The organism is Legionella saoudiensis (assembly GCF_001465875.1).
In the GTDB taxonomy this organism is placed as follows: Bacteria; Pseudomonadota; Gammaproteobacteria; order Legionellales; family Legionellaceae; genus Legionella; species Legionella saoudiensis.
The window spans coordinates 1-461,373 of record NZ_LN901322.1 but is presented as its reverse complement, the minus strand read 5'-3'; the positions used below and the strand labels follow the sequence as shown (position 1 = coordinate 461,373).

Sequence of the window (461,373 nt, the reverse complement as noted above, 5' to 3'; positions counted from 1 at the left end):
CTTCATCAAGATGAGCGCCACACTGCACTTCAATTAAGATTAATCGCTCATCAAAAGGATTTTCCAGTTGGTGTTTTGCACCTATAGGAACATACATAGATTCATTAGGATTGAGATAGACTATTTTTTCATCAAGGTACGCTTTGGCTTTCCCGCTGACCACCACCCAATGCTCACTGCGATAATTATGCATCTGCAAGCTAAGCGATGCCTGTGGATTTACTTCAATATGTTTAATTTTAAAACCAGAGCCTTCATCAAGGATGGAGTAAGAACCCCATGGCCGGTAAACAGTGCGATGGCTTTTATGAGCCTCATGGTTGTCTTTTTTTAATTGCTGATAAAGAAGCTTAATATCCTGGACTTGCTCTCTATTGGAAATCAACAGGGCATCCAAAGTATCAATAATAACTAAATTATTTAATCCTATGCCGGCAATCAGGCGATTATTGCCCCGAATATAGCAGTTGGAAACATTCTTTAATATCGCTTCGGCATCAATCTGATTATTCTCTTGATCGGCAAGGGTTAAATTGGCAATTGAATCCCATGAACCCAAATCGCTCCAACCGATATCACAGGCCACAACTGCCATATTTGCAGACTTTTCTAAAATAGCATAGTCAATACTTTGATTGGCAATTTGTTTAAATGTTTCCTTATCCAAAGAAAGCTTATTATAATCCTGGGAAGAAATTACCTGGGAAGCTTCGAAACAGTTTTTAATTGCGGCATATATCTCTGGACAGTGTATTTGTGCCTCATCCAGTAAAGAGCCCGCTTTAAAACAAAACATGCCAGAGTTCCAAACAAAATTACCGGCATTTAAATATTCTACTGCTTTTTCATAAGCAGGTTTTTCTATAAATCGAAGCACTTCACATCCCTTCGCCTCAATGTAACCATAGCCAGTATGAGGCTCCGAAGGTTTTATGCCAAAAGTAATTAGGCTACCCTGCTCTGCTAAATCAGCAGCATTTTTTACTGCCTGGTTAAAGGCTTCTTGATCTTTCACTAAATGATCGGCTGGCAATACCAACATTAGCGTATTTTCATCGTACTTATGAGCGATAAACAATGCAGCAGAAATAATTGCCGGGCAAGTATTGCAGGCATGCGGTTCTAAAATAAAGGATAATTCAATGCCAGAATCATTAAGTTCTTGATAATTATCTAAAGTTTTAAAAAGTAACTCATGATTGGTTACCGTAAGAATCTCATGTATCGCTCCAATATCTCGCGCTTTTAAAAAATTTTTTTGTAAAATGGTATAACCATCCTGGAGTTTTATAAAAGGCTTTGGGTGATGTAGTCGGGAAACTGGCCATAATCTGGTTCCTTCACCACCAGACAAGATTACAGGTACTATTTTGCTTAGAGAATTCATTCAATAACCGATAACGCTCGCATTTATAACTAAGTATAGGTCGTATTGATATATAAGCAAAAATTGCTGCATTATCAGGTGGTGGCAGGAATCGTTACTAACCATTTATTGATGATGCGCAAATCATCAGGAGATAAAGTCCCCGCATCGTGTTTGAGAGCCACTAAATTTTGGATGTAAGTATATTGATCTTTATTATGGCGTATACGCGCCTTCATGACCTTCTCTTTTTGATTGAGCACGGAAAGCACATCCGTTCTTCCTAATTTATATTCTTCCTTGGTAGCCTTTAACTGCTTTTCTTCTAAAAGCACAATTTCTTTATTCTTTTTGATGCGGTTTAGATCAGCCATTAGCATCGCATAATCTTTTTTCACCGAATAAGTTAACTTTCTGATAAAATACAAGTATTCAAGCTTTGCCCGTTGACCAAGACGCTGATACTTTTTAACAGAGGCCGTAATTAATCCACCACTATAAATAGGCACGGATACGTTAAGAAAAGCAGCGGCATTGACTTGTCCGCTAGTCCCCGCAGCCATTAATAAGCTTCCATTTTTTATATGAAATTTTTGCGGTTCATATAAAACCTCCGCATTGATCGAGGGTAAACGGTGTGAGGATTGCTCTTTAATTTTTTCCAATGCCGATTGTATTTTTAAACGATTAGACACCGCATTCCAATTTTGCCGTTTTGCGGCTTCAATCCATTTGTTAACATTTTCTGGTTTGGGTGATGTTAATGCAATTTTATTTTTTAAAGGGGCCAATCTCTCATTATCATTTGCGATAATTTCTGCGAGCTTTTGTCGATGAATAAATAATTTTATTTGCGCCTCTTGGCAATCAATTTCTGCATCGTTTAAGGCCGATTGCACATGATCCGCATCCATACTGCTGGCCTTACCTAAACGGTGTTTTTCTTTGACCTGTGCCAGCTGAACGCTTAAAAACTTCTTATTTGACTGATAGTACGCCAGGCTATCTTCATAATACAACACATTAAAATATGCTTTAACCACACGGGCGATTAAATTTTGATACTCAGCATTTAAAGATGCAGCAGCGACTTTGGCATCTAATTTAGCGGCAGCCAATTTTTTAAAATTTGCTAAATTAAAAATGGTTTGTGTAGCAGATAACCTGATATCTATAGCGCTAATGACGTTATTTGCGGGTTGTAAATTATCACTAACAATAGCGCCACTTGATGTGAGGTTATTGACCAAGGGTTGACTAATAAAATTAATATTAGGCAACAAATTAGATAAACTAATCGCTATATCATCTCCAGACATTTGCGTGTCTATAATTTTTTGCTGGTATATTTCATCATTTTCAAGTGCTTTCTCAAATGCCCCCATCAAATCCAAAGCCCAACTCTTTGAGAAAATAAAGAGCAAGCTCAAGACCGCTATCCTTTTACCCATATGTTTCCCTGCAATAAACAGCAAAATAGCCTAACCCTACTATAATTACTAAATAAACCGTTTTCAATGATACTACTATGGGCAATGGTCCAGCAAATATTGCGCGCCAAAATACGACTACTATTTTTAACTCCATAACGCACTATTGGGAATATGGTAAAGCAACCGCCAAAGTTACTATTATTTTGATCCATGGCTTCAGAGGAGAGCATCATGGATTGGAACTCATAGCCAAACGACTGGGTGATTATCGAATAGTTGTTCCAGATTTACCGGGCTTTGGTTTATCTGAACCCCTCATCAATATCGAACATAACACTTTTTTTTATCATAAATGGCTAAACGAGTTTATTCTAAATTTAAAATGCCAAGGAAAAGTCGCGCTTTTAGGACATTCTTTTGGAACTATCATCGTCAGTGCTGGAGTAGCCGCAGGGCTTCCTGTTGACTACATAATCTTAGTGAATCCTTTGGCAGAACCATTACTTAAGCAACGCGATTTTGGCTCACAAATAGTTTTAATCTATTATTGGCTCGCAAACCATTTGCCGGCTCCATTTGATTTATCTTTATTGCAAAGTCGTTTAATCACCCAATTTATGAGTATACTGATGACCAGAACCAGTAATAAAAAATTAAAGCAATGGATTCATCATCAACATTTAACCTATTTTTCTCCAGTAAAATCAAAAAAAACGCTTATAGAAATCTTTAATGTAATAAAGAATGAATCAGTTACCCAGTATGCTAAAAAAATTAATCAGCCTACCCTGCTCATTGTCGCGGAGAAAGACAATGTTTGCTCTATAAGCAAACAAGAGACCTTACAAAGTTTATTTATTAACGCACGTTTACTCGCAATTCCCAAGTATGGGCATCTTTTACACTATGAAGCCCCTTATAAAGTCGCTAATGCGACCAAGAAATTTTTACGCGACATGGATTAAAATGGACCAAAATAAAAAAATTATTATTGCAGCAGATACCTATCCTCCAGACATTAATGGTTCTGCTCATTTTAGCGCTCGTCTTGCTCACGGCTTAGCGAATAAAGGCTATGAAATCCATGTCATCGCGCCATCGCCAATAAAAGGGCCTAGTTATTCTAGCTCGGTGGATGGCCTCACTGAACACCGTCTGCATTCCCATGCGGTTTCTAATCATCAAACCTTTAGACTCTGTTTACCCTGGCAAATTAAAAAAGAAATACGGTATTTATTTGATACGATTAAGCCTGACGTAGTACACGTGCAATGTCATTATCTCATTGGTCGTCTGGTCGTAAACGAAGCCGTATCCCGAACCATTCGTCTTATCGCCACAAATCATTTTGTACCTGAATGCCTTTCCCCTTATCTGCCGTTTCCACAATGGATAAATAATAAAATTGCACAAATTTCCTGGCGTGATATTGGGAGAGTATTTAAAAAAGCAGATAAAGTCACCACCCCATCTAGCCTCGCCATTAAGCCATTGGAAGAACGCGCAGGCCTTGCTGAGGTAATTCCTATTTCAAATGGGGTGGATCTGAGTAAGTTTTATCGCCCAAATGAACCGCGTATCAAATCAACAACGCCCACCATTCTTTTTGTTGGCAGGCTGGATCCGGATAAAAATATTCCTATCCTGCTTGAGGCCCTTAAACACCTGCAAAATGAACTTATTGTACATTTAAACATTGTCGGCCATGGTTTAATGCGTAAAGAACTTGCAGATAAAGCCGTTGCCATGGGGATTCAACAGCAGATCCATTTTTTAGGCTCAGTTAGCGAAAATGAGCTGCGGGAGGCATATCAACGCGCGACTGTATTTTGTATGCCAGGAGCAGTAGAACTGCAATCTATTGCAACACTTGAGGCAATGGCCTCAGCGTGTCCTGTCCTCTTAGCAGAGGCTATGGCTCTCCCTTTACTTATTGATAATAACAAAAATGGATATTTATTTAATCCGCAGGATAGCCTTGATTTAGCAGCAAAAATTAAAAAAATAATGCAATTGCCCTCGGAACAGCTAGAGGCTATGGGAGATGCAAGTTATCAATTAGTGCAAAAGCATCATATCGAGAACACATTAGAAGCTTATGAGCGATTATATTTTCCCAATGAATTTATATAAAAAAATCATTATTCCTAATACGTTAAACCCAAAAGCGCCTCCAGCATTAAGAACATAGCGGTCGTTAATCCAAGGTTTGGCGATAAGAGCGATCGCCGATTAGAATAATCATAAAAGTAAAAACAAGAATAGGCCACAGATTAGGCCAAATTGCCGCAAAACCAGCCCCTTTTAACATCACATCACTAGTAATCCTTAAAAAATACGTAGGCGGCAGTAAATTTCCAATCCACTGCGCCCATACTGGCATTGCAGCAAAAGGAAACATAAATCCACAAAATAAAATAGCCGGTAATGCATAGGTACTAGCAATGTTTGCAGCCTGGAATTGCGTTTTAGAAAGACTTGAAGTCACAATACCTATTCCTAAATTCGCGATGAAAAAGGGTAATGCGATGATAGACAATAATAGGACGCTGCCATAAAAAGGAACATGAAACAGATATCTGGCAATAAACAAAGTCAGATAAAACAAAATATAACCCAATATAATATTAGGCACTATTTTCCCAAACATTACCTCTAATGGGTGAATCGGTGTAACTAATAGCAACTCCATAGTTCCTTCTTCATATTCTGTAGTGATGGAAATTGCCGTCAACATGGTGAGCGAGATAGTAATAATAGATACAATTAATCCGGGTAAAGTGTGGTATTGAGCTTTTCCCGCTGAATTGTATTTTGCGTGCCTGTCAATAATAAATGCAGGCTCTTTGGTCTTAAGATAGCTTAATGGCCCAATAGCATCTCTTTTTAGTGCCTCTAAAGCAATCGTATTCAATGCTGAAAAAGCATTCCCAATCAGCATGGGATCAGAACCATCACCCTCAATGAGCATATGGGGCTGCTTGTTCCTTATCAAATCATGAGTAAATTGTTCGGGAATATAAACAATAAATTGAACCTTTCCTGACTCCATAAGCTGTTTTGCATCATTATCCGTATTATAAATGGCTTGTATCTTAAAATACTCTGAATTGCTGAGGGAGTGGATAATACTATTTACAAAAGGCGAATCATCATGCTTAACCACGATGGTTGTTAGATGCTTTGCGTTGCTATTAATAATATAGCCAAACAAAATAACCTGGATTAAGGGAATTAAAATAAGGAAAAAATAAGTTCGTTTATCGCGCAGCATGATAATAAACTCTTTCTTCTGAATCGCAATAAATCTTAACTTCATATCCTTTAAGTTTGACATATTGATCAATCATCCAATTGATGTACTAATTTATATTTTCGCGTAAGCCAAATAAAGATATCTTCTAAGGTAGGATTTATTTGCCTCCAGGTTAAATAACCCAAATTTTTATAAGGTTTAATCGCTTGCTCCAATTCCCCTAGGTTTTGCCCACTCACATGCAGGGTATCAAAAAATGTAATGACTTGCTCAACTCCCTGGCATACTTCTAATTCTTTAGCTAAAGGAATTGTATCCTTTCCTTGCACTTCCCAGGTAAACAAATTAGCTTGTTGCTGAATTTCCCAAGGACTACCCTTCATGATCATTTCACCATGAAACATGTAAGCCAGATGACTGCAATGCTGCACTTCGGCCATGTTATGGGTGCTCAGTAAAATAGTCATACCTTGAGAGGATAAACTCCGTAAGAGATCCCAAAATATTTGTCTTGACTCAGGATCAACATTTGCTGTCGGCTCATCAAGAAACAATAAGGAGGGTTTATGAATAATCGCACCGGCTAAGGCTAAACGCTGCTTCCATCCGCCCGAAAGAGCGCCAGCCAGTTTATCGCGATATGGATACAACCCCAATTCATACATTACATCTTTAACGCGCTCCTCGCGATTCACGACACTATAAAGCTCCGCCATCAGCAAAATATTCTGGCCAATGGTCAATCGTTTATATAGGCTAAATGCTTGGGGGACATACCCCACTTGCTTTTTAATAAGCGCCATTTGTTTTTTTAGATCATGCCCAATGCATTCACCGCTGCCCTGATCGGGAGTTAAAAGACCACATAACATGCGTATTAACGTGGTTTTACCAGAGCCATTAGGCCCCAAAAATCCAAAAATTTCCCCATACCTGACTTGCAAACTGATATTCTTGACGGCAGCAACATTGGCAAAACTTTTAGCTAAGTTTCTTACATCTATAATGAAGTTCGAAGAGCTCATAATCGATACTCAACTATAAAATAACAGTTATAGGTTGCCCCGGGTGTATGGTCAGTGTTTGCGAAACAGGTTCTAAAATTGCCTCAACACGAAAAACAAGGCGTTCTCGCTCTTCATTGCTGTAAATCACTGGTGGATTATATTCAGCCTTAGGCGAAATATAGGTTATTTTCGCTTTGGCTGGCTGGGCCTCCATATCATGACTGACATTAATCAATTGATCTAATTTAATTTTTCCTAAAGAGGCCTGCGGAATAAAAAATATAATTTTTATTTGAGAAGGATCCAGTAAAGAAACTACCGTTGAGCCCGCCGCAACCTCTTCTCCTTCCGTATAAAATGTATCGAAGACAAGTGCGGTTTGAGGTGCCTTTACTTCCTGTTGATTTGAGTCCCATTGCGCCTTTTGTTCCTGAGCTTGCAAAGAAGCCAGTTTTGATTGAGCTATTTTTTTATTTTGCAGTGCCTTTTGGTAATTAAGCAGGCTATCCTCAAATGTTTCTTTAGAAATAATGTCTTTCCCTAATAAAATCAAATCTCTATCTTTTTTAATTTTTTGCATCTTATAAATAGAATTAGCGTTGCTTAATTCATCACGAGCTTCCTGAACATTTGCTTGCGCAATGGTTAAATTTTGAGCTGAAGTTTCACGCTCTAATGTAAATAATAATTGTCCTTTATTAACCATTATGCCTTTAGTTATATGATAAGATTTTAATGTGCCTGATATTAACGCCGTGATATAAATGTATCGGCCCTCAACATATCCGGTCAATTGAGTTTGAGAAGCATTCTTACAAGAATTTAATAAAAAAAGTAAAACGATGAGAATCGCGCAACCAGCAAAGCCAATTAATTTTTTTATCTTTGCTAACCAATTCATATCTAATATATTTTTATAAGCTTTAAAAAATTATAGTAGCTCTTCTTCCAAAAAGAAAATCAGCTTCAAAAAAAATGTCCTTCCTAATTTGGTGCTATAATTAATAGTCCAAATTGTACATTTTGGATGAATCACTTGGAGCAAGATAAATGAGTTATCAAGATTATATTAGTACGCACTTAAGACCAAGTGAATCGGATTTATCAGCATACCCTTCCCCACCGTCAATTGCATTAAATACCAATGTTGCTCAAGAGATTTTAAGCTTGCTAAACTATGCCTGCCTTAACCGATACGACTCTGGTTCCCCAGCAGAAACCTATGCGCTAAACACATTCAAGTTTGCCCGAAACTTCGCCCGCACAAGCTCTATAGATAAGGTTACTTTTGATTGGGACAATACCCTGTACAGCTCTCTTATTATCCAAGGAGCCGCTGTTTTTCCAGCACAACTATATAAAACAAAATTACCAAAATACTTTTTAAACAAATCATTAACCGCCATTGAATCTCCTCGTCCTTTTATGGAGGAGTTTGCTTTTGGTATGATGATTGGTTTTGCGATAAAACAGGGCTTAACCAAATTTACCGAGTGGGAAAGTTACAAACCTGAAGTGGGGATTTTAACACTTACCTGGCCACAGAGGCTCGCTGGCTTAGCTAAAAGCTATGTTCCCCTATTATCATTAATAGAAGGCCATTTCCCAGGTAACAATGAGGTAGCAGAAGAAATTCTGAAAAATAAAACTCGCGCATTCGTGCATTTATATGATTTCATTAATTATATTTCTGACCTCTTAGATAAAATGGAATACACTCATTTTAAAAACTTACCTCATCACCAACAATTTGATCTGCAGGCATGCTTTCAATTAGGCAAATTGCATAAGTTAAAATTTCCCGAAGTGTTAGAAAATAAAGATTGGCTTGGTAACAACCATTTGCATTTTGATGATTGCCTCTTGACCTTAAATCATCTTGAAGCATACCGCGCAAAAAAAATATCTACCATATATGTAAGACAATCTCAATCTGATGCCCTTAACATCCGATCGATTGATAGAATGTATATCCCCTCACTCTACTCTTCTATCCACAAATCCCGGAAAGAAAGCATATCTCGCATTGCTCAAAAAGAATATTACAATTGTACTCTTCAAAATATCATCAAGGTGTTGGAGCAAGAAGCGGGTTGTCCAATAACAGCTCCAGAGTTACACCAACGTCATACCATTCCAGCCGGAACTCAATTGGCTTTTTATGAAAGTGCGACTACAGTAAATAAATTTTGGGAAAATTACATTCAACCAATAAATGTACTCCAAAAAAAATTACGTAGAGCAAAAAAACTCGCTCTCTCTAACCCAAATCTATGAGTTCCGGCAAAGACCCTAACTGCTAGGTCAATGCCTAAATGAAGGGCATTATTTTTTTACGCCAGTCGTTCCAGTGCTGGTGTTATCATTACTGGGATTACTTTTTGGCATCTCTATCGTCGTTTTAGGGGCTTCTATTTTTGTAGTACTGGGGGTATCTTGCGCAGTCGGGACACCATTATGATTAAAGAAGTAAAACGCCACAATAGCGACAAAAAGGATAATTACTACTATAGCAACTATAGCTACACTGTTACTTCCATCATTTCTTGCCATGATAATCTCCTATAAGCAGTAATCTTTAGATAAGCCAGACTGCTACGATGTCATAATTAGAAAATAAAAAATGGAATCCCTTATATATTAAGGTAATCCAGATTTTTTTATTCACAACTCGATTTTGAATAGCTTCAATTTATTGTAGAGAGCTATTTTCTATAGAACAACCTAAGGTTTTCCTTGATTCACATATCAACCTTTAAACGCTCTGTTATAAAAACAATAAATTCAACCGTCTTAATCCTATGTCTTACTCAGATAATTCCTTAATTAATGCATGAGCAATAATATCCATAGTACGGTATAGCGTTTATTTGGTTTAACATCAAACCTTAAATTAAATTCTATTGCGAATTTAATTAGTGGCATTACGCTGTTCTTTTTGTTATCATATTGAGCGTTTTTTAAATTTTTAGAGCAATTATCATGAGTGGTATTTTTTTCCAAGACATATCAAAGGTAGATGAGCTTTTGGCGTTAATTCGTGCAAATAAAGACCCCGAAATTGAGGCGTGTCGAAGAAAAAATGGCCTTTCACCCAATGTTATGGCACGACTATTTGCGCGGGCTGGAAATGAGCAAAAAGTCAGCGAGCATTTAATGAAACACCCTAAAACGGTGCACCAAGTTGCCAGAGGTTATGCTGAAGCCGGTAATTTTGCAAAAGTGGAGGAATACCGTACTCGTTATAATGCTTCTATAACAGAAATCATTAAAGGGTATAAAGCTTCTGGTTTTGATAAAGAGGTCGAAAACTATGCATATTCTACTATATTTGGATCTCGAATTCAGAATTTAATTATTAGAGAGCTAGAAGGATATATTCATAATCAAAACCATGAGATGGTGGAGCTTATCCGGGATAAACATCATATTCCACTGACCTGTATTCAAAAAATGTATAGGTCTTATCGTGTGCCGCTACCTGCACAATTTAACCAATTGATTCCCGAACAACCTTACAACCAAGTCTATTTCCAAGCTGATGCAAAAGAACACGGCGAGGTGTATGTTCAAGGGCATGATCAAGCCTCTTCTGAAATGGAAGCACATGCTTATGCTCAATCTAGTGCTCCTGTTTCAAAACCTCCACAGCCAGCATTTTATCCTGCTCCACCACCTGCTGATATGATAAAAGGTGGAATTCATACAAAATACATTATGGGTAAACCGCATTCACGATTGCCTAAGGCTTTACCCCCTCAAAATTATACGGTTTCTCCTTATCAGTACCTAGATTTTGCCCAAGTAAATGAGCACCACAGCACGCTCTCAGCTTATTATTTATTGGATATTTCCACCGATTCATTCAGTGCAACGCTATATACGGATAGTCAGAACATCACTCCTGATGCATTTAATACATTCATCTGCGCGGGGCGCGTGCAAAATGCCTATATCCCCCCAGGAAAAAGTATTTTAATTTGCACGCAAGAAGAGGTGGAAGCCTTGCGTCCTCATATATCACCTCAGATTAATTTATTAGTCGTACATAAAATAGAAAGCCAATACAATGGTGCTTATACCCAATTAGGGAGTGTGACCGCACGACGCCTGGCCGCCTTTTTATTTGCCTATCATTTCAATTGCCCACATTTCACCCTTTTGGATGATAATATTAAACGCCTTGCCATTAATCCCGCATCGGTGCGCTCATCTTCTTGGGATAAGGTTTTTGATTTTTTGAGCGTTGAAGCGATTCAACAAGCCAGTATCAGTGTGGGTACGTTAATGGGTCGTAAAAAAGCGCCTAATGAGCTGGGCTCGAAACTCTTCTGGATTAATATGGCGATTATTCGCGAGAAGCTTAAAGGAGCAGAAGAGCTTTTTCTTCTTTTTCCTAACGCGGCGCAAGCGCTCAAATGGGGCGAGGATTATTATTTTCAGATTGTATTACATTATCTATTTGAATCTCAAGGAATTGGTGGGTATGGAATAGTTCCTATTGAATCGATGGGACTACTTCGCTCGAAAAAACATCAAAATGTTTTTGCAGCCAGTGGTAAAAAAGCTGAGCCCTTTCATCTTGAAAATCAACTCAATCTTTTTCCACCGTTTTTACAACACGTCCTGCAGTTATCTATCAATAAATTAAATCAAATTATTGCCGATAATTACCGCGTGCATGAGGCACTCGAGGAAAACATCCAACAGGCTGATTTGTCTTTATTACATGCTCAAGCAAATAACCTGGCAGGAGTGTCAGCACCTCTGTTAACGCCTAGTAGTGACTTAGAGGAGTTGGAACTATCTCCCACATTAAGCCCACCAGAAGAAATGTTCAAAACACTTTGGGCTGAGTCACTTAATAATTATGATTTTCATTCCTCGATGATACGTGATTATCAAGCTGAAGCTATTAAATCCGCTGCGGGATATAAAGAGCCCTCGCGCCTGGTTATGGCTACTGGCAGTGGAAAAAGCCTTATCCAATCAACTTGGGCATTAATGGCTCATCAAGCTGCCCTGTCAGCTTCTGTTTTCATAGTAACTCCCCATATTGATCTTGTTCATCAATTTTATGTAGATTTACTCCGTTACAACGACTCTCTTCTAGAAAGAAACGATCTGCTTTGGGTCTTACCCCAAAACATTATTACTGTCTCAAGTCACCAACAAAGCATTAGCGTCGATGCGCTAATGCAAAATAAGCTTTTTCCGCAGCAAAAACTTATTATTATTATTTGTGAAGACAGCTTTAAAAAGCTTTTAGATGAAGCATCCCCTATGGTTTCTACAGCTTCGCTTATTTTGCTGGATGAGTATCATTATTATTCCAAAACGGTAAAACAGTTAATTGAGACACTACCTGATGAAAATAAACCAATGATTATCGGAAGTAGCGCGACCCCTCCATTGCAGGATGTTCTTAAAGAAACTTTATATACTTTAAGTTTAGAGCAGGCTTTGAATGGACGGTATCATGCACCAATTATCGCCGAGTCCTTGGGCATCCCGTATTCTCCTGAAAATGCAGACTTAATAATTAATGATTTACCTCGTTTGCTCAAAACCCACTATCATCCAGGATTTCATGAAGGCGCTACTTTGGCTGAGACCAAGGGAATAATTTATTTAGCAAGTATCGAGTTATGTCGGAAAGTAAAACAGATGTTGCTTGACGCGGGTATTGATGCTTATGAGATACACAGTAAAAACCCTCAGGATGAGGAGCAGTTAAAAGAATTTGTACAACATAGCAAGTCAGGTGTTTTATTGGCAGTAAGAAAACTTCGCTTTGGTTTTGATTGTCCTGATTTAGGCTGGGAACTCATTTTACGCAAGCCAGCAATGGGAAATGAAAAACAAGATATAGAACAGATGATTGGACGAGTAATTCGTCTTTATCAAGATAAAATTGGTTACGTAGTTACATTTTCGGATATTCATGAGAAATACATTCAACCCTTAATTAAGAATCAAAATAAAATCTTTGCGTTTTCGACTGATTATTTAGCACAAGATATTGATGGGGATGAAGATAAATCCATAGTCGATATGGATACCGATACATTACAAGGGCCTTTGAATAGGACGGTTTCTAGCACTTGGGCTACTCTTTTTTCTGCAAATAATCCAAATAAGCGAAAAAGAGGAGATGAAACTCTTCTAGAATCTAAAGAGTATCGTAGGTTTATCGAATTTTAGACGAAGGAGCTCAATTGCCGTCAAATTTCTTTAGCCTTTTGAAATGATGCTTCGTTCCTGACTTTTACCATAAGCGTAATTGTATTAAATGTTTATTGAATATTACTGCTTCTAAACCAGCAGTTAAAACTGTATCCTTAGTTTTAACTGCCATGCTCGCTTCTCTGAGCTGCTTTTTTAGCTACCTCAGGCCTATTTTTTCAGCGTATTGATAAAAGGAAACATAGCGTATGTCAAAACATATGGTACTTGGGTTAATGTAAACATTTAAGTCATCACGAGAAATGATTATATCAATCAAATTAGATGACTTTGTTAAAAAACCGATAAGTGAGAATTAGTTATGCCTGAAGTAGATGAATTTCGAATAAAAACCTTTAAAACACCTCAAGAATTTTCAAATTGGCTTGAATGCAACCATGATACGGAGACTGAGTTATGGATAAAAATTTTTAAAAAAGGATCTGGAGAGCAATCTATCAATTGGAAAGAGGCGGTAATTGAAGGATTATGTTGGGGCTGGATTGATGGTGTTAAAAAATCTCTTAACAATAAAGCTTACCTCCAACGTTTTACTCCAAGGCGTTGGGACAGTAACTGGTCAAAACGCAATACGGAGCATGTGGAAAGCCTAATTAAAGAGGGTCGAATGAAAGAAGCGGGCTTGAAACACGTTCAAGCGGCCAAGGAAGATGGACGCTGGGAGGCTGCATATGCACCACCTAGCGAAATGGTGGCTCCATCTGATTTTTTAGCAGCACTTGAAGCCAATTTAACGGTTAAAAAAAATTTTGAGGCTCTAAGTAAAACCGAAAAATATAACATTTTATACAGCCTTCACACTGCGAAAAAAGCGGAGACAAGACAAAGACGATTTAAAAAATTTATTGAAATGCTATGTAAAAATGATTGAGTAAAAACAACCATTTTAATCACAGCTAAATATTTTAATCTTTTTATTTATTTTCTCATTTCTAATGAAAGTTACAATATAGATAAAAATAGCAAATTAATTTTTTAAGCGCTTTATTTCTTATATAATTCGAGGCCCATAGTTAACAAGGATAATTAACATGCCTCAGTTTTTTAAAAAGAAATTGGTACACCCAGTTGATTTAAGCCCTATAGTTCAACCAGTGCAGAACTATATTATTGAAGAAAAAGCTATTGTTATTAAAGAAGTGGATAAAATCAAACAAAAGCTACACAGTTTATCTGTTGAAATGATAAATGATGAAATGGTGCCTGAATCAAACGAGCATACTAAAGATATAAAAAAATCTGATAAAAATCATTACGCTCCTCAGTTTAATGAGATATTAGAATTATTGAGAGAGTTTTCTATTATCTTGAAAACATATAATAAGGTAGTGCTGAATAAAATCGATAACATTTGCGAAGAGTTACCTGCTAAAATTGACTATATCAAAAATCACCATACTGTAGAGGCCTTAAGGGCTGTACATGACTTTTTAGTCGAATCACAAATGTTCATTAATAATGCCGCTCGTCTTTTATTAGTAGACAATGGCAGAGAATTAGTTAGACTACAAGAAATTGAGCATGCTCGTTCTTCATGTAATATACTCTAAGAAATCATATCATAGCGTCAAATTATGAGGGTAATTAGCAAATTACCCTGACCCCATAACTTCCTCTTTACCATAAGACGGGAGGATACTGATCCCCAATTCGATTTTTAATCTTGCTGTACTAATGTCACTTGCTAAACGCTATTAGCTAAAACTTAGGGTATTCTTAAGCTTTAGCTAATAATTCCAGTTTATAATATGTGCATGTTAACTTTTAAAAGAATTATTATGAAGGTCATTCACATAGCTCAACCACAAACCGTCAATGCATGTACCCTAATTAGTGTTGCCGTCATTAACGCTATTCTTAGGGCTAAAGATGATTTAAGTATGATACAGGCAGTGGCAAAAGCACATAATGATAGCCAAGCCCAATTCATAGAGTTTTTGAAAAATAATACTAATGAAGATGTCGGGGCAGGTATGTTAGAAGTAGAGGCATATAATCAATATTATGCGGATAGCTTTCAGGCCCCAATACAGGATGAATTATTTGCCCCAGCCAGTAATATTGATATCGATGAATTTATTAGAATCCGAAGCACGTACGAAGATTTTTATGAGTTTTTAGCATTCAATCTCGAGAAAATAGAGGCTCTTCAACGAGAGGATAGGGAAGGAAACTTGCAGGAGGTGAATTGGGAAAGGGTCACCGCTGAGGAATTAAAGAGACGAATTCCAGCAAGCAATACGCCCTCTATAGAAGAGCAATTTCGGCAAAAACTTAATCAACTCAATTCTGCGGGTATGACAATAAGAACCGAAGGTCATACCATTTCTGTGGTGCAACATAAGGAAACTTATTATAGTTATGATTCGCTGACAGGTGATTTAGTGTCAACAGATGATGCTGTTGAAATGGCTAATTTTATTGCAAAAAAATTAGCGAATAATCAAGCTCAAAGCGCGATTCTTTATACTTTTTCCCCTGGTGTTGTCCTCGATGTTGTGCCCGATATTGCCCCCGTTGATGACATGGTGTCCAAGCGTGAACAGAAGGCCCGCGCCATTCATAACAAATTAACCATTTTAGATAATAAAGCTAAAAATTTATACGCTCGTAACTATGAAGGTGCGGCCCTCGCTGCAGAGTTTCTCATTGAAGATTTAAAAGGCTTAGTCACTAGGTATCTCCAGAACAATTTAACTGAGGAAGAGTTAAATGCGAGAGCAGATGAGATTTTTGAGGAGCACCGTAGGGGTCTGGAAGAGTTTCGTGGCTGGAAACTAAAGAAAGGTGGCGAAATTTTAGCTAATTTGGCATTATTAATAGGGACTTTAGGTGGAAGCTATTTAATTACGGGACGTTTTACGGTGTTTAGCGTAAAAACGGATTCTGCTGCAATAGTTTCAGATGTTGAGAATGAGATTAAAAACAAACTGGTGTGATTAGGTAGTAAAACCTAAGTAGTCCAAACTTGATCTGACAGTTTCCGATTTTCTAGAGGCGTCTGTCAGGTCTAGCCTATAAATTTTTCCTTTCAGATTTGTTTATCATCAATATTTGTAATGCAGTTCGTTCACAGCACATTTTTCCTTAATGGGTGCGCTTATTATAATGATCTTTTAATAGACCAATTTTATGTTTAATATTTTTAACTGTATTATCTACCAAGAGTTTTACTCTGGTTTGTTTAAATCTCGCATTTGTATCAAAACCTAAATGCGATCATCTAAAAAAGGGCGTCCCCGAATTAATCCTTTTTAGATCTTTCAGAGCACTGATGACATATTTTTTTATATCTCTTTTCTAATTCTTCCAGTTCTTTATCAGATAATGAGGCTAAGTCAATCGATAAATTATCGGCGCGTTGATGCGATTTAATTAACTCATCCAATTTTAAATTTATAATTTTAGTATCTCTGTTTTGAGTATTTTGAATCAAAAATACCATTAAAAAAGTTACAATTGTTGTACCTGTATTAATTAAAAGCTGCCAGGTGTCAGAATAGTTAAAAATAGGACCTGTTACTAACCATACAACAATTAGCAAAAAAGCCATTAAAAAAGAACCCGCTCTCCCACTCCATTCTGAAACCCACTGTGCAAATTGCGAAAATAACTTTTTATTACCTGTATGCTCTTCCATATAGATTCTTTTTGATATTTTCTAACATATAAAATATATAGCTTATACCGCTTAATTCTACAAAGAAGTTTAACTAAAAAGCATTTATTTAAATGCCTTTAGTAAAATTATGAGCGTTTAGAAGCCCAAAAGGTTCATTATGTGATTTTTTATTATCCGCTTGAACTTGTGGCAATTTAACTAGCAATAAAAACTACTTCAGCTAATGATTTAAAGTAAAGTATATAAATTACTTAGCAAGCTATTTTGATTGCATATAGCACAAATTGTCTATAATTAACCATGAGAAGCTTACTTCTATAACATTTTTAGCTTCTCCGTTAGGGAAATCGGAATATTTTAATTGGCACTTGGCAATGCCTATATGCCGATTCATATAGGGAGTTCAAAATGAATCTTACTTTAATTGTGTTAATCATTCTTCTACTTGCTGTCTTACCTACCTGGCCTTACAGCAGCGGGTGGGGATATTATCCCAGTGGTGGAGTGGGGCTATTATTAATTGTGTTGATCATTGTGTTACTCACACGAGGTGGTCCTTAACCGATGGAGACAAAAATATAAATGTTCGACAATAGGTATATCTTTTTGCGATTGCAGTAAATAGTAACTAGACCTACTTTCAATTCTTTTCACAATTTATATAAGTTCTATATGCTCCTTTCGCTTAAAAGATTTAGCAAGTACTAATGAGGATTTTAAACTCTAAGGAAGATTAAATGAAAAAACTTATTGGAGGTATGCTACTTACTTTATCTTTTTCCTCTGTTTTTGCGGAACGTGTTATTAATACGCAAACCAACACCTGGAAAAGTGTTCCCATTACAGTAGATGAAGAGAATAAAACATATACCACATCAAAAGGATATCTAATGCCAGAGGGCAATTATTATTATACATTCTCTGGATATCGATGTCTTATGAATAAAACCGAAGGCGGTGGCGAAGAACCTCTGGTACTCAAACCAGTAAATACAGGAGAAAAAGAAATTTATTGCTATAAGGAAAATTAATCTATCATGCCTCACCCAAGCATAAAACCAGTGGATGGCTTTGTGATGAAAATCGTTTGATGAACCAAATAGATTCACTTAAGAGCCAGTGAGAGCAAGGAATCGACCAATAAAGGAGTGAGTTATGGACGCACATAAAGACATGCATATTACTACCGAAGTATTTAAAACTCCAGAAGCTGCTGAAAAAGCATATAAAGAAGCTCTGGATGCAGGCTACTCTCCTCAAGATATCACCGTAATGATGTCCGAGGATTCCAGAAATAAATATTATAATTCCATTCTGGTTAAGGAAGGCTCTAAAGCCTCAGAGGGATTGGCTGTTGGAGGAACCACCGGAGCCGCCTTAGGTGGAATTGTGGGAGCACTAGCCGCCTTAGGTACAAGTCTTTTAATACCAGGATTAGGTCTTGTAGTGGCTGGCCCTATTGCAGCAGGTTTGGCCGGTGCTGGTGCTGGAGGCATCACTGGAGGCTTAGTAGGTTCCCTTATTGGCTGGGGAATTTCTGAAGATAAGGCTAAAGTGATTGAAACAGAAATTCAATCCGGAGGAATTGTTTTAGGTGTTAATGAAACCTTACCTAATAAGGATTTGTCTACACGTTGGGAAAAATACCATAATTCTTAATAGCCAAATGCTACCAGTTTCTAGAAACTGGTAGCATTTTCATAGTATTTTCTCTTAGACTCAAAGCTGCTACTTAACTATCATTGCTTCCATATTAACTCCAGGAACAATTATTAGTGTGGAATAAAGCTTGAATCTCCATTATCTAGCTCATCTTTTTCATTCGCTGGTTCCTCAGCACCTACTAAAGGCTCTGTAATTTTTTTGGTGTTTTCGTTCCAGGGTTTATTATCAATAGCCACATTTTCTATTTCTAAATTGCTGTTAGCATTAAAATAGGTTTTAAAGAAAGTTACAATTTTTTGCCAAATAGAGGTTTGATTATTTTGTAAAAATCTAAAAGCTTGCTCCGCTTCGGGACTTTTACCTATTTGTGTCACATTAAAATTATAAATAGCAATTCTTTCCGGCGTTATATCAATTTCAACTCGAGCCTGCAGAGAATCTTCTCTGGGTTCTACCATAATATTCTGCCAGGTACCATTGAAAACCAATTTGACATGATTTGGGCTTTGAACCTCAAATTTAACATCATAATTGGGGCGCATCAAAAAGTTATGCCCATTTTCTAGCAACAAGCCGTTTAAGATGTTGCCCATAGCAAAATGCATTCCTGCTTTACATTGTAACAGCATTGTCATAGCTTTATTCTGCATGAATTGGTCGACAACGCCGCGTGAGCGCAGCCCTTCGCGCAATGCAGCAAGTGTAATTTTTTCACCGCTGTCGAACATTGTCTGCAATTCAGGAAATACTGCATAGGAGTCTCCACGACCTACTTCATTTTCGTCTGCGGTTCCAAAGTCATTGATAACACCTTCGGATTTAAATTTAAATACTATGCCACCAATCTGTTTGATTTTACCAAAAAAATTTAGCCGCTCTGGAGAGGAATAAATTAAATTTAAAGTCTTACCCATAATTAGCACCATAACATTACAAATATAATTCTTATTATACTGGTTAATTATTATCAAAAAATTAAGAACATGAATAATCAGTATGTAGCTACTGCCGAATGCTACTGAGCTGAATTGAGTAGAAGTTGCCTTGTTCAAATAAAATCTAAGTCTAACATAGATCTGGCTGTGCCACCGATTTTTCTGATAGCCTCTAAGCAACCTAACACATTAATTTTACAAAAGAAAATGCCAGTAAAGGCGAGGTACTGATTTTATAATTGCGAACAACAACTAAGGAAGTTAAGTACATGAAAGAATCATTTTTTCGCGCAAGGATGTGCAGCAAATTTATCATATTCCCTATTCTAAGTGAGTTATATTCCCCTGGATTACAAGCCGCCTGCGTCAATATATCCATTACAAGTGGCACCCAAACTATAACGGATCCCCAATCGACAATAGTGGATGCAGTGATGCTAGTGGTATCGGATATAGTGCGGCTACTGGAGGAATTTTAATTATTAATAACAATTCGGGCTCCGTTGCAAAAAAGAAAAGCGGTCCAAAAAAACAATTTCTGAATAGATCTCAGCCGTAAATTCCAAATTGTTCATTAATAAATGAGCTCTCAGTACGGTTACCATACATCCAAATATTAAACTGACCTTTTTTAAACATACGCATGATTTCAAACCCTCTGAGGGTTGCATAAGCAGTTTTCATGGATTGAAATCCCCTGACGGGATGGATGAGACGCTTAAGCTTTCCGTGGTCTGCTTCCAGTCGGTTATTGCGGTATTTTATCTGCAGATGACTTACATCAGAAGCCAGACTTCCCTCCTGTTTCAATTCTTTAATGGCCTGGCAATAGGCTGGATTTTTATCGATATTGATGACACGAACATCACAGGTGGGATTAGACTTGATGAGCTTTTTGAGGAAGCGTTTCGCAGCCTTTGTATTCCGGCGATGGGAAAGATAAAAATCAATCGTATTTCCTAGTTCATCAATGGCACGATACAGGTATTTCCATTCACCTTTTATCCTGATATAGGTTTCATCAAGAGGCCAACGTCCAGCATAACGTTTCTTATGCCAGTCAAGTCGTTTTTTTAATTCAGGAGCATCATGCTGAACCCAGCGGTACAAGGTTGTATGGTCAATTTCCAAGCCACGCTCCGCCATCATTTCTTCCAGATCACGATAGCTGATTCCATATTTACAGTACCAGCGAACACACTGTAAAATCACTTCTCCATGAAAATGACGCCATTTAAAGGCTGTAGGTTTCGTTGAGCGCATTTAGGAGCCCGTCCAATAGTTTTATTTAAAGTATAAACTATCGTTCGTTTTTGCAACGGAGCCCCATTACTCTCCAAAGACCCAGTTCCTATATTTATATTGATAGACTGTTTTCAAGGTTGATATAATCATACTAATTTTTAGAAGGGAGTATGAATGAGAATTCACTGGTTTTTTAAAGAAAAAGAAGTCGACTCAATTAAAAATATAATTGATAAGCTTGGTACCGATCTGACACTATTAGTCAATTTTTATGAGCAAACATTGAAGCAACATCCCTCGGTTATGCCCGGTATTTATAAAGCACCGGATATATTAATTAAAATTATGCATCGAATCCATGTTGTTTTTAACGAGCAACAGGAATTTAAAGAGGCCATAGACCAAGAAAACAAACTATGGTGTAAACCTTGGGAAAAATACCCTTCGTATAACTCCTTGAAGGCTTATTTAGATTTTCTAAAGTCGATCATATCTCCCAGCACTGATATTCTTCTCACAACAGATGATGAGTCAGATGATGAAGCAAATCTGATGAATTTAAATGCATAAAATATTAAGTCGGAAAATACACAGTGGGTTGAAAAGTCCTTTTATCTAAAAAGTTAAGAATTAAGAGTTTTTAAAAATGAAGAGAGCGAATACACGCTTAATTTCTAGTATTGAATCCAGACTTGCATTAGATTTAAATTATATTTACCCAGTGCTTTTTTATAAAATCCTATTAGTACTAGCATCTATGTGTCCGCAATACTCCATATCGCCCGCTATCCAACAATAACCGAAACCCGTTTGATAAAAAATACCAATACCATCTTGTTACGATGCATATGACGGTCCTGCCAAAATTACTCTTTTAGTCAAATAGTGTATAATATAAGTACAATTATATTGTAAGTTGAGCAGAACGAATTGCGGTATTATATAATATGGAGTAATTATTAATGAAAGCTAAATTCTTTAAAAATGTATCTAGGCCTCAGCCAGAAGGTAAATTGTTAATTACTGTTTTAGCCTCAGAATCTGATAATAATGGAAAACTTTATATAGACCTACCACAATTTACATTACGCCATGGTGTAAATTATGCCGAAACCTATAAAAATAAAACCAGCACTATTTATGTAGGTGATAATGGCTCTTATTTTGATTTAAAAGAAACTTTAAATGAGCAATTAATATTTGGAAATAATGCCTTGGAAGAGGCTACAGAGAAATTAAGAGACGAGTCCTTAACTTTATCTGAAGATGAAAAATTTGATAAGGTCTTAATTATAGGAAATATGTTAAGATTATCACCAGAAACTGCAAATACACTAAAAAATTTGTATGAATCAAAAGTTCGTGAAGGAGGATTGATTCGTGTTCAAATATGTAATTTTTGTGATAGGAGAATATTAGATGCAAACGCCAATGAAGGGAATTATTTTGTAGATGAAATTGTACCTACCTTCTGCCGTCTTAGTATTCCAGATAAATATAGTTTTATATCGGATAAAGATACTAGAGCTATTGATGCAACTGTTGATGAGAAAGAATTTAATAAACTGAAAACTCCTATAAACAAACTATTAAGATCTAGTAATTCAGAAAAGTATATTGAACATGGAGTAAATACTCTTTTGAAAAAATTAAACATTGATAACATATCAGATATCAGTATTGTTGAATTAGATGGCCAACGAGTTCCAATAGAAAACAGCTCGGGATTGGGTATGAGAATGGAATGATTGCGGTTAATCCACGAAACGATTTAACAAATAATACAATGTGTAGTCCTATGACCCTTGTGTGACATAGAATTATTCAATTTTGATGGCGCTTAGTGATTTCTCATGGGGCGAGGGAAATCGAGCTGAGCTTTGATTTTTCACCAGTTTGCGAACAAAAATATATCTTTGACATCTATTTTCGTAACTTCATTAACTAAATTTCTCAAGTCAACCAAATTACGAACCATCCTATCCATGCTAGGTGAGAAGTAATTTGTCCGGCACGGAAAGTTGTCCAAAAAAAGCCAACTATAAGTGTTGATAAGCAAACAAAAATTAGATTTTTATATGAATGATTTTTAGTCAAAGCCTCCGAACAAAAGCCTGATTAATTTTATAATCTATATTTAAAGACACTGATTTAGCGGTGGCTAAATCAATTGATTTTTGTCGAATTTAAAATAATATAGGGCCAATATAAAGGGAGATTTATATGCCTAAACTTAACTCGGCTCAAAAAAAATTAATAGCGGATGTTGTACATATTTTTTTCGATGAACTATTAAGCTATAACCCTTCAACTTCTTTAGTAAATCAGGCCTTACAGTCATTATCCAAGCCAATATTGTCCTTTACTGAAATTAATTACTTTCAGACAGCTAACATATGGACAGCCTTATATCGTATCCGCTCTATTTTGGCGCATCCTTGTCCTCAAAACCCCACTATAGATGTACTTCCGGAAGAGCTAGCAGCTTTAAATATTATGGATAATTTTCCAAGAATTTTACAACGTATCAAAGACAATGAAAGTGAATTAGAACCACGCGAACTTAAAGTAAAAATACTATGGGAGCAGAATTATAAGGTGGGTGAATACATTAAATTTTATCTTCAACATCGTAATGAAAATAATGTCATTATTTATAAAGGCCTTTGGAATTACCAGATTCTAGAAAAAGGTTTATTAAATCTTACACCTTTTGATAGAGAACATTATCCTATTAGTAAGCAGGACTTGATAAAATATTTATTCGTATTAATAGGCGAAAAATATCAACAACTCTATTGCCAAAATTTACCTCATCCAACTGTTTATGCAAGCCATGGCGCCATTAAAGCAGAACCCTTTGCAGAAGAAGGGGTGCCTGTTTTGCATAAATGGGCCAGTTCAGAGCATTTTCTAAAAAAAGTATTTACTAATGAGGATGGCACTTATGCGACATATACTGATAAAACCTACAAAATTTATGGAATATCATTGTTCCATATAGAAGATGATAAATTAGGTTTTATTTTAGAAAATAATCCTGAGTTTTATGAACTATTAATAGAAACACTGGCTCCCTACAAATCTAAAGATCTCATTTCAGCCTCTAAAACCTCTATATTTTTAAGAGCCATATCAACTAGCGAATTACCTGTGTTTTTAGAAAAACTAATAGAAATTGAACCTTCCATTTCATTGCTCCAGCCTACAATTATGGCTAAGGCACAACAATCCTTTATTTATTCCAGCTATCCTTGGCAGACGAGCCTTGGTACTCGTCAAAGGGGTAAAGGAGCTGCCGAATTAAGCTACCGGAATTTGCAATTTTTTATAACTGAAATGCAATTATTTTTTAAGAAAGAAGGAGGTATAAGTTTTGATTTAAAATTTAATGGTATTTATACCCATACCTTTGGAATTTGTTTAAAAAATTTAAGCTACCCCTTACCTTGGTTTTATAAAACCTCAACCGGGAATTATATTATTGATTTAGCGAATATTAATCTTTTAAACGATTTTCTCGATACACTTCATCTCTTGGGACTATTTGATGATGAAATGTTACATGATCTGAAAATCACTTCCGAATTGTATTTAAAATCATTACTCTCATTAAATGGTTGGCACAAGAAGGGCGATTTTAATGAAGATTTTTCCTCTGGGGCACTGTTAAATCGTCAAGTAATTTATACTAATTTGTCTCGCAGTGGGAAAATAAAAAAACTTGACCTACGTAGTTATAAAGACGGTGATGTGACTCTCGTCATAGACATCTGCTCCGACGTAAAAAATAATTGGCTCTTATTACTACAGGCACATAACTTTCATGCAAGTCGCCTTGGTGATAATTATTTTAGCATCTCCGATCATTCCTACTTAAAAGCGTTTTTAAAGCTGCTGCAACAAAATGATTCTACAGTAACAAATGAGCTTATTGATGACTTGTTGCAAGGATATGCAAATACTAACTTGGATAGAAAAGAACAGACGTTTTTTTATCATTATGCGGAAAGTCAATCAGCTCTATTTTTTAGTAAAGCGACCGAGAAAATAGCGGCAAAAGAATCGAAGCGAAGTAAATTAAATGAGATGTCCAACGATCCAACGGTTGAGGAAAATGGTGAGTTTGCTCAAAAGCAATTAGACCATGCTTCTTACAAACAATGAGTGAAATGTGGGACTAGGCTGGATTAATTTTCATATAGGTCAAAGAAACTCTTAGCTCAGTAAAATTGTATTGGGAACATGGGTCAACAACTCAGAGAATGTGCGCTATTAGTGATTAATACGCCGCCCTATATGCCAATATAGTAGAAACCCCCGTCCTATTAATTTCATGCATCGACACCAGTTTATTAATTATCCCAAGGAAGGTGGCATTTTTCAGCGCCATGAATGCACCCAGACCGTATTAGGATCTGGGTGTTGCGGTCCATTAATTAGTAATGAGACGGATACAGCGAACATGAGCATTAGAAAATTTGTCGTAATAATTCTGGCTCCCAACGGCAGGGAAAAATTGATACCATGCCTCATTCGCGCTCTGTTCAGTAGAGCTTGCATAACCAATGACTGTATCAAAAACACTATAACCCTGCTGACTTAAAGTATTATAAAGATTAGCATTGGTAGTGCCACAGCCTGGATCTGAACCTGAGCCTACATACCGACCACCAAGCTCACAGATAGATGGTAGATACCAATTGCCCGCCTGATTTGAACAAGCTTGCGCTGCAGGATATTGACCTGGAGGTGTGATTAAATTCATGGTATTACTCAATCCATCAGTGAAGCTGGTCGCCCCTGTAACTCCATGCACTGTGGACCAGGGGAAAGTAGAAACACCAGGACTTTGCTCCTCATCTGCTAATGCAGCAATTTTGCCAGCAATACTTCCTGTATTCGGCGTTATATCATCAATAGAGAATATAAGTCCTCCCTGATATAGACAACCATATCCGAGCACAAGGACATTAATATTTATTGATGATGCATTATCAGCACCGACTGTTATGGTGGTGGGGATGGGAGCGGTACTGCCTACAGTAGTACAGGCATTATTTCCTGCATCTAAACTCGCATTGGCGCCCGGGGTAAGGGTGATGTCGCAAGTGGCTCCGGGGTTAAGCGTTGTCCCAGTACATGTCTCGGCAGTAATTGATGTTCCATTGGGAAGCGTGCCTGAACTTATACTGAGATTACTTGCGGGTAAGGAGCCCGTATTTTGTATCCGTATGATTCGAGCGTTCCCTACTAATGCGGGATCAGAGACTGGAGCACCCGGTAAAGAGCTATTTATTGATAAAAGTAAATTTTGCGTTAATGGGGATAAAATGGCCTTGCCGAATATTACGGCAATAGTATGGTTGGCTTGAATGTTGCTCAACTGATAGCTGGTACCTCCCGTTTGCACCACATTTCCATCCAGAAGCCATTGCACTACAGCAAAACCCGCAGCTGGGGTCGCAGTAAACGTCAAATTACTACCTATGTTAACTACTTGTGGGGCGGCAGGAGAAATCACACCATTAGGACTCGCTGAAGGGGTGATTGTAAATTGGGGTATTGGTGGCTGTTCTGCAAGATGAACACGAAGTGCATGATTAGAGCTAGGTTGATAACATTGTAAGTCATTACCCTCTTGACATAAAATTGGCCCGCCAATTACATCCCCTGTTAATCCCGAACCAATTATATTGAGTGTTAAAGTGCAACTTCCTTTAGCTGGAAGCTTACAGGGGGCACTTTGATTAATTCCGGTAATAGGTTTTATTATCAAGGATTTCGCTTGTAGGGATTGGTTTTGCACGGTATAGACGACTTGAGCACTGTTTCCTTTCACTACTGTAATTTCTGTGGCTGTATTCGGCGTAAATATCCATAACGGTTTCGAAGCGTATGCATGTGTTCCAATCAGACCAAATAAAAGCATTGCGAGTAAAGCATTCTTATATTTTAGTATGGTTTTTTTTATGTTCATTGAGCCTCCTTTGCGTTTATTTATCCCCATTTCCTTAGAGTACCATGCCAAATTTTTTTCTATTTCGGGTGGTGCAAGTAAAAGACTAATCCCTTTCAGTAAATAACACATGAAATAATCATTATTACTACACGCCAATCCCATTTCCAATGACGTACAACCATGATCAACCCTAATATTAAGGTTAAAAATCCAGATAGGAATACTACAGCGGCTCATTAATTAAACTTTTAACATTAATAAGAAATCGCTCCATATCAACAAACATGGTAACAGTAATTATTATTAAATAAAGTCTAATTACTTAAAAATTTGGAGGTGTTCCATTCTACACTCTCCTTTGTTATTTTTCTTGTTTTGTCTGCAGCGGGCCATTTTAATGGCCCACACACGTGGGGCTTCCTCATTCAGTTTAAGGCCAATTACGTCCATATTTCAGATAAATAATTCCGTCTCTATGCATTATATTTATTTAAAATCGTTTCTTGCACTTCATTTTTTGTAAGGCCTGTATACAACAATGCACCCAGTAATATCTTTTGTTTCTCTTCATCACGCATAGCAGGATCGCTAAATAATATAGAATGAATATTTTTTAAAAATTGGACTCGTTTTTCTTCTTCTTTAATTTCTGGTTTTTGGGTAAACATTTTTGTATAAGCCATAAACATTCTCCGAAATCGATATTAGTAATATTTTCTGATAATTCCTAAAAACAACAAGTGGAAAATTAGAGACGAAGTCTAATTGGGCGAAGAGATTATAAAAATGGGCAACTATTCTCCATTTTAGGCTCTCCTATGCTATCATAAGCACTATCTCATCGTGATTAAAATATCTCCTTTTAATTTGATGCACTACCTCTTCTTATTGTTGTAATGAAAACATATAACTTATCCGTGACAGAGCTCGCGCTTCCCTCTCCCCGAGTAGGAAGTATTGATACCTATTCTGGTTTTAACCTAACCTCCAAACTTGCCATTAAAGCGCATCAAAACCTTCAGTACAAACTACTCAAATTACATGACAACTACACACCCGAAGTCAATGTCGATCATCAGCTTGCTTATAAGCAGTATTTTTTTAATATTTCAGGGCGGATGGATGGTATTTACCAAGAAGACACCCTACGAATTGAGGAAATTAAAACGGCCTTTGACCCTCAAAAATTAATTGATGTGCTTGCAGACAACTATTTCACCCATCCCTACTGGCTGCAATTACAAATCTATGGCTATATTCATTGGTTAAAGACCAAAACCGCTCCTAAATTAAATTTATTAATTGGTTCCTTACGCAATAAAAAAACATACCCCTTAGTTTTAGAATTTAATCAAAAGGTTTTTGAAGAATGGTTAAATCGTCGCTTAGAAGAGCTCGTGCTAGAAATCAAAGAATCCACAAAGCGTATTAAACATCGAAAACAGCAAAGCAGCCTACTTCGTTTTCCTTTTACTCAACCACGTCCTCATCAAAAAGAATTAATGGAATCTGTTGAGTCCTCCATGAAGAACCAAAGGCCCATGCTGATTCAAGCCCCTACAGGGTTAGGCAAGTCGATGGCCTATTTTGTATCCCACACTCAAGGAATCACTAAGCCGTGGACAAAAAACGCTCTATTTAACTCCTAAGAACAGTCAACACCATATTGCTTTAAATGCCGTTCATTTGCTTCAAGAAAAAGGTTCTGCATGTTCTTCGCTAATGCTTACCGCTAAAAAAAAATTATGCATGAAAAGTGAACCTATTTGTACGAGCAAACAATGTGAATTTGCGGAAAATCATTACACAAAATGCAGTAGTAATGACGTCTTAAAGAAGCTTCAAAAAAAGCAGAACTTAGATGCGGCAGTGTTTCGAAAGCTCGCAGTAACTTATCAAGTATGCCCTTACGAACTGCAGATGCAGAGTATTGCCTTTGCCGATGTGGTTATTGGCGATTACAACTATGTGTTTTCTTCAACGACTACATCAGGGCAAGTAGTGGACATGAAGCTTGGCGAACACGAGAAACCGAATTTGCTCATTGACGAGGTGCACAATTTACCAAGTCGGGGTATGGATTATTTTTCTCCTGTCTTAGAAGTAGCCTTTTTTGAGCGCTATTTAGACGCTCTCGATAGATACCCTCACCCCTTTCAGAAAAAACTTACGAAGGTAATCCATCAATGCATCTCAATCATTGATGATTGCGCGCTCCCAAACGTCTATGAGCCGCACATCACCAAGGCCCCAGAAGAAGCGTTTAAAAAACAGGAAGAAAAATTAAATCAATTACTTACTGATTATTTAGAATTAGATTTAACCATTGAAAGCGATGATCCAATATTAAAATTGTTTAATTACTGGTCCGACTTTACCGCAGCACTGGAGTTTGTAAATCAAGGCGGAGAGGAATTTTTTATTTCATTCCACCCCAAACATCATGCCTTAAAAATTAATTGCTGTGATGCCTCCAGTTTCTTGAAAGAACACTATACCCATTTTCAACAAGTTATTGGTTTCTCGGCCACCTTAAAACCTTTTGATTACTACAGCCAGCTCATTGGATTAAATACCTCATCTTTACATACAGAGGAATTTTCTTCTCCTTTTTCACCTAATCATCGTAAATTACTTGTTATCCCCCAGGTCTCCACCAAATATCGAGATAGAAAATCGAATAGTCATAAAATAATTGAGGTCATTGTTCGACTTTCCATGTTAAAGTCCGGCAACTATTTTGTATTTTTCCCAAGTTTCGAATTTTTAGAACAAATTTATGCGCAAATGCCTAACACGCCCCACTTTACATTAATTCGACAAGAGCGTCGCATGGACGCATCAAAAACTAAATCGCTTCTCATGCAACTTCATCAAAAAAATAAGAATCATTTATTTTTTGCTGTGCAAGGAGGAATGTTTGCCGAAGGAATTGATTACGTTGGTGAGCTCGCTATCGGGGCGTTTATAATAGGTCCTCCCCTTCCGTCTTTTGATTGGGAACGTGAACAAATGAAACGCTATTACGATACTCATTATAAGCAGGGTCAAGAATACGCCTATACTTATCCTGCGATGGCTAAAGCCATTCAATCAGCGGGAAGGGTCATTCGCAGTGAAACAGACAAAGGCTTAATTGTGTTACTGGACAATCGTTTTCTTCAATACCCATACAGCCAATGCATGCCCAAAGATTGGTTTTCTGAAAAACCCCAAGAGCTGATTTCCACATCCATTATCAAAGATGTGCAATCCTTCTGGGATCAAGTCTCTCCTAATAGTCATCTGGAATCGCACAACGAAGAAACTCAGTCAGAGGCATTAAGTGCCAATGATTGAGCTCTCACATTATGGGGAGGAACAGCTTAGCGCGGAACAACTAAAAAGTGCCTGGCACTTTTTTTAAAAATGCATCATTTAGAGCATCTCACCCTAGAGCAACTAAGCATACGCTGCTGCTAACTATTGGCTACATACTATTAAAACAGTTTGAACGAGCTTATGGAAAAGATGCTTTTCAAAAATGGTGGGCTCTATTTTGCTTCATAAAAAAATCGCTTTTTATGCGCATTTTTCAGCTTAATATTTTTTCTAGATAATCAGTGTAATAAAAATTAAGGTCAGGCTTAAATAAGCCTGACCCTAGAAGGCTATTGGTTATTAATAGTATATTGAATTTCACCTATTTTTCGTTTTTTTTCTACTGCATAATCACCTTTAGGTGAGTTATCAGTATGTTCACAGTAAGCTACTTTATTTTCTAAAGTATACTGAATTATTACGGTTTTGCTGGGTAGTGAAATGGTATGAAGAGCAAACTCTCCTTTCATTGGTAAATCTGGGGTAGTTCGATTAATCGTAAATACTTGCTCTGATTTATGGTTTAATTTTTCAAAAATTCCAGGCTGAATTTCTGCCCCATTTAATTTAATTGAGGTCACTAATAAATCATCAGCAAGATTGTTTTTTAATCTTACTTGAAATCCTTCGCAAGACGAAGATGCAGAGGCAACTCCCGCCACAAAAGCTGATGCGATAATAACTAATTTTATTTTTTTCATTTTTATTATCCTTTTTTGTTACAGGGGATTTGATTTTTAATCTTTTTCAATTAAATGTCAATGTTTTTTTGACGAAAAATGCTTATTGAAATAATTTTTAACGTCAATTTTTTATTGACGGAATTGTTTGCGGCACAATTGCATCTTAACTAAATCTTTGGCCATAGAAGCTCTTCGATTTGCATCCCTAACAGGATAGAGCTATTTTGAACTCATAGCTGCAGTTAAATGCATTGTGGATTTTGACTAGTAACCGACCCAAAGCGTTCATCAGCATGAATTCATTGCCTAGAACCTTTTTACTTTCCCCCTAATACTTAACGTGTTATAAAATAATTTCATTCTATGCAAGAAAGAGCTATGCCTTTATTAAGAACCTACAGTTATGAAAGTGCGCAAACCAAAGTTGAATCGCTAAAAAGAAGGGGATATCACCTAATCGGCGAACTTCCTCACGGTGTGCCCATTTGGCCTACTTTAAAAAGCGCCTCATTTTTATTTACGAATAATGGTGATTATTATCAATGTAATGCGAGATATTTGTTAACTGATAATTTGCCTCCTCCTGCGTTTGATGAGAACAACCGCCCCTTACTGAGTAAAAAATTTAAAAAAATACTTAGTGAAAATTTTATTTTTGTGATTCACTTTTCCGCAGGAAAAGCGCTACTGCTGCTTAGAGAAAACACTGCTCTTAGCGGACATAGCTTTTTAATAGAGCCGTATCAGGTCAGAGAAGGCACTATTGTAGGTGGGGAAGTTTATTATAATGGAGGACAGATCTCCTTAATTAATCACAAATCAGGTAGTTTTCGTCATGAGATCCCCGTTGCATTACCCATTATAAAAGAAGTTTGGGGAGATAAGGGGATAGAAAAATTTTATCCCGCCCTTGAGAAGGAAGAGGTTGCTCGGGAACTTGAAAAAAGACTCGCCCCATTGTCTTCTCCTATTTCTTCTTTATGTTCTTCACTGGGGAAATTAGAGATAGAAGGCGCAGAGCAAAAAAGTTCGACTTCGACTTCACCTTCCTTTTTTAAGAAAGCAGACAATATTTCGCAACAGGCTGCTGCTGCATTTATGCCAAAGCCTTGATCATACTTAAAAAAACGCACAACTGCTGTCCTCACCAACGAAGGCCAAATTTGAGTGTTGGAATGACTCGTTAGAAGAAATGATGGGCCCTGTAAATAAGGATGACAAAACGCCTGATATTCGTTGTAGAAACAGAGTCCATCGCAATAAGATTGAGCTTTTAAACGCAAAAATAAAAAGGCTTTATTTAGAGATAAAAATAGAGGAATTGATGTAGATAAAAAAGTAGATTTCGTGGAGAAAATATCTTACTCAAGATATCAATGAGAACGACTCTCTGACTCCACCACCAGATTCAGAGATAAGCCATGGCTCCCTTAACTTTAAGCTAAACTAAATGCCCTATCAAGGGTATTTAGCTCAATTCCGAGAGGACTGCTAGACATAGGAGGAAAAAGACCATGTCTTGCTAAGGGTGAGTGGGGAGTAAGGGGCAAGGAGTTGATAAGTTCACTAATAGTATTAGATGCCGACTCAGAAGCCCCACTCGTCGGAGACATATTACTTATACCATAAATATGATCCTGGTATTCTTGATAGGTTACAATTTGGTTGTCCAGCAAGCGATGTATTTCCTCCCTTGAAATTAAACCTTTTGCTTCTGCATTAATTAATAATTGGTGTAACTCTTTTTTTACCTGTAAATTAGGAATAATAAATTGCAAATTGGAAATATTGATATCGTAAACATGGGTAGTGGTAGGCTTATCCCAATTTGATGCGGTCATAAAAATAGGCCCATGTTTATATGCTGAGGTATCCTGTAGGGAAGGAGTAATTCCACCTAAGAATCGAACTTGGGCTTTTTGATCCAAAATTATGTGTAAGACATTGAAAATACCACCCTTAGTAGCGCTAATACCTGCAAATTTAATCTTACTGCTCGAATGAGTTTTAAAATAGTTAATTATTTCTATAAAATATGGATCCTCTAGATATTTTAAATGATTGCTCAGGCAGGGAGAATCTATATTATCAACTGGGGTAAGGGCTTCCGGAGAGGAAAAAACCTGCTCAAATAAAGTGTCATCCCTGTAGTAAGAATTCTTACACATAGGGAGATTTTCTTCAGAATTAATATTTTTCTTAATCAACGGAAAAGATTGGAAATTATATTGCCTTAAAAGAAGAATATCGCGTCTGTATAGACTGGACTTATAGAGTTCCTTGTTTGTATTGGAATTAACCTCTTCATCATACCCTGCTAGTAATTCAGCCAAAACCTCATGAAATAAGCGTATCCCCTCAATATTGGGTAACACGTCTGTGAAATGCGTAGGGAGATAATTATTAGTATCAATTAGCCACTGAATCCAATCCGTATTTACGTTTATGTTAAATTGATCCATTAAGTTATCTAAGAAGAAATCACGAAACTCTTTTATTTGAAAAGTCTCTACTGCGTTAAAAATTTTTTTAAAGAGGGTGATACTTGAAGGATTCATGGAGTGTTGCATTGCTTAAAATGAGCTGAAAAATAAATTGTACAAATATTTATCAATATAATCAAGGCATTATTTCCCGAAGACGCGTTATCCCACTGATTTAGACGGTCCTATAGCTCTTTGTGAGTATCAGACTTGTCACATTGAAGAAATCCTTACCAAATTTGAACTGCCAATAAAACATAAGGTTAATTGGAAAGATGTGATTTTTTTAACCCTTTGGTTAATCTAATGATTTTGCTGTAGTAACCCCCCTCTCGCACGCCTTAAGTATCTGTATATATTTTGCACATTTTTTGCAATGAGATAAGCACTGATTGTTAGTTAATCAGCTAAAATCAAAAATATGGTTCGCTTTTGTCCAGAGCTAACTTGAATAACACCTATACCAGCAAAGAGCTATCCATTCATAGCGGTGAATATATTGATGTGTGTCGCCTAAGATATTAAAATTTTTTTTCTACTTATTTAAATGACCAATGTGATTTAGTTGAAGAAATTGGGGGAATCCCTTCCTTGAAGCCCTGCAAGTATGATAATCACTCTATAATTTTTGCAGTTTATAATAATGATAACCAATGTATCGGTTCCATACGTTTAATTATTCGCGACAGCACGCAAAACCATTTTTTGGAAATTGAAGAATCAAAAATAAATAAACTTAAACCTTTTGTGTATAACAGTTTGAAAGTAGCAGAAGTAGGAAGATTAGTAGTTGATAAAAGATATCGTAATCAAACTAGTGTGGTTTTTATTTTATTTAATTGCATTACCCAATATTCTTTACAAAAACGCCTTGATTATTTGGTATGTGAAGCACCAGCACACCTATCTAAACATTATGTACGTATGGGATGGGAAATTATAGATGAAAATATACCTTGGCCTTTAAACAAACAAATCATATTAAAACACTTGTTTTTTGATATTAAAGGACACCGAGTAAGAGCCAAACTTTATGGCCATATCATGAATATTTTGGTCCATAAACCCCATCTTTATAAAATTTTCTTTCATTATTAATTCATCAAAAAATAAGCGCAGTCCGCTTAAAAATCGGCTTTATCACTAATCAGATGGCGTAGGAAAACTCCAAAATAACGCCCTGCCCCAAAGTAAATTTTCGCTCGGAATCGCTATTGTTTTGGTGTGTATCTAATTTTAAAAAATACCATCTACTAATAGCTAATCTGCTACCATTTTATACAAACTGGTAGCAGATTCTATAATGTTTTCGCTTAGACACGTAGTATTCACTACTTGAATCGCTCTATCATTTGCGTTTTGAAATGCCGAAGTTATTAATTTCCATAAAGCTCAATAAATTTTTTTGAAGAACGTAATTTATCCTTTAATGATTCCATTTCTTCAACTAATGCTTCTGCTTTATTATCAGAAATAATTTTTCTTCCATCCTCAAACATGGTTGTTTCCTCATCATCAACATGATGTTCTACTATGTGCATAAGTTTTCCTATATTAATAAGCCATTCGCTTTCAGTACTGGATTTATCAACAGCTTTCAATGCTTTTTTTATTTCTTTATGCTCATCTTCACCATGTTCAGCATCTTCTTTCCCTTTAGCCCTCTTTTCCAAGGCTTTATAAAAAGTATCGCGCTCAGGATCGGCATGCAACTCGAGCTCTTTCTTTACTTCCATAAATAAACGCTCTCTTTCCTTTTGATCTGGAGAGTCAATAATCTGAGTAAAAAGTTTAGATACTTTCAAATGATCTTTATGCAAATAGGTATAAATATCCATAATTTTGCTCCTTGATTAACTAAGTCCAAAAATTACTTAGATGCTTTTGATAGGAAAGCAATACTCTAAATTCAATATTCTTATCTAGCTTCTTTACAGATTTCACCTAGGATTATGATTACCCAATTAAGTTATTTTCTTACTACCATTGGATCATATTATAGATTACTGTATCCACTTAAAAGCCTATTACGAGTTGGATAGATAATGTGGGTAGGTGTAGAGAAAACAAAATCGTAATAAACATTCAAGTCTTAGCGGCTCATCCCCAAAAAACAATGATCCAAACTAAATGAAATATTTTGTTAGTTGGATCATTGATTAAATCAAGAAAAAAATACCATTTAATCAAATAAAAAGCCCCATTTTTTGATAAAAATTTCCCTATTTTAAATCGCGCATTTTTCAAATTTTCATGAAACAAAGCCTATTGAAATAGCCAATAAATTATCTTTGTAGCGAGCCAAAGATAGGCTAAACTACGTCCTCTAATATTCTTTAATTTTGTACAGGATAAACTGATGAAACTTATATTCATTGATGAAAACGGAAGAAAGATTCTATTGGATAGCGAGCCCTCAGCCTCTATTCAGGATATAAGGCACAAACTTTTCGAATTGACAGGGCAATTTGGGCACATAGAAATAGACGGAAAGAAAATCCCTGTTTCAGATAATAAGTTAATTCAAGATTATCAAATCAGTGAGCTTAGTTGCTTGAAGCTTCTCCCCACTTCAAAAGAAGAAATATTAAACGAGATGGAAGCGTACATTGTTGAAGAGCTTTCTAAATTAACTTCGTCAAGTTGTGCACAAGATGATCTCTCAGATATGCACCCACATCATGTTCTTAAATTAGATATTGAGCTCGACTCCTCTAATGAAACCATCAAGTATAGCTCTATGCGTAATAGGTTTTTAAAATTTTCTCAAAATATCCAAAAAAATGAACGCATTGGAGCAGAAGATAATTTAGAAGAAATAAAAAATACGGCATTGGGCATATAATGTAAACACACGATAATTGTAAGAGCGCAGTAGGCCTCACAATAACAGAAAATAGTGCGCTCCGTTGCAAAAAAAACAACGGTTTATATTTAAAGCAGTTTTGTCCAAACGTGGCGGGTAATTTGAGGGGATTGGGTTGGTTCTCGTGCTTGTGCACAGCGACAACACTCTTAGGAAGCCAATAGGGATCAAGCTTTAGACAATCTAAGGGTATTGATGCTGCGCCAAACGTTTTGATTATAGAATACTATTTACATTTTGCCAGTCGGTATCTCAAGATATTCTAATTTGGGTGATACTGGATTCAAACCAGCTCCTCACAATCCGAGATCAATACTACTTTGATCAAGCATTTTATTAAAATCATCTTCAATAGGAGCACTTTCTGCCAAAAAGAATCTAGTTTTTCCCATTTGCGAAACAGCACCCCATCCATGAGTAACAAACTGAGTAACTTCCCAAGTAATTTTTGCCCATAAATCTTCTGGGTGAAATAGCTCTTTTGATAACTGTTTTAATTCATCTATTTTACCGGCTAACTGTTTGCGATCTAGAATTAACTTAAATGCTTCATATCGAAAATTTTTGATTGCTTGTTTATCGAACCACCCATATAGCCCATTTAACTGGTGGGTAACATGAGTATGGATTTTCTCCATAAGCAGCATTTCTTTTTCCAATCGCCTCACATGTGATGCTCGACTGAAATCCAGTTTTTTCACATGAGCAATCAGTTGATCACTAAGTCCTCCTGAACTAGGAGGTGGTTCTATCTCAAAAATAATATCAATAATTCGGGAGATTGAACTTAAGGGTGCATTTTTTTGCACTGAGGCCAGAATACGAAGCCTTTCTTGCTCGCAAGCTCCTGTTTCAAGCGTTAGTGTTTCTCCACCAAAGCCACTGATAAAACTAGGTGTGGGCAAGGTTTTACCTACCATATCCGCAATTAATTTAATTGCGAATTCCGCTTCGGTACGATAATGATTTTTAATTAGTTCCAGAGCGTGGATATCCTTTTTATTTTTTGCTTCAATTGCAAAAAATTTTGGATTGGGAATAAAATTGCCTTTAACTTTAAAGTAGCAAGGAAGCATAATATCATGAGGTACCGAGCGTCGTTCAAATGGATAAGCTCCTACGATATTTTCTACTGGAATTTTATGCGCAGCAGCTTCATTTGCCCAATGGATACACGCCGAGTCCTTAGGGTATTTCCCATTCGTATGTTTACGAATATTCAGTATTTGTTCGATTTGAAAAGAATGAACATCAAGTGTTATGCTTTCAGTCTCTTCATCTTTTAATTTTTTTCCCCTTAAGCGCATTTTTCCTTCAGTTCCCTTGTAAGTTACTGTTCTTTCAGGGGGAAGCATAACGATATAAATATATCCTGTTTCACCTACAAGTAAATGAAATGGAAAAAAGGGTGTAACCGAGGGATTACGAGTTACACAAACCGCTTTTTCAGGATCAACTGCAGTGACCTGGTATATACCCCCAATATATCTCCCATTATTATGTTTTTCCGAGCTGGATGATAAGGCGTTAAAATACCACTTAGAATCCTTTTCATATTTTTTGGGAATAAAGCCCTTATCAAAAATTTCAGGCGTCTTTCGATCATCACTTCGGAAGTAAAAGTTATCTTTGGTAGAATATACAAAGCCGTTAGTAGCTTCTACTTTGATTTCTGATGTATTTATTTTGGTCACGTATAGGTCCTTGCAAACATAATTGACCAAACATTATACATAAAGATAGTATTATTAACAATCAAATTAATTAATGGCTTATTTACATACAACCTTGTTAATTAGGTATCAGAGAAAGAAATCTGTCGTCACAACTAACGAGGAAGTCTTCATTGTCCTGATTAGGCTTATAAGCAAATAAAGAATGTTTGGAATTTTTCAAAGAATAGGACTTCTTTTCTAGCTCATTGAAACTCCTGGCCATCTTTTCTTTGTGATTATTTAAATGGGCAACCAAAGCAAAAGAGGTTTCTGATTCTTCTTCTCGATGTGGATATATATCCACACTGAAATAATGATCTAAAGGCTTTCCATGGTATTTAGGATAGGGCTGGCTTTGAGGATAAACTTCACAAGTACATCGGCATACCTCTTCGGATGATTGGAAAAGTGTGTAGGCGCCTTGTTCATAACCCAGCTCTTTTAAATCCATATGCTGATTGAAATCAAACGCTCTTATTTTAATTATAGTTTCTGAAAAGCTGGATGCCGGATAAATTATCCCCTTTTCACCATACCAGGGATCAATGATCCACGCGTTTTCTCCCCAAGTTTTGTAATCAGCAAGAACTCCCTCTCTATTTACGATAACATAGCAGTGCTGGAAATCTAACGCGTGAACAAATTCAATCCGATTGATCCCCTCACTATGTTCCCAGAGATACTTAACTGTAAGCGCTGCTTTAAAATCACAGGTTCCTCCACCGAGCTCTCTGGCGACCATTGCGAGTAATAAAACCCATTTTTGTTCATGCCCTATATTGAACACATCTAGTGTTATTTTTTGATCAGTAAGTTCTAGAGGACACAGTCGTAAAGCAGACTCTTCCTTTTTTTCGTAACGATAGAGCCAATTTTTTTTTAGATATACAAAAATGCCTTGATCAGGTTCGTATATAGCATTCTGCTCTTGGTCTTCCAGCGTTGCTCTATGAGAAGGAATAAAATAAGTTTTATTTGTTCGAAGCTGAGTAGCGGTTCTGGTCCAAAAATTAGTTTTTTGCTGGTCTGCCAATTTATTAGAAGAACCTAAAGGACAAAGACTTGCGACATATTCTAGCGCTCTTTTTAAATTTGCTGGAGGTATTTTTTCCTGAGTTTTCTCTTTCATTTTGTTCTTAATAATTAAATAAAAGCCCTAAGCAAAAAGAATAAGAGCTATATCGTTACTGGTTTAGGCTGATATGGTATCAAAAAGCTGGTTTGGTTGGTCAATATATTGCCAAGAGTTCTAGCCTGGTTCGGTGACAGATAATACACTACTTATTATTATGAATAAATTAACTCATGACCTAATAATGGCTATCGGGAAAAAGTCGATTAAATGAAGGGTAATACTGGAGCACACATGGCAAACAGCGTTTTCGGCTTATATTATATTTGCCGCATCCTTTGATGCGGCTCGTTATATTAAATATTTTTAATTAATTATCATTAAAATCTTTTAATGCTTTATCCACTTCCTCTTTGGTATAGCCATAATGCTTTTGTAATTTTCCATAAATCTCCTGATGATTCCCTTCAATTTCTTTGTAGTCATCATCAGTGAGTTTTCCCCAAGCTTGCTTCATTTTGCCTTTTATCTCTTCCCATTTTCCTTGAAAAATATCTTTGTTCATAATGATTACTCCTAGATTAAATAGAGGACAGAACTCCTGCTCATATATGAGAAAATAACCATACAAGTATGAGAACACTAATCGGAACACCTAATAACCAGGCAATAAAATACTTCATGACTAGCTCCATGCGCATCAGAAAATTTAATTATAGGACAAATTCTCAGGGTGTTCAAAAATAATCCATTAGAAGAGTAGCCCCCTCCCCTCTTGTACTAATGTATCCCCTTTTTTTTGAACACGTATTTGAATTTATTATCACAATGATATCAGATTAAATCCGCTCGCCTAATGTGTTTTTTATTCAATCGTTGGAGTTTTATCTGAAGAAACTTTTCACAAAGGGCTATATCTTGGTTTTAACACGGCTATAAACTTCTTAGACACCAGTGACGCGCGCTGTAACCAGTTTTTGATTGGCAATGAGCCAAGTATTTGTAACCTTGATACACGCTGTATCGAGTAGATGCTATTTTCGAGTTTGTCCCGGTGAATAAGTTCGAGTTACCTCATCATTTATGTCCACTTCTCCCGTTTTTTTATGTTGATAAAAAGGATGCGTATTCACAGTGAGAAAAGAAGGAGGTGTTTTACGCAGTAAGTGGGTAACAGACTGGAGTATTTCCCTATTTTTTCGACCTTTGGGAGATGCGGGAGGAGAAGGCTGTGGAGATAGCCTGCTAGCCGATGAATTATAAAGCGGTTGAACGCTCAGTTTACTTTTAATGACTACGGCGCAATCAGCATAGGTTTCATTATGTGTTTTAGCATAGTGCTCTTTATGAATTTTTGCCGCTTTGTGGGCAATCTCATCATTATAGGATTCAAGACATACATTGAACGGCACTTTCGCAAAATACTGATGGCTTTTGAATACCTTTTGTAAGCTACCATCCATAAGAAATGCCGGGTATTGCTCTTGCCCTCCAAAGCCGAGATTGATATCACCGCTGTAATAAACTTCTGTGATCTGCGGGTAGGAAGTGGCAATTTTGTTTCGAATCGTGGTTAATTCATTGATTATGGTTTTTCCAATTTCAATTTCATTAGTAGAAAGATTGCCTATTTTCGTAGTTGTAGATATCTTTTGCCTTTTCGTTAAGGCTTTAAAAGCATACATTGCGGCAAAATTATCATGATAGCAACAGATGAATAGCTGGTGGCTCGCATTAACCCCATAATAGATAAAAAAATTAGACATAATTAAAATAGTTATCAGTAGCTTAGGTAAGGAGTGTAATATAAATAAGGAGAGAGACCAACCTTTAAAGCAATTGTTTCTAACAAACCTTTAAAAGTATTGGAAATGCAAATGCTCGCCCAATTTCTCATTGTACATCACAAAATTAGGGCTAAATACCTGTATTAAATAGATGAAAACCAGCTGTCACTCTGCGTTAATCTAAAAAAAGCCAAGAAAGCTATTAGCCCTTATAAATTCATGGGATTTAACGATTTTAGATGCCATCTACCTATTGTTATAATAAGAATTATAGCTAATATGACTTGGCGACATAGAGCTGTGATGATTTATATTATTTTTATAATATGTAATATTCACCAGACTATGAGCAATAAAAAGTTCTTCCCATTAAAATGCCTTGCTTAATATACTTAAACAGCTCCTATTTTATATAGTTTAAGCTATCGCTTAGGCACAAAGTTGCTCCTTATATTCTATTTGCCGTTCTAAAGTGGCTTGTTGTGCCCATAATGACTCAAGTTCCTTTCTTAATGTTTGAATTTTCTCTCTTATTTGTATAATAAGTGATTCATCGGATTGTCGATATAATTCTTCTGTTAGTTCGTTAATTAGGGTCGCTTTTTTGAAGAGATCTGCTTCAACTTGCGCTAAACGTGAATTTTCATAGGACAGGCTTTCTTTTTCATGCTTTATTTCTGCCTCTTTTTTCTTTTGCCAATGGTTATCACGTATTTTTTGTTGATCATCAAAATTTTGGCCTAAATAAAAATGCTTATAAAACCCCTTTGGTGTTCGCCAAGCATTTGTTCTTACCAGTTTTGACAAAATATTGTTGCGATATTTGAAGCAATGCGTATTAGGCATATAAAAATCTACGTTTAACAAGGCATACATATATTCTGCTACCAATTGCTTCGGAGACGAAAAGAGTTTTTGGTGCTCAAAGGTTAGATTAAAAAAGGTTCCTGAAACCATTTTTTTCACTTCCTCTGGAATTTCTTCTTTTATTTCGGAAAATAGTAGCTCTTGCACGCAGTTAAACTGTTGTTCTAATCGCTGATTTTGATTTTTATCCACAAGAAATGTTCTTTTTTTAAAAATAACATTATTTAAAGATTTTTTATAAAGATCACTTATATATAATTCCCTCATATTGAGGGGTTCGAACCCCTCACTTGTTGTTAATTTTGTACAGCTTGTTTCGCATTTGGATGTTGGCTGCTCTGGCAAATTGCTTGCTGGTTCTTCAATAGAAAGTAAGTTTAACAGTTTATCAGTGATACTAATGTATGTTCCTTTTTTAACTTCAAATTCCCCCTGCTCTTTTGTTCTGCTATAGAGTGCTTGGCGTCGTATAATAAAGCCTTCTTCATTTAATTCTTTAATGTAACGTTCTAGAGTACTTAAAGGAATACCTGTATCAGCTACAATTTGAGTATAAGGTTTCATAAACCATTTTTGCTCAGAGCCTTTTAACTTATAAGTGCTGCTTTGCCAACCTAATAGAATGTAATCAATAAGTTGCGCTTTGCGTGATGATTTAATAATCGTAACAAGTTTTTTAAATCTTAGGTGAAAAATAGAGCAAAGATTCCCCATAGATAATATCCTTATCCTATTGTGTTTTTTAGGGAACAGAGCTAAAATAAATGCCGGACAGATCCAAAAAAATGAAGGAATTACCAGTTCCATCATTTAGGACATTTAGCTGTGTTCGTTGTTAAATGTTTTGAGGTTATGAGGAGTTGCCGCTCTTCATAACCGTTCTTTTTATTATTTCATTTGTTTTCTCATTTCATTTCCGTTTATGTGCGATTAACCTAATATATTATTAAGCAGCATCATTGTTTATTTGAATAAGGGAATAAGCATTTATTTGGCCCAGCACGAATAGAAAAGTCGACGATAAAGGCTCCCCTACTTTGCTGGCAGCGTTTTACATCGACTTTTTATTTAGGCTAAGCTCAAATGGACTTTGCACCAAGATTCAAGCCAATCTCATTTGAGATGGATTCCAGGTTGTTTCTACCCTTACCCTCTTTTTACCGTATGCGTTAAATAATGATCCATTTATACGTGATCGTTATCCTTGATGTCAATACTCAATACGCAAAATGTCAAAGATTTATTTTTAGCACTTATACCCCTGATTTTACATGAACTATAGGCATTTTAACCTTTATTACTTATTCTTAATTAAATACCCAATACGGTATTGAGAATTAGTTGCTTTTTTTCCTAATTTTAGGTAATGTAAGGGTTCACAATTTAACTTACGGAGAGGGTATGGCCACGAAGAAACCTAAAGTTTTAGTCGTTGCTAATAATAAAGGTGGAGTTGGAAAAAGCCTGATTAGCCAATTAATTTCAACTTATATTGCGTTTAAAAAAAATAAAAAGGTCTTAGTTCTTGATTTTGACCCACAAGGTAACATGTCTTATCGTTTTCTTCGCGATACACGCATTCGTGATATGTCCAGTTACAAGCCTCCGTTACATCCAGATTATGATCCAAATAATCCTGATGATGATGGTTGGGACGGTCGTTCTTCTGCATTAGATATGTGGACTGAAAATCCTGTAGTACCCTACCCTACTGATCTTGAAAATTTAGATATTCTTCCTAGCGATGCTGGATTAATCAAAGACATCGAAGCGTTTGAATACAGTGACAGCCTGGAAAGCATTGTCCAACGTCCTTATGATTTTTTTGCGATGGATGAATTTATTGAGTGTGGTTATGATCTAATTCTAATTGACACACCTCCGGCAAAGGGACCTTTAACGCAAAGCGCCATCCGTGCTGCAACGCATGTTTTAATTCCTTTGGAGCTGAGTAATAAATCCTTACAAGGTTTGGCGGGAATGGTAGATTTAGTTAATCGTCAAAATGTTTATCGTCCAAGTAATTCACAAGCTAAAATTATTGGTTTGCTGAAAAACAAAGTTGATTATAACAAGCGTACTCCACAAAATCGTATCATTGATACCATCATGTCTAATCCTATGTTAAGCCAGTTGTTAATTGAAGAGATTGAAGTGCATGATTCGCCAAGAGCTGTTGATATCGATGAAGATCAAGCGCCCATTACGGCACCTTATACTGAATTAAAAGATAATGATCGATTTGCTATTGAAGCACTTGCTTTGGGTGAGTTTGTTTATAATAAAGTATTAGGAGAAAAAGAACGTGTCCATCAAAAAGAAAATAATGGCGAGCTCGTTAACGTCGAAAGTGAATAAGCCTGATACGATTACTCGTGCAGGTATTACAGCGAATCTTAAATTTACTCGGGGTAAGCAGCTTGTTGAGCACGACCCCTTTTCTCTGATTCCTGACCCGCAAAACCCAAGACCAGGTGAAATTATTGATGAAGCTTGGCTTCGAACCATGTTGCATATTGGTTCGGAGCAATCCCTATGCACTATGTTAGAGTCAGGCGATTATTTTATTCCTGAATTTTCTCAGTTGCCTTGTGAGTCAAGCGAATCATTGGAGGATAGTTATAATGCACTTCGTGATTTGGCTTTTTCTATTAGGAATGATGGTCTTATTCAACCAATAGAAATTTTTCTTGCCGATCGCCAAAATGATCCTGATTATTTTCGTAGCTCAAATTTAGAATATGGCTATGTAATTTTAGAGGGTCATCAAAGGCGCCTTGCTGCGATGATGGCAGGAGTACCCACGGTAACTTGTATTGAAATTACCGATGAGAGCATGTTAGCTAAATTAAAAGTAAAACATAGAAAATTACGACGTCAATTATCAGAGAATAATCTGAGAAAGGGTTTGACTGTTTCTCAGAATTTTCAGATTGTGCAAGCGCTTTTTTCTGATCCGAGTAGCCATTCACTTACTAAAAAAGAATTGTCTGGAATCATTGGTTTTAATGAAAGTATTGCTAGTGCTTTGCGTTCTCTTTGTACTAAACCCGAAAACTATCCACCGGTATTATTTTCGCGAATTCAAGAAAATAAGTTAACATTTAAAACCATTAGAGCACTTGTCCCTAAGTCTTATGAGGATATTGAACTTGCTTTGACGGCGACACCTGAGGAAGAGCAATTACCCAGTCCGGTCGAAAAGAAGGTTAAACCTCGTGGCCGTCAAGGCGGGGCGATCAAAAAATCTGCTACGTTCAAGGTGAATGATGAGCAAGCATCAATTTCCATGAAGGAGTTATTACTTTCTAGATTTCCAGAAATACGAGGGATTGATGAGGATTCTGCGTTTAAAACTTTGGAAAGCATTTTAACTCAAATTAAAGATATGGCGCTGGAGGAGTTTGCGTGACCTGGGTCACGCTTACGTAACTTGTTGATAAATAATGAAAAAATTGAAATTTTGATTTTTTTGATTCTGATAAAGGTTGCTTATGACTGAAAAAAGAAAAAGTAAAAAGCTTTTTTTTACCTCACCGCAAAAAAAAGAAAAATGGTTAGTTTGCATTCGCTTCCCGAAGGATATAAAAGAAAAGCTTAAGGTGCAGGCTGAAAAAGAATACAGCGGGCGCGGAAAACAATCGTTACTTATTGAAGATGCTGTGAAATACTATTTATACACCCTAGCTGAAATTAAATGGGCTGAGTATGAAAAGGATCTGGATTACTGCGAACTCATTGATGATATTTATGAAGGCTTAAATCAAGGTCCTTTGGAAAACGCGACACAGGTGTTTTTTACTGAAGAAACAAAAAACCAAATTCTGGAGCTAGAGAAAAAGATAAAGTTAACCAAGCCGCTAATGAAAGATGTGCGAACTGGCTTAATACGAAAGGCTGTATCAATAAGGCTTAGCTTAGGTGATAAGGCATTCTTTGATTCGATTATGAATTATAGTGATTAGTGCTGCTGAAGACCGGCGTTACTTCATTTCACCAAAGCGTTTTAATATCACCAATGGTGGGTAGGGATACCAATTGCAATAAAAAAAGGATAAGTAGAATACACAATAAGCAATAGAATAGGGTGAGGTAGCTTGCTACCCAGTTGCGTATTTGCCATTTTTTTTGGCTCTTAAATCCCGCGTGCTGATCACCACGATTTTTCCACCGTTGTTGTGGTAGGCGGAATAAGATATAAATTTTAATTAAAGTACTTAGTAGTTGGTTAATATATATTAAGAAAGGAAAACTCATATCAATTCGTTTGGCGTAAAGAAATAAAATAACAGCGAGGCAAAGGCGGGAAAAAGCAATCCACAATAAGGCTACGATTAAAAAGCTTATCTGAGTATGTATTGCAAGTGCAATTATCATCAAATGGCCAATAAGCATGGTCCAGATTGCACAGCGCTGGTCAATAAGACACCACCAAATAAAATAACCAACTTTACGCGGCCCTAAGGCAATGGCACGTGCGCCATTGCGTAAAGTGTTTCCACTCCAGCGGCGCAAATTCTCTTTCATTCGGTCAAGCGCACTTCCGTGAATAGACTCGATTGTAACGGTGAGTGCATCAGGAATATAAAACATTTCAGCTTGGTGTTTGAGCAGATAGTACCAGGTACTTTTATCATCACCAGAAAGAAAACGGTAATAACCCCATAACCAATGCTTTAAATGATCTTGTTCAATAATATCAAGAAACCCTTTTTCACACAGGTGCTTACCTCTAAAGATGGACATGCGCCCAGTTAACGTAAGTACCTTATTTGAAAGGGCGTAAGACTGCATAGTAAAATGACGTTGAGAAAAACGCACATCAAGCCATTTTTTTATCCAATTAGGACCATTATAAACCAATGCCTGTTCATGAGTTGTTAATGCCTGCATTTTAGGAAAGAGGGGAAAGAAGGGAAGACATTGTTTTAAGCAGCCAGCTTTAAAATATGTATCACCATCCATAAAAACCACGTAATCATCCGGGGTTAACCCATGATTTACCATTGCTCTTAATGCTTCACCTATGGCATATCTTTTCCCAGGCAATTTTTGTTTCACTAAGAAAATTTCCAGGGTGAAGTCTGTTTTTTGCTGAGAGAAAAAATTTTGAATAATGTGTTTATCGGAATCATCGCCAATACCGATAAACAACTTTACTGATTCAGTAAGACCGGTGCACTCATCAATAATAGATTGCAATACTGCTTCTGTAGTGGAGGGTAATTCCTTAAAAGTTGTCATCATAAAAAAGAGACGTTTAGGCCTCCATCCGGAATTCCAGAGCTGCAAGGCTTGTTTCCTTCGATGAGGAAAAACAAGCCAGCTATAGATTGTTGAACGAATTATATGATTTAACCACCAAGCATACCGCCAGACGCCAATAAAACCGAAGTAAATAAACGCCTCACGATTTTCATAATAAATCGCGATATCTTTGGGTATGTACAAATAGCCAACAACTAATACCCCTAAATAAATAAAAAAATATAAAATGGAGCTCATGAATAACGAATTAATTACCAACAAATGCCTGAATAATTAGGGATTTCAGGAAGGGGAGAGCAGATTCGTACCAAGTCAATAATTTTATGCTCAGGACTAGCCATATCCGCGACATGGCTGAATTCAGCGGAATTCGTGCCTATAATTACTGTCTGCACACGGGATAAGAGCTCTTCAATAGAGCTTACCATTAGTTCCGATATATGAGGGATGTGATTTAAAAGGTATTCACGATTGGTGCCATACAATCTGCTCTCAACAATGTTGTGATCAAATAGAGTAAGCTCGTAACCTTTACCAATTAAACGCTCAACTAGTTCAATCATTGGACTTTCTCTTAAGTCATCCGTATTCGCCTTAAAGCTAATACCAAGAACCCCTATACGCTTATTTACATCTTCGGCTATTCGTTCGATTAAGCTTTCAATTTGTAGTCTGTTACTTGGAAGGATGGAATTAATAATTGGTAAGTTCAGATCAAGATTTTGGCTTTCATAAATAAATGCACGCAAGTCCTTAGGCAAGCAAGAGCCTCCAAATGCAAAACCAGGTTTTAAGTAATAAGAGGAAATATTAAGCTTCGTATCTTTGCAAAAAACATCCATAATGCGGTGGCTATCTAAGCCTAAAGCTTTACATACATTACCTATTTCATTAGCAAAACCTACTTTAAGAGCATGCCATACATTATTAATGTATTTGAGCATTTCAGTCTCTTTAATATCTAAAAATAAAGTAGGCATATCAGTTGATAAATTATTTATTTCACTAATAACATCACGGACGCATTGATGCTTTGTACCTAAAACATTAATGGGCGGGTTATGATAGTCATAAATGGCACTGCCTTCTTTTAAAAATTCTGGGCTGATTCCTATACTAAAATCGATGCCATCGCGTTTATCAGAATATTTTTCTAAAAGCGGAAGTGCTACATTCTCTAAAGTTCCAGGGAATATGGTGCTGCGAAATACAAGGATGTGATGCTTTGTTTTTTCTTTTAAAGAATGGCCAATATCTTTGCAAATTGCCTCGATGTATTGGAGATCAAGACTATTATTTTTTTTACTGGGAGTTCCAACGCAAATAAAAGAAAGATCCGTACTAGTTATTGCCTCATAAACGTTATGTGTTGCCCTTAAGCTTCCTGCAGCAACTGCTTTAGCAATAAATTCTTTTAGATCAGGTTCAACAATAGGCGATTCGCCATTATTAATTGAGTTAATTTTTAAGGGGTTGGTGTCTACACCAATTACCTTATGTCCTTGATTAGCCAAGCAAGCAGATAAAACCGAACCAACATAACCTAATCCAAAAATGCTTATTTTCATCGCTACGTTTCCTTGTAAAGTGCGGTTAGTTTTCGGATTATAGGTTATTATTTTTTAAATAAAACTAAGGTTTTCATTAATGGATTTGCTTGATTTTAAATAATAAATTTGTTGAAAATAAAAGGAATTTTTAAGGTCGGATTCAATAAATGGATGATAATAATCATATAGATATTAGAGGTGAAAATACTAAAACAGGTAAAGAAAATAAATCAACATTTAATGATAAAAAAGAAATTTTTTCATGGATTCCAATTATATTTTATAGTGTGTCGGGAATATTTTTATTGGTCTTATTAAGTTTGATTTTTAACACTTATTTTTTACGTCTAAAAATAGAATCAGCAGTAGTGAGTACACCAATTGAAACCATTATTTCACCCGTTAATGGATACATTATCCAAATGTATATTGATTTAAATGAACGCGTTAAAAAGGGGAGGGCATTGCTGAAAATAGAAAATATCGAATTACAACGGGATTACCAGTTAGCACAAATCAAGTTAGAAGAGTCTAAATTAACGGTTAATTATTATCAGCAATTATTGGCTAATGAACAGCAACGATTAAAAGTATATAAGGATATAAGTAAGAACCGTCTGCGTTCCGCTAAAACATTAATCAACATGTCGCAGCAAGAAGTATTCATTTCCCAACGTAGTCTTGAGCGATTTAAAAGTTTACATGATAAAAAATACATAAGTGAGATGAATTTGGAGCTGGAGCAGGCTAAATATGACAGTGCCCAAGAAAAATTAAAAAATTCTGAAGCCTTATATAATATGGAAAAAAACTCATTAAATGCCCTAAAAAGTGGTTTTTATTTTACTGGCAATAAAGCTGAAGGTATCGAGCGCGATTTAAATGCAGAGCTGGATGCAGCAAAGCAAAGAGTACAGCTTAATGAACATAAGGTACGAGTTTATAGAAATTTAATTAAAAGACTTACATTAAAAGCGCCCTTTAATGGAAAAGTAACTAAAATTTTAAAATCTAAGGGTAATACGGCAGAAAATACTAAGCCGCTGTTATTAATAGAAAAATCGGGAGCTGATAAAGAAATTATAGCCTATTTAACTCAAAATGAGGTGGTTCACCTTGGCGCATCGAAGCAGGTAAAAATATATATACCCTCCTCAGGTAAAGTATATCATGGAGAGATCACTAAAATTGATCGCACCGAAGGATTTGTAGATGAAATCAAAGCTCAATACCGATGGCGAGATTTCCAAATTGATCGTTCAGCAACCGTCAATATATCTGTGAATAAAAAAGAGCAAAAAGCGTTTGCAAAGCATGCTTTCTCAGGTATGCCTGTAGTTGTTTATTTCCCTAAAAAAATACATTTTTTTTAAAGCATCTATGCAAGATTTCGATAAGAAAAATTGTGACTCTCGCATAGATGATCTATTTCGTGTTGATAGCAGCAAGCCTTATCTTTGAATTTCTGATATGTTATCTCTAATGGTGCCGCAAATATCATTTAGCGGCAAATGACTGAGGCTTTGAGTTGAAAAAGGATTTTGCAATTCCACGCCGATTTGATCTAAAGATAAAAGGGCATACGCAACTAAGGCAGTAACCAAAGGATCAATAATGGAATAATCAGCTAGGGCCATGGGAAGAATTAATAGAAATAAGAAAATAAAACGACGTGATTTGATAGCCATTACAAAAGGCATTGGTGTTTTTAATATTCGCTCACAAGCTCCCTGGCAATCGAGTAGATCTTCCCGTAATTTTTCGGCTTTCAAAAAAGCAAACTGATTAATTCGTTCGCTTTTATACAAGGAAGATAAAATCGCAGCAAGTTGCGAGGAAGCAAAGTTAACCTTATGAGTCCAATGCTGTAATTGCTCATAATCATTCTCATCCAATAGCGATTTAACTTCATCAGTAGAAGATATGCCTCTTAGGTTATTTTTCATAAGGTAGGGGAGTGACGTAATTAAACCAAAGGTCTTATTACGTTCTAATTCATTGGAAAAAACGGCATAATTTTTCACAAGCACGGCTAAATTTCTAGAGCAATTGACAATGGTTCCCCACATTTTTCTGGCTTCCCACCAACGGTCATAACCCGCATTCACCCTAAAAACTAATACCAATCCCATCACAACACCGGCGTATTCAAAGGGACTTATAGGAATTTTTATCCAAGGCACATAGGGGCTAAGGATAGAAATCATATAAGCATAGGCAGTAAACGCTAACACTTTTTTATATACTCGGGGCGTGACGGAACCCTGAATAGCGAAGGCAGAGTCCCAAAAACTAGGATATTCTTTTTGATTTATATAATACTTTTTTATGCTCATTAAACCTCTAGCAAACAACTGCTTTTACAAAAAAAGAATAATATAACGCATTAATAAAAATATCGTCAACTTTGCACGTATTTTTAAAAAATATGGAATTTTTTATAGAAAATTTATCTAAAGACGAACAAAAAATATTTGCACATAGCGAATAGAATAATTGCTTTAACCCGGATTGATAGGGTAGGGGGGTATAAATTACGTCATCCCAAACAAAAAAGAAGATGACGTTTAAGCATTATTATGTTTTACACATAGAAAGGTTAGTTTAAACCAACAGGAATTTTAATATGGATTTGCTCAAATCCGAGCCAGCAACAAAACCATAAGTGGCATTCTCCAGCATGTAGCTAATTGAGAATGGATCATATCCTGCCATGCTTAGTTACAGAATCACTCCTGTTGCCAATTTTAGGGCAGGTTACCGTAATTTTAATTTTTGAGTGCTGGAGCTAATGGCATGTCTGCTAAAGTAACCTGGCTGCCTAAACCGGAAATTACCACACCAGATAATAGTTTAAGAAAAATATGCATTATCTCTCCTAAAGTAAAAATTTCACGTACTTAACTACATGAGTACCGCATGGATAAGGATAGAGAAGAAAAATGAATACACAAATAAACTTTTCCGGAATTTTATCAGGAGATAACCCTATTAAAATGACATGAATCATCGTTTATTTAAGAGGTTTATTAGTCATTTTAGTGCAGCCTTCGGGAATTTTATTCTCGACATAAATTGAAAAATTAGCGAAATCAATATACGTATCCACAGGTGCAGAATATTCTGGACCAGAACCACCAAAAAAAGTTTGGAAAATAATCCCATTTATTTTTAAGTCAGGAGTAGTACGAAAAATAATATTGTTCTGTCTTAATACCAATTGTCCATCGTAACATACCTCTAAACGCCCATTGGCAACACCTGGTGTATTAAGGTGAATTGTTTGTTGTAAATTATGCCATTGATTATCATTTGCAAAAGTCCAATTACTGCATCCAACATGAGTACCATAGGGATGCCCATAAGTGCCTTGATCAGAGCCATAGGTAAATAAAAGAACTTCTCCGCCAGCACGCACTTTCTTTTTACGTGATTCAATATAGTCACACCACATAAAGCGTGTGGACCATCCATCAGTTCCATCAGGAGTATTATTGCCGGTATTTCCTACGCCGCCATATAAACCAGGTAGTTTCCCTAATGTGTAAGGTTTGTTTTGCCGAAGCGTATCAAACGGAAAGTGCTCAGGGAAACGTATAAAGTAACTTAGCCTAATCGGTTTATTTGTTGGGGTTATGGGATAGTAAAATTGAGCGCCGCCTAGGGGAAGGGGAGGGGACGAGCCCGGGTTGGCACTGCCAGCAGGTATATGTACACGCAAATACCGTTCCGAGGGATTAATTGCATGCTCATTAATTAATTCTATATTTTTTTCTCCCCATGCAGGTAATTTTTGCGTATTGGGGGATTCTTCGATGCCATAAAGGCTAATGGGCAGGTGTTTTTGTATCGATGCTTTTGCATCACTTGCTACGGGAAAAAAGAGGCTAGCACTAAGAATTATTAGTCCTTTTTTTATCATATTCACGAAGCTCCTTTAAATAAAAACAGTTAACTAATGGAAGAGTAAACTGATCAATAAATCCTTGCAAAATAAGCTATTATATTAGAAGAACACTTGATGGAGAATATGATGACAAAATACAGTAAAGGATCGCAAAAAGAAGTAGAAAAAGAAATGCATAAATACAAAGAAGGTAAAGCGCATAGTGGCAAAGGCGATAAGAAAGTGAAAAGTAGGAAACAAGCAATAGCAATTGGCTTATCAAAAGCACGAGAAAAGGGAGAAAAAGTCCCTAGTAAAAAAAATTAATTAATTGCAGCATCCCACCTGGTCTTTTCGCTTGTGCGGAATGACCAGGCTAACTTATTCGTAATAATACTCTATTAAATTGATAATTTGAGCATTTGTTTCAGATAGTGCATTTTTTCTTTTATGACGTTAGCTTCATTTGCAGAAAAAATCTCTTTTGCTTTATTAAATAATTGGTGTTCTTCTTCATGAACATGATGTTCAATGCACTTTTTAAGTTCTTGAACTTTTTTATTCCATTCTTGGCCTTCTTTTACGGGTAAAATATTTTTAATCTTTTCTTCTATTTGTTTGTGTTCTTTTTTTCCATGAAGCGCATCGTCTTTGGTTGATGAAAAATTTTCCAGCGTTTTATAAAAGGTTCTTTCTTCAGACTCCAAATGGATAAGTAACTCCTTTACTAACATTTCTATAATTTGTTGTCGACGAACGGCATTGTTTGATTTTTCAAATAGCTTAAATAAATGATTCACCTCTTCGTGATCAGCTCGAATATATTCGTAAATATCCATAACAGCTCCTTAATTTAGGGGGTCATGACCACTTTAATACAATCATCTCTTTTTTCGCTAAACATTGAATAAGCTTGGGGCGCATCGGTTAGCGGAATGCGGTGGGTAATAATTTGTGATGGATCAATAGCACCAGAAATAATTTTTTGCAAAAGAAGATCAAGATAACGCTGCACATGGGTTTGACCCATTTTAAATGTTAATCCCTTATTCATTGCTGCGCCAAAAGGAATTTTATCTAAAAAGGCAATATATACACCAGGTACAGAGATTGTCCCTCCTTTGGCGCAACACTGTATGGCTTCACGTAGTACATGGGCGCGATCTGTTGTAAGGTACAGGGACTGTTTAACGCGATCCATAATGGAATCTAGTTTTGGCCCCACATGGGCCTCACAACCCACAGCATCCACGCAATGGTCCGGTCCTTTTCCCTTGGTCATTACCATGAGCGCATCATAAACGTCTTCATTTTTGAAATTAATGACTTCTGCTTTGCCTAATTGTTCTGCCATGCGCAGGCGCTCAGGCACGCAATCTATAGCAATAACACGACCAGCTCCTAACATCCAGGCGCTCTGAATGGCAAATTGCCCCACAGGCCCGCATCCCCATATCGCTACGGTGTCGCCATTTTGTATCATGCAATTTTCAACAGCCATATAGCCCGTGGGGAAAATATCACTCAGGAATAATAGCTTATCTTCAGGGATTTCATTAGGAACGACAATCGGTCCAATATCAGCGAAGGGAACACGTACAAACTCAGCTTGTCCTCCTGAAAATCCACCCAACAAGTGAGAATAACCAAATAAACCTGAGGGTGATTGTCCTAATTGTTTTTTTGCCAAGGCAGCATTGGGATTTGAATTATCACATAAAGAAAATAATTTCTTTTGGCAAAAAGAGCATTTTCCGCAAGAAATAGTGAAGGGAACTACTACCTTATCGCCTACTTTTAACTTCAAGTTATCAGAACCAACTTCCACCACTTCGCCCATAAATTCATGGCCAAGGATATCTCCTTTTTTCATGGTGGGCATCAAATCATCATAAAGGTGTAAATCAGAACCACAAATAGCTGTATGAGTAACACGAATAATTGCATCTTGTTTATTAATTATTTGAGGTTCAGGAACATTTTCTATGCGCACATCATGTTTTCCATGCCAGCAAAGTGCTTTCATAATTTTCTTCCTTAAATTTAATTATCATTCTTTAATTTTATACTAAAATTTTATTTGAAAATAAAAAAATGGTGATTTTATGAATCAAGAAAAAGAATGGATTTTATCACTAAAAAATCTTCCATTGCTCAATATTCCCCTAGGGAGAATTGTTGTTTTATCGCCTCATCCTGACGATGAAACCCTTGGTGTGGGTGGATTGATACATGATTTTATAAAAAATAAAATTGAGGTGGAAATTATTGCATTAACTGATGGGGAAAATGCTTATAATGATATGGATAACCTTAGGGAAATAAGGATAAAAGAGCAAAAAAAAGCCCTAGTTAATCTGGGGTTATCATCAAATAAAATAACTCGATTAAGCTTAGGTGATGGGAGCCTTGATTCTATAGAAGAAAAATTATTAGAATTAATTATTCCCTTAATTAAACCAGGAGATATTTTATTCGCTCCCTGGTATGGAGATTACCACTCAGATCACGAGGCAACAGGGCGGGTTGCTATTAAAATTTATGAAGCCCTAAATGTATCTTTATTTTTCTATTTCATTTGGACTTGGCAGCAAAAAACATTTGATGAGATTAAGCACTTGCCCTTATGTATTCACCCATTATCTGCGCAGGCAATGCAACAAAAATGCAGGGCAATAGATTGTTATTCATCACAAATCACTCATCCTCATGGTAAAGCTATTTTACCCCCTAATATTTTATTATCTGCACAAAGAGCATTTGAAACATATTCCCCTTATAATTTGGAGCGAATAAAATGAATGCTAAGAAATGGCATGTTTGCGTCTTGGTTCCCGCTAAAAATGAAGAAGAGTTACTACCGCGCTGCCTTAAATCAATTTTGCTGGCCTGCCGGCAAGTGCAACCGTATAGCACTACAGATATTGTCTTATGCGTTGATTCTTCTACGGATAAAACCTATACCATTGCTACTCAACTGTTAAAAAATAACGGTTGTGTTATTGAAATTGCAAAAGAATGTGTTGGTTCTGCCCGGAAACAAGCCGCTTTGATTGCTTTACAGCGCTATAAAGGTCCTCTGCAATCCTGTTGGCTCTCAAACACGGATGCTGATTGCGAAGTACCTTTAAACTGGTTAAGTAATCAGCTTGTGTGGGCAAGCAAAGGAGTTCATGGCGTAAGTGGCACCGTACGTGTTGATAATTATGAGGAGCATGAAGCGGGAGTGGCAGAAATTTTTTTAAATAATTATACGATTAATCCTGATGGAACACATCCTCATATCCATGGAGCAAACTTAGGGATTCGTGCCGATGTTTATCAGAAAATAGGCGGATGGTTTGAGCTGGAAACAGCAGAAGATCATGATTTATGGAATCGCCTTTCATTGTTAAATTTTAAAAAAATATCTGATGCTAATTTATATGTGTGTACTAGTGGAAGAAAAATAGGTCGCGCTCCGCATGGATTTGCCAATTATTTGGCAACATGCAAAGAAATAAATAACAAAAAAATTTAGCAAAATGTACATAAAATATCTATAGTATAATTGCTAAATATAAAAGGAGATTATAATGAAAAATCAGGAAAACTTAAGTCCAATTTCTGTGCAAAAATTTCTAAAAGGGATTGATTATCCTGCATCGAAACAAGATATTCTTGATTGCGCTACTAATAATGGTGCACCTGATGAAATTCTTGATGAAATTAGAAATATTCAGTTGGATGAATTTAGTTCTCCAACAGAAATATCTGAAGAATTAAGTGACAAAAAAAGGCATTAAAATTTTAACTTTATTTTGTAAATATTAGTCTATAATTAGATCAAATAATAATAAAAGTGACTTGTTATTTTATCAATAGAAAAGGAGATTTACTATGGATAAGAGAGAAGATAAAAGAAACGAAGGGATGACTGTTCAGGAAGCAGGCCGAAAAGGCGGTGAAGCTCGTGCCGAAAAATACAGTCCTGAAGAACTTTCCGAGCAAGCAAAAAGAGGAGCTGAAACCATCGAGAAAAAGCAACCTGGTTTCCATTCCGAAATCGGTCAAAAAGGAGGTCAACATTCTCACGGTGGTCGTAATAGAAACGAAGAATAAAAAGAGCAGAAACAGGGTTGCTTGGCAACCCTGTTTTCTATGAGAAATACGTATGTTAACGCTATTTCTCTAATTGGCGCCACTGTTCTTCTAAATCGCTTTTAAAGCGTTGTTCTACGGTAAGGATGGTCGCGCCTTTATTTATTTTTTCTTCATATTCTTGTGCGTTCATTTCTGCAATACCCATAGAGACGAGTGTACCCATTAGCGTTCCGCTCACAATACCGCCTAAAGGGCCTGCTATAACAAAGCCAATGCCAGGAAGCACGGCATTAACTCCTAAAGCTGCTAATACCCCAATAAGGCCACCAACGGCGCCACCAACCGCTCCGCCTTGCGTAATTGACGGTTCTTCATTATTTAAAATCTTTTTCATTGATTCTGATGACATGATTACATTTATTTCTTGTGGGGAATAACCACACGCTATAGCACAATTAAAAGCTTTTTCGGCATTTTTTTTATTTGGGAAAACTCCGGTGAGAATGTTCGCTTCTTTCTGCATGTTTATCCTTAAATCTTATGAGTAATTAAAAATAATAGGCCCTATTTATCGAGAAGTAAATTTAAAAATAATAGGTCCTATTTTTATTTAAACAAATGAAATTTATTTGGTTTTTTATTTATTTCTGTGATAAGTTTTTTGACAATATTTTTGTAGGCTATTTTAATAATTCATCGAGCCGTAATGATTGCTTAATTTGCCAAAAATCCTCCCAAGGGTCTTTTCTTAATTGCTCTAGGCGCTTTGGTAAGGTTTTGATCGTATAAGTATTATCTTCAATATGGTCGCTTAACTCATCCCAGGAAAGAGGGGTTGATACCGGGGCATGTGCGCGTGCTCGCGTTGAATAAGCGCCGATTGCTGAGGCCGTATGTTGATTACGTAAATAATCGATAAAAATTTTTCCTGAGCGCTTGGACTTAGTCATCTTGCTAATATAGTCTTTAGGCTTTAATTGCTCTAGAAGTTGCACAAATACGTGTGTAAATTCTTTTACCTTCTCCCATGGGTATTCTGGTTTTATAGGAATAACCACATGCAAACCCTTACCGCCGGTGCTTTTTACAAAAGAAGTAAGCTTGTACTGGATTAAATAATCACGTATTTCCAAGGCTGCGGCAACTACTTTACCCCAGGGCACATCAGGTGCAGGGTCTAAGTCAAAAACTAAAATATCAGGTTGGTTTAGATGATTAATTTGGCTACCCCAGGGATGTATTTCTAATACCCCCATTTGCACCAGGCTTAATAATCCCTCTCTATCTTTTAAATATATATATTGCTCTGATTTGCCTTCATAATTATCTTCAATGGGGAAAAGGTTTTTATGCTTAGCCTCATTAAAATGACGCTGATAAAAACAGCTTTCATAATGACTAGGGCAGCGAACTAAAGTTAAGGGACGCAAACTGATATAGGGCAGCATATGGTCACAAACTAATTCATAATACGTTAATAAATCCTGTTTTGTAATCTTATCCTCTGGGTATAAAATTTTATGGGGGTTAGTAATAATAAATTCTTTTTTTGGAGAAGAGGGGCGGGGAGCCTCAGTTATTTCTTCTAAAGGCTCCTCATATTCTCTAATTACCTCTTGTGCTTTTTTATCAAGGCGCAATCCTTTAAAACTTGGATGGCGTAAATGGTCATCTTTAGTCCATTCACTAAATTGTACTTCACATACCAATTTGGGCTTTACCCAGTGAGCATAAGAGGCATCTGGAGGCTTTGAATTAAAAGGATTGTCATTAATTTCATTTTTCTTTAATTGCTGATAAATTTCTTTTTCTAAGGCTTCAGTAAATCCGGTTCCGACATTACTTACATAATCCAGGGTCCCTTGTTTGTTGTATACCCCTAAAAAAAGCGAACCAAAGTATGCTCTTGTACCTTTAGGTGGCGTATATCCTCCAATTACAAACTCCTGACGCTTTAGGCATTTTACTTTTAACCAGTCTTTGCTTCGTTTTGATTGATAGCTACCGTTTATCTGTTTGGAGATAAGGCCTTCGTAGCCCTGATTACAGAATGTCTTCAATAAACTTTTTTTCGTTTCAGTTACATGCTCTGTATAGCGCAGCATGGGGTCGGCGCCATTCAACAGCGTCTGTAAAAGAGATTTGCGCTCTATTAATGGAAGTGTTCTTAAGTCATAACCATTGTAATAAAGGAGATCAAAAACATAATAAACAAAAGGAGCCCTTTTGGGGTTTGATAAATAATTTTGTAATAACTGAAAACTTGAATTTCCTTTGGAATCTAAGACAACAACTTCTCCATCAAAAATAATTTGCTCAAAGGGGAGCTGTGCGATTGCATCGGCTACAGGTTGAAAGTTTTTAGTCCAATCTTTCTTATTTCTTGATTTTAGATTAATTTCTTGATTATTTTTAAAGGCTAGAATCCGGTATCCATCGAATTTTACCTCATGAAGCCATTGTGAGCCGCTCGGTGGTTTATCCACTAAAGTAGCTAATTGAGGTGAGATAAAATCGGGAAACTCACTTTGTTTCACTTCGGTTAAATCAGCTTTCGGGGGTTTGGCTTTTGAGGTTTTTGTGGATGTTTTTTTTGCTTCTTTGCTATTCCATATCTGTTCCGAATGTTTGGCAATTTCCTCTATGCTTTCCTGCGTCAAAACACTTTTGTCTAAAACACGTGTCACATCGTAATCGTTCTGGTTTTGGGCGTATTCATCTTGGTATTTAATTAAGAACCAGTGTTTTTCGTCCTTGAATTGGATTAAGTCCCAGCGTCCATTTAATTTTTCAGCGTGTAGTTTAAAACGCAGATGGCCCTGCACATAAGCCTCATATGGGTTCTCATCTAGAGGTTCCCAGGTACCTGTATCCCAAAGCATTACGGTGCCGCCACCATATTGCCCTTTGGGGATAATTCCTTCAAAACTGCCATATTCTATTGGGTGATCTTCTACATGCATTGCCAGACGTTTTACTTGAGGATCTAAACTAGGTCCTTTGGGGATGGCCCAACTTTTTAAAACACCGTGTAACTCAATACGAAAGTCGTAATGAAGATGGCTGGCAGCATGCTTTTGAATTACAAAAAGACGGTTTTTTTTACGTATCACTTTGCCTTTAGGTTCTGGAGTTTGTGTAAAATCCCTTTTTTTGCGATATGGAGCTAAGCTCATTGCATTACTCCTTATTTTTAGTTCGTCTTATTTTCGTAGGTTTCTTGGTTTTTTGCTTCATGCTTTCTTTTAATAAAGATACAAAATCAACCACTGCATCATGGCTTGGGGTGGCTTTAGTGACTTTTTTGCCGGAAGAACTTAACTTGTGGATTTGTTGATCCAGCCATTTTTGTAAGGTTTCTCGATATTCATTATGGTATTTGTCAGGTTCCCATTTTGCACTCATATCATTAATTAAATCCACTGCCATTTTTATTTCTTTATCTGAAATTTTATAGGTTTTAGTTTCTTCTTTAGGAACATTTAATTCTTCTTCTGAACGGATTTCATCTTTAAAATGAATAAGATATAAAAGAAGAGTGTTATGATGAGGTAAAATAAGACTGAGATATTCTTTAGTCCGGAGTATGGTCTTGGCAACCCCAACTTTATTTGTTTTTCTTAAGGCTTCACGCAAGAGCACATAGGCTTTTTTATTTTTCCCTTCCGGTACTAAGTAGTAGGGTTTTGTATAATATAAGTTATCAATTTCATTGAGATCTACAAATTCTTCAATATCAATAGTTTTAAATAATTCGGGGCTTCTTTTTTCAAAATCCTTTTCATTTACAATAATGTAGTTACCTTTTTCATATTCATAACCTTTTACAATTTCATCCCAAGGTACTTCTTTGCCCGTTTCTTCATCGACACGTTGATAGCGAACACGCGAATTGGTTTTTGCATTAAGCAGATGGAAATGAATCTCATTGTTTTCCTCTATGGAAAACAAAGAAACTGGAATAGATACCAGTCCAAAAGAAATTTCACCTTTCCAAATTGATCGCGCCATTCCTAGCTCCATTTATTTAAAGAAAAGTACCAGAAAAGTGCCTTGCAGAAACAATTAGTGGCTTATTAGTATTATTTTAGAACCTAAGATTGAATTGTTCAAAATTTTGCCTTTAGATAATCAGCACCAATAAACCAATGCTCTATAATTATACAAGAAGGCATAAGTTTAAAAAGTATTAATTTTCCAATAGCATCAAGTAATTACCTCTTTACTTTAACAAACTATCTAATTTCGGAGGTATTATTATGAAAGCACTTGTATTTAATGAGATAAGAGATATCCGCCTCGAAGAGGTTCCTAAGCCCACTATACGTGATCCTTTTGACGCGATTGTAAAGATAACTACCGCTGCAATTTGTGGTACAGATTTACATTTTATTCGAGGAACTATGGGGCCAATGAAACAAGGAACTATTTTAGGTCACGAAGGGGTAGGCGTAGTTGAATCACTGGGCGCATCGGTGAGAAATTTAAAAGAAGGAGATCGAGTAGTCATTCCCTCTACGATCGCCTGTGGCGTGTGTCCTATGTGTCGTAAAGGGTGCAGTTCTCAGTGTGACCAGGCTAATCCTAATGGAGAAGGGACTGCATTTTACGGAGGGCCTGAACTATCTGGTGCTTTTAACGGTTGCCAGGCCGAATACATACGCGTTACTTATGCAAATAATAATCTGGTGAAACTTTCTCCTCGCATTAGTGATGATCAAGCTATTCTGGTTTCTGACATTTTTCCTACGGCTTTTTTTGCCGTTGACATGGCTCAAGTGAAACGAGGGGATGTAGTTGTTATATTAGGTTGCGGCCCGGTGGGGCAATTTGCTATTGCCAGTTGTAAGTTAAGAGGTGTTTCACGAATTTTTGCTGTAGATACAATACCTTCTCGTTTGGAGATGGCAAAACAGCAAGGGGCAGAATGTATTAATTTTAATAAGGAATCGCCTTCAGAGGTATTAAAAGATTTGACCAATGGAATGTTGGCCGATGTAGTGATTGATGCGGTAGGTATTGATGCTTATGCGCCAACCCAGGGACCCTGCTTGGATTATGTGAAAAAAATGAAGCAACAATTTGATGAAGAAGTATTGCAAGTGACATCTTATGCTCCAGTATCTTCAGGGAATTGGGTTCCTGGAAATGCTCCCAGTTATATTTTAAGGGAAGCTGTGAAGTTGGTCGCAAAATGTGGGACTATTTCGATTATAGGCGTCTATCCTCCTAATTTTACGGTTTATCCTATTGGCGAGGCAATGAATAAAAATTTAAAGCTGGTCATGGGAAATTGCCCTCACCGAATCTACATACCACAACTATTGGCTTTGATGGAGGATGAGCGCATTGATCCCATGCTTATCCTAACTCAGAAAGAATCTTTGAATGATATTGTAGAGGCCTATAAACAATTTGATGCGCGAAACGATGGGTGGATTAAAGTGGCTTTGGATGCTCGCTGAGGTACACCATCGCAAGAAACGCGAGGAAACTCCTGAATGGACTGCGGAGTTGATGCGTGCCACATTCAGGAGATTCTTTGCCGCAAACGCTAAGAAGAGCGATGGCTCGTATAAATTTTAGTTATTTCTGCCCCAATAAAGAAAATTTGTGCCGAGTAATAAACCCATATTAACAACACAATAATCGAGCTTGCTGCCCCAAATACCGAAGCAATCTGAGCTTTATTTAAATAAAAACCAATAGCTATTTTCCCCAAACTAAATAATAAGGCGGTAATTAAAGCACCTACCCACACATCACTCCATTTAAGTTCAATCTCAGGCAAATTTTTAAACATCATGGCAAAGAGTAAGGTGACTAATAAAAAAGAAAAAGAGTAACTCATCACGAGTTCAATAAAGATACTTGCACCAACAAAATAATCAATATGGCTACTTAAAACCGCTAACGCAGCACTTAAGACTAAGGACGTAAATAGCAAAAAAGCAAAAATCAAAATCATCGCAAAAGATGAGAATTGATTTTTTACCACCGCAAACCATTTTTTATTGGGATTAGATTGCACACCCCAAATGATATTTAACCCTTCTTGAATTGAACTAAAAACTCGTGAGGCACTAAATAATAAAATAATAATACTGAAAATTCGAGCAATGAAGGCGGTAGAAGGATGATTGGCGTTTTTTATCATTTCCTGGATTTGCAAAGCAGCTTGTTCTCCTAATAAGGAATTAATCTGCCCTAATATTTGCCCTCGTGCCGCATCTTCGCCAAATAAGGCGCCTACTACTGAAATACAAATCAATAAAATTGGCGCTAGAGAAAATAAAGTATAATAAGCAAGAGCGGCAGCAAGACTTGATATGCGGTCGTTTTGCCAATTGGTATATAGTTCGTGTAGCCAGCCGAATTTTAAGGTCATAATGTTTCGCTTAAGGAGTAGTTTTTTATACCATTCAATTATTAAATATAAAACAAGTAAGCTAGGTATCCAATGGTTCTAAAGCGTTGGTTTTATCAAAATGAATGATAGAATCAAATTGATAAGGTAAATAAGTAAAAAAATAATGACTAAAGCGCTCTGTATCAGGGCGATAAATCACTCCAATTGCTCGTTGTAAGCGAGGAACTTTAAAAAAGTATTCAAGCTTGGGGCTGTCTTCTAAATCCAAAAGGAAATGCTTTGAGTCCGCCTCATGAAATAGTTCTTCGTAACTCCCAGGGAAAGCAGGAATCACTTGCTTTCGTTCCGCGGGTTCATCCCAATTTGATGCTGCGGTCACATAACCCTCATAAGTAGAAAAACCGATGGAATAGGTATGGCCATTATGTTGTTCCCGTACCAATTGTCCCAGATTTAATTCGCCTCTTGAGCCCATTTCTGTTGCTCGTGCGTCACCCACGTGAGAGTTATGTGCCCAGACAATTATTTTAGCGGGTTTATCAAAGCGCTGTTCTAAATGATCCGCTAAAACATTGAGGGTTTCTGCCATATGCTGATCCCTGATGTTCCAGGAGGGGACATAACCATCAAGCATGGTTCGATAATAATGCTCGGCGTTTTTTACTAAACGTGCGTTTTGCGTTGCAAAAAAATAGTCGTCTTGTGTTGCTCCATCCTGGGTATACTTAAATTCCTGATGCTGTAATTCGACTAATTCTGCCACAGCTTCATTAAGGCAGGATTTTTTTACACCCTTCTTGATTAAATAGCCATACAACTGTGGATCTGTTCCGGTATGGTCAAAACAGGCATAGCGTTTTTTAGCTTGCTCAGCTGCCTCTGGATTTATCTGCATGAGAAAATCAATTACTGCATGCATGGATGAATTTAAACTATACAAGTCAAGTCCATAAAATCCGATTTTTTGCTTAGGGTCAAGCGCATCATTATGCTCACGAAGCCAAGAAATAAAAGGAGGAATCGTTGTATTGCGCCACATCCAAGTAGGGAAGCGTTGAAATTTATCTAAGGCTTTTATCGGATCTTTTTTGCTCCCCTCGCCGTGTAAATAACGATGGACCTTATAAGCATCTGGCCAGTCGCCCTCTATAGCAACCGCCATGAAACCATGTTCCTTAATTAGTTGCTGCGTTATTTTAATGCGTGCTTGATAAAATTCTTGGGTACCATGACTTGCTTCGCCAATCAGTACAAATCGAGCATCTCCTATTTTGCTAATCAAATGTTGAAAAGATTCATCTTGTTCCTTTAGAGGTATAAGGGCATGATTCAACACAGCCACTAATTTAGTTTGAATATGGGTATTCATTTAATTAGCTCCCTTTAATTAAATGTTTAGTTAATCATAGGTTAGTTCATAAAAATTAAAGTTTTTGAAACATACTATTTTTCCAATTGATATTAGGGAAGATCGGAATTGTTAAAAAATAATTAAAAACTAAACTTGCAACGCCAATAAATACTGGATTAGGTCATTACTGAAAGGAGTGATTATGGATAATAAAAATACAGAGGGCTCATTTGAAAATACCGATGATAAAATAGAGGGAATTGTGCTGTATCTCTTAAAAAAATACCTAATAAAAAATGAATTATCATTACGTGAGGTGGAGCCTAGTGAAGAGTGTAAAACTGATCCATGTATCCCCTTATAAAGTTTGTCTTATATCTTCAAAAAGTGGGGAGATTTTGCTTAGGCAAAATCATCCCCTTACTAGGTATCTTTTTATTGCGTTTTCTCCAGCGTTGACTCTAACCATTGCTTGTGTCTTCGCTCATCTTCTAAACCACGTTGCAAAATTGCTAATGCGTCAGGCCAAATATCACTGTAATTATTGACGCGCTCATAGGCTGTATTCGTGTCTACCTCATTTGACACCATTGCCTTAAGGATTGCACGGTCACCCATTAAATTCGCTAATACTACCTTTCCTTGGGCCAAATACTCCTTCATGCCCGGTCCATCAGGAAATGGGTGTTGACGGCTTCGCAGTATGTTGGTCAGCTCCTGAACATGGCGCTCATGATCATAAAGAAATTCGGTAAGTACATTCTTATATGCATTATTTTCTAAACGATTGATAGCCGCTTTATAAGCTTCTATGGCATCATAATCTAATTCACAAAGTTCATATAAGGCGTCATGAAACTCCTTTTGCGTGCCCACAAGTGTAGTCATTTTATGTCCCTTTTATAATTAATTTAACTAAGAAATAACTAAGAAAAGCGAACTGCCGTTCTATTTTATATTAGAGAAAATCATTTATTTATTGCCTTTACAGGCTATTTTTTTAAGGGCAACCTGGAGTAGTCCATGAGCTTAATGGTAACCAATATCTGCTCTAACCTTTCCACGAAATACCCAGTAGGACCAACCAATATACATAAGAATAACGGGCAATAAAAACATCGTGCCAACAAGTAAAAAGGTTTGGGTGTCGGGGGAAGAAGCTGCTTGCCATAAGGTAAATTGATGGGGAATAATCATCGGGAACAAACTAATGGCTATTCCTATATAACAAATAAGAAATAAGCCAACTGCACCAATAAAAGGAGCGATTTCTGATTGATTATGCAGCATACGCCATTCGAAAAGAGCGATTGCAATGGTTATAATTGGTATTGGTGCAAGATAGAGGCTGTTAGGCCAAGAAAACCAGCGAGTACCAATATCTACATCAATAAACGGTGTCCATAGTGTAGTGATAATAATCGCCAGAATAACGCCGATAAAGCACCAACGCCCTTGACGCCGCGAGGATTCTTGTAAGGTGCCTTCAGTTTTAAAAATAAGCCATCCTGCGCCTAATAAGCCATAACCAAATACCAAGGCAATGCCTGTAAATAAGGAAAACCAGGTAAAACAATCCAAGGAGCTGCCCACAAAATGTCGTCCTTCGACTTTAAAGCTTTGAATAAATGCCCCAAGTACTATGCCTTGAGCAAAGGTAGCAATAAGGGACCCAAAACAAAAAGCATGGTCCCAAAAAGTAACATGTTCTGCATCTCTAAAACGAAATTCAAAAGCTACTCCGCGAAATGCCAAAGCCAGTAACATTACCAGGATGGGGAAATAAACGGCGGGAATAATGATGGAAAATGCAAGAGGGAATGCGGCTAGCAAACCTAAACCACCAAACACTAACCAAGTTTCATTGCCATCCCAAATGGGAGCTATGGAATTCATAATTAAATTCCGTGCCGCCGTATTGGGCGCAAGCCCATACAGCATCCCAACGCCTAAATCAAATCCATCAAGCAATACATATAAAAAAATGGCAAGGCCAAGAAGAAATGTCCATAAGGGGACGAAATCAATAATCATAATTATTATTCCGGTAATGTAGTAATTGGGCTTTTATGCTGGCCACCTTCAATCGGTGATTGTGTATCTGTAGTTACTGGAAACCCTTTACGCACGATCCGTCCCATTAACGCAACGCCAACAGGAAATATAATTAAGTACACTGCCATATAACCGATAAGTGAGAAAAGCACATCGCCACCGGTTAAGGAGGGCGTAATTGATTTCGCCGTACGTAATAAACCATAAACGGTCCAAGGTTGTCTTCCTACCTCAGTGGTTACCCATCCTGCAAGTACTGCCAGAAAGCCAAGAGGACCTACAAATTGGCAAAGGCGGATAAACCAGGGAGTATATAAGCGATGCCCGATTCTTAGACATAAACTGAGTAGGACCAGCCCTAACATTATCAACCCAAGGCCAAACATGACACGAAACGCAAAAAAGGGTATTGCTACAGGAGGACGCTGATCGGCAGGAAACTGTTTCAATCCAGGAACGATGCCATTAATGTGATGAGTGAGAATCAGGCTACCAAGCCAGGGAATTTCAATGACTGCGTCATTTCGTTCTTCTTTTTCATTAGGAAGAGCAAAAAGTACCAAGGGAGTTCGTTCTTCAGTATTCCAGTGCGCCTCAATTGCAGCAAGCTTGGCCGGCTGATACTTAAGAGTATTTAACCCGTGCATATCACCTATGATAATTTGCAATGGTACTAAGATGGTTAAGAGCCAAAAGGTCATGGAAAACATGATCTTAGCTTCTGTTAAAAATTGTTGCCTGCGAATAAAATAAGCAGCCACCGCAATAACAACTAAAGCTGTTGTTATATAAAAGGCAGTCACATTATGAGCCAATCGATAGGGAAAGGAGGGGTTGAAAATAATGCTTAACCAATCGGTTGGAAAAAATCGCCCCTCAATAAGCGAATAACCTGCTGGAGTATGCATCCAGCTGTTTGCGGCTAAAATCCAAAATGAAGAAATAAGCGTCCCCGATGCGACCATCAGCGCTGCTATAAAATGGGCCCAAGGCGGAACAAGGCTGCGACCAAATAAGAGTACTCCTAAAAATGCCGCTTCGAGAAAAAATGCAGTGAGCCCTTCATAGGCGAACAGTGGGGAAAGGACATTGGCTGTTGCATCAGCATATTGGCTCCAATTGGTGCCAAATTGAAAGGGCATGACAATGCCCGAAACCACACCCATCCCAAAGGTGATCGCAAAAATTTTTGTCCAAAATCCGGAAATACGAAAATAAATATCACGTTTACTTACAAAATATATGCCTTCCAGTAAAGCAATATAAGAAGCAAGCCCTACGGTAAAGGCTGGTAATAGAATATGCAAAGCAATAACCCAGGCGAACTGTAAGCGTGACAAAATAAGTGGGTCAAGATCCATAATATATTTTCAAACCAAGAAATTGATTTCATATTTCATCATATATAAGCAGATTTTTTAGAACAACCTAGTTAATGCTCTAATTGAAAAAAATTCGAATATGTGGTATCAGGATCTTGCAAAATTCTTAGACCATTGCGAAAAAATGACTTTTATTTTATGAGTTTTTCTAATGTTCAATACCAAAATCCATTAAACCATAACGGGGATTATAATTAGTCCCAAATCCAAGGCCATAATCACTTATACCATAGCCAGTAGATGAAATATGACTTGCATTATACCCCGGTGATACATATTCGGGCGTGGAATTTGTGCCAATAATGCATCCGGTTAAAAATAGTTCAGGTAAAAGGACTAATAAAAGCAAAATTATTTTTTTCATGGTGGTTGCCGTCCCTGAGTAGTATTGTATTTAAATTATACAACATGATTGCATGTATTGAGTGTAGTGAAGTACTTGCAAAAATCAGAGTAATAGCAATAATAAAGAAATAGCACTAAGACAGTTAACTTTTTTAGGATGTTCACAATGCTTATAGATATCCTTAAGGTTGGTTGTTTTACACTAATTATCCTTTCTTTGTTAATGTACGTTTTTCAACGTAATTTAATTTATTTTCCAGCTCAAGAGGTGCCTACGCGGCAAGCTTATCATGCCATGGACATGCAAGAGTTGCATCTTAAAACCAGTGATGGTATCGAGCTTCTTGCCTGGTACAAAGCAGCCCACACAAATCAACCTACCATATTACTACTCCATGGAAATGCTGGGCATATCGGTTATCGTATGTTTTTGGCCCGTGCATTTTTAGATGTTGGATTTGGGGTCTTGCTTTTAGAGTATCGTGGTTATGGGGGAAATAAGGGGAGCCCAACTGAGGAGGGGTTTTATACTGATGCACGTACGGCCATCCATTTTTTGCAGCAACAAGGAATTCCTTCGCAACATTTAGTGCTCTATGGTGAATCTATAGGTACCGGTGTGGCGGTAAAAATGGCAGAAGAATTTCCCGTTTGTGCTTTAGTCCTGCAGTCTCCATATACCTCCTTGCCGGCAGTTGCTCGTTACCACTATCCCTGGATTTTTATTGCACCATCAGATAAATATGATTCGCTTTCAAGAATAGCTAAGGTCAAATCTCCTGTGCTTATTTTGCATGGTAAAGAGGATAAGCTAATACCATTTGCACAGGGATCTACGCTTTTTAATAAAGCCAATGAGCCTAAAATCTTTGCTGCTTTAGACAATAAAGACCATAACAACCTTTGGGATCCAAATTTTGTTAAAATCGTTATGGATTTTATCCAATTACATTGCCTGATTCCTGCGTCAAATACAAGATAATGTTCCTCGTTGTAACAAGCGAAATAACACAACGCAAGGTTCCGCGCTTTGAACCTTTTGGTTTCTTCGCCATTTCCCCATAGGTCTGTTTTTTACTTTTTACTTCCGCGATAAATATAATCATTTCCATTGCCTCCTTAGATTCTGCCAGGAGTTATAACGCTTTGCTCTTCAATGGCTTTTTTAATGCGTTTAGCCTTGAGTGCATTAAAACTAATTGGTAAGCAATAAGGGTTGTAGTCGAATGCACCTGGGAATAATAAAAGATTCTGCCTGGCGATCCATGATTCTCGTACGCATTTGAAGCCTAAAATATCTCACCGGCCATCAGATTTTGCAAATATCACATGGAAAAATAGATCTCATATCCTTAGGTCCAATAAAAAAATCAAAGGTTCCCCTTTGTAAAAGGCCGTAAGTAGTACATTGCGTATTTTTTTTTATTTCCTACTATTATGCAGGAGTACCGTGGTAGCAAATTGGAAGTAAGAAATAATAATTTTTACTAATTAACTAACATAACAAGGAGATATGATGCGTACACTAAGTAAAATATTATCAGGTCTTTTAGTTTCCGGTTTAGGTGTTTCTGCTGCTTTTGCAGACATGCCATTTGCTCCAGCAACACAGCAAGTTAAAATTACTGTTGATTGTCCAGACATTGGTACTAAAGGTTTTGAAATAGTAACCAATTATGGAAGCTATTTGGCAGGTCCTGGAATTGAACGAGTTAATAGCGGAGCTCCTACTTATCCTTTATTCCAGGGTCCCGTATTAGCTGGAACTAACATTCCTACCAATCTTCATGCGCATCATTATAAAAACGATGGGGTAACGTATAACCCAGCAGATGGTGGTGTAGTTTGTAAATACAAAACTCATCTAGCAGGATATGATCCATTTTCAATCAGCTACATATTGGCAAATGCTACTAATGGTACTGTAGCGAGCAGTTCTCATGAACAAATTCATTTGAAAATCCCCGTTGGCTTTAAAAAATAAGTTACTCTACCTCTGCTGATTTTTTCAGCAGAGGTAATTTCCTTCCCCCTCATTTTTTACCTACTTATAAGAAAATCTCGCTGTTTGCTAAGGTCAAAACTAAGAGCTTAGTTTCTCATTGAACCTTTCGTTTTCTAAGCAAAACAAAGGAAAACCTTGATACCAGCTTCATCGGTCTTAACTAAACTTAGTTTGGGATAGAAATTATTCCATAACATACTAAAAGGAGATTGTATGAATACTTCAAATCAAAGTGGTCAAAGTTCAAGCTCTAATGAGGATAGAAAAAGAAATGATGAAAGTTCAGGAAAAAATGCAGATAGAAAAAAAGGCTCTGAAGGTATGACAGTCCAAGAAGCTGGAAGAAAAGGCGGACAACATTCTCACGATAATGACAATAAAAGATAAAAGAGGGGAAAGCATTAATTCCCGCTGTTTTGATTAAGAGTTTTGTCATTCTGTGTAGGCAGGAATCTATCCCTAGTGCGGTTCCAAGCACGTAAGAGATGGATCCCTTCCTACCCACCCAGGGTTGTCAACGAACTTAACTTGATGGTAATAAGTATCGCATCATCCTATTCAGTTTAACCCGAAATCTTCATCAAAATTAATCCGCTTATAATTAATAAGCCGGCGATTATTCTCATCACATTTGCAGGTTCTCCCAAAAGCACAATGCCTAATAAAAATGCCCCAACAGTGCCTATCCCAGTCCAAATTGCATAAGCAGTACCTAAAGAAAGGCTTCTCATCGAAATAGATAAAAGTATAAAACTAAACGCCATAGCAACAAGTGTAATAATTGAAGGGGTCAGTTTGGTAAAACCCGAAGACTGTTTCATATAATATGCCCAAACAACTTCAAGTAATCCTGCGAAAAATAAATAGATCCAGGCCATTTTTATTCTGCCTCATAAAATAATCTGGCCGTCCAGAATTGATAACCACAATGGATAAGGTCGTCCTTATACTTGGATTTTAGCATTTTCCTGCTTACTTAGATCATTTATTTCTTTATTCAAGGTATAACTTAATAAAGTTCGAATTAAGACAATGCTTGCAACAATGCCCACAGAATAATAATCAGGGGCCGTAGTTGTTCCGATTAAGTCTGCGGCAACAATAAACTCCAGACCTAAAGTTAATACTCTACCTAACCTTAAGCGGATTTGATTAATGTATGCGGAATCTGCGTAAAAGAGGTAGAAGAAATAACGAAATAAGGCAATGATAACTCCCAAAAAGATAATCAGTACGCCACAAAATGAAACACCATTTTGAATATATACTAATAGGGAATGTAAATTTAATAGTTCCATTATTTAGTATTCCTTTGGATTAATGTCTCATTATTTAGATAAATTTTAAGATTATCAAGTAAAGGATTCTCGTGAGTAGTAATGATCAAGAAGTTTATTTCTAAGCTTAGAATATATACATCATGGTTGCTAACCAATGGAAGGCCAACAATCGGACTTTTACCCCTACGGCGCTTAAACATAACCGTGGGGGCATTTGGTTTATCTAAAGCTTAGTTGTGGATTTTGTATCGTTTTGATTTTTTGTTTGTTCGTGAATTTCTGCAATGTATCCACCTGGGAATTGAACCATTGCTGAGATGCGGCTACCGGAGGTAATTGGTGCAACAAGAATCTGCGCTCCAGCCGCTTGCGCTTTATCCAGAGTTTCTTTTAAATTAGGAACTTCATAACCCGTCATTTCGTGCCCATAGGGCCAGGTTAAGTGCCCATTGGTCACGATTAATAACATTTTACCAAAACCAGATTCAATAGATATGCGCCGATAGGTGGTACCTGGTTGTCCAATCTCTATTCCAGAGGCCTTAGGCTCATCGGCAACAATTTTTCCTCGAGCAAAGCTATTGAAACGCTGTGCGAATAAATTCGCGCGATCCGGAGAAATATAAATACGATTCTCAGGGATTGTAGTTAAAGGGGCATACGCTGGAGGTGTAGTATGCCAATAGATTTGCATGTTAACGCCACCTGGCCACTGAATAATGGCATCACGACCAACTGGATCTTGGAAAGGGGCTACGATAACATCGGCGCCGGCAGAGCGTGCCGCCAGAATTGCTTTATCAAAATCATTAACCAAATAGCCAGTTCTTTCCGTGCCGAAAGGATAAGGAATGGGTGTTTTAAATCCAAATACAGAAATTGTGCCCGCTGGGGTTAGCGCTAGTTGCGACATTGTCTGGCTTGGGGTTGGTGTTACCTGAAAAATTCCTTGCTTGGATGTTTTTCCGCCAAAAGTGCTGACAAAACTAGAAACAAATTGATTAAAATCTTCAGGGGCCACATAAACATGAGTGGTATCATATTGAGGTCCGACAGCAAATCCTGCGTTTTGCGCTGCGTTGCCCGTACACTGAGCCATAATAAATAAAATAAAAGCGCTTATCCCTAGTTTTCTCATGTGAGTATCCTTACCTAATAATTAAATCGCTTTCCTTAGGGGCAAGGATTATATCTGTATTTATATTTTTTGTAACCCTGCCCCTAAGTATTAAAAGGGCAACAGGAAAGACAAGGTGAGCTATAATTGATCTATTATGTGGGCATGGCGTAATGGATAGAGTCATAGGAGAACCTAAAGATGGATGCGATTTATTACAATGGTAATTTTAAAGGTTCAGGCATCAATAAAAAAACAACAGCTGTTGCCATTAAAAATCATCGATTTGTGCAATTTGGTTCAGATGATGAAATTATGAAGTTGAAAACCGCATCAACGAAGCTAATTGATTTGCATAAAAACACAGTGATTCCAGGCTTAAATGACTCGCATATTCACCTAATTCGTGGCGGCTTAAACTTTAATATGGAGTTACGTTGGGATGGGATTCCCAGCCTTAATGAAGCCCTGCATATGCTCAAAGAGCAGGCTGCTCGTACCCCAGCTCCGCAATGGGTTCGAGTTGTAGGAGGCTGGACCGAGTTCCAGTTCAAAGAACGCCGAATGCCTACCTTAGAGGAAATCAATGCAGTTTCTCAAGAGACTCCCGTTTTTATTTTACATTTGTATGACCGAGCCTTACTCAATAAAGCCGCACTCAATGCGATTGGCTATGATAAAACTACTCAGGAAATGCCAGGTACCCAAATTCAACGGGATAAATTCGGCAATCCTACTGGCATGTTAATTGCTCACCCCAATGCTATTATCCTTTACTCTGCTTTGGCACAGGGCCCAAAACTAGGTCGCGATGATCAAATCAATTCCACTTTACATTTTATGCGTGAATTAAATCGCCTTGGAATTACGAGCATTATTGATGCAGGTGGTGGTTTCCAAAACTATCCCGATGACTATGAGGTGATACAACAGCTGGATAAGGAAAATAAGCTGACTTTGCGTATTGCCTATAATTTATTCACCCAAAAGCCCGGCCATGAACTCGAGGATTTTACCCATTGGACGCAAACCTCAAAATACCAACAAGGTAATGATTATTATCATCATAACGGGGCGGGTGAAATGCTTGTTTTTTCTGCGGCTGATTTTGAAGATTTTTTGCAACCTCGTCCTGACTTGCCGCCCATTATGGAAGAGCAGTTAAAACCGGTAGTCGAAGTTTTGGCAAAAAATCAATGGCCATTCAGATTGCATGCAACTTATGATGAATCCATCGCACGTGCCTTAACCGTGTATGAAGAGGTGAATTCTGAAATCCCCATTAGTCAATTACATTGGTTTTTTGATCATGCTGAAACCATTTCCGATCAGTCAATTGAACGGGTGAAAAAGCTAGGTGGAGGCATTGCAATTCAAAATAGAATGGCCTTTCAAGGCGAATATTTCAGCGAACGCTATGGGGCAGAAAAAACCTTACGTACGCCACCAATTACTAAAATTATTGAGGCGGATATTCCTGTTGGTATGGGAACTGATGCGACACGAGTCTCAAGCTATAACCCTTGGTTGTGTTTGTATTGGCTCACTACGGGAAAAACCGTAGGTGGGCAATCATTATATAAAGAAGACAATATTCTTTCGCGAGAAAAGGCCCTAGAGCTTTATACAAAAGGAAGTGCCTGGTTTTCTAACGAAGAAAAGAGTAAAGGCTCCTTTCTTCCCAACCAGTTAGCTGATTTTGCGGTATTATCAAAAAACTTTTTTCAGATTCCTGATGAGGAAATTAAAGATATTTATTCGCTAATGACGGTTGTGGGTGGGGAGGTTGTGCACGCTTGTGAACAGTTTTCTCAACTAAATCCACCTTTACCTCCAGTAAGTCCTTCTTGGTCACCTGTAAAATACTATGGAGGATACAATCGTAATAAGCTTTATACTTCTGCGGCATGTTTAGTACATCAACATCCTCATTCAACGTCGCGTTGTATTAATCAATCAGGACAATGGGGTAGTTGTTTTTGTTGGGCATTCTAGCTTGTAAATGATTAGGAACTGGAGCATCTCTATAGGGAGGTTCCCCGTTTCAATTAGCCCCCACCTGGAAATAGAACCACAAGCCCAGGTTAAACGTTAATACGGATTCATTTTTCGATGGGCGGATAGGTTTATGTAGTAACTATAAGGTGTAAAGATGGTAATTTATAACGTGTGAAGGTAGTGACTAACAAAGGGTTTCGTACCGAAAACTCCTGGGTTGCCTCATCACTACGTTCCTCGTAATGAAGGAGTACAAATTATGTTCAGTTTTTAAATGGGACGTTGTAATTACAGCCGTATATACGTTCAGGTTGAATATTGCCCTTCGTCATTGCGAACGAAAGGGAAGCAACCCAGGGGTTTGTGGCACAGAGCCTTAGGGTTGCGTCATTCTTCTCTGGACGTTAAGCCTTTTCTGAATTTCTTAAACGAATCCCTTTCTTTTCAATATTAATCAAACCACGTTTATAAAGCTGGCCTATCGCACTTTTAAAGTTTTTTTTGCTTTCAGCGAATGCCTGTTGAATTTCTGCAGGGGTACTTTTGTCATGCAAGGCTAAAAAGCCACCGGACTCCTCAAGCTTAGAGAGAATACGCTGGGCCAAATCATTAATACTACGTTGCCCTATTTGTCTTAAAGTAACATCAATTTTGCCATCTTCGCGTACCCTCTTAATATAGCCTTTTATTTTTTTACCATAAGTTAATGTTTGAAAAATATCATCCGTATGAATGAGTCCCCAGTGCTGGCTGTTGATAATTACTTTTCGCCCTAAGGGAGTTGTATCGGCAACAAGGAGGTTAACCTCTTCACCTGGTTCAAAACGCGCTTCGGTTTTATCCAAGAAATAATCAATTTTTGAACTGGCAATAATACGCCCCTGAGGATCTTGCTTTAAATAAACTAGATACGATTTCCCCTTTTCCATAGGAGAATGCTGTTCTGGCTTAGGTACTAATAGATCTTTATCTAATCCCCAATCGAGAAATGCTCCTACCGTATTTACATCAACTACTTTTAAAAAAGCACAGCTACCCATCTTTGCATGAGGGCGGATGGTAGTAGCAATAATTTTATCTTCTGAATCAAAGTAGACGAATACATCGAGAAGATCGCCAACTAAAGCACCTTTGGGCACCCATTTATTAGGTAATAATATTTCACCCCATTCACCTCCTTGCAGATACACGCCAAAAGGAGCTTCTCGTACCATTTTTAATTTATTAAATTGCCCAACATTAACCATGACTAAACTCATTATTCCTTCGATTAGTAAAGCTTAACACAGAACAAACGATGTGTTTATTATTTGTTGATGCTGCTTCAAAAACAAAAGCTGGCCGAGTTAATTATCCTTGGTGGGATAATTTCTGTTTTTCTAATAAAATAATATCGGTACTTCGTATACGTGATATTTTTTTGACGGTAGTTGGTGTTTTCTCAAGTAGGCTTTTTATCTCTGAAAATAAGTCAAAACCATGATGGTTTAATGGGCGTAATAAAAAATAAGCCTTGCCCTGCTGTGCCAAGGAGTTTTCCAGTGCACGAATATAATTCTGAAAAGTGCTATCCAGATAAAACCTACATCGATTTTTAAATTCAGACGGTGAAAGCACTCCATGACCGAGCTGGAAATAGGGGGGATTGCTAATAATTAAATCATATTTACCTTCCCATTCTTTTTCATGCAATTCATCGTAATTTAAAAGATGCCAGCGGCATTGCAATTCTGGGCGATTGATATGAGCTAAGTTTTGATGAAAATAGTCGGTATAAATATCCTGAATTTCGATAAAATCAATCTGCCGGATTTCTTGAAGATGCCAGGAAAGCTCCATCCCAATGACCCCACAACCCGCACAAAGGTCCAATATGCGCAAAGAACCAAGGTCTGATTGGGACTGTAATTCCGTCGCGACAAATTGTGCAAGCTGGACTGAGTCAAGGCTAAAATGGTATTCGTCGGGCTGCTTGTAATTATAAGTAAAAGGCATGATGTGTGTTCATTTTAAACTGCAAGAATTGTAAGTAATTTTATCGGTTAATTGTAGCTCCGAAGCATCATTTATTATTTTGAAGCCTGTTGCATGTAGGCTCTCGTATGTTTGTCTGCATGATTTTTGTATCCTTTATAACAAGATTGAGCAATTCGATTTATTAGCGGATCTGTGAACCCATTTAAAAAAGCATACTGAATGTTATCAGAACAATGATGTGCCTTATGATGCGTTTTAGAAAGTAATATGTAATGGTTTTGCAGCCATACAATAAGTCGATTTTTTTCAGTTGCATTATGGCACCAATAATGCGATAGCTCAGCAAGCGATGAAAAAATACCAAAAGCAACCAACCCAGTATTTAATGATACCCCTAAGCAAATAGTGAATTGCATTCCCGTTAAAACAAATAAATACAGTAATAGCCAAAATTTGGTTCCTGACTCATCAAAATAGACTCTTAACGGATGTCTTTTGGTATAAAAATATTTTGCATGATGAAGATGGAATGCGGCAATGTAAGGTCCGACTGGGGATTTGTAAGAAGTATTATTATCCATATACATATGCACTATTCCATTCACAAAGTCTGTAGCAATATAGGCAATTAACAAAACCAAAACTAAGCAGAAATAAGAAGTCTTTTCATAGGTAGAAATTAAATTAAATAAGGTGATTGCTTGTAAGGAAATTATCAAAGAGGATACCAATCGTTCAAAGGACTTATATCTACATTGAGTTAAATACTTCTGAATTGCTTGAACAAATTCGTTAACTTTATTATCGCTATGAGAGTCTAGAGAGGTCATGGATATTATTTAACACGCTTATTTCAGATAGGGGCCAATGATATCATTTCCTTATTAATATCTGTATTAAATAAGAAAAACCTGCGCAGAGAGCAATTTAAGGGACAAGGACTTATATAAGCTTGTCCCCCAGGTTGTTACATTCCTAATCGTAAAGAATTATCTTCAACCAGATAAAAACCATTATCTTCGCCATTAGTACCAGGTTGGAATTCTTTATAAGTGACATTAGGAGTGGGTATTGCACAAAGGTATAAATTAAGCGCACCTATGCCAATAAACACTGCAGTAGCTGGAAGTGCATCTTCATTATTATTAATAGTTTTTAGTAAATAGCTGGTTACTCCTATAAGCGCACCGATTGCTCCGGCTTTTATCGTACTCATATGGTTATTTTGGAATTTGAAAAAATCAAACATTTTCAGCCCCTAAATTAAAAGCAGCATAATAACATTTCTCATGCACAATGCATATTAATTAGCCATAGAAGGGTAAATAAAAATTAATGTGCTAATTCTTGACCTTGTTTAAATCTGAGGATGATGGGGATAGCCTTATTTATGTGGTTTATGTAGGGCTTCATTAGACAATATGTTAATTAATGTATCTGAATAAGGATTAATTATTAACTGCTCTTTTTGGGCTTTAGATAATTTTTTAATGTAACGTTCTATGCGCATTGCCATTGATTTACCGCTTTTAATCTCCCAGCTTTGAGCAATAACGGTGGGTTTGAAGCTGCGCGTGTATTTACTGCCTTTGCCTGCAAGATGTTCTTGGAAACGTTTTTTTAGATTATCTGTATAGCCTGTGTAATAACTTTGATTGCTGCAGTGCAAAATATAAACCCAATAAATTTTTTCAGACATGATTTAGATGTAAGGCAGTTTAACTCTATGATATGCAGGTTGTGCTTCATGAATCAAGTTTAACAAAATTATTAGGGTGAGCTTCCCTTTACAACCAGGTTTCGATAGATTGATGAAGGCTCATTCAATTGAGCCTTTATCAAATGGCATTTATTAGCCCGAATGTATAAGCAGCTCTTTACTTACCGATATAAATCCAGAGAACGGATAGCTTAATGCTGTAATTGCAGTAATGAAAAAGCTTATTACCAGGACCAGCAGAATGTGGGTGGTTAATTGTAGCGCACTTTGACGTAAAGTAAGTGAATTTAAAAAAATGGTAATAAAGGCAGCAATAAATATAAATACATACCATGCCGTGGGTATGGGACTGCTTAACATACTTAAACGATGATTTCGCTTTTCCTTAACTTCATTTAATGCACTTAGGATGCTGTTATAAAAAGCTTGGGTGGCGGAGTTATCAGGTACATATTGTTGCATTGAAGTATACAATGCTGATAACGTTTGACTCACTTGGGGAGAGGATTTTCCTTGGGCCATAGCAGGCCATTCATTTTCCATAACTTGTTTAATATAGAGTTCCGTTCCTGTTTGTATTTTATTGGCAACATTGGGTGGTAAAGCGCGACTACTTTCTTTAATGACCCCCAATTTGCTGCCTTCATCCACCACTAACCCCATAGCAGTTTGATAGTTGTTCCAAACCAGGAATAAAATAAAACCTAAAACGATACTGTAGGCGCCATTTATAGTCCCTAAGGAGATGCTAGCCACTTCGTCCAAATGATCATTAGCTTTTCTTTTTTTAGTTAAAAATTGCGTTGCTACAGTATAGGCTATTAGTGCAAATCCCACGTATATCAAAGATATTATTAAATAATACAGTGTTGGATGCAGCGTATGAATTAATGTACGAAACATGTTACAAGTCCCTTAGGTGTCAATATAAAGTTATTACTCATTTAAGTAAAAAGGCTTTGTCTTCCAGGAAATGCCTTAAGTTCTCTTTATTAATTTTTTTGCTGCTAAATGCAATATAATGGTCTGGGCGAAGTAAAAATACTCCAGCTTCATTCATCTTATAACGTTGGTGAAGAGCGAGCTCTGAATCAACAATTACATTTTTAAAGTCAGAGATTTTAGTGAAACTAACCACATAGCTTTTAATACTTTCTGCATGGTTTTGCTCTATCCATTGGTTAACATCCTCGATCTCTTGTAAGAGCTTATTATTAATGTTATCACCCGTGAACAGTAATAAATTGTACTGATTGTTACAGAGATAATCTAAAAAGCGGGTGTTTTCACTAATGATAATATCAGGAGCTCGTTCGCCGGGTTTGGGAGCATCATGAGCCGTATCGGTATCATAATTAATGATAGGACTATTTTGATAATGAATTGCTAATTGAGTTAATTGCATTCCTAATTTATTTTGCAGATAATTACTTTGCCCAATAATATTTTTTGCAACCATTTCACGTAACTTGATTAATAGCGGATTCTCAAGAAAAGCCGCTTTAGTAATGCCTTCAGTCTTATCGACAATTTCTTTTATAACGGGTAGACGTTCGATTCCATAGCTATTTAAGAGCTCAGGTTTCGCTACTCCCTTAATGACAAAGGCTAATTTCCAAGCCAGATTATAAATATCTTGTAAGCCAGTATTCATTCCTTGTGCACCCGCTGGAGAATGCACATGCGCCGCATCGCCACCAATAAAGACTAATTCCTCGCGCATTCTGCCGGCAAGTTTACTATGAATCCAAAAAGCCGATGACCAAAGTACAGAGCTAACTTTAAATTTATGGATGCAGCGTTGCTCGACAATTTGTGTTACTTCCTCATCAGTAAATGTTTTTTTAACTTCTGAACCTTCTGCTGTAGCAACAATTCGGTAACGACCTTGACCTAGAGGAAAAAGGGCAAGCATATTTTGCTTCCCTAAAAAGGCATCTGCTTCATCGTCTACAGGACCTGTTAGTTGTACATCGGCAACCAAATACTCGTGAGGAATATCCTCACCTTCAAAAGGAATATGAGCTAACTCGCGTACCTTGCTATGAAGACCATCACACCCCATTAGCCAATCGCTTTCAATAAGTTCTTCTGTTCCATTACTGTGTTTTACGCGTGCCTTTACTCTACCCTCCACCTGCTCATAGTCTATTAGCTCTACTTGCCATTCAACTTGCCCTTGATGCTCCTCCAAACGCTCATTTAAAATTTTCTCAGTTTCACTTTGCGCTAAAAGTAAAGAAAATTGGTAGAACGAATCAATTTGGTTAAAGGGTATGCGAGCCATAAACTTATCATGTGAATATAGGCGAAAGGCACTCCAACGTTGCCCTGCTGCAAGGAAGCGGTCAATAATTCCCATATGGTGAAAAATTTCAAGAGTTCTGGTATGAATACCCGCTGCATTAGTGGTTTGAGTACGCCCTGTCTTTCTATCAATAATCCTAAAGGAGACACCAAAACGTGCTAACTCGCAAGCCATCATCAAGCCAGTAGGGCCAGCACCTACGATTAACACTGATGGATGTTGTTGCGTCATAGAAAATCCTTTTATTAATTTAAGTGAACTAAGTATCTTTATTGATAGTATTATCAGGAAGTTATTCTTTTTCAAGTCCAAAGAGAGAAGGGCTCTTTAAATAGCCTCTAATTAATTGTCACGATCGAAAACCCCAGGCGGTCATCGGATATAAATTAACCATTATTAGGTCTTTTTATTTGGTTGCTCTACAATTTAACTTCATTTGGTAGGAGCAACCGGTGCTCCTAATGGAAAACTCAGCCATTTGAGTCTGACTCTCTTTGGTTTAGAATGGTATTTAAGGATAGAGATGGTTATGGCATTAATTTTATTATTGGTATCTGCTGGCGTTATTTATCTCTCCTGTGAGTTTTTTGTAAATGCAGTTGAATGGGTGGGGAAGAAATTTAATGTCAGCAAACATGCAACTGGAACTATATTAGCTGCATTTGGTACGGCACTTCCTGAAAGCGTGGTAACGTTTGTCGCGGTGGTTTTTGGCCATACTCCCGAACAAAAAGAAATTGGTATAGGTGCTGCAATTGGTGGTCCATTAGTTTTGGCAACGATTGCTTATGCTGTGGTAGGTTGGGTATTTATAGCGCAAAAAAATAGTAATGAAAAACAAATCCTCTCTAAAGTCACAGAACGCCGCCTGGGGAAAGATCAAGTATGGTTCTTAAGCATTTTTATTTTTAAAATAGCTCTTGGGTTAGTTGCCTTTGCATTTAAGCCATGGCTTGGGCTCCTATTTCTCTTGGCTTATGCAGTGTATGTCAGGCAGGAGATGAAGGGAGAAGATGATCCCGAACATTTGGATTTTATGGAGCCTTTAAAAATAAGGCCTCGTGATGCACATCCCTCTCAATCCTGGGCCTTATTGCAAATGACTCTATCATTAATCATTATTTTTACCAGCGCACGTATATTTGTTCATCAGTTGGAAGTAATTGGACCTGTTTTTGGGATACCACCACAAATGGTGGCTTTGTTGTTAAGCCCTATTGCCACAGAACTTCCTGAAATTATGAATGCGGTAATATGGGTTCGCCAAGGAAAACAAATATTAGCTCTGGCCAATATCAGTGGCGCCATGATGATCCAAGCTACTGTTCCCAGTGCTTTGGGAATATTTTTTACCCCATGGATTTTAGATGAGGTATCCATATGGGGGGCAATAATTACCTTATTATCAATTTTTGGTTTGTACTTATTGTTACGCAAAAATGCTCTAACAGGTATGCGCTTATCCTTCTTCGGATTATTTTATATGGTATTTGCTGTGGGATTGTATTTTATTTAAGTGTGTGTGTGAATTTGCTCAAAAGAGTGCGTTCTCATGTACATTCACAATGAAACACACCCTTATTGGCGCTTAAAAGAAAATAAGGATTAAAAATTTATAGCTCGGACACACCGTACGTAGTGTTCTCCACCCTTATAAGTATGCGACTGAACGCCACTACCTGTTGAGAAAGCATGAAACCATGCATCGAATATGGGTTGTCCCGAATACTGAGTGGAACTCCAATAGGCATAGCCTCCCTGAAGGTCACCAAAACCGAGCTTAAATAAATTGACTTCGATATTAGCTAATCCGCTTGCAGCGCAAGTTGCCATTGAATTCCCCATTTGGCAGATGGCTGGTAAATACCACGTACCTAGGGCCACGGGACCAGTATTATCCAAGGCTATTTGATAACAAAGGCCTGCTGCATAATCTGTATAGGATGTCCCATACTGGGCTGCAAGCTGATTCGTATTACAGGAGCCATCCGTTGCGCCATTACAAGCATCAGGCGGGTTCGTCGATGTTTCATTTATATTAGGTATATTATTAAAACTGGTACTCCAAACCTGGGATGCCGATACATCGCTACTTGCCAAGACAAGAGCTGTATTGCCTGACATAGACCAGACTAAATAATCGTTTATTGTAAATGCAAGTGCTGTTTGAGGTGGCGAACTAATATTGTCCCCCGTAATGGTTATATTGCCTTGCGCAACATAAGGAGTAGTTGAGGAAAAGTGTAATGTACAGGTACCATTATTGGGTGCTATAGAGGCGCATTCGCTGGCGTCCTGTGATACGCCAGTCCAGCCGCCAGGCAATACGGCATGGACATTATATGCGGTGTAGATGCCTGTGTTAGTTACCGTGAGAGCCCCACTTCCTGAATTAACAGGAATGGTTCCATTTGCATTTACTGTTAGGAAGGTATTATTAGTAATGCAACCAACCGCCACATCTGTTACATCAGAACCTCCCATGGTTCCACTGTTATTAGTGGGAGTGCAGGTTTGTCCGTTGGGTTGTGTTCCTACAGTCACATAGTATGGACTGCCTTCTGCAACTGGCATGGAAAAGGTAAAAGAACCATTCGCCGTAAGTGGGGTAGGATTAATACCATTATTGAGCAGGATAACAGTACCGGTAAGACCCGTAATGGTCCCGCCCACAGTGTGGGTTCGTGTAGCGCAGTTCACCGTAACATCGGTTACATTACCACTTACAGTGCCCGAACCAGAAGCGACATTACACGTTTGATTTGGCGGTTGTGTTCCGATGGTGACATGATACGTACTTCCTTCGGCTAAAGGTGTAGAAAAGGTGAAGGGACCATTCACACTAACTGAGGTTGGATCCACTCCATTGTTTAACAAGGTTACCGTGCCGACAAGACCAGTAATGGTCCCGCCAATCGTGTAGGTATTGGTAGAGCAGGTCACCGTAACGTTGGTCACATTAGCCCCACTCATAATGCCCGAGCCGGAAGCTACCGTGCAGGTTTGCCCGTTAGGTTGTGTTCCTACAGTCACAAGGTATGGGCTCCCTTCAGCAATAGGGGTTGAAAAAGTGAACGAGCCATCTGTACTAACTGATAGGGCGTTCGCCCCATTGTTTAACAAGGTAATCGTACCGGTAAGGCCTGTAATCGTACCACCTACTGTGTATTTCGCTATTCCTTGAGTTATGTGCAGCCTATTTTGGATGCTGGGTTGGTAACACATCAAACGATTGCCTTGTTCACATACTTTGGGGCCTTCTATTATTGGGCCTTGCAAAGCGCTTCCACTTACTTGCAAGCTCAAAATACAGGATTGTTGCCAGCTTAAAACAAATGAATTGGAGCAGTCATTTGCGGAGGTAATTATCTGGTTGATGCCTGTTATAGGTTGCATCACCAGGGTGTGCGTTTTTTTTGAGCGATTTGTTATTTGGTATTTGATGATTTTAACCTCATTAACTGAAACAGAAATAGAGTTCGCTGTTAATGGGATGAGCGAGATCACTGGAGTTCCCGCGTGGGCGATAGTAAGTACCAGAAAAGAGAGTATCGCTATAATCGTTGTTCGTGCCAAAAGTGATTTATCCATTGATATTTCACGTTTTATTTAGGAAGACATAACCCAAAGTATCATTTGTGTAGAAATGCTTCAAGGTAATTACTGTATTATGGAAGTAAAACCAAGGTTTACCCTAGTGCATGCTAATAAAGTTCATGGATATGGGCTCTTGGGAGTATTGGAGGGCTCATATAGCAGCCCTCTTTTTTACAAAATTGGGGATTGAGACAATGGCTCTTTAGCCTCAGGGTTTACTAAAGATACTGTGGAATCCTCTGCTTTAAACATACTTGATTTAGATAATGTACCCTTTAAATTTAATGGAGCCAATTGTTCTGGGTTAAAATTAGCGATCTTGTTTTCTAATTTGATTTGTTGTTCTTTTAATTTTTGTAATTGCTGTTGAGTATCGCTATTTAGTTGCTCAAATGAGACTATTCTTCTTTTATATGATTTGAAATCCATCTCTAAATTAGTGATAGGCTCTTTTAAGGAAGAATGTTTTGAATATAACTCCTCTAGTTTCTCTGTGTAAAAGCTATTCCATGGTTCAAAAAATTTTATTTCTAATAAGGCAACAGCTAATAGGGCAGGGACTGCTATTAGAGTTGCAATGGATGATATAAATCCTAAGGGAACAATAGGTAATATAGTAAAAACCAGTACTGCAAATTGGAATAGTTCATATTTATTTTTTTCAGCTTTTAATTCAGCACGATTTTTTTCAATTTCTTTGATGCTAGATTCATTGCTTTTTTTAAGCATTTCAAGTCGAGCAGCTATCCTGTCACATTTATCATTCAATTTTTGTTTCTCTTCAGGATAGGAATCAGATGATTGAGTTTTCTTTTCTATGGCTCTTTTAACTTCCTGTAATTCAAATATATTACGGATATACGCTCTAAAAAAAGGATTTAAATTATTCTTTACTGCCGCTTCTATTAATGCACTTTCAAATATTTTAATTTGATCCAATGTACTTTCACTTAATAAGTGTACTTCTCCATCTACCAATAACTGGATATTTTCCAAAAAGTTTTCATCGGATATTATTTGGTATAGTTCAACGATATTGTCTTGATTACAAAGATCCAGTACGGACTTCGTTTTATAAAGATATTGAATTTGTTTTGGCATGTCGCACCTTAATGCATTAAATGCTCATAATAGTACCAGTTTGTTTATCTAATACAAAACTCTTGCCAACTACATTTAAAAGAGAAAAATATTATTAACTTATTGATTATAAAGTAATAATTAGGTTTTAGTTTTTTTAAATTCCAATTTGGAAAGTTCTATTTTCCAAAATAGGCACTTATTGTTATATGTTCCAACGGGCTTTTAAGAATGCAAGACGATACTTTTGAAGAGCGATTGAATCTCAGTCTTAGATAATTACAATGATAGTTGGACCTGTCTATTCAAGCTCAATTATGCCATCCGTGACTATTTTCTCACATAGATACTTTAGGAATAAATCAATATGCTCATTATTCCTTTTATGCTTTTTGTAAATTGCATAAAGCATAATTTCAGGAGATTTATCATTAGGTAATACTGGCAACAGTTTACCTGCCTGAACTTCTTCTTGCACTGAAAAATAAGGAACCCAAATCAAGCCAAGCCCATTTAAAGCAGCCTGTTTTAATACCTCGGCATTGTTACTTTTAAAGTTTCCCGATACATGAATAATTTGTGAGTTCAGGATCCATTTATTTTGTAATCCATAAATCGTGTTAATTAAACAATTGTGATTGATTAATTTTTCTGGGGTAGCAGGATAGCCATGGGTTTCCAAATATTCCGGGGAAGCATAAATAGTTCTCTGAATAGAAAATAATTTTTTACAAATCATATTAGGTTGTCGAATTACATCGAATGTTATAGCTAAGTCAAAGTTATATTCATATATATCGACAACATTTGAACCAATTTGAAGGTCAATTGCAATTCCAGAATTAGCCTTCATAAATTGGGTAGTTAAATTTGTTAAATAAAGTACAGCGGGGCTCACCGTTAAGCATAATTTTAAAGTAACTAAATCTATTGGCAGTTCCTGAAGAGCTATTTCTTTGATTACTTTTAATTCATCAAATAAATTCCCCACCTTCTCATATAATATTTTCCCTTTATCAGTTAATATTAATTGCTTGGTGGAACGGATAAATAATTTGGTTTTTAATTCCAATTCTAAATGAGAAATTTGCTTACTTATCTTGGAAGAAGAAATAGACAGTGCTTGAGCAGCAGCGACAAAACTCTTACATTCAACCACCGTAGTGAAACTTTTTAAACATTGTAAAATATCCATTAGTCTTTTTTAGTCAATTTAAGATCACTTAATTTTACACCATACTTACCATGGATTATATTCAAATAAATCTGTAAATATTAAATTATGGTGATATACATTTAATTGTTGGTAGTGAGGAGCTAAACATAAGGGGACACATTTAGCTAAGAAAGAAGACAAAAATCGAAAATCCTAGGAAACATATCAGGTATGTTTGGTTAAATGTTTTAATGCTGAAAATGCAGCACTTGAGGTCACTTGCATATTTATAGCACTTTAGTTACTATCTTTTGAGTTTTTTAATTTAAAAAGAAGGAATTGCTATGCCCATAATCTCCGGGAGTCAGGCGCAAATTAAAGAGAAACTTAAAGTAGAAATCCATGCAGATATTTTAGAGCAAATCCAAAAATATTGTGAATGGGCTTCTATTAATGATTTAGGCTTTTTTATTGAAGAAGCCAGCCGTTTTGTTTTTGCCAAAGATAAAGAATGGAAAAAACAACAAAAAGTAGCTAAAAAATCCAAACAAGAAACTACTTAATGCTCCATAATAATGGGTTTTTCTGAATCATTGGCTGAATAATTCAATCATTGCGTCGTTAAACGCTGGTATATCTTGTGGATTTCTGCTTGTTAAAATACGTCCGCTAACGACAGTTTCTTGATCAACCCATTCACCACCGGCATTAATTAAATCCATTTTTAATGAAGGCCAGGAGGTTACTTTTTTACCGCGAACAATTTCCGTATTAATTAATAACCATGGACCATGGCAAATCGCCGCAATAGGCTTCTGTGCATCGTAAATGCCCTTAATAAAATCAATTGCTTTTTCATTCATGCGCAAATGATCTGGACTCATAACGCCGCCTGGTATTAACAAGGCATCATAAGTATCTGCTTGAGCAACGTCTAAGGGAATATCAATAGTAAATTGTTTTCCCCACTCCTTGGTATCCCAACCATTAACGGTATCTTTTTCTGGTGAAATAAGGTGAGTCTCAGCCCCTGCTGCCGCTAGCGCATCCCGGGGTTTTACCATTTCTACTTGTTCAAAACCATTGGCTACTAAAATTGCTATTTTTTTCCCATGCAAGGATTTAGCCATTATTTTTCCTTAAAGTAGGTTGATCTAAGAGATTATTTTTATGTTTATCCTCTAAATAAAATTGAGCAGCTTTTTCAATAAAAAGACTAATGTTATCGATATTTGCCCATCGGCAGTATTGATATATTTTATTTAAAATTTCTGAATTAACCGTCGTACTAATTGTAATTTTTATACTCGGGCTATTACTTTTTATTATCATTAAATACTCCATTACTTTACAACTACAAAATATCGATGTGGAAACTTTAGTATTAAAAGGAGTTGCTTTCTATTAAGGAATTCAAGAGGGGAGTTAGGGTTTTCCTTAATAAAAATGTCCTAAATTACTGGAGCAAGGTTCTAAGTTATTTTTTTAAGGATGACCTTAATGGCAATAATTTGGAGTTAGGCTAACTTAATAAATTATTCGCGCCTTTGTCTATTCGTAGATGTCTTATAAGTCAATTAATTCTATTGTGCTGTGATAATTAAAAGGAATTTTTATGGGAACTAATGTCAGCGATTTTTTCTTAGAACGCTTATCCGCTTGGGGAGTTAAACGAATTTATGGCTTTCCAGGTGATGGTATTAACGGCATCTTAGGGGCATTGAGACGTGCAGGCGATACTTTTGATTTCATTCAAGTACGGCATGAAGAAATGGCTGCATTTATGGCCTGCGCCCACGCAAAATTTAGTGGAGAACTCGGGGTGTGTTTAGCTACTTCCGGACCTGGCGCAATTCATTTATTAAATGGACTTTATGATGCTAAGCTGGATCATCAACCTGTATTAGCGATTGTAGGCCAACAAGCAAGTTCTTCATTGGGTGGCTCGTATCAGCAAGAGGTTGATCTTACCTCTTTATTTAAAGACGTTGCTTCAGAATATGTCTATATGGCTTCTACACCCGCCCAAGTACGACATTTGGTTGATCGCGCCATCCGCATCGCTAAAGCAGAGCGAACGGTGACCTGTGTTATTTTGCCAAATGACATTCAATTGTTGAATGCTGTAGAAGTTCCTAATCGAGTACATGGCACATTGCATTCAGGCATTGGCTTTACTATGCCGGTTACAATACCTGATGATGAAGAGTTGCAACGGGCTGCACAAATTTTGAATGAGGGTAAGAAGGTAGCTCTCTTAGTTGGAGCGGGTGCTTTACATGCAACCAATGAAGTACTGGAAGTTGCTGAAATTTTAAAAGCGGGTATTGCTAAGGCCTTGCTGGGTAAAGCAGTTGTACCCGATGATTTACCTTTTGTCACCGGCTCAATTGGTATTTTAGGCACCAATCCAAGTTGGGAGATGATGAAAAGATGCGATACCTTATTTATGATTGGATCGAATTTCCCCTATGCAGAGTTTTTACCTAAAGAAGGTAAGGCTCGTGGAGTACAAATTGATATTGATCCTAAAATGATTGATCTGCGCTATCCCATGGATGTTAATTTAGTAGGGGATAGCGTGGAAACCTTAAGACGATTAATTCCCTTATTGCAACAGAAGAAAAATACACGTTGGCGAAAAACAGTTGAAGAGAGTACCAAAAAATGGTGGGAGGTTATGGAGGCACGAGCAATGAGTAGTGCGAAACCTATTAATCCACAACGAGTTTTTTGGGAGCTTTCGCCAAAGTTACCCGATAATTGCATTATTACAGCAGACTCTGGCTCTGCCGCGAATTGGTATGCTCGCGACTTAAAAATCCGCGAAGGGATGAAAGCCTCTTTATCAGGAAATTTAGCGTCAATGGGAGCTGGTGTTCCTTATGCAATTGCGGCAAAATTTGTACATCCCGAGCGTGTGGTGATTGCCGTAGTTGGTGATGGTGCCATGCAAATGAATGGTAATAACGAATTAATTACTATTGCCAAATATTGGAAACGCTGGGCTGATCCTCGCTTAATTATTTTAGTTTTAAATAATCGCGACTTAAATCAAGTGACTTGGGAACAACGGATCTTGCTTGGTGATCCTCGATATGATGCCTCGCAAAGCATTCCTGATTTCCTTATGCAGAATATGCCAGATCATTAGGGCTCGATGGCATTAAAATAGATTCTCCCGACCAATTAGCCAATGCTTGGGATATCGCCTTGGCAGCGGATAGGCCTTTTGTTTTCGAGGCAGTTACCGATCCGGATGTTCCGCCCCTACCACCGCACATTAGTTTAAAAGAGGCAACCGCATTTATGTCGTTTTTTCTAAAAGGCGATAGTCGTAGCCAAGGGACAATGAAGCAATCATTTAAAGAATTTATTCAAGGTTTAATTCCTTATAAGGATAATGCCTAACATGAAGGTCAAGAATCGGTGCCCAATGGACCTTTTTCTTGAATGCAACCCTATTCTAAAAGAGTAAGGGAGTATTATGGAGAAAGCTTCTTCTTTCCCGCCGATTGCGGATTATGGCTTTATTGGTGATTGCCATTCATCGGCATTAATATCGCGGTCAGGATCTATTGATTGGTGCTGCATGCCTGATATGGCCTCACCCAGTTGTTTTGGTCGACTGCTCGATTGGAAAAAAGGAGGTTATTGTCAAATAGCCCCAACAGAACCCTACACGAGCTCCCGCCATTATTATAAAAAAACCATGGTCTTAGAAACGCATTTTAAAACGGAACAAGCACACATCATGATTATGGATTTTTTCTCCATGCGAGTTGGTGGTAGAAAAAAGCCGTATCAGCAAATAATTCGTATTATTAAAGCAGTTAAAGGTGCGATGAAGTTGGCTTTTCAGGTGGTGCCTCGTTTCGATTATGGAACAACAACCCCTTGGATTCGTCGCTATGGAGAGAATGCTTATAGTGTATTAGGTGGGAATAATGGCTTGCTTATTTCCAGCAATATCCAATTGAGTATCAAAAAACATACCTTGCATCAGCAACTAGAGCTGAGCGGGGAGCTGCCGGTTTATCTTTCCATTTTATATTGCAAGTCCCAGGAGCTGGATGAAAATTTGGTATGTGTCCCTACTATTCATCAATTGGAGGAGCGTTTGGATTTCACCATTCAATGGTGGCAGCGTTGGATTAGGCAAGGAGATTTTACTAAGGTTTATTTGCCCCCGATCATAGAGCGCTCAGTGCTTACTTTAAAATGCCTTTCTCATGCAATTAGCGGAGCTATTTTGGCTGCACCAACCACGTCTTTACCTGAAGAACTTGGCGGGAGAAAAAATTGGGATTATCGTTATAGTTGGGTTCGGGATTCATTTTTTACCATCATTGCTTTAGGACAAATTGGATTTGTAAAAGAAATGGATCGATTTAAGCGCTTTGTGCGTTGGTGTACAGCAGGTCAGGCTAAAGAACTGCAAATTCTTTATGGACTTGATGGTCATCGGCGTTTATCTGAATTTTATCTCGAAGGTTTTTCCGGTTATAAAAATTCTAATCCTGTGCGGGTAGGTAATGAAGCTTCAGAACAGCTTCAATTTGACGTGTATGGGGAATTATTAGCTTTGGCATGGCATACACATCGTGAACATTCCTCGATTGATCCTTATTATTGGGAATTTTTAAAAGATGTGGTGAATATAGCCATTAAAAATTACCACAAAGCGGATTGCGGGATCTGGGAATTTCGTGTGACTACCCGCCACTTTGTTTTTTCCAAAGTAATGTGCTGGGTGGCGGTTGATTTAGGTATTAAGTTGGGTGAAAAACATAACCTGATGGCTCCATTCTCTAAATGGCGCTTAGCACGTCACGAAATCCGCACCATGATTGAAGAGCAAGGCTATGATAAAAGTAGGGGTGTATTTATTCAGGCTTTTGATACTCAAGTCATGGATGCCTCTTTGCTGTTATTACCTCTGTTTAATTTTCTTGATGCAGGCGATGAACGTATGATTCGTACTACAAATGCCATTATTGAAGATTTACTTGAAGATCAGTTACTACGGCGGTATCCCGAAGGAAGTGATGGAATGAAAGGTGGTGAAGGCATTTTTTTACCCTGTACCTTTTGGTTAGTGATGGTTTTAGTTCGTCAAAACCGTATGCAGGAGGCATTTTCTTTTTTTAATGCCGCAATAGATAAAGCGAATGATTTAGGCTTATTTAGTGAGGAATATGATACAAAAAATAAAGAATTAATAGGAAACTTCCCTCAAGCTCTAACTCATTTATCACTGATTAGCGCTTCGATTTTATTACAGGATAAGGATAAGCATCTGTTCTAATGATTTTTTAGATATTTCTATTTTTTAATATAAATTTCCTGTTTTATCAATTAGTTTTTGTAATCATTTTAACTTAAACCATTTTATAATAAATTATGGGTTATAATATTATAATAAGTTTGTTGATCTGTAATTTTTAATTTTAAAAACGGAGGTTTAAAATGGCTAAAAATATAGTGAAAACAGAAGAGGTTGTCGGCGTAAGTGTGGAGAATAATGAAGGAGAAGATTTAGGAAAAATAGAATCATTAATGCTTGATAAACTAAGCGGAAAAGTGGTTTATGTGGTTCTTTCTTTCGGTGGTTTTTTAGGAATGGGAGATAAATATTTTGCTATGCCATGGCATGTTTTTTCCTATGATCCTGATCGAGAAAAATTTGTTATCGGCGTGGATAAAGAACGACTAAAAAACTCACCAGGATTCGACAAAGATAATTGGCCTGATATGTCTACTCCAGAATGGAGTGCAACTATTGATGAATATTATACCGATATTTAAATAGCTCAGCTTCTTTGGAGAAGTCCGTCATCCCTGCCCCACGAGGGATGACGTCTTTAAGCGCCTCTTGATAAAAAACTTAAGATACTCAGCCTACATTTAATTGATTCTCGCTTGAGCGAGAATGACTCTAAGGTTAAACAACTTCATAATCTTGCTGAGCTTGCAGGTATAATTTAATCAGTTGAGCGAGGTTTTTTGCTTGAACTTTGGTCATAATATTTGAACGGTGTGCTTCTACTGTGGAAATAGAAATAGAAAGTTCATGGGCAATTTGTTTATTTAACTTCCCATCAATAATCAGTTTAATAATTTGTTGTTCTCGTTTAGACAAGCTGTTAATGCGATTATTAAGCAGGTGTAAGGACTCATTGTTAATGGAATGATTAATATGTTTTTGAACTTTTTCCAAAAGAATCTGCTCGTTAAACGGTTTTAACATAAAATCTTTTGCCCCAAGCTTCATTGCCCTTACGGCCATGGGGATATCACCATGACCGGTAATCACGATTACGGGTAAAAATAGTTTTTGCTGTCTTAATTTCTCTAAAAGTTCTAAGCCACTTATGTCTGGAAGACGCACATCCATTATAATTAACCCTGATTTTTTAGGATCGTAAGCTTCTTGGAACGAAGAGGCATTTTTATAGGTTTCTACTTGGAACTGGATGGACTCAAAGAGCCATTGTAACGCATTGCAAATTTCAGGTTCGTCATCGATAACAAAAATGGTTTGGTTATTTGTTTGCATATCAACTCCTAATATCCTTATGTGAGCCTAAGCCGTTGTATTTTTACATATCCTTTTGTATAAGAAAACCACTATATTTACCCATTTACTATGACGCCACCATTCGGATGCAATACTTGGCCGGTCATGTATGATGAATCTTGTGATGCTAAAAAGACATATGCAGGGGCAACTTCAGCGGGTTGTCCTGCTCGTTTCATGGGGACTTGACTGCCAAATTCTTCAACATGTTCTGGAGTAAAACTAGCAGGAATTAATGGTGTCCAGATAGGGCCTGGGGCGACAGCATTTACCCTAATTCCGCGAGAAACCAGATTTTGTGAAAGAGAACGGGTCAAGGCGATAATAGCACCTTTTGTTGAAGAATAGTCAATTAAATGTGGGTTGCCTTTATAGGCGGTAACCGAAGTGGTATTGATGATTATCCCTCCTGATTTTAAATGAGGTAAGGCAGATTTAATCATATAAAAATAGGAAAAGAAATTAGTCTTAAAGGTTTGCTCCATTTGTTCACAGCTAATGTCTTCAGGATTATCTTGAGGATGCTGTTCTGCTACATTATTTACTAAGATATCAAATCCACCACAATATTTTATTACCGTATTCACCAGATCTTGGCAAATAGAAAACTCTTGTAAATTTCCTGAGTAAAGCCAACATTTTCGGCCAATTTTCTCAATTTCTGCTTGTGTTTTTTTTGCATCGACTTCTTCATTGTAATAATGCACAAAGACATCTGCTCCTTCTAGTGCATAGTGGCAGGCAACAGCCCTACCAATACCGCTATCACCGCCGGTTACCAAAGCGATTTTGTCTAATAATTTTCCACTTCCCTTATAATTCTCACTGATATAAACCGGTTGCGGATGCATCTTTTCTTCTATACCTGGTTGTTGCTTTTGTGCTTGGGCTGGTTGTTGTTTTGTCATAATATATCCCAGATTGTTGTTAAAGTTATCTTAGGGACTTTCTAAAAAAATTCCATTATGGTTTAAATTAAAACTTAGTGGAAACTACGAATAAGTAATTTAATTTTAATGATTGTTAATAATTTCAACATCTTGCGCTTGCATTCCTTTTTTGCCTTTACTGACATTAAAAGATACTTTAGCACCCATAGGAAGTGACTTAAATCCTTTTCCTAATATTCCGCTAAAATGTACGAAATATTCTTGTCCCTCGCTTTGAATAAAGCCAAAACCTTTATCATCCCTAAACCATTTGACTGTACCACTTATTTTTTCAGACATGGTAGTCCCTTATTTATAGATTTATAATTTAAATTATAGGTGTATTTTTCAGAAAAATTATATCAGGGAAAACAATGGTTTTTCTGAAAAATATCCTTAGGTTAGATTGACGATTTTTTCTAAAAAAATATCCATTTTAAATGGTTTTTTTATAAAGGCATCAATCCCATATTTTAAATGGGAATTAATAATACTTTCTTTAGCACAGCCACTCATCATAAGAATTTTTAGCTTACATGTATTTTTTTTTATTTCTTGTACTAATTCAATTCCATTCATGGAGGGAATATTCAAGTCTAAAATCAAACAGCCATCCCATTCTGGTGAGTGTTGTTGTAAGAAATGCAGTGGGTGATGAAAAACTTTCAACTCTAAGGCATCCTTATATATCGTTGTTAATAAAAAAAATAATGCCTCGCAGAGGGCCTCATTATCATCAACAAGGCATATTTTAATTTTTTTCATTGGAACTCATTAGTGGTAAGGTAAACGTAAAACAGGCCCCTTGCTTTTCATTATTCTGAAAGTAGAGTTTTCCGCCATGGTTTTCAATAAGGGTACGGCAAATATGTAGACCTATGCCATGTCCTTGCTTTTTGGTGGTAAAGTAGGAGCATAGTATTTTATTTATATATTCTTTGGGTACCCCAGGTCCATTATCCTTTATCTTGATATGCACATATTGGTCCAGTTTTTGCGTTTCAATAGTGAGTTCTAAATGTTCCTCATTGCTATTTTGATATGCTTCCAAACTATTGCGCGCCAAATTTAAAATGACCTGAATAATGTGCGTTCTGTTAATTAAGATTAAAGGAACGTTATCCTCAAGGTTTAAGGTAATTTTTAATTTGGAGCTTAATAATTCATAGTGAAAAATAGATATGGCATCATGAATTAATTGATTAATGTCGGTTCTTTCTACGTAGAAATTTTCTTCGCGAATACATTTTTTCATATTTAAAAGAATTTCGGCGGCTAATTCTGCTTGAGAGGATATTTTTTCTAATAGCAATGAAAATTGTTCGTTTATATCCCCTGCCTCAGGTTTATTGCTCATCAAAAAAAGACAACTGCGACTGTAGGTAACAATAGTTGTTAAGGGCTGGTTGATTTCATGAGCTATAGCAGAAGACATTGCACTAATTATGCTATTTTTGCACGTACGGGTAATGTCTGCTTGCAATTTATGCTGTAACTTATAATCGGTAGTATCCTTTATGCGAAAAATCAGCTCATTTTTTTGGCGATAAGCTTTATGTTGAGCATGTAATCGTATTTCATAACAGTAATAAATATCACTGTTTTTATTGGGATTTTCAATTACAATACTCGTTTTTTGCCCAGAAAGTGCATTGTAGCAGGCCTTAATAATTTTTGCCTTCAACGGAGTATTTTCAGATAGTGCCTTGTCCAAATTCATATCTACGCTAACCTCTTGCGAGGTCATGCGGAATAATAATTTTGTGAATAATTGATTACAGATTTTAATGTTTAATTCATCATCTAATACGGCAATCGCATCATCTGCATGATGGAATAATTTATTAACCATGCGGAATTTTTCAATGTCATAGTCATGAGGTTGAGTGTGGCGAAGAGTAGTCGTTTCAATTCCTTCAATGGAGATAAAATTTTTTTCTAGGACGCGACATTGAAAAAGCACCCATCTTAATGTGCCATCTTTTTGTAAGATACTGACTTCACAGGTTTGTTTTAAATTACTTTGAAGTAATTTCTCAATTTTTTCTTTAAATAATTTTTGATGGTTAGGTATATAAGTAAGAAGCGATTGATTTATTAGGCTTTTTCTACTGGATTCCAAAAGTCTGGAGGCCATAATATTAAGCTTCCGTATTGATAAATTAGTATCAATTATAAAAGAAATAAAAGAATTATTAGGCTTATTTATTCTTTTTATTAATCTTATAGGAGAATTTTCAGAAAAAATTCTATTGATATTTCCTATATTTAATAATGATTGATTTAGCTTATTTTTTATTATATTCACTTTATGCCAAATTTAAGAATTTTCTTTTATAACAAGGACATCGAGAAGAAAGTTTAATTTATTTTAGTGTTAATATTATTTCTTTTAAACGTCATTGCTCCCTAGTAAAAATTAATATTTATTCTAGGACAATAAATAAACATTTCTATTGGGGAAATCCGTAATATAAGAATATAAATATTTTGTTGGGAGGTTTGACAATTTATACTCAATGTGATTTCTATATAGAATATATTAGATTTAATTTGGTTATCTTAACAAAAAAATAGACAATGTAAAGTACGCCAAATGTTCAATATATGTTCGGTTTCCGCGGCGGATTTTTATTTCCTCTTAAAAAATGCGTACCAAAGTAGTGCATTTCAATCACATTATTAAATAGTAAATAATGTGATTTTTAGTTTGTGATTTTGTGGAAATTTTAACCCATAATAACCTCAAAATAATATGAAATCATTTCGGTAGAATTTTTATAAGATTAAAGGGAAGAACTCTCAACAGGTCTTTCACCCAAAGAGTTCCATTCTCCATTAAAAATTGCTCTCCATTAAGTAATGAAATGCATTGACTCTCTGAAAATAAACAATATTCATCAGTAAAGTAGTTACTCGACCAGGGCAAATTAGGCGGTATAATTTGTGAAAACCAGCGACAGGTAATTAGGGCTATTTTTTCTTCCTTATATTGCCTTACAAAGGCGATGATATTTTTATGTTGTGATCCATGAATAGGTAAAGGATGATAATCACCAAAGAGAAACAAATTTTTATGCGATCGGCGAATAAATAAAAGTGTTTTGGTTAAATTGAATTTAATTTTCCCATCTTGCCATGAGGACAATAAATCAGATAAAGGTTGATCGCTAAAAAGCTGGTGCAGATGTTGATAGTTAATTGGTCTACGGTTATCGGGATCAACTAAATCAAAACGCCAGGTTTCATTTCCTTGATAAATGTCTGGAAGCCCGGGACAAGTCATTTTTAAAATGATTTGTGTTAAAGAATTGAGCATTCCATAAAAGGCTATTTTCTTTTGAAAGGGGAGAAAGTCATCCATAAACTGCTGATCATGAAGAAGTGATTTTAAAAATTGGGTACATGCTTCTTCATACGATGAGTTGGGAGACATCCATGATGAATGATCTTTGCGTTCTCGCACGGTTTTAATTAATACCTCGGTCATCCGAGTGCTCAATTCATCATCATGCTGTAAAGGCCATACTCCAAGTAGGGATTGATAAATAAATAATTTATCTAATAAATCGGGATATGCCTCAGAAGGTTTTTTAGCTAAGCTTTTCACCAACCAATGCTCTAGAAGTTGGGTCCATTCATAATGTAACTCGCTTAAGACATCTAAGCGTGCGCGTACGTCTTCGCTGCGTTTGCTGTCATGAGTTGACGTAGTATTAAAACTATAGGGCCATAATTTTTGTTTTTGCTGGTTAAATTGATGAAAACGTTCTAAAGAGCCTGCGTTTTGGAAATTTTCAGGAGAACTGCCTACCTCGTTAAGGGAAAGAAGAGGGTAGTAATTATAACAGGCGGTATCCTCGAACCCCTTAGCCATAACCGGCCCGCTAAATACCTCCCAGTCATTACGCCATTGATGCCATAATACTTTTTGCTGTGGGGTAAGGGATGTGAGGTCATTATTTAATAAGGACTTAAATTGATTGGAGTAGGTGCTATTTGGTATTTGCGAGAAAATGTGTTCGATAATGTCTTTGGATTCCACATGATCATAAATTCGATATCTAGGCATTAAGGTCGAAAACTCTAAAAATAGTTCATCAATCTCTTCGGTATTAGGGCCGAGAATTTTTTTTAGTTTTTCACATAAGCGTCTAAATTCGTTCGGAAACAAATTAGTTATTACATATCGGAGCGATTCGCGTTTAACTTGCTGCATGGTTTTCTTTTCCGGCGTTATTTGCTCATAAAAAGAGACCAGTTGATGCAACCCCGTTTCTTCAATTAATACTTGATTCACTTCATTTAAAAAGTCATAACCTGTAGTCCCGCATAAAGGCCAATTATTAGGCAGTTGCTCGTTATATCCTAAAATTTTTTCGGCCACGATGTGGAAGGGTACGCCAATAGATTCTTTGAGACGATTTAAATAGGAAAGGGGATCTCTTAAGCCATCAATATGATCAATGCGCAAGCTGGTAATCACGTGCTCCTGAATTAGTTTCAGCAGTAAGCGGTGTGTTTGCTGAAAAACGCGAGGGTCTTCCGTGTGAAGGCAAACTAATTCGTTAATATCAAAGAATCGGCGATAAACAAGTTTTTGCGCCGTTGATTTTTCCCAGTTAATGTCAAAAAAATCAGCATAAGCGGATGCTTTTCCTTTTTCCAGCACCTCATTCCAGTAAGGATTTTCCGGGGTTGCAGCCATATGATTAGGCACTATATCCAGGCATAACCCAAGCTCCTGTTGCTTTAATTGATGGTGAAGTTGGTATAAGGCTTCAATCCCACCCAGCTCAGGATTAATCTTCTCAAAGTCTGTCGTGTTATAGCCATGCGTGCTCCCTGGTTGTGCTTGTAAAATAGGCGATAGGTAGAGATCGCTAAGTCCCAACTTTTTAAAATAAGGCAGCAATGAACTTAATTGCTGCAAAGAAAATTCTTCATTAAGCTGAACGCGATACAAGGAGAGGGGAATATGCATTAATTTATCTCCAAATGAAGGCTTGCGGCAAGCTCTTGAATTAAGGGGTTTTCTTGGGCTCCATGATCTTTTTTGGTCAGGTTGTATATTTTATTTTGCAAGCTCCATAAGTTAATTTGGATGGGTAGGCTTTTAATGAAATTAACGATTTCAATTAAGTACTGTACAAAATCTTTATCGCTAATTTGCTGCTCCAGTAAGTCAGCCTGTTCCTTTAGAAACTGATTGGCGGCATAAGCAATACTTTCTTGTTCGAGGTCAAGCTTAAATAGCTTTGCTTTTTCAAATAAAGTTATTAAGGTTTCTATGTGAAAATTTTCTTTAGAAAAATAAAAGAGAATGTCTCTATTAAGAAGCGAATTAAGCAGATTGTGGATGGTGTGCGGCAATTCAATATTTAAGGTGGCGATAAAATTAATTAGTGTTAGGTTTTTCTCAAAAAATAATTGCTCACTATTTTCTAAATCGGCCAATACAGAAGATAAAATTTCCTGGGTGATCTTTAATTTCATGTCATAAAATAAATCCCTTAAGGAAATAGTTTGATCTCCGAAATGGGTTTTAAATAAAGTGACTACCTCAAAATTATCTCCTTTATCAAAGGCTGTATGCAGTGAATCTTCAATTTCTTGTAAACCGGTATGAGGCTCTTTAATGGCGCAAATCAGATTTTGGTCCCCTTGATAAAAAACGGCATACCAAATATTTAAGGTTTCCCAGGTTATTTCTGATTGAACAAGAAATGTGCCACTTATTAATTGTTCTTTACCTAAAGTCGTGTCTCGGGTGTTTTGTAACGCGGCTTTATAACAATATATTTTTATTTCATCTTCATATTCGCTAAAAGGTAGACTTGCGGCCAGATGTGCGGAAACGTTAAATAAATTTATTCGTTGGGGTTTAACGAACATATTATATATTTTTTCCCCATTCCCATATTCAGGAATATTTGATGGAGCAAGCGCCAGCTTTTTAACAAATTCAGATTCATAATCTTCATTTGTCAGCTCGTATGCTAATTGAATAACGCGCGCCGCATATTTAATAACTTGGACGGTTTCTATTCCTGATAACTCATCAAAAAACCAGCCACAACTGGTATACATCAGCATTGCATGTCTTTGTAGCTCCATCCATTTAAGTACAGTCTTTTTTTCATCAGCATTTAGTTCTTTTTTGGCTTGAGAGGTAAGAAATTCCTCGGTTGCAGTGCGATCATGAATGACCTTAATATATTGATTGCGCGCTTCCCATGGATCATTCACTAATTCGCTCATTTGCTCTTCAAATATAGGAATTAGTGCATCACGTAACCAATCCAGGGCATTTCTTAACGGCTCACGCCATTGTTGATGCCATATTCCTCCTGCGCTACAGCCACAATCACTACGCCAACGTTCAACTCCATGAGCGCAGCTCCAGGAAGAGTTTTCATGAATCTCTATAGCGAATTGCGCAGGCTGAATTTCCATAAAATGTCCGTAGTTGGTCAATTTTATTTCAGGATCTTGCTCCATATAATGTAAAGCGTACGCTAATCCCATATCACCATGGGCATGATGATGACCATAGGTTTCACCATCAGTAGCTATATGCATTAAGGTGTTCTCGGTATATGATTCGGGAAAATTGTCCAAAAGACGATGAGCGAAGTCTTCGCCATGCGTTAATAATTTTTCAAAAGCTACTGCTTTCGCTACGGAACCATCGTAAATAAATAAAGTAATTTCTCTACCTGAAGGCAAGGATTGTACGTAGGGGGTTCCAATAGAAAAATCTTGATGCCACTGGTCGTCTTCTAAAGAACGAATTTGTTTGACTTGGTTGGGGGCAAGAATAGTAAATTTAATGCCCATTTCACTCATTATATCCAAGGTTTCCAAGTCTACAGCAGTTTCTGGAAGCCACATTCCTTCCGGTTTGCGGTGAAAATAGCGTTCAAAATCGATAATGCCCCAATAAATTTGCGTGTATTTATCCCGTGTATTCGCCAAGGGCATGATCATATGGTTATATGCCTGAGCGATGGCATTGCCATGGCCGTTCAAATTTTTTTGACTGTTTTGATCTGCATCATACAGCGCTTGTAGTAACTCGGGCTTTTTATCTTTCACCCAAGAAAGCAAGGTGGGACCAAAATTGAAACTTATTTTTGCATAATTATTAACAATGTCTGTAATTTTATCTTCACCATTTAATATACGTGCTGCGGAATTGGCAACATAGCATTCCTCGGAAATACGTTCATTCCAATTGGGATAAGGTTTCGCGGAACTTTGGTTTTCAATTGCCTCTAACCAAGGATTTTCACGTGGAGGTTGATAAAAATGTCCGTGGATGCAGATGTATTTATTCATGTTCACATTCCTTTTCAAATATCAGAATACCATAGGCTGGTAGTTCTTGATGGGTCCGTTCATAGGGGTAAGAGCTAAGAATACAGCTCCAGGAGTTAAGATCTAAATAAGGGGCATAATGCAGCGCATGATGTGAAAAATTTGCGATAAGCAGTAGGTGCTGATGCTGAGTATGTCGCGTGATAAATACTAGTTTTTCATCAACAAGCTTTATGGACATATTTTTTTTACTTAAATGAGATAGAGCAGGCTTGGTTTTTCGTAAGTGAATAAGTTTCTTATAAAACTCCCAAATCTCTCGATGCCAAGTTTTACTTTTTAATTCGTGATTGAGTTTGCATAGAGTGAATGTATTTTCCAGCTGAGGATCCGGTAAGTCTGTTGCCTGAGCCATAGAGGAAAATTCCTTAATGCGTCCTTGGCGAACTGCTTCGATAAGTTCCTTCCCTTCATGGCTGATAAAATAATAAAAAGGAGCCGTTTCCGCATATTCTTCTCCCATAAAAATAAGCGGGATGTAGGGCGAAAAAAATAAAAGGGCTGCCGCAAACTTAAGTTGCATGGGGCTTAATAAATGCGTTAAGCGATCGCCAAAAGGACGGTTTCCAATGTGATCATGATTTTGCAGAAATACGACAAAACGATTTGCGGGTAGAGTGGCTGAGCTTCTTCCATGGGGTTTTTGGCGGAATATGGAATATTGCCCCGAATAGGCATAGCCCTCAGTATAAGCTTTTAAAAATAAGTGGAGATCACCAAAATCGGCGTAATAATCAAATTGTTCTGTGGTTAAAATACTGTGTAGCGCATGATGAAACTCATCGTTCCATTGCGCATGTAATCCAAATCCATGCTCTTTCTTAGAGCGAACGAGGCGAGGATCATTAGCACTGCTCTCTGCGATTAAATAATATTTCTGGCCTGTTTTTTGCGATAAATTAGCGATTTCATCGGCTAATTCTTCTAAAAAAGGATAGGCTGAATTATCGACAATGGCATGGAGAGCATCAAGACGTAAGGCATCAACACCATATTCCGTAAACCAATAGACTGCATTTTCAATGAAATACGTTCGTACTTCTTGGTTTAATGCATCATCAAAGTTGAGACTTTGGCCCCAAGGGGTGTGATATTTATCGGTAAAATAAGGGGCGAGTAAGGGCAAAATATTTCCTTCAGGGCCAATATGGTTATAAACCACATCCAAAATGACGGCGAGCTTCATTTTATGGCAGGCGTTGATAAGTTGCTTTAAACCCTGAGGGCCACCGTATGAGTTTTGCACTGCAAAAGGAAAGACGCCATCATAGCCCCAATTCCGTGTTCCGGAAAATTGGGCCACCGGCATAATCTCAATCGCTGTAACACCAAGCTCCTTAAGTTCTGCTAAATGCGGAATAATGGCTGCAAAAGTCCCTTCCTCGGTAAAGGTTCCAACATGCAACTCATAAATAATATATTTAGATAAGCTAATTCGCTTCCATGCAGCGGCATGAGTTTGCTCGATGATTTCTGATGGACCATGAATTCCTTCGGGCTGATAAGTTGAGGCGGGATCAGGAAAACGAGTTTCATTCCCACAAAAGTAATAACGATCTCCGGCGACAACTGACTTGGTTTTAGCATAAAAGTAGCCGGTTTTTAAACGTTGCATCGGCAGGCGATAGATGTTTTTCTGTTGTACGGAATGAATTTCTACCTCAAGCTTCGGAATCCATGGTGCCCATAAAGTAAATTCACAGGTTCCATCTTTTTTAAGGCAGGCACCTAAGTGACGTTGCATGATTAATTTTTCCATTTGTAAAATCCTGCACTAAGCCCTGGGAGGTCCAGTTGGACTGAGTAGGGGTGTTGGTGCGAGCCCAAATCTTCCGTGGTTAACTCCGGAGTGTGGCTTTCGGTTCCACCATATTTAGGGTCGCTACTACTGGCAAGAAGTTTCCAGCAACCTGCCCTAGGAAGACCAATGCGATAGGCAGTTCGTGGAATGGGAGTACAATTTAAAACGATTAAAATGAGCTGTTCATCACTGGATTTGCGCAAAAAGGTGTAGATGCTCTGATCCATATCATTGGTATCAAGCCATTCAAAGCCGGCCTGCTCAAAATCATAATGGTTTAAGGCTGCTTCACTACGATACAGGTGATTTAATTGGGCAACCCAGGCCTGTAAGCCTTGATGTATTGCATAATCCAGTACATGCCAATCAAGACTTTGCTCATGATTCCATTCGCTGCGTTGCCCGTATTCGTCTCCCATAAACAGCAATTTTTTTCCGGGGAGCGCAAACATATAGGCATACAAAACACGTACATTGGCAAATTGTTCTTGTTCATTTCCTGGCATTTTATTAACCAAAGAGCCTTTTCCATAAACTACTTCATCATGAGATAGGGAAAGTACAAAATTTTCCGTAAATGCATAAATCATGCGAAACGTAAGTTGATGGTGATGAAAACGGCGATAAAGTGGGTCTTTTCTAAAATAATCCAAAGTATCATGCATCCAACCCATATCCCATTTAAAGCCAAATCCTAGTCCTCCGGCGTAGGTAGGACGAGAGACTCCGGGCCAGGCGGTAGATTCTTCGGCAAAGATGTGGATATCGGGGTATGTACGATATAGGGTTTCATTGAGCTCTTTTAAGAAATGAATTGCTTCAAGATTTTCGTGACCACCATATTCATTGGGTATCCATTCTCCCGGCTTTCGAGAATAATTTAAATACAACATGGAGGCTACGGCATCAACGCGTAAGCAATCAATATGGTATTTATCTAACCAAAACAGAGCGCTGCTTATTAAAAATGCTTTTACTTCATGACGGCCATAATTAAAGATAGCGCTCTTCCAATCTGGGTGAAATCCTTTTTTTACATCGGCGTGTTCATATAAATGAGTGCCATCAAAATAGGCAAGCCCATGAGCATCATTAGGAAAATGTGATGGCACCCAATCAAGAATTACACCAATATTATGCTGATGCAGGTAGTCGATTAAAAATTTAAAATCATCCGGTGTACCATAACGTGAGGTGGGGGCAAAATAGCCTAAAGTCTGGTAACCCCAGGAGCCATAAAAAGGATGTTCCATGATAGGTAAAAATTCTACATGGGTAAATTGCATTTTCACTAAATATTCGGTGAGTAGTGGCGCCAGTTCTCGGTAATTTAAGAAGCGATTATCTTCCTCAGGAACTCTTTTCCATGAGCCAATATGCATTTCATAAATGGACATGGGATGATTCATGTCTTGATATTTATGCCGGTTTTTCATCCATTCTTGGTCATGCCATTCATAGCTGGATTGCCAAATAATCGATGCGGTTTTCGGTGCACATTCTTGATAAAACATAAAGGGATCAAGGTGTTCCGGCGTATGATGAGGATGATTGGATTCAATGTAAAACTTATATAAATCATTGGGTTGTGCTTCAGGAATAAAAGTTTGCCAAATTCCTGAGGAGCCAATCATGTTCATCGGATTTGCATTTTTATCCCAATTATTAAACGAACCAATAACGAATACTTTATGCGCACTGGGAGCCCATACTGAAAAATTCGTCCCTTTAATACCATTTTCAATTACTGGGTGTGCGCCTAAGTACTCATAAAGGCGGTAATGTGTTCCTTCATTAAAAAGATAAATGTCTTCGGGGCTCAAATAAGGTTTACTGGTATGCTGATCTTTTCTATATCGGCTAATTTCTTTCATTAAGGTGCTGATTTGTGTTGAAGAAGCCATTTGCTCTAATGAATAAGCTAACTGTCGGCACCAGTTGGCGCTACTTTCTTCATTCGGCGTATTTTGCGATTGAGATTCGCGCCATAAATCTTCAAGCTGAATTATTAAAATTTGCGCCTTACTGTCTGCTAACAAGCAAACACTTTTTTCAAAAATATCACCTGGAAAATCAGCGCTTATTTGTTCTAGCTTTAAAAGATTTTTTTTCCGTAATTGGCGTTCTCTTTGATACTGTGGTTCAGTGAACACCTGTTCTGCGAATTTTTTTTGTAAATCCAGCGCTTGGCAATATGCGAGGAAAGTGGGCATGTCATGGGTATTTAAGCCAGCAGCCATCCATGGAGATGAAGGCATAATGCCGCGTTTGGAGTCGAGTTGATATTGTAAAACATGCATTTGCAGCAGGGCATGTTTCTTCATCATTGAATTAGTTTCTGGAGGAACGGTTCCTAAATTTTCACCAATTAAACTGACCTGATGACGATGAGATTCAAGCGATAAAATGGCATAAACTTCTTCTGGTTGATACTGTACATAAACTCCTTGCTCAGCTGAAGACCCTTCGGGGATCCAAAAAAGACGGTGAAAACCCATAACATGATCAATACGTAAAATATCAATATAGGGAAGAATATAGCGAAGCATCGTAATAAAATAAGAGTAATGTTGTTCGCGAAGCATTAAAGGATTTAATGGAGGCAAGCCCCAATTTTGGCCTTGTTGAAAAACAGGATCAGGTGGGGAGCCAATACTGGCTTGTTGAACAAATAAGTTTTGATATTTCCAGGCATCAAAGCCATCATGATGTACTCCTATTGGTAAATCAAGATAGAGGAGCTGCCCTTGCTGGTTTAATTGTTGTTTTAAGGCATTTAATTGCTCATTTAATTGCCATTGTACATAAAGGTGGTAGTGATAGCTGTTTTCAAGTTTGGATGTTAATTCAATTGCACCTTGTTTTTCAGGTTCGGGCCAGTTTTTCCAGGAGCTGCGCTGTTGCTCCATATACGCGCGGAACAAAGCATACTGCGGTGCCTCTTGATGCCTGGCGATGTATTTCTGCAATCTGGGATCGTTCATCTTTTCAGGCTCCCATTCTTGCTCTATGATTTTTCTCTTATAAGCTGCAACTTCTTTAAAGGGGATCTGGTCCTGTGTCTTAATATGCTTAGGCATCGGAGCATGTTCAAGCTCCAAATACAGTTCATTTAAAAACATACGGCTGACTGGCGAATAAGGGCTTTGCTCATACAGTTCATTTAAAAAGGCGGCAAAAATTGGGGTGGTAGCAATGACTTTCGCATCTTCTTCTGCCAGCCAGTCTGCCCATCTTCTTAACGTACCCAAATCGCCGCACACCGGGTTTTTTTGATCGTGAAGTGCATAAATAGGAGCAAAAAAGCCAAACAGTTTTTCTTTTCCTATTTTCTCCGTATTCATTTTAGAAGGAGCACTGATAATAAGACTATGAATGGTTTGCTTATCTAAGTTAAAACTTAACTGATGATACCCCATAGGCAATAAGGGCAATTTAAATATTTTTTTAAAAAAACGCAGTGGGTAGGTGCTTATTTCTTTCACGGCAATTTTTTTCAAGTTTACTGCGGATTGCATGGTTGAACCATCTTCCAAATGAATACTGTACTCTAGGCTTTCATAATTTTCCTTATCTGCTAAATACAAGGGGATTTGGCATTTTCCATCCCAAGCGACATGAACTTTATCAATTTTTTGCTCTATTTTTTCCTGCACACACTTTGTTAAATAGGTTTGGGCTTCACAAGCCTCACGAATAGGCACACCCAATAGATTTAGTATTCTAATCAGTTGCTCATCTTGGGCTTCTACTGTATTTCCCCAGGCATTTTTATAAGTGATTTGGATGCCAAAGTATTCTGCTAATTTTGATAAAGCTTCATCCTTGATCATGGTCATTATTCCAAAAGGTTAAGTAGGCCGATGCATGGAACTCGCAGCCAATCTGGTCGGTTATTTAGCTCATAATTGATTTCGTATAAAACTTTTTCGAGCATGTAGGCTTTAAGCAGTAAAGAAAACTGTTCTTTTTCTTTAGGCATTAAAGATAAAATCTCGGGATAGCTTAAGTAGGTATCAATAAAAATTTGGGTAATCCAGCTATAGCAGTCTTCAGGATTAAATTCGGATGACTCAATAAGCGAGCGGTCAATTGCGGTATAAAATGCATAATGAAAAGAGCGCAAAATTCCCGCGACATCCTTAATTGGTGAATATTTAATCTTTCGTTCCGATAAAGGACGTCCTGGCTCACCTTCGTAATCGATAATTACAAAATCATCCCCCTTGTATAGAATTTGCGCGAGATGATAGTCCCCATGACAGCGAATCTTTTTCCCGCCTAAACTTTGATTTAAAAGATATTGAATTTTTTGGAGTAACTTTTCTTTCTGAGTAAAAAATTCACTTACTTCTTCTTGTAATTCCGGCTCAAGTTTAAGCTTTTTATTCTGCATGAGTTTTGCTGTTTTTACTGTCGCATTTCTCAATGACTGGTACAAACTGCGTTGATCAAAGAGAATGAAATTTTCTACTTTAAAAAGAGGATTTGAATCATCTCCCGCCAAAGCTAGGTGCATTTGTGCGGTTTTTTCTGCCAGAATACGCACAGAATATGCGAATATTCCTAAAGCGCTGCTTATTTCTTGCGGGATGGAAGTAATTTTTTCCCATGGATAAACGCGCTTTAATGGCGGTTGAAGAATGGGTAATTTCTCATAGTTCTCACTAAGTGCTGAAATCGCATTCAAGCAATAATCCCAGGCATTTCCTTCATTAGGAACGTATTCTTGAATAATCCCCAGCGTTGCATTTTTGTCTTTATTTAAATAACTAATAGTCACTAAGAGCTTGGGCGAGATGTTACACTCTTTATTGAGAAACTGTTGATTGATTTCTACCTCGGGGTTAGTGCCATTTTCGCAAAGACGATAGATTTTCAATAAGGCTTGTTGCCCATAAGAAATCGAGGTATTGGACTGATCCGCATTTAAAGGTTTAATTTCTTGCTGGCTTGGAGCAAGAATTTTATTACTATGACGTAATGCTTCTATTTTCAGGGTGCTGGATGTACCATGAATTAATTTAGTTCTTCTAAACGCATTAAAAATTATTTTTAATGCCTTAGGATTATAAATTGCATCAGTAAGATAGGTAAGCTGACCCTGTTGGTCTTTTATAGCACATATCGTTTGCCCTTGAACATCTTCGGTTTTTGTGGCAATGAACATGAAGTAATATTCAGCATGCTTATCATCAAAATCAATTTCAATAAGAATTAAATAAACCGCACTTTTATTCTGTTTCAATACCAGTTCATCAACTATTTTCAATTTACTGATAGGGCTGTTTTTAGCGCGAAACCATCGGCATCCAGGAATATAATCCCTAAGTGCATATTCTAATTTTTTCTTATTGGATGTCTGAAAAATTTCACTCCATTTTTCTTTAACGATTAAGAGTTCATTTTTAGAAGGAAGGCTAATGGGTTCCACTTCGGGTTGATGCAGCTCCAGCCATAAAAATCCATAAGGAGCGAGAATAAAGAAATAGGGGGCTTTGCTAATTTTAGGGAAGGTAGTTTTACCAAATACTTCAATTAATGAATAATTAATAAATTGACTCAGGTCAAGACTAAAACTTTGCGTATTGCGCGATAAATTAAATAAGACCAGGATTTTCTGCTCGTTGTAAATGCGATAAAAAGCAATGATTTTGGCATTTTCTGGGTGTAGAAACTCAATGCTACCACGACTAAACGCTTTATAAGCAGAGCGGCGCTCAATCAATTTTTTCATCCAGTGCAAGAGAGATTGCGAGTTTTGTTTTTGCAAGTTGACGTTAACAAATTGATAATTATATTCTGGGTCAATAATTACCGGCAGGTAAAGCTTTTGTGGAGTTGCGTCAGAAAAACCAGCATTATTGTTATTTGACCATTGCATTGGAGTTCTTACGCCGCTGCGATCGCCTAAGTAAAAATTATCACCCATACCAATTTCATCGCCATAGTACATTACTGGCGTTCCAGGCAATGAAAATAAAAACGCATTTAATAATTCAATTTTGCGCCGATCTCCTTCTAAAAGCGGTGCTAGTCGGCGTCGAATGCCCAAATTAATCCGCATTTGTGGATCTTTGGTATACATACGATACATGTAGTCACGTTCTTCATCGGTTACCATCTCTAAGGTTAACTCATCATGGTTACGTAAAAAGATAGCCCATTGACAGGATTCTGGAATAACCGGTGTTTGTTCAATAATATCGGTTATGGGAAAGCGATCTTCCATTTGGACGGCCATATACATGCGTGGCATGAGCGGAAAATGAAATGCCATTTGGCACTCATCACCATTACCAAAATATTGCACTGCATCTTCTGGCCATTGATTGGCCTCGGCTAAAAGAAATTTATTTTTGAACTTTTCTTGAATGTGCGCATTTAATTTTTTTAAAAATTGATGCGTCTCGGGTAAATTTTCACAATTCGTGCCTTCTCGCTGAAATAAATAAGGAATGGCATCAAGGCGTAATCCATCGACTCCTAGCCCTAGCCAGAAGTCCATTATTTTAAAAATCTCTTTTTGCACTGCAGGATTATCATAATTTAAATCCGGCTGGTGGGAATAAAACCGATGCCAATAATAAGCATTCGCGGTTGCATCCCAAGCCCAGTTAGAGGTTTCAAAATCCCGAAAAATAATACGTGCATCAGTATATTTTTCAGTAGTATCGCTCCAAACATAATAATTACGCCAAGCTGATCCCGGTTTTGCTGCGCGTGCTCTTTTAAACCATTGGTGTTGGTCAGAGGTATGATTAATAACTAATTCGGTAATTACTTTAATATTACGTTTGTGCGCTTCTTTTAAAAATCTTTTAAAATCCGATAAGGTCCCATAAATTGGATTAACATTCATATAATCGGCAATGTCATAGCCTTCATCTTTGAGAGGAGAGGGATAAAAAGGCAATAACCAAATCGCATTAACCCCTAAAAATTCAATATAAGGTAACTTTTCGATAAGCCCGGGGAAGTCACCAATCCCATCATTATTGCTATCATAAAAACTGCGCACATGAACTTGATAAATAATCGCGTCTTTATACCAGTCTGGACGTTCATTGAGCTGGATCATAATACTTTACCCTTGATATGAAAAATATGAGCACATTGTTGTTTTAACGGATTAAGCTCGACATAACAGGCTCCGGATTGCCATTGATAACGTTCTTCGCTTAAAAGGTCATGCACATAGTAATGAGGCCCTTCAATCCCCAATGAGGATAAATCAAGGGTGACAAAAGCTGATTGTTTATATTGATAATCCAAATTAACAACAACCAAAATAACGTCCTTAAAATCTGGACTGTGCTTGCTATAGCATATAATTTGATCATTATCGCTGGGATAAAATTGCACTGAGTGCGTATTTTGTAAGGCCGGATGGTGATGCCGAATTTGATTTACACAGCGTATTAAGTCGCTAATATTTTCCAGCGTTTTTTGCCAGCAATGAATGCTGTATTTTTCTGAATCCAGATACTCTTCAGAGCCTTCGTGTAACGGCTCACGAATGCAATTTTCAAAAGCAGGGCCATAAATCCCGTAATTGCTGCTTAATGTTGCGGCCAATATCAATCGCACCATAAACGCAATTTGCCCACCTTCCTGTAAATATTCGTTAAGAATATCGGGCGTATTGGGCCAAAAATTGGGTCGAAAATAATATTTAACCGGTGCTGAATTTAATTCGTTCATGTAGCTGATTAATTCGCTTTTGGTATTACGCCAGGTGAAATAGGTATAGGATTGAGTAAATCCACATTTAGCTAATAGATACATAATACTAGGCCGGGTAAAGGCTTCTGCTAAAAAGATAGTCTCGGGATAATCTGTTTTAATTTCATGGATGAGCCATTGCCAGAAAATGAATGGCTTGGTATGTGGATTATCCACACGAAATATAGTTACGCCTTTTTGAATCCAAAACAGAAAAATGTCTTTGCATTCATTCCACAAGGAGGGCCATTCGGAGGAAGAAAAATTAAGGGGATAAATATCCTGGTATTTCTTAGGAGGGTTTTCCGCATATTGTAAGGTCCCGTCTGGCCGGTGTTTAAACCAAATTTCATGTTGGCTTAAATAAGGATGATCAGGGCTGCATTGCAAAGCAATATCTAAGGCGATATCCAGATTAAGTTTTTTGGCGGCTTTTATTAATGAGGCAAAATCCTTGAAGCTGCCTAGTTGCGGATGAATACTTTTATGCCCTCCTTTTGAAGAGCCAATAGCCCAAGGGCTTCCGGGATCATCTGGTTGGGCAACAAGCTCGTTATTTTTACCTTTACGATTTTTCTCACCAATAGGGTGGATTGGAGGTAGATAAAGGACATCAAACCCCATATTTTTTATTATGGGAAGATGATTAATGAGATCTTTAAAGTGCCCATGCTTTTTAGGATCTTGAGTTACAGAGCGTGGAAATAATTCATACCAGGTACTGAACCTTGCTTTAACAGGATCAACGCTGAGCGAAAAACTTTTATCTGATTGGGTAACAAACTCCGAAGCTAAATTGTGTTTCATCCATTCTTCAAGTTCTTTATTAGACAGAAGCTCAACTAAAAGCGATTTATCGTTTGAGGAAGACAGGCAATCTAGGGCCTCCTGAACGCAAGGAGGTGTCGTTTCCTTATAAGAACTTTTTATTAATTTAATGCCAATACTTTTTTCTGCATCTATATCATAATCTAAGGTTAATTTTTTAAAAAAGCGTACCCTCCAGGTTAAAAATTCGCTGGTCCAAGCAAGAATTATGTAAGAGTAAATTCCTAATCTATTAACTTCAAAGGATGCTTCCCATTGGTCATTTGATAATGGAGAAAAATCGACTGAACTCCATCCCAATTCATCATTATTTTTGTAATGGAGTTGAGCTATTATTTCATCAATTCCATCGCAAAAAATATTTGCTTTAATTGTAACCAAATCATTAATTATATATTTCGCAGGAAATGATCCGCAGTCAATGTCCGGCGTCACCGAATTAATCCAAACTCTTTTTAACCCCGAAATCTTTTCAGGTGTAATATGTCCCATTTCTTTTGCAATTTTGTCCATGAAAATTTTTAAAATGAAAAATGCTACCACAAGAAAAATAGGATCGATGTAATGGTTTTCCCCTAATTAAAAAAAGGGATGTCCTTAATATTTATAATTTTTTAGCTTAGTTAGTATAAATGGTGGTTTTTTAAGGATTAACCGGATATAGGAAATGGTAAATTATGAGAATTAAAGGCATTATATTTGACATGGATGGCGTTGTCACAAAAACTGCATCAATTCATTTTAGAGCATGGAGAATGGTTATTGATGAGTTATTAGTGCGAATTAATCCTGAAAAAAATTTCCCTTTTACTGAAAAAGAATATTTTTATTACCTTGATGGAATTCCCAGAATAGATGGCCTTAGAAATTTTCTTATTTCACGAGAAATTTCCTTTGAAGAGATTCCTGGCTCTTATCCAACAATGGATGAATACATTAAAGCAATTTGTAATAGGAAAAATAAGGTATTTCTGGAAATACTTACTAAAGAACCTGTGGAATGTTATCAGGATACACTGGAATTTATTAATCTTCTGCTAGAAAATAATTATGCAATTGCCATTATTTCTTCCAGTAAAAATTGTGCGCATGTTTTAAAAAGCGCGCAAGTAGAACACCTGTTTCCAGTATGCATTGATGGCGTGATTTCCGAAGAATTGAATCTCCCGGGAAAGCCCCATCCAGCAATTTTTATTGAAGCAGCAAAACGGTTAAACCTACTTCCGCATGAATGCATCGTGGTTGAAGATGCCCTATCAGGAGTCAAGGCGGCTAAAGATGGAGGTTTTCATGTAATCGCCCTGGATCGAAGAAATAAATTATATTCAGAGTTCTTAAGCTTGGAGGCTGATTATATTATTCCCAACCTTTCCAGCAGCCAGAAATTATTACATCATTACCTGTTTCATGCGCCTAAGCATGCACCGGAATCAGCATTTAATGCCTTCCCAATAATATTAGATTTAATTCATGAAGGTTACGATTTCGCTATTTTTCTAGATTATGATGGGACGTTAACCCCTATTGCAGCAAGGCCAGAACAAGCTGTTTTATCGCAAGAAATGCAGGATTGCCTTACTTATTGTTCGCAAAAGTATCCCACGGTTATTATCAGTGGTAGAGAACTAGGAAATTTAAAAAAACATATCGCGATTCCTACGCTTTTTTATTCGGGTAATCATGGTTTGCAATTAGAAGGCCCAAAAAACTCGGAAATTTTTTACCAAATTGGTGATGAGTTTAAGGAGGATGTGCAGGTTGTTTATGAGAAACTAAGTCCAATTTTAGAGCCTATAGATGGTTGCCTCATTGAAAATAAAATATTTTCCTTATCAGTTCATTATCGTCTAGTCGATGAAGGTTTACATGACTTTATTTCCTATAAAATTGATAATATCATTAAAAATCATCCAAAATTAGCACGATTTTCAGGGAAAAAAGTTTTTGAAATTCGCCCTAATATTCCTTGGAATAAAGGCACAGCTTCAGCCAATATTCTTAATCAATTTAAGAGTAAAAACACAAAATTAATTCCAATATACATTGGCGATGATGTTACTGATGAGGATGCGTTTAAAAAATTTATAACCAATGGCATTACGATAAAGGTCACTAATGAGTTTCAAAAAACGCATGCTCATTATTTTTTAAACTCGCCTCTTGAAGTGCAAAATTTTCTTGAAAATATGAATTGTTATAAGGAAGTATGTTATGAGTCATTGGATTATCAGTTATTGTAATTTTGATGTTGAATCAGTACGCTTGCGTGAAACATTATTTACCTTGGGAAATGGATATTTTTCCACACGGGGAGCTCATGAAGACCATCAATCTGAGAATCATTATCCTGGCACTTATTTTGCTGGTATTTACAATCGCCTGGCCAGTACTGTCTCAAATCAGAATTTAGTAAATGAAGATTTGGTGAATTTGCCTAATTGGCTGCCAATTACCTTTAAAATTGATGGTGAGGAATGGTTTGATATTAATAATGTGGTTCTATTATCTTACTGTGAAATGCTCCATCTTAAAAAGGGAATTGTAAAACGTACACTTCGTTTTAAAGATGAGAACGAGCGGGTCTTTGTAATTAATAGCATCCGTTTTGTCAGCCAACATAACCCGCATTTTGCGGGAATTCGCTATTCAATTACTTCGGAAAACTGGGAGGGTAGGATTACGATTCGCTCTTCTTTAATTGGAGATGTAACAAATAATGGCGTTCCGCGTTATCGCGAATTAAATAATCAGCATCTTGAGATATTAAAAAAAGGGGCTTTGGGCGGTGGATATATTTACCTGCAAGCAAGAACCAACCAATCGCATGTGGAAGTAGCGGAAGTAGTAAAAACTGAAATTTATTGGCAAAAAAATAAACTTAATTTAGCTGCTCATATTATTGAAGAAGAAAAAGACATTCATCAGGAATTTTCAGTTCAGTTGGTGGCTAATGAAAAGATTAGTGTCACAAAGCTCTTAAGCATTTACAGTTCTAAAGATCATGCTATTAGTGAAAACCTTACTGATGCTCTTAATGCGATTCAAGACGAGCAAGTTTCATTTTCTTCTTTATTAACAAAGCATATGGTTTCATGGAAGCATTTGTGGGATCGGGCCGATATTGAAATTGAAACACAAAGCAATGAGCAACAGCTCGTGCGTATGCATATTTTTCATGCTTTGCAGTCTTTATCAAAACATAGTATCAACCGAGATTATGGGATCCCGGCGCGCGGTTTACATGGTGAAGCATACCGGGGACATGTTTTTTGGGATGAGCTTTTTATTTTACCTTTTTTCATTTTTAATTTTCCTGAAGTGGCACGATCCTTACTCATGTATCGTTACCACCGTTTGAATGCAGCGCGGAAATTGGCTAGAGAGTCAGGATATGACGGCGCAATGTTTCCTTGGCAAAGCGCTAGTAATGGAGAGGAGGAAACGCAAAAGTTTCATTTAAATCCCCACTCATCCCAATGGGGGCCAGATTTGAGCCGTTACCAACGTCATGTGAATATGGCCATTGTTTATAATATTTGGAATTATTATCTAATCACTGATGACATACGTTTCTTAAGTCATTATGGGGCGGAACTAATTCTTGAAATAGCCAAATTCATTAGCAGCATGGTGGTATTTAACCCCAGTAAAGACCGCTATGAAATTAATGGGGTTATGGGGCCTGATGAATATCATGAGCGTTATCCTAATACAGAAGAACCTGGTTTAAATAATAACGCATATACAAACGTGATGGCGGTCTGGGTTTTGGAACGTGCGCTTGAATTACGTGAGATCCTCAGTAAAAAACAATTAGCGCATTTATGTGAAACATTAAACATTAGTGAAGAGCAATTAAATAAATGGCAATCCATTGTCTTTAAAATGTTTATTCCGTTTCATAACAAATTATTATGTCAATTTGAGGGCTATGAGCGATTAAAAGAATTTGATTGGGATTCTTATCAACAAAAATACCCCAACATGGAGCGGTTGGACCGTATTTTAAAAGCTGAAAAACAGGATCCTAACGAATATCAAATTGCCAAGCAGCCTGATGCATTAATGTTGTTTTATTTACTGGAAGAGCGGGAAATACAGCGCATATTTCATCAGTTAGGTTATCACTATGATGAAAGCATTCGCGATTATACTATTCAATATTATTTGCAACGGACCTCTCATGGTTCCACTTTAAGTAAAATTACTTTTGCTTCCATGTTGTTTAAAAAGAATCCTCAAGAAGCAACACGCCTTTATCAAGAAGCGCTAATTAGTGATTTTAAAGATACTCAGGGAGGAACGACACAAGAAGGCATTCATCTAGGGGTAATGGTCGGCACCTTATCGGTTTTATTTAAAGAATTTTCAGGTCTCAAAATAAAACACGGTTTATTGTCGGTTAATCCACAATTACCAGAATGGATTACGCGCTTAAAGTTCAAAATAGGCTTTCGTGGCAATCTTTATGAAATTGAGATTCTCCCAAATGCCTGCTACATCCATTTGTGCGAAAAATATACTCATGATTCACACATTTTGGTGCACAATGAGTTCGTTAATTTGTATTTGGATAAACCTCTGAATGTGCTTTGCAAGGAAAGTTGCGCGCTTTCTTTAGAGGGGTAAAAACAAGACAGGATGAATGTAGGTGGCCAATTATGACATCATTTTTTTCCTTTTAGGATTAGCTTTTTTGGCGTCAGCTTGGCTACCGCAAAAATTAATTCATATGCCGCTTTCTTTATCAATGATTTGGTTAGGGATAGGAATTCTAATTTGTGCGATTAATACTAATTTCCCCTATGTTAGCCCTTTAAAAAATAGTGTATTAACGGAATACCTCACTGAATTAGCTATTCTTATCTCTTTGTTGGGTGCAGGATTAAAAATTGATCGAAAAATAGGGCTGCATTCTTGGAAGGATACGTGGTTACTTTTAGGCATTGCCATGCCTTTGTGTATTGTTACCATGACTTTAGCCGCAATGTGTTTTATCAATTTACCTTTTCCCATCGCTTTATTATTAGCAGCATTAATCGCACCTACAGATCCTGTTTTAGCAAGTGATGTGCAAGTTGGCCCACCTGGAGAGGGAGGAGAGCATGATGTACGTTTTGCTTTAACCAGTGAGGCGGGGCTAAACGATGGTTTGGCATTCCCCTTTGTTACTTTAGCGCTTATTTTCATCTCGTCAGCAGCTAGCGAAAAATCTCTCGCCATGTGGTTTGGGGTCGATTTTTTATGGCGAATTGCAGTCGGTATTTTTATGGGATTTCTCATTGGGCATTATACGGCCAAGCTTCTTTTAAAGCCGCCGAAGCAGATGGCAATAAGGGATGATTTTACCGCCATTGCTTTAGTTTTCCTGGCTTATGGCGCGACACAACTAGCTTATGGGAATGGGTTTTTAGGTGCATTTATTGCCTCTCATACTTTTAGGCATTATAAACGGGATCACCATTTTCATAATATTTTATATAATTTTTCGGAACAAGTAGAGCGTCTTATTATCCCAGTTTTATTACTTTTAATGGCAATATTTATTTATCAAGGCATTTTTATTGATTTAAGTTGGAAAGAAGTCCTCCTTTCATTTTTCTTTTTGTTATTTATCCGGCCTGTTTGTGCTTTGATTAGTTTAAGCAAATCCAAAACCAGTACCCCAAATAAGATAATCATTTCCATATTTGGCATTCGAGGGGTGGGGTCTTTTTACTATCTTTCTTATGCACTAAATCGCATTGGTAATTTTAATTATGGGCAACAATTGTGGCGAATAACTCTTTTGATTGTCCTTATCTCCATAATTGTTCATGGAATGAGTGGCGCTATTATTTTTAATAATCTTCCAAAGTCACGAAGAAATAAATAATCAACAAGTTAAACCTCTAAATAGATTCCTAAGGAATACCTTAATTGCCGTAATAGATAAGCTAATTCATTATTAAAATGAAGGATTTTAAAATAGCAATTAAGGACAAATTATGAACTTACTTTATTTTATTATTTTGATTGTAATTTTATTGGCATTATTACCAACATGGCCCTACAGCAGCGGATGGGGATATTATCCTAGTGGTGGTGTGGGGTTAATTATTGTTATCTTGCTTATTGTTTTATTAACGCGTGGCGGTCCTGCATAAATCAAATGAGTTTTCAATCCCCTTACGGGATTGAAAACTCATTGTATTAACGACCTGATTTACAGGTGATTTTTGTGCAGTCACGGCAATTTTGTACTGCATAATTAAAGGCATCTTTAGCTGAACGTGCTTGTTGGGACATATTATCATCAGCTTGTTTCTCTGCTGTGCTAGAAGCCCTGCTTGCATTGGTAGAGCAGGTCCAATTTGATCCTGTGGTCTGAGAGTTTTCTGCTGAAAAACCCGCTGCAGCGAAGAGGAAAAGACAAGAAGAGGCTATTAATTTAATCGTTTTCATAAAATTCCTTATTTATAAGTGTCAGTATAAGAAAAAGCAAATTAATAGTAATGTGCATGGTAAGAAAAAAAAATTAGTGTTTTAATGATGGGGTTATGGTTTACCCTAGAGGTTATTTATAAATAAATCCTGCTTTATTATTCCTCCGGTTTCACTTATTAAATAAAAGGAATTATTTAAGTGAGTCTAATTAAAAATTTTTAATGAAGTGGGAAATGTCCAAAAATTAATGGAGATTAAAATGGAAAATCAAAGACAGGAAGGAGCTAATTATTTAAAAAATCAAATGCATGATGTGATTGATCTAAATTTAAAAACCCTACGCAATTTATCCTATTTCAATCCACATGATTTCTTAATGCCTAATAAACCCTATGAGTTTATAGAAAAGAATATGGATGCATTCATTAAAAACGGCTACAGCCTTCTTGAGTATATGGAAAACTTGTATGCTATTACCGAGCGTAATTGGTTAAATAGTTTTTCAGAACTGAAAGAAAAAACAGAAAACATAGAAAGAAAAGTAAAAAGAAATGTTCATCAACAAAATAAATCTCATGAATTAAGTAGTCCAAGGCATTAAAATGACACCATCCATTTGATCTTACACCAAGATCAAATGGATTTACTCCTCTAAGGCTTTCCATAATATTGCTAATGAAATTCCTAATTGTCTATTTATCGTCTTTTTTTAATATTAGACGGCTCACAACATAGATAAAAGGATCGTTTTATGAATGCAAGAAAAAATTTCTTTTCCTTTTTGGTCGTATTATTTTTTATCAACGCCTTTTTCTTTATAAAAACCTCGAATGCTGTTCAGACTAAAAAGGACAGTGAAATTTTAACTATTTTAATCACAGCGGATGAGGGTGAAATTGCAGCAGCTAATGAGGTTTTAAACAAATCACTTTCCCCTCAAGTTAAGAATTATGCGCAAATGTTAAAGAAGGAGCATACTGAAAATTTAAATAAGGCCATGGAATTAAGCAAAAACGAACATATTGGTATTGTTTCTACGGCAATAACTAACTCCTTAAAGCAACATAATAAAAAAGAATTAAGCCAATTATCAACTTTAAAGAATAAGGAATTGGAAAAAGAGTATATTAAAATGATGATCCGAGATCATGAACAAGTACTTCATATGATGGATCACAGTCTACTTAGAAACGTATCTAATCCAGCGTTGGGAAGATTATTGTTGGAAACAAGACCCAAGTTGGAAAAACATTTAAAAGAAGCTAAATTAATTCAAAAAAAACTAACTGATTAATAGGCTAAAGAAAAAAATGTCATCCCAAATGAGTAGGGGATGACGTTTTAATGGCGCCATGAGCTGGAAATAGCAGCATGAACATGCTTTTTTCCCTATCCTACCAATAAATTAAATATTTTTTAGGCAAAATTAGAATTTCGTTTAAATTGGTTCTATATTTAACCATTATGGTTTATTATGGATAAAAATAATATCAAAAGAACTTTTCCATCAGCAGTACGTACTTTAATTAGTATGAGTTCCCACGCTTTGTAAACCAATAGAAGAAATAATCATAAAAAATGGAATAAGTCCTGCTGCAAATCAGGATAAAATGCTGTACAATATGCGACAATTTATTATCCATTAAATTTTATAAGAGTATTATGACTGACTTAAACCTTTATAGAAACATTGGAATCTTCGCCCACGTAGATGCCGGAAAAACCACCACTACCGAACGTATTCTTAAGTTAACTGGTAGAATTCACAGAATGGGTGAGGTTCACGAAGGTGAATCAACAACCGATTTCATGGAACAAGAAGCTGAGCGCGGTATTACTATTCAATCTGCAGCTGTAAGTTGCTTCTGGAAAGGTCATCGCTTCAACGTTATCGATACCCCAGGACACGTGGACTTCACTGTAGAAGTATACCGTTCACTAAAAGTACTCGATGGCGGTATCGGAGTGTTCTGTGGTTCAGGCGGTGTGGAACCTCAATCTGAAACAAACTGGCGTTATGCGAACAATTCCAAAGTATCTCGTTTAATTTTCGTAAACAAGCTCGACCGTATTGGTGCGAACTTCTTGAAAGTGACCGAGCAAATTAAAAAAGTATTGGGTGCAAATCCTTTAATTATGACTTTGCCTATCGGTTTCGAAGACAGCTTCGTAGGTGTTGTTGATTTATTATCTCGTAAAGCATACGTTTGGGATGAAACTGGGCAGCCAGAAAACTACACAATTACAGATGTACCCGCTGATATGCATGATGATGTTGAAATGTATCGTGCACAATTAATTGAAACAGCTCTGGAAATGGATGATGACTTGCTAATGGCCTATTTAGATGGCGAAGAGCCTTCAATAGAAGACATTAAGCGTTGCATCCGTAAAGGTACGCTTGAATTAGCATTCTTCCCAACTTATTGCGGTTCAGCATTCAAAAATAAAGGTATGCAATTATTATTAGACGCAGTAGTTGACTATTTACCAGCTCCTCATGAGGTGAGCCCACAGCCTTTAACTGATGCTGAAGGTGAGCCAAATGGTCAATTCGCAATCGTTTCTCCTGATGAGCCATTCCGTGCCTTAGCATTCAAAATTATGGATGACCGTTTTGGTGCGTTAACCTTCGTACGTATTTACTCAGGAAGACTAAATAAAGGGGATACTATTCTTAACTCCTTTACTGGTAAAACGGAACGTGTTGGCCGTATGGTTGAAATGCAGGCGAATGAGCGTAATGAATTACAAAGCGCTGAAGCCGGCGATATTATTGCAATTGTAGGTATGAAAAACGTTCGTACTGGTCACACACTTTGCGATCCTAACCATGAATGTACGCTTGAAGCGATGGTATTCCCTGAGCCTGTAATTTCTATTGCAGTTTCGCCAAAAGATAAAGGTTCAACTGAGAAAATGGCCATTGCGATTGGTAAAATGGTTGCAGAAGATCCTACTTTTAGAGTGGAAACTGATGAAGATTCAGGCGAAACAATTCTTCGTGGTATGGGTGAATTACACCTCGATATTAAAGTGGATATTCTAAAGCGTACTTATGATGTTGAATTAATCGTAGGTCAGCCACAGGTTGCTTACCGCGAAACAATTACTAAACAAGTTGAAGATAGTTATACGCATAAGAAGCAATCAGGTGGTTCTGGTCAGTACGGTAAAATTGACTATACAATTGCCCCAGGCGAACCAAATTCTGGATTTACATTCGCTTCAACTGTTGTAGGTGGTAACGTTCCTAAAGAATTCTTCCCTGCAATTGAGAAAGGCTTCCGTTCAATGATGGGTACTGGTACGTTAGCGGGTTTCCCTGTATTAGACGTAGTAGTTACTCTTACAGATGGTGCTTATCACCCTGTTGACTCTTCAGCGATTGCGTTCGAAATTGCAGCAAAAGGCGCATTCCGCCAATCGATTCCAAAGGCGGCACCACAATTGCTTGAGCCAGTTATGAAAGTTGACGTTTACAGTACTGAAGATGATGTAGGTAACGTAATTGGTGACTTAAACCGTCGTCGCGGTATGATTTCTGGTCAAGAGCCAAGCGCTGCTGGCGTACGTATTAAAGCTGATGTTCCACTTTCTGAAATGTTTGGGTATATCAGTACCTTACGTACTCTGACTTCAGGACGTGGTCAATTCTCAATGGAATTCTCACACTATGCTCCTTGCCCAAGCAGCGTAGCTGAAGCAGTAATTGCTAAAGAGAAAGAAAAGAAAGCCGCAGCTGCTAAGTAATCCAGTTAGCGACTTTAAAAGCCCTGTCAGTTAAGCTGATGGGGCTTTTTTATTTAAAAAGTCTCTTAAATAACGCAAGCCTTCATTTTTTACTTCCTATCCAGATAGGGGGTCGTTGAGATCAAGTATTATTCATATTGTTTCTTATCAATTTAAAAAGCCAAACACAATCCTATATTAGGAATTCTCCTCATTTTTCTCATAAGTGTAATGAATGGACAAAGCACCATTTTAAACCCATACAGTAAATAGGTTTAATTTAAGGGAGAATCAAGTGAAAAAATTACTCATTTCGGTATGGTTGATATTATTCTGTCAGCAAGCATTTTGTGTACCCAAAAAAATAGTGGTGATACGTCATGCCGATAAAGCAGTTCAAACAAATAGAAGCCAAGCCCTCTCTGCCCAAGGTCTAGTTCGTTCCATTAAATTCGCTTACTATTTTTTAAACAATTTTGGTGAGCCTGATTTCTTTTTCGCAAAAAGTCCTAATGATGAAAAAGGAGGGGAAGTCTCTATTCGAGAATTACAAACAATTGCCCCTTTAGCAAATATCACTGCTCAGTTTCATCCAGAAGAACCTTTCAACAGTCATCCAATTAATCGCAAATTTACTGGAGCAGAATATCAAAAGCTAGCCAATCATATTTTGACGCATGAGAAGTTTAACAATAAGATAATAGTCATTTGTTGGAATCATAAGAATTTACCGGATTTAGCAGTAGCATTGGGCGCGACCTCGAAGCCTGCTGATTGGTCTGATGATAATTTTGATTCAGTGTATGTATTTGAATATGGCCGAAGAGGCAAGCTGTATTCATTTACTATTTTAGACAATCAATATCCTGTTGAAAAAATCACATGGGAGAAACTTCACTCGTATTTACAAATGAGTCAGCGTGATGGCTTACAATTCAATATGATTTGGTCTGCTATCAGTGGTTCAAAATGGGGAGCTATATTTTAGAAAAATATTTAATGATATGAGCTTGGGTACCCTCAGCCATTAATGAAAATCAACTAATTAGAACTCTTTTGTTAAAATTGGTTATGCAGCCAGGTGTTCAACACTTTATATTATCAATAGTTTTTGTTTTAATAAACGAAGAGTTCGCTAGGAGGTAACACTGTGAGTAAATCAATCCATGTTCTTATAGTAGGAAGTGGAATATCAGGTTTAGCCCTAGCTAATTTTCTAGTTCATGGCAATAAAAAAAATAAGATCCGAGTATCCATATTCGAATCACGGCCTAACTGCCTCAAGAAGTTAGGTATCGGTGGAGGAATTGGAATTTGGCCCCCAAGCCAATCTTTATTAAGAAATATACCCGATTACCAAAATTTTATTAATCAGTTTGGTTTCCTTATGCCCTTGCCAAGTTACCGAGACTCCAGTGGAAGAGTTTTGGCGCGCGCATCTAAAGACTTCAATGATCGCTTCCCAGTGCAATGTTTGGAGCGTCATGATTTAATGAATCTGTTAGCCGCAGGGTTATATAATTGTAATGATATTGAAATAATTACCTCCCAAAAAATTTCCCACTATGAACGAACTAAAGAGCAAGTCGTCCTTATCAGTGAAGATAATAAAATATACAAAGGGGATTTACTTATTGCTTGTGATGGAATTCATTCAAAAATAAGAAACGCTCTGATGCGTGAATTAGGACTACCTCCGGTTCTTCCGACTGATCTAGGTTATACCTATTTTCGGGCAAATACTCAAATTCCTGATGGCTCCTCGTGCCATTGGTGGTCTGCTTCATTCGAAACTTGGGGAAGTGGACTCTCGAAAGAAAATGAAACGCATGCGATTCGTTTTGGATATGTTCCATTAAAGCCTCCTTTCGTTTTTTGGTTTATTGCCATAAAAACAAATAAGAATCATAAATTCTTATCTCCTACTATCGGGGTTAAAAGAATAGATGCAGAGACTAAGGCGTTTTTATTAGATTTAATTCACACATGGCAACCTGTTCGCAACGAGATGGGTGACATTGTTGTTGATTATAAAGAACTACTTAATTTAACGGGCGACATAATAAGAACAGATATTGCTAAAATCCAAAGTGTTGACAGGTTCCCATGGACCTCGAAAGATAAACGTATTGTGTTAATGGGGGATGCCGCCCACGCTACAGCACCCAATGTTGCTCAAGGTGCGGGTTTGTGTATAGAAGATGCTGCTTGTTTGGCTTCTAAATTAAACAGGGTTGATTATTTACACGGTATATCGGAATTCGAACAGGAAAGAAAGCCACGGGCTAAAACGGTACAGGATTTTGCTGATTTCATTGCGATGATAGGTCAGGTTAAAAATCCACTCCTTCAAATTATAAGAAATGGTTTAATGCGCTCAGTAGCGCTTACTTTCCCCTCATTACAACAACATATTTTTGACTATTTAGTCTCTTTGAGTTTAGGTGGTTCAAGAAAAAGGCTTTATTGGCAAGCCCCTCCTTTACCAAATACAGAGAATGACAGCTCTTTATTTACAAGAGTTTTTCCTACCATTCACCTGTTAGACAAACACATAAAAAATTTTAAAACTTCCAAAACTGGGGGCAGCGGATTTGGAGTTGTTACTGTTGAAAAACCATCTTTAAGAGCAAAAGTTATCGGATTTTTGGTAGGGCTGCCTAATGAAATGTGTGAGCAACCTTTTTATGCGGAAGTAATTAATTTATCTCCTGATGTTCAACTATGGAAAAGGGTTTTTGGTGCTAAAAAACCGCAACAAAAAACTTACGCCACTACACACTCCTCTTATTGTGGATTTAAAAGGAAAATTTATTTAAGTGAAGGTCTCGGCGGTATTTGGAACCAGGCCTTTCAATTTATTTATACTATAAAATTTCAATTAGATAAATCGCTTAAATATGAGTCTCAGGGGCTAACTTTTTTTAACTTATTTAAAATCCCTTTACCCAAATTTTTATTGCCAAAATCTGTTTGGACCGAAAAACCAACCGAAGAAGGATGGGAATTTAACGGTACTATTTCCATGCCGCTCGTTGGTCCTCTATTGCATTATTATGGCAACTTTCAAATTGAAAAAAGCAATTGCTTCACAAAAAGACGGCTTATTATCGCTGGAGGCTCTGGCATGATTGGAAAAGAGGTTTGTATAGCCTTCATTAAAAAAGGATATGACGTATATTGTTTAAGCCGCTCTGCAACTACACGCATGAATATTGAAGGAGTCAAATTAAGACTAATTAGTGAGGATTGGTCTGATCTCATTAATAAAAATACCATCATATTAAATTTAAGTGGAGCAAATCCAGGCGCGAAAAGATGGAGTTCCGCTGTAAAAGAAAACATCGCCGAATCTCGGTATCAAGTAATTGCAACGATACTAGCGAACATTGAGCGTGCTTGCGAAAAACCTTTAAAATATCTTCAAGCTTCAGCCGCAGGATATTATGGAGATGCTGGAGATGCGGTTTTAACGGAAGAAAGCGAACCCGTTATTGGTAAGGAGCCTGGAACTAAATTTAGAGTAGAAGTTTGCAAAGAAATAGAAAAAAGAGCCAACAAGGCAAATTGCAATGTAGTAAATTTAAGGATTGGGCATGTTTTATCAAGAGAAAGTAGTCTTTGGACTTATTTAAAATTTTTTGGAATGTGTTATGTAGGCAAATTAGGTACAGGAAATCAGTTTGTTCCGTTTGTGCATATTTATGATGTTGTGAAAGCTATAGAGTTTATTGCCCATAATACAGAAATTCGTGACGGTGCAATTAACCTAACGGCACCACATCCTTGTAGAAATAAGGATTTGCTACGAACGTTGCGGTGGGTAAAATGGGGTGCAGGCTTGCCCATTCCAGAAAAGTTTTTAAAACTAATAATTGGTGAGTCATTTGTTGTATTAACCGATTCGGAAAGAGTATATCCACAAAGGTTGCTCCAGCATGGTTTCATCTATGACTTTAATACTTTGCAAGAAGTTTTATATGGATTGCAATAGAAAATGTATTACAGATACGTTATCGATGTAAATGGAGTTCGGCACATGGTGCCACTCAAGCATCGTGGACGGAGTTATAAAAATTCTCTCCTGTTGGGTGAATTTTTTCGACAGAACCATTATTTGTGCTAGTACATTAATAACTCGCGAACTCTATTAACATAACGAGCAAGTTTAGCGTTTTTCACAATAAATTCTTTTAGCGGCGTGTTAATGTCAAAATAGTAAATATTTGCTAAGAAGCTATAACAGCAAGCATCAATACTATGGACTGTTTTACCAAAGATAAAACCTCTGTTCGCTAATAAAGCACAAATTGCGCTCAAGTCATCAATCCCTGACTGATAAATTTCTTCTTTTGAGTAGCGTCCAATGCCCTGGTAGTTATATTTCTCAATGTTATAGCATCTTGCATTATCAAGTATGCTTTCTGGAATATCTTGCAATTGTTTTAAAAATTCATTCTTAAATAAGGGCCAAAATTCTTCATCTTGCCAACGAGAATAAGACATTACCCAGTATAAATGGCCATCCAGCATTCTAGTAATTAAGAAATGAAGGTTTTTTTGTTCACTAGTTAATGTTTTATCTATTGAAATTTCATACTTTTCAATTAAGTAATTAATTATCACATTACTATCAGTAACGGTTTCTTGATCATCAACCAGATAGGGTAATTGGCCGCGAGGGGCACTTTTTGTATCCAAAATATGCTCATGTTGATAGGGGATTTTTGCCAATCGTAAAAAAGTATCTACTTTTAAACCAAAAGGATTATTATCAGGTAAACCGAATAATTGCGGATATGAATATAAAGTGATCATGTAAATTCCTTAAGCATCGCTCCATAAACTAATATTAGCTGATACAGTTAGTGAAAACATACGTATGAAAAACACTTCTGGAGAAACGTTGCAATTTCCCCGGAGCCTACCGTCTACTACAGGTAGCACCATAACAGGAGGCCTTTTGCAAGTTTTCCTGATACCAACAGCAAGTATCAATAATAAAGGGTTACCCTAGGTTGTATTAGTAATTACACCTACTGAAATGATATAAAGCCACCGATGTCCTACACTATGAATAAAGAGGAATACTTAATTTACTGGTCGTTTGTATTTATTCAATCTAGGGTATGTCCTATGAATATTAAAGCTAATTTTTTTGAATCGTTATATCAAAATAATCCCGATCCCTGGCACTTTGCTTCGAGCACCTATGAATTAAACCGTTATAAGCGAATTTGCGAGATCGTCCACCACCAAAAACCGAGTTATGTTTTTGAAGCAGGTTGCTCAATAGGAATTTTAACAGAACAATTAGCTCATTTAGCCGAATTTGTAGAGGCGATTGATATTTCTTCTACTGCTACTCTTGCGGCCCAAATACGCTGTTGTGGATTAAAGAATGTGCGCATTCAATGGGGCTCATTAGGAAATTATTCGATCCCGTCCAAAGCGGATTTAATTATCTTAAGTGAAATTGGGTATTATTTTAGCCGTGAAGAATGGCGCAATATTATTAAAAATATTGCCACAACCTGCACCCCACCGTTCTACCTCTTGGCATCACACTGGTTAGGCACCTCTGAAGACCATATTCTTAGTGGTGATGAAGTGCATTCTATAATTCATTCCTTGGGCATCTTTGAGTTAAAACATAGCGAACGGAATAAGGATTTTCGTTTAGATTATTGGGTTAAAAAATGAAGCTCATGCATTAGTCTGAGCATATTAAATAATTAATTTTAATGAAAAGAAATGGAAAGTTTACAAAATAAAGTACGAAGCCTAATACAAAAAAACAGCCTACTTCCTAATGAGGTGAATTATACGGAGCGCTTATTACATTTATTTGCGGTAGGTCAGATGAACTTATCTTTAGCAAAACTTGCAGAAGCTCATTGGGATGCATTATCCATTTTACATGAAGCCGGCCGTCCAGCCAAAGAAAAAGCCTTATATGCGGTTTGGGCCTCGGAGATTCCTAATAAGCCTCTAATAATAAGCAAGAGTGCAGCTCAATGGACTTTAAATGGTAGCAAAATGTTTTGCAGTGGAGCAGGAATTGCCGACTATGCATTAATTACTGCAGAGGGGTGGCTTATTGAGGTGGATTTAACGTCCCCTTCATTCTGTAAGCAGGTGCAAATAAATAAGGAGACTTGGATTACCTCGGCTTTTAAAGAAACAAACACCGCAACACTCACCTTTACTAATTTTCCTATAACTGAGGAAAATATTATTGAAAAACAAGGATGGTACCTGTACAGAAAAGGATTTTGGCGAGGAGCCCTAGGGCCTGCTGCTTGCTGGGGAGGTGGGGCTGCTGGATTAGTTGATTATGGTTTAGCTAATGCTCGAGAGGATGCACACACTTTAGCCCATCTTGCGGCGATGGAGTCAAATGTTTGGGTTATTTATTCTATTTTAGAGCGTGCCGGGAGAAAAATCACGCAGGATTTATCCTCTTTACAGTTACAACAACTTGCATTAAGAGTGCGTCATGCGATAGAACAACTGTGTACTGATACTTTAAAACGTTTTGCTCGTGCCTATGGACCATTCCCTTTAGCGTGTGATGTTTTAATTTATCAACGTTATCAAGAGTTGGATTTATTCTTACGGCAAAATCATGGTGAGCGAGATTTAGAACTATTAGGAAAAATTTTAAAAAATATGGCAAAAGAATAAGTGAAGAAAAATTATTTAATCTTTATCTTCATTTTCCAATTTGTGGCCATCTAAAAGACGTTCATGACGTTCCTTTTCTTGTTTTGCTATCTGCTTTTCTTTTTTTGTTCTTCCAAATTTAATGCGGTTTTCAGCAGCTTTTTTTTCTTTCTCCAAACGTATTTTCACCTTTCTTTTTTTATTAAGATTAATAATCTCTGCCATAACGCTCTCTAGAATATTTATTGCTTATACTATAGTACTATAGCGCAGCTCGGTATGAATCAAAAAGCACGAACTTAAAAAATTTATAGATTACTATCTGTAGTAAAATATAAATTACTTACAAGAATAAACCTTTTATCGGTTACAATATGAACTTTATACCGCCCATTTGCAGTTTCCTTAATGGATAATTATGAACACAATTGCGAGTACATTAACATCAATTAATTCATTTGAAGAATTGGAAGTATTAAAGCAAGATACTAAACTATTTGAAAATGTTATAAGAAAGATCCTTGCCCAACATAATTTACCTTTTAATGCACTAACGCTTTTTTCTGAAGGAAGCAATATTGTATTTTCCTGTGATAACAAGTTAGTGATTAAATTGTTCCCACCTTTCCATAAAGATCAATTTGCTAGTGAGCGATTAGTTCTTAAAGCTCTTGAGGGAAAGCTCTCAGTTAAGACCCCGGTGCTTAAATTTGAAGGCGAGCTAGCGGGTTGGCCTTATATCATAATGACTCAGTTAGAAGGTACTTTGTTAGAAACCCTATGGCATAATTTAGATCAGAATAATAAATTAGTTATTATGCAGGAACTTGGCTCATTAATTAGAGAGGTTCATTCATTGCCAACGCAGGGTTTAGAGGCGATTGATTGTCATTGGAAACAGTTTATTGAAAATCAAATAATGGGTTGTATTGAGAATCATAAAGTTAAGAATTTATCTAAGTCACTTCTACAGCAGGTCCCGTCTTATATTGATGTCATGAAAGAATCGTTACTTAGTATCGAAGAACCCGTTATTTTAACCGGCGAATACACGCCAATGAACTTTTTAGTAACTAATATTGATGGTATTTGGCATATTGCTGGCTTAATTGATTTTGGCGATGCAATGTTAGGCCATTATAAGTATGATTTACTAGGGCCGGGGGCATTTTTAATTCAAGGTGATACGGAGTTATTAAAAACTTTTTTAAGAGCATACGGCTTTTTGCCTAGCGAATTGAACGAAGAACTTAGTCAACAGTTAACAGCATTAATGCTTCTACATAAGTACAGCAACTTAGATGTTCAAGTAAGGATTGCGGACTGGAAAAATAAAGTTACGTCTTTGAAAGAGTTAGAACGTCTGGTTTGGGGATTTTAACTGCTACATTTGATGCTATTAACGTATGATGTTTATCTGAACTAAAGAAGCATTAACTTCCTGCTTAATTGGATACTTTTCGCCAAAAAATAAAGTGAGGTTGTTTGCTGGATGCGCGCTATGTTCAGCTAGCGGTTCTTTGGTGGGCGATGAATTAGCGCCAAAAAACATGAATGGGGCTGATTTTTTAACAAGAGATTTTGCTTTATCTACCGATTTGTTAAAGACAGGATCGGAAATAATATCGTTTATCCCTCCGATAATACCGCCTAGTGTACCTAAAAAAATACTCCAGCCAATTAAAGTATACGGACCCCCAACCACAAAACCCAGAGCCAAACCTGCAACCGCACCAATAATTGTCCCTCGTGTTGTACCAATTGCAATTCGCTGAGTCCAAGGGAGAGTGGTTGCATTCATTTTTGCTTCATCGGGTTCTATTTTACGAGCTAAACACATTATAAATAGGCCCGCAAACCAACCGATCAAACTACCCATTGCTGAACCGATAATTGCCGCATGCATCAATGTGGCTCCAGGAAAGAATGTATAGGCAAGCGCAATACCGATGTAACTGAAAAAGTTAGCGGTGCTGCGGGCTGCATAGGACCAACTGTTATCGGTAGTGCTTGAAACACCCCAATGGGTTTCAAAATAAGAAGATATTTTTTGACCAAGAAAACCAAAGCCTACGCCCAAGACCACGGACAGAGCGCTTGCTCCAAGGGTAATGGCAACATCGATACGAAGCCCAGGAATAAGTACTGGTCCTAATAATGCTCCTAAAATAGTGCCCATAGCAGCACCCAGAGTGAAGCCGGATCGTACGTAATTGTTATTAAATAATGCGCGATCATCCGATACCAAGATGCCTCGTGACATTTTTTCATTTTTGTCACGTGTCAAATAATTTATCAGCGGTACACATGCCACGACAACTAAAAAGGTAGTTACGGATGCAATGGCACTATAAAGAGTTATGTTGTTCAAGCTTGTCAGCGTATCACTATCTTCAAGGTATGAATTTATTCCACCAAGAAATTGGCCCATAGAGGCTCCTAAAACCAGAGCTGTTTTGGAGTATTTTGACCATCCTTCGGTACCCACTTGCGCATCGACGTTTGCTTCATTTTTTACGAAGAATGCGTCACATTGATGAATAATCAAAGCGAATAAGCCAATCATTGAGCCCATCAGCATGCTGTATAAAGAAGCTGATAGTTTGCGATTAGATAATGTACTGCTTAGCGAGGCAAAAATAACCCCTAAAGAAGAACCTAAACTCGCAAGGGTTTTCAAGTTTCGATACAAAGGATTTTTTGAATCAGGTTTCGTATATAAATCAAAATGGATGCATATACGGTGAATTAATTGCTCTCCTAGCATCCAACAAACAAAAGTGGCAATGGTGTTGCTTAAATTGAGTTTCATACCAGGATCACCATCCATATCCTCAAGCATATGATAAATAGCTAGTGCGATGATGCCTGTCATAGGCTTTGCTAATTCAACATAGCGTGCTTTATAGTTGCTGTTTATATTGAATTGCCTCTCCGTTGCTTTTTTTTCTTTTAATACTAGGCCCATATTTATTAATCCCACTATTAATTAATGATTGAATACAGTTTTTCTTACTGGCAGTCGGATAATCATTTGGCGCGCATAGTAAATTGATATAAAATAATAAACAATGGCCAATTTTAGAATCACATTAGTGCAAAATTTGCAGGAATGTGATGAGTATATGAAATGACAGATTTTATAATTAGTGATGCCTTAGTTTTTTTAAGTGTGGCGGAAGAGGGGAGCTTTGCTGCAGCAGCTAAAAAATTATTTATTTCATCTTCTGTTATTAGCAAACGGATTAGCCGTTTGGAAAATCAACTTCGAGTGCAATTAATTCAAAGAACCACTCGTACAATGGTTCTCACTGAAAGTGGTCAGCTTTTTTATGAACATTGTAAACGGATTAAATTTGAAATTAAGGATGCTGCTGATAAAATTTTACAACAGCATCAAATCCCATCGGGGCTTTTACGCATTAATGCCCCCATGAGTTTCGGACAGGTACATCTTATTCCGGCAGTGAATGATTTTTTATGCTTATACCCGGAAATGAAAATTGAACTTATACTTGGCAGCCAATATGCGAACTTTATATACAAAGGCTTAGATCTAGCCATTTTTATTAATGATTTACCTGATACTTCTTTATTGAAATCACGAAAAATTGCTGTTCGTAATAGTGGCGTTTATGGCTCGCCGGACTATTTTAAGCGATTTGGTATGCCGCAAATACCTGCAGAGCTGACAAAACATAATTGCCTTATCTATCAATCTGAACCTGGAAATACATTAGGCATTGGGCAAAAGCATGAGTGGCGTTTTTATGATGATAAAGAAAAATTGATTATTCCTGTCTCTGGGAATTTACGCATTAATAGTAATCAAGGTTTAGTGAAGGCCGCCATAGCTGGGGTGGGTTTAGTTAAGTTATCAAGTTTTATGGTAACTGAGGAGGTTAAAGCAGGGAAATTACTGAGTGTTTTAAGTAATTATTGTGAGCATGATATTAATATCCATGCTGCTTATCCGAATCAACGTTATCTGCCGTTTAAGGTGCGAGTCTTTATTGATTTTTTATTAGAACGCTTTAATTCAGAAACTTATTGGAAGAATGTATGAACTAGTTGCCGCTTGAGGAAACCTGACCAGTCGCTGGATGTAGGCTTTATGCTATTTTCGTGCATTCTGAAGGCTCTCCTAAGCGGGGCACGTATTAATTCTTGCCTCATTCAGGAGCTCCTTCGTTGTAAACTCTTTAGGATGAAGGCCTTAAAGCTCCTGCCTGGCTTATTGCTCGTTTGCAAATTACTTATACTGGATGGGTTTAGCGTCCGCAAAGTTATATCTAAGACCAACTAAGACTGAATTTACATTAGGCTTATAGTGCCCTTGTAAGGTGTCACCTGAAATGGGCTCAATACGGGTGCGTTTCATGCTATTGTATTGCATAAATTGATAGCTTAAGACTAAATCAAGACTGCTATTTAATCGCGTAATGGCGCCTGCTTTTAAACCACCGCCAGTCAGCCACTGATTAAAGCTCCCACTAACTCCTATGTTGCCCGCGGTTTCCTCACTTTTTACAACAAAATAACTTGGAGCAACACCGGGACCTACAAACAAACGTACTGATTCATTAATTTGGTAAGCCGGTAATAAAAAGAATGAAAATCCATATTGAAACTGCTCTTTTGTCGAAACATTTTGCGTAAAAAACCAATTATTAATTCTATAATGTGATGCCCCAGTAAATAGTTCCGCATCTGCTTCCAACGCAACCGAAAATCTAGATTGTAGAAACAATTCATAGCCGGCGAATAGTTGCCCATGAAAATTAGTATACGCATTATTAAAATAAGCGGTAGTAGGCGTTTCTTCTTCTAGCGGATACCTTAAATCCTTTTGAACTTTTACGGCATTAATACCTAAATTAGCGCCCGTATACCCTCCAGCCTCAGCATGAAGCGAGAATAGGGAGGCAATAATTATTAATAGGCTGTATTTATTATTCATTTTTTACCTTCTTATAAAATACTAGGGATTGTAATTGGATTTGAGGTACGGCTGACATTCGATTCATCGACTGCAGTAATCGTCACATTGTGTACCCGTTTGGGCGTCAATATATTACTGATAATAAAACGGTGATGCTGCAGATCCAACCTAATCGTCGCTCCAGGCAAGCCATTCACCGTATAAGCTATATTTGATGAAGGTAAGCAATCTGCGTATAAAATAAAAGCTTCTTTGGTATTCATGCGATTACGATCAGCTTTTGTTAAGACTGGCGCTCTAAGTGGAGTAGCGAAAATCGAAAAATTATTTTTTGAAATATTAAAGAATGTACCATTACTCGCCTGAATCATAACTCGGGCTGTGGTAGTATTTATATTGGGAACGCAGATATCAGCATGGCCATTATTGCTGGCACCTACGACTAGAGGAATCGGGTAGCTTGCTCCTCCATCAGTAGACAATAAGACATTCACTAAGGGCATACTCACTGGGAAAACATTTGTGTTTGCTACATCCCAATTTATTGTTTGTAATGATTGCCCTGCCCATTGAATGTTTGCAGCAGAAGGATTAGTAACCTTAAAGGGCCCGGCATTATCAGTGATCATTATTCTGGTATCTGTATATGCATTGCACGAACCACCAGGGGTATTGGCGCGCACAGATACTTTAAAGTTCATCACCCTTGATACGGAGGATAAAACTTCCCAGGTAAATGGGCCTCCATTGGTTAAGGCACTAAGCTTAGGAAAATAGCGGGTTGGGCTAGTTTGCGGAGAGAAGCTTCTAAAATTAGGGCCTCCTCTGGATGTGCCTGCAGGTGGCTGAGGGGATATTTCATTATCCATTTGCTCCCAAGTGTAAGTAATAACACTTCCTGCAGAGCCAGGAGTGGCTAACGCTGTTAAGGCAAATGGAGTTTGTGCTGGGATGCTCACATCACCATTGGTCTGATGAATTACAGGAGCACTAGAAATCGGCGTAGTAACGGGGCAGTTATGCTCTGGGCTTGAAACAAAATCCCCCATCTGTTTTAGGCTAATACCATTAAAATAAGAATCAGAATTAGTTTGCACATTTGGAGGGCATATTCCTGCATAACCCATAATGGTACTGCCAGATCCTGGTTCTACGGCTGTAGGCTGGTTACGATAACAGGCATTATTTTGCACGTGTGCTGCACCAAATTGATGTCCCATTTCATGGGCTACATAATCCACATCAAAGGGATCATTTATAGGGCTATCTTTGCCTGTAGTTCCCATCGCTTTGCTTTCATTATTACAAACACTTCTTAGCTGTGCCAAACCGCTACCTGCCGCATCCACTACATGACCAATATCATAATTGGGGGAACCAATAATTCTATCTATGGTTATTTGATTTTCGGTAATCAGTTTAGTGGGATCTCCACTGGTGTAGGGCTGGGTATTAGGATCAGTAAAGATAATTTGATCATTATTGGCAATAATTTGCATGGTGATTGCCATATCCAGTTCATAGATGCCGTTGACGCGATTCATTGTCGTTGCTTGCGCGCTTAAGGCACCATTTATGGTGCCGCCATAAAATTGCGTATATTGAGCGGTTGCAGCCATAGCTAAGCGGTATGTTTTTAGTTGGCATGCATTAAACTGTGCAAATGAAGAGCTGTGAGTAAGTGCTCTAATCCCTAGGTTTACGCTTTGCATACTGCATTTGAAATGATTATTACTAATAAAATCTTTTTTCTTATATATCATGTAATACTGATGTTTGCCGTCTTTTAATGGATCGATAAAAACAGGACTTTTTCCTGGCCGAAAAATCATGGAATGAAATCCTTGAGCGGTTAAATCCAATTTTACAAACTCGCCCGGATCAGTGATTCCATAAGCATCATAGGTTTTAATAGTTGGGTATTTGGCGCCAAGTTCAGGATGCAAGGTACTGTTTTCCACGATTTGATACAGTTTGCTACTCCCATCGGGTAGGGGAAGTCTTATTTGAGTTGCTACTCCTGATTTTAACCCATCGCGATGAGGAACGCTTTCCAGCTCTGCGTAAAGCTGGTTTAAATCAATTTGTATCAAACGGTAATGGGTTGCGCGAATATTTTTCTTGCTCTGTGCGGTAAGCGTTGCCGGATTTACATCATTAAAAAAATTATCAACTACTCGGTCTTGCGCAAAAGCGATTGAAACAAAGAAAGAAAGTAGGATAGTAAGAAGCGTCCGTGTCATTATAAATTATCTTTAATAATCAATAGAGATAACTTAACATTAGAATCAGGAGAGTGCAATCTTTGCATACGTCACCCAAGCAGTTGGATGACGTATTTCGGGAGAAGATTACCTAAAGGTTCCGTAATAGCCAACTACATTAGCCAGCGTGATTGTATTGGCATAATTACTGCAGGTGCTGTCTTTAGTCATATTCCAGTTAAACAGACCGGCTAGGCCAATATTAGGTGGGAAATCAGGATTACAATGAGATAATTCCACATCAATACCATTTGCGATTTGTGTTTTAGGATAACCAAGAGCAACAAGCGCATCAAAAAAATCATCACTCCATTCTTCATCAAAATAGGTTTGTATATTAATTAAATCAAAACTCTTAGCGTTTAACGCATCCACCTGAGTTTCTTCAATACCACCAGGCTCACTATTATTTCCTGCTGGTGTAATGGTTAAATAATAAGGCTTACCATCTTGAAGTGATGCATAGTTTAATGCATTTCTTAAGTTGGCAATTACTCCATCAAAATGGGCTTGAGGAATGGAGCCTGTGGTGCCACCAATACTTTCATCATCAATATCAATACCATCCAGGTTATTGGTACGAATAAATTGAATTACGCTGGGCACGAAAAGATTAGCATGATTTACATAATCTGTATTAATTGAGCCCCAATCATTTTGGTTCCATCCCAAAGACATTAAAATTTTTATATTAGGATTTGCAGCACGTGCTGTTTGTACTAATAAAGCTAAGCGTGTGGCTTGATCGATCTGGCCTCGCTCATAAGTAAAAATGGCACCATTTTGTTGGGTATAGGCATGGGCAAAGGCCACAAGAATAGTACTTACGCGATTAAATGGCGGAAGAGGGGGTTGATTAGGTGGCAACCATTGACCTGCACCGGAATTATAAATTGGATAGAAGGTACCTGCATAAGGAATTGGGAATTTATGGTTGGGGAGCGTCGTTGTGGCAATTACTGGAATGCGATTTCCAGTCACAGGTACCGAACATGTTGCTCCCCGGTAGGCGCAAATTCGTGGTGTTAAAGTTGATTGAGCGCTTTGCCCTGTCCCTTGCAAGGAGATAATAAACGAACAGCTCGCCCCAGCGGCTAAAGTGGAACAGGTATTATTGATTAAAGAGGCTTTTAACCCGCCTGTAATCCCATAACCTGGATCAATAGTAACTCCACTTAACACTTTGGAGGTATTATTTTTCGCGTTATACGTGACGTAAGTAGACCCTATAGCCGAAATTGCAATTGGGCTAGAACTGCTGGGGGTAATGTCTATAATCGCTGCTGCTTGTACTGTTGTAATGAACGCGAGCAGACCACAATATATTGGAACTAAGAGATGCTTTTTCATGAGAATATTTTTCCTTGTTAACCAAAAGAAACCGCTAGGGTAAATATAACTCCCTGGGTGTAGAGGTTTTTTACTTTGAGGCGAGCTGATGTTGTTTGCGCCGAAGATAAGCCTAGAGCTCCTCGGTCTAAGTTAAAATATTGATATCCCGCCGAAGCATGATATTGAATATGTCGCTGCTGATCATCCCAGAGTAAGTATTGAAGCCCGGCGCCTAACTCATAGGAAAAAGTTTGTTTGGTGCGATCGCTAAAAGGCACTGCTGGGGAGGCACTTAAGGACGAGTTGCTGGGTTTTTCGTAGTAAGCAGAAAATTTATTCCAGCTAGGACCAATTCCAAGCAAAGCATAAGGTTTTAAGCCATAGCGTGAGTAAACTGTTTTCGCTTCGACCATCAATGAATCGCTTTTTGCATGAAAGCCATAGTTTAAGGTATCGAAAATGCCTTCATTGATAAATGGATATTCTGTTCCTCGCACCTGGCCTAATTGGAAAAAATAACCAGCTAAACCTAGAGATAATTGATAAGCGGGAAACGCAGAACTTTCAAAAGTATGGCTTGCCCCTACAGCCCAAAAACCGGTCGTTTTTGTTTGCGCTCTGGTATGATAAGCATTGGTAATCACTTCATTAATTTCAACCAAACGGTTATTTTTAAGAGTTGAAAAATTAGGACCTCCGGACACGAAGAGATTGATTTGACTTGTATTTCCGGAACTGGAGCACATCAACATAATGCATGAGGAAACCAGAAGTTTATTCAGACTAACATCCATATTAATTTTTATCCTTATCTAATTATTTAAGATGCACGCCACCCGATATTGTTTATTGATGCAGAAATACCCGAATGAGGCAAGATGCTTATTTATAGCTTCCTTTCTCATTCAGGATCTTTCGGGGACGGACTTCTCTTAAGTCTATCGCATTATATGCTCATAAGATAAGAGGTGTTTTGTGTATAAAAACTCAGCCAAATAAATATTAACTCATCAAACGGGTTTGCCTGAATAATTCGTTTTGCATTTGCTGTTGAAGACACAATTCCGAGGCATTAGTTATCACTAATCGGCGATATTTTGTACTGGGATCTTCGTGGATTTTTGTTTCAATCCCTACCTTTTTAAGACGTTCAATATAATAATTTAACACTTTTGCATCGGAAGAGGTTAATTTTGAAACAATATTTAGTTCAGTTTTTTTATCTGTTGTTTCGGTAACCATAATTTGCCAATTTAGCGTTTTATCGAAGAAACTTAGATTTTCTTTTAAATTATTTTTTACATCAATCCAGTTTACCAGCAGTGAGCCGGCCGAATCTGGCTTAAACGATCTGCGGTACGTGGCAAGCCCCTCTGACGCAAATTCTGGTCTATTTAATAGCCAGTCAATAATCTTTTTATTAAAAAGAGGCAGTAATTCTTTGTGGTATCCGTTAAGCAGACTTCCTGTCAGATGAAGTGCTTGTTGTGGATTACTCTGCATCAGAGAGGGAATTATTGCGAGTTTTTGCGGACAACTTTTTTTATTGAAAAAGGAAAGTTCATCATAATCGAATACTGCTCCTGAATGTTCAAAGTATTCCATGCGATTACGATCATTAAAATACCCAGGACCATAATCAAATCCAACTTGTTGTCCTTTTTTTATATCCTCAGTAGTTATGATACCAATATGCGGCATTCCAAGATGGGTCATATTTTTTTCTTTGACATTAGCAGTCGCTATTCTTTGCGCAGCCTCTTCCATAAAATCTTGTTCAACATCTTTTTTATTAGGCAGACATTGCATAAATCGCATTAAATTCCCTTTTAATTTAGCGCTTACATGGGGAATTTGATGGTCTTTAAGATTTTTATTTTTATCGGTGGGGAAAAAACAGTTAAAACGATTACTTAATTGTAGTCTATAGTAATCGGTGTGATCACTGCTTAAGTAATCTTGTTGTAGAGTTCCCGTATAAGTTCCGATTAAGGTGTTTTTAGGTATGTCCTGTAAAGCAAATAAACCAAACCCCACTTTTTCATTAATAAAACATAAAACAAAGGCATCACTGATATCGGGATTTTTAAAAAATGCCTCTAGTTGCTCGTTTGGTGTTTTATTTTCATTAGCACTTTTAAATGACGCTGGACCCATAAGGGTTTCACACCAGGTAAAAGGCGCTCTGCCAAAATGTTTTGTTAAATAGCTACTTACTTCATGGACGGGAATTTCAACAATCTTTGGGTTTTCACTTAAAGGGCGGTCAGCAATTTTGATGGTGCGATGGGTTAAGCGTTTTGGTACATCAAATAAAGCGACATCTTGTTTCTCATTTTTTTGATCTCGTTCACGCCAATTGGTAAATAAAGTTTTCATTTAGACTATCATTCTATGGTAAATTAAAAGGGCCAACATTATAAAATTTAAATATTAAGAGAATATTAAGGAGTGGATTTTACCTTAATTAGTTGGTCTGTTTTTGGAGTAATTTTATCAATTGTTTTGCATCCTGTGGGGCGGCAACCTTTTGGTCATTATCAAAATAGCAGAAGATTTTACTTTCGCTTTTACTCCAATCGTGCATGTGCTTGGCATACTGTAATAAACTGTGGTTTGGGTAATGTCCTTCGTAAGGGGTTTCCAAAGGCCCGTGTAAGCGTAAATAAATAAAATCACTTAATACTTCATAAGGGGCCTGATAGCCTCGAAAATCATAAAAGCATAATGCGATATGAAATTTTTTTAACAAATCAAAAGTTTCATTACATAGCCAACTTCGGTCTCTAAATTCAAATGTGTACTGGTAGTCGGTTGGTAATGCCCTTAAAAATAAAGAAAGCCGTTCAAGATTTAATGCCCATTTAGGAGGAAGTTGAAATAAAATTGGCCCTAATTTCTCATGTAAGTTTTCCAAGCTATTAAATAAATTTTTTAAACCATTTTGATAATCACTCAATTTTTTTATGTGCGTAAGATAGCGACTGGCTTTGCAAGAGAAAATAAAATTAGCAGGAGTGATCTCAGCCCAATGAGTAACGGTTTTTGCTCTAGGTAAGTGATAAAAACTGCTGTTTAATTCTACAGTATTAAAATGTTGCGAATAATAGATTAAGCGCTCAGCGTCAGGTAGGTCTGAGGGATAAAATAAGCCTTTCCAGCCTTCATAAGTCCATCCAGAAGTTCCAATATAGTAAGTAGACTCCATGTTTTCCTTATTTCTTTACCTTGATAAGCCACTGTTTCTTGCTAGACTTTATGCTTAAGCCTTGCATTTATCTCTCATTTTTAAATATAACTAAGGATAGGTTATGACCGCTTCTGTAAAAAGTAGTTTATTATTCGTTTTTTGTCTATGGAGTTTTACTACAGTTTCTCTAGCAGAAACCCCTCCTCAAATAGATACCATCCTTAGCGATCAGGCCACTGATAACCTTCCAACACCTAAAGAGACTTTTACTAAAGATACGCCTGCTCTTTATGTTTTTTGGAAATCAGTTCAATTGAAGCAAGGCCAAAAAATAAAATCGGTTTGGATTGCAGAAGACACCAATAATGTTGCCCCACCTAATTATAAAATTGACGAAGCTGAATTAACGCTTGAACCGGGTACGGCAAGAGATCTCATTGCGCTTCTACCGGGCAATCAATGGAGTGGCAAATTTAAAATTACTAAACCCAATAAGGGTTGGCCTCTTGGCAAGTACCATATGGATATTTATGTGGATAATAAGCTTGTTAAATCAATAAAATTTACTGTTGCAGGGGCCACTCAGGTAACGCCTAAGGTTGGAGTAAAAAATAAAAAATCAGAATATGATTGGGGCGTTATTGCTGCAGATTCTGCAAGTCATGATAAAAATAGCGCTTATGGCATTGGTGGTGGCTCTACTCGTGAAGAAGCAGAAAAAAATGCGCAACAATTTTGTAACGATGCCGGTGGTGAACAATGCAGCACAATGGTAACTTACCAGCAGTGCGGGGCCTATGCTCTTTCTAAAAATCATCATGGGATAGGGGTTGGAGCTAGCAAGGAAATTGCAGAAGGTAAAGCAATAAGCCAATGCCATGACGCAGATTGCTCGATCATTGCTTCGGATTGCAATTAACTGGCAGCCCTATATGCAGCGCCATTGCAGGTTAAGCTCCTGGCTAATGGCGAGGCCTTCAGCACTCTAGTGCCAGGGCAGCATTAGACCTAATCCAATCACTAACCGGATCAGCACATCTCCTGAAAAAATAATATCCTAACACCTTGTAATATTAAGGCACACTCTTATAATTTCATGAAGTTATTAAAAAATATTGAGAACTTGGGTAAAAAAATATATTTTAGAATTTATTGCAGGATAATGTTTTATTGGGACTAAAAGCCATAATGAAAATTAAACATAATTGGCTCATTACGTTTGATTTACGTGCTCATCCCTAATCCCAATTTTAAAATGGACTATTTAAAAACATCATCTATGCCAAATTTTCAATAATAATTTTTAAAGCTGGTACTCTTAGGACAAGTGCCCTAAGTCATTAAAAGGGATATTTATGTTGGCAGATATGAAAAATGAAGTGCAGAAATTAAAAAATAAGTTAAAGCAGCAAGATTTAAAATATAAAAAACTGAAAGATAATTTCACTTCACTAAGAAAGTACCAAGTTGAAGCAGGAAAAAACTTTAAAGAGCTCTATGATTTTAATCCCACAATTATTATTACTATTGACCAAAACTATACGATTACCCAACTTAACTATAGAGCCGCTATATTTTTTGGTTCCGAAAGAAATACCTTAATCAATACCTCATTTTTAAAATTTATTCATTCAAGTTCAAAAATTCTTTTCGAAGAAAAGATGAATAATTTATTAAATAGTAGGTTAAATCAAACAGCGAATATAAATTTAAAAAATGTAAATAGAGACTCTATTCAAGCTACAATGACCTGTAGGATAAACGCAGATAACTTAATTCATCTTTATCTCTTTAACCTCTCACGCGAACCAAAAAAGTTCCGTCATTATGAAATTGAACATTCTTTTGCATTAATAAATAAAATATTTGAAGGGACTAATGAGGCTTTAGCAGCGGTAGACTCCGAGTTTAATTTAAAAATTATAAATGAATCATTCTCTTATTTATTTTCCAAAATAATTACTAATAAAATAGCGGTAGGAATGAATTTAATTCACCGGTTAAGTGAATTTCCTAATCTGCAGTCTAAGATTTTGGATGCGTGCAAAAAAGCATTGAGAGGGGAGCGAAGTTTAGAAGTTATAGAAAATTCTTTTGCTAAAGTAAACGACTATTATTGCTTTGAGCTTAATATCTATCCTTATTTAAATAATAATGTGGTCCTTATTCGGATTAAAAATCTTACCAATTATAAAATAGAAGAACGATTGAAACACCAATGGCAAGCTGAAATAGGACTTTCTTGCCGATCAAGCGCTAAAGAGGAAATGGCCTCTGCATTGGCTCATGAAATTAATCAGCCTTTATCAACCATAGTAACGTACAGCCAAGCTTGTTTATATTTGATTAATGAAAATTCTACAAAGGACATTTTACCCAGGTTAATCGAGCCCTTAAAAAAGATCTCCATTCAAGCTGAGCTTGCGGGGGAAATTATACATAATATGAGAAACCTAGCTCATAAAGACAATTTTTATCGAGAAAAAACCAATATTAATGAGGTAATAAAAGATACTTTGTCACTTCTACAATATGAATTATTGGATTTTAAATTAGATATATCGCTCAACTTACAAGAAGGATTGCCGTTAATCATGGCAAATAAAATTCATTTGATGCAAGTTCTTTTAAATCTTGCTCGAAATAGTATTGAGGCCTTTCATGATAGTAATGTTATCTCCCCTGAGTTATCTATTGCCACCAATCTCTGCGCTAATATGATTGAGGTACATATTCGTGATAATGGCCCAGGGATTCCCAGTAAATATTTAAATAAAGTATTAAATACTTATTTCACAACCAAATCAAAAGGAACGGGGATTGGTTTGGGAATTTGTAAAACATTAATCGAAAATCATGGAGGTAAGCTCCATATTCATTCAGATATGCCTTGTGGGGCATGGTTTAGTTTTACCTTGCCGGTTAGTGAAAGTTAGGATGTAGAGATAGCGTGTTATGAATGAATCTAAAGTATATATCGTAGATGATAACGAAGAGTTGTGTGAGTCGCTTCGTTTTTTGTTTAATGCAGCGTTTAAGATTGAACCACAAATTTATTATAACCCGCTTCTATTCTTAGAAGAATTTTCAGCGGAATGTTCTGGATGTTTAATTGTGGATATATTCATGCCATACATGAATGGTATTGATTTAATTAAAAAAGTTAGAGCAATGAATGATAAAGTTAAGATAATTATTCTTAGTGGTAATGGTGGAGGCGATAATGTTTCAAAGGCAATTGGGGCAGGAGCCGATGCGTTTATAAAAAAACCATTTAAAACAACAGAATTTTTAGAGAAAGTGCAGGTGTTTTTGCAATAATTAAGCCTTAAGCGGCTCAAATTTAATCCCTTTTTTTTAATTACCTGAAAAGCGTGTAAAGCCTTGCCAAGATCAATAGTTAAATGGATTTCAAGCACAACAGTGCCAAGCAATTTTAGTGCATTATTAATGCAAATTTACTAATTTTTTTCTATTAAAGGACCTTAATGCCTCATAGATAGAGCCGGTAATGTATTAAAATAGGCATTTACTTACAAAAATGTTGTGGTCATGGAAATTAAATTAGATAGCTTAAGTCCTAAAAGTCTTAGTACGGCACAGGCAGTAGTTATTGGTTGTTCGCACAGTAATAATGAGTGTGATCACCAAATGCACGCATCAACAGAGGCCTTTTTTACTATTGATATCCGTTCGGAGCTCGAACCAGATTTATGTATGGATATCACCAAAGGCTCGGTGCCTGAGGATTTAAAAAATAAATTCCAGTTAACTATTTTAGAATTTTTGCCTTTTGATGTTTACAATCTAAACAAGGCATCTAGAGCATACTTTAAAATTGATGGGGAACTAGGTTGGCGTAATATAAATGAGCTGACTCATGAGGATGGATTTATTATGGTGGTAGGGAATACAACTAGTTTTTGTTATCGTAGTTCCTTAGCCAATTTAAAATTTCTCGAGCTTGCTCAAAATGAAGACTTTGAAGCGTCTGTTATTCTTATTCCCAAAAATCAAAACCTAAGCGCAGCGGAGGTAAAGGAGAAAATTCAGAATCTACCTCAAGAATTACAAGATGCCATTCAAATCGCCACCACAGTGAAGTTTCAGCCTTTACCCTCAAATGATTTTTGTAAATTGAACTATGCGCCATCGAAAATTAACGCAGAGCTAATCGACATTCTTAATCAATTTCATTGCGTTATGCAGTTGATGCCGAATTTCTATCTTGATAAAGAACTACGTAAAGAAATTGAAGCTGCAGATGCGCTAATTGAGGTACTGCTTGGCAATGCTCCTGAGTCATCTCTGGAGGCATACCAAGATGCTTTATCAGGTGAGCGTTTAGGAGAAGTAATAAAGAGTGCTTTAGGTGAAAAAACTATAAGCGAATTAATTGATACCTCTAATAGTGCAAGAGCTTTTAATGAATATAAAGAAAAATATGCGCATATAAAACAACATTTAGTCGAATATAATACTGAAGACCTCATTTATCTTGGTTTGGGCTAGAGAGGCTTTCTAATTTTTTAAAATTCTTCCTGCATTGATTTGCTTGCTTAAGTTAGGCTTTATTAATTAATATCAGTTTAAAATTTCTTTACAGATAGGGTTGAACAGCAGGATGCTATGCCAGACCATGCCTATTTTAAGTTCCTTGCGAAAATGGTTGTTTTTATTGTTTATATTCGGGATGAATATAACAATAGCGGCTAAACCACCATCCATTGGGAACTTTTCTTTAGCTTCTTCCCAACAACCAGGTCCATTTTTTTCTTTTGGCCAAAATATTATTGATAAAAACCAAGCCATTGCTTCTTACAATCCGGCCTACTTATATAGTAAAACGCAGGTTATTACTGAAGGAACACCATCCTTTCTTTATGGAATTACTGATTCTGCCTCACTATTAATAACCCTTCCTGTTGCCTTAAGTTATAGAAATGGCACGAAAACAATATCAGGGGCGGGGGATTTGGCGCTTGATTTTGAGTATGCTTTTTACAATAAGGAAAGCATCAAGTACTCTGATCAAGCAACGATTATTTTTTCTCCAACCTTTCCCACAAGTAATTTAAATGAACTCTCGAAGAAGCTTCATCTTAACAGTCGGGTTTCTGGATTTTCCAGGAAAAATGCGCCTTCTAGTTTCAATGCAATAACTTATTTCCTTGGCTCAACGTACTCACGCACCTTAGCGGACTGGTATGGCTTTGTTGCTCCGGGAGTTCAATTTATTGAGAAATCCCATGCCATTCAACAAGGGGCGCAGTATTATTATAATTTGGGAATAGGACATAATATTAATGCCGTGGAAAAAAAATATATATTCTTAGGTTTAGTGGAGTTAAATGGCCAATACAGTGATAAAACCAAATTAGCTGGACGTGTGGTTCCTAACACTGGAGGGAATATTATCTATGCAACCCCTTCACTCTGGTTTTCGACACCTAAAATGATTTTCCAAATTGGTATTTCTTTACCTATTACCCAACATTGGTATGGTAGTCAAAGTAAAATTTCTTATTATTCCGGAGCTATTGTTTCTTGGACTATTCATTAAGGGGGTCTGTGGAAGAACCCCTTTATCTACTCATCGACCATTAGTTTTTGATCATGCCATATCGACTGATAGTATTTTTTGGGCTATCAACACTTTGGGTGTCCTCACTCGAACATATCCCTTAATGGCAAAGCTTGAAATACTGACTTCTGCAGAACAAACTATTTTTAATAGTCCTCTAAATTTTTCTCCCGATGAACAAAGAGAAGCTTTACCGTCTAAGCATTGCACTAATAGCTAAAGTTATAAATTGCCTTTAATCATCTCATTGAGTATAATGTTTGAGCATTCTTGGTTCGAGTGAATTATGCCAAAAAAATCCTTACCTACTGATGAGCGCATACAGCGGTTTTTAACTAATATTGATAAATATCAAAGAGACGGTTTCCAACAATTTTACTCCCTTAATGAATTCCCTCAGGATGATAGTATGTGGGAGTTTCGTATTTCTCTTTACCCTGATAGCGAGAACTTAAAAAAAGCAGCAAAACTATTAACCCCAGTATTTGCTACTGAGAATTTAAATTTTAAATTTCTGATTTTAAAAGATGACAGCCGAGTTGAGGATATCGCTTGGGATGGAACACAAACAAATGGTGCTAACTCTGATCGCGATCAACGTGGTAAAGAATGCTGTGTTTATATTCGTTTTCCTGAACATTCTGCAGTCGCTGAAAAAACATCAGCAGAAATTAAAGCCATGATGCTTAAAGCATGGAAAATTTTACAAGAGAACGACATTAAATTTAACTACATGGCGCCACCTTATGGCGACCGTGCGATTAGTGTAGAAGGTCACTTGGTAAGTCCTTTTTCCTATGCAGCAAATCGACCCTGGAAAGGCGAGCATGGTATTATGATTGCCGATAACTATTGTCAGGAGGCTTCTGAATTATTGAGTTTAGGAAGCGCTAAGTATGAAGGGTATTTAGATCTTAGTAAATCGAACCCTAACCCATCGTCGTTACCAAAAATAGCCGAATTACCCACTCATAATCCATTACGATTCACTGATCCTTTTGCTGATATTGAATTCACACACAAGGATATGATTAAAGCAGGGATTAACATAGGGCATGTATTGCAGGAACAATTTGAACGCTGTTCTTATTTAATGACTCATTACAACTCCGCCTATTTAAAAAACGAAGAATATCTACAACAGATAGCTAGTGAAGCACATGATAAAGAGCCAATCTTAGAGCAATTGGATAGATGGACCCAAGGATTAGATCAAGTATCCGATGAAGAAAAAAAGACCTACATTAAGGACAATCGTAAACAGCTTGAATGGATTTGTGCTCATTGGCCGCATCAATCAGATAGTGCTTTTTCAGAAGCGTATGGTCCTATTGATGAAATTAGACATTATCTTGAACGTGATTTAATAATCGAAATTTCTGGATGTATAGATAAATTTGATCGAGAGGGGGCAAATACGCAAATCAATAAGATTAAAGAAGATTTCGCTCGCTTTCTTCCCGATCTTAACTTAAATGATTTAGATCTTCTTATTGAAAAAGATCCTGCTCGAATGCAAGTATTATTTCGTCGTTTAATACATACAAAGCATGAGTCAGAAGCCTTAGTATTAGAACAGGAAAAAGTACATCAGCACGAAATTTTATTCCCTCTTCATGAGGCAATTACGGATTTACGCTTAACGAATCATAAAAATCTGCGTAATCAACTGATTAAACTTCAAGGTGAGCTTTATCAAAAGATGATTACTGGAGCTAATAAAGCGGACATAAGTACCTTAGCTTTTGAGGCCAAAAATATGGTTGAAGGAATTATGTCTAACAAGAGCAAGGAAGAAAAAATAGCTTGTGTAGAGCATTTTGAGCAACACGCGCGCTCTTTAAAATCATTTGAAAAATCAACTTGGCAAAAAGTGGGCAAAGCAGTTGCTTGTGTTGTGATTGCAGCCGTTGGCGCGATCATTGGAGCTGTAATTGGAGCGGCAATCGAAGCAGGAATTCTGGCGCTTATATCCGCACCCACAGGAGGCATCGGTGGCGTTTTCGGTGCTCTTGATGGTGCTATACATGGCAGTTTGACGGGATGGACTCTGGGTATTATGGCCTCTTCAGCGATTGGTTTGGCAGGTGGACTTGGCGTTGGTCTTCGTTTTCTAGGAAGAAAGGATGGTTTGGATAATATAGTACAAACCGCAAAAGAGAGCATCGGCGAGCCTTCTTTGAAACTTAATTAGAACAGGGGGGCAAGTCTTTTGATAAAGCTATTTTTTAAATTATTATCAAAGAGTTGACCCCGATTCTTGCCAATCTAAAGAGTATTACTATTTAATGCATATGTGGCTACAGCAAGGCCAGTAAGGAGGAGCAGGCTGGAGTTACCGCAGATTTAATGACAGTTTCAGGATGTCTCGGAGCGTTTATTGTATCGAGTTATTGATGTGAGTTATGAGACAATACATCAATGGTTCTTAAATTTGGTATCCATTTTAAGAGCGTGATTAAAAAGCGAGCGTTCAAACTATCAGACCAATGGCATCTGGATGAGCAGATGATGGGGGTTATGAGCTGGATGTGTCTCTGCAAAAGCGGCGAAATAAAAAGGTGGCTATTTGTTTCCTGTCTCGGCTATTGAATGCCTCTTCCAAGGCCGGCTAATTGTAACAAACAAGCTCAGGAGCTACACGAAGCCATTCGCCAGATGGGTAAAGGGGTCGATCATCGTCCGCATAAAGGGCTCAATAATCGGGTAGAAAATGCCCATCAGCCCACGCGAAGGAAAGAAAAATGCCTCTTTCGTTTTATATCACCCGCTGGAGCGCAGAACGTCATCCCACTCATGGGGACCATCAGGAATCTATTTGCAGTCGCTGTGGAAAGAATAACATGACCACAAAACGAAGTTTTTCTCGCCGCTTCTTTAATGTCAAATCCTTGAGTCGATTTCATCCACTGACGTTCAGCTTCTAAAAATGAAATTACAGCGATAGGAACACCAAAAAGCTTGCAAGCAATTCGAGTCAATCGGCCGAAACGTTCCTCTGGCTCTGTATCAAGTATTTGTAATTTATATAAAGTTGCTAAACGCATCGCTTCATTTTCTGGGATTTCTGGAGCAATCATCGTTTTTCCTTGAAAAATACATTCTCAATGCTCAGGAAGCATAGTATTAGGTATACTATATTGCTTGGTTTTTCGCGATATTTTGGCTTTACAGATTAGTCGTGGTTATCTGCGCTATGGAAGTTTAAATAAAACATGCCTATATTTTATATAACATTCTATATGGATAATCAGCATGCCTTATAAGGATTTTAGGCAGTTTATTGAAGCGCTTCGTAAGAACGGCGAACTTATTGAGGTTAAGAGGCCTATTGATTTGGCTACAGATGTTGGTAAAGCATTGCAGAAAAGCGCATCAATCAGTGGGCCAGCGGTGCAATTTAGTAATAATGGCACAAATTTTCCACTTATCGGTGGATTATATAATTCCAGAAAGAAAACATTGATTGCTTTTCAGGCTGATGAAGCGTCTATCTTTAAAAAGATCCTGGATGGGTTAGCGCATCCTATTGAGCCCATTCTGACTGATAACGCAGTAACTCATGAGCAAATTATACTTGAGGATGCTGTCGATCTATCGCAGTTTCCTATACCCAAATACAGCCCTAGTGATGGAGGACAATATATTACGGCAGGCATTGCTGTAAGCAAAGATCCAGAAACTGGTATTGAAGATATTGGAAATTATCGTTTTCAAATTATTTCGAAAAACACCATGTCATTTTTGGCTCAGCCCAATCATCGCCTAGGCAAAAATCTGGAAAAAGCCCGAAAATTAGGACATAAAAAGTACCCGATAGCTTTGGTAATCGGAGTAGATCCTGTTATTGCTTATACCTGTCAATTTCAACTTCAAGACGATACCAATGATTTTGCCGTTGCAGGTGGCCTTCGAGGCGAGGCAGTTGTTTTAACTTCCTGCAAAACCATTGATGTTCAGGTCCCTGCTTATGCAGAAGTAGTCTTTGAGCTAGAAATTGACTTAGAGGAGTTAGTATTTGAAGGACCTTTAGGAGAATACACCGGGTATTACACACCAGGCTCCATGAAGCCTACGGCGCATGTTAAAGCCATTACTCACCGTAATAACGCGTACTTTCAAGCTTTATTAACAGGCGTACCACCCACAGAGAATCATTTTTTAAAGCAAATTCCTTTTGAGGCCTCATTTTTTAAGAGTATGAATAAATCCTTCCCCACAATTTCTAATGTAGCTATTCCTGCATCAGGAGGTGTTTCTTTTTATATAGTTCTTGCGATTGAACCTCGCTTTGATGGAGAGGCGCGCCAGGCTATTCTTGCCGCTATGGCAAGTAATCTTCGCCCAAAAATGGTTGTTGCAGTGAACTCTGATATTAACATCCATGATGCAGACCAAGTCACCTGGGCTACGTCCTTTAGAATGCAGCCTCATAAAGACATAATCATTATAAACAATTTACCAGCAGGTCCTTTAGATCCCTCTATTTTAGATGACATTCCTTTAGATGCTCGTCTTGCCTCTTCGATAGGGATTGATGCAACTTATCCTTTTGGCTCACTTATTTTAACGCCCGAAACGTCTCTTGAAAAAGCAACTCCACATGCCGGTCAGCTTTGTTTTAAAGTAGCCGATATCCCAGGCTGGCGAGATTATGATTTTCCGGAATTAACAAAATATGGGAAATAGGGTTTACCGCAATCTAGCCCAAGCTGCCAAGAAATTAGGATAAGTTATGACGTTATATTTTTACTTTAGAGAAGCTTTTGGAATGCTATTGTTTAATTACAATACCAAAAGGCACATAGATATCTTCTCTATTAATTCTAAACTGTGCAAATAATTTAACAAACCCTGCTTTTTTAGGTTCTATGTGGAACATTAATTCCGAACCACCACGTTCAGAGTCTTTACTAGGTTCTTTTCCCATGGGATGAATGTGAAGTATGGAAGAGTAATCAGCATAAAACCCTATAAGATGAGCAAATGCCCCCATCACAGGCTCTAACTGGCTGAAAGGTTTTCCATTATTTGTTACAGTAATGGTTGCCATAACTGGATTACCTACTCGCGGTTGTTCATCTAGTTTCAAGTTAAATTGATAAGAATTTATGCTGTAATTTAATTTAACTGCTTTATCAATTGAATGTTTTTTTGACGAAGTGCCAATATCAGTATGTAGAAATATTTGCTTGCCAGTAGCAAGAGGAGTGACATCAACCCACATTCGATAAGAACTATTTTTCTTTGGGGAAAATTTGAAAATAAATTCCTTGTTCTTGTTATCTACGAAAGGATGCATATGATAATATTCGGTCAGTGTAGGGTCTATAATCATTAAATGAACCTTTTCTGTATGGACTGTCTTTAGATCTTTTAAGGTAAGTGGTTTATTATTCTTTAGCAATTGCAAACGAATTGTTTCTGTGGTGTTTGCCTTGATTTTACTCGGCGCATTTTTAATTACTAATTGGATGGTATCTTGATTAGGTAGCTTATGTTTTGTAACCTGCCCATGCGCATTTGCAGAAGACAAGGGAATATTAGAAAGCAACCCCCATAATAAAAAAGTAGATAAAATTCTCATATAAGCTCCTGATAAGCTAATAAGTTAATTGAATTATATGAATAACATGAATAAAGCCATTCCAATCATCATTAAGTTTTCAGTGAGTGAAATAAATCCTAAAGGAACGTTACTATCACCTCCAACACAGGCGCATTTAAGTTCACGTTTGTCAATATAAACGGCTTTAAATACAGAAAGAGCACCTACAGTTCCAATAAATAAAGCAACCGGAATAGAAAGCCAATTTAATGCCCCTGCAATCATCAATATTCCTGCTAAACCTTCAGCAAATGGATACACATAGCTGTAAGGAACCCAACGTTGGGCCAAGAGGTCATAGTTTAAAAACATGGTTGAGAAACTTTCGATATTCTGTAGTTTTAATAAAGCAAGAGCTGCCATGCTAAATGCAATAAACCAGCTTAAAACATGTGGTGCAAACGGGTTACCAAAGCTTGCATAACTAACTGCCATTGCCATTAATGCAGTAATTGCAAACAGCACAATGACAGGGCGATAACTTTTTTCTTTTGGATCTCTTACTTTCTTTCCAAAGTAACGTCTTAAATCGTCATAACCACCTATCCGCTCATCGTTGATAAAGGCTTGAGGTGTGGTTTTTACATTATGTTTATCCTTAAACGCATCGACCTGTTTACGGGTTGTTAACCAATTATCTTCTACCTCATAGCCTTGACGTCTCAATAAATCTTTAGCTTTAAGGCCATAAGGACAAACATGATGCTCCATTACCATGCGGTACAAAACAGCTTTTTTAATTGAAGTCTTATTCATTTCTATTCTCTATGATTAATAGTCTATAAATACTAATATAGAGTACGTACCATAGTACGGAGTCAAGTAATGAATAATATAACCATTGGTGAATTTGCTAAATTATGTGGAGTTGGGATTGAAACAATTCGTTATTATCAGCGCCAGGGACTATTTCATGTCCCGCTCCTTAAGGAAGAACTTGGGACTACAAAAATAAGGCGTTATGGCGATAATGATATAAGTCGTTTAAAGTTCATTCTTTTAGCTAAAAAAGCAGGATTTACTTTAAAAGAAATAAAAGAATTATTAGAGTTTGATGCTAAAAGCGATCGAGAGCGTGTAAGAGAGATGGCTGAAAGGCGTATAGAGAAACTTAATTTAAAAATTGATGAGTTAACAGAGGCTCGTAACACACTATCACGCCTAGCAACAAAATGTAGAGAGACTAGATCTTCGCCTTGTCCCATTCTTATGAACTTTGAAAAAAGTTAAGTTAAGAAGTAGTCATAACTAATGCTTTTGCTCTTAACAAAGCTATGAGAACAAGGAGCTGGCCATGACCGAATTATTTTTCAATAAGCCCATGCTGCGTAGATTTCATAGTTGAGTATGTAGCATTTATAGAAGAATTTAACGATTTAGGTGCAGAGTTACTTTCTGAATACAGCAGCATCACAGATGCTACTAAATTATTAGAAGAGAACTATCATGGCTCTTATGATATTGAAGTAGATTTTGCTTCCCACCTACCAAGATTACCTGATATTCTTTAATTTCCTTTATTAGTCTCATAGACGGGATATAATTTAAGATGTTATTTCATTCCGCATGTCTGGACTGTCTTAGTAATGTCAGAGCTGCTCAATTATCACCTTTTGCTTAGCAACATTTTAATATGTTGGAACATTATATTTTTAAATTAGAAAATCTTTTTGATATTCAAGGTGTTGCAAAATTACTATTAGAGAATGAAACCATCAATGCTCGTTCTATAAGCCTTGCAGTATAAAGGGTGTAACGGGTAATGCTGATAAACCAGCGCTATATTGAATTAACCCTTCTTACGAGAGGATTGTCTCCTTCAACCATCATATTCTTTTTATACCAGCTTACATCAGGATTAAGTTGGCCCGATATTTAAATTCAACCCATCCGTTTATTCATAGACCAACCTATTACGGCACGAGAATATAAATCAATTACCACAGCAAGGTACAACCAACCTTCTTGGGTGCGAATATTAGTGTAAAGTAGGGCGGGGTATTCCTAATTCGTCTGCTGCTTTATTGATGTTTCCATAGCTAATCGCTAATTTAGCCATTCTTCTTTGAATTCTTTACTGTATTTCCTTAATTGTCTTTTACCATAGTAAGCACCTCTTCGTTAAGTCATATATGTTAAAAAATTAGTTCCTTCGCGGTAAGATTACACTTAGAAAACTTCATATTTTCAAATATTGTTATACTAAAATGTTTCGCGTAGGATATAAAATTCTTATATTAAAATAAGGATGACTTTATGTTCTATTCTCATTTATCCAAAGTAGCAATCATTGCTCTAATGAGTAGTAATATAGCTTTTTCAGGAACAATGGGCACAACTTGTGTTTCTGGCTTAGTAACAGTTCCTTGTCGACATTCAGGATGGGACTTGGGGGCAGAAGCTCTCTATTTACAACCTTTGTATAATAAATCACTAAGTTATTTGGGAACCAACAATAATGAGAGTGGGGACGTTTTAGGATTAGTCACAAATACTCCTCCTTGGAGCTGGGGTTTTAAATTGGGGGCTTCTTATTATTTTAACACGGGCAACGATATGAGCCTTAGCTGGTTTCATCTGGATAAAACAAGTGCCCAAGTGAATGCAGAAAATACTATTGGTTTTGGTTTTCGCTCAATGACTACCAACGTCACCTCCTTTAAACCGAAATGGGATGCAGTGAATTTTGAAGTAGGTCAACGAGTTAATTTAGGCGACTTTAAAATCATACGTTTTTATGGTGGTGTCCAATATGCAAACATTAGCACCAAAATTCATAATAAAGATACTCTTATAGTTCCAGGTGATTACAATAAAATCTCTATGCGAACTTCAAACTTTGGACCCCGAATAGGGAGTGACTTATCTTATAATTTAGGGAATAGTTTTTCAATCTTCGCAAAAAGCGCAGGTGCTCTGTTAGTGGGCGTAAGCACGCTTAACCGTACCGTGGGTAATATTGATTTTCCTGAAACAATAAATAATCATGCGAAAAATAAAACTATTATTCCAGAGGTTGAAGCAAAACTAGGCGTCAATTATTCGCACAGTATTGGAAACAGTAATTTAGGACTAGATATCGGTTATATGTGGATTAATTATTTTAATGCACAACCAGTTTTTATTCCTTTTGGGCCAGGTTATGCAAGCGATCATATTGCAAGTTCTGATTTTAGTGTACATGGTCTTTTTGCAGGACTAAAATGGGCAGCTTCAAGTTAACTTTGCTAAGTACCTTAATAATTAATTATATAGTAATTAGCCTCCAGAAAGATAAAGGGTTTTTTATTTTAAATAATAAATGAGCTGATGAATGACCAATCACGGTACCAACTAAACTTTTGCAAAGCAGCTCAATGGCAGCCTCCTTCCAAGTTTCTGGCCGATTGAAATTAACTTTCTCGTTGTTGGGCTGGTTTGTTGTATCGGCCCACGGCAACTCAAATAGATTCCTGATACTCTCCCGGAGTGCGATGACGCTCTGCGCTCCGGGTGATTTAAAACGAATGAGGCCCTTTTCTTTTCTTCGCTAGGCTGATGGGATTTTCTCTTTTGTCCATTTGTAGGATTGGCTTGGTATAGCTTCTGAGCTTGTCTGTTCCTCTAGGGTTCAAGTGCTATACTTACTTTAAGCCAGCAGTACAAAATGTTTGAACCGATAAGCTTTTTATGGAGAGATTCTGTTGTCGGCGTTGTGCTATATCACGTTAATCGTGGGAAGCTTGAACTGACACTTTTGCACCCCACCTAAACGGAATCGTGGTTCTAATGTGATAGGTATTATTTTAAGTGGGACATTAGATGATGGTGGTGCTGGTTTACGAGCAATTAAAAGGTGTGGCGGAATCACTATCATACAGGATATAAAAGATGCTAAATATCCTGAAATGCCTATGAACGCATCTCAGGCTGTTTCAATGGATTATAATTCCTTCTAAATTAATTTCATCAAAGTTAATTCAACTCACTAAGAGCGTAACTCCAATAACAGATAATAAGAAAGAGAACGACCTAATTGAGATTGAAGCAGAATTGAATGGTACTTCCAAACACTCAGAAGTGAATAAATTAGAAAAAATTGCGACTCCTTCCTTCTATTCATGCCCTGATTGCAATGGCGTCCTATGGAAAATTAAAGATGGTAAAGTAGAGCAATATCGCTGTCGTGTTGGGCATTAAGAGCATTAGAAGAAAAAGAACAACTTGCAAAAAAAATTGCAGATAAAGCAGAGATCAGTACTAGAGAGCATTTTGTTGAAAAGGCACATAATATTACAGAGCATATCCAAATTATTAGAGATATATTAGAAAAAACCTAAAAAATATACTAAATAGTTGAATTCGCCATTCATAGTATTCAATGATGAAATTAAGCGTATATCCGCATTCTTCATTGAGGTTGAGAGAGCTGGAATTCAGTATAATTCAGAAATGGTGCAAGCTTATTAATTTATTGGAAGAGATATCGCGCAATTAAGGAATCGCAGACTTTAGATTAAGAGAGCATTACCATACATCACTCAATTCAATTTCATTCAAATACTCTCGAATTCTGCGTCTTGTCGCAGGTGAGGTATCCCTCGGTAAATCATGGATAGAGAACCACTTCTTTTCCGAGATTTCGGGTGAGATGGTTATTTCTTGGGTTCCTGCCCCATGCCCGATGTAAAAAATAATGTAGTCATCCCGTTTACCTTTTTTGCTGTAGTAGACTGAAAATAGCTTCAATGAAGAGGTAAGCGTTATTCCTACCTCCTCTTTAAGTTCTCGTTCCATAGCCTGCCGTGGTGTCTCCCCTGATTCCACACCGCCGCCAATGGTGTACCAATCCGGTTGATAGGTATGTTTTACCAATAGAATCTTGTCCTCATGAATCAATAACATCCTGACACCGACTGTTTTTTTGGCCAGAAGAGAAAAAATAGCATTTTGAAGTAAATAAAAAAAACGCACGACACTCACTCCTTGTAAGATTTCCCAATAAATCCCTTCTATTGTGCCCTTTTTTCTTAAAGTTAATAATGATCTAAGATTGAGCTTAGGACAATTCTAACATTTTTTAAAACAGGCTGGCCAATGAAGACAATTTATTATATTCATCTGGTAGAAGATCGAATTTGTCCAGGTTACTCTTTAAAAATATAAATGTCATTATGCAGATTTAATCCGTCCAACAAGAGACCAATACTATTATAAATGCCTTAGATAAGTTAAATCAGCATGATGCCCTATTTCGATTTCCATAGAACCGATAACTGGCAGTGAGCAAACTGATGGGTATGACTGCAACTTTCTATGTGATAAGAGCGTAGCTCCACGTGGCTTGATAACAAATTGTTTATTCCTTTATTTATTTTAGTATTAATAATGTGCAATTATAACATAAAGAATTACTGCTTATAGGCGAGATTCGCTTCTGAGTTTACTTGCATCAATTGGAACAGCATTAAAATGAGCAAAAATGGTCAAAGTATATCTCCCTAAATAAGATAACATGATTTGTGTAAATAGATTGATGGTCTTCACTTGAGGAAAATATGCATTATAAGCAACAATTAGAAAAAGTAATTGAGTTTATTGGTAAACATCTTGATGAAAAGCTTGATTTGACTCAATTGAGCCATATTGCCTGCTTTTCAAAATACCATTTTCATCGTTTATTTACTGCTTATACAGGTTTATCACTACAACAATATATTCGATGGCTTCGTTTAAAACGAGCAGCGCATCAACTAATTGTGGATAGGAATAAAACCATCATTGAAATTGCAATAAATGCGGGATTTGAATCTCATGAAGCATTTACTCGTGTATTTAAACAAAGCTGTGGGCAGAGCCCTAGTGAGTTTAGGCTGCATTCAAATTGGAGTTTTTGGGAACGCCCACCGTATTTATTGCCAAACCAGGGTAATATTATGAATGTATTGATTAAAGAAATACCTGCTAGACGCTTAGCGGTTATTGAACATCGAGGTACGCCTAAAAAATTAGGTGAAAGTGTTAATCAGCTAATTGATTGGGCAAAATCTCAATCAATTAACTTAAAACCAAAAGCAGGAGAAGCGTTTGGTTTTGCTTACGACGATCCTAAAACAACTGAGCCTTCCGATTTTCGTTTTGACTTAGCGATTACTGTACCAGAACAAATAAAACTTGGGGGTAAGATCGTTGAAAAACGTTTGCCCGCAGGACGTTATGCTGTAGCAACGCATAAAGGAACACGAGATACTATTAGTGATACCGTTTATAGTCTATATCGTGATTGGTTGCCAAGCTCCGGTGAACATCTGGGTGATTTGCCTTGTATTTTTTGTTATTACAACTTTGATCATGAAGTTGCTGAGACCGAACTGCTTACAGAATGTTGGCTGTTATTAGCTTAATGCTGGTTTACACGACAACTACTAAAAGTTAATTAGTAGTTGTCCCAATAATTTAGCAATAAGAATTTACTTCTTGTATTTGATCTTCTCCTAGCTACGGAGCTTTTCAGTCCTCTCTTTTTGCATGATATTGAAGCGAGGGTAAAACTCTATTACAAAATACAATCATTAAAATTATACGAAGAATTATTAATACGAAAGATATATAATTGTGTATATCAAATGGGAAAGGTGAATAAAAATTTCTTAAATCTGAGCACCTGTTTTGTTCCACTTCTTAATGCATAAACGACACCATGAAATATTACTTCATTTTATTTATTACATTATTCGTTAGCGGTATATCCTTTTCACAGCAACCGCCGGCTTATCATCCTGACTTAGAGTCGATAACAATTTCGTCTATTCATAGTGCTATTCAAAATCATCAACTCACTTGCTTTGATTTGATAAACAAATATATTGATCGTATAAAAAAATATAACCTAAGTGTTAAAAGCCAAGCGCCAATCAACGCATGGAACGAGTTAAACCCCTCTGTTCTAGCGCAAGCTCACCAATTGGATACTTCTTTTAAAAAAACAGGCCGGCTCACAGGACCACTTCACTGTATTCCAATCATATTGAAAGATAATATTGATTCGTTTGACACAACTACAGCCTCTGGATCATATGCGTTACTTGGTAGCCAACCTGTTCGCGATGCTTTTCTAGTAAGTAAATTACGCAATGCCGGTGCCATTATTTTGGGAAAAGGGGGCATGGATGAATTTGCCTGGGGAATGTTCGGAATAAGTAGCCGTAGTGGAAGAATTGGTAATGCTTATGATCCTAGTAAAAATCCTGGAGGGTCTAGCGGCGGTTCAGCAGCTGCCGTCAGTGCCAGTTTTGCTTTACTTGGTATTGGTACTGATAATAGCGGATCAGTTAGAATTCCAGCAGCGTTTCACGGTTTAGTTGGGTTGCGCCCAAGTACTGGGTTGATTAGTCAACAAGGTATTTTTCCTATGGGAAATCTGGATGGATCAGCTGGTCCTATTGCGCGTTCTACAAAGGAACTAGCCATTCTTCTGGATATCATAGCTAAACCCGACCCACATGATCCAAAAACTCTCAATATTCCTAGAGTGAAAACCTATACGGAATTTCTAAATAAAGATGGATTAACTAACAAGCGCATTGGAATCGTGCATCATGTCAATGGCATCAATACATTCGATAAGATGCCTCCTCACATTGAAAAAATAATACAAAACGCAACTAAAAATATGCAGGAAATGGGCGCAACTGTTATTGATATTAATCTCCCACTATTTAACAACGATCGTCAAAACAACCAAGCAGGAGAAATTCAAGATGTAAATGAGTACCTTGCTTCCTTTCCATCAACGCGGAAAAATTTTCGTGACATTTGTGAATCCAATCGCACACGGAACTTTGGCACAATTAAAGATTGTCTTCACTTTATGAAGAATATGCCGAGCAAGAGCAGTAAGCCTTATCAAAAAGCACAATCAATTTTTGACAAAAATAAAATCTATGTTCAAAAGATAATGGAAAAAAATAATCTAGATGCGCTGCTTATACCAATAACCACACAAGGAACCGCTACATATGATGGAATGACCGTAAATACTTGGCGTGCTCCGGTCTCATCCAACTCAGGGCTTCCTTCTATTAGTATAAATGTCGGTTACAGTGCTGAAACAAATATGCCTATTGGAATTGAACTAGTGGGTAAACAATTTCAGGAAGGCACATTGATTGAAATTGCTTATGCTTATGAAATGCAAGCACCTAAAAAAATTAATCCAATTATGCCAGAGGAAAATTCCGCTTTATTAAATTTATCAATCCCAGAACTGAATAATTTGTTTACCCTACTAGGTAAAAATGCTTACGAAGAAGTGCTAATACATAATAAGGGCTCTAGCGACGTAGCTAGTGATTTAACACCAGAAAGATTCAGAAAAATTACTGCTGAAACAATTGAGAAATTGAAGGTAAATCTAAAGCTTCAACAGACCATGTAATTCGGTTTAAACCAGTTCACCTAGCAATAATAACGACTAGGAATAGGACTATATCGACATTTAGAATGTAATGAAATAATCCACTCAAGCAGTAATCGGCGTCGTTGGACTCCCTTAGAATAAAATCTGTTCTATGTTATTTACTTATTATTTTTTTTAATGAATAGTCGTACTTAATTAATGTTGGAATTACTTGACTTAATGATTCACATTTCAACTTCTTTTTTATGCTTTCGAAATGTCTCTCCACAGTACGTTTGGATATTTCCAATATTGAAGCAATGCGTTGTAGATTGAAATCATTGAAATGCAAAAAAATCATTTCTTTTTCTCTATGAGTCAAGTCTTTAGACGCCAAAAAAGTGAACGGAAGTTGATTATAATCAAAAACATCATCTTTGAGCACTTCGACCATATTTTGATGAGATGATTTTAAAATAATATCCTTTAGATTGTTCTTTGTAGCCGAACCATTATTAATTTGCTCATTCATTTTAAAAATGCATTCTTGTGGGAGAATTATATAATTATCTTTTGTGTGAAGCCTTCTAACTCTTTGCGAAAGATTATTAGCAATCATGTTTAGAAAATCAATATTATTAAAAATAAAATTATTTGTTGTGCTAGGAGTTTGCGAGGAGGCAAAGGTTACCATTTCCACTCGGTTTGAGTCCTGTCGAATAATATCAAAAAAATAGGTATAATCATGATTGAGCAAACAGTTTTTAATACCTGCCGCTATAACATTATCACTATCAACATTGGATATATAAAAACAGTCGTGCTGGTAATTCTTTTTACAAAGGTTTTGTTCAATGAATAATTCTTTCGTTAAGATTTCAGTTATTATCGAATTTTCCGAAATAATTTGTAGATAGTGTCCTTGAAAATCGAAATATAAATACCCCCAAAAGTCTATTGGGGTTTGAATAAAAATATCCTGGTAACAATTAAATAAATACTTTGAATAGGATTTCATTCCCGATATAGCTCTCATCCACTTTACACGTATTAATTAATTTATTTAATTATAGACCATATTGTTGAGTAAAAGATCAAAATCCAATTCTATATTCAATACAATGAGCCAATTGTATATTACTAGAATAGATAGGTATTAGTTAAAACTGAGTTCGAAAGTGGGCACAACATGCCAACAGGCCAGATCTTCTTGTGTTCAGCAATAAACGAGTATTTTACTGCGTTTCCCTGAGCAAAGAAGACCACCTGTATCTTTTTATTATTCCCTTCTTCATCTTTAGGCGTTATTTGCTTCTTTTAACCGGTTTATTTCTGTTAATCTATAAATCACTTCAGAGCATCAGGTAAAAAAGCTAGGTTTTGATTTTAACCTAAAGAGATTTAACGATAATTTATACATATAAATTATTAAGCTTTACCTCGCCCCTAAATGGTAGTTGAAATAGAGCTTATCATTTCATTTATTTTTTCATCTGATTTTTTTAATGCGTTTAAATTTTCTTTGGAGGGATTTTCTCTCATTTGTCTTGATAAAGCACTAAAAAACAGCAATTCTTTTTCCATTTGTTTATTTCTAGGTATTCTAGTGTCTTTATCTGAGTTTTCAAATTTATCTTTAGGTGACATATTTGGATTATTTTTATCAAACATGATTGAATCCTTATTAAATTGATTAGGTATTAAGATACATGATTATAAAAAAAATAAAGAGACTTCATCAAGATGCCTCTTTATTTTAAACTATTTATATTTCGAACTTATTTTCATTAGTTGGTGCCTCCACCACTTCTTGCTTTATTTGTTTAAATAATGAATAACCCCATTTATTTGTTAGCTGCGATTCTTTACTCTCCATTTTTTTTCCAATTTGCACTACTTGCTCTCCAACTATATCTAGCTTTTGTTCAAGCTTAACTATAGTAGCTTGGAGACTATTACATTTTTTGTTAATTTTGCTTACGTGTTCTTCAGCTACCATTACGGCTACATCAACACTTGCCCATTTATCTATTTCTTTTGCAACTGATTGCTCTTTATTTTGTTTACTCAAAAAAGATTTTACTTTTACTTTTTCATATCCATCAGAATTTAACATTGAGAAGAATTGATCCTTAATATATCCGAGAAAATTGCAATCTTCTGCTTCTTTCACAACTCCCGCTTTAGCCTCTTCGAGAGTCTTGACCATGTCCAAATAATTAGTTAATTGTTCTTTTTTTGAAAGAAGTCTTTGTTGCTTTTCAATAATTTGATCTCGGATATCCCCGTGAGCAAAAGTTTTAATGGTATATTGGCTCTTCAGTTCTTCAATTTCCCTTTCTAATTTTGAAATTTCATCTTTACGGGATGTAATTTCTTCATAAATATAGAGGCACGTAAGAGCAGCAATCAAATATAAAGCATACTTTGAAAAGTCATTTGCTGTCTCTTTATCAACTCGCCCATCTTTTGCTAGATATGTAAATATTCTTTCAAATTGAGAGAAACACAAAGCACGAAGTGGATGCTCTATAATGTTAGTAAATGTATCCCCGAGAAAGTGTCGTATTTTACTAAATGCATCATCTAAAACTTTACCAGCTGCTTCTTTTGGACTTATAGTCTGTTTTACGGGAATATTTCTATCTTGTTGTGAGGTGTTCTGCTTTATATATTCAAGATATTCAAGTTGCACAGCTTTAGATTGAATTTCCAACCACTTGAGATCACTCATCGATGTGTGAGCAGTTTTATGGACCTTATTTGCATAGGGGCGAACAGAAACTCTTCTTAAAGAATGAGGTAATTTGGTAAACATGATGTTCTCCTGTTGTAAATTTAATACTATCAGGGCATATATTAACCACATTCTGTTAAATTAAAATTAATCTTTATGACGTAAATACGACATCCTCATTTGAAGAGCATTCTGCAAATAGGACTTATGATGTCAAAATAGACGCTTTATATTTTTAAAAGAAGAGACTTTGAAATGATCCAAAATTTCCGATCAATAAAGAGGATAAAATTTAATTCTCTAGATTATACATTATTAGTGGGTGCCAATAATGTAGGAAAAACTACCATTAGATGCTTTTACGACTTTTCTACTGAAGTAGCCTTATTTAGGCGACTCATTGATGATGGACTGTTAAAGTTACCTGAAGGGTGCGAGATTTTACAAACAGATGGAAAATACAATACTGTAAGATTTTTGATGTTATTAGGAGCATTAGGAATTCCATTCATTACAGTGTCGACACTATTCAAAGAAGAAATTCCTAACCTAAGTTATATTGAGGAAAAAGTGTCGGCATCGTCTGCACAATTTATATCTCCTGGAACACTTTTGAATAATATTTCTTACAGCATGTTTAAAATGCTTATCGAAATAAGTGATGATATAAAAAGACATTTTTATGAGGTTGAGTGCAAATGGAAATTGGTCGGTTAGAGAACTAAAAAGACAAATTGAAAGTCTGTCCTATGAGCGATCAGGTCTTTCGCAAAACAAAAAAAATTTATAAATGTTATGAATGAACAAGCTATAAAACATGATGGTTGAGGGTGATAATCCTCCTGTCGGAATATTATTATGTACTGAGAAAAATCACGTCTTAGCAGAATATGCATTAGCTGGTATGGATAACAACTTATTGTATCAAAATATTTATTAGAATTACCTAAAAAAGAAGAAATCCAAAAATTTATCAATGAAAAATTAAAAAAAGCATAGAAACATAGAGGCTTATCTGGAAATTTGGTAGAGGAGGGAAGAAGCAGGAAAACTCATTCTGCATTGCACTCTTTAGGTCTGATTAATCGTAAATTAACTGATGTGGTGCTAGTCCATGGACTCTGGAGTGCTTCGCCAGTTCTTGCAAGTCAGTAAACTTTTCAGATGTTGTCATTTGCGCATCATTATTCGACCAGTTAAAAAATAAAAATAGTTATAAATTGTACTGTCGTGTATTATATGTGTAAAATATTTACAATGGTTATATAAATGTTTAAACAACCAGAATCAGATGCAAAAGTCGCCTCATTTTCAAGGCCGCCTAGGGCGCTTGGTCTCTTCGTTTCTATTCCCAATAAACCTCAACTTCCAACTGTTTTAGCAAGCATTAAACGAAAAGATTCGCGTATTACTCTCCCTGATTTGTCGCCTGCTTCCCGAGACATTCCTGCTCTTATTGAGGCATTTAAGGCACTTCCTGATGGATCTGATATCGAACTTTCAATTCATCAATTTGCGGTTAATCCGCATGCTGAGCCTAGAGAAGATTTAATTCAGTTATGGAATGCTGTCAAATATAAAGTTAAAACTATCATTTGGGATCAGAATAGTTTTTTTGAAAGTTTCGTGACTGGTTTAACCGAGGAAATGAAAAGCGACCCGCATGTTGCTCGTTGCGAATTTCAAAATTGCGATAAAACCAATTCTTGTTCTGCAGATCAACCCAACCCAGGCTTTTCTTTTCCAAAACCGGAAGAGTTAAAAGCAATAACTTTTTTTAAAGAGGCTGTTGGGCAAGAAAGAGCTTCGGAGGAAAGTGTGCTCATACAAGGTTTTGCTCAGTGATAGGCACTAGAGGTCAAATGTAGTAGTTCATCTGTGACCACGCATCCATAGATATTGATGACAAATAATCTTCAAATGCTCGTTTCTAATAAATCGAATAAAAGAATAAATGTCTAATATGTGGCATTAAACTATTAACTAGACATTCGAAATAAGGAAATTTTGAATGTCCAACAAGTTATAAATATCTTCTGGAATTAAAACAAAGCTAGCTTTTAATGTTAAGGTACTTATCTAGTTTTATGAAACTTAACTTGATTACCATCTTAATTAACTAGTTTTGATCCCAAAACATCAATAGTTTTACATTGGGCATATACACCGAAAAACTCCGTTTATTTAATTAAATTAAATCTCTATTTGAGCCGAATAATTTTTCTTATAGGCTTGATTTATGAGCCGAATAGCTCTATTATTAAACTCAAAAAATGAGCCGAATAATCTTATTAATTGGCTCACGAGGCAGAAACTATGAATGGCAATCAAATAAAATGGATCTGGCAACTGGTAGATTGGCCAAAGTTTCATTGGCAAGAAGAGCTCATTCAGCCTTTATTGCGTGAAGTTAGATTGAAACAGGGGATTCTAATAGGTAAAACGGGCTCTGTAGCAGAGAGTATATCTTTGGAATCTGCTCTAGATACTTTATTACAAAATATAATTGCATCATCAGCAATAGAGGGTGAGCGATTGAATGAACAATCTGTGCGCTCTTCACTTGCAAAACGGATAGGCTTACATCTTAAGCAACCATACCCAACTACTGAGCGTTCAGAAGGTTTAGCGCAAATGATGTGGGATGCTATTAATAACTTAAACACTCCTTTATCGCTAGAGCGCTTGCAACAATGGCACAAATGGTTATTTCCTGATGATGTGGCGTCTAAATTATATAGAGTTAACGCAGGGCAGATAAGAGGTGAGGACCCTATGCAAGTTGTCTCTGGGCGTATTGATAAGCCAACAGTGCATTTTGAAGCGCCGCCAAGGGAACGATTAGAGCAAGAATTAAATGCGTTTTTGGAATGGTTCAATCAAAGTCTAAAAGAACCAACATTGGATCCCTTATTACGAGCAGCAATTAGTCATTTTTGGTTTATAACAGTGCATCCATTCGAAGATGGAAACGGACGGATCACGCGTGCTCTAACCGATTTATCCTTAGCTCAAGAGGATAAGCAGAGTATTCGGTTGTACGCTATGTCGGCAACAATTCTTGCTAATCGCAACGATTATTATAGAGTTTTGGAAAAAAGTCAGCGTCAAACCACAGATATAACCATGTGGTTATTATGGTTTTTAAAAACTTTGGATAGTAGTATTCAAACTGCCATCAATAAGATTGACCAAACTCTTGCTAAGAGCCGCTTTTGGCAGGTTTTTCAGGAAAGCGAGCTATCCAAGGAGCAAATAAAAATTATTAATTTAATGTTTGATGCAAAAGATAACGCATTTGAACAAGGGATTAGTGCTGCTCAGTATAAAAAAATTACTAAAGTAAGTAAGGCTACAGCAACGAGACATCTTTCGGATTTACTAGATAAAGGTTGTTTGGAAAAATTGCCCGGTGGAGGAAGGAGTACTCGATATCAAATTACATCAAAATTTATGAAGAGCATTATGAGAGATGATTAATATCCATGGGTAGTCCGGGTTTGATAGTGCTTCGATCGTGTATAACTAAATTTGATAAGAGAGGATGGCTATTATTGGTCCGTGGGCTTGGCAGCTTAGAGCGGCATGTCATTCTAAGCACCACAAGGACTCTCCTGAACCCGGCATGAATCAATACGTGCCGGTACCGGAGCTCCTTGGTCGTATATCTTACTCTAAAGCTTTTGGGTAAGCTTACACTTACAAAATTGGAATATTTTCCTGCCACTGCAACCAATTCTCTTTAGGATAAGGTTTTGCAAGATCTACTAAGTGTAATGTATAAGCATGTCGGGATTTATGAGAATGATTTGCTTTGCTTTTATGAGGAACTCGACCATGCAATATGATTAAACTTCCTTTACTTACTGGTAGAGGAATACTTAACTCTTCTTGCCAAGGCGTTTGGTCATAATATTCAAAATAAATATCATCCGTTTCACTGCGAAACATACGTTGTTTTAAGGCGGTTGTATGGGGGCTAGGTATGACTTCTAAACATCCATTATCTAGAGTGGCATCCTCTAAAGCAAACCAGAAACCCAAGGCGTCGGTATCTTGCCCCCAAATATAAGTGCTGTCTTGATGGCATAACACTTCGGCACCAATGCCTGGTTGTTTAAATATATACATCGATTGCGCTAAGCCAATGGTCGCAAGGCCTAATTGGTGTCCCATTGCCTTAATGCGCGCATCATAAGAATACTCTTTGAATACCGGATCGAGCTCATGTAAAGCATGCCCTACCTTATTGATTGCATGGGGTAATGGCCGAGTCATTTTTCCGTGCTCATCAAAGGCGTCCGCTTCAAAGAAATAGTGGATGCGATCACCGGACTCTAAAAAATAACGCTGCTTCGCATGCTCATTCGTATGAGTGGAAAAAATAGTTTGGGGAATGGATTTTGCATTTGTTGCAATAAGATATTCCATGCGTTGTTTTAAGCGATCGCAGATTTCTGCCGAAAAGAAATCCTGAAGAACAAGATATCCATTATTAAAAAAGAAAGTACAGTCCTTATCAGAAAGAAACATGTTCTAGTCCCTGAGCTATGAGAAGGTTTTATAATATACCTTGGTTTAAACAAATCAAGGCGAAAAAAGAAAACCGTTGTTGAAAATTCTGTATCGTGTCCCAGGTGAATAAAACTGCAGAGGAATTGTAAATAATTAGATAATACTGGTCTTAAATTGTGCTATTTTGGATTTGCTTGTCTATAAAAAGAGATGTGTTTGGCAACTGTTGTAGAATCAATGAAAATTAAAATTCCAAATTCAGATGTAGATACGAATACCTTAATAACCCTTTTACGCTATAGAGCAGCAAACCAGCCTCATGCGCTAGCTTACCGGTTTTTAACTGATGAAGGAACGGAAGAAACGCTTACATATGCGGAATTCGACCGTAAAGCGCGTATCATTGCAGCGCAATTGCAACGTCATTATCAAGTCGGTGATCGGGCTGTTTTAATTTATCCTCCGGGCCTAGAATTAATTACTGCTTATTTTGGTTGCTTATATGCAGGGATTATCAGTGTCCCAATGTACCCACCAACAAATCATAAGTTGGTGACTAAGCTTGAACTTATCATTAAAGATGCACAACCGCGCGTTATTTTATCCACACAGGAAGTATTTGAAAAAATACAAAAAATTAAAGAGGTAAAGTTGATTGCCAAAACTCCGGTTACTGAGTGCTTAACGAGTGAGGCTCAAGTGCAGTGTGCACCCAGTTGGCTGTTAGATACATTACCTCTAATGACTACTGATAAATTATCCTGTCTTTGATGCATGGGAAATGCCTGATGTAAACGCCAATAATCTAGTATTTTTACAATACACTTCGGGTTCTACAGGACACCCCAAAGGGGTAATGGTAAGTCATGGTAATTTATTAGATAACTTATTTGCTATATATAAAAATTTTGGTGTGCAACCCGACTGCTCTGCCACATGCTGGTTACCACCTTATCATGATATGGGCTTAATTGGTGGAATCTTGCAACCGCTATTTGCAGGTATTCCAGTTATTTTGATGTCCCCCATGCATTTCCTTCAAAATCCATTTTCTTGGTTAGAAACAATAAGCACCTATAGAACTACTGAAAGCGGGGGGCCTAATTTTGCTTATCAATATTGCGTCACAAAAATAACGGAAGAACAGAAAGATGCACTGGATTTGTCCTGCTGGCAGCTTGCATATAATGGCGCAGAACCAATCCATGCAGAATCTATGGAGCGCTTTGTAAAGGCATTTAGTCGTTGTGGTTTTAAGCGCTCAACAATATATCCTTGCTACGGTCTGGCCGAAAACACTTTATTTGCTACGGGTATGCGCCGTGGAGATGGCTATAATGTTATCGATGTCTCATTAAATTCATTACGCGAAAATCAAATCACTTTAGTATCTGATGCAGTGGATTCAGATAAACACAGCTTAGTAAGTAGTGGTTGGGTTAATGAATCTGTTTCGATCGTCAATCCTGAAAGCTTAAACCGTTGTAAACCGGAAGAGGTTGGTGAAATTTGGCTAAGTAGTTCCAGTGTTGCTCATGGTTACTGGGGAAAACCCGAGTTAGCAGAGGAAACATTTACCGCGACGATCAAAGATGATACCACTCAGACTTATTATTTGCGTACTGGAGATTTAGGATTTATCCATAATGGGCAATTGTATGTTACTGGTCGCCTAAAAGATTTAATTATTATTCATGGACGAAATTATTATCCTCAGGATATTGAGCATACTGCGAATAATGCACATCTTAGAGTCCGCTCTGGTTGCTGTGCCGCATTTTCTATGACCTTCAATACAGAGGAGCATCTGGTTATTGTTTGCGAAGTGAAACGCGTATTTGAGGAATCAGAGAAAACTTATGCGGAAATTTGTGAGCAAATTGAGCGAGAAGTAGAACAAGAACACGAACTTTCAGTGCATACCATTATTTTGATTCCAGCCAAAAGCATTCCTAAAACCACCAGTGGGAAAATACGACGCAAAGTGGTGAAAGACTTATTATATAAGGAAGAACTAGCCTTATATTATTTATGGCAACAACATCAGCAACAAAATTATCGAGAAAAACAGGAATACATTCCTCCCACATCGGACGAAGAACAAAATTTATGCACAATGATTGAAGAGCTTTTGGGATTAACACAAATCGGTATCTCAGATGATTTATTTCACCTGGGAGCTGATTCGTTAACTGTTGCCCAATTTTTAGGTCGGATCAAGGCACGGTATCATATAGCTCTTGAGGTAACGCAGGTTTTTGATAATCCAAATATTGCTGCTTTGGCTCAATTGATTCAAACAGGTGAACATATAAATGAGCAAGCAATTTTGCCCAGGAAGGGGAGTGAGCGCATTCCTGCATCCGCAGCACAACAACAAATCTGGTTTTTAGACAAGCTCGTCCCTAATAATCCATTTTATAATCTGGGTGCAGTTCTGCACATGCAGGGTACCATGGATACCCAGCTTCTTAATGCCGCCTTACAAACCATTGTGGACAGACATAGTATTTTACGTACTACTTTTATGGAGGTTGATGGTGAGCCCTCCCAACAAATTGCAGCGGAACAGTCTATTCAGTTAAGGCAAGTTGATCTGAGCCTATTAGCTGAAGAGCAACAGCAAATGGAATTAAAAAAATTGACGCAAGCAGAATTGCATCGTCCATTTCATTTAATGGAAGGCCCTTTAAGCCGCTATCTTTTGGTTACATTAAATGAACAAGCTCATGCATTAATTATAGTGATGCACCATATGATTATTGATGGAGGTTCAATTGCCCTTTACAGCAAAGAACTAGGTGTCATTTATAATCAAATGCGAAAACAACAGCCGCTAAGGCTTTCTGAGTTAAACATTGACTATGCCGATTACAGTATTTGGCAACAAAATCGGGATTGGAGCAAAGAGCTTGCTTATTGGAAGCGGCAACTTAAAGATGCCGTGACAAATTTAAATTTAAGTACTGATTACCCTCGCCCCAAACAATTAAGTTATGCAGGCGATAAAATAAACATTGTATTATCGAGGGGGGTTACCCGTCAGCTAAAAAAATTAGCTGCTGCGCATAGTTGTTCTTTGTATATGGTTTTATTATCGGGATTTAGTATCTTATTGCAGCGTTATACCCAGCAAGATGATTTAATTATTGGCACTGCTGTCTCGGCAAGAACTCATTCGAGCCTTGAAAATTTATTAGGCTTTTTTGTGACTACTTTGCCTATTCGTATTCAGCATCAGGAAAAGCAATCTGTCACTACTTTATTGCAACATATACGGGAACAAGTTTTAGGAGCTATTGCCCATCAATCCATATCATTTAATGAAATTGTGAAAAATGTTGCATCTGAGCGTTTAATGAATCGTTCTCCTTTATTTCAGGTATTGTTTATTATGCAAAATAATCAATTGCCTGTAGTAAATCTTGATGGCCTGGAATCTCATTTAGAGCTATTTAACGTAGGTGCCAAATTTGATTTAACTTTAGAATTGGCAGAAACGGCTGATGGAACAATCGCAGGAAATTTGGAGTATGCATCAGAACTCTTTAAACCGGAAACCATCAAGAGAATGATTGGGCATTATAAACAAATATTGCTGCATTTAGTGCATTTAAATGAACCAGTAAATCAATTAAATCTTTTAACAAGAAAAGAATACCATTCGATGCTGATTCATTGGAACCAAACACAACGGGTGTATCCACGATATAAAAGCATCGCTGCAATGTTTGAGGAGCAGGCAAAACGAGTACCTGAGCATGTGGCCGTTTTATTCGAGGGAAAATCATTAACTTATAAAGAATTAAATGAGCGTTCCAACCAGCTAGCTCACCATCTAAAAAGCTTGAATGTAAAACCTGAAGTTATGGTGGGCTTAAGTATGGATAGAGGTATTGAGCTTGTAATTAGCTTTTTAGCCATTCTTAAAGTGGGTGGCGCCTACGTTCCACTAGACCCCACTTATCCTGCGGAGCGGTTGGGTTTTATGCTAGAAGATACACAGGCTTCGGTATTACTCACTCAAGATATCTACCAAAAGAATTTTGCCGGGTATAAAGGCCGGTTAATTTGTCTTGATCATGAGATTATCTCGAAGCATTTAGCACAACTGCCGACTACAAATCTGAGCAGTGAAAATAGCCCTCAGCAACTAATGTACGTTATTTATACCTCAGGTTCGACTGGCAAACCTAAGGGCGTTATGGTTGAACAACAAGGGATGGTTAATTTTATCACCTACATGCAAGAATGGCTGCAAATCAGTGAAACTGATCACTGGCTTAGTGCAACGAGCATTGGTTTTGATATTGCGGGATTGGAGCTGTATTTGCCACTGCTTCAAGGAGCTAAGGTGCAATTGGTTTCTGAGGCAACTGCCAAAGACGGAATCACCCTGGCTAAACTTTTAAGCGAAGAAGCTATTTCCGTATTTCAGGCCACGCCATCGAGATGGCGTCTTCTGTTAGAAGGTGGGTGGCAACCTGATTGTAATTTAAAAAGAATATGCGGTGGGGAAGCGCTAACTGCAGAGTTACAGAATAAATTAACCGTAAATAACCATCCTATTTATCATGTGTATGGTCCTACAGAAACGACAGTTTGGTCTACTCATGTGAAATTGTATGCGACAAGTTCCATGACCATTGGTAAGCCTTTAGCGAATACAACGTTTTATGTGTTAGATAGTAATCAGCAACCTGCTCCCATAGGTGTGGTTGGGGAGTTGTACCTTGGTGGCGATGGGGTGGCCCGCGGCTATTTGAATCGACCCGAATTAACTAGGGAACGTTTTATCGCCAATCCCTTTGTTACTGAGCAGGAACAAACAGATGGCGTTAATTTACGCTTGTATAAAACCGGTGATTTGGTTCGAGTATCTGCAGAAGGTAATATTGAGTACATTGGACGTACCGATTTTCAGATGAAAATTCGCGGTTTTAGAATCGAGCTTGGTGAAATAGAAAATGTATTGCGTCAGCAACCTCAGGTTCACGATGTTGCTTTAATTGCAATGGATGAGGATGACCCCATTTTGGTTGCTTATGTTATTCTAGCCACCACTGAAACCGAGGATACCTGCGAATTGTTACGCGCGCAGTTAAAAAGGGGATTGCCAGATTATATGGTGCCTCATATATTTTTATTTATGGAGCAATTTCCTTTGAATGCAAATGGTAAATTAGACCGTAAAGCTTTACCTCTACCGAAATCAGAATCCTCGTCCTCTCGATATACTGCTCCTCGTAATGAACGCGAGAAGCAGTTAAGTCAAATATGGGAAAAAATACTTAAGATAGAACGAGTAAGTATTCAAGCGAATTTTTTTGAGCTGGGTGGACATTCATTAAATGCAGTGCAATTAGTGTATGCCATAAAACAACAATTTGACGTCGAACTTGCCATTTCAACGATTTTTAACGCACCCACTATTGCTGAATTGGCGGAGTTAATAAATCAAGAGCAGCCGATTGCATCACCATTAGTTACTTTAAATGAAGGGGCAGGGCAGTTACCTATATTTGTGGTACACCCAGTCGGAGGGGATGTATCCTGCTATTTGGATTTGAGCCAGAAACTAGGAGCAAACCAACCTGTTTACGGCTTGCAACAAACAAGCCAGCAGTATTTTAAATCCATTAAAGAGATGGCCACTCAATACCTTGAAGCCATACGCCAAGTACAACAAAAAGGCCCGTACCAACTGATGGGATGGTCTTTGGGTGGTTTAATAGCTCAAGAAATAACTTACCAGTTGGAGCATCAAGGTGAGCAAGTTATAAAACTGTATTTAATTGATAGCTACCCATTGCATCAATTGGATCAGGATGATGAGGCCTTTGCTTGGTACGATTTATATCAGCAATTGAATAATCATTATGAGCTACAAACGGGTATGTCTTTAACGGATTTTAATAACATGAATGAGGAAGAACGCCTGCATTGGTTCTCAGAGCAAATGAGAGCCCATAATTTAACCATCAATTTTGAGGACTATGTTTCTTTAATAAAAGCCAATTTGCAGGCAGGTAGAGCGCACCAGCCTCAAGTGATTAGGGCAAATGCGGTTCATGTGAAAGCAAGTGAAACTGAATTATCGCCACATACTTGGCGGGATTACATACAAAATATGGTCAATCATCAGTTTGATGCTAATCATTATAATTTATTAACTTTGATTGATGTTTTAATAATGCAAGAGCTTCAATCTTTAGTCTCATTTGGTTAAGAAAAAAGTCATCCCAAGCATAGGGAGGGAGCTTTGATGTGAGCACTGAGTCACATTGCTGGAAGCTCTCCTCATGTTTGGGATGTCATTTCAATATGGCTACAACCTATAGCTGGATAACGCTTAGCACTAGAGGAGTATGCAACAACTATTCAACTCCTCTGACTTATGTTTGAATGATAAAGCTCCTTGTGCGAGAGCCTCACTTCTTTTTGCTAAGTCTTCTATTTTTTCTTGGCGTTGTAGCATTTGCTCAATATTGTTTTGCATTAATTTTTTGGTTTCATCCAGAGTTTCTTTGATGTCACTTATTTTTTCATTTTGCGTATATTTTTCCAGATTACTTGCTACAGTAGTCGCCGGTATTTCTTCATCAAAAAGATACAAATAAAGATAGGACATTTGGGAGGAATCTAACTTGCAATCGGCAGCAATGATGCAACAATTTTCGTTCACTTTATACACCGAAAACCAGTAATTGTTTTTATTAAAATAGTGAATTTGGCCCGCATGAACCTGCGTGTCACAGAAATGGGTGATTTCTTTTTTAATGGATTCAGGTAACAGATTGCCAAAAAAACCAAATGGGCCTTTACCTGGAATATGCCAGGTGAAGGAGTTAGTACCAGATTTTGTCGCTAAACCAAAACATTTCATCCTTGTTCTCCAAAATAAATTTTATTGTTTTTTCTTGTCCAATCAGCGCATTTTTAGAATAGCTATTTAAGGGCGATAAAAGCAAGATAATTTTGAGGAGTGTAAAAATAATTTTTTTATTCTAAGCTTTTTTCTCTGGGAAGAGCCAGATAGAATTTACCTCTTTTAACGGCTAAAGCTAATTTCACGAGTGCCTATGAAATCCATTCATTTATTAAAAGTAATTCTAGCGAGTACTTCTCCTCGACGTTTGCAAATAATGCAGGAGCAAGGTATGGCGGTGACGGTTATGCCGGCCAACATTGACGAGACTCCACAAAAAGGCGAAGGGGCTAAAACTTATGTGACCCGACTTGCCAAAGAAAAGGCAGAGGCTATTTTACCTCGGGTCGATACAGGCTTTGCAGATGTAATCTTGGCAGCAGATACCACCGTCGCTTATGAAAATCATATTTTAGAAAAACCTCATGATTTTAATGACGCTTACCGAATGTTAAGTATGCTCAGTGGAAAATCACATATGGTCTATACTGGATATTCTTTAGTTTTTTTACCCGAACAACGGTGGTGGGTTGATTGCGTGGCCACACAAATTACGTTCCATAGCCTTACCGAACAACAAATACACGATTACATTGCTTCCGGAGATCCCTTTGATAAAGCCGGGGGTTATGGTATTCAAAGCGTACACGATACTTTTATTAAAGAAATCAAGGGTTCTTATTACAACGTGATGGGGCTGCCAATTGAGGAAGTGATGCGAAAACTCTTAGAAGAAACCAGTTCTAATATTTGTTAAAAGGAAAGGCGAGTAGCAACTGTCCCGAATTTCATTTCAAGACAGTTGCGTTTGCTCAAATATCTCCAACATATGCTCGTTTATCACGAAAATATTTTTAAATGGGTGCTAATGCACGTTTGTCAGAAAACAGCTCACTAAGGTGAGTAAGTTCCATTGTTTCTAAATTAGTGCTGATTAGTTGTTTTAGTTTAACATCATGAGTATAAACGCCATTATTTAAGAATGAAGTATTAGGATGACCACTATCTTTTAATTCTTGAAGCGCAGATTGCAGTTGAGTAGCAGCCATCTTTCTTGCCCCCTTACTGTAATCCCGATAATTAAAAAATGAGATTTCGGCCTCTTTGTCTAAAGCACTTAGATATTCTTCCAGCGCGTTAATGAAGTGGGTTATCTTCTCAAGAGAAATTTCAGTGTTATCTGAGATAATAATAATCGATTCCTCTCCTCTCCTTTTACCATCATCTTGAACCAGGTCCAGTTCTTCTAATTTCGTTGTAGCGGTTATCTGAATGAGCGGTGTATCCGATTCGTGTAGAATTATCTTTTCCTGCTCAACAGGAATAGGGGGCACTGAGTCTAATAATAGCCAGGATGATCCCATTAAATCTCTTTCTTCCAATTTTTCCCAGTCATTGAAGCTTAAATCAATACTGGGTACTTTAAACCCACCAAACTGAAATAAAGATCCCAACATATTTAGTTGTTCTACTTTGTTTGCTGCTAAAACTTCTTCGAGATTTGCTTCGTATTCTGTCAATAACAGATCCGCTTGCTCCAGTTCTTTTGATTTAAAAGGACCTACGGCTGTTTTAACCGGAACCTCTCTGTCTAATTCAGCTATTTGGAGACGTAAACCTTGTATTTCTCTTATACAATCATGAATGTAGCTTGCTAAAGCTCCCGTCTTTTTCAAGGTATTTCTTTCAGCGAGAGATATCATAAATGCTTTAGTTGTTGTGATTGTCACTTGTATTTTTGTTACATACTCTGCTGTTGTTTCAGGGGGTAGTTCCTCAGCGGATTTTCCGTATGAAAATATGGTTTTCTCACCTTTATCGAATAAGAAATCGACAGCCTCTTGTGCAATCATCATTCTTGGAGTCAGTGGTTTAGAAGCATAGGCTAAATCTAGGCGGACGGCATCGGCAATATATTCCAGATCACTAACAGAGCGTTCTCTACCTAGATATTTTAAGTGAGGGCTATCTACATCTTTTTGAATAAATAAACCTTGGTGCATAACATCATCAAAAACTATCTTGGGCTCAATATGGAGTTTCTCGCGAGCAAAACGTTCAATTTCACGTCGCACTTCATTATTAACGCGAGGATTACTTGGATCAGCCAAATGAGCTAATTGCTTAATCAGCAACGTCCTGTATAAAACAAATTCTTTTGTATTAATAAAGGGTGTATCCAGGTTAGTGGAGTCATCAATTTGAACAGGTTTATTCAGTGAATAAAGAAAGTCCAGCGAATGATTTAAATAGCTTTGGACATTGGCCGTATTAATTTTTGACTCGATGTGCACACTGGGACTATCAATCCGCAAACCAAGCATCGCTCGGTAATCGGAATCACCAATGAGAATAAATTCTTTATTTGGATCTTGCGTCAACGCATAGTTGAACCGCTGTGCGGTAACCAGCATTTGGTAATAAGGATGTAGTTCATCCACCGCTGCTTCAGGAGCAACCACAGGTGCCAAGCTCCTGGCCTGCTCCAAATCATGGATCAAACCACCCAATCCACCTGCGGCCACAGGGAGAATATAAAAATCTACCAATTCTTTAGGTAAAGTAGTTTGCCGAGTACCTTGTGGAACTGCAGCCACTATTTCAATAACTTGCTGCTTGATTTTTTCTACAAGTCCAAAACGTTTAATAAATTCTTTATTTTCAGGGTTTTTTAAATAAGCATGAGTGTGATCAATAAAGTTTTTTAACTTTACCGGGAGTTCGCCACGCTCTCTCAAGCGCATTTCTTCCAGCAGCAACTCCTGCATTTCTTTAGTTTGTTGTTCACCATTGGTGATAATGCCTTTATGGTGTTCTGATAAATTGATTTCTACTTGTTTGCTATGGCGATAGCGTATGGCATATTCTCTAATCCAGGCAGTACTAGCACCCATAGCCACTTGCTGGCGGCCGCTGTTGAAAATATCGAAATAAGCAGCAAATCCCCCTGGAACATGTTGAGCACTATAGGCTTCTAATTGCTGCAGATCCTTGTCAGTAGTGGGAACTACCTCCTTGATCAGACGTTTTAGCCGAGAACTCTCCTGAATAATATTTTCCCTTGCATGTTGTAGCGAATCACGATTATCTTTGTCGCGCTTGAATCGTAAACTGTCAATATTATTAACAGCAAAGTAAGTCCCTACGGCAGCAAGACAGGTAATGACCAGGCCAATACCTATTATGCCAGCGCTGATAGGCCCGCCAATAATGAGTGAAGACAATCCTAAGGCAATGCTACCTGCTATTAAGCCGCCAATACTTGCTGTTATGTAAGGATGCTTAGCCATGAAACTTGGTTCAACCATTTGGGCTGTCAAGTAACGTAAACATTGATTCATAAATTCAAGTTGCAATTGTTGAGTAAATTTTTCTCGTTCTTCAGGCTTGGCAAAATAATTCTTTAACCAGCTAATAATTTTATATTCTTGCTTCTCATCTTGAATTTTTTGATCCTGGATGTCATAAATATCTACAAAGGCTTGATTGAATAACTTATTTAATTCATCTAAAAAATACACCTCGATCGCGGCATTCAGAGCATCTTTATCAAGACGCTGGCCCTGGGGCAAGTATGTATCTTCAAAATCCTGACGTATGTTTTTTCGGACATCATTTTCCAATCCTAACAGGAGGCATTCTCTATAATGGAATAATTTAGCCAGTTCTCTTGATAGCTCTTCATATTTTTTATCAGTGAATCCTGCTTTTTTCATTTCAGCATCGAATTCTTTACGCGCATCATCATCAGCTGCTCTTCCTGTGCTGGCTAACCATGCCTGATAGGCTAAATAACCAGCTCCTGCGCCCAAGGCAGCACTAAAAACACCGCCAACAATATTATTAATTCCGGGTAAAGGATTGATAATATCAGCAGGAGAACTCGCCTTTTGTGCATAGTAGGCAACGCCAGCTACGCCAATACCCAAAAGTCCAGCCAAAACCCCATGCCCTACTTTTGCTGTGGTAGTTGGTTGTTCTACAGCGTAATCCAGATAGAAACTTTGACTTTCACGGTAGCCACCAATCAGCTCTACATATCGCTTAACTAATTTGGCCTGCTCTAGATTTCCAGCCATCTCAAGGTGAGTGACCATATTTTTTTCTAAATTTTTTCTGTGATTTTCTTTAATAAGTTGAAAATATTCATCAATGCTTAATTTTTTTGGCATTTTAGTTCTTTTTTGAGACAGAATTGGCTTTAGTATAACAATTAGAGATTAAGGATATATTATGTTTTAGCTCTGTAGGATAAATTGATGTGTATTTTCACAATCTAATTCTGAATGAAGCTTCTTACTTTTGCATTAAACACACAAACTTTGCTGCGAGGGGATGAGGTATATCCATTTCGAGCATCATAGCTACCCAGTTCCTCGTAACAATGCAAGGGTTTAATGCCGACGCTTAAATGCCTATCCTATGTAAAAAAACAATCTATTGATGAAATTCACTCATGCCACTCAAGGTAATTATTAAGGAACTGTATCTATTAAGACTCCCACTGTTGTTGTGGTGGCATTTCCCGCTGCATTGGTCACGCTAGCCGTGAAAGGAATAGAGCCTTGTGGCAATGCCAGTAAGTCAGGAGGACTTAAAAAAATAGACCAAGTTCCATCAGAACCTATAGTTCCCGTATATGTTTGTGCACCCACTGTTAAATTAACAGAACTTCCTGCATCCGCACCCGTAGTAGTTCCTGTTACCAATACTCCTGCCGCTGCTTCCGCTGCATCAATTGTATTATCCCCTGCAACAGGATTGATGGTGATTGTGGGAAAACTTGTATCTACAGTCACACCCACCGTTGCCGTACTCGTATTTCCTGCAGCGTTGGTCACACTTGCCGTAAAGAGAACAATGCCATTCGGCAAAGTTTGTAAAAAAGTAGAAGGTATTGTAATGGCCCAGGTGCCATCAGCTGCGATTCCTCCAGTGAATGTTGTCCCACTCACCGTTAAGGTAACCACATCTCCTGGATTGGTACCTGTAGTAGTTCCCGTTACCATTAAGTCAGACGCTACCTCAGCCGCATTAATGACGTTATCTCCGGCAATGGCATCCATAGTGATTGACGGAGGAATTGTATCTACCGTTACATTCACTGTTGTTGAGGCAACATTTCCTGCCGTATTGGTCACAAGGGCTGTAAAAGGAACAATGCCATCCGGCATAGCTTGTAAGTCAGCCGCACTTATAGTAACAGACCACGAGCCGTCAGCGGCCACTGTTGTTGTATATTCCAGTCCATTTGCTGTTAAGCTAACAATGTTTCCTGCATTGGTATTTGTAGTCGCTCCGGTTACCACTATTGGCGTCATTATTTCGGCCGCATTAATTATATTATCCCCTGCAACCGGATTGATTGTGATTGTTGGAGGAATTGTATCTACCGTCACACTTACCGTTGTTGAGCCAACATTCCCTCCCGAATTAGTTACACTGGCCGTAAAGGGAACAATCCCCTGCGGCATAGCTTGTAAGGCAGCTGAAGGTAATGTAACAGACCAAGTACCACCAGCGAGCACAGATGCTGTATACTCAGCCCCATTGGCCATTAAGGTAACAATATTTCCTGTATCGGTGCCTGTAGTAGCCCCTGTTATTGTTATTCCTGTCGCGGCCTCATTGATATTGATTATGTTATCTCCCGCAATGGGATCAATGCTGATTGTTGGGGTGGCTATGGTTGGTGCTGTTATGGTTGTGGGCAGGCTCGTAATTCCAGAAATTGAAGCAGTTACGGATATTATTTGCCCATTGGTCTGTGGGGGACTAAGGGTCAATGAAAAGTTACCATTAACATCAGCAGTAGTGGTTCCTAGCTGAATCCCATTCGAAGTGGCTGTAATGGTGCTCCCCGGTTGCGCTGTACCCGTTATTAGGGTTCCAGTGGTGTCAATAGCAGCTGTAGGCGCTGGTTGTGGGGTTATAAATGTAAATGCATTTTGTTGAGTAATAGTCGTATTGGGTGTGGAAAGTGTTATCGAAGTGAGCCCGGCAGCATGAGCTGGTGTTAAAACAGTAATTGATGTATTTGTTTTACTTTGGATCGATGCTGGTGTGTTGCCAAATAATACACTGGTAACGGAAATTAAGTTCGCGCCTGACAGGATAACCAAGGTCCCACCCGCTGTGCTGCCTTGAATGGGTGCAATGTTTGTCAAAGTTGGGGTTGACACATCCACATAGGTATAACCATTTGAAAGTGTGGATTTTTGTCCATCAGTATTTTGAACAACAATATCAACGGTTGTATCCTGATCTCCATTAAACGGTGGCATTGTAAAGGTTAATGTATTTTGGGTCCTCTGAATATTGGTGATGAGCTGCCCTGCTATAAAAACCAAAACGCCAGGAGCAAAGTTACTTCCTTGAATAGTGACCTGGTTACCGCCGGAAAGGGGACCCTGTGCTGGATTTATAGTGAAAATTTTTGGTGCTAGCAGCTTGTTAATTTCTTCCGAAACAACCATAACCTGATTCATTTTCACTGCGGGCTCTTTAACCCATTGAGTAATGTTATGCAGGATACGATTTCCCCATAAATATTTTGTTTCATGTTTGTTGAGATTAGCTAAAAGGGAGAATTGCAATGTAATATTGTTATTGTCTGGTGTGGCATTATGAGAAGTGATATGTTGGCCAATTAATGAAATTTCAATAGGAATTTTTGATGTATTTGGTCGCCAATTTATTCCGGCCTGATATGTGTCATAGATTTCGCGTGTAGTGACTTCTCCACTGAATTTAAACTGTTCATTTAACAGTTGATTTACGCGAACCCCAAACCCTAACCCCTGCCGGTTGTAATTGGGAGTATTGTCAAAAATAGTATTATAACGAACATTATCATAGTAAAGGTTGGTATTAATTAATGTTTTTGAAGATAATAAGAATTTCGTTCCCATATCAACACCAGAACTTTGAGCACCAGCCAGATTACGATAATTGATGCAATTTATTCCTGCCTCAAAACCATTGCAATTAGTGCCGTTCGAGAGAAATGTGATTCCATTAAATCGTTTGTTGTTTGCTTCGGCATAATAACCACCAAAATTTAAATCTTGTAAAAAAGGGCTATTCAATAAATGTTCCAGGCGTACACCGTAGGCATCCTGATGGACCCGATAATTAATTTTTTCTAACTCAAATGCAAAGGGGAGTTTTTGTCCTAGTCGCTCAGCACTAAATTTTATTTGGGCTAAAGATGAGAGCTCATAGCCCAATGTTCCATTAAAGCGGTATTGCGAAGCTCCATATTCACCTAATATACCAAAGGCAAAAGATTTCCCCAGGGATTGCACATATTGAGCATTGACAAATGCTCCTGTTAAATCACTATAAGTCACACCCCAATTGAGAGGACTTATAATATTGAAACTATTATTAGATAAATTTAAATTATTGAGAGGAGTGGACTGTGCATAGCTCGAATATACGGGCATAAATTTATTAACATAGCTGGTCGAATTACCCTGAAGCTTATGATTGCTTACATTAATATTGGGGGATGCAGCTACGGCTATTGATGACAGTTGTGAAAATATAACCAGGTAAGAAATATATTTCTTTAGTTTGGAAATCCATAGTTTATTATAAAGCATTCCATTATCATCTTGAAAAATTGGGAATTTTAATTTCATTAACAGAGTTATGTCAACTCTTGATATGTGTTGCTCAGGTTGAAGCACCCGTTCTAGGCTGATCAAAGTAATATCATTAAGGGCTAATATACAAGTCAAGCCAATTACTTGCTCTCCTAACTAGTTGGCTTTGAAACTAGTGAGCATTTACTGAAAGAGACAGAACACCTAAACTTCTAATGTCCGAGTACTTCATTATTAAACAATCAACACTAATTTTATAAAATCGCTCGGCAAATCTTTGCCTGATTTGGCTTTTTATAGAGATGTGAATGGATTATCTAAACTGATTGATTCATCAGAGAAAACCGTATTTTCTGCATGAGTAAAAAATAAGTCTGTATAATTTCTTTTATTTAATGAGCTATATAGATTATTTCTAACTTGTTCTTTCGATTTAAAATAATCGTTGAAAACAACTTGCTCTAAACTTGTTTTTATCCCCTCGGGTAAAACACATTCATGCGGTTCTTTCTCCTGTTCTTTTTGGATAAACCTCACTTCATAGTCTTGAGTTAACATAAGAAGCCCAGATTTGAAACAGTGCATTGCCTTGGCATTTATTGGTAATGCGTATTTAGCCTCAGTGTTCCACTGCTCAAAAGGAAGATGGCCCCAGCCAAAAAAGTTCTCCTCTTTGCTTTGTGCAATGCAGAAATCTGAACTAGCAGTAATATTAATGATGCCCTTAAAACTTAAGAAATCTAACGGTTGGTAAATTGTGCGATTTCCTTTACTAGGAATATAGACATGATTCTTGGTAACTATGTAATTAGTATACCTATTAGATAAAATAGTTAAAATTGCATCCGTATTATTAGGAAGATTAATTAAACGAGGTTTAGTACCTGAGTCTGCTCCCCATTCAATTAATTGATTGTTTTCAGTGAGAGCCAATGTGGATCTATAGCCACATGCGATTTGTTTTACAGGACCAAATTGCTCTAAGTTAAATTTTTCAAATGACAACGCTTCAAAAAATTCAAAACCTAATTGATCAAATACATTAATACCAGCTCCATACATCTCCCCTTTATTATTTAATAAAACAATATGGTATGGTGCAAATTTTATTTGCTTCACTATACCAATTTTTTTATCTACCAATTGAGGTTCATTAATATAAGGACCCGTTTCTTCTACACCTAATAGGCCATTTTGGCTATCACCAAAGGTATACAATCGGCCTCTTTCAGTTACTAAATAAAATAAACGTTGAGAACGTGGGTCGCTACTATGATCATTGATATAAACATTCACTACAGGTTCAGGTACCTTAAATTCCTGGATAGTTTTACCTTCTCGATCAAACAAAATGACTTTTTTATCTTTGGCAATTAAAATATTTTGCATGGAAATAGCAACAGGCATTTATCAACTCCACTATAGTCATAACGGTATATATTTTACACAAGTTGTTCATTTTTGACAATTGATTAGGGATAATAAATCAAAGGCGGCTTTTTTTGCTTATCAACCATTGCAAAAGGAATCAAATAATTGGGATTAATGTCGATTTACTCATATATTCGTTCATCTTAACCAACCAACAGAAGCAGCTAAACTTGCTAAATTTAATTCAAATCCAATTAATTTGTTTTTCATCCAAAAACTTCCCAGAACAGCTTTAGATGATATGCCTAACTGCGAATCGTACATGGCGATTTATCTACATTATTTAAATAATGAATAAATTCGGTGATTGGTTTGATGGCAAATAGTGATTATCTAATACGAGCCATGTGTAATTATGGGAATTTAATTGGATCTCTGAACTTCGCTATTAACGTTCCAACGTAATGGTCAGAGATAGATTAACGTTGTGAACGTTCTGAACGGAAATATCATTAAGTCTGATTATCACGATAATCAGACTTAATGTGGGTTTTTACCTGAACATGATTGAGCCTCATCCCCTTCTCCCTGCATTTCTATGCTCAATCACTATTTGTTTACCAGAAGCACAGAATGACTCTTAGGCAAATTTTAATACGGTGAGATAGCAAACCTGGCTAAAAGTTAGTGGTTATCGTAGTTACGTGGTTGTTATCCTTATTCGCCTTTAAGGATTGCATAATGGTATCTAAGCCGCCATGGCTATTTATTAAATCACCTAAGGTACCGTTTCGGAGAGCAGTTTCCTCAGCTTCGCTCAGGATGATTGAATCATAATCTTTATGATCAATCATTTTTTTTAAATGAGTAGCAGCACTTACCTTAATTTCCCTGCTCTTAGTATTAAAATAGTTTGTGCCCCAGATTGCATCATTTAGCCAGTAAACCACAGACATGATACCTAAAAAATTATAATGAAAACTCCATTCCTTATTTCTGGCTTCGATATAGTCACTAAGACTCTGGCTCAAAGCAGAATAATCATCGATTGGAGAAACTATTGTTTTATTAAAAACAGCGGAATTGTCGATAGTCGCGCTGCCCCTGAGATTTGCTGGCGATCTTTTATGAATCGCTGCTAGTGTTTTTTTACAAGGCTCAAGTATAGTTAATAACTGCTCACAACAATTAACCAATCTTTCATAATTTTGATCACTATCTTGTTGCTTAACCAGAAAAGTAGCGGCTTCGCGGAATAAAGTTAGACTTGAAGACAGTTTATGAACATCGATACTCGATCCCATTAACCGGGACACTGGTATCCCATCTGTTAGTTGCTCTAGGACAAGTTGCGTAATCTCATGGTAGTTATTAAAAAGTTCCTCATTCTGCAGATAATCACAGGCCTCTTTGAAATCAACAATGCCATATTCTTTGGCCATTGGACTTGAACCAAGCTGTTTCAATTGCGGAAATATATACCAGATCCAATGGCTTGTTTTTGCACCGCTCTGAATTTCTTTATATGCTTTTTGAAAAGCAGGCATACTAGTATTACCACGTTGGGCTTTTATAAAGCGATTCAGATTAGGCATTATGCATTCTCATTAATTTAATTAGGTCAATTCTAACACTATTATAGCCCTAGAAAATTCGATAATCATTTTATGGACCAGACTGCTATGTTCATTAAATGGCTAGCACAAGAATGGGAGATTTTATGAAGATTTTTCCTCTAGTGCCCTATTAAACAACTTGAAATCACAAATTGTGATCTCAATATACTTATTGGATATGCCTGTGTTTCAACATTGTTGCTTGGATCCCACGTAATGCCTTTCATTAATGTCTTACTTGCTTACACGCAACAAAACCTCATAGGAATGACAATGATTCATCAGGAATTGTCCCCGATGTCCCTTTAAAATCTGATGGTATTTTTGATGATGACAGCGAACAATTCTCTTCCCACGAACCACACAATTTAATAATATTTTTGTTTTATAAATATCGCTTACAGGTTTAAATAAAGCACAATGATATTTAGATGCACGAGAAAGACTGTTTAAATCAGCTGCTGATAAGATTTTAGCGATTTGCATTTGAAGGTTTTTAGGCAATTTATCAAAAGATGAAATTCATGGAGCTTCTTAAGCTTCATATCCTGAGTAAATGAGCAAGAATGGTTTAAGTAGATAAAAAACGTGGTAATACCGCTTGACGGTGTGATGTATTATGGAGTATCTCGTACTGCTCCGCCATTTTTAGGGGCTTGAAGTCTATATTATTATTTCAACACATTTGGGCTATGATAAATAACTATGATGATAAAAGCTTTTCTCAATAAATTTAGGTAATGGAATTAAACATAAAAAAATGTATGTGATTTAAAAATTAATCAACCCATGCTAATAATCAAAGGACTGATATGAAAACCAAAAAACTAAATCTCAGTATTTTAGCCCTCTCCCCAATATTTTTTTTAAGTACTTCATACGCAAATGAATCTCCAAAAGAAGCCTCTTTAGTAACCAAAAATACCAATAATGCTGTATTAAAAGAGTTACCATTCAATGACAAAGAGTCTTTTAGTAATGCGTCTAAAGGCTTATTGCTCCTTTACCAGATAATGGGGTAATTAGAAACACCAATGGAACTATTGTGTGGGATTTAAGTAATTTTTCATTTATTAAAAAGGATAGTCCTTCTCCTGATACGGTTAACCCAAGTCTATGGCGGCAATCCCAGCTAGTATCCATGGGGGGATTATTTAAAGTTAATGAACATATATACCAAGTGCGTACTGCTGATCTTTCTAATATTACCTTTATTGAAGGCCCGCAAGGTATAGTTATCGTTGATCCATTAATTTCTACTGAAACAGCAAAAGCCTCCTTGGATTTATACTTTAAACATCGCCCTAAAAAACCAATTGTTGCAGTCATTTATACCCACAGCCATGTCGATCATTATGGTGGAGTTAAAGGAGTCGTTACAGAAGAGGATGTCAAAGCAGGGAAAGTAAAAATCGTAGCGCCTGTTGGATTTACCGAAGCAGCTGTGGCTGAAAATGTGATGGCTGGTAATGCTATGAGTCGAAGAGCCAGTTACATGTATGGTAATTTACTGCCTATGTCGCCAATGGGACAAGTTGGTGCTGGTTTAGGAATGACAACATCTTCAGGAACAGTGTCTCTTATAACACCTACCGACCTTATAAAAGAGAACCAGCAACATTTAAATCTAGCTGGTTTGGACTTTGTTTTTTATATGGCGCCAGATTCTGAAGCACCGTCTGAAATGTTCTTTTACATACCAGAATATCATGCTTTATGCACCGCTGAAGATGCCACCCATACATTACACAATACTTATTCATTAAGAGGGGCGAAAATTAGAGACCCATTGGCTTGGTCTAAATATTTAAATGAGGTTCTTTATCTTTGGGGGAATGATGCCCAAGTATTATTTGCTCCTCATCACTGGCCGGTTTGGAATAAAGACACCATTATTAAGCACTTAAAATTACAGCGCGATATGTATCGGTTCATTAATGACCAAACCCTCCACTATGCAAACCAAGGCTTTACTATGGACGAAATAGCCGAAAAAGTGAACCTACCAGATACACTAAATCATTACTGGTCAAACCGTGGCTATTATGGAACCATGAACCACAATACTAAGGCAACTTATGTTAAATATTTAGGGTGGTTTAGCGGCAACCCTGCGACTTTACATCCTTTGGTTCCTGTGGAGTCGAGCAAAAAATATATTGAGTATATGGGTGGTGCCTCCAAAATCATGGAACAAGCCAGAAAAGATTACGAACAAGGGAATTATCGCTGGGTCGCTGAAGTGATGAATCATGTGGTCTTTGCCGATCCGAATAATCAAGAAGCCCGTAATCTGGAGGCAGATGCTTTAGAACAAATGGGTTACCAAGCTGAATCAGGCCCCTGGCGTAATTTTTACCTTAGTGGGGCTAAAGAATTACGTAATGGCGTACAAAAAGGAGCTACTCCAGATACAGCAAGCCCAGATACTATTCGTGCGATGAACACCGATTTATTTTTCGATTATCTTGGTGTCAAATTAGATGGTGTGAAAGCCGCCACTACTGTGCTTACATTAAATTTTGTTTTCCCAGATATTAATGAAAAATATATTGTAGAGCTTAATAACGGCAGCTTACATCATATCAAGGGGTATCAGTCGAATCACGCAGATGCAACAATTACTATTAACAGGGAGATTTTAAATCAGATTATTCTTAAGCAAAAAACTGTTGCCAGCACACAAGTCAACAATGAATTAAAAATTGAAGGTAATCAGGAATCACTGAAACAATTGTTAAGCTTAATAGATAATTTTGATTTTTGGTTCAATATTGTAACCCCTAATCAGTAATATTTTTGCCTCGCCACCAATAGGTGGTGAGGTTTATGCTTTAGGGAATGTATTGATATTGTGATGCACAATTTGTTCATGATGCCTATTTTGAGCACATACTAAACAAAAAAATGAATTTTCACTTGGTTTGAGAAATGAATTCCATTTCATTACTGTCATGAAGCATGCAAATTTTCTTATTTCGGATATATAGTAGAGTTTTATTCTATTTATTAAGTATTTATTTGGGCGCAGATATTAGGGTAATTATCCCGATTAATTAGACTTATATATCACTCTAAGAGCCCTATCATTCGAGTTATAAATCAATTGAGGCAATATAATTAATCTGTTCTGTTAAGTGCTCACTTCTTTCTATTATTATTTTGGCATACTTATGGAGAAAATGTTTCTCTTTTTCATTCGTCTTCACTAAACTCATATGCTTGGATAAGGAGTCTTTTATTTTCCCAATTAAATATTTTAAACGTCTAGCTACTAAAGCTCTGTTCAATCCACAAGTATCCGCAAAGTCAGCCAGTTGATAAGCATTTATACCGTTCTCATCAAATTCATCACCTAATGCCATAGCCAACTCATGCTGAAATTCAGGGTACATTTTTATGTTTACTAAATCATAAAATGGAGCTAGTGAAATCCCTTTTGGACCTACAAAGAAACTAATATTTTTTCCATGAGCATCACAGTTATAAATCAATATATTAAATAGTACCCAATCCAAGATTTGCAATTTAGTTTTGGCTGGATTTATACATTCATTGGCGAAAGAATATAATTTGGGCAAACTTACCCCATCCCTTATATGCGCAACATCCCTACCATTTCCAAAGTTTTGTTCATATTTATACTCAGGAGGTAAATTTAGTGCCTGACATCCATCAATAATATGACTTCTTCTAACCATTCCTTTAGAATCCAATTTTCTATCGAAACGCTTTACTAATAGTGCGGGATGGGGACCAAATCGCTTCAATTGGACATCTGCAACAGTTAAACCACAGTCTTTTGCTAATAACATACTGAAATATTCATTCAATACTAAATTAGAATACTTATGTGTTTCGAATTTAAGAATATGGGTTGAACATAAAATTCCATCTCCAAATCCTAACTCCTCTTTTTCATTTAGCACAATATTAATTTTATCTTGTACACCTGCCACGGACAGACGTGGTTTTCCATCCCACATTATTAAGCCATAAGTGTCGCGATTAGTTAACCTCCGCTCTAATTCCTCATCACTAAGAAACCTAAATATTTTATTTTTAGGTAGAGATTGATTAGAACTCAAAATTATTAAAGAGCCAGGCGTATCTAAACCTAACTCCCGAACAAGGGCAACCACATTGTTTTTGCTTAAATGGTAATTTGCCACTAACTCCTCTAGAGCCTTTCCTTCGGGTAACAGATTTTTCAAAAAACGCAATACATTTAATGAAGGAATTTCGTCTATTAAAGGCAAGTGAGGGGAAACTGCATACCCTGTCTCGAGCCAATTTGGTGAATATGTCCAATATAATTGTTCATTAATAACTTTAATTTGTGCTATAAATTGTGTACCCAAATAAACATCTAATGCCGGATTATCTCCACTCATTCTCATCCTCATTTACTTTTTCCCAAGGCTTCGCATAAATTTTTATTCCTAAACCGGCACAAATTTGTAGGACACTTCCTAATTGACACGTAGCTTTTCCATGCTCTATTTTCATTAAGGTATCCTTCGCCACACCACATAATGCAGCAGCGTCCTCTAACCGGAGCGCACTTTGTTTACGTCGAGCTTTAATTAGCTTCCCAATTAACTCCGCTGTTAATGGTTGATCAAAATTTGGATTTTCGATGCTTTTAACTTTCTTGGCCATATAATCCTACGATGCTAGTCTTATTGCAGTTTTAAAATTAAATTAATTTTATAATCCTATTATAGTAGGATTAATATGTTTATCCATTATTTTTATGCTTAGATCCTACCGGGATAGGATTTATTTAACGGAACTTTGTTGTAAGCAAAGCCGCGATCCCCCTTTGGATTCTGCCCGTCTCTTGAGCCACCCTTAAAGGGGTAGCTCAAAATACTCTTAAAGATTAATTGTATTGAAACTGTAAAAAGTGTTCGCACTAGCAGCATTTTTAAAATTCTGTACTAAATTAAATTCATAATCATATACAAAAATGTTAATGATTATTCACATTATAATTTGGGTTGTTCATCATTCCTTATTGTCCTGGCTGTTTGGCGCATCGGACGCATCCTAAATCTCCAGAAACACAACCCGCTTTTGTGTACGGAGGAAAGAACTTATGAGTTCTATAGAAATTTTGAGCATTGCTTCGGAAATACCTGAGCAAAAAGTTAATAGTAAAGACATTCTCAATAAAATAGAATCCAAAATAAGTATGAAAGCCCTGGAAATGCTACAAGCAATGGATATCGAAACTCGATATTCAGTGGTAGATAATTTGCCTAGTTATCTGGTTCATGAGGAGCAAAGAAAGCTCTTGGCTGGAGTAAATGAATTAGGTGCAAGTTCAATCAAAAAATGCCTGGAGAAATCGCCTCATGATTATAATATTGGTCTTTTCATAGCAGTAACAAATACGGCAGAAAGACCATTACCCTGTATGGCCTATGAAATTATTTCAATGCTTGATGAGGATATGATGCCTCGTGATATTAATGTAATTAATATGCAAAACCAAGGTTGCAGCGCATTAATTAAAGCCTTTGAAATGGCTTCTTATTACCTGCAAGCATGCCCACATAAACAGGTAATGATATGTGTTTCGGAAACACATACAGCGATGTTTCCGTCTATTACAAGCAAAGAAATGATTCGCACATTTCCTGAAATTAGAGAATTACCAGAATATCAACAACAAGATGCCACCAACCATTTAAATAATCTAATTAATTCTTATCTATTTGGAGATGGTGCGGTTTCTATCCTGCTGGGTAATAATGCCGCAGCAACTTTTGACTTCTATCATTTGACCAATATTGATGCTGACGATAAAGAAATTTTATGTATGAATGAAGGTGGCAGTAAGATGCCCTGTTATAAAAACTACCCTAAATACACATTAGGAAAACAGGTTCCACAACGTGGTGCTACGTACAGCAAGTTATTATTAAATCAGGTAATCGATGATAGTCGGCTGTCAAAGGAAGATATTTCTCATTATTTAGTGCATACGGGCAGTAAAAAAATCATTAGCGCAGTGAGTAAAAATCTGCATTTAGAGGAGCAACAAGCGAAGATTGCCCTGTCTTATTTTATCCTTAAAAACTATGGTAATTTATCTTCATGCTCTATTGGGTTTATGCTAGATAATTTAATCAATGAGAAAAAAGAGCATGGCGATGTTTTGGTAATTTCTTTTGGAGTTGGATTTAGCGGTAGCGTGGCCAGATTTGGAATCTAACATTAAGAGCATTCCCTGCAGCAGTGGCTGCAGGGGGTATTAAGGTGTGCACTTGTTCTCTCTTATTTATTATCATAAGTTCCTGAGTTAAAATCCTGATAAATGTGCATCACCAAAAAATCATATTTTAAAAGGTAATTTAATATAACTTTGTTCTCCATAATGGATTTTATTACGGCAAAAATAAGGTGGTACAGCCATAGAGGGGATTATAAATCCGTCTTTCAACCCCGTTTTAAACTGATCCGTCCTGCTGGAAATCTCGAATAGTAAGCGATCGCCCTTTTTTAATAATGAAGCGGTAGGAGTCATACTAAAATACAAAATTACAGGTTCGTTATGTTTGAGCGGTGTTACCTCTGAGGTATTAATTGCGATCTCGCATTTGGTGCCATTTTCAGAGTCTACCGTCCTCGTAGCGGGACGAAGATGTCCCATAGACAATAGATGATACCTCCCCTCCTCATCAAGTCGTCCTAACCGGGTGATTAAATAAGAATCTATCTCATTACAACTAAATTGAAGTTGCACGGTTATAGGTCCGACTAAGGTAGTGGTTTTTTCAATTAATAATTCATAGGCTAATTTTTGCGTTTCAAGTATGTCAATGTTAGGTAGAATTTCCACCCCATGAGGAATAGAAAGCCAGGAATTTTGCCCTGTTTCTGGAATCTCATTCTGCAAAATATGCGTATCTAAGTCGCTAGGTTTTCCTTTAAGATAATATTTGCGAGTAGTTGTATCCGGTACTGGGAAGTCTGGTGCAGAATCAAAGCTATTTTTGCCTTCTACCCAATATCGTACTCTAGCTAGTTGAGAATAACCGTTATTAACTCCCTTTAGTATATGATCAAAAAATGCCAGTGCTTCTAATTGCCAGGAATATACGGGTAATTCATATTCTGCAGGCGCAATAATTAACCATTTTTTGTCCGGAGCAGTACTCGCATGTTCAAATAGGTCATAACATCCATATTGATGCAGGGAGATATCTCCTAAGTTTTGTACGACGACAAAGGGTACATTGATTTTATGTAAATGCTTGAAAGGACCAGAAGCAATTTGAGTATCTTCCCGACGATTGCTATCAAATAATACATGAAGGTACCAGCGTAGCGCTTCGGGTGTTGCTTCTTTATTTTTTAATTTTTTTACAATACGTGGTAAATAAGGCTTTAATCGTTTCCATAGCCACGGACGGTTGATGATGTAACTTAGCAAAGCTCGCTTCCAGGGCGCAACGTACCGATGGACTGTTGATGGATTAAAATTAGCACCTACCCATAAGCTCATGAAATCCACATTAGAGATTCCTCCATAATGGAAAACATGGCGATAAAAATCAGTGCAGATCTCATTAGCAAAAAAAGCCTTTAATGCTGGGGGATTACGCACCGCGACACTGGCTTGATTCATGCCATAATAGGAGGTGCCAAATAAACATACATCACCATTTGACCAAGATTGTTTGGATGCCCAGTCGATACAATGATAATGATCATCCGTTTCTTGCTCATTTTGCCAAGGCTGGAAGCTTCCTTCCGAGCGCCCTATCGATCGCGCAGTAACAACCACCTGCACGTAACCTCTATCAGTAATTACAGGAGGAGAGCCAATTTCATTATTTCCAGTAGGTAATCCTGTAGTATGGAGATCGCGATTATAGGCAGAAAACTGAAGAATCACAGGGTATTTTCCTGCTTTGGCAGGTAGATATACATCAGCAGAAAGTTTAATACCATCAGGCATAGGGATCATAACATCTGCCATTAATTGGCATCCTAATCCTGATTCTGCAACACAGCTAGGGTTCCAACCTGCTAATTGATATTCATTTAGCCTTGCATGAGGAATAAATAGGCGATTAGGTTTTTCAGGCATATAGTAAGTCCCTTATTCTTTTTTTAATATTGTCGCCTGGATTAGAATTTTAGTCACTAGAGAGACTATTTTTATTATTTCTCAAGGCATTAGCAACCAGTCCAAAGAATCATTCTCATCATCTGATTCAGATAATTCAGTTGAAGAAGAAGATACAATTTTTTTGCCGTTGACATCCAACTTAATGGCTATATATGATTCAGAGAGCCTATTTTTAGGCATTGAAAAATGGAGTGTCATAAATAACATAGTAAGGCCCATGCGAAACAGGAGATATATTGGTAGACTTAGAATTAAAGCACCTCAATGAACTCCGGGAACATGTACCTGATTACTAACCCCAGCATCAACAAATTATACATTCCACCTTTAATTGAAACGGTGTGCTCTATGGCAGTTACCAAAGTATTTAAATTGTTAACCATATATTTTATTGAATATCTGCCAAATCGTGTTATATTTCACCCTCAAGTATTTTTTTAAGGTTTTATGATGAAAAAAATAGCAATCGCGGCTGTATGCTTATTCACCTCTCTTTCGGCGACTTCATTTGCAGGTACGGTTGATTTGGGTAGAGTTAACTTTAAAAGGACGTTTTGTAATAACCAAGATTTCTTAGGGAATGCGGCATCGAAGCGGCCTCATTTGCATTGTGGCGCTAATTTCATTTCCTATAAAAAAGCGAATGGGGACCATTCCAATATCACTGATATGGGGGATTGTAATCGGACTAATTCGGTATTCGATGATATTAAAGCCAATAAGACTGCCTTTACAGATTATCCTGGCATTTATGATGCTTTAGTTTTATACCATCAAGCAGGTTGTCCTAATCAATAAACAAATAAGCATTCCGATTCCTGCGAAGAACATGGAATTCTGGAATGCTTCACTTCGTTCGCAATGACGATATCAAGTTTAAATAAATTTGACTTAATCCATTATCTAAACGTAGTAACGAAGCAACTAGGGGTATGGAGCTGAAATTAGGAATTCTTATATATTCCCCTAGCCAGCGATAACCAACCCATAATAAAGCACATACCACCTATGGGAGTAATTACTCCCAACGGTTTAACCTTTACGACACAAAGTAAATATAAACTCCCTGAAAAGAACAAAATACCTGCAAAAAATAGATACCCTGACCAGCGGATAAGCCGTAAATTAGTATGAAATAGCAGCACACCCACCATAATTAACGACAAACTATGTACAAATTGGTAATAAATCCCAGTTTGGAAAATTTTCATTTGTTCTGCACTAAATTTTCCTTGTAAACCATGAGTCGCGAAAGCTCCCAAAATAGTGGCAAGCATAGCAAGTAATGCTCCCGCGGCAATAAAACGCTTTATTGTTCCTGTTGGCATAGAATTCATTTTGCTCCATAAAACTAATTGATCGAAGATACCATCTAGGCAAAAAATTATACTACATGCTTTGCATAAATGTTCCTAATGGGAGAGGCTCACATGAGCTAGCAGGAGGGGGAATTTTAGCTTAATAAATCCATGGAAGTCTATGTTTCGCCGTGTAAAACGTAGGACTGGGCAATTTTTTAAATACACCTATATTATTGTAAAATAATCTAATATTATCGCCTTGCTCAACAATCCCTTGTCGTGTCACTAAATTAAGGAATATTATGATTGTTATTTTCGTCCATGGCTGGAGTGTCACAAATACCAATACTTACGGGGAACTACCCCAATGGCTTGAATATCAAAGCAAAAATGGTGTTCTGAATATTCAGGTTGGTAACATCTATCTTGGGCGTTATATCAGTTTTGACGATACAGTCACAGTTGATGATATAGCACGAGCCTTCGATCAGGCGGTGCGTGATGAAATTGCTAATAAGCTGGGAGACGGGGAGCGTTTTGCTGGTATTACACATTCTACTGGCGGCCCTGTTGTTCGTAAGTGGATGGATTTATATTTTAAGAATAATCTTGCACAATGCCCCTTGAGCCATTTGATTATGTTGGCTCCTGCCAATCACGGTTCTGCACTGGCGCAACTTGGTAAATCCAGACTTGGTCGGATAAAAAGTTTTTTTGAAGGCATTGAACCAGGGCAGCATGTACTTGACTGGCTAGAGCTCGGAAGCAATATGAGCTGGAAACTTAATGAAAGCTGGCTTGATTATGATTGTCCGGCTAATGGCATCTATCCCTTTGTTCTTACAGGGCAGAAAATTGACCGCCAGCTTTATGATGCGGTTAACTCCTACACGGGAGAGGCTGGCTCGGATGGTGTTGTTCGTGTAACCGCTGCAAATATGAATTACAGCCTCTTGAAGTTGCATCAAGAGGGCACTAATGGAGAAAATCTGATTGTTGCTAATTTAAGACGATCCAAGCCGATGGCAATGGGGGTTCTGCCCGGGTGTTCACATTCGGGTAAAAAAATGGGAATTATTCGCAGCATTAGGATGGATAATGCTGGCACACACCCTACCGCCCTATGGGTTTTACGCTGTCTTCAGGTAAAAAATGCTAAAGACTACGCGTTATTAGCAAAAGAGCTGGAGAAGCTTACTGAAAAGACCCAAAGTAATGAGCGTATAGAACAGGTAAAGACGCTTCTTTATAAACGCGAATACATTACTAATCGTTATTCTATGATTGTATTTCGACTGATTGATGATCGCGGGAATCATCTGGATGATTATGATCTTTATCTAACCGCAGGCCCCAAATATAGCGAATATGATCTTCCTACCGGTTTTTTCGCTGACCGCCAGCAAAACCAGCGAGATCGAGGAAAACTCACTTATTTTCTGGACTATGACATCATGGAAGCCGGAATTAATACGCCTGTGATGCAAGGTAATTTAGGGTTTCGTATTAAAGCACATCCGACAGAAAGCACTCAGGCCCTTGCCTATTATCGGGTGCTAGATTTTCATTCTTCGCTGGCAGACATTAACAAAATTCTTCACCCGAATGAAACAGTCATGGTTGAAATTATGCTTCAACGGCGAGTTGACAGAACAGTCTCCCGTATCAGTAATAACCTTAATCCGGCAAAAATCAGTGCGAAACCTACAGGAAAAAAAGTAGATTAGCCTTTATGCGTGGCTTACTTACTTTTTTTATCATCATACATTTTAGAATCAGCAAGTGTAAGCATGTTTTCTAATGTTGTATGCTTTTCTTTATTATACTGAATGTTGCCAATACTAAATTCAATAGTATAACCTTTTGTCTTAATTGCTTTTAATGAATGGCGTAGTCGTTGAATAATTTCGGATACATCATTTTGATCGTAGCCGGAGCACAATACACAAAACTCATCACCGCCCAAACGTGCGATTACATCGTGACATTGAAAATTTTTGAGAAGACAATTTGCAAAAACCTTTAAAACATTATCTCCTTCTGCATGCCCGTATTGATCATTAATCTGTTTAAACTTATCTAAATCAAAAAATAATAAAGTGAACATCTTATTTTCGCGTTGGTATTTTTGAAATAAATAGCCTGCAAGTTTTAAAAAACCACGTCGGTTAGACAAACCCGTTAATTCATCCGTAATTGCCAAATGTAATGATTCCAATTCCATTTCCACCATATCGGCAAGATCATGCACCACATTTTGATCGACTTCCCTAATTGACCGAGGTTTATCATCAATTAAACAAATTACGCCTACGTTATAGTCTTTTACTTTTAACGGGCAACCTAAATAAAATCGGAAATTCGGTTCTCCCAGAACAAAGGGATTATCGTAAAATCGTATGTCTTTCGTTGCATCCTCCACTACCATGATTTCATCTGAAAGAATAACATGACCACAAAACGAAGTTTTTCTCGCCGCTTCTTTAATGTCAAATCCTTGAGTCGATTTCATCCACTGACGTTCAGCTTCTAAAAATGAAATCACAGCGATAGGAACATCAAAAAGCTTGCAAGCAATTCGAGTCAATCGGTCGAAACGTTCCTCTCGCTCTGTATCAAGTATTTGTAATTTATATAAAGTTGCTAAACGCATCGCTTCATTTTCTGGGATTTCTGGAGCAATCATCGTTTTTCCTTGAAAACAAAGTCACAATGCTCATCAAGCATTAGTATAGGTATAGTATATATTGCTTCGTTTTTCGCGAATTGGGCTTTACCAGGTAGTCCTGATCTAGAGGTTCGGCCGGGATCCTGACGAAAAGGACCGTTTCCTGTTTATTTTTAATTCAGCTTAAATTCAACTCTCAATTTTTCTCTATCTCCCGTCAAAGGGAATAAGCCAAATCGATTAAGATGGCCTGTGTGATATGGCGATAAACTATTGAGCATTTCAGGGCTAATTTCATAACCTTCAGTTTTCATATCATTAATCACGTTAGTCATATTAGCTACAACATGCAGAATAACAGCATTAGCTGCCAAACGACCAAAATTAATAATCTTCTTTTGGATCCCCTGTAGATTATTTTCAATAGCTCCATCATGCCCGAATGCAACCCAATCAATGAAGTTATTAAACTCTTCACTTTTACATGTGGCAGCATGAATAATTCGTCGTAATTCAATATCATTGATGTAATTGAGCAAGAATATTGTTCGAATTACTCGTCCTAATTCACGAAATGCCTGAAAGATCTTATTCTTACGGCTTTGCATACACAGTTTGCGCAAAATGGTTGAGGCTTTAATTTTACCATTTTGAATGGACATCACTACCCGCAACATATCGTAGTAATGCGCCTCAATCAACACCCAATCGATTTTATCATTAGTAAATAAGCTATCAATATGTTTAAATAAGTCACCTGATGCAGTAACAGGTCTGTAATATTTTAGATGTTTAAAATTGCGAATTCTTGGCATCAATTTAATTGCAAGCAAATAAGCAAACGCAAACACTACCTCACTTTGAGCGCCTGTGTCTCCATGGATTGTTTTGGGCTGAATATCAGATTCGTTATCAATAACGCCATCAAAAATATAAGTCGCCTCATAGACACCGCAAGGGATAAAATTGCTAAATAGGGCAATGTATTGGTCAGAAACATGGTAATAACCAATGCCACCATACTGTCCATAGCGAATATGGTGTTCTGCCAGTAAATTATTGGTATACATATTCCAATATGTGCCATCAACAGAGCTGCTATCGCCAGTTCCCCATGACTTTGGCAATTCGAATTGATTATAAATATTAATCAACTTCTCTGTTGCTTTACTTAGCCGGTAATCAGTCACATGATGATTAAATACCCATGCAATTTGTTTACGACTATATTGTTGTAAACAACGTTCTGTTTGAACGGGACCAACATTACAGCCATAAGAAAAAGTAGTGGCAACAAAACGCATGCCATAGTCTTTGATTTTGGAATCATAGCCTGAAAGTGGTTTAAAGAATTTGCTGATGGATAACCATTCTTCAATATCCCTATAGACATCAACAATGTTTAAGAGGGGTAATCGTGTTGAAACCTCATCAACAAAAGCAGTAATGGCTTTATCCTCTTTTTTGGTCACTGCACGTTTTAAAATCGGCTCCCCATTTTCAATACTTAGGTACTCATTTGCCAGGAAACCACTATCTGTCTGAATCGCTGCTTCAAAATGCCGGTCTTGCAAACTTTTAATAAACTCAGAAGGCTTACTTGGTTGCTGAATTAAAGCACAATACTCATCAACCCCAGCATAAAACTCTTCCCATGTCATTAGCTGTTTATTTGGGTCGTCATAATGATTAGCACCTTCCAAAAACATGTCCGCACAATGGATCTCGTCTGCCAATGCATTAAATACAGCCATTTCAAAGTGTTTTTTATTGACCACCATGATTTCATCATGTCGTTTATTATTCGTAACAAAATTAAACCATTTATCACTGAGCCAACTTAACTGATCAAAATCATTGGCAACTATGGGAATCATTTTTTGCTTGCTCTGACGATGCTTGATAATAAAGGATGCTGCTTGCTCAAGTGATTTATCTTGAGATGCAGAGCACAATGTTAATTGTTCCAATAACTGGAAAAGTACATACCGCTTATTTTGATAGAGCTTTACCATAAAAGGCAAATAATTATTTCCTGAATGCGCTAAATATTGCTCACATTGAGTAATAGTTCCTTCTTTGTCTTCTGGGAAGTTTTTTTCAATTGCATCTAATCTTTCTGCGTGAGTTCCGGTGACCATTGATGCTAATAACACGTTATAAAGAATTTCAACTAATCGGTCTGTTTCATTTTTCTTGGTTAATGTGTAAGCATCTAATTCCTGACTGGCTTCATGTCTCATTTTGCGCATCCAGCGAATCAAAACGCTTACGATGCTGTCCAGACCATTTGCTAGTTTAAAATGAAGCATGGTAATCGCTAAAGCATAACGTTTATCTTGTCTTAAGTCCTTCATGTCTGAGCTATCTAACGCCGTTGCTTCTTCAATCAATTGCTCTAATCGGTGAGCAGGAATTTCATTAATAGAAGCTGGGGCTTTAGAGCGCCAATCTTTTAATTGAGTTAAATTCTCAATGAAGGTTTTAACATTCTGAGTAGTAGGCGCTTTCATTTCCTGTTTTAAATAAGCCCATCGAGTTGCGGCATTATCTGGCGCAAGTGCTATATCAAATAATGTATCGAGAAATATTTTTGACTCATCACCAAGCTTGGCGGTGATTCGCTCATATAATTTAGTACTGGTAAGAGCTCTGGCGGCTCGTGCCATTCGTTCTAATGTAGTAAAACCAGGCAACTCAAATCGTTCCTTCACGAGCGTTTCAATCATATCATTTATAATATCCACCAACCCTTCTTTAAAAACAGCAGATTTTAATGCACTTTGTTTCATACAATCCCGTTGCTTATGCTCATCATCTGATATGTTAAGAAACTGCAGAATAATTTTTCGATGTCTTTTTTTGGAGCTTGGTGCATAACCTGTAAGAACCGGATTATCAGAACCTCCTAAGGCGTTGGAAACATAACCGATGATTGCTTCAGGAACATCTTTCAGATTAATTGCATAACCTAGACATTGATAACATTTCAATATGACCATAAAACCTAACTTATTAATTACTGATGCTGAGCGGGTGCTATTTTCCATCAGCATTATTTCATCGAACGTCGGCTTGAAGTTTTTCTCAAGCTCTGTCGGTGTAGGATTTGGTTTTAATCTTGGATAGGCGGTTTCATGTATTGCAGTCATTTTAAATTTTGGTTATCTTTACAGCGGCCGAAAACAGTAGTTTATGGCCATGTAAAAATCAAGACTTTGGATCCTTATATTTAAAGGGTTTTCGACAGACAAATTTCAGGAGGTTTTTGGCCAGGTATGAAAGCAGGAATTTATGCCAGAGTTTCAACACATGACCAACAGACGTTAGATCTGCAAATTGAAGCAATGAAAAAATATGCGCAGGCACGTCAGTGGGATATTGAAAGTGAAATTACAGAAATTGGATCAGGAGCTAAAGAGAGGCCAAAACGAGTAGAACTTATAAACCAAGCAAAGCGTCGACAAATTGATGTAATTATTGTTTGGAAATTGGATCGATGGGGTCGTTCCGTTAATGATCTTTTTCATACTTTGAATGAATTGAATAATCTTGGTGTTGGTTTCATCTCATTAACTGAAGCACTCGATTTAACTACAGCAACAGGGCGAGCAATGGCTGGCTTGTTAGCAATTTTTGCTGAATTTGAAAGAGAAATTTTAAGGGAGCGTGTTAAAGCAGGGATTGCTCATGCCAGAAGTAAAGGTACATCTCATGGGCGTCCAGCAACTGCAAAAAAACGGAGTGATGAAATAATGTCTATGTTCAGTAAAGGGATAAGCCAATCAGAAATCAGCAGAAGACTCGGAATTGGTCGTACATCTGTAAGAAGAATAATAAATGAAAATCAAAGTGGAGAATTAAGTTGAAAAACCCTCCATTTTTATCGAAATTAAAAAAATGGGATATTAGATTATTATCTGCGGATAATCTGCATGAGATACAAAACTTTATTCAGTTATTTGATGATTTTTTCGAATTGTGTGAAGGAGAAAAAGGTTCTGCTGCAGGAATTCTCTCTGCTTGCCCACCATCAAAGAATATAAGCGAAGATAAGTTTGTCTTAGGTATTTATGACCACAATATTTTAATCGGTATTTTGGATATAATTCGTGATTATCCGGAAAAAGACATCTGGACAATTGGCTATTTGTTAATTCATCCAAATTATCGTAATCAAAGTATTGGTTCTCGCTTAATTAAAGACCTTAGGCATTCTCTCCAAAAAACCAGATTAAGATGTATTGTGCAAGAACAAAATGTGAACGCTTTAAATTTTTGGAAAGAGAATGAATTTACGATTGTAAATCAAACAGAAGAAAAATTAGGCCAAATAATTAATAGCACCTATATCTTAGAAAGCAGAGAAATTTAATTTAGATAGTAAATGGCACAAAATTACACAGGAAATGGTCCTTTTCGTCAGGATCCCGGCCGAACCTCAAATAGAAATTAGTTATCAAGAATCCGATGAACGCTATATAGCGGATATTCGCATCGATGATTGTGATGGCCATACCGTCCAAGGATTTTGTGGTTTAAAAACTGAATCAGAGGCCGTTTCTGTAGCTCAAGCCTTTATTGATGGGTTGCACTATACCGAAGAAGAGGAATTCAATTAAGTAGGCTAGATTTTTTCTAGCCTACTCGCTATTAGGAGGGAACACAATGGATTATTTAAATTTATGGCACCAATTAGTGGATGTACCAATAAACGATGATGATGAAATTTAAGAAGATTTCCTTCATTTTGAAAAAGGAACGAATAAATTCGAACTCTGGAAATGGTTTGATAAAAAATTACCTAAAGGAATCGCACATGAGTTATTTAAGAAGTTATAACTATTTAATTGCTATAAATAGGCTTTTTGCCCTCACCCTATTCATGGGGGCTTCTTTATCCTTTCCTGCTCATTCAGGGCCTTCTAAATCATTTAGAGTAGCTCATACCCATGGGAAGACGAAACCGCAGCGAATATCGCCCACGGTAAAACATTCTAAATTTTTAACTGGGTTAGCTGCAGGCTCTATTTTATTTTCGCAGAAGGGACATCCGTTCTCTTACAATAAGCCGGATTTTGAGTCACCTGATGGCGAGCTGTATAGTGAATACGAGCGCAATAATCAATTATTGACTCAAGGTGGCTTGCCTCAGGATAAGCGATTAACACTAGAGCGCAGAAATCAACAGATAAAAAACAGATTAATTGCGTTAGCTGAAAAAAGATACATGAGCGCATTCACTCTTCAATTGGTTCCACTCAAAGAAAAGGTAATTGAATCAAAAATTGAAAAATCGTATAACCCTAACGAAAAACCGGATATTCAAGTAAAACGCAAACAGCTCCTTTATGAGCTCAGGTTTTCAGATGAAAGCCCAAAACCAATAAGTGATTTTGATGTGGTGAATATTAATGAAATGAAACCCAATAACACACATCCCTATCAATTTACCTATTCAGAAACGTGGGGAGATAACGCCATTAAAGTAAATTTGAGAGATAAAAAGGATAAAAAGCTCGTATTAGAATTATCCCACGCCTACTACGTTCCAAATGCAGCAAGAAAAGACATTTTTGAATCCATGCGAGAAAAATTTGTCAGTTATTTCTTATATGTATGGCCGTTTCTATTCCTGCCGTTACTGCTGAATTTTTTTTTTAAAACTAAATAATAAATTATAACTATAAGGAGTTATATAAATGATGATCGAACTATTAATTGGTATCGCTGTTATCTTGTTAATTTTTATTTTGACAGGTCTGTTTATTGTCAAACAGCAAGAAGTTGCACTTATTGAACGCTTAGGGAAATATCACTCTATTGCACATGCGGGGCTTAATTTTAAAATACCCTTTATTGACTGGATTGCCGGTAAGTTATCGTTACGAATTCAACAATTAGATGTCAAAGTCGAAACCAAGACAAAAGATAACGTGATTGTCCAAATTCAAGTTTCCGTGCAATATCGCATCAAAGATGGCGGAGTTTATGATGCTTACTATAAATTGGAAGATCCTACGCAACAAATTACAGCCTATGTCCTTGATCTAGTTCGTTCTGAAACGCCAACAATGATCTTGGATGATATTTTTGAAAAAAAAGACAGCATTGCTAATGCCGTTAAAAGCCACTTAACCGACACAATGCAAGACTTTGGATTTGAAATTATCAAAGCATTAGTAACGAACATAGAGTTAGAAGCCAAAGTAAAAAATGCAATGAATGAAATTAACGAACAACAACGATTGCAAGTTGCCGCTCAAGCCAAGGGAGAAGCAGAAAAAATATTGATGGTCAAAAAGGCAGAGGCAGAAGCAGAAAGCAAGCGATTACAAGGTGAAGGAACAGCCAATCAACGAAAAGCAATTATCAATGGGCTAAGCCATTCTGTAGAAGATTTCCAAAAGTCCGTACCGGGGGTATCGTCTGCAGAGATAATGAACTTGGTATTGATTACTCAATATTTTGATACATTAAAAGAAATAGGGTCACATAACAAATCCAGTACGATCTTATTGCCGCAGTTACCGAATGATATCGCATCGCAATTGCAGCAAAGTATTATAACTGGCAATGTAGCTAGCGCAGACATAAAAAATTAATAACGGAGTTATTGGGGTTGTGCTCTATAACCCCAATAACAAAAGGTATTAGGTGTTCCCATCAAGTGTTATCGAATTGGTTTATTGAGATTATCTATTCCAACAACCATAAACCATCTTGTTCCCAATACTCAGAAAATCCCATTTTTGAAAAGGGTATAGAAGGATGATTTTGCATAAGATGAAACAATTGTTTGCGCCAATGATTGCCTGGCGAGCTGTTTTTTAATAATGCATGAATAATATAAGCTTGAAGATAGAAAGGGCTTTCGTTATGTTCAAAAGATATTGTTATTTCTGAAACCTTGGGTTTATTGACGAAAAACCGATTCCATAAGCGAGAATGGTGAGCACATAAATTTCTGGTATAAGTCAGTGAGCGCATCCATGATTTGATGATCTCACTATATTGTCCAAGAGTATCACCAATTTCTTTTCTTACAGTACGATCTTTAATATTGGCATAGAGCTTGGACACTGTACCAAAAGAAATGCATTCCATGACCATCCAGTTTGGTGGGTGTTCTGGATGATTATATTTAGCATAATACGTTTTAATAAAGTCTTCGTGTGAACGTTTCAGATGTGATTTAACCTCCTCCAAAAACATTTGATGTTGCTCAGCCGAAGAAAATAAATCCATGCTTAGATACCAATGTGCGCCATATTTCAAACTCATGGCATTTGATATAGCGGTACGAAAAGAAACCTCTATTCGCTCTAGGGCATCGATAACTAATAAGCGCAGCTCCCTATCAAATGCATACAAATTTAAAAGATCCGAAAATCGCGTGTTGGGTTTAAATTGGTGAGAGCTTGTCGCAGAGCTAATGAGAAAAGGTTTAAAATAAATCATCAAACGATAGTAACCAATGGTCGTCAAATACTGACTAGCTTCTTGTTCATTATCCAGCAACAGCCCTTTTTGCCGTAAGTGATGTATTTGTTCTGGTATGGAAAGAGGTGGTTTATTAAAAACCATTTTTGAATGCATAAAATAAATAACCCGCCCTGGTCCGCATTGTTAAGAGGCGTGGCGGGTATGGTTAATTATATTATAACCCGATTGCACTCAAAATCAAATAAGATTGATTGTCATTAATGTAATTTTAACAGAATGTGCAACGTAACTGAATCACCGTACACGCCAATTACCCATAAGAATGTTATAATTAACCGATCGTTAAAAGTCCTCATTTAAAGATTTTTGATTTAGGAATTATGGAGTAAGCAATGGATGTGAGTGTAAAAGAGTTTTTGATAACGCTATATATAGTAGGTGGATTAATTACCCTAAGTTATTCTATCCACAGCTTTCTCAATTTTCAACGCTTAAAATTATATTACAATAATAATTTGCTGCTAAAAAGGCCTGATATTAAACGCTATTTGATTCTTAAACCCCTCCTTTGACCATATTTTTTTGTTATCGAAAAAAGCCCCTTAGAGCGATTTTCCGAACTATTTTTTAAACATTATGGTGACGAGAGGCATACTTATTTTAGAAGCCAGGGGCTTAAAAATTTTTTAAATGACCTATTCAAAGGAAAAAATCATTATAAAAACGATCAAATACACACACCTTGCTGGCCAATTGACAAAAACTCTCAAGATTGGATTGAGCATGAGCGATTTTTTAAAGGCAATAATTTTCTATGCGCATATTATCTATATAAAAATACAGGATGAATACCTTGTGCGAGTCACTTGGGAACAAGAAAGCCCCCTCACCCTGTTGCATCTATAAGCAGGTTTGAGCTAGATCAAGGTCAAAGGCTTAGCGCGTCTGAATTTATAACAAGAACGCAACAAATCAATTCCGATGAAGCTAATAAATTACATCGTGGAATGAAATAGCATCGTCATATAATAACAAAAAGCGTCAATTTAAAAGATGTATTTTGTTGACAAAATTACTGGTTTTTGCCATAATGTATTTGTTCACTTAGGAACATAATAGAAAACATTAAGGATCAAAAATGACAACAATCATTACTTCAAAACTAGTTAGCGATCAGCAACGCCTTTCTTTTTTGCCTAAACATTTTGGCACCATGATGATAAGGGCAGAACAAGCAATCTACAACACATTAAAAGTGATATGCTCTTCTTACGAAGGCGGCTATTGGCATTTTTACGAATTGAGCAATCGTGGTTTTTATTTAGCTCCCGACATGGACGAGCCACTTCCCATATATGTGGAAGGCAACGGCTATGATGGTGAAGTGAGTGCAGATGCTGCTGGAATTATTACAACCCTATGTGTTCTTAATCAACTGTGTTGGAAAACTAAATCGGATAAAACAATCCATCAATATTATTTGTTGCGGGATTACATCGAATACCACAAAGAAGCTACTGACATTTATGCCGCGATTGATTAAGCAGATAAAACAGGCCGTAAACTTAAATTACGGCCTTTACATAAGGGGCGGTTCTATGAATATTATAGAAAAAATTACTCAGGCCATTTTTGAAGATGACGAAGATCCGAACAAACAATCTGAATACTTAATTGAAACCTATTTAAACAGCACCAATCAAATAGAAATTGATGCTATTTTTGTATGTTTATGCTAAAAACCCTAATCGGTAATTGTTCAGCATAATTTGCAGTATTCGCGTTAAGCTTCACCACAAAAACTAAGCTTGGGCTGTTTGTACTTACATTACGTGATATTTAAAGTCCGTACACATTGATTGACACTCTCACCAGCTTGATTGGATTCAAGAGCATGCCTTTTCTGATCTAATAGCTCCAAGCTGGCTTTTCATGTTAACTATCTATTCCAATAATCAAATGAATTAAATTGGTTACTCGTATGTATATTGCTAAAGCTGGTATGATGATTAATATGATGATGCATGGAGTGATTGTAATTAAAACCAAATGGATTCCCTCCCGCATCATAGGAACCAATCATAGGCAGGCCAGTGACAGGATTTACTCTAAAAGTATCTTGTGAATGGTTATTAAATAATTGCTGCTGATTAATGGAAGAATGGTCGCCCTGATTTACACTATGACCTTTAATCATGTAAGGTAAAATATGCCGTTTAAAATATTCATTTTCCATGTAATTAAAATGTTCATTTTTTGATGCAATGGCTTTTTGATATTCAAGATAACCTGGTGGTGGTTCTAATACAAAATCTTTAATTCGGATGAGTAATTGTATTAATTTTTTTATACGATCAATTATCGCATCCTTTTGAAAAAATAGTTTCATTTTTTTATCCTATTTAGATAACTAATTTATTCCTTCACAAACGCGCAAAGGCTCGCGCTCTTTATTTATTCCATAATCCATCATTCTAACTATACTAATAGTAGTACTTCACAAGGATTGTGCCTAGTTGTATTTTCTGATTCTACACACACCACGCAATGTGATTGCTTTAAAAAATTTACACATAACCATGTGATTTATATATAAATAATTCAACAAGCCTTTAAAAAAGGTAATTTAAAGTAAATCCCTCATGTATACAACTGTATACATAGATCCCTTATAAATCAACAAATATCCAATTTAAAATACAGTTGTATACATAAATAATACTATTGTATACTTGTATTGATTCAATAAATGAGCCCTTCTATGAAAGAAAATGATGTCATTACCTTGCGTATTTCAGAATATGAGCGGGAGTACTTAAATAAAATTGCACATCAATTTGATTTACAAAAACGAGGCTCATCAGATATTTCGCCTGCAAAAGCATTAAAATTTCTTTTAGAATTTTGCCTGCATAATGAGATTTCACCACATAAAAAAAATGAAAATCCATTACAAGATATAAGAAAAATGATTGAACAAATTCATGCCTCCATACCCCATTTAATGTATCACAACCATTATCAAAGTTTGGTTATTTCATCCAATATTAATGACGATTCTTTGAAAGAAATAAAACAAAAAACTATCGAATATTTAAATGATAATTTCTCAGGATTTCAGAATAATTCTTACAAAGAAGTTCGATTTAAAATGAACGGAATTGGTCTTAAAACATTACCTATAGAAGAGGGTGAATCGTTATGGAAATAACTATTGATATTGGCGCAGATACTCTACATTCGTTGAATAAAATAGCAAAAATTAATGGCAAAGAATTAAATGTAACCGCAGCAGAAATGCTGTCTTTTGGCGCACGTATTTATCTACAATCTTTAGAAAATAAGACTGATGAATCAACCCAATTACTGCTTGAGAATAGTGTTCGATCCATACAAATTATTACTGAAATTTTATACAGTGTATACAACAAAGATTTGTCTAAAATTGGTGCTTATGATGCTGAAACTGCATTAGCCATGATTGAACGTATGATTCCAAATTTATTAAAAGGCAGGTAACATGGGATTCTGTTACCTGCCAAAAAAGTGATTCTTTGTTATCTTGAGCAACGAGGCTAACCAACATCACTTTATTCTGCAAATATAAATCCCCCTACTTGAGTTTTCCAAAGAGTTGCAAAAACACCACCCGGTTTTTTTGTTAACTGTTCCAGGCTGCCATGCTCAATGATATTCCCATTATCAAGTACCACAATAGTATCCACTTCCTTTAAAGTTGAAAGTCGATGTGAAATAATCAATGTTGTTTTATCTTGCATTACTTCATGCAACGATTTTTGTATGGCTTGTTCAGTTTCAGTGTCTAATGAAGAGGTTGCTTCGTCAAGAATTAGAATTTTCGTATTTCTAAGGAATGCTCTAGCAATAGAAATGCGTTGCTTTTGTCCACCAGAGAGCTTTAAACCACGTTCACCAACAAGTGTGTTATATTGTTCCGGCAAGTTCATAATAAACTCATGACAATTTGCTTTTTTTGCTGCACTGATAACCTCATCTTTTGTTGCAGAATCGTTAGCAAAGTGTATATTATCAAAAATACTTCGATGAAATAATTGCGTTTCCTGAGGAATTATTGTTATTTGCGAACGAAGGGATTCGAATTGAACTTCGCTTATCTTTTGTTCATCAATAACGATGTTTCCAGAAGATGGTTGTACAAGACGCAGTAATAATTTCAAAAGGGATGACTTCCCACTCCCTGACTTGCCTACAACCCCAATTTTTTCCCCTGCTGCAATAGAAAGTTTAAGTTGAGTAAAAAGAAGTGGAGAATTAGGATATGAAAAATTGATGTTGTCGAAAATAATTTCACCTTTTGAAACCTGTAATGGAGGAGCGTTAGGCTTATCGATAATGGCATGCGGGATTTTAATGAAGCTTAATGCATCATTGCATGCACCAATCAGTTGATGTACTTTCAAAATTTGCTGCCCTAATCCAAATATCATCATCAAACATGAAAGTGCGATGCTAAGTACTAAAGCAAAATCACCTGCATGAATAGAATGTTTTTGAGCGCCATAGATTAGTGCACCCACAAAAGCTGATATTAATGCAGTGACTAAACACCCCTGGTAAAAAAACACTTTAATCATTTGGCATTGTATTTTTTTCTCAGACTTTGCTACTTCTGTGACCGCTTTTTGAATCGTTTTAGACTCTTTAGTACTACCTGAAAATAATATGGTACTAGAAATATTACTAATAGAGTCAGAAAGGTAACCGCTTAATTTTGTTTTGGAATTTGCTAGTTCTGCTGAGGAGGTCTGTGTTGTATCCGCAGTAATAAATGAAATACCAACAAATAGGATTGCCCATATAAAGAGAATTAATGCATAAATACTACCCACAAATAGATACAAAGTGAGCACAGCAATTAAAATTCCTAAAACAGAGTTATAGATCCAGCCTGAAGCGATTTTAAGTAATTCCTCAATATTTTCAGAAATATCTATTATTTTTTTAGTTAATGTACCCGAGAAATTACTTTCAAAAAATTCATAAGAATGACCTAATAAGTACTCAAACATGTCTTTTTTAATGTCTGATTTCATTGTGGGGTATAAACATGCCTCAAAATACTCTTTTGATCTAACAGCGAGGTTAGTTATCATAGGCATGATTGCATAAAATATAGCCGGCAAGATAATGAGTGATAAAAACTGGTCACTTGAACTATAATTACTCACAATAGAAACCATTTTCCCTAATAAATAAGGAGAAATTGATCCTTCTAATGCATAAATTGTAAACATCGCAAGTATGCCAATCATAAGAGGCTTATTTTTTTTTATCTTTAGATAACGCCCTATAAAATGGCTTAATGTTGATGGGAGCTCTTGGCTATAATTCATCTATTGAGGCCTTATTAATGAAAGATGTTTATCAAATTGATCTTTTTATTTGGTATTGAGCTATGCTATCTATCGTGTAACTCTCAAGGGTATCTTTGTTTTTTAAAATTCTATATACAGTAGCCTCACTAGATATTAGTGCTTAGCCAGTTCTAAGACAAGGCGTGTCAATTCTTTTTGTAAATCTTGGCAATGGGCTTACTTCCTTTACGTTTTCCTGCATCTTTTGCTTTGACTATGTTTTCTAAGTGGAGATACTGTACATATTTTAAATATAAATAAGATTCAAAGATCTTATAATTAATTTTTTTTACTATTTTTTTACAGCTAAAATGGTGTAATTTTATTAATCATTTTAATGATGCTAAATTGTCACCTTTGGGACGAAAACATATTAACTTTCGTTTCAATGATTCTCACATACCAATTTTTAGCATATTAAACTCTGTTCATTAAACATGAATAAGTTGCACAGAAATGCCCTAATGAAAAAAATTGCAGAACATGTATGGTTCAGGTCAGGCTATTCATTTAAATACTTATTTAAAGTTCGCGCTCCATTTCTCGATTAGACCATAATTTATTAATAGTACGAGTATTTTCTAACAACTCTTTGCTACACACACGCTCTTTAATTCCATTACTTAATCCTTGATTGAGTCGTATAAACTCATTGTCGCTTTTTGCATTAAATTTACATTCTTGCTTTATCAAAGACTGAATTTGTGTATCCTGATTTATTTTTTTGAGATCCGGCTCCTTGTTCTCTAAAACACATTGTTTTTTAAATTCCTCTAAATTCATGAGCCGATTTAATTGTTTTTTAAGCTCGTCCTTCCCTTCCTTAACAAGCACATCATTTAAATCGGTATTTTCTCTTTTGGGGATCATAATGGACACATGGATACCAGAATCGTGTAATTTCTGAGCTGCTTTTATAATCGTATTTGTTTGTTCATTTTTTGCATATTTATAAGTGTCCTTCCCATCATTATCCAAGCAAATAACCACCTGTTTGGGACTATCTTTTGGATCAATATTTGAAAAATTTGCTTTCCCCAAGACAGCATAGACACGCGCATGTTCATTGGCTTGAAGGATACTTAATCCGGTCTCAACCCCTTCAGTAAAATAAGCAAGATCGCCTTTACCATGGTGATTTAAGTTGACAAAATAATTACTGATTGACCCAAACGTTTGTTTCACAGAGTCACACGATTTATCTTTATTAGCAGAATTAGGTTCTAATTTGGTGATCTGAACATGATGTATGTTGCCCTGTTCATCTTTACTAAAAGCCAGTAACGCGGGAACATGTTTTTGCCCATCTTGGGACTTGGTATACACTGAACTACAAAACCGTAGATCAGCATGCTCATAATGAGCCAATCCACGATGAATGATTAAGTATTTTTCAGCGATTGTACCTTTAATAGGTTGCGATTGTTGAAATAATTTTTGAGCCAGTTGACGTTTCCCTTCTTTGACTTCCATCTCTTTTTTCTCATTCAATTTTTGCGTTGCTTTACGCTCGTATTCAGGAATGTAATGGATGTATTGCGCTGCATGCTCCAGAGTTTCTTTAAAACCGGATAAACCCTTCTCACGTTCAATAAGATGAAATAGATTACCAGACTCCCCTGTCTCAAAATGGTGCCAAAGACCTGAATCAAGATCAATTTTCAAGCTGCCTTTGGCTCCATATCGATATTCAGATTGGGTTGATAATCGATGATTCGGCTCACCTAAAAGACTTTTAACTAAAGAATCGGATACGTTCAATAAGCCATTATATAGCTCTTCTGCATTAATGGACGGCTTTTGAAGAGACTCATATTTTTTTGTAGGTCGAGAATCGTTTATCTGTTCCTTAGATTCTTCCAAAATGTGTTCTTGAGCTCGTTCCATTAATTGCATACTGATTCTTTGCTGTTTCTGTTGCTTCAAGCGATAAGCCTCTTCGGTCAATACAGCAGAGGTTTTATCCGCATCGCGCTGTTTCAAGGGCTCTTCAAGTCTTTTGACTAATCCTTCAAGATTATCGGTATAAAAAGTTGCTTGATGGCTAGCACGAGTTGCATCAATTTCATGAGATCGGTGTGTGGTCACAACAAGACGGTCTTCTAATTCCAAGGCAATTATGAGCTTGGATGTAGCACCCTGACTGGAATAAGCCGTATTCGTATAGGAATAGTCCCAATGTTGATCCGATTGTTTTTTTAAATTAAGCGTTACCTGATTTTTACTATTGCTTAAAGCGACCGTTTCGCCAAAAACCTGTGTGACCACATACTCTTCATTGGCAATAATGCTGCGAGCATTATCATTACGTTTTAATCGAAGCCGATCCCCAGAAGCCAAAGGCCGCTCATGCGATTTATAGAATGAAGGCATTGTTTTAGGTAAAATGGAAGCACTGATTGTAAATGGAACCTGTGACTCATCAACACAAAACAATTTATTTGTTTCCCTATCAATGGATTTAATCGTGAAATATTCGTCTTTTTTAGCCACCGAATAATTTTTACCAAACCGAATGACATCTCCAGGTTCAAAAGACTGGGCTCGCACCTGATCGGATTGATCCATACTGATTGGAAATAACCGTTTACAAGGCACATCTTGACCGTGTAGTTGATGTTGTTTGTGCAATCCTTCACGTATTAACACTTCAATGGGTGTTCTATCCTCATGAGCATGGGCAACTATTAGCGAATTTTTTTGACACTCATGGGTCCGGCTGAGAAAGTCTTCAGCGATTGCACGATAAATGGATTTATAGTCCTTCTTTCCTTTCTCATTAATACAATTAATTTCAACCAGTGATGAATTATTCAACCCCTGTACAGGTGTTTTTCGCTGTACATACTCTTCAGAATCGATGTTTTTTATGAGCTCAAGAGCCTTACCAATTTCTCTACGTGATGCAAACTCTGCTGCTTTTTTTAATTCAGGATTCGGATTTTGGCGCACAATTTCCGTCATAAACGCTGTTTTTTGCGATTGGCTTTTAATGGTGAGCTCATGAGGAATCCCTGAAGCCAGCGATTGCAACTGCGTAATATCCCCTGTAAACACCATTCGTGATTGGGTGTCAATGCATTTTTGCTGTAAAGCATGGTACTTCTCATTATCAATCATGGAGCTCTCATCCACAATGACTAAATGATTGGTACCCAACCCACCGTCATTGCGTAAAAAACTATCCACAGTCTGCGCCTTGATGCCATTTACATTAAGCTCTTCTACGGCCTTATGCGTCGGCGCAAGTCCAAGGACTTGAAACTGATTGCTTTGCGCAATGTCTTTCACATGCCGCATCATCGTGGTCTTGCCCACACCAGCAAGTCCTTGAATGGATACAAAGCGGTCGGAGGTACTCACCACCAACGTGATGGCATCTTTTTGCCCCTGCGTTAAGGTTTCAGGTAAAGACAATAATTTTTGTGCAGACAGCTCAATAGGTTGTACCGTATTTTGCTCTTGGTAATTGGCCTTAAGTATTGCCTCTTCAATGTGTAACGCCTCTTTGGTCGTCCAATAGGTATCCAAATACACCAGCGAATCGGCCATTCGCGCTTTCAATAATGGGGCAATGTCTTCAAAATCGGCCTCTCCTAATGCATGCATTAACGCATGGGTCATTAAATCACTGTGTTTAAAGGCTGCATTGCGTTCAGTGCATTTAGCAAGCGCATACGTGAGCGCTGTAGCTGCAATGCCCTCTTTGTCTTCTGATTTAAGCTCAAGAAGGTGAATTAACGAGTTGATTTCTCGTGCCAATGCCTTATTGGCATAGGCTATATCACGGTAGACTAAATCGGGCTTTTTTTGTTGCACCTCATAGGCAGTCCATTTCAATTGCTCACGCTCTAAAAAACGCTGCGCCTTTGGTTCGTCATCCGTAAATAAGAGTACCTGTTGCGCGTTTTCACCAATTTCTCCGATGAGGTTACGATTGAGCTGGTACGGTTTTGCCGCCACAAGCACTTGAGTGGTTTCTGGTTTTATCTCATGCGGTTTTTTACAATAATCATAATTAAAATGGTGTTCGGACAGCACTTTATTAGTCAAAAATATAGTGTCGGACTCATGACGTACATAAATGCCCTCTTCAGTAATTTTTGACACAACAAACGAACTTTTGGGCGCATATTTAACGCGCTGATGGTATAAAGACTGTTCATTGATTAACCGTTCACCAACAGCGACTTCTAATATTTTTTCTCGTGAGACACGATAGTCTTCTTTGGTGTCATAAGCAAACAAGCTTGTCTTGCCTTGGGCATTTTCTAACTGCAGCCCATTGGAATTGACTTCACACACCTTATAGTGCTTCGGTATTCGCCCTTCGTTATAAAACGTAATGTTATCGCCCGTTTTATAAGAGTGGGCATATCCTTTTTCCATTTGAGTTAAGGAAACTGTCGCGAGAACTGCTACCTTTTTCATTTGCCTTGATAACTGCCCTTGCTGCACCAGCCCTTCTCGTATCTGGCGCGTTATGGCCTCCTTTTGTTTGCTATTCAAAGCAACCAGTGCACTTTTTTGTTGTTGTTCTGGCGTCAATTGAAGCCAAGCGGCACTCATGGATTCATTGATTTGTTTCCCAACTGATAGCTTCAGTTCTCCTTTGATAGGGGTTGTTAACGATTGATACGAATGAATGCCCTGCTCTTTTAAAACCTTAATCGGATTTCCTGCACTAAAACCTAAGGTTCCTGCTGAGTTATTCAATAAAATGAGTTTACTTTGGCTTGCTTGAGTCATATCGCTTAACGCGGATAAATCATCAAAAGAAAGTTTTTGTGCATCATGAACAATCACTAAATCTTGCTTTTTTTTCGTAAAAGGTGATGCTTTGATGTGTTTTCCATAATGATATTGAAACCCAGACACCGTATGCACAATATCATCTTTAAACAAATTTTTAATCCTGGAAATAAATCCTGTATCCAAATGTTTGATGTCTGCTCGCAGTTGCTGTGTTTTTAGACTGCCTGGATGCAACACATAGGAATTGAGTTGATTAGCTTCTGCAAGATGCACCATGTCTTGTATCAGCTCTTTCTCGCACCGAAAACCGGCTACATCAATGATTTGAATGCGCTCGTTATTTTTAAATACCGAAGAGGTGAGCCCATGATTGGGCACCGAAATCGAAAAACTGGCTTTTAACTCGTTGGTGGTTTTTGCAATAAAATCTTTCTCGCGGGCAAGAAGAGATGCCGTTGTATAATATTCCAAGGGGTTTCCCTGGAGTGTCTCTACAGATAAAAGCGATTCAATTTCCCGCTCAATGTCCTCATGCTCCACAAGACTCGCTGAAAAAGTCATAGCTTGACGCACCAAAGCCCCATGCTGGATTTGGGTTGAATATTCGGACAAATGAGCCAGCGCATCATTCACGGCTTTTTGCGCATCAGGGCTTAAAGGGGTAATCTGTGTGCTTTTAACCGCTCCTCGCCCAATATTTAATTTGGATTCCTGGATTACACCCCTCAAATCAATACCAAGCTCTTTAATTTCTTCTACCCACTGTTGATGCAGTACTTGGCTGTCTATTTCCATTTTGGGGTTGCGCGTTGATAAATTAGATTTCTCGGCAGCCTTTGCACTGCTTGTGCCACGCTCCTTCATATCATCAAGAATCTGTACACGCCTTTTTGATGTAGCAGTAATGGCCTCATCACTAATACCCACCACCTCAAAATTACCGTACCGGTCTTTAATGCGAATATCATAGCCCAGATCCTTAACTTTTTTTGCTAAGGAGGACATGTACACCAATCCCAAATAATGTTGATTGGAATAAATTAATTCACGAAAACCATGATCCAGATGTTCTTTATCGTTTTTGGCTCGTGACGATAAAGAGCGCCATAACCCATCGGAACGCTCGGTCATATTAAGTATGGGTAGATGCGTGTGCAAATCAGGATCTAATTCACGTGAGGTTGTATGGACAAACATCGCGGCTACCAAATTGCGAGTTTTTTCAAAGGTGGTTTCGCCATTAAATGTAATGCGTGCTTCTGCAGCGAGTTGCTCAATGCGACCAAAAGTAATGGTCACGGCTTCTTGATGGGCTTGCAGCAAGCGCTCGTCCTGCCCCACCAAGGCTAAAATAGATACAGACTTAGGTGCTGATAAAGTCACATCGGTTCCAGGGCGATGCTGACGCTCTCCTTTATCGATAATTCCCAGCAATTGACCACTGGGTAATTGTCCGTCTAGTAATTGCAAAAATTGCGACGGCTCAATTTGACCGGACAATTGTAACTTTTGTGCGCCATTGCCAATCCATCGTGACAGACTATTAAGCGAATCTCGATCGCTTAAATAATAATTATTTTGTGTGGTGTAATAATGCACCGCGTCTTTGGCCGCACTTATTTTATTTAAGGTCAGCATCATACCTCCCAGGATGACTTAAAAAATTTCTTTTATAACAATGGATGCCTCACGCAACTCAATCGCATCGGTGTCGTTTTTATTCGTGTCCGCTTGGTCTTGGGATTCTGCATACGGTGATTCAGGAGGCACTAAATCCTTATCCGATACCTCATGCGCCAGTGTTTCAAATTGATGGATTTTTTTAACGTCATCATTTCGTTGAGGATTATTTTGAACCATCAATGCACGGTGATTTACTTTTTCCAATGCATCAAAATTGATAGTTCGCTCAATAAGAGGTACGCAAATTTCTTTACGCTCAATGTATTGGTTTTTCAAACGTGTAATGGGATGATTGCCTACCAAACGAACATAGCATTCCATGTCATCAAGCGTCATAATATCGCCCTCTTCGACCGTATTTCGCTTGGTACGTTGCGAGCCCACCGTATTCCCATCACGAACAGAATCAGGACCATAAGACTGACTTTCTTTCATCTCGTTAATCACTTGTGGGCCTAAATCTTCGGAAACCCACTTAGCGACTTTCGATTTTGGACTCCTAAAATAAATGGAAGTATTGAGTAGATCCGCAATGGCTCCGGCTTCATGGGTTCCATAAATAAAATCTAATTGCGCAATGGATTGAATGCCAATGGCAACACACCCACCAAATTTACGAATGTCTGCCAGAGTGTCTGAAATGGTTTCTAAACGATGCAGGCTCGCTAATTCATCCATGACAAGCCATATACGGCCCTTATTATTAGCCACCAAGGATTGCACTCCTTGCATAGCAAGTCCTAACCATAAAGAGATTAAAGGCTTTATTTCTTTATGGTATTTGGAGCGTGACGTAATAAATAACCACCCTTTATTGTACTTTTTAGGATCGGCTGTATTTTCAATCCACTCTTTAATCGAAAAGTCTTCTTTACCCGACTTTTCAAGTCCCTCAAGAAAGCGCAGCGCCTTTGTGTACGTAGCCAGAACCGATTTGATGGAAATGGCCGTTTTTTCAATTTCCTTACTCACCAGATTTTCAGATTCAGTCCCTTTGAGAATATTCCTGATTTCCTCCAAGGAGGTGGTAAGTAATAACTGTAGAAGAAACACGGGATCTTTTTCTGCATAATCTCTGATTTTCCATGCCATCGAGGTGAAAATGGTTCTTGCTGAGTCCACCCAAAACGGATCGCTGCCTTGAACTGATTTAGGAATTAAATACGTGGCAAAAGAGCCAAACTCCAACGGATTGGCACATTCTCGCCACATTTTCCAATTGGCGCATAATTTTGAAACGGGATTAAGTTCCACATCAATGCGCTCATCAAAGAAATAAGGTTTAATGGTGCATTCTTTATCATAAATGATTGCCGGTTCGCCCAGCGCCCTAATTTGCTCCAAAAGCATCATCATGGCTTGGGTTTTTCCAGCACCCGTTGTGCCATGAAACAACATTCCTTGCTTTTCAGAATACTTAGGCATAGGTAAGCGATTCAACAGTTTAATTTCTGAAGCACCACGTTGTGATTCGTTGACTGATTTGATGGTTTCTTTAGGCGAGTCAGCCAAGCGCGTACCGGAAACAAACTGATCTTTGGTGTATTTTTCACCTAATTTAATAAAGAAACGAGAAAACAACAGCGTAATCAACAAATACACCGCCCCACCAAAAATTAAAGAAATTTGCGCTTTTCGCCAAAGAGCCTCTTGAGCCAGATGTACGGATGCTTGAATAAGAGGGCTTTTTTGATAAAAAAGCGCTGTGATTTTACTCCCATTGAGGTTAGTCCATAACACATACTCCCCATTATGGAATTTCACGAGAAACCTTGAAATGTGGTCAAGCGCTACCAGTTTTAATTCAGACGAGGCATAAAACACCATAATCAGCGAAAAAAGCACGACAAAACCTAAGACAGCCCAGTGAAAAATACGATTACTCACCTGAATCATCATTTTGGTTTTATAATCAAAAATCTGACCGCCACTCATAAATTGCCACATACTTTGTAAGGAGCTTTGTTTCATGATTCTAAATCCGCCCTTCTAAGTACACGTGTTTGCTTATTCATAACGCCCTTCCTTGTACCAACGATCATTGTCCACATAATCCTGTTTTTGTTGTGCTTGCCGATGTGCTAAGTCCGCTTCAGATGCCTGAATCTCCTGTTGTGTACTGCTCTCTTGGTGTTGGTAGGCTTTCGATAAATCTTCTCGATTATCCATACGCAGATCGTGCGCTTGCTGGATGGTGTTGTCTTGCACCTGGCTTAAATGCCGCTCGTGCGATTTATTTAAAACGCCTCCAGAACCCTCCCGATGGGCTTGCTTGATGAGTGCTTTTTGATGGGTATTCATCGAAGCACGTTGCGCTTCAAATTGGTTTTTCACGTGCTCAGGTGGTGAGTGCATCATACGGCTTACTTGCTCTTTGACTGCCGATTGTCCTTGGGAAGAGCTCATAAATTGATCGGCCAATTGTTGTTGTGCGCTCAAGCTTGAAGCATCGGTCCCCATCAATGCTTTTTCTACCTGGACCCCATGATGCTGCACCGCCCAATCATGAAACGCCTGATCCAATACTCTATCCATACCGTCGGAGTGTTCTTTCACACGATTAGCCATGTGCTGATAATGTTCGCCCTTACTGTATTCAGCTGAGGCCATATCCGATAAAGCATGTCCTTGGGATAGGTTGGCTGCGATTTGTTCGGATTTTGACAAATTAAACGAATCATTGGCATCCAAGTGGTGCGTCTTGGCTGTAGACTCCATGTGGTTCAATGCACTAGAGAATGATTGACCTTCACTGGAGTTAAAAAAGGCTTGAACCGAGTTAGAAGCAGACAAACCTGTTTTCAAACTCGTGCTCGCTTCTCCAGAAATACCCGTGACTGCATGGGCGAACGATCCAAATACCCCTTTGCGTGTATCAATTCTGGCCGAAACCGCCGCATCCCAAGACACTTGCCCAGATTTGTCATGATTTTGATTGTATTGGTTAACCGCATCGTGCATTTGACGAATATCTTGATTCAAGGCGTTACTGAGCGTTCTATTAATCCCCGTTCCTTCGCGCACCTCACTGGCATCGCTTTCATTAAATTGAGAAAGCCCACTCAAGGCTTGTTGGTAATGAGAATCGGCACTGGTTCGATGCGACTGGGCATTTTGGAACGATTGGCTTGCACTGTCTTGCAATGAGGAGCTGATTCTGTCGGATGCGTGTAATCGCGTTGCCATCTGACTCATCGCAGACTGTGTGTTAATCACGCGTGACCCATCAATTCCTTGCGAAAGCAAGGCACCGTTATCCGCTTGAACAGTAGCCCGCCCTTCCATATGCTGATAATTGGTATCCCATTTATTCGCATGCGTGTTGTTGTAGTTCATGTTCCAACCACTGTAAGAGGCCATCGAAATATTACCTTGTGTGGCCGATTGCGCTTCTCCTGTCGATAAGGATTGCGCCATGCCTCCCAGATGTTGAGACGCAGCACTTAATAAATTAGGTAAGCCTTTGGCAATAAACAGCGAAATCACAGGCACACTAATAGCCAAGCCCCCTGCCGTATACGCAAAGCTGCTTTGAATACTAGCAATGGAATCAATGGTTGAAAAAGTAACCCCACCATTTTTAGAACCAAATAAAGTCAATGTGGTAGAAGAAGCTAACGACACAAAGAAATGAATAATGATAAACATTGGAGGCCAAGACCATAAAAACACCTGGGTTTGCATGTAGATCATGTATACCCCATGCATGGCTGGCACTAGTGCTAATAACATCACTAAAGGAAAAATACACAACGTCAGCATCCAAAAGACGGTCATATAATAAGGAAGCCGATAGCCTGCAAGCCAAAAACTATTCGCCTCAGCCACGTGCATTTTTTGCAGACTGGAGCTGTTTGTGTAATTCATCAGCTCCGCATCAGCGCCAGCAAAAGCAAAGGCATCAAGCGCGGATTCACGAGTGGCATTAATTAAAATATTTTGCGTAAGGACATTGGCTGCATCTTTGGACACATTCATAAAATAGGAATGCGCTGCCGCCAAACCATCACTAAACTTCTCTTTATCGCCCTTGGTCATAATATTCGACAAATGAACGAGTTGTTTTTCTATTCCCGTATTCAATTCTGGTTTTAAACGTGCTGCTGCATCAATACAGCTCAAATTGGATCCATCATGAAATAAGACACGATAAATAGGAGACGGATGCTCAAAATACAGGCGAATTAAATCCGAGCTGTGCTTCATTTCATTGGGTGAAATTTGCTGACTTCCCAATAGTTTGGCTGCAAAAATGCATTGCCTGATGTAAGTGGACAAATCACGAGAGAGCTCAGGCGACAAAGATAAATTAGAACTGGTAGAAGCTAAGAAAGTGCGTGAACCAAACAACATACCAGTTTGGGTGTAATCTAAATCCTGTGGCATATGAAACACATCACTAAACACTTTAGTAATCCCATACCCAATACCACTAATAAGTGCTGCAGGAAGCCCTACTCCTAATGGCACATTATCTACAGTAAGTGCAGGCCCCGCTGAATCAGCCGTTTGCATATCAATAATGGCAACCGGGGTTTTGATGCCTAAAATACAAAACAAGAACACAAACGTACACAAAACATAACGACTAATGGCTTGAATCCGTTTACCACTGACGTATTGAAATCCAACCACCCCTACAGCAAGAATACTCACGATGTCTTGAGCTGATTTGTAGGTTGAAGTGCCAAGCAGTGTCACCATGGCATCCAATACGGTTTTGAGATATTCACCATTTTGTGGCGTATAAATGGTTAAAAGACTCATTGCGCGTCTCCATAATAGGCTGTTCTTAAAGTGGGTGTTAATGCACTTAATGCTTGTTTGACGTTGTTGCGAATTAATTCATTGGTTTGTAACGCTGCATTAAACCTCTCACGGCTCTCCGTACTAAAACGTGCTACAAACTGTTGTGCTAGTTGCAGGTTTTTGTATAAACGCTCTTCATTGTGAGCGCCTAGCTCTTTTCCTGAGAGCGAAGCGCGAATAATATCGAGGGAATTAGAAAGGTATTGTGCTAAAAGGTCCGTTGCCACACTTTGAGCCAACTCATAACTGCCTTGAATACCCGTGTTTTGTTGTGCGTTGGCAGAAATAAGATTAAAAACGGCAGGTTGTGTTAACTCAATCAGCCCCTTTTGCTTATCAGATAACTCTTTTCCCATTTTAATGTTGTCATAAATTCCCTGCAGTAATTCTTGTACCTGAGCTACTAAGGCTTTTTTAGCACTGATTTCTTGTGTACTTGTGGCATCAATGGATAAACAATGTGACTGTGGCCCTATGTCAGTGCAGTGGTAACTGGGTAACTTTCCTCCGTACAACAAGGCTTTAATAAAATCTTGATTGGTTGCAAGTGAGGGGTACGTCATTAACGCCCCTTTCGCATTAAAGACAATGGTTCCCGAAATGGACATGTACACTTCTGCTAATTTGGGATCTTGTGCAATAAACTGATTAATTTGTAAGGAGTCCCAAACAATATTGGTGTTGATTAACACGCGGTCCTTGTATTCAGGATTATTTTTAGCTTGAGCCAATATGGAATCGGCGTCACCACCTGTGGAACATTTTTGGCGTGCCATGGCCCAATCTGTAAAGGTTCCTTGATGACGACCTAAATCTTCGCAAAGACGCTGTTGTGCTGCCCTATTTCGTGGCCACACCGCAGCACTTAAATTTTCACCCATTTCACAGGAATTAAAATTAGTGCCATTAATTTCATTCGCTAGTTTTTGCATAAACTGCATTGCATGCGCGATTTCAGGCAATTCTGTTTCTAAAGCCAGATTTAATGCATAGCCTGCTCCTCCCGATAATATATTTTGCATGAACTTCACAATCTGATCCGACTTAATGAAGGAAAATCCGCCTGCAAAGAGATCAATGCCGCCACAACCAGAGCGCATTCCAGGAACATCCACATGCGCAAGGCGGATAGTGCGTACTTGATTCCGAGCATACACCGAACCAAGAGCCGCATAACCCGCTGCTTGTGTTTGATAGGCATGCGAGCCCGTCACATTGGCATCAAACCCCAAATTATTAAAAAAATGGGATAAATCGGATTCTGCATTCGCAAAGAGCTGACTGGTCCCTAACAACAATAAGGCGGCAACAGTTTTTTTAAACAGTGTCATACGCCGCGTAGTGAATCTATTCATCATGAAATTTCTCCTCCAAATGCGTCATAAGTTCATCCACGCGGTTTGCAAGTTGGGCAGGTTGTGCCTCACCAAACAACACGGCATAGGCTTGATTCGTAGGACGATTCACGAGGTACAAGGCAGGCACTACAGGCTTGTATTCACCAGACACATATAAGGTTTGAAACAATTCAGGCGTTAAATTGGCTGAATCAAATCCATCTAAAGACTCGCCATCCAAACTGTATGCCTCTACAGGGATATGAAAACTGGATGCAAAATCACGAAGTATTGGCGCAAATTGATGGCAATGAGGGCAGGTGGAGCGGTATATAAAAATAAAATAATGTTGCTCCGACAGCGCATTAATTCTCTTATTCTTGATACGCGCCATGTCCTGTTGCTCTTGTTTTTTATTTAAGAGTTGGGTTAATTCATCCAATGCCACATTTGCAAAAGAATGCGTACTAAGAAGGAATAGTACGATTAAAAAGAACCTTTTTTTCATTCATTCACTCCTTCATAACTGAATCGTTTAAACTGCGTCATCACATCAAAAATGCGCTGTTTCAGCTCTTCTAAAGATAAAAACCCATAAGACACAGGCGACATCTTATTGCTCTTTAAATCCACGAAATAAAGCGCGGGCATGTACTTCGCCTCAAGTGCTACTTGTTTTTGAACCGTTTCCAGAGGGATTGATTTAGGATTAGGAAGCCCATCAATGAGTTGGCCATCCGTACTGACTGAAATCATGGAAAAACCATATTCTTTAATAAAGGGAGTCAAATGCACGACCATTTTTTGTGAAATGGAGCTCGTGCCACGATAAAATAAGATAAAGCCATAGCGTGCACTGCTTTCATGAATCACTTTATTGATTAATACTTTTTGTGCATCATTACGTACCGCAATCGCTGAGTTGTCGGTTGGAAAATTCAGCGTGCTATCCAACTCAGGATGGACCAATAAGACTTGTTGCCAATAGCGCACAAATTGCTGATTATTTTTTGAATAATCCATCTGCGCTTTCATATACTCGTGCGTTGCATTAAAGGATGGCGCAATCAAAGCCTCTGCCAGTTTATTCAGAGTTTCCTTACGCTTATCCATTAAACGCTCATAAGGAGATTTCGCAACCGTTGCAGATCGTGGCTGTACTATTTTTTTAATCGGCTTGGACTGCTCTTCAACGCTATACCAATGAAATCCTTTTGCATGCTCCTGAACAATATCTGCATGAAGCGACGTCACGAACAATCCCCATACCAACAGCATTAACAGGCGGCTCATAATTCACCTGCCTTTTTCTGCATTCTTCGGGTAACTTCATCAATGGACTTTTTAGGATCTTGAGATTTAATCTTTAGATCACCTGCAATCCCTGCCGCTTTATTAGGTGTCCCATGACCAAAGGGATAGATAGGCGTTACAAAATCAACCCGCCCCAAATCCATTTTTTGCAGTTCTGCCACACTCATTCCTGCACAGGTTGGATGCTCTGCATCACCCAAACCACGGCCATTCACTTGTGTTAGACGGGCCTCTTGGATAATTCGGGCCATTTTGCTTGGAAAGACACAATAAGAGCGTTTATGTTCTAAACAAACCCCAGCCACTTTTTCACTACAATATTCGCCTAGATAATGAGCCACATAATTTAATTTAGCGCGCCCCAGCGCTTTGTCTTCTTCACGACAATGAAGCAAATCAATGTCTTTTCCCCATCCTTTATCATGGCAACAATCAATAAGATCCAAGGGCCATATTTTGCATTGCACGGCTTGTCCGCCAAAAAGAGATGCATTCGGTTGTTGGCTTAATTCATGCCCCGCTTCTCCTACAACTGCTAAAGAAGAAACACTTTGCCCAAAATCACTGTTTTGAGTTTGGGAATGCTCCGTGCACTCACCATCAGCACAAAATAAGTCTTTAATGCATTCGATAGGGGCTTCACACACATTTTCCTGGCAACTGTACGTCTGCTTATACAGAGCACAAGTTTGCTCATCAAAACGCACACACTCTGATGCTGTTTGGAAACACCCTTTGTTTTTCTGTGCGAGGCATTCATCAGCGGCAGCACTGGAACAAGAATACGTCAATTCTTTTGCCCAACACCCACGAGATATAGGAAGACCATCAATTACTTTAGGGGACTGAGTATCCGTGCATTTTTCCTTTTTGATTCGACACAGCGACCCCCTATTTTCAAAGCTCGTACAATGATTATCCCAATACTCTTGGCTGATATAGGGTTTGGAGTGTGCTGTGACCGTCAAAGCGACTTGAATGGGATAGACTCGTCCCCATCCTTTATTAATATAAAAGGTCAATAACCCATTATTCGCACACGTTGGAGTGCCAATTACCTGAACCCAATAAGCATTCGCACCATTATTTCGTATCGAATGAATGGTGGCACTCATGCCATCACAAGGATGCTTCATCCGAATGGGATAAGGAACCGAGCCGCCCACAGCATTAGTGATTGCTCCAGTCACCAAATTTACGGTAATCACTCCGGTCCATTTTTTAGCAACATAAAACGAAAAATCAGCGCGTTGCACTACTTTTTCAGAATCCACCAGGACCTTAAGGTTCTGGGAGCAGGTTTGATCGGGCAATGAACGAGAGCTGAAACATTGTTCTTCATGCGTCTTCATCGTGCAGATAGGCTTTTGATTCGAGCATTGAACGCGATCATTGGATTGTCCATGCGTAATCGCATAACTTTCAGCCTGAATCAATTGGGATTGAGCCAATACGGAATTGGCTTGATTGAGTTCAAATTTGTTTGTTCCAAAATGATCAATAACGGTTTGAGCACCAGGATCAATTTTAATCGCCGCATTAGCCTGACTTGATAAATCCGTTTGTTCCTTTTGAACCCCTTGATAATATCCTTCTTGTGCGGGATGCTCTGAATACTTTTCAAAAATCGCTTGAGGTTCAAACCCACGCATAGCCTCTTTGGGTTGGGCATTTAACGATTTAGCATACTTTTTAAAGCCGTTAAAATCGGTCCCTGTTTGATTCGCAAAACAGCCCATAGAAAGTAGTGCCATCAACACACCCCACTTAAGCATTAGCATTCTCCAAAAGAGCCTGTGCCACCTCATTGGCACTATCACCTTTCTGCGCTATGAGTTGTAAACTTTTTTTTATAGACGCATTGCCATACACCACATCATAAGTCTGTTCAGGACAAAGTAATTGCTGCCCACAAGAGCTAGGCCTTTTACTTACAACCAATGCAGGTACTGCAGTAATATGAAATTGTTCAAACCATAAAGGATCAACCGACACCCCATTAAATGCCCATTTGGATTCTTTTGCCTTAGCATGAAGCTTAGAAAACGCCGTAATGGTTTTTTTAAAATCACCCTCAATCAAACCATTAATCACTACTGGAATTTTATAAGAAGCTGCTTCATCGCTCAGTGAAAACAACAAGGATTCAGGCATGGAAAAAGACACAAATAATACAGCGCCATCAACGGTTTGGCCTTTTTGAGCAATAGGGGTGCCTTGCCGTGATTGCTCAATAATTTGATCAATCAAGGTCTTACTTTGGGCAATAGATTGGTTGGATGCTACATTCCAATGCGCCAACGTATCCTGGCTTACGGAATCGTGTGCTGTCTTCCCTATTGCCGATGCCTCATTAAGAAAATCATTCACGTTGGCATGACTTGAGGTGACTAAAAACAGGCTACTTAAAAAAATTCCAAATGCATTCATGATTCATCCCCATCATTTAAAGAAAACAACAGTTTCTTTTCTTCCAAATCAAAAACCCAAAATTGTCTCCGTCACCTGGATAGGTGTGTCCTGCTTCCCAGCTAATCACCGATCGTCCAAAGGGATGGCATTGACGCGCTTCTGGTAAAGTGTTCACCAACTGATAGCGATAACGATCTTTAGGCATAATGCTTGATGCATAGGTATGACACACAGCAGGCCAATCTTGGCCTATTGAATCGCGAATCGCAGGGGTTGGAGGTCGATGTAATTTAAAATCAACGCGTTCGGCAAGTAAGGCGGCGGTACTTATGGGACTTGCCTGGTGTGCAACAAAACCCGTTAATGGATACGTAGAGCCTTGTGCACCCTGACACCAAAAAAGGCTGTTCACGGCGGTGCCTGCAAGTGCTTTACTCGCATCAAAAGCACAGGAAGCTCGTGCAGGTGGCGAGGTAAATAAAACAGCCTCTGGATTTAAAACAAAAGCCAGTTCTGAATCATTCCAGGTAGGGTCTAGTTCCGATGGATATAAGATGTCAAAATCTTCAGTTTCCATACACCCTAAGGACGTTAACACCTGCAGCCAATACACCAGAGGGTACTTGTACCAATGAACGTAATAGAACGCACCTCGCCCATCCACCTCTGGCATCTGGGAGCCGCCTAACCCTTTTTTTGTAACATTCAGCTGCACACCTAAATTGACCATGCACCAGGGTTTCGGTGTCACATCAACCAAAGCAGCAGGCTCCCAATAACCAATGGTGACGCCTAAACGCTCGCCAATGGGCGTGGGGCATAAGCACAAAGGATTGCCTGGATTGTTTGTATCAGGATAACTGCTCTTAACCACCTCACTGCTGCCAAGGGTGAGTGGAAACAAACAATTCCAGCAGACATCCGTAATTGGATTAACAAAATGTCCTTTGCACTGAGAGGCATAAACGAAGTTCAGCGAACTCAATAAGAAAAGCACTATAAATCGGGTAATCAACGTTTTTTTATTCATAGTACTTACTCCTATTTACGTAACTCGTGTTGTCCAATTTCTTGAATACGCCAAACCAATCCCTCTTGGCTGACCACAGAAGGCACATGCTTTAAGTGAAAATAACGACTCAAGCGCCCTTCCAAATCAAAATAAACCGAACTCAAAACTTCGGAAGCCGCCTTAACATCCCCTCCAGTTAAAATAAATTTCACCTGGTCAAAATGCGTGTAATGCGTTTTGACCCAGGCTAGTTGCTTCGGATCATCAGCATCGAAAAAAAACAGCGTTTTAGAAAAGGACACGCGTTCAAAAGGATTAAGATGCGTCCCTTTCTTCGCAATCAATGTCCCATCGTGGGCATACAGCGTTTGATTCACGACGATACTGGGATCTAGCTCATGCGATTTAGGAGTCGTTGTCGTGTGTAAATGAAGAGGCTTAGGCCTTCTCACCTGCTCCTCCACTCGCGCCACTATGTGTTGTTGATGCTGTTTCAGGGCGCCTGATTGCTCAAGGCGATGCAGCTTCGCCATGATGATCTGGCGGATGTCTTGCTCAATCACAGGAAAAATCTGGCCGTAATTGCCTAAATTTTTGGCATATACCGGAGCAATGATCATTAAAAGAGCTGCAATCAAACCCGCAACGTTCTTCATAGTGCACCCAGCTGTTCCAAAGTGGCGGCAATCACCTCATCCGTCACATCAAACCGTCCACTGGAAATCACTGTTGCGGTGATTAGGGTTACATGATGAGAAGCCCCATACTGAGATAAGACCTGAGGCAACAACGACGAATACTGCTTTAACACCTTCTTTTGTTCTTGTTCTGATAAGTTACTTTGACTCAATAAAACAGCAGGCTGATTGAGTAAGCGCTGCATATCCACTACAGCAATCGGTGTAGGCTTGTGCAAGCCCCATAACACCATGCCAGACAAGATTAGAACCACTAGAATTAAGAGTTGGGCCTTATAATTACGCAGCATTGACAAGCCCTCCTTCTACCAACACGTTTTTGGATAAATCATAATATTTGTTAGCTACCAACATCGCGGCATGAATGTATGAATACCCTTGCTCGATGTAATTCATTACTGCTTGATAATCACGTCCATCAGAAGACAATAAGACCTTCGTAAACGGATCAACAAAAAGCCGATGAAAGGAGGAAATGCCGTCTGCACGAACCAGAACCTGAGAAAATCCAGCATCCTTCGCTTTAGGAAAACCAGAAAGTAATTTAAATTCAAAATCAGAAAACGTGTTATGCTCCTGTTGGTGCTTGACGAGGGAGTCTCCATCTTGAAGAAAAATGAGTTTGATTGCCGAATTTTCCCAAGCAGCACGTGCTTCAGGAAATGCGTAGTAATCATCAATACCTTGCGTGATTGTTACAAAGGACGCATTATGCCGCCGTCCTGTTCGAAACCCTCGATTAATGAAATTTACTGCAATTTGATCACCAGAGAATAAAGACCAAGCTTCATCAATAATGCACATTTTTTGACGACTGCGATCGGAATTAAACATTCGGCCTTGAAACTGAGACAAAATAGACAGCAATACCGGTGCTCGAATGTGTTCATCGTCCTCAATTTCTTTTAAATCCACGACAATAATGCGGGCATCAGGCGCTAATTTAGAGGGTGCATTAAAAACAGTACCATGCTCTGAATGCGTGCAATAGGGATCAAGATTTTTCGCCAGAATTTTCCCTGTAGGGTATTTTTCTCGGTCGTTTTGATGCAATTCCAGAAGCTTACTTTGAACGTGATCAATTAACGTGGTTTGTTGATGTTCAGAAAACGCCTGCAGTATGGCCTCTCGTAACGTCCCGCGATCATCATCACTGGCTCCATCCTTAGCGCACGCTAATAATTGAAACAAGGAAAGAATATGCTGTATTTCTTTGCCAATATTCGTGACATGAGTAAAGGGATTCATTGCCAAATTTGAGTATTCCAGATACACGCCACCTAAAGCATGGCATAACTTCTTATAACTTCCTCCAACATCGACAATAAAGAGATCCCCTCCGTTGAACAGCACGTTGAGCATCAGCATTTGTATAAAAAAACTCTTTCCTCCGCCTGAGGTGCCTGTCACAGAAATGTTGTAGTTTGTGCCTAACTTACCTGAGAACGGATCAATACAAGAAAATTGATTACGTAATGTCGGCAATAAAATACCCGATCCTGTCCCTGACCAATCCGACAAAAGTGGCATGTATTGAGTCGCATTCCATGAGGAAATAGGCCACATCATCGTGGGTATTTGAAATCCTTTTTGGAGATGGTTCGTAAATAAAAAAGGCAACGCTGCCAAAAAATAAGGGGTTTGCATCCTGCGGCTTATCGCAAGCTTAATACCGTTATAAGAAAAACAAGTACGTGCTGCCTCCACATCGCGAGCATATTCAGCACGTCTGGAAAACAACACGACGTTATATAGCATCTTACAAGAACGCGTCTTTCCTGAAGCCAAATCATCACGAAAATGACGCCATTCACGTGCTTTTTTTTCAGTCCCTGCAACATGCAACGCATAATCGCCCTTCGCTTTTTTATCCAAATCACTAGTTTTGCGATTCGCACGCCCTTGAGCTTTATTTTGTTCATCAACCAGGTAGGTCACAGAAATAATGTGATTACAGGGAATGCTTTGCTCTGGATTAAAAATATTGGCGCTGTTATTGATATTATCCCAAAGATGGTATTCACCTGGTAAACCATCGATGGTCATCACCGAGGCAACCGTTTCAAAGGTCTTTCCTTGATTATTAACCCCTTTAAAAAGTAAGCCTTCTTTGGCCACCTCTACATCAAAATCACGGCCAACCACCTGATGTTGAATGAGTTTTTTTGGATCATAAGAGGATATTTTTGGGTAAATATTATCGGGTTCATGAGCCAGATAAAAATGAAGTAAACGTAATAACTCTTCAGCATTACAGGTTCTAAAACCAATTTTGGCTGACATGAGCGAGGCTTCAAAGGCGATACGAAATTGAGCAAAGCAGGCTTTAACCTCTTCCTCATTTTTTCCTTTGATTTTATCGACAACGACATAACATTCGGTTTGTGTAATTCGAGGATTGACATTGGTATTGGTTTTAAATCCATGAATTGCCGCCTCACCATAAAACGAGCGCAGACTTTTACCCATCACACTTAATTGCTCAAAATCTGGATTCATGAACTGCTTTGAAAAAGCATCCAGTTCATGCCCCACTTGATTGTGTTTGACTAAGATGAGCTGCAAGGTAAATTCATCAGAAACCTTGGTTCTTAAAATCGAATCCAACTGCTCTGCAATTTTTTCATTCGCACCGGTTAACGGGGTAATGCGGTACAATAAGCCTGTATTCCAGCGATTAATAAATAAATGCGATTCCTCATCATAATACTGATAAGGAAGTTCCTTACAAAAAAGAGGATATTGGTGATCGCCTACATTTAAGGTATTTTGAGAAGACGATTCCTCTTCCCCATCCACCAAATAATCATCAATTGAATTCCTAAAACCCTGGACGTATTTTTTTAGTGTTGCGAACATAGTTAATCCTAAAAAAGTTTCCGTTTCATTTATTTTGAATAAGCGCTGCAGCCTACACATTGCTCTTGTTGCACGTATTGCCCATCCGGTGTAAATCGCCGCGCATCCACCATCCGATTCACCTGCTCCATGCTTTGGCACCCACCACGCTCGACAAAGGGACAGCGAACATCTTGATGATCAAAAATAGAGCGTGAACATCCCGTAAGCGCCACTGCCGAACAACAGAACAAAACAAGCCATGCCTTAACCATGTACGTCTCCTGTAGGATTAACTGTTGAAAAGAGGGGTTGATTAGACATCCCATTCTGGTTTAAAAATTGCTGCGCGGTTTGCGTATCGGATTGAAATGTGGATTGCGGAGCTGAAGGCTCACCACTGCTACTATCCCCTGCTTCACCGCCTGCTCGGCTAATGGTTGTGGTAATTGCAGCCTCATTTTGAGCCGATTGATTATCAATAGATTTACCCGATTCAAACGATTGGTGCGCCCTATCAATCCAAAAGCCTTTGGTAAACATGATGGATACACGCCGCCCTGCACGCGCCACCACTAAAGGATGATAAATATCAGCGATTTTCATGATGTAGTCGGAGATTTTATTGGCCGGATTACTCACCGCCCCTCCTGCTGCGGATTGCATCAACGTAGAGGCCTGACCATAAGTCGTAATGGTGCCTGCGCCTGGATTAATGGTCTGAGCCGTATTGAGGTTTTTAAGTCCATCCCCAAAACCTGCTAAAATCCCAGCAGCCGCACTGTATTCTAAAAGAGGTTTGGTTTTTAAAATTGACGTACCGCGTAAGTCTTGCATCGCATCCAAATCATACACAGCCCCATACACCTTTTGCTCAAAACTTAAATTAGGTTTTGCACACGAAAGGGTTTCAAGGTGCATCACTACCGCATCATCGGACAAATCTCCATAAGTAGAGACAATAGCCAGACAACCATTAAGACGTGAATGGCGGTTATTGGGCATAATGCCATTAGAATCCAGGCGAATGAGTGCCGTTCCCATATTTTTAGCACCATTAATCCCAGCATCCCCTTTAGCTCCGCTCAGTAAAATGCCTTCAGCATGGGTTCCTGCCCAAACGTAATTATCCGGTGTACGCTCCTCTTTTTGTTGACGGCGGTAATTAAAATGAACCGTTTCAAGACCCGCTTTGCCATAATAGGCTTTTTCATCCTGTATGCGTTGTTTGTGACGCGCCTCGATTTCTTCACGTGTAGGGGGTCTTGCAGCCACTGCCGCTAAACTGGTTTGTGAGTTTTTAAGAAGGGCTACTTGTAGTTTTCCGTTGATTTCCTTATTTTCAAGCGCAAGCTTCTCTAATTGTTTTTGCATGGCGCTTAATAAGGCTTGGTTCTCCGAAACCAAATCGTCTGATTTATTAGGTGTACTCTTTTTATTTTTTTCTACCAACGCTTTGAGTGCATTAATTTGGCGTTGTTGTTTTTCAAGCACCGCTTCATCACTTAATTTACTAAAGGCACTGTCTAACACCCCATCGAACACTGGTTTTTTATTGGTAGGAGGTGTGGGTTGTGGCTTTGACGAATACAGATAAAATCCATAACACAATCCACCTAATAGTAGAAAAGCCAAGCCATTACGAAGCTGCTCTATTTTGGCACTTTGATTAGGATTGGTTTTTTTACTTTTATTCATTAACTTTTTAAACGATTTCATCATGACACGCTTCCTTATTACCCGATGTTGGATTGTTCACGGTAAATGCCATAAAAATAGGCGGTTTGACTGGGCTGCAGCATTTTTTCAGACAGCTCCATCGTCATCAATTTGGGGTGTTCAAATAAGCTTGCAGTTAATTCCATGGGTTTATTAGATTGATTTTCAACTCGATACACATAGCCTGAAGACTCTTTACCTCGGACTTGTTTCACCAGGGTTACTTTTAACTGTTTATGCAGCCGGAAGGTTGTGGGTTTGATGGCTACTTCTTGAAAACCAGAAGGTGTGGTTCCCTCCATAAGCGCCGTCATTAAATCACTTTGTTGGTATTGGCTCTGCTCTTGCGCCTTGGCATAATCAAACCCTTTTAATTTTTTAGATACCAATTTAATGGTTTTACCTAAATCATCAGTCGGAGAGACGGTGGCTGAAAAATGATGATTGAGGTTGGTGGTGAAATAAACTGTTAACGGAATATGCGCTAAGGGCTTTAAAACCACAGCACCATCCAAATCATCCTCAGACTCTTTGCTTTGCTCTATAATAAATGAGTGCTCAGGAAAGCTGACTTTAACAATGCGCTCCCCTTCTACATCAATGCGATTAAAATTAAGTGAAGACAAAGACAGCGCAAAACGCTCGCCTTCTTCAAATTTAAACGTAGCTACGGTATTGCCGGCATGCAGTGAGGTAGCAAAGACGCTACTTAACACAAAGAGTTGAAGTGGGTTCATTGACGGATCTCCTTAATAGTTTTAGGCCAAATCATCCCGTTAAGGTGCGCAAACTGAACTAAATACACTTTCTTTTGTGGTTTCACTTCAAGACCATGACTGGTTCGATTTAACGTTCCGTCTACCTTGGCTTGCAAAGTGGATTCATCTATGTGAATGTTTTTTTCATAAAATACGGAACTAATGTTTTTTTCTTTCACAACGGCTGACTCTGAGTCCAGAATGGTTTTGAATGCTTCTTGATGAGATGCAGGAATTAAATGGGCTAGTGATGCAAATCGGGCAGCAACTGTATCTGGATTGTAGGTTAATCGTAATTGAATGACCTTCTTAGTCATGTCTTTAATGTAAGAAGGAGAAAAGGAAGAATTACTTAAGAAGTACCCGTCCTCGGTACAAATGGGCAACCAATGCGTTTCTTTATTATTAACGACATGAACGCAAAGCCCACCTAAAATGAACACAGCAAGGGTAGCAGTGACAGCCCAAGCCAATGTCAGATGAAGCAACACTTTATTTTTTGAAAGCACATTGTCACGAAATACACTGTTCATAAACTCACCCCACGTAGATTCGATGCGCGGAATTTGGGAATGACCTAAAAAGAGGTGTCGTCATCGCATGCGGTAACGACCAATAAATTATTCCCAATAAAATTCGTAGGGGCAGCCCGCCATACTGAACATGCATGATCAAACTTAAAACAGCCCCAATCACAAAAAGCTGCGGCCCTAAACCCACCAATAATCCGATACCCGTGAGCAAATACACGGGCAATCCGGTGGTCAAAGGAATCCCTGCAATGCGCGGTTCCTCTGACAACATAAACGTGGAATAGTTATGCGACATAACTTAATCCCCAATGCGTGAAAATCATAAGTAAAGGCAATCCAACAAACACCCAAGGACTTTTAGTCTTCATCCAGGTAACACCAGCCACGAGTGTTTCACCCGCATATAAATAACCAGGCAAATCCGAGTTTTTACCGAAGGTAGCGCTTACATCTCCTTTCATCGCACTTAAATAATTTTGACCTTCTGCATGCCCCGTGCTGGTAAGGCATAAAACAACAACCCAACTTAAGACCAACAATGGGACTGACCACTGTATAAATTCATGAAGCTTGATACTGCTTTTTCTGATTACTGCGACTTTATTCATAATGCTCTCCTTTAGTTTGATGAACGTTGATTGATTGAATTCAATTCGTGGATTGAATGATTTATTTTTTGTACAAAAGGCCGTCATTTTTAATGAACCTCCTTTTTTTGGGTAAAGAAATCCCCTGAGCCCCAATTTGTGCTCATTTTTTATTCTTTTTTATTTAATAATTCGCGGTTTTAAAAAGAATTCTTAAACATGAATATTTGAATTGCGCTCATTAAGTACTCCTCTTCTATTGGCTTATTTTTATCTGTCAATGCACTGTTTCATTCTCGATCGGATACATTAAAAACAACTGTTGCCTTCTTAATAATGAATAAGCATATATCGCTGCTTGTGCATGTTTATCAAAATCAAAGCCACCTATGTTTAAAGCCGCCTGCTGCAAACAGGAAATACAACTCTCTAAAATATCAAATACTTCTTGTTCTACATTCATAATGGATTATTTTGATAAGTGATAAGGTTATTGAACCATCATTTAAATGAAGGTGCATTCACCTAGGTGCAAGGATAAGAAAAAAAATGAAAATTTTTTTTAGAATGAATAGGCTAATTAAAATAACTATTGAAATCGTAGGTAATTATCAAATATTTCATCAATTTTACATAGTCGGTAAAGAGTTGTTCTAGGTTAGACTCATGCAATCCCAGGTCCTTTAACCAGTTAAAAAAATCCTCTCCTTTTAACAAGTTATGCTCTTCTCTAAATTGTTCGACTTGATATATAAGCTCGTATTCTGTAATTGTGTACGTTTCTTGATCAAGAAGATACAGTAAGCATTGATAATTGAGCCTATTTTTTTTTGTTTCAGGAATTGATAATAATTTAAGAATATTTTCCGTCCTCTGTAGAGAAGGCGAACCCTCTGTCTGCTCATGCCTCGGAGCATGCAACCAAACTGGAGACAAAGTAGACTCAATTAATTTTTTTTCAAAAAGAGTAAACTCTCTTTTTTTTCTATTTAAATCAGAAACCGTAGAAAGAATGTGTTGTTGGTTTAAAGAAAGCAATAAGGACTTTGCATCCTCTTTTTTTGCGTCTATATAATTTGCTTTAATCAAATGGTAATGGTCTTCTGACACGTGTTGAGAAATTTTCTCCCACGTTCTTTCAGCATAAAAAATGGAGCGTATTGAATTTAAAACAGTTCCATTATTAATACTATTTAGTCGTTCAAGCGTTAGGCGGATATTGATTAAAGGAATAGTTTGCACGTTATTGAATTTAGAATAAGCAATTGCCACTTCATCGTCACCATCTACTTCTTCATTCTTATACATCTCATATATACGCCCATGCCCCCGCATGCCAAAAGAATCCAGCTCGGCTGCTCTCAAAGCCCCCATTGAAGCTGCACCCCAAACCTCAATACCGTAGTCTAATGCTGTTAATATTTCTTTATGCCACACAGAAGGAACCCAGGAAAAATTTCCATCGATGATAACTATCCGTTTATATCCTGATTTTATTGCTTTAAGTACATCTCCTTTTTTGATTGAAGGTAAATACCCTGCGTGAGGAAGTAGATGCATCGCCTCTTGGTGAGTTAACGAAGTTTCTAAGAAAACTACGGTTTTATGCATGGCTTATCAAATCCATAGAAATTAGTTTTACTTTTAAAATGCATATTTCTTTGTCATAGTATTTATAAACTAAAATATCCTGATTGTTTCCCTTAATCTTTTTAAACAAGGCCGAAAGTGCATCTTCTATTGTCGTTACCGAATAATTAGGCAACTTAGAAAAATCCTTCTTATCTTTGACGACAGGAAACTCACTAGTTTGAAAATCATACTTTGTATGAATCAAGTCATCACGGGAACCTGCTATTGTAGTTACTCGGGATTGAATGGCCTCGGTCAGTGCACGATTTAAAGCGATTTGTTTATCGAGATGACATCCACCACCTTTAAATAGAATTTGATTTTCAAAAGGATTTTTTGATTTAATCCATACCTCAAACGAGGGAATTTCATAAATATTTTCATGAAAGTAAATATGACAATCAAATTTTTCTGTTATATTTTTAACCATTCTGCCATTAACAAAATCAGTTTGAGATATCTTTAGAACATTTTGTCGTTCTATTACCTCTAGAATTCCGTGTAAAAGGGCCTCTTTATAGTTATTTCCCCCAGCAAGTCCAGTTGTATCAGGAGAGTAAATCAATACTTCCGGCAAATAAGAATTTAATGAGAACTCAGCAAAAGGCACGAGAATGGATTTTTTTGCAAATACTAATTCAGCTTGTACCCAATTCATTGGCCTTGATGAATCACTAAAGTGTACAGACTTTGAAAGATCGTTTAGTGGTATAAAAATAGCTTTGTCTTGAGCTAGCTCAAGCTCTGACTTATTAATTACTTGTGGGATTAATTCTTCGGCAAAATATACTTCAATGGACTCCATCAATGCCGAGCACTGAGCTGCCTCTTTTGTTAATCCTTTTCCCTGACTCGTGGTTAACGATTTTGCTCTAGGCCTTATTGCAGTATAGACAGGTAGCGGTAGCGCGGTGTAATCTAAATGGGTTAAATCGGCTAACCGTGTAATTCCTGCCAGTTTCTTGAAAGAAGTCAATACGCCTAGTGTTTCGCAGTAATTGCGAGCTCTTAAAGACGTTTCTTGATGCTCAAAAATCATTTAGGAAGCCTTTCATTAAGATAATAGGCATCAACACCAAAGTTTCTCAGTTCTGATACAAACAATTTACTTCGATATCCTGATGCACAATAAAATACCAACTTCTTATCTTTATAGGATAAGAAAAATGAATAATCAGTATTCTCTTTAATAGGAAAAAATAGATCATCTTCTAACTTAGTAATCTCTCGTTCTTCTTTTTGCCTTATATCAACTAGAAAATGTTTGGTTCTATCAAGTTGCCCCAGGGAAATTCCATGATCAGCGCCTTGATTCTGCAGATAACTTAAGCTGATTTTTCTTTGTTTACATGCAAAACAGTTATTATTTTGCTTTATAGGCATGGAAGAGATGTTGAAGTTTTTTGCATCTATTATTCGTATCTGTGGTACTTTCTCATTCTCTATCTTGAGTAAATAATTTAATGCCAGATTAGCAGCCATGGTTCCTGCCATTCCTGTCACAGTGCCTAGCACACCCGCTTCCGAACAATTAGGTATTACACCTATAGGTGGTGGATTAGGGTATAGACAACGATAACAAAGGTGCTTTGTATCAAATAAAGCAAGCTGAATGATATTGACCAAAATACTACAGCTTATAAATACTTTATTCTTTAAAACACAAATATCGTTAATAAGGTATCTTGTTTCAAAATTATCTGTTCCGTCAATAATCAAGTCGATATCGGATACTAAGGAATATCCTAAATCCACATCAAACCTTTTAGTGTGAGCCTCTATAACAATATTTTTATTAATTTTACTTAAAACATCCCTCGCCTTTTCTGCCTTATAAAACCCAATATCGCATTCATTAAATAAGATCTGTCTATGCAAATTAGAAAGGTCTACTTTATCATCGTCGACAAGAATTAACTTTCCAACACCAGCTGCGGCAAGATATTGAGCTACTGGACTGCCTATCCCGCCGAGTCCAACGATCATAATTGTTGCGTTATTTATTATTTTTTGACCTTGCTCTCCAATAACGGAAATTTGACGTTTGTATCTATCCACTCTCCTACCCTCCTGAAATAGAAGTCACAATACACACTTCATCATTTGGGTTAAGAATAATATCTTTAATGGATGATATCTGTTCTGAGTTAACAAATACGGAAATGTATCCCTTTGAACAACCACAGTCGTCAAACATTTTTTCAAAATTTTCTTTATAAAATTCTGCTAATACCTGTTGCAAATTTGATTTACTGGAAACCAATTGGATTTGTTTTCTATCTGAATTAAACTCTATTAATTGATATTCATGCATTCTTATAACCTGTAGATTTTTGTATAAACGACATATATAATTTACTTATATTTTTAACAATTGTGACGAAAATATGAACGAACAACTGTTTAAAGACCTTACTAAAAACTCATCAGCAGCCAAAATGAGGCTATAATCGATTTTTAGAATTAATATATTTCTACAATATCTTGCTCTGCAAGAAAGCTACCTGTTTGATTTATTTCAGTAATAGAGTCATCCCAACAAATCACCATCGCTGACTTAGACATATGCGCCATTTGCTCACTAGTATCATCAGGCCTAACAAAAAGTATCCACTCGTTTTGTACAGAAAGTTCTGGCTTATGAATTCTTTTTATAACACCGTTCTTTCTAGGAAAATAACCACAAATGTAATGGCTTTTATTCTTTACCAAGCTAGGAGGCTCAATCTCACAAACAATACAACATAAAATTGTTTCAAGGCTTAAAGAGTATTTCTTTTGGTATAACTTATTTAGACCAATACCTGGAGGTCTAGCATTAGTTTCAATAAACTGAATACAACCATCCTCACTCATGAAAAACTCGGTGTGAAGCACCCCGTTATTAAATTCTAATAACTGACAAACCTTAACTGAAGCATCCAAAATTAATTGTCGTTGGTGCTCATCTAAAATATTCAGACTAAATATAGGCAAATTTTTACTGACCATTAAATGATTTGGATGCGTATATTTTCTGGCTTCTACAAATAATATATCCCCATCAAATACTGCCAATTCTGAATGGTATAAATCATCTGCAACATAAGCTTGAACGATATACTTTTCCTCACTCTCTTTTTTATTGGCCAAAAAATCACAAAAATCCTTCTCGGTTTTAATATGATATGTCTCATACGAGCCAGATGAATTAATAGGTTTAATAAATATCTCTTGATCACCTATCCTTTCTTTGATTGATTTTAGATTTGAAGATTCAATCAATGTTGTTGTTTTAGGATATAAAAATAAACCATCCAATTTTTGATACATAAGATCTTTATGACTTAATAGCATCGATGTATTCAAACCCATGCCTGCGATGTTTAGTTTTTCCCTGACTCTTGCTACATCAACAAACATATCTTCCGAAAAACAGACTATATAATCAGGATGAATCGAATCACAAATAGCGAGCAGATCTTCAAATGAAAATGAGCTTACTAACACATTTTCTCTGTCCTTAACAAACTTAGATTCATCTTTAATCAAAAAAATGGGGGAAATTCCTAGCTGAACTAGTAGATCACAATCAATTAGCTCATAATCCTGGAGGGGATCAATGCATAGCAGTGTCTTTATTTTCATTGTATTTAATACCAAAGCATCCTACTAAAAATGTTGTTTTAGAAGGGAACTGATCTACTGAATAACCAAGTTTATCTGTTACTTCTAAAAACCGAGAATCGTAAGAAAAAATTGTCTCTCTAGGCAATTTAAATAGATTATTAGTCACTTGATTATTCTTTTCATGAAAAAGTGTTAAATCCAGATTAGTAGCACTTTCAAAAAACGGGGTACTCTTGAAATGACCTAACTTCCTTATCTGATCCGCATATTGCAAATAAGTATCGTATATTAGTTCACAGCGTTGTGGTTTATTTGAAAATGATGTTGGTTTAAAAGCCATCTCTTCTTTGAGTATTGAATAAAAAACAGGATTGTTTTTATTTTTATTAAAATGTACTGGCTCCATAACAAAGGGAGTGTATTTGGATTTATATATATCGCGATATACCTCAACAATAAAATCTAAAGGTAACAAATCATCACCAACAGCTAATCCGTAGCCAGGAACTTGTCCTGTCCCTATGGTAATCAATTGGCTAATCGCATTATTAGTGAATTCATTTTGAGATATTTCGGGACTATTTGCCCGAACATAGGCCATTAGATAATTATAAAAAGGCAGATTTGCGTAATATCCTGTCTGATTAGAATCAAACTCCATCACCAAACTCAAAAGAGTAGGTAATTTATTCTCTTTTATTAAGGTTACAATTTCAGAGGGAAATACCAATAACCTTGAACGCCAGTTACAATTAGCTGCATCGCATAAGCTTTTGAAGGTTAAATAATGATTTCCAAGATCATCTGGAACAGGAATATCCGCCTTAAAATATTTTTCTAAACTAGCATGAGGCCTTGCATCCGCTACAGGACAGAGTAAGAATGTATTCCTTGCGCCGGACGATATTTGCAATATATCTGTTGGATGATGAGTATTTGAAGCATCATAAAGTGAACTAACGCTTAAAAAATCTCCCTCTCTATAAACCTGATGCGTACTTGACTTCCCTTTAAACTCAATAAACATTTCAAGATTTTTTTCTAAAACCATTGAAAACGGAACTGAAGAAAGTTTGCCGCCAGTATTTGGTAAATAAAAGTGGTGTTCATCTGCTATGATCTGCCCATACTGATATTCAAGTACAGTAAAAAGCATATTTTGAATGCCGTCTATCGTTTCCAATACTTGATAGAGGCGTTTGTTAACCCGAGCGATGTCCGTTTTTACCTTATCCCAAGATAGTTCACTCATATGATGTCAATATAAAAGTCCTATTAATTAGCAGCATCATACAAGAGAACACGGGTATATTCAATGAAACTGCATTTCATGTAATAAAATTTATCGGTAAAAATTAATATTTTTATTGCATTAATGCATTTCAAGTTATAAATTATGTCACATGGAATGCGTTTATATAAAAACGGAGTTTTAATGACAATCGACCATGTGGATAATCAAATCATAAAAATGATAGTTAACGGCTGCCATGTGAATGACATTGCTGAAGATACAAAGAAGTCAAAAAGGTACATTCTTTATCGACTTAGTGACCTAAAAACAAGTTTTAATTGTAAAACCACGCCTCAGTTAATTTATATGCTGACCACATCGGGGTTAATTAAGTAATTTTTTCACATGGATGTATTATGAATAATTCAATTTATTATTTAGGCTTTAATAAGCTTCTTTCGTTAACAAAATGCCCTAAAGAAGCACTTCTCTTAGATAAAATAATCTTTCATCATCAAGGCACTCTTTTAAAGCGTGACAATAGATTATGGTTCACAAAAAAAATCCCTGAGCTTGCCGCAGAGCTTGGTTTTAGTGAAAGCAGAATATATATCTATCTAAAGAACTTAGAAGAAGAAGGCTTCATTATCAGAAAGCGATTTAAATATTACGGCGTACCTCGATCGTTTATAACCCTTACAGAAACGCTTCAACGAAAATTACAATTAATACCCAAAGAACCCCAAAACACTATAGAGATAAAAGAAAAGGAGATCGTTACCGGGTCGGATATAAACGAGAGAATGGATTATCTTGTTTCAACAGATATCATTAATAAAGAAAAAAATAGAGTAATTAATAATATTACTATTTCTCATTCAGATACTGAATTACCACTTAACGAGCTCAATATCGCTAAAGGGATGTTGTTGAATGTTCAAAAGCAACACGGAATAAAACTATCCTCACCACAAAAGGTCTTGGATGAGGTTGTATTTTCATTAAGTAACCAAGAACAATTCCAAAACATTGGCACTTTTCAACACAAAATTAATATCATTTCTCAACTTCTTCGCTCAAATCGCTGGAGAACCCCCAAAGGATTTGATAAATATTCTCCAGAAGGGAAACGTTACAAGGAAAAGTACGATCTAGAAAATGCTGTTCGACTGCAATTGAAGAAGGAAGAATGTACTTATTCTGGATTAGATGAGATCGCTACAAATAAACATTTATCCAATGTTTATGAATTGGCTCATCCCCCATGCACTAACATGGAATTACAAAAGTCACTTCAAATTCAACAAAGTCTTATAAATGGCATTAAAAAAGATATCAAAACAATAAAAAACCCTAATATATTGGACAATTTTCTAAAAATATTAGTTCAAGAAGAAACAAAGTTATCGAAATTACAGGCTGAATTATCGTTACAATAGATTATGCCATTCCTTCGATCGCATCGACCGAGGTTTTTTGTATACTATTCTCAATTGTTTTAGAACATAACCAGAGAATGAGTGCACCAAAGATGGCATAAAAACCTAGCTGGGTAAATGCGCTCATATAATGTTCATTGCTAATAAGCGGATTTAATGATTCAGATTGAGTCATTAAATTAGAAAAATAATTGGATAATGTGGCTGCTATTCCTGAAGCCATCATCCAGATCCCCATCATAAGTCCTTGCAGTTTTTCTGGTGCAAGACTTCCTATCATCGCGTAACCAACAGGAGCAATAAGCAACTCCCCTATCGCTTGAAGAAGATAATGCGCAATAATCCAAACCATGCTAGTTAATCCATCTGTACCACAATTCATTATGCCAACAGTCAATGCCAAAAACGATAATGCAATAAACACTAAGGAACACATAAATTGTTTTGATATCGAAATGGTGATTTGTTTCTTTCTTAGTTTATCAAATAGAGTGATTGCTATAGGTGAGCCAATAATTACAAAAATTGAGTTTAAATTCATTAACCATTGTGGAGGAATATAATAAGAACCTATGTAAATATTCACGTTATACTTCAAGAATTGAGTCACACCCATAGGTCCTACAAAATAAAGCATCCAAAATACAATTGAACTTACCGTTAAAAATACAAAAGAATAAATTTTTTTTCGTGCATTTTGTGTACTTAAACTACGCCCAAGTAATGTGATATAGAATAAAGCGGCAGCGCCAATAAAGAGTATGAGGCCATTTGCTAACCAAGAATAATAAAACCCTGCTAGAAGAATAGGTATAATAAGTATGATTAATATCAGTCCTAATCGACCCCTCTTTATCTCCTCCTTGGTATTTACTTTATTTTTTGCGAAATATTTCCACGATTTAATAATGAAAAACACCGTAATTAGATTAATCAAATTACTAACCTCAAATAAACGATCGTATCTATCGTGAATATCAATAAATCCGCTCATAACATAACCAGAGAGGAATCCTATATTCATAGCACTGTAATTATGAAAAAATGCTTTTTCTCTTAATTCATTTTCGTTACTTGTAAATTGTTGGGTAATAAGGCAGTTAATACATGTAGATCCTAATCCACACCCTATAAGAAACAAGCTTAACCCTAGATATACAAAAGAATCAGAAAAATTAAGCACTATTAGACCTAAAGTTTGTATGAGCGTTGAAATGGCAAATAGCAATCGATTACTTAAAAATCTATCCCCAATGTACCCTGCTACAAAATGTAAAATAAAATTTGATGCCAGAAAAAATCCTACGACTCCATTGGATTGCATTTGAGTTAAGCCAATGTTCTTTGTTAAATAAAGGGATAATGATGAAAATATAATAGCAAAACTGAATGTAGTTACTGCATTTAGCCAATGTAGATAAACTATCCCTTTTCGCTCACCTCTTACAGCATGCATTTCATTTCCTTATTAAAAACTTTTACTTTTACATCACACAATCAATTCTTCAGATTTTGCTAGGACTAAATCACTCAACAATTTTTTAGGTTCAACTTGCACGGAGGGAATAGCTGTTTGCTCAGCTGTTATAAATCCATTTTTATTACAATGCTCCATAAAACTAAATAGTTTTATAAAGTAATCATCAACGTTAAGAAACCCTATCTTTTTGTCCAGCTCTCCAATTTTTATTGCATTCCATGTTTCGACCGCTTCCTCTAGTGTTCCTAAACCACCAGGCATAACGATAAATGCGTCTGCCAGATGTTGAAGCATTTTTTTTCTTTCTTGCATGGAGGAGACTATATGAAGTTCATCTAGAATGTCTAACGGTTTTTCTTTGTCTAAAAGATGTGTGGTTGTAACCCCGATCGCTTTACCGCCCAACTCTTTTACAGTTCTTGCTAATAAACCCATCATACCAAGACATGACCCACCATAAACTAGTGTAAGTCCATGAGCCACTATTTCATGAGCAAGCTTAATAACAGCTTCTTTGAATGCCAGATTATTTCCAGAACTAGCACCAAGGTATACACAAATTGTTTTCATTACTAATTCTCTTTATCATTTTCTTTGTATCATACAAACTACGCTAGATATGAAATAGACATAATAATTATGGCACCATCATTCCCTGTAAACGTCCCACCCATCAATAAAACAACACATCCCCGTAAATGTCCCATCCTTAAAGTTTATAGCTATTCTTAATTGCTATTGAACTAACTCAATATAATCTTCCATTGATATGATAGTACCTATTTCACTATGTCTATTTTCTTTAATAAAGCTATGAAAAGAGGCTTTGGTTGCAGGGTGATCTAGACCATGCTTTTTATACCAATTTTTGAGAATACTACTTTGCATCTTTATGAATTTCTCAAAATCATTATTTAAATCGCTTTTTTGATGCTCTGTTAATTTCTCTAGGTATGTGTTTATCTTTTTGTTTACATACTGTTTGTAGCGATCTGATTGCTCTTCCAATTTTTCTTTCTTTTCTTTTTCTTTAGCTTCTGAGATCTTGCGACGCTCATTGATTACAGCTTTGCTTGATCTGCTTAGCTTAAAATCTTTTTTTAATGCTTCAATCAAATACCCAGCTAATCCTCTAATTTTTCCAGCAACAAAACTTTCTGATTGAGTAATAATTTCTACTTTCTCTCGAATGTACTCACTATCATACTTTGCATATGTCTCATCAATCATTTGAGTTGAAAATCCGAATGTATTAATCAAAATTTGCTTTAATTCTTCATCAATCGATAAGTCATTAAGTTGGATTGGAGATTCATCAACTTGTTTTTCTAGCTTGAATCGAACTCTAGTTACTTTCTGATTAACTCGTTCTATTTCAGGAAAAATACGAATAGGTGATACGGCATTTACTTCATTCACCCCAACATCAAGTACTCTTTTCTTAAAATCCTTAAATACTTGATATTTTCCATCAAATACACCCATTAACTTTCTAAATATTTCTATTGGAAACCATGGTGTCTGCGCAAGCCCTTTGTATCGAATACAGTTCTCGTAAAGTGCTAAGCCATAACCTGATTTAAACTTTGAAATTAGGTCAATATTGATTTGGCCATAAATCTCGGGTTGATACATAAGGTCTTTCATTACCTGGCTATATTCATAGATACAAACCCCATTGGAAAGCTCAGCAGATGCCAATATTGAGCTGGCCTTCCACTTTTTTTCTTGCCCAGTTGCACAGTCAATAACGTTCCACTCAATAGCTATTGTTATTAGTCCAAGTAAGGCTTCTTTTAGCTTTGCAGTATCTTTGCTATTGTATCCAATCAATTGATATAAATCTTTTCCTTTGATTTCAAATTGTTGTTTGTAGGGAAGATCTGGATAAGCATTAAAGAGCAAAGCATTAAACAGCTTTCGCTGCACCAATGACAAATTATTAGAGCAATGTATTGCGTTAACATGTTTTTTGAGTTCGAGACTCTTATTATTTATTGCTACGCTTCCCATACGTTTCTCCATGCTACCTAAGAAGTAATCCGAGTACTCGGATTCACTCTTAATCCGAGTACTCGGATTCTGCTATAATTTTTTCTAAATAATTTGAAACGTGCTCGCACATATCTTCCACATTCACGAAACTAGAGATTTCTTTGTTCAGTACAATCGATGGAAGTCCTCGATAATCTGACTTAAATGTAAATAGTTTTTTTCCATTTACAGATGTGTAAGACTTGGCATTACTTAAACTTTTAGATTCAGTTTTTTGTTGTAATGTCTTCTCTTCAAATATCTTCTCTAATTTAGCTTGTGAAGTAATTGTTCTACCTAACTGATTAGCAATAGAAAGCATCTTGTTATAGTTGTCTTTAGACTTATTAATTAATTGAACAATTTTTACAGCAAGTTGTTTAGAAAGGGCGTGTATATCTGGAATAGCACGCACGATATCTTCTGGTATTTTTGAATAAGCCATCAATTCGTTAAATGTGGAATAGGAAATGCGCAATTTTTCCGAAAGTTCTTTTTCGGTTTTAAATACATTATCCGACAACAATCGTTTATAAAGCATCGCATTGGAATAATTACTAACATCATTTCGTAATTTATTTTCAGCATCTTGAGATGCAATCGCATCTTGTACATTAGGAATATCTTTTCTGATTACAAGAAAAGGAATCCCCAGCCGCATACAGGCAATATGCCTTCTTCGGCCAAAAATTACTTCATACTTTATTTTCCCATGAGGATTAGGATGATTTCTCACTAAAGCAGGCTGTAACTGTTTGTTTGATTTAATAGAATCAATTAGGCCATCAATATCACCTAACTCGCTTTCTTGTCGGTTAGCGTATTTCCATGGTTCGCATTCTTCTGGATTTACATAAATTAATTCCTGCTCAGCAAATTCAATCCCAGACTGCGTTTTAAAATAAGATGGAGTTTTAGGGGCTACTTGTTTTAAAACAACTTCCTCATCTGCACCCTCTATTTTTTTTACTTGACCGCTTTTCATTAGCATGCCTAATGGGCCAGAATTATGAACGTTTCGTTTACTATTATCCATGTTACTCTCCGCTTACAAAGGATGCTTTAGATTGCTTTTCCCAGATTTCTTTAAAGTTATTAATAATTTCGAGGTTCACATCATCTAAATGTTGCAAAGCTCTGCGGTAAGCTTCACGGCTGCCACGCGGTTTTGAAACATCATAAATGGTTCCAATTTCATTAGCTGCTTTTGCTACTTCAACGGTTTCGCACATATGATTTGTGAGAATATATCTACCAAACTGCTCTCGCATCATATTCTCCATCTGTAATGCTTCGTTACTTCCGCTGTGCTTGGAAATGAGTATTCGCAAATACTCCAATTTTTTGGAAGGTAATTCTTTAAACATATTTCGTAAGGTAGCCGTATACATGATAAAACTTGAATAATCGTTCATACTTGGAGGAATAGGAATAATGATTCCATCGCAGGCAATAATTGCGTTGAGTGTTAACAAACCAAGATTTGGGCCACAATCGATTAAAATAACGTCATATTGATTTTTAATAATTTTTAATGACTCTGATAAGCGAATAAAAGGAGAACCTAAACGTTCATGGTTGTTTTCTTTTTCGTTAGGTAAAATAAGATCACAATCTTGTATCGCTAAGTTAGCAGGGATGATATCCAGACCATCAAAATGGGTTTTTAGTATTACATTTTTGATGTTGTTAGGATTTGAGATTAACACATTAGTTATTGTGTCTTCGTAACGAAGTTCCAAATCGGGGATTAATCCTGAGCTAATTAAAGTTGCTGTTCCTTGTGCATCAAAATCTAACAGAAGAACCTTTAAACCTTCGATGGCAATCTTTTTTCCTAAATCAACTGTGGTTTCAGTTTTCCCAACTCCACCTTTTAAGTTAGAAACAGCTATGGTTAAGCATTTTGAACCCTTTGGTCTTCTGTATCGAGTTTCTGCTTTATCTCTAAGTGCATTGATGGCAGCTAATGTGTATTTTTTTACCTTTCTGCCGTTTTCAGAGTCTTCAATTACTAATCCTGGTATATCATCTGAAGATTCCAATAATTTTCTGAATGTAGGATCTGAAACTTTAACCATTTTTGCGGCTTCAATTGCTCCCCAAGTTCTTGGTTTTTTTCGTTTTTCGGGATTAATTACAAAATTTCTTAATGTCAGTAACATTTCGTTACCAGCTTGATAGAACTTATCCATTAACTGCTCTGGATGATCTGTACCATACGTAATGATTTGAGGATCAAGCATGATTTCCCTTTTATTAAAATAATTAATTTTCACGTTTTTTATAATTTATCTGTGATTTATTGAAAATGCAACAGAAAATTAAAATTTCTATTTACTATAGAAACACAACGTGTTTTAATTTTTTTAAGATCATTTTATTAGTTGTTTAGAAGTTGAATAGGTCAATGTTCTTGAGGGTTTTGGGAGAGTCTTGGGGACATTTACGGGGATTGTTAGGGACGTTTACAGGGATGGCTGCGGCGTTTACGGGATAGGGTGAGACGTTTTCAGGAAGTAAAAATAAGAAAAATAACTGATGGTGCGACGTTTACAGGTAGGGTGGGACGTTTGCAGGGATAACTGAGGAGAGACACTCGTGTCAAATTTAGAATTGAAGGGATTGAAGTTGCTTCGAGCCTTAGACAATTCATTCCAGGATGGAGAATCTATACCCAGCGAATCGATAACTCATTTAGCTGTTGAGTTATTAAACTCTGGAAAATATCAGCCTAGAAAACAATTTGATGAATCTATCTTAGATGAGCTCGCAAACTCCATCAAAGCCCAAGGGATTATCCAGCCACTTATTGTTAGAAAGATTGCAGAAGAATGCTATGAGATTATTGCTGGTGAGAGACGTTGGCGAGCAGCAAAAAAAGCAGGGTTAACTTATGTGCCTGTTATTATTAGAAATATTGATGATAATGTTGCTCTCGCATTTTCACTGATTGAAAATATTCAACGTGAAAATCTTAATCCGATTGAAGAGGCGTTAGCGTTAAACCGTTTTCGCGAAGAGTTTGAAATGACTCATGAGGACATAGCACAAATGATAGGGCGCTCTCGAGTTTCGGTTACTAATACGCTTCGCTTACTATCTTTGGATTCTAGAGTAATAGAGATGTTAAACGAAGGTAAAATTGATATGGGGCATGCCCGATCTCTTTTGAAACTTTCGCCAGAACAGCAATATCAGGTTGCATGCACCGTCATTGAAAAACAGCTGAATGTTCGTAACACGGAGGCATTAGCAAATCGATTAAAGTCATCAGAGAATGAAGGGCGTGACAAGACTTTTTCTTTAGCTACACCGCATGACAAGTGTGATGAGTGGAGTACCTATCTATCTCAACAATTTACAACAAATGTTTCTGTGAAAGTAAATGCTGAGGGTAAGGGAAAAGTGATTATCGAAGTGAATTCTGCTAGCGAGGTCGATTGGTTGGTAAAGCTAATGAGCGAAAGAGGGTAGTTATCCACAAAATCTGTTGATAACGTTGTGTGATATTCGTGAGTTAAGCCTGTTAATGAGAAAAAAGAGCGTGTTTAATTTTTGGATTAATGATGAGACCATTGCGTATTTTTATCAGTAGTGTACAACAAGAATTTAAAGAAGATCGTCTAGAGTTATGCCACTGGTTGAAAAATGATCCCTTAATGCGTCGTTTTTTTGATCCATTTTTATTCGAAGAATTGCCTGCCCATGATAGAAGGGCAGATCAAGTTTATCTGGAACAAGTCCGTGCTTGTGATATTTATATTGGTCTTTTTGGCTATGATTATGGCTTTGAGATTGCAGAAAGTGTTTCCCCTACTGAGGAAGAATACAACCTAGCTTCCGAGGAACACAAGACTCGATTAATTTTCATAAAAGGAAATGAAGAAAGTAAACGCCACCCTAGAATGAAAACCCTTATTACTCGTGTTGGAACCGAATTAATCAGGAGGCGTTATCAATCTATTTCCGAGCTTATCTCTGGTGTTTATGCTGCCTTAATACATGATTTAGAGGAACGAAAATTAATTAGAAATAGCCCTTTTGATGCTGCTCCTTGCAGAGGCGCAACATTATTAGACTTGGATGAAGAGGGAATAACGACTTTTTTACGTCGAGCAAAACGCGGACGCGGGTTTCCATTGCCTATCGATGCGACCTCTTTTGAATTATTGTCTCATTTGAACTTGCTGGATGAAGATAAGCCTACACATGCAGCAATGTTACTTTTTGGAAAACAGCCACAACGGTTTGTTATGTCATCCGAGGTAAAATGTGCTCATTTTCATGGGACTGAAGTAGCTAAACCCATTCCTTCATATCAGGTATATAAAGGCACCTTATTTTCACTGGTCGATCAAGCGATTGATTTTGTAATGTCCAAAATTAATCTTTGGGTGGGAACTAGAGAGGGAGGGGCAGAAGTGCCTGTTGCCTATGAAATTCCACAGGAAGTTGTGGCCGAAGCGATTGTCAATGCCGTTGCTCATCGTGACTACGATAGTAATGGAAGTGTGCAAGTTATGCTGTTTGCAGATCGATTGGAAATTTGGAATCCAGGAGGACTCCCTCCCTCATTAACCTTAGAAAAATTACGTCATCCACATGGTTCTGTTCCAAGGAACCCTTTACTTGCTGAACCTTTGTATTTAACGAAATACATTGAGCGCATGGGTACTGGTACAGGCGATATGATCCGTCGTTGCCGTGAGGTTGGACTGCCAGAGCCTGAATTTTCTATCTCAGACGGATTCAAGACAACTATTTGGCGTAAATCATCATCGACGACCGGACAAGTTACCGGACAAGTTACCGGGCAAGTTACCGGACAAGTCGATCCATGGATTGAGCGGGTACTCAGAGCATGCAGGCTAAAAGGAGAACTGAAAAGTATAGAGCTACAAGAGGTAGCAGGAATCAGGCATCGAGAAACTTTTCAACGTAATTATCTTGATCAATTGCTCGGGGATGAGTTAATCGAACGTACTATCCCAGATAAGCCTAAAAGTAGATTGCAAAAATATCGCTTGTCCCAAAAGGGAAAAATTTTATTAGAAGAATTATCTAAAAATAAAAAATAGAATTAAGCTGTGTTAGAAAACAGAAAGAGATAAAAGCAATTATTAAAGTGATTTTTGGATGATTTCTTGTTTAAAGGAGCAGCATTTAGCAAAATATCACAAATGGTCAATTTTTATGCACTTAAGTAAAAGAATCAACTTCCATATTTTAATTTTAAGCATTGTTTGGACTATGACCAATGGTTTTGACTCTATAAAAAATCTCGTCTCACTAAGCGCAATTAAAAGGCGTTAATAACGATCTGTATATTTAATAATCATTAAACATAGATGGATTCGATATTAAAGAGAAGCTCAATTGGTAATGTCCTTCTTTGAGGGGTAATTGAAATAGTGTGGCCAAGAAAAATGGCAAGCGAGGGTATAATTTAGAAAATAGCCAAATTAGCAATGCGCTTCAGGCGATCAGGATTGTCTTCAACATAAATTGCGGTAGTCACAATGTTAGCATGACCTGCAAGACGTGAGACTGCTTTAATATCCGCGCCTTGTTCAATTAATCGGGTAATGAAAGTACGTCTACCAGAATGGGAGCTTGCTCCAATAATTCCTGCCTTATCATAGAGTGACTTGAACCATTTTTGCAAACTATTAGGGGTAAAGCGACTTTTACGTTGGGTCTGAAAAAATGGTTTTTCTCTTGCAGCATGTTTTAGGGTATCGAGATGTGCTTGGAGTGCTTTGCGGATTTTTTCATTGGCAAGATAAGCGTAACGTTGCTTTTCACCTTTGGTCATTGAGCGCTTCAAACAAATCTCTTCGAGTAATTGATAGTTGTAATCAGCGACATCTGCAATAGTGAGAGAGGCGATTTCTTTCACTCGCAAACCAAGTCCAAAAGAACAATACACAAGAGCGCTATTTCTTATAGCGAATTGTCCATCTTTGGCAACAATAAGCAGTCGCTTAAACTCCGCTTCACTTAAGACCCGGGCCTTTCCTTCTTTTGGCATAAAAGACTCAATATTTTCCTGTTTTAATGATATTCTAAATAAATTAGGCTGTCTTGGCAAAAGCAAAGATAAAACTGTTGTTTCTAGTAGAGCTTTAGTATGAATACACTCATCGATGCAGCAATAAAATATCTTTCTAATCATTATTGCAGTGAAAAAGAACTCATAAGGCAATTGGAGAGGGATTTTTCTCATGTTCCCCAGTTAGATGATAAGATTCATGCAACCATAGCTCGCCTTCGGGAATTACATTTAATTAATGATAATCGTTTGGCTGAATCATTAAGTGCCCGTTATATCCATAAAGGAAACCGTTTTATTCAACAAATATTAAAACAGAAGGGCGTTAAAGAAGAAGTGATTGAGCAAGTCTTAGATCATATTGAACTGGAAGAAGTTCGTGCTCTGGATGAAGTCCGGAAAAAAATGCGTGGATTTAAGAATGAGACAGATGAGGCAATAAATACAAAATTGGCTCGTTTCTTAAGTGGTCGAGGTTTTTCTCATGCCACGATAAAAACTGTACTGAAACAGTTAAGAGAAGAACAGACTACTTAAAGTTTAAGATAGTGTAGCGGATGAGTACAATAATCATTTGCATCCTTAAGAAAAGAATACAGTAAATTAAACTCCGAATGAAATGATAAACTTACAACGCATCATGATTATTGGTAGACCAGGAAGTGGCAAGTCCACTTTTTCTGTTATGTTGCAAAAGAGTCTAAATATTCCATTGTTCCATTTAGATAAATATTTTTTTATTGCCGATTGGGTGCCACGAGAATATGAGGATTTTTTGTCACTTCAAAAAGAATTAGTTGCCAAACCTTGCTGGATTATTGATGGTAATTCCAGTCGATCATTTGAGATGCGCTATCGCGAAGCCGACATGTGCTTGTACTTTAATTTACACAAGTGGCTATGTTATTGGCGGGTATTTAAGCGCTTGTTTTATAAGGCTTCAGAAATTGATGATAGAGCCGCTGGTTGCAATGAAACAGTTCGATGGTCGCTATTAAGTTATATGTGGAACTATGAACAACGGATTAACCCTTTATTAAATGCCTTAAAGAACCAATATCCAAAAGTTAAATTCATTGAGCTACGTAGTCCATATGATGTGGCGCACTTGATGCGTGTTCTGGCACATAAAGAAGAGTACAGTATTGTGACAGGGTTTTAAGAAATGATGCAGACGAATGTGATGATACTTTTGATGGGTATTGCAGGTACCGGTAAAAAAACCATAGGGGAGGCAATTACAACACTGGCTCCTCAGTTTCGACTAGCGCATCACCATGCTTGGATCGATCGAGTTCTAAACCTTCTGGGTAGTGATGCTCAAGTATTTTGGTCTCTTGATGATAAAGGATGGGCAGCGCTTAACAAAGCCCGCGACGTGATTTTTGATACGATGACCGAGGTTTGTTCTAAAGAAACGAGCTTTGTTATTACCTATGAGCTCTTAGCGAATAATTCTTGGCATCAGGAATTTTTTAATCAAGTACAAACCGTTGCTCAAAAACGGGAAGCTGTGTTTGTTCCTATCCGATTGATTTGTAATGGGGCAGAGCTTGTTAAACGCTTAAAAGACTCAGATAGAGAAGGCTATTTTAAAACACAAGATGAGACGCTCATTACAAAAAGACTGTTTGATGAAGACGTTTATTTTAGCAAAGAGCTGCATGAACTGACTCTAGATGTGAGCCTCCTTTCAGCAGAGGAGTCAGCGCGTCATATTTTGGATTGGACTTCCTTAGTTTATGGGAGTAAAAATCAGAATCTGGAATTTAAACCATTGAGTCAAAAAGATTTGAATATAATGACCCAATGGTTTGCAGAGCCTACAGTGAAACAAGGGTATGCACGAAATCAACAGTTTTCTTTGGCAGATATTAGGGCAAAGTACTTACCCCGCATTGAAGGCATGGATCCAGTCCCGAGTTTTATTATTTATTTGGATCAAAAACCAATTGGTTTTATTCAATATTACTGTCTTGCCGACCATTTACCCGAAGGAATTTCAGGACATAATGCTTCCTTGTTTGACAAGGCTACACCTAAACAATTGGCTGGTATCGACCTTTTTATTGCAGAGCCATCGTGTCGTGGAGTAGGGTTGGGTAGACAAATTATAAGGCATTTTATTGCAAAACAACTCTACAGATTTAAAGCCGTTGTCGTTGATCCTCAAATTGGAAACGAACAAGCCATAGCGTGCTATCAAAAGGCTGGTTTTGTTCCCACGCAATACAGTGAAGACGCCAATTACCTACTCATGATAAACATGCTTACTTATAGAGGGTCCCATGAATATTCTTGAAACTCCCCGTCTGATTTTACGAACATGGCAGGAAGCTGATCTTGATCCTATGGCACTTATTGATCAAGACAAAAAAGTATGCCAATTTTTACCAGGAATAGGGAGTAAGAGTGCTACAAAAGCAGGTATTGAGCGGATTGTTGCACATTATAAAGAGAAGGGATTTTCTTTGTATGCTGTTGAACTGAAAAGTACAGGGGAAATGATAGGATTTTTAGGGTTAATGACTCCCTCTTTTGAAGCGCACTTTACTCCCGCTGTTGAAATTGGTTGGAGACTTTCCTCAACGCATTGGAATCAGGGTTATGCTACGGAAGGAGCAAAAGCGGTTTTGCATTATGCATTTACCTCTTTAAATCTTCCCGAAGTAGTTTCATTTACAGTAGTGAATAATCTAGCCTCAAGACGTGTTATGGAAAAAATTGGTTTATATCACAATACCAAGGATGATTTTGATCATCCCAAATTGGAGCCCAATAGCCCCTTGAGACGACATGTGCTTTATCGATTATCCAGATCTGATTATCTAAACAATAAAGGTATTCAAGTATGATTTGGGAGACCACATTAAAAAAAATTACGGATAAAACGGCTAATCAGGCTGCAAAAAAATGGGTAAAAAACCCTACCCATCTTAAGCTTATCAATAATCAAATTAACTGTGTTTATCGATTTGAATCTAATGGACAAGGCTTTTACCTGCGCATGACCCATGAAAAAATACGAAAAGCGCGTGAGCTTTTGAGTGCGATTGATTTTCAGAAACATTTATTTTTATGTGGTACGCCTATTTGTCAACCGGTGGTATCCCAAGCAGGAAATGATGTCGAAACGGTACACCAAGAGGATTTGGAATTTTTTGTTCATGTTTGCCGTGAAGTACCAGGGCAAATCATGCATTTTGATTATCCAGATAAAAAAGCTTATTTAACGTGGGGCCGCGCTTTAGCTCAATTGCATCAAGCCTCGCAAAGTTATGTTGCATCAGAGCATCACTTTTTAGCTTGGGAAGATTTGTGGCGTGAGACTTTGGATTATGCGCGTCAAGAAGAGTCCTTGATTCAGGATTTATATGAAACGATTACGACACGCTTCAAAACTTTTTCAATCGACTCATCTAATTTTGGCCTAACCCATGGGGACCATCGTCCTGGAAATGTGCTTTATGATGGTGAGAGCGTTCATCTGATTGATTTTGATGAGCCAGTTTATCATTGGTATCTTGCCGATATTGCCAAACCCTTTTTGGATTTATGTAATAAACCATGGCCTCTCTGGCAACTACTGTTTGAATGGTTTATAGAAGGATATAGGCAAATCCGGCCATTGAGCTCAGAAGAATTGAAAGAAGTGAATCATTTTTCGCAAATGAAAAGCTTGGATATCTACCTCTGGTGTAAATACAACTGGTTTGAAGAAACAGCTCCAGGAGGAAAGCCACGGGATGAGTGGCTTCATGACTTAAAAACTATGGCATTAACCCCTTTGTTTTATGTGCCATAACCTATTAAGGGAACTCCTATTGAGGTGGGTAATGAATAATATCATGGATGCGCGATAGCTCATTGGTTGGATTCCGGTAGCCATGCGGTTGATTGGCGTTAAAACGAAGCCCTTCTCCTTTGGAAAGTGTTTTCCAACACCCGCGTAATAAAATATCAATGGTTCCGTCCACAACAATGACATGCTCAATGACTCCATGTTTATGCGGAGGTGAAAGATGTTCGCATCCGGGCAATAACTCAATAACAAACAATTCAAAATGTAGCTGTTCATCAAAAGGAAACAGAGGAAGTACTCGTATTTTTTCATCATCTGGATGCAAGGTTTCAGCATGTCCTGTCCTATAAATAGGATTGGTTGAATTATCCAGACTGTCTTCAATAAACGATGAAAAGGAGGTTTGAAAGCCGCTCGCAATTTTCCATAGGGTAGAAATTGTTGGGCTTGACTCTTCGCGTTCAATTTGCCCAAGCATCGCTTTAGAAACGCCCGTTTCAAGCGCTGTTTTATCTAAGCTCCAACCTCGCTCTTGTCTTAATGATTTTAGTATTTTTGCAATACGGTTTGAAATTTCTTGCATTATGTCCCTTATTAAAAAAAGCTTGTGCGTTTTAGCGCACAAGTATATACTGTATTATTATGCGTTATAACGCACGAGTTGTGAAGTAGATTGTGGAGGATTGTATGGTTGAACAACTTTTTAAAAACAAACTTGTTGTTGTACTTAATAAGCGTATTGAGCCAGGAAAAGTGATGAATGCACTTGCTCATATGTGTATTGGTTTAGGTGCTGTGATTGGTGAAAAAGAACTGCGTTTAACCGATTATCGAGATGCAGATGGAGGATCTCACCCTTACATTTCAGAAATACCTTTTATCATTCTTTGTGAGAACTCCAATAAAATTAGAACATTACGCCAGAATGCTTTAGCAAAAAATGTTCTTTTTAATGATTTTACCGATACGATGACTGTTGGTACCTATCAAGAGCAAATTGCAAGAACGGCACAGGTTAAAGAGAACGATCTGATTTACTATGGCATTGTCTTGTTTGGGGATTGGGAGGTGGTGACAGAGCTCACTAGAAAGTGTTCTTTGTGGCGATGAGAGGACTTTGATGAATAAAGATAAAAATTTAGGTAAAAGCGCACAAATCATCCAGGATTTTTTATCTCAAAAGGGGATATCGTGTGTGGTCAAGGAACTTGATTTAAGCACACGAACCGCAAAAGATGCCGCTAATACTTTGGGATGTAGTGTTGCTCAAATTGTGAAGTCACTACTATTTCGCACTGAAAAAACCAACAAGCCGGTATTGGTATTAGCAAGTGGTGTTAATCGCGTGAATGAGAGCCTGATTGAGAGTCTCATCAATGAACCTATTGGGAAAGCTGATGCAGATTTTACACGAGAAGTAACTGGTTTCGCGATTGGTGGGGTCCCTCCCGTTGGCCATAAAAATGTTATTAATACTGTTCTTATCGATGAAGATTTGTTATGCCATGAAGTTCTTTGGGCCGCAGCAGGAACGCCCAATGCAGTGTTTTCATTATCTCCTGACGAGCTTAAACAGCTAACAAATGGGATAGTGGTAAAGATTAGAGAGTAAGTCATGCAAAAAATATTTTGGGATAATCCCTATCAACGCCAATTAATGACTAAAGTGGTGTCAGTCAATGAGAATCGACTACTTTTTGCGGAGACTATTGGTTTTTCGTTTTCCGGTGGTCAGGAAAGTGATACAGTCCGCGTGAATGGCCTGATGGTCACTCATTCTGAAATAGAAGATCACTTGATTTATTATACATTACCTGCGGAGCATGAGCTTTCTAAAGGCGATGTTGTCCTTATGGAAATTGACTTTGTTCGTCGCTATAAATTGATGCGCCTTCATTTTGCTGCTGAATTAATCTTAGAGCTTGTCCAAAGAATGCTGCCCATTGAAAAAATAGGTGCTCATATTGCTGAACATAAGGCTAGAATCGATTTTATCTATCAGCACAATATCTCGGATATCTTTGACTCTCTTTTGTTTGAATACAATCAAATTATTGCAAAAGATATGCTTATTCGTACTGGTTTTTCTGATGAGAAGAGTCAAAGACGTTATTGGGAAATCGAAGGATTTTCTAAGGTTTCTTGTGGTGGAACACATGTAAAATCAACCGCTGAAGTGGGTTATATTACGTTAAAAAGGGTGAATGTGGGTAAAGGTAAAGAACGAATTGAAATTTATCTGGTACAATAAATTCAGCTTAAACATAAAGTGTCTTAATCAAAAAAAGTAGCTTAATACTACGGGAGTTATGAGTGAATGCAGAAGAAATTACAGTTTTAAATGATTTAAAAAACGATATAAATCAATTGCTGGGATTTCATGAAGAAACACCAAGGATTAATTATGGTCCTTGTGGCGCGTTTGCTAAATTATTTTTTGATGCTTGGAATGGCCGATTTCAGGATAAAGTGCATATTGTTTTTGTGATGATGACATCCCATGAAGAGTGCTGGCACATTGCGTTGCGCATGCCATCAGGGGAGCTTTATGATGGTGGAGTTGGCCTTCATTGTGAAGAAACTTACGGGAAAGGTTACTTGTTTGAAGACATGATCGAATATGATCATGAACGTTTGGAAAAATGGTCTTATGGTCTTGAACGTGATTATCCACGTTTTTGTCCTGATTTTAATAAAGAAGTGGTGAATTCATTGATTATTCATCATCTAGATCGATTGCGATCTCAAGAACGTTGACTTAAGGAGTTATTCACCTCGAGAAGCAATTCAAAATTAAGTAATGAGTATTACTCAAAACCGCGTTTTGTTTTTTTTGGACTGACTCTGTTTCTCGTGGGGAAGGAATGTAAGGTCGGATATTTGATGAGAAAATCGCTATGAAACAAGAACACCAACTGATTTATGAGCTAGAGACTTCTCTTTTAAATCCGAAAACGAGAAAATCGATTACTCAACTGAAGCTACTGATTGCTGATGAATTTATTGAGTATGGGGCTTCTGGTTCAATTTACAATAAGAACGACCTACTTGATTCTCTTCCAGAAGAAGAGTCACGAAGCTATATGGTTAATGACTTTTCAGTATTAGAGGTGTCGCCCGAAGTCATGTTGGCAACTTATAAGGTTACTGTTGCCTCAAAAAGTTCCCTACGTTCTTCGCTCTGGCAATACAAACACAATCGTTGGCAAATGGTGTTTCATCAAGGCACGCCTTGTCAAGAGGAATAATTCATTTTTACAGGTATTAAGATGATAACAATAGACTACCTAAAACATTACTCAAACTGTATTCCTGAGCTTGCTAAGATTTGGCATGAAGTTTTAGGTAAAATCTGGATGCCCGAGATTGGAATTGAAGAAATTGAATCTTTGTATTACGAAGAGCTGAACCGAGATATGCCTTTTACTTACATTGCGCTATACAATGAAATTCCTGTAGGTTCTTGCACATTGCAATTAAGCGAGGATGTTCGGCCAGATTTAGGACCTTGGATTGGTGATTTGGTGGTTGATCCAAAATATCAAAAACAGGGGATCGGAAAAATGCTAGTCAATGCCACAGTAGAGAAAGCAAAAAAACTTGGCTTTGAAAAACTTTACCTGTTTGCTCTGGACCCTACCATACCTGAGTATTATAGGCGCCTTGGGTGGAAAAAAATCGGCATGGATGAATTTAGATCTCATCCTGTAACGGTGATGGAGATCGGTTTATGAAGATAAAAAGGCTAATCCAAGAAGACTGGGAACTATGGAAATTATTTCGATTAGAAGCACTAAAGAGCTCACCAGAAAGTTTTGGCTCTTCTTATGAAGAAGAAGCACTTATGTCTGATGCTGATTTTCAAAATGGATTAAGTAAAGGGTATGTATTTGGCGTCTTTGTTGGCGATTTATTGGTATGTTGTGCTGGATTTTATACCCTTAACTCACTAAAAACCAAACATCGTGGTGTACTTTGGGGTATGTATACTCGTCTTGAGTACAGAGGAAAAGGTATTGCAACAGCATTAATTCAAAACTTGATACAGCATGCAAAGACCTGTGTCACTCAGTTGCACCTAACCTGTGTAACCAATAATTTTGTGGCCCGCGATTTTTATCAAAAGCAAGGATTTCGAATTTATGGTACCGAACCTAAAGCGCTTAAAATTAATGATACCTTCTATGATGAATATTTAATGGTATTGGATTTTAAAGAGGAACCCATGAAAAAATTGGATACCTATCAGAACCTTTGTACTGAAGTATATGATTTAAGTAAACCTAATGCACCACAAAATGAGTACTCATTCTATCGAAGCTATGCTGCAGAGGTTAAGGGGCCCATTTTAGAGCCTATGTGTGGTACAGGTCGGTTTTTATTGCCTCTGACCGAAGAGGGATTTGATGTCCATGGATTTGATGCAAGTCAACCGATGCTTGAACGACTGCATGCAAAAGCAAGGAGCAAAAATCTTAATCCAAAAGTCTGGCCTGGTTTTATTGAAGATTTAAATCAATCTGAGAAGTACTCTTTGATTTTTATACCCAGTGGTTCATTTGGTCTCATTACTGAAAAGACGGATATCCAAAAAGCCTTAAAAATCATTTATGAGCACCTGGAAGATAAAGGACTTTTTGTATTTGAAATAGAAACACTTCATGCGGTTCCTAATGAATTAGGTATATGGAGAGGTTCGAGATGGCCCAAAGAAGATGGAACTGTCATCGTACTCAGTCAATTAGCCATGCTCAATGAAGAGGTTTGTTACTCTATCGGCAAATACGAATTGATTGATAACAACCGTGTCATTCAAACAGAGGTTGAGGAATATAAAATTCGCATTTATCAAGACCCTTCTTTTTTGCGCAATTTGCTTACTGAGGTTGGTTTTAGCAAGGTACGGATGGTTAAAGGATTTGACCGAAACGCGTCACCCGATGAAAAAGACGACAATATTGTTTTTGAATGCAGAAAATAATTGAGGTAATAAATGAAGATTCTATGTCCAGCACCACTGCAAAAAGGAGATATCGTAGGGCTTATTTCTCCATCGAGCCCTATTATGGAACAGGATATAGAAGCGGGAGTTCATTTATTAAAGTCACATGGATTTAAGGTAAAGTATGCAAAGCATATGCTTGCATCAGAACGATTTTTAGCGGGAAAAGACATTGATCGTGCAAATGATGTAATGGATTTCTTTAAAGATTCTGAAGTGAGCGCAATTATCGCAACCCGAGGCGGACAAGGTTCACAACGTCTCTTACCTTTTTTAGACTATGAATTAATTAAGAAAAACCCTAAACAATTATTCGGGTTTAGTGATACCACAGCGTTGCAATTAGGCATATTTAAAAACAGTGGCTTAGTAAGTTATACAGGATTTACTTTGACTATTCATTTGAGTACCCAGGTTAAAAAAACATTACTTTCCTCTTTGTTAGGCCAAGAGTACACAATTTCCAAAGGAGTAAAGGTTTATGCAGGTGTTAGTCGAGGTCCTTTACTTGGTGGAAATTTAACTCTGATGACTAATTTAATGGGTACACCTTATCTGCCTAGTTTTAAAGAAAGTATTTTGTTGGTAGAAGACGTTGGTGTCGAGCCCTATAATATTGATGGCATGCTTTCCCAATTAGATTTAGCTGGAATTTTTGATGAAGTTTCTGGCGTTATTTTTGGTACATTTGAACACTGTAAAAGTAAGAAATCGAATCAGCATGATGGTACGGTAGAAGATGTAATCAATGAATGGGCTTCAAAATTAAAAGTACCTTGCATTAAAGAGTTTCCCTATGGGCACGGTAAGCAAAATTGCATTCTTCCAATTGGCAAAGTGGTTACTTTAGATGCAGATAATACTTGCGTTACAATTCAAATTTAAAAAAAGAAATAACCACTACTGATGAGAACATTGTTTTAATAGAGGCATAAATGAATACACAAGAAATACCCAAAGAGTATCAACATATCTCTCCAGCAGGTGCTGAAGTTCGATTGCTGATGAATAATCATTTAGGTGGAATGGCTCACTGTACTTTAAAGGCGGGAACGATTTCCAAGGCAGTTCGACATAAAACGGTATCTGAATTTTGGCATGTCCTTTCTGGGGAAGGTGCACTTTGGTGTAAATTAAATAACGAAGAGAGCATTACTCCTTTAACCGCTGGAGTCAGCATTGATATTCCCTTGGGAGCACATTTTCAATACCGAAGTGATGCAGCAGACTTGGTGTTTATTTGCGTTACTATGCCACCATGGTCAGGCAGTGATGAGGCAAGTTATGTTGAGCATGGTGCCTGGCTTCCTACAGTGGAATAAATGAGATGACTTTAAAATTATCGTTTTTAGAAAACCCAGATCCGGATGATGTTCAAATATTAACGAATGGGATTAAGGAGTACGCCAAACAAGAAAGAGGCTTCGAATCTTTAGATTTCTTTGCATGCTTTATTCGTGATGCAGACAATAGCATTGTGGGTGGTTGTAGTGGCGGAACACTCTACGGAGGTCTTCATGTCGATAATCTTTGGGTGAGTGAATCCATCAGACATCAAGGATGGGGAACAAAACTCATGCAAAAGGCCTTGAAGTATGGTAATGAGAAAGGCTGCGCTTTTGCAACAGTTAACACTATGGATTGGGAGGCAATAGAATTTTATAAAAAATTAGGGTTCAAACTTGAATTTGAGCGGCATGGATTTCAAAAAAATTCTATTTTTTATTTTTTGCGTAAAGAATTTCAAGAAACAACAGACATCGGGCTCTTAAATGGTGATTCAGTCTCCGGCTTAAGTCAAAGCTTAAAATCGCATGTATTAGAATCTGTAGTGAGAGAAGAGGCTGCCTCAATGAACAATGCACTCCATTTTAAATGGGGACAAGGTTGCGATGGATGGTGGTTAAAAAATGAGGGGCAGTTTAGTGTTATTTATGAAACGATGCCTGCTGGAAGTTGTGAGATAAAGCATTATCATCAGAAAACAGAACAATTTTTTTATTGTTTACAAGGACAATTGGTTATTGAGTTTGAAGATTATGAACAGGTGTTGCAGGAACAGGAAGGAATAACTATTAAAGTAGGGGCAGCTCATAAAGTGAAAAACAGTTCCGGAAATTTGGTTTCTTTTTTGGTGATTTCATCTCCTAATCTATCCGGGGATAGAGTGAATCTGGAGTCCTAAAATGTCTGTTGAATTGATTATCCGCAAAGCAGTAATTGATGATGCTCAACATCTTCACCCTTTAATGGAGCAATTGGGCTATCCGCAAATGCCTGATGAGTTGCAAAGAAGACTTGAGCTATTTACTAATGAACTGCATTACGGTGTTCTTCTTGCGGAAATTGCTGGAAAAGTTGTTGGTTGGATTGCTTGGTCTAAGAGCTATCTTTTTGTTTCAGAAACAACAAGATTTCATATTGAAGGCCTTGTGGTCGACCAAGGATATCGTAATCAAGGAATAGGTAAAAAGCTTATGATTACGGTTGAGGAATTCGCCAGGCAGTTTAGTCCCTGTATCATTGATTTGACATCGGGACTTAGGCGAGCCAAAGATGGCTCTCATGATTTTTACAAATCGCTTGGATATCAGAATGAAGGTCCTATGGCAAAAATGTATTTAAGGAAAGTGCTGTGAACATCCAAGGATTACAATCTGCTTTAAAAGTTGAAACAGCAACATTAGATGATTATCCAACCATCCAGAACATGGCACGATTTTATGTATATGAACTCTCGCGTGACTGTGGTTTTATTTCAGATAATTGGGCGTTACCTTCCGATGGCCTGTATGAAAGCTTCGATTTTAAAAATTACTTTGAAGAGCCGACAAGAAAAGCCTTTCTTATCAAGGTAGGCAATGAATTAGCAGGTTTTGTCCTATTAAATCAAGAAGGGATTTACCCTGATACTGTGTGGAATATGGGCGAGTTTTTTATTACTGCTAAGTTTCAAGGCAAAGGTTTAGGTTTTTTGGTTTCCTCTGAACTTTGGAACATGCATCCAGGCTTATGGGAAGTTTCTGTGATTCCGGAAAATAAGCCAGCGCTTAACTTTTGGCGCAAAACTATTGCAAAAATTACAATGGGCAATTTCCAGGAAGAAGTTAAAACAGTCAATTATGATCCATATCAGCCTCAACGAGTTATTTTTCGTTTTGATAGTAGAGCCCATGAGAGTAGCGAGCCTTTAGAAAGCAAGAAAGAATATCAAATCCAATTTGTTGATGAACTGGATGAGGCCACAGAAAAACGAATGACGAGGGGATTTATTGCCTATGAAGCCCAACATGGCATTGATGTTAATTATCGACGTTTTTCAGTGATCATTTCTTCTGCCCAAGGAGAAGTTGTTGGGGTGATTAATGCCTTTACAGCCTTTTCTGAAATTTATGTGGATGATATTTGGGTAGACAGTAGTCATCGTGGTAAAGGGTATGGCAAGCAGTTATTGTTTGCTCTAGAGCATCATTTCAAAGGCCAGGGCTTTAATAATATCAATTTAGTGACCAGTGCTTTTCAAGCCCCAGAGTTTTATAAGAAGTGCGGTTTTATAGCAGAATTCACGAGAATCAATAAAAAAAATCCCAAGTTAAGCAAAACATTTTTTGTTAAATTTTTTAATGAAGAATCAGAAACACAAGGCATTCTTAAGGCGGCTCATAGTGAATAGAAGTCAACTAGAAACAATCTGTAAAAAATTAAAAATGAGCCCACCTTGTGACTTGCCGCAAACAGTTTACGGCGGTCTTCTACATAAAATGTGGTATTTGGAATGCAATGACTTGCAATTTGCTGTAAAACAGCTCAATCGAAGGATTCAGTTGACTGAAGAAATTAAATCCCAATATGAATTAACAGAAGAAATAGCCTTTCAATTTTCCAAACATACGATACCTGCAATTCATGCTCTAAAAATAGAAAATAATTATTTAATCCTTTCGGAAGATGAAGCTTTTCTTGTTTACCCTTGGATAGCAGCAAAAGCATTAGATAAAGACGCTATATCTGAGGTGCATGCACTTAAAATAGCTGCCTTTTTGGCAAAAATTCATTGTATTAATCTTAATGTCCCTGAACTAAGCGCTCAAGAATTTGATATTCATACCAATGAAAAAATTAGTGTGTTAATAGACCAGTCAGTAAGCCAAAATTTGGTGTTTAAGGAGCAATTAAAAAGTAATCAACGAATTATAACCGAGCTTAATGGTCTCTATCAAAAAGCAATACCTATTTTACAAAGTAGTAGTGTAGTAAGCCATGGCGATCTGGATCAGAAAAATGTTCTATGGGATAAAAATAATGCTCCTTTTCTTATCGATTGGGAATCCGCGCGAAAACTTAATCCTACTTATGAAATAGTCAATTGTGCTCTTGATTGGAGTGGAATTACTACCCCATTTTTTCATAAATCTTTATTTATAAAAATGCTAAAAATATATGCATCATCTGGATTAACTATAAATCAGGATCATTTAGAAGCCGCCTTTTATGGTGTTCTTGGTAATTGGATCAATTGGCTGGTGTATAATATAGAGCGTTCTTTTAGCTCTGATAGCGAGCAGCAGAATATTGGTGTTGAACAGGTTCTTCAGGTTTTGCCTACTATTATTCAAGTCAAGGCGAGTATTACAGAATTAACTCAATTAGTAACACGTGAATTAAGAATAACCTGTTAACTTTATTCAACTTTGATTACCATATCGCACGAAATTAACTTAAGTTTCAAGGAATTCTTCATGATGAATATCAACAATAATAAAGCTGCGTTAGTGACAGGAGCTAGCCATGGAATTGGTCTTGAACTCGCTAAAATTCTTTTAGGTGACGGCTGGGTTGTCTATGGAACAGGACGGGATGTGAGCAGCTTAGAGGATACTAAAGCACTATTTCCTCGTTTTGTTCCCATCCAATCGGATTTTACCCGCAATAGTGATATTGAACAGGTTGCAAAAATTATTAATGAATCTGGAATACCACTTCATCTTTTAGTTCAAAATGCAGGAATGAAAAGCCCTCCACGTCCATTAACTGAATATGATTGTGACAGTATTGATGAAGTATTTCAGGTTAATTTATTAGCTCCAATGAAACTAACGGCACTTCTTGCAGTACGGATGCCTGAGAAGTCTCGGATTTTATTTGTTACATCAAGAGCAGCCACTTTGAAACTTAAAGAAAGTTCAACATACTGTGCCAGTAAAGCGGGTTTGGATGAAGTAACTGCTATTGTGAGAAAAGAGTTAGCCGAGAAAAATATCGGTGTGTCTTGTGTTATTCCAGGGGAGGTGGATACAAGAATTCAAAAAATTTTAAGAGAAACGACTTCATTTCATTTACATAAAATGTTTGATGAGGCTTATCAGTCCGGTCACTTAATAAGTCCAGAAACTTGCGCGGAATTCCTTAAATGGTTTCTTTGCGACTTATCTTTTGATGAATATAAGCAAAGCAATATGCCCGTTTCCATCTATGAAGAATGGCATCATCCATTCTGGCTTAGAGATAGGAATCAGCTACCTCCCTTTCCTTTCTAATTCATTTATGAATTTTTACGATCAGTTCCAATAAAAGATCAACTTTGGAGAGTAGATGCTTCGTTTGTTCTGTTCTTTTTCAAGGCATATTTCTCTTATGGGGGGATATGCCTTTACTCTTTCTTCAATTGTTTTCTCAAATAGATCCGATCATGTCCTTCTAAGTAATTGTTAATTGTTCCTAAATGCTGATAGCCTTGTTTTAAATAAAACCCTTCTGCCTGAAAAGAAAAAGTATCTAATGTTGATGCTGGAATCCCTCGTTTAATTGCTTCGACTTCAACGTTGTGTAATATCTCAGCACCAATACCAAGACCACGGTATTCTTCATTAACCCAGAGGACATCAACGTATATTGAGCTTTTATGAGCATATACAATAGCACCGCCAATAATAGTACCTTCGTTATCTTTCACATAGATTGAGTAACGCTCTGGTTTGGTTCCTGTAAAAGGAGCATTAAAATTGACTATCCCATCACGAATAATTTTATCTTGCTGTTCTAGTAGCTTGGCGTCCATAACAAGCTCTAGTTGGTAATTCATTTGCGATTGATTCATGAGTTATATCTTTTAAAATTAGTTTGAATACAATAAATCATCGACAACTTCCATAGTAATTTCGGGTAGTTTTTGCGTTTGATCAATACTCTCTTGAATGGTTATAACCGCTTTTTTAATTTCATCGGGTAACATCTCAGATGGCGCACTGTCGCCTGGCCAAGAAGCATCTCGAGTCGCTTTATCTGGCCAACGAGAATAGGCAAGCCACATACCATCGTTAGTTTTATGCAGGCAAGAACCTAACGCTCCGCGATATTGCACAAAATAGGAAGCGACCTGATGCCAGGCCTTTTGATACTCCATCTCAAGCCCAGGCTTAATAAAAGCTCGGTAAATAGCAGCAAAACATTTTTTGGAAAGTCGTTTAAATTGTTCTAGTGCTTCTTCAGGTGTTAAATCTTGGCTCGCTAAAACCTCTTCAGCTTTGAATATATTTATACCTTTGGGAATTGAAAATTGGGAAGTAAAGTACATCTGATCAAGGCCTATTCCAAAAGCACAATGCTTATAACCGAGAACACGAAAATAATTAATTGGTTGCTGGTTTTTATTAGCTAAGACATAGTTTCTGAATTTGGGATTATAAAACCCATAAGTCATGTAATAATGAATACCTTGGTTTTCAAGATGTTGAATGATGTGAACCAAATTTTTGTGTAGTTTTTCAGGTGAATAAAGTTCAGTATACATCCCAGCTTTTTCAAACGTTGAGTGTTCATTCTCTGGATAAGGAGGATTCAGCGCCACAAAATCACCTGGTGCAGCAATCGAAATCACGTCCATAAAATCACCACTTCTGAATGAAACTTGATTCACATTAAGAAGGTTAGATACTCGGTCAATCTCACTCAAGAACATTTCCAACGACAAATTCGCATGTTCAAGAAATCGATCAGCATTTTTTCCTTCAAAGAGCTCACCTTCGCGATAGATAATATTCAATTCCGTATCATAAAAAAGGATTCCTCCCCATGAATGATTAATGATAAAAGGGAGTAATAATGCTTTTTCTTCATCAGTTGTTTGGTTGTAATTCCCAATCACTTCCAGAAAAAAATCTTTTTTCGATAGGGAGGCATCATATTTTTTTATTAAGGCAGCATAAGAGGTTTTGACAAGAACAGGATTATCTTTAATTAATTGAAGTGTATTAATCAAAATTTTATTGCTGTCATTGATAATATATTCCTCTGCAAGGCCAATCTCCATTGCGGCCATGCTCCAAGAAGCTGATCCCGAAAAAGGCTCAATGGCTTTTTTGTATTTTTGGCCCTTATTATTTGCCAATAATACAGAGAAATGCTCACTCAACCAGCTAGTATCAGGGGACATATGTCCTGTCAAATCTGGAAGAGTAAGGTACCTATTTCCAAGATAATGGAGTGGTCCCCCATGATTTTGATTTAATTGAATAGAATTTGGACTCATAATAACCACTATGCAGTAAATATAACTATGAAGCGGCACATCTTAACATGAAACAAACAATTTCTTTATTCTCTGAAATAAAATAGCTATTGACCCTCACGTTGCGTGATAGCTTAGAATCATCAATTAAGGAGATGATGCTTATGAAATATTATCAAATTAAAGAAATCAGCCAAATGACCTCTCTTTCAATTCGGTCATTGCAATACTACGATGAAGTAGGTTTGTTAAAACCAACAAAGCGCTCTGATTCTGGCTATCGTTTGTATTCTGAAACTGATTTACTCATTTTACAACAAATTATCACCTTAAAATTCCTTGGGTTTTCTTTATCTACTATCAAAGAAATCCTTGGGAATCCAAACTTTAATCTGGCTGCATCAATGAGCCTTCAAGCACGCGAACTGAGCGAAAAGGCTAATAAAATAAATGAAGCAGCCTCTTTGTTAACGTATATTGCCAGTCAACTGGAAATAAACCAGCCAATCAATTGGCAAAGTAGTGCAAAAATTATTGAAATATTGGAGTTAAATACTATGAGCGATGCTGTATTAAAAAAATATCAATCCGTTAATGAATCAGAGTTAGGTAAAAAATCAGACTATGATTCCACCTATAATCCCAATCGACTCTATCCTATTCCCAGAGCAGGTAAGCGACAAGAAATTGGCATTGATCCTGCCCATCCTCCTTTTGTGGGTTTTGACTGCTGGAATCATTATGAAGTCTCTTGGCTCAACGAAAAAGGTAAACCGATGGTTGGGATTGGTGAAATTTTTTATGATTGTAACTCGCCCAAACTCATCGAATCCAAGTCATTAAAACTTTATTTTAATTCATTCAATAACACTAAAATAAAAAGTATTAATGAGTTAGAGAATACGATAAAAAATGATTTAGAAGCACGTATTGAATCCCCAGTTTCAGTTAAAATTTATCTTTTGGAGCAAACGAAACACTACGCTGTATCACAAATACCGAAAGGCGAGTGCATTGACCACCTCGATGTTGAATGCTCTGTCTATTTGGTTGAGCCATCATTTCTTAGTGTTCATAACGAGTTAGTGGAAGAAAGATTGTATTCTAACCTATTAAAATCAAATTGCTTGGTGACTAATCAACCGGATTGGGGAAGCATACAAATTGCGTATAAAGGAAAAAAGATCAATCGAGAAGGCTTATTAAAATACCTTGTTTCCTTTAGAAATCATAATGAGTTTCATGAACAATGTATTGAACGGATTTTTGTGGATATTATGAACTGTTGTAAACCGGAAGTATTATCAATCTATGGACGTTATACTCGGCGAGGAGGATTGGATATTAACCCCTATCGCTCCACAGAAAATAGTCCTTTTGATAGAGAAAATATTCGATTGGTCCGGCAATAATAGCACTTTATTGTTCTATCCAAGCTCTTAATTTTCCAGCAAATCGGCCTTGTCGACGCAGTGTTATTGATGCGATGGGGTCAATGCTTTTAATTAGGCGATATTCGCCCAACACCGCATGTATAGCCCAACATTGTTCAATAATTGAAATGATCTCAAACAAATGCGCAGAGGACTCTATCGAGAGCCAGTTATTAAAACAATCCTCCTGTAATTTCTTATATTGACTGCTTGGTAGTTTTAAATGTTCTGTTGCCCGATACAAACAATTAACGAATGAGAAAAAAGGATGAGTAATAACAACTTCCCCTAAATCAATCAGCGTGGTTTGATGAGTATTGGGATTCACTAAGATATTTTTATCATGAAAATCGGCATGACCAAAAGTATCAGGCACTTTGAAACTGGCTAATTGGTCACAAAGGATTTGTACTTTACTCTCTAAATTTTTTAATTTTTTTAATTCTTTTTGAGTTAATCCATCGCCAATTAATAACTCTTCTTCATCCATTAATTGGTTATAAAGTCTTGGTAATTGTTGCAGGCGCCAATCAGGGACGCCTAAATCAAGAAGCAGGTTTATTTTAACAGCTGAGTCTATTTGCAGCTTTGTGTAATGATGCATGGCATCAATTAAAAGGTTAGGTCTAAATTCCTGTTTAAAGACATCATGCAAAGAAATGCCAGCATCTTGCATTAAAAAACAGTGAAGCTCCTGATTATGAGCCAAGATTTGCGGAACAGAAGCATTGAATTGTTGCTGCAGTAGCAAAATGACGTTGGCTTCTAATGACAATGCAGAAGGAACCTTCTTCAAATAAATCAATCCAAAGTTGGTTTGAAAGCGACACACTTCTGACCAGGCTGTTTCGAGAATTATTTCGGGCTTGGTGGGTTCAATTTGAAATCCTAAATTGTTTAAGGCACTAAGTGCCCATTCTATGTGAGGATTCTTCATGATAGTTGCCCATGATCCTCGATCACTTCATGAATCGTGCGCAATGCTCTTTTTGCTTCAAAATTCATCTCCGTTTGTTGATTCACAAGATACATCATTGCTTTCCATAAAGCCCAGGCGCGTCCTCGTTCCCAAGTCTTTGAGTCAAGCTCTAGTGTTTCTAAAAAAATACTCCGACTTTTTCCTTCAAATAATGTCCAGGCAATAGCAAGATCGCAGGCAGGATCACCGATTGCAAGTTGGCCAAAATCAATCACCGCACTTAATTTTCCTTGAGAAAGTAATAAATTACCAACACTCACATCACCATGGACCCATACTGTTGGATTCTGCCATGAGGTGGATAGTGCTTTTTCCCAAATTTGCGTTGCAGCATGAAAATCTATATGGTCCTTCAAGTCTTCGATGGCTTTGCGTGTCTCTGAATCATAAACGGCTAAATCCCCACCACGATAGAAACTCTGGGGCCCAGCAAGAGGACCACCTATTGAATTGATGCTCTGAAGCGTTTTAAGAAATAAAGCTAAATCATGTGCAAATTCAGGTAAATCATTAATGGGAGTAACTGCTGCCGTTTCTCCAGGAAGCCACTGATTAATGGACCACTTCCAAGGATACAGGGTATTGGGCTTTCCCATCGCAAGAGGTGCGGGTATGGGAAGAGGAAGATGTGGGGCTAATCGGGGTAACCACGTTTGCTCTTTTTCCACTTGTCCTGCGTATTCGGCGCTACTTGGCATGCGAATGAGCATTTCTGTACCTAAATGAAAAGTTCTATTGTCCCAGCCGCTATTTTTTACAGCTTGAATAGGCAGATGACACCACTGTGGAAATTGCTGAGCAATGAGCTCGCGCACTAGGCTTTCAGTAATATTCGTTTTTTCATGGGGTTGTGTATTTGTCATTGGTACACCATAAAATCGATATTCTACTTCATCAAGCAACTTGCCTGATTCACTTGTTTTGATGTATTCATCTTGAATGATGCCACCCATTTTTTCGGCGAGTTTGCGACTTGGGATATTATGTCTTACAACTGGATATTTTAGATAATCATAAACAAGATTAGTTTCAGCCCACGCTTTTAATAAGTTCATTGCTTCAAAACCATAGTGAAATCCATGAGCATTTTTCTTTAACCAAATACCCAATTCGGGTGTTTTCGTATTCGCCTGGTGCAGACAGGCATACCCTAAAAAATCTTGGTTTTCTTCGTTTAAAATGACTAATGCAATTTCAGTGCCTTCCTGCATTTTGATTTGTTGTTCAGAAATATGTTGATTAATTTCTTCTTGAGCTTTCGGAGCACTTGGCCACATGTGTTCTGTAATTTCAGCAGTAAATTCTTTGCATAAATCTTCGGCATAGTTTAGTGAAATAGGGATTAATTTAAGTCGTTCAGATTGTAAGGCGAGATGCAGATAGTTGGGCATAGAATATTTACTCATAGAAATTGTTATCAATGTTTTGCTTGTTATCTTATCAATCAGTGTACTCTCAAGAGAATGCTCGGAAGAAAAAAATACTGCTATTTTTCCCAAAATTAATTCTTCTGTTAGATTAGAATAATAATTCTATACTCGGTACTCACGTAGTTCTACGTATTGATGCATCTTATGGTCTATTTGTATAATTATTATATTATTTGCAGTTAGGAGAAAGTAAGAGTGAATCAACCTCAACGAATTTTTATTGTTGGTCATCATGGTGCTGGTAAAGGATTATTAGTAAAATCCGTGGCTCAATTATTAGGGTGGCAATTTATTGATGCAGATTTTGGGTTAGAATCTCATGTTGGACGACATTTGTCTGAGATACTCGGAAGTCTTGGGAGCGATGCTTTTTATGACTGTCAGTTTGATATATTAAGCTCTCTTTGCACCCAAGAGCATATTGTTGTGACAACCGATTCCAGTGTGGTTTTGTCTTTAAAAAATCGTCAATTATTGCGCAATGAAATGACCGTATTTTTGGATGTGAGTACTCCGGTCCAAATCGATCGGACTGCACGAAATACTACAAATTTATTGCCTATACCAAGTTTGAGTGATTTTTTTGACCGATTACATGATGAGCGCGATAGTTTATATAAAGAGGTTGCTACACTCACTATTCATGGTGATGATGGAAAATTAGAAGAGCATACGCGTTGTATTGTGACGGCCGTAGTGGGGAATGAAGAAATACTACCTCAAAAAAACCTAAAATCAATTTTGGAGAAAAAAGATTTAACCCTATACCATAAAAAATCCCACACAAAAGTTGAGCTATCTGAACAACAAGCCATATACCTGAAGTTGTTGGCACAAGGTAAAACAGCTAAAGAAATTGCCCGAGAAACTCATGTTTCTTACAGGACAGTTGAAGGAATGATTGCTAAATTAATGGATTCTTTAGGATGTTCTTCCAGTAAAGAGTTAATTGCTTTATTTCATGAACAACCGTGAGTCTAAACCTACTTCTCTGAAAAATATTCTAAAATGGATAAGATGAGGAAATGACAACCTTACTGGAGTATATATGCCAAAATATGATTCACCTTATTTACAGCATCTTATTGAGGAATTAGCTGCAGCGAGTTCCATGGATGAGAAAGATGAAATTTGGCTTAAGGTTGAAACACCCATTATTGAAGATGCTCCAAATCAGTCAGAGTGTTTAGTCACTTTTTTATATAGAGAAGAAAGTGATAAAAAAACAATTTACTTGTGGTCTACATTTACTGGATTACCTTGTTCTTTGCAAAGTCAATTTAACGCGATTTCAAACACTGATATTAGATATTTAACTTTTACATTGCCCCGTACTTTTCGCTCTGCATATAATGTACTCATTGTTGATCAGGATACTGCAAAAGAGGAATTCCCAGAACAAAAAAATACTGAAAACTTCTATCCCATTCCAACAGGAAAATTCAAAGAATCACAAATGTTATTAATGCATTTATTTAATCAAGGATGTGTTCAAACAGATCCAAGAAATAAACAGGAAATGACCTATTATATGGATTATGACAATCCCGGTGAGTTTTTTGGCAAGGAATCCATTATTGAATTACCCAATGCGCCAGCTTTTATAATTTCTTGTTCTTTGGATAAAGCAAAAGAGCATCGCGAACAATGCAAAAAAGAGCATCGATTTTTTGCTTTTGAGCTCAATTTCTTGGAGAGCAGTTTAAAAAATGTTCCAGGCTATTACGAAAATATTGAACAATCGACACGAAAATATTGGGTCTACTTGCCTGAGGTATCCTCAGTTTTTTATAGAAATAATATATAAAAAACAATGTATTATTGTAAAAAAAATTAGACATGCATAACAGAAGTGTTCTAATTGGTTTTTTCGAAGAATCAATAAGAGTTATTAAGTTATGCATGTTGCGGCTATTGTACAAGAATTATTAGGAACATCAATTCATCAAACAAGGATAGATACATTATCTGTTTTGATAGAGGGAGTTTTACGAGGCAAAGAGCTAAAACTCACTTCGTTAGGCAGGCATTTAAAGATAGATGGTAAAGAGTGTTCTGCCATAAATCGTGTTGATAGGTTTCTAGGTAATCCATTTTATCAAAATCAATCTAGAGATTTATCGTGCTATTACTCACAAAGCAGTAAGTCATATGATGACTCCGCTTTTAATTGTTGATTGGTCAAGTATGCCCGGAAGTCATTTAACCTCCTCTGGAGAACACTGTTTATTAAGAGCATCTCTAGCGGCCCAGGGACGCAGCATTACTCTTTATGAAGAGGTGCATCCTAAATCAAAAGAGGGAAATACCAAGGTACATCTAGAGTTTCTTGCTCAATTAAAGTCATTATTGCCGATTGGTTGCAAGCCTTGCATTCTTACTGATGCGGGATTTAAGAATCCATGGTTTAAGGCAGTTCTTGCTTTGGAATGGGATTACATAGGGCGCTTAAATGGTTCTGTTCATTATGATGACGGCACCGGCTTTAAGCCCTTATCTGAGTTGTTTCAACACGCCACTAGTAAACCACAAGAAGTAGGTTCGGTAGTTGTTGCTAAAACAAATCCAATGACCACGAAGATATACCTTTATAAAAAAACTGCTAGAGGAAGAAAGCAGCGAGGTAAAACCGGAAAAATTTTAACAAATAGGACATCTCGTAAGAATGCAAAAAGTAATAGTGAACCTTGGATTCTCTCCTCTTCTTTATCTGGAAATCATATCGAAGAGCTTATCATTAAATATTACAAGTTGAGGATGACCATCGAGGAAAGCTTTCGTGATACTAAAAGCCAATACTATGGCTTAAGTTTGAATGAAAACATCACCATTAATGTGAAACGCTATATCGTTTGGCTCTTGCTTGCTTCCTTAGCCTCTTTCATTGCATGGATAGTAGGCTATAGCGCTGAAAAAATAAACCTACATCATGATTTTCAGGCGAATACTTATCGTCATAGGCGGGTCTTGTCCTTTTTTTTTCTAGGGTGCCAGGTGATTAGAAAGAGCATAGAGTGTCAGATTGACCTATATGATATTCAACAAAATAACTGGGGGATCCTCTTATGAATCAAAAGGTGAGGATCCCTCAGGTCTACTTGCCTCCTGATTACGACAAACAGGCAACACCTTATCCTATGATTTTGTTTTTAGATGGTAGTGATTATTTAAATCCCATGCCTGTGCCGCTTATTTTAGATAAGCTCATTCAAGAGGGAAGTATTCCTTCCTGTGTTGCAGTGTTTCTGGAGTATTCAAGTATTCATCGTATGCACGAATACAATTGTAATGATGAATTCACCTCATTTTTAGCGGATGATTTTATTCGGATGTTACATGATAAGAACCAGTTAAATATCACTCAAGACGCAAGACTAATAACGCTTGTTGGCCAAAGTGCCAGTGGTTTAGCTGCTTTTTATGCTGCTTTAACCAATCCAACTGTGTTTGGTAATGTTATTGCTTTATCGCCTTCCTTGGAAATGCAAAAATTGACTGACTTAGAACAAATAATTGCAAAATACCATAAAGAGAATCCCGATACTCAATTTATTTTTGATGTCGGTACTTATGAAACGATCCCAGTAGACTTAGAGTTCAAAGATGGCTCTACTCAATCCATTTCCACGTTTGAAGCCAATCGGAGAATAGCTGACGTTATTCAAAAGAAGGGAATACTTATTCATAAGCCTGAATTTATTGGCGGTCATAATTATGGTTGTTGGTACGCCAGTTTACCTCTTCATATAAAAACCATTTTTGAACACAGAAAAGTAGCAATGCCCGCACAGCAAAACTCAAATCAGTTATAATAAGCAAATTGTTACGTTTATGGATTTAAAATTATGCACGACTGCGAGTCTTTACAGCCATTGATTGTACTCATTACAGGTGCATCTGGAGTTGGGAAAACAACATTACTTAAAGAAATCGAACAGCAATACCCAAAGGGGAGCATTTCTTCTCATTTTTTTGATAGCATTGGTGTTCCCAGCTTTGATGACATGATCAAAGAATACGGCTCAACTGAAAAATGGCAAGAAATAACTACAAAACGTTGGATTGAACGTTTAACACAGATTCATGATAAAAAACTGATTTTCCTTGAAGGGCAGTTCAATCCAGAGTTTGCTTTAGCACCACTTAAAGAGCAGGACATAGAAAATTATTTACTGATTTGTTTGCATACGGAGCAAGCTACACGGGAGCATCGGTTGAGTGTACTTCGCAATCAACCTGAGTTAGCCGATGTCCACATGAATAATTGGGCTCTATTTCTTAAAAAGAAAACCAGTGAAATGGGTGGTTTTATTCTTGATTCTTCGCAGGACACCATTAATACTCTGGCCATGAAGCTTATCGAATTGATTAGGAAAAAACAGCAATTTGATGTGAAGTATGAATAATTAGAGGGCTAGAGATGCATCGTGGAGAATTAAATTATTCTGATGAGCAGCTGATGGATCTTTTATATCAAGGTTATCAGATTATAATCTCAAAGCTCCATTTTGTTGAGGTGGGTTCTTTTTATGGATTTATTGTTGAGACAAATACAGATCAAAAGTACTTTCTAAAAGTTTATCCCGCAGACCAATCGCTTGTTCCAATCCAACCTACTATTGATTCACTCAACAAGACAGGTATTGCTTTAAATCGCTTCAGGAGCGAATTTGGCATGAGGAACTTGTCCTATATGGTTTTAGATATTCATGGTCGTTATTGTTTCAGAACTAATGAATTGATTTTGACTTTGTTTGATTATATTGGAGGGGTTCATCCATCTTATTCGCCCAATCAGCTCTTGGCAGATAAAATGGCTGCTCTTCTTTTTCAATTGCATCAAATTCCAACTCATACGTTTTCATTTTTTGAGACAGAGCAATTTGATATTCATTATGCGTTAGGGATAAAGGATTGGATTAATAACGCGATTGAGGTCATTGAGGGAACACATGCCGAAGTAATGCTGGCGCAACTAGAACGTCATAAAAAGCAACTGTTACAAGAGTTATCTCAACTACAAGAATGGCAACAGCAGTTCAGCCAAAAGTCACTTCCTTTTGTTCTAACTCATGGGGACCCTCACCATTATAATGTGCTACAAACCCCTTTTGATGTTTGGTTGGTTGATTGGGATGGAATAAAAATTGCACCGATTGAAAGAGATCTTTGGCATTATGAACAGGCTCCATTGATTCAGTACTATTTAAAATTAAACCCCACATGCAGCATTAATCATGAATTGTGCCGGTTTTACCAGCTGCAACGATTTTTTGAAGATGGCCGTTATTATCTTGAACAGGTTTTACTTGGAAAAAATAAAACTGCTCAGCAGTCAGAAGAAGATAAAAATATTTTTCTAACCCATTGGGGATGGACCTACTGCGTGTAACTTAGATTAACAAGCTAATCGATTGACTTAGCTAATAAATAAGTTTTTCGCGTTGGCTCAATCAATCGTTCAATGGCATAACGCAGCATGGTTCTTGGCATCCGGTAAGCATGGCGATCTAAAAATTCGATGAGGATAGCTTGGTTACGTTTTCCTACTTCTCGTAACATCCAGCCAACCGCCTTATGAATTAAATCATGGTTGTCACACAGCAGTTTTTCTGCAAGTTTAAGTGTACATTCAAAATGATTGTTTCGAATAAAATACCAAGTTGCGACTATGGCGATACGCTTTTCCCAAAGGTTAGTACTTTCTACAAGAGTGAAGAGGAGTTTCTTGTCCTTATCTAATAAATGCGCGCCAACAATCCAATGGGCTGAAGCATCAACCAAATTCCAGTTATTAATCTGATTGATATGGGCTAAATAAAATTGAAAAATCGTTTGTTTTAGGTCTGTATTTCCTTTTTGATAATGGGTTACTAAAATCAACAGGGCTAATAATCGTTCTTCATTAATAGGCGAGTACAATAATTCTTGTAACAAGGGAAGGGACAGTAATGCTTGACAACGTTTGGCAATTTTTCTTAAATCAGGGACGCTAACACCTATAAATTGGTCATGCTCTGCATAATCTCCTGGTCCTGTTTTATAATAGATTGCCTTTTGGCTGCGAATCAGGCTTTTTGAGTAATTCAAGCTCGCTTCTAAGTGTTTTGAGTGAATCCATCATTTCGGTATTATTTAGAGTTGTTGTCATAGTTAATATCTTATATTAGTTATTTTATGCCTATGTATACTGCACTTTCACGAGGAGTTTTATAGAGCTCAAAATCAATGAAATAGGTTCTTTGGTATTTTGGTTTCTCAGTAAAATACTTCCAAATAGTTTGCCAGGCGTTAATGATTGCTGAGGGATTAGGACCGATTGCTTCAAAAACTAGATAGTTGCCTGCTTTTATAGTGACTGTATCCAAGTGCGTGGCTTTGGATTCATTCGCAATTTCTATCCCCGCAGTGACTGTATAGTATCCTGATGAGTCGGACTCATAGTGGTGGTATACGCCATAAACTGGGCTATCTTGTTGTGCTCTGATTTTTGAGTGAAGAAATTGCTCCCAAAGATGAGGCAGCCGCGCAATTTGAGGATTAAATTCCTCTTCATTTTTTGTTCTTACACTCATTCCAGTTATTTTAAATTCTTGAATCTGGGTCAATTGGGGTATAATAACAGTCATATAAGGCTCCAAAGTAGAAGTTTTTATTTAATATAAGCCTGCATGGCATTGGCAATGATGCGTTTATCCGCTTCACTGATTTTTAATAGGCCAAAACGAAATGGGTATCCCCAATTCTTGGTATTTTTTGTCAATTCGAGCGATTCAATAAGCGTGTATATCGAAACATCAATCCTTTTATTGGTCCAAAGTACATTTCGTCGAAATGGATGAAAACCATTACCCATATCCACTTGATAGGGCTCACCTGGTAGAGCGATTCCGATTGCGGTAAATGCTTGCAGTTTTTCAATGCCTTTAAAGTGCAGCGTCGGCGAGTAATAAATGATGCAATCGTCCGCTTTTATTCTCTTTAGAGGTGCGAGTTTACCGTGGCAAACTTGCATAAACCCTCCTTCCACTCCAATTTGCACGTGGGACGCGCAGGCGACAGCCAGCCAGTTTTGGTTCATGATCCGTTCTTTGAAAAAAAGCGAATTCGATGACCATCTGGATCACAGGTTACAAACGTATAACCAAAATCCATCGGTGTTGGTTCTTGTATCATTTTAAAATTCTTAGTTTGATAAGTTTTAAAAAGTTCATCAACGGCTTGCTCATCGGGAACCAAAATAGCGAGTTCGCTACCGCCACCCAATGCAGTTGGTGCAGGTAGTGCGGAATTTTGAGACCATAATCCCAATCGCAAACCCGCTTTTAATAGAAACATGGTGTAATCAGGCTCAGTGTGGATAGGCTGAGTATTGAGCAATTCCGAGTAAAAATGAGTACTTTTTTCTATATTGCTCACATAAAATAGAACTAAATTGGGATCGAATGTCATGATTTTTCCTGTTTTTTATTTCGTTAAATTCATTGAAGAATATAAAACAGACTCATGACAGTTTTTGTCAGTATCATTCAATAGGATTGGGGAATATTATGTAGGGTGCGCCACTTCTTTAAAAGGGATTGTCGGCGTTCGGAATATTTTTGTTCTTTAATGGATAATTGAAGAATTCTATCGGTTCTGAAGTGGCGGAAGTCCTGCCTTAGTTCACACCAACCCACCATGAGATGCGCTTCATCAAAAAAGCCGAGCGCAATAGGCCAGAGTATTCGTGTCGAATGATTGTTTTGGAGATCTTGATATTCTAATTCGATTTTTCGTTCTAAACGTATCGCTTTGCGTATGAGAATAAGATCACTATCTTTACTTTCGGCACATTTTCCTGGGGGAACTAAGAGTCCAGAAGTTTCTAATTGGTGTTTTAATTCAGTAGGAAGGACTGCTGAAATTTTTGCAAGTACATTTTGGGCCGCGATTTTAAGTTGAGTATCCGCTCGTTGTGCAACCCAACGTGATCCTAGCACCATTGCCTCAATTTCATCATCTGAAAACATCAAAGGAGGCAACATAAAACCAGATTTAAGCACATAACCAACACCGGGCTCACCTTCAATGGGCGCGCCTAAGGATTGTAAGGTTATTATATCTCGGTAAAGAGTGCGTAGGCTTACGCCTAATTCTTCTGAAAGGTTTTTGCCACTTACGGGTAATCGATGACGTCGTAATAATTGAATTAAATCAAACAAGCGTTCAGTTCGGGACATTGTTGTACTAAGATACTGCTGCCAAATTATGCCTGTAGTATATCATGAATATTTATAGAACTAATAAGCTGCTTATTATGATTATTTCTAATAGTAACTAATTTTTGGGACTAATGGATGCCTTCAAGAAGTGCTTTAAAACCACCTGCTATCGGACTAGGTTGATTGGGATAATAGGCCTTGTAGGCCTGGCGATCCACACTGAGCATAAACTGGTTAGATGCGAGTATATTCCAAAATAGCCGGATCTGTTTGGCAACAATGAATGCATTTAACAGTTGTTTTTCTGTCGCTAATCCTAGCCAATTTTCGAAGCAAGCATCTTGAAATTTCTGGTAGGTTGAATCACCTTCTGTTACCCCATGGTGAGTAATCGATTGTTCTAAACAGGTCTGTAACGAAAAAAATGGATGAAGGATAGCGGTCTCGCCCCAATCAACAAACGTCATTCTTTTAGTAATTGGATCAAGAAGAACATTTTTATCATGAAAATCGTGATAACCAATGGTTTCAGGAATCTTAAAGCTTGCTAATAATTTGCACTGTGCTGAAAATTTCGGGCTTAGGACGTGTAGTGTTTGTAATTCTTTATCGGTGAGTCCCTCTGCTTTTAAAAAAGTAGTTTGCTTTAAGATATGATCATAAAGAAAGGGTAATTGATCTAATCGCCAATCGGGTACACCAAGTTTGAGAAACGTAGCGATACACTCTTCAGATCTGCGTTGAATTGTGGCATATTGTTTTATTGCTTGGCATAATAGCTCTGGCTTGAAATTGGTTTTAAGCGTTTGACGCAAAGAAATACCCGCATCCCTCATTAGAAAACAATGTAAATCCTCATTAATTTCAATTATATCGGGCACATTGGCATGGAATTGGGATGACAATACTCGAATGATTTTGGGCTCATTAGATAGAAAAAAAGATGGTGGTGTTTGTTTTAAATAAAAATTCTCTGTTGATGTTGCAAATCGGATCACATGAGACCACGGTGTTGACAATACAATTTCTGGCGAGCGCTCTATTGCGTAGCCATTAGAAACCAGGTAATCGGTTCCCCATTTGAAAAGTGGTAGTAGATTATTCATTTTTGGAAGTTAAAATGCATAAAAAATGACGAGAAAAATATAAGTCTTACTTAACATAAAAAACTTCCCTTTAAATAGTTACCAAGAGAATATTATACATAAAAAAGCGAGTCTCAATAGAATAGTAAAAGCAGGATAAAATAATGGAACAGCAAGATGATTTACCTATATCCGGGGTATAAACAAAAGGATAATGGATTAATTCTTAGTTTGCTTATTCAACTCGGCGCCAAATGCAATCAAGTAGTAGGTGCTGTTGGAGGGGAACTCAAGATAAAAATCGCGGCACCTTCTATTGAAGATAAAGCCAACATGGAATTAGTGCGATACCTGTCTGTCTTATTCAAAGTCCCTAAAAGTCAAATTTAAATAAAGAGATGCCTTCAGTCTCGACACAAGATCATTGAAGTCATTGGTTGTGGTGTTGATGCTCTCCAGTGGTGTAAAATTTAAAGAATGATTTTAAATAATGAGCCTAAATGCTGGATACAACAATAATTGAGAGCAATTGGCGCTCTCGTGGCTTTAGTTTTGAGTTTGGGAAGATCCCCCAGGTCAAATTTGGAAGGATTTTAACCATGGGCAATAAAACGTTAAAACCTGCTATTGGAGAAGAAGTATTGATTCCAGCAGGAGTAGATCATACGGTTCAAACCAGTTCCACCACAGGGAGCCGTTGGTATTATGGTTACAAAGTAAGAAGGTAAGGAAATGACACAAAAGAAAATATCATTAGAAAATGATGCTGTTCTGCAATTCATTGTTGATGAATTAATATCTTTACATCATTGCCATACAATTATTTTATATGGCTCGCGCGCACGAGGAGACTTCACAGTAACCAGTGATTATGATGTTGCAGGGATTAGGGAAAAAGGAGATAAGCAACGAATTGCACGCTTTGATGAAGCACATCAAGTTTATCATGATATTTTTGTTTATCCAGAGAATGCTTTTGATTCAATTTCTGATGAACATTTATGTATGTCAGATGGCATCGTTGTTGTTGAAAAAGCTTATTTTGGCACAGAGTTATTAAAAAAACTCTCTGCTTTTTTAATATTGCCTGAGTCCCTCCCTCCTGATGAAATTACAGCACGTAGAGTGTGGTATCAAAAAATGCTGGCAAGGGCGTATACTAGAGATTTAGAAGGGAAATATCGCCATATTTGGTCAATCTTCACAATTCTAGAGGATTATTTTGTATTCAAAGAATTGCGTTATCAAGGTCCAAAAAAAGCATTCAAGTATTTAGAAACACACGATCCAGAGACTTTATCATTATTTGATGAGGCCATAACGAATATCGATAATTTGAATGCCTTAAATAGGCTAATTACAAGAGTTATAAAGAGTGACAAAACGTAGGATAATTATGCCAGAATTAGATATTGAAATTATCAAAGATAATCCAGAGTACTTTCTTGTGAAAAGGCATCTATTATTCTTATTTAGAGTGCATAGTAATGAAATTTAATATTTATATTAAAATTTTGACTGCGTTCTTCGTGATTTTTTTAATTCTTGTTTTGGCATTTTTTAAATATTTAAAGTCAGTTGAGACAAAGATAGTTGTTAATGCAGGAAAAACGACGTCACAAGGACTTTTAATTAGTTTAGAAAAAGAGTTAATTAATAATCCGAAATCAAACTGGGATGCAATAATAAAGAAAAAAACAGATAATGTTATTCGTCTTATAGCAATCGACAGTCTAAAACTCACCCTGGCGCAGAATAATCAATTAAATAATGGTGAAATCATTTTTTTATCAGGTACAACTTATCAATTTCTAAACGAGGTAATTGTAGAACATACTGCGTATAAAAAAATTGGTAATACCCCGTATGCATTAGCTTACAATTTTTCAGATCCTGGCGAAATTATTTTTAATTATATGAATCCTGTTTTAAAACAAATCGTTCAACATTTATTATCAAAATCAAAAAATACAAGGAGTAATGAACTATCACAGTTAGAAAAAATATATGGTTTTCCTCTTCATGTTTATAAAACTAAAAGTAAACACTTACCAGGTAATATAATTAATTCTTTATCAACAAAGCGTTTAGTATTTGAAACAAATAAAAACTCGTCACAAATTGTTAGTCTCTATTATAATTTTAGTGGTGGAATACTCAAAATTGGCCCACTAAGCTATCTGCCAGTTATGGCAAGAATCAGTGATGTTATGTATTATTTTATAGGAACCTTCTTTTTTATATCCATTTGTCTTATTGCCTTTTTTTCATTGCTTTTTGTTAGAAATATGAAAAAGGTGTATCAGATAACTAAAAATTTCAGTCAAGGGAACTTTGATTTTCATCGGAAAATAGGTCCCACCTCTGTTTTGTATGGGCTGTATATAAATATCATACACATGGGTGAGCAATTAAAAGAACTGATTGAATCACATAAACAAATGTGCCGGTTTGTCGCGCATGAAATTAGGACCCCTTTGTCAACCATACAAATGGCGACGGATAGTATCAAAAGGAAAAACACTGAAGATGAACTACTCAATAAACAGCTGAACAGCATCCAAGAAGATATTGCAGGTATGAATCGTCTCGTCAGCACTTTTTTGATTTACTCAAAAATGCATTCAAGCGAATTGAAATTAAAACGGTCTGAGACCGATATAATACAATGGTTAAGAAAGTTATTAGAGTCTTATTCTTCCTCGACATTTGAAATTACATTTCATTCTAATGAGTTAAATTCTTTGAAAGCATACATAGATGAAAATATTTTAAAAAATGCTGTTACCAATTTGATTACAAATGCCATGAAATTTGCAGCGCACACTATTTCTTTAACTATTTCGCTGGATAATAGTCATATTTTAATTCACGTAGACGATGATGGTCCAGGCTTGCCGGATGATGGTGCGGATGACATTTTTTCTGAATATACGATTGCCGAAGACGCCGAAATTGGAGATAAACATATTGGGATAGGATTAGCTATTGTTAAAAAAGTTGTTAATCTCCATGGAGGAAAGGTTATGGCTACACAATCACCGTTATTAAAAGGTGCTCGATTCACCCTAGTACTTCCAAGATATTCTTAGCGATTAAGATTTTAGTTTTAGGAGTTGGTCTCCAACTTTAGCATCTTTTGAAGTATCCACCTCTTGTTTCATCACAATCAGTGCGTCCATAACCGCTGTTAACTTGAGTTTTGCATTTTCAAAACGTTTAGGGATAAATTCATCTTCCTCGCCATCAACTACTTCTCCAGTTCCAATGCCTTTTTCAAGAGCACTGATAACCATACTAATCTCTGATTCAAACGCCGATAATAGTTCATTATTCCCCTTTGCAGATTGCAAGATTCCATGCAATTTTTCCACTACATCTCCAGGAATATAAAGAGTGCCTTCACTACATTTGCTATATTCACGTTTCGCAATAGGTAATGAAAGTAGTTCATCAGCCTTGTGTTGACTCATCTGAAATATTTGTCTAACAGATTGTTTTAGTTCTAAGGGAGTTGGTGGCGAATTGCTAGATTTCAAAGATGCGAGAAGCTTATCACTAGCAGTTACTCGTCCATCTTTGCTATGTTCTTGCGCTGTCTCGATAGGAGTCTGTCCTTTTTCATTTCGCACTTCAAGACTAGCACCACACTCTAATAACTTTTTAATGAGATGTAAGGGTTCTTTTCTATAATTATAAAAATTCTGTACCGCATAGTGCAAAGCCGTCATGCCTTTTTTATCAGCACTATTAATATCAGCGCCATGTTTTAATAATAAAGCAATGACGCTATCATTACTTGGGCCACCAATAAGGACTTTTCCACAACTTACCATCGCCAGGTTTAACAAAGCTTTATTAGCCAGAATTGACTCTAGCAAGTCTTCATGACCTTTAAATACAGAAGGTTCTTTTAAACCTAAGAGAAGTTCTAGTACATCTCTATCTGTCAGTTGTTCTATAGGGTCCGCCCGACCTAAGATATCACGGACACGGTTTAAATAATTTTCTTGTTCTTTACCTAATATTTGGTTTTCCTGTTCAACAAACTTTGCAACATCTTCTCCTTCAAATCGCAATTCTGGAAAACCCTCAATTTTCTTTAAATCTTGAATGTTTAAAATATCTCGATTTAAAGCGATTTTTTCTATCAGTTCATCGGCTTCGTCTTTACCTAGAATTGCACGGGCATATTCTAGGGTGTTAACTTTTAATTCTTTAGCTGTTTGTGTTGAGGCAAATAAAGATTTTCGAACGGCAACTTGATATTCACCATGATGAAAAATAACACTGTTTCCAGCCTTCCAAATATTTCCTGCCATCGATGTGATAGGGGATGCCGGCGAAAGGGATCGGAAGCCGGTCTGTACATCTTGCGCATCCCATGGTCCAGTTCCACCAAACGTGATTTTTGGATGTTTCACTGACACTCTTTCTAAAAATGTTTTTTCCTGTGAGTTTGCTGCAGCATTAAGTTGATTGTCTGTATTACAACCTTCTAAAGTCACAAAAACTTCACCATGATGTGCGGGCAATGCTCGTTTAAAACCATGTAATAAATTATCAAAATTATCATCATATAACTGCTCACTTGGGCCATGGCAATTACCCATACCATATTCGCCACCACCAGCATGGCCCATAATAAATAATTTTGGGTTTTTCTCAAATATATTGTCTAGTTCTTCCGGTAAGTCTCGTTTGAGTTCATCCAAACTATTATAGATTTTTGGGGATTTATCACACTGATCGAAAAAATAATACTTCAAATCAGAGCCTTCTAAATAGACGCCAATTGGAACAAATTGCTTGAACCGTTGTTTTAAGTGAGGATTTATCACCACACCTCTCTGATTTTCAGGCAGTGGATGATCTGGATCTGGTTTATATATTAAGATTTCTATTGCAGCGTCTTTCATGGCTCATCTCGACTATTACTTAAAATAATAGGTTGATTTTATCAAAAACACTCGGCTCAAATGTATATATATTGTACAATCGTTCTAAAATGATACTTTTGTCGAGGGTAAATGATTATAGATTTGCGATATATTGGGTGAAGCTTTCATAACTGGACGAAAAATCCCAAGGTCGAGGCAAAAGAATTTTTTACTATTTTTGATAAGTCTTACATAAGATTGGTGGCTGCGATCTATATTTATTCCCAAGCCGCTGATACAAATATATATCCTTTTTTATGAATTGTTTTTATACGATAGGGCTTTTTATTATTATCATTCAATGCCTTTCTTAAACGTGATATTTTTAAATCGATACCTCTATCAACCCCATCATATTCATGCCCAGAAAGAGCATACATAATGCTATCTCGACTTAGCAACCTATCATGGTTCTTAACCAACAAAGCAAGCATTTCAAAGTCACTGGTACTTATTGAAATTTCTTCATCAAAGAGCTGAACACTCTTAGTACTAAAATTGATAGAAAAATTGCCAAAGTGAAATTGATTTTGATTATTAACTAAATTGGGTCGACGTAACAATGCCTCTATTCTTGCTTTCAAAACCTCGTCTGCAACAGGTTTAGTTAAGTAGTCATCTGCGCCTAGATTTAAAGAGGATACTTCACTTTCAATATCATTAATTGCTGTTAGCATGAGTATTTTTCCCAAATACTCATCTCTAATGGTATGGCATATTTGATCTCCATTCATGCCAGGAAGCATTATATCTAATATTACTAGGCAAGGTTGCTCACGAATGATGCGATAGACCGATCTATCACCACGTTTTTCAATAGAAACATCATAACCTGCTTCTTGTAAGCTTTCTTTGAGGTAATTTGCTAACTTAACGTTATCTTCTACAAGCAATATTGATTTATCTTTCATTCGTTCTGTCTAAGCCTCTTTAAATAAGAAAACTCTCTAAACAAATTTAGTCTGAATTGATTTTTAAGTTCAGTGTTACATAGATATCAGTAGGTAAGCAAACACACGGCGCATCCGTACATTTTATATACAATTGATCTGTTTTAACTCGATATAATGATAGCTAATGGGCGAATCTGTGGAGATAAATTATGAGCGCTTATGTTAAAAATTTTGATGAACATAAAGAAATCAAATCTTCACGTGACATTTGCAAATCATTAAAACCTGTTCCCACAGCGTATATGGACAATAAACATTGTGAGCATTGCTATCCCGAAAAACGTTCTCATTTTCGAAGAAAATTTTTTAATTTATTCCATTATTTTATATTCAATCCATTTATCTATCTTTTATCTAAACTCTTTCTCCTATCAGAGCAGGATTTTTTACGATTCAATAACCTATTAAATCAGTTGGTCATTAATATTTTCCAAAAAATAAAACTATATACCAAGACTCAGACCATTGATAGGAAACAATTCAATAACAGTGTCCTTGCATTTTGGGATGAAGCACAAAAAAGAGGGCTAGAGCTGTATAATTTTAAGGAATCTAACTTGCATACTCTGTATTTTAAGTTGGTCTACAATAGGAAAAAATATTATTTCATACAGACTCCAATCTCTCTTATTTCTCAAAAAAATACACGCTTTGATGAGGATACTAAATATGATAATAAATGGAGCCTCAAGAAAAAATTATTAGATAGCCAAATTCCCTGCCCCTTAGGGAGGGTTTTTATTTCCAGCAAAAACGCCTACAACTATGGTATCTCATTGGGATTTCCTCTTGTGGTTAAGCCACTATCTGAATCTCTAAGTATTCATACTTTATGTACTATTCAAACTCCAAATGAATTAAAAGAAGCGATAAAAATAGTAAAGCAGGTTGATTTTCGCGTGCTGGTTGAAAAACACATTCCTGGTGATGTTTATCGGTCATTAATTATTAATGATTCATTAATCGCTTGTGTGAGACGACAACCTGAGAGCATTGTTGGCGATGGTGTAACTACACTTCAAGAGTTAATTGATAAAAAAAATAAAGTTACGTGGAAAGAAGGACATGGTGAATATCCCTACAAAATTACTCGAAATAGCAACTTAATGAAAATTTTGGCAGCCCAAGGAGTTGCTCTTAATACGGTAATAAACAAAGGACAACAAATCTTTATTGCCAAAAAAGTTACTATGAGTAGTGGTGCAAAAATCAGTAATGTTATCGACCTGATACATCCTGAGAATAAACTGTTATTGGAAAAAGTACATAAAATACTCAATATACCGCTTACAGGTCTTGATTTTATTTGTCAGGACATTTCTCTTCCATGGCATAAGCAACAATTTGGAATTATTGAAAATAATAGCTTCCCTTACATTGAATTACATCTCAATCCATCTGATGGGAAAGGAATTAATGTAGCAGGTAAAATTTGGGATTATGTACTCGATGTTTTAAGTCGAAGAAACGAGCAACCCAATTAATGTACATTATATATACAATTGAGTTTTTTTAACTCGGTATAATAACAGATAAGTAAATCTTTATTCGGATGAAACCATTATGAACTTGCACTGGAGTATTCTCATGAAAAAAGACAAAGAACAACATCAGCCTGTCCTTGAATCCATAACGGCAGATGAACCCAAAACCTCCTCTATAGCATTAGCTTTACAACAATTTAGAAAGGAAGCAGAAAAAAAAGAGGCTGCTGAGGAAGGTGCAAAAGTACGCTGCGGGACTTGTTTTAAAGAAATCGCACCTAAGCGCCTTTGTTCCGGACATGGCGCAGGTGGTAGCGGAGGTGATAGTGCCACCTCTGATAAGAAGACATCTGAGGAAAAAGCGAGTCCTGGTGAAGTTAAATTCCTAACTAAACCTGGCAAAGTAGTTGGGTATGAAGATGAATTGGTAGGCGTGTTTGGTTCAGAAGAACTTGATTTAGAGTCTGGTTTTGACCCAGAAATAATTGCGGAATTGATCGCCAAAGGATTATTGCTGGTTGATAGTGATCGCGTATCAATGACTCTTTCAATTAAATTACAATGTGAACCTAGTAAATTAACTGAAGAACAAAGAGAAGAATTAAAAAAATTCATGGAAGCGATTATAAAAGAATTCAATGAATTTAAAGAAGAAAATCATCTTTCTGATGATTGCATACAAATCCTTCAAGATGAGGAGGGAAGCATATGTTCTCTTCGCATTACCATGCCCACATTAGCTTTATACGATGCATTTATTCAACAGCTAGCAAATAATTTAGTGCCCGTACCCAGCCCGAAAGCACAAGAAAGAGATGAGGTAACGAAAGAGCAAGGCCTTACTGCAAGTCCACTTTCAAGAGAACCAAGACCGTCTAATAAAAATCAACTCTCCAAACAAGAAGCTAATGAGGAGATACATAATAAATCTGAGGATGGGGAACAAGAAATTTTTAACCCATCTCCTTTTAATATGAAGCCATGGTAATAGAAGTAGGGGTTTATTGATTTTTGAAAAGAACTTTAATTCAAGGCCCCATTTTCACGTAATTGGGAAATACCATTTCATGCTTTCTCAAGACTGAGCCCTTAAGTTTAGATATCTACAAGATCATTGAGGTCATTGGTTGCGTGTTGAAGTGATCCAGTGGATAGTTGATTTATAACGGATATTTCTTTTTATGGTTTTCTTATTTATCTGATTGAATGGTGTAGCTTTTTAGGCTATGATTGAAGCTTAGTTGGCTTCAACATAAAAATCATGTTTGATACTTCAATATTGTTTTCTGAATATCGGCGGCGTGTGCTGGCACTTTTATTGCTGCATCCTGATGAGCGTTATCATGTCCGAGAGATTGCGCGGTTAACGAATACCACAGCGGGTACACTTCATCGAGAACTATCCAAACTTGCTAAATCCAAAGTACTTCTGCGCGAGCAGAGCGGTAATCAAGTTTATTACCAAGCAAATCGAAATTTTCCTATTTATACGGAGCTTTCAAGCATTTTAAAGAAAACGTCTGGTTTGGTGGATGTGTTGTTTGATTTTTTAACTCCATTAGCTGAAAAAATTGAAGTAGCTTTTGTTTTTGGTTCGGTGGCCAAAGGAACCGAAAACCTTGGAAGTGATATTGATGTGCTTATTATTGGTGAGGTTGATTTTACAGAAGCAGTTGCAGCTCTTTATGCTGCCCAAGCGAGTTTAGGGAGAGAAATTAACCCCAAAATATATTCCAGGGAACAATGGAAGGCATCTTTACAAAAACAAGATCTTTTCATTCAGGAGGTTTTAAATAATCCCAAGCTATTTATTATGGGAGCTGAACATGACCTTGGATAATTTAATTGGCATCAGCCTGGAAAAAATACCATCTCACCCAGATACCATAAATCGGCTTTTGCATGCTGCTGAACGTAATATTGTGGATTCAAAAATTGACTTGGTTAGTGCGGAGAATCGCTTTGATGCTGCCTATAAAGCAATTATGCAAATAGCAAATGCAGCACTTCAATCTCATGGATATCGAACTTTGACTTCTAAACCAGGACATCATCAAACGATGATTCAGTTATTGCCTCAGACTTTAGGTATTGATAAAAAAACAGTGATTATATTGGATGCTATGCGTAAACAACGCAATATTGCAGATTATTCTGGCGATATTATTCCTGAGAGTGCAGTAATAACTTGTATTGCTCAAGCAGAAGCATTGTTGAAGGATTTTAAAAAATGGCTGAGTGTTAATGATGGAAAACAACAGTAATGTAAAGCAACAACTCAATGAATGTCTTGAGGTACTAACAAAGATTTTAGGCGCAGATCTTTTGGGAGTTTATCTTTATGGTTCTTATCTTGTAGGTGGTTTGCAAAAATACAGTGACATTGATTTTTTTGTTGTAACAAATCGTACCACAACGTCAAAAGAAAAGATGGAGTTGACTAACCATCTACTCCAAATATCAGGCATTTACATGAAAAGTACGAAGCCACCTATAGAAATGACCCTTGTGGAAAGGGTCGCAATTAATCCTTGGATTTATCCACCCCTTTTTGATTTTCAATATGGCGAATGGCTTCGCTCATCATTTGAAATGGGAAATTTTGAACCATGGTCTGATCGTGCAATGCCGGATCTTGCGCTGATTGTCACGCAGGTCTTATTGAAGAGTCATACATTGATGGGGGAAAGCCCTAGCAACTATTAGATCCGGTCCCATATTGCGACTTTTTAAAAGCGATGCTTCATGATCTTGATAGACTTTTAGCGGAACTTGAACAGGACACTCGAAATGTATTACTAACCTATGCACGGATTTGGAGTACATTAGAAACTAATGAGATTCGATCGAAACCTATAGCCGCCGATTGGGTGATTGATCGTCTACCTAAAATGTATCAGCCCGTGATGAACAGAGCGAAACACATATGCATTGGTTTGGAAGATGAATATTGGGATGATATTAATGTGCTTGTAAAACCCTGTGCTGATTTTATATTAAGTAGAATTATCGATCAAAAATTATCAATAAATCTAAAAGATCCTTGCGCCTTAATAAAGTTAGCCTAGATAGCAGGGAAGGAGACTATATTTGTCATTAGTATTATTTCAGTAAGATCAGTCATTTCCAGGTATTCTGCTACATTGCTACACGATCATCAAATCATTCAAACCATCTAGATGAAATTATCTATGAAATCATAGAGTAATGCATTTTTTCTGTTACAAATGCGAACAATTATTTGTAGCAAAAAAGATGCTACTTTATTGCTACTACATGCTACATTTTAAATGCTGCAAAACACATCCTGAAATAGACAAAAGAGGACGTCTTCAGTTCTGGACTGGATTATCTTAAGTTGTTCATTTTTACGCACCACCATTTTTTGCAAAGAGTTCCTTATTTATAATAATTTTTTATAAAAAAGGAAAATAGTAAAAAACGAAATTGCGCGAGCATTTTATTTGGGATTGTGTGATGTAGCAAAGAGTAGCGGTTATGTAGCGTTATCATTGCTACATTTTTGCAGGGTATTTTGATACAGAGATAGCGCCACAATCCTTTTATACTCACCTTTATCAAGGCAATACAGATTACTAACCAAGAAAGTGTAGCAAATGTAGCGATGTAATTTGTTATGTAAATTCTGACTGTAATCGGGGTTTGAACGATGCTAAAATCACCAAAATTCAGCTTTCTTTAAATAATTTCTATGACCCATCATCATATAGAAAAAGAAAAATATGAGCCTACTTTAGATCAAGTGCTTTATTCAAATTCATTAACTTTAACTACTTATGACTTAATTGAAGCTCCTATTTTTATCAAAGATAAATTGGGCCGTTATCTTTGGGCAAATGCTTTTTTTATCAGCCGTTCAGCGGGCTATAGTTCACTTGGAGAAATCACTAATAAAACTGATACTGATTTTTCTTGGCATGAGTATGCTACACAACTACGTAACAATGATAGGTCGGTGATAGAAGCCAGGCAGAGCCAAAGCCATTACGAGCAAATTATTCGACACGATGGAACTTACGTTAATATCCTTACTAAAAAATCTCCTCTTGTTGACAGTTCTAGCGAATTAATAGGATTAATCGGATTCAGTATTGCATTACCACAATTGCATGGTATTGCTGCTTTAAGTGCTCGCGAAAGAGAATGCCTTTATTATTTGTCTAAAGGATTTACTGATAAAAAAATTGCGAAACAATTAATTATTTCACCTCGAACAGTAGAAACTCATCTTGGTAATGCGAAATACAAACTAGGGGTCAGCACCAGAGCAGAATTAATAGCGACTTTTTCCCGCGTCTATCCGTCATTTTCCGGATAAAAATTCAAAATCCTAGTGATTATACTACCGCTGAATTAATTAAAAGGACTATAACAATGCTATCAAAAAAATTTAAAAATCAACGTGACTCAATTCTTGAATTGACGCTTTTGCCTAATAATCAGCTTGAGGGCTATTTTACAACAGCAGTAGCTTCCAAAGAATGTCAGCAAATTATTGGCCAAAGGCAACTCATTACTGGACTATGGACAGGGAATACACTGACATTTAGTGTTGTTTATGAGCAATGTGGCTCAATTTATAGTGTGGTTGGTAATTTTGATCAAGAAAAAAATCACATCGATGTGATTGGATTAATCAATCATCAATCAGATGATGCGACAGGAAAAGATTGCGGTTCTCGCTATATTACTCATGATACTTATAACAGCATAAATTAATTACTGGATAGAAGAAGAATTAATAAGAAACTTCAATTATAGGCAGGTGATTATCGCCGCACTTCTCAATGTTGTTTATAACATCTCAAAACGGAAAGCCTGATAAGAAGGTGATTCATATGGATGAGCCTTCTTTAAGGCTGCAACAGCAGCTTTGATTTGCTCTTCAGTACAGATAATTTCTACTTTATATTCAGGTACTCTTTCAAGCTGATTGATTTCTCCAATAAAAGCATGGCTGCCAGGTAATGGCATAAATTGCCCCTCACCCAATGTTTGCCAAGCACAATGTTGATAATGATCAACACTTCCTGCGCCTGTAGCAAAAATAGCATTTTTAACAATTTCTAAATGTGTTTCTGGAACACAAAAACAAAGCATGTACATGATATCACCTATGGGGAAATTAATTCTGATTTCCAAGAATCTTCTATCTTCGTATAGCGAATTACTTCAGAAAAAGAAATAGAGCCGACCGTGTAGAAAATCCATGTTTTTGGGATAAAGCGAAAACCGAAATAATACTCGCTCATAGGGATAGGAAGTCCTGCAAATTGATCACTCAATTCTTTTTTCCTGGTTTCCAATTGGTTTAAATCTTTAATGACAAGTCCTGAAGTAGGAGCATAAGCAGAGAATCTCAATTGGCGTTCACGAGGAAGAGTACTCCAAAAAGCTTCATTTTCTTCTTGAGAAATTGGTATTGCTGTACCTTCTAAAATAACTTGTCGGTTCTGCATCGCAAATAAAAAATTTAAACAGGATTTAGGGTTATTTAATAATTCAGCAACCTTGCGTGTTTTTTGCTGCGTAAAAAATAAAAGACTCTCTGTTTCAATTTCCCGAATGGCAACCACTCGACTATGAGGTTCACCAGAGCTGCTACAAGTACTTAAAACAGCACAGGCAGGGTCCTCAATTCCTCTTTCTTTTTCCTTGTTCAACCATTCTTTTAGCATGTTAAAGGGCATGAGTTTCTCCTGTAAATTGGTGTGATAAAGTTAAAAGTATTAAACAACTCATGTTGGCACTTTGCATGCGCGTGGATTCACTTCCACCATCGTTTTTGAACCTGATTTTACAATACGTATTTGATTGTGCTCCACTAATAATTCAACCGCTTGGTCGCGTTTTATTTTATCTCGCAATGGACTTAATTGTTGAATAGTTCGTAAGGTTGTTGAACTAATATTTTTTTCAATAAACCAGTCCATAAGTTTTAGGGCATCGGAAAACTGCAAAGAAACGGTTTCAGTAGGCATAATTCGTCGTGCTTCTTGCAAATGCCAACTAATTATTTCAATGGCATTTTCAGTATGCTCTACACTAATATCCCCATGGCGTCCTTCAAAGAGATGAAAAAGTGCTGCAAGCCGCGCTGTATTTTCAGCCGCTTTTGACGCGAAGTCAACGACATCGACCCACTGGCCTTGAGGTTTTAACCCAGCTTCTACAGCATTAAAAAATAAAATCCATTGTTGTTTTGCTGCAACACTCATTTTCAACAATGGAAGTTGAATACAACCTTGATGGCTTAATTGTTCTGACTGGTTTAAGCAGGCAGTGACACGTTGCTCATAATGGGTTAGAGAATGTAAAGAGGCAGGCGGCTCTTGGTAAAATCGATTTCCCATGCTGTTGGCAGGATAAGCCATCAGGCAACGAGCTAAAAACCCGCTTTGTCGACTAATACCTGATGCTTTCTTGGTAAGTTGTTGTAATATAAGTGGTTGCATCATCAAGTTAAGTGTTAAACGTCGATTTTCAATGGTAAATCCTTGCGTTGTTTTACGATGAGCCGTAAACGTCTTGCCGTCCCACAAACGATTAAGCAAAGCTACAAAACGAGTCGGATTGCCTTGCATGCTATGGCTACCTAAGATGATGCCTGCCTCATCAGACCATAAGGATGCAGAAGGCCAGCCTTGGGCCAAATGAATAGCCAGTGCTTCTTGGGTAGCATCTTCAAAATAAAGAGTAGGTTGCAAAGGAATTTCCGGTTCTTGATGAATTAATTCATCGAGCATTTCTTTGGCATAATCAGAATCTTCTCCCGTATAAGTTGCACGTTTGATTTGGGAGAATAAACTGTCTTTTTCCATTTGCCATACTTGGTGTTGCGTTAGCGCTGATAACACTTCAGGTTCACGCCTTTTACGAATAAGTGTCTCCCAGTGACGCGCTGCTTTCGAAAAAACATTGTCTGCAGCAGTTTTTCGAGTACCAGAGCCGCTGGCAATTAAAAAATAAAGCGATACAGGACTAATTAAATAGTTGTCTCGTGCTACATTGGCAAGAGATTGGCATGATAGAGACATATTAGCCAAGGCGCTGCATGCAATTAAAGGTAGCGGTTGCTGTCCATATTGTTGATAGTCCACTACGGCTTTTCTAACAATTAAGGGAAGTGCCTCAACTGGATAAGGACAGTCAGGGGCTAAGATTGGAGAAAGCGGGATAGGTTGTCCCCATACGAAGCTTTGATGTGACTTATTTCTGATCTCTAATTCATTTTGTTCGATAGTCATTATTTTAAGGATTGTATTTTGTAATAGACTTTTATTTTACCCTAGCTTCAATATCATGCAAAATGAGAGGACTGAAAAGCTCTGTAGCTAAGAAAATAGAAGATCAAATACAAGAAGTAAATTCTTATTGCTAAATTATTGGGGCAACTACTAATTAATTTTTAGTAGTTGCCGTATAAACCAGCATTATGCTAATAACAGCCAACATTCTGTAAGCAGTTCTGTCTCAGAAACTTCATGATCAAAGTTGTAATAGCAAAAAATACAGGGCAAATCACCCAGCTGTTCATCGGAGCTTGGCAACCAATCACGATATAAACTATAAACGGTATCACTAATAGTATCTCGTGTTCCTTTATGCGTTGCTACAGCATAACGTCCTGCAGGTAAACGTCTTTCAACGATATTACCCTCAAGTTTTATTTGTTCTGGTACAGTAATCGCTAAGTCAAAACGAAAATCGGAAGGCTCTGTTGTCTTAGGATCGTCGTAAGCAAAACCAAACGCTTCTCCTGCTTTTGGCTTTAAGTTAATTGATTGAGATTTTGCCCAATCAATTAGCTGGTTAACACTTTCACCTAATTTTTCAGGCGTACCTCGATGTTCAATAATCGCTAAACGTCTAGCAGGTATTTCTTTAATCAATACATTCATAATATTACCCTGGTTTGGCAATAAATACGGTGGACGCTCCCAAAAACTCCAATTTGAATGCAGCCTAAACTCACTAGGACTCAGTCCACAGCTTTGTTTAAATACACGAGTAAATGCTTCATGAGATTCAAATCCCGCACTTATTGCAATTTCAATAATGGTTTTATTCCTATCTACGATTAATTGATGGGCTGCTCGTTTTAAACGAAGCCACCGAATATATTGTTGTAGTGATAAACCCGTATAAGCAGTAAATAAACGATGAAAATGATATTTTGAAAAGCAGGCAATATAACTCAATTGAGTCAAATCAAGCTTTTCATCAAGATGTTTGCCGATAAACTCAATTACTTTTTCTAATTGTTGCTTGTAATTCATGCTTTCCTCAATTTAAAACCATCAAACTATTTACACAAACCATGTTATCTTATTTATGTAGATATACTTTGACCATTTTTGCTAATTTTAATGCTGTTTCAATTGATGTAGCCAAACTCAGAAGCAACACTAAAAGCGATTCATGTTAAGAGCAAGAAACAAGCTCAAATAAACCTTATCAGGCATTGAGCAAATAAAAAATGACGATAAAATGTAAGAGTCGCAGAAATTCAAACCCACCCCATTTTCAATTTTTATAACTATTCTAATAACAAGATGAGTATATTGGGGCTATAGATAAGAAGATACTATGAGTGTATTAAAATTTATTATTCAAAGAGCAATCCCGTACCGTTGGTATTTGTTCGGCATTTTTGCTGCTATGTGTCTTATCACTATTGATAACACATTAAAGCCTTTTTTGGTCAAACAACTTATCGATACGGTTTCTGGAAGACAAAACACAAATCTATGGCTTATTGCTGGATTCTATGGATTTTTGCAAATAATGCTGGTCAGCAGCTGGACTCTTAGTGATTATTGTTTGACCCGTTACGTTGCCAAATTTAGGCTGGATGTCGCTGAACATTTTATGAAACGTCTCTATGATTATCCTTATAGTTTTTTCCAGAATCAATTGTCAGGAAGCTTAACTTCCAAACTAAATGATGTATTTCAGCATTTGCCCCATCTTATTTTTACTCTCATTAATCCGTTTTGCTATTTTCTGATACTCATTTCTATTTCTCTTGTGTTGCTCTTTTTTGTTGCCCCAGTTTTTGCGGTGATATTAACTCTCTGGGTGCTTTTATTTTTTTTAATCACCTTTTTTTCATTGCGACAAAGCATCATTTTGAATAAGGAATATTCTGAAGAAAAAGCAAATATTATTGGTCTTTGCGCAGATTATCTAAGTAATATGCTAAGCGTTAAAACTTTTACGACCAAGCAATATGAGCTCGGTCGTTTTGAACGTTTAAAGAAGCCTTTTATTGCTATTGCTGAACGTGGCGGCTTTTATCATACCTGGCTTTATGCCATTTTAGGTCTTTTTACTTCAATTTATGCCTTTGGATTTATTGTATTTTTGATTCTCGGTTACCAAAAAGACAGCTTAAGCCCAGGAGATTTTGCGCTGGTTGTAATGCTTAACTTCAATATTATTAATACAGTCTTTGAACTATCACATAAATTAAGAGACTTTGTTGTTGATTGGGGTGCCGTCACTCAAGCATTAGCAATGCTTGAGGAAATGCCCCAGAAACTAGACAAGAAAAATGCAAAAAACCTTGTCGTTAATCAGGGCCAAATTGTCTTTGATAAGGTTAAGTTCAATTATCATGGGGGATATTCACTTTTTCAGAATAAATCGGTTGTCATTGAAGCAGGGCAGAGAGTGGGTTTGGTGGGTTATTCTGGTGGAGGTAAATCGACCTTTGTGAATCTAATCTTACGACTTTATGATGTAGTTGATGGTCAAATTCTAATCGATGACCAAGACATTCAATCTATTACCCAAGATAGCTTACGTCAAGCGATTGCTATGATTCCCCAAGACCCAATGCTTTTTCATCGAAGCCTGATGGATAACATTCGTTATGGCAGGACAGGAGCTTCGGATGAGGAAATCATTTTAGCCTCTCAGAAAGCTCATGCCCATGAATTCATTAGCAAGTTACCTCATGGTTATGATGCTTTGGTTGGAGAGCGCGGAGTTAAGCTTTCAGGCGGTCAGCGCCAGCGTATTGCCATTGCTCGTGCCATTTTAAAAAATGCGCCTATTTTAATCCTGGATGAGGCCACGTCTCAGCTGGATTCCATTACAGAATCCAACATTCAAGACAGTCTTTGGGAGTTGATGCAGGGAAAAACAACCTTGGTCGTTGCTCATCGCCTATCTACTTTGTTGCATATGGACCGAATTTTAGTATTTGATAAAGGACATATTATCGAAGACGGTACACATACAGAGCTATTGATGCTTGGTGGTTTGTACAAAATCCTGTGGGATGCTCAGGTTGGCGGCTTTTTACCAGATAAAAACCCTTCGGATCAACTCAATTAATACTTAGAACAGTCCTAAGTCAGAAGGCTTTTGCTCTCCTTCTTGCTGTCCTATAGTAGCGACTGTCGTCTGCTCCTGTACACGTTGGTTCATTTCTTGAGTTGGATTTTCTTTTACGCGCTTATCAAGAGGTAATTCTTCTCGTATTGATAACCATTGCCTAATAGCACTTAAATCGCCAACGATAGGCTCTGCAATTTCTCGAAAAACAGCGGGTCCATTTTCACTATTGGTGAGACAAACAACCGCTTCATCGGTAGTAAGATTAATCGCTGCTAAATTGCGTCCAGTTCCATTGTCACCCCAATGAAATGCGATACGGGTTCCATCGGTATTTTTCTGAATACCAATGCCTAGACCCCAAGAGATTTGATCTAAAATATCAGTAGAAACTCCCTGGCTCATTGCTTTAGTATCTTTATCTCTTAATGATGAAACAATAGGTTTGAACATTTCCCACCTAACATAGGGATCGTTAACACAGGCTTTTAAAAATTTTGCATAATCAGAAGTTGTTGTATACAAAGAGCCTGCCGGGTGAACCATATAAAATTTTTGCTTAAGATTTACTGAACCATCTTTATCATGACCTATTGCTATTGTTGCAGCATGTGCTGGGGGATGACCAAAAATAGTAGTCACAAGGGGTAATTCCCTTGCTTCAACCGGTATGGGTTTTGACCAAAAAAATGGTGGTATTTGAGCAAAGCGGGCTTTGATTTCTTTTAGACTTTTTTCTTCAACTTGGCTGGAGTTTTTTTCAGTAATTTGTACGCTGCCGTCTACTGCTCTTTCAGCAACAAATAATTTATCCTTATGAAGGATAATACTTAATTGACCATGTACATCTAAAGTATCTTTTAATAATTTTTTAATGCGTTCAGGCGTTGGCTCTTCCTCTTCATCTGACAGTTTAATAAGACTGCAACCCGTTGGTGGCATGAAGCTACTATCGGTCATACCTATATTAGCGAATTCTTCTTGGGCTAAAGCTTCCAGTGATTTTGAAGTAATGTGTTCCACAATTTCACCTAAAAATTGATAAGCCACACCTGAATAATCAAATTGTTTTCCTACTTCAGAAACATACTTTAGAGATTCTGGGGATGAAAATTCATTAGGTAACCCTGCTTGATGAGATAGGATCATACGAGCGGTTAATTTTTTATAATTTTTATCAGCTCGCATCTCCAGAGGACCAAAATCACCGTACTCATGAAGTGGTTTATCTAAATCAATGAGACCTTTTTGCGCTAGTTTCAATACAATATAAGCAAATACAGGCTTACTCAATGAAGCGGCTTCAAAAACAGTTGAACTAGTAACTTCTTCTGGTTTGTTGACATTAGTCACACCCACCTCTTGCGTAGTAACAACTCCGCGGTCAGAAATAATTGCTGTAGCAATACTTGGGATATTAGTTCTTTTTTGCAACTCACCTAAGGAGCTTGTTAGCTCTTTAGATGGATTGGGTCTTGGAAATGGATTTATGCCCCAATTATTCGTTTTACCACATAGCTCATCAAGAGTTCTAGCAAAACCCCATTTGGGGAAAAAATAGTGTGAAGCCAGTTCTATTTGAATTGTCGAAGGGATAATGTGTTCCGCAAGAATATGTCCATTATGCGAATTAGCAAAGAATACCACGGCACTCTTATCTTTTAAATTGACTGCAACCCATGCTCTACAATCATTCATGTCGCCTGAGTGGTAAGCCGTAACAACATCCTCCTTTTCATTGGTTTGTAGCCCCCAACCTAAGCCCCATGCGACATGACTTAAAATGAGCTCGGGTATCTTGTCTCTAGCAATTCCGATCGCTCCAGCTAAACCTCTATCGTGCGTCATGAAGGCATGCGGAACAAAAGGATTTTCAATGGAGTTGTCATGGCTTAGATGTTTGACAAACTTTGCATAATCTGTTGCTGTAGTTCGTAGTGTATTGGCGGCACATGGTTTGGGTTCTTTACATCCATATTGCGAGATTACAGCTTCTATCAACTCCAAATTGTTTGAAAGTTTACCTTTATCAGGTAACTGTCTAAGAATTCCTGGAACTACTCTTTCCGGAAAAGAGCGATTGACTATTTTTCCATTCTCTAACCAATAGGCTGTTAGTTGCTCATCTTCTTTTAGTATGACAATCTGACCAGGCTTCATTTCATCAAACAAGGGTTCTTTTTCAGCATGCAAAAGCAAGTGATAGGCCTTTGGTGGCTCATAAGTGCTATGAGTCATGTCACAATGATCAAACACATGGTTTTTGGCCAATGTTTCTAGATTTGCTTCAGTCAATTTTTCAATCACTTGATGTAAGTACACAATACCAACATTTGAATATCCATGCATTTTTTCTTTAGAATCTTTTTCTTTAGGATTAGGAATGAACTGAAACTTCATTTCACCATGAGCAAGGCCTGTTGTATGTGATAACACCATCCTTGCAGTAAGTGCTTGGGCACAGACAACAGCAGATGTGTTAGACATATCAAATTTCATTCCATCTATCTCAAATTCTTCTAACGGCAAGATATGAAAAAGAGGGGTATCTAAATCAAATTGACTCAGGTTGAATTTATCTAAATTAAATTTACCTGTCCCTTTCTCTGCTTGATTCGTCGCATTTGACTGAATCAACTTTTGCACTAAATAAGCAAATACGGGTTTGCTTAGCGAGGCTGCTCCAAAAACGGTTTCTGGTTTCACTCTCGTAGGTGGTGTAAGACCTGTTAGAGTAGTTATTAATTCAGACTCTTGAGGATCGGCCAATTTATAGGTATCAGTACAACTTTTTCGTAACTTTTGATATGAGGATTGATTACTTTCATTTAACTGTATTTGATGAACGCTTTGTGTCGTTTGATTTACATAATAAAGTTTGTCGTCAAATAAAACTACAGCATCTTTAGTTCCTAATCCCAGCTTATTAAAGGGACACTTGAGTGGATCAACTGGTATTGCAAAAAGACCGCAACCCTCTGTAAGGCCTTGTTCTTGAGTAGATATGATTCCATCACTGCTTATGAAGGCAATAGAAACTCCTGGAATCTGTGCTTTAGACATGACGTCCAGCAAAAGTAATTCTGCCATTTTTGCATAAGACATAAAATTGCTCAAAATACAAACTAGTGATTTAATTATACCTGATGCCGTAAAATTTATTCTCAATCAGCATTTTTTTACGAATTTTTTAACATTGGCGGATGCTCAGGTTGGCGGCTTTTTACCGAACAGAATCCCCCTAGATGGATTAAGTTGATATTTAATTAAGATTGGATCGGTAAAAATAGCACCGATCCAAATTTACATCTATTGTTTACATTTTGTAGGCATCTAAGATACTTTTAAGCCAAGTCTTTGCCTCTAGACTGACCTTGTCATCATTCAAAGCAATGTCACAAACATCATATTTTCGTGAAATTTCTTCACCATACATATCATCTAAGGCCTTATTCCAAAGCATTAGTACAGTGGAAGCTGAAGTTTTTCCTACTTGTTCAAGAATGCCATAAAGTCTATCCTTCCAATAAGCATCTAAAGCTTTTTCTAACCATGCCATGATCTCTGATGTTAATCCAATGTCGTCAAGACCTTTTCCTTCTCCAAATCCTTTTTCCCATTTTTTGGTTCTTAGATGAGCATATTTTTTACCGTATACGCTGTTAACCCATTCCATGTAGTTTTTTCCTGTTTGGATACCTATAGTGGAATCAGGATCGTGTTTCACGTTTTGTTTCAGTTCATCTAAGAGTTGATGCCATTGTTTTTCAAACTCAGCCTTATTATTTGTTTTCATTTCCTTTTCAAATGCTACATATTGTTTTAATTCATCAGGAGTGAATATTTCCTTAACCCAATCATGTTCAAGATGTTCTGCCATTTTATATACCTCAATCAGCTGAATAATGGTTTCCCATGGAATGGATTGATTGATATCAACAGAGTTAATAATGCTTCTTAAGGTTTTAGCTCCGGAAGTACATGCCGCTGCTTTTTGTTCTAACACTTGAGCTTGGGCCTCAAAATGGTTTAGCGCATGACGTTCTTCAGAGAGCAAGGTTTTGATTTGTGACAACTCAAAACCAAAAAACTTTAAAGCAATAATCTGTTGTCATTTCAATAAATCCTTCTCGGAGTAAATACGATACCCATTGGACTGTCGCAATGAAGGTTTAAGTAAACCAATGCGGTCATAATGATGCAATGTTTGCACCGAAACACCGGTCAATTTGCTTAAGTCTTTTACGAACCATTGAGTCATAGTATTACCTCCTTAGGAACAAAGGTAAGATATATAGTAACAATAGGGTCAAGCGGTTTTTTCATAAAATGGATGTTTATTTTTTTATACCTAACGTTTCAAGGACAAATCGGCAACGCTCTTCAATCGCATTATTAGGCACAAGCACAATTTCAAAACCAAACTCTTTGTATACCTCTATGTGAATTTGCTCAAAAATAAGGGCATCTTCATAACTGATTTTGCGAGCGGAGGTTGGTTCAATAAACCCCAAGTTCTCAAAAAAGAATACTTTGCGTTGATAGATACCCGCTTTTAGGCAGCGGTCAACTTCAGCTAATAAAACAGGTGAGGGTGTAAAATCACGATGATGCCAATGAGCGGAATAACGTCCCAATGCATAAGCACAAAATGGTGATCGATCATAAAATTGTAACTCACCTTTAGCATTCAATTGCCTTAATTTTTGTGTTAAGGCAATCTTATCTACAAAATCAGCCTGCTCCCATGGGCGCATAGTTCCCTTTGCCTGCTCTTCTGCAATGACATCCGTTGCAGATTCAGGAATCACTACATGCCCTAATCTTTTCAATGCCAAAATAACAGAAGTTTTTCCACTGCCTGGGGTGCCAGTGAAGATAAAACGATTTGCTTGTTCTAATCTATTCATTTAATTCAAATCTTTTTTGGATCTCACCGTTTATCTCAATGTTTTCAAGGAACATCTTAAGAGGTCGAACCCATAGTTTAAAATCACCGTAAAGCGCTCTGTACACCACCATATCTTCCAAGCTTTCCGAATGCCTGGCGATATCAATTACTTCATACAAATTACCTTTATAATGACGGTATATTCCTTTTTTTATAAAACTCATAGTACCTTCTTCATATAATAACGCTTATGACCTTTAGGGCAGTCATCCAGAACTCCAAACTCTTCGTAACCATATTTGAGATAAAAATCTTTTGCTTGAAAATCAAAGGTATCGAGGTGAATTAAAGTAACTCCTAATTCTTTAGCTTTTTCCTCAACTTTATTGAGTAAAATGGTACCCAAACCTTGGTGGCGATATTTTTCCTCAACAAAAAAGACACTGATGTACAGGATCTTCCATGTATAAACCTCCGAACAAATACCCGCTATTATTTCATCACCATTCTTGATCGTAACATTTATATCAATTACTTCAGGTTTTTGTGTGGAAGGGACGCACGATGTATTAAACTCAAACAACTTTTGATCTACAATTTTAAATGAATCTTTTGCATTGAACTCCAATTTATAGTTTGTATTTGGTACATACACATCGTGGCTATCAGTTGTTTTTTTAATTACGGCATCACTTTCTGCATGCAAATTGGTTAATTTTTTAGTAAACCACAAAATTAAATCATCATCCAAAGGATATGTTTCCCCAGGAATGGTTGGTTTATAACTATAAGTTACCCCTAAACCATCAGGAATATAACCACGGGTAACATAAAGTCGTTGAGCTTGTCCATATCCTCCATCGGAACCACCATATAACCCAACACCAATACCTACAACATCACACTGACTTGCTGCCTTGTCTTCAGCAACAGTGAGTAAAGCACTGCCTATTCCGAGCTTGCGAAAAGCAGGCAATACATTTAAGTCCATAATTTCTGGGATTTCTTTATGAGCAAAGGGTTCATAGTGTGAGGCCCATTTTAGAGTAACATAGCCCGCAATTTGGTCTTGAACATAGGCTACCCAAACTACTCGCTCAGATTGTTGTTGTTCTTGATGATACCCTTCAAACAAGACGTAAGGTTTTTGCCAATTTGCTTTTTGAAACGCATCGACCAAAACGGGGATATCAGATAATTCCATTAGCTTAATGGCAATTGACCGTTGGTTTTCTGCTAAAGGTTCAAGCTGTTTTATCATGTACACCATATTCCACTCATACCCTGCAGGTTTTAAATCAAAAAGAGCGTTAAAACCAACTGACTGATAAAATCGGTAGGTTTTAAGGTAATTCTCTTCCAATTCAGAGGGGCTAAGTGTTTCAACGGTTATGGTTTTAGCTCCTTGTGTTGCAGCAAAATGGCAAGCCGCTTCGATTAATTGCTTTCCTACACCTTGACGATGATAATCACGTTTTACAGCCATCCAGTAAATATTGGCATTATTAGGATAAGGAAAATCAATAGAAACGAGGCCCATAGTGTCATCTCCATCTTTCGCCGCAAAATTAGTGCGTGTGTTTACACCTATTGCGTAGTGCTCGTTCGCTTCTGGTAAACCAAAGTATTCTGGCAAATCCTTTGTAATGGTTCGACATAAGGTTTGAGCCCAATCTCCCGTTATTTTTTCGATTTGAATCATAGTATTTTCCCTACCGCAGTATCTCTCGCATCACCTTCATAGCCATCTGGATCATCAAATGGCATGTCGATATAACCATTATTTCTATAAAATCTTAGAGCATCCGGTGAGGACTCCACGTGCAAGCTTTGATATCCTTGGTTTTTGAGCCACTTTTCACATAACGCCAAGAATTGGCTACCGTATTGATGGGTTCTTTTTTCCTCATCAATCACAATGATACGCAAAGCGGCTCTCTGATGAGGCCATAATTGCAGATGGGCATAACCAATGATGTCGCTTCCTTGAGATAAAACAAAATGAACATGAGCATCATGCTCAAAAGTCCAAGTGTAAGGGTCAGAAAGCCCAGCTTTATCAAAAAAATAGAATTGTCTGAAATGACGTACTTTATCCCATTCTCGCGGCGTTAATGCCTTCACCACTCTTAATCCATTAAACCCTGCTTTTTTATCAATTGTTGCAATAAAATCTTCTTTGCCCAAACAATAGGCAGTAATGTCATAGGGATATTGATGGGCCAACTCTTGTTTTAAACGAGCATAAGCTTCTCTATCTTCTGGATGTGCTCTCATCCAGTCCCTAAATTTTAAATGCCGCTCGATTTCGGAATTTCCAAACTCAAAAATATGAGCATGATGTGTTCGTAGACTTTCTCCCTTTTGGAAATAGCGGCGAAAAGGAATACCGTATTCTCCTTTGGCTTCATAGCCAAGTGCCTGCATAGCAGCATTGGCACTGTCCACTTTGCTAATATCTAAAACAACTGGAATCATATCGATTACTGGTTTTGCAGCCAAACCTGGTACTGATGTGGAACCGATATGATGAATTTCAATGCAATTACTGCCTAATGCTTTTTTAATTCGCTTTGCTTCCTGTTCAAATTGCATAGGCCAATTAGCATTATAAGGAACTACTTCGATGAGTCTTTGTTCTTGGTTGACTTCCATCATTTATTCTCTCTCTTGAATATGCTGAACTATTTCACCCACAAATGCAGTGACTTCTTGATAGGTTTCTTCGGTCAAGATATCGCTTGCATGATTTAGTTCAGCTTTAGTTAATGCTCGTTGAATTAAAACTCGCCATTTTGGGAATTGATTTTTAGCCCAAGTTCCAGCTTTTAACTTAGAGCCTTGTTCCTGATGTTGGAGCACATACAAAGCCCGGCATAGAGTTAATACAACATAATATTGGTACCCTAAAGAATTTTTGGTATGAGTAACCCAATCTTGCCACTCAATGGCCTGTTTTTTGACATGCTCTATAAACTCACTATTTGATACAGGAGCAATAATCGACTTTGCTGATGGACCATATAGAATGAGGCTATCTCTTTGCAACAAATAATAATTAATAAGCCAGTCAGTCCCCGCCTGTTTGAGGTGAAACGGTTCCCCTGGGCTAATGACAGCAATTTGACCTGGCTCTGTCTTAAAATGTTGTAACATTTTATAAGATGCATAAGCTACTTCAATTCGGTCATTCCAAGCTGGAAAATGCTGAACCAGATTGGCATGCAAATCATCTAAAGCCGCGAATTCTTCTGGTGTCATTTCTTTGTTTAATGCCACAAGAACATCAATGTCGCTGGTTGTTTCATCAAAATCACCCCAAACAAATGAACCATACACATAAACGCCCAGCAAATGTTCCTTTAAAATTGATTGCAAACCGGATAGTAAGTCATTAAGTAAATGATGCACTACCCTAAACTCTGTATGTGGTTTATTCATTTGCTACCCCACTATCCACTAAGAGACTCTTCTTTTCGTTCATCTGGTAAAAACCCACCTACCTGCGCATCCCATAGTGTTTTGTACAAACCACCGCGATCTAATAGTTCAGCATGTGTCCCGTCTTCAACGATATGGCCTTTATCAAATACTAAAATTCGGTCCATATGCAGCAGAGTCGATAAACGATGTGCAACGACTAAGGTTGTTTTTCCCTGCATCAACTCCCAAAGACTGTCTTGAATGTTAGATTCTGTAATAGAATCGAGTTGAGAGGTGGCTTCGTCCAACATTAAAATGGGCGCATTTTTTAAAATCGCACGTGCAATGGCAATGCGCTGGCGTTGACCACCTGAAAGCTTCACCCCACGTTCCCCGACCAAGGTCTCATAACCTTCTGGCAAAAGACTGATGAATTCATGTGCATGGGCCTTCTTGGAGGCTGAAATGACTTCCTCATCCGAAGCTGTTGTCCTGCCATAACGAATATTATCCATCAGGCTTCGATGAAAAAGCATTGGGTCTTGTGGAATCATGGCAATGGCTTGTCTTAAACTCTCTTGAGTCACTTCGGATAGGTTTTGACCGTCGATTAGAATTTGCCCATCCACCACCTCATATAGTCGTAAAATCAAATTAACAAAAGTGGACTTGCCGCTTCCTGAATAGCCCACCAAACCCACTTTTTGACCGGCTTCAATTGTGACGGACTTATTTTGGAACAGGGAGTAACCACCTTGGTAATGAAATTTCACCTTGGAAAATTCAATTCGTCCTTGCGTGACCACTAATTGGGATGCATTATTTTTATCCTGTATCTCATGAGGGATGACCAATGCATTTAAACTTTGTCTTGCCTTGCCTAAAGCTTGGTTAAATTGGTCCACTTGGTACATGGTGTACCACATCATGTGTCCCAATTCCATGGAAAGCCCAAGAATCAAAGCAAAATCACCAATGCTCATCAGTCCCTTGCCATACAAGTGAATTAAGGTAATCGAGGCCAAACCTATCATTACCGCAATCATTCCACCCTGTGCGCAGCATAACAAAACAATAAACAGCTCTTTTCTTTGAAAAGCCCGTTGTACCAAGCTAAAAAACGTGTTCATACGTTCCACTTCGTAGATTTTGCGTGAAAAAATACGAATATTGGATTGATTCGCCAGGCTATCGACTAATTGCCCAGAAAGCTGCGATTCGGAATTTGCATGGTCATCGGACAATTGAACCAATCGTGCCGACATCCAAATACTAAATGAGGCAAAGGCAATGAACCAAAGAAATAAAATATAAAAAAACAGGACATTAACAAAATAGGCTGTAATAAATGAAACCACTAATAATGAAGCACCACGAAGAAAGTCGATAGACACGCGATGCAAAATAATCTCAAGATTATCAGCAAGAGTAGTAATTTGTGTGGCAATTCTCCCCGATAGATTATCCTGAAAAAATTGCGTACTACTTCCCAACACATACTCAAACATTTGGCTAATGATTTGGTTTTTAAGCACTGCTTCGTATTTATAGTTCAAGTACCCGATTGTTCGCCAGGTGATATTGTCAAAAACAATAAAGTTCACTACCAGTAATCCAGCGATCCAATACAAAGAGGAGAAGTCCGTACTTGTTTTTGCTGCCAAGGTATTAATAAAGGATTTAATCAATAAACTATTAAACGGTCCCCAAAATCCAGCCATTAAAGCAAGCAGGATAAATAAAAAAACCATGCGTCGATACGGTTTTAAAAAATGCCACATAAAAGAGCCTATGTGGTTAGGCAAACGATTAGTCATGATGAACACCCTCTGATTGTTCCTCATTGAAATGATGTATCTTCCCTTGATGAACGTGATACTTAGTTTCAATGTGAATGGAATCTAAAAAATCATAATCGTGAGAAATAACCAGTATTGCACCTGAAAATTCACGTAATACTTGAATGATATGATCGCGTGTTTCCAGATCTACATTGTTGGTTACCTCATCTAAAATAATTAGCTTAGGCGGATTGGCAGCAATTAAGGCTAAAGAAAGCCTTGCCTTTTCACCACCAGAAAGATCTTTGACCTTTATTTCTACCTCGATGTTTTTGCGAAATAAAAAGTCATTCAAATGGACACGAAGTTCAGCATGAGAAGCATGGGGCATCTGACTTTTCATCAAATCCAGAACTGTTTCGTCACAATTCAGATGTTGATAATGCTGATCGAGATACCCAACTGTATTGCGCTCTGGAAGAGTCCACTCACCTGTTCTCTTAATGTGACTATCCTCCAAGATCGCTTTGACAAAGGTGGACTTCCCTGATGCGTTGTCCCCATACAATGCCACCCGTTCGCAGCCATTCAAGTGAAAATGAATCTCTTCAAGAATCACATCGAAAGCCTCGTAGGCAATAGAAGCGTCTTGAATACTGATTAGGGGCTTATGGTGGTCAAGACCGTTTAATTTAAATTTGGGCTTAATCGTTTCCGGAAGGTTTAAAGATGAAAGCTCTTCAAGCACCTGTTGTTTTTTATGATTAATCTGACTTAATCGTTTATTTCCTGTTGTCATTGCATTGGCAAGCTTTGTATGAGACCGAATCGTTGGCCATTTACGCTGCGCTATCTTTTTTTCACCCTGAACACGAGAACGTTTATTCCGTTCTTGTTCTCTCATTAGAGCAAGATGTGATTCTTTCTTCTCCCGTGAAATCCGTGATAATTCCTGTTCAATCGATGCTTTCTTGTCTTCAAGCATTTGCTGATAATCACAATAAGCCCCTCTAAATACAGCGAGCTTACCTAAATCAATATGCCATAGAGTATCTGCGACTGTATTGATGAGCTCCGTATCATGAGAAGCAATGACCAACGTCCCCGGATAATGCAGGAGCATACGCATTAAAGAACGGCGATTGCGTCTGTCCAGATGATTTGTGGGTTCATCCAACAACAACACATTCGGATCTTCAGACAATATCTTGGTTAATGCTTGGTTTAATCGTTGACCACCACTTAAATCAGGACATTCTTCAATCACTTGGGGTAAATAACCAATACGAACATCCTGTGGCATTTTAATTTCGCCAGCAGAGGCTGAACAAAGACCAGCAAATCTCTTAAGTAAGGTTGATTTTCCTGAGCCATTTCGGCCAATCAGTGCAATACGCTCACCAAAGTGAATTTCACCACTGAAGTCTTGAAAACAGATTTTATGCGGGTAGATAAGACCTAGGTCTTTAAATTGAATCGGTTTATGATGCATGATTTACTCTTAAGCATATCTTTTAGGACAATAAAAATAGAAAATCAAAAATGATTTACTCTCTCTGCCCTGTAGAAGGGCGTACTTAAGATGTAATTTTCATGGCGTTATAAACCTACTTTTGATGGTTTTTTATATCACTTGATATTTTAATGCAAAATAGTTGCTGATGTCAATTTTTATTTCACTCTCTTTGGGCTCGCGAAACCATCTTTTTTATAAGAATTTCTTAGGCTTCAAATAGGCCTAGTGTAATGAAATGAACTCCTTATTTATTCCAATCCGTAAACTGGGATATTATCCCGTCTGTAAGGAGAGGAGTCCATTTCATTACACTAGGCCTATTTGAGGAAAAAGCGAAGGATTGGATGGCACAACAATCGAAAAAACTTTCATCCAAGGTTAACATACATTTTAATTATGGCGGCAAAGGTAGTGTGGTTACAATTTTTGCTTCTTTAGAGGAAGCAGAATGGTTGATGTCACATCTTAATGGTGAGTCACTAAAAAAAGAATGACTGAACACAATTTATTCGATAGAATGATCATAATTTAACCGCTCCAGGAAAAAGTGTTCGGTTGACTGTTGTTTCAAACCAAATTAAGGAAAATGGTAATGAGTAACATTCTAAACATTAAAAATCAATTTCACCTCTCAATACACAACCTTAATGCCTTATGTACAGGATTGTTACACCTCAATCCAATACATAAAAAAAGTACGGGTAATTAATTCAATAATTACGGGATTTTCCGTCACTTTGTTTCTCTTAAGGTAAGTCCGAAACTCATGTGACACCGTTTAGCATTAAAAAGTGGATGCCCACTCGTTGTAAGGAAGAACCATGACGTATCAAAAATTGGAACTTGAGTTAGCTTTAGACCTTCATCCGTCAGAAAACATGGAGCAGGACAACCCCAATCAAAAAACAAAAAAAGATAAAGAACGTTTTGAGAAGATTGTAATTACTCAAAATAAAATACAAAAAATCAAAGAAGAATTGAATCAATTGATTCAGGCGATGAATCACAATCCAAGCTTATTATCGCGTGCTGCCAGTTTCTGGAATGAAATCCCCTTATGGCAAAAAATTACTGCAGGTGTCGTGCTCACCGTACCAGTGTTGATGATTGGACTCATGGCAAATCTTGCAGCCCTTATTACGCTCAGTATTGTTACTGGAATTGTTTATACGGTAAGCCATATCCTTCTTGAAAATCATCAGAGTCAAAATGCAGACAATATCGAAGGTTTAAAGGCAGGAATCTCAAGTCTTGCTGATCTGCTGGACTCGGTTATTTCAACTCTAGATCTCTTACGCGAACAGCTGGCAATTGAAATTGATGCATTCCAGAAAGAAAATACGCGCCTAACCGCTAATATTGATCAATTTTGTGAGCAAATTAAAACATTAAAGTCACAAATTAATGAGCTTACGGATACCGAAAAAGCACTGCGTGCCACTCAGATTGAACTTGAACTTACTAGCAAAAGGCTCAAAGACTCAAACGATGCGCAGTCTCAAGCTTTAGAAAATACTCAAAGACAATTAGAACAGGTTGCTCAGGCGTATAAAGAAAATCAAAATCAGTTATCTGATAAAATAAAAGAACTGGATAACGTGAAAGAAAAAATGGGAATAGAAGTTGAACAGGCGCGGGCTGTTGGACTGGTATTAAGTGGAACAGTTGAAACATTTTCTAATATGGTTATTCAAGACAAAGAACAACGAGCTGCTTTTCAAAAAAGATTAGAGGAATTTCTAACCAATAAAGAGAAAAGCTTTGTTGAGGTGGCAGACCGAATTTGTGATGCCGAACGCAAACTGTCAATAGTTACCAAACAATTAGAAGAAAGTAATCAGCGGTATCGCAAACTTTTAGACCGACAGGAACAACAGATTATTCGCCTGGAACAAATTGATGTGTATCAATCTGAAGAGACACAGGAATCGTTTGATGGTGTTAAGCCAAGCATCAAAGGGTTTTATGCAATAAAAAAAGAGGCTCCTTTTTTAGCTGTTTCTACCCATGGGGCACAGATGACCGTTGTGATATAAAAAGGCAATATATTCCTTTAGGACTTATGGGTCGTAAGACTTTAAGCTGGGTATTGATGCGCCACAATTTAGGTAGGGTAACGACAGAGATGACTCATTTGGCTGCGATTAATATTTTGTTTGAAAATAATAAGTTTTGATGATTTGAAAAAGAATATCGTTTAAATGACCTATAACTCTCTCAATCAAAATATTAGATTGATGGGGTTTTGATTGAGCCAGAATCGTGCTAATTGCATCGTCGTGCTGTACCTCTTTGGCCAGTATTAGTAATAAATGTTCAGGTTGTGTGTAAAGGAACTCATAAATTAACCCCTGAAGATTTTCTTGAGTCACTATTCTCGTGGATAAAAAAATTAAGCACTCACGTTCGAGTGTATTCAATAAAATAGTCACGTTTTTTGAACTCCACAAATAGAAATCTTTTCAAAACACTCTCATGAAAGAAAATAGCTTTTGTAACAAAAATGGATGCCCATCTTATTCAATTCTAGGATAATCTTGCATCAGAAACATGAATTAACTGAGAAAAAATGGGTTTTTTTATTTGTTCCATGGGCCTTTATCTCTAAAATGATCTTTCTAGCATAAACATCCTAATTCAATCAATAGTGTCTCATTCGTGTGGCTGCTATTCATGAAAAAAATCAAAACTGGTTTTATACTCATGGATAAGGGTAATGACTGACTTGATAAAATGAGTGCAACTTTTATTCCCATCGGTATGATTACTTTAGGTATTCTACTTCTTTCAAAAGGAGGGTATCTAATTCATGGCCTTCTTCGTGAAACAAATGGATATCGTTACCACTGGATTGCCTAATTGACTCTTATTGGTCTGTTCATATTGAGCTATTTAAGCTGCATTCTTTACGGTGTTTTTATTGATCCCCACTGTCTTAATTATTTTTATGCCTCTGTATTTTTATTGGGCGGACTTTATGTTTATTTATCGTGTCAGTTAATGGAAAAAACGATTAAAAAAACAGAAATGATTAATGATTGATGACTTAACGTTGCGTTTTGCAACATTGGAACATCGAAGCAAACATGATGGACTCACTGGTTGTAACACAAGGGAGCATCTTCTTGATGTGCTCAATACTTACTTCCAGAATATACAAACAGGTGGTGGAATGTGTGTCATCATGTTCATTGATATGGATAACTTTAAATTGGTGAATGATAACTTTGGTCATGATGTCGGTGATAAGGTGTTGCAAAATTTTATCACATTATTAAAACAACGGCTTCGAAAAAACGACTTGATTGCGCGTTATGGTGGTGATGAATTTATTGCAGTGATGAACCATATTTCTTTGGAGGAGGCTTCTCATATAGCACGAGATATCGTGCAACTTGCATCAAAGTCTTATGATGCCAATGAGTTTAACGTTGGATGCTCGGTAGGTATCTCCATACTAAATCGTGATTCTGTATCAGTCATTGAGATCATCAAACAGGCTGATATAGCCTGTTATGCTGCAAAACAAAACATCACATACGATTCGGTTTGCATTTACAATGGTTCATAAGCAAGTGGAGCATCCAATTAATTTACGCTCATAAACCGAATCCGTTATTTCTATTAATTTGTTCTCCTTGTTGCTTTTTGTTGTGTCATAGGCTCGGCTCGTCGTTTTTTATTTTCTATCTTAGCGTTGACAAAATACCCCTTATGGGTATATACCTATAGGGGTATACAGGAGAAAATACATGTCAAAACACCCAGAGCATCACCACGAATTATCCCGACTTAATCGAGTTACAGGTCAGCTTGAAGGCATTAAGCGGATGATTGAGGAGAAACGCTATTGCGTGGATATTCTGTCGCAACTACGCGCTGTTCGTAATGCGGTAAAAACCATTGAGCTTGGCGTGCTTGAGCGCCACGTGTTGAATTGCCTTAATGAAGCGGCCTGCCATGGCAATCAGGAATCTCGCCAGGAAAAAATGGATGAGATTATGGCCTTGCTTAAAAAATACGATTGAGGTGCATGATGAGTACAAATAAACACGGTTCTCAGCACCATAAAGAAGCACACAGTTGCTGCAATCATCAGCATTCACAAACATCTGCGCCTACTGTGACGACATCAAAAAACGCCCTGTATACTTGCCCCATGCATCCCCAAATCCGTCAAGATAAACCAGGAACCTGTCCCATTTGCGGCATGGCGCTTGAGCCTGAGCAGGTGAGTTTAGCTGAGCAAAAAAATCCTGAATATGAGGATATGTTTAGGCGTTTTATACTGTCCTCTATCCTCAGCATCCCGGTTGTTCTCTTAGCGATGGATGAGTATTGGATGGTCGCACCTACTCGAATGTCCTTATCCTTGTGGCTTCAAGCAGCACTGACCACTTTGGTGGTTTTAGGTTGTGGCAGGCCTTTCTTTGTTCGTGGTTGGCAATCGCTTTTGTCCCGTCACTTGAACATGTTTACCCTGATTGCTTTGGGAACAGGCGTTGCCTGGGGCTATAGTTTAGCGGTAGTTATTTTCCCCCAATTGCCACCCCTACATATGCAGAAAAGCAGCATGATGCCGGTGTATTTTGAAGCAGCAGCAGTCATTACGACCTTGGTGCTTTTAGGGCAAGTATTGGAATTAAAAGCACGCGAGCGCACAGGGGATGCCATTCGCGCATTGCTTCATTTAAATCCAACCCTTGCTCACCGATTGAATAATGAAGAGCAAGAAGAGGACATCACACTTGATGAAGTAGCGGTAGAGGATAGGTTGCTTGTGCGCCCCGGTGAAAAAATTCCGGTTGATGGGGAGGTAATTCGCGGGCAAAGTGATGTCGATGAGTCCATGTTAACCGGTGAGCCTATGCCTGTCGCCAAAGAAGTTGGCAATCAAGTCATTGGCGGGACGCTCAATCAACATGGCAGTCTCATTATAAAAGCCGCTCATGTGGGTAAAGACACCATACTTGCCCGCATTATCACACAAGTCAGTGAAGCACAGCGTAGCCAAGCGCCTATTCAGCGTTTGGCCGATGCTGTATCGGCTTGGTTTGTGCCAATCGTTTTAGGGATTGCGATACTTTCGTTTCTCGTCTGGTTTTTAATAGGCCCTGCGCCTTCCTTAAGCTATGGCTTAATCGCTGCCATCTCCGTACTGATTATTGCCTGTCCTTGTGCTTTAGGACTTGCAACGCCTATGTCAATCATGGTTGGGATAGGTGAGGGCGCACGACGTGGTATCTTAATTAAAAATGCAGCATCACTAGAGCAATTACGCAAAATCAACACGTTGGTGGTGGATAAAACAGGAACACTGACTCAAGGCCATCCGGCATTGACCCAAATTATCCCCAGTGGTCACTGGCAAGAAGCGGAACTTTTGGTTCTTGCCGCCTCCCTTGAGCGGCATAGCGAACACCCATTGGCTAGAGCGCTACGTGATGAAGCGCAAAGACGTCAGATGACACTGAAAGAGGCCACCGATTTTATTGCAGTCCGAGGAAAGGGGGCTCAAGCGCAAATCGATAGTGCGATGGTTGCCATTGGCAATGCGCACTGGTTGTCTGTTCCTGACAATGAAATTCCAATTGCTGCGTTAAAAGCACAAGAAGAAGGGGCTACTTTGATTTATTTAACGGTTGATAAACAATTGGCGGGTGTTTTTATTGTGACCGACCGTATTAAAGAGTCCAGCCAACTTGCAGTTGCTTCTCTTATGAAAAAGGGTATTCACGTCATCATGCTCACGGGTGATAATGCTATGACTGCAAACGCGGTGGCCCAACGCGTAGGTGTTACAGAGGTGATTGCAGAAGTATTGCCCGATGAAAAAAGCAAAGTGATTTCCGAACTGCAACAAAAAGGACATGTGGTTGCCATGGTGGGAGATGGAGTTAATGATGCCATTGCGTTGGCAAAAGCCGACATTGGCATTGCGATGGGAACCGGTAGTGATGTGGCGATTGAAAGTGCTGGCATGACCTTATTATCAGGTGATTTAAGCAAGCTTTTAGAAGCCTACGAATTATCGGTCCATACGGTACAAAACATTCAACAAAACCTCTTTTTTGCCTTTTTTTATAATGCACTGGGTGTGCCGGTTGCAGCAGGCGTTCTTTATCCACTCACGGGCTTGTTGCTTAACCCGATGATAGCCGGTACGGCCATGGCACTCAGTTCAGTGTCAGTGATTGTCAATGCGTTGCGTTTGCGTCATAAACTGACATGATAGAAAAAGCAATGAAGGACTTAGGTAATTTTAGGGGCAGAGTATACATGATGAATAAAAAATGGCGCTTGAACTATTTTGTAATTTCATAATAGCTCGAAAGTCCATCTTAGTGCATGCTAAAAACCCTCCTTGAATTTAAAAAACAGGCAGCAATTAAATAAGGACAAGGGGCAGGCATCAGCTGATTCGTGATGGCTCTTGTGATAAGGACAGGGGATGTCAAGCCTTAAATTTCTTTAAGCTTAACTTAAATAGGTTGTTTGCTGTATTTATTGAAAAATTTTAAAGGTTGCAGAATAAATAACCCTAATTCTCTTATTCAAGGATATATATTTTGCCAGAATTAGCATCGATGCGTAATTTAATTTTTTTATCCTCTTTACCAAGGGCCTTTGCCTCATACTGACTGCCGTGCGCTTCAATTTTGAAAATAGTATGATAGTCCGCGTCTTCAATTCTCTGGGCCGCTTCAAGCATTGAGATGGGGTATTTCGTGGTTTTTAAATTGGTGTTGATAAAGTCCCCTGTATTGGGGTTCATTCGAAGAATAAGCTGAATCCCTTTCTCATCAAGGCTTCCACCTCATATAAACCATCATCAAATTCAACCTCTCTTATCGCGCTATAACCCCGAGTCTGCAGAATTTTCAAAATTTCAGACATAGGTAAGGTGTGTCTGGGAATTTCATCGGCCAGAATTGTTTGTGTGGCTAAAGAAAAAATAAGGCCGCCACAGATTGAAATAAAAACCTCTTTTTTCATATTGGCCTCCTGTGCGGTGTTGACGGGAATAAAATTTCATCAATTTAACTCCGTGTTTTATATTGAATGAATATAAAACGAAAGGAGTACAATTTACTTTTATTTCATCCATAATAATGATATTAAAAAATAACAGCAAGTGAGTTATTCTAAGGATGCGAATGATGAAAAAATCTAGTTTAGTAACCTCATATGTATTGATGCTCATTTCTTTAATGTTTTTGTTGGCTTCCTGCGCTTCTTCTATTAATAAAGAAGATTCAAAAAACAATCAACAGCCTAAGCGAGTATTTAGTGGGTATCACCCGCATGGTCATGGTCACGGACACTATTAAGCCAAATTAAATTAAAACAGTGACATTAAGATAACCGTTAGTGATATATATTAATGCATGGGTATGGTGTGAAAATATTTTTGATATAAAGACAAATAGAATCCATTTTTTTCAATATGTTTTAAGGCTTGATTGATTTGGTTCATTAGCATCTTAGAATCCATTTTGGCCATGATTCCATAACCGATGCCGACGGGGAAGGGTTTGCCTAATCCTTTAAACAAGGTGTTATTATTAGCTATCCAATAATCAGCCGAAAAATCATCCATCAGCAGGGCATCCACTTCCTGTTGATTTAAGGCAGTGATGAGTTGATTGGTTGAAGGATATTCTCTAACCCTATTGGTTTTAAATTTCTGAGTAATGAGTTGTTTGAAGAGAGAGCCTCTGATAATGCCTATTGATCTATTGTTGAGTTGTTCAAGAGATGTAATTGAGTCGTTTTTTATGGTCATAAAACGTGCTGCACTGGCCAGATAGGGAAGACTAAAGAGAAAGGTTTTCTGCCGTTCGTTGGTGATGGTAATTGCCGCTATGCCCAAGTCAATTTTACTCGCTTTTAATTCTGTAAACAGCTCGTCAAACAGCATGGATTTCAATTGACACTGAGCTTTAATTTGCTTGCAGAGCTCCGTTATGAGCTCAATGTCAAACCCAAAGAAATGATTTTTGTCGGCATTCATTGAAAACGGCGGGTCATACGCCACTATTCCAATAGTTAATGACTGAGCCTTCAGTTCGGCAGTCAAGATTATTAAAAAAACAAATAATAATCGTAGGTACATAGGATAAACAAGTTAATGGATTATAAAGATCAGTGTATACCAGTTTGGTAATCATTTCAGTGACTTAATGCTATGATTTTCTGGTTTTTTTAGCAATAGGGTGTATCGAGGCCCAAAATCAAGGTACACTGAACGATAAGGTTTGAAAAGGATTTGATAGGGTAGGGAATGCGTAATTTATTTTATTATGTTATATGGAGTGCAATGAGCCTTGTAGCGAGTGAGGCGCTCGCGGCCACCCCTTTGACATTCAAACAAGCCCTGGGCATTGCTTATCGCAATAATCCCGAATTACAAGCCGAAATAGATAAAGCACAAGCCATGCGCGGTTTTTTTATCCAAAGTGGGCTTTATCCCAATCCTCAAGTGACTTTAACCGCAGAAAACTTTGGCGGCTCGGGAAGTTATTCGAGTTATGAAGCGGCAGAAACTACGGCATCAGTGACCCAGCCCATCCCTTTGGGGAATCGGTTACAGTATCTGAAAAAAGCAACCTATGCAGACTACTTAGCTTCTCTTGCCCAAATTCAAGTGCAAAAAGCGATACTTTATGTGGCAGTTGGTGTGGCCTATGTGGATGCACTTTATGCAGGTCAATGGCATCAAGTAACCCAAAAACTTATTCGCCTCAATCAAGACATCGTAAGCGCAATCGAGCGTCGAGTTAAGGCAGGCGCAGGAGCGGAATTAGACTTACGTTTGGCCCAGGTGCGCTTAGGCGAAGCGCGTATTCAAGAAAATAAAGCCGCACGGGATGCTTTATTTCAGCGTGCGAAATTGGCGCGTCTATTAGGTGATGGGTTACGAGTTGATAGACAATTGGTGGATAAAGGTCTTCCTGGAGTGACATTGAACTGGGCTGTGTTACTTAGAAAATTACCGCAAAGCCCTCAGTTAGTGCAGCTTCAACAGCAATTACACGCCAAGCGTGCAACTATTACTGCAGTTAAAAAATCTGTGTGGCCGGATTTAAACATTCAATTAGGCGGTCGTCATTTCTCTGATGATGGCAGTAATGCCGCAGTGGCTTCTGCTTTTGCAGAAGTGCCTGTTTACAATAGAAATCAAGGCAAAATCATAACCGCTGAGGCACAATACACCCAAACGGCTCATGAGCTTCAAGGTACACGCCTTGATGTGCGTCAAAATGTCTATGGGGCTTTTCTACAAGCCGAACAAAGTCATTATGAGGCAAGCTTGGTGACGAATTCATTATTACCTTTGGCCCGTAAATCAATCAAATTGGCACAAGACGGCTACCAAATGGGACGTTATACGTACATTGAATTATCTACAGCCCTTAATTCGTTGTATGAAGAAGAGCGTCATTACCAACAAGCTCATGCTGATTATCATAAAGCCTTAATTCAACTGACCGGGCTTTTAGGATTAGCGCCTTCTAAGGAGAGTAAATGAGAGTTTTAAAGCCATTCCTATCCTGCATGCCCTTTATAATTCTGTTATTGGGGTTAAGTTCCTTTTCGTTATGGGCAGCAAATGAAGAATCCCATGGCGATGAAGAAAAAAATCATCAAGAAACCATGGAAAAGGGTCCGCAAGGTGGGCGTTTGTTTAAGGATGGAGATATAGCCCTTGAGTTTTTAATTTTTGAACGAGGTATGCCACCGCATTTTCGCGCTTATTTGTATAAGAATGGTGAGCCTATCGCGCCTGGGAAAGCGCAATTGACCGTTCAGTTAAAGCGATTTGGTGATAAAAAAGAAGCAATTGCGTTCACTCCTGTCGAGAATTTTTTACAAAGCGTTGAGGCGATTGAAGAGCCTCATTCTTTTGATGTGAGCATTCAATTAGAATTCCAGGATAAACGTTATGCCTGGCATTATGCGACTTATGAAGGCCGCATTAAAATGGCGCCAGCCATTCTGAAAGCGGCAGACATTCAAACGGCTAAGGCACAAAGCCAAACAATTAAAACACAACTTAAAGTCGTAGGCAAAATTGCTCCCAATCGAGATACCTTAGCCCCCATCTATGCACGCTATTCAGGCATTATTAAATCAATGACTAAAAATTTAGGCGATGAAGTCACCAAAGGGGACGTATTAGTTACGATTGAGAGTAACGAAAGTTTACAAAATTATACAATTAATGCCCCCATGAGCGGAACCATCGTGCAAAAATACGCAACCAATGGGGAGCTTGCGCAAAACACCAAACCTATTTATGAAGTGGCTAATTTGGCTACTGTGTGGGCCGATTTTACCTTGTATCGTAAAGAGGTGCCTTTAGTAAAACAAGGCATGAGTGTGGTGGTAACTGGAGATGAAGGAACACCAAAATCCATCAGCACCATTTTTTACATTGCGCCCTTAGGCATTGAAGACAGTCAAACAACGCTCGCACGAGCAGTTCTTTCTAATGAGCCTCGTGTTTGGTTGCCTGGGATGTACATTAATGCCGCAATTACCATTAAAGAAAAAACGGTTCCAGTTGCCATACTTTTGTCGGCTATTCAGCGCATGGATGAGAAAGAGGTAATTTTTATCCAGCAAGGAGATTATTTTGAGGCAACGCCTGTTATTTTAGGCCAAAGGGATGATGAGTGGGTCGAAGTAGTTTCGGGGCTTGATGCAGGCCAGCGCTATGTCAGTAATAACAGCTTTTTTATGAAAGCAGAATTAGGTAAGGATGGCGCGAGCCACGAGCACTAAGGATTGGTAATGCTTGAAAAAATAATTCGTTTTTCCCTAAAGCATCGATGGTTTGTCTTATTATTTACGACAATCATTGCTCTTTATGGTGTGTATAATTTTCAACGTTTGCCTATTGATGCGGTACCTGACATCACCAACGTGCAAGTGCAAATCAATACTCAAGCCTCTGGCTATTCACCCTTTGAGGTGGAGCAACGAATTACTTTTCCTATTGAACTGGCTATGAGCGGGTTGCCTAATCTGGATTACACTCGTTCTTTATCACGTTATGGACTGTCGCAAGTCACGGTGGTCTTTAAAGATGGAACGAACATTTATTTTGCGCGTCAATTAATTAATGAGCGCTTGCAGGAAGTAAAAGACAAGCTTCCTCCAGGAGTAGAAACCACCTTAGGCCCAATCTCTACAGGGCTTGGTGAGATTTTTATGTACACGGTCACTAACAAGGCAAATGTACCAGTAAGTCAGCGTTACAATCCAACGGAACTGCGTACCGTTCAAGATTGGATTATCAAGCCACAACTGCGTAATGTGGAGGGAGTGGCTGAAGTAAACACCATTGGGGGTTATGAAAAACAATTTCACATCACTCCAGATCCCATGAAACTGGTTCGGTATGGGTTAAGCTTAAACAACGTGGTTGAGGCATTAGAACGCAATAATGCCAATGTGGGTGCGGGATATATTGAAACCAATGGCGAGCAGAACTTAATTCGCGTACCAGGGCAGGTGCAAAACATCACCGATATTGAGAACATTGTTATTGCAAGCTTTGAAGGAACACCTATCCGAATTCGTGATATTGCAGAAGTGGCTTTAGGCAAGGAGCTACGAACAGGAGCAGCAACAGAGAACAGTAAAGAAGTCGTTTTAGGCACAGTATTTATGCTTATGGGCGAGAACAGCCGCACGGTGTCTGAACGAGTCGCGGCCCAAATGAAAGTTATTAATAAATCATTGCCAGATGGTATTGAAGCAGTCACGGTCTATAACCGAACCTTGCTTGTGAACGCTACCATTAATACGGTGAAGAAAAACCTGATTGAAGGGGCATTGCTTGTTTGTGTTATTTTGTTCTTGTTTTTAGGTAACATTCGCGCAGCACTGATTACCGCGATGGTGATTCCTTTATCCATGTTGCTTACCATTACAGGGATGGTATCTAATAAAATCAGTGCCAATTTGATGAGCTTAGGCGCTCTTGATTTTGGTTTGATTGTCGATGGTGCGGTCATTATTGTTGAAAACTGCATTAAGCATTTGGGTGAACAACAGCATGCTTTGCATCGTGTTTTAAATTTAGAAGAGCGCTTGAAAGTCATAGCTTATGCCACAACGGAGGTGATTCGGCCTAGTATCTTTGGTGTCTTTATTATCACGGTGGTTTATTTACCGATTTTAACGCTCACAGGGGTTGAGGGGAAAATGTTTTTGCCGATGGCGCAAACGGTTATTACCGCGCTGCTTGCTTCCATGCTCTTTGCTCTGACTTTTGTTCCAGCTGCCGTTGCCATTTTTTTAGGTGGACGTGTACAAGAAAAAGAAAATTGGTTGGTACACTACCTCTCACTTGTTTATGCAAAAGCCTTGCGCCGCTGTTTTCATGCCAGAAGGTTGGTGATAGGAGGTGCAGTTGCTTTGGTAGGGATTAGTCTCTTGCTCGCATTTCGTTTGGGCGGGGAATTTATTCCAAGTCTTGATGAAGGCGACATTGCCATGCACGCGATGCGAATTCCTGGCACCAGTTTAACACAAGCCATTACCATGCAGCACTTAGTGGAAGAGCGAGTAAGCCAGTTTCCCGAAGTCAAACGAGTTTTTGCAAAACTGGGGACTGCGGAGGTGGCCACTGATCCTATGCCGCCCAATGTCGCTGACACGTTTATTATGTTAAAGCCTCGGAAGGATTGGCCGAATCCTAAAAAAAGCAAACAGCAACTAGTACAAGAAATCGAGGCGGCAGTAAAGCAAATTCCAGGGAATAACTATGAATTTACTCAGCCCATTCAGATGCGCTTTAATGAATTAATTTCAGGGGTGCGTAGTGATGTCGCGGTGAAAGTATTTGGTGATGACATGAATACATTGCTCGAAGTAGCTGAAGCCATCAGTGCTCAATTAAAAAAAGTGCCTGGTGCTGCTGATGTAAAAGTAGAGCAAGTCAGTGGTTTACCGCTACTAACCGTTGAAATCAATCGCGATGCTTTGGCACGCTACGGCTTACAAATTGGCACGGTTCAAGATGCCATTGTCATTGCCACAGGCGGCAAAAAAGGTGGCGAGCTCTTTGAGGGAGACAAGCGTTTTGATTTAGTGGTGCGCTTGCCTGAAGAGTTACGTACAAACCCTAATGTACTACGCCAAGTATTTATTCCGTTGCCACAGGCTAAAGATGGCGAACGACATTTTATTCCGTTGAGTGAAGTAGCCAAAATGGTGCGCAGTGAAAGCCCCAATCAAATCAGTCGGGAAAGTGGTAAACGGCGTGTGGTGGTCAGTGCTAACGTTCGCAATCGGGATTTAAGCTCATTTGTGAATGAAGCCAAGCAACGGATTGACCAGAGTGTCAAAATTCCCAGTGGCTACTGGGTAACCTGGGGTGGTCAGTTTGAGCAGTTGCAATCAGCCTCTCAACGGCTACAAATCGTTGTTCCTATCACACTATTGGGCATTTTCTTATTGTTGTTTATGAGTTTTGGTCGAGTACGAGATGCGCTCTTAGTGTTTAGTGGCATTCCTTTGGCGTTAACTGGTGGGGTATTTGCACTGTGGCTTCGAGGGATTCCCTTGTCCATTTCAGCAGGTGTTGGGTTTATTGCGTTGTCAGGGGTGGCAGTTCTTAATGGCCTGGTCATGATTACCTTTATTAATAAACTGCATGAACAGAAAAAAATGTACTTAAAAGATGCGGTGCTACAAGGCTCTCTGGCGAGGCTTCGTCCGGTACTCATGACTGCTTTAGTGGCCTCTTTGGGGTTTGTACCGATGGCTTTGGCTACGGGCACGGGCTCTGAAGTACAACGTCCCTTGGCGACCGTGGTCATAGGTGGCATTATCTCATCCACTTTTCTAACACTCTTAGTCTTACCCGGTTTGTATTACCTGTTTCATGAGCGGCACAAGAAATCACTAATTAAAAAATCAGGCAAAGATGAGTGATTTCTTTGATGGAACTGTAACAATATGAGTAATTGTCATTTTAAAGTAAGTGGAAAGACATCCATAAAGAACACTATAGCAAAGATAAGTGCGGCAGCAAGAGAAAGATAAAATCCCAAGTGTGTTATAAATTTCATTTTATGGCCGGAGCTTCCTTTTGCCAGGATAATCAAAATTAGCCCCATAAAAAAACAAATCCTAAGATGATAAGAAGACTGTGATTTGAAAGAAGGGGCGTCATTCTTCTTCCTTGTATAAAAATAAATTCATTTAATTATAGCTCTTTTGAGCAAAGGACACGGATAGTGTTTTGACAACTTCTGTGAATGAGCTACACTAATAGTTAAATACTTATTTAACTGTTTAATTAACTATGCTAACTCAAGACCAAATCATCACTTTAAGCGATATCTTGCATTTGATGGGTGAGCCCAATCGTTTAAAGCTTCTTATCGCGTGTTTGGATGGTCCAAAATCAGTTTCAGAGCTGGCGGAACAACTGCAACTTTCGGTGCCATTGGCGAGCCATCATTTAAGTCTATTACGTTCTGCACGTCTTCTTTTAGCAAATAGAGAGGGAAAACATATTTATTACACTATTTATGATGCGCATGTGCGTTGTATTTTAGAGGACATGCTCAAGCACTTTACTGAAGAAATGGAGAATTAACATGAGTTTTCTAAAACGAATGCTTGGAAGTCTTGGCGGCCATCATGGCGGATATCGCCGCTCTCATCATGGTCAAATAAGCCAACAGAATAATTACTCAACCAATCCTGAATCAAGAGGATTGAGTTGCCCGCGCTGCAAGAGCTCTCTAGCTCCTGGGGCACGATTTTGTAGTCAATGTGGCAGCGGTCTTGAGAATACTCAATGCAGTTGTGGTGCCACTATTACTGCAGGGGCAAATTTTTGCGGCCAATGTGGGAGCTCATTATGACAAAGCCTCTAACTTTAACTACTTTTTTTGTTGCAGGCCTTGATTGTCCGGCTGAAGAGCAATTAATCAGGCGCCAATTAAAAGTGATTCCTGAAGTGGCGCAGATGGATTTTAATTTCATTGCTGAGGAAGTGACCGTGCACCATCGTCTTCCAGCTATTGATGTGTTGCAAAAACAAATTGAAGCGTTAGGCATGAGTGTTCGGGTTCAAGGCAGCACCTCCTCTGCAAAAGAAGAGAAGAAGCAAGTTGATTCGTCATGGCCATTGCTAGCTTTGGCAGGCTTTTTAGCGCTTTGCTCTGAGTTAACTGCTTATTTCATTACTAAAGAGCAATTTATTTGGGTCATTCTTCCCGCTCTGCTTGCCATTACCTTAAGTGGTCCCTCTACTTTTAAGAAGGGTTTAATCGCGCTGCGTACTAAGGCCATGAACATTAATAGCCTGATGTTAATTGCAATCACCGGGGCCATGATTATAGGGGCCTGGCCGGAAGCCGCGATGGTCACTGTTTTATTTGCTCTTGCTGAGCGAATCGAACGTTATTCTTTAGATAAAGCCCGCCTTGCCATTCGCAGTCTCATGCAAATTGCACCAGTGGTGGCTCGGATTAAAATGGATAATGGTCAATGGCAGACTTTGCCTGTAGAAGAGGTAGCCGTTGGTGCGGTATTTAAAGTAAAACCCGGTGAGCGCATCCCACTGGATGGGGTGTTGATATCGGGACAAAGTACGGTCAATCAAGCCCCGATTACAGGGGAATCCATGCCAGTGAGCAAGCAAGTAGGTGATGACGTGTTTGCAGGGACTTTAAATGAGCACGGTGCCTTTGAGGTTAAAGTCACTAAGGCTTCGGGTGATACATTGCTTGCTAAAATTGGTAAAGCCATTGAGCAGGCACAAAGTGAGCGGGCGCCAACGCAACGTTTTGTCGATGAGTTTGCCAAATACTACACCCCAATTATGGTCTTGATTGCACTGGTTATTGCACTTATTCCCCCGTTGGTGTTTGGTTATCCTTTTTATGACTGGATATATAAAGCCTTAACGTTATTGGTTATTGCTTGCCCTTGTGCTTTGGTCATCTCTACACCGGTAACGGTAGTCAGCGGATTGGCTTCATCGGCACAACATGGTCTTCTTATCAAAGGAGGCAGCTATTTAGAAATGGGGCACCAGCTTAAATTAATTGCTCTGGATAAAACAGGCACCTTAACAGAGGGAAAACCTGTAGTGACTGATTTTATCGTTTATGATAAACAACAATCGAAAGAGTCCTTATTAGTCCTTGCTGCAAGTCTTGATAGTCATTCGGAACATCCAGTGGCTCATGCTTTGGTTGAATACTGGCGGCAAAATCAACCTAATGAGTCTTTGCTTGAGGTAGAGCAATTTTCAGCACTTCCTGGCCGCGGGGTGCAAGGAATTATTAGTCAAGGATTGTATTACGTTGGAAATCATCAACTGGCAGAAGATAATAAGGTGTGCTCTCTTGCTGTAGAGCAGGAACTTAAGCGTTTGGAAGAGGAAGGAAAAACAACAGTCATTTTGAGTAATTCAGCGGTGGTTTTAGCCGTTTTTGCAGTGGCCGATACGCTTCGTGCTACGAGTAAATGGGCAATTGACACCTTGCATCAACAAGGACTTAAAACAGCGATGTTAACCGGTGATAATGCCCTGACGGCTAAAGCCATTGCCAAAGTGCTGGGGATTGATGAAGTGCAGGCGAATGTTTTGCCTACTGAAAAATTACAAGCAATTAATCGGCTTTTGGAACAGTATAAAACGGTGGGAATGGTGGGTGATGGAATCAATGATGCACCAGCACTTGCAAAAGCTACGATTAGTTTTGCGATGGGCAAAGGTACCGATACGGCTTTAGAAACCGCAGATGTTGCGTTAATGAATGATAATTTAGCCATGCTTCCTTTATACATTGATTTAAGCCGAAGAACGGCGCGTATTCTTCGCCAAAATATTACTTTGTCCCTTGCAATTAAAGGGGTGTTTTTCATTCTGGCCCTGGGAGGATTAGCAACGTTATGGATGGCGGTATTTGCTGATATGGGTGCGAGTCTAATTGTTGTTGCGAATGGGCTGCGCTTACTTAATTCCCATAAAGGGCATTCGGAGTATCAGGAAATGAAGGGATAATGAGAGTCTTGGTGGGTTTGTCACGAAAGAGGTTGCATGATGAATGATTGGGTTGAAAATGAACAATATAGCGCTCATCCATTGCGTTTTTTAGTGGTGGAATCCTCATTAGGAATTCGTATTCTCATTCGTATGCATTTATTAGAGTTGAAGCATTTGGTGGATATGGCAGGGGATGATGAATCGGCAAGAGAGTTGGCTTTCATGAGAGTTTATGATTTTATCTTAGTGGATAAAAATTTAAATTGCTATGAGCTGATTGACCAGATACAAAAAAATTCGGTATTAAACAACCATACGCCCATAATCATTTTAACTTCTAGCCATAATCAGGAAAACCCGTCTCATGAGAGCGCTACTTATTTTAAAAAACCCATATCCAAGAAGGATGCAGTACAGTTGCTTTATTTTCTAAAAAATATTAAAAAATGAATTTTTTTAAAGGTGGCGTGCAAACATAAAATGGAGAAGATAAGATGCATTTATCTTCTGTTATTCAGTATGTTACGATGTAAGTAGTTTCAAGTTATTTTGATTGGCTGTTAAGGAGAAATAATGAATACTAATGGATTTAAAATAATTGTATTAATCGGTTTATTGGGTTTGGGCTTGACTGCCTGCACTCCTAAAACAACACCTGCTCCAGCTCATCCTGAGGTTAGCTATGAGGGAGGATTTGGTGGCGATGGTGGTCATGACCACCAACCTAAGAACGACTAAATAGGAAAACATAAATGTTTACTAATGGATGGTTTTTAAGTTCTTTAGGTATTGCAATTATTGTATTGATTGGTCTTATCTGGTGGTTCAGAAAAACTAAGAAAACCATCCATTTTTACACCGCTTTTATTACTTTTCTTATCCTTGCCGCGATTTTCTTACATGGTGTTTCATTTAAATTAAATTAGCTGGTGCTGATGAGGAGCAATAATGAGTAAGGATGTACCTCATGATTTAAAAAAATACTCAAAAGAGCAGTTACTGTGGTTCGCTCTTTTGCTCACGGGAAGCTTTTTAATTGCCGAGGTCGCTGGTGGCATTATCACAGGAAGCCTTGCATTAATTTCTGATGCCGCACATATGCTAACGGACGTTACCGCTCTTATTATTGCTCTAATTGCGATTCGTATTAGTAAACGTCCTGCCGATGCGCGTCGCACGTTTGGTTATAATCGATTTGAAATTTTAGCGGCTGCATTTAATGCGGTCCTTCTTTTTTTAGTGGCCCTTTATATTTTGTTTGAGGCCTATCAGCGACTCAAACAACCTCCTGAAATTTATTCTTTAGGAATGCTCCTCATTGCCAGTCTTGGTTTGGTTGTTAATATAGCGTCTATGTACCTTCTTTCCCAAGAAAAAGATAAAAGCTTAAACCTTAAAAGCGCTTATCTTGAGGTGTGGAGTGATATGTTGGGCTCTTTAGGGGTTATTGTTGCCGCACTTATAATTCGCTTTTTAGAGTGGAGTTGGGTCGATTCTGCTGTGGCAGTATTAATCGGTTTGTGGGTATTGCCACGCACCTGGGTTTTATTAAAAGAAACAGTGAATATTCTTCTTGAAGGTGTGCCAGCTGGAGTGGATCTGGAGATAATTAAAAACCACATGATGGCTGTTGAGGGTGTTTTGGATGTACATGACCTGCATATTTGGGCGATTACCAGTGACAAAATTAGCCTCACAGCGCATCTTGTCATTACTCCCTTTGTAGAAGAGGGAGCTATAAGAGTGAGCGTTCAGAGCATTTTATTCTCTCAATTTGATATTGGGCATACGACCTTACAAACGGAACATAAGAAAACTCTGGATAAAGAGGGTCTTTGTAGTTTTTCAAGCCATTAGGTTTCTAATAAGAACTGCTCTTTGATGAGCTTCGGATTAAACCATCATTACTGCTAATCTTTAAGAATTAAGATGGAATAGGAGTCGTTCATGGAAACTGCGACCAAGAAACAAGGTTTTGTAATCAGTATAGGGGCCCGATTGCTGATTGGATTTATGGCTCTTAGTTTGCCTTTATTGATATTAATTATGCTGTTATTACCTAAAGTAAATGATGTGATTGATCTCACACATAAAATTCATAGTGAAAATTTACCACCAATCCTTGATAGTCAAATTTATCAAGCTCAGGACATTCTTGAACATTGGGCAATGACTGGAGATCCAAAGGATAAAGTTTATTTTGCTCATATCTGGAATGAAATCACTCATGTTAGAGATCAGTGGGATCGAGTCATACGCAAATTAGATGATCCAAAACTACGGCATGAGTGGAGCAAGCTACAAGAATTATATTTGCCTTTTTATCAAGCTCAAGCGTCAGTACTCAATGCTTCTCGAGACCCGAATAATCCAGATAATGTAGAAAACAGCAGAAATAAGACAAGAGCTTTTGAAAAATCAATGATCAATATCATTGATGGTCCTTATTATGAAGAGACCGGCAAAAGAACTGGTGGATTATTCAGCGACTTAGCACGTGAAATAGAAAAGAATGTAAATACAATAGATAACAGCCTAATTTCCTTAAAAAAATCAGCCTTTTGGCTACTCATTTTAGCCATTGTTTTAACCCTTGTTGTGCCTTACACAACCCAACGAGCTATAGCAATTCCAGTAGATAAAGCGATTGATATAGCCGAACGAATTGCTGCAGGAGAGCGTGATGTCGTGATCCAAATTCAATCGGCAGGCAAATTAGGTAAATTGCTTCTATCGCTCAAAGCCATGCAAGAAGCCATTAGAAAAAATGAAGAAATTCTTCGTACTAAAGAAGAAGAATCTCGAGAATTATTTGAAAAACTCGTTAATGCATCGAAAAAATTTAGAGAATACAGCAGTAAAGTTGCTGCAGGAGATCTTCGAGAGCGTCTTGAAGTTGATAAAGAAGGTATTTTACACGAGCTGGGTAACGATTTAAATTCGATGACCAATGGTTTGGCATCTATTACCCAAAAAATCACCAAAGTAAGTAATAATATCGTAACTATGGTTGGGACGGTCATTACGTCTGCTAATCAACAAGCAGAAAGTATTACCTCCCAAGCAACTGCAATTAATGAAATCAGTGCTTCGCTGGAAGAAATTGATAAAAGCTCAAAAGAAACGATGACCAAAGCACAAGCGCTGAAAGAAGTGGCTAAAAATACCTATGAACAAGGAAAACGAGGTAGAGAGTCGGTCCAGAAAAGTATTCAAGGATTCAAAGATTCAGAAGAAAAAATGAAGCTTATTGCGCAAACCATTCTTGATCTAAGTAATCACACCCAACAAATTGGCGACATCACATCGGTGGTCAATACTTTGGCCCAACAATCAAAAATGCTGGCATTGAATGCTTCAATTGAAGCATCAAAAGCAGGTGAGGCAGGAAAAGGTTTTGCTGCAGTAGCTAATGAAGTAAGACATCTTGCCGAACAATCAGAACAATCGACAGTACAAGTACAAAAAATTCTTGAGGACATCCGACGAACTACAGAAAAAGCCGTTACCGTTACGGAAGAAGGAACAAAAACTCTTGATTCAGGAACACAACTTATCGAAAAAGCAGGCCAAGTCATTCAAGCGCTCAGCCAAATGATTCATGAAGCATCTATTTCCAGTCAACACATCGAGGTGGCTATACGGCAGGAAGCTGTAGGTATTGAACAAATTGTTGAAAGTATGAATGAAATTAATCGTACCACTTCAACCTTTTCAAGCGGCATTAAAGAGATGATGGCATTTATTCATAATTTGGATGATATTGCCAAACATTTAAAGGAAGACATCAATTTATATAAAGTTTGAAGGCAGCGCATGTTTTTAGGTGACCTTATTATTTAAGAACGGGTTGTATTTTTTAGGCACAGCTCATTTATCAATTTTCAATAAAAAATTATAATGGACGACTAAGAATCCCGCAGCAACAGAATAAATGGAGTAAAAAATTATCTGATGTGTCAATACACGCAAGTAGGTTTTTTCCACCGATCCCGTTCAAGCTGCCAATAATAATTAAATCAGTATGGTTAAGTCTATTATGCATTCAGTAAGATTGGTTTTACTATTACTGTTAAAGGCAGTGGTTTTCTTGGAAAAAGCTATTTTTTCCAAGAAAATTGTGCCCTAATGGCCAGAGTCAATTAGAACAATTTTAAATGTAGAGGGGAAAAGAGTAAATGAACACCATAAGCCGCTATGTCGTACCTTTTCTAGTTCTTGGATTCGTTGGTTGCAGTAAAAATGTACCTTTATTGCCTGAAGCACAGCATATCAGGGTTGCTCCACCGAGCAACAATATGAAGCATTGCTCCGATTTGGGCAAAGTGGTTGCCTATGATGTGAATGGCGTTAGTCAATCTTATCAATCCCATGAGCATCTTTATCAGGACGAATTAAATACTTTGAAAAATAATACCGCCGAGTTAGGAGGCGATACGTTAGTTATTACAAAAGATAAATCAACTTTTAGTGGTAATCCTAAAACACATTTAGTCGATAAACATACTTTAGAGGGTAAGGCTTATCGGTGTAAGTAAATGACAAAGAAATCCTATCGGTGCTGCATGAATTATGTAGGAGTTAAAATGCTAATTTTTATTCTCAAAGGTACCACTTAGGTTATCCATAATGAATGCAAAATGAAATTGTTCTCAGTATGATAAGTTAGACCATGATAAAAAGGATTTTATAATGTTTGAAATACTCCCCAATTGGCATCCGATTTTGGTGCATTTTACCGTCGCATTATTTACTACATCATTTGGTTTTTACCTACTTACGTATTTATCTAAATCCACGCCTCTTGTCTCGGATAAAATGACGTTAGAATTTGAAGTTGTTGGCCGTTGGTGTTTATGGTGTGCGGCTTTAGTGACGATTTTGACGGTTATTGCCGGTTTTTATGCTTATTATACAGTGAAGCATGATGAGCCAGCACACATGGCCATGATGAACCATCGCAATTGGGCATTGTCTACTGCTTTTGCCATGTGGCTTGTTGCAATTTGGTCTTTATGGCGCTATTACAAGCAAAAAGCAATGACTCTTACGTTCCTTGTCGCAATGTTTCTTGTTCAGGGTTTGTTGCTCTCTACAGCCTGGCGTGGTGGGGAGCTTGTGTATCGCCATGGATTGGGTGTCTTGTCGCTACCAAGTACCGAAGGTGAAACCGAACATCATCATGAATAAAGCCCATGAAAAGTGCGTCGATTTTTTCTTAATAAACATCTTAAAACGCAATCATTGAAGAATAAGAAGGGAGAATGGATTGTGCTGAAAAAAATAAGTGTATTTCTCACCAGTCTTTTGGTGATGACCAATGTGTTTTCTGCCCAGCGTGTTGTTGATTTAGTTGTGGGCTACAAGACCGTTCATTTTGCTGGAAAATCTCGAGTTGCGATTGCGGTAAATAATCAGATTCCAGCACCAACACTACACTTTAAGGAAGGCGATAAGGTCACTATTAATGTATACAATCATTTGGATAAACCCACAACAATTCATTGGCATGGTGTTTTAGTTCCTTGGCAAATGGATGGTGTGGAGCATGTGAGTCAAAAAGCGATTCCATCAGGAGGTGTATTTCATTATCAGTTTGTACTCAAGCAATCAGGAACGTATTGGTACCATGCACACTCTGAATTACAAGAACAACAGGGCTTATATGGTGCCTTCGTCATCGACCCGATTAAGGCACCCAAATATAAATACACGAAAGATTTTGTTGTGGTGTTATCCGATTGGAGTAATACCAAACCAGAGCAGATTTTAAAAAATCTAAAGAAAGAAGGGGATTATTATTCTCCGCGATTTCCGCTGCAGCCCTCTTTATTAAAATTTATGCATGATTATAAAAAAGGCTCCGCAGAGGAACGTAAGCGATTGTTTAATGACTACAAAATGATGCAACAAATGCGCATGAGTATTTATGATTTTAGTGATGTTGCTTATGATGCATTTTTACTCAATGGTCAACCCAAATTCAAACCTTGGACTGCTTTGGTGAAGCAAGGGGATGTGGTACGGTTACGCTTTATAGGTGCTGGAGGAAGCACCATTTTTCGTGTAAAAATTCCTGAGTCTGAAATGCAGATGGTGCACGCCGAAGGGAATGATGTGAGACCCTATATGATTAAAGATTTTGCCATTGCATCAGGTGAAACCTATGATGTGCTTGTTAAAATTCAAAAAAACACACCCTACATCATTTATGCAGAATCCTTAGATACAGTAGGGGCTGCATACGGTGCCTTAGTGACCTCTTCGCAACATTCTGTAGATTATTCAAAAGTACCTCCATTTCCTGAGCCATTGCCAGTTACTCGAGATATGATGGCCATGATGATGGGGAATATGAATCAAGGTACTTTACCTCAGACAGCAAAATCAGCCACTAAGACAAAAGAGAGAAGACATGCTCTTAAAATGAACATGAGTTCAATGTCTCATGAAATGGACAAGAAAAAATCACACGTTAAGGGAGCAAATAATTCATCGTCTATGCCCAACATGAAAATGGACTCCAACATGAAAATGGACTCCAACATGAAGATGGACTCCAACATGAAGATGGATTCCAACATGAAGATGGATTCCAGCATGAAGATGCCCACGGAGCCAACTATTATTGGAGACAAGATGGAGCCACCCAACTCCTCTTACAAAACTTCAATGGGCACAAAATATCAGCCCATGATTGCCGCAGTGAAAACAAATGATCCGAATACTCCAGTAGCGCATGTAATCAATATGGAGTTGTTTGGGTATATGGATCGATTTATTTGGTTTATCAATGGAGTTCCTGCTTATAAAGCGAAACCCATACGTTTAGATCCTGGGAAACGCTATCGGTTTGTATTTACCAACACATCCATGATGCATCATCCCATGCACATTCATGGTCATTGGTTTATTTTGCGCAAGGGGAATGATGCCTACGATCCTTTATTGCATACGATTGATGTGCCACCAGGTGCTACGATAACCGCGGATGTTGACACCGATGCCAGTGGCCAATGGTTTTTTCACTGTCATTTTCTTTATCATATGATGACTGGGATGTCGCGTGTGTTTCAATATTCTACATTAATAGAAATTACACAGGGTAAAAGAAAGCCGCAAAATATTATAAAACAAACGCCTTATTACAATCGTCCCATTGTACGAGTGGATGAAACCATGCCTATCGATTCTTCCTTGGTGAAGTATCCGATGGTCCATCCTGCAGGTTTATGGCGCGCCTCATTTATCGATGCTGGTGCTGATCCGTTTCATAATGCACAACGCCTAAATTACAAGGGTTTATATGGTCCTGATTATCATAAGCTTGAATTATTCGTCAATGATGCGGAATTGTTGAAGGGAAAGGTTGAAAGTGCTGACATTGATATTTTTTATTGGCATTTAATCAGCCAGTTTTGGGCGATTAAAGCAGGTGCTAATTATACCAATAAACCAGCAAATACACCCTATTGGCAGCCAGGTATTGGTATTGAAGGGTTAATGCCTTATTTTATCGATACCAATCTTCGAGGCTATTACTACAATGGAAGTGCTAAACTGGATTTGGAGTTATCGCGAGATACCCAGATCACCAATAACTTTTTTATTAGGGCAGGGGTACGCAGTATTCTGGCTTCGAAAACAGTCATTCAAGCCAATATCGGTAATGGACTCAATCAAATGCGCTATATTGTCAGGCCTTATTATCGGCTGGCTCCTGGATTAAATATTAATGTTGAATACGAACATGAGCAAGATTATGGCGCTTTTAAAAACATACAAATAATTAATGGGGAAGCAGCCAGTCAAGATACGGTAACATTTGGCCTTACCCTGTTATTGTAAGAGAAGTGGACAATTAATATTGAAATTTGAGCTTTTTATTTTAAATCAACTCTGATTATGAGCCTTGTCTTGTACTATTCCAGGTGTTGAGCAAAAGATTAAAGTGGTGTCATTTAGAGTTAGAGGGTCGAGGGTTAGCTGATGTACTTACGAATCATATCTCCAACGTTTGCGGCTCTGGGTGCCGCTGTGTTTTTGGTGGTTGCATACCTTTTGCCAAAGAACTTGTTGGATTATTATATGTTGGTAGTGGTATAGGATTGATTGTAACCTGCTTAATTAAAGACCACGGTTGGCATCATTCAGGATTGGTAAAAGATGATTGGATTTGGCGGAATTTTAGAACCTGTATTATTAACGTTTGGCCTACAGTAAACAAGTGCCGCAACAACTTCTATATTATTGAATCTTAAAGCAGTACCCACTGCCTTATAAGGGGGTAATTCCATTTCGTTGTATAAGGACCCTTCACCACCTTGTTGAGCCTGCTTTAGAAGTGCTGATAATAAAGCTGTATTGTAATAGATCATGCACCAGGGGGTTCTGGTTAAGTAGAGCAATCAGACCTCCGTCCACTTGTTATTCAAGTATCAATAAAACAGATCGAGTTGGGTAGGGCTTCAGGTTTTGATTCCCTTTTCATTTCATCACATCCATTGGCTTATTTAGCCCTGGTGCAATTATTAAGATCTTTTTGAGAATTTTGATGTATACTATACCTACGTATAGTATACATTTTTAGAGATTTAATTTATGGCACATTTATTAAGGGATAAAAAGAAGCTACTTCATCGCATTAACCGTATTCAAGGCCAACTGAATGCATTGAAAGAAAAGCTAGAGCATTCTGAAGAAAATGATTGTGGCGGTGTTTTGCAGTTAATCGCTGCATGTCGTGGTGCAATGAATGGTTTGATGGCCGAAGTTATCGAAGGTCACATACGTAATCATCTGGTTGATCCTGATAAAAGTCCATCATCAAGCCAAGCACAAGCAGCTCAGCAATTATTGGATGTTGTTAAGACCTATTTAAAGTAAGTTTAAATAAATTGAGGAACTGTCAATGAATCAAGAACATAATGATCACAGCCATATTTTTACTTTGGTAGAGGGATTGCGCATAGGATTCGTATTTATTTCTCTTCTATTGAGCTGGACACCTTTAGGGACTCAATTTGTACCATTTAAATATATTGGTTTTATTGCCGCACTCATAGGTGGGTATCCTATTTTTAAGGAAGCATTTTCATCTTTAAGCGAACGCAAAATGACTATGGAATTATCCATGACAATTGCATTGCTAGCCGCTTTAGCTATTGGGGAAGTATTTACAGCATTAGTGATTATACTTTTTGTATTAATTGCTGAAGTACTAGAGGGTCTTACTATCGAGCGCGGCAGACGTGCTATAAAAAGTCTTCTTGATTTCATGCCTAAAGAAGCATTCATTCGGCACCAAAATGGTGAGAGCAAAAAAAATATCGAGGAAATAAAAGCGGGTGATACTATTATTGTTAAACCGGGTTCCCGTATACCAATAGATGGAACTGTTATTAGAGGACTAACTTTTGTTGATCAATCTGCAATAACAGGTGAGTCAATGCCAGTAGAAAAAATTGCTGGATCTGAGGTCTACGCAGGATCTATCAATCAATCTGGTGCCATTGATGTGGAAACAAAACGAGTTGGTAAAGATACGGCTTTTGGAAAAATTATTCAGGCAGTTGAAGCGGCGGAAAAATCTCGTGCTCCCATTCAGAAAACAGCTGATCGTCTTGCAGGCTATCTTGTTTATTTTGCTATTGGTGCCGCACTTCTCACCTATTTTCTTACTCATGATATCCGCTCAACTATATCTGTGATTATTGTAGCAGGTGCATGTGGCGTAGCCGCGGGAACTCCATTAGCTATTTTAGGAGCAATTGGTAGAGCTGCGGGCAAGGGGGTTATTATAAAAGGTGGCTTATATATCGAAGTGCTAAGTAAAGTGGATACGGTAGTTTTTGATAAAACAGGAACCCTTACTTATGGCGCACCCTCTGTTGTTGCTGTTTGTCCTATGCCCGGCATTACTGAGCAGGCTGTACTTGAGGCTGCGGCTATTGCTGAACGATTATCAGAACACTCAATCGCCAGAGCTATTTTGCAAAAAGCAAGCGAGCAAGATCTGGATATTATTGAACCGGAACACTTCGATTATAAACCTGGAAAAGGGATTATTTGTTGGGCAAATCAAGAAAAAATTATTGTTGGTAATTTGGCTCTGTTTCAAGAGGAACAGATCAATATCAGTGACGTTAAGCCAGGCCCGAACTATTTATCTGAGGTGTTTGTCGCGCGTAATAATCAATTACTCGGTGTAATACGAATTGCAGATATCATACGTAAAGAGGCCAGAGAAGCAATAAGTGAAATAAAAAGAATGGGTTTAAACACAATTCTTTTAACCGGGGATACCTTAACGATTGCGCAGGAAATTGGTAAGCAGCTTGGAGTAGCCAAGGTAGAAGCCGAACTGCTTCCAGAGCAAAAAGCAATCCGTATTCGAGAGTTTATGTTAGCAAAGGCAAAAATAGCGATGGTTGGTGACGGTATCAATGATGCGCCTGCATTAATTGAAGCAAATGTGGGTATTGCTATGGGTACTGGGACGGATGTGGCGCGAGAGAGCGCTGACATTGTATTATTAGGCAATGATTTATTCAAATTTGTTGAAACAAAATTTGTTGAAACAGTTGGAATTGCAAGAAGATGTTACAAAATTATTATGGCGAATTTTGCAGGCACACTTTTGGTAGATACGGTGGGTATTTTATTAGCGGCTTTTGGCTTTCTTAATCCGCCATTGGCTGCTTTTATTCATGTTTCTTCAGAACTAATTTTCATTATGAACTCTGCCAGGTTGCTTCCAAATGTAATAATAAATAGGAAAGAGCAAAAAGGGATTGTAAATAATACTATTTAATATTTTCTGACTCAAAATTGGCTTCTATTCCTGAAAGGATATTTTCTGTCATGCATGTATTATCAATTACCTTTGATTACGATAGGTTTTTCATAAACAGAATCCTTTAGGATATCAAACTGTTTTATTGAGGACATTATTTGCGAAGGACATCGATAGGCGCTTCCTTCAATGGTATGATTGCTGATGTCTGTATGTCGGCTCGGACTCCATAATTGATATCGCTTAACCAAGTTTTGATGTTTTTCAAACACAACAACATTTGCATTTAATTTTTTTCCTTCATTTTTAAGAAAATTAATGTCATCCTTTTCTAGGTTTTTTTCTAATCCCCAGGTAAATTGAATCTTCGTACCATGCACATCCTTGCCAGAGATTTTGCCCAAAAATGTGCAGGATTTTAAATCCGAAATAGTGTGATCATAGAGAATCGTGATATTTTGAGCACCGGGTTTTAAGGATCTTGGTACACAGCCAATAGTGGTACTCATGATAAAGAAAATAATCATTAAAAAAATCGATTTATTCATGGCAATCCCTTATAAATCTTATGACAGAAATCGACGATTGTTTGTCTTAACGCTCCCTGAGATCGCCGGCCCTTATATTCAAAAAACATATAAATAACTTTTGGTTACACATTATATTTTCTTTGTTGCCAAAGAAGATAGATTACTGGAATGACAATCAAGGTAAGTACTGTCGCACTGAGCATACCCCCAACCATTGGGGCCGCAATGCGTCGCATGACCTCAGAGCCTGTGCCTCCTAAGAGCATAATAGGTAATAGACCGCCGATAATGGCAGTTACCGTCATGATTTTAGGGCGAAGCCGTAAAAGAGCACCGGCCACTACCGCATCAAAAACATCCGCTCGAGTCAGGGCACGCTGCTGCTGTAACGCCTCTTCCCTTGCTTTTTCCAAGGCCTGGTTAAGAAATACAAGCATAATGACCCCAGTTTCTGCAGCGACTCCAGCTAGGGCAATAAAACCAATGCCGACCGCGACAGAGAGATGATAGCCTAATAAATACAAGAGCCAAATGCCCCCGACTAACGCTAAGGGTAATGTCCCTAAAATAATCAGAACCTCAGCTAATCGACCAAAATTAAGATACAGCAAAAAGGCAATAATTGCTAAGGTTAATGGGGCTACCAAAGAAAGGCGTTGTTTGGCGCGTTCCAAATATTCGTATTGACCAGACCAAGTTAATGAGTAACCCGCGGGTAATTTCACTTGACTCTGAACAGCATCCTGAGCTTCTTTAACATAAGAACCTAGATCGCGTCCGGCAATATCAATGTAAACCCACCCATTAAGCCTGGCATTTTCACTGCGAATCATGTCGGGGCCTTCGGTAATTGATAAAGAGGCAATTTCACTTAACGGAATCGTGGCACCCATTGGCGTGACAATAGGCAATAAACGAAGCTTTTCTAAGGAATCGCGAAGGTCGCGAGGATAACGAAGATTTACAGGATAACGTTCGCGTCCCTCAATGGTTTGGGTTACATTCATGCCACCGACGGTTGTTTCAATAATTTCTTGAATGTCCTCAACATTTAATCCATAACGAGCCGCTTTAAGACGGTCTATATCAATGGTGATGTAATGGCTGCTTGCAACGCGCTCTGCAAAAACAGACGTGGTGCCGGGAATTTTTTTCAAAATGATTTCCAGTTGTTCCCCAATGGATTGAATGGTATTTAAGTCAGGCCCCGCAATTTTAATACCCACTGGAGTTTTTATCCCTGTGGCCAACATATCAATACGGGTTTTGATGGGCATGACCCAGGCGTTGGAAAGTCCCGGCAATTTAAGCCGTAAAGACAACTCTTCGCGCAATTTATCCATGGTCATTCCTGGGCGCCATTCGTTATGGGGTTTAAATTGAATGGTTGTTTCAACCATAGATAAAGGTGCTGGGTCGGTGGCAGTTTCTGCTCTGCCTATTTTACCAAACACCGTTTTGACTTCTGGGACAGTCGCAATAAGTTTATCGGTTTGTTGGAGTAGTTGTTGTGCTTTTCCGATGGAGATTCCAGGAAATGTTGTGGGCATGTAAAGTAAATCTCCTTCATCAAGTTCCGGCATGAACTCATTACCCAAATAATGAAGGGGTAAAAAACCAAGAAAGACAATTAGAGCGGCTAGGGCTAAAATCATTTTTGGGGCTTTTAAACTGGCATATAACACCGGTTGATACAATGCAAGTAACATTCGGTTAATAGGATTTTCATGTTCTTGTTTGATTTTACCCCGGATAAAATAGCCCATGAGTACGGGAACTAAAGTAATCGAAAGAAGAGCGGCTGCGGCCATCGCATAGGTTTTGGTATAGGCAAGAGGGGCAAACAATCGTCCTTCCTGTGCTTGTAAACTGAAGACCGGTAGAAAGCTAATGGTAATAATGAGTAAGGAAAAAAATAAAGGAGGCCCTACCTCAAGTGAGGCTTGTTGCATGATGTGCCAACGATTCTTTTCTGTAAGGGGTTCATGCTCGAGGTGTTTATGTGCGTTTTCAATCATCACGATGGCGGCATCAACCATGGCGCCAATGGCAATGGCAATTCCTCCTAAGGACATGATGTTGGCATTAATACCTTGAAGGTGCATGACCATCAACGCCAATAAAATTCCAATAGGTAAGCTTATGACAATGATTAAGGAGGAGCGAAAATGAAATAAAAAGACGATACAAATAAGCGACACCACAATAAACTCTTCAATCAATTTATCTTGCAGGGTATTAATGGCACGCTGAATTAAGCTTGAGCGATCATAAGTCGTACTAATTTCTACCCCTTTGGGTAGACTTGCTTGCAATTGTTTTAGTTTTTCTTTCACATTCGCGATGGTTTGCATGGCGTTTTGCCCAAAGCGCATCACGATAATGCCACCTACAGCTTCACCTTGACCGTTGAGCTCGGTAATTCCGCGGCGCATTTGTGGGCCTAATTGCACTTGAGCGACTTCTTGTAACAAAATAGGAATGCCATTTTTACCAAGTCCTACGGGAATTTGCTCCATATCTTTTATGGATTTTAGATAGCCCTTGGCGCGTATCATGTATTCGGCTTCACCCATTTCAATGGCAGAGCCGCCTGCTTCGCGATTGCTGCGTACCACGGCTTGTTTTACTTGTTGAAGGGTTAATCCGTAAGCGCGTAAACGGTCAGGATCTAAGGTTATTTGATATTGTTTGACCATGCCTCCTGCGGTCGCTACCTCAGCTACACCAGGCACTTTTTGTAATTCATATTTCAAAAACCAATTTTGCAGACTGGTTAATTGGGCGAGGTCGTGTGTTCCTGTGCGATCCACTAATGCATATTCATAGACCCAACCCACACCAGTTGCATCAGGACCTAAAGTGGGCTGGGCACCTAGGGGTAGGCGATTGGTAATTTGGCTTAAATATTCCAAAACCCGTGAACGGGCCCAATATAAGTCAACCCCATCTTGGAAAATAACATACACATAAGATACTCCAAAACCCGATTCACCACGTACCGTCACCGCACCCGGTACTGCCAACATCGCAGTGGTTAGAGGGTAGGTTACTTGGTCTTCAACGATTTGTGGCGCTTGACCTGGGAACTCTGTTTTGATGATGACTTGCACATCAGACAAATCAGGAATGGCATCGACTACAGTATGTTTTACTGTATAGATTCCCCCCAGTATGAGCATGCCGGTCATTAATACAATTAAAAAGCGATTTTTAATCGACCAGCGAATAATGGCAGCTATCATTTAGAGTTATCGTCCTTGGGTAATTTTTTTATCTTAGTAATCATAAAATCAGTGTTCTTTTTTTCTAAATCAAATTGAATCGAGTCACCGATTTTAAGCTCATCAAATACAATGTCTTGTGCTACTGAAAAATTCATTTCCATGGCAGGCCAATTTAAAGAGGGAATTGCCTCGTGTTGAATGGTGAGCGAATGATTGGCAAAATTTATCTTTTTTATAATCCCGACTCCTTCAACGGATGTATTAGAGGTAGCACTGGATTTTTGATTCTTTTTGTCTTGGTTCGGTGTTTGTAACCGTTCAAGTCCTGCTTTTAAATTGGACTCGGAATCAAGAAGAAATTGTCCAGAAACAACCACCTGTTCGCCTCGTTTCAATCCGGAGATAATTTCAACTTGGCTTTCTGACTCCATACCCACGGTTACAGGACGAACTTCAAATCGTCCTTGGGCTTGCGCCACGATTACGCGATCACCTTGGCTGCTTCTTATTAATGCTTCGATGGGAATATGAAGCACATTGGCTTTAGGTTGGGTAAGAATGGTAATACTCACATACATATTAGGCTTTAACTGATTATCCGAATTTTCAAAGCGAAATCTGACTTTAACAGTGCGGGTCGTGGTGTCTAATTGCGGATAAATGTACTCTACAGCACCTTTCCATTGTTTATTAGGAAAAGCAGATATTTTTGCGATGGCACAATCCCCAACATGCACCCAACTGGCTTGTTCTTCAAAAATTTGAGCAATCATCCACACACTAGCAAGATCTACAAGGCTCATCATCTCTAAATCTGGAGTGACTCGCATGCCTTCACGAATATTAAGTTGGGCGACAATGCCATCTTGAGGTGCATAGATAGCGACTAATTGATTGGCTTTATGAGTTGTTTTGATTTCTTGAATTTGTTGTTCGGAAATATGTAACGACTGTAATTTTTTATAAGAAGCATTGATTAAGACCGGCTTTTTGTTCTCTAAAGCAATTAAGTATTCTTCTTGAGCAGTTACTAATTGCGGCGAGTAATACTGTAATAGAAGTTGGCCTTTTTTTACCGTCTCACCTACTGTTTTAACCACGAGATTTTTTACCCAACCATCAGCATAGGTATGAATATGACCAATTTTGTTTTCATTAGGCTCCACATAACCCACCGTATCAATTTGCTTTGCCAAATCACTTTGCATCACAGGTGCAAGACGAATGCCTAGATTATTGCTCACGACAGGAGAGATTTGCACTGTCCCATCATTTGGATGTTCATCAGCATAGACCGGAGTTAATTCCATTCCCATGCGTGATTTTCCAGGTCCTGGGTAGTGAATGGTGGGCTCCATGGAATCAATCCAATAAAGCGGTTTTTTTTCTTCTTTGGCCATGGATGCTTTTTTATTAGTGGCATCTGTTGACCATCGCCCAAGAACAATGCCTAAAATCAGAACAACGAGTGCAAAAGTGACTAATTTTTTGTTCATGTTGGGGTTCCTTCGAGATAGAGCAAGGTTGCATGAGCTTTTAAGCGCTCTACTTGCAGTTGAATGTGCTCTAATTGAATGGTCAATTCACTGCTGTAGGCGCGTAATACGGTGGTTAATTCGGTCGTAGCATTTTGATAAGCGAGTAATGCCGCCTTAGCATTTTGCTTGGAATCTGGAATTAATTGCTGGTTGTATAAATGTTCTCGCTCTAAAAGATGTTTCCAGGTGGTATATTGTACATTAAGAGATTGCAGCAAATCACGATAATGAATGTGTCTGTCCATTTGAGTTGCATTTAATTTATTGAGGCTTGCATTGAGTTGTCGGTCTTGGCGGTTTGCCGTGAAAAAAGGCAAATCCATAGTCACTTGAGCCGTCAGCATATCAGAGCGTGGTGTTCCATCAGGCATTCTACCTTGTCTTAGTCCATAACCTACACCCAATTGCCATCCCGGTTTATACTGCTCTTTAGCATAAGCGACTTCGAAAGAGGAGGCTTTGATATTTGCTGCATCTGCTTGTAATAGAGGATGTTTCATAAGGCTGTCTTGTAATTTTGCCATGGAAGGCAGGGCAGGCCAACGGGGCATGGACAGTGCTAAAGGACGATTGACGTTATTCATGCCAATCCAACGACCCAGTTGTGCTTTCAAAATTGCAATTTGCTGCTTGTTTTGAATTATTTGATTCTTCAGTTTTGATAGTTCTAACTGAACTTGCACTACATCGGTTTGGTTGATTTTTCCTGTGCTGTATTGAGACTCTGTTACTTGCAGTAACTCTTTATAAAGTGATTCATTGGTCTTTAGGGTGTGTAGCGCTTGGGACCAGTAATACAACTCCAACCAAACTTCACGCACAGTACGAATTAACGTCAGTTTTTGTTCTGTTATCTTAATCAGTTCGGTTTTGGCTAATGCGCGCGTTTGTTGGGATTTCATTTTGAGCGATCTACCGCGTGCAAATTGTTGCTGGAGTCCAACTTGTACCATCGTCATTTCGTCTTGAGTAAAACTAAAGGTATCGGTTGGAACATTAATAGTCCCTGCGGCTAATTGGGGATCGGGTAGTTGTCCGTCTGCGATTGATTGCTGTCTTAGGGCTTGGCTGTTTGCGTTTAAACGTTGTAGCTCTGGAGATTGGTTAATTGCTAGATGTTCTGCTTCGGTTAGAGTCAGTGGTCGGTTTTGTGCAAAAGCAAAGGGTGCTATTCCCCAAAAAAGGTATAACATTGCTGCAAAGAATCGAAAGACACCTTTTGTTTTCATGTACTGACCTTAAAAATTAACTGTCTAATAATAGTAGTGACACGGTACAATATAAAGAGTGCCCTCAGTTGTTTTATAGATAATTGGGTTTTCCTGCATATCAAGCCCAAACTGGCAATGATCAATCATCAGTACTCATCTCCTTCGTCTCTTGCAATGCAAATGCATAAGTGAATAACCCTATTGTGGCTATAAAAGCTAATGAAATAAATCCCACATCTGGTTCTGGTTAAGAACCTCCAAAAATGATCTGGTCTAATATTGAGTAATTTCAATATTAGATTATATCTATTTTTCTGGTTCCAGGTTTCTTTCTGAAAACCATGAACGTTGTAGCCAAAAGGCAACATCCACTAACAAAATAAGAACAGGTACTTCAACCAGTGGGCCAATGACTGTTGTAAAAGCAATGCTAGAATTTAGTCCGAAGGTAGCAATTGCTACAGCAATAGCCAGTTCAAAATTATTACTGGCTGCTGTAAAAGACGCTGCTGTTGTTTTTTCATAGTTAGCACCAACGAGTTTGCCCATCGCAAAACTGATAAAGAACATCACAATAAAATAAAGTGTTAATGGAGTTGCAATACGAATCACATCCAAGGGAAGTTGTAAAACCATAGCCCCTTTCAAAGCAAACATTGACAATATCGTAAAAAGCAGAGCAACTAGGGTAATAGGAGAAATTTTTGGTAAAAAATGGGTTTCATACCAAGACAGCCCTTTTTTCTTTATCAATACAAAGCGAGTTAGAAATCCAGCAAAAAAGGGAACTCCAAGATAGATAAAGACACTTTCAGCAATGGTCATAAAATCGATGTGAATTATTTGGCCAGTCATGCCTATCAGAGGAGGCAAGACCGTGAGGAAAAACCAGGCATAGATACTAAAAAACAACAATTGAAAAATGCTATTAAACGCGACTAAGGCTGCAACATATTGATTATCACCCTCAGCCAGCTGATTCCAGACAATGACCATGGCAATACACCGCGCTAACCCAATGAGAATGAGTCCAGTCATATATTCAGGGTAGCTATGCAAAAATAAAACAGCAAGCCCAAACATGAGGAATGGACCAATAAGCCAATTTTGAATTAAGGACAATAATAAAATGCGCCAATCTCTAAATACCAGCGGTAATTCTTCATATTTCACTCGGGCCAGAGGAGGGTACATCATTAAAATCAATCCAAATGCGATAGGAATATTGGTGGAGCCAATAGATAATGAGTTGATAAATTGTGGTGTTTCCGTAAAGAGTGAACCGATACCAACACCTGCGGCCATGGTCAGGAAAATCCAGAAGGTTAAATACCTATCTAAAAAAGAAAGGCGATGGGTGCTACAAGTGTTCATGATAGCAACTCCTTTTCTATCCGTTGTTTCAGTTGATTAAATACCTCCTCAAATGCGGCATTAATTTCCATTTCAGAGCCTTCTGCTTTAGCAGGATCAGGAATACTCCAATGGAGTTTTTTCGGGTGACCAGGGAAAATGGGACAACTTTCGCGAGCGGCCTGATCACAGACGGTAATCACTAAATCAATAGACTCTGATTTAAACTCATTCCAGGATTTACTACGAGGCGCATTTGGCTTTATGCCATGATTGGTAAGCGTTTCAATTGCTTTGGGATGTATGTTTCCAGTCGGGAAACTACCCGCGCTAAAGGCTAGATGGCGGCCATTGGAGTAATGATTGGTTATAGCTTCGGCCATAATAGACCGACAAGAATTACCTGTACAAAGAAATAATAATCTAATTGGCTTAGTATTCATCAGCCACAGCATCCAGTTGCTTTTGACTTGGTATCACAGCAAGAAGTTGTTGTGTTTTTTTCTGGTATACAACAAGAGCTTTCAGTTGAATCTCCACCCGAAAAAAATTGTACATCTTGCATGGTATGATAGGCTTCCCAGACGATTCCATTTGGGTCATTGACCCATGACTTCTCTGATTTGGCATAACAACAGGTTGTTTCACCCTCACTATGCATAGAAATATTGGCTTCTGAAAATTGTTTTCTTAATTCCGCTAACTCAACGGCATTATCTACTTGAATACCTAAGTGCTCTACCCCATGTTTGTCAGCACGCGTTGAAATTGCAAAATTGATGCGCGGATCTTCCAGCATCCATTTGGCATAATCAGATTTCACTTTGACAGGCTCAGCTCCAAACAAAGCATTATAGAAACGGATGCTCTCATCAAGGTTGCTCACACCAATATGAATATGAAAACGCTTCATGATTTACTCCTTAGTAGAAGGACAACAACTATTTAACTCAATAACGAGACAATTTTTTGTATCGGGTTGTTGAATTCTGACTTGTTGTTTGCTGCAACAATCCTGAACAAGAAAGGCGATAAAATCCCGCATTAATTCAAAATTTGCTGAATAAAAAACATAACGTCCTTTACGGCAAGAGGTTACAATTCCAGCATGAGACAAGTGGCTTAGATGAAATGACAAGGTATTGTGTAAGATACCTAATTCATCGCCAATTGCACTTGCTGATAACCCTTCAGGTCCCGCCTGAACAAGTAATCGAAAAACTTGCAAACGGGTTTCTTGCGAAAGAGTATCAAATATTTTTATAGATTCTTTTGTGTCCATAATTCCAGAATAGTCGAATAATTAAATTTAGTCAAATGTATTAGGTGCGGCAATCCAAAAATGATCTACATAGAGTACATTAAAATAATTTGCTTCTACGTTCTAATAATATAACGTCTCTCCAAACACCATTTAACTGACCTAACTTTTCTCTAAAACCAATTTCACGAAAACCAAGTTTTTTATGAAGTATGAGACTTGCTGAATTTTCAGGAAAGATCCCAGCCTCCAATGTCCATATTTTATTTTTCTCTGATTCGGAAATAACTTTCGAAAGAAGTAAACTGCCAATCCCCTGATTTTGATTATATTTAGATACATAGACACTAACTTCAGCTACCCCAGAATATACACAACGATTTGATATAGGGCTTAACATTGCCCTACCCATCATTTGTGTGGATGTTGCTACAAATCTACATATGGTTAAATGGGTTTTATCCCATTCATGCCACTTTGGAGCAGCTGTTTGAAAAGTTGCATTTTGAGTGGCTATACCTTCTAAATAGATATTTTTAACCTCGTTCCAATCAGAAGACAGCATTGTTCTTATAGTAGTTGTCATAGTTCACTCAGCTAGATAAACCGTTGAAGTATTTTTATAACTTTGTCTTATTGGAGTCAATCAGCGCAGGATTTGTCCTTGCATTCAAAATATTCGAGATGCTGTTGATAATTTATATTCAGATAGGAGGCAGTTTCTGGGGTATTCTTAAAATACCCCATAATAGAAAACAACGGAGCGTTTCTATAAAATTCAGCAGTCCATTTAGAGTAATTTTTCTTCATTTGGTGTAAGCTCTATTTTATTATCATTAGGACGATCGCTATGACAGATAAAATACGTGGAAAGGTAAAATGGTTTAATAAAGATAAAGGATTTGGCTTTATTGAGAGTAGTGGCAAGGATTATTTTGTGCACTTCAGTGCCATTCAGGGTAGCGGTTTTAAAAATCTTCATGAAAATTCTAGTGTTCTATTTAAAGTGGGTAAAGGCCAAAAAGGCTTGCAGGCAGAAGAAGTTGAGATTGCATGATAATTTATTATTTTTTTATCTATTGAAGAAATATTTAAATGAAGGAGTCGTTTATGGAACGAATGACAGCAGTGGTAACAGGAGGTACCGGTGGGATAGGTTCTGCAATATGCCAACGTCTTGCAGCTGATTACCAAGTCATTGCATGTTATTTTAAAAATGGCAAACATGACGAAGCAAAACGATGGCAAGAAAGTCAGAGAGAGGCCGGCTATGATGTGGATATTCTCTATGGTGATACGACTCAATTTGCTGATTGTGAAAAACTCACTGATTTATTGATGGAGCGCTATGGACGTATCGATGTTTTGGTCAATAATGCGGGGATCACATGCGATACGACTTTAAAGAAAATGACCTCCCAACAATGGCAACAGGTTATTGATGCCAATTTGACCAGTGTATTTAATATGACGCGTAATGTGTTACCCGCTATGCTTGCTCAAGGCTATGGTCGAATTATTAGTATTTCATCGATTAATGGTCGCAAAGGCCAATTTGGGCAATGCAATTATGCTGCAACCAAAGCAGCTCTTTTTGGTTTTACCAAAAGTTTAGCGTTGGAAGTAGCTAATAAAGGAATTACAGTCAATACCATTTCTCCAGGATATATTGAAACGCCCATGTTAGCTTCTATCAAAGAAGAGATTCTCAATGCAATTGTTACTTACATACCCGTTGGTCGATTAGGTAAACCTGAAGAGGTAGCTGATGCAGTCACATTCCTTGCAGCTCCCGAAAGAGGCTTTATTACTGGCGCTAATCTAGATATTAATGGTGGGCAATACATGTAAAGAAGATGAATCCATATTTATCTTGTGTTAATTATTATTTATTTTACTATTTCACGGCCTGGAGTGTACCACAACTTGCTGATTATATAGAAAAAACTCATTCGGGACTTCGAGGATTTACAAGACCAAATTGTTTAGCATGAGGCAATTGTACGAAATCTATTAGGATGACAAAATTGTCTCACCAGTGGCGAGACAATTGCCCTGGACTCACAATCTCATCATTCTTAGTCAAGGTGAAAATAGACAAGAGCGTGAATTTTATATACAGAATGAGTGAGGTAAATAAAGGGAAGGTAAAAGGTCGATTGCTCGCCTAAACTTATAATTGGAATTAACTAGTTAGGTCAAATAAGGATTGGCAACTAAGTAAGAAAAAAATGCCATAGCCATTTAGCAACTAGGGTAATAACTATTACCCACAAGAGCACAATAATTGACGCAACCACCCAGTTTTTTGGTAATAACTCACCTTTATCAATAGAAATATCTGCAAGCCGATTGCAGTCATTCCAAACCTCTTGAGGTATTAGTTTAATCGCTAAGTAAATTCCTAAGGGGATAATGATTAAATCATCTAGTAATCCTAGAATAGGAATGAAATCAGGAATTAAATCAATTGGGCTCAAAGCATAAGCGAGAGTCATTAGTACAACTAATTTAGCTTTCCTATTAACTCTAGGATCTCGTTTAAGAAAATATAATATCCAAACATATTTCTTCATGGATACCACTACTTTATTTGAATTATTCATACAGGTGATAATCTCCTAAATAGAGGCCATGGAGCATAGTGAACAAGTTGTATTCAACCCAGAAAAAGTGATTAATGAGATGATTTGAGGTATAAATAGAATTGTATTTACCCGTCAACATATTGAAAACCTGTCATGGATGATGCTTCCTGCTATTGGCATGATGAACCATGGTGAGTGGCTTTTGATAAAATTATATGTTGTTTCAGGATAAATTACACATCAGTTTAAGATAAATTACCAACCTGTATGATGTAACCATAATTGTGAGATAATGTTCCGTGCTTCTTCGTCAAGAATGAAAATTGCCTGCACGAAATTAGGGCACTGAGCCTGGACTAAAAGTTCCTGACCACAGTCAGGATCATAAAACGAATACATTAAACCAAGTAAAACTTGTTTGCCATGACTGTAGCTGCCAATTGCATTTTTGATAAACTGGTAGTTTGGCTCTAACTGCCATTTTTTCTGAGCCATATCAAGAGATGAGGCTTTTATATTAAAAAATTCAGCTCCTACTTTTTTAATCCCTTTCTTCCAGGCAGAAACAAACAACTCTTCTGTCATAAAGCACCTTGGTTTAAAAGATGTTCAATTATATTCCATACATAAATTTTCTTCCACATTCCGGTGATTACTGCTCAGAGTGCAACTTTGATTAATAAAAAATAGTCCCCCATAGTCTGGAATGTAGCTTTAATCCATTATTTAAATGGTATCTAAGCATTAAAACCTCATATCAATATTTAAAATATTGTAATCCCATTAAAATGCTTTATTTTCAACAAAATATTACTTGTTTTTTTTCTTGACTGAATATTTGAATTTTACAATAGCAAGATTAACTTCTATGCTAGCTTCAGTTTCAGATGTGTCGAGGTCATCAGGAACTACTAGATCTGAAATTAAATCACCTGTTTTTTGCATGAGCTCTTGATACTTTGGTGAGTTTTGTGGGGTTTGTGGTATTGCTTTAATAGTGCGTGATATTTCTCTTACCTTTGTGAAGGTATCGATGATAGCTAGGGTAGTTTCTGTGGCTTTTGGGCTTTTTAATATAGTCGCTAGCATATAAAGGCCTTTCTCTGTGAAAGCCTTAGGCAAATTAGGTGAAAATTTTAGAGAAGTTAGGTGGTCGCAATTTGCGACTACCTCCTGTTTTTCTTGTTCGGTAAGTTCAACCAAATAACCTTCAGGAAATTTTTCTGGATTTCTGCTTACAGCTTCGTTAATTCTTTTAGTTTCTACACCATATAACTGAGCGACATCACTATCTATAATGACATGTTTGTTTCTGATTTCGATTATTTTATCTTCTACGTCTAATTGGCTGATATTCATTATTAAATCCGGGGTTAAAGCTTGATACACCATTATAAGGCGCGCTGAGTTTTTATCCCAGAAAAATTTATAAAAACAGGGGAGATTTAAGTTGGTGTAGGATGTGTTAATATTTGGGGTAGATAACGTACCTTATCTACCCCAAATAGGGTATTATTGAAAAAACACTCATGGAGAAGGCCTTGAATTTCCTGGATGACCAAAATGACAAAAATCGAAAGTTTGGGGTAGATAAGGTTTTTCATCCCTTGGATGTTCATTTTGATACCAATTCTTTGTCGGCCTGGTTGTCATTTTATTTTCAGGTTCATGTCAAAGGCGCACCTGAAAAAACAGTTCAGGCGAAACAAAAAGACTTATCTAAATTTTTAAATTTTTTCCAGGTCGAAGTAGGGCATGACCAGGTGGACAATTGGACACCAGCAGTCAGCAAACAATTTCAACGCTCCTTGTGTAATACCATTTCTGAGAAAACCGGTAAAGGATACAAGGCGACTTCCATAAATCGAACCATGGCAACCATTCGTCATGCAGGCCGATGGCTTTACCAACAAAGACCCTTAATAGCTGGTGATCCGTTATCTGGGGTTAAGGATTTACAAACCGATGCGCCAGAATGGAATGGTTTAAGTTCGAAACAGCTTATGCGTTTAAAAGCAGCCTGTGAGCAGCGTGCCAAAATGTGTACTCGAAAAAATCAAAATGCATTACTGGAGACGGCAGTCTTTTATGTATTGTTAGGAACTGGCTTGCGGGAATCTGAATTGGTCTCATTAAATATACACCAGTATCATTCAAAAGGGTTTCATTCTGTTGTTCGACATAAAAGTAAACGGGTGACTACTAAAATTGCGTTACCGCAAGAAGCCAGAGAACATTTGGATAATTATTTAAAGAGCCGAGTTTCAGAGCCTAACGAACCCTTATTTATAAATAGGGCAGGGAATCGTATTAATACACGGAATATTTTTCGAATATGTCAGCGTGTTTTAAAACAAGTGCTTGCACTTTTACCCGAAAATGAGCGATTTGAATTTACACCCCATAAACTTCGACATACTTTTTTAAAGAAAGTGACCGACAAGCATGGAGTGCATTTTGCGCAAGAGTTGAGTGGGAACGTTTCTATTAAAGAAATTTTTCGATACGCCAAGCCCAGCCAAGAAGAAATGCAGTCAACAATTGAAGATCTTTTTGCATAAAGTGAATGCCCTACTAAAAATTCACTTTACATAATTATGAAATATGACGAATTTTATCGCCATATTTCAGCTAAGTTAACATCTTCACTATCTGGTTGATGCTGTCTTTCCAATTTGTCTACTTGGACTACGAGTGGCAGATTAAAAGATGTACCTGTTATTATACAGCAGCCTTTTGCTAAGTTTGGGATCATACCTTTTGATAATGTATCTAACGTGCTTATAGTATTATCTAGTAAAAATAAATCTTTATCATTTACGAGGCGATGTATAAAAAAATTATGAATCTGAGACATTATTGTTGCGGAAATATCGGCGGGTCGTTGGCTTGATAATGTCAAAAAAACACCAAATTTACGTCCTTCTTTAATTATTTCTTCAAATAATTCCAAACGATAATCTTTCCAGCTTTCTTGTTCACGTGTTGACTGCAGAGATAAGACATTATGGGCTTCATCAATGATTAAATGTAAAGTCTTTTCCGGTGGGCTGTTAACAGTTTTTTTATGAGATTCATAATAGTATTTAGCTAAAAGTAGAGGAATAATTTTTTTAATATCTTGATTGCATTTTCTTAATGATATGATTTTCAAAAAGTGAGTATTATGCTTTTTCGAAGAAACAGATAAAGTTTTTTCCAAGTCTTTTACTGTAGATTCTATTCTTTTTAATAATGGTTGTATGTGCTCAAATTGAAAATGACTTGAAGTTAAATCATTAGTTAACTGTAAATGAACACGAATAATTAGCTCTTTAAAAAAATCAATATTTTCAATCGTTATTTTATCAACATTGGCCTTCATTATTAGTTTATAAGACTCTTCACTACCATTGAAGTGTTGGTTACTATCAGTAATAAAATGTTCCTGAGTAGAGTGCCACGATATTTTATTTAGAAACTCTTCCATATCCTTATTATTAATATTTACCATTGCAGTGAGAAGTAAATCTTTAACTTCCTTTTTTTGGGATGATGCGGAAAATGATTTTTTAAAGGTGTATTTTATATAGGCGAGAAGATTACTATTAGTGTCTTCGTCATAATATTTTTTCCAAGAATTAACTAATCTATCTAGGAAAGGCTTTTGCGTATTTGAGGTTGCTTTAAATAATAAGCCTAATACTTCTGAATCCAATAAATTCTCTGGACTAATGGGAAATTTATTTTTTTCCCTTCCAGTTCCTCGAGTATTTAAATGGTAAACGGTTTTGTCTTTTTCTTGGACCAGCTGATCATTCGTATATTCACCATTGAAATCGATTAATATGAATTGGCTTTTATTTTTAATTTCATTTAATTTTGAATTAAATAAAGTTGTATATAACTTTGCTAAAGTATTCGACTTACCACTTCCGGTATTTCCAAATATACCAATATGTGTGTTGAACAGTTTTTCCCATTGAAGATAGACAGGTATATTTTCTTTTAACATTTTGCCAATAACAAGATCATGATTTGCCATGTCATTATGATAGATTTTAGATATTTCTTCTTCAGAAATAAGAAACACCGGATCTTTAATCATGGGTAAAAATTTAATTCCTTCGGTAAAAATATCTTTTTTAAAGTAACCAATAGGTTTAACTTCTACCTTTCTTATATATGTGATTTTGTTGCTCTCTGCCTCAAATCTAGATTCGTCAAGAAATTCCCCTTCAACAATACAGGCAATATTTATAAACCCCCTTTGAATAATTAAATGTTCTCGAATAGATACACCTTTAAACTTATTCCCTTTATAAAATATAGTATCTTTACTTGATTCATCGAAAATTTTTAAAATTATTTTTATACCGTGCACCGCTATAACCTCACCTACTAAAATGGTCATTATTGTCTCTCTGGGTTATTGGGTTCCAAAGTGAAAACATTGGTATTAAATATTTCAAAATTTAAATTTTCCTTGCAGGAAATAAATTGTATGTTCTTATATCCAAGAAACTTTTTTTCCAGATTCTTTTTTTCTTGATCATTAAAACAGCAAACGAATAACTGCAGTAGATGATTTGATAAAGAACGTTTAATCAAATTAAGTATATGTTCATCAGCAAAAGAAAAACCAAATGAGATAAGTATGGTATGATCCTTTTCAAGTTCATAACTTAAAGCCCTGAGCATTTGATAATAATGTTCCTCAAATACCGTTTCATGAAACTTCCACTTTTCAGGATTAACAATAGGTATTTTTTTGTATTCCTGCCAGAACTGTTGTTCCAAATCATAACTTAAATCATCTAAGCGCATAGAGTTTAAAGATGAAAATTCTGATTTATCAGAAGAAATTATGTCTGTGAATTGATCTAATAGAGGACTCATTTGAGTAACAATTTGGCCTATTTCTGAAAATTTACCTGATGATTGATAATCGACAATTATGCGATCATCTTCTTTCTGCCAATAAGCCGAACCATGTAGATGAATTAGATTTATTTGAGGTACATCGATATAATTTTTCTCAAAAATTCCTGTCTGGCATAAAAATGTATTAAAGTTTTTGGCTTGTAAATATTTTTTTCTAAACCCTCTTGTTCCATCATTTAAGATAAAATCGCGTTGCCCTTGTTTTAATATTTCTTCCGATGAAAGAGCTATACATCCATCATAGTTTGTTGTAAAAATATTACATCTTCGTTTAGGCGATGTGCGTTTATATAAAATACTTAAAATCGTATGGATAAAATTACTATATTGCAGTATTACATTTTGTTTGGAAGTCTCTAAATTATGTATACAAAATTCTAAAACAGGTTTTATACATGATTTAAAATAATACATAAATAGTAAAGTTTTTAGTTTAGGTTGATTTTGGCTTTCAAATTTTTCCGCTAAAGTTTCGATAGTGAATCGGTTACCATTCTCGCCTTCTAACATTAATTCCAAGGTTGGGAATAAGCCATAAGAGGCTCCCGCACCAAGGAGTATATTTATATTTTTATCATAAATATATTCAATGTTTATTTGGCTTTCCATTGTATATCCTTTCACAATTAATTCAGTTGATTATAGCAGGAGATATGGCTAGTTTTAATTATTCAATTAACATTCAATATACTTATATAAACATGTCATGGTTAGTCTCTAATTAATAAGCATATACTTTCAGGAACAACCCCATTAGGGTTGACAAATAACCCCTTTGGGGTCATAATGTCATTATGAAAATAATAAAAAAATTACAAGTTGTGGTTGAAACGGCTGAATATTTAAAGCAAGCAGAATCTTGTATGGATAAGAAAAGCAGAGAGGACTTTGTAAGTCATATTGCTCAAAATCCTACGGAAGGAGATCTCATCCCCGGCACTGGTGGGGCAAGGAAGATTCGTTGGACAACTGATAGTAATCAGGGTAAGAGTGGTGGTGCTCGAGTTATATACTATTATCATAACCAAAAAATACCCATTTTTTTATTTACTGCCTACGGAAAGAGCAAGAAGGAAAATATTTCCGAAAGCGAGAAGAGCATATTAAAAACCATTATTAAATCTATTGTTAAGGTTTATGGGGAGGTTGAACATGAGTGATTTAGGTGAAAGTTTAATTCGCGGCGCCCAAGAAGCTCTTGAGTATGCCAAAGGTAATCAGGAAGGCGCAGTTACACATGAAGTGCTGGTTCCTACTCAAGTAGATGTTATGGCTATTAGAAAGAAAATGCATATGAGCCGACAAAAATTTTGTGAAGAATTCGGGTTCAGTGTTCGAACATTAGAAAAATGGGAGCGGGGTGAACGAACGCCGGAATCATCTGCAAGAGCTTATTTAACTGTTATTGCAAGCAACCCTACCGCTGTTATTAACGCGTTACATAAAACAAGTTGCGACAGAGGATAGGGCATAAGAAGCCGCCACCTATTGATCTATTATAAACCCGATCTTGACTTGGTAATGCATTTGCATTGCGATATATTATATGAGGTATTTAGGAGAGAAATTGTGGCCAACCTATTACACATTGAATCTACTTTAACAGATAGATATCAAATTATTATTCCTGATACTGTTCAGCCTGATGGGCATGTATTCCTTTCGAAAATGGAAGAAAATCAAGATGCCTACTATAGATAATTTTCTGGATTCTATAGCTGAAGATATAAGAAATAACCCCCAGCATTTAACTTCAATAAATAAAACATTATTCAATCGAATTGAATCATTTCTGAATGGTGTTGAATTTGATTTGAATGAAATGTTATTAGATGAGGAAGAAAAAGAATAACCAAAGATTGAGGATAAAACCTTTGGAAAGCCTCTATGAATAATCCACTCATCATTAGTGATTGGATTATACTGGCACATCCTCTTTTTATAAATCAAATTGCTTCTCTGGTAGAAGAAGTAAGGGAGTTAAAGTCAAAAGATCCATAAATTATCGTTCAAAATCAGCAACCAAAAAATTAGCCGCTATTTTCATTTGATCAGGACTTACGAAAAACTCATTAAAACAGAAGGATTTTTTAGTTCATTGATAAGATAATTTTTTAAGAGGTTTTTTTTTATTTGATAGACAGTTTGTGCCGTTTGGTAAGCAATTTTTTTCAAATTAACCCAGACATAAATAGCGCAGGCGATGTGATTTCGTTGTATGCGTTGCTTGCGGCACTGACATTTATCAATACCAGTAAGCTGCTTCACTTCGCGATGAAATTGTTCCACATACCATCGTATGGCACAAATTTTCTTCGTGTCATTAGCGCAAGTTTGTGACGTATCATTAGTAGCAATAAGATCTGTTCTATTAGAAGAAATAGCAACAGAAAACAACTTCATCTGTAAATGCTCAGGCATCCCTTTAAGCCTAATGAGCTTGCCGTGTCTTAATTCATCTTCGCTCCATTCAAAGCTACGCAATGGCTGGTAGGTTTCATCAGACCCCTTGAGTTTAGCTAATCGATTTTTTCTCATGGGGCAATAGAATATTTTGTTATGATCATTGATAAACAACATCAGCGTGCTGGTAGCATACCAGGTATCCATTAACACCGTTTTAAACGGTAATTTCTTGTGGTAAACAATATTATTAAGCATGTCTTTCACATGGTCTGCTTTACCTTTCCCGTCTTTTTCCGGGTCAAAAATTCTAAAATCGATAACCCAAAATTGCTCGGTCTGTGGGTTAACGTAGATGCAGTTAACCAGTCCTATTCCGCGAATAACGCCATGGGCATTACCACTGTACTGCCAACGTACTGATTCGATATGGCGGGAATGGCTTTTATCTAGAACCGTATCATCGAATACAATAAATCCTTCCTCACTTGCCACAAGCTCAGCCTTAACTTGTAACCAAACGTCACTGGCTGTTAATCGCTCTCTTTCTAGGTACAATTTTACCAAATCATGGCTTACATCAGATACATGCTCCGCATAATTGGTGAGCGTATAATTGACTTGGCTACTTAGCAAATATTGGCAATATTCTAATCGGCCAAATGACTTTCTTGGGCGGGCTATGGCTGCGCTCTGTCGGAAAAAATATACGCCATCTTAGATAAATAAAACTACATTGCAAATGATCTTTTCGACATCCTCTCCTTGAGAATTCTCTTGTTTTTCTTTGATCTATTGGCCTAATAGGTGGGGTTTTTCGTAAGTCCTGTTGATGCTTAAGTGGCACTGAAGTTTTAAAAAAATCAATAACGTAACCACTTGATTAATATATAAATTATCTGATTATCCTGATAATCAGACCTAAGGATATTTCCGTCCAACGTGTACAACGTCGAAATTATGTCTTATTTTTAGATAACGTTGGAACATATATATGAAAGTACAAAAAATTAAACTGAATTCTTATGATGTCACATGGATCGTTGATAATAATCATTTACCAATCAAAACAATTATGTGAGTTCTTGCTAATGTTAGACGTAATTACCGTATAATTAATATGGTGTCAGTTAAGGGGTAAAAATGAATGAAGAACAGCGAAACTGTGTATTAATGGATGAGCATTGGCTTATGTTTGATGCGTTACATAGTTATGAAGGCTACAAAGAACTGCGAATTGAAGCGGATAAATTAGGTGTTTCAATAAAAACAGCCATTATAGACAGGCTGGGAACAGAGAAAAACCAGACTGTATTACTTGTTGAGTAATAAATAATCTGCCCGATCCATAGCAATGATAATGAATCCGCTATATCTTAATGGGCTTGTGCTCCTGTCGGCTGTGGTTCCTTTTGAAAAGTCCAAATCAAGCCTAGTAGAATAATCCCCATCCAAGTTATTGATTTGATCCATGAGGCATAATAATAAAGCTGTATGAATTGTTGAGGCTGATTTAGATGGGGAATTACATTAGGGGCTGAAAATAAACTGATATTGTTACTTATAATAACTGGTGCTGTAAAAAGGAAAAACCCTTTTAAAATAAACTCATAATTCTTCATTTTAACAGAAGTAAAAATAATCAAAACAAGAGCAGGCGCTAGAAGCAAAGCAAACCTTGGCCAGTAAAAAATATGGGTTATTGGGGTAAATAAATCGCTATAAGAGGAAAATACCCCTGATTTTAAAGCGGTTTCAAAAGAAAGCGACAAATAAGACAAAACCAACAGTAAAAACGATAAGTAGTATATTGGTGTTTTTAGATTTATGCGCATTATAACAGTTCCCTTTTTTGATCATGGTGTGAGTGCTTTAGCTCATCGTTTATTCTTTAGGGTATAGTGTTCTTCCAGAAATGGTCGCTATTGCTTCTATAGGAATCGCATGTTCCTCATCATTAGAACAATTTAAGCTGATAATTTTAGCCATAGCAGTTGCTGTATCGTAATCAGGTCTAATATGTGTATCTGACGATGCGATACATGTTGTGTTTCCAATAAATAATTTAAAACGTCTTTGGCTTTGTTTTTCTGAAGCGTAAAACGGTTTTAGAGTAACTCCTGATAACACTGTCCCAGATAAAACTGTTTTTTCCTTATGAGCCGTATCAGATGGAAGCTTAAATTGTTTTGTTACTATAATATGCGCCGTTTTACCTGCTTCAACATAAATTCTATTGGGTTTTACTGATGAAATAGAATGGGTATTTTTTTCTTTGTTTTTTATTAAAAGGAGTTCAGGAGGCATTGGGCCGATAATTTTTAGTTCTGGTGAAGCCCAATAGATGGCTTTATTATTGTCCAAAAGTTTGTAAGGCAAAAACACCACATCATGTTCCCCCATATTCCAAAAAACACCACAAAATAGATGCTTATCACCTACTGTAGAGCGGTTTAATAAATTACCTTTGCTGTCTGTAAAGCGATCGCAATAATGGTTATTTTGGTTCTTTGGCACTTTTAATGGTGAATACGCTAATTGAATTTCACCATTGGCACCCATAAGAAACAATTGACGCGAAGCAGTCGCATAAAAATCATAACTTAATTTAGCGATGAATGGAGATAGGAACAATACCAAGATCCCTAGCTTTATACCCAAACGCTGCGATGATTTTTCATTGAAAATAGAAAATAGAATGCACCACGTAAGCACAAGGCCTAGCAAAATGATAAAGACGTTTGTAAATGTTAAGAACACTATCAATACCTCTCTTGTAAAAATTATCTATGCAAATGGTTACTATTTTATCATATTGATTTTTTATAGCATTTAATCTTATTAATTAACTCATTTTTATTGAGCGTATCTATTTTATGCATGATGCTCTCAGGACTATGCTCTTGATCGAGCAATTGTTTAGCCCATAGCATAAACACATCATCCTCGGTGAGAATCTTAAAAAGCATATCGTTTTTTTCATCGAGCAATACTTCAACAGCACAAGCTACTAGCCATTTTGATGGCGTTGTTTCTCCACCAGCCATGCCTTTAATAGCCATAGGAGAATAGCTTTTATCCTTATCAAATAAAGTCTTCGCTTTGTGGTGCAATTTTTCAGAACGATTAACAACGGCTTGTAATTCTGAAAAAATAGATTTTATTTGATTGCTAAAATCCTGCTTTTTATATTCGGCAAGATTTACCCGATTCAGTAACGTTAACGCTTGTTCTTTGCTGGAACCTGAAAGCTTCCCTACTACAACTTTAATTTGCTGTATCATACTACTAACCATGGGTTCAAAGATGTTTAACTCCACTTTTTGTTCGTCACAAATAATTTCAATCTGCTCCAAAACATCGATAAATTCATAAGGCAATCGAAAGCGCAAATCGAGCAACGTGCTTGTTGGTGAAGGATGCAAGTGCTGATGAATGGCCTTAAGATTCTGCATGAACTGTTTTAACTCAATCGTTTGATTAATTGAAAGATTATCCCAACCATCAAATAAATCCGGCTCATTCATATGAAAAGAACCATAAATGTTCTTCCCATCCGTTGATTTGACGTAAACCCTTGAGGGTCTACGCAAATTTTGTTTCACTTCGAATCGCAATAATTTTTTCATTAATAAGCCTCTAATAAAATAAGTGATGAACTGTTGCAGTATTGAAATGCACAATCTTTTGCATCATTTAGTCGCGTGTACGTTTTGTTTGTTGCCAAATCGATGTAATATTTTTTACCAGCTTGTTTGTAATCGTATTTAGAACGAAACGCAAACACGGATGTATTGATGAATCCTCCCAACAAATAAGTTCTCATTGTTGGGGTTATTGCTGTTGTATCCTGTTTTGTCGCATCAAAATAGTGACTTAATAAATGGTGTTCATTTAATTCATGAAGGTTTTTTAGTTTTTGTAATCGGTGGCCATGATAATGCATGAAATAAGGAACACCGGAAATATTTATTTTTCTGGCACGTGTAGTGTACTGGTTATAGTAATTTGTTCTTCGCAAATAATAATAAGGTTTAAAAGCACGCAATACAGGCACTGTTGTATTTTGTCCGTACAGGTAAACGAGCTTATTGAATTGAGCATCAAGAGTGGCTTTTTGAGTTCGTGCACCCAATAATTTATTTTTTATTGTCTCTAAAGAATAGATCATCGACTCAATACCCTGCTGATTCATCTCAGGAATATCCCCCAGAGAAAGTTCTACCTGATAATCTAAACGCTCCAACCGCCTTAGTGCATTGCACAGCTGGGGGTAATGAACAAGAGTATTTAATTCCAAATAAGTGCCGATGGCTTCTTTAATGGACAACCTATTCCAGTAAGAATAAGAAATATCCTGATTTCTGGTAGATGAAGATGTAAGCATTAACGCTCTCAATAAATCGTTTAAAGAAAAGGCCAGCTCAAGTGGTGCATTGGTTTGATTTAGATGAATCATAATTACCTCGTTTTCTTTTATTGTCCTAATGACACTACTTAGTTTATTTACAAGAACCAAATTTGTCAACAAATAAAATCCATAAAATAGATAAATTAAAAACATCTATTATATTGACTGTTTTGTTATGGTCTGCCATACTATAGATGTTCACTTAGGAACATAATAGATAAAATAAGGAATAAATCATGATTAAACACCCTCTTCAAATCGGTTCCATTCTCTATGCTTCTTGGGGTTACGAGCAAACTAACATTGACTTTTATCAGGTCATTGAGCTAATTGGAACTTCCACTGTGGTACTCAGAGAAATTGCTCAAGAAAAAGTCACTGACAGCAACGATGCTTTTTGCGGAAAAACAAAAGCCAAACCTAATTGTTTTATTGATGAACCATTTCGAAAAAGAGCAAACGCGCAAGGCATAGTACGCATGAACTCCTTCTCGCATGCAAGTCTTTGGGATGGCGCCCCTCTTTATTATTCTTCTTATCATTAGACTTCGAAAATGCTCCCTGCATAAGCAGGGAGTTACCACTAATTAACTGTTTAATAAAAAATTGGAGATTTTGATGAGCAATATATCAACAGCCGGAACAAATAGTTTAATACAAGAAATCAGCATCGTTTGGTCTATAGATGATGTGTTGGATGTGAGGCCACTACTCAGCAAAGAGCAAGCAAGTATCGTATTACAACACCTTAAAAAAAATCATGATGCCACAATAGGCATTAATTGGGATGTCATAGAAATCGTTTCAGACGATTTATTCTTAAAGCCGATTAGAGTGATTAAAACACTTCGTTATAAAGAACACGAAATAGAGGTTCGGCCGGGATCCTGACGAAAAGGACCGTTTCCTGTTTATTTTTAATTCAGCTTAAATTCAACTCTCAATTTTTCTCTATCTCCCGTCAAAGGGAATAAGCCAAATCGATTAAGATGGCCTGTGTGATATGGCGATAAACTATTGAGCATTTCAGGGCTAATTTCATAACCTTCAGTTTTCATATCATTAATCACGTTAGTCATATTAGCTACAACATGCAGAATAACAGCATTAGCTGCCAAACGACCAAAATTAATAATCTTCTTTTGGATCCCCTGTAGATTATTTTCAATAGCTCCATCATGCCCGAATGCAACCCAATCAATGAAGTTATTAAACTCTTCACTTTTACATGTGGCAGCATGAATAATTCGTCGTAATTCAATATCATTGATGTAATTGAGCAAGAATATTGTTCGAATTACTCGTCCTAATTCACGAAATGCCTGAAAGATCTTATTCTTACGGCTTTGCATACACAGTTTGCGCAAAATGGTTGAGGCTTTAATTTTACCATTTTGAATGGACATCACTACCCGCAACATATCGTAGTAATGCGCCTCAATCAACACCCAATCGATTTTATCATTAGTAAATAAGCTATCAATATGTTTAAATAAGTCACCTGATGCAGTAACAGGTCTGTAATATTTTAGATGTTTAAAATTGCGAATTCTTGGCATCAATTTAATTGCAAGCAAATAAGCAAACGCAAACACTACCTCACTTTGAGCGCCTGTGTCTCCATGGATTGTTTTGGGCTGAATATCAGATTCGTTATCAATAACGCCATCAAAAATATAAGTCGCCTCATAGACACCGCAAGGGATAAAATTGCTAAATAGGGCAATGTATTGGTCAGAAACATGGTAATAACCAATGCCACCATACTGTCCATAGCGAATATGGTGTTCTGCCAGTAAATTATTGGTATACATATTCCAATATGTGCCATCAACAGAGCTGCTATCGCCAGTTCCCCATGACTTTGGCAATTCGAATTGATTATAAATATTAATCAACTTCTCTGTTGCTTTACTTAGCCGGTAATCAGTCACATGATGATTAAATACCCATGCAATTTGTTTACGACTATATTGTTGTAAACAACGTTCTGTTTGAACGGGACCAACATTACAGCCATAAGAAAAAGTAGTGGCAACAAAACGCATGCCATAGTCTTTGATTTTGGAATCATAGCCTGAAAGTGGTTTAAAGAATTTGCTGATGGATAACCATTCTTCAATATCCCTATAGACATCAACAATGTTTAAGAGGGGTAATCGTGTTGAAACCTCATCAACAAAAGCAGTAATGGCTTTATCCTCTTTTTTGGTCACTGCACGTTTTAAAATCGGCTCCCCATTTTCAATACTTAGGTACTCATTTGCCAGGAAACCACTATCTGTCTGAATCGCTGCTTCAAAATGCCGGTCTTGCAAACTTTTAATAAACTCAGAAGGCTTACTTGGTTGCTGAATTAAAGCACAATACTCATCAACCCCAGCATAAAACTCTTCCCATGTCATTAGCTGTTTATTTGGGTCGTCATAATGATTAGCACCTTCCAAAAACATGTCCGCACAATGGATCTCGTCTGCCAATGCATTAAATACAGCCATTTCAAAGTGTTTTTTATTGACCACCATGATTTCATCATGTCGTTTATTATTCGTAACAAAATTAAACCATTTATCACTGAGCCAACTTAACTGATCAAAATCATTGGCAACTATGGGAATCATTTTTTGCTTGCTCTGACGATGCTTGATAATAAAGGATGCTGCTTGCTCAAGTGATTTATCTTGAGATGCAGAGCACAATGTTAATTGTTCCAATAACTGGAAAAGTACATACCGCTTATTTTGATAGAGCTTTACCATAAAAGGCAAATAATTATTTCCTGAATGCGCTAAATATTGCTCACATTGAGTAATAGTTCCTTCTTTGTCTTCTGGGAAGTTTTTTTCAATTGCATCTAATCTTTCTGCGTGAGTTCCGGTGACCATTGATGCTAATAACACGTTATAAAGAATTTCAACTAATCGGTCTGTTTCATTTTTCTTGGTTAATGTGTAAGCATCTAATTCCTGACTGGCTTCATGTCTCATTTTGCGCATCCAGCGAATCAAAACGCTTACGATGCTGTCCAGACCATTTGCTAGTTTAAAATGAAGCATGGTAATCGCTAAAGCATAACGTTTATCTTGTCTTAAGTCCTTCATGTCTGAGCTATCTAACGCCGTTGCTTCTTCAATCAATTGCTCTAATCGGTGAGCAGGAATTTCATTAATAGAAGCTGGGGCTTTAGAGCGCCAATCTTTTAATTGAGTTAAATTCTCAATGAAGGTTTTAACATTCTGAGTAGTAGGCGCTTTCATTTCCTGTTTTAAATAAGCCCATCGAGTTGCGGCATTATCTGGCGCAAGTGCTATATCAAATAATGTATCGAGAAATATTTTTGACTCATCACCAAGCTTGGCGGTGATTCGCTCATATAATTTAGTACTGGTAAGAGCTCTGGCGGCTCGTGCCATTCGTTCTAATGTAGTAAAACCAGGCAACTCAAATCGTTCCTTCACGAGCGTTTCAATCATATCATTTATAATATCCACCAACCCTTCTTTAAAAACAGCAGATTTTAATGCACTTTGTTTCATACAATCCCGTTGCTTATGCTCATCATCTGATATGTTAAGAAACTGCAGAATAATTTTTCGATGTCTTTTTTTGGAGCTTGGTGCATAACCTGTAAGAACCGGATTATCAGAACCTCCTAAGGCGTTGGAAACATAACCGATGATTGCTTCAGGAACATCTTTCAGATTAATTGCATAACCTAGACATTGATAACATTTCAATATGACCATAAAACCTAACTTATTAATTACTGATGCTGAGCGGGTGCTATTTTCCATCAGCATTATTTCATCGAACGTCGGCTTGAAGTTTTTCTCAAGCTCTGTCGGTGTAGGATTTGGTTTTAATCTTGGATAGGCGGTTTCATGTATTGCAGTCATTTTAAATTTTGGTTATCTTTACAGCGGCCGAAAACAGTAGTTTATGGCCATGTAAAAATCAAGACTTTGGATCCTTATATTTAAAGGGTTTTCGACAGACAAATTTCAGGAGGTTTTTGGCCAGGTATGAAAGCAGGAATTTATGCCAGAGTTTCAACACATGACCAACAGACGTTAGATCTGCAAATTGAAGCAATGAAAAAATATGCGCAGGCACGTCAGTGGGATATTGAAAGTGAAATTACAGAAATTGGATCAGGAGCTAAAGAGAGGCCAAAACGAGTAGAACTTATAAACCAAGCAAAGCGTCGACAAATTGATGTAATTATTGTTTGGAAATTGGATCGATGGGGTCGTTCCGTTAATGATCTTTTTCATACTTTGAATGAATTGAATAATCTTGGTGTTGGTTTCATCTCATTAACTGAAGCACTCGATTTAACTACAGCAACAGGGCGAGCAATGGCTGGCTTGTTAGCAATTTTTGCTGAATTTGAAAGAGAAATTTTAAGGGAGCGTGTTAAAGCAGGGATTGCTCATGCCAGAAGTAAAGGTACATCTCATGGGCGTCCAGCAACTGCAAAAAAACGGAGTGATGAAATAATGTCTATGTTCAGTAAAGGGATAAGCCAATCAGAAATCAGCAGAAGACTCGGAATTGGTCGTACATCTGTAAGAAGAATAATAAATGAAAATCAAAGTGGAGAATTAAGTTGAAAAACCCTCCATTTTTATCGAAATTAAAAAAATGGGATATTAGATTATTATCTGCGGATAATCTGCATGAGATACAAAACTTTATTCAGTTATTTGATGATTTTTTCGAATTGTGTGAAGGAGAAAAAGGTTCTGCTGCAGGAATTCTCTCTGCTTGCCCACCATCAAAGAATATAAGCGAAGATAAGTTTGTCTTAGGTATTTATGACCACAATATTTTAATCGGTATTTTGGATATAATTCGTGATTATCCGGAAAAAGACATCTGGACAATTGGCTATTTGTTAATTCATCCAAATTATCGTAATCAAAGTATTGGTTCTCGCTTAATTAAAGACCTTAGGCATTCTCTCCAAAAAACCAGATTAAGATGTATTGTGCAAGAACAAAATGTGAACGCTTTAAATTTTTGGAAAGAGAATGAATTTACGATTGTAAATCAAACAGAAGAAAAATTAGGCCAAATAATTAATAGCACCTATATCTTAGAAAGCAGAGAAATTTAATTTAGATAGTAAATGGCACAAAATTACACAGGAAATGGTCCTTTTCGTCAGGATCCCGGCCGAACCTCATCTATCCTGCTGAGCAAAAGTTGGCACAAATAACTTCTTTATGAAAATAACGCCATTTGAATGCAACAGATCCTATTGAGCGAATATAGATAATACGTAATGATCAAATTATACTCTACTTTTCGGACCTTAAATGCCGGAGTTAACTCTTATTATTTTCCCAAATGGAGGTTACAAATAAACCTTTAAATCCTCTTTTTAAAAATATATGTTAGTACTAACTCATCCTGACCTTAAGTCCCAATCGCCCATCGTAGCTCGTCATATGCAAATTTAATCCGGTACCATAGCTTCCATTGGCATAGACAGCGAGATTTTGTTGCAGATTAATTGTTGTACCTAAATTTAATTCCAAAGTAGCCCCTTCTAATTGAGCCTGAAAAGGCACAAATCCATAAACAGAGGAAAACTGAGCTTGTGGATTGCCTTTAAATTGATACCAAAAATTAGGTCTGAGCCAGGCGGTCAATGATTTTATTCCTTTATTTTCATCAAAATCCCACTGATGGGTCGCCAAAAGACCTAGACGGCCCACAACGCCATAATTATTTCTAAAACGAATAGTCGCCCCAATATCCTTACCCGTATCCAAATTAATAGCTTGATAAATAGCCTGTACTTGAGGTTCAAGCGTCCATTGTTGATGAAATTTAAAAGGATATCCTCCTTCAACAGATACACCGACTCCGATACCCTGAGTATTTACCTCAGGAAGACGATAAGATTGAGAGCGTGCCTCTTCGTACCAAGTAGTTTGAAGCACTGTATCGATATAAGCGTCCTGCGGTGAATAAATTGTCCAATAACCGCCAGCAGTAAATGCATTAAATTCATTAGACCCCAGGGTTAAAAAAGGGCGTTTTACATCGCCAGTTCCTTGTCCAAAGGCACCATACAAACCTATATGATGTCGTCCCCAATGAGAAGACTCATAAGCGAATAAATCGCTGCCCGCTTGAAAAAAGGTAAAATTATAATCATAGTGCGAACTATGAAGCGCTCTATTTGTTAAACGATCTCGTTCCCCATGTAATCCAACGACTCGTGACCAAACACGGTTAATCTCTGTGCCCAGTCCAACACGTTGATGCAAGGTATCTAATAAAGCTTGACCATATAATAAAGTCATCGCAGGAAGAACTGGGTAAAGGCCAATTTCTGAACGGTAATGAACCGGAGGGTAATGGGGAACTGGAGGCACAGGTGGTACGGGAGGCTCTGGAGAGCACTCGGGGTTTCCAAGTGGACAAAGATTACGTAAATACCAATTTTCTGGACCGCTAGAATCCAAGCTTGAACGATATAGAGTATATTCAAACGGACCTCCTACAATAGGATTTCCTTGGTAAAAGGCATTTGGCGCTGTGGTTGAACCATTGATTGCCTCAACCACTAATATTCCATTTCCCAAGGTGAATGCTCCCGAGCCTGAAACATTATTAATAAACAAAGCGGTTGAACCAGTTGCACTGCCCCCATCAATAATTAGTAAATCGGAGGGAGAATTATCTCGGCCTAAATAAGTATTTAGAAAAATACTCCCATTTTCACCTATATAATTGCCTACAACCTTAAAGTGGTTGCCGGCAGTTCTCGTAAAATTGGCTAATCTCACGAGACCCGAATTACTCAAATTACCTAAAATTTCATAACTGCCTGTTCCATTACCGCTACTGTAATCTAGGGTTCCTTCATTTTGCACATTTCCCATTAATGTACCTGCTTGCGATAAAAATCCAAGAGTGGATTGACTATCGATATAAAATAAATCCGCAGAATGAGTCTCAGTCCCCTCTAACTGCAAATGAGCACCATTAATACTTTGTACCCTCTGCCAAGAAGTAATGGTATTCGCTTGACCTTGATAGCCATCAAAAGTTAAAGTACTCGCTCCTGTACCCCCATAAAATAAAGAAACCCCAGAAATATCTGCTTCAGAAAATACCGTTGTCTCATCAGCTCCTGCACCCATTAAAAGAGTCCCTTGAGTCACTGAGCCATTCAATAAATTGAGTTGATTATTACCGGAAATAAATTGCACTGCCAGTGGCGCTGATAGCAAACCTGAACTGTTAATTACCGTCCCATTAGTTCCGAGAATCCCAACTAAATTACTCCTCACTACTCCACGATTAGTAAAAAGACCGCTGGTCACAGAAACACCAATACTATTTAAAGCATTTACTTCACCTAAATTACTCCCACTGCTATTGGCTTCGATTAGCATTCCAAGCCCATTTGCATTGGCCGTAATGAGCCCCTCATTTTCGACACTAGCTCCTAAGCGAGCCAACAAACCAATACCTGTATTTGCAGCATTAATAATTGCCCCCTGGATATTAATACCTTGACTTCCTACTCCTTGAGCGGCTAACCCAGTTGTTAATGCAGCATACGCATTTATAACACCATAATTCTTCGCTGTTTGTATAGCTCCTTGAGCGGAAGATAAGGGAGTCAATGCGCCTAAATAGGCGTTATTGGGAATCGTATTATCGACTATCAGATTATAAGTACCGCCTGCAAGCATACCATAGGAGCTGGCACCACTAATATTAATCGTTCCATCGTTTCGAAATACACTTTGAGGGGTCGCAATACCAAAAGAATTACTGCCTGCTATATTAATTGTACCTAAGTTCCATTGATGATTCACATCACTAAGTGCTGTGGCCGAATAATAAATTCCTGCCGCAGTTGTCCCATTGATGGTAATTTGTCCATTGGGCAAATTACTCCCTGAAGAGCCAGAAGAAAAAGCAACTATTCCATGTGATTTAGTACCAAACGTTTCAATAATACCATAATTGTCGGTTCTAAGATTATTTAGATGGCGCATGTACACGCCATAGGAATTAATATTCTGGGTTGTTATTGTTCCTGTGGCCGAGTTTGTAAATTCACTACCAGCTCCTGCTGCTCCCACATTATCGAAGTAAACACCGTGACCTCGATCAAATATGTTGATTCTATCTTGATTAAGGCCAAATGTTCGAAAGTCACCCCAATAATACAAGCCATGAGAATCATTATAGGAATTAATAATACCCCGATTGATCATTTGTGGACTGTTGCTACTAAACGTACCTTCGCCGGTATATCCGGTGGGAGCGTAACCAATCACCATTCCGGAAGAGCCCCGGCTCCCAATTTTTGATCGCGCGTTCACGGTACCACTTGTCTCATTAATGATTAAACCATTCCCAAGAGCTGAAATTCCTACCACAAAATCACTCGCAACACCTGTGAGACGATCTGCCGCATTAATTGTGCCATAATTGGTCGCAAAACTTCGTACCGTTTTTGTTCCTGCTGCACTTAGAGCATCTGCAGACATATTTTGTACGCTAATGGTTCCATAATTAATGGCAGTCGCAGATGCTGTTGGAAGTCCATTATGAATTGAATTTGCAAGCAAACCAAAAGAATTTAAAGTTGTTGTTTCATTAGCACTGATGATGTTCCCATAATTAATTGCGTTGCCTCCTGCTTTTGCCAAAATTACAGCTCTAACCCCTGTGGACCCCACTCCTGCCAAACCACCCAAATTTTGATTTACTGTGACACCACTATTTATAATAAAAGTTCCTGGTCCTAACATATTGACAGCAGAAGTATTAAGGCTCCCCGTACCATTAGGTGAATTAAAATTATTAACTAGAAAAAAGAATCAGCGGCAACACCATAAATACCAGGCAGTATGAAATAAGAACTTCCACTTGGTGTAGAAGGTAAATTAATATTTGCACTAAAAGCAGTCGAAGAAAGAGTGAGTGCAGAAAGAAAGAAAAATTTATTTTGGTCCTTATAACTCATTTTCATCCTTGAAAATTAACTAAACCATAATAATAAAGAACATCGTATTGAATTGCTTGTGTGTTGTCAATTTAAGCTACATCCAATATTTGCACTTAAAGCGTATACCCTGGTTAAAGGTTTATTTCCTATTACTTTATTAATCCTACTCGCTAATCAAACCATCCCCAAGATCTAATGTTAATTTCTAGGAGCGGTAAATCTATTTCCCCAATCAAGAGGGACTTTGTTAAAATTATCTTTAACATAAATATCAGCCGAATATGCCATTAATAAGTTAATTATATCTGAATAACCTCTTTCAGCTGCAAATGATAAGGGCGTTCGCATACCTGCATTGTCATCTTTTAAATTCACATTAAAGCCTTTTTCTAATAGTAATTTAACAATTACTTCGTTTCCTTCTTCAGTCGCTATATGCAAACAGTGATGAAAATCTCCATTTTTTATGGGAGTTTCTAGTTCTGATACTGTGTACACCTCTAGAAGATTTATTACTTCATTAATATTATTATTTATAATCGCCTGTGCTAGTAAATAAGTTGGTTTTGACTTTTCATTTGCTCCGATTTTAAGTAGATCTTCTGCCAGCTTCTGATGTTTTGGATTTTTGAGAAAGGCATTTTGATTAAAAAAATTATAATCATTTTCCGAATATTTAAATGTAAATTGATCTTTATTGGATAAAATAAGTTTATTAAATATTTCATCACTATTTGGAGAACCATTTAAAAAATATTCTGTGAGCATTAAATATGGTTCAGTGTTTTCCCGATATCGCTCATTTTGGCCATATTCTGGAAAAATGGTCATTAAATTAAAAAATTCACTTTCCTTTTCGGCCAAAATTTCTTTAAGGATGTGTATCGCTGATTGTAAAACTAGCTGAAAATTAGTCTCGGTGGAGCTATCAATACTATCTATGTTCATAAACTTTTGATCAAATGCATCAAATAATTGTATAACCCTATCGACCAAATTTTCATGCTCCTTTGGAAAATATTTATAATCATATTTATATGAGTAGCAGGCATTTATTAAATCTGCTTTTAACTCTCTAATTATTAGATTATTTTCAATTACATTATCTGCTGGAGGGAGCAAAGGAATATCCACTGTTTTTTTATTAAATGAGAGTGGTTTCTCTTTATTTAATTTTCCTTCTGATTTTAAAATATAACGTTCCACATATTCTCTGGTTTTTATATAATTTTCTTTATTAAAAACATACAGTTCACCTATTTGTGAAACTTCAACAATTTGATTATGAAGCTCCTTTAGAGAACTAGTAGCGCTCTGAAGACAATATCCTGTTCCATCATCGCCACCTACAATGTTATCAATAAACTCAGGAAAGGTTTTTATATGGTTATACTTGGGCAAATTTTTAATACAAAACTTAATAAGCCTATTAACGTCTATTGACGTAATATTTTCAAAGGCATCTTTTGCTAAAGTAAACAGCGCTCCTCTAATTAAAACAACCTCATTTCCCTCATCTAACCATTCTTTAGGGCTCAGGCTGAATTCAATTGTGTAAGAATTATCTATTATTTGACGCAAAACGGATAGGAAATTTTGCATTTCCTTTAGGATTACATTTTCTTCGCTACTCATTCTTTGTCCACCATTCATTTTATTCTAAAATATAGCAAAATATTCAAAAAATAGACAATAACAACCATGTAGCAAACTAATTGTTTCGCATAACTTGGGTCCAAGACGTAACATCCGCTAAGGCTTAATCGCATTATTAAAACTTACGTCCCACCCTCCTGGCTATGAATCAATTGATGAAATATGGTTAACCTTCTCCACTAGGTGCTCATCCGTGTGGAAACCTAGAATTTTTGTGTGTATGGATTTACCAAGAGGAAGGACAGCAAAGAGTTCAGCTACAATAATTTAAAACACAAAACAATATCCTCTTTAAATCACCCAAACATTATGGTACTGAATTGAATCCCATATCGTTTCAAAGCAATTTATTCATTAAGTATTGATGGAATAAAAGAACATACTGCATAACTATGCGGATGGGTATTTTTGCGGTTGGAACTTCTTTTGCTATTTCAAAGTCAAGTTGTTTAGGAGCGAGGATATCTTTGCACTACTAAGGGAAAAATATCAATCGATGAAATAAAAAGTACAATTCCTGCCGGAAAAACTAAGCTGTTTCAAACAAAACAAGAAGCAGTAGACTATACCTTTAAAACAACTACTGATTCTGATCTCCTGTATTTAATGTAAAATTGACTCAGCCTAAAACTTTAGGACTGATTATTGAAGAAGTAAGTTATTTCCTCACCTTGAATTTATTTAAGGAAAAATGCCTGGTTACAAAGAAGAATACTCATTACACAATGGTGCAGATCAGCAAGAAAGTAACTGCTGATAATAATTTCACCAATGTTTATCAATAAACATTGATAGATGTGGCCGTTTACACGAACCCCATGTTAGGTGCAATTTTTTAGCTTAATATGAACCTAATTATGACAAATGAACTGAAAATTTAATGCAGATACATACTCAATACTTTTTATTACACATATAAGAATACATTGACAAATAGTAAAGAATTAAGGTCTTATAAATATTATATCCTAATGTTATGGCACCTATTTGGCCTTTTAAGTAAGGACACTTAAATGATTAAAAATGAAGGAGAGCGGAATAAAGGAAGTAATACTAGATGGGCAGTAATTGCTATTTATCTTTTGGCTACTCTTTTTTCTGCGATTTGGCATGGCCCAGTTGCTGAGCTTTTTTTACCTATTATTCTTGTCTTAGCCATTTTTATTTCTGCCTGCCTACATGGCACCGAGCGATATGGAATACAAAATATAATTATTTTTTTCCTTATATCATGGCTTGTTAGCCATTTCTTTGAGGCATTAAGTATTCAAACAGGCTTTCCTTTTGGGCATTATTATTATGATAAATTAGCGGGGCCAAGGCTGTTTGAGGTACCTCTTATTATTATGTTTGCCTATTTTGGCACGGGTTATGCCTCGTGGATTTTGGCTCATATACTTCTGGACCAATACGCCACTCCACTTTCCGGAAAGCAACGATTCTTCGTGCCGTTGATCGCTGCGTTTATTATGGTGATGTGGGATGTATGTATGGATCCTCTTGCTTCAACGGTCTATTCATTATGGGTTTGGAAGGATGCTGGTGTGTACTTTGGCGTTCCTCTGCAAAACTATTTTGGTTGGTTCTTGGTGGTTTATATTATTTATCAAGTTTTTGCTCTTTATATTGCTAAGCATGATATTATGGCTCTAAGTAAGTCCCATATTTTTTCTTCTAAAAACTTTTGGCGAGAAGCTGTGGCTATTTATGGCATACAAGGTTTAACTCAATTAGTGGATCCTTTTGGTGCTTCAACGCATTTAGAAATTTATGAATCTATGGCTCTAATTACCCTATTTACAATGATGTTTGTGACCTTATTGGCTTCCCTTAAAATTAATATGAGTAGTTTAGAGGATAAGCCAAGCGACACATAAGTTAGGATCCCGTATTACACCGTGCTAAGACGGGAGCTGTTTTATGAAAAAAGTTTATTCAACAATGTCTTGCAAAGCGTGGAATATATTTAATGGATATTCAGCAATCCGATTACAAACATAAAGATACCATTCTTTACCGTATACAAAATATACTTTAGTCGGATAACCTTCATTGTGTAACCGCGCAAGCTTATCGTTTTGTATCCCAAATAAACTCTCAAACTCATAAGTGTCTTTTGAAGGTTTGTATTTTTGAATGATATTTTTTGCTTCCTGCTGTATTTTTTCATCGTGAGTTGCAATAGAACAATAATGCTCTTTAGATAAGAGTTGTTCCGCATAATCTAGGTATACCTTATCCAACTCCTCCCCTCTTGCTAAAGACAATCCTGCAGGAGTTACATAAGCTCCTTTAACAATGCGAATCCGTCCTTTTTCTTTAATTAACTCTTTAAAATCATCTTTAGAGCGATGCAAATAAGCTTGCATAGTAATACTCAGATTCGAGTGTTTTTTTCTTGTTTGCATATAAACATCAATGATCGCATCAGTCCACTCAGTTCCTTCAGCACTAATAATAATTTCAGTATCCGCTTTTGCAGCTTCCTTACAAATCCGATCTAAATTCTCGATACAAAGCTCTTTCGAAATAATTAAACCAATATGAGATAGATCAAGCGATACAGTAGACCATAAACCTTGGGCTCTAATTTGTTGACAGATCGTTATGAACTCCTCAGTAGCCTCATTGGCCTCTTTTGAGGTCGCGGTATTTTCCCCCATAAATTCAATAGAACATTTAACTTTGTTGGCATTGTGTGTTTTAACTTTCCCCAAGGTTTCAACAAGAGTTTCCCCTCCTATGTATCTATCTGCCGCTTTTTTTAAAGTTTTAAATAAAGTGGGATTGGACAAAATAAAATCTTTGGCTGCTGTATTTAAGGCTGCTTTTCGTAACGCTGCGGAACCTATATTTAGTAAAACATTATCCATTTTCCCTCCCTGCTCATATTTAACGATAGCGAATAAACCGTTCCAAAATTACAGGAACAATCTAGATTTGATTTAACCATTTTTTATAAAATAAAAACATACTTTATCTTATAAAAAACAAAGGCATTCTGTATTTCCAGGAAGAGAAAACCGATTGGGTTGCATCCTTACTTGAGGGATCAAATTTATATAGTCCATATTTAAACCATCTTGAGTTAATATTCTCTTAATAAAACTTGTATACTATTGCTGCCAAAATAATTCTAAACAGAAAATATCATGCCCAAAGATTTAAATCTGGTTTTACAAAAAGAATATTTGATCATTGATCCATCAAATCCTCGTCCTTTAATTGGCACAGAATCTTTACGGGGTTGCTGTGGTGTATTTATTTATCATCCTATTCGCAGTGCTGTTTTACACTGGGATGATAATTGTTGTCGTGATGATTTAAGCAAATTTATGGCTGAATACTTAGGTAGCGAGATAGACATTGCAGACTGTACCGTCAGTCTTATTGGTGGCTGGCCTGATCATAATGAATCTCAAAAGAGTAGCAATTTTTTAAAGGATTTCTTTTCAGCAACTTCTGCCGAATTAGATTTAACTCATTTTCAAAAGAAGAAATCATCTGGAAGAACCTTAACTGACCAAGGATTTTCATTAGTTTATATGAGTGCAATTACAGGTCAAACAACTCTTAGTGATAATTGGAGCAAAATGCCTCATTTAAATGACGGTAATTATCGTGGTATTAACCCTGAGCTGCGAATGGCTAACAAAGAGCTCCAGGATCTGCTTCATTTACAAGATGATAGCTATCCTGGTTCTGGTTGTCATATTTACGCCCGAGACCGCTATCAAGATTTACAAGCCGCTCAGTCAACTCAGCTATGTATTGCTGCGAAAAAAAATGATACTGCCGCCCTAATCAAATTAATTGACGAAGGAATTACTGGAGTAAATGTAGCTCCAGCTAATGCTAAAGGATGGACCCCTTTACACTTCGCCTGTAAGTTAGGAAATTTGGAAGCGGCATTTTTGCTTATTCAAAATGGCGCTAATTTATTTCAAAAAAATGACGCAGGAAGTGTTCCTCTAAATTATATTGATGCCAAATCGTTCGAGTTTAAGCAATTACTTACAGCTTATCGTTTAGTAAAATATAACTCCTCGCGCAATCAGCATGCGTTAACAACCATGTCACTTTTTTCTAGACATCATGAACAACAAATTGATATGCAAGAACGTAATCAAATGATTGGGCTGCAAAGCTTATTGCAAACTGAAACAGGCTTAAGTGAGATTAATCGACAGCTTGGTAGCTATATTTAGTACCCTTTTACGAGCATTCGAGTCAGGCCTTGAACGGGTAACAAGGTCTGACTACTGCCTTCTTGCCCGCCCAAATATCCCTTATAAATATTTAACGTGCCAATGCGTTACAACTTATCTTTTTTGAGCATTTAATTGACACCATCAATTTTAAAGGTACTATAACAAAGCTTGGTTGTTGGCTAGTTTTTTAAGTTATACAACACCAAGGTCTTAAGGGAATGTGATTAAATTTAATCACCAAAATACAATCTTGTACCTGATTTTAAAGGAGTAATTAATATGGGCTTTAATTCCCATTTAGATCCACTTAATGATTATGATGAGTCTGGAGTCAGTGTTTACACTACCTTGTTCCTTCTTACGGGCATTACTGTGGCTGCCTACGCACTTCTACGATTTGTTGAATCTAACAATCGTCTTAGATATGAAGATCGTTTTGCTCGCATCATAGCTGGAATATTAATTCTTGTAATGCGTATGTTGCACACTCGAAGTGGGGATTTGGAAATTACTAATGCAGAGAAGCAAGTACTCGCTATTGGTCCACACCGTACTGGCTGGGAAGCAATTGCTGTCGCCTCAAAAATGGAGGGAACCCCACCTCGTTTTTTTGCTACCACTAATTTTGACTCTATACCCTTGGTTTCTTCTTTCTTGAGAAAATTTAAAACGATACCCGTAGATGCCCAAGCAACACGAGGTGAAAATGGACGCTCTGCTAATGCGGATGCATTGGATAAGGCCAGTAAAGTACTTAATGAAAATGGTTGTGTCGCACTTTTTCCGCAGGGAAATTTCGCACGGTTAGGAGAAGATCCTCCCCGAGTTTACGCTGGTGCGGCTAAGCTCGCTTTGGATAATAAAGTACCTATTCAGGTGATTCGACTTGATGGTTTCTGGTCTTTGCAAAATCCGCTCATTCCTATGTTTATTCGCAATAGTGCATCTTATCGAGCATTTTTGTCCTTTTTTCATATGAATAATGTACGCGCTACATTATGTTGTACGATTGATTTTCATTTAAAACCTGAGAATGAAAACTTAAGTGACGAAGAAAAAATAGATGAGATATGCGCTCAACTTTACGCATTCTATCGTCATACAGATGAGCTGACTACTGAACAAATTAAGGCCATAAAGCCAGAAATAGAGAAAAAAACGCATCTCCTAATTTGGCATAATAAAGTGGCACAAGATGGGTTAAAAAAACAGCTTACAAACTTAAAGAAAGAAGAGGCTGAACTGGAAGAGCCCACACAAGAATTGATGAGGCTAAATTAGTAAACAGAGCAAGATAACCCTAAGAAGTAAAAAAGATTGAGGCCTGAAGCATTGCCGGGCTTGAATAAAATTTTAAATTAAATATTTTCATCTATTTGAATGTCATCTCCGCGCAGGCGGAGAGACATTATTATTCTAGCACTTTAAGAATTAATGACACTGCTCCCTGGTGTGTTTTGAGACATAAAGAAATGCTGTCATGCCCCCTTATTGAATTTCTTTAGTTTCTGAGAATATTGGGATAAAGAGTATTTCCCAACTCAGTCAGCAACTCTTGATGAAGGCAATTAAAATTGCATAAATATTCTTTTAATGCCTCAAATAGAAAACGAATGTGCCCAGCTTTAGCAGGTACCCTTGAGCGTTGTGTTTCTTGTAGCACCCTAAGTGTAATAAGGATATTAAAACTTACTTTTAATAGAGAATCAGTAAGCTGCGAAAATCCTGCTTGTAGAGGCAATTTAGTTTTATCTTCGGAAGAGCAAACTGGCTTTAAATCTGCTTCAAAAGAAAATAAATCACGATATAAATCATTTTTTAGAAAAGACAATTTTGGATTGTTTGTACGATCTAATTTCTCAACTTGACGTAATAAACTCTCCAAATAACAATTAAACTGAGCAGCTAGTTGTGCACGATCAATCGTATTAAAATCAAAAATACTTTTGTTATCAGATGAAGAAATTACATGGAGCCAAAGGGTCACTTGCTCATGGAAAGTGAGTGTCGAACTCAAAGACAATCCAACCATTCTAGGAATACTTTCCTTATAATCTAGTTGATTTGGCTCGATTGGATTATTTATAAGATCTGATAATTCCGTTATTTTATTTAATCGCTGCATTAAAATTTGTGATAGATCATTAGAAAATTGTTGATAATCCCCAGTTTCGCCAAAGCTAATGTTCTTAAAAGAATTTATATATAAATATTTAACCAATTGCTCTTTAATATCAGTATTTAGTAAGTCTGGAGGTAATTTTCCTAGAATACTGTTAATCATGCTTACAAGAGTTTCTTTATTAATTAGTTCCAGTAATTGTTTTGCATGTGTTGAAATAGCAGGGAAAAGGCCTTTAATCCTTTTGTAATTTAAAAAATAACCCTTAGTATATCCTTTAGGATTAAAAAACCCATAATATTCAAAAGGATAAAAAAGGTCCTCATTATTCTTTTCATGTCCGAAATAACGAAATGCAGCGCCCCAATCAATGCGTGCAAATTGAATAAACGACTCTTCCATGGAAGATAAGATATCTAAACAAACCACATTCCCGCTGTGGACACTATGATCCCCTAGTAATAATGAAAACATTAATGCTATAGCTAAGCCATAATAATGTTTAAATTGAGTAAGTAATAAGTATGAGTATGGGCCATAAAACATCTCCCAGAGTGGGCTCCGATCAGAGCCGTCGTAATACCCTGTGCCAATTACTTTATATAATTCCTGAAACTCGACTTTAGGTTGGATCAGTCCATAACTTCCATCTTCAAATTGAATTAATTGAGCGCAAATCAGGGAAGCATGATATATTTTTTCAATAAAACCTCGGTTTTTAAACTCTTGCAATAATAAGCCTGCGAATAATTCAGTGAACAGCTCGCGTGCGTCCTGAGGCTTTTTTACAAAATATTCAACTCCATTATTATCACGATAAAAACCATCTACATCATTTCGGTTTTTACCACCCTCTTTATTTTTGATCTTAGTGAGTTCTTTTCCCTGATAAATAAGCATCATTAACTCAAACACATCCATTTAACCTATTTTTATCACTTTTAAAATTTTTAAGAAAGACCAGGAGAAATGTTATTGCCAAGGCCTGTACGCTAAATTACTTGCATAAATTAGCAATAAGTTTATAAGAAAGAAGAACAAATTTTTTGAGCGTTTATTTCATTACCCAAGACCATCTCATACCAGAAAGGGAAAGTAATTACAGCATGTTATTACTTTCCTCAGGTATAGCGTGAAGAATTGATTGCCCGTATGCTTAATAAATTATTGACTTAAGCATACGCCGATTATCCCTTAGAGTTGCTTGCTTTACTCCATCATCAACTGTTTTATATTTGCGCCAATCTTCAATTTTTCTACATGGGCAGCACTACTAACAGGCAATGTCGCTGTGATTTTATTGGTCTTTCCATCTATAATGGAAACCCTATTTTTCTGTTTATTTGCCACATACACTGCATGAGTAGAAGGATTTAACGCAATACCCTGTGGTAAATTTACAGGTATCTTAGCAATAACCGTATTTTTTGAGCCATCAATAATTGATACTGTGCCTTCTAGCTGATTTACAACATAGATCTTATTTGTTACGGGATTGAATACAATTCCTTTAGGACCATGCCCTACTTTAATAGTTGCTTTTATCGTCTTAGCTATTCGGTCTGTTACCATTACTGTCTCATCCAGGTAATTAATGGCGTAAACTGCATTAGTCGCTTTGTTGACTGCCATAGTGCTTGGCTCATCACTAATTAAGACTTTGGAAATAAGCCTACTCTTCACCGTGTCAACTACAGTGGCAGTAATACCCTTATCATTAGCAAAAAAGAATGTGGGTGTTGGTGCATACACTGCTACTCCATAGGGTCCAAGCTCTGTAGGAACAGTGGTAACAATACTATTGGTTGAACCATCAATAACCGTAACGTATTTGTCACTGGCACTGGCGACATAGACCATATTTAAAGCAGCATTTACCGCTACTTTCTCTAGATTACCGCCAACACCGTTAATGGTATTTGTTACGGTGGTTCCTTGGATAACTGATACAGTTCCAGAGCTGTAGCTGCTCGCATAAATGGTATTCGTTGTAGCGTTTACATCAATACCTTCAGGGCTAGCTCCTACATTTATTGTAGCGGTTACCGTATTATTTGAACCATCAATTACAGAAACCGTGCTATCGGATTGATTGGTCACATAGACAGTATTTGTGGTTTCGTTAACAGCAATGGCTACAGGAAGGTTACCCACATTTATGGTGGTAGTTACTGTATTATTTGTCCCATCAATCACTGAAACAGTACCCGGACTACCTCCTGTGTTAGTTACATAGATAGTATTCGTTGCGGAATTCACAGCCACCGCATTAGGCAGACTGCCTACACTAATGGTTGTTCCGGTAAGGGTATTTGTTGATCCATCGACAATATAAACCCGACCATTGTTTTCATCGGTGATATAAACCATGTTGGTGACCGGATTTACAGCGATGCCAAGAAAGATACTGGCTGCAATATTTAAAGTTGATACCGTATTAGAACCTACATCTATAATTGAAAGTGGGCCTGAACTTTCAGCCATAACGTACGCAGTATTGGTTGATGAATTAATTGCAATTGCCAAAGGAAAAGTAACTGGTATAGTCGAACTCACAGTATTGTTCGCACCATTTATAGCAGAGACGCTATTCGCACCGCTATTGGTAACATATACCATATTGGGTGTCGGCTTCACAGTAAGAGTAAAGTTTTGCGTGGCATCAGGAGGTGCGCCATTTGTAGCGGTAATCGTAAAAGCAAACACGCCATTTACTGTCGGAGTACCGGAAAGAACTCCGGTCGTCCCATCCAGAGTTACCCCAGTGGGTAAAGAACCTGAGGTTACGGAAAAGGTTGGTGCCGGAGTTCCGGTGGCAGCTACAGTAAAGCTTCCGGCTATAGTTTCAGTAAACGTCGCTGAACTGGCAGAAGTAAATGCTGGAGGGACAGGTGGAGGGTTAACCGTTAATGTAAAGTTTTGTGTGGCATTAGGAGAAATGCCATTAGCTGCTGTAAGAACAACGGGGAAGGTACCATTTACTGTAGGCGTGCCAGACAAAATACCTGTAGTACCATTAAGTGTTACACCTGCTGGCAATGAACCTGAGCTAACGGAAAAGGTTGAGGCTGGTGTTCCTGATGCAGTAATTGTAAATGTTCCAGCTATGGTTTCAGTGAACGTAGCTGCATTGGCTGAGGTGATTGTAGGGGGACTTGTCACGGTCAGCGTGAAGTTTTGCGTCGCATCAGGAGAGACACCATTAGTTGCGGTGAAGGTCACGGCAAATACCCCATTTACTAAAGGAGTGCCTGAGAGCACGCCCGTTGTACTATTCAATGTAACTCCTGAGGGTAGGCTGCCTGAGGTTACTGAGTACGTTGGTGCTGGAGTACCGGCGGCTGCAACAGTGAATGTGCCAAAACTCCCTTGAGCAAAAGCAGTGGAGCTCGCCGAAGTAAATACTGGCGGAGCCTCAACTGTAAGAGTGAAATGTTGTATTGCATTAGGTTGTGCTCCATTCGCAGCAGTGATTTCAAAAGAAAATACTCCATTAACTGTGGGTGTTCCTGAAAGTACTCCACTAGCACTATTTAATGTTACCCCCATAGGCAAGGACCCAGAGGTGATTGAAAATGTTGGTGCTGGGGTTCCAGTAGCCGTGATGTTAAAAGTACCTAATGTGCCTTGAGTAAAAGTAGTTGAGTTCGCAGAGGTAATAGCAGGAGGTACTGGTGGTGGATTAACCGTTAAAGTAAAATTCTGAATTGCATCAGGCAAGTTTCCATTCGATGCCGTAATTGTAAATGCATAAGAACTTAAAGTAGTTGGCGTTCCCGAAATTACGCCCGTACTGGAATCCAATGTTACTCCTATGGGTAAAGAACCGGAGGTTATTGAGAAGGTCGGAGCGGGCACTCCCGTTGCTGTAATAGTAAAACTATTAAAAGCCCCCTGGATAAATGTTGTATTATTAATCGAAGTAAAAGTTGGTGATAAGGCACATTGAAATGCGTTCAGATCCACATAAGTCGCATTTGTATTGCTCCCTTTAACCATGACATTGGTGGTTAAAAAAGTAACTGGCGCATTCGTGGCAAAGGAAATGGTACAACTTGCACCCGGAGGTAATAAAGCAGGACACTGATTCGTCTGTACCACATAGTTGATAAAATTTGCATCAGCTGATGAGGCCGTTATATTTTTAGCATGAACCAGTGATTTATTGGTAATTGTAACACTTCCTGGAGGAGTAAAACATGCAGGCTGAGCAATTTGAAGAGTACAGTTTTGTAGAGAGTTCGAACATGTATTTTTTCCCAGGGCATTTGTTTTGACTATTATATTAGCCTTAGAAAATGATAGGCTTTCCCCTCCGCTCGAAATTGAATGAGCTTGCACCAATGTTGAATAAAAAGAAACCAGTAAAAATATTAAAAAATAAAACATCCTGCCTAAATTTAGCATTTAAATATCCCTGTAGAGCAATTCATTATTACAATAACAAAAAAAATCTGAATAGCATATTAAAAACAATGACTTAAGCTGATACAGCTTAGCTACACATCTATCTAGGGAATGCTTTTTTGTGATGGGCGAAAGGATTTTGTTTTGCGTACCATGAGCATTGTTTTCATTAACTGAGGGGCTATGGAATTACCAATCGCCCCTCATAACTGCAAAGTTCTTTTTTGCCTTAACTTAAACCGTTCGCAGGCATATCTTCATCTGTTTGGCCTGGCTCTCGCATCGTTGCATAAGCTTGTTTATAAGCACTAAAACTTTGTGAACTTGCCAATGGTATTACTTTTGCTATTACATTACCGATTTCTTTTGAAAGATTATCTAAATAGTCTTTGCCTAAATTTTCCTCCAAGAGCGGTATAGCTTGTTCTATAGCAACTTTAGATTGCTCAGAAAACTGTTTCAAGGCATCAACATCAATGGGTTCTTTAAAGGCCTCTTCTTTAAGCTTATTCAATTTCTTATGTAATAAGGTTGCCACTCTAAATACCTTGTCATCTTCGACAGCGCTAATATCTTCTTCAAAAACGTTTAAAAGGCTATTCACTTTAACTTTTGCTTTACGTTGTTGATCAAGCCCAATGAGTAATTCTTGAGAAGGAGCTTTTCTAATTGTACCTTCAGCTGTGATTTCATCCCCTTCATACAAATTTTTTAAAGGTGCTATATTCGTTTTGGGCGCATTTTTTTCTTTTCCTGTTGAGTACAAAACGCTCCTTGTATGCGCACTTTGCTCAGATACCAGCTTTCCTTTTTGCGTGAGATAATCTAGATCTAAATGTTTCTTTATAAAATTTTGTTCACTCACTTTATTGCGTGTAAACCAACCGTATTGAGGACCTGCAAAACCGACAGTTGATGATTTTATTACAACCTCTGCCAATGAAGGATCATTATGTTTAAGAAACAGCAAAGCAGCAAAGACTTTATTACTACTCTCGATAGGACCCCAAATATAAATTTCCTTTTTTCTTCTCTGGTTATTGGCGTTATAATTAAGAAGAAACATTTGCGCTTGTCTAAGTGCAATATCTGTTTGCTGTTGCAAATCAAATTTTCCATAAGACTTATCAACAACTCGTCCTGTATGATCTTGAACTAAAAGCGCAACTCCTGTTACTTTATCTTGGCTAGCATCTTGAAATATTTTTTGCGAACGAGCTACTTCCCCTTTTTCTATTCGCGCTCCCTTGTATGTACCCAAATTTTGTTTTACTAAAGGGCCAACCTCCGTATCTGCTTCATAACTACTCTCACATTTCGGCAGGTCTTCTTCTAACTTATCCTTTTGTACTTTATCATCTTTAAATCCTAAAAACCCTTCCTGCTCAATTAACAAATTAGCCTTTCTAGGTATTTGTGGTATCGCTTTAGTTTGAGAGGCCTCCAACTTTTGTAGTCGCTCGTTTGCCAAATCTACAAATTTTTTATAAGCCTCAGGATTAACTAAATCTTTTACATCCTGAGCTGGTAATTCTATAGTTAAATGATCATTTTTTGTGGCTTTGGCGATAGTTTTCAAAAATTCTATATCAATGCTTTTCTCAATTTTCGCATTAATAGCAGCAAGTGCTTTTTGATTCTTATCCAGCCTCGAAACAGCGATTTTAACTAGCTGCGTATAGACGTTTTCATTTTGTAGAAAAGCTATTTGTTCCTCATTTAAATCGGTGCTTTTTAAGTCTTTATTGCTAGTGGCTAATTTTACTTTGAGTAATAAAACTTCATCTCCAACTCGAACCTGTTCCTTCAGAATCGCAATTGCATTTTTTTCTAATGCGGCCAGACGGTTTGTTCCTGCCTCATTAATTTCAGTAAATGCTAATGCATCCTCTCCTAAGGCATTCACCTCTACAGGATTTAATCCAGACTTAATCAGCTCCTCTTTGCTGCGAGTATTAGCGGCAACACGCAATAAGGCAGGATCATTGCTGGACTCAATCACAGATTTCAAAGAAAGAATGGCTTTTTGTTGCGCCACTGCTTTCATGAGACCAGTTAAATGCTCAATTTCTACTTGCTTGAGACGTGCCTCTTCTTTAACTTTAGATTCTGTCTTTTCAAGTTGTTTTACTTTCGCCGACAACTCACGATTGCTTTCTTCGAGATTCAGGGCGCTCTCTATCAACCGGGTATGTTCTTCTTGCAATGATTCCAGGCGCTCTAAGGTACGTTGTGCATCTAACTGGGCAGCTTCGGTCGCTTTTTGCTGCTGGACTAATTCCTCAGTTAACTGCTGGCGAACCTCTTCAGTAGCTTGGAGCGAAGTGCGCAACTGCTCTTGTAAGGATTGGTTCTGATTTCGTGATTCCAATGCCTCCTGCTCTAAGTGGCGCACTGTCACTACCTGCTGTTCTAATTGGCCTTGCACCTGCGTTAGATCATCGGCAATGCTCTTACGTGCACTTTCTGCCCGAAGCAGGCGTTGTTCGAATTGCTCTAAGGCCAGTTTATGCTGCTCTTGGGTTTCTTGCAGTATACGTCTTATCTCTTTGGAGTGCTCATCGTTTTTAGCAATAGCTAATTGCAACTCATCCACTCTGCGTTCGTGCGCCTGAATGGTTTGTTCTGCCTCTTCCAGCAACTGCCGCACCCTGTCCTCAGCAGATTCCAATTGCTTGGCTTGCCTACTTAACAGATCTTGGGTTTCGCTTACGGTCTTTTGCTCGTTACGCAATAAATCCTGCAGGCGTACTTGCTCTTTAGTTAATTCTTGCACCTGCGATTCTAAAGAAACCACCTGAGAGGCCAGCTCTTGGTTTTGTTCTTCCAGATGCTGCGCCTTTTCGCTCAAGAGCTTCTGCTCTTCTTGCAAAGACTGCAACTGTTTTAAAGTAGATTGGGCCATCAATTGCGCAGTCTCTGTGGCTTTTTGCTGCTGGACTAATTCCTCAGTTAACTGCTGGCGAACCTCTTCAGTAGCTTGGAGCGAAGTGCGCAACTGCTCTTGTAAGGATTGGTTCTGATTTCGTGATTCCAATGCCTCCTGCTCTAAGTGGCGCACTGTCACTACCTGCTGTTCTAATTGGCCTTGCACCTGCGTTAGATCATCGGCAATGCTCTTACGTGCACTTTCTGCCCGAAGCAGGCGTTGTTCGAATTGCTCTAAGGCCAGTTTATGCTGCTCTTGGGTTTCTTGCAGTATACGTGCTGCGTCTTTGGAGTGCTCATCGTTTTTAGCAATAGCTAATTGCAACTCATCCACTCTGCGTTCGTGCGCCTGAATGGTTTGTTCTGCCTCTTCCAGCAACTGCCGCACCCTGTCCTCAGCAGATTCCAATTGCTTGGCTTGCCTACTTAACAGATCTTGGGTTTCGCTTACGGTCTTTTGCTCGTTACGCAATAAATCCTGCAGGCGTACTTGCTCTTTAGTTAATTCTTGCACCTGCGATTCTAAAGAAACCACCTGAGAGGCCAGCTCTTGGTTTTGTTCTTCCAGATGCTGCGCCTTTTCGCTCAAGAGCTTCTGCTCTTCTTGCAAAGACTGCAACTGTTTTAAAGTAGATTGGGCCATCAATTGCGCAGTCTCTGTGGCTTTTTGCTGCTGGACTAATTCCTCAGTTAACTGCTGGCGAACCTCTTCAGTAGCTTGGAGCGAAGTGCGCAACTGCTCTTGTAAGGATTGGTTCTGATTTCGTGATTCCAATGCCTCCTGCTCTAAGTGGCGCACTGTCACTACCTGCTGTTCTAACTGGCCTTGCACCTGCGTTAGATCATCGGCAATGCTCTTACGTGCACTTTCTGCTCGAAGTAGGCGTTGTTCGAATTGCTCTAAGGCCAGTTTATGCTGCTCTTGGGTTTCCTGCAGTATACGTGCTGCCTCCTTGGAGTGCTCATCGTTTTGGGCAATAGCTAATTGCAACTCATCCACTGTATGAGCATGAGCCTGGATAGTTTGTTCTGCCTCTTCCTGCAACTGTCGTACCCTGTCCTCAGCAGATTCCAGTTGTTTGGCTTGCCTACTTAACAGATCTTGGGTTTCGCTTACTGTTTTTTGCTTATCACGCAATAGCTCGTGTAACCTTTCTTGCTCTTGAACCAAGCTTTGTACTTTTTCGTTTAATTTATTTACTAATTCCTGATCCATCGCTAAAGAAGCAATTAATGAATGTAAGTCATTACTTTGACGTGCTACTTCTTGTAGGATTACAGCAGGTAAATTTAGGGCAACTACTGCTTGGGCATCCGATTCTATACGAGGAGTTACTTCTTTTAACAAGCTATTATAGAATTTTTTTGCCATATCGTCTGAGGCTTCATCAACCAATTTTTTAAACAGCCCCAATTTTAATTCTGTTGATAACTTATCATTATGTAATAGGTTACGTAGCGCCGCATGGCTATTAGGATTATTTGCTTTTTCAATCAGCCAATCTTTATTAACTAGTAATGCAATGGTACGGTATTGCTGTAATTCTACGGCTCGAAAATCTGGAGAAATCTCATCAAATAATTGATTTAGGATCTTAAATTGATTAGCTTCATTCTTTTCAGAATTTAGAAAATTTCTCAGTGAATTAACTGGATGTGGATTACTGAGCAAGTGGACCAAGACCTTCTCTGGATCTTGGCATTTGGTTTTAATATTAGCCAACATTGTTGTCAAAACGGTATATTGGCCTTGTTCTAAAATGTAATTAAATAAGTTCTTCCCTTCTTCATCACTTTGAGTAAAAAGTTGTGTGAATTCAGCCTTAGAAAAAGGCTTATTATCGGCTGATTGAATTAGATTTTTTACCCCAAAATAATTGCCATTCTTTGCAGCAATCAAAAGAGGATAAGCATTTGTTCCAGCCGGTGGTGTTAATAAGAATGTATTAATATCAAGTTGATCAAAAGGAATTTCCTCTGAAGTTTTTTCATCCATTAAAAATAAATGATATGGAGAAATATTATCTGGCGGGAAAACCATTCCGAGAACTTTTTCTGGAGTAATTCGCCCCTCAGGATTTAGTTCATTGTACTTAGTAATAATCTGATTAAATAAAGATTTATTTCCTAATACAGCGCAAAGATGTAGTGCTTCATTAATGAAGTTATCATGAGCATGACCCTTAGGTAACAAATCCAGGATAACGGCTAATTGCTCCTTATTGTTATTGCGGATGGCAATATGAAAACAATTTGTTGACCATTTAACATAAGGCGCTGTTTTAATTTGTTTATTTGGACCATACTCGGCCATTATTAATTCGAATAGCTCTTCTGGGGTCGCATTAGCCTTAATTAATGCTTTGATTAAATTAGAAAAAACATCGGTCATTCCCTGCTCTGCGGCGTAATGCAGTAAACCGCTGGCTTTAACTTGAGCAATAAATACAGGATTAGGTTGAGTTATTTTGCCTAATAAACAATTTAGAATTTGATTTTGATTTGTAGCAATAGATTCTACCAACAGGGATTTGAAAGGGGCATATTCCCCGACAAACTTATCATTAAACTGATCTTCATTGAGGGCTTGATCTAAAATAGCAATGGCCTTCTCTATCTGCTCTTTCGTCTTTGGGTAGGTACATAAAACATCCATTCGCTTTAATTCGCCTACTTCGACTAATAGATCATCAGCCTTCAACCTGACTCGATCATGTTCGTTAAAAACGGCTTGTAAGGTCTCTGCTTGTGCAAGTGCCTGTTTAAATCCTTGATTATGAAGGTTTTCATAGCGTTTAATGCATTGTTGAGATGCTGCAATAATTTCTTTGAGCTGGATTTTATTAAATCCCTCTCCACTTCCCACTACAGTACGAACTTGAGTCAAAATGGTATCAATATCATTGATAATTTTTTGCTCAGAACTATCTTCGGGTAGTTCATCGTGAATGCGTAAAGATTCACGTAATGAATCCTGGATCATTTGTAAACGGCGATATAAATGAAGAGGCTCTCCTTCCCGCTGGTTAGAGGGAATAAACATCACCGCATCTTTTTTGCTGTATACCTCACTTTCTTGAGTCACATCCATGCCACAAGCAAAATACTGATTGAATTTAGCTACATCAACTATTTTTAATCCTAAAGGGTCTTTCCCATCAACATCCAAAACACCAGGAACAACATAGTCAGTAACAGCACGCCCTTTCACTAGAGTAAAATAAGCTTGGCGATTACAAATACCAAAAATCATAGTTGTTAAGGCCCAATCATCCATGTATGGTTGGCTGTTTTTTAACACAGTATTTAATTCCGGCTTTGGTACACTACCTGACGCAGGAATGGCCTTTCTATCTTCGCCTAGTACTTTAGGGCTGATATAAGGCAAAGTTCCATTACGTGCACCATGCAAAATTTGCAATGTGGGATCAACACCATAACGATAACCTACATCACTTTTTTCTACATAGCGGCCACTAGCATCATAGCATCTATTTCCCTCGGGATTTATAGTATTTGGCAGATCAGCGCCGAATACTTCAGCAAAAACCTCGGTAACCGATTTTGAGTTTTGCCCTTTAAGGGTTTGCTCAAATCCACCAGTTGCCCAGTCAATGTATTTTACCTGATAGCTACCATCAGGATTCTTTTTATAAAGGAAATTTTCAGGCTTAATGTCATTATGAGAAAAACCTAACTCGGCAAATCGTTGGGCCTCACTGACAATTTCTTGTGATAATTCAAGACTGTTTTTTAAGGAATCCATAGATTCTTGTGCACTTGGCTTTCCTCGTTTTATAGGATCGTGATAAGCGATATCAGCCTTAGTATATAAATTTAATTTTTTGTTGGCAGTATCAGCATAAGTATCTCCCTTTGCACGCTCAGTTAAAATTTGGTATTGACGATGAGAGCCAGTTTTGGAAAATAGTTTTCCAGCCTTTCTCTCCTTATCATCTTCTATCCAATACTGTGTATTCCCAGAAGTAAGTCCATACTTTTCCTGAGCGGCTTTGGAATAACTTTGCAAAATATCACTTTCAATTCGGTATAAAGGATCATCACGTGCCGTAATAGGCCTTGTTCTTAAATCATTTCGGCTGGCATCTTTAAATGTGGGTATTGCATCACTACCTGGTACATACCCCTTTTTAATTATCTGATTTAAGCCAGATAATAAGCTTTCCACCTCTTTAACGGAACCGTATTGACCAACACCTAACAGCCTGCTATGGGTAAATAAACGCCCTTTCTGTTTATCGCCACTATAGGCTTCATCCAGTTCTGCAAATGGTGCTATGATTCCTCGGCTACCGCCATAGGAAAAAATGAACTCTCCTCCTGCAGGTTTTACCAAAGAATAAGGAAGCTTTACCTCACCAATATCAACAGAAACAGAGGCAATATGGTGTCCTTTTTCATCGGCTACAGCGATTGTATGTTGACCGGTAATGGAATGCTTCACCTTGAATTGTACATCACCAATATCTCTCGGTTTTATGGCGGTAGCTAACTCTTTTAAAATAGAAAAATAAGCATCTTGCTCGGCGCTAGTTATGGAAGGCTCCCCTTTTTCTGTCCGCTCATATAATCGGGACATCTCTTCTGCCATATTCTTGATTTGCTCCTCCATATGAGCAATTTCCTGAGGCTTTAGATTCAAAGTGGATACCATGGAGCGGTATTCTGTAAGAAATATAGCTTCAACTTTCTTAGCAACATCACTTCCTGATTTAAAAGCTAACTCTAACTCTTCTGATAAGCTTTGTCGTTCCCGTGCAGAAGAAGAAATTACAATAGACTTTTCAATAACGGGTTTAACAGATTCAGCAGCTTCCATAGGGTTTAGTTGCGATAATTTTTGGTAAGCTTCGTTCAAATATTCATCAAGTCCAGCCAGTTCTAAGGCCTGTTTAAAGCGGCCAGCCTGAATGTGTTTAAATGCAGTCTCTAGGGTTAATGAAATTGGTGATTTAATAGTGGGGGTAGGCGCATTAAACGCATCTTTAACCTGTTTATTTCCGTAAATAGAATATAATTCCAATAATTTTCGTAATAATAATTCATCACTATTATCCAGGTTTAAACGACTAATTTCGGACTCTTGGTTCGCATTAATTTGACTTTTTACTGCAATCAACTGGTTCTGAAAGGCATGAATTTGCTCTTCAGAAAGCCGACCGGCTTTTGCCATAGTAGCAATTTGCTGCTCTATGGCGGCGAGCGAGCCACCTCTTAGGGTAACTCCCTGGACCTTATCCGTAACCGCTGATTCCTTGAGGAATTTATCCATTAAAGCCTTATCAAGAATTCGCCTAAAACCCCCATTTTTTCCGATAATGTCAATGAGCTTTTTAGTAAAAGCATCATCGCAATTAAAGTAAGAAAAATTTACCTCTATTTCACCATTTGGTAACAATTTGACGATAGGGTTAACACACTGTTCTTTAAAAGTATTTTTTATGTGTTGTTCAATTTCAGGCTCATTTGCACTAAATGCGTCGGTCTTTCCACCTTTTTTAAGTCCTTTTTCTTTAGATTTTTCATAAACTTCCGTTAGAATATCCTGTAACTTTGTAAACCTTGGTTCTTGACCTGGCTTATAAACTTGCGGTTCTTTTTGTGGCTTAAATAGTAAATCCTGTTGCAAATATCGTTTTTGTGCGAGACTGGCAAAAACCTCATCAGTAATCTTGCTTTTAGTAAATAACTCCATATCTCTGATGTTTCTTGCCCAAAATAAATCGCGTATCAGATTTACTTGTGTCTTTTTGGCATATTCTCTACGATCTTCCTGGCCAAATCTTAATGCATGAAATAATTCTTTTCTTGCTTTAAGCGCATTGATTCCTTCATCACTGGTCAAATCCCCTGTTTTACTTATATGCAATTTTTTTTCGGCTTCTACTAAAAGATCACCAATGGATTTACCATCTGTAGCTTTATATTGACTTAAGTTATCAATCACCGTTGATTGGTTTACATTAATTAATTTAGAATGTAATAAATTTATAAATTCTTGATATTCAACATATTTATTAGGCTCATCCATAAGAGACACATTATTGCAATCCCGTCTTATTATTTCGTAAAAACCCATATGCACAATTCGTTGGCATTGGTTACGCAATTGAACATCATGAGGATTACTTTCATAAAGGCTAATAGCCTGGGTTATCATGTCTTGAATATTAGGCAATGATAGTGTTTGTAATTGAGCTTCCTGTTCTTCATGATCCAGCTTAGATAATACTTCAACATATAACTGCGTTTGTAATTTTTTAATGCTAGGCGGAGCATCTGCAAGTGTATAAGCTAAATGTTTTATATCACGGAAGTTTTGTGCAAGTGATTTAATAAATGCCGGCAAATCTTCAATGTGGGGATCCAAAGCAAGATCCAGAGAATGACCATACTCAACAGAAATAGCGTTCATCTGGGCTGTTATTTGTTCCAGCGTTTCTCTCTGCTTTTTTTTGTATTCTTCTAATTGTTCATTCGCTGTCACATTATCAAGAATGCTTTCTGGTAGCTCTGATAACTGCTTAACAAGCTGCTCATGTTCTTTTTTTAGCTCTTGGTAAGCAAATGCAATTAAAGTTTTTCTAAGAATATCAGACGAAGGCCCAACAAAATTAATAGAATTGATACCATTAATAAATTTATTACAAAATTTCATCATGAGCTACTTATTAATTCAATATGTTATCAATTTTAGCTCATTTTTCTTAAGAAAAAATTAATCTATTAGGCAATAATAAATTCTTAGTGTTTTTTTTATTGTCTTATTAAATCGTGTTGTATGTAACTTAAATAAAGAATTGGCATTAAGATTTGGGGCAAGAGATAAAATATTTACCCTACACGCAAATAAACAAAAAATATTTCTTTTTATTTCATCGAGTTAACGTTATTAATGTGATTAACCCTGATTTGTCTGAGCTTCCTGATTGCTAGAAATCATCTTCGTTAGAAAATCATTAAAAGGAGTGAACAAAATAAAGATGCAATCCCCACCTGTATTTAGTCTGGTATCTTTTTGGGATAAATTCTTACTTTGAGAATTTTAGTAGCTTTAATCTTTTCTATGTCTGCACTAAATTCAGGAAAATCAATATGCTCTCCTTCTTTAGGCATATATCCTAGGCGTTGTAAAAACAATCCTGTTAAAATATCAATATCATCCTCAACGTCAATTTCACGATCAATAGCTTGCTCTAAAGAGTATATGGAGCAATTTCCTGAGGCCGTAATACTTCCATCCTTGTTTAATACCCAATCTACTTTAGTGCGATGGAATTCATCTTTAATACGGCCAATGAGTACTTGAAGTAAGTTATCTAAGGTAACAAATCCCAAAATGTTGCTTTTACCACTATAAACAAGAGCAAAATGAGGCATTCCCTCACGAAATTGACGCAATAAATCTAATGCAGGTAAGCGACGGGAAATTTTTAGAATGGGTCTAATAAAGGGCCTTAAGTCGTCTAGTTCAGATTTGTGGTAAATGGCAGGCAGAATATCTTTTACATGAATAATCCCAATGATATCTTTTTGCTCAGGATCATATACAGGATACCGACTATAGCGATGCTCCATAATAAGACTCATCATTTGGTTAATGGGTTGATTTAAATCAATCATGACCATCTCTTCACTAAAACGCATCACTTCGGTGACTTTCAAATCAGCTAAATCCAAAGTATGCTCGATGATATCGACCTCCTCTTCGGTTAGCTCTCCATGCAAATGGCTGGCGTTTAAAAGCAATTTTATTTCTTCTGTTGAGTAAAAATGCTCGCCATGATGAACTGCGTCTAAGTTAAAAACTTTTAATAAGAAATTCGAACAGGTATTAAGCACCCAAATTGCTGGATACATAAGCCAATAAAAGCCATATAATGGCAAGGCAGTCCATACGGAGACTCTTTCTGACTGACGAATAGCTAGAGACTTGGGCATTAACTCCCCAACCACGATATGAAGAAATGAGATAAATGAAAACGCGGTAAAAAAAGCGATGACCGTTATGAATTGAGGAGAATTGACTCCAATTAGGAGCAGAAATGGTTCCATTAAATGAGCAAAGGCAGGCTCTCCAATCCAGCCTAATCCCAAAGAGGCGAAGGTAATACCAAGCTGGCATGCAGATAAATACGCATCAAGATGTTGATGCACATTAAATAAAATTTTACCTTTTAAGCCATAACTGGCCTTAATTGCCTCCACTCGAGTTGCGCGGAGTTTCACCATACCAAATTCAGCAGCTACAAAAAAAGCATTTAGTAAAACTAATATAAATGCAAGTAAAACCAATAGGACATTAATCACTGAAACCATCCTTTACTGTCAATCGAAGAAGGTTTGAGCACAAGAGGCTCTTCCTGGTTCTTTTTGATGTACTAACTGAATGCCACTTTTCTTTCTCTTTCTGGTAAAAAAGTAGGGCTTTCTTCAACGAGGTACCTTGTTGATTTATAATGTACTGTTTTGCTGTCGAGATTTTCCTGGTTTAATTGATTTATTAGTGTTTCATTATCACGAAAACCATCCACCCACTTTTTGATTTTTTTTAGACGCCATATATGCTTATAAGTTTTGTCATTTTTTATTTCTTTTATAACAATAAGCTTAGACAACTTAAAGGGAAGTAACTCTTCATTGATAACAAGTATTGCCAATAGCCAACGCAGTGAAAGGAATGAGGGATGAAAATCGCCGCTACGATGACTAATGTTTTTTAAAACTGAGCCGGTTTTATTAGTAAATTTGATATTTCCTGCGGTCAAGCAGCGTGCTATTTCTAGAGGCTCGCCGGTCATTTGAAAATGTTTTGGTGCATTATTGTGAGGACGAGTTTCAAAAGCAAACCACAATTTGCCTGCTGTATCTACTAAAAAACGAAAAACTGTTTCTTCTTCTTGGGCCAGCAGCTCTTTTAAGGTAGATAAAGACTTTATAGAAAAAGAGCTACCTTTACAGTTAACCGGTGTTTTTCCTGCATAAAAAATCGTTCCTGAATCAGGTGGGCAAGAAAAAAACTCATTACTTAATTGAATACTATTTAAAAACTTAATCATTTGCTTCGGTCACTATTATTACTTGCCATATCAAAACGATATACTACCTCCAAATTAGCCATTTGCGCTTGGAGAGATTTACCCCAATAATCATTATTAGTTGTTGCCGTATAGCGATAGACGGCATTAACTGCAAGATTGTTCCTAACATTATAAGTCAATCCTGCAAGACCTTGGTAAGTAAACGAATTTTGATCTCTGTTAAAATGAGGGCGATCGAAACGGCTTGTGCTGTTTAACGTGGCATGCATGAGGGCATAACCAATCCCTACCCCAGCAAAGGGTGAAAGGTTACTCAAAAGTTCAGGAAAATCATAATAAAGATTTGCCATAAGAATATTTGCTTTAGTGCCGCCATCAATGTCTAATCGTTTTATATAATTTGAACTATATTGATTGGTGTCAGCATATAAATAAGTATACTGTAACTCATAACGAATAGGATGACTTTGATATCCGATGCTACCACCTACATCATAGCCATAACGGTAATGTACATCAGAAAGTAAGAAACCATAATAGTTTGTTCTTACATTTGAGGATAAATGGGTGTAACCGCCAAAAGCGCTCGTATACCAGTTATTAACAGGAACGGTAGCAGAGGCAGATGCGGCTGTTAGTAACGCTGTAGCAAAGAGTGCAAGTTTCATAATTTCTTATTATTTTTTTCTTGTAAGACCATATTATCGAGTTGTATTCGAATTTGCAATTCTTTAGCTACAAACCGTTTTTTTGTTGAATTTAAAGGTTATCCTCAGCAGCGGAATTTGCATGTTCTATAATTTAAAAAAGGATTTACTTAAACTGATAAGGACGCCTAATGTTGAAAAAGACATTTCAAATGTTACTGATGGCAACTGTTTTATCAGCTAATGGTAATGCACTTGCCTGTCCATGCTTTAATGCATTTTATTTAAATTCGCTTTTTTCTAATAACCAAGGAATGGCCTGTTTTCTGTTCACCGATTATGGCAGAGTGGTTCGGGCTAGCCTTTCGGATGGAAGATATAGTGCTGTATCCTCTATTGATGGGTGCTCGTTAAATTCTGCCAGCAGTAATATCCATAGAAACTTTGTTTACTACTCTAATGATAATGAATTGTGTGTCGAAGAAATCTTAAATGCTTGCCGTATGCTTAACGTTGAAATTCAATATTACTAAGAATGAAAATTATTTTTATACTAGTGCATCTCCCTTTGCATAGAGCTATTTTGTGCTAATTGATTTGAATTGTTATCTAATTTATCATCCCCGCTCAAATCAATTCCAAATGAAGAAATAAATGAAAAGTCTGATAAAATATTTTATCGTAATGCTCCTAACATTGGTTCCTGTTCTTTCTTTCGCAACATTAAAACCATTCACCAACAATGATTGTGCTGCATTAGAAATGCCCAAAACAGTTTTATTAGTCCATGCCTCTTGGTGTTCCCACTGCAAAGCTTTCTTGCCAATATATGAGCAAGTTTCTAATAAAGAAAAATATAGGGATTGGATTTTCTATCAAATGGCCAATGATAAATTTGATAAGGTTTGTGGTACTACGATTAGAGCTGTTCCTGTTACGTTTAAAAATAATATGAAAAATAATTTAGTAGGAAACAAACCCTCAGCAGTCCTAGAAGAGTTTTTAGATTCGAATACTTAAAGTAAGTCAATAGGATTATATGATTGGAAAACTATAATCCTATAGTTTTTGAGTATAGGTAATGTTGACCAATTTATCTATAAATAGTGGGTTGGTTGTAATAAGACTTACCGGAGAGTACTTCCTATTAGCGTGAAGCACTACATTTGAACCATCAAGCTTAATTTGGAATAGAGGTCTATATTTAAGTTAAAGGATTAGCTTTTAAAAGAGGTGCCTATGGATGCTGAACAGTTAAATTCACTTCTTATTGAGAAAGAAAACATTGAAAATAAAATTTCTAATGAGCTTACAGAAAAAGAGATTAGAGAAATACAAAGAGAGGAGTTAGAGTTATTAAATAAAATTATTCAGCTCTTAAAAAAAGAAGAGCCAAGCAGAGAACTTTCTTGGGAAAAAGATAATCTATTTTATGCTATTTCTTTGCTGCATCATAATATTAGATTTTATCCTACCTTAGTGGGTCTTCGATCTCCTTTAATTTGGATTGATAAAGCTCTTAGAGAAAAAGGGGTTCTTACCCTGAGTCAAGTGAACGAAATGGAACAGGTTAATATGGATTTATTGATGAAATACATCAATACATTAATTCATCTGGTTGATGGAGAATGATTATTTCCAGAGGAAAAGTTTTTGCGGCCAATATTCTTAGCTATTCAAGCTGTTCCTTTTAATTCTTATTCTTAAGTCTTTTCTTTGATGCCCTCTCATGAAATACAAAATACAATCCAGGCAATACCAACAAAGTCAAAAAGGTAGATGAGACAATACCGCCAATGACTACCGTGGCAAGAGGTCTTTGCACCTCTGAACCCGTGCCAGTTGCTAATGCCATGGGGACAAATCCCAGAGATGCAACCAGGGCCGTCATTAACACCGGACGAAGGCGTGCGAGTGAACCTTGTAATACGGCATCTTTTAAATATAATTTTTTTTGTTCTCGTAGTTTATTGATAAATGTAATCATCACCAAACCATTTAAAACGGCGATTCCTGACAAAGCAATAAAACCTACGCCTGCTGAAATGGATAAAGGAATACCTCGCAACCAAAGAGCAAAAACGCCACCCGTCAAGGCCAGGGGAATACCGGAAAATACTAATAGGGCGTTAACTATATTTTCAAAGCTCATGAATAAAAGTAAAAAAATACCCAATAAAGTTATGGGCACAACTATTTGTAAGCGTTTTGAGGCTGATTGCAGTTGTTCAAACTGACCTCCCCATTTTATCCAATAGCCACTGGGAATTTTAACTGTTCGCTCAATGCGTTCTTTTGCTTCAGCAACAAAGGAGCTTAAATCTCGGTTTCTAACATTAGTGGTAACTACCACACGGCGTTTACCGCTTTCACGGCTGATTTGATTAGGACTTTCACTGCGTACCATTTTAGCCACTTCGCTTAAAGGAATAAAATGACTGTGGCCATCTTTTCCAAGAGGCAAAGGGATAAATACCTGTCTTAACACATCAGGACTTGAGCGTAATACCTCAGGTAAGCGTACGATCAAATCAAATCGCTTATCTCCCTCAAACACCTCCCCACCTTTTTTACCCCCTATGGCGATTAATAGAGCATCTTGAATACTGCCAATTTGTAGCCCATAACGAGCAAGTGCATCACGATCAATGTCTATAGTTAGAAGCGGCAGACCACTCACCTGCTCCACTTTAACATCGGAAGCGCCGGGTATTTTTTTAAGCTCCGTACTCATCGCGTCTGCTGTTTTTAATAAGGTACTCATCTCATCGCCAAATACCTTCACCGCCACATCACTACGTACTCCGGAAATTAATTCATTAAAACGCATTTGAATTGGTTGGGTAAACTCATAGTTATTTCCAGGGATTTCTTTTACCGCCTGCTCAATTTCTTGAACTAATTCCTGTTTGTTTTTTTTAGGGTTTGGCCATTCTTGGCGTGGTTTTAGCATGATAAATGTATCTGCCACATTCGGAGGCATGGGATCTGTCGCCACTTCTGCGGTGCCCAGTTTGGCAAACACACGTTTTACCTCCGGAAATTGCCTTATCCTTTTTTCGACTAAATCCTGCATGGAAATAGCTTGGGTTAAACTAGTACCTGGAATACGCATTGCATGCATGGCAATATCGCCTTCATCAAGGCTTGGAATAAATTCTCCTCCTAAACAAAAAGCAAGGATAAGGCTAATAAAAACTAAAACTACGGCGGCCCCAATGACCATCTTGCGAGCATGAAAACAGTGCCGTAACACCTTTGCATAACCTAGAGAAAGGAGGTGCATCAAGTGGTTTTCTTTTTCTTGTACTGGCCCTCGCAAAAAAATAGCGATGGCAGCCGGAACAAAAGTTAATGCGAAGAGCATTGAGGCTAAGAGCGCAATGATTACGGTTTCTGCCATAGGCAAAAACATTTTTCCTTCTACACCGGTTAACGTTAAAATCGGTAAATAAACAACCGTAATAATCGATACCCCAAAAATGCTGGGGCGAATCACTTCGGTGGTAGCAGCAGCAATTACTTTTAAGCGCTCTTCCAAATTTAAAGTTCGCCCTAGAGCATGCTGTTGCTGCCCTAAATGCTTCATGCAGTTTTCTACAATAATGACCGCGCCATCAACAATTAAACCAAAATCAAGAGCCCCCAAACTCATTAAATTGGCACTAATTTGATTTGTTACCATGCCGGTAATGGTAAGGAGCATGGATAAGGGAATCACGGCAGCAGTAATGAGCGCTGCGCGAATGTTACCTAAAAATAGAAATAGGATAAGGCAAACTAACAGCGCTCCTTCCAGTAAATTTTTCTTTACGGTATTAATCGTGGCATTTACGAGCGATGTTCGATTATAGACTGTAACTGCTTCGACTCCTGGCGGGAGTGAATTATTAATCTCTTTCATTTTGGCGGCCACGCGTTGCGATACGGTGCGACTATTTTCACCCATCAGCATAAAAACAGTTCCTAGAACAACCTCCTCGCCATTCTCTGTTGCAGCGCCTGTACGTAACTCTTTGCCAAGCCCTACTTCAGCTACCTCACGGATGCGCACAGGAGTTCCATTAAAGTTTGCCACCACGATATTTTCTATATCGGTACTGTTCTTCACTTGGCCTGGCACACGAATGAGGTTTTGTTCGCCATTACGCTCAATATAACCGGCCCCAATATTCGCATTATTACGCTGCAGAGCCTCGACCAGATTATTTAAACTCAAGCCATAACGTACCAATTTAGTGGGATCAGGAGTAATATGAAGTTGCTTTTCATATCCTCCAACCGTGTTCACCTCCGCAACGCCTTCTACGTTGCGTAATTGAGGTTTAATAATCCAGTCTTGAATTGTTCGCAGCTCCGTGGGGGTATGACGTTTATTTTTTGAAACATTGGATTTGTTCGTTACCGTATACATAAAAATCTCACCGAGTCCTGTTGAGATAGGTCCTAGTGTGGTTTCTGCTTCTGGCGGTAGTTTATCTTTAACTTGTTGTAAACGTTCGTTTATCAGTTGTCGCGCAAAATAAATATTCGTCTCATCTTTAAAGGCCACTGTCACTTGAGATAAGCCATAACGAGATAAAGAGCGTGTGTAATCAAGATTAGGCAATCCACTCATAGCCAACTCAACGGGAAACGTAATGCGTTGTTCTACTTCAAAAGGTGAATACCCAGATGCCTCAGTATTAATTTGAACTTGCACATTGGTAATATCAGGTACCGCATCAATTGGAAGACGCTGAAAATTGTAAATGCCCAACGCGGCTATAATGAGCGTGAACAAAAGAATAAACCAGCGATGCCGTAAAGAGAATTGGATAATTTTTTCAAGCATTATGATTCTTAGTCCTCATGGCTTGCGCCTTCCTTGCCTATTTCTGCCTTAATGTAAAAGCTGTTTTTGCTTACATAATGCTGGCCTGCATCTAATCCTGAAATCACTTCAGCCCATTCATTGTCTTTTTCCCCTAGACGAACTGGGGTTGCCTCAAAATAATCACCTTGTTGCACATAAACTACATCCTGCGTACCCATTCGCTGAAGCGCGGAAAGAGATACGGCAACGGGAACAGTTTTTTCCTTGATTAGGATAGCACCATTAACATACATGCCAGGAAGCCATAAACGATCTTCGTTATTAAGAACTGCCCGTGCCAAAGTCGTTTGACTATCCTCAATACCTAACGGAGAGATATAGGAAATGGTACTCCTGGATTTAGGCTTTCCTTCATCGCCTGTTACAGTTATATTCATGCCTGACTTTACCAAGGAAGCTTCCTTCCGATATAAGGTGAAGTCAGCCCAAACATTAGCGAGGTTTGCTATTTCATAAATAGGTTTAGTATTTTGGGCAAACTCCCCATTCGTTGCATGTTTTTGCACAATCGTTCCTGTTATAGGCGCTTTTATTTCATAGCTTTGTAAGCTTTCATTACTTTCAACAACCGCTAATAAGTCGCCTTTCGTGACCTCATCCCCTAAATTTTTAGTCATTAATTTAATAATTCCTGAATAACGGGCATAAATAGGTGCTTTGGTATCACGATTGGTAGTAATTTTACCCACGACATTTAATTGGGTTTTTATTACTTGCTGTTGAGCGATGGCTGTTTGGATTCCAGCAGCCTTAAGCATCGAAGGAATGATTTTTACGCGCCCCTCATAAGAGGAATACTGCCAATTTAATTGCTTTCCTGAATGATTAAAGTGAATTGTGACCTCAAATGAATGCGGCTCATCAATGACCTGCTTGCTCTGTAAAAAATTTCCCATAGGAATGAAATTAATTTGCTCTTTTTTTCCATTAAATCGAGTAAGCTCCAAACTCAAATTTGAGGGTATGGGCACAATCATTTCCCCATTTTTATAAAAATACACTCTAAAATGAGGTGGCATTCCTCGTTCAAAAATTAACAGTTCTACAGCAAAATCACCCTCTCTAAATAAACGACCTCCCTGGGGACCTTTTTCTACCACTTCTTGATGCTGATCTTCTCCTAAAACGTGGTTGGCTTCGGCACACACCCCAAGAGAGCTCATTCCTAATAAGAGTATGGTAATTTGCACAAGAGAAATTATTGATGATAACAAGCTCATTTACTCTCCTTGTTTGGATGAAGACCTAAAAGCCCTGTCAATTGAATTAATGTTTTATGGTAATCTGCATGAGCTTGCTGATAATGTCGCTCTTCTTCATACAAAGTTGTCAGTGCAATGGATAATTCAATGTACGTATATCGACCCATTTGATAGCCATCTTGCGCTAGTTTTATTGACTTTTGCGCTAGTGGTAACAAAGACTTAGTTACTAAATCAGCCTCATAACGACTTTGCTGGGCTTGTAAAAATATATTATATACCGTTTGACGGACATCAAGCTTGGCTCCCAAATATTGATGCATGGTTTGCGTCAATTGCGCCTCGGCTGTCATTATTTTTCCTTGATTGCGGTCAAAAACCGGGATTGGGGCATAAACAGACAGTACTGCTGCATTGCTGCCATCATCAGAGAAATGACGGCCTCCTATTTGAATATTTAAATCAGGCCATACCGATTTTTTGACCGCAGTAATGGTGGCCCGTTTGGCTTTTAGTTGTTGCTGCATTTGTAGTAGTTGTGGGCTTTGAGGTAATTTTTTTAAAAGCGTTGCCCAATCTAATGTAACATCGGGTAATCCTTTATCTACTAAGGGTAAATCGACCCTTAACCCATTACCTAATAAACGAGCAAGCTTAGCACGCTGGGATAACGCATCACGCTGCGCCTTTTTTTCCTGGATACGCGCCTCACCTAAACGTCCTTGAGCCAATCTTAAGTCTAACTCAGAGCCCGCCCCTGCTTTAACTCGTCGTTCTATCGAGCGCACAATATTTCTATTTAGGGTAATAAGTTTTTTGGTAACTTGATGCCATTGGTCTGCATACAAGGCATCAACATAGGTGACACCAACAGCCATGTAAATTGCTGCTTTTTGAACACTAATTTGCCCTAAGGCAGCTAAATAATCAGCATAACTTGCCTTCTTCAAATAGGAGAGACGCTTTCCTAGGGGGATAGGTTGCGTTATGGATGCAGTCGTTTCTGCCGACTCATAACTTGAATAGCTTCCCGAGCCACCAAAATTCTCTGCGGTTAACGTCAGCTGAGGATTAGGATAAAGACCACTTTGAATAAAATAACCGCGCATAGCTTGGGCTTTATCCAGTTCTGCTTGCAATTCAGGATTATTGCGATACGCTGTTGCTAAAGCTTCTTTAAAAGTAAATACCTGGGCTGACCAGGCAATTGAGCTCATATAACTGATTAATAAACAAATAGTTAAACTGAAATACCTCATTTTTTTATCTTAACCTATCCCTGCTTAAGATTATGATTGCTACCTCATTTAACTACATTATGCGACTAAAATATATTATTAATTTATTTTACGTCTCATAGAGCCCTTAGGTTGATGCATAGGTTTTAATAACTTATCGCATATTCAGCCAAACTGATAATGAGCTTTATACACCGGAAGGTGGCAAATCAATTTTAATATTTTGTTCCCAGGTTAATCTTAAGGCATTCATAATCGCAAATATGTCAATGAATTCCTGAATAATTGCTCCAGTGACAGGAGGAATATAACCCAGGGCTGCAAAACACATACCCATGATGCTCAACCCCATACCACCCAAAACACTTTGTAATACAATTTTTCTTGTTTTTAAGCTTAAGTGAAAAAGCTCATCTACTTTATTGAAGGTATTTTCCATAATCACCGCACTAGCAGCTTCTGCAGTTACATTACTAAATTCACCAAATGCAATTCCCACAGTCGCAGCAGTTAAAGCTGGGGCGTCATTAATCCCATCACCCATAAAAACAGTAGGTGCCTTTTTCACTTCCTCACGTACAATAGCGAGTTTTTGCTCTGGTGTTTGTGAGGCATAAATTTCCGCTACCTCTAACTGATTACCAATATACTTAACTTCCGATTCTCTATCACCAGAAACGATCATTATTTTATTAAACTGATGAGCTGGTTTTAAATGGCTGATAAAGGATTTCGTTTCAGGGCGGGCGGGATCATGAAAGTTTAGCGTTGCAGCAACTTTATTGTCGATTATCACAATGCACTCAAGGCCAGATTTCTCGCAAGGAAGCGTAGAGCTCAATTCAGGATGGGTTTTCAATAATTTTTTTCTACCGGTGATGTGTATTTTTTGGTTATTAATTGCTCCTTCTAACCCTTGACCAGGTATTTCAGAAACATTAGATGCTTCAAGAAGCACAATACGCTCTTTTTCTGCGGCATTCAAAACGGCGAATGAAAGAGGATGTTTAGAATAACGTTCCAGACTGGCAGCAAATTGAAGAATCTTCTCTCGTGTGTCATCAGCAGTTAGGGTTATTTCAGTTAAGCTAGGTCGGCCATAGGTTAAAGTACCCGTTTTATCAAAAATGGCCGTTTTACAGATGGGTAATTGCTCCACTACTGTGGGATCTTTAATAATAATCGATTGTTTTGCAGCTTTTGATATAGCACTAATAATAGTTATAGGGATGGCAATCAGCAAAGGACAGGGTGTAGCAATAACCAATACGGCAAGAAATCGAATGGAGTCACCCGAAATATACCAGGCCAAAACAGCAAAAATTAAAGCAATTGGCCCAAAAAACATTCCTATTTTATCGCCCAAACGCCTTATCGAAGGCCTTTTTTGTTCTGCTTCCTCTAGAACCTTGACAATAGAGGCATAACGAGAGTTCGAGGTAAGGCGAGTAGTCTTTATAATTAAGGGCGAGTCTCCATTCAAAGCACCTGATAAAACAAATGCGCCTGGGGACTTAGAAATTTGATAAGGTTCGCCTGTCAAATAGGATTCATCCATTGAGCCATGTCCCTCAATAACAGTACCATCAATGGGGCAAGTCTCATGAGGATATACAACAATTTCATCATCTATTTTTATGTGCTCTAATTCAACATCTTCTATACGATGATTTATTTTTCGATGAGCAATTAAAGGCATGCGCTGTTCGAGTGCCAATAATACGGATGAGGCTTTTCTCATAGCGTATCGTTCTAATGCCTGACCACTGGCAAGCATTAGAACGATAAAGGCTGCAGCAAGGTATTCTTGTAAAATTACCCCAGTAACCAAAGCTAAAGCTGCCAATATGTCTGCCCCCAGGCTGCCTTTTATAAGTTTAAAAATAATCTGCAACAATAATGGTAAACCGGCGGTAATCAAAAGAAAGAACAGGGGATATTGGGCATAAGGATTGTGGAATAATTGTAAGCACCCATAAATAATTAGCATTATGAGTGATAAAATTGAGACACCTACTTGCCACCTATTTTTGAGATCCATTGTTTATTTATACGTTTTAGATTTATTATTGTTTCTAACATAGCAAAATGCTACTGAGATCGTTTGCTTATCTTTAATAAAGATATTAGCATATTCAATAAATTTCTATTATAAATTCGTTATCTGATAATTTCTAAACTGCAAAATTTTTTATCTTGAGCCTATGCTTAGTATAATCTTACGTAGCTTATTGAAGGCTGAAAATGCGTATGCAAATAATGAAAGAACAAAAACAACTCTGGATTATCCTACTAATTGTCTTCATTAGTTTTATCGGCTCATCCATTGCGTATCCCATTTTTCCGCCTTTGTTTTTACAATCCACAGATCAGCTTATTATTTCTCCGCAATGGAGTGAGAATAGTAGGCGTATCTGGCTCGGGGTAACCCTTGCTATTTTCCCATTAGGACAATTTGTTGGCTCCCCTATTCTGGGAAGAAGCTCTGACTTGTATGGGCGAAAAAAAATCCTAATCATTAGCTTAATAGGCAGCATCTTGGGATATTTACTGACGGTTATCTCCTTTTGGATGCACAGTTTCTGGTTATTATTGTTTAGCCGTTTTTTAACTGGGTTTATGGAGGGCACCTTTGCGGTGGCTAGAGCATTAGCAGCAGAACTGACAACTATTAATAAATTTGTAAGCTTCGGACGCCTCAATACTATGGCAGGTATTGGTTATATAATCGGGCCTATTATTGGCGGTTTATTATCTAATTCAAGCCTTGTGCCCTGGTTTTCATGGTCGTTTCCATTTACCTGTGCGGGATTAGCGTCAATCACTGCACTGGGGTTCGCCTGGTGGAAACTGCCAGAACATAAAGCCTCTCATAAAATTGAGAAAGAACCCATAATGAGTCAGCTTAATATTATCCGTCAATTTAAGCATTTATTTGAGAATCATCCTCATTTGAGGTCTTTATTGGTTATCAGTACGTTGTTTACCTTTGCGGTGGACATGTTTTACGAGTTTGGGCCTGTTTATTTAGCTGGCAAGTGGGCTATGTCTCCGGGGATGATTGCACTTTATAATGCAGCATTGTCCGCTGCGTTAGCCTTTGGTGCCTCGTGGCTTCCCTATCATCTTTCAAAGCGCCTGCCCATTCATCAAGTTATTATTTGGGCAATAATGGTTACGGCACTTATTTTTGCCGCTATGGTTATTTTTCAACATCCGATCCCCATGTTTTTATTCTTTGCACTCATTGGTTTTAGCATCACTAGTGTAACCACGACTATGACGATTCATATATCCAACATGTCTCATACGACCATTCAAGGAGAGGTCATGGGCACGCAGGTAAGTTTGCGTACTTTAGGTGATGCAATTATTTGCATTGCAGGTAGTTTTTTAATTGTTATGTCCCTTATTTTACCTATTGTTTTTTGCTGCATTATCGCTTTGTGTGCGGGCATTCTCTGTATGGTATATTTAAAACCTGCGGTTGCAACACATCATAAATAACTCAACTGCCCTTCTAGTAGACTTACTCAAATAATTATCACCAAGTGAATTGGGGGTACGAAGTTGGGGGTATATTTTTCTTTCAGACAAGCCGAGCAAAAACCAAGAGGTGTCTCAATTATTTTATATATTAAAAATGTAGTCAATTTGAATATTTAAAAGCCAAGGCTTATACTTCATTTATCCATAAAGGAAAATTTTAAAGCACTTCCTGGGGATGGTGTATGAGCAAAAATCCACATATCGCGCCTGAAACACAAATCAAATTGCACTTTGAGCATATGGGAAAAGGCAGTGAAAAAAAACCTTTAGTTTTTCAAGTGCAGAATGTACGAATGGACTTTATTCAACATTGTATTAATCAAGGTTCGAAACTAAAATCACCGGAAACAGAGTTAAACAATTATTTAAATCGAGACCCGAACGCTCCTACGCAAACTTCTGCTAATCCTCCTTCCGCAGGAGATTTAAATCGTCAAAAATTATCTGCGCTTTTTGCTCACCTTTCTGCCTTTAACTATCAAATGGAAGGACTGGTTATTGAGCCAGTTGCTGTAGCTGATTTGGTCAAAAAAATGCAAGAAATAAATCGAATGAGCGATGATGAAGCTGCTAATTATTTGAACAAATTAATGGGTGAAAAAATTCCTGGCCTGCAAGACATGCCAATGGATGAGTTTTTATCCCATGTGGGGGAAATGTATCAGGAGCAAGGAGTTAATTTTCATTGTTATTTACGGGAAAACTTTTTCCAACCGCTTAAACCTGAGGCGGTAAAAGAGGCAGGTGCTGCGTTAAATTATTTTATGCCCGAAGTGTTTCATCAGCAACATATTAATACTTGTGAATTATCAAGTGTCATGACCGTTTTAAAAAAAATCGCCACTAATTTTGATCAAATGCAAGCATGGTGTATGGCTAATAATCAAACTATTCCTGAAGCAGTACTGGAGTCGCGCGAAAAAGTTAAAGCACTTGAGCAGCAATTTGATCAGTTTTTAAAAAATCCTGATGCCTTTCAAGAAAAGGATATAAAAAAACTCACTCATGAATACCGTAAAGAGCTTGAAAAAATCCAAATGCATATGGAACAAGCTTTTGGTAAGGAAATGAACCCTGATATCGTTCCCTATGTTAAAAAACATGCGAATCATACTTTGGCTACCCTTCATCATTTTGTTACCGCTCGTGTTATGCCGGAGGGATTTGATGTAGACGATAATAATTTAAAACAGGTTTTAAAAGCTCAGCAAACTCCTTTTCAGGCTAAAGTTTTAGACGGTCATCTCAATATTATTGTTGAAAAGGATATTGTAAAAAATTTACATAAAAACAATGAAAATGCAGAAGAAAAACAAGGATTTTTAGATAATATCAAGCAAATGTTTCTCTATGGAAAATCACGAGCTTTTACTGATTTTGTTGTATGTGGCCATGCTCTTTTAATGGATATTTGTAATAATGGTATTTTGAAAGTTATTGAGCACCGCAATGCCAAAGATGAGTCAACCATTTTATCCAAAAATGGACTAAGCGATATAGGTATTCAAAGTCCCTCCGGCAAAGAACCTAGCGCACTCAAAGAAACAGTCGATAGCATTGAGCAGAAGCTTAAAGTTTTATATATGGAACGAGATAATATTATTAAAATTAAAGTAGGGGTTCCCAGTGACTCACCTATGTTTGAAGAGATGAATACACTACTTGCCAAAAAAGACAATGAAATACGAGATCTCTTGGAGGTAGAAAAAAATGTCAAAGAGAAATATGGCTTAGAAAAACACGTTAACCCTGAATCCTCATTCAAAAACCATCGTGATGCATTTAAACAAATGAGAGAGGAGCATCAGATGAAAGAGCCTAAAAAAGAAGTGGAACTAGAACCTGAAGGTCAAAGCCTTAATTGTAACATACGCTAATATTGAACTAAGGTATGTGCCTTTATTTTCTGCAATTTTACTCACTAAACTACTTATAAATTAACTTTTTAGATTTTATTACAAATCACAGAATTCTCGTGAATTCACGCCTTGGAAAAATAATTTTATTTAATTCTATAGCCTAGTAACTGCTGGCCCTGAAGCTATTATTTGTCTCTCGTACACAGGACACAAACCATGTGGAGGATTTGCCAAACCAGCAATTTTTTTATTACAATTTAAAAGTGATTATTTTAATAATCATAATCTTATTAATTTTAACAGGAAAAGATACCCACTAAATAAGGACGAAAACTAATGATAATTAATAAAAACTTGCTGTTAGTCTTGCCATCTGTTTTTTCATGTACTCTTGCCTTCTCTGCTTCATGCGCCTTTGATCAATCAAAAACATGTCAATTAATTACCGATATTTTGCAAGACAAAGCAAGCAGTGGTCTCAATTATTACGCATCGACCAATTATGATCACCGTATGTCCGGTGAAATTAATGTCTATGATACTTCAAAAGTAATTAAGAGCACGGACGGAAAATTAACGTTACTCGCAGATCTGATTAATACCGGCTTTTGGAAAAGCGGAGAAATAATGACTCGAGCTAACCTTAACTCACCTCCATTTAACTCTCCAGTGCCCTCAGAAGTATGGACTACGAAAGAAATAAAACATGGTTACCTGGAAGTAAACATCAATTTACCTGTTTGTACCAAAAGTATCGATGGCTTATGTCAACAAGGTAAAAATCCAAGCTCCTACAATCAAGGATTATGGCCTGCAATATGGATGATGCCCACCTATGACTCTAATTGGCCTCAAAATGGTGAAATTGATATTATGGAAGCATACCCTAAAAATACGGTTTTTAACATAACTACAGCCGCGCTGCATTTTAATGGAAACTCCTCACAGTGTGGCGGTGGAGATTGTCGTGGTTGGGGTTATTCTCTTGATTCACATCAGTTCCCTCAATTAGCCTATGCGAACCCGCACACTTGGGGATTTGAATGGGAACAAGACCCAAACAGTCAAAATGGCGGCTATATCCTTACAGGCTATATTGATAACGTGAAAACCTGGGGACCATTAAAAACTGATTCACTACCTGCTGATGGTGCTGCTGCCTTACAACGAGGGTTTAACGATCCCAATGGCGGTTATTACCTTATCATTAACCTCGCGGTAGGTGGACCTTATGCTGGAGCGCCTAACTCGCAAATGCAATCTGCCAGCATGAAGGTAAACAGTGTGAAAGTTTATCAGATAGGGGGCTCTACTCCCACGGACCAGTGTAATCCTCCAATAGATTTTTCCTCATCTTATACACCTGATAAGAGGAATATTTCTTTGTCCTGGCATGCCCCTGGAAACAGCACGAATGTAGTAGCCTATCAAGTTAAGGATTGGCAAAAAAGATTATTATGGAAAGATAATAAGTTAAATTGGACAGATACCACGCTACCAGGTACATCAGGAAAATTTACCTATTTTCTGAGTTCGGTCTGCAGCAATGGAGTCTCTAAAGATGTCCAGTATGATGTAATTATTCCTGATACTCCTCAGTGCCTTCCTCCAACCAACATCAATGCGAATTACAGCAGTGATAAAAAATCCATCAGCCTTAGTTGGACTGCTCCAGCACAAAGTTTGCCAGTAACCAGTTATCAAGTTCGTGACTGGCTCAAGCGAGTTCTTTGGCAAGGTTCAGCAATGAACTGGACTGATCGATCTTTACCCGGAACTTCAGGAAAATTTACCTATTATATAAATTCGGTATGCAATAACCAGGATTCAACCATGTTGCAGAAAGATGTTAATATCAACTAGATAAATTTTTTCTCTTATCCTTGATGAGATTACTTTATGCTTTGGTGCAATCTCATCAAGGATATTTCCAATATCTATTCCCTGTTTGAATTTTACCATTAAGGACAAGAGTTTATTTTAATAAAAACTTCTTGGGACTCATTATGCTCAGCACTATTTTGAGTCCGAAACAATGAGTTTGCATTAAGAGGTGATTTATAATTTGCTTTGATTATGTTTTTTGCAGCTTCAAAACCCGTTCTTGCTTTGCTAATGGAATAACGAGCTTCTGGATTAAAATTCAACATTCCAAGTAATGTATCTTTTATCAGACGTTTTGCATCCATATCCAGCGATTTAATGTCACTAAAGAGAGAGCATAACATTCTAATGGGTGTCGCTTTATAATAAGTTCCAGGATCATCATAGGTACCGAAATCAACATTCCATAATAAAGCAATAACACGTGCCAGAGAGAAAATGTCAGCCTTATAATCGATACGGCTTAAATAGCTTCTTACCTCTGGAGCTAAATAAACTGGCGTACCACTAATAACATCATTTCTATGAATGGCATCTTTGCTCAATCCAAAATCTATAAAATGTACTTGGATTGGAGGACCCAGATCAACCATAATATTTTCGGGTTTTATGTCACGGTGAACAATGCCTTGTTTACATACTTGCTCCTCTAATGCATTGATTAAAGCGAGACTTAACTCAGCCCGTTGAAGCGAAGATAAATCCGCGCGCTCTTCAATGATGTAAAAAAGCTCCTTTCCGGGGAGATGATTCATTGCGGTGAAGCTTATTTGAGTACCCGAGGAATTGGTCACAAGGGTTGGCTTTTTCACTGCAAGATGAGGCGTTTTTTTTGTTAGCCTATATTCGTTATCAAGCGCTGAGAGGGGGTTAGAAGAATCATGTTCTTGTATTTTAACTACCCGTCTTTTACCATCTTTCCTTTGCTTTTTTATTTTTATTGAATGCTCATCAAAACTCATAGTGCCTTTGATTTTACAGACTTCCCCAAAAGTACCGTCCCCTAGAGGAGGGCCATTACTGATTAGTTCATAGCGCATTCCAGAATGACCTTCTTTTCGTTCACGTCGAAAGACATCATTTTTTAATGTAATTACCGTGCCGTTTTCTAAAGTATAAGGAGTGTCTTTTTTCCACAGATTTATTCCAGCTTGTGATTGCATTGTAAAAAACTGAATAAGTAAAGGCACAAACTGCATTTCCACATGCTTTAGATTGATCAATAGTGGGGTATCATTAGTATCACCGTTTAATGGCATAATTTTCACTCTGTTGCAAAGGGTTGAATTTAAGACCATAAAAAATAGCAATAAAATAGCATAAATATAATCCCCTCTTATTGAAAAATATTTTCCCTGTATTGAGCTCAGGTTTTTATCAATGATAAAATTAAGCATTACCAAGAAAACTCCTATATTCTTCGAATTCAAATACAAAATTCTTTAATAATGCTCATAAGCCATTGTAGTGGTTTGTGGTTAGTAAACCGTTTGTGGTAAAAGAGGTTAATGGAAAAACTTTTTTTGGGAAATGGTAACGGTTTTATTTCAAAATCCTGTTTTTCATTTAATAAGCAGGCTAAAGAGGAAGGGACAATTGCCAGGTTATCCGTTCCACGAATTACCTCAAGGGCGCTAATCAAATTAGGCACAGTTATTTTAATCTTTCTTTTAGAGCCAATATTGATTCCAAGCTGGACCAACGCATTTTCAATAAATTGAATTTCCACATGTCCTGCTTCCATAAATAATTCTGGAGTCAATTTTTTACTGGCGAATGGATGTGATTTACGCATGGCACAAGCCATCTCTTCTTCAAGTAAAAACTCTTTAATTATGCTATTTCCATGAGGTAGAAAATCTGCACCAATAACCAAATCAACAGTGCTTGCCAATGTTTCATCCAAATTTAAATGCCCTGTAATCCAAGCAGTTTTAAGTTTTATATGAGGAGCATATTGTTCTAGATACGCAGTTAATTTGGATAAAATGAGGAGCTCTCCGTGACTTCCAAAAACACAATTAAACGTTGCTATTTCAGTAGATGGGTCAAACTCATGGTGTGCGAAAACTTCCTCAGCATAAGTTAAACAGGTTTTAACTTTAGAATATAAAGCTATGGCTTTGGGTGTAGGCTGGAGTCCATGGGATTCGCGAATAAATAAGGGATCATCGAATATTTCTCTTAATCGTTTCAGAATTCCACTCATCGCAGCTTGGCTCAAATAACATTTATCAGCTGCTTTTGAAACAGAAAGCTCTGTAAAAAGTATTTCAAAATAAACTAATAAATTTAAATTTACTTTTTTCAAGTCCATTAGTGGATAGTCTTAGTGAAAATAAATTATTACTTGCGAATGATTATGTAACATAAATAAAAAATTATTACTATGCATCTTTACTGAGCCAAAGATTATTTGAACCTTCCATAGGCCAGTTATCCTAAAGTATATTTAGAGACATCAATATGATTCATTGTGCTATTTTTGATACAATGCAATTTTTAAATGAAAATATACTTCATGGATACTTCGGAAAACAAAGCTATTTCCCTTTCAGCGACTCAAGAACTTAAAGCACTTTTAGAGATTGATCGCACCAACAGACGAGCAGCTTGGTATAATCGTCTTATAACATGCCTACCCCATGCCATCTTCACTAGTGGCGAGCCAGAGATTATTTTTAATCCCGCAGGCCTCACATACTATAATCTTGAGCTTGCCAGAACCACCCCTAAAGAAGGCGGCGCAAGTTATACTATTCCTGAGCTAATCGATACGTTCTTAATCCATGAGGGCATTGGCATAGCCATTGAAGCACGTAATCCTAAACAAACTATAGATCTAAGTTATGGTGACGTCCTAGGCTTTCATCTCTATCGAACGTTTACTGAGCCAGAAGATCATCCCTTCAAAACAGATCAACTACATCCCCATATTATTCGCGAAGGTACCGATATCCTCATTAACGATGTGCCAGCACAGATCCTGCCGGTTACGTCAATAAAACTACTGGAAGCAATCATGCAACATTTCGGTATCAATGAGGCAAAAATCCAGCTCATCCATCTCCCAGAAACGGCTCAGAATGAGTTAGTATTTTCCATTGACAAAAATCAATTGGCACCCAACGAAATACAGGCATTGATACAAAAACTGGGCTGGTTTTTGCCCAGGTATTATTCCTATTTGGCTTGTGATCTAAACAATGTATCCTCTTTAATTGAAAAACACTAAACCAAATTGCACCAGCCCAATCTCTGGGCTCTTCTCTATTTATTTGGTATTGTTATAGGGCAAATCAATGAAAACAGAGGTACTTTATTGCACTAGTTATCTGAGAATTTGCAAATGATAAAATCAACCAGAATAAAATTTACGGTCATTCGTGAAAAATAGAGCTGACCTATTGAAATTAAATGAATTTTTTGCCTTTCTGCCACAATTACGATAGGATAATTTATTATGTTGCAGCTTAAAATTATTTAAGGGATTATGAACAACGGGACTATCCATTCCATTCAATTTATTTCTTTTCCCATTCATTTTCTGAATGATTCCTGTATTTTCACCCATGGTATTTTATTTAACCTAACCTACATCGCATAAGGACATATCATGAAGTTAGCGCGTTTAATGCCACAATTAGGCATCGGTTTCAGTACTTATTGTTTTATAAGTGCTGTACAGGCAGGAATACCTGTCTGGAGTTTCACACCAAATATCAATCACCCACCTACAGCAACAGTACTATCAACAAGCACCGTTGAGGTACAGTACACTGTAAGCAATAATTCACGAAAACCCCATAACCTGATTATTAAGCCACAAACAGGGGTAAGTCAAAATGGCCCTTGTCTGCTTGGACCCAAAGGCTCTGCAAATTCCACCTGCCTGCTGTCATTAACTATTAACGGCAATGCGTTACCTGCAGGCGGACTCTTTGGAGGTCCTGCTTTATGTCAAACTAATTCGAATGGAACACCTAACCTCAATGAGTGTTTCAGCCCGAGCAAAGCAGATAGTTTAGCCATTACAGTGATGCAAAATTTAAGTGCAAGTACGACAAATTTGGCACTTAGTATCAAAGGTCTTACCTTAAACGGAAGACCATCAGGCCAGCCTCGGGTTATTACCATCACCAACAACGGCGATGCCCCTACAACAGAATTATCCATTAATTATCCCACCTGGCCAACAGGAACTACAGTAGACACTACATCTTCCTCCGCATGCACCAATGGCAAGGTTCTAGCAGCAGGTGCTTCTTGCACAATCACCGTAGTTCCTGGTAGCACAGCAACATCCGGAGCAGGTAATGCAGCATGCACAACGGGAATTGCACCAATACCAGGTGTGATCTCTATCACTGCAAATAACATACTCCAAACCACCATAAATGTAGAGGTTCTGGGTTATGGCTGTATTTATCAAGGAGGCTTTATTTATGCCATGACCGAAACGGCAAATAGCTCTCAAAGCATTGGTGGTAAAGTGGTTGCCTTGACTGATCAGGAGCCCGTACATCCTGGAATTATCTATAGCTCAAATGGTGGTACAGGTCACGGTGGTCCTGTTTGGGATGCCGAAGATGTAAGTAACGATGTAATCCCTGGAATTGATAATACGTCTACTCCATTGAGCCCATCCCCTACTTTCTCTGAGCTCCAAACCACTTTTGCAGCAACTTATACCAATCCAAACCCTTTTACTGCTTCGTCATTTAGAGCATGTCAAGGTAATGCCGATGGTCAATGTAATACGGAAAATATTTTAAAGTTTTATAATACATTCATTACACACTATGACACATCTGGAACCCCACCATTCACAGCCACTCCTGGACCCACGCCCTTAACCTATTACGCTGCAGGACTCTGCGCACAAACAATTAATGGTTATGCAGACTGGTATTTACCGGCAATTTGCGAGATGGGTCCCACATACATACCAAATAATGCAGGTTGTATTGCTGGTACGCAAAATATCATTGATGCTTTACCCGCTTTAATTGGTGTCTCTGCTGCGGCCGATCCAAGCACCTCCTGCGCTCTGGGTGCAAACTGCCTTGCAGGCCTCTACCACAGCTCCACCGAAGACTCAGTTTCTAAACAAAACAACTCGTGGTCTCAGCTTTTCGATTCTGGAGCTAATGCTCAGGGCCCTGGTGTTAAATACTACCTATATGGGGTTCGATGTTCTCGAGCTTTTTAATAAAAGTTAAAAATCATAAGGGGTTATCGTAGGATAACCCCTTTTTTTTGCATCGCAGCAAAAGCAAGGGTCAAACGTTTTAAATCCAGAATAGCCTTGTTACCAATAGCGAGTTTCTAATATAAAAGTAAATTTCGGAGATAATATGGACCAAAAGATCCGCCTGACTGCAAAGGAGCCTCTTCATGAAGGTTATCTGCAAGTCTATAAATATAATTTAGAGATCCCCAGTTTTAGCCCTTCTAAAAAATTAATTTCCTTAGAAGGAAGAGAAGTCGTACATAGCAATGATTCTATTCTTGTACTTATCTATGCCCCTTTAATAGATAGCTTTATTTTATGCAAAGAATTTCGTGCAGGAGTATTTTGCAATACCAACCGGGATGATCCATTTATTCTTGAATGCGTATCAGGCACCATTGATAAAAATAGTAACCCCGAAGAGACTGCATATAGAGAGGTACATGAAGAGTCTGGACTTGTAGTGGAGCACGTACAGCACATTGCTAGTGTATATAAAAGTCCAGGATTAATGACTGAGAAAACACATATCTATTATGCAGAATTTTTTGGCACGCCTGAAGAAGGGCTTCATGGTCTGAAAGATGAAAATGAAGAACTATTAACTCAAGTGTTGCTGCGCGAAAAAGTCTACATGTTGATGGATACAATGAAAATTATCGATGCGGCAACATTAATTGCTCTATACTGGTTTCGTGCGAAATACCATAACAAGAAAAATTAAATTGAAACACCAGAACGATCTATTGCTCTTTATTTATAACCAAATTGGCGAAAGCATCTAATTTGCCAATACATCTCTTGGTTGCAATTTGAGGAAAACCTGGTTTAAAGCAAACCAGGCTTTTGTCCATTGTTTAAATTTTCCATTACATCTTCATAATCTTTCCGTATGCATCGGATACTCAACCTATACATACGATTTTAGAATATTCATTCTCATATTCTTCAGCTTTCCTTTTGCTTCCTACTTTATTATTAAAAAAGTATGGTGAAGATGAGTTGAATTGTGCTGGATTTGTTTCTTGTAAATAATTTTTTTCCTTTCTTGATAGGCTGCTTGGCTCTTTAGAGGCATAGAACTCTTCGAGCTGCTTCAAACGAGCAGGAGGAGCTTTCTCTTTTAATTGTTCCAAAACACATGCTTGTATGCTTGCGCGGCAAGACTCTAAAATGCTAGCAACCATATTGGTTTGATAATGCTCTGGAGCCAAAAATTCCATTTCTTTTTCATCATCGTGCTTATTAAGCAAAGATAAACTTGCTCGAAGTAATAATTTAATCTCTTGCGGTGAAAGAACCAAACCAAATGTTCTTAAAGTGCGTAACTCTTCTAACAAAGGATTTATAATTAAATTTCTGTTGTTGGCAAAAAGAGAGCGATTAATGTCAGCAGCAATAAAACTCACAATAAACTGATCATACATTGTATTAATATCGTCTAATTTTCTTTTTATTTTTTTATTAAGCCCTTCGATGCTGTCGATGCCTTTATCAGACCTGCTAAAATATAAGGTATTAATACCTTTGTTAATATCTACAACTAAAGGGTTATTAGGAGCTATAGCGTTTAATTGAGATAAAACCTCATAAAAGGAAAGAACCATTAATCGATTATTATTAAATTGAGTAACTAAAGTTTTCGCTTTTTCAACCAGTTGCGATTTTGAATAAATATTGAAGAAAGTAGAAAAATTTAATGTGGTAGTAAATTGCTCTACCGAGAAGGGTGTATCTTCAAGAAAGCGGATTTTTTCATTAAATTGTTCTATAAAAACCCTGAGTAATCTATTATTTTCAACTGAAAATAATGGCGTTTTTATTGCTATTGCGCATTGATAGGCATGCTGCAGTTGTCTATGCTGCTCAGTGGGGATATTCTGAGAAAGCCTATTGATGCGTATAGTCTCCAATACTGAGATTACTGCGGCAATTGAGGTTATTTGACCGTGTTGTAATCCGCTTATTAAATCAGCAAGAGAACGATGGTCTGTATCGTCCAATCCGTTAATTGACTCTAATAGAATATCTTCCCCCTCATTATCATCGCCTATAGGCCAAATCTGCGAGGCAAAAATTCCAGTCCAAATCTCGTAAAGGTTTGCAGCAAGAGCTTGGAAGTCATTTACACCATCACTAAAATCTGTCCGGTTAGCATACAAGATGGCATCAACTCGCTCGCTCATGCCGTAATCAATAAAAGAGAGCCGTCTATTTGTATCGCAAATAATATTTTTTGTTTGGGTATCCAAATGCATAATGTCATGGCTATGCACCTGATAATATAAAGCTTCGGTTAAATTAATTGATAAACGAAGTTTTTCATCAATAGTTAAGATATTATTTAAATTGGTATAATCTTCTAATTGTTTACCTACAAAATACTTCATAAATAAATAGGTATTCTCTGTAGTTTCCATGAATTTCATATGCGAATAAGGTGAGGTGGTTTCGTATTCTGCCTCTGCTCCTAGCTTCACTACGCGATTTTTTCGTGCTTTAAATGAGGCACGATTATTGGTTATTATTACTTCACCTAATACAGGATAAACCTGGTCTTTTTCTTCTTTACCTAACTGTTCCGCACCAATTACTTCAAAATGAAATTTAGAAGTATAGCGGCACTGCCTAATTACTATAGTATGAGACAACTGAATATCATCAATTAAATTATGGGCATCGAGTTGGTAATTGCCTTTATTCGCTTGTTCCGTTAAAAATTTAGCAAGTCTCGTAGAATGCTCCGCATTATTTTTGAAATCTAATACGTTTATATTCATTTAGGCTCCTTAATGCTTGGCACAATTTAAAACAAGAAGTTATATAGGGTAAAAGGCTGGATAACTACTAGGTTTTACCTTGCAGCATATGATTTAATTATGATTCGATTGGTTTAATTTGAAACATTATACGCATTGCTTTCAATTAGTCAACTTTTTGTTTATTGTTAGACCAATTGGATTTTTCTTTTTACAGCACTCCAATCTTGCATAGGCTAGGGTTCCACTCGGGTTAATTGTAATACCAAACAGGGAAGATTAGTTGCAACACAAGCACCTAAGCTTCCATATATTTACTAATTATATTAATGAAAACCATTACGAACATGTAGAATATATGAATCTGCTAGCAATTATTTAATAAAACCTATAGATTTGAATTTTAACAATAATAATTCTACTCATGTCAGAAACCTTAGTCCTCGCATTTTCCTTATTATTAGTCACTGGCTTTCTATGCCAATGGATAGCGTCCTATATAAAGGTTCCCGCTATATTATTTTTACTACTTATCGGAATTTCTGTGGGGCCTGTTTTTCACTGGCTTAAACCAGATAAGCAGTTGGGAGACTTATTATTTCCTTTTGTCTCTTTTTCCGTAGCTATAATTTTATTTGAAGGAAGCATGACGCTTTCTTTTTCGAAAATTAGCGGCTTAGGTCGGGTTATACGCAATTTAATTAGCTGGGGTGCATTGATAACATTTATCTTAGTGGCTATTTGTACTCATCTAATAATGAATATCTCCTGGGCAATATCTTTTTTGTTTGCCGCGTTAATGACGGTTACTGGGCCTACTGTTATTTCTCCCTTGTTAAGAATATTGCGGCCAAACTCCAACATCTCTAATGTATTACATTGGGAAGGAATATTAATTGACCCTTTAGGCGCTATTTTAGCTGTTCTAGTATTTGAAGTTCTAATTTCTAATAGCCTTGCCAAAGGCATTCTCGCAGGATTATTCGTTTTTATAAAGATATCGCTTATGGGTGTCTTTTGGGGGTTAATTGGCGGATTGTGCTTAGGAGTCGCTTTTAAAAAATTTTGGATTCCTCAGCACTTACACAACTTCGCTGTTCTGGCAATGATTGGGATTATATTTTCTAGCGCTAATTATTTAATTTCCGAATCAGGATTATTAGCAATAACTATAATGGGAGTGACTTTAGCGAATTTTAAAAAAATTGAGTTGGAGCATGTTTTAAATTTTAAAGAAAGCCTCAGTATTATCTTAGTGTCGTGTTTATTTATTGTACTCTCAGCACGAATTAATTTATCCTCGTTTATCGAGTTAGGCTACCCGGCTCTAGTTCTTTTTCTTATAATTCAATTTTTAATACGCCCTGTAAACGTTTATCTTTCCTCTTGGGGCTCTGATTTAACTATGTCTGAACGGCATGTAATATCATGGGTAGCTCCACGCGGTATTATAGCCGCCGCTGTTTCTTCATTATTTGCCATGAAACTAACTCAACTAGGTTATCTTGATGCAGAAAAATTAGTGCCTCTAACTTTCTTTATGATTATTTCAACCATCATATTACAAAGCCTTACCGCGAAAACGATAGCCACCCGGTTAAAAGTTGCGGAACCTAAACCCCAAGGATTTCTTATTATTGGCGCGAATAATGTATCCCAAGCCATTGCGGTACAACTTAAAGAAAATAATTTTTATACCTGCTTAATCGATGAAGAATGGGACCAACTTAATGCAGCAAGAATGAAGGATCTACCTACATTATGGGGCAATCCTATATCGAAATATATTGAAGAAAAAATAGATTTAATTCAAATTAAACAGTTATTAATTATTACTCCTTATTTGGATTTAAATATTCTTACCGCGAAACATTATCGTTCCATTTTCTCTGAAAAAGATATTTTTGCTATTCAAACTTTAGTGCCACAACCCGGGCAAAAGGAAGATAAATTTGATTTTAAAAACAGCGGTAGAGTGCTTTTTAATTCCGCTTTAACTTACGAGAATTTCAATAAGCTATTAGCTGAAGGTGCTAAAATTAAAACCACGACGCTCACGGAACAATTCTCTTTTGAAGATTATCAAGCGAAGACTGATTTAAATTATCCTTTATTTGCCATTGACCCTAAAAATACCATACTCGTATTTTCTGAGGAAAATGAGTTCAAACCCATTAAAGATTGGAAAATAATTGGGATTCAATTGGAGCAAAAAAGCGCCTAGTAGAATTTTAAAAATAAATAATTCTTCTAAACTGTAACAGCATATATTTGCATATCCTTAACACAATATCAGCATAACAACCGGTCCATGTGAACTATAATTGATCAGAATTATTATCCCTAATCTAATAAGTGGCACATAGATAATAGTTTTTGTTATTTAAGTTTATAAACAAAACCCCCTCATTGTACTGGGGGTAATGAAAGGTGGTTACAATGATTTCTTTAAGAGTATTTCGTCAAGATCCTTATATGCTAGTACGCTATCACAGTATATCTTTGGTAATTATGGTTTTAATTGATGCATTACTCCTTTTTTATGGAGGCGGATGGTTAAAATTTACATTTTCATTATGGTACCTATTGCTTATTCCTCTAGCAATTGCATTTGGTTGTATTTCAGCAGCGCTTATTCATAACGCCACACATGGCAGCATTAGGCCACGGTGGTTAAACGGAATTGTTGGTGAGATTTTTGGAACGCATCAACTTTATGGTTATGCAGGCTGGGCAATACAACATTATATTCATCATTTATACCCAGATGATTCCCAAAAAGACCCGCATTCCCCAGGTACACAACCATTTTGGAGTTTTGCTAAAAAAATGCAAAAACAAACTCATGCTTGTCTTCGGCGTGAATATTATGAAAATCATGGTCAATCGGAAAAAATAAAACGGATTTGGGCGGTGAGGCATTTAATTTGGATATGAGTTTATTTTTCTAAAATATTATTTTGGTTTTTATTACTAGGGCCTAATCTATTTGTTTGGTTTTATATTCCGTCATTAATAGCTAACATCCTATTTTTTGCTCATTTTAATTATGCAACGCATCGAGAACGAGAAGATGGTTCGGTGGATATTCTTAATTTAGATCATAATCTTTATTACAAAGTGGTTAATTTCATCGCTTTTGGGATTTATTTCCATAAATCACATCATGCCAATCCCGCTCGGTTTAATCCACAAAAGGCAGTTACTATTAAATCCCAAGCTCGGGCTTCTGAGGTTAGAGTTTGAAGCCTTTCCACTAATAATACATTGGGATTTATTTTCTTGGGGTACCCTTCGGGGTACCCTCTCTCGTTAAATCAGCAATGCCATTTATCTGGCAATCAGAACTTTGGAATTGTATTAATATTTTCTACTAAGGGGGTATAGACCTCCGTACGTTTTTCGAGCATCTCACGCAGTTCTTTTAATACAAGCTCTGTATTTGATTGGCGTCCTAAGAAACGCATAACATATCCTGTACCATACCGAAAGCTCTTAACTGCATCTTGTTCCAGAGCCTGAGAAATAATTTGTTTTAGGGCTTCAATTTGCTGTTGCTGTGTGGGATAACCCAGCTCCTCAATTTGCCGAATACAATGTTCCAAATATTCTTGTTTTTCACGAACGCGAGTATTTGTATGACATTTTTTTATTTGGTTTAAACAGATATAACGAAGATCATTGGTTTTTTCCACATGGTAAATGTTATGATTTCCATCGAGGTAGAAATGCTCTTTTTTCCCCGCAGTATATTTTTTACCAAATATAGGAGCGCTAACGCTTAGTTCTCGCGCTTTCACCAAAATATGCTGGTGGCCAAGAGCATGCAAATGCTCAAGTAATTGAGTCGCAAAAGCATCTTTTCTTCCATAATGATTGGAACCAGAAGCTGCTTCACAGCAAATTAAGCTGATTTTGATTGGTTTTGCTGCGGTTGGTTTTACCCCAATATCCTGAAATGTTTGATGTAACCTTTTAGCAATGGTTTGAACTTCCAACTGGAAAAATAAGGCTTCATTTGTTTCTAAGGAAAATAAATCTGAGGAGCCAGCATAACAATGGCCCGCCAAATAAACTTTCAGTTCCGCATCTTCCTCCATGGTGTCATGAAATGCTTTTTTAGATTGATTATCTTTAAGATAACATGCCAAATTCTCAAAAGACTCTTTCTCTCTAAACCAGAAAGGAGAAGACATACGATTTGGGAAGATAGACATAATTCCACGGGGCTGATCTGCCGTGGTATATTTAGATGTTAGGGTTTCATACAGATCACGAACATTTCGTAAAAACCAATGATCGCCAACTCGGAATACTAGGGTCCTTCTTTTCATGATAAAAACCATTGTTATAATCTTGCCTAAGATTATAATAAATGTACATTAAGGAAAAATTAAGAGCTAAGGTTTGGCTAATTTGAAATTTAATCGTTCTTCATAGGAAAGCGTGTCTAATATGATTCTCAGGGATTTATTTTTATATACACTGAGTTATGCTTTCTGGCTCCAGTCTACAATAGAATAAGCTAATAGATGCTTATCTTTTACCATTTTTTATTGCAGCGGAGCCATCCTCATTATTAACGGTCAAAACCAAATGTAAATGAAGGACCTTTTTGTTCTTGCGTTGCTTGGTATCCGAAAAAGCAAAGTGTAGCAGCCAGTGCAACAAAAAAAGCCGTCATAGAGATTGCAGCTAATGAACAAGCAGCAATAATACCGCCAATAACCATCATATTTTCTTTTGTTGCCAGGTCACTTATTTTGTTATCGTTGCTGCGAAAAAAGAAACTAGCCATGAAAATTTCCTCTGTAAAATAAAAATTAAATAACTTATAACTTCCTGAAAAACCTTTCTTTTTGTTCAAGAAGCTGCGGAAGTTACAAATAACGGATGCATTGTACAATAATCAATCTAGTCATACAATGAGCTTTGAGATTTAGGTTCAGGCCGGACCCCTATTGATTCATGGGTTATAATTACATTATTTATTAAATTATTTTTGAGCACCTTTGAGCCTAGGCCCTCAATCTTGATATCAAGCAAGGCGTATGATGAACTACGGGAAGATCTCCATAAATATATCTTACATTATCTTTCTTATCCTATTAATAACCGCTAATGGGGTATTAATTATGTGTACGCTTGATAAAAAAGGCTTAAATCCCGATACGTCACCCTTTGTATGGGCTGCGGCAGCAATCTTCCTATCTTTTATTATGGATCGTATTTTAATTATGCTTTCTCTCGGTTTCCAGAGAAATAAAAACCTTTCAAAAAATAATTTGGATAGTAAATTAACTGCTTATACAATTTTACATGTTACATTCAGTATTATTTTATTAATTGCTGTTATGTATTTTTCCGGAACGTTTCTCCACTTCTGGTATAAAAACTTGTTCCCGCCTAATCATAATTTAGTTTATTCCTCACAATTCTTTGGACTAATCGGAGGCTATTTATTTTATATAGTGGTCCGATTTCCTCTAAAATATTTTTTTAATTTCATCTCGGCACCGCTTAATAAGGTTTTAAAATTACCCACTTATAGGCTAACAAATGACGGAGTTCAAATTAACTTCAATAGTATTGATTTATCCAGCTCAAATAAACGGTATACCGCGTTTTTATCTTTTAAGGATATTAAAAGAATCCAAATTCTAACCTATATGGATGCTCTTGCTTACTTTAGATACCAAATAAGTGCTGATATGCGGATTCAAGCGATGAAAAATAGTCTTAAGCGCGATGGAAAACAACCTGACTATTACATTTCATCTCCAGCTGGAAATGGTACTAATATCCTCATCGAAGGAACAAATATATTTTATTTCCTCTGTTTTAAAACCAGCGATGCCACGGATTTAACTACTGCATTTAAGGCATTCAAGGAACGAGAAACTACTAGCTAAGAGAGTCGTCTGTCCATGAGTTTTCCTAAAAACTTGACTTTATGTGTAATTTGGTGCCATTATGTTGTTTTATATTAATAACTAATATTTTAAAATGCACCAAATACGCGTACAACAAATAATGATAATGCGCCGCCTGGACACTGTTGTCGAGGTTGGACGGAGTTATTTGTAACAGCGCGAACAAATGAACCTCCCCAATACCAGTGTCCAGGTTCTAGGATGCTTGGTTTCCTTTTTAACCAGAATAAAGCGCTTCATTAATAAATGAAGGTCATTATTATGAGTCAATCTAAAATCTCAGCAGATGTTTTTTTTAATCGTCCTATTAAGCAAAAAAATAAATTACACCAATTAGATGCCGCTTTTAAAAAATTAATACATAATGGTTCTATTGAGGGTTTTCCGCCAGGAATTATCATCAATGAATATCATAGTCATAAATTTCCTAAAGAATTCTTAATTGCTAACTTTCAATACTTTAAAAGCATTGGTATAGAGACGTTATTCTTTGAATTTGGTAATGATAATAATCAACATCTATTTGATGAATCACTAGACAGTAACGGGATAGTCCCTATTAACTCGAGATTAATCAATGGAGATGAAGATACACGAAGAGTTGCGGCAGCAGCAATCCAAGCAGGCATTAGGGTGGTTGTATTAGACTGCAAAAAAGCCAGAGAAGGAAGCCCCGAATATTTCAGACACCCCACAAAAAAAGACTGGGAAGAGTACTACGAACGACGGGATTCAATCTTTGATGAGAACACTCGTAGAATATTTCTTAATGAGCATAAATCCAAGCCTTATCTCTTTTATTCAGGGCTTGCGCATGGTAATAACCACCACGGTTTTCCAAGATTTTTCCCCGGAGCGAAACATACGCTCTTGCTATCAGATGATGGTTTTGATTTTCAAGTAAATGGAATAAAGCAACACCTTTATGTCGATAATATTATATTCCGTAAGGATCTGGGTAGAAATTATTGGCTTGCTGACACTAATGAGAATCAACAAATTAGATGCCTAAAAGATGCCCTAGACGAGGGATACGTGGATAAGAATCAATCGACATTTTTAATTAGAAGTTAACATTGGGCTGGATGAATTAGTTGCCACTAGACATTATGGAATAACCATCCCTACTCTGTTCAAGGTAAGGTCTTCTGACAATAAGAGTTAACATATCTTATCAGAAGAGCCCTACCTCCACAGGTTATCTCTTCGGTACCAAGCTACTCTCCGAAGGCATGGATGTTGATTGGCTATTATTTAAAATGCGATACCAAGTATAAGAAGGATATTGCTGCAACTCTTTTATACTTATCCCTTCTGAGATACGCGGATGTTGTGGCGTTTGTTTGCTATTTTCTGAAGAATCAATAGAGGGGGATTTTGTTTTCATTTCCTCAACAGGTTTACCATGAGAAGGAGCAATATAAAGCGCTCGTAAGATCTCGGAAGACTCTTTATATATAGGAAGCGGATGATTTAATAAACTTCCTTGTACCCTTATTTTAAAGATTTCTTCATGAACCAACGAATTAACTTTCCCCAGAAACTCAATTTTAAGCACTGAGAATGTCGCAATATGCTGCTGTATTTCTTTATGTGTTCCATCGATTACAGAATTAAAACTATATTGGTTAGAATATAAATAGAAAGAAATGGTCTTGAGTAAACGATGCCAATTAGTATCCCGAACCAGCCAAGATAAAAGACTCTTATTAGGGAATTGCTGATAAGCTCCCTGCAAACATACAACGCCCAAATTGAGTAGGTTAATTAATTGGCTAGATTTTTCATTATAAAAATCTGCATCACTCTTTTGTGCAGCAATTAAATTACTAATTTTCGTATCTATATCTGTTGCTTGCTTAAATAACATCCCGAGTAGTGCATGTTTTTGCGCGTATGCCCCTTCTCCATTTTTTACTGTATTAACTTTTCGAACAATTTCATTCATGCCGTTAATCATTTCTTTATATTGTGTGATCTGCAAACGCTCTGCAAGCTCCTCATAAATAACAGCCACGCCTAAACACACCTGGTATAGAGTTACAGCATAAGCAAATTGCTGCATAAACTCTTGGACCTTAGGAGAATAATCTTTTAGTGGAGGAATAAAATCAAAACCTTCTTTGGATATTTGGAACGAATAACTCTCGTTTATAATGCATCTATCTACATTTTTGATAAAAAAGGATTTCGCGTTCTCATTAAGCTTAGACCGTATTAGTGAAAAAACATGGTGTATGTCAAAGGGCAATGGTTCCCCAGCCAAAGTATCTACTATGTTTTGATTAAAATATTTAAAGAGTGACTCCTCTATTCTATCTATTGCATTATAGTAATCAGTGCATTTACGTTCGAAAAATGCAGCTACCCCAAACATCTTTCTACCTGTAACTGCAAATTGTTTTATTTTTTCTACTTGTTCCTGAACTTCCGAATCGTTATACATAGATTACACCCGCAAAAAAATAGCGGGTAATACTCTCATCCTGAATTAATTATTGTCAACTAGATTATTATAGCGATGATGATAGAGGCGCTGACCTAACATAATTTAGTAGCGTGTAGATTGTATTTTGTCCCTAATTCTTCAAAAAGCGCACGTTTTTGAAAAATTAGGGAGCCAATCTAAGCTAATAACGATACTATCTATTCCATGTATTATAATGCTTATAATCCCAACACCTACCATTCTGACAATGTTTATGCACTACAACATGTTTGCAATGCCCGCCGTAGCATTTGGTAACATTTCTATTCCAATTCCAAGCTGCATAACTGTTAGCCATAAATCCTGTAGCCATCAAAACGATTATAACTTTTCCAAAAATAGATCGCATAATGAATCCCCTTTCATAAGTTAAGTCTATTTAGTATAGAACAAAATCCATCTGATTATATAATGCACATTACAATGAAACACCAACAACGGCTCAACAATGAAAAGGTATATGATTTTTATGAAAAATTTGTTTATTAATAAGCAAGGAAGCAGTTAGTCATTAGACATGATTCAGGAAAAGGTCTAAATTTAATAAAAAATATTTTTAAGGATAAAAAATGAAAGAACCTATAGAGCCTCCTAGCCCTCTTGAGCCTGAAGAACCACAGCCAGTCCATAATCCCGATGAGCCATTAGAATAATTAGCGCCAAAAAAATTTGGCGCTCGATGCAAATGGGGATCTCAATCCAGTTAACTTAGCGATGCATTAAAGTTATTTTTTAGTGGGAGAGAATCATTAGTTTCATGAGCGGCTTGACCTTGCGGTGGAGGAGGCATAAATCGGTGTCGTGCAAAAACACTTCCTCCGGTTGCTCTTTGTGCTTCGGAGACAGGTTCTTTCCCCTTAGCAACGCTTCGCTCCTCGAGCTTTGTAGATAAATGATGCACTGTATCGGAAGCAGGTTCAATAGAAGCTTGCGCCTTTGTTGGCTGCATATAATTTATAAGAAATTGTTTATAGAATGAATAAATTTCGGGAGTGACACTAATATTGAAATCTATAGAAAAAAGTAGCCATAACTCTAAATTTCTTAGCTCTGCACTACTTATCCCCCCTACTTGTGCATAAGTAGATATAGAATAGCAATCATCGTTTAGAGTCTTATGACTTACATAAATACAGCTAGTAATAATACGATGAACATTTGTTAATGTTAGCATCGTATTTGTCGCTCTTAGGTAGCGCTCTAAAAGAACAAACATCCCGATGATATCTGTTTCATCCAAGTAGAGATATTCTGTATGCCGCCTTAAATAATCAGGCACTGAAATAGAAGGAATCTTATTGCTATTAAATGCGGAACGAGGATTTATTATTTTTTGTTCGGTACTTTTTTGAATTCGGTTATTAATAAAAGAAATAACTACATTAGTTAATTCTTCGAGCTTAGTAAGACCCGTTTGTGCTTTGGGATTTGTATTTTCTACCTTCATTATTGACCAATACGCAAATATAAAGAGCATATACTCTCATAAATACCCCTTTATAAAAAGAGAGCAGCACAGCAGAAAAAAATAATTGATCGGGAAACCCTATTCTCTCAATAAATTACTCCTTTAGCTCCGAGGATAAAAATTCCCCATACCCCAATTAAAAGATGGGATGCAGAAACACTAACAAGTGAGCTTTGTTTATAAAATAACCATCCCCAAAATAATCCCGGAATAAATGTCAGTGAAGCAAACATTAAGCTCAAATGCGAATGCACTGAAGAAAAAATAAGATTAGATAAGATAATCGCATTCCAAATTCGGAATGTTTCATTTCCCGGCAAAAAAGAGAAAAAGGTTGACTGTAAAGCACAGCGCGCGATTAATTCTTGAATAGGTACAAGGAGTGCATAAAAAAATACTACAACCAAATAAAGTGGAGCACTAAACTTACCGTTTACTAACCCCTCATCAAATCCTGAAAATAGGGCAACATGATTTGGATTAGCTCCCCAATACACCAAATAGGCTTTGGCAAGTAGAAACAGAAACATTACGGGAAGCGAATACTTTAACGCTTGTATGGTTTTTTCTGGCCAATCTTCAAAAGTAATCCCAAACTGTTTTAATGGTAACCCGGTAAGTCTCATGGCACCAAGAATTCCTAAAGCAAAAAATATAATTAAACCCACGGAAAGAAATGTAGTATTGTTAATTAAATTCTTTTCAATACCAATCAGGGTAGTAAGCGATAATGTATATAAGCTAATTAGCCAAAACATCGCAATCATAAATACTCCGAGTACATTGCGTGCTTGCGCTTGCTCTAAACTTTCTTCCATTTTTTTTATGGTTACCTGATTTGTGTCCCGCAGCTTTTGGGATAAGATTTTGGCCATATTTTTGGTTAATAGTAGGCGTATTCGCGGATGAGCATTTAGTGCTTCTAAATTAAAACTTAATACGGCTAAATCAGATTTCGCTCTAATGGATGCAGAACGCGGCCTATTTTCAACAAGTGCCATATCGCCAATTACATCGTTTTCTTTCAAAGTAGCTAAGACATGAGCGTGTTTTTCATTGTGCTTGGTATTCGTGCTAATAAAAACTTCGGCCTCACCCTCAAGAATAATATAAAAGGAATCTGATTCATCATATTCTTGAAAAAGGATCTCGCCTTTACCAAAAAATAACCTTGAGCCTAACACTTCATAAAAATCAGCTAATTCCTTTTCTGTAAATTCCTCGGTAAGTATTTTATGCGAGTTTATGTTTATATGATAATTATGAGCCGGTGAATTGGAGGAAAAATAAGATTTAGGATTAAACTCTTTAACAATACAGGGATAACGATTTACAACATTCACAATAACCTCGCATATACCTCAATAATTATATTCAGCATAGTCTTAGCTATCGGGATTTTCAATTATAAGCGTCATCTCGTGTAAGAAATGGCTTATAAGAGGGGAAGAGCCCCTTCAGTTCGGTCGTTAAAACTGGAGATTTATATTTGCAATAGAGTCATAAGTACTATAATTAACCAAAAACAATAAGGAAAATTAATGCTTGGTTATACTATTTTTGATCTCTTGGAGGACATATATAGCTTCTTTTGGTATCAGAAAAACAAACAATGGGCTCAGCATGTGGCACCTCTATTGCTATTTTGGGATAGGAATTACTTTTTAGCTTTTTCCGTTTTACAAGGCCTAGCAAAGGAACGTAATTTAATTATTAGCGAAAATGATTTTAACCAAATGAAAGATCGTTTTAATGAAAAAAAAGAGACTTGTTTAAATAGGCGCGACCTCACATCCAATTTAAACATCCAAAAAACCAAATCACGCATAAAAGGCACTTGGCTGTATTTATATATTGACTCTAATAAAAAAGTCCATGATTTTTATTTTAGTAAAAATGATGACTTGGCTGGTGTTAATGAATTTTTCAAAAACTCTCTAGCACCGAACGGTTTGCCTCATCAAATAAACGCTAATTTGTCTGAGAAAATAGACATGATAAGAAACAAATTTGATGTCATCAAGAATAACCCTGACGTAGATATTTTCTAATTATTTCCAATAGGTTTAACATTAAAACTGTTAGGCAAAGAGAATGAGGATACCCCAGGGCCTTACTACCCAGGCTCAATCAATCATTAATAATTTAATTAATTTTGATATTATTAATCTATAATTTTAGTATGTTTGCCTAATTTGCTATTGTATGCCTAGGGCGCTTAGCGTAGAAACCATGGGATTATTTAGCATCAACAGGAGAAGTAATATGGAAAAAAAATCAACAAATGAACATCCTGAAGTGAAAGATATAAAAAATATATGCGATATAGCTCCCAAAAACCAACATACTAAAAATGTTTGTGACAAAGTAAATAAGGAAAAACCTAAAAGTAAGAAATAGGAATAACACATTATAAAAAGATGTCTTTTTAAGTGCCTACATCCTAAGGTGTTGCCATTGCCAGAACTTTAACAAACGGCCAAGCTTTAAAACGACAAAAAAATGAAAATGTGCCTATTTATAATCAATCAATGGATTGAGTACCTAGTTTAAAGCTCTCAATCAGATAATCCTTTTCTAATAATAAAAGCAAATCATAAAGTGCCGTTGTATTGGAATTTTTTTTCCAGGAAATCATAAATTTGAATTTAGGTGTTTTTGCTCCGACCTCATTTGTCCATTGAAGAAAAGAAGCATGGTAACCTAGAGGTTGAATCAACTGATTTAAGTCAGGAGGAGTAAGCGTCTCCTTATTGGGAGAAACTAAAAGTATGGCATGTTGTTTATGAGGTAACATAAGATCAATTTTTTTTAATAATCCTACAACGATTAAACATAATACTGTGGTAATCATACCAAGAAGCAATTGGCCTCCACCAAAACAAAGGCCAATAATGGTTACGGTCCATAAAGTAGCGGCCGTAGCCATGCCTGTAATAAGAGCCCCTTTCTTCAAAATACATCCCGCACCAATAAATCCTACACCCGTCAAAATACCAAGAGGCATGCGCATAAGATCCATCACCCCGAATGATTCGGGAGTTTTTCCTCCCAGAGAAAGCAGGATATTTGCTTGAATCATTGCTACTGATGCAGCAAGACATAATAAAATAGTCGTTCTTAACCCGGCAGCTTGGCCTGTAGTCTCTCTATTAAGCCCAATTAAAGCGCCGGCAATAAGAGTCAATAGAAGGCGAATAAAGATATCATACGATGTTGGGGATACAGGCATTTGCATTAATTTATCCTTAAATAATACAAAATAATCTTATTATAGAGACAATTAGGAAGATCTTGAAGTGATACAATAAGTATGCCACAGGTAAATGCAATTTGCCCTCAGTAACTAAGCTTAGTGTTTGTTTTAGAGCAATAAACATATTTATCGCTTAGTAGAAAAAAGCTGCGCTGTAAACGACATAGCAGCATCCATTAATAATGGTACGCTTTCGACTAATTTGCCTATCTACATTTTGTACTAATTATTTTTAGCTAGAAATTTGGGAATAGAACATTTTTGTTAATTTTATTTACTAACTGTTCTTTTTATGGTTAAATAATGCATGTTATTACCTTATCGAGATAATTATGACAAATAAGACTTTTTTTGGCGTTGGGCAGATTTATATAAAAAATGATAAGTCACTAACGCTTGAAGATTGTATACAAGGAATCCAAGAAGGCAAACTAGCACCTTTTATGGCTCTTGCAAATGAAAAAGATGTCGCCCCTTTTTATCGTACATTACAACCTTCTGGTAAACAGACACTTTCTTTGCGCGTATATTTAGGGTTTCAGAACATAGAAGCTGCCAATAGAAAGTCGATACAAACGCACAATCCCGGTAGAGTTATGATAACTTATGAAGGCGTTTCTTTAAATAATGGATTGATCCAAATTAATAATTTTTCTATACGTAGTAAAGGTTCTAATTATTCTTTTCCTGCGCCACTTCACTTTAAGTTAGCAAAAAATGAAGGGCCGCTTATGGGTGATGTTTTTCTTCGCCCTGCCGAAAATGTACTCTCTCTCCAGGATTTAGCTGCAAAAACTTTGGCAAAAAATCCTACTTTTTTTAACAAGAAGAAAGCAAGCCAGTTAGCTATAGAACAAGTTAAAGAGGCGGAAGAAAGTCTAGCTATTGCACCATTAGTGCCAATATTAAAGAAGTCTGGGACATATCTTTATCCAAAGAAACAAAAACTCGCTTCTTTACAGGATTTAGCAGCCGAAACTTTGGCGAAACATCCTTGCTTTTTTAAAGCAGCGGATGCAACCCAGACGGCTATAGATAAAGTTAAGGAGGCTAAAAAGCTCCTGCCAAGCCCCACTTATAATGGCCTTTAATAGAGACTGGCTGGATTCGATTGGACTTCTCCTAGTTCAATCGAGTCTGCCCCAAAATGATTATTATCCCTTACTAAATGCAATTCCCGTATACCAATCGATGTATTGCCCCAACTAAAAATAAGAAATTTCTTACATGATTATACGCTATTCAGAATGTAACTTTTTAAAATCCTTTGCCATACTTAGATAAGTACGAGGAGGACAGCGGATGTCTTTTAAGGATTATCTGAATGCATTAAGGACGATGCACTATCACAAGGATGTGATTTGTCTCCTCGGAACGCCATCACTTTCACAGTAAATAATCAAAATTATGTGCATACCGCTCATAGTTTTATTTTTTTAGCCAATAATAGAGTTTTTACGTTGGACTCCCATAAATACAATCAGCTTGGTTTGGTAACAAGCATACTGCCACTTGAAAGATACGCCCAATAGCACGAATAAATGCGTGATCTTATAAGCTATTAGGCAGCTAGGGAATTCTTAAACAACTGCGGCACTTCTTTTATAATCGAAAAATGATTAAGCTCTGGAATCACAATAAATTGTTTTAATTGAGATGATTTATTGCAAAACCGTTGTAACGATTTAGCGTTAAACAAAATATCTTTACCACCGACGATGACGTTAAAAGGAATTTTTAGATTACTTATGCTTTCAATGGGAGCTTGCGGCGTTAGTGCATCTGCCATTTCATTGGTGTATTGAGCGATTAACAAAGGGTCTTTTTTTAACATTTGCTTATCAACTCTTAAGGTTACAACATAATCATTTTTATAATAATTATGCTTGCTCCATCGATAAGCAAATAATTTAAACCAATTAATTGATTTAACGAATAAATCCTTACGATAGATACGATAAGTATTTGAATATCTTCCGAAATTTGGAGCAATAAAATAAAGTTCGCTAATGGCGGCCCGCTGCTCTTTTCGATTAATGAAATTAAGAATTAAACCAGCACTAATTGAATGTCCTCCAATTAGAATTTTAGCACCAGGATTTTCACGTTGAATTAATTGCAGCATCATATCCATATCTAAAAATAATTGCTCTTTATCCGGTGTGTCTCCGCGCTTACCACCAGACAAGCCATGCCCTCGTAAATCCATTAAATAGCAGCTTATTCCTAATTGATTAAGACCTGTGGCCATGCGCAGATAGGCCTCGTTAATATGACCACCACCACAATGAAGAAATAAAAGCGCTTTTTCACTAGCCGCTTCAGCAATTTTAAAGTAGGTTATTGGCGTTTTATCACTTGCCATTAAAACCGAAGGTTCTACTTGATTTGCTTTTTTCATTGCAAAATCTCCTTAATAATTAAGCCACTACTTTAAGTTCATGATCCAAATATTGCTGTAATGTCTGCTTTCTTTTAATTTTGCCACTGGTAGTTTTCGGTATTGAGCGAGATTGAATAAGCACAATTTCATCTACAGTGATATGAAAATTCTGAGCAATTTTCCCTTGAATATTGCGCTTTACAGCCTCAGCATCGTCGATTTTTTTTACTTCACAGACGATAACTAACTTTTCTTTATCTGCATCTTTGACAGCAAAGGCGGCACTACAACCAGCACGTACTGCCGGGTCGGCCTTTTCAAGTAACGCTTCAATATCTTGAGGATAATAATTTTTACCGTTTAAAATAATTAGATCTTTAAGGCGTCCGGTAATAAATACCTGATGCTTATAAATAAATCCTAAGTCACCGGTACGGAAGTATTTTTGCTCTTGGGCATTTAATGTATTATGGAATGACTTGGTCGTTTCTTCTTTGTTTTTCCAGTACCCTGACGTGATATTATGACCTGCAAGCCAAACTTCCCCAATCTCCATTTCTTGACAAATATGGTTATCTTCGGGGTCCACAACTCGAAAATCGATGCCATCAACTACTCGGCCGCAACTGACTGTTGCTAGAGCATGAGGATGATTCTCATCTACAATTACAATTTTATTATCAAAAAAAGCCTCTTTATCTATATAAATAGTCAAAAACGCCTCTTCTGCTTCTTTTGCACCACTAACCAATAAAGTTGCCTCTGCTAAACCATAAACCGGATAAACTGTTTCAGGCCTCACACCTACTTTAGAGAACACCCGGATGAAATTAGCCATAGTATTGTGATTTACCGGCTCTGCTCCATTGAGCCAAAATTTCATTGAACTTAAATCATAACGAGACGTATCCTCAGGACTCACTTTGCTTGCTAATAATCGATAAGCAAAATTAGGCATGGCTGAAATCTCTGGTTTCTCTTCGGTTATTACACGTAGGAAATTCAAAGGATTTTTAATAAAATCAAATGGAGACAGTAAATATAAAGTCTTGCCATAGAGCAAGGAACATAACATTGTACCGATTAAGCCCATATCATGATAAGGAGGCAGCCAACTAATCACCTTATCTACTTTGCAAACAAAAGTATCATGAATTTGTTTTAAATTTTCTAATAAGGACCTATTCGTAACTATAACCCCCTTAGGGTTATTGGTTGAACCTGAGGTATACTGTAAGAAAATTATTTGATCATGCTCAATGCTTGGAACTAAGGTATAGGGTTTAGCATAATTATAAAAATTACTTCCAACAATCCAAGGTACTTCATTAATACTTAGTTTAATATTTTGATGTAGTTTCTTAAGTAACTTATGAACGACCTGAGTAATACGATTGTTTGCTAATTTATTAATTGCATACAATTGACGCAATTTTTTCTGGATACTTTCACTGGTTAATACGGCGCCAACGCCCGCATTATGAGCAATATGATTAAGATTATCCGCCGCACTTTTATTTAAAGGAACCATTACAGGCACTGCAATAGCTTTTGCAAAAATACACGCCCAAAATGCAACAATATAATCAATTCCAGGCTCAATAATAATTAGCAATCTCTGGTTGCTATAACCTGAATCAATAAGATGCTGAGCTAAATTTTGCGCCCGCTGAATCAGGGTTTGGTAATCTACTCGGATTTTTGAGGACTTATCTGCAAAAAATTCCACCGCAGTTTTATTAGAGTTTGCTAAATTTTTATTTACAAATTCATAAGCAATAGATTCCATAATACACCTTAACACGTTAAAAAAGAAAACAGGCGATAAACGTGAATGGATTATTTATACATCCATCTTCAGTTCTAACTGTTCATAATTTTCAGACAGATATAGAGCAAGCTCCTGGACATTTGTACAATCCCAAAATAATGTTTCGGGTAAGGAAATATCTAATGCTGATTCTAAATCTGAAAGGATGGATAGAGCCTGTATGGAGCTTAGCCCTAATGAATCAAAATTTTGTTGTACATCAACTTGTTTTGCACCTAATTCTTTACTGATGAATTTACAGCAAAATTGTTCTAAACCGCGTACATCTTGATCACTCATGTCTTGTCCATATTGCACAAACTTTAGACTAAAGTGTAGCCGCATATTTATTTTCGTCAACTATACTATAACTATTTTTACATGCTCTAAGAGATATATATGCAAAAGAAAAACGTTTACCTTCAATTGGAAATAGGCAAAGTCTTAGACAGCTATCTGGGCTCTGCGCATGATGAAAACACTATTTTGTCTTTTAAAAACATCCGCATAGCGGATGAGGCTGAAGAATATCCTGAGCATTTATTACAACACCTATATGCGCTGGACTTACAACATTATTTACTTCCAAAAGAGCATGGAGGGAAACTAAATAATTTTGAAGAAATGGGTTTTATTTTACGCATTATCAGTCAAAGAGACTTAACCTTAGGGCTTTCATTTTGCATGCCATTTCTGGGAGCGTGTCCTGCCTGGATCGCTGGTAAAGATGAGGGACTGGAATTAGCTAAAAACTTGATAAAACAAGGGCATCGTATCGCCATGGGTTTAACCGAGCACGAGCATGGCTCCGATTTATTGGCTGATGAATGTTTCGCGGTACCAGAGGGTGAAAATGTAGTTATTAATGGTAAAAAATGGTTAATTAACCATTCAACAAAGGCTCATGCGTATATGGTTTTTGTAAGTGAAAATCAACAGCATGGCCCTCGAGGCTACTCTTTTTATTTAATCGACAAACAATTTTTAAATGAAGCAAATTTCCAAACTCATGGCAAAATTCGTACTCATGGCGTACGTGGCGCCGATATGGGGTCATTTTCATTTAAGCAATTAAAAATTCCCACCAGTGCACGTATTGGAAAATCAGGGCAAGGCCTAGAAATATTACTAAAAGTGTTTAATGTAACACGTTCCGTAGCACCTTGTTTAGCTTTAGGCGCTACAGATACAGCCTTACGCTTGGTGATGCAATTTACTTTAGAAAGAACATTATATGGGCAACCCGTATTTGCGATTCCTCATGCTCAAGAAACTATGGTTCATGCGTTCGCAGATTATTTGTTAGCCGAATGTTGTAGCATCATCAGTTTAAGAGCCTTAAATTTTTTTCCCGAAAAAATGTCTTTATATTCTTCCATATGTAAGTATTTAGTACCTACTCAATGCGAAGCCATACTGGCTGATTTGGCCAAAATCCTCGGCGCACGTTACTACTTACGGGATGAATACTACCACGGTATGTTTCAAAAAATTTTAAGGGATGTGCCTTTAATCAGCTTTGGTGATGGTAATTCTTTAGTAAATTTACATTCTATTTTATTGCAGATGACTGCTGTTTTCGGCCGAAATAAACAAGAAAAAATTGAGCAAGCGGAGACTTTTTTTAATCTTGGCGAAACACCTCCAGAAATTGACTTAGCAAGCATCACTCTATCCTGCCATGGTGGAGATATTATATTTAATATGCTAAATCAATATTGGGATGTGATTCGTGATTATTTACACGCTGATGCAGAGGTTCTTCCGCTATTAGATGAGCTAAAACAGCAAATACAAGCCATGGTCCAATGGATACAAGAACGACCTGCGTGTATACCCTATCAAGAGCCTTATGAGTGGTTTATTTATGGTAAAAAATTCTGCACGCTGCAAGCCATAGCCTCTGCCGTTCTATTATGGTTTTTTAACCAAAAAGGACAATCCAAACTTTTAAATGATTTGCACATATTAAAATTATTGTTAATACATACCTTACATCCTACAACCCCATTACCCTCAAACCTACTACAGCACGTAGCAGCTGAATTAAAAGAAAGAACAGAAAAAAATTATTTATTTTCCGTTTATCCTTTTGGCACAATACACTTGTAAAAAATTGGAGTAAGAACTGGTTGGCACAGCATGCCATTTTTACTCCACATAGTATCACCTAAATTCTTAATTGTACCTGCTCGTTGTAGATTCAACCAGAATATCTTACCATGCAATTCCAAGTAAAATCAGGAAGATATGAATGAGAATAATACATGATAGTGATGCAGCATATGAAGACATAATGGCATTAGCTTTATTATTGCTTAATTCCGATGTGGCGGCTGTAACCGTAACTTATGGAGAATCGACGACCTCGACTGGCGCGTTGAACTTGGAGCGAGTGTGCCAAGCTTTAAACCCTTTGAAAAAAATCCCTGTAGCCTATGGTGATAATAGACCTGTGAATCCTCTTTTTGCTACTCCATTCCCTGAGTTTATTACCAAAGAAGCAGATAATATTTTAGATGATACGGATGTACCTCCAAGTACTAACTCTGAAATTACCAATTCTGCAGTGGAATTAATTTATAAAACCCTGATGTCTAGCAGTGAGAAAACTACCATTGTTGCCACAGGCCCATTAACAAATATTGCCCAGCTACTAACTCAATATCCTCATTGTGTAGATAAAATTGAAAAATTAGTGATTATGGGTGGAGCAGTAAAGGTGGCAGGAAATATCACAGACTTGATTTTTGACACCGATAATTTAGTTGCGGAATGGAATATTTATGCTGATCGAAAAGCTGCAGACATTGTTTTTAGCTCCAAAAATCTTCAGATAATGCTTGTCCCCATAGACATTACTCGCCAAATGCCCATGACCAAAGCTTTTTATAAACGTTTAGCCGATGAAACATTACCCCCTCTAAAATTAGTTCGAGATATGCTCACGTCTTTATTAAAGGGCATGGGGGAAAAATTGTTTTATGAGAAATTACAATTTTGGGATAGTTTGTCTGCAATGATAACCTTAAATCCCTCCATGGCAGAATTTGAGAAATTACCGATTAGTGTTGATTTAAGCACCGGTCAGACGAAAATAAATGAGAGACCAATCATTGACGTACCTCCTGTTTATGTAGCTATGAAATTACTTGATCCTACCTCAGCTTATGAGCTTTTCGTAAAATTATTAAAAACCAACCTAGCACACAAGCAAGATGTTTCTCACGGAGTTTTACTTCGCGATCGATTTTTTGCAGGAAATAGGCTAGCAACTCCTGGGGAGACATTTAATTCAATAGAATTTACGATGAATTAAAAGGACAGTAACGCCCATTTAAGTGGCGTTACTGTATTTGGAAAAAATCTACCAAAGGCCGGTAACCTTACTCTTCCACTTTTATTTCTATTTTTTTCTCAGGAGCTGTTTCTTTTTTAGGAATTCTTATTTCCAATACACCATGTGCATAACGTGCGGTGATTTTCGCATCATCGGCAGTTTGTGGCAGGCTAAATCGACGATAAAATTGCCCTTGAGCTCTCTCTCTTCGAGTATAGCCTTCACGCTCTTCTGTTTTTTCAAAATTGCGTTCACCTTTTAAAGTCAGCACATGCTCTTCTAAAGAAATAGAAACATCCTCTTTTTTAACCCCAGGAAGATCTGCTAAAACCAGAAAGCAGTCCTTTTCTTCTTTAATATCGACCAAAGGCATCCAAGTACTTGTTTCGATAAATGAAGCATCTTCTCCTTGCTGTAAGTTAAAAAAATCATTCAGCAAACTACCCATTTCACGGTACAATGGAAAGGGTGACTTTCTTAAACTGTTCATATGCTCTCCTTGATTATGGTTTATGGATAATCTACATATAGGGTTGCTTTGCTAAAAATTCAAGGAGTAAATTCCAGTTTTTATGGTTTCATTTTGCTCGAATCTATATGAATGCCAATCAAGGTATGGTGTTCTTATAGATAACCCCATCTTTCATAATAATGAAAAACTTGTGCGTGGGATCTGCAATGATATTAATATCTTGCAAGGGATTACCATCGACCAGAAGAAGGTCAGCCAATGCACCTTTTTCGACAACACCCAATTTTCCTGGATAAGGATTCCGGGCTCCGGAAAGCGCCAGTAATTCGCCATTGACAGAAGTTGCCATGATAAGGGCTTCTGCAGGAGTAAACCAGCGTGTGAGATCAACAATAGCTTGCCCCTGACGCTCTGCCAATGCTTTTGAGAAGAGAATATCTGTCCCAAAACCAGTTTTGATCTTGAATTTCTTCACCAACTCGTACATGGAATTAGTGCCCTGAATGATTTGATGCATCTGTTTTTGTTGCGTAGGTGAAAGCATGGCTGCACCACCGAGGTCAACAAAGGGCTGGGTACTTAGCCAGATGTTTTTTTCAGCCATGAGTTTTGCCGTCACTTCATCCATAAGGTGGCCATGCTCAATTACTTTGACACCTGCCATTATTGAACGATGGATGGCACTCGGCGTATAGGCATGAGTAGCCACATAAGTTCCCCACCCGGAAGCTGCCTCAACAGCTGCTCGTAATTCAGCTTCAGTAAAGGTGGTGATATCAAGGGGGGTAAGAGGTGAGGCTACACCACCACCTGCAGTCAGTTTGATTTGAGATGCACCCTGCATGAGCTGTTCACGCGTACGTTTTCGCACTTCATCTGGGCTATCTGCAATTACACTCCCACCCAGATGCTCCACACGACTCATTGCCCCAGGGCTTCGCGGCAACTCCCAGAGTTCGCGGAAATCCCCATGACCTCCAGTAGTTGTGATAATCGCGCCTGATGGGTAAATACGCGGACCAGGGACAATATTTTCATCAATGGCTTGCTTAAGTGCAAAGACAGGACCACCCATATCTCTGACCGTTGTAAATCCTCGCATCAGCGTGGCGGTGGCTTCTGCACCTGCTAATAATGTAGTGTATCCAATGTCGTTTGATATGATTTGATTAGGTGTGGGACGGACAAGCATCGCATGCCAATGCATGTCACTGAGGCCAGGCATCAGCACTCTTCCGTTACCATTAACGACTTGAGTATCTGCAGGATTACTTACAGGAATGGGGGTATTTGAAATTCGTTCAATAATGTTATGGTGAACGAGAACATAGGAGAGCCCTGAAAGTGTGGGGGTTTTTCCATCAAAGATACGCACCTTTTCGAAGAGGATAAAACTTGGTTTCTCTTGCGCCCTCGCCCCAGTAAAAAAGAGTGCGCAACTGGCAAAAAGAATCGTCAAAAGCTTCACTTTTGTACTCACTAGACCTCCTGTCAAATTGACTCATTCGCATATGCGAGCCATAACTTATATTTTAAAGTTCTACCGGCTTAGCAAAAATTCTCTGCCGTAAAAGAAAATCGTTGATTCGCTTTAAGCTCTCTACGTGTAAACTCTATGCTATGTCGATTAGCAAAACATTTCCATTTCTGCTCTTGATGCACATATTGACTTTTTTTGCATTGGAAAACAGATTGGGTAAAGGCTGCTATATTTTTAGTTAGTGCCGTGGTTCGTGCTGAATTATAAATAAATACTTCTATATTATCCGCTCTCATCTGAGCGCCTAATAGTTGGCTATGGTCGTAAGTATTTTTGTCGGAAATATAGGGCGTATATTGTTTAAAAGGTTCCTCAGTTAAGTCTATGCCCCTATTACTGGCTATTAATGCGGTAAATGCGGTCATGGAAATTTCTATGTAGCCTAAATCAGCGCTTGTATCTGCGAAAAATTTTAATCGGTAATATGCTACTTCCGTAAACGCAGTTTCAAGTTGCAAAGAGCCATACCAGAGTGAAGGCTCACACGTAGTACCAAAGCGAGAACCATATTTTAATGGCGGATATCGAAAAGGGGTAAATATTAAATAATTTTTTCCCTTTTCAATTAAGGGTTTTGATTCTTCGATTAATTCTTCTAATAGATCATGCTCTTCAATGGAGTCTACTAAATCACGGGAGCTTAAAATATGTTGATCCTCTACCACTCTCCAAGGTTCAACAGAAATGCTACTGATGAATTGATTGCCTTCACACAACTTCCATATATTCATAATTTACCACGCATCGCATCGATATAATTTACTACATCAACTAAACCGGTAACGGTCTTTAAGTGCTCTATGGGCTTTTGGTTGAAATAATTATTATGACTATTTAACCATAATTTTGCTTTGTCATGATTATTGCCCAGCAAGGAATTTAATCCTCTGTATACCCTTAAAAGGAGTAATGCGATTTCTCCTTCTTTAGTGGTCGGCGATAGGAATGCTTTACCTTGGCTTAAACGAGTAATCGTTGATTCACTAACACCAATAATGCTATGTAAATCTTTCCCAGTTAAATTATAAAAATCAGCTAATTTTAAAATAGCCTTAGTTAAAACCAGCTCTTTTTGATGCTCATTCTTTAAGGAAGTTTTCATAAAGACCTCTTTTACATTTCATATGAAATTATATGCTCATTTTTTTTCAAATGCAAATATAGCCATTCTTTAAATAGGGCTCAGCAACGATTTACTTCGCACAAAAAAAATGCAAATGGTTGACTTAATACACGAAGAAAACGTAAACTTCAGCAGCCTATATAAGCGTAAGCTTTGGGATCTTAAGATTTATAAACTAGAGAGTACTCAGTTGATTCAGCATAAAACGTCACCGCTTAAGCATCTTACTGTTTGTCATATTTTTTTAATAACCATCAGTAATATCTTAGTCCAATACCCTTTTGAGATTTTAGGTTATCACACAACTTGGGGTGCGTTTACTTATCCGTTCATTTTTATCTTGACCGATCTGACTACCCGACTATCTAGTGCTAAAACATCACGAAATATTATTTTCATCAGCATGCTTCCCGGGCTACTTATCTCTTATTTTATAGCAAGCTCTCTGGAAATTATGGCCCCATTAAGCTGGGATAATATATTCGCTTTACACTATATGCCGTTGCGAATTGCATTAGCATGTTTTGTTGCTTATACCATAGGGCAGCTATTGGATGTCTTTATTTTTCAGCGTTTGCGTAAGAGCTCTTCTTGGTGGATTGCTCCGGCTATTTCCACTACGATAGGTAATGTAATAGATACTCTGTTGTTTTTTACTATTGCGTTTTATCACAGTAGCAATCCTTTTTTAAATCAACATTGGCCGGAAATAGCACTGGTTGATGTCTGTTTTAAAATCATCATTAGCCTATTAGCCTTTGTTCCCGTATATGGCTTTGTGTTACACTTTTTTAATATTAAAAATCCAAATACAGTTACAGCATAATTATTCATTACAGGGACATATTCATGTCTGCAACAAAAATACTCCTATCAGAAAATGATGTTTTAAACGGTAGTCTTATCCAACTCGAACCTATAACAACTCAACATCGAGAACCGTTATCTGAAGCTGCTGATTATGAGGAAATATGGCAATACATGCCGCAAAAAGCTACGAAAACTTTTTTTGATTCTTGGTTTGATGGCTGCTTGGATAAAATGGTTACTGGGGAGCAAATTACTTATGTCGTACGCTGCAAAATAAGCCAAACTATCGTAGGTGCTACGGCTTATTACGCAATTCAATTAGAAAACAAGAGTCTTTCCTTAGGTTATAGTTGGTATACCCCTAATCGCTGGGGTAGCAAAATAAACCCTGAAGCGAAATTATTAATGTTAACTCAAGCCTTTGAATGCTGGGATATTAACCGCGTTGAATTAGGTACCGACTCACGTAATAGCCGCTCCTATCATGCCATTAAGAAATTGGGCGCTACAGAAGAAGGCCTGTTACGCCAGCATATGATTCTTCACAATAATGTAGTTACAGACACCATAGTTTTTAGCATTCTGCGTTCCGAATGGCCTGCAATTAAAATAAACTTAATAAACCGTATAACAGAGAACTTCTGCCTCCTTCAGAATGATCCTTCCTCGTAAAAAGGAACGTTCTTTTCAGCTTACACTAAGCCCTTGGAGGGTTTAGGGAATATTCTCTTCTATCCGTTTAATCATGTAGGGAAAAAACGGATTGGACGAAAGACGAAGGATTGAATCCAGGCTTACAATGAGCACCTGTCGCTCGCCCCGTGAAGCGATAGTCCCTAGTTGCACGCCATATTCATTTGAATCAGGAGAAAGGCCATATAGGCTATCGTTTATGGGAAAAGGAAGCGCCACATGAGACAAGGAGTAAACATCGCGTGGATAAGTTAACTCTAGAGGGGAAATGCGTTCATTTACTGCTCCAGCCTCAGTAACTCGTTCAACTACATCAATACTGCCCTCATTCGCATTAGTAATAATTACGCTGCGAAATTTGCGCGGAGGGTCATTTAAAAGCCTGGTCACTGCCGTATCTGCTGAAGGGCGTAATAAAAGACCTAATTTGGCGGCCCTATTCAAATCAAATAATACCAGTTCACTACCATTTGCCGGAAGGTTAGCATAAAAAGCTGTAATTATGGCACTCGTACTCACGGTAAAATCCATTACCGACTGGAACGTTAACACCGGAGGAAGTTCTATCAGCCGATTTTCATTGGCAAGGCGTACTATTTGTTGTTGTAAGGCGGCCGTTAAACGATGCGACTGTCTTGCTCCATTGACTGGAAAAGAATTATATTTAAAGGGATTAAATTCAGGAAGTATATTGAGCCAAGCTGCTTTTGCAAATGGGGGTAAAATAGCGGGTAAGGCAGCAAAGCCTGCAAAGCGAGCAAAACGGGTAATTCCAATCATTGGTGAAATCAAGATGATCTTATCTGGTTTTTTTAATTGATTATTTTCAATAGAGTCAAGAGCATACTTTAACGCCAATGCTCCTCCATTAGAAAAACCTACAAGATGTAGAGGTTGTGATGGTCCTATGCGTCTTCGTGCTTCACGCACAGCGAGCCGGGTTGCTGCGAGCCAATCTTCCCATTTGACATCTGTTAATGCGGCGGGTACGGTGCCATGCGCCGGTAGTCTAATCGCTATTGCGACATAGCCATGGGCTACATATCGTTTGGCAATATGGCGCAGACTATATGGAGAATCAGTTAATCCATGTAAGAGTATAACCGCCCCAACAGCGGGACTTTGAGGTTCCAGTATATATGAGCGATTCCAATCGGTAGCGAATTTTTCCGGATAAACAGGGCTGCCATAAAAATACCGATTTCCCGGGATACGTTGTTTATTAGTTAATTTCTCAGTTACTTCTATTCGTACTGCATTAAAAAGAGTATTTTCTATTCTTATGTATTCACCCCAATTTAGTTTATCCAGCTCTTTAGCTTGTTTTTCTTTGGGTACATAAGTATGCCATAGTTCCAATGCGGGGCCACGTTGCGAATCAACTACCCTTAAGCCCAGCAAAATTATAAGGCCTAAGCAGACAAACTTCGTAAGTGATTTTAATAACTTAAATAATTTAGTACGCATTGATGCGGCCCTTTTTGATAATCAAATCTAAGGCTTTTTTTCAAGAATATCATTTAGTTTTATTTCTTTGGAGTATCTTTGCGAAATATAGGGTTTTCCTTTTCTCAGAATCATAGCACTAAGAATACTTAAAAAATTTTTGCGAAGTACCTTATTACAAGTGCCGCGAGGATCTCCTGAACGGGATACACATTAATTCGTGGCAAGTTCTGAAAAGCCTTCGTCCTAACATTAGGAGGAAAGCTTTTAAAGGTAGTCCCTCATGTCTCACCTAACTCCTTGTAACTTATTAAACATTTATCGGGTTAGTAAAATGAAAATTGAGCTCTGATGTATAAGAGTAAAATGACTTAATTTCTTCTTCTCGCTCTTCGGAAGGCAAATCGCCTAGCTCAACATGCAATACCTCCGCAATATTAGATAAATCCACACTATAATGCTCTTCAATGCTATAAATAGCATCAACTATTTCTTTAGATAGCTCAATATAAGCAAAATGATTTCTAAATAAGGCATCAAGAGTAGGCACAAAAAACCTCACCGTAGCAGAATCTGTTTGGGGACAAAATTTTTTTAGACATTTGGCACAGAATCTTAAGGAAATCTCCTCAGGCCTTGCACTAGTTTTAACAGACATAAGATCCTTCTTAATTTAATAGGTAAACATACTAGCAAGCATTACATTACGAAAAACAAATGTCAATGAGAATGATTATCAATTGCATTTGAAGGAATAAGAAATAAATGTTAATTCAAGGTAGTTTAGTATTCAATGAAATAATAAATAATTCTATTTGCATATTATTTACTCCTTTAGTTTGAAATGATAAAATATGTCTAAAAAAATGGCCTCTGTTTCATTGAGATGGCGGTTCAAGCTTACTTAACTATTCAAGCAGCAGAGGATGAGATGACAATCTGTTAAACGGCATCCCAATTGCTGCATATTCTAGGAACATATAAACCTGTCACGACTCCTTTGCCGCACAGGCAACGCTAGTTCGTGTTAGGAGCACTTCAATGAGTGATGCAGTCCCATCAAAGGTTCCAGAGGAAATACAGCTCAATCTAGATAAACAACTGCCAAATAAGCGCTTGATTAAGTTATTGCTTGAAAAATTTGAGGCCGTTAAACAATCACAATCAACTAAAAGCTGATCATTGCCAAGTGAGAAAATTAATTTATGTATAATAAAATTATATTAGACGTTCCTCTAAACAATAAACAAGAAATTGATGCACTAATTAAAGAACGATGCTCCGCCAAACCTATTGTGCCCGAATTAGTTGAAGAAAAGGAAATAAGAGTACCTGAAGCCTATAACCGTTTCCGCGATTTAGAAAAAAAAGAAGCGTTTCAAGAGAAGTTGTTACAAAGCATGCAGCAACAATTTATTCAAGAATTTGGCGCAGCAAAAGCTGCTTATCTTATTAATGAGTTTCTGCAATTAACTAAGATTATCGAACACGATGGAGCTTTAATTTTTGGAAAAATGATTGATACAGAGAGTTTCCAAAAACTAATAGAGCAATATACTGAAAAACTTGCAACAGATGGCAGTAAAAGCTGGATACATTCATATATCAATTTAGGTAACCATCCCGATTTTTTGAGCGCAAGCCAATTTAATAACGCATTCATGCACCCATTGCTGATTGCACTTATCGCTTATTCCTCTGGAGGACCCATTCGCATTGTTGATGCACGCGGCAAAGATGCCGAGCCTTTAGCTGTTCAAGCACAAGATAATATGTTGCATATTGATAACACGCCTTTTCGCAGAGAATTTAAGATCATTGTTACTTGGGAACGCGGTAAACCCAGTGGGCCTAAGGGGCAAAATTTTGTTTTTATACCTGGAACCCATAAGGGGGTTCGCAACTGTAATGTCAGCGAGAATGGGAAAGCCTGGTCTACTGAAGATGCTTCAATTTTTACCTCTAAGGAAGCCGTACAATCTATATTTGATTTACAACAAAAAATAACCGGAGAAAACTCCCCTACTGTTGTTGAGGTAACTCATCCAGAAATGCCACTCACCACAATATTTGAGGCTGGGGCCCTAATTCATCATCGCTATCGTACACTGGAAAAAGATACGCCCCGAAGCTGTATTATTGTTGCTTTTCATCGCGCCCCAGATAATCCAGGACAATTTTTAAACACCCACTATCTAGACAGCATCGCGGAAAACGGAAGCTTAACTCACCTGCTCATGGGGAAACATAGTGATAATACTGAAGAACAGTTTATTACTGCTATTTTAGCCACCACCCCAATCATCGGAGAAAAAATTATTGAACTTAATGCCTCCCACATACAAGGCTCAAAGGTTATTCCTCCCACAACCCGCATTTTGACTAAAGAATTAGAAAAATGGAAAACGACCGTCACATTCGCACCAACTGTTGAAGAAATAAAAAATAAAAACGCCTATTTTCAATTAGGAGCCGAACTTTCTCAGGAATTAATTACAGAAATGATGAAATATGACAAACACGGTCCTCTCGATCTTATTCTTTATGGAGATGGCCATGAGGAAATTCGTAAATGGGCACGTAATCGGATTCGTGAAATGCCATTGAATCGTTTAGAAAATCGTCTCCAGCAGTTTTTTTCTTGGGGTTTAATGACCACGCCAAATATTTCTTCCTTTCTTTCGCCCTTGGCTCTGCAAAAAATTGCCAAAGATTTAGTGTTTTTTATACAGAGGTTACCGCCACAACAGAAAGCTCATTTGGATAAGAATGAAAAAATATCATCTCAAGATGCCTATCGCTCCCTAAGGCAATTAATTGAGGATTTAGGTGAGGCTATAGTACGTTGTACATCGCGTCAAACTTTCCTATCAACCAGTTTGTTCTTATTTTGGGCCAATGATGAATTGGCACGCCTTCTTGTAGGATCTGTAGAGAAAGCTCCATCTCATTTAATGAGTAATAGTAAAATATTACTATCCCATTACCTTACCACCTATGTGTTAATTGAAAAACAGATAGTACTCGAGCGAAACTTGCCGACTCGCCTGGATTATGGCCTACATCTGTCTTCATTCAGATTCTTTACTCCAGAAAGAGTAAGAAGTTATATATCCGAACCAGTAAATTTGCTACCACCACATTCTCCTACTTAATGCGAATACTTTATTCATAAAGAACATTCATCACAATTAGTTTCGATTTAAATCTGCTTGGGATTTAAATCGAAACGATGCAGATCTGGAATGATCTTGGGATTCTCATTAGAATTAGTCTTTAAGGCTGAACTGATGAGGTGCTAAATGAAGCGGCATTTGTCAAAAAAAACACAACATGTTGTCATAATTGGTTCCGGTTTTGGCGGGCTTAATGCTGCAAAAACATTGGCAAATCAACCTGGATTTTCCATCACCATCATTGATAAAACAAACCATCATCTATTTCAGCCATTATTATATCAAGTTGCTACAGCGGCTTTATCTCCTGGAGATATTGCCGCCCCTATTCGCGAAATATTCCGATCAAATAAAAATATCAAAACACTAATGGCCACAGTGCTTTCTATAAATAAAGAAGAAAAAGTTGTCACTCTTGATGATAACCAGCATATTTCCTATGACTATCTAATTGTTGCACCTGGCTCGCGTCACTCCTATTTTGGTCAAAATCAGTGGGAAAAATTTGCTCCAGGATTAAAAACATTAAAAGATGCCCTTCGTGTTCGTGAAATGATATTAACTTCATTTGAATTAGCTGAGAATGCTACTGATATATCTCTTATTGAGAGTTTATTAACATTCATTGTGATTGGAGCAGGCCCAACTGGTATCGAAATGGCGGGGGCAATCGCTGAAATTGCACATCAGAGTTTACAAAGTAATTTTCGCTCAATTGATCCCAGCAAAACTAAGGTCTACCTTATTGAAGGTGGCAATCAGGTACTAAATAGTTACCCCCAAAAATTAGCAATCTACGCACAGCATACTCTTGAAAAACAAGGAGTCACTGTACTATTAAATACCCGGGTCACGGAAATTACTGATGAAGGTGTTGCTTTTGGCGATCAATTTATTCCGGCACATAATATTATTTGGGCAGCCGGCAACGAGGCATCCCCCCTATTAAAAACGCTGGATGTACCCTGCGATAAATCAGGTCGGGTTATTGTCCAACCCGATTTAAGTCTGCCTATGAACCCTGAAGTGTTTGTACTGGGTGATGCCGCATTCCTTAAAGAGAATGATCAGCCCTTACCCGCAATTGCACCAGTTGCATTGCAGCAAGGTAAATTTGTAGGAAATTTAATTAGAAAACAAATCCCTATAAATAATAGACCAGCGTTTCATTACAAAGATAGAGGGATGATGGCAAATATTGGCCGATTCAATGCGCTCGTATTATCAGGCCCTTTGCAATCCAGTGGTTTCTTTGCATGGCTGGCTTGGTGTTTTGTCCACATTTATTTTTTAATTGGTTTTAGAACTAAAATATTGGTCTTTATCGATTGGGTATTTTATTTTTTTAAAGGGCAAAGAAATGTACGCTTAATAGTAAGGCCTGCAAAAGTGAGAAAAAAAGAAAAAAACTCATAGCTTATTAATGCTTTTTGCTAAGACAAGATTGCAAAGAAAGATCTTTTCTTGATATTTTCCTGCTTAAGCTGCCTCCTTTTGGATAACAAATCTTATTGCTCATCCAGGCATGTATGGTAGCTTATAATAATTTAAACCAACGTAACCTATCATATAGGAGTTTATGGTGAGTAAGGCTTTTACCAAAGAAGATGATGAGTATTCTGAACCGGAGCGTCCGGAAAAATTACCACCCATCAAAAATTATATGACCCCCACTGGATTCTCCATGTTACAAAATGAATTACGTAATTTAGTGAGTAATGAACGACCTCAAATTGTCAAAGTAGTAAGTTGGGCTGCGGGCAATGGAGACCGTTCAGAAAATGGTGATTACATTTATGGAAAAAAACGGTTACGTGAAATAGACAGACGCATCCGCTATTTAACGAAACGATTAGAGACTGCCATAATTGTTGACCCTAAATTGCAAGCCGGTCTTACTCAAGTATTTTTTGGCGCCACGGTCCAATATACTAATGAGCAGGGTGAGTCTCATTGTGTCAAAATTGTAGGTCTGGATGAAGCGGATATTAATGCAGGCAAAATAAGCTGGATTTCCCCCTTGGCGAAAACCTTATTGAAAGCTAAGGTTGGAGAAATTAGGACATTACGAGTTGGTGGTGAAGAACATAATTTAACGGTCACAGATATTGCCTATGCGTAAGCACCTTGCCTTTGCCATCACAAGGAGCCAAGGCTAATCAATTTTGCAAATCGATAAAACTATTTTATATGGATTAATTTTTATTAGTGGTATTATTGGTCAAGCAAGAAAATCTCCAAATAAAAACAAAGTAAAAGGCTGAAGTAATGATTGTTGGAATTGATTTAGGTACGACCAATAGCCTAATTGCCTTTTGGGACGACACAAAGGCAAAACTTATCCCGAATGTTTTAGGAAAATTTTTAACCCCCTCCGTAATTAGTGTGGATGAGAACTCCATATTAGTTGGGGAGCCTGCCTTAAATCGATTAGTAACCCATCCAGCCCTAACCATGGCTAATTTCAAGCGCTATATGGGTACCAATAAGGTATTTAAACTGGGAAATTATTCCTTCCGTGCCGAAGAATTAAGCGCATTTATTTTAAAACAATTAAAAGAAGATGCTGAACTATTTCTGGGCATGTCCATTCACGAAGCAGTTATTTCTGTTCCGGCCTATTTTAGCGACGCGCAACGTAAAGCGACTAAAATTGCTGGCCAATTAGCTGGTTTACATGTGGAGCGCTTAATCAATGAACCTACTGCTGCAGGCATCGCTTATGGCTTGCAAGAAAAGTTAGATGACACCAACTACCTTATTTTTGATTTAGGTGGCGGAACCTTCGATGTGTCGCTGCTAAATATGTTTTCCGGAGTTATTGAAGTGCGTGCATCCCATGGTGATAATGTGCTCGGCGGCATTGATTTCACCCAAGTTATTGAAGAAATGTTTCTTAACGACTTAATTCAAGCCAAAGGCATTAGCAAAGAACAAATACCCGAGAAACAACGTCAAAAAATACTAGAGCAAGCGGAACTAGCCAAACACCAATTATCGTTAGCAGCAGAAGCTACTTTATCAGTTAATTGGGACGGTGAGATCTTTTCTTATCAGTACAGCGAATTAGAATTTGAAAATAAGATTGCGCCCTTGCTGGAACGTTTACGTAACCCAGTTATCAAGGTATTAAATGATGCCAAATTATCATCCGCCAGTATTGATCAAGTAGTTCTAGTTGGCGGTGCTACCCGTATGAAGTCAGTGAAAAAACTGGTAAGCCGCATGTTTGGTAAATTACCCTTGTGTCATTTGGATCAAGATACTGTAATTGCCCAAGGTGCCGCCATTCAAGCAGGCTTAAAAAGTCAAAATAAAGCACTGGATGAAATTGTTGTAACGGATGTCTGCCCTTACTCGCTAGGCATTGAGGTATGTAACAATGAGAAACATTATTTTGATCCCATAATTGAGCGCAATATGGTAATTCCCATCAGCCGAGCTCAAGTCTATTACCCCTACGACTATGAACAGGCACGTGAAGTGGAAATTAAAATTTATCAAGGCGAAAGCCTTTTTGTCGAAAAAAATGTCTTTCTAGGCAGCTTTACCATCACGGTAGATAAGCATCTCAAAAATAAAGGCTTTGAAGTACGTTTTACTTATGACATTGATGGTCTACTCGAAGTAGAAGCTACTTTTTTAGAAACCAAAGAAAAGAAAACACTCATTATTGAAGGCAATCCCGGTGTCTTAAGTAAACAGGAAATTGCTGAGCGTTTATTGATGCTGGCAGAAATTAAAATGCATCCCAGAGAACAAATTGAAAATCAATTAATCATCAGCCGGGCAGAAAAACTGTACGAGGATCTTAGCGGCAATGAACGCTTGGCTTTAAGTCAGCTCATCAAAGAATTTATCCAAGTCATAGATAGCCAAGATCCGCAACTTATTTCCAGAGCACGTAGCGCGATTAAAATAAAGCTGGATGAGATACAACATAATCAATTTTCTTTTTAGAGGCATGTAATGACTATTTGGCAAATACTGGAAATAGAACAAACGACCGATATTAAAGAAATAAAAAAAGCCTATGCAGCAAAACTAAAACAACATAAGCCGGAAGTTGATCCGGAAGGCTTTCAACGTGTGCGTGAAGCTTTCGAGTTGGCTAAAAAATTTGCTGCAGGTGAGTCCATTAATACAGATCAAGTTGATTTCAATATTGAAACAAACTGCATAGAGGATGGAGTCCAGCAAGATAAGACAGATCCCCAAGATTTAAGTATTCTATTATTAAATTTACTTGCTTTCGGTCATGAAGAGGAAGCTATAGAAAAGTTTAAAGAATTTAATCAAAAAGGATTATTAGATAATTTAGAAGATGCCGAACTCTTTCAAGAACAGATAGCCCTTCGCTTAATTGATAAAGCTGAGTGCATGCCCGCATTCACTACTTATCTGCTTGAGTATTTTGATTGGCAAAACCATCCCGCAGTACGTACAGAATACCTTTTTGGTATAGCACTTAGAAGCTTAATTAATCAAACTTCCTATTACCGCTTTTTGCAGGAAATTAAAATGTTAAGTCTAATTGCAAGTCCTGAGGAAGCACAGGAACAAGGCCTTAATTGGAATCAATGTTATGCAGCAAAAGCAATTTTAAATTCTAAAAAGCCACGTGGCTTTTTTCTCCACTTTTATGGTTCCAGGAAAAAAAGAAAGGCTATTTTGGCTTTGTTAGAAAGGGTCAATAATTATCCTTTAGCCTTGATGAAACCCTATTTAGAACTTGGTGCAATTGACTGGTTAAAGGAATACAAAGAGAAGAAAAATTTTTTATTGCGCGCCACCTACTTCCTCGCTCTTTTTTTTGCCACCATTATCTCAACTGTATACAAATATGAAACGCGTACTACTACGAACAAAACCAATAAAGAAGCCCTGGCTTCAAAAAGCGCCTTGAACTCTCCTCCATCATCAACCAATATAGTAATCACTTTTGCTGATTTGGAGGGAAAAAAACTAACTGGTGAACACCAATACATTCTGCATGTGCCTAAAGTGAATAATGCGGATAGCGGGGACCTAGTTTGGAATATCGTATTACTTGATAAGAATTCCCAAATAGCAACAAACCCTAAAAATAATAAATCCTTAATAATGAGTAGTATCAATCAATCTATTCAAAAAAATGAAGATGGCTCTTTTGATTTGTATTTACAATCTACCCCGCCTGCAAATAAAAACACAAATTGGCTGTTTATACCTAATGAAGAATTTACCATTGTTGGGAGTTATTATTGGAAAAACAATGCGGAAATAATTAGTCATTGGGATGGGGCTATCTTAACGAAAGCGTAGTCCACCAGAGGAAAACAGGTATCTTATGGCAAAGAATTTTACCGGAATTAATGTGGAAACCCTTGTGTTAGTTGCTATTTGGGAAACTCCTTTTATTTTTCAAGGATGTTTTAAAATTAAGGAGTTAGACAAAGATAATTCTGTTTTATTTTTCTTTAGATGCCAAACAAGTCATGGGCAGCAATTAGATATTCTTAACTATGAGTTTTCCCCCGAATATTATGAATTTAGCCATTTATATAATGAAGCGGGTCTTATTAAGTTGAGCGATTTAAATGAGGCCCAGAGTAATGCGCTTTATTTATTAAAATATGCACTACATAAAACATTGAGAGAGATGTTATCAAGTAGAAAAACTCATTTTACCTCAATAGATGATACGGCCATGCGCGCACTCATTACTAAAGTTAAACCCATATTGAATCAAGAATTAGCCTTACCTGAAGAAGATTATATTGGATTTGCCGTTGCAATGGATTTTTGTCCGCAAGAAGACATGGCATTAGTAGCTGCATTAACTTTGCTTTGGGGATTAAAAGATCCCCGCGCTGCACAAATACATACTCATTAAACAGCCTCTTCTTGTGCTAAAAAATGCAGGAGCCACTGGGCTATAAGCGTATGTTCGTGCTCTAGCTCTAAAGAGTTCAATCCTTGCGCAAGCACTTCCTTCTCAAGAATATTTTTACGCGATTGCATTACATCTTTAGCATAAGCCTTAGTAAACTCTGGATGTCCTTGTAAACTGAGCATGGTCTTCCCTATTTGCATCATGTTATTTGGACAGAATGCACTACTTGCTAACAATTGCGCTCCCGGTGGAAGAATGACTACTTGATCCTGATGGCTTGCGAGTAAATTAAAATAAGATTTGGCCGGATGCATCCACTCTTTAGCTTGTACGATTTGATTTTGTAACACCCCAATACCCCAGCCCTTAGGAGATTTAATTACTTTTCCTCCTAAAGCCTTAGCGATAAGTTGATGCCCAAAACAGATACCAATTACTTTTTTTGATGCTGTATGTAAAACACGCACAAACTCTTCCAGAGCGGCTATCCAAGGAAAGCCATCATTCACGCCGTACTTGCTTCCTGTAATTAAATAAGCATCTGCCGCATGGACATCCTTTGGCAGTTCTCCTTCCATTGCGTTAAATACAGTAAATGTCATCTTGGGAGCAATAGATTGAAAGAGCCTAGCGAACATATCTGGATATTGTCCATAATGTACGGCAAAGACCTCACCCACTCGATCACAATTTAAAATCCCAAGATTCATAAATACCTTACAGTCCGTTACATGCTGAATACAGAATATCTTTGTATTGCTGTTGCGTAAATACTATAGGATTTGACCCTGCTGCAGCATCTTCTGTAGCCATGGTAGCGAGCCGATCAATTTGTAAAGTATCAATACCAATTTCAGTTAAGGTTGATTCTATTCCCAACTCCAAACGCATCTGAAGAACCCATTCTAAAAACCCTTCGAATCCATTATCAAGAGACAAATAACGAGCCAAGCGGTCTATTCTTTCTTCAATCGCAGACCGATTAGCATGTAATACATAGGGCATTAAAATAGCATTAAGACGGCCATGATGGGCATCATATAATGCGCCTAAAGGGTGGGCTAATGCGTGCATTGCTCCTAAGCCACGTTGGAAAGCCGTTGCTCCCATAGAGGATGCAACCAACATATTTGTGCGTGCAGTTATATTAGTCCCTTCATGATAAGCCACTAATAAATTTTCTTTAATTAACCGAATCCCTTCTAAAGCAATACCTTCCGCCATAGGATGATAACCAAGAGCACAATAGGCTTCTAGGCAATGAGATAATGCATCCATTCCCGTAGCTGCCGTAATCGGTTTTGGCAAACCTACTGTAAGTTCGGGATCAAGAATAACTAAAGAAGGTAGCATGTTTGGATGAAAAATTATTTTTTTTATTTGCTGTTTTGTATCAGTAATAACCGAAGCCCGCCCTACTTCCGAACCAGTACCCGCAGTCGTTGGTATGGCAATAACTGGTGCCATTGCATCCACATTCACGCGCAGCCAATTATCACCCACATCCTCAAAATCCCATAAAGAATGCTGTTGCCCCACCATTAACGCAATCGCTTTACCTGCATCAAGGGCTGAGCCGCCACCAAAAGCAATCACCCCATCATGAGCTCCCTGACAATAAGCACCAACGCCATCCATGACCTGCTTTCCAGTAGGATTTGCTTTAATGTGGCAAAAAACTGAGGTTTTTATCCCCGCTTCGTGCATCAATGCCAAGGTGTTTTCTACCAATACTGAATTGGCTAAGCCAGGGTCAGTGACCAATAATGGAGCCCTCATGCCAAGCTCAATACAGGCGATCGGTAGTTCATTTAGTCGTCCCTTGCCCACACGAATTTTTGTGGGATAATTCCAATTGGCTTTCAGCATCTTTAAATTCCTAATTTTTTAATATGAAATGACTTTGGTCGTGTTAAGGATTCATAACCGACAGAAGACAAAGTGCAGCCTCTTCCAGAGTTTTTTATTCCCGTCCATGCCAGAGCGGGATCTAAATAATCACAGCGGTTAATGAAAAAAGTACCGGTCTGTAATTGCTCCCCGAGAGCAACGCCTCGCTCAATATCTTGGGTAAATACGGCTGCAGTCAATCCATATTCACTATCATTCATTAAAGCAATCGCTTCTTCATCATTTTTGACCTTCATGATACCAACTACGGGACCAAACGTTTCTTCATTCATCACCCGCATCTGATGCGTGACTTCGGTTAATATTTGGGGGGCTAAATAGGCAGAGCCTGGTTGATCTAAAGCAAAATCCTTACTATCAATCTGGGCAACTGCTCCCTGCGCTACGGCCTCTTTAATTTGACCACGCACAAAGTCGGCAGCTTCAGCACGAATCATAGGGCCTAAGGTTGTTTCCGGATCATCAGAGCGCCCTAAGCGATATTGCTTTACAAATTGCACCGATTGAGCCAAAAACTCATCGTATATATCCTGATGTACATAAACACGCTCGATACCACAACATGATTGTCCCGAATTAAAAAAAGCGCCATCCATCACTGTTTCTACTGCATGACGCAGATCCGCATCAGCACGCACGTAAGCAGGATCTTTACCCCCAAGCTCTAAGCCTATATGAATAAAACGACCTGCAGCGGCACGCTCAATCATTGCCCCACCCGCAACCGATCCGGTAAATGCAACCGCGTTGATGTGTGTGGAACGAATTAATTGTTCTGTGTCAGCATGATTCAGATGCAAATATTGAAAAACGCCTTCGGGTAAACGAGCTTCATTAAATCCATGGGCCAATCGTTCTGCCACCAAAGGTGTTTGCGCGGAGCATTTCAACAATACTGCATTGCCAGCCATAATTGCAGGAATCACCGAATTAACTGTAGTAAGAAATGGATAATTCCAAGGAGAGATAACTAAGTTAATACCTAAAGGCTCTCGTTTAATATAACGAATAAAACCTTCTTTTTCCGGGAGCACAATGGGCTCAAGCGCGGTCTTTGCGGCAGCAATCATATATCTTGCCCGTTCTTCAAAACCGTTAATTTCACCTTGGGTATAACGAATGGGTCGTCCCATTTGCCAGCTTAACTCCAAGGCAATCGCCTCTTTATTGGCCACAATAACATCTACCGCGGCCTGGCAATATTCCGCACGCTCTGCGACAGAAGCACGACGCCATAATTTTTGGGCTGACTGTGCTTTTTCGAGCGCTAAATTAATATCATTCTGGGTTGCAAAAGCACGTTCTACATAAACCGAATTATCAATGGGAGAATAGGTTTTAAATTTCATTTTTATTCCTAAATAATTTCAAAATAACGATCTAATTCCCAATCAGTAACGTGTCTTCGAAATTCACGTTCTTCCCATTCTCGAGTCGCTGCGAAATGAATCACAAAGTCTTCACCGAATAAGGCATGTGCCGCTCGTGATGCCTTAAGGTTTTGCGCTGCATCCCATAAGGTCCGTGGTAAAGCCAATTCTTTATCATGAGTCTGCGCGTATGAATTTCCTTTAACTTCTTCCCTAGGTTCCATCTCTTGCTCAATTCCATATAAGCCTGAGCCGATTGCCGCAGCTAAAGCAAGATAAGGATTGGCATCGGCCGAGCCCAAACGATATTCAATGCGTTGTGATTTTTCATTACCAGGAATTACGCGTAAGGCCGTAGTTCGATTTTCTACCCCCCAAGTTGCATCGGTAGGTGCCCAATAGCCTGGAATTAAACGTGAATAACTATTTATGGTAGGTGAAAACATAGCGAGCAACTCAGGCATTAACGCTTGTTGGCCAGCCAGGAAATGGCGTTGAATTCTGCTCATATTATGAGCGTTTTTAGGATCATAAAATGCGGAATGCCCTTCTAAATGCTTTAGGGAAAGATGAATATGGCCACTTTGCCCAGGATAGTCCATAGACCATTTTGCCATGAAGGTTGCCATTTTTTGGTTACGCTGGGCCAATATCTTCATAAAAGTTTTAAATAAGGCTGCCTTATCACCTGCATTCATCGCAGAGTCAACGGCAATCGCTGCTTCAATTACCCCGGGACCTGTTTCTGTATGCAGCCCTTCGATAGGGAAATCCATTACCTCACTCATGTGTAAAATCTGATGATAAAATTCAGCATGAACCGTATTACGTAGAATTGAATAACCAAAATTATCTGGCGTGATCGTTTTTAAATTACGAAAACCCTTAGCACGAACACTTTCAGAAGTTTCATCAAAAACGAAAAATTCATATTCCAGGGCGGCATAAACATCAAACCCCATATGCTTTGCTTTTTCAATAACACGCTTTAACACAGCGCGCGGGCAAAGCGCCTCAGCCTTTTCAGAAAATTCTGCCAGAAATAGCAATTGATTGTCTTCGACCACTAATTCACGGCAACTGGAAGGAATAATACGTACATTGGCATCAGGGTAACCCGTATGCCAACCCGTATAACCCACATTATCATAAAGGTTATCTTTTGTGTCCCAGCCCAAAACTACATCACAAAAAGCAAAGCCATTATCCAAAGCGGAAAAAAACTTATTGCGACTCATATATTTGCCAAGCATCACGCCATCGATATCAAAAATACCCACTTTGACATGACTTAATTGCCTCTCTTCAACAATGCGTTTTGCATCTTCTGCAGTCTTCACTTCACGTGGATTAAGCATCTCATATCCTTATGTATTTTATCCTTTAAATCCCTATGTGTTCCTATTATTAAAAATCTTAATCACCATAGCAGGAGAAACCTTCACTGGGAAGAGGTACAGTTAATGATTTATAACTATACTAATAATGTATGGACATAAGACTAATATTTAAGGAGCGATTATGGACCGAAAAGACTTGCAGGATAACGTATCTTATCGTCATTCGAATAAACCCGAGAAAAACCACCCGCTAGAGCCTGAAACAGATAAAAGAGGAGAAAGACAGGGTGGCATTGATAAAAAGGGCAATAAAGAAAAGGATGAAAAAGGGGAGCTTTAGGGGAACCCAATTAGGCTCCATTGCAAAAACGAATGATAGTTTATACTTGCAGGTAAAACCAAAAAAGCGGTTAATCAGGAACAAGCCGGAAGCATTGAGAGAGCCGACTGCAATCAACGAGTGTTGGTCGATGGATTTTATCCACGATCAGCTAGACAATGGTCGGTCTTATCGCTTATTAAACGTACTTGATGATTTCAATCGAGAAGGTCTTGCTATCGAGGTGGATTTTTCCTTGCCGGCAGAACGTGTTGTAAGAACTCTGAATCAGATTATTGAAAGGCGTGGTAAGCCGCGACAGATACGTTGCGACAACGTACTAACTCTGGAGTCAATATTTTTTTGGAAAAACAGATCCCGTTAGCTCAATAAGCTAATTTTTTAAATGTATTACTGCTAACCTCATCAAAACCCAATGGTTTCCATTTCTTATAGGAATATTTTTTAACCATAGTGACACAAGGTCCAGAGCAAGATGCCAGACCTTTACTGTACTTAAAACAAAATAAAATCCCAATGGAAGATCCAAACATTATCTACGAGGTCAATAGCCTCTACGGCCCTACAGAGGGGATTCTTCCACTGGGTATTACCGATTCATAGTAACATCGATAATTCGTTTCATTTTTAATGATGCCAAAGACTACACGAGCCATTTTGGCAGCAACAGCAGTATATCCTTTCCGTTTTAAATCATCGTTTTTGGGATCCTGCTTAATGTAATTCTCAAATTTTTTTCTAAATGTATTTTCGCGCATTCTAATGGCCACCGTTGCTGCAAGCCAGAAAGCATAACGTAGTTTGCTATTTCCATATTTAGATATTTTGCTGCGACCACGAAAATAACCTGATTGATGGGTGCATAAATCAAACCCACAGAACTTAAGGAACTGGCGGTAATGTCTGAAGCGCCTTAAATCACCGGTTTCAGATAAAATCATAAGTGCTAAAATAGGGCCAATACCAGGAATAGTGAGCATCTTTTTTAATTCAGGAGCATCATGCTGAACCCAGCGATACAAGGTTGTATGGTCAATTTCCAAGCCACGCTCCGCCATCATTTCTTCCAGATCACGATAACTGATTCCATATTTACAGTACCAGCGAACACACTGTAAAATCACTTCTCCATGAAAATGACGCCATTTAAAGGCTGTAGGTTTCGTTGAGCGCATTTAGGAGCCCGTCCAATAGTTTTATTTAAAGTATAAACTATCGTTCGTTTTTGCAACGGAGCCATAATGAGCGCACCCATCAAGGAAAAATTTGCTGCGGAAGAACACCAATGCAAACTTTGGTTGAAACAAATCTAGATGGAAAAATTTATAAACTAAATTTGACCTGACAGACACTTCTAAAAAAACGGCAACTGTCAGATCATGTATGAACTACTACACCTGAATTTTAATTCAAGACAATTGCTTCATTTGCTTAACCACTAAACTGATTGATACGCTCTATTAACTCTTGAGGGAGTGTTTCCTTAATTCCTAGCATGAAAAGAGTGTTATTCTTAGCGACAAAGAAAGAGGCTGTATTCAATAAAGATGGTGCAGACGCCATGAATCCAAGGCGGATATAAGCATTCATATTCGCTGTATTTTGATCACCTGAAATAATTTGCTCGACATTAGGCAAGCGAGTTTGAATGGCTTGCCGTTGTTCTGAGCTCATATTCTGTAATTCCTCAAGCATTAATGGCACTGCTGCAATATTTTCAGGTATTGCTTGAAAAATATTCGTCAACTCTGCTGCTGTCTTTTGCCTAAGGCCATTCCATCCCAAACCAAGATGCGTGATGCTAGACTCTTTAAGGGAGCCCAAGATGGCTACCAGTTCTGCTTCGGTTTTTCGCCCAAAGTCATTCCATCCCAAATTAAGATGCGTGATGCCTGAGTCTTTGAGGAAACTCAATATGGATACCAGCTCTTCCCCGGTTTTTCGAGCAAGGCTATTCCATCCCAAATTAAGATGAGTGATACTACTAGGCTCTTTAAGGAAGCTCAATATGGATACCAACTCTTCTGCGGTTTTTTGTCCAAGGTTATTCCGGCTCAAATCAAGATGGGTGATGCCAGAATCTTTGAGGACTCTTAAAATGGCGATTAGTTCTTCTCCACTCGTGTAGCCAAGCTCATTACCGGACAAATCAAAATGAGTAATTACAGTAGCTTTGAATTGTTCATCAAGAACTATCCATGTGACATCCTAAGAACTCAGTTTAATTTTTTGTACTTTCATAAATACTTCAATGAAGAATGCGGATATACGCTTATCTCTATCATTGAATCCAGGTTGAGCATGATTGAGCCTTCTCCCCTCCTCCCTACATTTCTATGCTCAATCACTATTTGTTTACCCAGAAGCGCGCAGAATGGCTCTTGGACAAATTTTAATACGGTGAGATAGCAAAACCTGGCTAAAAGTTAGTAGTTATCGTAGTTACGTGGTTGTTATCCTTATTCGCCTTTAAGGATTGCATAATGGTATCTAAGCCGCCATGGCTATTTATTAAATCACCTAAGGTACCGTTTCGGAGAGCAGTTTCCTCAGCTTCGCTCAGGATGATTGAATCATAATCTTTATGATCAATCATTTTTTTTAAATGAGTAGCAGCACTTACCTTAATTTCCCTGCTCTTAGTATTAAAATAGTTTGTGCCCCAGATTGCATCATTTAGCCAGTAAACCACAGACATGATACCTAAAAAATTATAATGAAAACTCCATTCCTTATTGCTGGCTTCGATATAGTCACTAAGACTCTGGCTCAAAGCAGAATAATC

General features: G+C 37.5%; 404 protein-coding genes and 6 pseudogenes (1 of these 410 only partly in view). 195 read left to right on the top strand and 215 right to left on the bottom strand.

Annotated elements, in window-relative coordinates; translation table 11 throughout:
- Together BN3124_RS06345 and BN3124_RS06340 are read right to left on the bottom strand one after the other, a co-directional pair.
- Positions 1-1,387, bottom strand: partial view of a mannose-1-phosphate guanylyltransferase/mannose-6-phosphate isomerase gene (locus tag BN3124_RS06345; protein WP_058533948.1) — the 5' portion only. Its footprint begins 41 nt before the window's first position; 1,387 of the gene's 1,428 nt are visible here — the first part of the coding sequence; the start codon lies at positions 1,385-1,387; the stop codon falls past the left edge of the window.
- 74 nt (positions 1,388-1,461) lie between these two features.
- The gene (locus BN3124_RS06340; protein WP_058533947.1) at positions 1,462-2,817 is read right to left on the bottom strand and encodes a TolC family protein; all 1,356 of its coding nucleotides are present in this window, start codon (positions 2,815-2,817) and stop codon (positions 1,462-1,464) included.
- A 77-nt stretch (positions 2,818-2,894) separates the two neighbouring features.
- Here BN3124_RS06340 and BN3124_RS06335 point away from each other — a divergent pair, with 77 nt between their 5' ends.
- Positions 2,895-3,764 carry an alpha/beta fold hydrolase gene (locus BN3124_RS06335; protein WP_058533946.1) on the top strand — a complete coding sequence of 290 codons (870 nt, stop codon included), beginning with the start codon at positions 2,895-2,897 and terminating at the stop codon, positions 3,762-3,764.
- 1 nt (position 3,765) lies between these two features.
- Positions 3,766-4,932, top strand: coding sequence for a glycosyltransferase (locus tag BN3124_RS06330; protein WP_058533945.1), 1,167 nt, complete (start codon positions 3,766-3,768; stop codon positions 4,930-4,932).
- 64 nt (positions 4,933-4,996) lie between these two features.
- Here BN3124_RS06330 and BN3124_RS06325 read toward each other — a convergent pair whose 3' ends face one another.
- Genes BN3124_RS06325 through BN3124_RS06315 form a run of 3 tightly spaced genes read right to left on the bottom strand, consistent with a single transcriptional unit; the run spans position 4,997 to position 7,963 of the window.
- Positions 4,997-6,136 carry an ABC transporter permease gene (locus BN3124_RS06325; RefSeq protein ID WP_078061499.1) on the bottom strand — a complete coding sequence of 380 codons (1,140 nt, stop codon included), beginning with the start codon at positions 6,134-6,136 and terminating at the stop codon, positions 4,997-4,999.
- Between the two features lie 5 nt (positions 6,137-6,141).
- Positions 6,142-7,080, bottom strand: a complete 939-nt coding sequence (locus BN3124_RS06320) for an ABC transporter ATP-binding protein (protein WP_058533943.1) — start codon at positions 7,078-7,080, stop codon at positions 6,142-6,144.
- Between the two features lie 13 nt (positions 7,081-7,093).
- Positions 7,094-7,963, bottom strand: coding sequence for an HlyD family secretion protein (locus BN3124_RS06315; RefSeq protein ID WP_058533942.1), 870 nt, complete (start codon positions 7,961-7,963; stop codon positions 7,094-7,096).
- 149 nt (positions 7,964-8,112) lie between these two features.
- On the opposite strand from BN3124_RS06315, the gene BN3124_RS06310 reads away from it, so the two are divergent.
- Positions 8,113-9,339, top strand: coding sequence for a hypothetical protein (locus tag BN3124_RS06310; protein WP_058533941.1), 1,227 nt, complete (start codon positions 8,113-8,115; stop codon positions 9,337-9,339).
- Positions 9,340-9,387: 48 nt separating this feature from the next.
- Here the strand turns inward: BN3124_RS06310 and BN3124_RS06305 are convergent, their stop codons facing one another.
- Positions 9,388-9,615 (bottom strand): hypothetical protein, encoded by a 228-nt coding sequence (locus BN3124_RS06305; RefSeq protein WP_058533940.1) that lies wholly within the window; start codon positions 9,613-9,615, stop codon positions 9,388-9,390.
- A 429-nt stretch (positions 9,616-10,044) separates the two neighbouring features.
- On the opposite strand from BN3124_RS06305, the gene BN3124_RS06300 reads away from it, so the two are divergent.
- The 4 genes from BN3124_RS06300 (at position 10,045) to BN3124_RS06285 (ending at position 16,247) form a co-directional block, all read left to right on the top strand.
- Complete coding sequence (locus tag BN3124_RS06300; protein WP_058533939.1) at positions 10,045-13,266, top strand: DEAD/DEAH box helicase; 3,222 nt, start codon at positions 10,045-10,047, stop codon at positions 13,264-13,266.
- 343 nt (positions 13,267-13,609) lie between these two features.
- A complete protein-coding gene (locus BN3124_RS06295) occupies positions 13,610-14,179 on the top strand; it encodes a YdeI/OmpD-associated family protein (protein ID WP_058533938.1) in 570 nt (189 codons plus the stop codon).
- A 160-nt stretch (positions 14,180-14,339) separates the two neighbouring features.
- The gene (locus BN3124_RS06290) at positions 14,340-14,858 is read left to right on the top strand and encodes a hypothetical protein (RefSeq protein WP_058533937.1); all 519 of its coding nucleotides are present in this window, start codon (positions 14,340-14,342) and stop codon (positions 14,856-14,858) included.
- A gap of 228 nt (positions 14,859-15,086) precedes the next feature.
- Positions 15,087-16,247 carry a hypothetical protein gene (locus BN3124_RS06285; protein ID WP_058533936.1) on the top strand — a complete coding sequence of 387 codons (1,161 nt, stop codon included), beginning with the start codon at positions 15,087-15,089 and terminating at the stop codon, positions 16,245-16,247.
- 305 nt (positions 16,248-16,552) lie between these two features.
- Here the strand turns inward: BN3124_RS06285 and BN3124_RS06280 are convergent, their stop codons facing one another.
- Positions 16,553-16,948, bottom strand: a complete 396-nt coding sequence (locus BN3124_RS06280; RefSeq protein WP_058533935.1) for a low affinity iron permease family protein — start codon at positions 16,946-16,948, stop codon at positions 16,553-16,555.
- Between the two features lie 390 nt (positions 16,949-17,338).
- Here BN3124_RS06280 and BN3124_RS16815 point away from each other — a divergent pair, with 390 nt between their 5' ends.
- The 3 genes from BN3124_RS16815 (at position 17,339) to BN3124_RS06270 (ending at position 18,589) form a co-directional block, all read left to right on the top strand.
- A complete protein-coding gene (locus BN3124_RS16815; protein WP_078061438.1) occupies positions 17,339-17,491 on the top strand; it encodes a DUF3309 family protein in 153 nt (50 codons plus the stop codon).
- Between the two features lie 176 nt (positions 17,492-17,667).
- The gene (locus BN3124_RS06275) at positions 17,668-17,961 is read left to right on the top strand and encodes a hypothetical protein (protein WP_058533934.1); all 294 of its coding nucleotides are present in this window, start codon (positions 17,668-17,670) and stop codon (positions 17,959-17,961) included.
- Positions 17,962-18,085: 124 nt separating this feature from the next.
- Positions 18,086-18,589 (top strand): hypothetical protein, encoded by a 504-nt coding sequence (locus BN3124_RS06270; protein ID WP_058532984.1) that lies wholly within the window; start codon positions 18,086-18,088, stop codon positions 18,587-18,589.
- Positions 18,590-18,702: 113 nt separating this feature from the next.
- Here the strand turns inward: BN3124_RS06270 and BN3124_RS06265 are convergent, their stop codons facing one another.
- Positions 18,703-19,509, bottom strand: a complete 807-nt coding sequence (locus BN3124_RS06265; RefSeq protein ID WP_058533933.1) for a hypothetical protein — start codon at positions 19,507-19,509, stop codon at positions 18,703-18,705.
- Positions 19,510-20,079: 570 nt separating this feature from the next.
- Positions 20,080-20,793: an IS6 family transposase gene (locus BN3124_RS06255; RefSeq protein ID WP_058533931.1), complete on the bottom strand. Its 714-nt coding sequence runs from the start codon at positions 20,791-20,793 to the stop codon at positions 20,080-20,082.
- A 156-nt stretch (positions 20,794-20,949) separates the two neighbouring features.
- On the opposite strand from BN3124_RS06255, the gene BN3124_RS06250 reads away from it, so the two are divergent.
- From BN3124_RS06250 to BN3124_RS06240, 3 genes are all read left to right on the top strand, one after another.
- A complete protein-coding gene (locus BN3124_RS06250) occupies positions 20,950-21,345 on the top strand; it encodes a hypothetical protein (protein WP_058533930.1) in 396 nt (131 codons plus the stop codon).
- Positions 21,346-21,737: 392 nt separating this feature from the next.
- Complete coding sequence (locus BN3124_RS06245; protein WP_058533929.1) at positions 21,738-22,523, top strand: hypothetical protein; 786 nt, start codon at positions 21,738-21,740, stop codon at positions 22,521-22,523.
- Between the two features lie 475 nt (positions 22,524-22,998).
- Positions 22,999-24,942 carry a hypothetical protein gene (locus BN3124_RS06240; protein ID WP_058533928.1) on the top strand — a complete coding sequence of 648 codons (1,944 nt, stop codon included), beginning with the start codon at positions 22,999-23,001 and terminating at the stop codon, positions 24,940-24,942.
- Positions 24,943-25,210: 268 nt separating this feature from the next.
- Here BN3124_RS06240 and BN3124_RS06235 read toward each other — a convergent pair whose 3' ends face one another.
- Positions 25,211-26,755, bottom strand: coding sequence for an InlB B-repeat-containing protein (locus BN3124_RS06235; protein WP_058533989.1), 1,545 nt, complete (start codon positions 26,753-26,755; stop codon positions 25,211-25,213).
- 455 nt (positions 26,756-27,210) lie between these two features.
- Complete coding sequence (locus tag BN3124_RS06230; RefSeq protein WP_058533927.1) at positions 27,211-27,420, bottom strand: hypothetical protein; 210 nt, start codon at positions 27,418-27,420, stop codon at positions 27,211-27,213.
- 213 nt (positions 27,421-27,633) lie between these two features.
- On the opposite strand from BN3124_RS06230, the gene BN3124_RS17350 reads away from it, so the two are divergent.
- Complete coding sequence (locus tag BN3124_RS17350; RefSeq protein WP_230849106.1) at positions 27,634-28,386, top strand: DEAD/DEAH box helicase family protein; 753 nt, start codon at positions 27,634-27,636, stop codon at positions 28,384-28,386.
- Complete coding sequence (locus BN3124_RS06225) at positions 28,325-30,076, top strand: ATP-dependent DNA helicase (protein WP_230849105.1); 1,752 nt, start codon at positions 28,325-28,327, stop codon at positions 30,074-30,076. The genes BN3124_RS17350 and BN3124_RS06225 overlap by 62 nt, the downstream gene beginning before the upstream one ends.
- Before the next feature lie 311 nt (positions 30,077-30,387).
- On the opposite strand, the gene BN3124_RS06215 is transcribed toward BN3124_RS06225, so the two are convergent.
- Positions 30,388-30,798 carry a hypothetical protein gene (locus tag BN3124_RS06215; RefSeq protein ID WP_058533925.1) on the bottom strand — a complete coding sequence of 137 codons (411 nt, stop codon included), beginning with the start codon at positions 30,796-30,798 and terminating at the stop codon, positions 30,388-30,390.
- 540 nt (positions 30,799-31,338) lie between these two features.
- Here BN3124_RS06215 and BN3124_RS06210 point away from each other — a divergent pair.
- Entirely contained in the window at positions 31,339-31,893 is a 555-nt protein-coding gene (locus BN3124_RS06210) for a hypothetical protein (protein WP_149865215.1), read from the top strand.
- A gap of 323 nt (positions 31,894-32,216) precedes the next feature.
- Here BN3124_RS06210 and BN3124_RS06205 read toward each other — a convergent pair whose 3' ends face one another.
- Positions 32,217-33,338 (bottom strand): hypothetical protein, encoded by a 1,122-nt coding sequence (locus BN3124_RS06205; RefSeq protein WP_058533923.1) that lies wholly within the window; start codon positions 33,336-33,338, stop codon positions 32,217-32,219.
- 516 nt (positions 33,339-33,854) lie between these two features.
- Between BN3124_RS06205 and BN3124_RS06200 the strand changes: the two genes are divergently transcribed.
- On the top strand, positions 33,855-34,361 hold the full coding sequence (locus BN3124_RS06200; RefSeq protein WP_058533922.1) for an N-acyl amino acid synthase FeeM domain-containing protein: 507 nt from the start codon (positions 33,855-33,857) through the stop codon (positions 34,359-34,361).
- Between the two features lie 278 nt (positions 34,362-34,639).
- Here BN3124_RS06200 and BN3124_RS06195 read toward each other — a convergent pair whose 3' ends face one another.
- A complete protein-coding gene (locus BN3124_RS06195) occupies positions 34,640-35,101 on the bottom strand; it encodes a hemerythrin domain-containing protein (protein WP_058533921.1) in 462 nt (153 codons plus the stop codon).
- A 521-nt stretch (positions 35,102-35,622) separates the two neighbouring features.
- Between BN3124_RS06195 and BN3124_RS06190 the strand changes: the two genes are divergently transcribed.
- Positions 35,623-36,108 carry a hypothetical protein gene (locus BN3124_RS06190; protein ID WP_058533920.1) on the top strand — a complete coding sequence of 162 codons (486 nt, stop codon included), beginning with the start codon at positions 35,623-35,625 and terminating at the stop codon, positions 36,106-36,108.
- A 317-nt stretch (positions 36,109-36,425) separates the two neighbouring features.
- On the opposite strand, the gene BN3124_RS06185 is transcribed toward BN3124_RS06190, so the two are convergent.
- From BN3124_RS06185 to BN3124_RS06165, 5 genes are all read right to left on the bottom strand, one after another.
- Complete coding sequence (locus tag BN3124_RS06185; protein WP_058533919.1) at positions 36,426-37,823, bottom strand: hypothetical protein; 1,398 nt, start codon at positions 37,821-37,823, stop codon at positions 36,426-36,428.
- Between the two features lie 97 nt (positions 37,824-37,920).
- Complete coding sequence (locus tag BN3124_RS06180; RefSeq protein ID WP_058533918.1) at positions 37,921-38,973, bottom strand: hypothetical protein; 1,053 nt, start codon at positions 38,971-38,973, stop codon at positions 37,921-37,923.
- Between the two features lie 313 nt (positions 38,974-39,286).
- Positions 39,287-39,481, bottom strand: a complete 195-nt coding sequence (locus BN3124_RS06175; RefSeq protein WP_058533917.1) for a CsbD family protein — start codon at positions 39,479-39,481, stop codon at positions 39,287-39,289.
- A gap of 469 nt (positions 39,482-39,950) precedes the next feature.
- A complete protein-coding gene (locus BN3124_RS06170; RefSeq protein WP_058533916.1) occupies positions 39,951-40,682 on the bottom strand; it encodes a hypothetical protein in 732 nt (243 codons plus the stop codon).
- A gap of 450 nt (positions 40,683-41,132) precedes the next feature.
- On the bottom strand, positions 41,133-42,284 hold the full coding sequence (locus BN3124_RS06165) for a hypothetical protein (RefSeq protein WP_058533915.1): 1,152 nt from the start codon (positions 42,282-42,284) through the stop codon (positions 41,133-41,135).
- Positions 42,285-42,971: 687 nt separating this feature from the next.
- Here BN3124_RS06165 and BN3124_RS06160 point away from each other — a divergent pair.
- The 3 genes from BN3124_RS06160 (at position 42,972) to BN3124_RS06150 (ending at position 45,535) form a co-directional block, all read left to right on the top strand.
- Complete coding sequence (locus tag BN3124_RS06160) at positions 42,972-43,928, top strand: ParA family protein (RefSeq protein ID WP_058533914.1); 957 nt, start codon at positions 42,972-42,974, stop codon at positions 43,926-43,928.
- Positions 43,876-44,982 carry a ParB/RepB/Spo0J family partition protein gene (locus BN3124_RS06155; RefSeq protein ID WP_058533913.1) on the top strand — a complete coding sequence of 369 codons (1,107 nt, stop codon included), beginning with the start codon at positions 43,876-43,878 and terminating at the stop codon, positions 44,980-44,982. The genes BN3124_RS06160 and BN3124_RS06155 overlap by 53 nt, the downstream gene beginning before the upstream one ends.
- 82 nt (positions 44,983-45,064) lie before the next feature.
- On the top strand, positions 45,065-45,535 hold the full coding sequence (locus tag BN3124_RS06150) for a hypothetical protein (RefSeq protein WP_058533912.1): 471 nt from the start codon (positions 45,065-45,067) through the stop codon (positions 45,533-45,535).
- Positions 45,536-45,563: 28 nt separating this feature from the next.
- Here BN3124_RS06150 and BN3124_RS06145 read toward each other — a convergent pair whose 3' ends face one another.
- Positions 45,564-47,075, bottom strand: coding sequence for a glycosyltransferase (locus BN3124_RS06145; protein ID WP_058533911.1), 1,512 nt, complete (start codon positions 47,073-47,075; stop codon positions 45,564-45,566).
- Between the two features lie 14 nt (positions 47,076-47,089).
- Complete coding sequence (locus BN3124_RS06140; protein ID WP_058533910.1) at positions 47,090-48,406, bottom strand: nucleotide sugar dehydrogenase; 1,317 nt, start codon at positions 48,404-48,406, stop codon at positions 47,090-47,092.
- Positions 48,407-48,555: 149 nt separating this feature from the next.
- Here BN3124_RS06140 and BN3124_RS06135 point away from each other — a divergent pair, with 149 nt between their 5' ends.
- Positions 48,556-49,761 carry an HlyD family secretion protein gene (locus BN3124_RS06135; protein ID WP_058533909.1) on the top strand — a complete coding sequence of 402 codons (1,206 nt, stop codon included), beginning with the start codon at positions 48,556-48,558 and terminating at the stop codon, positions 49,759-49,761.
- Between the two features lie 78 nt (positions 49,762-49,839).
- Here BN3124_RS06135 and BN3124_RS06130 read toward each other — a convergent pair whose 3' ends face one another.
- Both BN3124_RS06130 and BN3124_RS06125 read right to left on the bottom strand, forming a co-directional pair.
- Positions 49,840-50,724, bottom strand: coding sequence for a bestrophin family protein (locus BN3124_RS06130; protein WP_058533908.1), 885 nt, complete (start codon positions 50,722-50,724; stop codon positions 49,840-49,842).
- Positions 50,725-51,401: 677 nt separating this feature from the next.
- The gene (locus BN3124_RS06125; protein ID WP_058533907.1) at positions 51,402-52,310 is read right to left on the bottom strand and encodes a polysaccharide lyase; all 909 of its coding nucleotides are present in this window, start codon (positions 52,308-52,310) and stop codon (positions 51,402-51,404) included.
- A 108-nt stretch (positions 52,311-52,418) separates the two neighbouring features.
- Between BN3124_RS06125 and BN3124_RS06120 the strand changes: the two genes are divergently transcribed.
- A complete protein-coding gene (locus BN3124_RS06120) occupies positions 52,419-52,601 on the top strand; it encodes a DUF6496 domain-containing protein (protein WP_078061497.1) in 183 nt (60 codons plus the stop codon).
- Positions 52,602-52,675: 74 nt separating this feature from the next.
- Here BN3124_RS06120 and BN3124_RS06115 read toward each other — a convergent pair whose 3' ends face one another.
- Both BN3124_RS06115 and BN3124_RS06110 read right to left on the bottom strand, forming a co-directional pair.
- Entirely contained in the window at positions 52,676-53,113 is a 438-nt protein-coding gene (locus BN3124_RS06115) for a hemerythrin domain-containing protein (RefSeq protein ID WP_058533905.1), read from the bottom strand.
- Positions 53,114-53,127: 14 nt separating this feature from the next.
- On the bottom strand, positions 53,128-54,300 hold the full coding sequence (locus BN3124_RS06110; RefSeq protein WP_058533904.1) for a zinc-dependent alcohol dehydrogenase: 1,173 nt from the start codon (positions 54,298-54,300) through the stop codon (positions 53,128-53,130).
- 79 nt (positions 54,301-54,379) lie between these two features.
- Here BN3124_RS06110 and BN3124_RS06105 point away from each other — a divergent pair, with 79 nt between their 5' ends.
- The 4 genes from BN3124_RS06105 (at position 54,380) to BN3124_RS06090 (ending at position 56,375) form a co-directional block, all read left to right on the top strand.
- Positions 54,380-55,075: a PIG-L deacetylase family protein gene (locus tag BN3124_RS06105; RefSeq protein WP_058533903.1), complete on the top strand. Its 696-nt coding sequence runs from the start codon at positions 54,380-54,382 to the stop codon at positions 55,073-55,075.
- On the top strand, positions 55,072-55,794 hold the full coding sequence (locus tag BN3124_RS06100; RefSeq protein WP_058533902.1) for a glycosyltransferase family 2 protein: 723 nt from the start codon (positions 55,072-55,074) through the stop codon (positions 55,792-55,794). The genes BN3124_RS06105 and BN3124_RS06100 overlap by 4 nt, the downstream gene beginning before the upstream one ends.
- 55 nt (positions 55,795-55,849) lie before the next feature.
- Positions 55,850-56,059: a DUF2795 domain-containing protein gene (locus tag BN3124_RS06095; protein WP_058533901.1), complete on the top strand. Its 210-nt coding sequence runs from the start codon at positions 55,850-55,852 to the stop codon at positions 56,057-56,059.
- 94 nt (positions 56,060-56,153) lie between these two features.
- Positions 56,154-56,375: a hypothetical protein gene (locus tag BN3124_RS06090; RefSeq protein ID WP_078061496.1), complete on the top strand. Its 222-nt coding sequence runs from the start codon at positions 56,154-56,156 to the stop codon at positions 56,373-56,375.
- A gap of 61 nt (positions 56,376-56,436) precedes the next feature.
- Here the strand turns inward: BN3124_RS06090 and BN3124_RS06085 are convergent, their stop codons facing one another.
- From BN3124_RS06085 to ku, 3 genes are all read right to left on the bottom strand, one after another.
- Complete coding sequence (locus tag BN3124_RS06085) at positions 56,437-56,880, bottom strand: hypothetical protein (RefSeq protein WP_058533900.1); 444 nt, start codon at positions 56,878-56,880, stop codon at positions 56,437-56,439.
- A 157-nt stretch (positions 56,881-57,037) separates the two neighbouring features.
- Positions 57,038-59,533, bottom strand: a complete 2,496-nt coding sequence (ligD, locus tag BN3124_RS06080; protein ID WP_058533899.1) for a DNA ligase D — start codon at positions 59,531-59,533, stop codon at positions 57,038-57,040.
- Between the two features lie 4 nt (positions 59,534-59,537).
- Positions 59,538-60,368 (bottom strand): non-homologous end joining protein Ku, encoded by an 831-nt coding sequence (ku, locus tag BN3124_RS06075; RefSeq protein WP_058533898.1) that lies wholly within the window; start codon positions 60,366-60,368, stop codon positions 59,538-59,540.
- 248 nt (positions 60,369-60,616) lie between these two features.
- On the opposite strand from ku, the gene BN3124_RS06070 reads away from it, so the two are divergent.
- A complete protein-coding gene (locus BN3124_RS06070; RefSeq protein ID WP_058533897.1) occupies positions 60,617-61,822 on the top strand; it encodes a zinc-dependent alcohol dehydrogenase in 1,206 nt (401 codons plus the stop codon).
- 89 nt (positions 61,823-61,911) lie between these two features.
- Here the strand turns inward: BN3124_RS06070 and BN3124_RS06065 are convergent, their stop codons facing one another.
- Both BN3124_RS06065 and BN3124_RS06060 read right to left on the bottom strand, forming a co-directional pair.
- Positions 61,912-62,745 (bottom strand): YihY/virulence factor BrkB family protein, encoded by an 834-nt coding sequence (locus BN3124_RS06065; protein ID WP_058533896.1) that lies wholly within the window; start codon positions 62,743-62,745, stop codon positions 61,912-61,914.
- A 61-nt stretch (positions 62,746-62,806) separates the two neighbouring features.
- Positions 62,807-64,096, bottom strand: a complete 1,290-nt coding sequence (locus BN3124_RS06060) for an erythromycin esterase family protein (RefSeq protein WP_058533895.1) — start codon at positions 64,094-64,096, stop codon at positions 62,807-62,809.
- Positions 64,097-64,280: 184 nt separating this feature from the next.
- On the opposite strand from BN3124_RS06060, the gene BN3124_RS17175 reads away from it, so the two are divergent.
- Positions 64,281-64,442, top strand: a complete 162-nt coding sequence (locus tag BN3124_RS17175) for a hypothetical protein (RefSeq protein ID WP_196398901.1) — start codon at positions 64,281-64,283, stop codon at positions 64,440-64,442.
- Positions 64,443-64,513: 71 nt separating this feature from the next.
- Here BN3124_RS17175 and BN3124_RS06055 read toward each other — a convergent pair whose 3' ends face one another.
- From BN3124_RS06055 to BN3124_RS06040, 4 genes are all read right to left on the bottom strand, one after another.
- Positions 64,514-64,966, bottom strand: a complete 453-nt coding sequence (locus BN3124_RS06055) for a DUF2383 domain-containing protein (RefSeq protein WP_058533894.1) — start codon at positions 64,964-64,966, stop codon at positions 64,514-64,516.
- A gap of 141 nt (positions 64,967-65,107) precedes the next feature.
- Positions 65,108-66,112 (bottom strand): cytochrome d ubiquinol oxidase subunit II, encoded by a 1,005-nt coding sequence (locus tag BN3124_RS06050; protein ID WP_078061495.1) that lies wholly within the window; start codon positions 66,110-66,112, stop codon positions 65,108-65,110.
- 5 nt (positions 66,113-66,117) lie between these two features.
- Positions 66,118-67,494, bottom strand: a complete 1,377-nt coding sequence (locus tag BN3124_RS06045) for a cytochrome ubiquinol oxidase subunit I (protein ID WP_058533893.1) — start codon at positions 67,492-67,494, stop codon at positions 66,118-66,120.
- A 169-nt stretch (positions 67,495-67,663) separates the two neighbouring features.
- Positions 67,664-67,879 (bottom strand): hypothetical protein, encoded by a 216-nt coding sequence (locus BN3124_RS06040; RefSeq protein WP_058533892.1) that lies wholly within the window; start codon positions 67,877-67,879, stop codon positions 67,664-67,666.
- 147 nt (positions 67,880-68,026) lie between these two features.
- Here BN3124_RS06040 and BN3124_RS06035 point away from each other — a divergent pair, with 147 nt between their 5' ends.
- The 3 genes from BN3124_RS06035 to BN3124_RS17000 all read left to right on the top strand — a co-directional run bounded on the left by BN3124_RS06035 (position 68,027) and on the right by BN3124_RS17000 (position 70,252).
- Positions 68,027-68,842, top strand: a complete 816-nt coding sequence (locus BN3124_RS06035; RefSeq protein WP_058533891.1) for an alpha/beta hydrolase — start codon at positions 68,027-68,029, stop codon at positions 68,840-68,842.
- A gap of 531 nt (positions 68,843-69,373) precedes the next feature.
- Positions 69,374-69,844 (top strand): hypothetical protein, encoded by a 471-nt coding sequence (locus BN3124_RS06030; protein ID WP_149865214.1) that lies wholly within the window; start codon positions 69,374-69,376, stop codon positions 69,842-69,844.
- A 234-nt stretch (positions 69,845-70,078) separates the two neighbouring features.
- The gene (locus BN3124_RS17000) at positions 70,079-70,252 is read left to right on the top strand and encodes a KGG domain-containing protein (protein ID WP_149865213.1); all 174 of its coding nucleotides are present in this window, start codon (positions 70,079-70,081) and stop codon (positions 70,250-70,252) included.
- Positions 70,253-70,428: 176 nt separating this feature from the next.
- Here the strand turns inward: BN3124_RS17000 and BN3124_RS06025 are convergent, their stop codons facing one another.
- The 3 genes from BN3124_RS06025 to BN3124_RS06015 all read right to left on the bottom strand — a co-directional run bounded on the left by BN3124_RS06025 (position 70,429) and on the right by BN3124_RS06015 (position 72,283).
- Positions 70,429-70,743: a DMT family transporter gene (locus BN3124_RS06025; protein WP_058533889.1), complete on the bottom strand. Its 315-nt coding sequence runs from the start codon at positions 70,741-70,743 to the stop codon at positions 70,429-70,431.
- 66 nt (positions 70,744-70,809) lie between these two features.
- On the bottom strand, positions 70,810-71,163 hold the full coding sequence (locus tag BN3124_RS06020) for a DUF1622 domain-containing protein (protein WP_058533888.1): 354 nt from the start codon (positions 71,161-71,163) through the stop codon (positions 70,810-70,812).
- Positions 71,164-71,368: 205 nt separating this feature from the next.
- Positions 71,369-72,283, bottom strand: coding sequence for a hypothetical protein (locus BN3124_RS06015; protein ID WP_058533887.1), 915 nt, complete (start codon positions 72,281-72,283; stop codon positions 71,369-71,371).
- Positions 72,284-72,463: 180 nt separating this feature from the next.
- Here BN3124_RS06015 and BN3124_RS06010 point away from each other — a divergent pair, with 180 nt between their 5' ends.
- On the top strand, positions 72,464-74,257 hold the full coding sequence (locus tag BN3124_RS06010; protein ID WP_058533886.1) for an amidohydrolase: 1,794 nt from the start codon (positions 72,464-72,466) through the stop codon (positions 74,255-74,257).
- 407 nt (positions 74,258-74,664) lie between these two features.
- Here the strand turns inward: BN3124_RS06010 and BN3124_RS06005 are convergent, their stop codons facing one another.
- The 7 genes from BN3124_RS06005 to BN3124_RS05975 form a co-directional block, all read right to left on the bottom strand.
- Complete coding sequence (locus tag BN3124_RS06005) at positions 74,665-75,519, bottom strand: CvfB family protein (RefSeq protein ID WP_230849104.1); 855 nt, start codon at positions 75,517-75,519, stop codon at positions 74,665-74,667.
- Between the two features lie 91 nt (positions 75,520-75,610).
- Positions 75,611-76,255, bottom strand: a complete 645-nt coding sequence (locus BN3124_RS06000) for a methyltransferase (RefSeq protein ID WP_058533885.1) — start codon at positions 76,253-76,255, stop codon at positions 75,611-75,613.
- 74 nt (positions 76,256-76,329) lie between these two features.
- Positions 76,330-77,067 carry a fatty acid desaturase CarF family protein gene (locus BN3124_RS05995; protein WP_058533884.1) on the bottom strand — a complete coding sequence of 246 codons (738 nt, stop codon included), beginning with the start codon at positions 77,065-77,067 and terminating at the stop codon, positions 76,330-76,332.
- A 137-nt stretch (positions 77,068-77,204) separates the two neighbouring features.
- Positions 77,205-77,486 carry a hypothetical protein gene (locus tag BN3124_RS05990; RefSeq protein WP_058533883.1) on the bottom strand — a complete coding sequence of 94 codons (282 nt, stop codon included), beginning with the start codon at positions 77,484-77,486 and terminating at the stop codon, positions 77,205-77,207.
- A 135-nt stretch (positions 77,487-77,621) separates the two neighbouring features.
- Positions 77,622-77,936, bottom strand: a complete 315-nt coding sequence (locus BN3124_RS05985; RefSeq protein ID WP_058533882.1) for a GIY-YIG nuclease family protein — start codon at positions 77,934-77,936, stop codon at positions 77,622-77,624.
- 153 nt (positions 77,937-78,089) lie between these two features.
- Entirely contained in the window at positions 78,090-78,860 is a 771-nt protein-coding gene (locus BN3124_RS05980) for a bestrophin-like domain (RefSeq protein ID WP_058533881.1), read from the bottom strand.
- A 37-nt stretch (positions 78,861-78,897) separates the two neighbouring features.
- Positions 78,898-80,496: an FAD-dependent monooxygenase gene (locus tag BN3124_RS05975; protein WP_058533880.1), complete on the bottom strand. Its 1,599-nt coding sequence runs from the start codon at positions 80,494-80,496 to the stop codon at positions 78,898-78,900.
- 298 nt (positions 80,497-80,794) lie between these two features.
- Here BN3124_RS05975 and BN3124_RS05970 point away from each other — a divergent pair, with 298 nt between their 5' ends.
- Complete coding sequence (locus BN3124_RS05970) at positions 80,795-81,781, top strand: sodium:calcium antiporter (protein WP_230849103.1); 987 nt, start codon at positions 80,795-80,797, stop codon at positions 81,779-81,781.
- A gap of 89 nt (positions 81,782-81,870) precedes the next feature.
- On the opposite strand, the gene BN3124_RS05965 is transcribed toward BN3124_RS05970, so the two are convergent.
- The 3 genes from BN3124_RS05965 to BN3124_RS05955 form a co-directional block, all read right to left on the bottom strand.
- Positions 81,871-83,856 carry an Lcl C-terminal domain-containing protein gene (locus BN3124_RS05965; protein WP_058533878.1) on the bottom strand — a complete coding sequence of 662 codons (1,986 nt, stop codon included), beginning with the start codon at positions 83,854-83,856 and terminating at the stop codon, positions 81,871-81,873.
- A 177-nt stretch (positions 83,857-84,033) separates the two neighbouring features.
- Positions 84,034-84,963 (bottom strand): hypothetical protein, encoded by a 930-nt coding sequence (locus tag BN3124_RS05960; RefSeq protein ID WP_058533877.1) that lies wholly within the window; start codon positions 84,961-84,963, stop codon positions 84,034-84,036.
- Positions 84,964-85,243: 280 nt separating this feature from the next.
- A complete protein-coding gene (locus BN3124_RS05955) occupies positions 85,244-86,137 on the bottom strand; it encodes a LysR family transcriptional regulator (protein WP_058533876.1) in 894 nt (297 codons plus the stop codon).
- A 305-nt stretch (positions 86,138-86,442) separates the two neighbouring features.
- Here BN3124_RS05955 and BN3124_RS05950 point away from each other — a divergent pair, with 305 nt between their 5' ends.
- Entirely contained in the window at positions 86,443-86,661 is a 219-nt protein-coding gene (locus tag BN3124_RS05950; RefSeq protein WP_058533875.1) for a hypothetical protein, read from the top strand.
- A 27-nt stretch (positions 86,662-86,688) separates the two neighbouring features.
- Here the strand turns inward: BN3124_RS05950 and BN3124_RS05945 are convergent, their stop codons facing one another.
- The gene (locus BN3124_RS05945; protein ID WP_058533874.1) at positions 86,689-87,228 is read right to left on the bottom strand and encodes a type 1 glutamine amidotransferase domain-containing protein; all 540 of its coding nucleotides are present in this window, start codon (positions 87,226-87,228) and stop codon (positions 86,689-86,691) included.
- On the bottom strand, positions 87,221-87,430 hold the full coding sequence (locus BN3124_RS05940; protein ID WP_058533873.1) for a hypothetical protein: 210 nt from the start codon (positions 87,428-87,430) through the stop codon (positions 87,221-87,223). The genes BN3124_RS05945 and BN3124_RS05940 overlap by 8 nt, the downstream gene beginning before the upstream one ends.
- 283 nt (positions 87,431-87,713) lie before the next feature.
- On the opposite strand from BN3124_RS05940, the gene BN3124_RS05935 reads away from it, so the two are divergent.
- From BN3124_RS05935 to BN3124_RS05925, 4 genes are all read left to right on the top strand, one after another.
- Positions 87,714-89,252 (top strand): thiamine pyrophosphate-requiring protein, encoded by a 1,539-nt coding sequence (locus tag BN3124_RS05935; protein WP_230849102.1) that lies wholly within the window; start codon positions 87,714-87,716, stop codon positions 89,250-89,252.
- A 59-nt stretch (positions 89,253-89,311) separates the two neighbouring features.
- Positions 89,312-89,509, top strand: coding sequence for a hypothetical protein (locus BN3124_RS17345; protein WP_230849101.1), 198 nt, complete (start codon positions 89,312-89,314; stop codon positions 89,507-89,509).
- Positions 89,510-89,585: 76 nt separating this feature from the next.
- Positions 89,586-91,406 carry a glycoside hydrolase family 15 protein gene (locus BN3124_RS05930; protein ID WP_058533872.1) on the top strand — a complete coding sequence of 607 codons (1,821 nt, stop codon included), beginning with the start codon at positions 89,586-89,588 and terminating at the stop codon, positions 91,404-91,406.
- Between the two features lie 161 nt (positions 91,407-91,567).
- Positions 91,568-91,906, top strand: coding sequence for a PRC-barrel domain-containing protein (locus tag BN3124_RS05925; RefSeq protein WP_058533871.1), 339 nt, complete (start codon positions 91,568-91,570; stop codon positions 91,904-91,906).
- A 136-nt stretch (positions 91,907-92,042) separates the two neighbouring features.
- Here BN3124_RS05925 and BN3124_RS05920 read toward each other — a convergent pair whose 3' ends face one another.
- The 11 genes from BN3124_RS05920 to BN3124_RS05870 all read right to left on the bottom strand — a co-directional run bounded on the left by BN3124_RS05920 (position 92,043) and on the right by BN3124_RS05870 (position 111,854).
- On the bottom strand, positions 92,043-92,657 hold the full coding sequence (locus BN3124_RS05920; RefSeq protein WP_058533870.1) for a response regulator transcription factor: 615 nt from the start codon (positions 92,655-92,657) through the stop codon (positions 92,043-92,045).
- Positions 92,658-92,734: 77 nt separating this feature from the next.
- Positions 92,735-93,586, bottom strand: a complete 852-nt coding sequence (locus BN3124_RS05915) for an SDR family oxidoreductase (RefSeq protein ID WP_058533869.1) — start codon at positions 93,584-93,586, stop codon at positions 92,735-92,737.
- Between the two features lie 105 nt (positions 93,587-93,691).
- Complete coding sequence (locus tag BN3124_RS05910; RefSeq protein WP_058533868.1) at positions 93,692-93,907, bottom strand: cold-shock protein; 216 nt, start codon at positions 93,905-93,907, stop codon at positions 93,692-93,694.
- Between the two features lie 96 nt (positions 93,908-94,003).
- Positions 94,004-94,372 (bottom strand): response regulator, encoded by a 369-nt coding sequence (locus BN3124_RS05905; RefSeq protein WP_058533867.1) that lies wholly within the window; start codon positions 94,370-94,372, stop codon positions 94,004-94,006.
- Positions 94,359-95,915 carry an ATP-binding protein gene (locus BN3124_RS05900; RefSeq protein WP_058533866.1) on the bottom strand — a complete coding sequence of 519 codons (1,557 nt, stop codon included), beginning with the start codon at positions 95,913-95,915 and terminating at the stop codon, positions 94,359-94,361. Before BN3124_RS05900 ends, BN3124_RS05905 begins: the two co-directional genes overlap by 14 nt.
- A 453-nt stretch (positions 95,916-96,368) precedes the next feature.
- Complete coding sequence (gene treY / locus BN3124_RS05895; RefSeq protein ID WP_058533865.1) at positions 96,369-98,591, bottom strand: malto-oligosyltrehalose synthase; 2,223 nt, start codon at positions 98,589-98,591, stop codon at positions 96,369-96,371.
- Positions 98,591-100,948, bottom strand: a complete 2,358-nt coding sequence (locus BN3124_RS05890; protein ID WP_058533864.1) for a DUF3536 domain-containing protein — start codon at positions 100,946-100,948, stop codon at positions 98,591-98,593. Before BN3124_RS05890 ends, treY begins: the two co-directional genes overlap by 1 nt.
- Entirely contained in the window at positions 100,941-102,746 is a 1,806-nt protein-coding gene (gene treZ, locus BN3124_RS05885; protein WP_058533863.1) for a malto-oligosyltrehalose trehalohydrolase, read from the bottom strand. Before treZ ends, BN3124_RS05890 begins: the two co-directional genes overlap by 8 nt.
- Positions 102,734-106,621: a 1,4-alpha-glucan branching protein GlgB gene (gene glgB / locus BN3124_RS16810; RefSeq protein ID WP_196398900.1), complete on the bottom strand. Its 3,888-nt coding sequence runs from the start codon at positions 106,619-106,621 to the stop codon at positions 102,734-102,736. Before glgB ends, treZ begins: the two co-directional genes overlap by 13 nt.
- A 5-nt stretch (positions 106,622-106,626) precedes the next feature.
- A complete protein-coding gene (treS, locus tag BN3124_RS05875; protein ID WP_058533862.1) occupies positions 106,627-109,869 on the bottom strand; it encodes a maltose alpha-D-glucosyltransferase in 3,243 nt (1,080 codons plus the stop codon).
- The gene (locus tag BN3124_RS05870) at positions 109,866-111,854 is read right to left on the bottom strand and encodes an alpha-1,4-glucan--maltose-1-phosphate maltosyltransferase (RefSeq protein ID WP_230849100.1); all 1,989 of its coding nucleotides are present in this window, start codon (positions 111,852-111,854) and stop codon (positions 109,866-109,868) included. The genes treS and BN3124_RS05870 overlap by 4 nt, the downstream gene beginning before the upstream one ends.
- Before the next feature lie 164 nt (positions 111,855-112,018).
- On the opposite strand from BN3124_RS05870, the gene otsB reads away from it, so the two are divergent.
- The 4 genes from otsB (at position 112,019) to BN3124_RS16805 (ending at position 117,487) form a co-directional block, all read left to right on the top strand.
- Positions 112,019-113,581: a trehalose-phosphatase gene (gene otsB, locus BN3124_RS05865; RefSeq protein WP_058533861.1), complete on the top strand. Its 1,563-nt coding sequence runs from the start codon at positions 112,019-112,021 to the stop codon at positions 113,579-113,581.
- A complete protein-coding gene (locus BN3124_RS05860; protein ID WP_058533860.1) occupies positions 113,553-115,970 on the top strand; it encodes a glycoside hydrolase family 65 protein in 2,418 nt (805 codons plus the stop codon). Before otsB ends, BN3124_RS05860 begins: the two co-directional genes overlap by 29 nt.
- Before the next feature lie 22 nt (positions 115,971-115,992).
- Positions 115,993-117,216: a cation:proton antiporter gene (locus tag BN3124_RS05855; protein WP_058533859.1), complete on the top strand. Its 1,224-nt coding sequence runs from the start codon at positions 115,993-115,995 to the stop codon at positions 117,214-117,216.
- Between the two features lie 112 nt (positions 117,217-117,328).
- Complete coding sequence (locus tag BN3124_RS16805) at positions 117,329-117,487, top strand: DUF3309 family protein (RefSeq protein WP_078061494.1); 159 nt, start codon at positions 117,329-117,331, stop codon at positions 117,485-117,487.
- A gap of 46 nt (positions 117,488-117,533) precedes the next feature.
- Here the strand turns inward: BN3124_RS16805 and BN3124_RS05850 are convergent, their stop codons facing one another.
- Positions 117,534-117,785, bottom strand: coding sequence for a hypothetical protein (locus BN3124_RS05850; protein WP_058533858.1), 252 nt, complete (start codon positions 117,783-117,785; stop codon positions 117,534-117,536).
- A gap of 241 nt (positions 117,786-118,026) precedes the next feature.
- Here BN3124_RS05850 and BN3124_RS05845 point away from each other — a divergent pair, with 241 nt between their 5' ends.
- The 5 genes from BN3124_RS05845 (at position 118,027) to BN3124_RS05825 (ending at position 125,493) form a co-directional block, all read left to right on the top strand.
- Positions 118,027-118,368, top strand: a complete 342-nt coding sequence (locus tag BN3124_RS05845; RefSeq protein ID WP_058533857.1) for a hypothetical protein — start codon at positions 118,027-118,029, stop codon at positions 118,366-118,368.
- Positions 118,369-118,518: 150 nt separating this feature from the next.
- The gene (locus BN3124_RS05840; protein WP_058533856.1) at positions 118,519-119,061 is read left to right on the top strand and encodes a DUF4142 domain-containing protein; all 543 of its coding nucleotides are present in this window, start codon (positions 118,519-118,521) and stop codon (positions 119,059-119,061) included.
- Between the two features lie 368 nt (positions 119,062-119,429).
- The gene (fusA, locus tag BN3124_RS05835) at positions 119,430-121,520 is read left to right on the top strand and encodes an elongation factor G (protein ID WP_058533855.1); all 2,091 of its coding nucleotides are present in this window, start codon (positions 119,430-119,432) and stop codon (positions 121,518-121,520) included.
- Positions 121,521-121,794: 274 nt separating this feature from the next.
- Positions 121,795-122,487 carry a hypothetical protein gene (locus BN3124_RS05830; protein ID WP_058533854.1) on the top strand — a complete coding sequence of 231 codons (693 nt, stop codon included), beginning with the start codon at positions 121,795-121,797 and terminating at the stop codon, positions 122,485-122,487.
- A gap of 162 nt (positions 122,488-122,649) precedes the next feature.
- Positions 122,650-125,493: a DUF1731 domain-containing protein gene (locus tag BN3124_RS05825; protein ID WP_058533853.1), complete on the top strand. Its 2,844-nt coding sequence runs from the start codon at positions 122,650-122,652 to the stop codon at positions 125,491-125,493.
- A 128-nt stretch (positions 125,494-125,621) separates the two neighbouring features.
- Here BN3124_RS05825 and BN3124_RS05820 read toward each other — a convergent pair whose 3' ends face one another.
- Positions 125,622-126,317 carry a glutathione S-transferase family protein gene (locus BN3124_RS05820; protein WP_058533852.1) on the bottom strand — a complete coding sequence of 232 codons (696 nt, stop codon included), beginning with the start codon at positions 126,315-126,317 and terminating at the stop codon, positions 125,622-125,624.
- Between the two features lie 318 nt (positions 126,318-126,635).
- On the opposite strand from BN3124_RS05820, the gene BN3124_RS05815 reads away from it, so the two are divergent.
- Positions 126,636-127,202, top strand: coding sequence for an SAM-dependent methyltransferase (locus tag BN3124_RS05815; RefSeq protein ID WP_058533851.1), 567 nt, complete (start codon positions 126,636-126,638; stop codon positions 127,200-127,202).
- A 51-nt stretch (positions 127,203-127,253) separates the two neighbouring features.
- On the top strand, positions 127,254-128,186 hold the full coding sequence (locus BN3124_RS05810) for an acyl-CoA dehydrogenase family protein (protein ID WP_058533850.1): 933 nt from the start codon (positions 127,254-127,256) through the stop codon (positions 128,184-128,186).
- Between the two features lie 15 nt (positions 128,187-128,201).
- On the opposite strand, the gene BN3124_RS05805 is transcribed toward BN3124_RS05810, so the two are convergent.
- Positions 128,202-128,390, bottom strand: a complete 189-nt coding sequence (locus tag BN3124_RS05805) for a DUF4169 family protein (RefSeq protein WP_058533849.1) — start codon at positions 128,388-128,390, stop codon at positions 128,202-128,204.
- Positions 128,391-128,583: 193 nt separating this feature from the next.
- Here BN3124_RS05805 and BN3124_RS05800 point away from each other — a divergent pair, with 193 nt between their 5' ends.
- On the top strand, positions 128,584-129,546 hold the full coding sequence (locus BN3124_RS05800; RefSeq protein WP_058533848.1) for an aminoglycoside phosphotransferase family protein: 963 nt from the start codon (positions 128,584-128,586) through the stop codon (positions 129,544-129,546).
- An 18-nt stretch (positions 129,547-129,564) separates the two neighbouring features.
- On the opposite strand, the gene BN3124_RS05795 is transcribed toward BN3124_RS05800, so the two are convergent.
- Positions 129,565-131,133 (bottom strand): hypothetical protein, encoded by a 1,569-nt coding sequence (locus BN3124_RS05795; protein WP_058533847.1) that lies wholly within the window; start codon positions 131,131-131,133, stop codon positions 129,565-129,567.
- A 162-nt stretch (positions 131,134-131,295) separates the two neighbouring features.
- Here BN3124_RS05795 and BN3124_RS05790 point away from each other — a divergent pair, with 162 nt between their 5' ends.
- Positions 131,296-132,231 (top strand): LysR family transcriptional regulator, encoded by a 936-nt coding sequence (locus BN3124_RS05790; RefSeq protein ID WP_058533846.1) that lies wholly within the window; start codon positions 131,296-131,298, stop codon positions 132,229-132,231.
- Positions 132,232-132,417: 186 nt separating this feature from the next.
- Here the strand turns inward: BN3124_RS05790 and BN3124_RS05785 are convergent, their stop codons facing one another.
- From BN3124_RS05785 to BN3124_RS05760, 6 genes are all read right to left on the bottom strand, one after another.
- Positions 132,418-133,125, bottom strand: a complete 708-nt coding sequence (locus BN3124_RS05785; RefSeq protein WP_058533845.1) for an outer membrane protein — start codon at positions 133,123-133,125, stop codon at positions 132,418-132,420.
- Between the two features lie 11 nt (positions 133,126-133,136).
- Positions 133,137-135,350: a reprolysin-like metallopeptidase gene (locus BN3124_RS05780; RefSeq protein WP_058533844.1), complete on the bottom strand. Its 2,214-nt coding sequence runs from the start codon at positions 135,348-135,350 to the stop codon at positions 133,137-133,139.
- Positions 135,351-135,458: 108 nt separating this feature from the next.
- The gene (locus BN3124_RS05775) at positions 135,459-136,721 is read right to left on the bottom strand and encodes a glycoside hydrolase family 18 protein (protein WP_058533843.1); all 1,263 of its coding nucleotides are present in this window, start codon (positions 136,719-136,721) and stop codon (positions 135,459-135,461) included.
- 17 nt (positions 136,722-136,738) lie between these two features.
- Entirely contained in the window at positions 136,739-137,497 is a 759-nt protein-coding gene (locus BN3124_RS05770; RefSeq protein ID WP_058533842.1) for a hypothetical protein, read from the bottom strand.
- Positions 137,498-137,705: 208 nt separating this feature from the next.
- Positions 137,706-139,082 carry an SET domain-containing protein-lysine N-methyltransferase gene (locus BN3124_RS05765; RefSeq protein ID WP_058533841.1) on the bottom strand — a complete coding sequence of 459 codons (1,377 nt, stop codon included), beginning with the start codon at positions 139,080-139,082 and terminating at the stop codon, positions 137,706-137,708.
- Positions 139,083-139,170: 88 nt separating this feature from the next.
- Entirely contained in the window at positions 139,171-139,911 is a 741-nt protein-coding gene (locus tag BN3124_RS05760; protein ID WP_058533840.1) for a DUF72 domain-containing protein, read from the bottom strand.
- Between the two features lie 103 nt (positions 139,912-140,014).
- On the opposite strand from BN3124_RS05760, the gene BN3124_RS05755 reads away from it, so the two are divergent.
- The 6 genes from BN3124_RS05755 to BN3124_RS05730 all read left to right on the top strand — a co-directional run bounded on the left by BN3124_RS05755 (position 140,015) and on the right by BN3124_RS05730 (position 147,671).
- Entirely contained in the window at positions 140,015-140,812 is a 798-nt protein-coding gene (locus tag BN3124_RS05755) for a DUF4189 domain-containing protein (protein ID WP_058533839.1), read from the top strand.
- 436 nt (positions 140,813-141,248) lie between these two features.
- Entirely contained in the window at positions 141,249-142,829 is a 1,581-nt protein-coding gene (locus BN3124_RS05750; protein ID WP_058533838.1) for a sensor histidine kinase, read from the top strand.
- Positions 142,830-142,848: 19 nt separating this feature from the next.
- On the top strand, positions 142,849-143,214 hold the full coding sequence (locus BN3124_RS05745) for a response regulator transcription factor (RefSeq protein ID WP_058533837.1): 366 nt from the start codon (positions 142,849-142,851) through the stop codon (positions 143,212-143,214).
- Positions 143,215-143,445: 231 nt separating this feature from the next.
- Entirely contained in the window at positions 143,446-144,405 is a 960-nt protein-coding gene (locus tag BN3124_RS05740) for a hypothetical protein (RefSeq protein WP_058533836.1), read from the top strand.
- 181 nt (positions 144,406-144,586) lie between these two features.
- The gene (locus BN3124_RS05735) at positions 144,587-145,456 is read left to right on the top strand and encodes a hypothetical protein (RefSeq protein WP_230849099.1); all 870 of its coding nucleotides are present in this window, start codon (positions 144,587-144,589) and stop codon (positions 145,454-145,456) included.
- A 307-nt stretch (positions 145,457-145,763) separates the two neighbouring features.
- Positions 145,764-147,671 (top strand): glycine zipper family protein, encoded by a 1,908-nt coding sequence (locus BN3124_RS05730; protein WP_058533834.1) that lies wholly within the window; start codon positions 145,764-145,766, stop codon positions 147,669-147,671.
- Positions 147,672-148,197: 526 nt separating this feature from the next.
- On the opposite strand, the gene BN3124_RS16995 is transcribed toward BN3124_RS05730, so the two are convergent.
- A complete protein-coding gene (locus tag BN3124_RS16995) occupies positions 148,198-148,557 on the bottom strand; it encodes a hypothetical protein (RefSeq protein ID WP_058533833.1) in 360 nt (119 codons plus the stop codon).
- 175 nt (positions 148,558-148,732) lie between these two features.
- Here BN3124_RS16995 and BN3124_RS05720 point away from each other — a divergent pair, with 175 nt between their 5' ends.
- Positions 148,733-150,166 (top strand): UbiD family decarboxylase, encoded by a 1,434-nt coding sequence (locus tag BN3124_RS05720; protein ID WP_058533832.1) that lies wholly within the window; start codon positions 148,733-148,735, stop codon positions 150,164-150,166.
- Positions 150,167-150,251: 85 nt separating this feature from the next.
- On the opposite strand, the gene BN3124_RS05715 is transcribed toward BN3124_RS05720, so the two are convergent.
- Both BN3124_RS05715 and BN3124_RS05710 read right to left on the bottom strand, forming a co-directional pair.
- Positions 150,252-151,064, bottom strand: coding sequence for a hypothetical protein (locus BN3124_RS05715; protein ID WP_058533831.1), 813 nt, complete (start codon positions 151,062-151,064; stop codon positions 150,252-150,254).
- A gap of 33 nt (positions 151,065-151,097) precedes the next feature.
- A complete protein-coding gene (locus BN3124_RS05710; protein ID WP_058533830.1) occupies positions 151,098-151,841 on the bottom strand; it encodes a glutaredoxin family protein in 744 nt (247 codons plus the stop codon).
- A 69-nt stretch (positions 151,842-151,910) separates the two neighbouring features.
- Between BN3124_RS05710 and BN3124_RS05705 the strand changes: the two genes are divergently transcribed.
- The gene (locus tag BN3124_RS05705) at positions 151,911-152,315 is read left to right on the top strand and encodes a MerR family transcriptional regulator (protein WP_058533829.1); all 405 of its coding nucleotides are present in this window, start codon (positions 151,911-151,913) and stop codon (positions 152,313-152,315) included.
- Positions 152,316-152,972: 657 nt separating this feature from the next.
- On the opposite strand, the pseudogene BN3124_RS17545 reads toward BN3124_RS05705, so the two are convergent.
- Positions 152,973-153,068: pseudogene (locus BN3124_RS17545) on the bottom strand (hypothetical protein); the annotation flags it as partial.
- Positions 153,064-153,144 carry a helix-turn-helix domain-containing protein gene (locus tag BN3124_RS17540; RefSeq protein ID WP_078061492.1) on the bottom strand — a complete coding sequence of 27 codons (81 nt, stop codon included), beginning with the start codon at positions 153,142-153,144 and terminating at the stop codon, positions 153,064-153,066. The gene BN3124_RS17540 and the pseudogene BN3124_RS17545, both read right to left, overlap by 5 nt.
- Positions 153,145-153,341: 197 nt before the next feature.
- On the opposite strand from BN3124_RS17540, the gene BN3124_RS05700 reads away from it, so the two are divergent.
- Positions 153,342-154,307 carry an Lpg1974 family pore-forming outer membrane protein gene (locus BN3124_RS05700; protein ID WP_058533828.1) on the top strand — a complete coding sequence of 322 codons (966 nt, stop codon included), beginning with the start codon at positions 153,342-153,344 and terminating at the stop codon, positions 154,305-154,307.
- A 548-nt stretch (positions 154,308-154,855) separates the two neighbouring features.
- Entirely contained in the window at positions 154,856-155,023 is a 168-nt protein-coding gene (locus BN3124_RS17535) for a chemotaxis protein CheB (protein ID WP_078061491.1), read from the top strand.
- Between the two features lie 568 nt (positions 155,024-155,591).
- Here the strand turns inward: BN3124_RS17535 and BN3124_RS05695 are convergent.
- Complete coding sequence (locus tag BN3124_RS05695) at positions 155,592-156,038, bottom strand: NUDIX domain-containing protein (protein WP_058533827.1); 447 nt, start codon at positions 156,036-156,038, stop codon at positions 155,592-155,594.
- A 584-nt stretch (positions 156,039-156,622) separates the two neighbouring features.
- Between BN3124_RS05695 and BN3124_RS05690 the strand changes: the two genes are divergently transcribed.
- The gene (locus tag BN3124_RS05690; RefSeq protein WP_058533826.1) at positions 156,623-157,468 is read left to right on the top strand and encodes an AraC family transcriptional regulator; all 846 of its coding nucleotides are present in this window, start codon (positions 156,623-156,625) and stop codon (positions 157,466-157,468) included.
- A gap of 296 nt (positions 157,469-157,764) precedes the next feature.
- Positions 157,765-159,501 carry an amidase family protein gene (locus tag BN3124_RS05685; RefSeq protein ID WP_058533825.1) on the top strand — a complete coding sequence of 579 codons (1,737 nt, stop codon included), beginning with the start codon at positions 157,765-157,767 and terminating at the stop codon, positions 159,499-159,501.
- Between the two features lie 136 nt (positions 159,502-159,637).
- Here the strand turns inward: BN3124_RS05685 and BN3124_RS05680 are convergent, their stop codons facing one another.
- The 3 genes from BN3124_RS05680 to BN3124_RS05670 form a co-directional block, all read right to left on the bottom strand.
- Positions 159,638-160,480 (bottom strand): helix-turn-helix transcriptional regulator, encoded by an 843-nt coding sequence (locus BN3124_RS05680; protein ID WP_230849098.1) that lies wholly within the window; start codon positions 160,478-160,480, stop codon positions 159,638-159,640.
- A gap of 428 nt (positions 160,481-160,908) precedes the next feature.
- The gene (locus BN3124_RS05675) at positions 160,909-161,133 is read right to left on the bottom strand and encodes a hypothetical protein (protein WP_058533823.1); all 225 of its coding nucleotides are present in this window, start codon (positions 161,131-161,133) and stop codon (positions 160,909-160,911) included.
- Positions 161,134-161,227: 94 nt separating this feature from the next.
- Positions 161,228-162,280, bottom strand: coding sequence for a hypothetical protein (locus BN3124_RS05670; protein ID WP_058533822.1), 1,053 nt, complete (start codon positions 162,278-162,280; stop codon positions 161,228-161,230).
- A gap of 174 nt (positions 162,281-162,454) precedes the next feature.
- Between BN3124_RS05670 and BN3124_RS17340 the strand changes: the two genes are divergently transcribed.
- From BN3124_RS17340 to BN3124_RS05655, 4 genes are all read left to right on the top strand, one after another.
- Complete coding sequence (locus BN3124_RS17340; RefSeq protein ID WP_058533821.1) at positions 162,455-162,916, top strand: ATP-binding protein; 462 nt, start codon at positions 162,455-162,457, stop codon at positions 162,914-162,916.
- A 100-nt stretch (positions 162,917-163,016) separates the two neighbouring features.
- Entirely contained in the window at positions 163,017-163,139 is a 123-nt protein-coding gene (locus BN3124_RS17530) for a PDDEXK nuclease domain-containing protein (RefSeq protein ID WP_407927377.1), read from the top strand.
- 329 nt (positions 163,140-163,468) lie between these two features.
- Positions 163,469-164,044, top strand: a complete 576-nt coding sequence (locus BN3124_RS05660) for a hypothetical protein (RefSeq protein ID WP_058533820.1) — start codon at positions 163,469-163,471, stop codon at positions 164,042-164,044.
- Between the two features lie 471 nt (positions 164,045-164,515).
- Positions 164,516-165,679, top strand: a complete 1,164-nt coding sequence (locus BN3124_RS05655; RefSeq protein WP_058533819.1) for a Fic family protein — start codon at positions 164,516-164,518, stop codon at positions 165,677-165,679.
- A 219-nt stretch (positions 165,680-165,898) separates the two neighbouring features.
- Here the strand turns inward: BN3124_RS05655 and BN3124_RS05650 are convergent, their stop codons facing one another.
- The gene (locus BN3124_RS05650) at positions 165,899-166,732 is read right to left on the bottom strand and encodes a phytanoyl-CoA dioxygenase family protein (protein WP_058533818.1); all 834 of its coding nucleotides are present in this window, start codon (positions 166,730-166,732) and stop codon (positions 165,899-165,901) included.
- A gap of 219 nt (positions 166,733-166,951) precedes the next feature.
- Between BN3124_RS05650 and BN3124_RS17460 the strand changes: the two genes are divergently transcribed.
- Both BN3124_RS17460 and BN3124_RS05640 read left to right on the top strand, forming a co-directional pair.
- Positions 166,952-167,485, top strand: coding sequence for an AMP-binding protein (locus BN3124_RS17460; RefSeq protein WP_196398899.1), 534 nt, complete (start codon positions 166,952-166,954; stop codon positions 167,483-167,485).
- A 10-nt stretch (positions 167,486-167,495) separates the two neighbouring features.
- Positions 167,496-172,943 (top strand): non-ribosomal peptide synthetase, encoded by a 5,448-nt coding sequence (locus tag BN3124_RS05640; protein WP_058533816.1) that lies wholly within the window; start codon positions 167,496-167,498, stop codon positions 172,941-172,943.
- A gap of 129 nt (positions 172,944-173,072) precedes the next feature.
- Here the strand turns inward: BN3124_RS05640 and BN3124_RS05635 are convergent, their stop codons facing one another.
- A complete protein-coding gene (locus tag BN3124_RS05635) occupies positions 173,073-173,600 on the bottom strand; it encodes an R-SNARE family protein (protein WP_058533815.1) in 528 nt (175 codons plus the stop codon).
- A 196-nt stretch (positions 173,601-173,796) separates the two neighbouring features.
- On the opposite strand from BN3124_RS05635, the gene BN3124_RS05630 reads away from it, so the two are divergent.
- A complete protein-coding gene (locus BN3124_RS05630; protein ID WP_058533814.1) occupies positions 173,797-174,399 on the top strand; it encodes a Maf family protein in 603 nt (200 codons plus the stop codon).
- A gap of 97 nt (positions 174,400-174,496) precedes the next feature.
- On the opposite strand, the gene BN3124_RS05625 is transcribed toward BN3124_RS05630, so the two are convergent.
- From BN3124_RS05625 to BN3124_RS16785, 4 genes are all read right to left on the bottom strand, one after another.
- The gene (locus BN3124_RS05625) at positions 174,497-177,814 is read right to left on the bottom strand and encodes a hypothetical protein (protein WP_058533813.1); all 3,318 of its coding nucleotides are present in this window, start codon (positions 177,812-177,814) and stop codon (positions 174,497-174,499) included.
- Positions 177,815-178,117: 303 nt separating this feature from the next.
- The gene (locus BN3124_RS05620; RefSeq protein ID WP_196398898.1) at positions 178,118-181,249 is read right to left on the bottom strand and encodes an Ig-like domain-containing protein; all 3,132 of its coding nucleotides are present in this window, start codon (positions 181,247-181,249) and stop codon (positions 178,118-178,120) included.
- Between the two features lie 297 nt (positions 181,250-181,546).
- Positions 181,547-182,659: an RCC1 domain-containing protein gene (locus tag BN3124_RS05615; protein ID WP_058533811.1), complete on the bottom strand. Its 1,113-nt coding sequence runs from the start codon at positions 182,657-182,659 to the stop codon at positions 181,547-181,549.
- A gap of 641 nt (positions 182,660-183,300) precedes the next feature.
- The gene (locus tag BN3124_RS16785; protein WP_078061490.1) at positions 183,301-184,218 is read right to left on the bottom strand and encodes a DUF1810 family protein; all 918 of its coding nucleotides are present in this window, start codon (positions 184,216-184,218) and stop codon (positions 183,301-183,303) included.
- A gap of 833 nt (positions 184,219-185,051) precedes the next feature.
- Between BN3124_RS16785 and BN3124_RS17330 the strand changes: the two genes are divergently transcribed.
- Both BN3124_RS17330 and BN3124_RS05605 read left to right on the top strand, forming a co-directional pair.
- Positions 185,052-185,261: a hypothetical protein gene (locus tag BN3124_RS17330; RefSeq protein ID WP_230849096.1), complete on the top strand. Its 210-nt coding sequence runs from the start codon at positions 185,052-185,054 to the stop codon at positions 185,259-185,261.
- Between the two features lie 23 nt (positions 185,262-185,284).
- On the top strand, positions 185,285-187,033 hold the full coding sequence (locus tag BN3124_RS05605) for an alkyl/aryl-sulfatase (protein ID WP_230849095.1): 1,749 nt from the start codon (positions 185,285-185,287) through the stop codon (positions 187,031-187,033).
- Between the two features lie 301 nt (positions 187,034-187,334).
- Here the strand turns inward: BN3124_RS05605 and BN3124_RS05600 are convergent, their stop codons facing one another.
- Positions 187,335-188,633 (bottom strand): HipA domain-containing protein, encoded by a 1,299-nt coding sequence (locus tag BN3124_RS05600; RefSeq protein ID WP_196398897.1) that lies wholly within the window; start codon positions 188,631-188,633, stop codon positions 187,335-187,337.
- Positions 188,620-188,901 carry a helix-turn-helix domain-containing protein gene (locus BN3124_RS05595; RefSeq protein ID WP_058533809.1) on the bottom strand — a complete coding sequence of 94 codons (282 nt, stop codon included), beginning with the start codon at positions 188,899-188,901 and terminating at the stop codon, positions 188,620-188,622. The genes BN3124_RS05600 and BN3124_RS05595 overlap by 14 nt, the downstream gene beginning before the upstream one ends.
- A gap of 439 nt (positions 188,902-189,340) precedes the next feature.
- On the opposite strand from BN3124_RS05595, the gene BN3124_RS05590 reads away from it, so the two are divergent.
- Positions 189,341-190,462, top strand: coding sequence for a 3-oxoacyl-[acyl-carrier-protein] synthase III C-terminal domain-containing protein (locus BN3124_RS05590; protein WP_058533808.1), 1,122 nt, complete (start codon positions 189,341-189,343; stop codon positions 190,460-190,462).
- A gap of 120 nt (positions 190,463-190,582) precedes the next feature.
- Here the strand turns inward: BN3124_RS05590 and BN3124_RS05585 are convergent, their stop codons facing one another.
- Positions 190,583-192,343 carry a CocE/NonD family hydrolase gene (locus BN3124_RS05585; protein ID WP_058533807.1) on the bottom strand — a complete coding sequence of 587 codons (1,761 nt, stop codon included), beginning with the start codon at positions 192,341-192,343 and terminating at the stop codon, positions 190,583-190,585.
- A gap of 489 nt (positions 192,344-192,832) precedes the next feature.
- Between BN3124_RS05585 and BN3124_RS05580 the strand changes: the two genes are divergently transcribed.
- The gene (locus tag BN3124_RS05580) at positions 192,833-193,183 is read left to right on the top strand and encodes a hypothetical protein (protein ID WP_230849094.1); all 351 of its coding nucleotides are present in this window, start codon (positions 192,833-192,835) and stop codon (positions 193,181-193,183) included.
- Between the two features lie 146 nt (positions 193,184-193,329).
- Here BN3124_RS05580 and BN3124_RS05575 read toward each other — a convergent pair whose 3' ends face one another.
- Complete coding sequence (locus BN3124_RS05575; protein WP_058533805.1) at positions 193,330-193,722, bottom strand: DUF423 domain-containing protein; 393 nt, start codon at positions 193,720-193,722, stop codon at positions 193,330-193,332.
- Positions 193,723-193,988: 266 nt separating this feature from the next.
- Here BN3124_RS05575 and plaB point away from each other — a divergent pair, with 266 nt between their 5' ends.
- A complete protein-coding gene (gene plaB, locus BN3124_RS05570) occupies positions 193,989-195,413 on the top strand; it encodes a phospholipase PlaB (RefSeq protein WP_058533804.1) in 1,425 nt (474 codons plus the stop codon).
- A gap of 14 nt (positions 195,414-195,427) precedes the next feature.
- Here plaB and BN3124_RS05565 read toward each other — a convergent pair whose 3' ends face one another.
- Together BN3124_RS05565 and BN3124_RS05560 are read right to left on the bottom strand one after the other, a co-directional pair.
- Positions 195,428-196,372 carry a sensor domain-containing diguanylate cyclase gene (locus BN3124_RS05565; RefSeq protein WP_058533803.1) on the bottom strand — a complete coding sequence of 315 codons (945 nt, stop codon included), beginning with the start codon at positions 196,370-196,372 and terminating at the stop codon, positions 195,428-195,430.
- A 155-nt stretch (positions 196,373-196,527) separates the two neighbouring features.
- Positions 196,528-199,506 carry a Tn3 family transposase gene (locus tag BN3124_RS05560; protein ID WP_058533729.1) on the bottom strand — a complete coding sequence of 993 codons (2,979 nt, stop codon included), beginning with the start codon at positions 199,504-199,506 and terminating at the stop codon, positions 196,528-196,530.
- Positions 199,507-199,632: 126 nt separating this feature from the next.
- On the opposite strand from BN3124_RS05560, the gene BN3124_RS05555 reads away from it, so the two are divergent.
- The 5 genes from BN3124_RS05555 (at position 199,633) to BN3124_RS05535 (ending at position 202,959) form a co-directional block, all read left to right on the top strand.
- Positions 199,633-200,223 carry a recombinase family protein gene (locus BN3124_RS05555; protein WP_058533728.1) on the top strand — a complete coding sequence of 197 codons (591 nt, stop codon included), beginning with the start codon at positions 199,633-199,635 and terminating at the stop codon, positions 200,221-200,223.
- The gene (locus tag BN3124_RS05550; protein WP_058533727.1) at positions 200,220-200,729 is read left to right on the top strand and encodes a GNAT family N-acetyltransferase; all 510 of its coding nucleotides are present in this window, start codon (positions 200,220-200,222) and stop codon (positions 200,727-200,729) included. The genes BN3124_RS05555 and BN3124_RS05550 overlap by 4 nt, the downstream gene beginning before the upstream one ends.
- A gap of 34 nt (positions 200,730-200,763) precedes the next feature.
- A complete protein-coding gene (locus BN3124_RS05545) occupies positions 200,764-200,976 on the top strand; it encodes a hypothetical protein (RefSeq protein ID WP_058533802.1) in 213 nt (70 codons plus the stop codon).
- 197 nt (positions 200,977-201,173) lie between these two features.
- Positions 201,174-202,028 (top strand): hypothetical protein, encoded by an 855-nt coding sequence (locus BN3124_RS05540; RefSeq protein WP_230849093.1) that lies wholly within the window; start codon positions 201,174-201,176, stop codon positions 202,026-202,028.
- A 28-nt stretch (positions 202,029-202,056) separates the two neighbouring features.
- Entirely contained in the window at positions 202,057-202,959 is a 903-nt protein-coding gene (locus BN3124_RS05535; protein WP_172462864.1) for an SPFH domain-containing protein, read from the top strand.
- Positions 202,960-203,053: 94 nt separating this feature from the next.
- Here the strand turns inward: BN3124_RS05535 and BN3124_RS05530 are convergent, their stop codons facing one another.
- Positions 203,054-203,941, bottom strand: a complete 888-nt coding sequence (locus BN3124_RS05530; protein WP_230849092.1) for an Abi family protein — start codon at positions 203,939-203,941, stop codon at positions 203,054-203,056.
- A gap of 997 nt (positions 203,942-204,938) precedes the next feature.
- Between BN3124_RS05530 and BN3124_RS05515 the strand changes: the two genes are divergently transcribed.
- Positions 204,939-205,343, top strand: coding sequence for an antirestriction protein (locus BN3124_RS05515; RefSeq protein ID WP_058478557.1), 405 nt, complete (start codon positions 204,939-204,941; stop codon positions 205,341-205,343).
- Positions 205,327-205,539: a hypothetical protein gene (locus BN3124_RS16985; protein WP_149865209.1), complete on the top strand. Its 213-nt coding sequence runs from the start codon at positions 205,327-205,329 to the stop codon at positions 205,537-205,539. Before BN3124_RS05515 ends, BN3124_RS16985 begins: the two co-directional genes overlap by 17 nt.
- Before the next feature lie 200 nt (positions 205,540-205,739).
- Here BN3124_RS16985 and BN3124_RS05510 read toward each other — a convergent pair whose 3' ends face one another.
- Positions 205,740-206,189, bottom strand: coding sequence for a hypothetical protein (locus tag BN3124_RS05510; RefSeq protein WP_058478556.1), 450 nt, complete (start codon positions 206,187-206,189; stop codon positions 205,740-205,742).
- 372 nt (positions 206,190-206,561) lie between these two features.
- Here BN3124_RS05510 and BN3124_RS05505 point away from each other — a divergent pair, with 372 nt between their 5' ends.
- Entirely contained in the window at positions 206,562-207,011 is a 450-nt protein-coding gene (locus BN3124_RS05505; protein WP_058533801.1) for a hypothetical protein, read from the top strand.
- Complete coding sequence (locus BN3124_RS05500) at positions 207,002-207,319, top strand: hypothetical protein (protein WP_058533800.1); 318 nt, start codon at positions 207,002-207,004, stop codon at positions 207,317-207,319. Before BN3124_RS05505 ends, BN3124_RS05500 begins: the two co-directional genes overlap by 10 nt.
- 71 nt (positions 207,320-207,390) lie before the next feature.
- Here BN3124_RS05500 and BN3124_RS05495 read toward each other — a convergent pair whose 3' ends face one another.
- The 26 genes from BN3124_RS05495 to BN3124_RS05370 form a co-directional block, all read right to left on the bottom strand.
- A complete protein-coding gene (locus BN3124_RS05495; RefSeq protein WP_058533799.1) occupies positions 207,391-209,175 on the bottom strand; it encodes an ABC transporter ATP-binding protein in 1,785 nt (594 codons plus the stop codon).
- A 543-nt stretch (positions 209,176-209,718) separates the two neighbouring features.
- Positions 209,719-215,592, bottom strand: coding sequence for a conjugative transfer relaxase/helicase TraI (gene traI / locus BN3124_RS05490; protein ID WP_230849091.1), 5,874 nt, complete (start codon positions 215,590-215,592; stop codon positions 209,719-209,721).
- A gap of 15 nt (positions 215,593-215,607) precedes the next feature.
- Positions 215,608-217,605 (bottom strand): type IV conjugative transfer system coupling protein TraD, encoded by a 1,998-nt coding sequence (gene traD, locus BN3124_RS05485; protein ID WP_058533797.1) that lies wholly within the window; start codon positions 217,603-217,605, stop codon positions 215,608-215,610.
- 36 nt (positions 217,606-217,641) lie between these two features.
- Entirely contained in the window at positions 217,642-220,401 is a 2,760-nt protein-coding gene (locus tag BN3124_RS05480; protein WP_058533796.1) for a conjugal transfer protein TraG N-terminal domain-containing protein, read from the bottom strand.
- On the bottom strand, positions 220,398-221,801 hold the full coding sequence (locus BN3124_RS05475) for a conjugal transfer protein TraH (RefSeq protein WP_058533795.1): 1,404 nt from the start codon (positions 221,799-221,801) through the stop codon (positions 220,398-220,400). Before BN3124_RS05475 ends, BN3124_RS05480 begins: the two co-directional genes overlap by 4 nt.
- Positions 221,791-222,288: a type-F conjugative transfer system pilin assembly thiol-disulfide isomerase TrbB gene (gene trbB, locus BN3124_RS05470; protein ID WP_058533794.1), complete on the bottom strand. Its 498-nt coding sequence runs from the start codon at positions 222,286-222,288 to the stop codon at positions 221,791-221,793. The genes BN3124_RS05475 and trbB overlap by 11 nt, the downstream gene beginning before the upstream one ends.
- A complete protein-coding gene (gene traF, locus BN3124_RS05465) occupies positions 222,285-223,073 on the bottom strand; it encodes a type-F conjugative transfer system pilin assembly protein TraF (protein ID WP_058533793.1) in 789 nt (262 codons plus the stop codon). The genes trbB and traF overlap by 4 nt, the downstream gene beginning before the upstream one ends.
- Positions 223,070-224,869, bottom strand: a complete 1,800-nt coding sequence (traN, locus tag BN3124_RS05460; protein WP_058533792.1) for a type-F conjugative transfer system mating-pair stabilization protein TraN — start codon at positions 224,867-224,869, stop codon at positions 223,070-223,072. Before traN ends, traF begins: the two co-directional genes overlap by 4 nt.
- Entirely contained in the window at positions 224,862-225,524 is a 663-nt protein-coding gene (trbC, locus tag BN3124_RS05455; protein ID WP_058533791.1) for a type-F conjugative transfer system pilin assembly protein TrbC, read from the bottom strand. Before trbC ends, traN begins: the two co-directional genes overlap by 8 nt.
- 16 nt (positions 225,525-225,540) lie before the next feature.
- A complete protein-coding gene (gene traU / locus BN3124_RS05450; RefSeq protein WP_058533790.1) occupies positions 225,541-226,536 on the bottom strand; it encodes a conjugal transfer pilus assembly protein TraU in 996 nt (331 codons plus the stop codon).
- Positions 226,537-226,547: 11 nt separating this feature from the next.
- Positions 226,548-227,174 carry a type-F conjugative transfer system protein TraW gene (traW, locus tag BN3124_RS05445; protein ID WP_058533789.1) on the bottom strand — a complete coding sequence of 209 codons (627 nt, stop codon included), beginning with the start codon at positions 227,172-227,174 and terminating at the stop codon, positions 226,548-226,550.
- Entirely contained in the window at positions 227,171-227,506 is a 336-nt protein-coding gene (gene trbI / locus BN3124_RS05440) for a type-F conjugative transfer system protein TrbI (RefSeq protein WP_058533788.1), read from the bottom strand. Before trbI ends, traW begins: the two co-directional genes overlap by 4 nt.
- Positions 227,496-230,075: a type IV secretion system protein TraC gene (gene traC / locus BN3124_RS05435; RefSeq protein WP_058533787.1), complete on the bottom strand. Its 2,580-nt coding sequence runs from the start codon at positions 230,073-230,075 to the stop codon at positions 227,496-227,498. Before traC ends, trbI begins: the two co-directional genes overlap by 11 nt.
- A 29-nt stretch (positions 230,076-230,104) precedes the next feature.
- Positions 230,105-230,329, bottom strand: a complete 225-nt coding sequence (locus BN3124_RS05430) for a hypothetical protein (RefSeq protein ID WP_019235305.1) — start codon at positions 230,327-230,329, stop codon at positions 230,105-230,107.
- On the bottom strand, positions 230,322-231,776 hold the full coding sequence (locus tag BN3124_RS05425; RefSeq protein WP_058533786.1) for a TraB/VirB10 family protein: 1,455 nt from the start codon (positions 231,774-231,776) through the stop codon (positions 230,322-230,324). Before BN3124_RS05425 ends, BN3124_RS05430 begins: the two co-directional genes overlap by 8 nt.
- A gap of 14 nt (positions 231,777-231,790) precedes the next feature.
- Complete coding sequence (gene traK, locus BN3124_RS05420; RefSeq protein WP_058533785.1) at positions 231,791-232,510, bottom strand: type-F conjugative transfer system secretin TraK; 720 nt, start codon at positions 232,508-232,510, stop codon at positions 231,791-231,793.
- Positions 232,507-233,064: a TraE/TraK family type IV conjugative transfer system protein gene (locus tag BN3124_RS05415; RefSeq protein ID WP_058533784.1), complete on the bottom strand. Its 558-nt coding sequence runs from the start codon at positions 233,062-233,064 to the stop codon at positions 232,507-232,509. Before BN3124_RS05415 ends, traK begins: the two co-directional genes overlap by 4 nt.
- Before the next feature lie 4 nt (positions 233,065-233,068).
- Positions 233,069-233,359: a type IV conjugative transfer system protein TraL gene (traL, locus tag BN3124_RS05410; RefSeq protein ID WP_058533783.1), complete on the bottom strand. Its 291-nt coding sequence runs from the start codon at positions 233,357-233,359 to the stop codon at positions 233,069-233,071.
- Positions 233,349-233,672, bottom strand: a complete 324-nt coding sequence (locus BN3124_RS05405; RefSeq protein WP_058533782.1) for a type IV conjugative transfer system pilin TraA — start codon at positions 233,670-233,672, stop codon at positions 233,349-233,351. Before BN3124_RS05405 ends, traL begins: the two co-directional genes overlap by 11 nt.
- Positions 233,673-233,928: 256 nt before the next feature.
- Positions 233,929-234,114 (bottom strand): hypothetical protein, encoded by a 186-nt coding sequence (locus tag BN3124_RS05400; protein ID WP_004450445.1) that lies wholly within the window; start codon positions 234,112-234,114, stop codon positions 233,929-233,931.
- A gap of 113 nt (positions 234,115-234,227) precedes the next feature.
- Entirely contained in the window at positions 234,228-235,262 is a 1,035-nt protein-coding gene (locus BN3124_RS05395; protein ID WP_058533781.1) for a TfuA-like protein, read from the bottom strand.
- The gene (locus BN3124_RS05390; protein WP_058533780.1) at positions 235,255-236,322 is read right to left on the bottom strand and encodes a YcaO-like family protein; all 1,068 of its coding nucleotides are present in this window, start codon (positions 236,320-236,322) and stop codon (positions 235,255-235,257) included. The genes BN3124_RS05395 and BN3124_RS05390 overlap by 8 nt, the downstream gene beginning before the upstream one ends.
- A complete protein-coding gene (locus BN3124_RS05385) occupies positions 236,319-237,341 on the bottom strand; it encodes a HesA/MoeB/ThiF family protein (RefSeq protein ID WP_058533779.1) in 1,023 nt (340 codons plus the stop codon). The genes BN3124_RS05390 and BN3124_RS05385 overlap by 4 nt, the downstream gene beginning before the upstream one ends.
- A gap of 4 nt (positions 237,342-237,345) precedes the next feature.
- Complete coding sequence (locus BN3124_RS05380; RefSeq protein ID WP_004450452.1) at positions 237,346-237,597, bottom strand: MoaD/ThiS family protein; 252 nt, start codon at positions 237,595-237,597, stop codon at positions 237,346-237,348.
- Positions 237,598-237,746: 149 nt separating this feature from the next.
- Positions 237,747-238,910 carry an ATP-grasp domain-containing protein gene (locus BN3124_RS05375; RefSeq protein WP_058533778.1) on the bottom strand — a complete coding sequence of 388 codons (1,164 nt, stop codon included), beginning with the start codon at positions 238,908-238,910 and terminating at the stop codon, positions 237,747-237,749.
- Positions 238,882-240,144 (bottom strand): hypothetical protein, encoded by a 1,263-nt coding sequence (locus tag BN3124_RS05370; protein WP_058533777.1) that lies wholly within the window; start codon positions 240,142-240,144, stop codon positions 238,882-238,884. Before BN3124_RS05370 ends, BN3124_RS05375 begins: the two co-directional genes overlap by 29 nt.
- Positions 240,145-240,542: 398 nt before the next feature.
- On the opposite strand from BN3124_RS05370, the gene BN3124_RS05360 reads away from it, so the two are divergent.
- Positions 240,543-241,565 (top strand): hypothetical protein, encoded by a 1,023-nt coding sequence (locus tag BN3124_RS05360; RefSeq protein ID WP_058533775.1) that lies wholly within the window; start codon positions 240,543-240,545, stop codon positions 241,563-241,565.
- Between the two features lies 1 nt (position 241,566).
- Here BN3124_RS05360 and BN3124_RS05355 read toward each other — a convergent pair whose 3' ends face one another.
- The 5 genes from BN3124_RS05355 to BN3124_RS05335 all read right to left on the bottom strand — a co-directional run bounded on the left by BN3124_RS05355 (position 241,567) and on the right by BN3124_RS05335 (position 247,325).
- Entirely contained in the window at positions 241,567-243,021 is a 1,455-nt protein-coding gene (locus BN3124_RS05355) for a peptide MFS transporter (protein WP_058533774.1), read from the bottom strand.
- Positions 243,022-243,054: 33 nt separating this feature from the next.
- On the bottom strand, positions 243,055-243,615 hold the full coding sequence (locus BN3124_RS05350; protein ID WP_058533773.1) for an LOG family protein: 561 nt from the start codon (positions 243,613-243,615) through the stop codon (positions 243,055-243,057).
- Between the two features lie 165 nt (positions 243,616-243,780).
- Positions 243,781-245,058 (bottom strand): replication initiation protein, encoded by a 1,278-nt coding sequence (locus BN3124_RS05345; protein ID WP_230849090.1) that lies wholly within the window; start codon positions 245,056-245,058, stop codon positions 243,781-243,783.
- Between the two features lie 49 nt (positions 245,059-245,107).
- Positions 245,108-246,115 carry a ParB/RepB/Spo0J family partition protein gene (locus tag BN3124_RS05340; RefSeq protein ID WP_058533771.1) on the bottom strand — a complete coding sequence of 336 codons (1,008 nt, stop codon included), beginning with the start codon at positions 246,113-246,115 and terminating at the stop codon, positions 245,108-245,110.
- Position 246,116: 1 nt separating this feature from the next.
- A complete protein-coding gene (locus tag BN3124_RS05335; protein ID WP_058533770.1) occupies positions 246,117-247,325 on the bottom strand; it encodes an AAA family ATPase in 1,209 nt (402 codons plus the stop codon).
- A 355-nt stretch (positions 247,326-247,680) separates the two neighbouring features.
- On the opposite strand from BN3124_RS05335, the gene BN3124_RS05330 reads away from it, so the two are divergent.
- Complete coding sequence (locus BN3124_RS05330; RefSeq protein ID WP_058533769.1) at positions 247,681-248,556, top strand: ParB/RepB/Spo0J family partition protein; 876 nt, start codon at positions 247,681-247,683, stop codon at positions 248,554-248,556.
- Between the two features lie 89 nt (positions 248,557-248,645).
- Complete coding sequence (locus BN3124_RS05325) at positions 248,646-250,160, top strand: ATP-binding protein (RefSeq protein WP_230849089.1); 1,515 nt, start codon at positions 248,646-248,648, stop codon at positions 250,158-250,160.
- Positions 250,161-250,528: 368 nt separating this feature from the next.
- On the opposite strand, the gene BN3124_RS05320 is transcribed toward BN3124_RS05325, so the two are convergent.
- Positions 250,529-251,113, bottom strand: coding sequence for a tyrosine-type recombinase/integrase (locus tag BN3124_RS05320; protein ID WP_058533767.1), 585 nt, complete (start codon positions 251,111-251,113; stop codon positions 250,529-250,531).
- A 99-nt stretch (positions 251,114-251,212) separates the two neighbouring features.
- Here BN3124_RS05320 and BN3124_RS05315 point away from each other — a divergent pair, with 99 nt between their 5' ends.
- From BN3124_RS05315 to BN3124_RS05295, 5 genes are all read left to right on the top strand, one after another.
- Positions 251,213-251,671 (top strand): regulatory protein RecX, encoded by a 459-nt coding sequence (locus BN3124_RS05315; protein ID WP_058533766.1) that lies wholly within the window; start codon positions 251,213-251,215, stop codon positions 251,669-251,671.
- Between the two features lie 82 nt (positions 251,672-251,753).
- Positions 251,754-252,296: a P-loop NTPase family protein gene (locus BN3124_RS05310; protein ID WP_058533765.1), complete on the top strand. Its 543-nt coding sequence runs from the start codon at positions 251,754-251,756 to the stop codon at positions 252,294-252,296.
- A 3-nt stretch (positions 252,297-252,299) separates the two neighbouring features.
- Positions 252,300-253,436: a GNAT family N-acetyltransferase gene (locus tag BN3124_RS16775; protein ID WP_078061489.1), complete on the top strand. Its 1,137-nt coding sequence runs from the start codon at positions 252,300-252,302 to the stop codon at positions 253,434-253,436.
- Positions 253,423-253,989 carry a GNAT family N-acetyltransferase gene (locus BN3124_RS05300; RefSeq protein ID WP_058533764.1) on the top strand — a complete coding sequence of 189 codons (567 nt, stop codon included), beginning with the start codon at positions 253,423-253,425 and terminating at the stop codon, positions 253,987-253,989. Before BN3124_RS16775 ends, BN3124_RS05300 begins: the two co-directional genes overlap by 14 nt.
- On the top strand, positions 253,986-254,939 hold the full coding sequence (locus tag BN3124_RS05295) for a phosphotransferase enzyme family protein (protein WP_058533763.1): 954 nt from the start codon (positions 253,986-253,988) through the stop codon (positions 254,937-254,939). Before BN3124_RS05300 ends, BN3124_RS05295 begins: the two co-directional genes overlap by 4 nt.
- Positions 254,940-254,955: 16 nt before the next feature.
- On the opposite strand, the gene BN3124_RS05290 is transcribed toward BN3124_RS05295, so the two are convergent.
- Complete coding sequence (locus BN3124_RS05290; protein ID WP_058533762.1) at positions 254,956-255,519, bottom strand: helix-turn-helix domain-containing protein; 564 nt, start codon at positions 255,517-255,519, stop codon at positions 254,956-254,958.
- A 104-nt stretch (positions 255,520-255,623) separates the two neighbouring features.
- On the opposite strand from BN3124_RS05290, the gene BN3124_RS05285 reads away from it, so the two are divergent.
- From BN3124_RS05285 to BN3124_RS05220, 15 genes and pseudogenes are all read left to right on the top strand, one after another.
- On the top strand, positions 255,624-256,046 hold the full coding sequence (locus BN3124_RS05285) for a DUF2000 domain-containing protein (protein WP_058533761.1): 423 nt from the start codon (positions 255,624-255,626) through the stop codon (positions 256,044-256,046).
- Positions 256,047-256,056: 10 nt separating this feature from the next.
- Positions 256,057-256,548 (top strand): YbaK/EbsC family protein, encoded by a 492-nt coding sequence (locus BN3124_RS05280; protein WP_058533760.1) that lies wholly within the window; start codon positions 256,057-256,059, stop codon positions 256,546-256,548.
- Between the two features lie 3 nt (positions 256,549-256,551).
- On the top strand, positions 256,552-257,187 hold the full coding sequence (locus BN3124_RS05275) for an alanyl-tRNA editing protein (protein ID WP_058533759.1): 636 nt from the start codon (positions 256,552-256,554) through the stop codon (positions 257,185-257,187).
- 62 nt (positions 257,188-257,249) lie between these two features.
- Positions 257,250-257,693: a hypothetical protein gene (locus BN3124_RS05270; RefSeq protein WP_058533758.1), complete on the top strand. Its 444-nt coding sequence runs from the start codon at positions 257,250-257,252 to the stop codon at positions 257,691-257,693.
- A gap of 140 nt (positions 257,694-257,833) precedes the next feature.
- Positions 257,834-258,184, top strand: coding sequence for a nuclear transport factor 2 family protein (locus tag BN3124_RS05265; RefSeq protein WP_058533757.1), 351 nt, complete (start codon positions 257,834-257,836; stop codon positions 258,182-258,184).
- Positions 258,185-258,205: 21 nt separating this feature from the next.
- Positions 258,206-258,670, top strand: coding sequence for a GNAT family N-acetyltransferase (locus tag BN3124_RS05260; RefSeq protein ID WP_058533756.1), 465 nt, complete (start codon positions 258,206-258,208; stop codon positions 258,668-258,670).
- Positions 258,667-259,119: pseudogene (locus BN3124_RS17455) on the top strand (GNAT family N-acetyltransferase); the annotation flags it as partial. The gene BN3124_RS05260 and the pseudogene BN3124_RS17455, both read left to right, overlap by 4 nt.
- 42 nt (positions 259,120-259,161) lie before the next feature.
- Positions 259,162-259,917, top strand: a complete 756-nt coding sequence (locus tag BN3124_RS17315) for a class I SAM-dependent DNA methyltransferase (RefSeq protein ID WP_058533982.1) — start codon at positions 259,162-259,164, stop codon at positions 259,915-259,917.
- A gap of 12 nt (positions 259,918-259,929) precedes the next feature.
- Positions 259,930-260,823: a S66 peptidase family protein gene (locus BN3124_RS05250; protein WP_058533755.1), complete on the top strand. Its 894-nt coding sequence runs from the start codon at positions 259,930-259,932 to the stop codon at positions 260,821-260,823.
- Positions 260,824-260,873: 50 nt separating this feature from the next.
- Positions 260,874-261,260: a cupin domain-containing protein gene (locus tag BN3124_RS05245; RefSeq protein WP_058533754.1), complete on the top strand. Its 387-nt coding sequence runs from the start codon at positions 260,874-260,876 to the stop codon at positions 261,258-261,260.
- 5 nt (positions 261,261-261,265) lie between these two features.
- Positions 261,266-262,123 (top strand): GNAT family N-acetyltransferase, encoded by an 858-nt coding sequence (locus BN3124_RS05240; RefSeq protein WP_058533753.1) that lies wholly within the window; start codon positions 261,266-261,268, stop codon positions 262,121-262,123.
- A gap of 1 nt (position 262,124) precedes the next feature.
- Complete coding sequence (locus BN3124_RS05235) at positions 262,125-262,577, top strand: GNAT family N-acetyltransferase (protein WP_058533752.1); 453 nt, start codon at positions 262,125-262,127, stop codon at positions 262,575-262,577.
- Positions 262,574-263,611 carry a GNAT family N-acetyltransferase gene (locus BN3124_RS05230; protein WP_058533751.1) on the top strand — a complete coding sequence of 346 codons (1,038 nt, stop codon included), beginning with the start codon at positions 262,574-262,576 and terminating at the stop codon, positions 263,609-263,611. The genes BN3124_RS05235 and BN3124_RS05230 overlap by 4 nt, the downstream gene beginning before the upstream one ends.
- The gene (locus BN3124_RS05225; RefSeq protein ID WP_058533750.1) at positions 263,604-264,617 is read left to right on the top strand and encodes an aminoglycoside phosphotransferase family protein; all 1,014 of its coding nucleotides are present in this window, start codon (positions 263,604-263,606) and stop codon (positions 264,615-264,617) included. Before BN3124_RS05230 ends, BN3124_RS05225 begins: the two co-directional genes overlap by 8 nt.
- 60 nt (positions 264,618-264,677) lie before the next feature.
- Positions 264,678-265,475, top strand: a complete 798-nt coding sequence (locus BN3124_RS05220) for an SDR family oxidoreductase (RefSeq protein ID WP_078061487.1) — start codon at positions 264,678-264,680, stop codon at positions 265,473-265,475.
- Between the two features lie 113 nt (positions 265,476-265,588).
- On the opposite strand, the gene BN3124_RS05215 is transcribed toward BN3124_RS05220, so the two are convergent.
- Complete coding sequence (locus BN3124_RS05215; RefSeq protein ID WP_058533749.1) at positions 265,589-266,035, bottom strand: GNAT family N-acetyltransferase; 447 nt, start codon at positions 266,033-266,035, stop codon at positions 265,589-265,591.
- An 18-nt stretch (positions 266,036-266,053) separates the two neighbouring features.
- Positions 266,054-267,466: a DNA adenine methylase gene (locus BN3124_RS16765; protein WP_078061486.1), complete on the bottom strand. Its 1,413-nt coding sequence runs from the start codon at positions 267,464-267,466 to the stop codon at positions 266,054-266,056.
- Positions 267,467-267,600: 134 nt separating this feature from the next.
- On the opposite strand from BN3124_RS16765, the gene queF reads away from it, so the two are divergent.
- Positions 267,601-268,857: an NADPH-dependent 7-cyano-7-deazaguanine reductase QueF gene (queF, locus tag BN3124_RS05205; protein WP_407927376.1), complete on the top strand. Its 1,257-nt coding sequence runs from the start codon at positions 267,601-267,603 to the stop codon at positions 268,855-268,857.
- Between the two features lie 7 nt (positions 268,858-268,864).
- Here queF and BN3124_RS05200 read toward each other — a convergent pair whose 3' ends face one another.
- Both BN3124_RS05200 and BN3124_RS05195 read right to left on the bottom strand, forming a co-directional pair.
- Positions 268,865-269,815, bottom strand: coding sequence for an aminoglycoside phosphotransferase family protein (locus BN3124_RS05200; protein WP_058533748.1), 951 nt, complete (start codon positions 269,813-269,815; stop codon positions 268,865-268,867).
- Positions 269,812-271,263, bottom strand: a complete 1,452-nt coding sequence (locus BN3124_RS05195; RefSeq protein ID WP_230849088.1) for a GNAT family N-acetyltransferase — start codon at positions 271,261-271,263, stop codon at positions 269,812-269,814. The genes BN3124_RS05200 and BN3124_RS05195 overlap by 4 nt, the downstream gene beginning before the upstream one ends.
- 219 nt (positions 271,264-271,482) lie before the next feature.
- Here BN3124_RS05195 and BN3124_RS05190 point away from each other — a divergent pair, with 219 nt between their 5' ends.
- The 6 genes from BN3124_RS05190 to BN3124_RS05165 all read left to right on the top strand — a co-directional run bounded on the left by BN3124_RS05190 (position 271,483) and on the right by BN3124_RS05165 (position 276,679).
- A complete protein-coding gene (locus BN3124_RS05190) occupies positions 271,483-272,262 on the top strand; it encodes a shikimate kinase (protein ID WP_058533746.1) in 780 nt (259 codons plus the stop codon).
- Positions 272,263-272,398: 136 nt separating this feature from the next.
- Positions 272,399-273,094: an enterochelin esterase domain-containing protein gene (locus tag BN3124_RS05185; protein WP_230849087.1), complete on the top strand. Its 696-nt coding sequence runs from the start codon at positions 272,399-272,401 to the stop codon at positions 273,092-273,094.
- Positions 273,095-273,375: 281 nt separating this feature from the next.
- Positions 273,376-274,356 carry an IS4 family transposase gene (locus BN3124_RS05180; protein WP_330138871.1) on the top strand — a complete coding sequence of 327 codons (981 nt, stop codon included), beginning with the start codon at positions 273,376-273,378 and terminating at the stop codon, positions 274,354-274,356.
- Positions 274,353-275,099, top strand: a complete 747-nt coding sequence (locus BN3124_RS05175) for an alpha/beta hydrolase (RefSeq protein WP_230849086.1) — start codon at positions 274,353-274,355, stop codon at positions 275,097-275,099. The genes BN3124_RS05180 and BN3124_RS05175 overlap by 4 nt, the downstream gene beginning before the upstream one ends.
- A gap of 33 nt (positions 275,100-275,132) precedes the next feature.
- On the top strand, positions 275,133-275,693 hold the full coding sequence (locus BN3124_RS05170) for a P-loop NTPase fold protein (protein ID WP_058533744.1): 561 nt from the start codon (positions 275,133-275,135) through the stop codon (positions 275,691-275,693).
- A 14-nt stretch (positions 275,694-275,707) separates the two neighbouring features.
- Positions 275,708-276,679, top strand: coding sequence for a phosphotransferase (locus BN3124_RS05165; protein ID WP_058533743.1), 972 nt, complete (start codon positions 275,708-275,710; stop codon positions 276,677-276,679).
- A 14-nt stretch (positions 276,680-276,693) separates the two neighbouring features.
- On the opposite strand, the gene BN3124_RS05160 is transcribed toward BN3124_RS05165, so the two are convergent.
- From BN3124_RS05160 to BN3124_RS17165, 6 genes are all read right to left on the bottom strand, one after another.
- Positions 276,694-277,377 (bottom strand): DNA alkylation repair protein, encoded by a 684-nt coding sequence (locus BN3124_RS05160; RefSeq protein WP_230849085.1) that lies wholly within the window; start codon positions 277,375-277,377, stop codon positions 276,694-276,696.
- 80 nt (positions 277,378-277,457) lie between these two features.
- The gene (locus BN3124_RS05155; RefSeq protein WP_058533741.1) at positions 277,458-277,916 is read right to left on the bottom strand and encodes a GyrI-like domain-containing protein; all 459 of its coding nucleotides are present in this window, start codon (positions 277,914-277,916) and stop codon (positions 277,458-277,460) included.
- A gap of 23 nt (positions 277,917-277,939) precedes the next feature.
- Positions 277,940-278,368 (bottom strand): EVE domain-containing protein, encoded by a 429-nt coding sequence (locus tag BN3124_RS05150; protein ID WP_058533740.1) that lies wholly within the window; start codon positions 278,366-278,368, stop codon positions 277,940-277,942.
- Complete coding sequence (locus tag BN3124_RS05145) at positions 278,365-278,739, bottom strand: VOC family protein (RefSeq protein ID WP_058533739.1); 375 nt, start codon at positions 278,737-278,739, stop codon at positions 278,365-278,367. Before BN3124_RS05145 ends, BN3124_RS05150 begins: the two co-directional genes overlap by 4 nt.
- A gap of 77 nt (positions 278,740-278,816) precedes the next feature.
- Positions 278,817-279,509 carry a helix-turn-helix transcriptional regulator gene (locus BN3124_RS05140; protein ID WP_058453057.1) on the bottom strand — a complete coding sequence of 231 codons (693 nt, stop codon included), beginning with the start codon at positions 279,507-279,509 and terminating at the stop codon, positions 278,817-278,819.
- A 110-nt stretch (positions 279,510-279,619) separates the two neighbouring features.
- Entirely contained in the window at positions 279,620-280,597 is a 978-nt protein-coding gene (locus tag BN3124_RS17165) for an aminoglycoside phosphotransferase family protein (protein ID WP_058533738.1), read from the bottom strand.
- A 156-nt stretch (positions 280,598-280,753) separates the two neighbouring features.
- Between BN3124_RS17165 and BN3124_RS05130 the strand changes: the two genes are divergently transcribed.
- The 4 genes from BN3124_RS05130 to BN3124_RS05120 all read left to right on the top strand — a co-directional run bounded on the left by BN3124_RS05130 (position 280,754) and on the right by BN3124_RS05120 (position 283,668).
- On the top strand, positions 280,754-280,966 hold the full coding sequence (locus tag BN3124_RS05130) for a DUF167 domain-containing protein (protein ID WP_058533737.1): 213 nt from the start codon (positions 280,754-280,756) through the stop codon (positions 280,964-280,966).
- Between the two features lie 110 nt (positions 280,967-281,076).
- Positions 281,077-281,304, top strand: coding sequence for a cupin domain-containing protein (locus BN3124_RS16760; protein WP_230849084.1), 228 nt, complete (start codon positions 281,077-281,079; stop codon positions 281,302-281,304).
- 4 nt (positions 281,305-281,308) lie between these two features.
- Positions 281,309-281,965: a nucleotidyltransferase domain-containing protein gene (locus tag BN3124_RS05125; RefSeq protein ID WP_014845058.1), complete on the top strand. Its 657-nt coding sequence runs from the start codon at positions 281,309-281,311 to the stop codon at positions 281,963-281,965.
- A 98-nt stretch (positions 281,966-282,063) separates the two neighbouring features.
- The gene (locus BN3124_RS05120) at positions 282,064-283,668 is read left to right on the top strand and encodes a sensor histidine kinase (protein WP_058533736.1); all 1,605 of its coding nucleotides are present in this window, start codon (positions 282,064-282,066) and stop codon (positions 283,666-283,668) included.
- Between the two features lie 3 nt (positions 283,669-283,671).
- On the opposite strand, the gene BN3124_RS05115 is transcribed toward BN3124_RS05120, so the two are convergent.
- Both BN3124_RS05115 and BN3124_RS05110 read right to left on the bottom strand, forming a co-directional pair.
- Positions 283,672-285,495 (bottom strand): ankyrin repeat domain-containing protein, encoded by a 1,824-nt coding sequence (locus BN3124_RS05115; RefSeq protein WP_058533735.1) that lies wholly within the window; start codon positions 285,493-285,495, stop codon positions 283,672-283,674.
- A gap of 239 nt (positions 285,496-285,734) precedes the next feature.
- A complete protein-coding gene (locus tag BN3124_RS05110) occupies positions 285,735-286,427 on the bottom strand; it encodes a response regulator (RefSeq protein WP_014845061.1) in 693 nt (230 codons plus the stop codon).
- Between the two features lie 191 nt (positions 286,428-286,618).
- On the opposite strand from BN3124_RS05110, the gene BN3124_RS05105 reads away from it, so the two are divergent.
- The 8 genes from BN3124_RS05105 (at position 286,619) to BN3124_RS05075 (ending at position 292,693) form a co-directional block, all read left to right on the top strand.
- Entirely contained in the window at positions 286,619-287,953 is a 1,335-nt protein-coding gene (locus tag BN3124_RS05105; RefSeq protein WP_058533734.1) for a hypothetical protein, read from the top strand.
- A 103-nt stretch (positions 287,954-288,056) separates the two neighbouring features.
- The gene (locus BN3124_RS05100) at positions 288,057-288,941 is read left to right on the top strand and encodes a hypothetical protein (RefSeq protein ID WP_058533733.1); all 885 of its coding nucleotides are present in this window, start codon (positions 288,057-288,059) and stop codon (positions 288,939-288,941) included.
- Between the two features lie 273 nt (positions 288,942-289,214).
- Positions 289,215-289,793: a nucleotidyltransferase domain-containing protein gene (locus tag BN3124_RS05095; protein WP_058533732.1), complete on the top strand. Its 579-nt coding sequence runs from the start codon at positions 289,215-289,217 to the stop codon at positions 289,791-289,793.
- The gene (locus BN3124_RS05090; protein WP_058533731.1) at positions 289,780-290,217 is read left to right on the top strand and encodes a DNA-binding protein; all 438 of its coding nucleotides are present in this window, start codon (positions 289,780-289,782) and stop codon (positions 290,215-290,217) included. The genes BN3124_RS05095 and BN3124_RS05090 overlap by 14 nt, the downstream gene beginning before the upstream one ends.
- On the top strand, positions 290,198-290,659 hold the full coding sequence (locus BN3124_RS17310) for a nucleotidyltransferase domain-containing protein (RefSeq protein ID WP_230849083.1): 462 nt from the start codon (positions 290,198-290,200) through the stop codon (positions 290,657-290,659). Before BN3124_RS05090 ends, BN3124_RS17310 begins: the two co-directional genes overlap by 20 nt.
- A gap of 32 nt (positions 290,660-290,691) precedes the next feature.
- Positions 290,692-291,021 (top strand): DUF4111 domain-containing protein, encoded by a 330-nt coding sequence (locus BN3124_RS17305; RefSeq protein WP_230849082.1) that lies wholly within the window; start codon positions 290,692-290,694, stop codon positions 291,019-291,021.
- A gap of 644 nt (positions 291,022-291,665) precedes the next feature.
- Positions 291,666-292,292, top strand: coding sequence for a PAS and helix-turn-helix domain-containing protein (locus tag BN3124_RS05080; protein ID WP_058478615.1), 627 nt, complete (start codon positions 291,666-291,668; stop codon positions 292,290-292,292).
- Between the two features lie 56 nt (positions 292,293-292,348).
- Positions 292,349-292,693: an avidin/streptavidin family protein gene (locus tag BN3124_RS05075; RefSeq protein ID WP_058478614.1), complete on the top strand. Its 345-nt coding sequence runs from the start codon at positions 292,349-292,351 to the stop codon at positions 292,691-292,693.
- Positions 292,694-292,768: 75 nt separating this feature from the next.
- On the opposite strand, the gene BN3124_RS05070 is transcribed toward BN3124_RS05075, so the two are convergent.
- From BN3124_RS05070 to BN3124_RS05055, 4 genes are all read right to left on the bottom strand, one after another.
- A complete protein-coding gene (locus tag BN3124_RS05070) occupies positions 292,769-293,080 on the bottom strand; it encodes a YqfO family protein (protein WP_058478613.1) in 312 nt (103 codons plus the stop codon).
- An 8-nt stretch (positions 293,081-293,088) separates the two neighbouring features.
- Positions 293,089-293,664 (bottom strand): pyridoxine/pyridoxamine 5'-phosphate oxidase, encoded by a 576-nt coding sequence (locus BN3124_RS05065; RefSeq protein WP_058478612.1) that lies wholly within the window; start codon positions 293,662-293,664, stop codon positions 293,089-293,091.
- A 48-nt stretch (positions 293,665-293,712) separates the two neighbouring features.
- Positions 293,713-295,221, bottom strand: a complete 1,509-nt coding sequence (locus BN3124_RS05060) for a YfjI family protein (RefSeq protein WP_058478611.1) — start codon at positions 295,219-295,221, stop codon at positions 293,713-293,715.
- A 186-nt stretch (positions 295,222-295,407) separates the two neighbouring features.
- Entirely contained in the window at positions 295,408-296,253 is an 846-nt protein-coding gene (locus BN3124_RS05055) for an AraC family transcriptional regulator (protein WP_058478610.1), read from the bottom strand.
- Positions 296,254-296,563: 310 nt separating this feature from the next.
- Here BN3124_RS05055 and BN3124_RS05050 point away from each other — a divergent pair, with 310 nt between their 5' ends.
- Positions 296,564-298,318: an ABC transporter ATP-binding protein gene (locus BN3124_RS05050; protein WP_058478609.1), complete on the top strand. Its 1,755-nt coding sequence runs from the start codon at positions 296,564-296,566 to the stop codon at positions 298,316-298,318.
- A gap of 3 nt (positions 298,319-298,321) precedes the next feature.
- Here BN3124_RS05050 and BN3124_RS05045 read toward each other — a convergent pair whose 3' ends face one another.
- The 9 genes and pseudogenes from BN3124_RS05045 to BN3124_RS05005 all read right to left on the bottom strand — a co-directional run bounded on the left by BN3124_RS05045 (position 298,322) and on the right by BN3124_RS05005 (position 309,905).
- Positions 298,322-301,423: a serine hydrolase domain-containing protein gene (locus tag BN3124_RS05045; RefSeq protein ID WP_058478608.1), complete on the bottom strand. Its 3,102-nt coding sequence runs from the start codon at positions 301,421-301,423 to the stop codon at positions 298,322-298,324.
- A 211-nt stretch (positions 301,424-301,634) separates the two neighbouring features.
- Positions 301,635-302,579, bottom strand: a pseudogene (locus tag BN3124_RS05040) (MerR family transcriptional regulator).
- Positions 302,580-302,655: 76 nt separating this feature from the next.
- Positions 302,656-303,228: an AAA family ATPase gene (locus BN3124_RS05035; protein ID WP_058478606.1), complete on the bottom strand. Its 573-nt coding sequence runs from the start codon at positions 303,226-303,228 to the stop codon at positions 302,656-302,658.
- Positions 303,221-303,433 (bottom strand): DUF1653 domain-containing protein, encoded by a 213-nt coding sequence (locus BN3124_RS05030; protein ID WP_058478605.1) that lies wholly within the window; start codon positions 303,431-303,433, stop codon positions 303,221-303,223. Before BN3124_RS05030 ends, BN3124_RS05035 begins: the two co-directional genes overlap by 8 nt.
- Entirely contained in the window at positions 303,430-304,911 is a 1,482-nt protein-coding gene (locus BN3124_RS05025; RefSeq protein ID WP_058478604.1) for a GNAT family N-acetyltransferase, read from the bottom strand. Before BN3124_RS05025 ends, BN3124_RS05030 begins: the two co-directional genes overlap by 4 nt.
- Entirely contained in the window at positions 304,908-305,864 is a 957-nt protein-coding gene (locus BN3124_RS05020; protein ID WP_058478654.1) for a bifunctional GrpB family protein/GNAT family N-acetyltransferase, read from the bottom strand. The genes BN3124_RS05025 and BN3124_RS05020 overlap by 4 nt, the downstream gene beginning before the upstream one ends.
- 3 nt (positions 305,865-305,867) lie before the next feature.
- Positions 305,868-306,650 (bottom strand): nucleotidyltransferase domain-containing protein, encoded by a 783-nt coding sequence (locus BN3124_RS05015; protein ID WP_058478603.1) that lies wholly within the window; start codon positions 306,648-306,650, stop codon positions 305,868-305,870.
- An 11-nt stretch (positions 306,651-306,661) separates the two neighbouring features.
- Positions 306,662-308,449 (bottom strand): ABC transporter ATP-binding protein, encoded by a 1,788-nt coding sequence (locus tag BN3124_RS05010; RefSeq protein ID WP_065235623.1) that lies wholly within the window; start codon positions 308,447-308,449, stop codon positions 306,662-306,664.
- Complete coding sequence (locus BN3124_RS05005; protein ID WP_058478602.1) at positions 308,442-309,905, bottom strand: ATP-binding cassette domain-containing protein; 1,464 nt, start codon at positions 309,903-309,905, stop codon at positions 308,442-308,444. The genes BN3124_RS05010 and BN3124_RS05005 overlap by 8 nt, the downstream gene beginning before the upstream one ends.
- Positions 309,906-310,273: 368 nt before the next feature.
- Between BN3124_RS05005 and BN3124_RS16755 the strand changes: the two genes are divergently transcribed.
- Both BN3124_RS16755 and BN3124_RS05000 read left to right on the top strand, forming a co-directional pair.
- Positions 310,274-310,423, top strand: a complete 150-nt coding sequence (locus BN3124_RS16755) for a hypothetical protein (RefSeq protein ID WP_230849080.1) — start codon at positions 310,274-310,276, stop codon at positions 310,421-310,423.
- A gap of 327 nt (positions 310,424-310,750) precedes the next feature.
- Positions 310,751-311,965 carry a LegC2/C7 family Dot/Icm T4SS effector gene (locus tag BN3124_RS05000; RefSeq protein ID WP_078061484.1) on the top strand — a complete coding sequence of 405 codons (1,215 nt, stop codon included), beginning with the start codon at positions 310,751-310,753 and terminating at the stop codon, positions 311,963-311,965.
- 108 nt (positions 311,966-312,073) lie between these two features.
- Here BN3124_RS05000 and BN3124_RS04995 read toward each other — a convergent pair whose 3' ends face one another.
- Positions 312,074-312,361 carry a hypothetical protein gene (locus BN3124_RS04995; RefSeq protein ID WP_058478601.1) on the bottom strand — a complete coding sequence of 96 codons (288 nt, stop codon included), beginning with the start codon at positions 312,359-312,361 and terminating at the stop codon, positions 312,074-312,076.
- A gap of 301 nt (positions 312,362-312,662) precedes the next feature.
- Between BN3124_RS04995 and BN3124_RS17480 the strand changes: the two genes are divergently transcribed.
- The 4 genes from BN3124_RS17480 (at position 312,663) to BN3124_RS04980 (ending at position 316,161) form a co-directional block, all read left to right on the top strand.
- Positions 312,663-312,788 carry a hypothetical protein gene (locus BN3124_RS17480; RefSeq protein WP_330138487.1) on the top strand — a complete coding sequence of 42 codons (126 nt, stop codon included), beginning with the start codon at positions 312,663-312,665 and terminating at the stop codon, positions 312,786-312,788.
- A gap of 175 nt (positions 312,789-312,963) precedes the next feature.
- The gene (locus tag BN3124_RS04990; RefSeq protein WP_310790476.1) at positions 312,964-313,500 is read left to right on the top strand and encodes a GGDEF domain-containing protein; all 537 of its coding nucleotides are present in this window, start codon (positions 312,964-312,966) and stop codon (positions 313,498-313,500) included.
- Between the two features lie 181 nt (positions 313,501-313,681).
- A complete protein-coding gene (locus BN3124_RS04985) occupies positions 313,682-313,957 on the top strand; it encodes a metal-sensitive transcriptional regulator (protein WP_058478600.1) in 276 nt (91 codons plus the stop codon).
- A gap of 8 nt (positions 313,958-313,965) precedes the next feature.
- Complete coding sequence (locus BN3124_RS04980) at positions 313,966-316,161, top strand: copper-transporting P-type ATPase (protein WP_058478599.1); 2,196 nt, start codon at positions 313,966-313,968, stop codon at positions 316,159-316,161.
- A 318-nt stretch (positions 316,162-316,479) separates the two neighbouring features.
- Here BN3124_RS04980 and BN3124_RS17300 read toward each other — a convergent pair whose 3' ends face one another.
- Positions 316,480-316,704, bottom strand: coding sequence for a hypothetical protein (locus BN3124_RS17300; RefSeq protein ID WP_230849078.1), 225 nt, complete (start codon positions 316,702-316,704; stop codon positions 316,480-316,482).
- Positions 316,701-316,925, bottom strand: a complete 225-nt coding sequence (locus BN3124_RS17295) for a PepSY domain-containing protein (protein WP_230849077.1) — start codon at positions 316,923-316,925, stop codon at positions 316,701-316,703. Before BN3124_RS17295 ends, BN3124_RS17300 begins: the two co-directional genes overlap by 4 nt.
- Positions 316,926-317,086: 161 nt before the next feature.
- On the opposite strand from BN3124_RS17295, the gene BN3124_RS17080 reads away from it, so the two are divergent.
- Positions 317,087-317,260 (top strand): hypothetical protein, encoded by a 174-nt coding sequence (locus BN3124_RS17080; protein ID WP_155522664.1) that lies wholly within the window; start codon positions 317,087-317,089, stop codon positions 317,258-317,260.
- Positions 317,261-317,310: 50 nt separating this feature from the next.
- Here BN3124_RS17080 and BN3124_RS04970 read toward each other — a convergent pair whose 3' ends face one another.
- Positions 317,311-318,045 (bottom strand): transporter substrate-binding domain-containing protein, encoded by a 735-nt coding sequence (locus BN3124_RS04970; RefSeq protein ID WP_065235622.1) that lies wholly within the window; start codon positions 318,043-318,045, stop codon positions 317,311-317,313.
- A gap of 204 nt (positions 318,046-318,249) precedes the next feature.
- Here BN3124_RS04970 and BN3124_RS04965 point away from each other — a divergent pair, with 204 nt between their 5' ends.
- The 16 genes from BN3124_RS04965 to BN3124_RS04890 all read left to right on the top strand — a co-directional run bounded on the left by BN3124_RS04965 (position 318,250) and on the right by BN3124_RS04890 (position 337,768).
- Positions 318,250-319,461, top strand: a complete 1,212-nt coding sequence (locus BN3124_RS04965; protein WP_375152885.1) for a TolC family protein — start codon at positions 318,250-318,252, stop codon at positions 319,459-319,461.
- Positions 319,458-320,717: an efflux RND transporter periplasmic adaptor subunit gene (locus tag BN3124_RS04960; RefSeq protein ID WP_058478597.1), complete on the top strand. Its 1,260-nt coding sequence runs from the start codon at positions 319,458-319,460 to the stop codon at positions 320,715-320,717. Before BN3124_RS04965 ends, BN3124_RS04960 begins: the two co-directional genes overlap by 4 nt.
- Before the next feature lie 9 nt (positions 320,718-320,726).
- Complete coding sequence (locus BN3124_RS04955) at positions 320,727-323,879, top strand: efflux RND transporter permease subunit (protein WP_058478596.1); 3,153 nt, start codon at positions 320,727-320,729, stop codon at positions 323,877-323,879.
- Between the two features lie 373 nt (positions 323,880-324,252).
- Positions 324,253-324,549: an ArsR/SmtB family transcription factor gene (locus BN3124_RS04945; protein WP_058478595.1), complete on the top strand. Its 297-nt coding sequence runs from the start codon at positions 324,253-324,255 to the stop codon at positions 324,547-324,549.
- Position 324,550: 1 nt separating this feature from the next.
- Positions 324,551-324,820, top strand: a complete 270-nt coding sequence (locus tag BN3124_RS04940) for a zinc ribbon domain-containing protein (RefSeq protein ID WP_058478594.1) — start codon at positions 324,551-324,553, stop codon at positions 324,818-324,820.
- Positions 324,817-326,973, top strand: coding sequence for a heavy metal translocating P-type ATPase (locus BN3124_RS04935; RefSeq protein ID WP_058478593.1), 2,157 nt, complete (start codon positions 324,817-324,819; stop codon positions 326,971-326,973). The genes BN3124_RS04940 and BN3124_RS04935 overlap by 4 nt, the downstream gene beginning before the upstream one ends.
- A gap of 36 nt (positions 326,974-327,009) precedes the next feature.
- Positions 327,010-327,405, top strand: a complete 396-nt coding sequence (locus tag BN3124_RS04930; RefSeq protein WP_230849075.1) for a response regulator — start codon at positions 327,010-327,012, stop codon at positions 327,403-327,405.
- A gap of 123 nt (positions 327,406-327,528) precedes the next feature.
- Positions 327,529-327,693 (top strand): hypothetical protein, encoded by a 165-nt coding sequence (locus BN3124_RS17160; protein ID WP_165481737.1) that lies wholly within the window; start codon positions 327,529-327,531, stop codon positions 327,691-327,693.
- 14 nt (positions 327,694-327,707) lie between these two features.
- Positions 327,708-327,881, top strand: a complete 174-nt coding sequence (locus tag BN3124_RS17155) for a hypothetical protein (protein WP_165481736.1) — start codon at positions 327,708-327,710, stop codon at positions 327,879-327,881.
- A gap of 22 nt (positions 327,882-327,903) precedes the next feature.
- Positions 327,904-328,812 (top strand): cation diffusion facilitator family transporter, encoded by a 909-nt coding sequence (locus BN3124_RS04925; RefSeq protein ID WP_058478592.1) that lies wholly within the window; start codon positions 327,904-327,906, stop codon positions 328,810-328,812.
- A 90-nt stretch (positions 328,813-328,902) separates the two neighbouring features.
- Positions 328,903-330,762 carry a methyl-accepting chemotaxis protein gene (locus BN3124_RS04920; protein ID WP_058478591.1) on the top strand — a complete coding sequence of 620 codons (1,860 nt, stop codon included), beginning with the start codon at positions 328,903-328,905 and terminating at the stop codon, positions 330,760-330,762.
- 371 nt (positions 330,763-331,133) lie between these two features.
- Positions 331,134-331,493, top strand: a complete 360-nt coding sequence (locus BN3124_RS04915) for a DUF4156 domain-containing protein (RefSeq protein WP_058478590.1) — start codon at positions 331,134-331,136, stop codon at positions 331,491-331,493.
- Between the two features lie 154 nt (positions 331,494-331,647).
- Positions 331,648-332,145 (top strand): DUF2231 domain-containing protein, encoded by a 498-nt coding sequence (locus tag BN3124_RS04910; protein ID WP_058478589.1) that lies wholly within the window; start codon positions 331,648-331,650, stop codon positions 332,143-332,145.
- Between the two features lie 123 nt (positions 332,146-332,268).
- On the top strand, positions 332,269-334,803 hold the full coding sequence (locus BN3124_RS04905) for a copper resistance system multicopper oxidase (protein WP_078061505.1): 2,535 nt from the start codon (positions 332,269-332,271) through the stop codon (positions 334,801-334,803).
- A 753-nt stretch (positions 334,804-335,556) separates the two neighbouring features.
- Positions 335,557-335,841, top strand: coding sequence for a metal/formaldehyde-sensitive transcriptional repressor (locus BN3124_RS04895; protein WP_058478587.1), 285 nt, complete (start codon positions 335,557-335,559; stop codon positions 335,839-335,841).
- A gap of 25 nt (positions 335,842-335,866) precedes the next feature.
- Complete coding sequence (locus BN3124_RS04890; RefSeq protein WP_058478586.1) at positions 335,867-337,768, top strand: heavy metal translocating P-type ATPase; 1,902 nt, start codon at positions 335,867-335,869, stop codon at positions 337,766-337,768.
- A gap of 62 nt (positions 337,769-337,830) precedes the next feature.
- Here BN3124_RS04890 and BN3124_RS04885 read toward each other — a convergent pair whose 3' ends face one another.
- The 9 genes from BN3124_RS04885 to BN3124_RS04845 form a co-directional block, all read right to left on the bottom strand.
- A complete protein-coding gene (locus tag BN3124_RS04885; RefSeq protein WP_058478585.1) occupies positions 337,831-338,298 on the bottom strand; it encodes a DUF4156 domain-containing protein in 468 nt (155 codons plus the stop codon).
- Between the two features lie 104 nt (positions 338,299-338,402).
- Positions 338,403-341,525 carry an efflux RND transporter permease subunit gene (locus tag BN3124_RS04880; protein ID WP_058478584.1) on the bottom strand — a complete coding sequence of 1,041 codons (3,123 nt, stop codon included), beginning with the start codon at positions 341,523-341,525 and terminating at the stop codon, positions 338,403-338,405.
- Positions 341,522-343,003 carry an efflux RND transporter periplasmic adaptor subunit gene (locus tag BN3124_RS04875; RefSeq protein WP_078061483.1) on the bottom strand — a complete coding sequence of 494 codons (1,482 nt, stop codon included), beginning with the start codon at positions 343,001-343,003 and terminating at the stop codon, positions 341,522-341,524. Before BN3124_RS04875 ends, BN3124_RS04880 begins: the two co-directional genes overlap by 4 nt.
- A complete protein-coding gene (locus tag BN3124_RS04870; protein ID WP_058478583.1) occupies positions 343,000-344,274 on the bottom strand; it encodes a TolC family protein in 1,275 nt (424 codons plus the stop codon). The genes BN3124_RS04875 and BN3124_RS04870 overlap by 4 nt, the downstream gene beginning before the upstream one ends.
- Positions 344,275-344,562: 288 nt before the next feature.
- Positions 344,563-345,630, bottom strand: coding sequence for an ACR3 family arsenite efflux transporter (gene arsB / locus BN3124_RS04865; RefSeq protein WP_058478582.1), 1,068 nt, complete (start codon positions 345,628-345,630; stop codon positions 344,563-344,565).
- Positions 345,627-346,052, bottom strand: a complete 426-nt coding sequence (locus BN3124_RS04860) for an arsenate reductase ArsC (protein ID WP_058478581.1) — start codon at positions 346,050-346,052, stop codon at positions 345,627-345,629. Before BN3124_RS04860 ends, arsB begins: the two co-directional genes overlap by 4 nt.
- Positions 346,052-346,522: an ArsI/CadI family heavy metal resistance metalloenzyme gene (locus BN3124_RS04855; RefSeq protein ID WP_058478580.1), complete on the bottom strand. Its 471-nt coding sequence runs from the start codon at positions 346,520-346,522 to the stop codon at positions 346,052-346,054. Before BN3124_RS04855 ends, BN3124_RS04860 begins: the two co-directional genes overlap by 1 nt.
- 3 nt (positions 346,523-346,525) lie before the next feature.
- A complete protein-coding gene (locus BN3124_RS04850; RefSeq protein ID WP_058478579.1) occupies positions 346,526-346,891 on the bottom strand; it encodes an ArsR/SmtB family transcription factor in 366 nt (121 codons plus the stop codon).
- 79 nt (positions 346,892-346,970) lie between these two features.
- Complete coding sequence (locus BN3124_RS04845; RefSeq protein WP_058478578.1) at positions 346,971-347,456, bottom strand: GNAT family N-acetyltransferase; 486 nt, start codon at positions 347,454-347,456, stop codon at positions 346,971-346,973.
- A 264-nt stretch (positions 347,457-347,720) separates the two neighbouring features.
- Here BN3124_RS04845 and BN3124_RS04840 point away from each other — a divergent pair, with 264 nt between their 5' ends.
- The gene (locus tag BN3124_RS04840) at positions 347,721-347,927 is read left to right on the top strand and encodes a cold-shock protein (RefSeq protein ID WP_058478577.1); all 207 of its coding nucleotides are present in this window, start codon (positions 347,721-347,723) and stop codon (positions 347,925-347,927) included.
- A gap of 53 nt (positions 347,928-347,980) precedes the next feature.
- A complete protein-coding gene (phbB, locus tag BN3124_RS04835; protein ID WP_058478576.1) occupies positions 347,981-348,721 on the top strand; it encodes an acetoacetyl-CoA reductase in 741 nt (246 codons plus the stop codon).
- Positions 348,722-349,086: 365 nt separating this feature from the next.
- Here the strand turns inward: phbB and BN3124_RS04830 are convergent, their stop codons facing one another.
- The 3 genes from BN3124_RS04830 to BN3124_RS04820 form a co-directional block, all read right to left on the bottom strand.
- Positions 349,087-349,476, bottom strand: a complete 390-nt coding sequence (locus BN3124_RS04830; RefSeq protein ID WP_058478575.1) for a YkvA family protein — start codon at positions 349,474-349,476, stop codon at positions 349,087-349,089.
- Positions 349,477-349,713: 237 nt separating this feature from the next.
- A complete protein-coding gene (locus BN3124_RS04825) occupies positions 349,714-350,043 on the bottom strand; it encodes a hypothetical protein (RefSeq protein ID WP_058478574.1) in 330 nt (109 codons plus the stop codon).
- 225 nt (positions 350,044-350,268) lie between these two features.
- Positions 350,269-350,817, bottom strand: coding sequence for an ORF6N domain-containing protein (locus BN3124_RS04820; RefSeq protein ID WP_058478573.1), 549 nt, complete (start codon positions 350,815-350,817; stop codon positions 350,269-350,271).
- Between the two features lie 182 nt (positions 350,818-350,999).
- Between BN3124_RS04820 and BN3124_RS04815 the strand changes: the two genes are divergently transcribed.
- The gene (locus BN3124_RS04815; RefSeq protein ID WP_058478648.1) at positions 351,000-352,019 is read left to right on the top strand and encodes a tyrosine-type recombinase/integrase; all 1,020 of its coding nucleotides are present in this window, start codon (positions 351,000-351,002) and stop codon (positions 352,017-352,019) included.
- Positions 352,020-352,072: 53 nt separating this feature from the next.
- On the opposite strand, the gene BN3124_RS04810 is transcribed toward BN3124_RS04815, so the two are convergent.
- Both BN3124_RS04810 and BN3124_RS04805 read right to left on the bottom strand, forming a co-directional pair.
- A complete protein-coding gene (locus BN3124_RS04810) occupies positions 352,073-353,851 on the bottom strand; it encodes an ATP-binding protein (protein WP_058478572.1) in 1,779 nt (592 codons plus the stop codon).
- Positions 353,851-354,990, bottom strand: coding sequence for an SIR2 family protein (locus BN3124_RS04805; protein WP_058478571.1), 1,140 nt, complete (start codon positions 354,988-354,990; stop codon positions 353,851-353,853). The genes BN3124_RS04810 and BN3124_RS04805 overlap by 1 nt, the downstream gene beginning before the upstream one ends.
- A 185-nt stretch (positions 354,991-355,175) precedes the next feature.
- Here BN3124_RS04805 and BN3124_RS04800 point away from each other — a divergent pair, with 185 nt between their 5' ends.
- The 4 genes from BN3124_RS04800 (at position 355,176) to BN3124_RS17290 (ending at position 356,233) form a co-directional block, all read left to right on the top strand.
- On the top strand, positions 355,176-355,541 hold the full coding sequence (locus BN3124_RS04800) for a type II toxin-antitoxin system RelE/ParE family toxin (RefSeq protein ID WP_058478570.1): 366 nt from the start codon (positions 355,176-355,178) through the stop codon (positions 355,539-355,541).
- Complete coding sequence (locus BN3124_RS04795) at positions 355,534-355,848, top strand: helix-turn-helix domain-containing protein (RefSeq protein ID WP_058478569.1); 315 nt, start codon at positions 355,534-355,536, stop codon at positions 355,846-355,848. Before BN3124_RS04800 ends, BN3124_RS04795 begins: the two co-directional genes overlap by 8 nt.
- Positions 355,849-355,950: 102 nt before the next feature.
- Positions 355,951-356,082, top strand: a complete 132-nt coding sequence (locus BN3124_RS17450; protein ID WP_261341902.1) for an AbrB/MazE/SpoVT family DNA-binding domain-containing protein — start codon at positions 355,951-355,953, stop codon at positions 356,080-356,082.
- On the top strand, positions 356,066-356,233 hold the full coding sequence (locus BN3124_RS17290) for a type II toxin-antitoxin system PrlF family antitoxin (RefSeq protein WP_230849074.1): 168 nt from the start codon (positions 356,066-356,068) through the stop codon (positions 356,231-356,233). Before BN3124_RS17450 ends, BN3124_RS17290 begins: the two co-directional genes overlap by 17 nt.
- Before the next feature lie 206 nt (positions 356,234-356,439).
- On the opposite strand, the gene BN3124_RS04790 is transcribed toward BN3124_RS17290, so the two are convergent.
- Positions 356,440-357,468 carry an IS701 family transposase gene (locus tag BN3124_RS04790; protein ID WP_058478568.1) on the bottom strand — a complete coding sequence of 343 codons (1,029 nt, stop codon included), beginning with the start codon at positions 357,466-357,468 and terminating at the stop codon, positions 356,440-356,442.
- A gap of 459 nt (positions 357,469-357,927) precedes the next feature.
- Here BN3124_RS04790 and BN3124_RS04785 point away from each other — a divergent pair, with 459 nt between their 5' ends.
- Positions 357,928-358,113, top strand: coding sequence for a hypothetical protein (locus BN3124_RS04785; RefSeq protein ID WP_058478567.1), 186 nt, complete (start codon positions 357,928-357,930; stop codon positions 358,111-358,113).
- 47 nt (positions 358,114-358,160) lie between these two features.
- On the opposite strand, the gene BN3124_RS04780 is transcribed toward BN3124_RS04785, so the two are convergent.
- From BN3124_RS04780 to BN3124_RS04765, 4 genes are read right to left on the bottom strand one after another with little or no spacing between them, the layout of a single operon-like run.
- Positions 358,161-358,619: a hypothetical protein gene (locus BN3124_RS04780; RefSeq protein ID WP_058478566.1), complete on the bottom strand. Its 459-nt coding sequence runs from the start codon at positions 358,617-358,619 to the stop codon at positions 358,161-358,163.
- 49 nt (positions 358,620-358,668) lie between these two features.
- Entirely contained in the window at positions 358,669-359,544 is an 876-nt protein-coding gene (locus BN3124_RS04775; RefSeq protein WP_058478565.1) for a hypothetical protein, read from the bottom strand.
- Positions 359,545-359,594: 50 nt separating this feature from the next.
- Positions 359,595-360,413 (bottom strand): hypothetical protein, encoded by an 819-nt coding sequence (locus BN3124_RS04770; protein ID WP_058478564.1) that lies wholly within the window; start codon positions 360,411-360,413, stop codon positions 359,595-359,597.
- On the bottom strand, positions 360,413-361,243 hold the full coding sequence (locus BN3124_RS04765) for a hypothetical protein (protein WP_058478563.1): 831 nt from the start codon (positions 361,241-361,243) through the stop codon (positions 360,413-360,415). Before BN3124_RS04765 ends, BN3124_RS04770 begins: the two co-directional genes overlap by 1 nt.
- Positions 361,244-361,431: 188 nt before the next feature.
- On the opposite strand from BN3124_RS04765, the gene BN3124_RS04760 reads away from it, so the two are divergent.
- Both BN3124_RS04760 and BN3124_RS04755 read left to right on the top strand, forming a co-directional pair.
- Positions 361,432-361,740, top strand: a complete 309-nt coding sequence (locus BN3124_RS04760) for a hypothetical protein (RefSeq protein ID WP_058478562.1) — start codon at positions 361,432-361,434, stop codon at positions 361,738-361,740.
- Positions 361,741-361,813: 73 nt separating this feature from the next.
- Positions 361,814-362,086 (top strand): hypothetical protein, encoded by a 273-nt coding sequence (locus BN3124_RS04755; RefSeq protein ID WP_058533730.1) that lies wholly within the window; start codon positions 361,814-361,816, stop codon positions 362,084-362,086.
- Positions 362,087-362,112: 26 nt separating this feature from the next.
- Here BN3124_RS04755 and BN3124_RS04750 read toward each other — a convergent pair whose 3' ends face one another.
- On the bottom strand, positions 362,113-365,091 hold the full coding sequence (locus BN3124_RS04750; RefSeq protein ID WP_058533729.1) for a Tn3 family transposase: 2,979 nt from the start codon (positions 365,089-365,091) through the stop codon (positions 362,113-362,115).
- A gap of 126 nt (positions 365,092-365,217) precedes the next feature.
- Between BN3124_RS04750 and BN3124_RS04745 the strand changes: the two genes are divergently transcribed.
- Together BN3124_RS04745 and BN3124_RS04740 are read left to right on the top strand one after the other, a co-directional pair.
- Positions 365,218-365,808, top strand: a complete 591-nt coding sequence (locus BN3124_RS04745; protein ID WP_058533728.1) for a recombinase family protein — start codon at positions 365,218-365,220, stop codon at positions 365,806-365,808.
- Complete coding sequence (locus BN3124_RS04740) at positions 365,805-366,314, top strand: GNAT family N-acetyltransferase (RefSeq protein WP_058533727.1); 510 nt, start codon at positions 365,805-365,807, stop codon at positions 366,312-366,314. The genes BN3124_RS04745 and BN3124_RS04740 overlap by 4 nt, the downstream gene beginning before the upstream one ends.
- Before the next feature lie 286 nt (positions 366,315-366,600).
- Here BN3124_RS04740 and BN3124_RS04735 read toward each other — a convergent pair whose 3' ends face one another.
- From BN3124_RS04735 to BN3124_RS04730, 3 genes are all read right to left on the bottom strand, one after another.
- Complete coding sequence (locus tag BN3124_RS04735) at positions 366,601-369,984, bottom strand: autotransporter domain-containing protein (protein WP_058533726.1); 3,384 nt, start codon at positions 369,982-369,984, stop codon at positions 366,601-366,603.
- A gap of 56 nt (positions 369,985-370,040) precedes the next feature.
- Positions 370,041-370,199, bottom strand: coding sequence for a hypothetical protein (locus BN3124_RS17075; RefSeq protein WP_155522663.1), 159 nt, complete (start codon positions 370,197-370,199; stop codon positions 370,041-370,043).
- 180 nt (positions 370,200-370,379) lie between these two features.
- Entirely contained in the window at positions 370,380-371,816 is a 1,437-nt protein-coding gene (locus BN3124_RS04730; RefSeq protein ID WP_058533725.1) for an ankyrin repeat domain-containing protein, read from the bottom strand.
- 1,034 nt (positions 371,817-372,850) lie between these two features.
- Between BN3124_RS04730 and BN3124_RS04725 the strand changes: the two genes are divergently transcribed.
- A complete protein-coding gene (locus BN3124_RS04725) occupies positions 372,851-373,714 on the top strand; it encodes a carotenoid biosynthesis protein (protein ID WP_078061480.1) in 864 nt (287 codons plus the stop codon).
- Between the two features lie 54 nt (positions 373,715-373,768).
- On the opposite strand, the gene BN3124_RS04720 is transcribed toward BN3124_RS04725, so the two are convergent.
- Positions 373,769-374,710, bottom strand: coding sequence for a proline dehydrogenase family protein (locus BN3124_RS04720; protein WP_058533724.1), 942 nt, complete (start codon positions 374,708-374,710; stop codon positions 373,769-373,771).
- Between the two features lie 279 nt (positions 374,711-374,989).
- Between BN3124_RS04720 and BN3124_RS04715 the strand changes: the two genes are divergently transcribed.
- Both BN3124_RS04715 and BN3124_RS04710 read left to right on the top strand, forming a co-directional pair.
- Positions 374,990-376,045, top strand: a complete 1,056-nt coding sequence (locus BN3124_RS04715) for an ankyrin repeat domain-containing protein (RefSeq protein ID WP_058533723.1) — start codon at positions 374,990-374,992, stop codon at positions 376,043-376,045.
- Between the two features lie 282 nt (positions 376,046-376,327).
- Positions 376,328-377,329, top strand: coding sequence for a lysophospholipid acyltransferase family protein (locus BN3124_RS04710; RefSeq protein ID WP_058533722.1), 1,002 nt, complete (start codon positions 376,328-376,330; stop codon positions 377,327-377,329).
- Between the two features lie 220 nt (positions 377,330-377,549).
- Here BN3124_RS04710 and BN3124_RS04705 read toward each other — a convergent pair whose 3' ends face one another.
- From BN3124_RS04705 to BN3124_RS04680, 6 genes are all read right to left on the bottom strand, one after another.
- Positions 377,550-379,085 (bottom strand): hypothetical protein, encoded by a 1,536-nt coding sequence (locus BN3124_RS04705; RefSeq protein ID WP_149865207.1) that lies wholly within the window; start codon positions 379,083-379,085, stop codon positions 377,550-377,552.
- A 294-nt stretch (positions 379,086-379,379) separates the two neighbouring features.
- Positions 379,380-382,577, bottom strand: coding sequence for a YncE family protein (locus BN3124_RS04700; RefSeq protein WP_058533720.1), 3,198 nt, complete (start codon positions 382,575-382,577; stop codon positions 379,380-379,382).
- Positions 382,578-382,806: 229 nt separating this feature from the next.
- Positions 382,807-392,187, bottom strand: a complete 9,381-nt coding sequence (locus BN3124_RS04695) for a hypothetical protein (RefSeq protein WP_149865206.1) — start codon at positions 392,185-392,187, stop codon at positions 382,807-382,809.
- A 341-nt stretch (positions 392,188-392,528) separates the two neighbouring features.
- Positions 392,529-393,836: a hemolysin family protein gene (locus BN3124_RS04690; protein WP_058533718.1), complete on the bottom strand. Its 1,308-nt coding sequence runs from the start codon at positions 393,834-393,836 to the stop codon at positions 392,529-392,531.
- Between the two features lie 71 nt (positions 393,837-393,907).
- Positions 393,908-394,585 (bottom strand): hypothetical protein, encoded by a 678-nt coding sequence (locus BN3124_RS04685; protein WP_058533717.1) that lies wholly within the window; start codon positions 394,583-394,585, stop codon positions 393,908-393,910.
- Positions 394,582-395,235 (bottom strand): outer membrane protein, encoded by a 654-nt coding sequence (locus tag BN3124_RS04680; RefSeq protein ID WP_058533716.1) that lies wholly within the window; start codon positions 395,233-395,235, stop codon positions 394,582-394,584. The genes BN3124_RS04685 and BN3124_RS04680 overlap by 4 nt, the downstream gene beginning before the upstream one ends.
- Before the next feature lie 170 nt (positions 395,236-395,405).
- On the opposite strand from BN3124_RS04680, the gene BN3124_RS04675 reads away from it, so the two are divergent.
- The 3 genes from BN3124_RS04675 to BN3124_RS04665 all read left to right on the top strand — a co-directional run bounded on the left by BN3124_RS04675 (position 395,406) and on the right by BN3124_RS04665 (position 396,846).
- Entirely contained in the window at positions 395,406-395,747 is a 342-nt protein-coding gene (locus tag BN3124_RS04675) for a hypothetical protein (protein ID WP_058533715.1), read from the top strand.
- Positions 395,748-395,868: 121 nt separating this feature from the next.
- Positions 395,869-396,234, top strand: coding sequence for a thioredoxin family protein (locus BN3124_RS04670; protein ID WP_058533714.1), 366 nt, complete (start codon positions 395,869-395,871; stop codon positions 396,232-396,234).
- A 219-nt stretch (positions 396,235-396,453) separates the two neighbouring features.
- Complete coding sequence (locus tag BN3124_RS04665) at positions 396,454-396,846, top strand: hypothetical protein (RefSeq protein ID WP_058533713.1); 393 nt, start codon at positions 396,454-396,456, stop codon at positions 396,844-396,846.
- 58 nt (positions 396,847-396,904) lie between these two features.
- Here BN3124_RS04665 and BN3124_RS04660 read toward each other — a convergent pair whose 3' ends face one another.
- The 4 genes from BN3124_RS04660 to BN3124_RS04645 all read right to left on the bottom strand — a co-directional run bounded on the left by BN3124_RS04660 (position 396,905) and on the right by BN3124_RS04645 (position 404,520).
- Positions 396,905-400,048: a CusA/CzcA family heavy metal efflux RND transporter gene (locus BN3124_RS04660; protein WP_058533712.1), complete on the bottom strand. Its 3,144-nt coding sequence runs from the start codon at positions 400,046-400,048 to the stop codon at positions 396,905-396,907.
- 8 nt (positions 400,049-400,056) lie between these two features.
- Positions 400,057-401,310 carry an efflux RND transporter periplasmic adaptor subunit gene (locus tag BN3124_RS04655; RefSeq protein WP_058533711.1) on the bottom strand — a complete coding sequence of 418 codons (1,254 nt, stop codon included), beginning with the start codon at positions 401,308-401,310 and terminating at the stop codon, positions 400,057-400,059.
- Positions 401,307-402,509, bottom strand: a complete 1,203-nt coding sequence (locus tag BN3124_RS04650) for a TolC family protein (RefSeq protein WP_230849108.1) — start codon at positions 402,507-402,509, stop codon at positions 401,307-401,309. Before BN3124_RS04650 ends, BN3124_RS04655 begins: the two co-directional genes overlap by 4 nt.
- 208 nt (positions 402,510-402,717) lie before the next feature.
- The gene (locus BN3124_RS04645) at positions 402,718-404,520 is read right to left on the bottom strand and encodes a heavy metal translocating P-type ATPase (protein ID WP_230849073.1); all 1,803 of its coding nucleotides are present in this window, start codon (positions 404,518-404,520) and stop codon (positions 402,718-402,720) included.
- A 254-nt stretch (positions 404,521-404,774) separates the two neighbouring features.
- Here BN3124_RS04645 and BN3124_RS04640 point away from each other — a divergent pair, with 254 nt between their 5' ends.
- The 3 genes from BN3124_RS04640 (at position 404,775) to BN3124_RS04630 (ending at position 409,801) form a co-directional block, all read left to right on the top strand.
- Positions 404,775-406,037 (top strand): MFS transporter, encoded by a 1,263-nt coding sequence (locus BN3124_RS04640; RefSeq protein ID WP_058533708.1) that lies wholly within the window; start codon positions 404,775-404,777, stop codon positions 406,035-406,037.
- A 224-nt stretch (positions 406,038-406,261) separates the two neighbouring features.
- Positions 406,262-407,956 carry a hypothetical protein gene (locus BN3124_RS04635; protein WP_058533707.1) on the top strand — a complete coding sequence of 565 codons (1,695 nt, stop codon included), beginning with the start codon at positions 406,262-406,264 and terminating at the stop codon, positions 407,954-407,956.
- A gap of 318 nt (positions 407,957-408,274) precedes the next feature.
- Entirely contained in the window at positions 408,275-409,801 is a 1,527-nt protein-coding gene (locus BN3124_RS04630; protein WP_058533706.1) for a glycoside hydrolase family 16 protein, read from the top strand.
- Positions 409,802-409,899: 98 nt separating this feature from the next.
- Here the strand turns inward: BN3124_RS04630 and BN3124_RS04625 are convergent, their stop codons facing one another.
- The gene (locus BN3124_RS04625; RefSeq protein WP_196398896.1) at positions 409,900-411,081 is read right to left on the bottom strand and encodes a protein kinase domain-containing protein; all 1,182 of its coding nucleotides are present in this window, start codon (positions 411,079-411,081) and stop codon (positions 409,900-409,902) included.
- A gap of 167 nt (positions 411,082-411,248) precedes the next feature.
- Positions 411,249-412,139, bottom strand: a complete 891-nt coding sequence (locus BN3124_RS04620; protein ID WP_058533704.1) for a LysR family transcriptional regulator — start codon at positions 412,137-412,139, stop codon at positions 411,249-411,251.
- 189 nt (positions 412,140-412,328) lie between these two features.
- Here BN3124_RS04620 and BN3124_RS04615 point away from each other — a divergent pair, with 189 nt between their 5' ends.
- The 3 genes from BN3124_RS04615 (at position 412,329) to BN3124_RS04600 (ending at position 415,779) form a co-directional block, all read left to right on the top strand.
- A complete protein-coding gene (locus BN3124_RS04615) occupies positions 412,329-413,057 on the top strand; it encodes a hypothetical protein (protein ID WP_230849072.1) in 729 nt (242 codons plus the stop codon).
- A gap of 381 nt (positions 413,058-413,438) precedes the next feature.
- Positions 413,439-415,034, top strand: a complete 1,596-nt coding sequence (locus tag BN3124_RS04605; protein ID WP_058533701.1) for a hypothetical protein — start codon at positions 413,439-413,441, stop codon at positions 415,032-415,034.
- A 145-nt stretch (positions 415,035-415,179) separates the two neighbouring features.
- Positions 415,180-415,779, top strand: a complete 600-nt coding sequence (locus tag BN3124_RS04600; protein ID WP_058533700.1) for an NUDIX domain-containing protein — start codon at positions 415,180-415,182, stop codon at positions 415,777-415,779.
- 181 nt (positions 415,780-415,960) lie between these two features.
- Here BN3124_RS04600 and BN3124_RS04595 read toward each other — a convergent pair whose 3' ends face one another.
- Entirely contained in the window at positions 415,961-417,835 is a 1,875-nt protein-coding gene (locus BN3124_RS04595) for a protein kinase domain-containing protein (RefSeq protein ID WP_058533699.1), read from the bottom strand.
- Positions 417,836-418,238: 403 nt separating this feature from the next.
- Between BN3124_RS04595 and BN3124_RS04590 the strand changes: the two genes are divergently transcribed.
- Together BN3124_RS04590 and BN3124_RS04585 are read left to right on the top strand one after the other, a co-directional pair.
- Positions 418,239-420,038 carry a cation:proton antiporter gene (locus BN3124_RS04590; protein ID WP_058533698.1) on the top strand — a complete coding sequence of 600 codons (1,800 nt, stop codon included), beginning with the start codon at positions 418,239-418,241 and terminating at the stop codon, positions 420,036-420,038.
- A 215-nt stretch (positions 420,039-420,253) separates the two neighbouring features.
- A complete protein-coding gene (locus BN3124_RS04585; protein WP_058533697.1) occupies positions 420,254-420,751 on the top strand; it encodes a fatty acid desaturase in 498 nt (165 codons plus the stop codon).
- A 404-nt stretch (positions 420,752-421,155) separates the two neighbouring features.
- On the opposite strand, the gene BN3124_RS04580 is transcribed toward BN3124_RS04585, so the two are convergent.
- Together BN3124_RS04580 and BN3124_RS04575 are read right to left on the bottom strand one after the other, a co-directional pair.
- Positions 421,156-422,148 carry a hypothetical protein gene (locus tag BN3124_RS04580; RefSeq protein WP_058533696.1) on the bottom strand — a complete coding sequence of 331 codons (993 nt, stop codon included), beginning with the start codon at positions 422,146-422,148 and terminating at the stop codon, positions 421,156-421,158.
- 245 nt (positions 422,149-422,393) lie between these two features.
- The gene (locus BN3124_RS04575) at positions 422,394-422,681 is read right to left on the bottom strand and encodes a hypothetical protein (protein WP_149865203.1); all 288 of its coding nucleotides are present in this window, start codon (positions 422,679-422,681) and stop codon (positions 422,394-422,396) included.
- A 268-nt stretch (positions 422,682-422,949) separates the two neighbouring features.
- On the opposite strand from BN3124_RS04575, the gene BN3124_RS04570 reads away from it, so the two are divergent.
- Together BN3124_RS04570 and BN3124_RS04565 are read left to right on the top strand one after the other, a co-directional pair.
- Positions 422,950-423,726: a hypothetical protein gene (locus BN3124_RS04570; RefSeq protein WP_230849071.1), complete on the top strand. Its 777-nt coding sequence runs from the start codon at positions 422,950-422,952 to the stop codon at positions 423,724-423,726.
- 282 nt (positions 423,727-424,008) lie between these two features.
- Complete coding sequence (locus BN3124_RS04565) at positions 424,009-424,821, top strand: TraB/GumN family protein (RefSeq protein WP_058533693.1); 813 nt, start codon at positions 424,009-424,011, stop codon at positions 424,819-424,821.
- 124 nt (positions 424,822-424,945) lie between these two features.
- Here the strand turns inward: BN3124_RS04565 and BN3124_RS04560 are convergent, their stop codons facing one another.
- The 3 genes from BN3124_RS04560 to BN3124_RS04545 form a co-directional block, all read right to left on the bottom strand.
- The gene (locus tag BN3124_RS04560; RefSeq protein WP_058533692.1) at positions 424,946-426,193 is read right to left on the bottom strand and encodes a hypothetical protein; all 1,248 of its coding nucleotides are present in this window, start codon (positions 426,191-426,193) and stop codon (positions 424,946-424,948) included.
- A gap of 745 nt (positions 426,194-426,938) precedes the next feature.
- Positions 426,939-427,712, bottom strand: a complete 774-nt coding sequence (locus BN3124_RS04550) for a cyclin family putative virulence effector (RefSeq protein WP_058533690.1) — start codon at positions 427,710-427,712, stop codon at positions 426,939-426,941.
- A 77-nt stretch (positions 427,713-427,789) separates the two neighbouring features.
- Entirely contained in the window at positions 427,790-429,046 is a 1,257-nt protein-coding gene (locus BN3124_RS04545; RefSeq protein WP_058533689.1) for a cyclic nucleotide-binding domain-containing protein, read from the bottom strand.
- A gap of 198 nt (positions 429,047-429,244) precedes the next feature.
- Between BN3124_RS04545 and BN3124_RS04540 the strand changes: the two genes are divergently transcribed.
- The gene (locus BN3124_RS04540; RefSeq protein WP_058533688.1) at positions 429,245-429,754 is read left to right on the top strand and encodes an IS6 family transposase; all 510 of its coding nucleotides are present in this window, start codon (positions 429,245-429,247) and stop codon (positions 429,752-429,754) included.
- 214 nt (positions 429,755-429,968) lie between these two features.
- Complete coding sequence (locus tag BN3124_RS17445) at positions 429,969-430,103, top strand: hypothetical protein (protein WP_269057618.1); 135 nt, start codon at positions 429,969-429,971, stop codon at positions 430,101-430,103.
- 124 nt (positions 430,104-430,227) lie between these two features.
- Here BN3124_RS17445 and BN3124_RS04535 read toward each other — a convergent pair whose 3' ends face one another.
- Positions 430,228-430,941, bottom strand: a complete 714-nt coding sequence (locus tag BN3124_RS04535) for an MgtC/SapB family protein (RefSeq protein WP_058533687.1) — start codon at positions 430,939-430,941, stop codon at positions 430,228-430,230.
- A 350-nt stretch (positions 430,942-431,291) separates the two neighbouring features.
- On the opposite strand from BN3124_RS04535, the gene BN3124_RS04530 reads away from it, so the two are divergent.
- The gene (locus BN3124_RS04530) at positions 431,292-432,050 is read left to right on the top strand and encodes a hypothetical protein (protein ID WP_058533686.1); all 759 of its coding nucleotides are present in this window, start codon (positions 431,292-431,294) and stop codon (positions 432,048-432,050) included.
- 470 nt (positions 432,051-432,520) lie between these two features.
- Here the strand turns inward: BN3124_RS04530 and BN3124_RS04525 are convergent, their stop codons facing one another.
- The 3 genes from BN3124_RS04525 to BN3124_RS04515 are packed head-to-tail and all read right to left on the bottom strand — an operon-like array spanning position 432,521 to position 435,452.
- The gene (locus BN3124_RS04525) at positions 432,521-433,360 is read right to left on the bottom strand and encodes an alpha/beta fold hydrolase (RefSeq protein WP_058533685.1); all 840 of its coding nucleotides are present in this window, start codon (positions 433,358-433,360) and stop codon (positions 432,521-432,523) included.
- A gap of 19 nt (positions 433,361-433,379) precedes the next feature.
- On the bottom strand, positions 433,380-435,131 hold the full coding sequence (locus BN3124_RS04520) for a fatty acyl-AMP ligase (protein WP_058533684.1): 1,752 nt from the start codon (positions 435,129-435,131) through the stop codon (positions 433,380-433,382).
- A 54-nt stretch (positions 435,132-435,185) separates the two neighbouring features.
- Positions 435,186-435,452 carry an acyl carrier protein gene (locus BN3124_RS04515; RefSeq protein ID WP_058533683.1) on the bottom strand — a complete coding sequence of 89 codons (267 nt, stop codon included), beginning with the start codon at positions 435,450-435,452 and terminating at the stop codon, positions 435,186-435,188.
- Positions 435,453-435,551: 99 nt separating this feature from the next.
- Here BN3124_RS04515 and BN3124_RS04510 point away from each other — a divergent pair, with 99 nt between their 5' ends.
- Together BN3124_RS04510 and BN3124_RS04505 are read left to right on the top strand one after the other, a co-directional pair.
- Entirely contained in the window at positions 435,552-437,264 is a 1,713-nt protein-coding gene (locus BN3124_RS04510) for an acyl-CoA dehydrogenase family protein (protein WP_058533682.1), read from the top strand.
- 142 nt (positions 437,265-437,406) lie between these two features.
- Positions 437,407-438,471, top strand: a complete 1,065-nt coding sequence (locus BN3124_RS04505; RefSeq protein WP_058533681.1) for a nucleoside hydrolase — start codon at positions 437,407-437,409, stop codon at positions 438,469-438,471.
- 67 nt (positions 438,472-438,538) lie between these two features.
- Here the strand turns inward: BN3124_RS04505 and BN3124_RS04500 are convergent, their stop codons facing one another.
- The 4 genes from BN3124_RS04500 to BN3124_RS04485 all read right to left on the bottom strand — a co-directional run bounded on the left by BN3124_RS04500 (position 438,539) and on the right by BN3124_RS04485 (position 441,606).
- Positions 438,539-438,982 carry an Hsp20/alpha crystallin family protein gene (locus tag BN3124_RS04500; RefSeq protein ID WP_058533680.1) on the bottom strand — a complete coding sequence of 148 codons (444 nt, stop codon included), beginning with the start codon at positions 438,980-438,982 and terminating at the stop codon, positions 438,539-438,541.
- A gap of 118 nt (positions 438,983-439,100) precedes the next feature.
- Positions 439,101-440,444 carry a metal-dependent hydrolase family protein gene (locus BN3124_RS04495; protein ID WP_230849070.1) on the bottom strand — a complete coding sequence of 448 codons (1,344 nt, stop codon included), beginning with the start codon at positions 440,442-440,444 and terminating at the stop codon, positions 439,101-439,103.
- Positions 440,445-440,512: 68 nt separating this feature from the next.
- On the bottom strand, positions 440,513-441,235 hold the full coding sequence (locus tag BN3124_RS04490) for an RES family NAD+ phosphorylase (RefSeq protein WP_058533679.1): 723 nt from the start codon (positions 441,233-441,235) through the stop codon (positions 440,513-440,515).
- Positions 441,232-441,606 (bottom strand): MbcA/ParS/Xre antitoxin family protein, encoded by a 375-nt coding sequence (locus tag BN3124_RS04485; RefSeq protein ID WP_058533678.1) that lies wholly within the window; start codon positions 441,604-441,606, stop codon positions 441,232-441,234. The genes BN3124_RS04490 and BN3124_RS04485 overlap by 4 nt, the downstream gene beginning before the upstream one ends.
- A gap of 211 nt (positions 441,607-441,817) precedes the next feature.
- On the opposite strand from BN3124_RS04485, the gene BN3124_RS04480 reads away from it, so the two are divergent.
- Both BN3124_RS04480 and BN3124_RS04475 read left to right on the top strand, forming a co-directional pair.
- Positions 441,818-442,453, top strand: coding sequence for a 7-cyano-7-deazaguanine/7-aminomethyl-7-deazaguanine transporter (locus BN3124_RS04480; RefSeq protein WP_058533975.1), 636 nt, complete (start codon positions 441,818-441,820; stop codon positions 442,451-442,453).
- Positions 442,454-442,476: 23 nt separating this feature from the next.
- Positions 442,477-443,109: a GNAT family N-acetyltransferase gene (locus tag BN3124_RS04475; RefSeq protein ID WP_058533677.1), complete on the top strand. Its 633-nt coding sequence runs from the start codon at positions 442,477-442,479 to the stop codon at positions 443,107-443,109.
- Positions 443,110-443,151: 42 nt separating this feature from the next.
- On the opposite strand, the gene BN3124_RS04470 is transcribed toward BN3124_RS04475, so the two are convergent.
- On the bottom strand, positions 443,152-444,597 hold the full coding sequence (locus BN3124_RS04470) for an alpha/beta hydrolase (protein ID WP_058533676.1): 1,446 nt from the start codon (positions 444,595-444,597) through the stop codon (positions 443,152-443,154).
- Positions 444,598-444,886: 289 nt separating this feature from the next.
- A complete protein-coding gene (locus BN3124_RS04465; RefSeq protein WP_058533675.1) occupies positions 444,887-445,234 on the bottom strand; it encodes a hypothetical protein in 348 nt (115 codons plus the stop codon).
- Between the two features lie 383 nt (positions 445,235-445,617).
- Between BN3124_RS04465 and BN3124_RS17070 the strand changes: the two genes are divergently transcribed.
- The 7 genes from BN3124_RS17070 (at position 445,618) to BN3124_RS04435 (ending at position 453,627) form a co-directional block, all read left to right on the top strand.
- On the top strand, positions 445,618-445,755 hold the full coding sequence (locus BN3124_RS17070; RefSeq protein ID WP_155522662.1) for a hypothetical protein: 138 nt from the start codon (positions 445,618-445,620) through the stop codon (positions 445,753-445,755).
- A gap of 26 nt (positions 445,756-445,781) precedes the next feature.
- The gene (locus BN3124_RS04460) at positions 445,782-447,731 is read left to right on the top strand and encodes a hypothetical protein (RefSeq protein WP_058533674.1); all 1,950 of its coding nucleotides are present in this window, start codon (positions 445,782-445,784) and stop codon (positions 447,729-447,731) included.
- Between the two features lie 147 nt (positions 447,732-447,878).
- Entirely contained in the window at positions 447,879-449,168 is a 1,290-nt protein-coding gene (locus BN3124_RS04455; RefSeq protein WP_058533673.1) for an NAD(P)/FAD-dependent oxidoreductase, read from the top strand.
- Between the two features lie 163 nt (positions 449,169-449,331).
- Positions 449,332-449,874 carry a transcription elongation factor GreB gene (gene greB / locus BN3124_RS04450; RefSeq protein WP_230849069.1) on the top strand — a complete coding sequence of 181 codons (543 nt, stop codon included), beginning with the start codon at positions 449,332-449,334 and terminating at the stop codon, positions 449,872-449,874.
- 146 nt (positions 449,875-450,020) lie between these two features.
- A complete protein-coding gene (locus BN3124_RS04445; protein WP_058533672.1) occupies positions 450,021-451,712 on the top strand; it encodes a molecular chaperone HscC in 1,692 nt (563 codons plus the stop codon).
- 9 nt (positions 451,713-451,721) lie between these two features.
- Complete coding sequence (locus BN3124_RS16965; RefSeq protein WP_058533671.1) at positions 451,722-453,056, top strand: DUF1214 domain-containing protein; 1,335 nt, start codon at positions 451,722-451,724, stop codon at positions 453,054-453,056.
- Between the two features lie 25 nt (positions 453,057-453,081).
- Positions 453,082-453,627, top strand: coding sequence for a hypothetical protein (locus BN3124_RS04435; protein ID WP_058533670.1), 546 nt, complete (start codon positions 453,082-453,084; stop codon positions 453,625-453,627).
- Here the strand turns inward: BN3124_RS04435 and BN3124_RS04430 are convergent.
- From BN3124_RS04430 to BN3124_RS04415, 4 genes are read right to left on the bottom strand one after another with little or no spacing between them, the layout of a single operon-like run.
- Positions 453,624-454,337, bottom strand: coding sequence for a glutamine amidotransferase-related protein (locus BN3124_RS04430; RefSeq protein WP_058533669.1), 714 nt, complete (start codon positions 454,335-454,337; stop codon positions 453,624-453,626). The genes BN3124_RS04435 and BN3124_RS04430 overlap by 4 nt on opposite strands.
- Positions 454,338-454,344: 7 nt before the next feature.
- On the bottom strand, positions 454,345-455,496 hold the full coding sequence (locus BN3124_RS04425) for an iron-containing alcohol dehydrogenase (RefSeq protein ID WP_058533668.1): 1,152 nt from the start codon (positions 455,494-455,496) through the stop codon (positions 454,345-454,347).
- 2 nt (positions 455,497-455,498) lie between these two features.
- Positions 455,499-456,887 carry an aldehyde dehydrogenase family protein gene (locus BN3124_RS04420; protein WP_058533667.1) on the bottom strand — a complete coding sequence of 463 codons (1,389 nt, stop codon included), beginning with the start codon at positions 456,885-456,887 and terminating at the stop codon, positions 455,499-455,501.
- A gap of 8 nt (positions 456,888-456,895) precedes the next feature.
- Positions 456,896-458,266, bottom strand: coding sequence for a glutamine synthetase family protein (locus BN3124_RS04415; RefSeq protein WP_058533666.1), 1,371 nt, complete (start codon positions 458,264-458,266; stop codon positions 456,896-456,898).
- Positions 458,267-458,429: 163 nt separating this feature from the next.
- Here BN3124_RS04415 and BN3124_RS17065 point away from each other — a divergent pair, with 163 nt between their 5' ends.
- Both BN3124_RS17065 and BN3124_RS04410 read left to right on the top strand, forming a co-directional pair.
- Complete coding sequence (locus BN3124_RS17065; protein ID WP_155522661.1) at positions 458,430-458,588, top strand: hypothetical protein; 159 nt, start codon at positions 458,430-458,432, stop codon at positions 458,586-458,588.
- 40 nt (positions 458,589-458,628) lie between these two features.
- Positions 458,629-458,904: pseudogene (locus BN3124_RS04410) on the top strand (DDE-type integrase/transposase/recombinase); the annotation flags it as partial.
- A gap of 238 nt (positions 458,905-459,142) precedes the next feature.
- Here the strand turns inward: BN3124_RS04410 and BN3124_RS04405 are convergent.
- From BN3124_RS04405 to BN3124_RS17145, 4 genes and pseudogenes are all read right to left on the bottom strand, one after another.
- Positions 459,143-459,568, bottom strand: coding sequence for a transposase (locus BN3124_RS04405; RefSeq protein WP_269057619.1), 426 nt, complete (start codon positions 459,566-459,568; stop codon positions 459,143-459,145).
- Positions 459,563-459,763, bottom strand: a pseudogene (locus BN3124_RS17150) (IS6 family transposase); the annotation flags it as partial. The gene BN3124_RS04405 and the pseudogene BN3124_RS17150, both read right to left, overlap by 6 nt.
- A gap of 256 nt (positions 459,764-460,019) precedes the next feature.
- A complete protein-coding gene (locus BN3124_RS04400) occupies positions 460,020-460,736 on the bottom strand; it encodes a leucine-rich repeat domain-containing protein (RefSeq protein WP_058533665.1) in 717 nt (238 codons plus the stop codon).
- Positions 460,737-461,007: 271 nt separating this feature from the next.
- Positions 461,008-461,373 (bottom strand): annotated as a pseudogene (locus BN3124_RS17145) (hypothetical protein); the annotation flags it as partial.

Bases quoted from the DNA above. Each gene is read 5' to 3' on its own strand.
- BN3124_RS06340 (WP_058533947.1), bottom strand. From the start codon at position 2,817: ATGGGTAAAAGGATAGCGGTCTTGAGCTTGCTCTTTATTTTCTCAAAG.
- BN3124_RS06335 (WP_058533946.1), top strand. From the start codon at position 2,895: ATGGGCAATGGTCCAGCAAATATTGCGCGCCAAAATACGACTACTATT.
- BN3124_RS06330 (WP_058533945.1), top strand. From the start codon at position 3,766: ATGGACCAAAATAAAAAAATTATTATTGCAGCAGATACCTATCCTCCA.
- BN3124_RS06325 (WP_078061499.1), bottom strand. From the start codon at position 6,136: ATGTCAAACTTAAAGGATATGAAGTTAAGATTTATTGCGATTCAGAAG.
- BN3124_RS06320 (WP_058533943.1), bottom strand. From the start codon at position 7,080: ATGAGCTCTTCGAACTTCATTATAGATGTAAGAAACTTAGCTAAAAGT.
- BN3124_RS06315 (WP_058533942.1), bottom strand. From the start codon at position 7,963: ATGAATTGGTTAGCAAAGATAAAAAAATTAATTGGCTTTGCTGGTTGC.
- BN3124_RS06310 (WP_058533941.1), top strand. From the start codon at position 8,113: ATGAGTTATCAAGATTATATTAGTACGCACTTAAGACCAAGTGAATCG.
- BN3124_RS06305 (WP_058533940.1), bottom strand. From the start codon at position 9,615: ATGGCAAGAAATGATGGAAGTAACAGTGTAGCTATAGTTGCTATAGTA.
- BN3124_RS06300 (WP_058533939.1), top strand. From the start codon at position 10,045: ATGAGTGGTATTTTTTTCCAAGACATATCAAAGGTAGATGAGCTTTTG.
- BN3124_RS06295 (WP_058533938.1), top strand. From the start codon at position 13,610: ATGCCTGAAGTAGATGAATTTCGAATAAAAACCTTTAAAACACCTCAA.
- BN3124_RS06290 (WP_058533937.1), top strand. From the start codon at position 14,340: ATGCCTCAGTTTTTTAAAAAGAAATTGGTACACCCAGTTGATTTAAGC.
- BN3124_RS06285 (WP_058533936.1), top strand. From the start codon at position 15,087: ATGAAGGTCATTCACATAGCTCAACCACAAACCGTCAATGCATGTACC.
- BN3124_RS06280 (WP_058533935.1), bottom strand. From the start codon at position 16,948: ATGGAAGAGCATACAGGTAATAAAAAGTTATTTTCGCAATTTGCACAG.
- BN3124_RS16815 (WP_078061438.1), top strand. From the start codon at position 17,339: ATGAATCTTACTTTAATTGTGTTAATCATTCTTCTACTTGCTGTCTTA.
- BN3124_RS06275 (WP_058533934.1), top strand. From the start codon at position 17,668: ATGAAAAAACTTATTGGAGGTATGCTACTTACTTTATCTTTTTCCTCT.
- BN3124_RS06270 (WP_058532984.1), top strand. From the start codon at position 18,086: ATGGACGCACATAAAGACATGCATATTACTACCGAAGTATTTAAAACT.
- BN3124_RS06265 (WP_058533933.1), bottom strand. From the start codon at position 19,509: ATGGGTAAGACTTTAAATTTAATTTATTCCTCTCCAGAGCGGCTAAAT.
- BN3124_RS06255 (WP_058533931.1), bottom strand. From the start codon at position 20,793: ATGCGCTCAACGAAACCTACAGCCTTTAAATGGCGTCATTTTCATGGA.
- BN3124_RS06250 (WP_058533930.1), top strand. From the start codon at position 20,950: ATGAGAATTCACTGGTTTTTTAAAGAAAAAGAAGTCGACTCAATTAAA.
- BN3124_RS06245 (WP_058533929.1), top strand. From the start codon at position 21,738: ATGAAAGCTAAATTCTTTAAAAATGTATCTAGGCCTCAGCCAGAAGGT.
- BN3124_RS06240 (WP_058533928.1), top strand. From the start codon at position 22,999: ATGCCTAAACTTAACTCGGCTCAAAAAAAATTAATAGCGGATGTTGTA.
- BN3124_RS06235 (WP_058533989.1), bottom strand. From the start codon at position 26,755: ATGAACATAAAAAAAACCATACTAAAATATAAGAATGCTTTACTCGCA.
- BN3124_RS06230 (WP_058533927.1), bottom strand. From the start codon at position 27,420: ATGGCTTATACAAAAATGTTTACCCAAAAACCAGAAATTAAAGAAGAA.
- BN3124_RS17350 (WP_230849106.1), top strand. From the start codon at position 27,634: ATGAAAACATATAACTTATCCGTGACAGAGCTCGCGCTTCCCTCTCCC.
- BN3124_RS06215 (WP_058533925.1), bottom strand. From the start codon at position 30,798: ATGAAAAAAATAAAATTAGTTATTATCGCATCAGCTTTTGTGGCGGGA.
- BN3124_RS06205 (WP_058533923.1), bottom strand. From the start codon at position 33,338: ATGAATCCTTCAAGTATCACCCTCTTTAAAAAAATTTTTAACGCAGTA.
- BN3124_RS06195 (WP_058533921.1), bottom strand. From the start codon at position 35,101: ATGGATATTTATACCTATTTGCATAAAGATCATTTGAAAGTATCTAAA.
- BN3124_RS06190 (WP_058533920.1), top strand. From the start codon at position 35,623: ATGAAACTTATATTCATTGATGAAAACGGAAGAAAGATTCTATTGGAT.
- BN3124_RS06180 (WP_058533918.1), bottom strand. From the start codon at position 38,973: ATGAAAGAGAAAACTCAGGAAAAAATACCTCCAGCAAATTTAAAAAGA.
- BN3124_RS06175 (WP_058533917.1), bottom strand. From the start codon at position 39,481: ATGAACAAAGATATTTTTCAAGGAAAATGGGAAGAGATAAAAGGCAAA.
- BN3124_RS06170 (WP_058533916.1), bottom strand. From the start codon at position 40,682: ATGTCTAATTTTTTTATCTATTATGGGGTTAATGCGAGCCACCAGCTA.
- BN3124_RS06165 (WP_058533915.1), bottom strand. From the start codon at position 42,284: ATGGGGAATCTTTGCTCTATTTTTCACCTAAGATTTAAAAAACTTGTT.
- BN3124_RS06160 (WP_058533914.1), top strand. From the start codon at position 42,972: ATGGCCACGAAGAAACCTAAAGTTTTAGTCGTTGCTAATAATAAAGGT.
- BN3124_RS06150 (WP_058533912.1), top strand. From the start codon at position 45,065: ATGACTGAAAAAAGAAAAAGTAAAAAGCTTTTTTTTACCTCACCGCAA.
- BN3124_RS06145 (WP_058533911.1), bottom strand. From the start codon at position 47,075: ATGAGCTCCATTTTATATTTTTTTATTTATTTAGGGGTATTAGTTGTT.
- BN3124_RS06140 (WP_058533910.1), bottom strand. From the start codon at position 48,406: ATGAAAATAAGCATTTTTGGATTAGGTTATGTTGGTTCGGTTTTATCT.
- BN3124_RS06135 (WP_058533909.1), top strand. From the start codon at position 48,556: ATGGATGATAATAATCATATAGATATTAGAGGTGAAAATACTAAAACA.
- BN3124_RS06130 (WP_058533908.1), bottom strand. From the start codon at position 50,724: ATGAGCATAAAAAAGTATTATATAAATCAAAAAGAATATCCTAGTTTT.
- BN3124_RS06125 (WP_058533907.1), bottom strand. From the start codon at position 52,310: ATGATAAAAAAAGGACTAATAATTCTTAGTGCTAGCCTCTTTTTTCCC.
- BN3124_RS06120 (WP_078061497.1), top strand. From the start codon at position 52,419: ATGATGACAAAATACAGTAAAGGATCGCAAAAAGAAGTAGAAAAAGAA.
- BN3124_RS06115 (WP_058533905.1), bottom strand. From the start codon at position 53,113: ATGGATATTTACGAATATATTCGAGCTGATCACGAAGAGGTGAATCAT.
- BN3124_RS06110 (WP_058533904.1), bottom strand. From the start codon at position 54,300: ATGAAAGCACTTTGCTGGCATGGAAAACATGATGTGCGCATAGAAAAT.
- BN3124_RS06105 (WP_058533903.1), top strand. From the start codon at position 54,380: ATGAATCAAGAAAAAGAATGGATTTTATCACTAAAAAATCTTCCATTG.
- BN3124_RS06100 (WP_058533902.1), top strand. From the start codon at position 55,072: ATGAATGCTAAGAAATGGCATGTTTGCGTCTTGGTTCCCGCTAAAAAT.
- BN3124_RS06095 (WP_058533901.1), top strand. From the start codon at position 55,850: ATGAAAAATCAGGAAAACTTAAGTCCAATTTCTGTGCAAAAATTTCTA.
- BN3124_RS06090 (WP_078061496.1), top strand. From the start codon at position 56,154: ATGGATAAGAGAGAAGATAAAAGAAACGAAGGGATGACTGTTCAGGAA.
- BN3124_RS06085 (WP_058533900.1), bottom strand. From the start codon at position 56,880: ATGCAGAAAGAAGCGAACATTCTCACCGGAGTTTTCCCAAATAAAAAA.
- ligD (WP_058533899.1), bottom strand. From the start codon at position 59,533: ATGAGCTTAGCTCCATATCGCAAAAAAAGGGATTTTACACAAACTCCA.
- ku (WP_058533898.1), bottom strand. From the start codon at position 60,368: ATGGCGCGATCAATTTGGAAAGGTGAAATTTCTTTTGGACTGGTATCT.
- BN3124_RS06070 (WP_058533897.1), top strand. From the start codon at position 60,617: ATGAAAGCACTTGTATTTAATGAGATAAGAGATATCCGCCTCGAAGAG.
- BN3124_RS06065 (WP_058533896.1), bottom strand. From the start codon at position 62,745: ATGACCTTAAAATTCGGCTGGCTACACGAACTATATACCAATTGGCAA.
- BN3124_RS06060 (WP_058533895.1), bottom strand. From the start codon at position 64,096: ATGAATACCCATATTCAAACTAAATTAGTGGCTGTGTTGAATCATGCC.
- BN3124_RS17175 (WP_196398901.1), top strand. From the start codon at position 64,281: ATGGATAATAAAAATACAGAGGGCTCATTTGAAAATACCGATGATAAA.
- BN3124_RS06055 (WP_058533894.1), bottom strand. From the start codon at position 64,966: ATGACTACACTTGTGGGCACGCAAAAGGAGTTTCATGACGCCTTATAT.
- BN3124_RS06050 (WP_078061495.1), bottom strand. From the start codon at position 66,112: ATGATTATTGATTTCGTCCCCTTATGGACATTTCTTCTTGGCCTTGCC.
- BN3124_RS06045 (WP_058533893.1), bottom strand. From the start codon at position 67,494: ATGGATCTTGACCCACTTATTTTGTCACGCTTACAGTTCGCCTGGGTT.
- BN3124_RS06040 (WP_058533892.1), bottom strand. From the start codon at position 67,879: ATGAAAAAAATAATTTTGCTTTTATTAGTCCTTTTACCTGAACTATTT.
- BN3124_RS06035 (WP_058533891.1), top strand. From the start codon at position 68,027: ATGCTTATAGATATCCTTAAGGTTGGTTGTTTTACACTAATTATCCTT.
- BN3124_RS06030 (WP_149865214.1), top strand. From the start codon at position 69,374: ATGATGCGTACACTAAGTAAAATATTATCAGGTCTTTTAGTTTCCGGT.
- BN3124_RS17000 (WP_149865213.1), top strand. From the start codon at position 70,079: ATGAATACTTCAAATCAAAGTGGTCAAAGTTCAAGCTCTAATGAGGAT.
- BN3124_RS06025 (WP_058533889.1), bottom strand. From the start codon at position 70,743: ATGGCCTGGATCTATTTATTTTTCGCAGGATTACTTGAAGTTGTTTGG.
- BN3124_RS06020 (WP_058533888.1), bottom strand. From the start codon at position 71,163: ATGGAACTATTAAATTTACATTCCCTATTAGTATATATTCAAAATGGT.
- BN3124_RS06015 (WP_058533887.1), bottom strand. From the start codon at position 72,283: ATGAGAAAACTAGGGATAAGCGCTTTTATTTTATTTATTATGGCTCAG.
- BN3124_RS06010 (WP_058533886.1), top strand. From the start codon at position 72,464: ATGGATGCGATTTATTACAATGGTAATTTTAAAGGTTCAGGCATCAAT.
- BN3124_RS06005 (WP_230849104.1), bottom strand. From the start codon at position 75,519: ATGAGTTTAGTCATGGTTAATGTTGGGCAATTTAATAAATTAAAAATG.
- BN3124_RS06000 (WP_058533885.1), bottom strand. From the start codon at position 76,255: ATGCCTTTTACTTATAATTACAAGCAGCCCGACGAATACCATTTTAGC.
- BN3124_RS05995 (WP_058533884.1), bottom strand. From the start codon at position 77,067: ATGACCTCTCTAGACTCTCATAGCGATAATAAAGTTAACGAATTTGTT.
- BN3124_RS05990 (WP_058533883.1), bottom strand. From the start codon at position 77,486: ATGTTTGATTTTTTCAAATTCCAAAATAACCATATGAGTACGATAAAA.
- BN3124_RS05985 (WP_058533882.1), bottom strand. From the start codon at position 77,936: ATGTCTGAAAAAATTTATTGGGTTTATATTTTGCACTGCAGCAATCAA.
- BN3124_RS05980 (WP_058533881.1), bottom strand. From the start codon at position 78,860: ATGTTTCGTACATTAATTCATACGCTGCATCCAACACTGTATTATTTA.
- BN3124_RS05975 (WP_058533880.1), bottom strand. From the start codon at position 80,496: ATGACGCAACAACATCCATCAGTGTTAATCGTAGGTGCTGGCCCTACT.
- BN3124_RS05970 (WP_230849103.1), top strand. From the start codon at position 80,795: ATGGCATTAATTTTATTATTGGTATCTGCTGGCGTTATTTATCTCTCC.
- BN3124_RS05965 (WP_058533878.1), bottom strand. From the start codon at position 83,856: ATGGATAAATCACTTTTGGCACGAACAACGATTATAGCGATACTCTCT.
- BN3124_RS05960 (WP_058533877.1), bottom strand. From the start codon at position 84,963: ATGCCAAAACAAATTCAATATCTTTATAAAACGAAGTCCGTACTGGAT.
- BN3124_RS05955 (WP_058533876.1), bottom strand. From the start codon at position 86,137: ATGGATATTTTACAATGTTTAAAAAGTTTCACTACGGTGGTTGAATGT.
- BN3124_RS05950 (WP_058533875.1), top strand. From the start codon at position 86,443: ATGCCCATAATCTCCGGGAGTCAGGCGCAAATTAAAGAGAAACTTAAA.
- BN3124_RS05945 (WP_058533874.1), bottom strand. From the start codon at position 87,228: ATGGCTAAATCCTTGCATGGGAAAAAAATAGCAATTTTAGTAGCCAAT.
- BN3124_RS05940 (WP_058533873.1), bottom strand. From the start codon at position 87,430: ATGATAATAAAAAGTAATAGCCCGAGTATAAAAATTACAATTAGTACG.
- BN3124_RS05935 (WP_230849102.1), top strand. From the start codon at position 87,714: ATGGGAACTAATGTCAGCGATTTTTTCTTAGAACGCTTATCCGCTTGG.
- BN3124_RS05930 (WP_058533872.1), top strand. From the start codon at position 89,586: ATGGAGAAAGCTTCTTCTTTCCCGCCGATTGCGGATTATGGCTTTATT.
- BN3124_RS05925 (WP_058533871.1), top strand. From the start codon at position 91,568: ATGGCTAAAAATATAGTGAAAACAGAAGAGGTTGTCGGCGTAAGTGTG.
- BN3124_RS05920 (WP_058533870.1), bottom strand. From the start codon at position 92,657: ATGCAAACAAATAACCAAACCATTTTTGTTATCGATGACGAACCTGAA.
- BN3124_RS05915 (WP_058533869.1), bottom strand. From the start codon at position 93,586: ATGACAAAACAACAACCAGCCCAAGCACAAAAGCAACAACCAGGTATA.
- BN3124_RS05910 (WP_058533868.1), bottom strand. From the start codon at position 93,907: ATGTCTGAAAAAATAAGTGGTACAGTCAAATGGTTTAGGGATGATAAA.
- BN3124_RS05905 (WP_058533867.1), bottom strand. From the start codon at position 94,372: ATGAAAAAAATTAAAATATGCCTTGTTGATGATAATGAGGCCCTCTGC.
- treY (WP_058533865.1), bottom strand. From the start codon at position 98,591: ATGCATATTCCCCTCTCCTTGTATCGCGTTCAGCTTAATGAAGAATTT.
- BN3124_RS05890 (WP_058533864.1), bottom strand. From the start codon at position 100,948: ATGAATAAATACATCTGCATCCACGGACATTTTTATCAACCTCCACGT.
- treZ (WP_058533863.1), bottom strand. From the start codon at position 102,746: ATGGAAAAATTAATCATGCAACGTCACTTAGGTGCCTGCCTTAAAAAA.
- glgB (WP_196398900.1), bottom strand. From the start codon at position 106,621: ATGATCAAGGATGAAGCTTTATCAAAATTAGCAGAATACTTTGGCATC.
- treS (WP_058533862.1), bottom strand. From the start codon at position 109,869: ATGATCCAGCTCAATGAACGTCCAGACTGGTATAAAGACGCGATTATT.
- BN3124_RS05870 (WP_230849100.1), bottom strand. From the start codon at position 111,854: ATGGACAAAATTGCAAAAGAAATGGGACATATTACACCTGAAAAGATT.
- otsB (WP_058533861.1), top strand. From the start codon at position 112,019: ATGAGAATTAAAGGCATTATATTTGACATGGATGGCGTTGTCACAAAA.
- BN3124_RS05860 (WP_058533860.1), top strand. From the start codon at position 113,553: ATGAGTCATTGGATTATCAGTTATTGTAATTTTGATGTTGAATCAGTA.
- BN3124_RS16805 (WP_078061494.1), top strand. From the start codon at position 117,329: ATGAACTTACTTTATTTTATTATTTTGATTGTAATTTTATTGGCATTA.
- BN3124_RS05850 (WP_058533858.1), bottom strand. From the start codon at position 117,785: ATGAAAACGATTAAATTAATAGCCTCTTCTTGTCTTTTCCTCTTCGCT.
- BN3124_RS05845 (WP_058533857.1), top strand. From the start codon at position 118,027: ATGGAAAATCAAAGACAGGAAGGAGCTAATTATTTAAAAAATCAAATG.
- BN3124_RS05840 (WP_058533856.1), top strand. From the start codon at position 118,519: ATGAATGCAAGAAAAAATTTCTTTTCCTTTTTGGTCGTATTATTTTTT.
- fusA (WP_058533855.1), top strand. From the start codon at position 119,430: ATGACTGACTTAAACCTTTATAGAAACATTGGAATCTTCGCCCACGTA.
- BN3124_RS05820 (WP_058533852.1), bottom strand. From the start codon at position 126,317: ATGATCACTTTATATTCATATCCGCAATTATTCGGTTTACCTGATAAT.
- BN3124_RS05815 (WP_058533851.1), top strand. From the start codon at position 126,636: ATGAATATTAAAGCTAATTTTTTTGAATCGTTATATCAAAATAATCCC.
- BN3124_RS05810 (WP_058533850.1), top strand. From the start codon at position 127,254: ATGGAAAGTTTACAAAATAAAGTACGAAGCCTAATACAAAAAAACAGC.
- BN3124_RS05805 (WP_058533849.1), bottom strand. From the start codon at position 128,390: ATGGCAGAGATTATTAATCTTAATAAAAAAAGAAAGGTGAAAATACGT.
- BN3124_RS05800 (WP_058533848.1), top strand. From the start codon at position 128,584: ATGAACACAATTGCGAGTACATTAACATCAATTAATTCATTTGAAGAA.
- BN3124_RS05795 (WP_058533847.1), bottom strand. From the start codon at position 131,133: ATGGGCCTAGTATTAAAAGAAAAAAAAGCAACGGAGAGGCAATTCAAT.
- BN3124_RS05790 (WP_058533846.1), top strand. From the start codon at position 131,296: ATGACAGATTTTATAATTAGTGATGCCTTAGTTTTTTTAAGTGTGGCG.
- BN3124_RS05785 (WP_058533845.1), bottom strand. From the start codon at position 133,125: ATGAATAATAAATACAGCCTATTAATAATTATTGCCTCCCTATTCTCG.
- BN3124_RS05780 (WP_058533844.1), bottom strand. From the start codon at position 135,350: ATGACACGGACGCTTCTTACTATCCTACTTTCTTTCTTTGTTTCAATC.
- BN3124_RS05775 (WP_058533843.1), bottom strand. From the start codon at position 136,721: ATGAAAAAGCATCTCTTAGTTCCAATATATTGTGGTCTGCTCGCGTTC.
- BN3124_RS05770 (WP_058533842.1), bottom strand. From the start codon at position 137,497: ATGGATGTTAGTCTGAATAAACTTCTGGTTTCCTCATGCATTATGTTG.
- BN3124_RS05765 (WP_058533841.1), bottom strand. From the start codon at position 139,082: ATGAAAACTTTATTTACCAATTGGCGTGAACGAGATCAAAAAAATGAG.
- BN3124_RS05760 (WP_058533840.1), bottom strand. From the start codon at position 139,911: ATGGAGTCTACTTACTATATTGGAACTTCTGGATGGACTTATGAAGGC.
- BN3124_RS05755 (WP_058533839.1), top strand. From the start codon at position 140,015: ATGACCGCTTCTGTAAAAAGTAGTTTATTATTCGTTTTTTGTCTATGG.
- BN3124_RS05750 (WP_058533838.1), top strand. From the start codon at position 141,249: ATGTTGGCAGATATGAAAAATGAAGTGCAGAAATTAAAAAATAAGTTA.
- BN3124_RS05745 (WP_058533837.1), top strand. From the start codon at position 142,849: ATGAATGAATCTAAAGTATATATCGTAGATGATAACGAAGAGTTGTGT.
- BN3124_RS05740 (WP_058533836.1), top strand. From the start codon at position 143,446: ATGGAAATTAAATTAGATAGCTTAAGTCCTAAAAGTCTTAGTACGGCA.
- BN3124_RS05735 (WP_230849099.1), top strand. From the start codon at position 144,587: ATGAATATAACAATAGCGGCTAAACCACCATCCATTGGGAACTTTTCT.
- BN3124_RS05730 (WP_058533834.1), top strand. From the start codon at position 145,764: ATGCCAAAAAAATCCTTACCTACTGATGAGCGCATACAGCGGTTTTTA.
- BN3124_RS16995 (WP_058533833.1), bottom strand. From the start codon at position 148,557: ATGATTGCTCCAGAAATCCCAGAAAATGAAGCGATGCGTTTAGCAACT.
- BN3124_RS05720 (WP_058533832.1), top strand. From the start codon at position 148,733: ATGCCTTATAAGGATTTTAGGCAGTTTATTGAAGCGCTTCGTAAGAAC.
- BN3124_RS05715 (WP_058533831.1), bottom strand. From the start codon at position 151,064: ATGAGAATTTTATCTACTTTTTTATTATGGGGGTTGCTTTCTAATATT.
- BN3124_RS05710 (WP_058533830.1), bottom strand. From the start codon at position 151,841: ATGAATAAGACTTCAATTAAAAAAGCTGTTTTGTACCGCATGGTAATG.
- BN3124_RS05705 (WP_058533829.1), top strand. From the start codon at position 151,911: ATGAATAATATAACCATTGGTGAATTTGCTAAATTATGTGGAGTTGGG.
- BN3124_RS17540 (WP_078061492.1), bottom strand. From the start codon at position 153,144: ATGGCTAAATTAGCGATTAGCTATGGAAACATCAATAAAGCAGCAGAC.
- BN3124_RS05700 (WP_058533828.1), top strand. From the start codon at position 153,342: ATGTTCTATTCTCATTTATCCAAAGTAGCAATCATTGCTCTAATGAGT.
- BN3124_RS05690 (WP_058533826.1), top strand. From the start codon at position 156,623: ATGCATTATAAGCAACAATTAGAAAAAGTAATTGAGTTTATTGGTAAA.
- BN3124_RS05685 (WP_058533825.1), top strand. From the start codon at position 157,765: ATGAAATATTACTTCATTTTATTTATTACATTATTCGTTAGCGGTATA.
- BN3124_RS05680 (WP_230849098.1), bottom strand. From the start codon at position 160,480: ATGAAATCCTATTCAAAGTATTTATTTAATTGTTACCAGGATATTTTT.
- BN3124_RS05675 (WP_058533823.1), bottom strand. From the start codon at position 161,133: ATGTTTGATAAAAATAATCCAAATATGTCACCTAAAGATAAATTTGAA.
- BN3124_RS05670 (WP_058533822.1), bottom strand. From the start codon at position 162,280: ATGTTTACCAAATTACCTCATTCTTTAAGAAGAGTTTCTGTTCGCCCC.
- BN3124_RS17340 (WP_058533821.1), top strand. From the start codon at position 162,455: ATGATCCAAAATTTCCGATCAATAAAGAGGATAAAATTTAATTCTCTA.
- BN3124_RS17530 (WP_407927377.1), top strand. From the start codon at position 163,017: ATGATGGTTGAGGGTGATAATCCTCCTGTCGGAATATTATTATGTACT.
- BN3124_RS05660 (WP_058533820.1), top strand. From the start codon at position 163,469: ATGTTTAAACAACCAGAATCAGATGCAAAAGTCGCCTCATTTTCAAGG.
- BN3124_RS05655 (WP_058533819.1), top strand. From the start codon at position 164,516: ATGAATGGCAATCAAATAAAATGGATCTGGCAACTGGTAGATTGGCCA.
- BN3124_RS05650 (WP_058533818.1), bottom strand. From the start codon at position 166,732: ATGTTTCTTTCTGATAAGGACTGTACTTTCTTTTTTAATAATGGATAT.
- BN3124_RS17460 (WP_196398899.1), top strand. From the start codon at position 166,952: ATGAAAATTAAAATTCCAAATTCAGATGTAGATACGAATACCTTAATA.
- BN3124_RS05640 (WP_058533816.1), top strand. From the start codon at position 167,496: ATGCCTGATGTAAACGCCAATAATCTAGTATTTTTACAATACACTTCG.
- BN3124_RS05635 (WP_058533815.1), bottom strand. From the start codon at position 173,600: ATGAAATGTTTTGGTTTAGCGACAAAATCTGGTACTAACTCCTTCACC.
- BN3124_RS05630 (WP_058533814.1), top strand. From the start codon at position 173,797: ATGAAATCCATTCATTTATTAAAAGTAATTCTAGCGAGTACTTCTCCT.
- BN3124_RS05625 (WP_058533813.1), bottom strand. From the start codon at position 177,814: ATGCCAAAAAAATTAAGCATTGATGAATATTTTCAACTTATTAAAGAA.
- BN3124_RS05620 (WP_196398898.1), bottom strand. From the start codon at position 181,249: ATGCTTTATAATAAACTATGGATTTCCAAACTAAAGAAATATATTTCT.
- BN3124_RS05615 (WP_058533811.1), bottom strand. From the start codon at position 182,659: ATGCCTGTTGCTATTTCCATGCAAAATATTTTAATTGCCAAAGATAAA.
- BN3124_RS16785 (WP_078061490.1), bottom strand. From the start codon at position 184,218: ATGCCTAATCTGAATCGCTTTATAAAAGCCCAACGTGGTAATACTAGT.
- BN3124_RS17330 (WP_230849096.1), top strand. From the start codon at position 185,052: ATGAAAACCAAAAAACTAAATCTCAGTATTTTAGCCCTCTCCCCAATA.
- BN3124_RS05600 (WP_196398897.1), bottom strand. From the start codon at position 188,633: ATGAGTGGAGATAATCCGGCATTAGATGTTTATTTGGGTACACAATTT.
- BN3124_RS05595 (WP_058533809.1), bottom strand. From the start codon at position 188,901: ATGGCCAAGAAAGTTAAAAGCATCGAAAATCCAAATTTTGATCAACCA.
- BN3124_RS05590 (WP_058533808.1), top strand. From the start codon at position 189,341: ATGAGTTCTATAGAAATTTTGAGCATTGCTTCGGAAATACCTGAGCAA.
- BN3124_RS05585 (WP_058533807.1), bottom strand. From the start codon at position 192,343: ATGCCTGAAAAACCTAATCGCCTATTTATTCCTCATGCAAGGCTAAAT.
- BN3124_RS05580 (WP_230849094.1), top strand. From the start codon at position 192,833: ATGATGAAAAAAATAGCAATCGCGGCTGTATGCTTATTCACCTCTCTT.
- BN3124_RS05575 (WP_058533805.1), bottom strand. From the start codon at position 193,722: ATGAATTCTATGCCAACAGGAACAATAAAGCGTTTTATTGCCGCGGGA.
- plaB (WP_058533804.1), top strand. From the start codon at position 193,989: ATGATTGTTATTTTCGTCCATGGCTGGAGTGTCACAAATACCAATACT.
- BN3124_RS05565 (WP_058533803.1), bottom strand. From the start codon at position 196,372: ATGATTGCTCCAGAAATCCCAGAAAATGAAGCGATGCGTTTAGCAACT.
- BN3124_RS05560 (WP_058533729.1), bottom strand. From the start codon at position 199,506: ATGACTGCAATACATGAAACCGCCTATCCAAGATTAAAACCAAATCCT.
- BN3124_RS05555 (WP_058533728.1), top strand. From the start codon at position 199,633: ATGAAAGCAGGAATTTATGCCAGAGTTTCAACACATGACCAACAGACG.
- BN3124_RS05545 (WP_058533802.1), top strand. From the start codon at position 200,764: ATGGTCCTTTTCGTCAGGATCCCGGCCGAACCTCAAATAGAAATTAGT.
- BN3124_RS05540 (WP_230849093.1), top strand. From the start codon at position 201,174: ATGAGTTATTTAAGAAGTTATAACTATTTAATTGCTATAAATAGGCTT.
- BN3124_RS05535 (WP_172462864.1), top strand. From the start codon at position 202,057: ATGATGATCGAACTATTAATTGGTATCGCTGTTATCTTGTTAATTTTT.
- BN3124_RS05530 (WP_230849092.1), bottom strand. From the start codon at position 203,941: ATGGTTTTTAATAAACCACCTCTTTCCATACCAGAACAAATACATCAC.
- BN3124_RS05515 (WP_058478557.1), top strand. From the start codon at position 204,939: ATGACAACAATCATTACTTCAAAACTAGTTAGCGATCAGCAACGCCTT.
- BN3124_RS16985 (WP_149865209.1), top strand. From the start codon at position 205,327: ATGCCGCGATTGATTAAGCAGATAAAACAGGCCGTAAACTTAAATTAC.
- BN3124_RS05510 (WP_058478556.1), bottom strand. From the start codon at position 206,189: ATGAAACTATTTTTTCAAAAGGATGCGATAATTGATCGTATAAAAAAA.
- BN3124_RS05505 (WP_058533801.1), top strand. From the start codon at position 206,562: ATGAAAGAAAATGATGTCATTACCTTGCGTATTTCAGAATATGAGCGG.
- BN3124_RS05500 (WP_058533800.1), top strand. From the start codon at position 207,002: ATGGAAATAACTATTGATATTGGCGCAGATACTCTACATTCGTTGAAT.
- BN3124_RS05495 (WP_058533799.1), bottom strand. From the start codon at position 209,175: ATGAATTATAGCCAAGAGCTCCCATCAACATTAAGCCATTTTATAGGG.
- traI (WP_230849091.1), bottom strand. From the start codon at position 215,592: ATGATGCTGACCTTAAATAAAATAAGTGCGGCCAAAGACGCGGTGCAT.
- traD (WP_058533797.1), bottom strand. From the start codon at position 217,605: ATGAAACAAAGCTCCTTACAAAGTATGTGGCAATTTATGAGTGGCGGT.
- BN3124_RS05480 (WP_058533796.1), bottom strand. From the start codon at position 220,401: ATGAGTCTTTTAACCATTTATACGCCACAAAATGGTGAATATCTCAAA.
- BN3124_RS05475 (WP_058533795.1), bottom strand. From the start codon at position 221,801: ATGATGAATAGATTCACTACGCGGCGTATGACACTGTTTAAAAAAACT.
- trbB (WP_058533794.1), bottom strand. From the start codon at position 222,288: ATGAAAAAAAGGTTCTTTTTAATCGTACTATTCCTTCTTAGTACGCAT.
- traF (WP_058533793.1), bottom strand. From the start codon at position 223,073: ATGAGCCGCCTGTTAATGCTGTTGGTATGGGGATTGTTCGTGACGTCG.
- traN (WP_058533792.1), bottom strand. From the start codon at position 224,869: ATGCTTAAGTGGGGTGTGTTGATGGCACTACTTTCTATGGGCTGTTTT.
- trbC (WP_058533791.1), bottom strand. From the start codon at position 225,524: ATGAATGCATTTGGAATTTTTTTAAGTAGCCTGTTTTTAGTCACCTCA.
- traU (WP_058533790.1), bottom strand. From the start codon at position 226,536: ATGAATAAAAAAACGTTGATTACCCGATTTATAGTGCTTTTCTTATTG.
- traW (WP_058533789.1), bottom strand. From the start codon at position 227,174: ATGAAGAACGTTGCGGGTTTGATTGCAGCTCTTTTAATGATCATTGCT.
- trbI (WP_058533788.1), bottom strand. From the start codon at position 227,506: ATGCTGCGTAATTATAAGGCCCAACTCTTAATTCTAGTGGTTCTAATC.
- traC (WP_058533787.1), bottom strand. From the start codon at position 230,075: ATGTTCGCAACACTAAAAAAATACGTCCAGGGTTTTAGGAATTCAATT.
- BN3124_RS05430 (WP_019235305.1), bottom strand. From the start codon at position 230,329: ATGGTTAAGGCATGGCTTGTTTTGTTCTGTTGTTCGGCAGTGGCGCTT.
- BN3124_RS05425 (WP_058533786.1), bottom strand. From the start codon at position 231,776: ATGATGAAATCGTTTAAAAAGTTAATGAATAAAAGTAAAAAAACCAAT.
- traK (WP_058533785.1), bottom strand. From the start codon at position 232,510: ATGAACCCACTTCAACTCTTTGTGTTAAGTAGCGTCTTTGCTACCTCA.
- BN3124_RS05415 (WP_058533784.1), bottom strand. From the start codon at position 233,064: ATGAACAGTGTATTTCGTGACAATGTGCTTTCAAAAAATAAAGTGTTG.
- traL (WP_058533783.1), bottom strand. From the start codon at position 233,359: ATGTCGCATAACTATTCCACGTTTATGTTGTCAGAGGAACCGCGCATT.
- BN3124_RS05405 (WP_058533782.1), bottom strand. From the start codon at position 233,672: ATGAATAAAGTCGCAGTAATCAGAAAAAGCAGTATCAAGCTTCATGAA.
- BN3124_RS05400 (WP_004450445.1), bottom strand. From the start codon at position 234,114: ATGAATGTAGAACAAGAAGTATTTGATATTTTAGAGAGTTGTATTTCC.
- BN3124_RS05395 (WP_058533781.1), bottom strand. From the start codon at position 235,262: ATGCATAAAACCGTAGTTTTCTTAGAAACTTCGTTAACTCACCAAGAG.
- BN3124_RS05390 (WP_058533780.1), bottom strand. From the start codon at position 236,322: ATGATTTTTGAGCATCAAGAAACGTCTTTAAGAGCTCGCAATTACTGC.
- BN3124_RS05380 (WP_004450452.1), bottom strand. From the start codon at position 237,597: ATGCATGAATATCAATTAATAGAGTTTAATTCAGATAGAAAACAAATC.
- BN3124_RS05375 (WP_058533778.1), bottom strand. From the start codon at position 238,910: ATGAAAATAAAGACACTGCTATGCATTGATCCCCTCCAGGATTATGAG.
- BN3124_RS05370 (WP_058533777.1), bottom strand. From the start codon at position 240,144: ATGAGTGAACTATCTTGGGATAAGGTAAAAACGGACATCGCTCGGGTT.
- BN3124_RS05360 (WP_058533775.1), top strand. From the start codon at position 240,543: ATGAATAATTCAATTTATTATTTAGGCTTTAATAAGCTTCTTTCGTTA.
- BN3124_RS05355 (WP_058533774.1), bottom strand. From the start codon at position 243,021: ATGCATGCTGTAAGAGGTGAGCGAAAAGGGATAGTTTATCTACATTGG.
- BN3124_RS05350 (WP_058533773.1), bottom strand. From the start codon at position 243,615: ATGAAAACAATTTGTGTATACCTTGGTGCTAGTTCTGGAAATAATCTG.
- BN3124_RS05345 (WP_230849090.1), bottom strand. From the start codon at position 245,058: ATGGGAAGCGTAGCAATAAATAATAAGAGTCTCGAACTCAAAAAACAT.
- BN3124_RS05340 (WP_058533771.1), bottom strand. From the start codon at position 246,115: ATGGATAATAGTAAACGAAACGTTCATAATTCTGGCCCATTAGGCATG.
- BN3124_RS05335 (WP_058533770.1), bottom strand. From the start codon at position 247,325: ATGCTTGATCCTCAAATCATTACGTATGGTACAGATCATCCAGAGCAG.
- BN3124_RS05325 (WP_230849089.1), top strand. From the start codon at position 248,646: ATGATGAGACCATTGCGTATTTTTATCAGTAGTGTACAACAAGAATTT.
- BN3124_RS05320 (WP_058533767.1), bottom strand. From the start codon at position 251,113: ATGCCAAAAGAAGGAAAGGCCCGGGTCTTAAGTGAAGCGGAGTTTAAG.
- BN3124_RS05315 (WP_058533766.1), top strand. From the start codon at position 251,213: ATGAATACACTCATCGATGCAGCAATAAAATATCTTTCTAATCATTAT.
- BN3124_RS05310 (WP_058533765.1), top strand. From the start codon at position 251,754: ATGATAAACTTACAACGCATCATGATTATTGGTAGACCAGGAAGTGGC.
- BN3124_RS16775 (WP_078061489.1), top strand. From the start codon at position 252,300: ATGATGCAGACGAATGTGATGATACTTTTGATGGGTATTGCAGGTACC.
- BN3124_RS05300 (WP_058533764.1), top strand. From the start codon at position 253,423: ATGAATATTCTTGAAACTCCCCGTCTGATTTTACGAACATGGCAGGAA.
- BN3124_RS05295 (WP_058533763.1), top strand. From the start codon at position 253,986: ATGATTTGGGAGACCACATTAAAAAAAATTACGGATAAAACGGCTAAT.
- BN3124_RS05290 (WP_058533762.1), bottom strand. From the start codon at position 255,519: ATGCAAGAAATTTCAAACCGTATTGCAAAAATACTAAAATCATTAAGA.
- BN3124_RS05285 (WP_058533761.1), top strand. From the start codon at position 255,624: ATGGTTGAACAACTTTTTAAAAACAAACTTGTTGTTGTACTTAATAAG.
- BN3124_RS05280 (WP_058533760.1), top strand. From the start codon at position 256,057: ATGAATAAAGATAAAAATTTAGGTAAAAGCGCACAAATCATCCAGGAT.
- BN3124_RS05275 (WP_058533759.1), top strand. From the start codon at position 256,552: ATGCAAAAAATATTTTGGGATAATCCCTATCAACGCCAATTAATGACT.
- BN3124_RS05265 (WP_058533757.1), top strand. From the start codon at position 257,834: ATGAAACAAGAACACCAACTGATTTATGAGCTAGAGACTTCTCTTTTA.
- BN3124_RS05260 (WP_058533756.1), top strand. From the start codon at position 258,206: ATGATAACAATAGACTACCTAAAACATTACTCAAACTGTATTCCTGAG.
- BN3124_RS17315 (WP_058533982.1), top strand. From the start codon at position 259,162: ATGAAAAAATTGGATACCTATCAGAACCTTTGTACTGAAGTATATGAT.
- BN3124_RS05250 (WP_058533755.1), top strand. From the start codon at position 259,930: ATGAAGATTCTATGTCCAGCACCACTGCAAAAAGGAGATATCGTAGGG.
- BN3124_RS05245 (WP_058533754.1), top strand. From the start codon at position 260,874: ATGAATACACAAGAAATACCCAAAGAGTATCAACATATCTCTCCAGCA.
- BN3124_RS05240 (WP_058533753.1), top strand. From the start codon at position 261,266: ATGACTTTAAAATTATCGTTTTTAGAAAACCCAGATCCGGATGATGTT.
- BN3124_RS05235 (WP_058533752.1), top strand. From the start codon at position 262,125: ATGTCTGTTGAATTGATTATCCGCAAAGCAGTAATTGATGATGCTCAA.
- BN3124_RS05220 (WP_078061487.1), top strand. From the start codon at position 264,678: ATGATGAATATCAACAATAATAAAGCTGCGTTAGTGACAGGAGCTAGC.
- BN3124_RS05215 (WP_058533749.1), bottom strand. From the start codon at position 266,035: ATGAATCAATCGCAAATGAATTACCAACTAGAGCTTGTTATGGACGCC.
- BN3124_RS16765 (WP_078061486.1), bottom strand. From the start codon at position 267,466: ATGAGTCCAAATTCTATTCAATTAAATCAAAATCATGGGGGACCACTC.
- queF (WP_407927376.1), top strand. From the start codon at position 267,601: ATGATGCTTATGAAATATTATCAAATTAAAGAAATCAGCCAAATGACC.
- BN3124_RS05200 (WP_058533748.1), bottom strand. From the start codon at position 269,815: ATGAAGAATCCTCACATAGAATGGGCACTTAGTGCCTTAAACAATTTA.
- BN3124_RS05195 (WP_230849088.1), bottom strand. From the start codon at position 271,263: ATGAGTAAATATTCTATGCCCAACTATCTGCATCTCGCCTTACAATCT.
- BN3124_RS05185 (WP_230849087.1), top strand. From the start codon at position 272,399: ATGGATGAGAAAGATGAAATTTGGCTTAAGGTTGAAACACCCATTATT.
- BN3124_RS05175 (WP_230849086.1), top strand. From the start codon at position 274,353: ATGAATCAAAAGGTGAGGATCCCTCAGGTCTACTTGCCTCCTGATTAC.
- BN3124_RS05170 (WP_058533744.1), top strand. From the start codon at position 275,133: ATGCACGACTGCGAGTCTTTACAGCCATTGATTGTACTCATTACAGGT.
- BN3124_RS05165 (WP_058533743.1), top strand. From the start codon at position 275,708: ATGCATCGTGGAGAATTAAATTATTCTGATGAGCAGCTGATGGATCTT.
- BN3124_RS05155 (WP_058533741.1), bottom strand. From the start codon at position 277,916: ATGACTGTTATTATACCCCAATTGACCCAGATTCAAGAATTTAAAATA.
- BN3124_RS05150 (WP_058533740.1), bottom strand. From the start codon at position 278,368: ATGAACCAAAACTGGCTGGCTGTCGCCTGCGCGTCCCACGTGCAAATT.
- BN3124_RS05145 (WP_058533739.1), bottom strand. From the start codon at position 278,739: ATGACATTCGATCCCAATTTAGTTCTATTTTATGTGAGCAATATAGAA.
- BN3124_RS05140 (WP_058453057.1), bottom strand. From the start codon at position 279,509: ATGTCCCGAACTGAACGCTTGTTTGATTTAATTCAATTATTACGACGT.
- BN3124_RS17165 (WP_058533738.1), bottom strand. From the start codon at position 280,597: ATGAATAATCTACTACCACTTTTCAAATGGGGAACCGATTACCTGGTT.
- BN3124_RS05130 (WP_058533737.1), top strand. From the start codon at position 280,754: ATGATTTACCTATATCCGGGGTATAAACAAAAGGATAATGGATTAATT.
- BN3124_RS16760 (WP_230849084.1), top strand. From the start codon at position 281,077: ATGCTGGATACAACAATAATTGAGAGCAATTGGCGCTCTCGTGGCTTT.
- BN3124_RS05125 (WP_014845058.1), top strand. From the start codon at position 281,309: ATGACACAAAAGAAAATATCATTAGAAAATGATGCTGTTCTGCAATTC.
- BN3124_RS05120 (WP_058533736.1), top strand. From the start codon at position 282,064: ATGAAATTTAATATTTATATTAAAATTTTGACTGCGTTCTTCGTGATT.
- BN3124_RS05115 (WP_058533735.1), bottom strand. From the start codon at position 285,495: ATGAAAGACGCTGCAATAGAAATCTTAATATATAAACCAGATCCAGAT.
- BN3124_RS05110 (WP_014845061.1), bottom strand. From the start codon at position 286,427: ATGAAAGATAAATCAATATTGCTTGTAGAAGATAACGTTAAGTTAGCA.
- BN3124_RS05105 (WP_058533734.1), top strand. From the start codon at position 286,619: ATGAGCGCTTATGTTAAAAATTTTGATGAACATAAAGAAATCAAATCT.
- BN3124_RS05100 (WP_058533733.1), top strand. From the start codon at position 288,057: ATGAAAAAAGACAAAGAACAACATCAGCCTGTCCTTGAATCCATAACG.
- BN3124_RS05095 (WP_058533732.1), top strand. From the start codon at position 289,215: ATGTTTGATACTTCAATATTGTTTTCTGAATATCGGCGGCGTGTGCTG.
- BN3124_RS05090 (WP_058533731.1), top strand. From the start codon at position 289,780: ATGACCTTGGATAATTTAATTGGCATCAGCCTGGAAAAAATACCATCT.
- BN3124_RS17310 (WP_230849083.1), top strand. From the start codon at position 290,198: ATGATGGAAAACAACAGTAATGTAAAGCAACAACTCAATGAATGTCTT.
- BN3124_RS17305 (WP_230849082.1), top strand. From the start codon at position 290,692: ATGCTTCATGATCTTGATAGACTTTTAGCGGAACTTGAACAGGACACT.
- BN3124_RS05080 (WP_058478615.1), top strand. From the start codon at position 291,666: ATGACCCATCATCATATAGAAAAAGAAAAATATGAGCCTACTTTAGAT.
- BN3124_RS05075 (WP_058478614.1), top strand. From the start codon at position 292,349: ATGCTATCAAAAAAATTTAAAAATCAACGTGACTCAATTCTTGAATTG.
- BN3124_RS05070 (WP_058478613.1), bottom strand. From the start codon at position 293,080: ATGTACATGCTTTGTTTTTGTGTTCCAGAAACACATTTAGAAATTGTT.
- BN3124_RS05065 (WP_058478612.1), bottom strand. From the start codon at position 293,664: ATGCCCTTTAACATGCTAAAAGAATGGTTGAACAAGGAAAAAGAAAGA.
- BN3124_RS05060 (WP_058478611.1), bottom strand. From the start codon at position 295,221: ATGACTATCGAACAAAATGAATTAGAGATCAGAAATAAGTCACATCAA.
- BN3124_RS05055 (WP_058478610.1), bottom strand. From the start codon at position 296,253: ATGAATTACAAGCAACAATTAGAAAAAGTAATTGAGTTTATCGGCAAA.
- BN3124_RS05050 (WP_058478609.1), top strand. From the start codon at position 296,564: ATGAGTGTATTAAAATTTATTATTCAAAGAGCAATCCCGTACCGTTGG.
- BN3124_RS05045 (WP_058478608.1), bottom strand. From the start codon at position 301,423: ATGTCTTATGCAAAAATGGCAGAATTACTTTTGCTGGACGTCATGTCT.
- BN3124_RS05035 (WP_058478606.1), bottom strand. From the start codon at position 303,228: ATGAATAGATTAGAACAAGCAAATCGTTTTATCTTCACTGGCACCCCA.
- BN3124_RS05030 (WP_058478605.1), bottom strand. From the start codon at position 303,433: ATGAGTTTTATAAAAAAAGGAATATACCGTCATTATAAAGGTAATTTG.
- BN3124_RS05025 (WP_058478604.1), bottom strand. From the start codon at position 304,911: ATGATTCAAATCGAAAAAATAACGGGAGATTGGGCTCAAACCTTATGT.
- BN3124_RS05020 (WP_058478654.1), bottom strand. From the start codon at position 305,864: ATGGAAGTCAACCAAGAACAAAGACTCATCGAAGTAGTTCCTTATAAT.
- BN3124_RS05015 (WP_058478603.1), bottom strand. From the start codon at position 306,650: ATGAATAAACCACATACAGAGTTTAGGGTAGTGCATCATTTACTTAAT.
- BN3124_RS05010 (WP_065235623.1), bottom strand. From the start codon at position 308,449: ATGACTAATCGTTTGCCTAACCACATAGGCTCTTTTATGTGGCATTTT.
- BN3124_RS05005 (WP_058478602.1), bottom strand. From the start codon at position 309,905: ATGCATCATAAACCGATTCAATTTAAAGACCTAGGTCTTATCTACCCG.
- BN3124_RS16755 (WP_230849080.1), top strand. From the start codon at position 310,274: ATGGCACAACAATCGAAAAAACTTTCATCCAAGGTTAACATACATTTT.
- BN3124_RS05000 (WP_078061484.1), top strand. From the start codon at position 310,751: ATGACGTATCAAAAATTGGAACTTGAGTTAGCTTTAGACCTTCATCCG.
- BN3124_RS17480 (WP_330138487.1), top strand. From the start codon at position 312,663: ATGAGTGCAACTTTTATTCCCATCGGTATGATTACTTTAGGTATTCTA.
- BN3124_RS04990 (WP_310790476.1), top strand. From the start codon at position 312,964: ATGATTGATGACTTAACGTTGCGTTTTGCAACATTGGAACATCGAAGC.
- BN3124_RS04985 (WP_058478600.1), top strand. From the start codon at position 313,682: ATGTCAAAACACCCAGAGCATCACCACGAATTATCCCGACTTAATCGA.
- BN3124_RS04980 (WP_058478599.1), top strand. From the start codon at position 313,966: ATGAGTACAAATAAACACGGTTCTCAGCACCATAAAGAAGCACACAGT.
- BN3124_RS17300 (WP_230849078.1), bottom strand. From the start codon at position 316,704: ATGAACCCCAATACAGGGGACTTTATCAACACCAATTTAAAAACCACG.
- BN3124_RS17295 (WP_230849077.1), bottom strand. From the start codon at position 316,925: ATGAAAAAAGAGGTTTTTATTTCAATCTGTGGCGGCCTTATTTTTTCT.
- BN3124_RS17080 (WP_155522664.1), top strand. From the start codon at position 317,087: ATGATGAAAAAATCTAGTTTAGTAACCTCATATGTATTGATGCTCATT.
- BN3124_RS04970 (WP_065235622.1), bottom strand. From the start codon at position 318,045: ATGTACCTACGATTATTATTTGTTTTTTTAATAATCTTGACTGCCGAA.
- BN3124_RS04965 (WP_375152885.1), top strand. From the start codon at position 318,250: ATGAGCCTTGTAGCGAGTGAGGCGCTCGCGGCCACCCCTTTGACATTC.
- BN3124_RS04960 (WP_058478597.1), top strand. From the start codon at position 319,458: ATGAGAGTTTTAAAGCCATTCCTATCCTGCATGCCCTTTATAATTCTG.
- BN3124_RS04955 (WP_058478596.1), top strand. From the start codon at position 320,727: ATGCTTGAAAAAATAATTCGTTTTTCCCTAAAGCATCGATGGTTTGTC.
- BN3124_RS04945 (WP_058478595.1), top strand. From the start codon at position 324,253: ATGCTAACTCAAGACCAAATCATCACTTTAAGCGATATCTTGCATTTG.
- BN3124_RS04940 (WP_058478594.1), top strand. From the start codon at position 324,551: ATGAGTTTTCTAAAACGAATGCTTGGAAGTCTTGGCGGCCATCATGGC.
- BN3124_RS04935 (WP_058478593.1), top strand. From the start codon at position 324,817: ATGACAAAGCCTCTAACTTTAACTACTTTTTTTGTTGCAGGCCTTGAT.
- BN3124_RS04930 (WP_230849075.1), top strand. From the start codon at position 327,010: ATGATGAATGATTGGGTTGAAAATGAACAATATAGCGCTCATCCATTG.
- BN3124_RS17160 (WP_165481737.1), top strand. From the start codon at position 327,529: ATGAATACTAATGGATTTAAAATAATTGTATTAATCGGTTTATTGGGT.
- BN3124_RS17155 (WP_165481736.1), top strand. From the start codon at position 327,708: ATGTTTACTAATGGATGGTTTTTAAGTTCTTTAGGTATTGCAATTATT.
- BN3124_RS04925 (WP_058478592.1), top strand. From the start codon at position 327,904: ATGAGTAAGGATGTACCTCATGATTTAAAAAAATACTCAAAAGAGCAG.
- BN3124_RS04920 (WP_058478591.1), top strand. From the start codon at position 328,903: ATGGAAACTGCGACCAAGAAACAAGGTTTTGTAATCAGTATAGGGGCC.
- BN3124_RS04915 (WP_058478590.1), top strand. From the start codon at position 331,134: ATGAACACCATAAGCCGCTATGTCGTACCTTTTCTAGTTCTTGGATTC.
- BN3124_RS04910 (WP_058478589.1), top strand. From the start codon at position 331,648: ATGTTTGAAATACTCCCCAATTGGCATCCGATTTTGGTGCATTTTACC.
- BN3124_RS04905 (WP_078061505.1), top strand. From the start codon at position 332,269: ATGACCAATGTGTTTTCTGCCCAGCGTGTTGTTGATTTAGTTGTGGGC.
- BN3124_RS04895 (WP_058478587.1), top strand. From the start codon at position 335,557: ATGGCACATTTATTAAGGGATAAAAAGAAGCTACTTCATCGCATTAAC.
- BN3124_RS04890 (WP_058478586.1), top strand. From the start codon at position 335,867: ATGAATCAAGAACATAATGATCACAGCCATATTTTTACTTTGGTAGAG.
- BN3124_RS04885 (WP_058478585.1), bottom strand. From the start codon at position 338,298: ATGAATAAATCGATTTTTTTAATGATTATTTTCTTTATCATGAGTACC.
- BN3124_RS04880 (WP_058478584.1), bottom strand. From the start codon at position 341,525: ATGATAGCTGCCATTATTCGCTGGTCGATTAAAAATCGCTTTTTAATT.
- BN3124_RS04875 (WP_078061483.1), bottom strand. From the start codon at position 343,003: ATGAACAAAAAATTAGTCACTTTTGCACTCGTTGTTCTGATTTTAGGC.
- BN3124_RS04870 (WP_058478583.1), bottom strand. From the start codon at position 344,274: ATGAAAACAAAAGGTGTCTTTCGATTCTTTGCAGCAATGTTATACCTT.
- arsB (WP_058478582.1), bottom strand. From the start codon at position 345,630: ATGAACACTTGTAGCACCCATCGCCTTTCTTTTTTAGATAGGTATTTA.
- BN3124_RS04860 (WP_058478581.1), bottom strand. From the start codon at position 346,052: ATGAATACTAAGCCAATTAGATTATTATTTCTTTGTACAGGTAATTCT.
- BN3124_RS04855 (WP_058478580.1), bottom strand. From the start codon at position 346,522: ATGAAGCGTTTTCATATTCATATTGGTGTGAGCAACCTTGATGAGAGC.
- BN3124_RS04850 (WP_058478579.1), bottom strand. From the start codon at position 346,891: ATGGACACAAAAGAATCTATAAAAATATTTGATACTCTTTCGCAAGAA.
- BN3124_RS04845 (WP_058478578.1), bottom strand. From the start codon at position 347,456: ATGACAACTACTATAAGAACAATGCTGTCTTCTGATTGGAACGAGGTT.
- BN3124_RS04840 (WP_058478577.1), top strand. From the start codon at position 347,721: ATGACAGATAAAATACGTGGAAAGGTAAAATGGTTTAATAAAGATAAA.
- phbB (WP_058478576.1), top strand. From the start codon at position 347,981: ATGGAACGAATGACAGCAGTGGTAACAGGAGGTACCGGTGGGATAGGT.
- BN3124_RS04830 (WP_058478575.1), bottom strand. From the start codon at position 349,476: ATGAATAATTCAAATAAAGTAGTGGTATCCATGAAGAAATATGTTTGG.
- BN3124_RS04825 (WP_058478574.1), bottom strand. From the start codon at position 350,043: ATGACAGAAGAGTTGTTTGTTTCTGCCTGGAAGAAAGGGATTAAAAAA.
- BN3124_RS04820 (WP_058478573.1), bottom strand. From the start codon at position 350,817: ATGAATATCAGCCAATTAGACGTAGAAGATAAAATAATCGAAATCAGA.
- BN3124_RS04810 (WP_058478572.1), bottom strand. From the start codon at position 353,851: ATGACCATTTTAGTAGGTGAGGTTATAGCGGTGCACGGTATAAAAATA.
- BN3124_RS04805 (WP_058478571.1), bottom strand. From the start codon at position 354,990: ATGGAAAGCCAAATAAACATTGAATATATTTATGATAAAAATATAAAT.
- BN3124_RS04800 (WP_058478570.1), top strand. From the start codon at position 355,176: ATGAAAATAATAAAAAAATTACAAGTTGTGGTTGAAACGGCTGAATAT.
- BN3124_RS04795 (WP_058478569.1), top strand. From the start codon at position 355,534: ATGAGTGATTTAGGTGAAAGTTTAATTCGCGGCGCCCAAGAAGCTCTT.
- BN3124_RS17290 (WP_230849074.1), top strand. From the start codon at position 356,066: ATGCCTACTATAGATAATTTTCTGGATTCTATAGCTGAAGATATAAGA.
- BN3124_RS04785 (WP_058478567.1), top strand. From the start codon at position 357,928: ATGAATGAAGAACAGCGAAACTGTGTATTAATGGATGAGCATTGGCTT.
- BN3124_RS04780 (WP_058478566.1), bottom strand. From the start codon at position 358,619: ATGCGCATAAATCTAAAAACACCAATATACTACTTATCGTTTTTACTG.
- BN3124_RS04770 (WP_058478564.1), bottom strand. From the start codon at position 360,413: ATGAAAAAATTATTGCGATTCGAAGTGAAACAAAATTTGCGTAGACCC.
- BN3124_RS04765 (WP_058478563.1), bottom strand. From the start codon at position 361,243: ATGATTCATCTAAATCAAACCAATGCACCACTTGAGCTGGCCTTTTCT.
- BN3124_RS04760 (WP_058478562.1), top strand. From the start codon at position 361,432: ATGATTAAACACCCTCTTCAAATCGGTTCCATTCTCTATGCTTCTTGG.
- BN3124_RS04755 (WP_058533730.1), top strand. From the start codon at position 361,814: ATGAGCAATATATCAACAGCCGGAACAAATAGTTTAATACAAGAAATC.
- BN3124_RS04750 (WP_058533729.1), bottom strand. From the start codon at position 365,091: ATGACTGCAATACATGAAACCGCCTATCCAAGATTAAAACCAAATCCT.
- BN3124_RS04745 (WP_058533728.1), top strand. From the start codon at position 365,218: ATGAAAGCAGGAATTTATGCCAGAGTTTCAACACATGACCAACAGACG.
- BN3124_RS04735 (WP_058533726.1), bottom strand. From the start codon at position 369,984: ATGTTAGGACCAGGAACTTTTATTATAAATAGTGGTGTCACAGTAAAT.
- BN3124_RS17075 (WP_155522663.1), bottom strand. From the start codon at position 370,199: ATGAGTTATAAGGACCAAAATAAATTTTTCTTTCTTTCTGCACTCACT.
- BN3124_RS04730 (WP_058533725.1), bottom strand. From the start codon at position 371,816: ATGAGTAGCGAAGAAAATGTAATCCTAAAGGAAATGCAAAATTTCCTA.
- BN3124_RS04725 (WP_078061480.1), top strand. From the start codon at position 372,851: ATGATTAAAAATGAAGGAGAGCGGAATAAAGGAAGTAATACTAGATGG.
- BN3124_RS04720 (WP_058533724.1), bottom strand. From the start codon at position 374,710: ATGGATAATGTTTTACTAAATATAGGTTCCGCAGCGTTACGAAAAGCA.
- BN3124_RS04715 (WP_058533723.1), top strand. From the start codon at position 374,990: ATGCCCAAAGATTTAAATCTGGTTTTACAAAAAGAATATTTGATCATT.
- BN3124_RS04710 (WP_058533722.1), top strand. From the start codon at position 376,328: ATGGGCTTTAATTCCCATTTAGATCCACTTAATGATTATGATGAGTCT.
- BN3124_RS04700 (WP_058533720.1), bottom strand. From the start codon at position 382,577: ATGCTAAATTTAGGCAGGATGTTTTATTTTTTAATATTTTTACTGGTT.
- BN3124_RS04695 (WP_149865206.1), bottom strand. From the start codon at position 392,187: ATGATGAAATTTTGTAATAAATTTATTAATGGTATCAATTCTATTAAT.
- BN3124_RS04685 (WP_058533717.1), bottom strand. From the start codon at position 394,585: ATGATTAAGTTTTTAAATAGTATTCAATTAAGTAATGAGTTTTTTTCT.
- BN3124_RS04680 (WP_058533716.1), bottom strand. From the start codon at position 395,235: ATGAAACTTGCACTCTTTGCTACAGCGTTACTAACAGCCGCATCTGCC.
- BN3124_RS04675 (WP_058533715.1), top strand. From the start codon at position 395,406: ATGTTGAAAAAGACATTTCAAATGTTACTGATGGCAACTGTTTTATCA.
- BN3124_RS04670 (WP_058533714.1), top strand. From the start codon at position 395,869: ATGAAAAGTCTGATAAAATATTTTATCGTAATGCTCCTAACATTGGTT.
- BN3124_RS04665 (WP_058533713.1), top strand. From the start codon at position 396,454: ATGGATGCTGAACAGTTAAATTCACTTCTTATTGAGAAAGAAAACATT.
- BN3124_RS04660 (WP_058533712.1), bottom strand. From the start codon at position 400,048: ATGCTTGAAAAAATTATCCAATTCTCTTTACGGCATCGCTGGTTTATT.
- BN3124_RS04655 (WP_058533711.1), bottom strand. From the start codon at position 401,310: ATGAGCTTGTTATCATCAATAATTTCTCTTGTGCAAATTACCATACTC.
- BN3124_RS04650 (WP_230849108.1), bottom strand. From the start codon at position 402,509: ATGAGCTCAATTGCCTGGTCAGCCCAGGTATTTACTTTTAAAGAAGCT.
- BN3124_RS04645 (WP_230849073.1), bottom strand. From the start codon at position 404,520: ATGCTAATTATTTATGGGTGCTTACAATTATTCCACAATCCTTATGCC.
- BN3124_RS04640 (WP_058533708.1), top strand. From the start codon at position 404,775: ATGCGTATGCAAATAATGAAAGAACAAAAACAACTCTGGATTATCCTA.
- BN3124_RS04635 (WP_058533707.1), top strand. From the start codon at position 406,262: ATGAGCAAAAATCCACATATCGCGCCTGAAACACAAATCAAATTGCAC.
- BN3124_RS04630 (WP_058533706.1), top strand. From the start codon at position 408,275: ATGATAATTAATAAAAACTTGCTGTTAGTCTTGCCATCTGTTTTTTCA.
- BN3124_RS04625 (WP_196398896.1), bottom strand. From the start codon at position 411,081: ATGCCATTAAACGGTGATACTAATGATACCCCACTATTGATCAATCTA.
- BN3124_RS04620 (WP_058533704.1), bottom strand. From the start codon at position 412,139: ATGGACTTGAAAAAAGTAAATTTAAATTTATTAGTTTATTTTGAAATA.
- BN3124_RS04615 (WP_230849072.1), top strand. From the start codon at position 412,329: ATGAAAATATACTTCATGGATACTTCGGAAAACAAAGCTATTTCCCTT.
- BN3124_RS04605 (WP_058533701.1), top strand. From the start codon at position 413,439: ATGAAGTTAGCGCGTTTAATGCCACAATTAGGCATCGGTTTCAGTACT.
- BN3124_RS04600 (WP_058533700.1), top strand. From the start codon at position 415,180: ATGGACCAAAAGATCCGCCTGACTGCAAAGGAGCCTCTTCATGAAGGT.
- BN3124_RS04595 (WP_058533699.1), bottom strand. From the start codon at position 417,835: ATGAATATAAACGTATTAGATTTCAAAAATAATGCGGAGCATTCTACG.
- BN3124_RS04590 (WP_058533698.1), top strand. From the start codon at position 418,239: ATGTCAGAAACCTTAGTCCTCGCATTTTCCTTATTATTAGTCACTGGC.
- BN3124_RS04585 (WP_058533697.1), top strand. From the start codon at position 420,254: ATGATTTCTTTAAGAGTATTTCGTCAAGATCCTTATATGCTAGTACGC.
- BN3124_RS04580 (WP_058533696.1), bottom strand. From the start codon at position 422,148: ATGAAAAGAAGGACCCTAGTATTCCGAGTTGGCGATCATTGGTTTTTA.
- BN3124_RS04570 (WP_230849071.1), top strand. From the start codon at position 422,950: ATGTGTACGCTTGATAAAAAAGGCTTAAATCCCGATACGTCACCCTTT.
- BN3124_RS04565 (WP_058533693.1), top strand. From the start codon at position 424,009: ATGAGTCAATCTAAAATCTCAGCAGATGTTTTTTTTAATCGTCCTATT.
- BN3124_RS04560 (WP_058533692.1), bottom strand. From the start codon at position 426,193: ATGTATAACGATTCGGAAGTTCAGGAACAAGTAGAAAAAATAAAACAA.
- BN3124_RS04550 (WP_058533690.1), bottom strand. From the start codon at position 427,712: ATGCTCTTTATATTTGCGTATTGGTCAATAATGAAGGTAGAAAATACA.
- BN3124_RS04540 (WP_058533688.1), top strand. From the start codon at position 429,245: ATGCTTGGTTATACTATTTTTGATCTCTTGGAGGACATATATAGCTTC.
- BN3124_RS17445 (WP_269057618.1), top strand. From the start codon at position 429,969: ATGGAAAAAAAATCAACAAATGAACATCCTGAAGTGAAAGATATAAAA.
- BN3124_RS04535 (WP_058533687.1), bottom strand. From the start codon at position 430,941: ATGCAAATGCCTGTATCCCCAACATCGTATGATATCTTTATTCGCCTT.
- BN3124_RS04530 (WP_058533686.1), top strand. From the start codon at position 431,292: ATGACAAATAAGACTTTTTTTGGCGTTGGGCAGATTTATATAAAAAAT.
- BN3124_RS04525 (WP_058533685.1), bottom strand. From the start codon at position 433,360: ATGAAAAAAGCAAATCAAGTAGAACCTTCGGTTTTAATGGCAAGTGAT.
- BN3124_RS04520 (WP_058533684.1), bottom strand. From the start codon at position 435,131: ATGGAATCTATTGCTTATGAATTTGTAAATAAAAATTTAGCAAACTCT.
- BN3124_RS04515 (WP_058533683.1), bottom strand. From the start codon at position 435,452: ATGAGTGATCAAGATGTACGCGGTTTAGAACAATTTTGCTGTAAATTC.
- BN3124_RS04510 (WP_058533682.1), top strand. From the start codon at position 435,552: ATGCAAAAGAAAAACGTTTACCTTCAATTGGAAATAGGCAAAGTCTTA.
- BN3124_RS04505 (WP_058533681.1), top strand. From the start codon at position 437,407: ATGAGAATAATACATGATAGTGATGCAGCATATGAAGACATAATGGCA.
- BN3124_RS04500 (WP_058533680.1), bottom strand. From the start codon at position 438,982: ATGAACAGTTTAAGAAAGTCACCCTTTCCATTGTACCGTGAAATGGGT.
- BN3124_RS04490 (WP_058533679.1), bottom strand. From the start codon at position 441,235: ATGAATATATGGAAGTTGTGTGAAGGCAATCAATTCATCAGTAGCATT.
- BN3124_RS04485 (WP_058533678.1), bottom strand. From the start codon at position 441,606: ATGAAAACTTCCTTAAAGAATGAGCATCAAAAAGAGCTGGTTTTAACT.
- BN3124_RS04475 (WP_058533677.1), top strand. From the start codon at position 442,477: ATGTCTGCAACAAAAATACTCCTATCAGAAAATGATGTTTTAAACGGT.
- BN3124_RS04470 (WP_058533676.1), bottom strand. From the start codon at position 444,597: ATGCGTACTAAATTATTTAAGTTATTAAAATCACTTACGAAGTTTGTC.
- BN3124_RS04465 (WP_058533675.1), bottom strand. From the start codon at position 445,234: ATGTCTGTTAAAACTAGTGCAAGGCCTGAGGAGATTTCCTTAAGATTC.
- BN3124_RS17070 (WP_155522662.1), top strand. From the start codon at position 445,618: ATGAGTGATGCAGTCCCATCAAAGGTTCCAGAGGAAATACAGCTCAAT.
- BN3124_RS04460 (WP_058533674.1), top strand. From the start codon at position 445,782: ATGTATAATAAAATTATATTAGACGTTCCTCTAAACAATAAACAAGAA.
- BN3124_RS04455 (WP_058533673.1), top strand. From the start codon at position 447,879: ATGAAGCGGCATTTGTCAAAAAAAACACAACATGTTGTCATAATTGGT.
- greB (WP_230849069.1), top strand. From the start codon at position 449,332: ATGGTGAGTAAGGCTTTTACCAAAGAAGATGATGAGTATTCTGAACCG.
- BN3124_RS04445 (WP_058533672.1), top strand. From the start codon at position 450,021: ATGATTGTTGGAATTGATTTAGGTACGACCAATAGCCTAATTGCCTTT.
- BN3124_RS16965 (WP_058533671.1), top strand. From the start codon at position 451,722: ATGACTATTTGGCAAATACTGGAAATAGAACAAACGACCGATATTAAA.
- BN3124_RS04435 (WP_058533670.1), top strand. From the start codon at position 453,082: ATGGCAAAGAATTTTACCGGAATTAATGTGGAAACCCTTGTGTTAGTT.
- BN3124_RS04430 (WP_058533669.1), bottom strand. From the start codon at position 454,337: ATGAATCTTGGGATTTTAAATTGTGATCGAGTGGGTGAGGTCTTTGCC.
- BN3124_RS04425 (WP_058533668.1), bottom strand. From the start codon at position 455,496: ATGCTGAAAGCCAATTGGAATTATCCCACAAAAATTCGTGTGGGCAAG.
- BN3124_RS04420 (WP_058533667.1), bottom strand. From the start codon at position 456,887: ATGAAATTTAAAACCTATTCTCCCATTGATAATTCGGTTTATGTAGAA.
- BN3124_RS04415 (WP_058533666.1), bottom strand. From the start codon at position 458,266: ATGCTTAATCCACGTGAAGTGAAGACTGCAGAAGATGCAAAACGCATT.
- BN3124_RS17065 (WP_155522661.1), top strand. From the start codon at position 458,430: ATGGACCGAAAAGACTTGCAGGATAACGTATCTTATCGTCATTCGAAT.
- BN3124_RS04405 (WP_269057619.1), bottom strand. From the start codon at position 459,568: ATGCTCACTATTCCTGGTATTGGCCCTATTTTAGCACTTATGATTTTA.